The 458,064-nt window shown below is 63.9% G+C and carries 410 protein-coding genes, 2 tRNA genes and 2 pseudogenes (2 of these 414 cut by a window edge); 214 read left to right on the plus strand and 200 right to left on the minus strand.

Going from position 1 to position 458,064, the window contains the following annotated elements:
* Positions 1 to 1,326, plus strand: partial view of a carboxyl transferase domain-containing protein gene (locus tag ML401_RS06525; RefSeq protein ID WP_285810743.1) — the 3' end only. 1,980 nt of this gene lie to the left of the window's left edge; 1,326 of the gene's 3,306 nt are visible here — the last part of the coding sequence; its start codon lies beyond the left edge, outside the window; the stop codon is at positions 1,324 to 1,326.
* A 95-nt stretch (positions 1,327 to 1,421) separates the two neighbouring features.
* A pseudogene (locus tag ML401_RS06530) lies at positions 1,422 to 3,276 on the plus strand (sigma-54-dependent Fis family transcriptional regulator).
* Positions 3,277 to 3,477: 201 nt separating this feature from the next.
* On the opposite strand, the gene ML401_RS06535 reads toward ML401_RS06530, so the two are convergent.
* Entirely contained in the window at positions 3,478 to 4,047 is a 570-nt protein-coding gene (locus tag ML401_RS06535; protein WP_259216273.1) for a flavin reductase family protein, read from the minus strand.
* A 57-nt stretch (positions 4,048 to 4,104) separates the two neighbouring features.
* Positions 4,105 to 5,202, minus strand: a complete 1,098-nt coding sequence (locus tag ML401_RS06540; protein ID WP_194408183.1) for an LLM class flavin-dependent oxidoreductase — start codon at positions 5,200 to 5,202, stop codon at positions 4,105 to 4,107.
* A gap of 234 nt (positions 5,203 to 5,436) precedes the next feature.
* Here ML401_RS06540 and ML401_RS06545 point away from each other — a divergent pair, with 234 nt between their 5' ends.
* From ML401_RS06545 to poxB, 3 genes are all read left to right on the plus strand, one after another.
* Positions 5,437 to 6,351 carry a 2-dehydro-3-deoxygalactonokinase gene (locus ML401_RS06545; protein WP_285810747.1) on the plus strand — a complete coding sequence of 305 codons (915 nt, stop codon included), beginning with the start codon at positions 5,437 to 5,439 and terminating at the stop codon, positions 6,349 to 6,351.
* Between the two features lie 12 nt (positions 6,352 to 6,363).
* On the plus strand, positions 6,364 to 6,996 hold the full coding sequence (locus ML401_RS06550; protein ID WP_285810749.1) for a 2-dehydro-3-deoxy-6-phosphogalactonate aldolase: 633 nt from the start codon (positions 6,364 to 6,366) through the stop codon (positions 6,994 to 6,996).
* 109 nt (positions 6,997 to 7,105) lie between these two features.
* Positions 7,106 to 8,842 carry a ubiquinone-dependent pyruvate dehydrogenase gene (poxB, locus tag ML401_RS06555; RefSeq protein ID WP_285810751.1) on the plus strand — a complete coding sequence of 579 codons (1,737 nt, stop codon included), beginning with the start codon at positions 7,106 to 7,108 and terminating at the stop codon, positions 8,840 to 8,842.
* Here the strand turns inward: poxB and ML401_RS06560 are convergent.
* Complete coding sequence (locus ML401_RS06560) at positions 8,839 to 9,204, minus strand: hypothetical protein (RefSeq protein ID WP_211418389.1); 366 nt, start codon at positions 9,202 to 9,204, stop codon at positions 8,839 to 8,841. The genes poxB and ML401_RS06560 overlap by 4 nt on opposite strands.
* Positions 9,205 to 9,271: 67 nt before the next feature.
* Positions 9,272 to 10,180 (minus strand): PaaI family thioesterase, encoded by a 909-nt coding sequence (locus ML401_RS06565; RefSeq protein WP_285810753.1) that lies wholly within the window; start codon positions 10,178 to 10,180, stop codon positions 9,272 to 9,274.
* Positions 10,181 to 10,295: 115 nt separating this feature from the next.
* Here ML401_RS06565 and ML401_RS06570 point away from each other — a divergent pair, with 115 nt between their 5' ends.
* The gene (locus ML401_RS06570) at positions 10,296 to 10,616 is read left to right on the plus strand and encodes a hypothetical protein (RefSeq protein ID WP_194406228.1); all 321 of its coding nucleotides are present in this window, start codon (positions 10,296 to 10,298) and stop codon (positions 10,614 to 10,616) included.
* 84 nt (positions 10,617 to 10,700) lie between these two features.
* Here ML401_RS06570 and ML401_RS06575 read toward each other — a convergent pair whose 3' ends face one another.
* The gene (locus ML401_RS06575) at positions 10,701 to 12,170 is read right to left on the minus strand and encodes an amidase (RefSeq protein ID WP_285810755.1); all 1,470 of its coding nucleotides are present in this window, start codon (positions 12,168 to 12,170) and stop codon (positions 10,701 to 10,703) included.
* A 653-nt stretch (positions 12,171 to 12,823) separates the two neighbouring features.
* On the opposite strand from ML401_RS06575, the gene ML401_RS06580 reads away from it, so the two are divergent.
* From ML401_RS06580 to ML401_RS06595, 4 genes are all read left to right on the plus strand, one after another.
* Positions 12,824 to 15,163 (plus strand): Tex family protein, encoded by a 2,340-nt coding sequence (locus tag ML401_RS06580; RefSeq protein WP_285810757.1) that lies wholly within the window; start codon positions 12,824 to 12,826, stop codon positions 15,161 to 15,163.
* A 168-nt stretch (positions 15,164 to 15,331) separates the two neighbouring features.
* A complete protein-coding gene (locus ML401_RS06585) occupies positions 15,332 to 15,742 on the plus strand; it encodes a hypothetical protein (RefSeq protein WP_285810759.1) in 411 nt (136 codons plus the stop codon).
* Positions 15,743 to 15,843: 101 nt separating this feature from the next.
* Positions 15,844 to 16,536: a response regulator transcription factor gene (locus ML401_RS06590; protein WP_285810761.1), complete on the plus strand. Its 693-nt coding sequence runs from the start codon at positions 15,844 to 15,846 to the stop codon at positions 16,534 to 16,536.
* A complete protein-coding gene (locus ML401_RS06595) occupies positions 16,523 to 17,599 on the plus strand; it encodes a HAMP domain-containing sensor histidine kinase (protein WP_285810762.1) in 1,077 nt (358 codons plus the stop codon). The genes ML401_RS06590 and ML401_RS06595 overlap by 14 nt, the downstream gene beginning before the upstream one ends.
* A gap of 6 nt (positions 17,600 to 17,605) precedes the next feature.
* Here the strand turns inward: ML401_RS06595 and ML401_RS06600 are convergent, their stop codons facing one another.
* Positions 17,606 to 17,977 carry a response regulator transcription factor gene (locus ML401_RS06600; RefSeq protein WP_285810764.1) on the minus strand — a complete coding sequence of 124 codons (372 nt, stop codon included), beginning with the start codon at positions 17,975 to 17,977 and terminating at the stop codon, positions 17,606 to 17,608.
* Positions 17,974 to 18,840: a S1C family serine protease gene (locus ML401_RS06605; RefSeq protein WP_285810766.1), complete on the minus strand. Its 867-nt coding sequence runs from the start codon at positions 18,838 to 18,840 to the stop codon at positions 17,974 to 17,976. Before ML401_RS06605 ends, ML401_RS06600 begins: the two co-directional genes overlap by 4 nt.
* Before the next feature lie 187 nt (positions 18,841 to 19,027).
* Here ML401_RS06605 and ML401_RS06610 point away from each other — a divergent pair, with 187 nt between their 5' ends.
* The 3 genes from ML401_RS06610 (at position 19,028) to ML401_RS06620 (ending at position 23,366) form a co-directional block, all read left to right on the plus strand.
* Positions 19,028 to 19,990, plus strand: coding sequence for a VOC family protein (locus ML401_RS06610; protein ID WP_285810768.1), 963 nt, complete (start codon positions 19,028 to 19,030; stop codon positions 19,988 to 19,990).
* A gap of 56 nt (positions 19,991 to 20,046) precedes the next feature.
* Positions 20,047 to 20,922 carry a dihydrodipicolinate synthase family protein gene (locus ML401_RS06615; RefSeq protein WP_285810770.1) on the plus strand — a complete coding sequence of 292 codons (876 nt, stop codon included), beginning with the start codon at positions 20,047 to 20,049 and terminating at the stop codon, positions 20,920 to 20,922.
* A 119-nt stretch (positions 20,923 to 21,041) separates the two neighbouring features.
* Positions 21,042 to 23,366 carry a xanthine dehydrogenase family protein molybdopterin-binding subunit gene (locus ML401_RS06620; protein WP_285810772.1) on the plus strand — a complete coding sequence of 775 codons (2,325 nt, stop codon included), beginning with the start codon at positions 21,042 to 21,044 and terminating at the stop codon, positions 23,364 to 23,366.
* Positions 23,367 to 23,586: 220 nt separating this feature from the next.
* Here ML401_RS06620 and ML401_RS06625 read toward each other — a convergent pair whose 3' ends face one another.
* From ML401_RS06625 to ML401_RS06635, 3 genes are read right to left on the minus strand one after another with little or no spacing between them, the layout of a single operon-like run.
* Entirely contained in the window at positions 23,587 to 24,783 is a 1,197-nt protein-coding gene (locus ML401_RS06625; RefSeq protein WP_285810774.1) for an acyl-CoA dehydrogenase family protein, read from the minus strand.
* A gap of 15 nt (positions 24,784 to 24,798) precedes the next feature.
* A complete protein-coding gene (locus ML401_RS06630) occupies positions 24,799 to 25,938 on the minus strand; it encodes an acyl-CoA dehydrogenase family protein (protein ID WP_285810775.1) in 1,140 nt (379 codons plus the stop codon).
* 4 nt (positions 25,939 to 25,942) lie between these two features.
* Positions 25,943 to 26,794, minus strand: coding sequence for an enoyl-CoA hydratase (locus tag ML401_RS06635; protein ID WP_285810777.1), 852 nt, complete (start codon positions 26,792 to 26,794; stop codon positions 25,943 to 25,945).
* A 175-nt stretch (positions 26,795 to 26,969) separates the two neighbouring features.
* Here ML401_RS06635 and ML401_RS06640 point away from each other — a divergent pair, with 175 nt between their 5' ends.
* The 6 genes from ML401_RS06640 to ML401_RS06665 all read left to right on the plus strand — a co-directional run bounded on the left by ML401_RS06640 (position 26,970) and on the right by ML401_RS06665 (position 32,142).
* Positions 26,970 to 27,578, plus strand: coding sequence for a LemA family protein (locus ML401_RS06640; RefSeq protein ID WP_211418374.1), 609 nt, complete (start codon positions 26,970 to 26,972; stop codon positions 27,576 to 27,578).
* Between the two features lie 136 nt (positions 27,579 to 27,714).
* Positions 27,715 to 28,635 (plus strand): YgcG family protein, encoded by a 921-nt coding sequence (locus tag ML401_RS06645; RefSeq protein ID WP_285810781.1) that lies wholly within the window; start codon positions 27,715 to 27,717, stop codon positions 28,633 to 28,635.
* A gap of 5 nt (positions 28,636 to 28,640) precedes the next feature.
* Positions 28,641 to 29,138, plus strand: coding sequence for a TPM domain-containing protein (locus ML401_RS06650; protein ID WP_285810783.1), 498 nt, complete (start codon positions 28,641 to 28,643; stop codon positions 29,136 to 29,138).
* A 227-nt stretch (positions 29,139 to 29,365) separates the two neighbouring features.
* Complete coding sequence (locus ML401_RS06655) at positions 29,366 to 30,322, plus strand: hypothetical protein (protein WP_285810784.1); 957 nt, start codon at positions 29,366 to 29,368, stop codon at positions 30,320 to 30,322.
* Between the two features lie 93 nt (positions 30,323 to 30,415).
* Positions 30,416 to 31,954, plus strand: coding sequence for a hypothetical protein (locus tag ML401_RS06660; protein WP_285810786.1), 1,539 nt, complete (start codon positions 30,416 to 30,418; stop codon positions 31,952 to 31,954).
* 23 nt (positions 31,955 to 31,977) lie between these two features.
* Positions 31,978 to 32,142 (plus strand): hypothetical protein, encoded by a 165-nt coding sequence (locus ML401_RS06665; RefSeq protein WP_194406246.1) that lies wholly within the window; start codon positions 31,978 to 31,980, stop codon positions 32,140 to 32,142.
* A 3-nt stretch (positions 32,143 to 32,145) separates the two neighbouring features.
* Here ML401_RS06665 and ML401_RS06670 read toward each other — a convergent pair whose 3' ends face one another.
* The 3 genes from ML401_RS06670 to putA all read right to left on the minus strand — a co-directional run bounded on the left by ML401_RS06670 (position 32,146) and on the right by putA (position 37,166).
* Positions 32,146 to 32,793: a glutathione S-transferase family protein gene (locus tag ML401_RS06670; RefSeq protein ID WP_285810789.1), complete on the minus strand. Its 648-nt coding sequence runs from the start codon at positions 32,791 to 32,793 to the stop codon at positions 32,146 to 32,148.
* Between the two features lie 50 nt (positions 32,794 to 32,843).
* Entirely contained in the window at positions 32,844 to 34,049 is a 1,206-nt protein-coding gene (locus ML401_RS06675) for a CaiB/BaiF CoA-transferase family protein (protein ID WP_259216344.1), read from the minus strand.
* A 117-nt stretch (positions 34,050 to 34,166) separates the two neighbouring features.
* Positions 34,167 to 37,166, minus strand: coding sequence for a bifunctional proline dehydrogenase/L-glutamate gamma-semialdehyde dehydrogenase PutA (gene putA / locus ML401_RS06680; protein WP_285810791.1), 3,000 nt, complete (start codon positions 37,164 to 37,166; stop codon positions 34,167 to 34,169).
* Between the two features lie 114 nt (positions 37,167 to 37,280).
* On the opposite strand from putA, the gene ML401_RS06685 reads away from it, so the two are divergent.
* Positions 37,281 to 37,742 (plus strand): Lrp/AsnC ligand binding domain-containing protein, encoded by a 462-nt coding sequence (locus ML401_RS06685; RefSeq protein ID WP_018317238.1) that lies wholly within the window; start codon positions 37,281 to 37,283, stop codon positions 37,740 to 37,742.
* Between the two features lie 172 nt (positions 37,743 to 37,914).
* On the opposite strand, the gene ML401_RS06690 is transcribed toward ML401_RS06685, so the two are convergent.
* From ML401_RS06690 to ML401_RS06705, 4 genes are all read right to left on the minus strand, one after another.
* Positions 37,915 to 38,115, minus strand: a complete 201-nt coding sequence (locus tag ML401_RS06690) for a cold-shock protein (protein WP_008563500.1) — start codon at positions 38,113 to 38,115, stop codon at positions 37,915 to 37,917.
* Positions 38,116 to 38,323: 208 nt separating this feature from the next.
* On the minus strand, positions 38,324 to 38,632 hold the full coding sequence (locus tag ML401_RS06695) for a cytochrome c (protein WP_194406251.1): 309 nt from the start codon (positions 38,630 to 38,632) through the stop codon (positions 38,324 to 38,326).
* Positions 38,633 to 38,644: 12 nt separating this feature from the next.
* On the minus strand, positions 38,645 to 39,844 hold the full coding sequence (locus ML401_RS06700; protein ID WP_285810825.1) for a molybdopterin-dependent oxidoreductase: 1,200 nt from the start codon (positions 39,842 to 39,844) through the stop codon (positions 38,645 to 38,647).
* Positions 39,845 to 40,062: 218 nt separating this feature from the next.
* Positions 40,063 to 41,799 (minus strand): adenylate/guanylate cyclase domain-containing protein, encoded by a 1,737-nt coding sequence (locus tag ML401_RS06705; protein ID WP_285810826.1) that lies wholly within the window; start codon positions 41,797 to 41,799, stop codon positions 40,063 to 40,065.
* Positions 41,800 to 42,066: 267 nt separating this feature from the next.
* On the opposite strand from ML401_RS06705, the gene ML401_RS06710 reads away from it, so the two are divergent.
* Positions 42,067 to 43,572, plus strand: coding sequence for a glycosyltransferase family 39 protein (locus ML401_RS06710; protein ID WP_249157200.1), 1,506 nt, complete (start codon positions 42,067 to 42,069; stop codon positions 43,570 to 43,572).
* A 65-nt stretch (positions 43,573 to 43,637) separates the two neighbouring features.
* Here the strand turns inward: ML401_RS06710 and ML401_RS06715 are convergent, their stop codons facing one another.
* Together ML401_RS06715 and ML401_RS06720 are read right to left on the minus strand one after the other, a co-directional pair.
* Complete coding sequence (locus ML401_RS06715; RefSeq protein ID WP_211418363.1) at positions 43,638 to 44,666, minus strand: YcjF family protein; 1,029 nt, start codon at positions 44,664 to 44,666, stop codon at positions 43,638 to 43,640.
* Positions 44,663 to 46,132 carry a YcjX family protein gene (locus ML401_RS06720; protein ID WP_211418362.1) on the minus strand — a complete coding sequence of 490 codons (1,470 nt, stop codon included), beginning with the start codon at positions 46,130 to 46,132 and terminating at the stop codon, positions 44,663 to 44,665. Before ML401_RS06720 ends, ML401_RS06715 begins: the two co-directional genes overlap by 4 nt.
* 181 nt (positions 46,133 to 46,313) lie before the next feature.
* On the opposite strand from ML401_RS06720, the gene ML401_RS06725 reads away from it, so the two are divergent.
* Both ML401_RS06725 and ML401_RS06730 read left to right on the plus strand, forming a co-directional pair.
* Positions 46,314 to 47,009 carry a hemolysin III family protein gene (locus tag ML401_RS06725; RefSeq protein ID WP_211418361.1) on the plus strand — a complete coding sequence of 232 codons (696 nt, stop codon included), beginning with the start codon at positions 46,314 to 46,316 and terminating at the stop codon, positions 47,007 to 47,009.
* A 66-nt stretch (positions 47,010 to 47,075) separates the two neighbouring features.
* The gene (locus ML401_RS06730) at positions 47,076 to 47,870 is read left to right on the plus strand and encodes an SDR family oxidoreductase (RefSeq protein ID WP_285810828.1); all 795 of its coding nucleotides are present in this window, start codon (positions 47,076 to 47,078) and stop codon (positions 47,868 to 47,870) included.
* A 186-nt stretch (positions 47,871 to 48,056) separates the two neighbouring features.
* On the opposite strand, the gene ML401_RS06735 is transcribed toward ML401_RS06730, so the two are convergent.
* The gene (locus tag ML401_RS06735; protein WP_285810830.1) at positions 48,057 to 48,512 is read right to left on the minus strand and encodes a MarR family winged helix-turn-helix transcriptional regulator; all 456 of its coding nucleotides are present in this window, start codon (positions 48,510 to 48,512) and stop codon (positions 48,057 to 48,059) included.
* 76 nt (positions 48,513 to 48,588) lie between these two features.
* Here ML401_RS06735 and ML401_RS06740 point away from each other — a divergent pair, with 76 nt between their 5' ends.
* The gene (locus ML401_RS06740) at positions 48,589 to 49,365 is read left to right on the plus strand and encodes an SDR family NAD(P)-dependent oxidoreductase (RefSeq protein WP_285810832.1); all 777 of its coding nucleotides are present in this window, start codon (positions 48,589 to 48,591) and stop codon (positions 49,363 to 49,365) included.
* Positions 49,366 to 49,378: 13 nt separating this feature from the next.
* Here the strand turns inward: ML401_RS06740 and mdlC are convergent, their stop codons facing one another.
* The 4 genes from mdlC to ML401_RS06760 all read right to left on the minus strand — a co-directional run bounded on the left by mdlC (position 49,379) and on the right by ML401_RS06760 (position 54,230).
* Positions 49,379 to 51,001: a benzoylformate decarboxylase gene (mdlC, locus tag ML401_RS06745; RefSeq protein WP_285810838.1), complete on the minus strand. Its 1,623-nt coding sequence runs from the start codon at positions 50,999 to 51,001 to the stop codon at positions 49,379 to 49,381.
* An 80-nt stretch (positions 51,002 to 51,081) separates the two neighbouring features.
* Positions 51,082 to 51,933, minus strand: a complete 852-nt coding sequence (locus tag ML401_RS06750; protein WP_285810839.1) for a MaoC family dehydratase N-terminal domain-containing protein — start codon at positions 51,931 to 51,933, stop codon at positions 51,082 to 51,084.
* A 14-nt stretch (positions 51,934 to 51,947) separates the two neighbouring features.
* Positions 51,948 to 53,051, minus strand: a complete 1,104-nt coding sequence (locus ML401_RS06755; protein WP_211418355.1) for a CaiB/BaiF CoA-transferase family protein — start codon at positions 53,049 to 53,051, stop codon at positions 51,948 to 51,950.
* A gap of 9 nt (positions 53,052 to 53,060) precedes the next feature.
* Positions 53,061 to 54,230, minus strand: a complete 1,170-nt coding sequence (locus ML401_RS06760) for an acyl-CoA dehydrogenase family protein (protein WP_259216357.1) — start codon at positions 54,228 to 54,230, stop codon at positions 53,061 to 53,063.
* 125 nt (positions 54,231 to 54,355) lie between these two features.
* Between ML401_RS06760 and ML401_RS06765 the strand changes: the two genes are divergently transcribed.
* Positions 54,356 to 55,276, plus strand: coding sequence for a LysR substrate-binding domain-containing protein (locus ML401_RS06765; RefSeq protein WP_211418353.1), 921 nt, complete (start codon positions 54,356 to 54,358; stop codon positions 55,274 to 55,276).
* Positions 55,277 to 55,506: 230 nt separating this feature from the next.
* Here ML401_RS06765 and ML401_RS06770 read toward each other — a convergent pair whose 3' ends face one another.
* Together ML401_RS06770 and ML401_RS06775 are read right to left on the minus strand one after the other, a co-directional pair.
* Complete coding sequence (locus ML401_RS06770; RefSeq protein WP_285810841.1) at positions 55,507 to 56,781, minus strand: cytochrome P450; 1,275 nt, start codon at positions 56,779 to 56,781, stop codon at positions 55,507 to 55,509.
* Between the two features lie 63 nt (positions 56,782 to 56,844).
* Entirely contained in the window at positions 56,845 to 58,110 is a 1,266-nt protein-coding gene (locus ML401_RS06775) for a cytochrome P450 (RefSeq protein ID WP_211418351.1), read from the minus strand.
* A gap of 292 nt (positions 58,111 to 58,402) precedes the next feature.
* Here ML401_RS06775 and ML401_RS06780 point away from each other — a divergent pair, with 292 nt between their 5' ends.
* Both ML401_RS06780 and ML401_RS06785 read left to right on the plus strand, forming a co-directional pair.
* Positions 58,403 to 59,557: a DUF898 family protein gene (locus ML401_RS06780; protein ID WP_374762338.1), complete on the plus strand. Its 1,155-nt coding sequence runs from the start codon at positions 58,403 to 58,405 to the stop codon at positions 59,555 to 59,557.
* A gap of 3 nt (positions 59,558 to 59,560) precedes the next feature.
* Positions 59,561 to 60,673 carry a M48 family metallopeptidase gene (locus ML401_RS06785; protein ID WP_285810843.1) on the plus strand — a complete coding sequence of 371 codons (1,113 nt, stop codon included), beginning with the start codon at positions 59,561 to 59,563 and terminating at the stop codon, positions 60,671 to 60,673.
* A gap of 224 nt (positions 60,674 to 60,897) precedes the next feature.
* On the opposite strand, the gene upp is transcribed toward ML401_RS06785, so the two are convergent.
* The 3 genes from upp to ML401_RS06800 all read right to left on the minus strand — a co-directional run bounded on the left by upp (position 60,898) and on the right by ML401_RS06800 (position 64,189).
* Positions 60,898 to 61,527 carry a uracil phosphoribosyltransferase gene (upp, locus tag ML401_RS06790; RefSeq protein WP_211418349.1) on the minus strand — a complete coding sequence of 210 codons (630 nt, stop codon included), beginning with the start codon at positions 61,525 to 61,527 and terminating at the stop codon, positions 60,898 to 60,900.
* 159 nt (positions 61,528 to 61,686) lie between these two features.
* Entirely contained in the window at positions 61,687 to 62,925 is a 1,239-nt protein-coding gene (locus tag ML401_RS06795) for a URC4/urg3 family protein (protein WP_285810845.1), read from the minus strand.
* Between the two features lie 7 nt (positions 62,926 to 62,932).
* On the minus strand, positions 62,933 to 64,189 hold the full coding sequence (locus tag ML401_RS06800; protein ID WP_212068106.1) for a GTP cyclohydrolase II: 1,257 nt from the start codon (positions 64,187 to 64,189) through the stop codon (positions 62,933 to 62,935).
* A gap of 322 nt (positions 64,190 to 64,511) precedes the next feature.
* Between ML401_RS06800 and ML401_RS06805 the strand changes: the two genes are divergently transcribed.
* Together ML401_RS06805 and ML401_RS06810 are read left to right on the plus strand one after the other, a co-directional pair.
* The gene (locus ML401_RS06805; RefSeq protein ID WP_285810847.1) at positions 64,512 to 65,636 is read left to right on the plus strand and encodes a threonine synthase; all 1,125 of its coding nucleotides are present in this window, start codon (positions 64,512 to 64,514) and stop codon (positions 65,634 to 65,636) included.
* A gap of 106 nt (positions 65,637 to 65,742) precedes the next feature.
* A complete protein-coding gene (locus ML401_RS06810) occupies positions 65,743 to 66,561 on the plus strand; it encodes a class I SAM-dependent methyltransferase (protein WP_285810849.1) in 819 nt (272 codons plus the stop codon).
* Positions 66,562 to 66,606: 45 nt separating this feature from the next.
* On the opposite strand, the gene ML401_RS06815 is transcribed toward ML401_RS06810, so the two are convergent.
* Both ML401_RS06815 and ML401_RS06820 read right to left on the minus strand, forming a co-directional pair.
* Positions 66,607 to 67,422, minus strand: a complete 816-nt coding sequence (locus tag ML401_RS06815; protein WP_211418344.1) for a DUF2927 domain-containing protein — start codon at positions 67,420 to 67,422, stop codon at positions 66,607 to 66,609.
* Positions 67,423 to 67,632: 210 nt separating this feature from the next.
* Positions 67,633 to 68,211 (minus strand): L,D-transpeptidase, encoded by a 579-nt coding sequence (locus ML401_RS06820; protein ID WP_194406276.1) that lies wholly within the window; start codon positions 68,209 to 68,211, stop codon positions 67,633 to 67,635.
* Positions 68,212 to 68,468: 257 nt separating this feature from the next.
* Between ML401_RS06820 and ML401_RS06825 the strand changes: the two genes are divergently transcribed.
* Together ML401_RS06825 and ML401_RS06830 are read left to right on the plus strand one after the other, a co-directional pair.
* Positions 68,469 to 70,016 (plus strand): acetolactate synthase large subunit, encoded by a 1,548-nt coding sequence (locus ML401_RS06825; RefSeq protein WP_259216365.1) that lies wholly within the window; start codon positions 68,469 to 68,471, stop codon positions 70,014 to 70,016.
* Positions 70,017 to 70,056: 40 nt separating this feature from the next.
* Positions 70,057 to 70,575 (plus strand): hypothetical protein, encoded by a 519-nt coding sequence (locus ML401_RS06830; RefSeq protein ID WP_259216366.1) that lies wholly within the window; start codon positions 70,057 to 70,059, stop codon positions 70,573 to 70,575.
* Between the two features lie 57 nt (positions 70,576 to 70,632).
* Here ML401_RS06830 and ML401_RS06835 read toward each other — a convergent pair whose 3' ends face one another.
* Positions 70,633 to 70,866, minus strand: a complete 234-nt coding sequence (locus ML401_RS06835) for a DUF3551 domain-containing protein (protein ID WP_211418839.1) — start codon at positions 70,864 to 70,866, stop codon at positions 70,633 to 70,635.
* Between the two features lie 259 nt (positions 70,867 to 71,125).
* Here ML401_RS06835 and ML401_RS06840 point away from each other — a divergent pair, with 259 nt between their 5' ends.
* From ML401_RS06840 to ML401_RS06855, 4 genes are all read left to right on the plus strand, one after another.
* Complete coding sequence (locus tag ML401_RS06840) at positions 71,126 to 71,461, plus strand: hypothetical protein (protein ID WP_211418341.1); 336 nt, start codon at positions 71,126 to 71,128, stop codon at positions 71,459 to 71,461.
* Positions 71,462 to 71,645: 184 nt separating this feature from the next.
* Positions 71,646 to 72,137 (plus strand): hypothetical protein, encoded by a 492-nt coding sequence (locus ML401_RS06845; RefSeq protein WP_285812636.1) that lies wholly within the window; start codon positions 71,646 to 71,648, stop codon positions 72,135 to 72,137.
* A 60-nt stretch (positions 72,138 to 72,197) separates the two neighbouring features.
* Complete coding sequence (gene greA / locus ML401_RS06850) at positions 72,198 to 72,680, plus strand: transcription elongation factor GreA (protein WP_194406280.1); 483 nt, start codon at positions 72,198 to 72,200, stop codon at positions 72,678 to 72,680.
* Between the two features lie 127 nt (positions 72,681 to 72,807).
* Positions 72,808 to 73,485 carry a hypothetical protein gene (locus tag ML401_RS06855; protein ID WP_285810854.1) on the plus strand — a complete coding sequence of 226 codons (678 nt, stop codon included), beginning with the start codon at positions 72,808 to 72,810 and terminating at the stop codon, positions 73,483 to 73,485.
* 17 nt (positions 73,486 to 73,502) lie between these two features.
* Here ML401_RS06855 and ML401_RS06860 read toward each other — a convergent pair whose 3' ends face one another.
* The gene (locus tag ML401_RS06860; protein WP_285810856.1) at positions 73,503 to 74,276 is read right to left on the minus strand and encodes an SDR family NAD(P)-dependent oxidoreductase; all 774 of its coding nucleotides are present in this window, start codon (positions 74,274 to 74,276) and stop codon (positions 73,503 to 73,505) included.
* A gap of 155 nt (positions 74,277 to 74,431) precedes the next feature.
* On the opposite strand from ML401_RS06860, the gene ML401_RS06865 reads away from it, so the two are divergent.
* On the plus strand, positions 74,432 to 74,764 hold the full coding sequence (locus ML401_RS06865) for a hypothetical protein (protein ID WP_212068118.1): 333 nt from the start codon (positions 74,432 to 74,434) through the stop codon (positions 74,762 to 74,764).
* Positions 74,765 to 74,942: 178 nt separating this feature from the next.
* Here ML401_RS06865 and ML401_RS06870 read toward each other — a convergent pair.
* From ML401_RS06870 to ML401_RS06880, 3 genes are all read right to left on the minus strand, one after another.
* Positions 74,943 to 75,017: transfer RNA gene (locus ML401_RS06870), tRNA-Val, on the minus strand.
* A 161-nt stretch (positions 75,018 to 75,178) separates the two neighbouring features.
* Entirely contained in the window at positions 75,179 to 76,471 is a 1,293-nt protein-coding gene (locus tag ML401_RS06875) for a hypothetical protein (RefSeq protein WP_194406284.1), read from the minus strand.
* A 119-nt stretch (positions 76,472 to 76,590) separates the two neighbouring features.
* Positions 76,591 to 77,196: a DUF1134 domain-containing protein gene (locus tag ML401_RS06880; RefSeq protein ID WP_194406285.1), complete on the minus strand. Its 606-nt coding sequence runs from the start codon at positions 77,194 to 77,196 to the stop codon at positions 76,591 to 76,593.
* A gap of 139 nt (positions 77,197 to 77,335) precedes the next feature.
* On the opposite strand from ML401_RS06880, the gene ML401_RS06885 reads away from it, so the two are divergent.
* The gene (locus ML401_RS06885) at positions 77,336 to 77,821 is read left to right on the plus strand and encodes a YHS domain-containing (seleno)protein (RefSeq protein ID WP_211418335.1); all 486 of its coding nucleotides are present in this window, start codon (positions 77,336 to 77,338) and stop codon (positions 77,819 to 77,821) included.
* Between the two features lie 9 nt (positions 77,822 to 77,830).
* On the opposite strand, the gene ML401_RS06890 is transcribed toward ML401_RS06885, so the two are convergent.
* Positions 77,831 to 78,655, minus strand: coding sequence for a 3'(2'),5'-bisphosphate nucleotidase CysQ (locus ML401_RS06890; RefSeq protein WP_285810860.1), 825 nt, complete (start codon positions 78,653 to 78,655; stop codon positions 77,831 to 77,833).
* A 204-nt stretch (positions 78,656 to 78,859) separates the two neighbouring features.
* Between ML401_RS06890 and chpT the strand changes: the two genes are divergently transcribed.
* The 6 genes from chpT (at position 78,860) to ML401_RS06920 (ending at position 85,578) form a co-directional block, all read left to right on the plus strand.
* The gene (gene chpT / locus ML401_RS06895) at positions 78,860 to 79,513 is read left to right on the plus strand and encodes a histidine phosphotransferase ChpT (RefSeq protein ID WP_028134580.1); all 654 of its coding nucleotides are present in this window, start codon (positions 78,860 to 78,862) and stop codon (positions 79,511 to 79,513) included.
* 197 nt (positions 79,514 to 79,710) lie between these two features.
* Entirely contained in the window at positions 79,711 to 82,500 is a 2,790-nt protein-coding gene (locus tag ML401_RS06900) for a hybrid sensor histidine kinase/response regulator (RefSeq protein ID WP_285810864.1), read from the plus strand.
* Positions 82,501 to 82,524: 24 nt separating this feature from the next.
* A complete protein-coding gene (locus ML401_RS06905) occupies positions 82,525 to 82,998 on the plus strand; it encodes a chemotaxis protein CheW (RefSeq protein ID WP_194406288.1) in 474 nt (157 codons plus the stop codon).
* Between the two features lie 73 nt (positions 82,999 to 83,071).
* Positions 83,072 to 83,437, plus strand: a complete 366-nt coding sequence (locus ML401_RS06910) for a PleD family two-component system response regulator (RefSeq protein ID WP_007600538.1) — start codon at positions 83,072 to 83,074, stop codon at positions 83,435 to 83,437.
* Between the two features lie 75 nt (positions 83,438 to 83,512).
* A complete protein-coding gene (locus tag ML401_RS06915) occupies positions 83,513 to 84,709 on the plus strand; it encodes a chemotaxis response regulator protein-glutamate methylesterase (protein ID WP_259219124.1) in 1,197 nt (398 codons plus the stop codon).
* Positions 84,706 to 85,578 carry a protein-glutamate O-methyltransferase CheR gene (locus ML401_RS06920; protein ID WP_211419709.1) on the plus strand — a complete coding sequence of 291 codons (873 nt, stop codon included), beginning with the start codon at positions 84,706 to 84,708 and terminating at the stop codon, positions 85,576 to 85,578. Before ML401_RS06915 ends, ML401_RS06920 begins: the two co-directional genes overlap by 4 nt.
* A 169-nt stretch (positions 85,579 to 85,747) precedes the next feature.
* On the opposite strand, the gene ML401_RS06925 is transcribed toward ML401_RS06920, so the two are convergent.
* From ML401_RS06925 to ctrA, 4 genes are all read right to left on the minus strand, one after another.
* A complete protein-coding gene (locus ML401_RS06925; RefSeq protein ID WP_285810947.1) occupies positions 85,748 to 86,908 on the minus strand; it encodes a glutathionylspermidine synthase family protein in 1,161 nt (386 codons plus the stop codon).
* A gap of 58 nt (positions 86,909 to 86,966) precedes the next feature.
* A complete protein-coding gene (locus tag ML401_RS06930) occupies positions 86,967 to 87,359 on the minus strand; it encodes a hypothetical protein (RefSeq protein WP_259219121.1) in 393 nt (130 codons plus the stop codon).
* A gap of 1 nt (position 87,360) precedes the next feature.
* Entirely contained in the window at positions 87,361 to 87,765 is a 405-nt protein-coding gene (locus tag ML401_RS06935; RefSeq protein WP_194408189.1) for a DUF350 domain-containing protein, read from the minus strand.
* 167 nt (positions 87,766 to 87,932) lie between these two features.
* Entirely contained in the window at positions 87,933 to 88,634 is a 702-nt protein-coding gene (gene ctrA, locus ML401_RS06940; RefSeq protein WP_008138878.1) for a response regulator transcription factor CtrA, read from the minus strand.
* A gap of 439 nt (positions 88,635 to 89,073) precedes the next feature.
* On the opposite strand from ctrA, the gene fliI reads away from it, so the two are divergent.
* The 6 genes from fliI to ML401_RS06970 all read left to right on the plus strand — a co-directional run bounded on the left by fliI (position 89,074) and on the right by ML401_RS06970 (position 95,258).
* Positions 89,074 to 90,399, plus strand: a complete 1,326-nt coding sequence (fliI, locus tag ML401_RS06945) for a flagellar protein export ATPase FliI (RefSeq protein ID WP_194406294.1) — start codon at positions 89,074 to 89,076, stop codon at positions 90,397 to 90,399.
* Positions 90,400 to 90,520: 121 nt separating this feature from the next.
* Positions 90,521 to 90,940 carry a flagellar export protein FliJ gene (fliJ, locus tag ML401_RS06950; RefSeq protein ID WP_011084990.1) on the plus strand — a complete coding sequence of 140 codons (420 nt, stop codon included), beginning with the start codon at positions 90,521 to 90,523 and terminating at the stop codon, positions 90,938 to 90,940.
* A gap of 180 nt (positions 90,941 to 91,120) precedes the next feature.
* Positions 91,121 to 91,666: a sigma-70 family RNA polymerase sigma factor gene (locus tag ML401_RS06955; protein ID WP_194406295.1), complete on the plus strand. Its 546-nt coding sequence runs from the start codon at positions 91,121 to 91,123 to the stop codon at positions 91,664 to 91,666.
* A 37-nt stretch (positions 91,667 to 91,703) separates the two neighbouring features.
* A complete protein-coding gene (locus ML401_RS06960; protein WP_285810970.1) occupies positions 91,704 to 92,759 on the plus strand; it encodes an anti-sigma factor domain-containing protein in 1,056 nt (351 codons plus the stop codon).
* A 204-nt stretch (positions 92,760 to 92,963) separates the two neighbouring features.
* Positions 92,964 to 93,923, plus strand: coding sequence for an AraC family transcriptional regulator (locus ML401_RS06965; protein ID WP_194406297.1), 960 nt, complete (start codon positions 92,964 to 92,966; stop codon positions 93,921 to 93,923).
* Between the two features lie 117 nt (positions 93,924 to 94,040).
* Positions 94,041 to 95,258: an NAD(P)/FAD-dependent oxidoreductase gene (locus ML401_RS06970; RefSeq protein ID WP_285810973.1), complete on the plus strand. Its 1,218-nt coding sequence runs from the start codon at positions 94,041 to 94,043 to the stop codon at positions 95,256 to 95,258.
* 1,155 nt (positions 95,259 to 96,413) lie between these two features.
* Here ML401_RS06970 and ML401_RS06975 read toward each other — a convergent pair.
* The 8 genes from ML401_RS06975 to ML401_RS07010 form a co-directional block, all read right to left on the minus strand.
* Entirely contained in the window at positions 96,414 to 96,617 is a 204-nt protein-coding gene (locus ML401_RS06975) for a hypothetical protein (protein ID WP_106951440.1), read from the minus strand.
* Positions 96,618 to 96,911: 294 nt separating this feature from the next.
* Positions 96,912 to 99,053: a flagellar biosynthesis protein FlhA gene (flhA, locus tag ML401_RS06980; RefSeq protein WP_285810975.1), complete on the minus strand. Its 2,142-nt coding sequence runs from the start codon at positions 99,051 to 99,053 to the stop codon at positions 96,912 to 96,914.
* 346 nt (positions 99,054 to 99,399) lie between these two features.
* Positions 99,400 to 99,717, minus strand: a complete 318-nt coding sequence (locus ML401_RS06985; RefSeq protein WP_211419703.1) for a copper-binding protein — start codon at positions 99,715 to 99,717, stop codon at positions 99,400 to 99,402.
* A 15-nt stretch (positions 99,718 to 99,732) separates the two neighbouring features.
* Positions 99,733 to 100,185: a cupredoxin family protein gene (locus ML401_RS06990; RefSeq protein ID WP_285810977.1), complete on the minus strand. Its 453-nt coding sequence runs from the start codon at positions 100,183 to 100,185 to the stop codon at positions 99,733 to 99,735.
* Positions 100,186 to 100,217: 32 nt separating this feature from the next.
* Positions 100,218 to 101,552 (minus strand): multicopper oxidase family protein, encoded by a 1,335-nt coding sequence (locus ML401_RS06995; RefSeq protein WP_285810980.1) that lies wholly within the window; start codon positions 101,550 to 101,552, stop codon positions 100,218 to 100,220.
* Positions 101,553 to 101,565: 13 nt separating this feature from the next.
* Positions 101,566 to 102,993 (minus strand): TolC family protein, encoded by a 1,428-nt coding sequence (locus ML401_RS07000; RefSeq protein WP_211419700.1) that lies wholly within the window; start codon positions 102,991 to 102,993, stop codon positions 101,566 to 101,568.
* 9 nt (positions 102,994 to 103,002) lie between these two features.
* Positions 103,003 to 103,287, minus strand: a complete 285-nt coding sequence (locus tag ML401_RS07005; RefSeq protein ID WP_285810982.1) for a hypothetical protein — start codon at positions 103,285 to 103,287, stop codon at positions 103,003 to 103,005.
* A gap of 75 nt (positions 103,288 to 103,362) precedes the next feature.
* Positions 103,363 to 103,776, minus strand: a complete 414-nt coding sequence (locus tag ML401_RS07010; RefSeq protein ID WP_249132355.1) for a hypothetical protein — start codon at positions 103,774 to 103,776, stop codon at positions 103,363 to 103,365.
* A gap of 175 nt (positions 103,777 to 103,951) precedes the next feature.
* On the opposite strand from ML401_RS07010, the gene ML401_RS07015 reads away from it, so the two are divergent.
* The gene (locus ML401_RS07015) at positions 103,952 to 105,217 is read left to right on the plus strand and encodes an MFS transporter (protein ID WP_212068782.1); all 1,266 of its coding nucleotides are present in this window, start codon (positions 103,952 to 103,954) and stop codon (positions 105,215 to 105,217) included.
* Here ML401_RS07015 and ML401_RS07020 read toward each other — a convergent pair.
* On the minus strand, positions 105,214 to 105,621 hold the full coding sequence (locus tag ML401_RS07020; RefSeq protein WP_285810987.1) for a DUF4864 domain-containing protein: 408 nt from the start codon (positions 105,619 to 105,621) through the stop codon (positions 105,214 to 105,216). The two genes, ML401_RS07015 and ML401_RS07020, sit on opposite strands and share 4 nt — an antisense overlap.
* Before the next feature lie 66 nt (positions 105,622 to 105,687).
* Complete coding sequence (locus ML401_RS07025) at positions 105,688 to 106,341, minus strand: TetR/AcrR family transcriptional regulator (RefSeq protein ID WP_285812637.1); 654 nt, start codon at positions 106,339 to 106,341, stop codon at positions 105,688 to 105,690.
* 250 nt (positions 106,342 to 106,591) lie between these two features.
* Here ML401_RS07025 and ML401_RS07030 point away from each other — a divergent pair, with 250 nt between their 5' ends.
* Genes ML401_RS07030 through ML401_RS07040 form a run of 3 tightly spaced genes read left to right on the plus strand, consistent with a single transcriptional unit; the run spans position 106,592 to position 110,395 of the window.
* Positions 106,592 to 107,089 carry a (2Fe-2S)-binding protein gene (locus ML401_RS07030; protein ID WP_063196892.1) on the plus strand — a complete coding sequence of 166 codons (498 nt, stop codon included), beginning with the start codon at positions 106,592 to 106,594 and terminating at the stop codon, positions 107,087 to 107,089.
* Positions 107,086 to 108,141: a xanthine dehydrogenase family protein subunit M gene (locus ML401_RS07035; RefSeq protein ID WP_285810990.1), complete on the plus strand. Its 1,056-nt coding sequence runs from the start codon at positions 107,086 to 107,088 to the stop codon at positions 108,139 to 108,141. Before ML401_RS07030 ends, ML401_RS07035 begins: the two co-directional genes overlap by 4 nt.
* The gene (locus ML401_RS07040) at positions 108,134 to 110,395 is read left to right on the plus strand and encodes a xanthine dehydrogenase family protein molybdopterin-binding subunit (RefSeq protein ID WP_285810992.1); all 2,262 of its coding nucleotides are present in this window, start codon (positions 108,134 to 108,136) and stop codon (positions 110,393 to 110,395) included. Before ML401_RS07035 ends, ML401_RS07040 begins: the two co-directional genes overlap by 8 nt.
* Before the next feature lie 37 nt (positions 110,396 to 110,432).
* Here the strand turns inward: ML401_RS07040 and ML401_RS07045 are convergent, their stop codons facing one another.
* From ML401_RS07045 to ML401_RS07060, 4 genes are all read right to left on the minus strand, one after another.
* On the minus strand, positions 110,433 to 110,870 hold the full coding sequence (locus ML401_RS07045) for a hypothetical protein (RefSeq protein WP_285810993.1): 438 nt from the start codon (positions 110,868 to 110,870) through the stop codon (positions 110,433 to 110,435).
* Positions 110,821 to 111,960, minus strand: a complete 1,140-nt coding sequence (locus ML401_RS07050) for a lysozyme inhibitor LprI family protein (protein WP_285810995.1) — start codon at positions 111,958 to 111,960, stop codon at positions 110,821 to 110,823. Before ML401_RS07050 ends, ML401_RS07045 begins: the two co-directional genes overlap by 50 nt.
* A gap of 90 nt (positions 111,961 to 112,050) precedes the next feature.
* Positions 112,051 to 112,209, minus strand: a complete 159-nt coding sequence (locus ML401_RS07055; RefSeq protein WP_212068787.1) for a hypothetical protein — start codon at positions 112,207 to 112,209, stop codon at positions 112,051 to 112,053.
* 192 nt (positions 112,210 to 112,401) lie between these two features.
* Positions 112,402 to 112,950 carry a cupin domain-containing protein gene (locus ML401_RS07060; RefSeq protein WP_018646206.1) on the minus strand — a complete coding sequence of 183 codons (549 nt, stop codon included), beginning with the start codon at positions 112,948 to 112,950 and terminating at the stop codon, positions 112,402 to 112,404.
* A gap of 148 nt (positions 112,951 to 113,098) precedes the next feature.
* Between ML401_RS07060 and ML401_RS07065 the strand changes: the two genes are divergently transcribed.
* Positions 113,099 to 114,427 carry an aspartate aminotransferase family protein gene (locus ML401_RS07065; RefSeq protein WP_285811001.1) on the plus strand — a complete coding sequence of 443 codons (1,329 nt, stop codon included), beginning with the start codon at positions 113,099 to 113,101 and terminating at the stop codon, positions 114,425 to 114,427.
* Positions 114,428 to 114,498: 71 nt separating this feature from the next.
* On the plus strand, positions 114,499 to 115,764 hold the full coding sequence (locus ML401_RS07070) for a D-amino acid dehydrogenase (RefSeq protein ID WP_212068789.1): 1,266 nt from the start codon (positions 114,499 to 114,501) through the stop codon (positions 115,762 to 115,764).
* Between the two features lie 50 nt (positions 115,765 to 115,814).
* Here ML401_RS07070 and ML401_RS07075 read toward each other — a convergent pair whose 3' ends face one another.
* On the minus strand, positions 115,815 to 116,459 hold the full coding sequence (locus tag ML401_RS07075) for a helix-turn-helix domain-containing protein (RefSeq protein WP_285811003.1): 645 nt from the start codon (positions 116,457 to 116,459) through the stop codon (positions 115,815 to 115,817).
* A 181-nt stretch (positions 116,460 to 116,640) separates the two neighbouring features.
* Between ML401_RS07075 and ML401_RS07080 the strand changes: the two genes are divergently transcribed.
* From ML401_RS07080 to ML401_RS07095, 4 genes are read left to right on the plus strand one after another with little or no spacing between them, the layout of a single operon-like run.
* Positions 116,641 to 117,399 carry an ABC transporter substrate-binding protein gene (locus tag ML401_RS07080; protein ID WP_194406316.1) on the plus strand — a complete coding sequence of 253 codons (759 nt, stop codon included), beginning with the start codon at positions 116,641 to 116,643 and terminating at the stop codon, positions 117,397 to 117,399.
* 22 nt (positions 117,400 to 117,421) lie between these two features.
* Entirely contained in the window at positions 117,422 to 118,075 is a 654-nt protein-coding gene (locus ML401_RS07085; RefSeq protein ID WP_212068791.1) for an amino acid ABC transporter permease, read from the plus strand.
* On the plus strand, positions 118,072 to 118,803 hold the full coding sequence (locus ML401_RS07090; RefSeq protein WP_285811007.1) for an amino acid ABC transporter ATP-binding protein: 732 nt from the start codon (positions 118,072 to 118,074) through the stop codon (positions 118,801 to 118,803). The genes ML401_RS07085 and ML401_RS07090 overlap by 4 nt, the downstream gene beginning before the upstream one ends.
* Positions 118,804 to 118,815: 12 nt before the next feature.
* On the plus strand, positions 118,816 to 120,099 hold the full coding sequence (locus ML401_RS07095) for an FAD-binding oxidoreductase (RefSeq protein WP_259219103.1): 1,284 nt from the start codon (positions 118,816 to 118,818) through the stop codon (positions 120,097 to 120,099).
* Positions 120,100 to 120,153: 54 nt separating this feature from the next.
* Here the strand turns inward: ML401_RS07095 and ML401_RS07100 are convergent, their stop codons facing one another.
* Positions 120,154 to 120,393 (minus strand): hypothetical protein, encoded by a 240-nt coding sequence (locus tag ML401_RS07100; protein WP_259265530.1) that lies wholly within the window; start codon positions 120,391 to 120,393, stop codon positions 120,154 to 120,156.
* A gap of 320 nt (positions 120,394 to 120,713) precedes the next feature.
* Here ML401_RS07100 and ML401_RS07105 point away from each other — a divergent pair, with 320 nt between their 5' ends.
* Together ML401_RS07105 and ML401_RS07110 are read left to right on the plus strand one after the other, a co-directional pair.
* On the plus strand, positions 120,714 to 121,583 hold the full coding sequence (locus ML401_RS07105; protein WP_259219101.1) for a hypothetical protein: 870 nt from the start codon (positions 120,714 to 120,716) through the stop codon (positions 121,581 to 121,583).
* Positions 121,584 to 121,632: 49 nt separating this feature from the next.
* A complete protein-coding gene (locus ML401_RS07110) occupies positions 121,633 to 122,298 on the plus strand; it encodes a C39 family peptidase (RefSeq protein ID WP_285811014.1) in 666 nt (221 codons plus the stop codon).
* Positions 122,299 to 122,364: 66 nt separating this feature from the next.
* Here ML401_RS07110 and ML401_RS07115 read toward each other — a convergent pair whose 3' ends face one another.
* A complete protein-coding gene (locus tag ML401_RS07115; RefSeq protein ID WP_285811016.1) occupies positions 122,365 to 123,954 on the minus strand; it encodes a gamma-glutamyltransferase family protein in 1,590 nt (529 codons plus the stop codon).
* A 104-nt stretch (positions 123,955 to 124,058) separates the two neighbouring features.
* On the opposite strand from ML401_RS07115, the gene ML401_RS07120 reads away from it, so the two are divergent.
* Positions 124,059 to 124,832 carry an enoyl-CoA hydratase-related protein gene (locus tag ML401_RS07120; protein WP_285811018.1) on the plus strand — a complete coding sequence of 258 codons (774 nt, stop codon included), beginning with the start codon at positions 124,059 to 124,061 and terminating at the stop codon, positions 124,830 to 124,832.
* Positions 124,833 to 125,007: 175 nt separating this feature from the next.
* Here the strand turns inward: ML401_RS07120 and ML401_RS07125 are convergent, their stop codons facing one another.
* Positions 125,008 to 125,172 carry a hypothetical protein gene (locus ML401_RS07125; RefSeq protein ID WP_285811019.1) on the minus strand — a complete coding sequence of 55 codons (165 nt, stop codon included), beginning with the start codon at positions 125,170 to 125,172 and terminating at the stop codon, positions 125,008 to 125,010.
* 9 nt (positions 125,173 to 125,181) lie between these two features.
* Positions 125,182 to 125,415 carry a DUF6894 family protein gene (locus ML401_RS07130; protein WP_094973683.1) on the minus strand — a complete coding sequence of 78 codons (234 nt, stop codon included), beginning with the start codon at positions 125,413 to 125,415 and terminating at the stop codon, positions 125,182 to 125,184.
* Between the two features lie 206 nt (positions 125,416 to 125,621).
* On the opposite strand from ML401_RS07130, the gene ML401_RS07135 reads away from it, so the two are divergent.
* The 3 genes from ML401_RS07135 (at position 125,622) to ML401_RS07145 (ending at position 129,754) form a co-directional block, all read left to right on the plus strand.
* The gene (locus ML401_RS07135; protein WP_285811022.1) at positions 125,622 to 127,706 is read left to right on the plus strand and encodes a sorbosone dehydrogenase family protein; all 2,085 of its coding nucleotides are present in this window, start codon (positions 125,622 to 125,624) and stop codon (positions 127,704 to 127,706) included.
* Complete coding sequence (locus ML401_RS07140; RefSeq protein ID WP_285811024.1) at positions 127,663 to 128,604, plus strand: SMP-30/gluconolactonase/LRE family protein; 942 nt, start codon at positions 127,663 to 127,665, stop codon at positions 128,602 to 128,604. The genes ML401_RS07135 and ML401_RS07140 overlap by 44 nt, the downstream gene beginning before the upstream one ends.
* A gap of 124 nt (positions 128,605 to 128,728) precedes the next feature.
* Positions 128,729 to 129,754 carry a histone deacetylase family protein gene (locus tag ML401_RS07145; protein WP_285811026.1) on the plus strand — a complete coding sequence of 342 codons (1,026 nt, stop codon included), beginning with the start codon at positions 128,729 to 128,731 and terminating at the stop codon, positions 129,752 to 129,754.
* 18 nt (positions 129,755 to 129,772) lie between these two features.
* Here ML401_RS07145 and ML401_RS07150 read toward each other — a convergent pair whose 3' ends face one another.
* A complete protein-coding gene (locus ML401_RS07150; protein WP_194406327.1) occupies positions 129,773 to 130,504 on the minus strand; it encodes a 4'-phosphopantetheinyl transferase superfamily protein in 732 nt (243 codons plus the stop codon).
* A gap of 677 nt (positions 130,505 to 131,181) precedes the next feature.
* On the opposite strand from ML401_RS07150, the gene ML401_RS07155 reads away from it, so the two are divergent.
* The gene (locus tag ML401_RS07155; protein WP_285811028.1) at positions 131,182 to 132,132 is read left to right on the plus strand and encodes a DUF6492 family protein; all 951 of its coding nucleotides are present in this window, start codon (positions 131,182 to 131,184) and stop codon (positions 132,130 to 132,132) included.
* 12 nt (positions 132,133 to 132,144) lie between these two features.
* On the opposite strand, the gene ML401_RS07160 is transcribed toward ML401_RS07155, so the two are convergent.
* Positions 132,145 to 133,212, minus strand: a complete 1,068-nt coding sequence (locus ML401_RS07160; protein ID WP_285811030.1) for an endo-1,4-beta-xylanase — start codon at positions 133,210 to 133,212, stop codon at positions 132,145 to 132,147.
* A gap of 308 nt (positions 133,213 to 133,520) precedes the next feature.
* Between ML401_RS07160 and ML401_RS07165 the strand changes: the two genes are divergently transcribed.
* The 3 genes from ML401_RS07165 to ML401_RS07175 all read left to right on the plus strand — a co-directional run bounded on the left by ML401_RS07165 (position 133,521) and on the right by ML401_RS07175 (position 135,889).
* Complete coding sequence (locus ML401_RS07165; protein ID WP_285811032.1) at positions 133,521 to 134,957, plus strand: oligosaccharide flippase family protein; 1,437 nt, start codon at positions 133,521 to 133,523, stop codon at positions 134,955 to 134,957.
* 404 nt (positions 134,958 to 135,361) lie between these two features.
* Complete coding sequence (locus ML401_RS07170) at positions 135,362 to 135,508, plus strand: hypothetical protein (RefSeq protein ID WP_212068916.1); 147 nt, start codon at positions 135,362 to 135,364, stop codon at positions 135,506 to 135,508.
* A 45-nt stretch (positions 135,509 to 135,553) separates the two neighbouring features.
* Positions 135,554 to 135,889, plus strand: a complete 336-nt coding sequence (locus tag ML401_RS07175; protein ID WP_285811035.1) for a hypothetical protein — start codon at positions 135,554 to 135,556, stop codon at positions 135,887 to 135,889.
* An 83-nt stretch (positions 135,890 to 135,972) separates the two neighbouring features.
* Here ML401_RS07175 and ML401_RS07180 read toward each other — a convergent pair whose 3' ends face one another.
* The 3 genes from ML401_RS07180 to ML401_RS07190 form a co-directional block, all read right to left on the minus strand.
* Complete coding sequence (locus ML401_RS07180; RefSeq protein ID WP_212068805.1) at positions 135,973 to 136,200, minus strand: hypothetical protein; 228 nt, start codon at positions 136,198 to 136,200, stop codon at positions 135,973 to 135,975.
* 56 nt (positions 136,201 to 136,256) lie between these two features.
* The gene (locus ML401_RS07185) at positions 136,257 to 136,934 is read right to left on the minus strand and encodes a Crp/Fnr family transcriptional regulator (protein WP_212068806.1); all 678 of its coding nucleotides are present in this window, start codon (positions 136,932 to 136,934) and stop codon (positions 136,257 to 136,259) included.
* A gap of 146 nt (positions 136,935 to 137,080) precedes the next feature.
* Positions 137,081 to 137,356, minus strand: a complete 276-nt coding sequence (locus ML401_RS07190; RefSeq protein ID WP_285811037.1) for a hypothetical protein — start codon at positions 137,354 to 137,356, stop codon at positions 137,081 to 137,083.
* Between the two features lie 977 nt (positions 137,357 to 138,333).
* Between ML401_RS07190 and ML401_RS07195 the strand changes: the two genes are divergently transcribed.
* On the plus strand, positions 138,334 to 139,380 hold the full coding sequence (locus ML401_RS07195) for a fatty acid desaturase (RefSeq protein ID WP_212068808.1): 1,047 nt from the start codon (positions 138,334 to 138,336) through the stop codon (positions 139,378 to 139,380).
* A gap of 408 nt (positions 139,381 to 139,788) precedes the next feature.
* On the plus strand, positions 139,789 to 141,345 hold the full coding sequence (locus ML401_RS07200) for a L,D-transpeptidase (protein WP_259219091.1): 1,557 nt from the start codon (positions 139,789 to 139,791) through the stop codon (positions 141,343 to 141,345).
* 67 nt (positions 141,346 to 141,412) lie between these two features.
* On the opposite strand, the gene ML401_RS07205 is transcribed toward ML401_RS07200, so the two are convergent.
* The 3 genes from ML401_RS07205 to ML401_RS07215 all read right to left on the minus strand — a co-directional run bounded on the left by ML401_RS07205 (position 141,413) and on the right by ML401_RS07215 (position 143,953).
* Positions 141,413 to 142,225, minus strand: a complete 813-nt coding sequence (locus ML401_RS07205; protein ID WP_285811039.1) for a class I SAM-dependent methyltransferase — start codon at positions 142,223 to 142,225, stop codon at positions 141,413 to 141,415.
* Positions 142,226 to 142,301: 76 nt separating this feature from the next.
* Positions 142,302 to 142,838, minus strand: coding sequence for a VOC family protein (locus ML401_RS07210; RefSeq protein ID WP_194406333.1), 537 nt, complete (start codon positions 142,836 to 142,838; stop codon positions 142,302 to 142,304).
* A gap of 107 nt (positions 142,839 to 142,945) precedes the next feature.
* Positions 142,946 to 143,953, minus strand: a complete 1,008-nt coding sequence (locus ML401_RS07215; protein ID WP_285811042.1) for a tripartite tricarboxylate transporter substrate binding protein — start codon at positions 143,951 to 143,953, stop codon at positions 142,946 to 142,948.
* 165 nt (positions 143,954 to 144,118) lie between these two features.
* On the opposite strand from ML401_RS07215, the gene ML401_RS07220 reads away from it, so the two are divergent.
* Genes ML401_RS07220 through ML401_RS07230 form a run of 3 tightly spaced genes read left to right on the plus strand, consistent with a single transcriptional unit; the run spans position 144,119 to position 146,202 of the window.
* Positions 144,119 to 144,817 carry a TetR/AcrR family transcriptional regulator gene (locus tag ML401_RS07220; RefSeq protein WP_285811044.1) on the plus strand — a complete coding sequence of 233 codons (699 nt, stop codon included), beginning with the start codon at positions 144,119 to 144,121 and terminating at the stop codon, positions 144,815 to 144,817.
* Positions 144,795 to 145,355 (plus strand): carboxymuconolactone decarboxylase family protein, encoded by a 561-nt coding sequence (locus ML401_RS07225; protein WP_211419672.1) that lies wholly within the window; start codon positions 144,795 to 144,797, stop codon positions 145,353 to 145,355. The genes ML401_RS07220 and ML401_RS07225 overlap by 23 nt, the downstream gene beginning before the upstream one ends.
* A gap of 1 nt (position 145,356) precedes the next feature.
* On the plus strand, positions 145,357 to 146,202 hold the full coding sequence (locus ML401_RS07230) for an SDR family NAD(P)-dependent oxidoreductase (RefSeq protein WP_285811047.1): 846 nt from the start codon (positions 145,357 to 145,359) through the stop codon (positions 146,200 to 146,202).
* Between the two features lie 46 nt (positions 146,203 to 146,248).
* Here ML401_RS07230 and ML401_RS07235 read toward each other — a convergent pair whose 3' ends face one another.
* Genes ML401_RS07235 through ML401_RS07250 form a run of 4 tightly spaced genes read right to left on the minus strand, consistent with a single transcriptional unit; the run spans position 146,249 to position 148,817 of the window.
* Positions 146,249 to 146,785: a DoxX family protein gene (locus tag ML401_RS07235; RefSeq protein ID WP_194406337.1), complete on the minus strand. Its 537-nt coding sequence runs from the start codon at positions 146,783 to 146,785 to the stop codon at positions 146,249 to 146,251.
* Complete coding sequence (locus ML401_RS07240) at positions 146,785 to 147,561, minus strand: DUF2063 domain-containing protein (protein WP_285811049.1); 777 nt, start codon at positions 147,559 to 147,561, stop codon at positions 146,785 to 146,787. Before ML401_RS07240 ends, ML401_RS07235 begins: the two co-directional genes overlap by 1 nt.
* Positions 147,551 to 148,468 carry a DUF692 domain-containing protein gene (locus tag ML401_RS07245; RefSeq protein ID WP_285811050.1) on the minus strand — a complete coding sequence of 306 codons (918 nt, stop codon included), beginning with the start codon at positions 148,466 to 148,468 and terminating at the stop codon, positions 147,551 to 147,553. The genes ML401_RS07240 and ML401_RS07245 overlap by 11 nt, the downstream gene beginning before the upstream one ends.
* A gap of 43 nt (positions 148,469 to 148,511) precedes the next feature.
* Positions 148,512 to 148,817, minus strand: coding sequence for a DUF2282 domain-containing protein (locus ML401_RS07250; RefSeq protein ID WP_194406340.1), 306 nt, complete (start codon positions 148,815 to 148,817; stop codon positions 148,512 to 148,514).
* Between the two features lie 312 nt (positions 148,818 to 149,129).
* Here ML401_RS07250 and ML401_RS07255 point away from each other — a divergent pair, with 312 nt between their 5' ends.
* From ML401_RS07255 to ML401_RS07265, 3 genes are all read left to right on the plus strand, one after another.
* Positions 149,130 to 151,226, plus strand: coding sequence for an adenylate/guanylate cyclase domain-containing protein (locus ML401_RS07255; protein WP_285811052.1), 2,097 nt, complete (start codon positions 149,130 to 149,132; stop codon positions 151,224 to 151,226).
* 113 nt (positions 151,227 to 151,339) lie between these two features.
* On the plus strand, positions 151,340 to 151,924 hold the full coding sequence (locus tag ML401_RS07260; RefSeq protein ID WP_259219081.1) for a HutD family protein: 585 nt from the start codon (positions 151,340 to 151,342) through the stop codon (positions 151,922 to 151,924).
* A 137-nt stretch (positions 151,925 to 152,061) separates the two neighbouring features.
* Positions 152,062 to 153,255, plus strand: coding sequence for an adenylate/guanylate cyclase domain-containing protein (locus ML401_RS07265; protein WP_285812638.1), 1,194 nt, complete (start codon positions 152,062 to 152,064; stop codon positions 153,253 to 153,255).
* A gap of 11 nt (positions 153,256 to 153,266) precedes the next feature.
* Here ML401_RS07265 and ML401_RS07270 read toward each other — a convergent pair whose 3' ends face one another.
* Complete coding sequence (locus ML401_RS07270) at positions 153,267 to 153,884, minus strand: TetR/AcrR family transcriptional regulator (protein WP_285811055.1); 618 nt, start codon at positions 153,882 to 153,884, stop codon at positions 153,267 to 153,269.
* A 76-nt stretch (positions 153,885 to 153,960) separates the two neighbouring features.
* Between ML401_RS07270 and ML401_RS07275 the strand changes: the two genes are divergently transcribed.
* From ML401_RS07275 to ML401_RS07300, 6 genes and pseudogenes are all read left to right on the plus strand, one after another.
* A complete protein-coding gene (locus ML401_RS07275; RefSeq protein ID WP_211419665.1) occupies positions 153,961 to 154,437 on the plus strand; it encodes a redoxin domain-containing protein in 477 nt (158 codons plus the stop codon).
* A gap of 27 nt (positions 154,438 to 154,464) precedes the next feature.
* Entirely contained in the window at positions 154,465 to 155,139 is a 675-nt protein-coding gene (locus tag ML401_RS07280) for an SDR family NAD(P)-dependent oxidoreductase (RefSeq protein WP_285811058.1), read from the plus strand.
* On the plus strand, positions 155,102 to 156,043 hold the full coding sequence (locus tag ML401_RS07285; protein ID WP_211419663.1) for a DMT family transporter: 942 nt from the start codon (positions 155,102 to 155,104) through the stop codon (positions 156,041 to 156,043). The genes ML401_RS07280 and ML401_RS07285 overlap by 38 nt, the downstream gene beginning before the upstream one ends.
* A 134-nt stretch (positions 156,044 to 156,177) precedes the next feature.
* Positions 156,178 to 156,972: an adenylate/guanylate cyclase domain-containing protein gene (locus ML401_RS07290; protein ID WP_285811061.1), complete on the plus strand. Its 795-nt coding sequence runs from the start codon at positions 156,178 to 156,180 to the stop codon at positions 156,970 to 156,972.
* An 870-nt stretch (positions 156,973 to 157,842) separates the two neighbouring features.
* A pseudogene (locus ML401_RS07295) lies at positions 157,843 to 158,946 on the plus strand (diguanylate cyclase domain-containing protein); the annotation flags it as partial.
* Between the two features lie 116 nt (positions 158,947 to 159,062).
* Positions 159,063 to 159,806 carry a bifunctional diguanylate cyclase/phosphodiesterase gene (locus tag ML401_RS07300; RefSeq protein WP_285811063.1) on the plus strand — a complete coding sequence of 248 codons (744 nt, stop codon included), beginning with the start codon at positions 159,063 to 159,065 and terminating at the stop codon, positions 159,804 to 159,806.
* A 24-nt stretch (positions 159,807 to 159,830) separates the two neighbouring features.
* Here ML401_RS07300 and ML401_RS07305 read toward each other — a convergent pair whose 3' ends face one another.
* On the minus strand, positions 159,831 to 160,106 hold the full coding sequence (locus ML401_RS07305; RefSeq protein WP_259219076.1) for a hypothetical protein: 276 nt from the start codon (positions 160,104 to 160,106) through the stop codon (positions 159,831 to 159,833).
* A 273-nt stretch (positions 160,107 to 160,379) separates the two neighbouring features.
* Between ML401_RS07305 and ML401_RS07310 the strand changes: the two genes are divergently transcribed.
* Positions 160,380 to 160,592: a hypothetical protein gene (locus ML401_RS07310; protein WP_194406351.1), complete on the plus strand. Its 213-nt coding sequence runs from the start codon at positions 160,380 to 160,382 to the stop codon at positions 160,590 to 160,592.
* A gap of 32 nt (positions 160,593 to 160,624) precedes the next feature.
* Here ML401_RS07310 and ML401_RS07315 read toward each other — a convergent pair whose 3' ends face one another.
* The 5 genes from ML401_RS07315 to ML401_RS07335 all read right to left on the minus strand — a co-directional run bounded on the left by ML401_RS07315 (position 160,625) and on the right by ML401_RS07335 (position 167,415).
* Positions 160,625 to 162,121: a sugar ABC transporter ATP-binding protein gene (locus tag ML401_RS07315; protein WP_285811066.1), complete on the minus strand. Its 1,497-nt coding sequence runs from the start codon at positions 162,119 to 162,121 to the stop codon at positions 160,625 to 160,627.
* Positions 162,118 to 163,212: a hypothetical protein gene (locus tag ML401_RS07320; protein ID WP_285811069.1), complete on the minus strand. Its 1,095-nt coding sequence runs from the start codon at positions 163,210 to 163,212 to the stop codon at positions 162,118 to 162,120. Before ML401_RS07320 ends, ML401_RS07315 begins: the two co-directional genes overlap by 4 nt.
* Entirely contained in the window at positions 163,209 to 165,326 is a 2,118-nt protein-coding gene (locus tag ML401_RS07325; protein ID WP_285811071.1) for an SMP-30/gluconolactonase/LRE family protein, read from the minus strand. The genes ML401_RS07320 and ML401_RS07325 overlap by 4 nt, the downstream gene beginning before the upstream one ends.
* A gap of 76 nt (positions 165,327 to 165,402) precedes the next feature.
* Entirely contained in the window at positions 165,403 to 166,419 is a 1,017-nt protein-coding gene (locus ML401_RS07330) for a sugar ABC transporter substrate-binding protein (protein WP_194406355.1), read from the minus strand.
* Between the two features lie 24 nt (positions 166,420 to 166,443).
* The gene (locus ML401_RS07335; RefSeq protein ID WP_194406356.1) at positions 166,444 to 167,415 is read right to left on the minus strand and encodes an ABC transporter permease; all 972 of its coding nucleotides are present in this window, start codon (positions 167,413 to 167,415) and stop codon (positions 166,444 to 166,446) included.
* Positions 167,416 to 167,661: 246 nt separating this feature from the next.
* On the opposite strand from ML401_RS07335, the gene ML401_RS07340 reads away from it, so the two are divergent.
* A complete protein-coding gene (locus tag ML401_RS07340; RefSeq protein WP_211419656.1) occupies positions 167,662 to 168,624 on the plus strand; it encodes a helix-turn-helix domain-containing protein in 963 nt (320 codons plus the stop codon).
* Positions 168,625 to 168,885: 261 nt separating this feature from the next.
* On the opposite strand, the gene ML401_RS07345 is transcribed toward ML401_RS07340, so the two are convergent.
* From ML401_RS07345 to ML401_RS07355, 3 genes are all read right to left on the minus strand, one after another.
* Positions 168,886 to 169,092 (minus strand): hypothetical protein, encoded by a 207-nt coding sequence (locus ML401_RS07345; protein ID WP_285811075.1) that lies wholly within the window; start codon positions 169,090 to 169,092, stop codon positions 168,886 to 168,888.
* An 85-nt stretch (positions 169,093 to 169,177) separates the two neighbouring features.
* A complete protein-coding gene (locus ML401_RS07350; protein WP_194406358.1) occupies positions 169,178 to 169,546 on the minus strand; it encodes a rhodanese-like domain-containing protein in 369 nt (122 codons plus the stop codon).
* A gap of 144 nt (positions 169,547 to 169,690) precedes the next feature.
* Positions 169,691 to 170,809: a hypothetical protein gene (locus ML401_RS07355; protein WP_285811077.1), complete on the minus strand. Its 1,119-nt coding sequence runs from the start codon at positions 170,807 to 170,809 to the stop codon at positions 169,691 to 169,693.
* Between the two features lie 285 nt (positions 170,810 to 171,094).
* Between ML401_RS07355 and ML401_RS07360 the strand changes: the two genes are divergently transcribed.
* Positions 171,095 to 171,457, plus strand: a complete 363-nt coding sequence (locus tag ML401_RS07360; protein WP_285811079.1) for a hypothetical protein — start codon at positions 171,095 to 171,097, stop codon at positions 171,455 to 171,457.
* 34 nt (positions 171,458 to 171,491) lie between these two features.
* On the opposite strand, the gene ML401_RS07365 is transcribed toward ML401_RS07360, so the two are convergent.
* Positions 171,492 to 171,965 carry an isoprenylcysteine carboxylmethyltransferase family protein gene (locus ML401_RS07365; protein WP_285811081.1) on the minus strand — a complete coding sequence of 158 codons (474 nt, stop codon included), beginning with the start codon at positions 171,963 to 171,965 and terminating at the stop codon, positions 171,492 to 171,494.
* 22 nt (positions 171,966 to 171,987) lie between these two features.
* Positions 171,988 to 172,881 carry an NAD(P)/FAD-dependent oxidoreductase gene (locus ML401_RS07370; protein ID WP_285811082.1) on the minus strand — a complete coding sequence of 298 codons (894 nt, stop codon included), beginning with the start codon at positions 172,879 to 172,881 and terminating at the stop codon, positions 171,988 to 171,990.
* Positions 172,882 to 172,986: 105 nt separating this feature from the next.
* Between ML401_RS07370 and ML401_RS07375 the strand changes: the two genes are divergently transcribed.
* Positions 172,987 to 173,655 (plus strand): TetR/AcrR family transcriptional regulator, encoded by a 669-nt coding sequence (locus tag ML401_RS07375; RefSeq protein ID WP_285811083.1) that lies wholly within the window; start codon positions 172,987 to 172,989, stop codon positions 173,653 to 173,655.
* A 20-nt stretch (positions 173,656 to 173,675) separates the two neighbouring features.
* On the opposite strand, the gene ML401_RS07380 is transcribed toward ML401_RS07375, so the two are convergent.
* Positions 173,676 to 173,804, minus strand: coding sequence for a hypothetical protein (locus ML401_RS07380; protein WP_285811085.1), 129 nt, complete (start codon positions 173,802 to 173,804; stop codon positions 173,676 to 173,678).
* A gap of 170 nt (positions 173,805 to 173,974) precedes the next feature.
* Between ML401_RS07380 and ML401_RS07385 the strand changes: the two genes are divergently transcribed.
* Both ML401_RS07385 and ML401_RS07390 read left to right on the plus strand, forming a co-directional pair.
* Positions 173,975 to 174,913 (plus strand): Ku protein, encoded by a 939-nt coding sequence (locus ML401_RS07385; RefSeq protein ID WP_212068834.1) that lies wholly within the window; start codon positions 173,975 to 173,977, stop codon positions 174,911 to 174,913.
* 2 nt (positions 174,914 to 174,915) lie between these two features.
* Positions 174,916 to 175,254: a hypothetical protein gene (locus tag ML401_RS07390; protein WP_212068909.1), complete on the plus strand. Its 339-nt coding sequence runs from the start codon at positions 174,916 to 174,918 to the stop codon at positions 175,252 to 175,254.
* Here ML401_RS07390 and ML401_RS07395 read toward each other — a convergent pair.
* On the minus strand, positions 175,251 to 175,745 hold the full coding sequence (locus ML401_RS07395) for a 2'-5' RNA ligase family protein (RefSeq protein WP_212068835.1): 495 nt from the start codon (positions 175,743 to 175,745) through the stop codon (positions 175,251 to 175,253). The genes ML401_RS07390 and ML401_RS07395 overlap by 4 nt on opposite strands.
* A 29-nt stretch (positions 175,746 to 175,774) precedes the next feature.
* Positions 175,775 to 176,044 carry a hypothetical protein gene (locus ML401_RS07400; RefSeq protein ID WP_212068836.1) on the minus strand — a complete coding sequence of 90 codons (270 nt, stop codon included), beginning with the start codon at positions 176,042 to 176,044 and terminating at the stop codon, positions 175,775 to 175,777.
* A gap of 226 nt (positions 176,045 to 176,270) precedes the next feature.
* On the opposite strand from ML401_RS07400, the gene ML401_RS07405 reads away from it, so the two are divergent.
* Entirely contained in the window at positions 176,271 to 176,747 is a 477-nt protein-coding gene (locus tag ML401_RS07405) for a DUF3833 family protein (protein ID WP_285811088.1), read from the plus strand.
* A gap of 80 nt (positions 176,748 to 176,827) precedes the next feature.
* Here the strand turns inward: ML401_RS07405 and ML401_RS07410 are convergent, their stop codons facing one another.
* The 3 genes from ML401_RS07410 to ML401_RS07420 form a co-directional block, all read right to left on the minus strand.
* Positions 176,828 to 178,987, minus strand: a complete 2,160-nt coding sequence (locus ML401_RS07410) for an exonuclease domain-containing protein (protein ID WP_285811090.1) — start codon at positions 178,985 to 178,987, stop codon at positions 176,828 to 176,830.
* A gap of 464 nt (positions 178,988 to 179,451) precedes the next feature.
* Positions 179,452 to 179,527, minus strand: a tRNA-Ile gene (locus ML401_RS07415).
* Positions 179,528 to 179,861: 334 nt separating this feature from the next.
* Positions 179,862 to 180,836, minus strand: coding sequence for a tripartite tricarboxylate transporter substrate binding protein (locus ML401_RS07420; protein ID WP_211419645.1), 975 nt, complete (start codon positions 180,834 to 180,836; stop codon positions 179,862 to 179,864).
* A 106-nt stretch (positions 180,837 to 180,942) separates the two neighbouring features.
* Here ML401_RS07420 and ML401_RS07425 point away from each other — a divergent pair, with 106 nt between their 5' ends.
* Entirely contained in the window at positions 180,943 to 181,923 is a 981-nt protein-coding gene (locus ML401_RS07425) for a TAXI family TRAP transporter solute-binding subunit (protein ID WP_285811093.1), read from the plus strand.
* A gap of 183 nt (positions 181,924 to 182,106) precedes the next feature.
* Here the strand turns inward: ML401_RS07425 and ML401_RS07430 are convergent, their stop codons facing one another.
* Together ML401_RS07430 and ML401_RS07435 are read right to left on the minus strand one after the other, a co-directional pair.
* Entirely contained in the window at positions 182,107 to 183,336 is a 1,230-nt protein-coding gene (locus tag ML401_RS07430) for an ABC transporter substrate-binding protein (RefSeq protein ID WP_211419643.1), read from the minus strand.
* A gap of 100 nt (positions 183,337 to 183,436) precedes the next feature.
* Positions 183,437 to 184,330, minus strand: coding sequence for a helix-turn-helix transcriptional regulator (locus tag ML401_RS07435; protein WP_285811095.1), 894 nt, complete (start codon positions 184,328 to 184,330; stop codon positions 183,437 to 183,439).
* A gap of 270 nt (positions 184,331 to 184,600) precedes the next feature.
* Between ML401_RS07435 and ML401_RS07440 the strand changes: the two genes are divergently transcribed.
* Genes ML401_RS07440 through ML401_RS07450 form a run of 3 tightly spaced genes read left to right on the plus strand, consistent with a single transcriptional unit; the run spans position 184,601 to position 188,553 of the window.
* On the plus strand, positions 184,601 to 185,428 hold the full coding sequence (locus tag ML401_RS07440; RefSeq protein WP_285811097.1) for a substrate-binding domain-containing protein: 828 nt from the start codon (positions 184,601 to 184,603) through the stop codon (positions 185,426 to 185,428).
* A 55-nt stretch (positions 185,429 to 185,483) separates the two neighbouring features.
* Positions 185,484 to 186,590, plus strand: a complete 1,107-nt coding sequence (locus tag ML401_RS07445) for a molybdopterin-binding protein (protein ID WP_285811099.1) — start codon at positions 185,484 to 185,486, stop codon at positions 186,588 to 186,590.
* A 13-nt stretch (positions 186,591 to 186,603) separates the two neighbouring features.
* A complete protein-coding gene (locus ML401_RS07450) occupies positions 186,604 to 188,553 on the plus strand; it encodes a molybdopterin biosynthesis protein (protein ID WP_285811101.1) in 1,950 nt (649 codons plus the stop codon).
* A 41-nt stretch (positions 188,554 to 188,594) separates the two neighbouring features.
* Here ML401_RS07450 and ML401_RS07455 read toward each other — a convergent pair whose 3' ends face one another.
* From ML401_RS07455 to fdhD, 3 genes are all read right to left on the minus strand, one after another.
* The gene (locus ML401_RS07455; RefSeq protein WP_285811103.1) at positions 188,595 to 188,825 is read right to left on the minus strand and encodes a hypothetical protein; all 231 of its coding nucleotides are present in this window, start codon (positions 188,823 to 188,825) and stop codon (positions 188,595 to 188,597) included.
* Positions 188,826 to 188,897: 72 nt separating this feature from the next.
* A complete protein-coding gene (gene mobA / locus ML401_RS07460) occupies positions 188,898 to 189,548 on the minus strand; it encodes a molybdenum cofactor guanylyltransferase MobA (RefSeq protein ID WP_374762377.1) in 651 nt (216 codons plus the stop codon).
* Positions 189,535 to 190,425 carry a formate dehydrogenase accessory sulfurtransferase FdhD gene (fdhD, locus tag ML401_RS07465; RefSeq protein ID WP_194406375.1) on the minus strand — a complete coding sequence of 297 codons (891 nt, stop codon included), beginning with the start codon at positions 190,423 to 190,425 and terminating at the stop codon, positions 189,535 to 189,537. Before fdhD ends, mobA begins: the two co-directional genes overlap by 14 nt.
* A gap of 208 nt (positions 190,426 to 190,633) precedes the next feature.
* Here fdhD and mobB point away from each other — a divergent pair, with 208 nt between their 5' ends.
* The 13 genes from mobB to ML401_RS07530 all read left to right on the plus strand — a co-directional run bounded on the left by mobB (position 190,634) and on the right by ML401_RS07530 (position 204,909).
* Positions 190,634 to 191,161 carry a molybdopterin-guanine dinucleotide biosynthesis protein B gene (gene mobB, locus ML401_RS07470; RefSeq protein WP_211419636.1) on the plus strand — a complete coding sequence of 176 codons (528 nt, stop codon included), beginning with the start codon at positions 190,634 to 190,636 and terminating at the stop codon, positions 191,159 to 191,161.
* 9 nt (positions 191,162 to 191,170) lie between these two features.
* On the plus strand, positions 191,171 to 192,427 hold the full coding sequence (gene glp / locus ML401_RS07475; protein ID WP_285811105.1) for a gephyrin-like molybdotransferase Glp: 1,257 nt from the start codon (positions 191,171 to 191,173) through the stop codon (positions 192,425 to 192,427).
* Positions 192,428 to 192,471: 44 nt separating this feature from the next.
* Complete coding sequence (locus tag ML401_RS07480) at positions 192,472 to 192,735, plus strand: sulfurtransferase TusA family protein (RefSeq protein WP_285811108.1); 264 nt, start codon at positions 192,472 to 192,474, stop codon at positions 192,733 to 192,735.
* A gap of 316 nt (positions 192,736 to 193,051) precedes the next feature.
* On the plus strand, positions 193,052 to 194,707 hold the full coding sequence (locus ML401_RS07485; RefSeq protein ID WP_194406379.1) for an OFA family MFS transporter: 1,656 nt from the start codon (positions 193,052 to 193,054) through the stop codon (positions 194,705 to 194,707).
* Between the two features lie 93 nt (positions 194,708 to 194,800).
* The gene (locus ML401_RS07490) at positions 194,801 to 195,070 is read left to right on the plus strand and encodes a hypothetical protein (protein WP_194406380.1); all 270 of its coding nucleotides are present in this window, start codon (positions 194,801 to 194,803) and stop codon (positions 195,068 to 195,070) included.
* Positions 195,071 to 195,219: 149 nt separating this feature from the next.
* Positions 195,220 to 196,923, plus strand: a complete 1,704-nt coding sequence (locus ML401_RS07495) for an NADH-ubiquinone oxidoreductase-F iron-sulfur binding region domain-containing protein (RefSeq protein ID WP_285811111.1) — start codon at positions 195,220 to 195,222, stop codon at positions 196,921 to 196,923.
* Entirely contained in the window at positions 196,920 to 199,688 is a 2,769-nt protein-coding gene (gene fdhF / locus ML401_RS07500; RefSeq protein ID WP_259219031.1) for a formate dehydrogenase subunit alpha, read from the plus strand. The genes ML401_RS07495 and fdhF overlap by 4 nt, the downstream gene beginning before the upstream one ends.
* 297 nt (positions 199,689 to 199,985) lie before the next feature.
* Positions 199,986 to 200,459 carry a Cys-tRNA(Pro) deacylase gene (gene ybaK / locus ML401_RS07505; RefSeq protein WP_285811115.1) on the plus strand — a complete coding sequence of 158 codons (474 nt, stop codon included), beginning with the start codon at positions 199,986 to 199,988 and terminating at the stop codon, positions 200,457 to 200,459.
* 238 nt (positions 200,460 to 200,697) lie between these two features.
* On the plus strand, positions 200,698 to 201,138 hold the full coding sequence (locus tag ML401_RS07510) for a hypothetical protein (RefSeq protein ID WP_285811117.1): 441 nt from the start codon (positions 200,698 to 200,700) through the stop codon (positions 201,136 to 201,138).
* On the plus strand, positions 201,135 to 201,992 hold the full coding sequence (locus tag ML401_RS07515) for an alpha/beta fold hydrolase (RefSeq protein WP_285811120.1): 858 nt from the start codon (positions 201,135 to 201,137) through the stop codon (positions 201,990 to 201,992). The genes ML401_RS07510 and ML401_RS07515 overlap by 4 nt, the downstream gene beginning before the upstream one ends.
* A gap of 16 nt (positions 201,993 to 202,008) precedes the next feature.
* On the plus strand, positions 202,009 to 203,205 hold the full coding sequence (locus tag ML401_RS07520; RefSeq protein WP_212068851.1) for an ABC transporter substrate-binding protein: 1,197 nt from the start codon (positions 202,009 to 202,011) through the stop codon (positions 203,203 to 203,205).
* 61 nt (positions 203,206 to 203,266) lie between these two features.
* Positions 203,267 to 204,148 (plus strand): NAD(P)-dependent oxidoreductase, encoded by an 882-nt coding sequence (locus ML401_RS07525; protein ID WP_212068852.1) that lies wholly within the window; start codon positions 203,267 to 203,269, stop codon positions 204,146 to 204,148.
* Between the two features lie 8 nt (positions 204,149 to 204,156).
* Positions 204,157 to 204,909 carry an IclR family transcriptional regulator gene (locus tag ML401_RS07530; RefSeq protein ID WP_211419627.1) on the plus strand — a complete coding sequence of 251 codons (753 nt, stop codon included), beginning with the start codon at positions 204,157 to 204,159 and terminating at the stop codon, positions 204,907 to 204,909.
* Between the two features lies 1 nt (position 204,910).
* Here ML401_RS07530 and ML401_RS07535 read toward each other — a convergent pair whose 3' ends face one another.
* Complete coding sequence (locus tag ML401_RS07535; protein WP_285811125.1) at positions 204,911 to 205,606, minus strand: GntR family transcriptional regulator; 696 nt, start codon at positions 205,604 to 205,606, stop codon at positions 204,911 to 204,913.
* 156 nt (positions 205,607 to 205,762) lie between these two features.
* On the opposite strand from ML401_RS07535, the gene tcuA reads away from it, so the two are divergent.
* The 3 genes from tcuA to tcuB are packed head-to-tail and all read left to right on the plus strand — an operon-like array spanning position 205,763 to position 209,315.
* Positions 205,763 to 207,154 (plus strand): FAD-dependent tricarballylate dehydrogenase TcuA, encoded by a 1,392-nt coding sequence (tcuA, locus tag ML401_RS07540; RefSeq protein WP_285811127.1) that lies wholly within the window; start codon positions 205,763 to 205,765, stop codon positions 207,152 to 207,154.
* A 25-nt stretch (positions 207,155 to 207,179) separates the two neighbouring features.
* Positions 207,180 to 208,208: an esterase gene (locus ML401_RS07545; RefSeq protein WP_285811129.1), complete on the plus strand. Its 1,029-nt coding sequence runs from the start codon at positions 207,180 to 207,182 to the stop codon at positions 208,206 to 208,208.
* A gap of 6 nt (positions 208,209 to 208,214) precedes the next feature.
* Complete coding sequence (gene tcuB, locus ML401_RS07550) at positions 208,215 to 209,315, plus strand: tricarballylate utilization 4Fe-4S protein TcuB (RefSeq protein WP_285811131.1); 1,101 nt, start codon at positions 208,215 to 208,217, stop codon at positions 209,313 to 209,315.
* A 3-nt stretch (positions 209,316 to 209,318) separates the two neighbouring features.
* Here the strand turns inward: tcuB and ML401_RS07555 are convergent, their stop codons facing one another.
* Both ML401_RS07555 and ML401_RS07560 read right to left on the minus strand, forming a co-directional pair.
* Entirely contained in the window at positions 209,319 to 209,987 is a 669-nt protein-coding gene (locus tag ML401_RS07555) for an alpha/beta hydrolase family protein (protein WP_285811133.1), read from the minus strand.
* Positions 209,988 to 209,992: 5 nt separating this feature from the next.
* Positions 209,993 to 213,397, minus strand: a complete 3,405-nt coding sequence (locus ML401_RS07560) for an acyl-[ACP]--phospholipid O-acyltransferase (RefSeq protein WP_285811135.1) — start codon at positions 213,395 to 213,397, stop codon at positions 209,993 to 209,995.
* A gap of 668 nt (positions 213,398 to 214,065) precedes the next feature.
* Between ML401_RS07560 and ML401_RS07565 the strand changes: the two genes are divergently transcribed.
* A complete protein-coding gene (locus ML401_RS07565) occupies positions 214,066 to 214,686 on the plus strand; it encodes a TetR/AcrR family transcriptional regulator (RefSeq protein ID WP_194408194.1) in 621 nt (206 codons plus the stop codon).
* 13 nt (positions 214,687 to 214,699) lie between these two features.
* Here ML401_RS07565 and ML401_RS07570 read toward each other — a convergent pair whose 3' ends face one another.
* The 3 genes from ML401_RS07570 to ML401_RS07580 all read right to left on the minus strand — a co-directional run bounded on the left by ML401_RS07570 (position 214,700) and on the right by ML401_RS07580 (position 218,557).
* A complete protein-coding gene (locus tag ML401_RS07570; RefSeq protein WP_285811137.1) occupies positions 214,700 to 216,007 on the minus strand; it encodes a GGDEF domain-containing protein in 1,308 nt (435 codons plus the stop codon).
* Positions 216,008 to 216,253: 246 nt separating this feature from the next.
* The gene (gene pncB / locus ML401_RS07575) at positions 216,254 to 217,558 is read right to left on the minus strand and encodes a nicotinate phosphoribosyltransferase (RefSeq protein WP_194406391.1); all 1,305 of its coding nucleotides are present in this window, start codon (positions 217,556 to 217,558) and stop codon (positions 216,254 to 216,256) included.
* A 78-nt stretch (positions 217,559 to 217,636) separates the two neighbouring features.
* A complete protein-coding gene (locus ML401_RS07580) occupies positions 217,637 to 218,557 on the minus strand; it encodes a LysR family transcriptional regulator (protein WP_285811139.1) in 921 nt (306 codons plus the stop codon).
* 99 nt (positions 218,558 to 218,656) lie between these two features.
* Between ML401_RS07580 and pcaH the strand changes: the two genes are divergently transcribed.
* Positions 218,657 to 219,445 carry a protocatechuate 3,4-dioxygenase subunit beta gene (gene pcaH / locus ML401_RS07585; protein ID WP_194406393.1) on the plus strand — a complete coding sequence of 263 codons (789 nt, stop codon included), beginning with the start codon at positions 218,657 to 218,659 and terminating at the stop codon, positions 219,443 to 219,445.
* 3 nt (positions 219,446 to 219,448) lie between these two features.
* On the plus strand, positions 219,449 to 220,075 hold the full coding sequence (pcaG, locus tag ML401_RS07590) for a protocatechuate 3,4-dioxygenase subunit alpha (protein ID WP_285811141.1): 627 nt from the start codon (positions 219,449 to 219,451) through the stop codon (positions 220,073 to 220,075).
* 5 nt (positions 220,076 to 220,080) lie between these two features.
* Here the strand turns inward: pcaG and ML401_RS07595 are convergent, their stop codons facing one another.
* Positions 220,081 to 220,980: a helix-turn-helix domain-containing protein gene (locus ML401_RS07595; RefSeq protein ID WP_212068859.1), complete on the minus strand. Its 900-nt coding sequence runs from the start codon at positions 220,978 to 220,980 to the stop codon at positions 220,081 to 220,083.
* A 50-nt stretch (positions 220,981 to 221,030) separates the two neighbouring features.
* Between ML401_RS07595 and pobA the strand changes: the two genes are divergently transcribed.
* Positions 221,031 to 222,203: a 4-hydroxybenzoate 3-monooxygenase gene (gene pobA / locus ML401_RS07600; RefSeq protein ID WP_285811144.1), complete on the plus strand. Its 1,173-nt coding sequence runs from the start codon at positions 221,031 to 221,033 to the stop codon at positions 222,201 to 222,203.
* 32 nt (positions 222,204 to 222,235) lie between these two features.
* Here pobA and ML401_RS07605 read toward each other — a convergent pair whose 3' ends face one another.
* The 3 genes from ML401_RS07605 to ML401_RS07615 all read right to left on the minus strand — a co-directional run bounded on the left by ML401_RS07605 (position 222,236) and on the right by ML401_RS07615 (position 226,380).
* Positions 222,236 to 224,386, minus strand: a complete 2,151-nt coding sequence (locus tag ML401_RS07605) for an adenylate/guanylate cyclase domain-containing protein (protein WP_285811145.1) — start codon at positions 224,384 to 224,386, stop codon at positions 222,236 to 222,238.
* 18 nt (positions 224,387 to 224,404) lie between these two features.
* Positions 224,405 to 225,073, minus strand: a complete 669-nt coding sequence (locus ML401_RS07610; protein WP_211419615.1) for a hypothetical protein — start codon at positions 225,071 to 225,073, stop codon at positions 224,405 to 224,407.
* 182 nt (positions 225,074 to 225,255) lie between these two features.
* Positions 225,256 to 226,380: an HD domain-containing phosphohydrolase gene (locus tag ML401_RS07615; RefSeq protein WP_285811148.1), complete on the minus strand. Its 1,125-nt coding sequence runs from the start codon at positions 226,378 to 226,380 to the stop codon at positions 225,256 to 225,258.
* 252 nt (positions 226,381 to 226,632) lie between these two features.
* Here ML401_RS07615 and ML401_RS07620 point away from each other — a divergent pair, with 252 nt between their 5' ends.
* The 13 genes from ML401_RS07620 to ML401_RS07680 all read left to right on the plus strand — a co-directional run bounded on the left by ML401_RS07620 (position 226,633) and on the right by ML401_RS07680 (position 239,404).
* Positions 226,633 to 226,956 carry a lipid asymmetry maintenance protein MlaB gene (locus ML401_RS07620; RefSeq protein ID WP_285812639.1) on the plus strand — a complete coding sequence of 108 codons (324 nt, stop codon included), beginning with the start codon at positions 226,633 to 226,635 and terminating at the stop codon, positions 226,954 to 226,956.
* Positions 226,956 to 227,321, plus strand: coding sequence for a response regulator (locus ML401_RS07625; protein ID WP_018317043.1), 366 nt, complete (start codon positions 226,956 to 226,958; stop codon positions 227,319 to 227,321). Before ML401_RS07620 ends, ML401_RS07625 begins: the two co-directional genes overlap by 1 nt.
* Positions 227,318 to 229,411, plus strand: coding sequence for a chemotaxis protein CheA (locus tag ML401_RS07630; RefSeq protein ID WP_285811152.1), 2,094 nt, complete (start codon positions 227,318 to 227,320; stop codon positions 229,409 to 229,411). Before ML401_RS07625 ends, ML401_RS07630 begins: the two co-directional genes overlap by 4 nt.
* Complete coding sequence (locus tag ML401_RS07635) at positions 229,411 to 229,872, plus strand: chemotaxis protein CheW (protein WP_194406402.1); 462 nt, start codon at positions 229,411 to 229,413, stop codon at positions 229,870 to 229,872. Before ML401_RS07630 ends, ML401_RS07635 begins: the two co-directional genes overlap by 1 nt.
* 38 nt (positions 229,873 to 229,910) lie before the next feature.
* Positions 229,911 to 231,608 carry a methyl-accepting chemotaxis protein gene (locus ML401_RS07640; RefSeq protein WP_285811154.1) on the plus strand — a complete coding sequence of 566 codons (1,698 nt, stop codon included), beginning with the start codon at positions 229,911 to 229,913 and terminating at the stop codon, positions 231,606 to 231,608.
* Positions 231,609 to 231,674: 66 nt separating this feature from the next.
* A complete protein-coding gene (locus ML401_RS07645; RefSeq protein ID WP_285811156.1) occupies positions 231,675 to 232,157 on the plus strand; it encodes a chemotaxis protein CheW in 483 nt (160 codons plus the stop codon).
* A 60-nt stretch (positions 232,158 to 232,217) separates the two neighbouring features.
* Positions 232,218 to 234,023, plus strand: a complete 1,806-nt coding sequence (locus ML401_RS07650) for a methyl-accepting chemotaxis protein (RefSeq protein ID WP_285811158.1) — start codon at positions 232,218 to 232,220, stop codon at positions 234,021 to 234,023.
* 136 nt (positions 234,024 to 234,159) lie between these two features.
* Positions 234,160 to 235,014 carry a protein-glutamate O-methyltransferase CheR gene (locus ML401_RS07655; protein WP_285811159.1) on the plus strand — a complete coding sequence of 285 codons (855 nt, stop codon included), beginning with the start codon at positions 234,160 to 234,162 and terminating at the stop codon, positions 235,012 to 235,014.
* A gap of 15 nt (positions 235,015 to 235,029) precedes the next feature.
* A complete protein-coding gene (locus ML401_RS07660; RefSeq protein WP_194406408.1) occupies positions 235,030 to 236,121 on the plus strand; it encodes a chemotaxis response regulator protein-glutamate methylesterase in 1,092 nt (363 codons plus the stop codon).
* Positions 236,122 to 236,126: 5 nt separating this feature from the next.
* Positions 236,127 to 237,851 (plus strand): chemotaxis protein, encoded by a 1,725-nt coding sequence (locus tag ML401_RS07665; protein ID WP_376717367.1) that lies wholly within the window; start codon positions 236,127 to 236,129, stop codon positions 237,849 to 237,851.
* Between the two features lie 150 nt (positions 237,852 to 238,001).
* Positions 238,002 to 238,448, plus strand: coding sequence for a hypothetical protein (locus ML401_RS07670; protein WP_285811163.1), 447 nt, complete (start codon positions 238,002 to 238,004; stop codon positions 238,446 to 238,448).
* 107 nt (positions 238,449 to 238,555) lie between these two features.
* Entirely contained in the window at positions 238,556 to 238,837 is a 282-nt protein-coding gene (locus ML401_RS07675) for a hypothetical protein (protein WP_194406411.1), read from the plus strand.
* A gap of 120 nt (positions 238,838 to 238,957) precedes the next feature.
* On the plus strand, positions 238,958 to 239,404 hold the full coding sequence (locus ML401_RS07680) for a CHRD domain-containing protein (RefSeq protein ID WP_212068869.1): 447 nt from the start codon (positions 238,958 to 238,960) through the stop codon (positions 239,402 to 239,404).
* 46 nt (positions 239,405 to 239,450) lie between these two features.
* Here ML401_RS07680 and ML401_RS07685 read toward each other — a convergent pair whose 3' ends face one another.
* From ML401_RS07685 to ML401_RS07695, 3 genes are all read right to left on the minus strand, one after another.
* The gene (locus ML401_RS07685; protein ID WP_285811165.1) at positions 239,451 to 239,816 is read right to left on the minus strand and encodes a VanZ family protein; all 366 of its coding nucleotides are present in this window, start codon (positions 239,814 to 239,816) and stop codon (positions 239,451 to 239,453) included.
* A gap of 78 nt (positions 239,817 to 239,894) precedes the next feature.
* On the minus strand, positions 239,895 to 241,481 hold the full coding sequence (locus ML401_RS07690) for an EAL domain-containing protein (RefSeq protein WP_376717345.1): 1,587 nt from the start codon (positions 241,479 to 241,481) through the stop codon (positions 239,895 to 239,897).
* An 844-nt stretch (positions 241,482 to 242,325) separates the two neighbouring features.
* The gene (locus ML401_RS07695; RefSeq protein ID WP_194406416.1) at positions 242,326 to 242,499 is read right to left on the minus strand and encodes a hypothetical protein; all 174 of its coding nucleotides are present in this window, start codon (positions 242,497 to 242,499) and stop codon (positions 242,326 to 242,328) included.
* Positions 242,500 to 243,529: 1,030 nt separating this feature from the next.
* On the opposite strand from ML401_RS07695, the gene ML401_RS07700 reads away from it, so the two are divergent.
* From ML401_RS07700 to ML401_RS07710, 3 genes are all read left to right on the plus strand, one after another.
* Entirely contained in the window at positions 243,530 to 243,817 is a 288-nt protein-coding gene (locus ML401_RS07700) for a hypothetical protein (RefSeq protein WP_211419601.1), read from the plus strand.
* 42 nt (positions 243,818 to 243,859) lie between these two features.
* The gene (locus ML401_RS07705; protein WP_285811170.1) at positions 243,860 to 244,276 is read left to right on the plus strand and encodes a hypothetical protein; all 417 of its coding nucleotides are present in this window, start codon (positions 243,860 to 243,862) and stop codon (positions 244,274 to 244,276) included.
* A 346-nt stretch (positions 244,277 to 244,622) separates the two neighbouring features.
* On the plus strand, positions 244,623 to 244,859 hold the full coding sequence (locus ML401_RS07710) for a hypothetical protein (protein ID WP_285811172.1): 237 nt from the start codon (positions 244,623 to 244,625) through the stop codon (positions 244,857 to 244,859).
* Positions 244,860 to 244,874: 15 nt separating this feature from the next.
* Here ML401_RS07710 and ML401_RS07715 read toward each other — a convergent pair whose 3' ends face one another.
* Entirely contained in the window at positions 244,875 to 246,095 is a 1,221-nt protein-coding gene (locus ML401_RS07715; RefSeq protein WP_285811173.1) for a hypothetical protein, read from the minus strand.
* A 184-nt stretch (positions 246,096 to 246,279) separates the two neighbouring features.
* On the opposite strand from ML401_RS07715, the gene ML401_RS07720 reads away from it, so the two are divergent.
* Both ML401_RS07720 and ML401_RS07725 read left to right on the plus strand, forming a co-directional pair.
* Positions 246,280 to 246,522: a hypothetical protein gene (locus tag ML401_RS07720; RefSeq protein WP_194406424.1), complete on the plus strand. Its 243-nt coding sequence runs from the start codon at positions 246,280 to 246,282 to the stop codon at positions 246,520 to 246,522.
* Positions 246,523 to 246,591: 69 nt separating this feature from the next.
* Positions 246,592 to 246,834, plus strand: a complete 243-nt coding sequence (locus ML401_RS07725; protein WP_212068875.1) for a hypothetical protein — start codon at positions 246,592 to 246,594, stop codon at positions 246,832 to 246,834.
* A gap of 31 nt (positions 246,835 to 246,865) precedes the next feature.
* Here ML401_RS07725 and ML401_RS07730 read toward each other — a convergent pair whose 3' ends face one another.
* The 3 genes from ML401_RS07730 to ML401_RS07740 form a co-directional block, all read right to left on the minus strand.
* On the minus strand, positions 246,866 to 247,243 hold the full coding sequence (locus ML401_RS07730) for a hypothetical protein (RefSeq protein ID WP_211419597.1): 378 nt from the start codon (positions 247,241 to 247,243) through the stop codon (positions 246,866 to 246,868).
* 266 nt (positions 247,244 to 247,509) lie between these two features.
* On the minus strand, positions 247,510 to 247,683 hold the full coding sequence (locus tag ML401_RS07735) for a hypothetical protein (protein WP_285811176.1): 174 nt from the start codon (positions 247,681 to 247,683) through the stop codon (positions 247,510 to 247,512).
* A 73-nt stretch (positions 247,684 to 247,756) separates the two neighbouring features.
* Positions 247,757 to 248,005 (minus strand): hypothetical protein, encoded by a 249-nt coding sequence (locus ML401_RS07740; protein ID WP_285811178.1) that lies wholly within the window; start codon positions 248,003 to 248,005, stop codon positions 247,757 to 247,759.
* A gap of 111 nt (positions 248,006 to 248,116) precedes the next feature.
* Between ML401_RS07740 and ML401_RS07745 the strand changes: the two genes are divergently transcribed.
* Positions 248,117 to 248,491: a hypothetical protein gene (locus ML401_RS07745; RefSeq protein WP_211419596.1), complete on the plus strand. Its 375-nt coding sequence runs from the start codon at positions 248,117 to 248,119 to the stop codon at positions 248,489 to 248,491.
* A gap of 3 nt (positions 248,492 to 248,494) precedes the next feature.
* Here ML401_RS07745 and ML401_RS07750 read toward each other — a convergent pair whose 3' ends face one another.
* Positions 248,495 to 249,157, minus strand: a complete 663-nt coding sequence (locus ML401_RS07750) for a hypothetical protein (protein ID WP_285811180.1) — start codon at positions 249,155 to 249,157, stop codon at positions 248,495 to 248,497.
* A 62-nt stretch (positions 249,158 to 249,219) separates the two neighbouring features.
* Positions 249,220 to 249,957 carry a metallophosphoesterase family protein gene (locus ML401_RS07755; RefSeq protein ID WP_211419594.1) on the minus strand — a complete coding sequence of 246 codons (738 nt, stop codon included), beginning with the start codon at positions 249,955 to 249,957 and terminating at the stop codon, positions 249,220 to 249,222.
* A 193-nt stretch (positions 249,958 to 250,150) separates the two neighbouring features.
* Between ML401_RS07755 and ML401_RS07760 the strand changes: the two genes are divergently transcribed.
* Complete coding sequence (locus tag ML401_RS07760) at positions 250,151 to 250,777, plus strand: transglutaminase-like cysteine peptidase (protein ID WP_285811182.1); 627 nt, start codon at positions 250,151 to 250,153, stop codon at positions 250,775 to 250,777.
* 11 nt (positions 250,778 to 250,788) lie between these two features.
* On the opposite strand, the gene ML401_RS07765 is transcribed toward ML401_RS07760, so the two are convergent.
* From ML401_RS07765 to ML401_RS07775, 3 genes are all read right to left on the minus strand, one after another.
* Positions 250,789 to 252,063: a hypothetical protein gene (locus tag ML401_RS07765; RefSeq protein WP_285811183.1), complete on the minus strand. Its 1,275-nt coding sequence runs from the start codon at positions 252,061 to 252,063 to the stop codon at positions 250,789 to 250,791.
* A 152-nt stretch (positions 252,064 to 252,215) separates the two neighbouring features.
* A complete protein-coding gene (locus ML401_RS07770; RefSeq protein ID WP_285811184.1) occupies positions 252,216 to 252,491 on the minus strand; it encodes a hypothetical protein in 276 nt (91 codons plus the stop codon).
* 74 nt (positions 252,492 to 252,565) lie between these two features.
* The gene (locus tag ML401_RS07775; RefSeq protein WP_285811185.1) at positions 252,566 to 253,129 is read right to left on the minus strand and encodes a hypothetical protein; all 564 of its coding nucleotides are present in this window, start codon (positions 253,127 to 253,129) and stop codon (positions 252,566 to 252,568) included.
* Between the two features lie 265 nt (positions 253,130 to 253,394).
* Here ML401_RS07775 and ML401_RS07780 point away from each other — a divergent pair, with 265 nt between their 5' ends.
* From ML401_RS07780 to ML401_RS07815, 8 genes are all read left to right on the plus strand, one after another.
* The gene (locus ML401_RS07780; RefSeq protein WP_285811187.1) at positions 253,395 to 254,597 is read left to right on the plus strand and encodes a polysaccharide biosynthesis/export family protein; all 1,203 of its coding nucleotides are present in this window, start codon (positions 253,395 to 253,397) and stop codon (positions 254,595 to 254,597) included.
* Between the two features lie 294 nt (positions 254,598 to 254,891).
* Entirely contained in the window at positions 254,892 to 255,362 is a 471-nt protein-coding gene (locus ML401_RS07785; protein ID WP_285811189.1) for a hypothetical protein, read from the plus strand.
* 27 nt (positions 255,363 to 255,389) lie between these two features.
* A complete protein-coding gene (locus ML401_RS07790) occupies positions 255,390 to 256,886 on the plus strand; it encodes an O-antigen ligase (RefSeq protein ID WP_285811190.1) in 1,497 nt (498 codons plus the stop codon).
* Between the two features lie 142 nt (positions 256,887 to 257,028).
* Complete coding sequence (locus tag ML401_RS07795) at positions 257,029 to 257,652, plus strand: hypothetical protein (protein WP_285811192.1); 624 nt, start codon at positions 257,029 to 257,031, stop codon at positions 257,650 to 257,652.
* Positions 257,653 to 257,918: 266 nt separating this feature from the next.
* A complete protein-coding gene (locus ML401_RS07800) occupies positions 257,919 to 260,174 on the plus strand; it encodes a polysaccharide biosynthesis tyrosine autokinase (protein WP_285811194.1) in 2,256 nt (751 codons plus the stop codon).
* A gap of 1,160 nt (positions 260,175 to 261,334) precedes the next feature.
* Positions 261,335 to 262,504 (plus strand): glycosyltransferase, encoded by a 1,170-nt coding sequence (locus tag ML401_RS07805; protein WP_285811196.1) that lies wholly within the window; start codon positions 261,335 to 261,337, stop codon positions 262,502 to 262,504.
* 280 nt (positions 262,505 to 262,784) lie between these two features.
* Entirely contained in the window at positions 262,785 to 263,141 is a 357-nt protein-coding gene (locus tag ML401_RS07810; protein WP_285811197.1) for a putative colanic acid biosynthesis acetyltransferase, read from the plus strand.
* Between the two features lie 10 nt (positions 263,142 to 263,151).
* Positions 263,152 to 264,120 carry an NAD(P)-dependent oxidoreductase gene (locus ML401_RS07815; protein ID WP_285811198.1) on the plus strand — a complete coding sequence of 323 codons (969 nt, stop codon included), beginning with the start codon at positions 263,152 to 263,154 and terminating at the stop codon, positions 264,118 to 264,120.
* Here ML401_RS07815 and ML401_RS07820 read toward each other — a convergent pair.
* From ML401_RS07820 to ML401_RS07850, 7 genes are all read right to left on the minus strand, one after another.
* Entirely contained in the window at positions 264,109 to 265,233 is a 1,125-nt protein-coding gene (locus ML401_RS07820; protein ID WP_285811200.1) for a glycosyltransferase family 4 protein, read from the minus strand. The two genes, ML401_RS07815 and ML401_RS07820, sit on opposite strands and share 12 nt — an antisense overlap.
* A 37-nt stretch (positions 265,234 to 265,270) precedes the next feature.
* Complete coding sequence (locus ML401_RS07825; RefSeq protein ID WP_285811202.1) at positions 265,271 to 266,929, minus strand: hypothetical protein; 1,659 nt, start codon at positions 266,927 to 266,929, stop codon at positions 265,271 to 265,273.
* A 205-nt stretch (positions 266,930 to 267,134) separates the two neighbouring features.
* Positions 267,135 to 268,115: a glycosyltransferase gene (locus ML401_RS07830; protein WP_285811204.1), complete on the minus strand. Its 981-nt coding sequence runs from the start codon at positions 268,113 to 268,115 to the stop codon at positions 267,135 to 267,137.
* A 44-nt stretch (positions 268,116 to 268,159) separates the two neighbouring features.
* Complete coding sequence (locus ML401_RS07835; protein WP_285811205.1) at positions 268,160 to 269,473, minus strand: lipopolysaccharide biosynthesis protein; 1,314 nt, start codon at positions 269,471 to 269,473, stop codon at positions 268,160 to 268,162.
* Positions 269,454 to 271,085 (minus strand): hypothetical protein, encoded by a 1,632-nt coding sequence (locus ML401_RS07840; RefSeq protein WP_285811206.1) that lies wholly within the window; start codon positions 271,083 to 271,085, stop codon positions 269,454 to 269,456. The genes ML401_RS07835 and ML401_RS07840 overlap by 20 nt, the downstream gene beginning before the upstream one ends.
* Positions 270,995 to 271,741, minus strand: a complete 747-nt coding sequence (locus ML401_RS07845; protein WP_285811208.1) for a class I SAM-dependent methyltransferase — start codon at positions 271,739 to 271,741, stop codon at positions 270,995 to 270,997. The genes ML401_RS07840 and ML401_RS07845 overlap by 91 nt, the downstream gene beginning before the upstream one ends.
* Before the next feature lie 25 nt (positions 271,742 to 271,766).
* Positions 271,767 to 273,125 (minus strand): undecaprenyl-phosphate glucose phosphotransferase, encoded by a 1,359-nt coding sequence (locus ML401_RS07850; RefSeq protein ID WP_285811210.1) that lies wholly within the window; start codon positions 273,123 to 273,125, stop codon positions 271,767 to 271,769.
* 421 nt (positions 273,126 to 273,546) lie between these two features.
* Between ML401_RS07850 and ML401_RS07855 the strand changes: the two genes are divergently transcribed.
* The 4 genes from ML401_RS07855 to ML401_RS07870 all read left to right on the plus strand — a co-directional run bounded on the left by ML401_RS07855 (position 273,547) and on the right by ML401_RS07870 (position 277,624).
* A complete protein-coding gene (locus ML401_RS07855) occupies positions 273,547 to 274,515 on the plus strand; it encodes an ABC transporter substrate-binding protein (protein WP_285812640.1) in 969 nt (322 codons plus the stop codon).
* Positions 274,516 to 274,723: 208 nt separating this feature from the next.
* Positions 274,724 to 274,996, plus strand: a complete 273-nt coding sequence (locus ML401_RS07860) for a hypothetical protein (protein ID WP_285811211.1) — start codon at positions 274,724 to 274,726, stop codon at positions 274,994 to 274,996.
* 285 nt (positions 274,997 to 275,281) lie between these two features.
* Entirely contained in the window at positions 275,282 to 276,256 is a 975-nt protein-coding gene (locus ML401_RS07865) for a GDP-L-fucose synthase (RefSeq protein ID WP_285811213.1), read from the plus strand.
* A 60-nt stretch (positions 276,257 to 276,316) separates the two neighbouring features.
* A complete protein-coding gene (locus ML401_RS07870) occupies positions 276,317 to 277,624 on the plus strand; it encodes a WcaI family glycosyltransferase (RefSeq protein ID WP_285811214.1) in 1,308 nt (435 codons plus the stop codon).
* Positions 277,625 to 277,727: 103 nt separating this feature from the next.
* On the opposite strand, the gene gmd is transcribed toward ML401_RS07870, so the two are convergent.
* From gmd to ML401_RS07890, 4 genes are all read right to left on the minus strand, one after another.
* Positions 277,728 to 278,819 carry a GDP-mannose 4,6-dehydratase gene (gene gmd / locus ML401_RS07875; RefSeq protein ID WP_285811216.1) on the minus strand — a complete coding sequence of 364 codons (1,092 nt, stop codon included), beginning with the start codon at positions 278,817 to 278,819 and terminating at the stop codon, positions 277,728 to 277,730.
* Between the two features lie 267 nt (positions 278,820 to 279,086).
* On the minus strand, positions 279,087 to 279,653 hold the full coding sequence (locus tag ML401_RS07880) for a transglutaminase-like cysteine peptidase (RefSeq protein WP_285811218.1): 567 nt from the start codon (positions 279,651 to 279,653) through the stop codon (positions 279,087 to 279,089).
* A 219-nt stretch (positions 279,654 to 279,872) separates the two neighbouring features.
* Positions 279,873 to 280,202 (minus strand): hypothetical protein, encoded by a 330-nt coding sequence (locus tag ML401_RS07885; protein ID WP_285811220.1) that lies wholly within the window; start codon positions 280,200 to 280,202, stop codon positions 279,873 to 279,875.
* A 755-nt stretch (positions 280,203 to 280,957) separates the two neighbouring features.
* A complete protein-coding gene (locus tag ML401_RS07890; protein ID WP_285811222.1) occupies positions 280,958 to 281,635 on the minus strand; it encodes a hypothetical protein in 678 nt (225 codons plus the stop codon).
* A 34-nt stretch (positions 281,636 to 281,669) separates the two neighbouring features.
* Here ML401_RS07890 and ML401_RS07895 point away from each other — a divergent pair, with 34 nt between their 5' ends.
* Complete coding sequence (locus tag ML401_RS07895) at positions 281,670 to 281,915, plus strand: hypothetical protein (RefSeq protein ID WP_285811223.1); 246 nt, start codon at positions 281,670 to 281,672, stop codon at positions 281,913 to 281,915.
* Between the two features lie 16 nt (positions 281,916 to 281,931).
* Here ML401_RS07895 and ML401_RS07900 read toward each other — a convergent pair whose 3' ends face one another.
* The 6 genes from ML401_RS07900 to ML401_RS07925 all read right to left on the minus strand — a co-directional run bounded on the left by ML401_RS07900 (position 281,932) and on the right by ML401_RS07925 (position 292,558).
* Positions 281,932 to 282,396, minus strand: coding sequence for a hypothetical protein (locus tag ML401_RS07900; RefSeq protein WP_285811225.1), 465 nt, complete (start codon positions 282,394 to 282,396; stop codon positions 281,932 to 281,934).
* Complete coding sequence (locus tag ML401_RS07905) at positions 282,393 to 285,842, minus strand: CHAT domain-containing protein (RefSeq protein ID WP_285811227.1); 3,450 nt, start codon at positions 285,840 to 285,842, stop codon at positions 282,393 to 282,395. Before ML401_RS07905 ends, ML401_RS07900 begins: the two co-directional genes overlap by 4 nt.
* Before the next feature lie 147 nt (positions 285,843 to 285,989).
* Positions 285,990 to 286,463, minus strand: a complete 474-nt coding sequence (locus tag ML401_RS07910; protein WP_285811228.1) for a hypothetical protein — start codon at positions 286,461 to 286,463, stop codon at positions 285,990 to 285,992.
* Positions 286,464 to 287,605: 1,142 nt separating this feature from the next.
* The gene (locus tag ML401_RS07915; protein WP_285811229.1) at positions 287,606 to 288,088 is read right to left on the minus strand and encodes a hypothetical protein; all 483 of its coding nucleotides are present in this window, start codon (positions 288,086 to 288,088) and stop codon (positions 287,606 to 287,608) included.
* A gap of 252 nt (positions 288,089 to 288,340) precedes the next feature.
* Positions 288,341 to 288,556: a hypothetical protein gene (locus ML401_RS07920; RefSeq protein ID WP_285811231.1), complete on the minus strand. Its 216-nt coding sequence runs from the start codon at positions 288,554 to 288,556 to the stop codon at positions 288,341 to 288,343.
* Positions 288,557 to 292,252: 3,696 nt separating this feature from the next.
* On the minus strand, positions 292,253 to 292,558 hold the full coding sequence (locus ML401_RS07925; RefSeq protein WP_285811233.1) for a hypothetical protein: 306 nt from the start codon (positions 292,556 to 292,558) through the stop codon (positions 292,253 to 292,255).
* A 2,679-nt stretch (positions 292,559 to 295,237) separates the two neighbouring features.
* Between ML401_RS07925 and ML401_RS07930 the strand changes: the two genes are divergently transcribed.
* Positions 295,238 to 295,522 (plus strand): H-NS family nucleoid-associated regulatory protein, encoded by a 285-nt coding sequence (locus ML401_RS07930; protein ID WP_376717368.1) that lies wholly within the window; start codon positions 295,238 to 295,240, stop codon positions 295,520 to 295,522.
* Positions 295,523 to 297,277: 1,755 nt separating this feature from the next.
* Here ML401_RS07930 and ML401_RS07935 read toward each other — a convergent pair.
* The 7 genes from ML401_RS07935 to ML401_RS07965 form a co-directional block, all read right to left on the minus strand.
* The gene (locus tag ML401_RS07935; RefSeq protein WP_285811235.1) at positions 297,278 to 297,898 is read right to left on the minus strand and encodes a hypothetical protein; all 621 of its coding nucleotides are present in this window, start codon (positions 297,896 to 297,898) and stop codon (positions 297,278 to 297,280) included.
* Entirely contained in the window at positions 297,895 to 299,076 is a 1,182-nt protein-coding gene (locus tag ML401_RS07940) for an ERF family protein (RefSeq protein ID WP_285811237.1), read from the minus strand. Before ML401_RS07940 ends, ML401_RS07935 begins: the two co-directional genes overlap by 4 nt.
* The gene (locus ML401_RS07945) at positions 299,060 to 299,923 is read right to left on the minus strand and encodes a YqaJ viral recombinase family protein (RefSeq protein WP_285811238.1); all 864 of its coding nucleotides are present in this window, start codon (positions 299,921 to 299,923) and stop codon (positions 299,060 to 299,062) included. Before ML401_RS07945 ends, ML401_RS07940 begins: the two co-directional genes overlap by 17 nt.
* 1,003 nt (positions 299,924 to 300,926) lie before the next feature.
* Complete coding sequence (locus ML401_RS07950) at positions 300,927 to 301,079, minus strand: hypothetical protein (RefSeq protein WP_285811241.1); 153 nt, start codon at positions 301,077 to 301,079, stop codon at positions 300,927 to 300,929.
* Positions 301,080 to 301,612: 533 nt separating this feature from the next.
* Complete coding sequence (locus ML401_RS07955; protein ID WP_285811243.1) at positions 301,613 to 301,831, minus strand: hypothetical protein; 219 nt, start codon at positions 301,829 to 301,831, stop codon at positions 301,613 to 301,615.
* 966 nt (positions 301,832 to 302,797) lie between these two features.
* Positions 302,798 to 304,315, minus strand: a complete 1,518-nt coding sequence (locus ML401_RS07960) for a hypothetical protein (RefSeq protein ID WP_285811245.1) — start codon at positions 304,313 to 304,315, stop codon at positions 302,798 to 302,800.
* Positions 304,316 to 305,013: 698 nt separating this feature from the next.
* Positions 305,014 to 305,169 (minus strand): cold-shock protein, encoded by a 156-nt coding sequence (locus ML401_RS07965; protein WP_285812641.1) that lies wholly within the window; start codon positions 305,167 to 305,169, stop codon positions 305,014 to 305,016.
* Here ML401_RS07965 and ML401_RS07970 point away from each other — a divergent pair.
* Positions 305,104 to 305,328 (plus strand): hypothetical protein, encoded by a 225-nt coding sequence (locus tag ML401_RS07970; RefSeq protein ID WP_285812816.1) that lies wholly within the window; start codon positions 305,104 to 305,106, stop codon positions 305,326 to 305,328. The two genes, ML401_RS07965 and ML401_RS07970, sit on opposite strands and share 66 nt — an antisense overlap.
* Positions 305,329 to 305,617: 289 nt before the next feature.
* Complete coding sequence (locus tag ML401_RS07975) at positions 305,618 to 305,863, plus strand: hypothetical protein (protein ID WP_285811247.1); 246 nt, start codon at positions 305,618 to 305,620, stop codon at positions 305,861 to 305,863.
* A 614-nt stretch (positions 305,864 to 306,477) separates the two neighbouring features.
* Here ML401_RS07975 and ML401_RS07980 read toward each other — a convergent pair.
* The 4 genes from ML401_RS07980 to ML401_RS07995 all read right to left on the minus strand — a co-directional run bounded on the left by ML401_RS07980 (position 306,478) and on the right by ML401_RS07995 (position 310,220).
* A complete protein-coding gene (locus tag ML401_RS07980) occupies positions 306,478 to 307,092 on the minus strand; it encodes a hypothetical protein (protein ID WP_376717346.1) in 615 nt (204 codons plus the stop codon).
* A 27-nt stretch (positions 307,093 to 307,119) separates the two neighbouring features.
* Positions 307,120 to 307,467 carry a hypothetical protein gene (locus ML401_RS07985; protein WP_285811249.1) on the minus strand — a complete coding sequence of 116 codons (348 nt, stop codon included), beginning with the start codon at positions 307,465 to 307,467 and terminating at the stop codon, positions 307,120 to 307,122.
* Between the two features lie 278 nt (positions 307,468 to 307,745).
* On the minus strand, positions 307,746 to 308,786 hold the full coding sequence (locus tag ML401_RS07990) for a TAXI family TRAP transporter solute-binding subunit (protein ID WP_285811251.1): 1,041 nt from the start codon (positions 308,784 to 308,786) through the stop codon (positions 307,746 to 307,748).
* Positions 308,787 to 308,825: 39 nt separating this feature from the next.
* On the minus strand, positions 308,826 to 310,220 hold the full coding sequence (locus tag ML401_RS07995) for a hypothetical protein (protein WP_285811253.1): 1,395 nt from the start codon (positions 310,218 to 310,220) through the stop codon (positions 308,826 to 308,828).
* 125 nt (positions 310,221 to 310,345) lie between these two features.
* Here ML401_RS07995 and ML401_RS08000 point away from each other — a divergent pair, with 125 nt between their 5' ends.
* Positions 310,346 to 311,206 (plus strand): HlyD family efflux transporter periplasmic adaptor subunit, encoded by an 861-nt coding sequence (locus tag ML401_RS08000; RefSeq protein ID WP_285811255.1) that lies wholly within the window; start codon positions 310,346 to 310,348, stop codon positions 311,204 to 311,206.
* 447 nt (positions 311,207 to 311,653) lie between these two features.
* Here ML401_RS08000 and ML401_RS08005 read toward each other — a convergent pair whose 3' ends face one another.
* The 7 genes from ML401_RS08005 to ML401_RS08035 all read right to left on the minus strand — a co-directional run bounded on the left by ML401_RS08005 (position 311,654) and on the right by ML401_RS08035 (position 318,824).
* Positions 311,654 to 312,106 carry a hypothetical protein gene (locus tag ML401_RS08005; RefSeq protein WP_285811257.1) on the minus strand — a complete coding sequence of 151 codons (453 nt, stop codon included), beginning with the start codon at positions 312,104 to 312,106 and terminating at the stop codon, positions 311,654 to 311,656.
* Positions 312,107 to 312,392: 286 nt separating this feature from the next.
* On the minus strand, positions 312,393 to 313,751 hold the full coding sequence (locus tag ML401_RS08010; RefSeq protein WP_285811259.1) for a hypothetical protein: 1,359 nt from the start codon (positions 313,749 to 313,751) through the stop codon (positions 312,393 to 312,395).
* Positions 313,748 to 314,206 carry a DUF5681 domain-containing protein gene (locus ML401_RS08015; RefSeq protein ID WP_376717347.1) on the minus strand — a complete coding sequence of 153 codons (459 nt, stop codon included), beginning with the start codon at positions 314,204 to 314,206 and terminating at the stop codon, positions 313,748 to 313,750. The genes ML401_RS08010 and ML401_RS08015 overlap by 4 nt, the downstream gene beginning before the upstream one ends.
* 14 nt (positions 314,207 to 314,220) lie before the next feature.
* Complete coding sequence (locus tag ML401_RS08020; RefSeq protein WP_285811261.1) at positions 314,221 to 314,487, minus strand: hypothetical protein; 267 nt, start codon at positions 314,485 to 314,487, stop codon at positions 314,221 to 314,223.
* The gene (locus tag ML401_RS08025) at positions 314,487 to 315,899 is read right to left on the minus strand and encodes a DNA methyltransferase (protein ID WP_285811263.1); all 1,413 of its coding nucleotides are present in this window, start codon (positions 315,897 to 315,899) and stop codon (positions 314,487 to 314,489) included. The genes ML401_RS08020 and ML401_RS08025 overlap by 1 nt, the downstream gene beginning before the upstream one ends.
* A 233-nt stretch (positions 315,900 to 316,132) precedes the next feature.
* Positions 316,133 to 316,633: a hypothetical protein gene (locus ML401_RS08030; RefSeq protein ID WP_285811265.1), complete on the minus strand. Its 501-nt coding sequence runs from the start codon at positions 316,631 to 316,633 to the stop codon at positions 316,133 to 316,135.
* Between the two features lie 1,090 nt (positions 316,634 to 317,723).
* Positions 317,724 to 318,824: a helix-turn-helix transcriptional regulator gene (locus tag ML401_RS08035; RefSeq protein WP_285811266.1), complete on the minus strand. Its 1,101-nt coding sequence runs from the start codon at positions 318,822 to 318,824 to the stop codon at positions 317,724 to 317,726.
* 990 nt (positions 318,825 to 319,814) lie between these two features.
* Here ML401_RS08035 and ML401_RS08040 point away from each other — a divergent pair.
* Positions 319,815 to 332,342: a VCBS domain-containing protein gene (locus ML401_RS08040; protein ID WP_285811268.1), complete on the plus strand. Its 12,528-nt coding sequence runs from the start codon at positions 319,815 to 319,817 to the stop codon at positions 332,340 to 332,342.
* Positions 332,343 to 332,528: 186 nt separating this feature from the next.
* Here ML401_RS08040 and ML401_RS08045 read toward each other — a convergent pair whose 3' ends face one another.
* Entirely contained in the window at positions 332,529 to 332,792 is a 264-nt protein-coding gene (locus ML401_RS08045) for a hypothetical protein (protein ID WP_212065677.1), read from the minus strand.
* A 579-nt stretch (positions 332,793 to 333,371) separates the two neighbouring features.
* On the opposite strand from ML401_RS08045, the gene ML401_RS08050 reads away from it, so the two are divergent.
* Positions 333,372 to 333,638 carry a hypothetical protein gene (locus ML401_RS08050; protein WP_211419555.1) on the plus strand — a complete coding sequence of 89 codons (267 nt, stop codon included), beginning with the start codon at positions 333,372 to 333,374 and terminating at the stop codon, positions 333,636 to 333,638.
* A gap of 76 nt (positions 333,639 to 333,714) precedes the next feature.
* On the opposite strand, the gene ML401_RS08055 is transcribed toward ML401_RS08050, so the two are convergent.
* A complete protein-coding gene (locus ML401_RS08055) occupies positions 333,715 to 334,452 on the minus strand; it encodes a metallophosphoesterase family protein (protein ID WP_211419724.1) in 738 nt (245 codons plus the stop codon).
* A gap of 612 nt (positions 334,453 to 335,064) precedes the next feature.
* Between ML401_RS08055 and ML401_RS08060 the strand changes: the two genes are divergently transcribed.
* Complete coding sequence (locus ML401_RS08060; protein ID WP_211419554.1) at positions 335,065 to 336,495, plus strand: undecaprenyl-phosphate glucose phosphotransferase; 1,431 nt, start codon at positions 335,065 to 335,067, stop codon at positions 336,493 to 336,495.
* A gap of 42 nt (positions 336,496 to 336,537) precedes the next feature.
* Here ML401_RS08060 and ML401_RS08065 read toward each other — a convergent pair whose 3' ends face one another.
* From ML401_RS08065 to ML401_RS08075, 3 genes are all read right to left on the minus strand, one after another.
* Entirely contained in the window at positions 336,538 to 336,825 is a 288-nt protein-coding gene (locus ML401_RS08065; RefSeq protein ID WP_194406487.1) for a hypothetical protein, read from the minus strand.
* Positions 336,826 to 337,242: 417 nt separating this feature from the next.
* Complete coding sequence (locus ML401_RS08070) at positions 337,243 to 339,477, minus strand: Wzz/FepE/Etk N-terminal domain-containing protein (RefSeq protein WP_285811275.1); 2,235 nt, start codon at positions 339,475 to 339,477, stop codon at positions 337,243 to 337,245.
* A gap of 31 nt (positions 339,478 to 339,508) precedes the next feature.
* Positions 339,509 to 340,000: a hypothetical protein gene (locus ML401_RS08075; RefSeq protein ID WP_246776435.1), complete on the minus strand. Its 492-nt coding sequence runs from the start codon at positions 339,998 to 340,000 to the stop codon at positions 339,509 to 339,511.
* A 692-nt stretch (positions 340,001 to 340,692) separates the two neighbouring features.
* Between ML401_RS08075 and ML401_RS08080 the strand changes: the two genes are divergently transcribed.
* The 4 genes from ML401_RS08080 to ML401_RS08095 are packed head-to-tail and all read left to right on the plus strand — an operon-like array spanning position 340,693 to position 345,444.
* The gene (locus ML401_RS08080) at positions 340,693 to 341,895 is read left to right on the plus strand and encodes an acyltransferase (protein WP_285811277.1); all 1,203 of its coding nucleotides are present in this window, start codon (positions 340,693 to 340,695) and stop codon (positions 341,893 to 341,895) included.
* A 7-nt stretch (positions 341,896 to 341,902) separates the two neighbouring features.
* Positions 341,903 to 343,240, plus strand: coding sequence for a hypothetical protein (locus ML401_RS08085; RefSeq protein WP_285811279.1), 1,338 nt, complete (start codon positions 341,903 to 341,905; stop codon positions 343,238 to 343,240).
* A 9-nt stretch (positions 343,241 to 343,249) separates the two neighbouring features.
* Positions 343,250 to 344,356: an acyltransferase gene (locus ML401_RS08090; RefSeq protein ID WP_285811281.1), complete on the plus strand. Its 1,107-nt coding sequence runs from the start codon at positions 343,250 to 343,252 to the stop codon at positions 344,354 to 344,356.
* Positions 344,353 to 345,444, plus strand: a complete 1,092-nt coding sequence (locus ML401_RS08095) for an acyltransferase (protein WP_194406492.1) — start codon at positions 344,353 to 344,355, stop codon at positions 345,442 to 345,444. Before ML401_RS08090 ends, ML401_RS08095 begins: the two co-directional genes overlap by 4 nt.
* 21 nt (positions 345,445 to 345,465) lie before the next feature.
* Here the strand turns inward: ML401_RS08095 and ML401_RS08100 are convergent, their stop codons facing one another.
* Complete coding sequence (locus tag ML401_RS08100; RefSeq protein ID WP_285811285.1) at positions 345,466 to 346,611, minus strand: glycosyltransferase family 4 protein; 1,146 nt, start codon at positions 346,609 to 346,611, stop codon at positions 345,466 to 345,468.
* A gap of 240 nt (positions 346,612 to 346,851) precedes the next feature.
* On the opposite strand from ML401_RS08100, the gene ML401_RS08105 reads away from it, so the two are divergent.
* Together ML401_RS08105 and ML401_RS08110 are read left to right on the plus strand one after the other, a co-directional pair.
* Positions 346,852 to 348,309 (plus strand): lipopolysaccharide biosynthesis protein, encoded by a 1,458-nt coding sequence (locus tag ML401_RS08105; RefSeq protein WP_285811286.1) that lies wholly within the window; start codon positions 346,852 to 346,854, stop codon positions 348,307 to 348,309.
* Between the two features lie 19 nt (positions 348,310 to 348,328).
* A complete protein-coding gene (locus ML401_RS08110; protein WP_285811288.1) occupies positions 348,329 to 349,690 on the plus strand; it encodes a polysaccharide pyruvyl transferase family protein in 1,362 nt (453 codons plus the stop codon).
* A 27-nt stretch (positions 349,691 to 349,717) separates the two neighbouring features.
* On the opposite strand, the gene ML401_RS08115 is transcribed toward ML401_RS08110, so the two are convergent.
* The 7 genes from ML401_RS08115 to ML401_RS08145 form a co-directional block, all read right to left on the minus strand.
* Entirely contained in the window at positions 349,718 to 350,845 is a 1,128-nt protein-coding gene (locus ML401_RS08115) for an acyltransferase (protein ID WP_285811289.1), read from the minus strand.
* Positions 350,846 to 351,076: 231 nt separating this feature from the next.
* Positions 351,077 to 354,985 carry an RHS repeat protein gene (locus tag ML401_RS08120; RefSeq protein ID WP_285811290.1) on the minus strand — a complete coding sequence of 1,303 codons (3,909 nt, stop codon included), beginning with the start codon at positions 354,983 to 354,985 and terminating at the stop codon, positions 351,077 to 351,079.
* A 497-nt stretch (positions 354,986 to 355,482) separates the two neighbouring features.
* The gene (locus ML401_RS08125; RefSeq protein ID WP_285811291.1) at positions 355,483 to 356,874 is read right to left on the minus strand and encodes a hypothetical protein; all 1,392 of its coding nucleotides are present in this window, start codon (positions 356,872 to 356,874) and stop codon (positions 355,483 to 355,485) included.
* On the minus strand, positions 356,871 to 358,148 hold the full coding sequence (locus ML401_RS08130) for a glycosyltransferase family 4 protein (protein ID WP_212065664.1): 1,278 nt from the start codon (positions 358,146 to 358,148) through the stop codon (positions 356,871 to 356,873). The genes ML401_RS08125 and ML401_RS08130 overlap by 4 nt, the downstream gene beginning before the upstream one ends.
* Positions 358,149 to 358,178: 30 nt before the next feature.
* Complete coding sequence (locus ML401_RS08135; RefSeq protein WP_285811292.1) at positions 358,179 to 359,516, minus strand: hypothetical protein; 1,338 nt, start codon at positions 359,514 to 359,516, stop codon at positions 358,179 to 358,181.
* Positions 359,516 to 360,655 (minus strand): glycosyltransferase, encoded by a 1,140-nt coding sequence (locus tag ML401_RS08140; RefSeq protein ID WP_285811293.1) that lies wholly within the window; start codon positions 360,653 to 360,655, stop codon positions 359,516 to 359,518. The genes ML401_RS08135 and ML401_RS08140 overlap by 1 nt, the downstream gene beginning before the upstream one ends.
* 255 nt (positions 360,656 to 360,910) lie before the next feature.
* Entirely contained in the window at positions 360,911 to 362,014 is a 1,104-nt protein-coding gene (locus ML401_RS08145) for a glycosyltransferase family 1 protein (RefSeq protein WP_285811294.1), read from the minus strand.
* A gap of 180 nt (positions 362,015 to 362,194) precedes the next feature.
* Here ML401_RS08145 and ML401_RS08150 point away from each other — a divergent pair, with 180 nt between their 5' ends.
* On the plus strand, positions 362,195 to 363,070 hold the full coding sequence (locus tag ML401_RS08150; protein WP_285811295.1) for an aldose 1-epimerase family protein: 876 nt from the start codon (positions 362,195 to 362,197) through the stop codon (positions 363,068 to 363,070).
* 48 nt (positions 363,071 to 363,118) lie between these two features.
* Here the strand turns inward: ML401_RS08150 and ML401_RS08155 are convergent, their stop codons facing one another.
* Entirely contained in the window at positions 363,119 to 363,967 is an 849-nt protein-coding gene (locus tag ML401_RS08155) for an MBL fold metallo-hydrolase (RefSeq protein WP_211419540.1), read from the minus strand.
* Between the two features lie 93 nt (positions 363,968 to 364,060).
* Positions 364,061 to 365,170, minus strand: coding sequence for an acyltransferase (locus ML401_RS08160; RefSeq protein WP_285811297.1), 1,110 nt, complete (start codon positions 365,168 to 365,170; stop codon positions 364,061 to 364,063).
* A gap of 347 nt (positions 365,171 to 365,517) precedes the next feature.
* On the opposite strand from ML401_RS08160, the gene ML401_RS08165 reads away from it, so the two are divergent.
* Positions 365,518 to 366,333 (plus strand): response regulator transcription factor, encoded by an 816-nt coding sequence (locus ML401_RS08165; protein ID WP_212065658.1) that lies wholly within the window; start codon positions 365,518 to 365,520, stop codon positions 366,331 to 366,333.
* Positions 366,334 to 366,343: 10 nt separating this feature from the next.
* Here the strand turns inward: ML401_RS08165 and ML401_RS08170 are convergent, their stop codons facing one another.
* The 3 genes from ML401_RS08170 to ML401_RS08180 all read right to left on the minus strand — a co-directional run bounded on the left by ML401_RS08170 (position 366,344) and on the right by ML401_RS08180 (position 368,616).
* Positions 366,344 to 367,120, minus strand: coding sequence for a transglycosylase SLT domain-containing protein (locus tag ML401_RS08170; protein ID WP_285811301.1), 777 nt, complete (start codon positions 367,118 to 367,120; stop codon positions 366,344 to 366,346).
* Positions 367,121 to 367,166: 46 nt separating this feature from the next.
* Positions 367,167 to 368,315, minus strand: coding sequence for a S9 family peptidase (locus ML401_RS08175; RefSeq protein ID WP_285811302.1), 1,149 nt, complete (start codon positions 368,313 to 368,315; stop codon positions 367,167 to 367,169).
* Positions 368,316 to 368,412: 97 nt separating this feature from the next.
* Positions 368,413 to 368,616: a hypothetical protein gene (locus tag ML401_RS08180; RefSeq protein ID WP_194406509.1), complete on the minus strand. Its 204-nt coding sequence runs from the start codon at positions 368,614 to 368,616 to the stop codon at positions 368,413 to 368,415.
* Positions 368,617 to 368,744: 128 nt separating this feature from the next.
* Between ML401_RS08180 and pgm the strand changes: the two genes are divergently transcribed.
* The 4 genes from pgm (at position 368,745) to ML401_RS08200 (ending at position 373,526) form a co-directional block, all read left to right on the plus strand.
* Entirely contained in the window at positions 368,745 to 370,391 is a 1,647-nt protein-coding gene (gene pgm, locus ML401_RS08185; protein ID WP_285811305.1) for a phosphoglucomutase (alpha-D-glucose-1,6-bisphosphate-dependent), read from the plus strand.
* A 334-nt stretch (positions 370,392 to 370,725) separates the two neighbouring features.
* Positions 370,726 to 371,775 carry an aromatic ring-hydroxylating dioxygenase subunit alpha gene (locus tag ML401_RS08190; protein ID WP_194406511.1) on the plus strand — a complete coding sequence of 350 codons (1,050 nt, stop codon included), beginning with the start codon at positions 370,726 to 370,728 and terminating at the stop codon, positions 371,773 to 371,775.
* 6 nt (positions 371,776 to 371,781) lie between these two features.
* Entirely contained in the window at positions 371,782 to 372,534 is a 753-nt protein-coding gene (locus ML401_RS08195; protein WP_211419534.1) for a GntR family transcriptional regulator, read from the plus strand.
* Positions 372,535 to 372,545: 11 nt separating this feature from the next.
* Positions 372,546 to 373,526 (plus strand): PDR/VanB family oxidoreductase, encoded by a 981-nt coding sequence (locus tag ML401_RS08200; RefSeq protein ID WP_285811307.1) that lies wholly within the window; start codon positions 372,546 to 372,548, stop codon positions 373,524 to 373,526.
* A gap of 132 nt (positions 373,527 to 373,658) precedes the next feature.
* Here the strand turns inward: ML401_RS08200 and ML401_RS08205 are convergent, their stop codons facing one another.
* Positions 373,659 to 375,620 carry a bifunctional diguanylate cyclase/phosphodiesterase gene (locus ML401_RS08205; protein ID WP_285811309.1) on the minus strand — a complete coding sequence of 654 codons (1,962 nt, stop codon included), beginning with the start codon at positions 375,618 to 375,620 and terminating at the stop codon, positions 373,659 to 373,661.
* A gap of 398 nt (positions 375,621 to 376,018) precedes the next feature.
* Here ML401_RS08205 and ML401_RS08210 point away from each other — a divergent pair, with 398 nt between their 5' ends.
* Complete coding sequence (locus ML401_RS08210) at positions 376,019 to 376,963, plus strand: hypothetical protein (RefSeq protein WP_285811310.1); 945 nt, start codon at positions 376,019 to 376,021, stop codon at positions 376,961 to 376,963.
* 12 nt (positions 376,964 to 376,975) lie between these two features.
* Here the strand turns inward: ML401_RS08210 and ML401_RS08215 are convergent, their stop codons facing one another.
* Positions 376,976 to 377,341 carry a nuclear transport factor 2 family protein gene (locus ML401_RS08215; RefSeq protein ID WP_194406516.1) on the minus strand — a complete coding sequence of 122 codons (366 nt, stop codon included), beginning with the start codon at positions 377,339 to 377,341 and terminating at the stop codon, positions 376,976 to 376,978.
* 99 nt (positions 377,342 to 377,440) lie between these two features.
* Between ML401_RS08215 and ML401_RS08220 the strand changes: the two genes are divergently transcribed.
* The 3 genes from ML401_RS08220 to hemC all read left to right on the plus strand — a co-directional run bounded on the left by ML401_RS08220 (position 377,441) and on the right by hemC (position 380,787).
* Positions 377,441 to 378,031: a TetR/AcrR family transcriptional regulator gene (locus tag ML401_RS08220; RefSeq protein WP_285811312.1), complete on the plus strand. Its 591-nt coding sequence runs from the start codon at positions 377,441 to 377,443 to the stop codon at positions 378,029 to 378,031.
* A gap of 52 nt (positions 378,032 to 378,083) precedes the next feature.
* Positions 378,084 to 379,709, plus strand: coding sequence for a GMC family oxidoreductase (locus tag ML401_RS08225; protein ID WP_285811314.1), 1,626 nt, complete (start codon positions 378,084 to 378,086; stop codon positions 379,707 to 379,709).
* A 97-nt stretch (positions 379,710 to 379,806) separates the two neighbouring features.
* Positions 379,807 to 380,787, plus strand: coding sequence for a hydroxymethylbilane synthase (hemC, locus tag ML401_RS08230; RefSeq protein WP_285811315.1), 981 nt, complete (start codon positions 379,807 to 379,809; stop codon positions 380,785 to 380,787).
* A gap of 152 nt (positions 380,788 to 380,939) precedes the next feature.
* Here hemC and hemE read toward each other — a convergent pair whose 3' ends face one another.
* On the minus strand, positions 380,940 to 381,974 hold the full coding sequence (gene hemE, locus ML401_RS08235) for a uroporphyrinogen decarboxylase (protein WP_285811317.1): 1,035 nt from the start codon (positions 381,972 to 381,974) through the stop codon (positions 380,940 to 380,942).
* Between the two features lie 107 nt (positions 381,975 to 382,081).
* On the opposite strand from hemE, the gene ML401_RS08240 reads away from it, so the two are divergent.
* Positions 382,082 to 382,297, plus strand: a complete 216-nt coding sequence (locus ML401_RS08240) for a hypothetical protein (RefSeq protein ID WP_194406521.1) — start codon at positions 382,082 to 382,084, stop codon at positions 382,295 to 382,297.
* 175 nt (positions 382,298 to 382,472) lie between these two features.
* On the plus strand, positions 382,473 to 384,377 hold the full coding sequence (locus ML401_RS08245) for a diguanylate cyclase (protein ID WP_211419526.1): 1,905 nt from the start codon (positions 382,473 to 382,475) through the stop codon (positions 384,375 to 384,377).
* Between the two features lie 6 nt (positions 384,378 to 384,383).
* Here the strand turns inward: ML401_RS08245 and ML401_RS08250 are convergent, their stop codons facing one another.
* Positions 384,384 to 384,602 carry a SlyX family protein gene (locus ML401_RS08250; protein ID WP_194406523.1) on the minus strand — a complete coding sequence of 73 codons (219 nt, stop codon included), beginning with the start codon at positions 384,600 to 384,602 and terminating at the stop codon, positions 384,384 to 384,386.
* Entirely contained in the window at positions 384,592 to 385,359 is a 768-nt protein-coding gene (locus ML401_RS08255; RefSeq protein ID WP_285811320.1) for a rhodanese-related sulfurtransferase, read from the minus strand. Before ML401_RS08255 ends, ML401_RS08250 begins: the two co-directional genes overlap by 11 nt.
* Before the next feature lie 199 nt (positions 385,360 to 385,558).
* On the opposite strand from ML401_RS08255, the gene ggt reads away from it, so the two are divergent.
* The 5 genes from ggt (at position 385,559) to ML401_RS08280 (ending at position 391,770) form a co-directional block, all read left to right on the plus strand.
* A complete protein-coding gene (ggt, locus tag ML401_RS08260) occupies positions 385,559 to 387,145 on the plus strand; it encodes a gamma-glutamyltransferase (protein WP_285811322.1) in 1,587 nt (528 codons plus the stop codon).
* Positions 387,146 to 387,365: 220 nt separating this feature from the next.
* Positions 387,366 to 387,929: a (2Fe-2S)-binding protein gene (locus ML401_RS08265; protein ID WP_285812643.1), complete on the plus strand. Its 564-nt coding sequence runs from the start codon at positions 387,366 to 387,368 to the stop codon at positions 387,927 to 387,929.
* 4 nt (positions 387,930 to 387,933) lie between these two features.
* Positions 387,934 to 388,950, plus strand: coding sequence for a xanthine dehydrogenase family protein subunit M (locus ML401_RS08270; protein ID WP_285811324.1), 1,017 nt, complete (start codon positions 387,934 to 387,936; stop codon positions 388,948 to 388,950).
* 2 nt (positions 388,951 to 388,952) lie between these two features.
* Complete coding sequence (locus tag ML401_RS08275) at positions 388,953 to 391,244, plus strand: xanthine dehydrogenase family protein molybdopterin-binding subunit (RefSeq protein ID WP_285811326.1); 2,292 nt, start codon at positions 388,953 to 388,955, stop codon at positions 391,242 to 391,244.
* 61 nt (positions 391,245 to 391,305) lie between these two features.
* Complete coding sequence (locus ML401_RS08280) at positions 391,306 to 391,770, plus strand: FKBP-type peptidyl-prolyl cis-trans isomerase (protein ID WP_018323238.1); 465 nt, start codon at positions 391,306 to 391,308, stop codon at positions 391,768 to 391,770.
* Positions 391,771 to 391,877: 107 nt separating this feature from the next.
* On the opposite strand, the gene ML401_RS08285 is transcribed toward ML401_RS08280, so the two are convergent.
* On the minus strand, positions 391,878 to 392,096 hold the full coding sequence (locus ML401_RS08285) for a CsbD family protein (protein ID WP_211419520.1): 219 nt from the start codon (positions 392,094 to 392,096) through the stop codon (positions 391,878 to 391,880).
* Between the two features lie 128 nt (positions 392,097 to 392,224).
* On the opposite strand from ML401_RS08285, the gene ML401_RS08290 reads away from it, so the two are divergent.
* From ML401_RS08290 to ML401_RS08300, 3 genes are all read left to right on the plus strand, one after another.
* Positions 392,225 to 392,737, plus strand: a complete 513-nt coding sequence (locus ML401_RS08290) for a cupin domain-containing protein (RefSeq protein ID WP_259218874.1) — start codon at positions 392,225 to 392,227, stop codon at positions 392,735 to 392,737.
* A 118-nt stretch (positions 392,738 to 392,855) separates the two neighbouring features.
* Positions 392,856 to 393,284, plus strand: a complete 429-nt coding sequence (locus ML401_RS08295) for a VOC family protein (RefSeq protein ID WP_212065644.1) — start codon at positions 392,856 to 392,858, stop codon at positions 393,282 to 393,284.
* Between the two features lie 43 nt (positions 393,285 to 393,327).
* A complete protein-coding gene (locus ML401_RS08300; RefSeq protein WP_259218873.1) occupies positions 393,328 to 393,816 on the plus strand; it encodes a VOC family protein in 489 nt (162 codons plus the stop codon).
* A 100-nt stretch (positions 393,817 to 393,916) separates the two neighbouring features.
* Here the strand turns inward: ML401_RS08300 and ML401_RS08305 are convergent, their stop codons facing one another.
* Together ML401_RS08305 and ML401_RS08310 are read right to left on the minus strand one after the other, a co-directional pair.
* A complete protein-coding gene (locus ML401_RS08305; protein ID WP_285811335.1) occupies positions 393,917 to 395,077 on the minus strand; it encodes a hypothetical protein in 1,161 nt (386 codons plus the stop codon).
* A 2-nt stretch (positions 395,078 to 395,079) separates the two neighbouring features.
* Complete coding sequence (locus ML401_RS08310; RefSeq protein ID WP_211419516.1) at positions 395,080 to 395,781, minus strand: FecR domain-containing protein; 702 nt, start codon at positions 395,779 to 395,781, stop codon at positions 395,080 to 395,082.
* A gap of 52 nt (positions 395,782 to 395,833) precedes the next feature.
* Between ML401_RS08310 and ML401_RS08315 the strand changes: the two genes are divergently transcribed.
* Together ML401_RS08315 and ML401_RS08320 are read left to right on the plus strand one after the other, a co-directional pair.
* On the plus strand, positions 395,834 to 397,264 hold the full coding sequence (locus ML401_RS08315) for a phospholipid carrier-dependent glycosyltransferase (protein ID WP_285811338.1): 1,431 nt from the start codon (positions 395,834 to 395,836) through the stop codon (positions 397,262 to 397,264).
* A 102-nt stretch (positions 397,265 to 397,366) separates the two neighbouring features.
* Complete coding sequence (locus tag ML401_RS08320; protein ID WP_285812644.1) at positions 397,367 to 399,310, plus strand: PAS domain-containing sensor histidine kinase; 1,944 nt, start codon at positions 397,367 to 397,369, stop codon at positions 399,308 to 399,310.
* Between the two features lie 48 nt (positions 399,311 to 399,358).
* Here ML401_RS08320 and ML401_RS08325 read toward each other — a convergent pair whose 3' ends face one another.
* Positions 399,359 to 400,000 (minus strand): OmpA family protein, encoded by a 642-nt coding sequence (locus ML401_RS08325; RefSeq protein WP_211419513.1) that lies wholly within the window; start codon positions 399,998 to 400,000, stop codon positions 399,359 to 399,361.
* 221 nt (positions 400,001 to 400,221) lie between these two features.
* The gene (locus ML401_RS08330; protein ID WP_212065639.1) at positions 400,222 to 400,422 is read right to left on the minus strand and encodes a hypothetical protein; all 201 of its coding nucleotides are present in this window, start codon (positions 400,420 to 400,422) and stop codon (positions 400,222 to 400,224) included.
* A 34-nt stretch (positions 400,423 to 400,456) separates the two neighbouring features.
* On the opposite strand from ML401_RS08330, the gene ML401_RS08335 reads away from it, so the two are divergent.
* Positions 400,457 to 400,711: a hypothetical protein gene (locus ML401_RS08335; protein WP_063196637.1), complete on the plus strand. Its 255-nt coding sequence runs from the start codon at positions 400,457 to 400,459 to the stop codon at positions 400,709 to 400,711.
* A 114-nt stretch (positions 400,712 to 400,825) separates the two neighbouring features.
* Positions 400,826 to 401,992 (plus strand): winged helix-turn-helix domain-containing protein, encoded by a 1,167-nt coding sequence (locus ML401_RS08340; RefSeq protein WP_212065638.1) that lies wholly within the window; start codon positions 400,826 to 400,828, stop codon positions 401,990 to 401,992.
* A gap of 84 nt (positions 401,993 to 402,076) precedes the next feature.
* Here ML401_RS08340 and ML401_RS08345 read toward each other — a convergent pair whose 3' ends face one another.
* Positions 402,077 to 402,505 carry a DUF2809 domain-containing protein gene (locus ML401_RS08345; protein ID WP_212065637.1) on the minus strand — a complete coding sequence of 143 codons (429 nt, stop codon included), beginning with the start codon at positions 402,503 to 402,505 and terminating at the stop codon, positions 402,077 to 402,079.
* A gap of 78 nt (positions 402,506 to 402,583) precedes the next feature.
* Here ML401_RS08345 and ML401_RS08350 point away from each other — a divergent pair, with 78 nt between their 5' ends.
* From ML401_RS08350 to ML401_RS08400, 11 genes are all read left to right on the plus strand, one after another.
* Positions 402,584 to 403,924 (plus strand): MFS transporter, encoded by a 1,341-nt coding sequence (locus ML401_RS08350; RefSeq protein WP_211419510.1) that lies wholly within the window; start codon positions 402,584 to 402,586, stop codon positions 403,922 to 403,924.
* A 212-nt stretch (positions 403,925 to 404,136) separates the two neighbouring features.
* Positions 404,137 to 405,243: an efflux RND transporter periplasmic adaptor subunit gene (locus ML401_RS08355; RefSeq protein WP_194406539.1), complete on the plus strand. Its 1,107-nt coding sequence runs from the start codon at positions 404,137 to 404,139 to the stop codon at positions 405,241 to 405,243.
* Between the two features lie 215 nt (positions 405,244 to 405,458).
* Positions 405,459 to 408,596: an efflux RND transporter permease subunit gene (locus tag ML401_RS08360; protein ID WP_259218857.1), complete on the plus strand. Its 3,138-nt coding sequence runs from the start codon at positions 405,459 to 405,461 to the stop codon at positions 408,594 to 408,596.
* 33 nt (positions 408,597 to 408,629) lie between these two features.
* Positions 408,630 to 409,229 (plus strand): TetR/AcrR family transcriptional regulator, encoded by a 600-nt coding sequence (locus ML401_RS08365; protein WP_285811348.1) that lies wholly within the window; start codon positions 408,630 to 408,632, stop codon positions 409,227 to 409,229.
* 143 nt (positions 409,230 to 409,372) lie between these two features.
* Entirely contained in the window at positions 409,373 to 409,996 is a 624-nt protein-coding gene (locus ML401_RS08370; protein WP_194406542.1) for a flavin reductase family protein, read from the plus strand.
* A 292-nt stretch (positions 409,997 to 410,288) separates the two neighbouring features.
* Positions 410,289 to 412,556, plus strand: coding sequence for an acyl-CoA dehydrogenase (locus ML401_RS08375; protein ID WP_285811349.1), 2,268 nt, complete (start codon positions 410,289 to 410,291; stop codon positions 412,554 to 412,556).
* A complete protein-coding gene (locus ML401_RS08380; protein ID WP_285811351.1) occupies positions 412,556 to 413,839 on the plus strand; it encodes an acetyl-CoA C-acetyltransferase in 1,284 nt (427 codons plus the stop codon). The genes ML401_RS08375 and ML401_RS08380 overlap by 1 nt, the downstream gene beginning before the upstream one ends.
* A 2-nt stretch (positions 413,840 to 413,841) precedes the next feature.
* A complete protein-coding gene (locus ML401_RS08385; protein ID WP_285811353.1) occupies positions 413,842 to 415,938 on the plus strand; it encodes a 3-hydroxyacyl-CoA dehydrogenase NAD-binding domain-containing protein in 2,097 nt (698 codons plus the stop codon).
* Between the two features lie 55 nt (positions 415,939 to 415,993).
* A complete protein-coding gene (locus tag ML401_RS08390) occupies positions 415,994 to 416,746 on the plus strand; it encodes a fatty acid desaturase CarF family protein (protein ID WP_285811354.1) in 753 nt (250 codons plus the stop codon).
* An 80-nt stretch (positions 416,747 to 416,826) separates the two neighbouring features.
* On the plus strand, positions 416,827 to 417,258 hold the full coding sequence (locus ML401_RS08395) for an acyl-CoA thioesterase (RefSeq protein WP_211419503.1): 432 nt from the start codon (positions 416,827 to 416,829) through the stop codon (positions 417,256 to 417,258).
* Between the two features lie 224 nt (positions 417,259 to 417,482).
* Entirely contained in the window at positions 417,483 to 417,674 is a 192-nt protein-coding gene (locus ML401_RS08400) for a hypothetical protein (protein ID WP_285811357.1), read from the plus strand.
* Between the two features lie 223 nt (positions 417,675 to 417,897).
* On the opposite strand, the gene ML401_RS08405 is transcribed toward ML401_RS08400, so the two are convergent.
* On the minus strand, positions 417,898 to 418,347 hold the full coding sequence (locus ML401_RS08405) for a nuclear transport factor 2 family protein (protein ID WP_249157397.1): 450 nt from the start codon (positions 418,345 to 418,347) through the stop codon (positions 417,898 to 417,900).
* Positions 418,348 to 418,499: 152 nt separating this feature from the next.
* Here ML401_RS08405 and ML401_RS08410 point away from each other — a divergent pair, with 152 nt between their 5' ends.
* A complete protein-coding gene (locus ML401_RS08410; protein ID WP_285811359.1) occupies positions 418,500 to 419,174 on the plus strand; it encodes an HAD family phosphatase in 675 nt (224 codons plus the stop codon).
* 92 nt (positions 419,175 to 419,266) lie between these two features.
* On the plus strand, positions 419,267 to 420,112 hold the full coding sequence (locus ML401_RS08415; protein ID WP_194406550.1) for a DeoR/GlpR family DNA-binding transcription regulator: 846 nt from the start codon (positions 419,267 to 419,269) through the stop codon (positions 420,110 to 420,112).
* Between the two features lie 2 nt (positions 420,113 to 420,114).
* On the opposite strand, the gene ML401_RS08420 is transcribed toward ML401_RS08415, so the two are convergent.
* Entirely contained in the window at positions 420,115 to 420,531 is a 417-nt protein-coding gene (locus ML401_RS08420; RefSeq protein ID WP_285811360.1) for a type II toxin-antitoxin system VapC family toxin, read from the minus strand.
* A complete protein-coding gene (locus tag ML401_RS08425; RefSeq protein WP_259218836.1) occupies positions 420,531 to 420,782 on the minus strand; it encodes a type II toxin-antitoxin system Phd/YefM family antitoxin in 252 nt (83 codons plus the stop codon). The genes ML401_RS08420 and ML401_RS08425 overlap by 1 nt, the downstream gene beginning before the upstream one ends.
* Before the next feature lie 288 nt (positions 420,783 to 421,070).
* On the opposite strand from ML401_RS08425, the gene glpD reads away from it, so the two are divergent.
* The 7 genes from glpD (at position 421,071) to ML401_RS08460 (ending at position 428,706) form a co-directional block, all read left to right on the plus strand.
* Positions 421,071 to 422,612, plus strand: a complete 1,542-nt coding sequence (gene glpD, locus ML401_RS08430; RefSeq protein WP_212065628.1) for a glycerol-3-phosphate dehydrogenase — start codon at positions 421,071 to 421,073, stop codon at positions 422,610 to 422,612.
* Entirely contained in the window at positions 422,609 to 423,685 is a 1,077-nt protein-coding gene (locus ML401_RS08435; RefSeq protein WP_285811363.1) for an ABC transporter ATP-binding protein, read from the plus strand. Before glpD ends, ML401_RS08435 begins: the two co-directional genes overlap by 4 nt.
* A gap of 14 nt (positions 423,686 to 423,699) precedes the next feature.
* A complete protein-coding gene (locus ML401_RS08440; RefSeq protein ID WP_194406555.1) occupies positions 423,700 to 424,785 on the plus strand; it encodes an ABC transporter ATP-binding protein in 1,086 nt (361 codons plus the stop codon).
* The gene (locus ML401_RS08445; RefSeq protein WP_194406556.1) at positions 424,785 to 425,687 is read left to right on the plus strand and encodes a carbohydrate ABC transporter permease; all 903 of its coding nucleotides are present in this window, start codon (positions 424,785 to 424,787) and stop codon (positions 425,685 to 425,687) included. The genes ML401_RS08440 and ML401_RS08445 overlap by 1 nt, the downstream gene beginning before the upstream one ends.
* The gene (locus ML401_RS08450; protein WP_194406557.1) at positions 425,687 to 426,493 is read left to right on the plus strand and encodes a carbohydrate ABC transporter permease; all 807 of its coding nucleotides are present in this window, start codon (positions 425,687 to 425,689) and stop codon (positions 426,491 to 426,493) included. The genes ML401_RS08445 and ML401_RS08450 overlap by 1 nt, the downstream gene beginning before the upstream one ends.
* A 10-nt stretch (positions 426,494 to 426,503) precedes the next feature.
* Positions 426,504 to 426,833 (plus strand): DUF2160 domain-containing protein, encoded by a 330-nt coding sequence (locus ML401_RS08455; protein WP_194406558.1) that lies wholly within the window; start codon positions 426,504 to 426,506, stop codon positions 426,831 to 426,833.
* A 130-nt stretch (positions 426,834 to 426,963) separates the two neighbouring features.
* Positions 426,964 to 428,706 carry an ABC transporter substrate-binding protein gene (locus ML401_RS08460; RefSeq protein WP_194408201.1) on the plus strand — a complete coding sequence of 581 codons (1,743 nt, stop codon included), beginning with the start codon at positions 426,964 to 426,966 and terminating at the stop codon, positions 428,704 to 428,706.
* A 90-nt stretch (positions 428,707 to 428,796) separates the two neighbouring features.
* On the opposite strand, the gene ML401_RS08465 is transcribed toward ML401_RS08460, so the two are convergent.
* The 5 genes from ML401_RS08465 to ML401_RS08485 form a co-directional block, all read right to left on the minus strand.
* Positions 428,797 to 429,897, minus strand: coding sequence for an alkene reductase (locus ML401_RS08465; protein ID WP_285811365.1), 1,101 nt, complete (start codon positions 429,895 to 429,897; stop codon positions 428,797 to 428,799).
* 177 nt (positions 429,898 to 430,074) lie between these two features.
* On the minus strand, positions 430,075 to 430,578 hold the full coding sequence (locus ML401_RS08470; RefSeq protein WP_285811367.1) for a DUF1993 family protein: 504 nt from the start codon (positions 430,576 to 430,578) through the stop codon (positions 430,075 to 430,077).
* Between the two features lie 108 nt (positions 430,579 to 430,686).
* On the minus strand, positions 430,687 to 431,988 hold the full coding sequence (locus ML401_RS08475; protein WP_285811368.1) for a lytic murein transglycosylase: 1,302 nt from the start codon (positions 431,986 to 431,988) through the stop codon (positions 430,687 to 430,689).
* Between the two features lie 119 nt (positions 431,989 to 432,107).
* The gene (locus tag ML401_RS08480) at positions 432,108 to 434,045 is read right to left on the minus strand and encodes a glycosyltransferase (RefSeq protein WP_249131492.1); all 1,938 of its coding nucleotides are present in this window, start codon (positions 434,043 to 434,045) and stop codon (positions 432,108 to 432,110) included.
* Positions 434,045 to 435,388, minus strand: coding sequence for an HlyD family secretion protein (locus ML401_RS08485; protein WP_211419491.1), 1,344 nt, complete (start codon positions 435,386 to 435,388; stop codon positions 434,045 to 434,047). The genes ML401_RS08480 and ML401_RS08485 overlap by 1 nt, the downstream gene beginning before the upstream one ends.
* 293 nt (positions 435,389 to 435,681) lie before the next feature.
* Here ML401_RS08485 and htpX point away from each other — a divergent pair, with 293 nt between their 5' ends.
* Together htpX and ML401_RS08495 are read left to right on the plus strand one after the other, a co-directional pair.
* Entirely contained in the window at positions 435,682 to 436,617 is a 936-nt protein-coding gene (htpX, locus tag ML401_RS08490; RefSeq protein WP_259218815.1) for a zinc metalloprotease HtpX, read from the plus strand.
* 134 nt (positions 436,618 to 436,751) lie between these two features.
* The gene (locus tag ML401_RS08495; protein WP_194406565.1) at positions 436,752 to 437,393 is read left to right on the plus strand and encodes a tetratricopeptide repeat protein; all 642 of its coding nucleotides are present in this window, start codon (positions 436,752 to 436,754) and stop codon (positions 437,391 to 437,393) included.
* Positions 437,394 to 437,628: 235 nt separating this feature from the next.
* Here the strand turns inward: ML401_RS08495 and ML401_RS08500 are convergent, their stop codons facing one another.
* Positions 437,629 to 437,985, minus strand: a complete 357-nt coding sequence (locus ML401_RS08500; protein WP_194406566.1) for a hypothetical protein — start codon at positions 437,983 to 437,985, stop codon at positions 437,629 to 437,631.
* Positions 437,986 to 438,148: 163 nt separating this feature from the next.
* Entirely contained in the window at positions 438,149 to 438,949 is an 801-nt protein-coding gene (locus tag ML401_RS08505; RefSeq protein WP_285811369.1) for a hypothetical protein, read from the minus strand.
* A 225-nt stretch (positions 438,950 to 439,174) separates the two neighbouring features.
* On the opposite strand from ML401_RS08505, the gene ML401_RS08510 reads away from it, so the two are divergent.
* Entirely contained in the window at positions 439,175 to 439,468 is a 294-nt protein-coding gene (locus ML401_RS08510; RefSeq protein WP_014497428.1) for an antibiotic biosynthesis monooxygenase, read from the plus strand.
* Between the two features lie 181 nt (positions 439,469 to 439,649).
* Here ML401_RS08510 and ML401_RS08515 read toward each other — a convergent pair whose 3' ends face one another.
* Complete coding sequence (locus ML401_RS08515; RefSeq protein ID WP_194406568.1) at positions 439,650 to 441,095, minus strand: short-chain fatty acyl-CoA regulator family protein; 1,446 nt, start codon at positions 441,093 to 441,095, stop codon at positions 439,650 to 439,652.
* Positions 441,096 to 441,326: 231 nt separating this feature from the next.
* On the opposite strand from ML401_RS08515, the gene ML401_RS08520 reads away from it, so the two are divergent.
* The 3 genes from ML401_RS08520 (at position 441,327) to ML401_RS08530 (ending at position 443,940) form a co-directional block, all read left to right on the plus strand.
* Complete coding sequence (locus ML401_RS08520; RefSeq protein WP_194406569.1) at positions 441,327 to 442,961, plus strand: isocitrate lyase; 1,635 nt, start codon at positions 441,327 to 441,329, stop codon at positions 442,959 to 442,961.
* A 30-nt stretch (positions 442,962 to 442,991) separates the two neighbouring features.
* Positions 442,992 to 443,201, plus strand: coding sequence for a hypothetical protein (locus ML401_RS08525; protein WP_028134831.1), 210 nt, complete (start codon positions 442,992 to 442,994; stop codon positions 443,199 to 443,201).
* 184 nt (positions 443,202 to 443,385) lie between these two features.
* Complete coding sequence (locus ML401_RS08530) at positions 443,386 to 443,940, plus strand: hypothetical protein (protein WP_194406570.1); 555 nt, start codon at positions 443,386 to 443,388, stop codon at positions 443,938 to 443,940.
* 139 nt (positions 443,941 to 444,079) lie between these two features.
* Here the strand turns inward: ML401_RS08530 and ML401_RS08535 are convergent, their stop codons facing one another.
* Positions 444,080 to 444,961, minus strand: a complete 882-nt coding sequence (locus tag ML401_RS08535) for a metallophosphoesterase (protein ID WP_285812645.1) — start codon at positions 444,959 to 444,961, stop codon at positions 444,080 to 444,082.
* A gap of 122 nt (positions 444,962 to 445,083) precedes the next feature.
* Between ML401_RS08535 and ML401_RS08540 the strand changes: the two genes are divergently transcribed.
* Positions 445,084 to 445,575, plus strand: coding sequence for an NUDIX domain-containing protein (locus ML401_RS08540; RefSeq protein WP_285811398.1), 492 nt, complete (start codon positions 445,084 to 445,086; stop codon positions 445,573 to 445,575).
* Between the two features lie 38 nt (positions 445,576 to 445,613).
* Here ML401_RS08540 and ML401_RS08545 read toward each other — a convergent pair whose 3' ends face one another.
* Entirely contained in the window at positions 445,614 to 445,991 is a 378-nt protein-coding gene (locus ML401_RS08545; protein WP_212065617.1) for a DUF2304 domain-containing protein, read from the minus strand.
* Positions 445,992 to 446,052: 61 nt separating this feature from the next.
* Positions 446,053 to 446,817: a glycosyltransferase family 2 protein gene (locus ML401_RS08550; RefSeq protein WP_285811400.1), complete on the minus strand. Its 765-nt coding sequence runs from the start codon at positions 446,815 to 446,817 to the stop codon at positions 446,053 to 446,055.
* Positions 446,818 to 446,939: 122 nt separating this feature from the next.
* Between ML401_RS08550 and ML401_RS08555 the strand changes: the two genes are divergently transcribed.
* The 3 genes from ML401_RS08555 to ML401_RS08565 are packed head-to-tail and all read left to right on the plus strand — an operon-like array spanning position 446,940 to position 449,208.
* On the plus strand, positions 446,940 to 448,106 hold the full coding sequence (locus ML401_RS08555; protein WP_285811401.1) for a hypothetical protein: 1,167 nt from the start codon (positions 446,940 to 446,942) through the stop codon (positions 448,104 to 448,106).
* 58 nt (positions 448,107 to 448,164) lie between these two features.
* A complete protein-coding gene (locus ML401_RS08560; protein WP_194406574.1) occupies positions 448,165 to 448,683 on the plus strand; it encodes a GNAT family N-acetyltransferase in 519 nt (172 codons plus the stop codon).
* A 42-nt stretch (positions 448,684 to 448,725) separates the two neighbouring features.
* Positions 448,726 to 449,208, plus strand: coding sequence for a GNAT family N-acetyltransferase (locus ML401_RS08565; RefSeq protein WP_285811402.1), 483 nt, complete (start codon positions 448,726 to 448,728; stop codon positions 449,206 to 449,208).
* Positions 449,209 to 449,304: 96 nt separating this feature from the next.
* Here the strand turns inward: ML401_RS08565 and ML401_RS08570 are convergent, their stop codons facing one another.
* From ML401_RS08570 to ML401_RS08590, 5 genes are all read right to left on the minus strand, one after another.
* Positions 449,305 to 451,674, minus strand: coding sequence for a TonB-dependent receptor (locus ML401_RS08570; protein ID WP_285811404.1), 2,370 nt, complete (start codon positions 451,672 to 451,674; stop codon positions 449,305 to 449,307).
* Between the two features lie 144 nt (positions 451,675 to 451,818).
* Positions 451,819 to 452,235: a DUF2946 domain-containing protein gene (locus ML401_RS08575; protein ID WP_259218779.1), complete on the minus strand. Its 417-nt coding sequence runs from the start codon at positions 452,233 to 452,235 to the stop codon at positions 451,819 to 451,821.
* 153 nt (positions 452,236 to 452,388) lie between these two features.
* Positions 452,389 to 454,452, minus strand: coding sequence for a hypothetical protein (locus ML401_RS08580; protein WP_285811406.1), 2,064 nt, complete (start codon positions 454,450 to 454,452; stop codon positions 452,389 to 452,391).
* Between the two features lie 7 nt (positions 454,453 to 454,459).
* Positions 454,460 to 457,276 (minus strand): DUF4159 domain-containing protein, encoded by a 2,817-nt coding sequence (locus ML401_RS08585; protein ID WP_285811408.1) that lies wholly within the window; start codon positions 457,274 to 457,276, stop codon positions 454,460 to 454,462.
* On the minus strand, positions 457,273 to 458,064 hold the 3' portion of the coding sequence (locus ML401_RS08590; RefSeq protein ID WP_194406580.1) for a DUF58 domain-containing protein. It continues 153 nt past the right edge of the window; only the last 792 of its 945 coding nucleotides appear in the window; the start codon falls outside the window, past its right edge — the gene reads right to left on this strand; it ends in the stop codon at positions 457,273 to 457,275. Before ML401_RS08590 ends, ML401_RS08585 begins: the two co-directional genes overlap by 4 nt.

The following is a 458,064-nucleotide window of genomic DNA, read 5'->3' on the forward strand; positions in this document are numbered from 1 at the left end:
GTCATGGGTGTCGCCACAGTGAATGGCGAGAAGTTCGGGCCCGAAGACGCGCGCTGCATCGTCGTGGCCTACGACTATACCGTGCTCGCGGGCACGCAGGGCCACATGAACCACAAGAAGATCGACCGCATGCTGACGCTGGCGGAAGACTGGCGCGTGCCGCTGGTGTTCTACGCCGAGGGCGGCGGCGGCCGACCCGGCGACACCGACCGGCTCGGCATGACCGGGCTCGACGGCCCGTCCTTCGTGCAATTCGCAAGGCTGTCCGGCCTCGTCCCGGTCGTGGGCGTGGTCTCCGGCTATTGTTTCGCCGGCAACGCTGCGATGCTCGGCTGCTGCGACGTCATCATTGCGACCAGGAACGCCTCGATCGGCATGGGCGGTCCCGCCATGATCGAAGGCGGCGGGCTCGGCGTCTATCATCCGGCCGAGGTCGGCCCGGTCTCGTTCCAATCGCCGAACGGCGTCATCGATATCCTGGTCGAGGACGAGGAAGAGGCAACGCGCGTTGCGCAAAAATACCTGTCCTATTTCCAGGGCGCGGTGACGGATTGGGAAGCGGCCGACCAGCGTCTGCTGCGCCGCGCGATCCCCGAGAATCGCTTACGCGTCTACGATATCCGCAGCGTGATCGATTTGGTCGCCGACAAGGACAGCGTGCTGGAGCTGCGCCGCGACTATGGCGTCGGCATGATCACCGCGCTGATCCGCATCGAGGGCAAGCCGTTTGGTTTGATCGCCAACAATCCGCGCCATCTCGGTGGCGCAATCGACGCCGATGCCGGCGACAAGGCCGCGCGCTTCCTGCAGCTTTGCGACGCCTTCGATCTCCCCATCGTCTCGCTCTGCGATACGCCCGGCTTCATGGTCGGCCCCGAGGCCGAAAAGACCGCGATCGTCCGCCACGTCTCGCGCATGTTCGTGACAGGCGCGAGCCTCACCGTGCCGCTGTTCGGCATCGTGCTGCGCAAGGGCTATGGTCTCGGCGCGCAGTCGATGATCGGCGGCGGTTTCCACGCCTCGTTCTTCACCGCGGCCTGGCCGACCGGCGAGTTCGGCGGCATGGGCCTGGAGGGCTATGTCCGCCTCGGCTTCCGCAAGGAGATGGAGGCGATTGCCGATCCCGAAGAGCGCGAGACGTATTACCGCAACAAGGTCGCCGAGCTCTATGCCAACGGCAAGGCCGTCTCGATCGCCTCGGTGTTCGAGATCGACAACGTCATCGACCCCGCCGAGACGCGGCGCTGGATCATGGCAGGGCTCCGTTCGGTGCCGAAGCCGCCGGCCAGGGCGGGGAAAAAGCGGCCGTGTATCGACACGTGGTGAGGGCGGTGCAGCAATAGCTCCTTCCCGGTTCCCGATTGACATCCCCGCCTGTGGTGCCAGACTTTGCACAATAATACAGGGTGGAGACGTCCGCGATGGCCAGCCTTTCGGCCTCGAACCATGTCGCCCGTGTCTTGTCCGTCGCCAATCATGTGGCCGACGTCGACGCCTCCTCGCGCATTGCCAATTCCTGGCGGCGCTCCCTGATCAGCCACACTCGATCCCGCCCGCCGGGGACCGCCGCAGACGCTCACCGAAGCCGAGGTTCGGCATGTCGCCGAACCGATGGAGGAGACGATCCGGCTCGCCACGTCCGAGCTCGAGGATCTCGCGCGCGTGTTGCGGGACGCCGGCTATTGCGTCAATCTCGCTGATGCCAACGCGACCATGCTGTTCAGCCGCTTGCCGGGCGAGGCCGACACCGAGATCTTCCTGCGCTGGAAGGTCTATACCGGCTCGAATTTTTCGGAGGCCCAGGAAGGCACCAACGGGCTCGGCACCTGCCTTGCCGAGCAAAAGCCGATCCTGGTTCATCGCGACGAGCACTTTCGTGAGCAGTGGGGCATCTTCTCCTGTGCGGTGACGCCGCTGTTCGATCCTGCCGGCCGCATCGCCGGCGCCGTCAACATCACCTCGTGTCGTGATGACCTCAGCCGCGCCGCGCACCAGCTTGCGCTTGCGGTCGCGATGCAGGCCACGCGCCGCATCGAAGGCGCGATCTTTCGCGAGCATTTCCGCAATGCCTGGATCGCCACCGTGCCGGGCGATGGCGGCAGCGGCCTCGTCGCCTATGACGATGATCGTCGCGTCGTCGGCGCATGCCGGTCCGCGCGCGCCCTGCTGGGCCTCACCGACGGTTTGATCGCGTCCGGCATCGACCTGTCGCGCTACGTCAAGTTCGATCACCACGCTGTGCGCGGTGCGGACGACATCGTCCAGCTGCGCCGCGCCGACGGCAGTCCGTTGGGGCAGGGCCGGATCGCGCCGCCGCAGCGCGCGCGGCCGCTCATCAGGCGCCGCGATCCGCCCGTCGATCGTTTCGATGCGCTGCATCGGCTCGCAGGCCGCGATCCCGGGCTGGTCAGAAGCGTGAAGCGGCTCGGGGCCGTCGTCAATCACGACCTGCCGGTGCTGCTGCAGGGCGAGACCGGCGTCGGTAAGGATGTGTTCGCGCGCGCCATTCATGCGGCGAGCCACCGGGCACGCAACAATTATGTCGCGCTGAATTGCGCGGCGATGCCCGAGAGCCTGATCGACGCCGAGCTGTTCGGCTACGAGGCCGGCGCCTTCACGGGCGCGCGCCGCGACGGCTCGAAGGGCCTGATCGTGCAGGCCGACGGCGGCACGCTGTTCCTCGACGAGATCGGCGACATGCCGATCGCGCTGCAGACGCGACTGCTCCGCGTCCTGGAGAACCGCGAGGTCTGGCCGCTCGGCGCGCTCAAGCCCGTCGCCGTCGACATCCGCCTGATCAGCGCCACCCACCGCGATCTCGGCCGCCTGGCGGAAGAGGGCGCCTTCCGCGCCGATCTCTACTTCCGCCTGCGCGGCATGGAGGTGCGGCTGCCGCCCTTGCGCGAGCGGGCGGATCGGGACGACATCATCCGCCAGATCGCGCGCGAGGAGGCGCCGAATTGCCGCTTGTCGGATGAAGCCTGGGCGCGACTCTCCGCCTATTCGTATCCCGGCAACATGCGCCAGCTCCGTCATGTATTGCGGCTCGCCGGCTGCACGGCGGAGGATGGCGTGATCACCGATGCCGATCTCGATCTGCCGCCGTTCGGCGGCCGTGCGGCGGAACCGGATCTCGCCGCGGCCGAGCGTGCGACGATCGTCGAGACGCTGCGCAAGCATGGCGGCCGTGTCACGGAGGCGGCGCGTGCGCTGAAGCTGAGCCGTGCAACGCTGTATCGCAAGATCAAGCAGCTGAAGATCGAGACGGCGCAGTAGGGGGCTAACAGTTCACGACGCGGCGCTCTTTCTTCCCCTCTCCCCTTGTGGGAGAGGGTGGCTCGCCGCGCAGCGGCGAGACGGGTGAGGGGTCTCTCTCCGCGAATCCAATTCTCGTTTCAATACGCGGATAGATACCCCTCATCCGGCGCTTCGCGCCACCTTCTCCCACAAGGGAGAAAAGGGAAGAGGACAGCTCCCTTACGAAAAATCACTCCAGCTCAGATGCCGTGAATCAAGGTCGCCGACTGTCACGGTGCCGCGGATCTCGCGCGGCGCGTGGAAGCTGCTGCGCAGATACACCAGCGGCGCGGCTCGGTCGGAATGCGTCGCGCCGCGGACCTCGCCGATGAAGATCGAATGCGTCGTCGTCTCGAACTCCCGCGTCAGCACGCAGTCGAACGCGGCGACTGCGTCCGTCAGCACCGGCGCGCCTGTGACCCCGCGCGTCCACTGCCCGAAGGCAAAGCGGTCGTCGCCGTTGACGCCCTTCTGGCCGCTGAAGGTGAGCGCGAGCAGGGCGTGATCCTCGTGCAGGAAGTTGATCGCGAACGCGCCTTCCTCGCGGATGCGCGCATGGGCGCTGGCGTTGCGGTTGACGCAGACGATCAGCGAGGGCGGGCTGTCCGACAGCGAACAGGCCGAGGTCACCGTCAGGCCGGTGCGCTTGCCGTGCTCGGCCCCCACCGTCACCAGCGCCACGGCGCCGGCGCATTGCCGCATCGCCTGCTTGAAATCCTTGGCGTCGAGAGGTTTGGCGTCCACCGTCACGCGGAAATCTCCGAAATGAATGCGGGTGCGGCACGATTGCGCCGCACCCGCGATGCGTCAAGCCGCCTTCTTCGCGGAGCCGAGATGCGCAAGACGCGGCATCACCTCGTTCTTCAAGAGCGAGAGCGAGTGGTGCCAGGCTTCGGCCTTGTGCTTGTAGTCGAAGCCGAACACGCAGAGCACGCCGAAGCCGCCGACCTCGTCATAGATTTTCTCGATCTTCTCGGCGACCGTCGTCGGCGAGCCGACGATCCAGTTCCGCTTGGCGCAATATTCGACGGTGACGTCGCTATCGGGCACGTCGGGCGCGTGCTTCAGATAATCCTTGAAGCCGAAATGACCGAGCAGCGGCAGGAAGTACTCGCCCATCATCCGGCCCATCATGTCGCCGGTCGAGAGCCTCCAGGCCTCCTCGTCGGTGTCGGCGACGAACACCTCGCGCACGAGGCGCCAGTCCGCCCGGTTCGGCTTGCGTCCGGTCTTGGCCGCGCCGATCTCGACCGAATCCCAGTGGCTGCCCACATAGGCCGGGTTGAGGTTGAGGCTCATCGGGATGAAGCCGCGTTCGCCGGCGAGCTTCAGCGTGTCCGAGTTCTTCGAGAGGCCCGCGACACCGATCGGCGGATGCGGCGCCTGCAGCGGCTTGATGTGCGGCTTGAGGAAGTCGAACATCGTGTCCGGCTTGGTCACCGTCCAGAACTTGCCCTTGTAGGTCCAGGGCGCGGGATCGCTCCACATCTTCAGGATGATCTCCAGCGCCTCGCGCGTCATGTCGCGGTTCTGTCCGCTCATGCCGTCGACGTTGAACATCGCCCAGTCGCTCGGCAGCCCCGACGCGGCCACGCCGAAATTGAGCCGGCCCTCGGAGAGATGGTCCAGCATCGCGACGCGGTTGGCGAGCTCGGCCGGGTGGTGATAGGGCAAGAGGAAGCCGCCCGGTCCGATGCGAAGTCTCTTGGTCTGCATCAAGGCCTGCGCGATCAACAGGTCCGGCGTGGGATTGGGTTCCCACGGCGCGGTGTGGTGCTCGCCGACCCAGGCCTCCTGATAGCCGAGCTCGTCGAGCCAGCGCATGACCTGCAGGTCCCAGTCGTTTCCTTCCTTCAGGCCGCACTCCGGCGGATGCGAAGGCATCGTGAAATAGCCGATCTCCATGGGTTTCCTCATCTGATGTTGACGCGTCTTGGTGCGCGTTGAGGGCGTTGAGTGGGAAAGGGTTCAGCAAGCGCTGTGCCAGCGTCAAGGAGCCTGAAATTGCTGAGAAAGGGCTGGTTTGCCCGCGCAATAGCCGGTATCTCGACGAACACCCGCAGGAGACCGTCTCATTGTCGCGAGACGGCGTCTTGCAGGTGAGACGTGAACTTGGCCGTGAGACGAGGACAGTTTCGCATGACCGAACCCGCTTATGTCGCGGTGGACTGGGGCACCAGCAGCTTTCGGCTGTGGCTGGTCGATCATGCCGGCCAGGTGCTGGCTGAGCGCCGCAGCGATGAAGGCATGTTGGCCGCGACGAAGACCGGCTTTCCCGCGGTGCTGCAATCGCATCTCGCGGCGGTCGAGGCGCCGGATCATCTGCCGGTTCTCGTCTGCGGCATGGCCGGCGCCAAGACCGGCTGGGTCGAAGCCGGCTATGTCGACACGCCGGCGCCGCTCGCGGCCGTCCTGAAACAGGCCGTGCGCGTCCCCGGCGAGGCGCGCGACATCCGGATCCTGCCGGGCATCGCGCAGCGCGACGCCAGCGCGCCGGACGTGATGCGCGGCGAGGAGACGCAGCTGCTCGGCGCGCTCGGCTTCGAAGCCGCCGGCGAGGCGCTGGTCTGCATGCCCGGCACGCATTCGAAATGGGTGCGTGTCAGGGGCGGCACCGTCGAACGCTTCTCCACCTTCATGACCGGCGAGCTCTTCAGCGTGGTCTCGCGCGAGACCATCCTGTCGTTCGCGGTCGCGGGTGCCGATGAGGCCGAGGATGTCGCGAGCTTCAAGGCGGCGGTCAAGGCCGCGTATGCGGCGCCGGCCTTCGCCGCTAATCTGTTGTTCGGCGCGCGCTCGCGTCAGCTGCTGTTCGGCGGCACGCCGGCGGCCGCGCGCGAGACGCTGTCGGGCACGTTGATCGGCGTCGAGCTCGCGGCAGGGCTCTCCGGCGCCGTGCCGCAGGCGGGTGTTGCGTTGATTGCGTCGGGCCGGCTCGCGACGCTGTATCGGCACGCCTTCGACGCCTTGTCGGTCACCGTGCAGCCGGTCGATGCGGATGAAGCGGTCCGCCGCGGACTGTCGATGGCGGCTGACACGATCTGGACCAGGTAGAAGGATTTTGAGATGACCATTCCCTTTCCGCCGATGCAGCGGCCTCTGGTCGCGATCCTGCGCGGCGTCAAGCCCGGGGAGACCGAGGCCATCGTCGGCGTGCTGATCGAAGCCGGCATGACCGCGATCGAAATCCCCCTGAATTCACCCGATCCGTTCCGCTCCATCGCAACGGCCGTGAAGCAGGCGCCGTCAGGCGTGTTGATCGGCGCCGGCACGGTGCTGACCACCGCGGATGTCGATCGCCTCAACGACGTCGGCGGCAAGTTGATGGTCTCGCCGAATGTCGACACGCAGGTCCTCGCGCGTGCACATCAATACGCCATGGTGACGCTGCCGGGCGTGTTCTCGCCGACCGAGGCTCTGGTGGCCGCGCGCTCCGGCGCATCGGGCCTGAAATTCTTTCCGGCGAGCGTGCTAGGGGCCGCCGGCATCGCCGCGATCCGCGCTGTATTGCCGTCAGGCGTGATGATCGCCGCCGTCGGCGGAGTGTCAGACCAGAATTTCGCTGAGTACATCAAGGGCGGGGTGACCGCGTTCGGGCTCGGCTCCAGCCTCTACAAGCCCGGCATGACGGCAGCCGAAGTCGCTGCCCGCGCGAAGGCGACGATCGAAGCCTACGATCGGGCGATTGCGAAAGACTGAGCCGGCAATAAACTAGCTGTGATCCTGACATGGCCTATTGTGCCACATCGTGCCGCGATGCTGACATTCGCGCATCGTGGTATGTGACCGGCCGAAGCAGGAGACCGACATGGCGATCAACAACGTAGCCGATCTGTTCGTGGCAACGCTCGAACAGGCCGGCGTCAAGCGCATCTACGGCATCGTCGGCGACAGTCTGAACGCCCTGACCGAGGCGCTGCGCCGCCGCGGCACCATCGAATGGATCCACGTCCGCCACGAGGAGGTCGCAGCGTTCGCCGCCGCCGGCGAAGCCGAGGTGACCGGGAGCCTTGCGGTGTGCGCGGGCTCCTGCGGTCCCGGCAATCTGCATCTGATCAACGGGCTGTTCGACGCGCACCGCAGCCGCGTTCCCGTGCTGGCGATCGCGGCGCAGATCCCGACGGCTGAGATCGGCGGCGGCTATTTCCAGGAGACCCATCCGCAAAACCTGTTCCGCGAATGCAGCCATTATTGCGAGCTGGTCTCCGATCCCAGCCAGCTTCCTTTCGTGCTGGAGAATGCGATCCGCGCGGCGGTGGGCCTGCGCGGTGTCGCCGTCGTTGCCATGCCCGGCGACGTTGCGTTCCGCAGCCCGCCGAAGCGCGCGCCGTCGACGACGCGCGGCCTTAGCGTGGCGGCGCCGAAAGTGGTGCCGCAGGCGGATGAGCTGCAGGCGCTGGCTGATCTCCTCAACGGCGCCGAGCGCGTCACCCTGTTCTGCGGCCGCGGTTGCGCCGGCGCGCATGCGCCCTTGATGCAGCTCGCCGAGACGCTGAAGAGCCCGATCGTGCATGCGCTTGGCGGCAAGGAGCATGTCGAATACGACAACCCCTACGACGTCGGCATGACCGGCTTCATCGGCTTCTCCTCGGGCTATGCCGCCATGCACGCCTGCGACGCGCTGGTGATGCTCGGCACCGATTTTCCCTACAAGCAGTTCTTCCCCGATGATGCAAAGGTCGCGCAGATCGACATCCGCCCGGAAAATCTGGGGCGACGCTGCAAGATCGATCTCGGCCTCGTCGGCGACGTCAAGCTCACCATCGAGGCGCTGCTGCCGCTGCTGACATCAAAGACGCAGCGCAAGCATCTCGACGATGCCGTCGCCCATTACAAGAAGGCGCGCGAGGGCCTGGACTCGCTCGCCAGGGGCACGCCGGGAAGCAAGCCGATCCATCCGCAATATCTCGCCAAGGTCGTCAGCGACCACGCGAGCGGCGACGCCGTGTTCACCGCCGATGTCGGCACGCCGACGGTATGGGCCGCGCGCTATCTCGGCATGAACGGCCGTCGCCGCCTGATCGGCTCGTTCGTGCACGGTTCGATGGCCAACGCGATGCCGCAGGCGATCGGCGCGCAGGCGGCACAGCCCGGCCGGCAGGTGATCTCGCTCTCCGGCGACGGCGGCTTCACCATGCTGATGGGCGATCTGATCACGCTGACGCAGGAGAAACTGCCGGTGAAGGTGGTCGTCTTCAACAACGGCGTGCTCGGCTTCGTCGCGCTGGAGATGAAGGCGGCGGGCTTCGTCGACACCAATGTCGATCTGAAGAATCCGGACTTCGCCGCGATGGCGCGCGCGATGGGCATTTTTGCGAAACGCGTCGAGGACCCGGGCGAGCTTCCCGGCGCCGTCAAGGAGATGCTGGCGCATGACGGGCCGGCTCTGCTCGACGTCGTCACCGCCAAGCAGGAGCTGTCGATGCCGCCGACCATCACCACCGAGCAGATCAAGGGCTTCAGCCTCTGGGTGCTGCGCGCGGTGATGAACGGCCGCGGCGACGAGGTGCTTGATCTTGCGAAGACGAACCTCTTGCCGCGCTAGCCCCGCTTCACCGACGGCGCGGGCAGCTGCTCGTGGCGGCGCTGGAAGCGCTGCCAGTGCAGCACGCTGCCAATCAGCAGGGCCGGCACGAAGCCGAGCACGATCAGAAGATGCGGCAGCTCCTTCGGCGAGATGAAGGCGATGGCGATGTCCGAGATCAGCCAGAGCGCGGCGAACATCACCGCGAAGTCGGTTCGCGGGCAGCGCAGGTAATAGAACACGGCGGTGATGATGATCGCGGGGCCGATCGCGACGGCGATCATGATCGCGGTCAGCTCCTTCGGCGTCAACGCGTCGAGCATCATCGAGGCCAGCAGCCAGAGTGCGGCGAACATGGCGACGATGTCGAGCGGATGCCGCAATTCAATACCTCTCGCGGGGACGCGCTATCGTTGTGGCCGCAGCCGCAGACGTCAAGTCAAAAGGCGCTTATTCCTCGTCACTTTCCGGCGTCGGGCGCAGCATGAAATGACCGAAGGCGGTGGCGATCGGCTTCTCCGCATCGTCCTGCCAGGCGCGCGCCTCGAAGGCGACGATGCGACGGCCCTGCTTCACGATCGAGACGTTGGCGAACGTATCGAGCGCGCGGCCGGAGCGCAGGTAGTTGACGGTGAGCCCGATCGGCTTGGGCGGCGCGGCGGTGCCGAGCTCGCGCCCGACGCCGATGACGGCCGTGGTCTCGAGAAAGGCGCCGGTCATGCCGCCATGGATCGCGGGCAGGATCGGGTTGCCGATGATCTTTGGCGAGAACGGCATCGTCAGCGTGCCGTCGGCGTTGATGCGGATACCGAGCCAACGCGCGAACGGGCTGCGCGCGAACGGTCCGTCCGGATCCTCCGGCGTCTCCAGCGCCGGTATGTCCAGCGCATTCATCCTGCGATCGGCGAGCATGTTGGTGCGGTTGGCGCCGATCATGAAGCAGGCGGTCGCGGTCGCCACCGGATCGTCTTCCGATTCCTGATAGGCGGTGGAGCGCACGAAGGCGATCGAGCGCGTGGTGCGGTAGCAGACGGAATGCGCCTTGATGTCGAGGCCGGGTGTCGCCGGCTTCTGGTAGTCGATGCGCAGATCGAGCGTCGCGATCGCGCGCGTGCCGTCGAGCGCGAGCTGCACCGCCATGCCGCAGCTCTCGTCCAGCATCGCGGTGACGACGCCTCCGTGCAGCACGCCGGTCTCGGTGTCGCCGACGAAGACGGGACGATAGGGCAGGCTGGACCAGGCCTCGGCGGGCGCGAAACGGTCGAGCTGCAGCCCGCTGATATGGCCGTAATCGGAGCGGCGGCCCTTGATCGCCTCGGCGAGTTCCTCGAATGGGAGCGTGGTCGCTATGGTGCTCATGGGAACGTTCTAGACCAGTGTCGGCCGCCGCGCAAAACCCCGAATGGGCCTCGACAGAGCGGACCGAAGCGCCGATGGTGGGTGCTTCGTTCGTCGTTAGCTGCAAGGAGTGCCCATGGCCGACCCCGAAACGCCCGCCGCCAATCAGGGGCCCGTCACCATTTCGACCTCCAGCTCGGAGCGGGCGCCGATCATCTATTTCGACGGCGCGTCCTGTTTCGGCCATCACAACGGCGCGATCCAGATCGAGCTCGCCGCAAACCTCCTGATGCCGGTCGGCGCCGCCGTCAGGGTCGACGTGGTCCAGACCGCTCACTTGCGTTGCAGCGTCGCCGCGGCGCTGGCGCTGCGCGAAGCCCTCGAAAAAGCGCTGGCGATGTACAAGCAGGGCCAGCAGCAGCCGGCAGCGGAGGAAATTCCGGCGGTCAAGAACTGAGATCGGCGTTTTTGACGATGGGGCGCGTAGCCCTGATGGAGCATGCTCCATCAGGGCTATGACGCGAGGTGGACCGGCTCCTCCTCAGCCCACATGCACCTTCGGCTTCCGGCCGCCGTTCCACTTGCCGTCGAGTGCGCGCTCGATCTGGGCGGCGAGCTGCAGCAGCAGGCCGTCATTGGCCTGCTTGGCGATGGCCTGGATGCCGAGCGGCAGGCCGTGCCCCTGGGCTGCTATCGGCATCGAGATCGCCGGCATGCCGCAGAGATTGGCGAGCGGGGTAAAGGCGAAGAAGCGCCAGAGATTGTCGAACCAGTCGCGCACATCGGGATTGTCGGAGATGGTGAGATATTCCTTCGTGCCGACCTTCGGCGTCGGCAGCGCGGTGATCGGCGTGAGGATCACGTCCCACTGCTCGAAGAAGGCGCCGAAGCCGCGCGAGGTCGTGTTGAACACGCCCTGCATCTTCGCGCGCTCGGCGAAGGTCGTGTGCCGGCCGGCTTCCCAGATCCGGATGTTCATGGGCTCGATCAGATCTTCCGGCGGCTTCTCCAGCCCGCGTGCGGCCAGCATGTTGGAGATCACCACGGCGAAATTGCTGATGTAGCAGGTGGTCTGCGCGGCGAAGGCGGCGGGAAGGTCGATCTCCGGCAGCGCATAGTCGACGTGATGGCCGAGGCCTTCGAGGAAGCGGCCGGCTTTCTCCAGCTCGGCCGCGAGCTCCGGGGTCGCGGTGTAATCGCCCCAGGTGTGCGACAGCGCGATGCGCAGCTTCGACGGATCGCGCTTGATCATCTCGGTATAAGGCTGCGCCGTGGTCCAGAACGGCATGAACTCGCCGGGCGCGGGTCCTCGCGCGTGATCGACGAAGGCGGCGGTGTCGCGCACGCTGCGCGACTGGCAGCCCTGGATCGAGACGAGGCCGGTAAGATCGGACATGTGCGGCGCGAGCGAGAACACGCCGCGCGAGACCTTCAATCCGATATTGCCGTTGACGCCGGCGGGAATCCGGATCGAGCCGCCGCCGTCGGTCGCATGCGCGATCGGCACCACGCCGGCGGCAACCATCGCCGCGCTGCCCGCGGACGACCCGCAGGTCGTGTAGTCGGTATTCCAGGGGTTGCGCGTGACGTAAACAGCGGGATTATCGGCGGAAGAGCACACGCCGAATTCCGGCGTCGTGGTGCGGCCGATCAGGTTGAGGCCGGCCTGACGGAATTTACCGGTGAGGAACGTATCGGCGCTGGCGCGATTGCCGCGCATCAACAGCGAGCCCATTTCCTGCAGCCGGCCCTTCATGGTCGGCCCGAGGTCCTTCATCAGGAAGGGCAGGCCGGCGAAGGGACCTGCGAGATTGGCGCCGTCCTTCGCGGGATCGGCGATCACGTCCTCGAACAGCTCGACCACGCCCGACAGCGCCGGATTGACCTTGGCGACCCCCGCGGCGGCCTGGCGCGCCAGCTCCTGCGCCGTCAGCTCACCCTTGCGGACGCGCCCCGCCAGCGCGACGCCATCGTGCTGTGCCCATTCCGTCCAGCTCATCGGCAAGGTCATGAAGTCCTGATCTCCTCAAGGTGCGGCGCCACCTTCTTCGCAAGGGACCGCCTGAATCAACTGAGCGGGCGCGAGGGGCAGGGTTGCGCGGGGCGGAGGGGTCGCGAGGCTGCGTCTCGATCCGGCAGTGGTGCGATCGTTGCAACCTGGCCGGCGGCGGAAGGGCCACGAGGAGGCCGTGTCTGCGTGTCACAACTGCGGGCATCGCAGGGTGGGCAAAGCGCAGGGCTGTCTACGATCCTTCACGACGGGAGAATTGCTTCGCTGCGCTCGCAATGACGGCGTGGAGAGAGCGAGTGCCACACCCTCTCTCGTGCCCCGGACGCAGCGCAGCGTGCCGGCGATGCGAAGCATCGTCCGGTGCGGTGCGCTGCAGAGCCGGGGCCCATTTCACCGCGTGCCGGGCCGCTTTCTGGATCGCGGCTCTGCGCCGCAACGCGAAGGGCGTTGCAGCGCGTCCGGGACACGCGAGCACAGCAACGCTTGCGCCGCCATCCCCACGAATGTGGCGAGATCGCATCATCTCGACAAAAAATCCCTTGTCGACGGCTCTCCGCCGTACCTTGATGAATCAACCCCGGTTGGTCCATAAGCGGCGTCCCGTGGCCGGTGGTTCGCCGCCGCACGGGGGGCTTGGATAGAGGGATTCTCGCGTGGCAAATATCAACCAGAAAATTGCGCAGGAGCTTGGGGTTCGGGCGGAGCAGGTCGAGGCGACGGTGACGCTGCTCGACGGCGGTGCCACGGTTCCCTTCATCGCGCGCTACCGCAAGGAAGCGACCGGTGCGCTCGACGATGCGCAATTGCGCACCCTGGAGGAGCGCCTGGGTTACCTGCGCGAGCTCGAAGACCGCCGCAAGGCCATCCTCGAATCAGTCCGCGAGCAGGGCAAGCTCGATGCAGCGCTGGAAGCCTCGATCATGGCCGCCGACAGCAAGGCGCGCCTCGAGGACATCTATCTGCCGTTCAAGCCGAAGCGCCGCACCAAGGCGGAGATCGCCAAGGAAGCCGGGCTTGAGCCGCTCGCCAACCAGCTCCTCGCTGAACCCGGCAACGATCCGAAGGTCGTGGCCGAAGGCTTCATCAATGCCGAGAAGGGCGTGGCCGATGCCGCCGCTGCGCTCGACGGCGCCCGCGCCATCCTGGTCGAGCGCTTCGACGAGGACGCCGATTTGATCGGCGCGCTTCGCGAGGAGATGTGGACCAATGCGCGCATGGCCTCCAAGGTGCGCGACGGCAAGAAGACCGAGGGCGAGAAGTTCGCCGATTATTTCGACTTCTCCGAGCCGCTGACGAAACTCCCCTCGCACCGCATCCTCGCGATGTTCCGCGGCGAGAAGGAAGAGATCCTCGACCTGCAAATCCAGGCCGAGGCCGAGGCGCCGCCGCCGGGCGTGCCCAGCGCCTATGAACTGAAGATCATGAAGCGCTTCGGCATCGCCGACCTCAAGCGCGCCGGGGATCGCTGGCTGATCGACACCGTGCGCTGGGCCTGGCGCACCAAGATCCAGGTGCATCTCAACATCGACCTGCGCATGCGGCTGTGGAACGCCGCCGAGACCGAGGCGGTGCGGGTGTTCGCCTCCAATCTGCGCGACCTCCTGCTGGCCGCGCCGGCCGGCACCCGCGTCACCATGGGGCTCGATCCCGGCTACCGCACCGGCGTCAAGGTCGCCGTCACCGACGCGACCGGCAAGGTGGTCGATACCGCCGTGATCTATCCGCACGAGCCGCAGCGGCAATGGAACGAGTCGCTCGCGACGCTTGGGCGACTCGCGATGAAGCATAAAGTCGAGCTGATCGCGATCGGCAACGGCACCGCCTCGCGCGAGACCGACAAGCTCGCAGGCGATCTCGTCAAGGGCCTCGCTGAGCTGAAGATGACCAAGATCGTGGTGTCGGAAGCCGGTGCGTCGGTCTATTCGGCCTCGGCCTTCGCCTCGGAAGAGTTGCCTGGCCTCGACGTCACCCTGCGCGGTGCGGTCTCGATTGCGCGCCGGCTCCAGGATCCGCTGGCCGAGCTCGTCAAGATCGAGCCCAAGGCGATCGGCGTTGGCCAGTACCAGCACGACCTCGGCCAGGCCAAGCTCGCCAAGTCGCTCGATGCCGTCGTCGAAGACTGCGTGAACGCCGTCGGCGTCGACGTCAACACCGCCTCCGCCCCGCTGCTGGCGCGCGTGTCGGGCGTCGGCTCAGGTCTGGCCCAGAGCATCGTGGCGCACCGCGACGCCAACGGCCCGTTCAAGTCGCGCAAGGCGCTGAAGGAGGTGCCGCGGCTTGGGCCGAAGGCGTTCGAGCAGTGCGCGGGCTTCCTGCGCATCCTCGGCGGCGAGGACCCGCTCGATGCCTCGGGCGTGCATCCGGAGGCTTATCCGGTGGTGCGCCGCATCCTCGCGGCCACCAAGAGCGACATCAAGGCGCTGATCGGCTCCAGCGAGATCGTGCGCACCTTGAAGCCGAAGGATTTCGTCGACGAGACCTTCGGCCTGCCGACCGTCACCGACATCTTGAAGGAATTGGAAAAGCCGGGCCGCGATCCGCGTCCCGCGTTCAAGGCGGCCGTGTTCAAGGAGGGCGTCGAGGAGATCAAGGACCTCAAGAAGGGCATGATCCTCGAGGGCACCGTGACCAACGTCGCCGCGTTCGGCGCCTTCGTCGACATCGGCGTGCACCAGGACGGCCTCGTGCACATCTCGGCGATGTCCAAGACCTACATCAAGGATCCGCGCGAGGTGGTGAAGCCCGGCGACATCGTCAAGGTGAAGGTGCTGGACTTCGAGGTCGCCCGCAAGCGCATCTCGCTGACGCTGCGCCTCGACGACGAAGTCGGCGCCAAGAAGGACGCCCCCGGCATGGAGCGCGACAACAGCTCGCGAAATGCGAGCCGGATGACTTCGTCTGCGCCGCGCAAGCAGGAGTCGTCCGGTGGTGGCGGCGCCCTCGCCGAAGCGCTGCGCCGCGCAGCCGAGAAGAACGGCGGGAAGAGGGTGTAGCTTCTTAACTCTCCCCGCCCTTCTGCGGGAAGAGGTCGGAGCGCGCCCCCTCCCTGACATCCGCGTCAGAATCTGGCGCGTTTGTAAGTTGAAGCGGCCAGTCCCTTCCTCTCATCTGATCGTCCTCGTGCGGCGTCAAGACCGCCGCACCGCAAGGAGGACGCTTCGATGAACAACAGGCTTCTCACGGGTCTCACGGCGGCGGCGATCGCCACGGTGATGGCGGTTGCTTCACCCGTGTTCGCACGCGGCGGGCATGGCGGCTTCGGCGGCGGACATTTCGGTGGCGGTGGGCATTTCGCCGGCGGCATGCATGTCGGAGGGATGGGCGGCGCGCGCTTCGCCCATGCCGGCGGTCCGGCCTTCGGCGGCGCACGCTTTGCGCATGCCGCGATCGGGCCGCGCTTCGCTGGCGCCGGCTGGCACGGCCACCACGGCTTCTTTCGCCATCATCATTTCCGCCGTTTCGCCGTCTTCGGCGCTCCCTATTTCTACGCCGGCTATAATGATGGTTGCTGGCGCCGGAGCTGGACGCCCTATGGGTGGCAATGGGTCAATGTGTGCGGAGACTATTGGTAGTCGCATTGCCGTACCGCACCATTGTCGCGGTCGCCACCGGGCGGTTCCGTCCAGCCCCGGAGCGGGATAGTCTGGTGGCGATCGTCGCGCGGAGTTTTTGCATGATCGGAGGTCACCGTCGCATCCTGGTCGTCGAGGACGATCCGGAAACCGCAGGCCAGCTCGTCGAGGAATTGACGACCTCCGGCTACGACGTCGATCTTGCAGCGACGGGGCGCGAAGCCCTGAGCCACGGCGCCGCACGCGATTATGCCGTGATCACGATCGACCGGATGCTGCCCGACATCGACGGCATCAGCGTGATGCGGCAATTACGCGATGACGGCGTCGCGGCGCCGTTCCTGATCATTTCGGCGCTCGGCGAGGTCGACGACCGCGTGCGGGGCTTGCGCGCCGGCGGGGACGACTATCTCGTCAAGCCGTTCTCCTTCACCGAATTGCTGGCGCGGCTCGAGGCGCTCGGCCGCCGCAGCGAGACCATCGCCAAGGAGACGCTGCTGCGGGTCGGCGATCTCGCCATCGACCTGATCGCGCGCAGCGCGAGCCGCCGTGGCCGCAGGATCTCGCTGCTGCCGCGCGAATTCCAGCTGCTCGAATATCTCGCTCGCAACGAGGGCAGGGTGATCTCCCGCGCGATGCTGCTCCAGCACGTCTGGGACCTGCATTTCGATCCCTCCACCAACATCATCGACGTCTATGTCGGACGCGTCCGCCGCAAGGTCGACGATGCCCAGGCCTATCCGTTGATCCACACCATCCGCGGCATCGGATATTGCCTCCGTGCTCCTGGCTAAGACGCTCCGCTCCTCGACCTTCCGTCTTGCGCTGATCGCGATCGCGGCGTTCGGGCTGATCGTCGCGGCGATCATGGCCTATGTCTATTTCGGCACGCTCGCCTATGTGGAGGGCCGGATCGGCCACGCCGTCGATCATGACGGCTTCACCGGGATGATCGAGCTCGCAATGGCGGCTGTTGCCGTGCTGCTGCTGGTGCTCGCGGGTCTCGCGGCCGTGCTGGTAACGCGGCGCACGGTGGGGCGGATCGAACAGATCAATGCCACCAGCCGCGCCATCATGCTCTCGGGCCTCGACCAGCGCATCCCCTTGCGCGGCAGCAACGATGAATGGGACCGCGTCGCCGAGAACCTCAACCAGATGCTGGACCGCATCGAGACGCTGATGGGCGAGGTCAAGCAGGTCAGCGACAACGTCGCCCACGATCTGCGCACGCCGCTGACGCGGATGCGCGGCCGGCTGGAAAAGGCTTATCACGGGCCGCGCAACAGCGAGGCTGACGCCGCGCTGATCGGCGACACCATCGCCGATCTCGATGCCGTGCTCGGCATGTTCGCGTCCATCACCCGGATCTCCGAGATCGAGACCCGCGCCCGCCGAGGGGCTTTCCGCGCGCTCGACCTCGCCGAGATCGCAGGCGAGGTGGTCGAGCTCTACGATGCCGCCGCCGAGCAGGTTGCGACCAAGCTCAGCCTGGCCGGAGACCGCCAGGTACCGATCACCGGCGATCGCGACCTGCTGTTCGATGCCATCGCCAATCTCGTCGACAATGCGATCAAGCATGGCTGCAAAGGCGGGCAGGTGACCGTAACCTGCCGGAGCATCGGCGACGGCGCGATGATCGCCATCGTCGACGATGGCCCGGGCATTCCCGCCGAGCAGCGCGATCACGTCTTCAAGCGCTTCTACCGGCTCGAACAGAGCCGCTACACGCCGGGCAACGGGCTGGGCCTCAGCCTCGTCGCCGCGGTCGCGCGTCTTCATGGCGCCGAAATCGCCTTGCGCGACAATGCACCGGGGCTCGCTGTCGAGCTCGGCTTCCCCAAGGCATCAGCACCATAGAGTCCGTCACAGCTCGATCACGCCGCGGCGCGCCGCATGCGCCACCGCATCGGTGCGGCCGGTGGCATCGAGCTTGTCGAGCAGCGAGCCGACATGGAATTTGACGGTGTGCACGGAGATGCCGAGCCGGCGCGCGATCATCTTGTTGGAGGCGCCCTCGGCCATCAGCGCCAGCACGTCGAGCTCGCGCTGCGTCAGCGCGATGTCGTCGGGCATGACGCGGGGATCGCGCGCGACGATCGTTGCCGCGGCTTGCTCGCCGGGCACGGCAAGGCGCAGCCCGGCGACATTGCCGAGCAAGGCCGCCAGGCGATCGGCGAGGGCGGGGTCGTCGATCTCCAGGGCGAGCACGATCTCCGGCGTCTTGTCCTCGCTCACGTCTCCGGCCTCTCGCCGACCGTGACCTTGAAGCTGACCGGCTCGCCGCCGCGGCGCGCCGCGACATCGACCACCGCGCCGACGCTCGAAGGACCGAGTGTTCGCGACAGTGCGCGCACGCCTGATAGTTTCTGGTCGTTGACCGCGACGATGACGTCGCCCTGGCGGATGCCGGCTGCGGCGGAAGGTCCGGCCTTGTCGACATTCATCACCATCGCGCCGACGCCGTCCTCGAGCCGCACCGGCTGCAGCCCGAGGCCGAGATAGCCGCGCGCGATACGGCCGCGTGTCTCGAGCTGGGCCGCGACGCGCTCGATCGTCGCGGTCGGGATCACCAGCACGCGCCGCGGGCCGAGCACGGCCATGCCGAAGACTTGCCCCGATGCATCGAGCGCCAGGCCGCCCTGCTGGGCTGGACGGAGGCGAACGTCGAGCTCGATCCGCGCATCGATCTCGCCGCCGCGCAAGGAGCGCCAGCCATTGCCGGACGCCGACACCATCGCCAGCGCCGCGCTCGGCGTCTCGCGGTTGGTGGCGACCACGACCGCCAACGCGCCCAGCGGCGGGACGGTTGCGGCGAGCTTGACCGGGACCGTCGCGACGTCGGCGCGGAGCAGCGCGATATCTGTGGTGTGGTCGCGCCCGACGATGGTGGCGGCGACCCGGCTGCCGTCGGCAAGGCCGATCTCGACCTCGCCCTCATCGGCGAGCGTCTCGTCGGCGGTGATGATCAGGCCGCTCTTCCAGACAAAGCCGGTGGCGCGGGAGCGGTGCGAATGCACGGAGACGATCGAGGGCGCGGTGCGCGCCGCGAGGTCCACGAGCGCGGACGATAGCGAGGACAGGGGACTAGGATCAGTCATGGTGGGCTCCTGTTAGTTGTCCTCAATCTGGGATGTCGCGGGTGATTGCGAAACTGGCCGGGTGGCCAGGACCGGACGGGCCTCTTCAAGACCATTGCCGACGAATATGTGATTGGGAGCGCCTCACGGGAACGTGTAGCAATCCGAAAATTGCGCCCATGGCCTCAAACGTTTTCAGCGAGCCCTCATGACCGTCGACCTCACCCGCCGCACCCTGCTGCAACTCGCCGGCGCCACCTCGCTTGCCATGGCGGCCGCGGCGGCGGCGCGCGCCGAGGGCACGCCGCAGGGCGGGCCGACCTATGCCAGCCGCACGCCGATGCGGGTCGGCATGGTGACGCTGCGGGTGAAGAACCTCGACACGGTCGCGGACTACTATCGCGACGTCATCGGCCTCACCGTGATGGAGCGCTCGGCGACCGCGGCGAAGCTCGGCACATCTGGCATCACGCTGCTGGTACTGGAGGCCCGTCCCGATGCGGCCATCGAGCCGCGCAACGCCGCCGGCCTCTACCATACCGCCTTTCTGATGCCGACCCGCAAGGATCTCGCGCGCTGGCTGGTCCATGCCGCCTCGCACCGCGTGAAGCTGTCGGGCTTCGCCGATCACCTCGTCTCTGAGTCCGTCTATCTCGACGACCCCGAAGGCAACGGCATCGAGGTCTATGCTGACCGCGATCCCTCGCAATGGCAATGGAGCGAAGGCAGCGTCAAGATGGCGACCGACGAGCTCAACATCCCCGACCTGCTGTCGCTGACCAATACGCGCGTGCCCGATTATGCCGGGGCGCCGGAGGGCTTGCGCATCGGCCACATGCATCTGCGGGTCGGCGATCTCGCGCAGGCCGGCAATTTCTATCATGGTACGATTGGCCTCGATCCGACCCGCAGCCGCGCCGGGGCGGCGTTCCTGTCGTCGGGCCGCTATCACCATCACCTCGGCATGAATGTCTGGCAGAGCCAGGGTGCCGGCCAGCGCGACGAGTCCACGACCGGCCTCGCCTGGTTCTCGCTGGTGATGGCGAAGCCGGAGCTGCTCGCCGCCCAGGAAGAGCGCCTGCGCAAGGGTGGCGTGAAGGTCACGGCGCTGGCGGGCGGCCTCGAGGCCGTCGATCCCTGGGGCACGCGAGTGCGCTTGCTCAAGGTTTGATCGCCGGGGCGGGCATTGCTAATAGCCGTCGGGTGCCAGCTTCCGGAGCCCCCGACATGTCCGAATTCCACGGCGTCTTCCCCTATCTCGTTTCCCCCGTCGATGCCGACGGCAGCGTGCGCACCGAAGTGCTCGCCAAGCTCTGCGATGATCTGATCGGCGCCGGCGTGCACGGCTTGACGCCGCTGGGCTCGACCGGCGAATTCGCCTACCTCAGTGCCGCGCAGCGGATGGCCGTCGTGCGGACCACGATCGAGGCCGCGAAAGGCCGGGTGCCTGTCATCGCCGGCGTCGCCTCGACCTCGACGGCGGACGCGGTCGCGCAGGCGAAGGCCTATCAGAAGCTCGGCGCCGACGGCATTCTGGCGATCCTGGAGGCGTATTTCCCGCTTGCCGATGCCCAGGTCGAGTCCTACTTCCGCGCCATTGCGGATGCCGTTGACATTCCCGTCGTCATCTACACCAACCCGCAATTCCAGCGTTCAGACCTGACCCTCGATGTCATCGCACGCCTCGCCGAGCATCCGCGCATCGGCTACATCAAGGACGCCTCGACCAACACCGGCCGGCTGCTCTCGATCATGAATCGCTGCGGCAATGCCTTGCGGGTGTTCTCGGCCTCCGCCCATATCCCGGCCGCGGTGATGCTGATCGGCGGGCTCGGCTGGATGGCGGGCCCGGCCTGCATCATCCCGCGCCAGAGCGTTGAGCTCTACGAGCTCGGCAAGGCCGGCCGCTGGGACGAGGCCATGGCGCTGCAGCGGCGGCTGTGGCGCATCAACGAGGCCTTCGCCCGCTTCAACCTCGCCGCCTGCATCAAGGCCGGGCTTGCGATCCAGGGTTACGACGTCGGCGATCCCGTCCCGCCGCAGGCCCCGCTGACATCGGAGGCGCGCAAGGTCGTCGAGGCGGCGTTGAAGGAGCTGGCATAGCCGCTACCCCGGCATGACAAATCCGTGGGTTCGCCGCCCAAAACCGCGGCTGGCATGCCTTTGATCGATCCGCTAAAAGGCTGCCCGCAGTTTCGAAAAGACCCTGAGGACCCCACGGAATGAATATTCTTCCCGGCAATTTGCGTTTCGGAGCGGGCCAGCCCGTCAAGCGTTTGGAAGACCAGCGGCTGCTGACCGGGAAGGGACAGTTCATCGACGACAAGCCAGAGGAGGGTGCGCTATGGCTGTATGTGCTGCGCTCGCCGCATGCCCACGCCAGGATCGTCTCGATCGACAGCAGCGCCGCAGCGTCGATGCCGGGCGTTGCCGCGATCTACACCGGCGCCGACCTCGTCAAGGACGATGTCGGCAGCATCCCGACCTTAAGCATCTTCAAGCGCCCCGACGGCAAGCCGATGACGGTGCCGCCGCGCCGGCTGCTCGCCCACGAGGTCGTGCGCTACGCCGGTGAGGCTGTCGCCGCGGTGGTGGCGTCCTCGCGCGCCGAAGCGCAGACCGCTGCCGAAGCGATCGTCGTCGAATACGACGTGCAGCCCGCGGTGGTCGATCCGGTCGAGGCCGTCAAGCCCGGCGCGCCCGTGGTGTGGCCTGAGGCGCCCGATAACATCGTCGGCGCGATGTCCTACGGCGATGCCGCCAAGGTCGACGAGGCCTTCGCCAAGGCCGCGCACACGGTCGAGCTCGATCTCGTCAGCCAGCGCCTGGTGCCGTCCGCGATGGAGCCGCGCTCGACCATTGCCGAGATCGACAAGAAGAGCGGCCGTCTCCTGCTGCACGTGCAGTCGCAGACGCCGGCCTCGACCCGCGACGTGCTGGCGGAGGCCGTGCTCAAGCGCCCCAAGGACAGCGTGCGCGTGCTGGTCGGCGACATCGGCGGCGGCTTCGGCCAGAAGACCAATCTCTATCCCGAGGACGGCATCGTCGCCTATGCCGCGACCAAGCTGAACAAGAAGATCCGCTGGCGCGGCGATCGCACCGACGAATTCGTCGGCGGCACCCATGGCCGCGATCTGACCTCGACCGCCTCCTTCGCGCTCGACGAAAAGGGCAAGGTGCTGGCCTATCGCGTCAAATCGATCGGCTGCACCGGCGCCTATTCCTCGGGCGCGGCCAACATCATCCCGCTGGTGCTTGGGCCGTTCGTCCAGACCGGCGTCTATGATTTGCCGCTGGTGCATTTCGAGGTGCAGTCGGTGATGACCCACACCGCGCCGGTCGGGGCCTATCGCGGTGCGGGCCGCCCGGAGGCCGTCTTCATCGTCGAGCGCCTGTTCGACGCCGCCGCGCGAAAGATCGGCATGGATCCGCGTGCGATCCGCAAAGCGAACTACATCAAGCCGGCGCAGCTGCCCTACACCAACGCGGCCGGCCAGGTCTACGATTCCGGCGCCTTCGCGCACATGCTCGACCGCGCCGTGAAGCTGGCGGACTGGGACGGCTTTGCCGCGCGCAAGAAGGCGGCGAAGAAGAAGGGCCTGCTCTACGGGCGCGGGCTCACCTCCTATATCGAATGGACCGGCGGCCGCGCCCACACCGAGAAGGTCAGCCTGCACGCGACCTCTCAGGGGCGCGTCGTGCTGCATTCCGGCACCATGGCGATGGGGCAGGGGCTGCAGACCACCTACACCCAGATGATCTCCGACACGCTCGGCATCGCCATGGACAAGATTGACGTCGTGCAAGGCGACACGGATCTCGCCATGGGGTTCGGCAGCGTCGGCTCGCGCTCGCTGTTCGTCGGCGGCACGGCGGTCGCGGTGTCCTCCAACGATCTGATCCAGAAGGCGCGCGAGAAGGCTGCCAACGTGCTGGAGACTTCGATCGAGGACATCGAGTATCAGGGCGGCATGCTCACCGTGGTCGGCACCGACCGCCGCATCAGCCTGTTCGATCTCGCCGAGAAGGAGAGCGGCGCCAAGCTCAGCGTCGATTCCGAGGGCGAGGTCGATGGCCCGAGCTGGCCGAACGGCACGCATATCTGCGAGGTCGAGATCGACCCGGAGACCGGCGTCTCCAAGGTCGTGCGCTACACCACGGTCGACGACGTCGGCGTCGCCGTGAACCCGATGCTGGTGACGGGGCAGATCCATGGCGGCGTCGCGCAGGGCATCGGCCAGGCGCTGTACGAAGGCGTGTCCTACGATGCCGACGGCCAACTGCTGACCGCGAGCTACCAGGACTACTGCATCCCGCGCGCCGACGACGTGCCGCCGATCGTGGTGACGCTGGACGATACCGCGCCCTGCCGCACCAATCCGCTCGGCGCCAAGGGCTGCGGCGAATCCGGCGCCATCGGTGGCCCGCCTTGCGTCACCAACGGCGTAATGGACGCGCTCGCCGAGCTCGGCATCACCCAGCTGAACACGCCGCTGACGCCGCAGAAGGTGTGGCAGGCGATCAGGGACGCGAAGGCGGCGGGGTAGCGCGTTGCTCCGCGACCCGCTGCGTCACACTCAACTGTCGTCCCGGGGCGCGCGAAGCGCGAGCCCGGGACCCATAGCCACAGGGAGTGTTGTGGCGCGAAGCTGATAACTCCGAGTCCTCGTAGCCACGTCCGCCCGTGGTTATGGGTCCCGGATCTGCGCTTCGCTTGTCCGGGACGACAGCGGAGGGTGCCGCGCTAATGCGGGCCAGGCAGCGGCCTCAAATCCCCAGCATCATCTTCGCAATGATGTCGCGCTGGATCTCCGAGGTGCCGCCGAAGATGGTGTAGGCGCGGCCGTTGAGATATTCGGGCACCACCGTCAGCATCTCCTCAGGAATCGCCGGCTCGTGGTTGAGCTTGTAGAGGGGACGCATCGGCTCGACCGCGAGCGCGTCGTGGCCGATCACGTCGACGCCGAGGCGCGTGACGGCTTGCCTGATCTCGCTGTTGCGCAGCTTCAGGATCGACGACACAGCGCCGGGATTTTGCCCGGTCTGCAACGCCGAGAGCACGCGCAGCTCGGTCATTTCCAGCGCGTCGATGTCGATTTCGACCTCGGAGATGCGGCTGGCGATATCGGGACTGTCGATGGCGCGGCCGGTCAAATCGGATTCGGCAAGATCAGAGATCGCCTTCAACCCCTCGCGCAACTTCGCCGATGCGATGCCCGAGCCGCGCTCGAACTCGAGCAGGTATTTGCCGTAGGTCCAGCCCTTGCCCTCGTCGCCGACGCGGTTGGCCACGGGCACGCGGACGTCGTCGAAGAACACCTGGTTGACCTCGTGGTCGCCGCCGATGGTGAGAATGGGGCGCGTGGTGATGCCCGGTGTCTTCATGTCGATCAGGATGAAGCTGATGCCGTCCTGCTGACGCTCGCCATCGCTGGTGCGCACCAGCGCGAACATGCGGTTGGCGTGGTGGGCATGCGTGGTCCAGATCTTGGTGCCGTTGATGATGTAGTCGTCGCCGTCGCGCACCGCGCGAGTCTTCAGCGAGGAGAGGTCGGAGCCGGAGCCCGGCTCGGAATAACCCTGGCACCAGTAGTCTTCGCCGGAGAGGATTCGTGGCAGGTAAAAGCTCTTCTGCTCCGGCGAGCCGAAGCCGATGATGACGGGCCCGACCATCTTCACGCCCATCACGTTGACATTGGGCACGCCCGCCCGCGCGCATTCGGTCTCGAAGATCCAGCGCTGCGCCGGGGTCCAGGCCGGCCCGCCGTATTCGACCGGCCAGCCCGGCGCGCCCCACCCGTTGGCGTGCAACGCGCGCTGCCAGGCCATGCCGATATCGGGGTCGGAGAACACCGACGGCGTCAGCGCGGTCGCGCGCTTCATCTCCTCGGTGAGATTCTTGGCGATGAAGCCGCGCACTTCGCTCTGGAAGGCGCGCTCGTCGGCATTGAAGGTGAGGTCCATGAGGCGCTCCCAGTGTCAGGTTTTACGGCCAAGCTCGGCGTGGCGCGCATAGTGGTGCGCGCTGCCGCCGAACAGCGTGTCGAAGGCGACGAGACGCTTGAAATAGGCGCCGACCTCGAGCTCTTCGGTGACGCCCATGCCACCGTGAAGCTGGATCGATTGCTCGCCGACGAAGCGCGCGCATTTGCCGATCTTCGCCTTCGCGCCGGAAGCCGCGCGGGCGCGCTCGGTCGGCGCAGCATCCACCTTTAGCGCGGCCCGCAACGCCATCGAGCGCGCCTCGTCGACCTGCATGGCCATGTCGGCGAGGCGGTGGCGGATGACCTGGTTGGCCGAGAGCGGCCGGCCGAACTGCTTTCGGATCTTGGTATAATCGAGCGTGGTCTCGAGCAGCGTCTGCATGATGCCGACGGCTTCCGCGCCCAGCGCGGCCATGGCGCGATCGACCGCCCATTCGATCGCCGGCAGCGCGTCGTGGCCGTCGCCGAGCAGCGCGTCTTCCGGCAGGTGCACGTCCGACAATTCGATGTTGCAAGCCCGTCCGCCGCCGAGGCGCGCGTAGTCGGAGATCGCAAGGTCCGGCGCCGTCGCCGGCAGCACGAACAGGCCGATCCGCCCCGAAGGACCGTGATGGTCGTGGACGAGCGCCGAGACGATGATCTCGTCGGCGGCATGGCCGTCGAGCACCGCGATCTTGCTGCCAGACAGGCGCCAGCCTTGCGCGGTCTTGGTCGCCGATGTCGCGACCTTGGCGAGATCGAACCGTGCGGCGCGCTCGGAATGCGCGAACGCAAGCTTCAGCGATCCGTCGGCGACCTTGGGCAGGCTCGCCTGCTTCTGCTCGGCCGTACCGCATCTTTCGAGCAGCCCGGCTCCCAGCACCACCGTCGCGACATAGGGCTCCGACACCAGCCCGCGGCCGAACGCTTCCATCAGGATGCCGATCTCAACCGCGCCGCCGCCGAGCCCGTCAAACTCCTCGGTGATCGGCAGCGCCAGCCAGCCGAGCTCGGCGAACTGCTTCCACACCGCAGGGCTGAAGCCGAGCGGATCGCTCGCCATCTTGCGGCGGTGATCGGCATGGTAGCTGCCGGCTATGAAGCGCTCCGCGCTGTCGCGCAGCAGCTTCTGCTCGTCACTGAGATTGAGGTCCATGTTCTTACTCCGCCGCCGGCGGCTTGCGCACGGAGGGATGCAGGCCGGAAGGATCGACGATCATGCCGAACTCCTGAAGATTATGTGCGTGACAGAGCTGATGCAGCGCAAAGGCCTGGTCGATCGCGGCCGGTTGGCCCATCACGTCGACCGAGCGATTCACTGCCTCCTTGGTCATCTTCAGCGCGAAGGATGGCTTTGCCGCGATCCGGCGCGCCAGGTCCAGCACGCGTGCCGACAGCTCCGCGCGCGGCACGACCTGGTTGACCATGCCGAGCTGTTGCGCCTCCTGCGCGCTCCAGCTGTCGGCGGTGAACAGGAACTCCTTGGCCTTGCGCGGGCCGAGCTCCCAGGGATGCACGAACCATTCGACGCCGCAGACGCCCATGGTGACGACAGGGTCGCAGAACTGCGCGTCGTCGCTGGCGACGATGAGGTCGCAGGCCCATGCCAGCATCAGCCCGCCGGCGATACACTTGCCGTGGACCTCGGCGACGGTGGGCTTGGCGAGGTTACGCCAGCGCCGCGTGATCTGGAGATAAATTTCCTGCTCGCGCGCGAAGCGGCCATGGGCATTCGGCTCGGCAAAGCCGCCCCAATTTCCGATCGGCGGGAAATCGACCCCGGCGGTGTTCTTGCCCCCGGGACGCAGATCGTGGCCGGAGGAGAAGTGCGGACCGCTGCCGGCGAGAATGATCACCTTGACCGCATCATCCTGCACCGCCGCGTCGAAGGCGGCGTTGAGGTCGTAGGTCATTTGCAGGTTCTGCGCATTGCGCGCCTCGGGCCGGTTCATCACGACCCTTGTGATAGCGGGCTCGGGCCGCTCCACGAGGATGGTCTCGAACGAGGTCATAGCGCTTCCCCCAGTTCTGTCTTAATTGTTTCGTCAAGTTGACTATGTCGGTCAGGGATAGGCAAGAGGCTTGCGTCAGTCGGCTGCTTTTCGCGCCTTGGGAGGGATGCAAGATGTCTGGCGCCTTGCGGGTCGCATCTGGTAGTTTGCGCCGGATTCCACCGGGAGAAATTTGATGCGCAAGATCCTGACCGTGCTGGCGGCGCTGGCCTCGCTGAGCCTCACCAATTGCGGCTACAACGCGATCCAGAGCGAGGACGAGCAGATCAAGGCCAACTGGTCCGAGGTCGTGAACCAGTATCAGCGCCGCGCCGACCTCGTGCCCAACCTCGTCAATTCGGTGAAGGGCTTCGCGCAACAGGAAAAGGACGTGCTGCTCGGCGTCACCAATGCGCGCGCCAAGGTCGGCAGCATCCAGGCAACGCCCGAGGTGCTTAACGACCCCGCCGCCTTCCAGAAGTTCCAGGCTGCCCAGGGCGAGCTCTCCAGTGCGCTGTCGCGGCTGCTGGTCGTCACCGAGAACTATCCGCAGCTCAAGTCCGACGCGCTGTTCAAGGATTTGATGTCGCAGCTCGAGGGCACCGAGAACCGCATCACCGTCGCACGCAACCGTTACATCAAGGCGGTGCAGGACTATAACGTCACCATCCGCTCGTTCCCGAGCAACCTCACCGCGATGATGTTCGGCTACAAGGAGAAGCCGAATTTTTCGGTGACGAACGAGAAGGAGATCTCGACCGCGCCGAAGGTGGATTTCAATCCGGCGCCGGCGCCGTCGAAGTAAGCGCGCCGCTTCACGAATGCGCCAGGCCTCACCCACCGCTGTCATTCCCCGCGAAGGCGGGGAATCCAGTACGCCGCGGCTTCTCTGTATCCCGCTGGCGTCTCTGGAATACGGGATCGCCCGGTCAAGCCGGGCGATGACAGCGAGATTGTGGCGGGCGTATTCGGTGCTCGCCTCGTGCGTCCTCACTCTCGCACTCCTCCTCGCCCTCGCGTTCCCCGTCTTCGCCGACGTCGCCGTTCCCCAGCTCACCGGCCGCGTCGTCGACCAGACCGGCACGCTCTCCGGCGGCGACATCGCCTTGCTGTCGCAAAAGCTGCGCGACTTCGAGACGCGCAAGGGCAGCCAGATCTCGGTCCTGATCGTGCCGACGACGCAGCCGGAGACGATCGAGCAGTTCTCGATCCGCGTCGCGGAGGCCTGGAAGATCGGACGCAAGAAGATCGACGACGGCGCCATCCTCGTCGTCGCCAAGAACGACCGGCATTTGCGCATCGAGGTCGGCTACGGCCTGGAAGGTGCGCTCACCGACGTCACCTCGCGGCGGATCATCGACGAGATCATCACGCCGAAATTCAGGAACGGCGATTTCGCCGGCGGCATCTCGGATGGCGTCGAGCGGATGATCCGGGTGATCGACGGTGAACCCTTGCCGGTTCCCTCGCCGACCGTGAACTTCGGCAACCTCGACGATCTCGCACCGCTCGCTATCGTCACGCTGTTCGTCTCGGTAGGCATCGGGGGCGCTTTCCGCGCCATGCTGGGACGGCTGCTCGGATCGCTGGTGACCGGGGGCATCATTGCGACGCTGACCTGGTTCATTCTCGGATCTTTCGGTCTGGCCCTCGCGCTGGGCGGTCTCGGCTTCATCATCGGCTTCATCGCCGATCTGTTTTCGGCGATCACGCCGGGCACGGGCCGCTCGCGCGGCGGCGCCTGGTCGAGCGGCAGCTCGGGAGGCGGCTGGAGCAGCGGTTCGTCGAGCAGCAGTGACAGCGGCAGCTTCAGCGGTGGCGGAGGCAGTTTTGGCGGCGGCGGCGCCTCGGGGAGCTGGTAGCGGTCATGAGCATCAAACGCATCGCCAGGCATCTCGTGCAGCATCATTGGCGGGCCAAACAGATCTTTCCGCCAGCCGTGCTCGCCCGCATCGAGCAGGCGATCGAGCTTGGCGAAGCCACCCATTCCGGCCAGGTTCGCTTCGTCGTCGAAGGCGCGCTCGACGGCCGCCCCCTGTTCCGCAACCAGCCGGCGCGCGCGCGTGCGCTCGATGTGTTCTCGCATTTGCGCATCTGGGACACCACGCACAATAATGGCGTCCTGATCTATCTCCTGCTCGCCGACCGCGATGTCGAGATCGTCGCCGATCGCGGCATCGACGCGAAGGTCGGCGCTGCGGGCTGGGAAAGCATCTGCCGCGCCATGGAGGCCGAGTTCGCTGCCGGCCAGTTCGAGCGCGGCGTCATCACCGGCATCGAAGCGGTGTCGCGCGAGTTGGCCAAGCACTTTCCGCCGAGCACGTCGCATCCGAACGAGCTGCCGGACGCGCCGGTCGTGATGTGACGGAGTGTGATGTGTGAAGGCGCCTGGCTCGCATTCCGCCGCCGTTCATCTTGCCCGATTACAAATTGTTTCACGCCCGCCACACCGGTTCCATCTTCCCGGCTCAATTCAGCCCCGGATGACTCCCTAAAATTTCGGTAAGCGGGTCCCAAGGTAAGGATTTCGCAAGCAATGAAAGTTACCAAAAGGTCAATCCAGAGCGGAGTATTTGAACTGTGAGCGAACCAATGGCTGAGCAGGCTGCCCAGGACAAGAGCGTCGTCGAAGCCGAGACGACCGCGCCGCAGGCTGTCGAGGCTGCCGGGATCGACGCCCCCTCGATCGCGCCCGACCACGAGGCGCCGCCAAAGCCCGACCCGGTGAAGGTCGAGCCGCCGAAGATCGAAGCCAGGGTTGAGCCCAAGGTTGAAACCCAGCCCGAGCCGAAGCCCGGCAAGCTCATCGTCATGGCGCCCTCGGAGCGCAACTGGGACCGCGAGAATTTCGCCCCGCATGTGAAGGCGGACGAGCCGCGCGAAGCCGCTGGCAAGCGGCGTCTGTCGGCGATGGCCGCGGTGGTGGCGATCGCCGCCAGCGTCGGCGCCATCAGCGGCGCGCTCGCAACCGCCGGCATGATGCATTTCGCAAGCCCGGCGCAGGCGCCGGTCCAGGTCGCCGACACCAGCGCGCTCGATGCGTCGGTCGCGCGGATCGACGCCGATCTCGTCGCGCTCAAGGCCAATGTCGAGCACAGCGCCAAGACGGGCGTCAGCCAGTTCAACCGGGCCAATGACCGCCTCGACAAGCTCGAAAAGGCGCAAGGCGAGCCGCTCGCCAAGATCGCCAAGCTGTCGGAGGCCGTCGACAAGCTCCGCGCCACGCCGCCCGCCGCTCCCGCGCAGGCCGCTGCTGCGCCCGCGAAGGAAACCACCGGCTCGATCGCGCCGACCCAGGTTGCGACCGCTGCCGCCGCACCGGCCCCGGTGGCTGCCGCGCCCAAGACCGAGGTCGGCCGTCTGCCGACGGTCGAAGGCTGGCGGCTGCGCAACGCCGCCAATGGCGGTGCGCTGATCGAGGGCCGCGACGGGCTCTACGAGGTCTATCCCGGCGATCCCATCCCCGGCGTCGGTCGCGTCGATGCGATCCGTCGCCAGGACGGCCGCTGGGTCGTCGTCACCAGCAAGGGGCTGATCGTCTCGCGCTGAGCGTTCGATATCCGACTTTAGAAGAGGCGCTTCACCACGATGTGAGGCGCCTTTTTGCTTGAATAGGCATGCCGGCGCGGTGTTACCTAAGGCATGAGCCGCGCGTTGCGAATTCTCGTTGCTGCCGCCGTGTTGTTCGGCGGTGCTCCTTCGCTTCGGGCCGCGGAGACGACGCAGCTGATGCGCGGCACGGCGATCACCGATTCCGATCTGCTGCGCCGGCTCGATGAGAGCGACGTTCTCACGATCTCGCGCCTGGTGGCGCCGGAGCGCAAGGCGGATCGTCCGCTGACGACGGACCTGTTGTTTTCGGAGCTGCCACAGCTCAAGGACATTCCGCCGGCGATCGCCGCGGAGTTCGAACGTTATGTCGCCAGGCAGAAGGCGGCCTGGCCGACCGAGACCATCGGCGTCGGCGAAGGCTTTGACGTGCAGCTGTTTGATCGAGCCAATCTGAATTCCTCCGACACGCGTTTCGTGCTGGCCGGCATCGTCAACCGCATGGACCGCGCCTATGCCGCCGAAGAATCCTGCGGCGAGATCCGGTTGATCTATCGTCTCGCGCGTTTCGACAGCAAGCCGGACGGCGGCAAGACCGCAACGCGGCTGCCGATGACGCTCAACCTGGTGATGATGGCGCGCGATCCGCGCCAGAGGGATGCGAACGGCAAGCCGATCAGCTGCGCCGAGATCGCGCGGCGCTGGCTCGACAACGGCAAATGGCAGGAGCTGATCGGCGGCCAGGACGATGCCACGCTCGATCGCATCGAGACCAATATCCAGATATCCGTCGCGCCGAAATCGCCGCTGCACGATTTCCGCTCCGACTATCTGCTCAAGGTGTTCAAATACGACGCCGCGACGAAGACGTTCGCGGAAGGAACGTTGGAAAATCAGATCGACCGCGATCGCATCCTCGCCAGCGAAGCGCTGCGGCGCGATTTTAGGGATTGGCTGCTCGCACCCGAGAATCTGCGCGAATTCGATCGCGGCACGGTGCTGATCCCGGAAAGATTCCTGGCCAGGGCCGCGGTGGTGCCGACGCCCGCCGGCCTCGATGCCTCCGCGCTGCAGCCGGAGTACGGCATGATGCAGGGAGAGGGAAAAGGCGAGGGCAGCAACGATTCCGTCTTCGCCGACAACGACGTGATCGGCGCGTTGAAGCAGGCCGCCGCGCGCGGGGACCCCCAGAACATCCGTTCGGTCGCAGGCTTCCAGCGCCGTCTCAACGACGTCACCTGCTCAGGCTGCCACCAGACCCGCGGCATCGGCGGCTTCCATTTCCCTGGTGTCGACGGGCTGGCGGACAAGCCGTCCAATTCGACCATCGTGCCGGCCTCGCCGCATTTCCTGGGCGATCAGCTCCGCCGCCGCGACATCCTGGCCGCCTTCGCCACGGGCAAACGCCCTGATTTCTCACGCGGATTTGCCAGCCGGCCGCAGACCCGCGGCAGCAGCGAGCTCGCCGGAAGCGAGTATCAGGATGGCTGGGGCGCGCATTGTTCCTTGGCCGATGCGGGATCGGGAACGCGAGATGCGAGTTTTACGTCATGGACCTGTGCTAACGGTCTCACCTGTCAAGCCGCCGCGGCCTCGCGCCGCATCGGCATGTGCTTCATCAAGACGCGTTAGACCTACCAACATTTGGATGATCCATGACGGACACGGGCAACGCCAACAAAGCGCGCAATCGCGAGATCGCGCAGAATGAGGAAGCCAAGCAGGTCACCGGCAGCGCCCGCGTCAGCATCTGGGCGATCGCGATGGCCGTCATCGTCGGCGGTGTCCTGTTCACGCTGGGCTGGCTGTCGCTCCGGTAGCTTTCACTTCGCGTAATTCGTCATCCGCTTGCCCGGCAGCAACTCGTACGCCGGCTTCCAGCCGGGCAGCGCGGCCATGCGGCCGAGCCAAGCGTGGATGGCGGGATGGCTCGTGGCGAAGTCAAAGCCGTGCTCGTCGCTCGGATAGTGCAGATAGGCCATCATCGAGATATCGGCGACCGTCGGCTTTGCGCCGATCGCGAAGGCGTTGTGCTGCAGATGCCCGTCGAGAATGCCGAGGAAGTCCTCGAGCCGGCGGCGGAAGTGCTTCAGCACCTGCGGGTCGCTGTTCTCGGTGAAGGCCCGCATGAAGCGGTAGGTTGCCATGTAGCCGGTGAGCTTGTGGTTGTCCCAGAACAGCCAGCGCAGCAGCTCGAACTTCTCTTCCTCGGTTTCGGCGCCGAAGCGGCCATGTTGCTCGGCGAGCTTGAGCAGCAGCGGTGCGGTCTGCGTCATCTTCACGCCGTCGATCTCGAGCACGGGAATCTCGCCCATCTCGTTGACCGCCTTGCGCCACTCCGCCGTGCGCGTGACGCCGCCGGCAAAATCGGTCCACACCGGCTCGAACCTCTCGCCGCACAGCGTCAGCATCAGCGCCAGCTTGTAGCTGTTGCCGGATTCGGGGAAGTAGTGCAGGCGGTAGAGGGGCATGGAACTCGCAAGACGTATCGTTGCTGACAAGGTTTGCCGAAGCGACGGCGCTAGCCGACCGCCCCCGACCCCCTCAGCTTCCTGATCGCCGCCTCGTCGTATCCAGCCCCGCGCAAGATCTCGTCACTGTGCTCGCCCACGGCGGGCGGCTTGCGCGGCTGCACCTTCTTGGCGCCGTCGATCCAGATCGGGCTGTTGATGGTCAGCATGGTGTCATTCTCGAACGGCACCAGCACCTCGTTGTCGAGCATCTGCTTGTCGTTCGGGATGTCGTCGAGAATGGCGACGACGCCGAACACGAGGCCATTGCCGTCGAGGATCTTTCGCCATTCGGAAAGATCCCTGGTGGCAAACGTCTCGTCCAAAATCTTGATCAGCTCGACCGAACGCGCGTGGCGGTCGGCCTTGGTGGCGAAACGCGGGTCGTTGATCAGGTCCTCGCGCCCCAGGCACTTGGCCAGCGTCGGAAACTGCTTCTCCTCGCTCAGCAGCGACAGGATCAGCCAGCGGCCGTCTTTGCACTGGTAGTGGTTGGCAACCGCGTTGAGCGCGCGCTCGCGCGGGCGCCGCTCGCCGAACTTGGCGCCGCAGAGTTTTGCCTGGGCCAGCACGCTCGCGGCCCACACGCCGTTCGCCATCAGATTGGAGGCGACATGCGAGCCCTTGCCGGTCTTCTCGCGCTGATACAGCGCGGTGACGATGGCGCCATAGAACGCCATGGCGCAGGGATGATCGCCCATGCCCGCGACCGAGCGGGCCGGCGTGGTGTCGGTGTCGGCCCGGACCAAATCCATCAGGCCGGAGCGCGCCCAATAGGCGTTGCTGTCGAAGCCGGGCTTGTTGGCCTCCTCGCCCTTTTCGCCGTAGCCGGTGAAGGAGGCGTAGATCAGCCGGTCGTTGAGATGGGCGAGATGGTCATAGGCGATGCCGAGCTTGGCGCGCACCGGCGGCGGCATGTTGGTGATGAAGACGTCGGCTTCTGCCACCAGCTTGTAGAGCACCGCCTGCGCCTCGGGCTTGGCAAGGTCGAGCGCGATGCTCTTCTTGTTGCGGGCTTCCAGCAGCCAGGCGAAATTGTGCTCGCCGGTGGGATAGCCCGGCAGGTTCGGCAGGTTGCGATAGGGGTCGCCGGCGCCGGGCGGCTCGATCTTGATGACATCGGCGCCGAAATCCGACAGCACGGTCGCGGCCGCGGGCGCTGCGATGAAGCTCGCGCAGTCCAGAACCTTCAGGCCGGCAAAAATGCCCTTATCCATCGCAGCGTCGCTCCCTTGGCTTCGGTCGTTTCCCGCGCGCTGGAATTGCCGCGGGGCTGGTGTTGGGAGCATTAGACCGATGTTTTGCCGGGATGCAACGGCGCCTGGCGCAGGGCCTCACTCCTCCCCCGCAAGCAGCGCCGCGTTGCCGCCAGCGGCCGCCGTATTGATCGTCACCGTCTGCTCGGTCGCGAAGCGGGCGAGGTAGTGCGGGCCGCCGGCCTTGGGGCCGGTTCCGGACAGGCCGTTGCCGCCGAACGGCTGCACGCCGACCACGGCGCCGATCATGTTGCGGTTGACGTAGATGTTGCCGATCTCGGCGCGGTCGATGATGGCTTCGATCGTGTCGTCGATGCGGGAGTGAATGCCGAGGGTCAAGCCGTAGCCGGTGCGTTCGATGGCCTGCAACACCCGCTCGAGGTTCTCCGCACGATAGCGCACGACGTGCAGGATCGGACCGAAGATCTCCTCGGTGAGCTCGCCGGCCTCTCGGAGCTCGAAGATGTGCGGCGCGACGAAGCAGCCGTCCGGCGCGTGGCCTGCAAAGTGCAGCTTTGCCTCGCTCTTCATTCGCGCGATATGCGCATCGAGGCGCTGCTTGGCTTCCATGTCGATGACAGGGCCGACATGGGTCGCGATGTCGGAGGGATCGCCGATCTTCAATTCGCGCGCGGCGCCCGCGATCATCTCGATCATGCGGTCGGCGACTTCCTCCTGCACGAACAACAGCCGCAGCGCCGAGCAGCGCTGACCGGCGGAGCGGAAGGCGGAGGTCACGACGTCGTCGGCGACCTGCTCGGGCAGCGCAGTGGCATCCGCGATCATGGCGTTGATGCCGCCGGTCTCGGCGATCAGCGGCACGATCGGTCCATCCTTGGCGGCGAGGGTCCGGTTGATCAGGCGTGCGACCTCGGTCGAGCCGGTGAAGACGACGCCGGCGATGTCAGGGTGTGCCGTCAGCAGCGCACCGATCTTGCCGTCGCCCGTGACGAGGTGCAGCGCGCTCCTGGGAATGCCGGCTTCGTGCAGCAAGGCGACGGCTTCGCGCGCAATGCGCGGCGTCTGCTCGGCCGGCTTTGCCACCACGCTGTTGCCGGCCATCAGGGCGGCCGTGACCTGGCCGAGGAAGATCGCGAGCGGAAAATTCCACGGCGAGATCGCGACGAAGATTCCGCGACCGCGCATCGCGAGCGCATTGCTCTCGCCGGTCGGGCCGGGCATCGCGGTATTGTTTCCGAACAGCTCGCGGCCCTGCGCGGCATAATAGCGGCAGAAATCGGCCGCTTCGCGCAGCTCCGACAGCGCATCGTCGAGCGTTTTGCCGCCTTCTCGTTGCAAGAGCGCGATGAAATGGGCGCTGCGGCTCTCCATAAGATGCGCGGCCTGCTCCAGCGCCGCCGCGCGTGTGCCTGCGGGCGTCCGGCTCCACGCGGCAAAGCCGGCGCGTGCCGCGGCGACCGCTGCGTTGGCCTGATCCGGCGTGGCGTCGGTGATCGGCTTGAGGTCGGCCGGCTCGGCTCTGACACTTGCCAGCAATTGGTCGAGCGCTAAGCGTGCGCCGAATTCGACGCCGCGTGAATTGCGCCGCTCCGGCGCAAAGAGATCGCCGGGCAGCGGAATCTTGGGATGGGCCGCTGCTTGCGGCCGGACAATCGCATCCGCCGGACGCTGCAGCAGCGCCGTCACAGGCACGCGATAATCGGCGGCCTGCGCCACGAACGACGAGTTCGCCCCGTTCTCCAGCAGCCGCCGCACCAGATAAGCAAGCAGGTCGCGATGGCTGCCGACAGGCGCATAGGTGCGGCAGGCGATCTCAGGATGATCCTTGGCGACCTGCTCGTAGAGCGCTTCGCCCATGCCGTGCAGGCGCTGGAATTCGAAGCCGCCGCCGTCTTTCGCGAGCTCCAGCACGGTCGCAACGGTCAGCGCGTTGTGGGTGGCGAATTGCGGGAAGATGCGCGGCCGCAGCGCCAACAGCTTCGTCGCGCAGGCGACGTAGTTCAGGTCCGTCATCGCCTTGCGCGTGAATACGGGATAGCCAATGAGCCCGCGTTCCTGCGCGCGCTTGATCTCGGTGTCCCAATAGGCGCCCTTGACGAGGCGTACCATCAGCTTGCGGTCATGCGCGCGCGAGAGTGCATCGACATAGTCGATCACCGCGCTGGCGCGCTTCTGATAGGCCTGGATCGCGAGGCCAAACCCGTCCCACCCCTGAAGCGAGGGATCGGCGAGCGTCGCGGCGATCACGTCGAGCGACAGCTCCAGCCGGTCGGCCTCTTCGGCGTCGACGGTGAAGTTGAGGTCGTGGACCTTGGCGCGTTGCGCAAGGTCCAGCAGTAGCGGCACCAGCTCGGCCATCACGCGGTCGCGGCTGATCGCTTCGAAGCGCGGATGCAGCGCCGAGAGTTTGACGGAGATGCCGGGCCGGTCGGGCAGGGGGCGATCGCCGGCCGCCTTGCCGATGGTCTCGATCGCGCTGGCATAGGCGTCGAAATAGCGCTTCGCGTCCGCCGCCGTGCGCGCGCCTTCGCCGAGCATGTCGAAGGAATAGCGCGGCTTCTGGCCGGAGCGGGGCCGGCCCCGCTCCAGCGCCTGCTCGATGGTCTCGCCCAGCACGAAATGGTTGCCCATCAGCCGCATTGCCTGGCGCGTCGCGGTGCGCACCGCCGGCGCACCGAGCCGCTTGACGAGGCGACCGATGGTGCCGTCGGGCGTCTCGCCGGGCTGGATCACCCGCGCCGACAGGCCGAGCGCCCAGGCCGAGGCATTGACCAGAAACGCGGTGGACTTGGTCTCGTGATGGATGAAATCGCCCTCGCCGAGCTTGTCTTCGATGAACTGGTCGGCGGTGTGCGCATCGGGCACGCGCAGCAGCGCCTCGGCCAGCACCATCAAGGCGAGGCCCTCCTTGGTCGAGAGCGCGAACTCCCGCAGCATGTCCTCGACCCCACCGAGCCGGTCGTCGCGCTTGCGGACCGCCTCGATCAGCCGCGTCGCGGTGCGGTCGATCCGCGCCTCCTGCGGCGGACTGAGATGCGATGCCGGCAACAGCTTGGCTGCGATCTCGGCATCGTCTGGCGCGTAGGGGGCAGTGAAGGCAGGCGGGATGTTCGGCATGGCGTGTCCTGTGGCTCAAATCCAGGATAAGGCCCGCGTTACCGCAGTTCGATAGACAATCTAGCAAATTTGCCTTAGAAAATGAAGCTCAAGCATCTATTGGCCTCATAAAATATGGAACTCGATCGAATCGACCGGAAAATCCTCTCGATTTTGCAGGAGGATGGGCGGATCGCCAATGTCGAGCTCGCCGAGCGCATCGGGCTGTCGCCGACCTCGATCGGCGAGCGACTGAAGCGCCTGCAGCGCGAGGGTTTTGTCGAAGGCTATGGCGCGCGGCTCAACCCGCATCGCCTGGGCCTCGGCCTCCTCGTGTTCGTCGAAGTGCTGCTGGACAAGACCACGCCCGACAATTTCGAGCGGTTTGCGCGTGCGGTGAAGCTCGCGCCCGAGGTGTTGGAGTGTCACATGGTTGCCGGCGGCTTCGACTATCTTGTGAAGGCGCGGCTTGCCGACATGGCGGCGTATCGACGCTTTCTCGGCGAGACCCTGCTGTCGATGCCGGGCGTGCGCGAGACGCGGACCTATGCGGTGATGGAAGAGATCAAGCGCGACGCACCGTTGCCGGTGGGCTGACGACATGTCGTCGCGATTGTCATTGCTGCGGCGTTGAACAAGCGGTCTTCTCAGGAAAAATAGCTATCCTCGTGCAATCGCAACGCCTGTCGTCGAATGCACTGGCCGTCTTCTGAAATTTTCTTGGCCCGCTCCCGGAAGGTGCTCCGGGAGGCAGCAAAGGCTGGCGGGCTTATACTTTGAGGTTCTCTGCGGAAGTCTTGCCCCGGTTTGCGATCTCTTCGTATTCCACCGTCTGTCCCTCGTTCAGGGTCGACAGACCGGCTTTCTGCACTGCCGAGATATGCACGAACACATCCTTGCCACCCGACGCAGGCTGGATAAATCCATAACCCTTCGTCGGGTTGAACCACTTGACCGTACCTTTAGCCATCACGACTTCTCCGCGGGTCTTCCTCCGAGATCGCGAACCGCCAGTCCCCGCCAACCGGCCGGTTCGGTCCTACCAGGATACGCGGAATGTGGCGGGCTTGGTAGCTCAAACCACATCGGCATTTCGCCGAATTCCGCTCAACTTCGCGGCGCTTTTGCCGGTTTTGCCCGTTTCGCGGTCAATTGGCCGGAGGGCCGCGCGCCGTCGGTCAATACGTCGCGGCCAGGTAATCGACGATCTTGCCGACATCGGCATCGTCGATCGGCGCGCCATAGACCTTGATCATCTTGGTCACCTCGGCCTGCCAGAAGCCCTTCTTGTCCTTCATTGGCGGCTGCGTCTTGATGTAGTCCGCCGAGTGGCAGGCGCTGCAATTGCCTTTGACGACTTCGAGATCGGGGCCCGGCTTGAACGCCGCGACCTCGTCAGGGGTCTTGTAATTGACCGGCGCGGCCAGTGCCGAACCCACCCAAGCGGCGAGGCCGAGCGAGACGGCGAGGAGAACGGTGCGCTGCATGATCATTCTCCCTCAGGCCACGGTCACGCGGGTGGTTTCGACGACGTTGCGTAGATAACCCGCCGGGTTCCAGCGTGGCGTGTCCGGCTGCGTCTCGCCGCCATTGCCGGTGGCGCGCACCTTGAGCTCAACGCTGCCCGCCGCGAGCTTCACCGGCAGCTTCCATTCGCGGAAGGCGTATTTGCCGAGATCCTTGCCGAGCTTGGCGTTCACCCAGCTCTTGCCGCCGTCGGTGGAGACCTGGACCTCCTTGATGCCCTTGCCGCCGTCGAAGGCGATGCCGCGCAGGGTCACAGCGCCGGCCTTCAGCCTGGCGCCGTCGGGCACGCTGGTGATGAAGGAGCGGATGGTGAAGCGGTTGATCGGGATCGTCGCCTTCGGCGCGGTGCCCGGCTCGATCGAATGGTCGGGCGTATCGGGAATGCGATAGGCCGACTTCATCCAGAAGCCGTCATAGACGTTGTCGACGACGTTGATCTCGTTGAGATGCTTGACCCAGTAGGTGCCGTAATAGCCGGGCACGATCAGGCGCAGCGGAAAGCCGTTGAGGAACGGTAAGTCCTCGCCGTTCATGCCGTAGGCCAGCATCACCTCGCCGTCCCGGGCGTGATCGACGTCGAGCGCCTTGATGAAGTCGGGCGTCTTGTCGCTGACCGGGCCGTCCATGCCGTTGAACGTGACCTGCTTGGCGCCGCTCTGCACGCCGGCCATCTCCAGCACCGCCTTCAGCGGCACACCGCGCCAGCGCGCGCAGCCCATGGCGCCGTTGGCGAGCTGGCCGCCGGCGACGCGCGGCTCGAAGAAGCCGCGGCTGTTGCCGGAGCACTGCGCGACGGCGACGATCTCCGTCGCCTTCATCTTCCGGATGTCCTTCAGCGACAGCTTGAGCGGCTTGTCGACCTTGCCCTTGACCTCGAGCGCGAACTTGTCGGGATCGAGATTGTAGGGCAGGTCGGAGAGGTGATAGCGCACGAAGAACGCATTATTCGGCGTGATCGGGCCGTCGTTGAAGATCGCAAACGGCGTCTCGAGCTGCGGCGGCCGGCTGGTCAGGCCGATCATCGGCCGCTTCTGCGGATATTTCACCAGCGGTCGTTCGCCATTGGCAAAGGGCAACGTGACGGTGTCGAGGGCCAATGCCTTGGTGGAATTCAGTGTGGCCGCCATGGCGGCAAGCCCCGCTCTTTTGAGCAGGTCGCGTCGGTCGAACATTCTCGTCCCCTCCCGGAGCTTTTCTTCGGCCTGCGGTCATCACCGCGGACCCGCGCTCATCTGTCGCAACGATCCCGGCGAAGTCAATTCGTGCTTTCGCAGCAGGCCCATGCCGCTGCGTTGCAGCAGGCCGGTGTTACGCCCGTGCCGAGACAGAACGAAAGCGTAGCCGCGACGGCGGTGTGCTCCCTCGCCCCGCTTGCGGGGAGAGGCCAACATCACGCCGCGACGCGCTCGCTGCGGTCGACCAGCGCTGCCAGCTCCCGCGCATCCGCCACCACGCGCACCGCCATCGGCTCGTCGCGGCCGCGGATCGCGACCTCCTGGTGCGGCAACGCATCGTCGGCGAGGCCCGCCGTGCTTCGGATTTCGTCCGAGACGATCGCCTCGCAGGCCAGCGTCTTGGTCATGTCCTGCAGGCGGGCGGCGACGTTGACGGCATCGCCGAGCGCGGTGAAGACGATGTGATCGCGATAGCCGATGTCGCCGATGATGACCTCGCCGCCGTGAATGCCGATGCCGAAGCGGATCGGCTGGCGCAGATCATGGCTCAGGAGCTGGTTCAGCTCGTCGATATGGATGGCGATGCCAGAGGCCGCCTTCAGCGCCTGCCGGCAGGCGGTTTGCGGATCGGCCGTGAGCCCGAACAGCGCCAGCATGCCGTCGCCGACGAACTGGTTCGGCTGGCCGCCATTCTCGATCACGGCCTGCGACACCGCGCCGAGGAAGCGGTTGACGATGAACACGGTATCGAACGGCAACCGCTTTTCGGCAAGCTGCGTCGAGCCGCGCATGTCCACGAACAGGCTGACGAGATAGCGCTCCTGGCCGATGCTCGCCGGGGCCGAGGCGTGCGCGCTCGCCGACGACGTCTGCGGGGTGAAGAGCTGGAAGAAGGAGAGATCCGACGTCGGCCGCAATTGGCAGGCCAGCCGGATCGAGGGATCGTTGGTGCCGACGCGGGTCAGCACGAAGGCCTCGCGCTGCGACGGCTCGGGCAGGGTGGCATGATCGCCGATGACGCGGATGCGGCAGGTCGAGCAGCGGGCGCGGCCGCCGCAGACGCTGGCATGGGGCATATTGTGGCGCAGGCTTGCTTCCAGCACGGAAAGGCCCTTGGGGACCCGCACGGTCTTGCCGTTGCCGTAGGACAGCGCGATCATGCCGCCGCGCCGCTCGCGCCAGGCGCGCACGCCGCGCGCCGCCAGCGCCAGGCCCAGCAGCCCGAAATAGGTCATGGTGAAGGCGCCGGTGATGCGATCGAGCGTCGCGGCCTCGGCCGTGGTGCCGACCTGGCGGCGCGTGAGATTGTGCGTGCGCCATTCCCCGTCATCGGCTTCGTACGCGACGTTGCGGCCGCCCTGATAGATGCCGAGCAGCGACAGCGTCGGGATCAGCACGGCGGCGGCGAGCAGATAGGGCGCCGCGCGCGTGAAGAACGGCTTGAGGCGCAGCCAGAAGAAAATGCCGATGCAGCCGTGCACCCAGGCAACGAGCAGCAGGATCGTCATCTGCCAGAGCCGGCCGGGCGCGGCGACGAAGAACAGATACAGCTCCTGCGGATAGAGCTTCTGGTGATCGTACAGCGTGTAGCCGAGCCGCACCCCGACCACGTGCGCCATGACCAGCGCGGGGATGCTCAAGCCCAGCACGAGCTGCAGCGGCTCGACCGTCCGCCAGCGGAACTGGCGGCGCTGGTACAGCGCGTAGATGCCGAGGCCCATATGCGTGAGCGCGGCGGAGTAGAACACGATCGAAACGGGCAGGAATTGCCAGAAGGCGGTGTGGTAATAGACCCCGGCCTCCATGGCCTCGACCGAGATGTTGCCGAGCGCATGGTTGAGGAAATGGCTGATCACATAAGAGAACAGGATCAAGCCGCAGACGAGCCGCACCTGCCGCACGCTGGTCGCGCGGGAAAGCTCGGAAAATCGTGAAGATGCGGTGGCGGCCATGATTCGGTTGTATCAGTTCACCAAGGAGAACAGCCAGCGTAGCGCTAAATTCCCGGGGTGGACAGCTGGCCGGATCACATGCGCGCAAGGTTACGAAATCGTAGGGGTGAAGGCGCCCGCCACTCCCACCGCTGTGCTGCCCCCGCATTGACTCCCCATCCCAGGTTGGCGAAAAGCGCGGCCGTGACGATCGCTCCCGATATCTCCGTGAAGCCCGGCGGCTCCGACCGCCGTCTCATCCTGACGGCCGTGCTCGTCATCGCCGCGATGACGCTGCTGCGTGTCGTCTACGCCTCCGCGCTCGAGTTGCGCACCGACGAAGCCTATTACTGGACCTGGTCCAAGGAGGGCGCGCTCAGCTTCCTCGATCACCCCCCGGGCATTGCCTGGCTGATCCGCTTCGGCACCGCGATCTTCGGCGACACGCCGCTTGGGGTCCGCTTCGGCGGGATCGTCGCGATGCTGCTGACGCAGCTGCTGCTGGCCGACATCGTCCGCCGCCTTACCGACGATGTGCGCGCGATCGTGCTCGCGGTGCTGATGCCGGAGGCCGCGCTCTATTACGGCCTGCTGATGGCCAAGGTCGCGCCCGATGTCGCAATGATCCCCTTCGCGGTGGCGATGATGTGGTCGCTGGTACGGCTGGCGCAGAGCGGCGACGGACGCTGGTGGTTGGCGGCCGGCCTGTTCGCCGGCCTCTCGATGCTGTCGAAATTCACGGCGATCATGTTCGCGCCGGCGGTTGCCGCCTTTCTGCTGGTACCGGATTGGCGCTGGCGCTGGTTGCGCAGTCCGTATCCATATCTCGCCGTGCTGGTCGCAATCCTGGTGTTCTCGCCCGTGCTGGTCTGGAACGTGCAGCACGATTGGGCCTCGTTCCGTTTCCAGGGCGTGCGCGCCACCGCCAATTACGGAATCTCTCTGCGGACGATTGGCGACTACATCGGCCTGCAATTCGGCCTGGTCGGTTTCGTCATGCTGCCGGTGGTGCTGACCGGACTGGTGCTGACGGCGTGGCGAGGCGCTCGCACGCGCGAGCCGGCCGCGATCCTGCTGTCGACGGCGGTGCTGGTGCCATTCCTCTATTTCCTCTTCAAGTCGACCACGCTGCGGGTCGGCGATACCTGGCCGATGTTCATGTGGCCGGTCGGCTTCGCCGCTGCCGCCGGGAACCTCGCAATGATGTTGAAGGAGGATTGGTCGGCCCGCATGCTGAGATCGTCGCTGTTCTGGGCGAGGACGGCCGTCACCACCGGCATCGCCTTCGTCGTCATCGTGTTCCTTTATTATGTCGTTGCGCCCTGGAATTTGCTCGGCAAGATGGATCCGATTGGCGCTGAGGCCGGCTATGAGCAGGTCGCCGCGCGCGCGCAGGCGGCGCTCAACGAAACCGGCGCGACCTGGATCGCCACCACGGATTATCGCACCTATGCCATGATGCGCTGGCTGTTCAGGGGGCGCGTGCCCGTCGTCGAGATCAACGAGCGCGGCCGCTTCCAGGACTTTGCCGATCCCGGCATGGACAGGATCAGGGGGCACGCCGGCATCTATGTCGGCCGTGAGCCGGACAACCGGTCGTCGCTGTGGGAGAACATCCCGGCGAAACGCGAACAGCTCGGTAAGGTCGAACGGTGCTGGCGCGGCCTCGTGATGGACACCTACGCGATTGAAAAGCTTTCCGGCTGGACCCCGGACTTGTCACCACCAAAGGACTCGCCGCTGTTTCAGTGGAAGGTGCTGGCGGGCGAGTTTGAAGAGCGTTCGCTCGGATAGAGCGGCACACTCCGCTTTCCCTTCTCCCACAAGGGGAAAGGGGACAGCGAGCGCGTGGCGAGATGCTACTCCTCCCCATCCTTCTTCCGCAGCAGATCGCTCGCCAGATCCGACAGCTTTGGCGGCGGCAGCGCCGCAAACGGTAGCGGCCTCGTGACGTCGATCGCGGCCAGCCCCAGCCGCGCCGTCAGCAATCCATTCAGCACGCCTTCGCCGAGCCGCTGCGACAGCTTCGCCGCGATGCCATGGCCGAGCATCTGCTGCACCAGGCTGTCGCTCGCGGCCATGCCGCCGGTGATGGCGAGATGGGCGATGACGTGGCGCAGCAGGCGGATCATGCCGAGCGCGCCGGGACGGCCGCCGTAGAGATAGGCGAGCTGGCGGATCAGTCGCAGCGCGGCGACGAACACGAACAGCACGTCGATCGCCGCACGCGGGCTCACGGCGGTGACGATCGAAACTTTCTGCGCGGCAGACGACACCAGACGCCGCGCCTCTGCATCCAGCGGCGACATCAGCTCGCGCTCGGCGAGCCGGATCATGTCCGCGCCGTCGATGATCTCGCCGGTGTGGCTCTCAAGCGTGGCGCGGGCGCGCGCCAGCTGCGGGTTCTGGTGCGCGATCTTGAGCAGATCCTGCACGATGACGCGGCTCTCCTTGCGGTCGTCGTTGGCAAGCACGGCCGCTGCGCGCGCATGCAGCTTCTCGATCGTTGCAAGGCGCGCGAGCCCGAACGCCTCGCGCCCGATCACGACGGCCAGCGCCAGCGCGGTGACGGAGGCGAAGGCGAGGCCGACGAAGCCAAGCGTCTCGCTGCGGGCGAACAGATCCTCGACCAGATGGACTACGCCCAGTCCGGTGCCGAGCAGCGTCAGACCGGCAAGTCCAGACCAGAACAGCGTGCCCCAGGGAAAGCCACGCCGCGCCGGCAGCGCGGCCGCGATCGGCACGGGCAGCGCCTGCGGATCGTGCTCCGGCGTGATCTGGATGGTGGCGCGGCCGAGCCGGCTGGTCTCGTCGGCTTCGGTGACGACGACGCCGGGATCGTCGAGCCGGAACGTCGCCGGCCGCCGCGGCGGGGATCGGTCGTTCATGCGAGCTTGTCTCCGATCAGGAACTGCAAGGCGCGGTCGAGGCGGATGTGTGGCAGCGCGGGCTCGCTATGTCCCTCGGGCTCGAGCCTTGGCGGACGGAAGCGCAGGAAGCGGAAATCGCTCTTGCCGGCAGTCTCGGTGGAGAGGCCGCGGAACGCATCACGGCCGTTGAACAGCGGTTCGGGATCCAGAGGCAAGTCGCCTGGAAAGGTCGCCACTTCCGTATTGCCGTCGAAGAACTCGCCGCCGGCACTTTCACCCGCGGCCGGCGTTCCCAGGATCGACGGTAGTTTGTCGCGGCCGCGCGCGACCTGCGCCTCTCGCGTGGCGCGCACGGCGGCCAGCGCCACCACGTCGATGGAAGCGCCGGTCGTCTCCGCGCGCGCGACGGCGCCCGAGACGGCGCGGCGCAGCACCGCCTCCAGCCGGTCGTGGCTGGAATGATGCAGATGGTCCGCCTTGGTCGCCGCGAACAGGATGCGGTCGATGCGCGGCCGGAACAGGCTGGAGAGGATCGTGCTGCGGCCGATGTTGAAGCAATCGAGAATGCCGGCGAGCGCGGCTTCGAGATCATGCAGCGCCTCGGGACCGGAGTTGAACGCGGACAGCGCGTCTGCCAGCACGATCTGGCGATCGAGCCGGGCAAAATGATCGCGGAAGAACGGCCGCACCACGACGTCCTTGTAGGCCTCGAAGCGGCGCACCATCATCGCCCACAGCGATCCCTCGCCAGCCTGCCTGCCGATGGGCACGTCGAGCGGTGCAAAGGTCAGCGCCGGGGAGCCTGCGAGATTGCCGGGCATCAGGAAGCGGCCGGGCGGCAACAGGCTCATCGCGAAGCGCTCGTCGCGGCAGGCGCGCAGATAATCGGTGAACAGCTTCGCCGCGGTGAGCGTCGCCTGCTCGTCCTCGCGCGCGTCGGGCTTGAGCGTTGCGAGATGCGCGTGCCATTCGCCCGCAAGATGCGCGCGCGGCGCCTCGCGCGACAGCGCAAGACTTTCCGCCGACCATTGCTCGAAACTCTTCTGCAGCAGCGGCAGGTCGAGTAGCCATTCGCCGGGATAGTCGACGATGTCGAGCGTCAGCGTGCGGTCGGCGCCGTTCGGGCGCTGATAGTCGATGACGAGGCGGAGCTCGCTGATGTCGACGGTCGAGTTCGGCCAGCGCCGTTCCTCGACCAGTGCGCGCAGATGGCTCTCATAGGCAAAGCGCGGCACGGCATCGTCGGGCTGCGGCGCCAGATGCGCTCGCGCGATCCGGCCCGAGGCATAGGCCTCGAACACCGGAAACCGGCCGCCGCGTGTGAGGCCGTGGATCAGCGCAGTGATGAACACGGTCTTGCCGGCGCGCGACAGGCCGGTCACCCCGAGCCGCACCGTCGGGTTGAAGAAGTGCTCGCCATAGTCGATTAGCGCCTGCGCGGACAAGCGCGCTTCTTCGACCATATCCTGGAAACTGAATGCCATGTGAACGTTGAAGGACCGTGGGCGGGCGGAAATGTGTGAGACCGATCACAAAAGTGGCAATTGCGTGAGGAAAATCAAGCTCCATACTTCCACCGTCTTTATCGGAAAATCAGCCGTTTGAACGACGCGCCGGTCCCGAAACACCCATAGAAGAGGGCATTACCTCATTTTGCGGATTGCCATGACCGTCTTCCAACTGAAACAGCTTGCGTCCAATTCTGTCCACGCCGCGGCCGACGTGATCGGCTGGCACTACGACCGCGCCGAGCTCATTGCCGACGGCATCATTCATGCGATCGGCGTGCTCTCCGGCCTCATTGCCGCGACGGTGCTGGTGGTGCTGACGGCGATCTACGCCGATGCGACCGACATCGTCGGTGTCTCGATCTACGTCGCCGGCCTGCTCTCGATGCTGGTGCTGTCGGCGACCTATAATCTCTGGCCGGTGTCGCCGGCCAAATGGCTGCTGCGGCGGTTCGATCATTCCGCGATCTATTTGTTGATCGCGGCGACCTACACGCCGTTCATCCTGGAGGTGAAGGACAGCGGGTTCGCGCTGGTGCTGCTCGCCGGCGTCTGGTGCGTCGCCATCACAGGCATCGTGCTGAAGCTGTTCTATCCCGGCCGGTTCGACCGCGTCTCGGTCGGCATTTACCTTGCAATGGGTTGGAGCGGCGTGATGCTCTACGACGCCGTGGTCCAGGCGTTGCCCGCGGTGGTGCTGGGCCTCATCCTGGCTGGCGGGCTGCTCTACAGTTTTGGCGTGATCTTCCACGCCTGGCGGCGGCTGCGCTTCCAAAATGCGATCTGGCACGGCTTTGTCTTGGCCGGCGCGGCGTGCCATTATACCGCGGTGCTCGACCTCGTGTTGAGCTGAGCAGGCTCCGCGCCGCGGAATAAGCGGCCGCGGTCTCAAGCGGTATAAGACGAGAGGAGACGTCGCATGCAGGTGACCGGCAAGGTCGTGGTCGTCACGGGCGGCGCAAACGGCATCGGCAAGGCGCTGTGCGAGGCGTTTTACAATGCGGGCGCGGCCAAGGTCGTCGTCGCGGACATGGACGCCGCCAATGCGCGGGCGGTCGCAGCCATGGTGGATGGCGCGGCCTTCAAATGCGATGTCGCGCAGGAAAAGGACATTGCGCACGTCATCGAGGAGACCGAGCGGCAGTTCGGGCCCATTGATCTGTTTTGTTCGAACGCCGGCATCGGCGGCGGCTTCGATCCGATGTCGGTCAATGCCGGCGGCGCCTCCGACGAGCCGTGGCAGCGCAGCTGGGCGATCCACGTCATGGCCCACGTCTACGCGGCGCGCCATCTGATCCCGCGCATGAAGGCGCGCGGCGGCGGCTATTTCCTCAACACCATCTCGGCCGCGGGCCTGTTGTCGCAGGTCGGCAGCCCCGCTTATTCGACGACCAAGCACGCCGCGGTCGGCTTTGCCGAGAATCTCGCGATCTCGCACAAGGCTGACAACATCAAGGTCTCGATCCTCTGCCCGCAGGGCGTCGACACCAACATGCTGCGCTCGATCCCGAAGGGCCCGCAATCCGGCGACGGCGATCTCACCCCCGAGCAGGTCGCCAGGGACGTGCTCGCCGGCCTCGAGCAGGAGACCTTCCTGATCCTGCCGCACCCCCAGGTGCTCGGCTACATGCGCAAGAAGACCGAGAATTACGATCGCTGGATCGGCGGCATGGCCAAGATCCAGGCCCGGATGCGGGAAGAGTTCGGGAAGTAGCATAGGGGAGTTGCCGGCACGCTGTCGCCCCCTTAACAGGTGTCGTCCCCGCGAACGCGGGGACCCATAACCCCAGGGAGAAGTTGGGCGAAGACTGGTAGTGTGACTTCCCGCGGTACACACACCTCCGCTTATCGATAGATCACGCGGCATGGGTCCCCGCGTTCGCGGGGACGACACCGGTGGTTAGGCTATCGCCTCATCCTCCATCCGGCTCGCCCGCAGCGCCCGCGCATAGAGCCTCATCCCCTCGCGCACCTTGCGCTGCTCGGTCTCCGTCAGCGCCGCCAGCGCGCCGCGCACCTGCTGGCGGCCGAAGGCGTGCAGCGCCTCCAGCGTGCGCCGGCCTTTCGTCGTCAGCGACAGCCGCTTGCTGCGGGCATCATTCTCATCCGGCGTCTCGCGCAGCTCGCCGCAGTCGATCAGCTTGCGCACCAGACGGCTGACGCTGGACTTCTCCAGACGCAGGAAATCGCCGAGCTCTCCCGAGGTCATGGGGCCGCGGATGCCGATCTCCAAAATGGTGTGCACGGCCGACGGCGGATAGTCCGATGCCGCCACCGTCGCATCCATGAAGCCGAGCTCGCGCACCATCAGGCGCGAGGCGGCGCGAATGTCGTCGATCAGCGCAAGCTCGGCCATCTTGACTCCCGGCGTATAGTTGTACCATACAACTATATGTGCGCAACGGTGCGCGCAAGTGTTTTTGGAGTGGACCATGAGCGGAGCCTTGCCGACGGGGATGCGGATGACGGGCAAGGTCTGCCTGGTCACCGGCGGCGGCAGCGGGATCGGCCGCGCCACCGCGCTGCGGATGGCCGCCGAGGGCGCCGCGGCGATCATCGTCGCCGGCCGGCGCGAGGCCGAGATCGAGGCGACCGCCGCAGCGTGCCGCGAGCTTGGCGCGGAGGCAATCGCGTGTCGGACCGACATCACCCGAGAGGACGAGGTCGTACGCCTCGTCGGCACCGCTATCGAACGTTGCGGTCGTCTCGACGTCGCCTTCAACAATGCCGGCTTCCAGGAGCGCCGCGCACCGCTGGAGGAGCAGGGCACGGATATCTACGACAGCGTGTTCGACACCAATGTCCGCGCGCTGTTCCTGTGCCTGCGCCACCAATTGCCGGTCATGCTCGCGCAGGGACGCGGCAGCATCGTGGTCAATGCCTCGGTCAGCGGCGTGCGCAATCCCAATCCCGGCTTCTCGCTCTATTCGGCCTCGAAGGCGGCCGCGATCTCGCTGACGCGCTCGGCCGCGCTGGAGAACGCCCCGCGCGGCATCCGCATCAACGCCATCGCGCCCGGCCGCGTCGTCACCGACATGATGCTGCGCGCCGGCGTCGGCGACGTCGCAACGGTCAGCGCGGGATTGCCGCTACGGCGCATGGGCAGCCCGGAGGAGGTGGCGGAAGCGGTGGTGTGGCTGTCCTCGGATGCGTCATCCTATGTGGTCGGGCACGTGCTGGCGGCGGACGGGGGATTCCTGGCGTCGTAGCGCGACGACATCATCAATGCTTCTGCCCGTACAGCACCGGCACCGCCGAATCCACGACGACCTCGACGAGGCTCGTCCCTTCATGCGCCAAGCCGCGATTGAGGGCTTCGCCGAGCTCCGCAGCCTTTGTCACCCGCACGGCATGGCAGTTCATGCCCTCGGCGAGCCGCACGAAATCGATCCCCGGCAGCTCCAGCCCGGGCACATTGCGCACCTGCATCACCTGGCTGAACGAGCGCATCGCGCCGTAGCCGGAATTGTTGATGACGACAATGGTGAGCGGCAGCTTGCGCTGCACGGCGGTCCACAGCGCCTGGATCGAATACATCGCCGAGCCGTCGCCGATCAGACAGACCGTGCGCTGCTTCGGCTTGCCGAGCGCCATGCCGACGGCGGCGGGCAGCGAATAGCCGAGGCCGCCGCTGGCCATCGTGTAGAAGGAATCCTGGCCCGGCATCGGCATGAATTTTTGCATCGCCGGCCGATGCGAAGGAACCTCCTCGACGACCGACGTGCCCTCCGGCATCGCCTGCGACAGCGAGTGTAGCAGGAACTCGACCGGCAGCGGATCGGCCGCTTGCGGCGCCGGCGGCAGCGTGCGGCCCTTGGGTACCGCGCGCTTGCTCTCGGGCAGCAGCTCGAGCAGCATACCTAGCGCCGGCCTCATCGTCGCGATGATGCTGGTGCCGACCGGGGTCACCGCGGCGGCATCCGCATCGTCCGTGATCTGGAAGATGGTCGCGCCGCCGTCGAAGATCGCGGCATGGCCCTCGACATGGAAGGTGAACACCGGCGCGCCGATCACGACGACGAGATCGTGTTCGCGCAGCGCGTCGGAGAGCTGCGCGGGCGAGGCGTGCAAGAACCCTGCGAACTGCGGATGCCGCTCGGGGAACGAGCAGCGCGCCGAGAACGGGCTGACCCAGACGCTGGCCTTGGCCTTCTCGGCGACGCGCACCATCAGGTCCACAGCGTCGGCGCGATCCACGCCGGGGCCGACGACGAGGGCAGGGTGCTTTGCGCCGGCGAGCGCCGCGACCAGCGCCTTCATGGCGTCAGGCTCGGGCCCGATCTCGCGGCTGACCTTGCGCGCTTCCACCGACGCGGTCGCATGCGCCCAGTCGTCGATCGGGATCGACACGAAGGTCGGTCCGCACGGTGGCTGCATCGCGGTGTAATAGGCCCGTGCGATCGCGGCCGGCACGTCCTCGGGCCGCGCCGGCTCGACGCTGTATTTGACATAAGGCCGCGGAAACTCGGAGGCGCGCTCGGCATAGAGGAACGCCTGCAGCGGCAGGATCGAGCGCGCCTGCTGGCCCGCGGTGATCACGAGCGGGGTCTGGTTGCGATGCGCGGTGTAGATGTTGCCGAGCGCGTTGCCGACGCCGGCCGCCGAATGCAGATTGACGAAGCCCGCATTGCGCGTCGCCTGCGCGTAGCCGTCGGCCATGCCGACGGCGGACGCTTCCTGCAGCGCCAGCACATAGTCGATGTCGTCGGGCCAGTCGGACAGGAATGGCAGCTCGGTCGAGCCGGGATTGCCGAACACTTTTGTGATGCCGAAGGCACGCAGCAGGTCGAGCGTCGCCTGCTTGACGGTGACGGACTTTCTGCCGGTCTTGCCGTTCTTGGCCATGGTTTCCGTCCCCGAATGCTTTTATTGAGCCGTCATTCCGGCGCGATGCTTCGCATCGCCACGGAATGACGGTGTATTTATCACCAAACCGCCGTCCCCTTCATCGTCGGCTGCCCCTCCGCGTTCGCAGTCCACAGCTCCATGCCAGCCTCGGTCTCGTTGGCATTCACCGAGAACTCGCTGCCCTCGAACAGCGGCTGCAGCCCGCGATAGGTGAACTTCTTCGGCGCCTTGCCGCCGCGCAGTTTTGCCGCCATCTCGATGATCAGCGCGGCCTGCAACGGTCCGTGGAAGATCAGGCCCGGATAGCCCTCGACCTTGGTGACGTAGTCGCGGTCGTAATGAATGCGATGGCCGTTGAAGGTCAGGGCGGAATAGCGGAACAGCAGCACGGGATCGGAGACATGGGTCTCGCGGTGCTGCGCCTTCGGCGGCGGAGGTGGAGCCTTGCCGCTCGCGGATGCGTTGCTCGTCATCTCGCGATAGACGATGTCCTGCCGCTCGCGGATGGCAGTGCCGCGCGGCGAGGAAATGCTGTGCTCGACCGAGACGAAGCACAGCGTGCCGGTCGAGCCCGTCTTCACTTGCACATCGGCGATACGCGAGGTCCGCGTCGATTCATCGCCGACCTGCAGCGGCTGCAGGAACTCGATCTCGCCGCCGGCCCACATCCGGCGCGGCAGCGGCACCGGCGGCAGGAAGCCGCCGCGGGTGGGGTGGCCGTCGGGCCCGAGCATCGACATCGGAAACACCGGCTGGGCCAGGCACCAATGCACGGTGAACGGGGCGGCATCGCCCTTCCGGGGTTCGCCGACGTCCTGGAACAGCGTCGCGCGCAAACCCATGACGAGCTGCGCGGTGACGATGTCGGTCGCCTCCGTGCTGCGGCCGATCCATTGCCGCAAGTGATCGATATCGAGCTTCTCGGTCATGACGCCTCGCTCTGTTACTTCTTGGACGTTGGCTTCTCGCCGATCGCCGGCACGGCGCCATAGCTGCGCGTCTCGCCGACGATGATCGGCGCCGGCGCAGGATAGCTGACGCGCCCGTTCGGCGTGTCGACCTCGATGCGGCGCAGATGCGGATGGTTGGTGAGATCGGCCATGGTGTTGACCTCGGCAAAGGCGATGTCGGCGTCCGACAGCCGCTTCAAGAGCTCGTCGCGCGTCATCTTGCCGAAGATATTTGCGACCGTCGTGTCCGTGAAGTCGCGGTTACGCACGCGCTCGACCATGTTGGCGACACGGGGATCGGCGGGCAGGTCGGGCTGATCGAGCACCTTGGCGCAGAGCGTCTTCCACTCGCGCTCGCTCTGGATCGAGATCAGGATGTCCTTGCCGTCCCTGGAGGTGAACACGCCATAGGGTGCGATCGAGGGATGGCGCAGGCCCATGCGCTTGGGCGGGTTGCCGGCCTCGGAGTTGAGCAGCGGCACAGTGCACCAGTCCGCCATCACGTCGAACATGGAGATGCGGATGTCGGCGCCCTTGCCGGTGCGTCCGCGGGCGATCAGCGCTTCCAGGATCGCCGCATGCGCGGTGGCGCCGGTCGCGACGTCCACGATCGACATGCCGACACGCGAGGCGCCATCAGGGTTGCCGGTGATCGAGGCAAGCCCGCTCTCGGCCTGGATCAGCAGATCATAGGCCTTGCGGTGCGCGTAGGGGCCTTCGTCGCCATAGCCGGTGATGGTGCAGGAGATCAGCTTCGGATAGTCCTTCAAAAGCCGCTCGCGCGAGAATCCCAGCTTGTCCATCGAGCCCGGCTTCAGGTTCTGGATCAGCACGTCGGCATTTGCGATCAGCGTTTCCAGCTCGTCGCGGCCTTCCTTGGTCGTGAGATCGACCACGGCGGATTGCTTGCCGCGGTTGAGCCAGACGAAATAGCTGCTCTGGCCCTTGGCCGCCGCGTCATAGCCGCGGGCGAAATCGCCCTCGGGCCGCTCGATCTTGATCACCTCCGCGCCGGCGTCCGCCAGCCGTGAGGAGCAGAACGGCGCCGCGACCGCCTGCTCGACCGCAATCACCCTGATCCCGTCCAGTGCTCCCATGACGTGGCCTCAGTATGAGCGCGGCATGCCGAGCACATGCTCGGCGACGTAGGACAGCACGAGGTTGGTCGAGATCGGCGCGACCTGATAGAGCCGCGTCTCGCGGAATTTGCGCTCGACGTCGTATTCCTCGGCAAAGCCGAAGCCGCCATGGGTCTGGATGCAGGCATTCGCCGCTTCCCAGGATGCGTCCGCCGCCAGCATCTTGGCCATGTTGGCCTCCGCGCCGCAATCGAGCCCGGCCTCGTATTTGCGCGTGGCCTCCTTCACCATCAGCTCGGCTGCGCGCATCGAGGCGTAGGCCTTGGCGATCGGGAACTGGATGCCTTGATTCTGGCCGATCGGACGACCGAACACGGTGCGGTCCTTGGCGTAGTTCGTCGCCTTGGCGATAAACCATTTGGCGTCACCGACGCATTCGGCTGCGATCAGGATGCGCTCGGCATTCATGCCGGAGAGGATATAGCGAAAACCCTTGCCTTCCTCGCCGATCAGATTCTCCGCCGGCACCTTCATGTCGGTGAAGAACACTTCGGTGGTGGCGTGATTCATCATGGTGCGGATCGGGCGGATCTCGAGGCCATTGTTCTTGGCCTCGCGCATGTCGACGATGAACACCGACAGGCCATCGGTGCGCTTCTTGGCCTGCTCCTTCGGCGTGGTGCGTGCCAGCAGCACCATCAAATCGGAATGCTCGGCGCGGCTGGTCCAGATCTTCTGGCCGTTGACGATGTAGCTGTCGTTGCCTTCCTTGCGCGCGAAGGTCTTCAGCGAAGTGGTGTCGGTGCCACTGGTCGGCTCGGTGACGCCGAAGGCCTGCAGGCGCAATTCGCCGCTCGCGATCTTCGGCAGATATTTTGCCTTCTGCTCGGCATTGCCGTGCCTGAGCACGGTGCCCATCGTGTACATCTGGGCATGACAGCCGCCGCCGTTGCAGCCCGCACGCTGGATCTCTTCCAGGATCGCCGCCGCGGCCGACAGCTTCAGGCCCGCACCGCCGTATTCCTCGGGGATCAGCACCGAGAGATAGCCGGCCTGGGTCAATGCGTCGACGAAGGCCTTGGGGTAGGCCATCTCGCGATCGAGCTTGCGCCAATATTCGCCGGGGAACTGCGCGCAGAGCTTTGCGACGGCGTCGCGGATGTCGGCGTAATCTTCGGTGTGGTGTTCTTGACTCATGGCGTTTCCAGTTCTGGTCGGCAGTTAAGATAACGCCGGTCAATCCTCCAGCGTTGTGAAAACAACGCCAGCCCCCTATGCTCATTTGTTATAGCGTATGAAGTAGCCTTCCAGGGTTGGCAAGCATGGATTTCCGGCAGCTCAGGACCTTCAGTTGCGTGGCGGAGCTCGGCAGCCTGTCCAAGGCGTCCGACACGTTGCGCGTGGCGCAGCCCGCGCTCTCGAGGCAGATCAAGCTGCTGGAACACGAGCTGCGCACCGAACTCTTCACCCGGAACGGCCGCGGCATGGTGCTGACCGAAGCCGGCCGGCTGCTGCTGGCACGCACCTCCGGCATCGTGCGGCAGATCGACCAGATCCGCGACGACATCCAGTCGTCCCAGGGGCCGCCGTCCGGGCAAGTTGTGCTCGGCCTCGTTCCGACCGTGAGCTGCGTGCTGTCGGCGCGCTTTGCGCGGCGCTGCGTCGAAAAATTTCCCGGCATCTCGCTGCGCATCGTCGAGAGCTACAGCGGCCATCTCGTCGAATGGCTGCATCGCGGCGAGATGGACCTTGCCATCCTCTACGGCCGTTCCGCCGATCTGCATCTCAACGTCGAGAGCCTCGGGCGCGACAACATCGTCGCCGTCGGTCCGCGCGGCTGCGGCCTCGCGCGCAAGAAGAGCGTCGATATCGGCTGGCTGCTGCGGCAGCGGCTGGTGCTGCCCTCTCATTCCCACGGACTCCGCGCGCTGATCGAGCACGCGGCCGCCCAGCGCAAGATCAAGCTCAACGTCCAGCTCGAGGCGGATTCGTTCCGCGTGCTCACCAGTCTCGTCGAGGAAGGCCTCGGCTTTGCGCTGCTGCCGCCCTCGTCGGTCCATGGCGAGGTCGCGGAGGGGCGGCTGGAGACGACGGCCGTCTCGAAGCCGATGACGCGCGAGCTCATTTTCGCTTCTCCGATCGACCGCCCGGTCTCGACGGCGTCCCTGGCCGTCACGACCCTCCTGCGCGAGGAGGTCGCCGCCTGCCGCAAGGACGGCGTATGGGACATCAAGTTGAGTTAGATGTCGTGTGGTAGAACAGTCGGGCGCCGACTTGCCTTCGCATCTGGCGCGAGCTGACATGCCGGAATTTTATAGCTGGGTCGGTGACCTACCGCTCTCGTGCTGCAGATCCGGGGCCCATGTCGCTGCGAGGCCGATGCTTGCTGGGTCCCGGCTCTGCGCCGCACCGCTCCGCGCTGCGACGCGTCCGGGACACGAGCGAACAAGATGCTGTCACCGGCAATGAGAGCTCAGCCCGGTATCCGCACCGGCAGCGTCTCGTAGCCCTTGATGAAGCTCGAATAGATCCGCTTGGGCTCGCCGACCACCTCGATGCGGTCGAAGCGCTTCAGCATCTCCTCCCAGACGATCTTGAGCTGCAGCTCGGCAAGGCGCATGCCGACGCAGCGGTGGATGCCGAAGCCGAAGGAAAGATGCGTGCGCGGCCGGGGGCGGTCGATGATGAACTCGTTCGGCCTGTCGAACATCTCATCGTCACGATTGCCCGAAACGTACCACATCACGACGCGGTCGCCCTTCCTGATCTGCTTGCCGCCGATCTCGGTGTCCTGTAGCGCGGTACGCCGCATATGCGCCAGCGGGGTCTGCCAGCGGATCACCTCCGGCACCATGGAATCGATCAGCTCCGGATTGGCGCGGAGCTTGTCGTATTGCTCCGGGTTCTCGTTCAGCGCCAGCACCGAGCCGGTCATGGTGTTACGCGTGGTGTCGTTGCCGCCGACGATGAGCAGGATGATGTTGCCCATGAGATTGTCGGGGTCCATGTGGCGCGTGGCGTCGTTATGGGCCATCAGCGACAACAGATCGTTGCGCGGCGCCGAGTTGACGCGCTCGTTCCACAGCTTGGACATGTAGGCGTAGCATTCGTCCATCTCGCGGCGGCGCTCTTCGGCCGAGGCGACGATGCCGCTCTTGGGCAGCGCGGTCGAGACGTCCGACCAGCGCGTCAGCTTGCGCCGCTCCTCCCAGGGGAAGTCGAACAGGGTTGCCAGCATCTGCGTCGTCAGCTCGATCGAGACGCGCTCGACGAAGTTGAAGGTCTCGTTGCGCGGCAGATTGTCCAGCACGGTCTGCGAGCGCTCGCGGATCAGTTTCGCCAGCTCGTCCAGATGTGTCGGCGTGAACATCGGCGACACCGTCTTGCGCTGTGACGAGTGCTTGGGCTGGTCCATCGCGATGAAGCTCGGCCAGTCGTAACCCTCGGGCACGTCGCGGATCGAGATGCCGCCGAGCGTGGAATCCGAGGAGAAGATGCCGTGATTGGTGTCGACATGCATGATGTCGTTGTACTTCACCACCGACCAATAGGGCTCGATCGGAGCGTTGGTGCAGTAATGCACCGGCTCTTCCTTGCGCAGCCGCTCGAACCACGGCCACAGCGTGTCGTCTTGGAACAGCCGGGGCGCGCCGGGGTGGAATTGCGACAGCGGCGTCGCATAGGCCTCCTCGCGGGCCCGACGGATGCGTTCGGCCTTGTCCACCTTAACCGGCGCTTGGATGTTCATCGTCGTGGCTCCGTTTGTTCTTTCTCCGCCTCTGCCCCCGCTTGCGGGGAAAGGCGAGGTAACTCACGCCGCAATCTTCACCGGCAGCTCTTCGAGACCCTTCACGAAACTCGAATACACCCGCTTCGGCTCGCCCACCACGTCGATATGGTCGAACCGCTTCAGGATCTCTTCCCAGATAATCTTGAGCTGGAGTTCGGCAAGGCGCAAGCCCACGCAGCGGTGGATGCCGAAGCCGAAGGACAGGTGGGTGCGCGGGCGGGCGCGGTCGATGATGAAATCGTAGGGCTTGTCGATCGCCTCCTCGTCGCGGTTGCCCGAGACGTACCACATCACGACCTTGTCACCCTTCTTGATCTGCTTGCCGCGGAACTCGAAATCAGAGAGCGCGGTGCGGCGCATATGCGCCAGCGGCGTCTGCCAGCGGATCACTTCGGGGACGAAACTGTCGAGCAGCGCCGGGTTCTCGCGCAGCTTGCGATATTGCTCCGGATGCTGGCTCAGCGCGTGCAGCGAGCCCGACATGGTGTTGCGCGTGGTGTCGTTGCCGCCGACGATCAAAAGCACGAGATTGCCGAGGAAGTTCTTCGCATCCATGTCGCGCGTCGCGGCGCCATGCGCCATCATCGAGAGCAGGTCGCTCTTCGGCGGCTGCTCGATGCGCTCCTTCCAGAGGCGCGAGAAATAGGCCGCGCATTCCGTCAGCTCGGCCTGCCGCTCGTCCTCGGTGGCGACGAGGCCGTCGGGCCCGGGAATCGTGGTGGCGATGTCGGACCAGCGTGTCAGCTTGCGGCGGTCTTCCCAGGGGAAGTCGAACAGCACCGCTAGCATCTGCGTGGTGAGCTCGATCGAGACGCGGTCGACCCAGTCGAACACCTCGCCGCGGGGCAGATTGTCGAGGCACTCGGCCGAGCGCTTGCGGATGTTGAGCGCGAGATTGTCCAGGTGCGTCGGCGTGAACATCGGCGCCACGGTCTTGCGCTGCGCCGCATGGCGCGGCGGGTCCATCGAGATGAAGCTCTCGCGGCGCAGGTCCGGGTCGATATCGCGGATGGTGATGCCGCCGAGCGAGGAGGCCGAGGAGAACACCGCGTGGTTGGTCTCGATCTCCATGATGTCGTTGTAGCGCGTCACCGACCAATACGGCCCGAACATCGAGTCCTTGCAATAATGCACGGGGTCTTCCCGGCGCAGCCGATCGAAATACGGCCAGAACGTATCGGTCCTAAACAGCTCGGGGTCGCCCGGATCGAACTGCTCCAGCGGCAGTGACTTGGCGCGCTCGCGCAGTGCGTCGAGCTTGGCCGCGCTCTCGATGGTCCCATGCATGACCGTTCTCCCTGGCATGAACCGCGCGTTCTCGTTGAATTCTGCGCTGCGGTATTTGATTTGCAATTACAGCCGGTTGTCTGCGCCGGAGCAAGGGAGAGTTTTGCCACATCCAACTTTCGCGAGAGGGCTGCGGGCCGTCCGCGAGCGTGATCACCCGCACATCACTGTCGTGGAATCGTGACAGAAACCGACTGGAATCGAGGTAAATCGAACCCAGCCGTCCCGGGGGTCGACCAAGCCTCTGATCTATAGTTTGATTGCAACAGACCGACATCCCGAGGTTGCCGCCGTGAACGACATGCAATGGACCCCGATCGGCTCCGAGCCGCTTCCGCCGCCGCTGCCGCCCACGCGCGTCGATTTTTCCGGTAATCGCTCCGAGTTCCGGAGAATGGTCACCAAAGGTGCCATGTTGGAGCTGGTCACCTTCGGTTTCTACCGGTTCTGGCTCGTCACCGACATCCGCCGCCATCTGTGGGCGAACACCGCGATCGACGGCGATGCCGCCGAATATACCGGTCGGGCCAAGGAGCTTCTGGTCGGCTTCCTGTTCGCGCTCGCGATCCTGGTGCCGATCTACCTCGCCTACTTCCTTGTTGGCATCGAGTTCGAGCGCTGGCAGGGCTTTGCCTCGACGCCGCTGTTCATCGGCTTCTACGCCTTCGGCCAGTTCGCGATCTTTCGCGCGCGGCGCTATCGGCTGACGCGCACGGTCTGGCGCGGCGTGCGGTTCTGGATGGACGGCTCCGGCTGGGCCTATTCGTTCCGCGCCATGGCGTGGGGCTTGCTGGTGTTGCTGACGCTCGGCCTGGCGCTGCCGTGGCGCGAGGCCGCGCTCGAGCGCTACAAGATGCAGCACAGCCATTACGGTGATCTCCGCGGCGATTTCGAGGGCGACGGCTGGACCTTCTTCAAGCGCGCCTGGTGGCTGTGGCTGCTCAGCCCGATCGCGCTTTTCATCTTTCCGCTCGCGCCGTTCTTCTATGCCGAGTTCAAGGCGCGCGAATGGCGCTGGTGGCTCGACGGCATCCGCATCGGCGGCGTCAGCCTGTCCTCGAACCTGCCTCATGACGCGTTCTACGGCCTGTACTGGAAGATGATCGGCTGGTGGATGCTGCTCACGATGGCCTTCTCGGCCTATATGGGCGGCGGCGCCCTGTTGCTGGTCCAGCTGAGCGGCGTTCCGGCTGAGCAGATGCTCGGCTCCGACAATGCCGTCACGAGCATCCCGATGGTGGTGATGATGGTCATCGGCTATCTCGCCCTGGCGCTCGCGATCAATATCGTGATGCGCGTCTATCTTCAGCGCGATCTCTGGGCCAAGGTGCTGGAAACCGTCGAGGTGCACGACATCGCGGCCGCGGCGGATGTGCGCGGCAGCGGCCAGCTTGCCAGCGCGCTCGGCGAAGGTTTTGCCGATGGGCTCGATGTCGCGGGATTCTAAGCTGTGAGTGACATATCTGCCGAGGCGCCGGCGCAGTCCGCGAAGCCGACCATCTTCTTCGACGGCACCTCAAGCCGCCGGCGGCAGGTCACGCTGACGCTCGGTGATGCGCTCGAGATCGCGGAGGAGGGCGGGGCGCCGATTCGCTGGTCCTATGCCGATATCCGCCGCGCCGACAATCCGCCCGGGATCCTGCGCCTTTCGAGCATCACCGCACCGCCATTGGCGCGGCTGGAAATCCGCGACGCGGCGCTTGCGGCCGACGTGACCGCCCGTTGCCTGCGGCTCGACGAGCACCGGACCTCGCGCCGCGGTGTCGCAAAAATCGTCGGCTGGTCGGCGGCGGCCGCAATCTCCATCGTCTGCGTCGTGCTGTTCGGCGTGCCGCTCGCCGCCGACCGTCTCGCGCCGCTGGTGCCGAAACCCGTCGAACGGCGCATCGGCGACGCCGCCGAAGTGCAGATGAAGACCATCTTCGGCCGCAATGTGTGCGAAGATCCCGCAGGCAAGGCCGCCTTCACCAAGCTCGTCAACCGCCTGCGCGATGCCGCCGGTCTCGACGACGATTCCATGATGGCGGGCGTGCTGCCGACCTCGGTGCCGAACGCCTTTGCACTGCCGGGCGGCAAGGTGTTCGTGCTGAAGGGCCTGCTCGACAAGGCGGAAAGTCCCGACGAGCTCGCCGGCATCCTCGCGCACGAGCTCGGCCACCTCAAGCATTACGACAGCATGCGCGGGCTGATCTACAACGGCGGCACCTCGTTCCTGATCGGCCTGTTGTTCGGCGACGTCACCGGCTCATCCGCGGTGATTTTCGCCTCGCGCAGCGTTGTCGAAGCCTCCTATTCGCGCGAGGCGGAGACCGCCGCCGATACGTTCGCGATCGAGGTCATGCACAAGCTCGGCCGCTCGCCGAAGCCCGCTTTCGAGCTGATGTTCCGCATCACCGGCAAGGAAGGCGGCTCGAAGCTCACGACGATCCTCGCCAGCCACCCGCTGACCGAAGACCGCCTCGCCCGCATGACCCGGGAAGATCGCCCGGTGAGCGGCCCGCCGCTTCTGACGGACAAGGAGTGGCAGTCGCTGAAGGGCATTTGCGGCAGCGGGAAGATTTGAGGTGGGATGAGCTTTGAGTCGAAGCTATCGGCCGCGGGCTCGCTCTAACCTCTCCCGCTTGCGGGGGAGGTCGGCGCGTCCGGGCGATGCGAAGCATCGTCCCGCGCGCCGGGTGGGGGCTCTCGCCTCTTTGGGGGCTCGCGAGCGGAGACACCCTTACCCCAGCCCTCCCCCGCAAGCGGGAGAGGGAGTGCACCTTCTCTGTTGCTGCATCATGCTTTGAATTACCGCGTCCCGTAGGCGCGGTCGCCGGCATCGCCGAGGCCGGGCAGGATGAAGCCGTTGTCGTCGAGACCTTCGTCCACCGCCGCGGTCCAGATCGGCACGTCCGGGTGCAAGCCGCGCAGCCGTTCCAATCCTTCCGGCGCCGCGATCAGGCAGGCGAGGCGGATGTCCTTCGCGCCGCGCTCCTTCAGCCGGTCGATGGCGGCCACCGCCGTGTTGGCGGTCGCGACCACAGGCGTCACCACGATGGCGAGGCGCTCGCTGAGATCGGACGGCGATTTGAAGAAATACTCGACCGCGGCAAAGCTGTGCGGCTCGCGGTAGAGCCCGATATGGGCGACGCGCGCGGTCGGCACCAGATCCATCATGCCGTCGACGAAGGTGGTGCCGGCGCGCAGCATCGGCACGAACACCAGCTTCTTGCCGGCGATCTTGGCCGAATGCATCGTCGCCAGCGGCGTCTCGATCACGGTGTCGGCGAGCGGCAGATCGCGCGTCACCTCGTAACAGAGTAGCATGCCGATCTCCTTGATCAGCTCGCGGAACGACTTTGTCGAGATGGACTTGTCCCGCACCAGCGTCAGCTTGTGCTGCACCAGCGGATGATCGACGATCGTGACGCCTTCCATGGGATGCCTTTCTTCCTTCTCCCCTTGTGGGAGAAGGTGGCGCGAAGCGCCGGATGAGGGGTATCTTTCCGCGAACTCCAGTGAGAAATGCTCCCGCGGAAGCAACCCCTCACCCGGCTTCGCTTTCGCGAAGCCACCCTCTCCCACAAGGGGAGAGGGTTAGAACACCGTGCCGTCGCTGATCACCTTGAGCGGCGGCGAGCCGTCGGGGCGGCGCGCAAACGCGATGGCCCGGCCCGCGGCCCAGCTGCCGCCTTCCAGAATGCTGGCGAGCGGCAAGGTCTCAGGCATGCGGCCGAGCTTGACACGAACCAGTTCGGCGAGCCGGTCCAGCAGCGCCACCGTCAGCGCGCGCCATTCCACGACCAGCAGCGAATCCACCGCATGCGCGCGCTCGCCATCGACGGGATCGCGCAGGCGCAGCACCTCGTGATCGACGAACAGGCCGCCATTGCGATATTCGGCAAGGCCCGTGAGGCCGTCGATGTCGGCGACATCGATGCCGGCGCGCTGCAGCGGCTCGATCAGCGAATAGCTCAGCCATTGCGACAGCTTGTGCAGCGGCACGAGGCCTGTCGTTGCGTCGTCCGTCTTGAGCGCGGGATGGCGCCAGCAATCGCCGAGCGGGACGCCGGCAAGCTCGAGCCGCGAGGGCCAGATCGGTCCGAATTGGTTCAGCACCGCCGACAGGAGGACGGGCGCAGCGACAGCGCCGCCCTTCGCCTGCGCCGCGATATGATCGAACAGGCCGCCCGGCCGCGGCGTGTCACGCAGGCCGAAAACTTCCGCACGCCCGGCAACCAGTTGGCCCAGGCGCCGCAGCAGATCGGTGCGCCCCTCAAGTCCGAGCAGCGGATTGGCATCGTTCACCTGGAACGCCGATGTGAGCGCGGCGAGCGGCAATTTTGCCAGAACCTCGGCATCGGCCTTGAACGGCGCGCGTTCGTCGCCCGAGAACAGCCCGCTCGCGAACATGTCGAGGCTCGCGATCGCAAGTCCTTCGGACCGACCGATGCTTTCGCCCGTCGTCGCGTCCCGATATCGCCACGCAGCGCCGGCGCCGGCATCGAGCAGCACGCTGACGATGGCGAGGTCGAACTCGGCGCGCGCCCGTGCCGCGCGATCCGGCCATGATGTCGCGTCTGCAAGCCGCGCCCAGCGGTCGACGCCGCCGATCACAAAATGCCGCCAGCGCGCATGGAAGGGAATCTCCAGCGTCGGATAGGCTTTTCGCGTGACCGCGAGCACGGCCTCGGCGACGCCATCCATGCGGTCGAGATCGACAGTGAAGTGGCTCAAGCCGCCGGCAAGGCCGAGTTCGAGCATCTTGCCGGCCCGCGCGCGAACCGCTCCTGCGCTGAGCAGGGAGCGGGCCTGTTGTTCCAGAGCGTCCGCCATCGCGCGATCAGTATTTTTCCAGCGAGCGGCCGACCACGCCGTCGACGTCCTTCTCGGGCGCGATGTCGGTCGAATAATAGCCGGCGGCCTTCTTGGCGGCGATCTCGACATAGGCGTCGGCCGGGATCAGCTCCGGCGGGATCGGCACGCGCTCGACGATGTCGATGCCTTGCGAAGTCAGTGCGTCGTATTTCATGTCGCTCATCGACAGGAAGCGGTCGATCCGCTTGAGGCCGAGCCAGTGTATCGTATCCGGCATCAATTGCTGGAAGCGGGCATCCTGCACGCCGGCGACGCATTCGGTGCGCTCGAAATAGGCCGCGGCGGCGTCGCCGTCCTCCTGGCGCTTGCGCGCATTGTAGACCAGGAATTTGGTGACCTCGCCGAGCGCGCGGCCCTCTTTCCGGTTGTAGACCACGAGCCCGAGCCCGCCCTCCTGCGCGCCGCGCGCGGATTCCTCGATGCCGTGGATCAGATAGGGGCGGCAGGTGCAGATATCGGAGCCGAACACGTCGGAGCCGTTGCACTCGTCATGGACGCGGCAGGTGATCCTGGTGCGATGATCAGGCAGCTTCGTCACATCGCCGAACATGTAGACGGTGGTGCCGCCGATCGGCGGCAGGAACACCTTCATGTCCGGCCGCGTGACCAGCTCGGGGAACATGCCGGCGGTCTGCTCGAACAGCGTGCGGCGCAGCTCGGTCTCGCCGGTGCCGAAGCGCGCCGCAAGACCGGGCAGGTACCAGACCGGATCGATCGCGATCTTCACCACGGACACGCTGCCATTGGCGTGCACGACCTCGCCGTCGGCGCGCAGCCGCTTTGCCGCCAGCGCCTCGCGGATCTCCGGCAGGTCGAGCCGCGCCCGCGTCACCGCGATGCTCGGGCGGATGTCGACGCCCTCGGCGATGTCCTTGCCAAAGTTCTCGGCGACCAGATGCCCCCAGGGATCGAGCGCGACGATCTTGGTGGGATCGGTCCACTGCTCGAACGGGCCGATGGTCGCGGCCGGAAACGTGTTGGTGAGGTCGGGCCTGCGAATCGGGTCGAGCGCGCCGGCGGACACCGCAAGCGCGCGGTACATCGCGTAGGAGCCGCCATGGCTGCCGATCACGTTGCGATCGCCTGCGCGCGACACCGTGCCGATAATCGGCCCGCGCGCGCGCGCATCGGCCGCGCCCCAATGGATCGGGAAAGCGGACTTCTTGCCCGGCTCCGGATGCGAGGTGAGGCGGATGTGGTCGGTACGGTTCGCGCGGCTCATGTCCAGGCTCCCAAAACGCCAACGGCCCGCCGCTCGGACGGGCCTGGCTCGCTTGCGGCACTCTTTCGAAACGCCGGCGACGCAAGCTCAATCCAACATATTGTAACCCCGGCGCGCGACAGACAAGTTAATCGTGCGCGGCCGCCGCGGCCCATTCCCACGCCTGTCCCGATCGGGGGACGATGCCGGAACGTTCCCTATATCTATGTAATTGTTAGGATTTTTGAAGGGGTGGGCGGCGGCACCGCGGTCCGGACAGGTGACTGGATAAAACCTGCATATTCGGACATATCGACCGGATCGGCCCGCCCCGGAGACCCCCATGCCCGCCAGCTACATCGATCCCCGCAACGGACAGCTCTATCCCCTCGACCAGCCGCGCTGGTGCTCGGACGAGCGCACGCCGCTGCTGGTGACGCCGGGGGCGGGGATCTCGCGCGACGATATCGATGCGCGCACGCGCTCGCTGTGGCGTTACAAGGCCGCGCTGCCCGTGGAGATCAAGGATCCGATCACGCTCGGGGAAGGTTGCACGCCGCTGGTCCAGCAGGACTGGGGCGAGCTGCGCCCGTTGTTCAAGCTCGAATGGTTCAACCCAACCGGCAGCTTCAAGGACCGCGGCTCGGCCGTGATGCTGTCCTTCCTGCGCCAGATCGGGGTCGACGCCATTCTCGAAGACTCCTCCGGCAATGGCGGCTCGTCGATGGCGGGGCTCGGTGCTGCCGGCGGCATGCGCGTGAAGATCCTGGCGCCTGCCTCGACTTCGCCGGCCAAGATCGCACAGGTGCGCGCTTACGGCGCCGAGGTGCAGCTCGTCGAAGGCCCGCGCGAGGAATCGGAGGCCGAGGCTATCCGGCAGTCGAGCCAGATCTTCTATGCCAGCCACAATTGGCAGCCGTTCTTCCTCGAGGGGACAAAATCGCTGGCCTATGAGATCTGGGAGGATTTCGGCTTCCGCGCGCCCGACAACGTCATCGTTCCCGTCGGCGCCGGCTCGAGCCTGCTCGGCTGTGCCTTCGGCTTCCGCGAGTTGTTGAGGGCCGGCCAGATATCGAAGCTGCCGCGCCTGTTCGCGGCGCAGCCGCTGAACTGTTCGCCGATCGATGCGAGTTTTCAGGCCGGCGTCGACACGCCTGTTGCGCGCGAGGTGAGCAAGACCATCGCCGAAGGCACCGCCATCAAGCATCCGCTGCGCCTGCGCGAGATCATCGCCGCCTTGCGCGAGAGCGGCGGCGGCACGGTCGCGCTCACCGAGGACGAGATCGTCACTGCCTTGCGCCGTCTCGCGCGCCAGGGCCTGTTCGCCGAGCCGACCAGCGCCAGCGCGGCCGCGGCGCTGGACAAGCTCTCCGCGACCGGTGCGATCAAGGCAACTGAGACCACGGTCGCGGTTCTCACCGGCACGGGCCTGAAGGCGGCGACCACGGTGGCCGATCTCGTGCAATAGGGCCGCTAGGATTGCGAAGCTGCCGTGGCCGTCGTGAGCCCGCGTTGAACCTTTGGCATTCGTCGTCAGCCTCATGAAAACTGACGTCGAGCGAAGGGAGAGTTCCATGACCGCGCAAGCCCCGTTGCAGGACCCGTTTGCTGGTTTCAAGGCAGTCCAGAAAGAAGCCTGGTCGCTGTTCACGCCGATGGAGGTGTTCACGACACCCTCGGCCGCCAAGCTCGTGAGTTTCGCCGGGGTCGCTACCGGCCAAAGGCTGCTCGACGTCGGATGCGGTACCGGCGTCGCTGCGATCACGGCGGCGCGCCGCGGTGCGAAGGTCAGGGGTCTCGACCTGTCTCCGGTCTTGATCGAACGAGCCCGCGAGCACGCGCAGTTGGCGAACCTCGATGTCGACTTCACCGAAGGCGACGCCGAAAGCCTGCCCTATGGCGACAACGAGTTCGACCTGGTGCTCAGCCAGTTCGGCCACATGTTCGCGCCGCGTCCGGAGGTCGCCATCGGCGAGATGCTGCGCGTGCTGAAGCCCGGCGGCACCATCGCCTTCTCCACCTGGCCGCCGCATCTCTATGTCGGACGGATGTTCGCGTTGATCGGCCGCCATCTGCCGCCGCCCGAGGGCGTGGCATCGCCGGTGTCGTGGGGCGATCCGAAGATCGTCGCCGAACGTCTCGCAGGGAAGGCGAAGGACATCTCCTTCGAGATGGACATCATGACGCCGTCCGCGCTCAGCCCGCAGCATTTCCGCCGCACCATGGAAACCACGATCGGGCCTTTGATCAAGCTCGTCGCCCAGTACAAGGACGAGCCGGACAGACTGCGGAGTCTTCGCAGTGAGCTCGAGGCGCTGATCTCCGAATATTTCGACGGAAGCAACAACGTGATGCGCCAGCAATTCCTGATGACGAAGGCGAGGAAGGCATAATCGCCACTGCTTCTTCCTTCTTCCACAAGGGGAGAAGGAAGGCCTTCACTCCTTCAGATCATTCACCTGCTTCACCCACGCCCGCACGTCGGCGAGCACTTCGGGCAGCACCGCCTTGACCTCTTGGACGGTCATGCCGGCCCTGATGCGGGGATCGTACAGCAGGTTGAGGATGTACTGGTCGTAGACGTCGAAATAGCCCATCGAGACGTTGTCGTTGAACATGGTCCACGGCACGCTCGCGGTGTCGTTGATGGGCCCGAGCGATTGCAAGAGTTCCTCATAGGCGCAGTCGAGGAAGGTGAAATCGCCGTTGTCGACGGTGAGGATCACGTCGGAATGCTCGATCTCGAAATTGTCGTTCTTGCGGAAGCCGGACAGGCATTGCGGGTCGAGCGAGGTGCGGATCTCGCGCGCCTTCTCCGCGCCGTAGAAGCTCGAGATGGTGCGGAACAGGTCGCGGTCGCGCACCAGCTTCACGCGCACATTCGCCGCCTCGTTGCTGTCGATCATGGCGATGTCGAGATGCTGCACGCGCTTGCCGATGTCGGCCACGACCTTGGAGAGCTGCGCCTTGCGATCGGCGCGGTCGCTCTCGGCGAACACGCGCACGGGTCCGTCGAACTTGCGGATGCGGTCGACGCGGCCGGCGAGGTGGTATTCGGCGCCGAACGCCGTCTTCAGGAAGCCGTCGACGATCTCGCCGTCGGTAAAGCTCTTCTTCTCGGCGCGCTGGCGCGAGGAGATCGCGGGCAGTTCGCCCGCGGCGGCGATGGGTGCCGTGTCAGGCACGCATGTGAGCGCGGCGAGCGCCAGCAAGGCGGAGCGAAGGGCAGTCGAGGACGGATTCAATGCGCTCATCGTCGTGCGACGCTGCCGTATTCACGTGGCGCGCACAAGGCCGCAGATTCACGCGGCGTGCGGGTTCCTGCGTTGTCTGTCGCAGGAGAGCGACAGTATCGTAGGGTAGGCAAAGCGGAGCGTGCCCACCATCTCAAGATCGAGGGCACGCCTGCGGACCGCGCCTTCGCGCGATCCTCCGGCTTTGCCCCACCTTACGGCAGTCGCGCACTAGTTGTTCAGCACCACCACAGTGGTACCGACCGCAACGCGGCTATAGAGGTCCGTGACGTCGTCATTGGTCATGCGGAAGCAGCCCGAGGAGACCGCCTGGCCGATCGTCTCCGGCTCGTTGGAGCCGTGGATGCGGTAGAGCGTCGAGCCGAGATACATCGCGCGCGCGCCGAGCGGATTGTCGACGCCGCCCTTCATGTGGCGCGGCAAATCGGGACGGCGGGCCAGCATTTGCGAGGGCGGCGTCCAGTCCGGCCATTCCTTCTTGGCGGTGATCCTGTGCACCCCGCCCCAACGGAAACCGTCGCGGCCGACGCCGATGCCGTAGCGCAGCGCCTGGCCGTTCTGGAGCACCAGATACAGCCGCCGCTCCGAGGTGTTCACCACGATCGTGCCGGGGGCGTAATTGCCGTTATACATGACGGTGGTGCGGGGGACGGGATTGGCGCCGGAACGGAAGAAGTTCGGGCCGCCGCCCATGATGTCGCGCGAGTCGAACTCTTCGGCGAGCGCGCCGCCCGCAACGGCCGACAGCAATGCGATGGCGGCAATCGGCGCGGCAAAAAACCGGATCATTGTTTCCCCCAGCAAAAAATCGCTTCAACACAGGCCACAGGCCATATTTGCGGGCTTTTCGCAAGCCACGGGCCCGTGAGGGACATCATCCCGCACAGGCGTTATCAAATCGGCAACCATGCCGGCTTGCCGAAAAGCGTTAGCCAAATCGGCGCATCATCGCGCGGGGCAGGGCCGCGATGGCGGCTATTGCTTTGACCGGACGCGCGAACAATGATTGATCGGTCGGAACTCTGGATATGCTGCGGGAGCTTGGGATGAACGGTGCGGAAAGCCTGGTGCGGACGATGGTCAAGGGCGGGGTGGACATCTGCTTCTCCAACCCGGGCACCTCCGAGATGCATTTTGTCGCAGCGCTCGACCGCGTCCCCGGCATGCGCTGCGTGCTCGGCCTGTTCGAGGGCGTGGTGACCGGTGCCGCCGACGGCTATTACCGCATGAAGGGCACGCCGGCCTCGACCCTGCTGCATCTCGGTCCCGGCCTCGCCAATGGCCTTGCCAACCTGCACAACGCAAAGAAGGCCAATTCCGGCATCGTCAACATCGTCGGCCAGCATGCCGTCTACCACATCGACTACAACGCGCCGCTGACCTCGGACATCGAGGGCCTGGCCCGGCCGATGTCGTCCTGGGTCCGGACCTCACCGAATTCCAAGTCGGTTGCCGCTGACGGCGCCGCGGCGATCGCCGCCGCCAAAAGTGCACCGGGGCAGATCGCGACCCTGATCCTGCCTGCCGACACCGCCTGGAACGAGGCCGACGGCATCGCCGAGGTTCCGGCCGAGCAGCAGCGCGCGAGCTATTCGCCGCAGGCGGTCGAGCAGGCCGCCAAGATTCTGCATGGCGACGGCGAGGGCACGCTGCTCCTGATGACCGGCAGTGCGCTGAGCGAGCAGGGCCTGGCGCTGGCCGAGCGCATCGCCGCCAAGACCGGCTGCACCGTGATGGGCCCGACCTTCCGCCCCAAGATGGCGCGCGGCCGCGGCCGCTTCTCGATCGACCGCATCCATTACGTGATCGAGAACGCGCTGCCGATGCTGGCCAAGTTCCGTCACATCGTGCTGGTCGAGTCCGACGATCCCGTGGCGTTCTTCGCCTATCCGAACAAGCCGAGCATGCTCAAGCCCGAGGGCTGCGACGTCCATCGTATGACCTCCTGGGGCGAGAACTCGGTCGCAGCGCTGGAAGCGCTCGCCGGCGCGGTGAAGGCCAGCGCCAAGGACGTCAAGCCGCAGGCGGTGCAGGAACTGGTCAAGCCGACCGGCGCGCTCACCTTCGCCTCGATCGCGCAGGCGATCGCCTGTGCGATCCCCGAGAATGCGATCATGGTCGACGAGTCGCTGACCACCGGCCGCGGCTTCTTCCCGCCGACCGCGGCCGCCGCGCCGCACGACTGGCTGCAGAACATGGGTGGCTCGATCGGCTTCTCGACGCCGCTGTCGATCGGTGCCGCGATCGCCTGTCCGGACCGCAAGGTGATCACCATGGTCGGCGACGGCAGCGCGATGTACACGATCCAGTCGCTGTGGACGCAGGCGCGCGAGAACCTCAACATCGTCACCATTGTGTTCGCCAACCGCATCTACCAGATCCTGCGCGGCGAGTTCGACAATGTCGGCGCCGGCGAGCCCGGCCAGCGCGCCAACGACATGCTCAGGCTCGACCGACCGACGCTGGATTTCGTGGCGCTGGCCAAGGGCATGGGCGTGCCCGGCCGCGCCGTCACCAATGCCGACGAGTTCAACAAGGCGCTGGCCGAAGCCGTCGCCGAGCCCGGCCCGCGGCTGATCGAAGTCGTGATGTAAGGGTTTACGCAACGCGGAGCGCCGAGAGCCCGGAGGCACGATGCAGACCGAGCTGAACAAGGTGATTGCAGCGCTCCGGGACTTCTACGCCCACGAAGGCTTCCTGTTCGAGAGGGACATCGGCGAGCGCGCGGTCACGCACCGCTTCGCCATGCATCTGGAAAAGCAGTTCTCCGGCTGGTCGGTCGACTGCAATTACGACCGGCTCGGCGAGCGCACGCTGCATCTGCCGCACGGCACCATCATCTCGACCGACGATCATCTGGGGAAGTCGATCTATCCCGATGTCGTCGTGCATCAGCGCGAGATCCCGAACAATCTGCTCAGTGTGGAAATCCGCAAGGCGAGCAATCACACGCCGCTGGAGCACGACCAGCACAAGCTGCGGGCGCTGACCGACGTCCACGTCTGGTTTCCCTACTGGATCGGCGTTCTGCTGGTGCTGGACAAGGAGCGGGTGACGACGTCCGAAGTCTATGTCAGCGGCGCCGTCGACGATGCGCTGTCGCGCTGGTTCTCGTCGCGGCTCGAGGAGATCGGCCTCGGAAGCCCCGTCTAGAACAATGCGGCGTGCGCGATCATTGCGCACGCCGCCATGTCTTCAGCCGCGATGTCGTCAGTAGGAGTACGGCTGCGAATACGCGTAGCGCGGGTTGATGCCGCAATAGGCCGAGGTGCCGGAGGCCGTCGCCGCACATTGCTGGTAGCTGGCGAACTGGCAATTGCCGGGATAGCCCCAGCTGCGGCCTTGCAGGCAGTACCGGTCGCTGCCCGCCTGGGCCGGGGCGGCCGACAACGACGCGGCGATCAAGGTTGCGAATGATGCAAGCGTGAGGATGGTGCGACGCATTTCAGTCTCCTTCGATTGTAGGGTGGAACGCCGGGCCTTGGCGTTCCCGTGGCCTGTCTGACGCATGGTCATGTTGTGTTGGTCTTTCGCGATACCGGATGCGTTCGAGGCGAGGTACATCGTGACGCAGCCGGGGGCGAGCAATGTGATCTCGGCCACAGTTCTCGCGTGGGATCGGACCTAATGTCGACAGACTTGCACGCGTCGATGCCGCGGGCCTAGGTTGGCCTCATTCGGATCAGGCAATTTGGAGGTTCTGATGCAAAAGTCATACTTGCTGGCCGCGACAGCGGCGCTGGCGCTCATCATGCAAACACCGCTCGCGCTGGCCCAGACCGCGCCCGCTGCCGGCGGAACCGCTGCGCCTGCGGCGACAACCACCGCGCCGGCAACGACGGCGGCGCCGGCTGCGACCACCGACAGTTCCAGTCAGCCGACCGACTCCAAGAAGAGTGCCTCGAAGAAGCCGGCGAAGAAGAAGATGACGCGGCAGCAGGAGATCGATCACTCCGTCGACACCGGCACCGTGCCCGCGCGCTATCGCAGCTCGGTGCCCAAGCAGTACCAGCAATATATTCCGTTCGATAAGCAGTGACGGATCGCACGGCGGCGCGGGATGCCCGGCTTCGCGCCGCTGCTGCCTTCGAGGAGCGGGCTCTCGAAGCGCCCTCCGTCGAACGCCTGCGACGAACCGCCTCTGCCGGACGGAGTCCGGCGAGAGATCCCCGGTGGCGGTCTGCCAGCGCAATGCTAGAGTAGGCCGAAGCGTGGGGGGAATGATGAGTGACGACGTGAAGGATGCTGGCCTCGTGGCCATGATCAGCAGCATCCTCGGTGGCAACAAGCGCGCAGAGAATGTTGTCCCACCGCCGCTCACCGAGGGGCCGCCGACAGTGCCCTCGAATGGAGCGGATGCGGTTTCGGCGCCGACCGCCGAGGCAGCGCCGATCAGGCAAGAGCAGGAGGATGCGTCCGACGCTGCACCGGCCACCGTGGAGCCGGTCGAGCAGCCCGCAAAGATCGTCACCACGCGGGACGGCAAACAGCTGCTGCCGGCCGAAGCGATTGCCGATCTCGTGCTGGGTGAGCTGCGCAAGCTGGAGGATTTTCCGGCAACCGGCGTCTCGGTCACGGTCTATGGCTACCGGCATTGGAACGCGATGATCACCTTCGCGCCGTTCTCGACCAATTTCCAGAACGCAACGCGGTTCCGCCAAGCCCTGCCGGATATTGTCTTCAAGCTCCGTCGTTTCGTCGAACTTGAGATATAATCCGGGACAAGCGGCGGCGCCTGGCGTCGCCAACCGGAACAGTTCGACAGGATTTCTGCATTGAGCGTCGCCTTTACCAAGGAAGAAAGCGCCGAGACCGCGTCCGAGACGCTGTTGCCGGATCGCCCGATCTCGCCGCATCCCAACCTCGTGACGGAAGCCGGCCTGCAGGCGCTGCAAACGCAGCTTGCGGAGGCCCGCAAGGCCTATGAAGCCGCGCAAGCCATCGAGGACGTCAACGAGAAGCGCCGGCAATCGGCCGTGCCCTTGCGCGACGCCCGCTATCTGACGGAGCGCTTGCGCACCGCGCAGCTCGTTCCCGATCCGGCCTCAAATGATGTCGTCGCCTTCGGCAGCACGGTAACATTCAGCCGCGCTGACGGCCGCGTGCAGACCTATCGCATCGTCGGCGAGGACGAAGCCGACCCGAAGGCGGGGACGATCTCGTTCGTCGCGCCGGTCGCGAAGTCGCTGATGGGCAAGGCGGTCGGCGATGTCGTCGGAACGGGCGCGCAGGAGATCGAGATCCTGTCGATCGCGTAGCAAGGCGCAGGGCCGGCGAGAATCGCGTGGCAAAGGGCGCTATCGACAGGAGCAATCTCATTCGCCTAAAGCATGATCCGCAGCAGCGCGAGGCCGTCGTCTCCGCCAAACAAAGCTTGATGGTCGAATGAGACGGTTTCTATCGGGAGCGCTGCCGTTCTACGCGCTGGCGGGACTTGCCATGTGCATGTACCTCGTTCTCTACAGGACGAGCCTGTTCGACCTGAACGCGATCGTTCAGGGCGCGACCGGTTCATCGTGGTTTCCGGCCTTCATGTTCGTCTGCGTGCTGCTGGAAGCGGTGTTCCCGTATTTCGGCTATTTTCCCGGCACCGCCCTGATCCTGATGTCGGTGGCGCTCAATCCGAAGGCGGTGGATGGCTCCGTCTTCACCGTGGCGTGGCTCGCCATCATCCTCGGCGCCGTTCTCAGCTACGGACAGGCGCGTTTCTTCAGGCCGTTCCTGCAGCGTGTCGCCTCGAAGGCGGCCTTGCGCCGATGCGAGTCCTTGTTCGACGCCTACGGCCCTTACGCGCGCATTGCCTTGTTCGTGCATCCCAACGCCTGCGCGATGTATTTCACGGCGCTCGGACTGCTCGGCCGCAATCTGACGCGGGAGCTCGCTTATCTCTGCGTGGGTGCGGCGGCCGCCGTCGGCATCCTGTTCGTCATCGTGACCAGGCTTGTCTCGTCCGTCGGCCCCACCGATGACGGCGAATTGCAGGTGCTGCTCGCGGCAGCACTGGTCGCCATTGGAACGTTGGTCGGTCTTTACGCGGCCTGGCGGCCACAGCGGGCGGTGTGAAGCTTCGTCATCGGCCCTTACGCTTCCGGCAGCTCAACGCCCGTCAGCTTGCTCAATTGACCAATGAGCGCCTCCTGAAATTTCGGATCGGTCGCTTCACGCGCCGGCTGCTCCTGCGCGAGATGATGCCAGTAGCGCCCCGTCACCAGGGCGGCGGGCTCCTCGCTCGCGGCCAGCCAGGTTTGCGTCCGTTGCCCGGTGTCGATATCGACCGGCGCGCCCGCGCCGCCCATCCTGGTGCGCACCCATCCGGGATCGACGGCGTTGCAGAGGACGTTGGGCCAGCGCCGCGCCAGCGCGAAGGCCAGCGCGACGACGTGCAGCTTGCTCTCGGCGTAGGCCTTGGCCGCATCCCAGGGACGCCTGGTCCAGTCGAGATCGTCGAGCGAGCCCTCACCACCCCTGTGCAATCCGCTGCTGAGATACACCAGCCGGCCGGGACGCTCGATCAGCGCCGTCAGCATGTACGGTGCAAGCGTGTTGATGGCGAGCGTCTCGGCATGGCCCTCCGGCGTTGTGCCGCGGCCGGGCCGCGTGTAGACGCCGGCGTTGTGGATGATCGCGTCCATGCGCCCGATCGCGTTGACCTGGTCGGCGATGTCCTTGGTCTCGGCCGCGCTCTTGAGATCGCCGACCACGATCCCCTGGGCTCGTGACCTCACCTCGCCGAGCGCGTTGGCACGATCGGCCGAGCGCGCGTGCAGCACCACGCGGTGTCCCTGATCAAGCAGCGATTGCGCCGCCGCCCGGCCGAGCCCATCCGTGCTGCCGGTGATGAAGATGGTCGCCATGGGCTGCTCCTTGCGAATGTCTCGGCACGCGCTCTCTGGTGCCGCTTTTCTCTTCCGATCCTTGGGCGATCGAACCAAGGTCACCGCGCTCAACACTTAGTCTTGAGCTGCGTTCCGCGAAACGCCCGCAGCGGCAGGTCAATCTGGAGGCATGTGTGAGCAAGGTCAAAACTCCACAGGACAAGAAGCGCTTGAGCTATGAGCACGACCGGCGCAATACCTATGGAGAGAATCAGAAAAGCAGCCGGAAGAACATTCCGCGCAGCAAGCAGCTCTCGCACCAGGACGAGCGCCGGGCAGTGCGCCAGGCCTTGATCCCTGCGCAGGGCGATGTTCGGGACGAAGTCGCCGACGAAGCGCAGTCGGATGTCTTGCGCACAGGCCGGATCAAGAAGCTCAGCGCCTTTCGCAAATCGCCAGACCGTCCCCTGGGCGAAGTCGTCGCGCGACGATTGCGCCGGCGGAGGAGCGAACCGGCCGAGGATTAGGCCGCGCGTCAATGATGGGCCGGCCCTGAGTCCGATGACTTCGGCAAAGCCGTAACCCGTTGATCCGACTGACGTCGGCTACTGTGCATGGGGTTGTTTTCGAGTTTCTTGTTCGGGCGGTCGCCGACAGCCGTCAGGCGAGATCGTCGGTAACTGGCAGATCAAGCAGGACAATGGATGGTGGGCGCACAAGGGATCGAACCTTGGACCTCTCCCGTGTGAAGGGAACGCTCTCCCGCTGAGCTATGCGCCCGGGACCATCATGCCAACGGCCGGACCTTTTCGGCCGGCCGGCGCATCGGAGCCCGCGATTTAGAAGTGCGGGCTTGAGGTGTCAAGTTTCCAGGTGGCTCGAAGCCAGAAAAGCTTGCGGCAACCGCGCCATGCGCGGCGGAAAGGGCGGTTTCGGGCCGCTTACGCGCCCTGCTGGCGGGCGCGGGAGGCGTGGGCCTGCAGCGCCCGGATCCGCTCGGCCAGCGTTCCGCCGCCTTCGGGCAGGCTCGGCGTGCCGTTGGTGGCGGCGTCGTTGGCCGGGCGCGGCGCCGGCTTCGGCGGTTGGCCGGCCTCGGCCGCCAGCAGCGCCTCGATCGGCGAGTTCGGACCTTCGAGCTGCATCGCGAGCTTGGCCACCTCGGCGGCAATGTCGTTGATGCGCTCGCGCAACAGCGCATTCTCCATGCGTTCGGTCGCCCATGAGCTCTCGGCCTGCTGCTGGATCGCGTTGAGGTCGCGCTGCAGTTTTGCGCGCTCGTCGCGCGCGGTGCGCAGCTGCTCTTCCAGCGCGGTCTTTTCCGCGCGCAGCGCCTCCGCAGCCGCCGACGATTTGCCGCCGCTGAGGCCCGCGATCTCGACACGCAGCTCCTTCACGGTGCGCTCATTGGCCTCATTGGCCTGGCGAAGCTGGTTGTTCTCATAGTCGCGCTCGGCAAGCAGCTTGCCCTGTGTGGCGAGGCGTCCTTCGAGGTCGGCGACACGGCCCGACAGCATCTCGGCTTCCTTGACCTGCACGAGCAGCTGGCGATCGAGCTCGGTGACGCGCTGGCTCAGATTCTCGACCCGGCCGCGGGCATCGCCGAGCTCGCGCGAGGCGGTCTCCGATTCCAGACGCTCCTGCGCGAGGCGCGCCTGCGTCGCCGCGAATTCCTTCTCGGCATCGCCGACGCGATTCTTCAATTCCTCGATTTGCGCGCGCACGGCGACCAGCTCGACCTGGCGGCTCTCCGCCATCATCGAGCGGTCGGACAGTTCGGAATTGATCTTGGCGAGCTCGGCCTGCTTGTCGGTCAGCGCGATCTCGGCTTCGCGCAAGGCTTGGGTCTTGGCGTTGAATTCCTCTTCGGTGGCGCGGAGCTGCTCCTTCACCGCCTTCTCGCGCGCCTCGAGCGCGAAGATCGTGGCGTTCTTCTCGCCGAGCTCGATCTTCATGCGGTTGATGGCGTCGCTCTTCTTGCCGAGCTCGGCGAGCTGGCTCGTGGTCTTGTTCTTGAGCTGATCGACGCTCATCTCGAGCCGCCGCGCCGACATGGCGAATTCGGCGCGGAGCTGGTCCTTGTCGGCCTGGATCTCCGCCATCGACAGCGGCGTCGCGGCTTCGAGCCGGCGCGTGGTCAGGCGCACGGCGCGGTTATGCACCAGCGGCACGATGGCGAGCCCGCACAGCATCGAGAGCAGGAAACCGATCGCCAGGTACATGATCGGTTCGACCATGGGGCAGAACTCCCAAGCTTAAGGAAAAATTCACCAACGACCATGCCATGGCGGGCCGGCAAAAAGCCAGCCCCGGCCTGTCGTTAACCTTGATCCCTAACAGGATGGGAGGAGGAGACCTAGAACGGGTTCCAGGTCGCGCGCGGCGTGTATTTGAGATAGCCGATATTGGCGCCCAGCCGTAAGCCCAAGCCCGAGCGGATCGGCACCAGCACGATGTTGTTGGCGGTGAGCGCCGTCATGCCGAAGCCGCCGATGATGTAGGCCGAGCCGTCGAGGCCGGCGAAGCGCTGGTAGATCGCGTTGGTGGCGGGCAAATTGTAAACCAGCGTCATGGTGCGCGCGCCGTCGCCGCCCCAGTCGAAGCCGAGCGAGGGGCCCTGCCAGTAGACCCTGAGATCGCCGGCGTTCTTGGTGTAGAGCGTGCCTTCGCCGTAACGCAGGCCGGCAACGAACGCGCCGGAACCTTCCTCACCCAGGATGTAGCCATTGGGCAGGCCCCATTGGCTGATCGCCTTCTCGATGATGGAGGCAAGCCCGCGCGAGACGTTGCCGAAGAAACGGTGTCCGGCACCGACGAGTTCGTCCGGCCCGTAGGTGTTGGGCGTTGGGGTCCGCTGCGGCGGCGGCAGGTCCGGCGGCGGTGCGGTCTGCGCTGAAGCCGGCACGATCCAGCCGACCATCGCGGCAAGCGCGAGCGCAGCAAGGCGTGATGCGAAAGTCATGAAAGAACCCCTGGTACCGAATCCGGTCGCTTCCTTAACCTGACGCCAACAGGCATGGCTCTAGGTTGCGCCGGATGTCCCCTCGACTCGGATGTTATCCGCAGCAACTATGACGGCACAACGGCAGGAAGATAGCCCTTTGCGCCCCGGAATTGCCTTGATCCGCCTCCTCGTCTGCCTGCTGGCGGGTATATGGATCGCGGGCTCGGGGTTGCCGGCCGAGGCTGCCACCACCGAGCGGGTCGTCGTCAACCGCTTCACCGGCGTCGCCATTCAGGGCTTCGACCCCGTTGCCTATTTCGTCGATGGCGAGGCGGTGCAGGGGACGGCGGAATTCGAGGCGAACCTCTGGGGCGCGGTCTGGCGCTTCCGAAACGAGGGCAACCGGGCCTCCTTCCTGGCGCATCCCGAGGTCTATGGGCCGCAGTTCGGCGGCTACGATCCCGCCGATATCGCCCGCGGCGTCACCGTCGCCGGCAATCCCCGTTTCTTCGTGATTGCGGCGCAGCGGCTTTATTTGTTCAGCCGGGAAGCCAATCGTGACGCCTTCGCCGCCGACCCCGAACGGTTCCTCTATGAGGTCGGCAAGCGCTGGCCGGCGCTTCTGGAGCAGCTCGGTCAGTAGCGGCTTACCTCAGAGTTCTGCCGCCGCCTGCGGATCGCCCCAGGCGATGAACTCCGGGATGATGAAGCCACTGGCCGGCCGCTGGCCGAAGCGGAGCTCGCCGCCCTTGCCGTCGGTCACCCTGCCGCCGGCCGCGGTCACGACCGCAGAACCGGCCCCGACGTCCCATTCACAGGTCGGCCCGAAGCGGGGGTAGATGTCGGCGCTGCCCTCGGCGATCCGGCCGAATTTCACGGCCGAGCCGCAGGTCTTTCTCACGGCATTGGGCCTGTTATCGATGAACGCCTCGCTTTTGGAATCGCCATGCGAGCGGCTCACTGCTGCGATCCAGGGCTCGCCCCGCGCCGGCAGCTTGCGGGTGCGGATCGGCTCGGCCGCGCCGATGGTTGCGCCGTCAAACCTCACGCGCTCGGCGCCGCGGCCGACGATGCCGCGCCAGAGCACCCCGAGCGCGGGCGCACTGACGATGCCCAGCAGCGGCATGCCCGATGTCACGAGGGCGAGATTGACGGTGAACTCGTCGCGGCCGGCGACGAACTCCTTGGTGCCGTCGAGCGGATCGATCAGGAAGAAGCTGCCCTCGAACGGCGCAGAAGCGAGCTCGGTCCGCTCTTCCGAGAGCGTCGGCACGTCGCCTCCGAGCTGCGCCAGGCCCTCCGCGATGATGCGGTCGGCGGCAAGGTCGGCCTCGGTTACCGGCGAGCCGTCCTGCTTGCCGTCGACCCGCATCGCCGCGCGGTTGACGGCAAGGATCGCCTCGCCCGCCTTCACCACCAGGGCCGTCAGCGGCTCCATCAGGCCGGATGCGGCCGCGCTGTCGATGATCCGCTTCACCTGGATGCCTCAATCATCGGCAATTCGTTCCTTCTCGACTGATTCGCCCCCGAACGATTCGATTGGGCTTATGACCGCCCGGACGTGATCGCAAGCTAGCTGCCGCGGGCTGGCGAATGTTAGAACCCGCAGCATCCGTCAAGCATGCGTGATTCGCGGCGTCCAGCGCCGTGCAATTCCAGGAACCCTCCAGGACCCCTTTATATGTCTGACGCCTCGTCGCCCGCGACCGCCACTGCTCCCGATATGCTCGAACTCGCCGCGCTGTTGTGCTCGCGGGTCTGCCACGATCTCATCAGCCCTGTCGGCGCCATCGTCAACGGCCTCGAAGTGCTCGACGACGATCCCAAGCCCGAAGACCGCGAGTTCGCGCTCGACCTGATCCGCAAGAGCGCCAAGACCGCCTCCGCCCGGCTGCAGTTCTGCCGTCTCGCCTTCGGCGCGGCCGGCTCCTCCGGCGCGCAGATCGATCTCGGCGATGCCCAGACCATGGCGAAAGGCCACATCGAGGACGGCAAGTGCTCGATCACCTGGAATCTGCCGCGGCTTCTCCTGCCGAAGAACCGCGTCAAGCTGCTGCTCAACATGCTGGTCGTCGCCCAGCACACGATCCCGCGCGGCGGCATGCTGACGATCGACCCGATCGGCGAGGGCGAGACGATGAGCTTTCGCATCACCGCGACCGGCCACAATGCGCGCCTGCCGCAGAACATCTCCGAGCTGCTGAGCGGCGAGCGCGGCCCCGCCGCGGATGCGCACGCGATCCAGCCTTATTATACGCGTCTGCTGGCCCAGGCCTGCGGGCTCACCGTGAAGCTTGCGCCGGAAGGCGAAGCCATCACCGTTACCGCTTCGTAAACGGCGCGTCGCGTCCGGCCCTCTTAATCGAATCTTTACGAGGCGCTTCGACTTGTCCGGAGCGCCTTATGTCTTTGTTGGTTCCGTTCTTTTGCACATACTCAACCAATATTAAACGCTTTGCGGTGAAGCTGGCCTCATTCCGAAATGGCGCACCACGCCTCGTGCGCGCCCTCGCTGTATGAAGGCCTGTTTTCATGGATGATCTGTTGCGGGAGTTTCTGACGGAGACCAGCGAGAGCCTGGACACCGTGGACAATCAATTGGTGAAGTTCGAGCAGGAGCCGAACAACGCCAAGATCCTGGATAACATCTTCCGCCTGGTCCACACCATCAAGGGCACGTGCGGCTTCCTCGGACTGCCCCGGCTCGAAGCGCTGGCCCATGCCGGCGAGACCTTGATGGGCAAATTCCGCGACGGCATGCCGGTGACGGGCCAGGCGGTGACGGTGATCCTGTCCTCGATCGACCGCATCAAGGAGATTCTGGCAGGCCTGGAGGCAACCGAGGCCGAGCCCGAGGGGAACGACCGCGATCTCATCGACAAGCTGGAAGCGATGGTCGAGCAGGGCATGGCCGCAATGGCGGCGGGTGCTGCTGCTCCTGTTGCCGAGGCCCCGCCGCTGGCGCCGGAGGCACCTGTTGCTGCCGCGCCCGCCAAAGACCTGACCACGGGCACGCTGATCGACCAGACCCTGGAGCGTCCGTTGCGTCCGGGCGAAGTCTCGCTCGACGAGCTCGAGCGCGCCTTCCGCGAGACCGCGATCGAAGCGCCCGCGCCCGTTGCCAAGGCCGAGGCTGCGCCGGCGCCGGCCGCTGAAGCCCCGGCTCCTGCGCCCGCTGCGAAGGAAGCGGCCAAGCCCGCCAAGGAGAAGGCCGCCCCGAAGAAGTCGATGGCCGACGAGGGCGCCTCCGAAGGCGACCGCATCGCCAACCAGTCGATCCGCGTCAACGTGGATACGCTGGAGCATTTGATGACCATGGTCTCCGAGCTGGTCCTGACCCGCAACCAGCTTCTGGAGATCTCCCGCCGCAACGAGGACACCGAGTTCAAGGTGCCGTTGCAGCGCCTGTCCAACGTCACCGCCGAGCTGCAGGAAGGCGTCATGAAGACGCGCATGCAGCCGATCGGCAATGCCTGGCAGAAGCTGCCGCGCATCGTTCGCGACCTCTCGAGCGAACTCGGCAAGCAGATCGAACTCGAGATGCACGGCGCCGACACCGAGCTCGACCGCCAGGTGCTCGACCTGATCAAGGACCCGCTCACCCACATGGTGCGCAACTCCGCCGATCATGGCCTGGAGACCCCCGCCGAGCGCCTCGCCAGCGGCAAGGGCGAGCAGGGCACCATCCGCCTGTCCGCCTATCACGAGGGCGGCCACATCATCATCTGCATCGCCGACAACGGCCGCGGCCTCAACACCGAGAAGATCAAGGCCAAGGCGATCTCCTCAGGTCTCGTCACCGAGGCCGAGCTCGAGAAGATGAGCGAAGCCCAGATCCACAAGTTCATCTTCGCGCCGGGCTTCTCGACCGCCGCCGCCATCACCTCGGTCTCCGGCCGCGGCGTCGGCATGGACGTGGTGCGCACCAATATCGACCAGATCGGCGGCACCATCGACATCAAGTCGGTAGCCGGCGAGGGCTCTTCCGTCACCATCAAGATCCCGCTGACGCTGGCCATCGTCTCGGCCCTGATCGTGGAAGCCGCCGGCGACCGCTTTGCGATCCCGCAGCTCTCGGTGGTCGAGCTGGTCCGTGCCCGCGCCAACTCCGAGCACCGCATCGAGCGCATCAAGGACACCGCGGTCCTTCGCCTGCGCAACAAGCTCTTGCCGCTGATCCACCTGAAGAAGCTCCTGAAGATCGACGACGGCGCGGCCTCCGATCCCGAGAACGGCTTCATCGTGGTCACCCAGGTCGGCAGCCAGACTTTCGGCATCGTGGTCGATGGTGTCTTCCATACGGAAGAGATCGTCGTGAAGCCGATGTCCACAAAACTGCGTCACATCGACATGTTCTCCGGCAACACCATCCTGGGCGATGGCGCTGTGATCATGATCATCGACCCCAACGGCATTGCCAAGGCGCTCGGCGCCGCCGGCTCCTCGGCCCATGACATGGGCGACGAGAACGGCGCGCACCACATCGGCTCGGGCGAGCAGACCACCTCGCTCCTCGTCTTCCGCGCTGGCTCGGCGCAGCCCAAGGCGGTCCCGCTCGGGCTCGTCACGCGCCTCGAAGAGCTGCCCGCCGACAAGATCGAGTTCTCGAACGGCCGCTACATGGTGCAGTACCGCGAGCAGCTGATGCCGCTCGTCGCCATGGACGGCGTCACCATCGCAAGCCAGGGCGCCCAGCCGATCCTGGTGTTCGCCGATGACGGCCGCTCCATGGGCCTCGTCGTCGACGAGATCATCGACATCGTCGAGGAGCGCCTCAACATCGAGGTCGGCGGCTCCTCCTCCGGCATTCTCGGCTCGGCCGTGATCAAGGGCCAGGCCACCGAGGTGATCGACGTCGGCCACTTCCTGCCCATGGCGTTCTCCGACTGGTTCACCCGCAAGGAGATGAAGCCGTCGCTGCACTCGCAGTCGGTGCTCTTGGTCGACGACAGCGCGTTCTTCCGCAACATGCTGGCTCCCGTCCTCAAGGCCGCCGGCTACCGCGTCCGCACCGCGCCGACCGCGCAGGAGGGCCTGGCTGCCCTGCGCGCGCAGAGCTTCGACGTGGTGCTGACCGACATCGAGATGCCCGACATGAACGGGTTCGAGTTCGCCGAGGTGATCCGCTCGGACAACAATCTCGGCTCGATGCCGATCATCGGCCTCTCCGCGCTGGTGTCGCCGGCGGCGATCGAGCGCGGCCGTCAGGCCGGCTTCCACGACTATGTCGCCAAGTTCGACCGTCCCGGTCTGATCGCGGCGCTGAAGGAGCAGACCGCGGGCGCCGCCGGCGCCTCCGAGCTGAGCCGGGCGGCGGCGTAACCAACGGGACCAGGAGATACGCTTATGGCCACCAACAAGACCCAGTCCGCCGAAGGCGCCATGGTCGAATACGTCACCGCGATGATCGGCGGCCAGCTGTTCGGCCTGCCGATCTCCCGCGTCCAGGACGTGTTCATGCCGGAGCGCGTCACCCGCGTGCCCTTGTCCTCGCGCGAGATCGCGGGCGTGCTGAACTTGCGCGGCCGCATCGTCACCGTGGTCGACATGCGCGCCCGTCTCGGCCTGCCGCAGCCCGAGGACGGCAAGGTGCCGATGGCGGTCGGCGTCGACCTGCGCGGCGAATCCTATGGCCTGCTGATCGACCAGATCGGCGAGGTGCTGCGCCTGCCCGAGGCCGGCATGGAAGAGAACCCCGTGAACCTCGATCCCCGCATGGCCAAGCTCGCCGGCGGTGTCCACCGCCTCGACGGTCAGCTCATGGTCGTCCTCGACGTCGATCGCGTCCTCGAGCTCGCGCCCGAGATGATGGCGGCCTGATAGCGCGGCCTCGCCGCCGACGTGCCGGTAATTGGAAGTGCCCCCGCAAAAGGGGGAGGAAGCAGAGGTTCAGATGCGCACTTGTCTCGTCGTTGATGATTCCAGCGTCATCCGCAAAGTTGCGCGCCGGATCCTGGAGGGCCTCGACTTCCAGATCCTCGAAGCCGAGGACGGTGAGAAGGCGCTGGAGGCCTGCAAGCGCGGCTTGCCCGATGCGGTGCTGCTCGACTGGAACATGCCCGTGATGGATGGTTACGAGTTCCTCGGCCATCTCAGGCGCATGCCCGGCGGCGACCAGCCCAAGGTGGTGTTCTGCACCACCGAGAACGACGTCGCGCATATCGCGCGCGCGCTGCATGCCGGCGCCAACGAGTACATCATGAAGCCGTTCGACAAGGACATCGTGACGGCGAAATTCCAGGAAGTCGGCCTTATCTAAGCGATCGGCCGGAGGCCGAGCGGATCCTCCGGCGCCTGTTTTCAACTGTCTCCTTTCAGTCTGAGTTGGTGAGTAATGAGTGTTGCGTTCGCAGGTAATTCGACCACGACCGGCTCGCGCGAAGCGGGGCCGCTGCGGGTGATGATCGTCGACGACTCCGTCGTCATCCGCGGTCTGATCTCGCGCTGGGTCGGCGCCGAGCACGACATGGAAGTCGCAGCCTCGCTGCGCACCGGGCTCGAGGCGGTCAACCAGCTCGAACGCATCAACCCCGACGTTGCCGTGCTCGACATCGAGATGCCCGAGCTCGACGGCATCTCGGCGCTGCCGCAACTCCTGGCGAAGAAGCGCGATCTCGTCATCATCATGGCCTCGACGCTGACCCGCCGCAACGCGGAGATCAGCTTCAAGGCGCTGTCGCTCGGCGCGGCCGATTACATTCCGAAGCCGGAATCGACGCGCGAGGCGTCGGCCGCGGACATCTTTCATCACGACCTGATCCAGAAGATCCGCCATCTCGGCGCGCGGCTGCGCCGCAAGCCCGCGGTTGCAAGTCCGCCGCTCGCGCCTGCGAGCCCGGCTCCGGCCCTGCGCAGTCCGATTGCACGGCCGGCCGCGCCCGCATCGGCTTCCGCCGCGCCGGCCGCATCGTCAGGGGCGCTGAGCCTGCGCCCCTTCTCCAATCAGGCCCCCAAGGTGCTGCTGATCGGCTCCTCGACCGGCGGCCCGCAGGCGCTGATGGCCCTGGTCACCGAGCTCGGCCCCGTGATCGACCGCGTCCCCGTGCTGATCACCCAGCACATGCCGCCGACCTTCACGACCATCCTTGCCGAGCATCTGGCACGCTCGAGCCGCAAGCCCGCGGCCGAGGCGGTCGACGGCGAGCCGGTGAAGCCGGGACGGATCTATCTCGCGCCCGGCGGCAAGCACATGCGCGTCGCGCGCAGCGGCGTGGACACCGTGATCGCGCTCGACGACGGCCCCGCCGTCAATTTCTGCAAGCCCGCGGTCGATCCTCTCTTCACCTCCGCCATCGACATCTGGCACGGCAGCATCCTCTCCGTGATCCTGACGGGCATGGGCTCGGACGGCATGCGCGGCGGCAAGGACATCGTAGCCGCCGGCGGCAGCGTGATCGCGCAGGACGAAGCCTCCAGCGTGGTCTGGGGCATGCCGGGCGCGGCGGCCAATGCCGGCATCTGCGCGGCGGTCCTGCCGCTCAACCAGATCGGCGCCAAGGTCAACCGCCTGTTCGCGGGAGACCGCTCGTGACGCCGGTCGATTACGACTATCTGCGCAAGTTCCTGAAAGAGCGCTCCGGCCTCGATCTGTCGCCCGACAAGCAATATCTGGTCGAGAGCCGGCTGTTGCCGCTCGCGCGCAAGGCCAACCTTCCCGGCATTCCCGATCTCGTACTGAAGATCAGGAACGGTGACGGCCGGCTTGCCACCGACGTGGTCGAAGCCATGACCACCAACGAGACCTTCTTCTACCGCGACAAGATTCCGTTCGATCATCTGCGCGAGACAATTCTGCCGGGACTGACCCGGGCTCGCGCGGCGCGCAAATCCTTGCGCATCTGGTCGGCGGCGTCGTCGACGGGGCAGGAGCCCTATTCGATCGCGATGTGCATCAAGGAGATGGGCGCGGCCCTCGCCGGCTGGCGCATCGAGATCGTCGCGACCGACCTGTCGCAGGAGGTGCTGGAGAAGTCGAAGGCCGGAATCTACAGCCAGTTCGAGGTGCAGCGCGGCCTGCCGATCCAGCACCTGATGAAGTATTTCACGCAAACCGGCGAGCTGTGGCAGCTCAACGCCGACATTCGCGCGATGGTCCAGTTCCGCCAGCTCAATCTGCTGCAGGACTTCTCCCATCTCGGCACGTTCGACGTGATCTTCTGCCGCAACGTCCTGATCTATTTCGACCAGGACACCAAGGCCGTGATCTTCGAGCGGATGGCGAAGGGCCTGGAAGCCGACGGCACGCTGCTGCTCGGGGCCGCCGAATCCGTCGTCGGCATCACCGATGCGTTCCGTCCCATCACCGAGCGCCGCGGTCTCTACCAGCTCAATCCCGCACGCTCCGGCCGCCCCATGGGCGGGTTGATGCCGCAGCCGCTGAAGCTCGCCGCGGCGAGGTGAGATGCTTCTTCTTCCCTCTCCCCTTGTGGGAGAGGGTGGCTCGCCGCGATAGCGGCGAGACGGGTGAGGGGTTCTCTCCTCACGATCAGTCTTGCGAGTGGGGAGAACCCCTCATCCGGCGCTTCGCGCCACCTTCTCCCACAAGGGGAGAAGGCAAGGAATTCATCGCTCACAAAATCGCATGCGGCAGAAACCGCGAACGATTGCCCGTGATCGGGCTCTCGTCCTCGCGGATCGACAATCCGCACGGTTCGTGATTCACCAGCCAGCTTCCGATCACCGGATAGAAGCCGGAGAAATTCGGCAGCGGTGCCAGCGCCTGGCGCACGAAGCCTTCGGCGCCGTAGGGACCCGTCTGCTCGTCGAGCAGCATCCCGCCTGATACGATCGTGACATTGGCGCCTTCGCGCGACAGCAGCGGCTTGCGAACATAGGAGCTGCCGAGCTCGGCAGCGCGCGGGTCGTCCTCGAAGAACGCCGGCAGCAGATGGGGATGGTTCGGAAACATCTCCCAGAGCAGCGGCAATATGCCCTTGTTGGAGAGCACCGCCTTCCACGGCGGCTCGATCCAGCGCGTGGCTGCGTCCTTCAGCTTGGCGCCGAAGGCATCGTGGAACATCCACTCCCAGGGATAGAGCTTGAAGGCGAGCGCGATGTCGTTCTCGTCGAGATCGACGAAGCAGCCCGGCTCGTCGCGCCAGCCGACCTCTTCGATGTCGAGCAGCCTGGTCGAGAGCCCGGCCTGGCGCGCGGTGTCCTCGAGATAAGCGAGCGTGCCGGCGTCCTCTTCGTTGCCGGTGATGCCGGTGAGATGGACATGGCGGCCGCCGGCGATCTCCTTCCATGCCGCGATCAATCGCTCATGGATGGAGTTGAACTGATCGGAACGCGACGGGATGACGCGGCGCTCGATCGCCTGTTCGAGCCAGGTCCACTGAAACACCGCGGCCTCGAAGATCGAGGTCGGCGTGTCCGCATTGTATTCGAGCAGCTTGGCCGGCGACTTGCCGTCGTATTTCAGATCGAGCCGGCCATAGAGGCTGCGATCGTCGCGCTTCCAGCTCTCGGCGATCAGGCTCCAGAACGCTTCCGGAATCTGCAGGCGCCGCAAATAGCGTTCCTCGCCGATGACACGGCCGGCAAGCTCCAGGCACATCGCGTCGATCTCGCCGGTCGGCGTCTCGATGCCGCGCTCGATCTCGTCCAGCGTGAAGCCGTAATAGGCACGCTCGTCCCAATAGCGTTCGCCGTCGATGGTGTGGAAGACGAAGCCGCATTGCGCCGCGGTCTCTCGCCAGTCGTCGCGCTCCAGGCAGGTGATGCGCTGCATATTATTTCCTGCGCATGATCTTGTCGGAAAACCGGTGGCCACTTTTCCGGATCATGCGCTAGCCGCCGCCCGAAAAACCGTGACCGAACGAGCCGAAGCCGCCGCGGCTGACGCTGCTGTGGCCGGAATCGGACGACGTCCCCGACGAGGAATGGCTCGACGAGTCGCTGCTGAAGAAGCTCGATCGCGACGAGTGCGAACTGCTGCCGCTGCCCGATGAACTGCTGCTGGTGCAGGTCGTGGTGGTCTGTCCCGGCACGGCGCCGGGCGTCGGCTCGCAGGTCTGCCGCGGCATCATCGTGTAGGCGGTGGTGCCGACCGCGAGCGTGCCCATCACCAACAGCGCGACATGGCCGGAGCGCTTCACCGGCTGCTTGGTCGGCAGCGGCAATGGCTGTGGCAGGCGTGGCCGGCGCTTGCCGAAGTCGTTTTTGGAGGGTTTGTCGGCCATCTCAATAGATCATGCTGGCGGCGTTGAGCAGGCCGGCCGCGAGCGAGGACAGGCCGAGCCAGATTGCCGGCGCAAGCTCGCCGGCGGCAATCCGTTCGGACAGGTTCGGCACCGGCACGCGCACGAGAAAGAACACGATGACCTGCACGATCAGCGCGATCATGGCCCAGATCAGGCAGTCCAGCACATTGGCCGAATGCGCGATGGCGCTGACCAGTGGCGCCACGAAGCCGAGCAGGCTGAGGCCGAGCGCGATCGCGGCGGCCGGCTCGTTGTCGCGGATCAGCTGGAACTCGTTATGCGCGGTGATGCGGGTGTAGACGAACAGATACGCCACGATTGCGATCAGCCCGGTGCAGAAATAGACCAGGAAGGCGGGCAGGCCGGCCAGTGATTGCAGGATCATCGTTCCCCCATCGTGCAGCGACCATTCGTCGGCGGGGGAAGCATAGCGGTTCAAATGTTAAGCCGGAGATGAGGCGATGCCCCCAAAAACAAAACCCCGCCATTTGCGGCGGGGTCCAGCCTGGGAGGAGCGAGCCCTGTCGGGCTCGCGACGTAAACGAAAGGAGATCAGGCGGGAATGCGCTCTTCGTGCTCGTGCGGCTCGCGCAGCACGTAGCCGCGGCCCCACACGGTCTCGATGAAATTGCGGCCTTCGGAGGCGTTGGCGAGCTTCTTGCGGAGCTTGCAGATGAAGACGTCGATGATCTTCAGCTCGGGCTCGTCCATGCCGCCATAGAGGTGGTTGAGGAACATTTCCTTGGTGAGGGTCGTGCCCTTGCGGAGCGAGAGCAGCTCCAGCATCTGATATTCCTTGCCGGTCAGATGCACGCGCTGGCCGCCGACTTCCACCGTCTTGGTGTCGAGGTTGACGACGAGGTCGCCGGTCTGGATGACCGACTGGGCATGGCCCTTGGAGCGGCGCACGATCGCGTGGATGCGGGCCACCAGCTCGTCCTTGTGGAAGGGCTTGGTCATGTAGTCGTCGGCGCCGACGCCGAGACCCTTGACCTTGTCCTCGATGCCGGCGAGGCCGGAGAGGATCAGGATCGGTGTCTTGATCTTGGAGACCCGAAGCTGCTTGAGCACGTCGTAGCCGGACATGTCGGGCAGGTTGAGATCGAGAAGGATAATGTCGTAATCGTATAATTTACCGAGATCGACGCCTTCTTCCCCCAAATCGGTCGTGTAGACGTTGAAGCTCTCAGACTTCAACATCAGCTCGATCGACTGCGCGACGGCGCTGTCATCTTCAATCAGCAAAACGCGCATGCCAGTTCCCCATAGTCGCCGCTCCTGGGCGTCAGGTCGGCCGCATTCGCGGCACTCAACAAAACGCCTTTGAACAACTGATTCGGATCCTGACAACAGATGGTTAACAAATCCTGATTCTGGAACGCAAGTCCCCCGGGTGCAATTTTTATCGAATCGCCCTAAGGTCTTGCGTAAGAAGCAGCTTTCGTCACCCAGCTCCGTTCAAGTTCCACTTTAAGAGACGGGCCTAACCGACTCCCGCGACTCAGCCTTCTTCTGAAGGGGAGTCACGCTCAGTCTCAAAGACAGTGACGCAATGATTAATGATGCGGGTAAACACGAAGTTAAGCGCCGTTCAGAAATATGGCGAAACTTAAGGTTTTCACCGTGAAGTCCCGGGATCGCGCATCGCGACCCCGGGGATTACGAAGGTGCGCCCCTTAATGAAGGCCCCGCTATGAAGGCGCTTGCCGAACAGATCGGCGATATCGACGGCATCAATATCTATGGCCGTGTGGTCGGCGTGCGCGGCCTGATGGTCGAGGTGGCCGGTCCCATTCACGCGATGTCGGTCGGCGCGCGGCTCGTGATCGAGACCGGCGCCAACCGTTCGATTCCCTGCGAGGTCATCGGCTTCTCCGGCAACAATGCTGTCGTGATGCCGTTCGCCGGCCTCGATGGCGTGCGCCGCGGCTGCAAGGCCGTGATCGCCAACGCCGCCAATCTGGTGCGACCCTCGTCCGCCTGGCTCGGCCGCGTCGTCAACGCGCTGGGCGAGCCGATCGACGGCAAGGGCCCGCTGCCGCAAGGCGCGTCCCCGATGCCGTTCCGCAACACGCCGCCGCCGGCGCATTCGCGCAAGCGAGTAGGCAGCCCGCTCGATCTCGGCGTGCGCGCGATGAACACCTTCCTCACTTGTTGCCGCGGCCAGCGCATGGGCATCTTTGCAGGGTCCGGCGTCGGCAAATCGGTGCTGCTGTCGATGCTGGCGCGCAACGTCGATGCCGCGGTCAGCGTCATCGGGCTGATCGGCGAACGCGGCCGCGAGGTGCAGGAATTCCTGCAGGACGACCTCGGCGAGGAGGGTCTCGCACGCTCCGTCGTGGTGGTCGCGACCTCCGACGAGCCGGCGCTGATGCGCCGCCAGGCGGCGTATCTGACGCTCGCGGTCGCCGAATATTTTCGCGACGAGGGCCAGGACGTTCTCTGCCTGATGGATTCGGTGACGCGCTTTGCCATGGCCCAGCGCGAGATCGGCCTGTCCGCCGGCGAGCCGCCGACCGCGAAGGGCTACACGCCGACCGTCTTCACCGAGCTGCCGAAGCTGCTGGAGCGCGCCGGCCCGGGCCTCGGGGAGGGCGCCATCACCGCGATCTTCACGGTGCTGGTCGACGGCGACGACCACAACGAGCCGATCGCGGACGCCGTGCGCGGCATCCTGGACGGCCACATCGTGATGCAGCGCTCGATCGCCGAGCGCGGCCGCTATCCCGCGATCAACATCCTCAAATCCGTCTCCCGGACCATGCCGAAATCGGCCGATCCGGAATTCTGGCCCGTCATCCAGCGGGCGCGCCAGGTGATGGCGACCTATGCCGACATGGAGGAATTGATCCGGCTCGGCGCCTATCGGGCCGGCTCCAGCCCCGAGGTTGACGAGGCGATCCGCCTGCACGAGCCGCTGGAGGCCTTCCTGCGCCAGCGCAAGGACGAAAATGCATCACTGGCGGACGGCTACCGCCAGTTGGCTCACATCCTCGGTAATTTGGAAACGGAACGCTAACTTTGTCCGGTCATCATCCGATCCCACAGAGTAGCAGAACCGGTCTGGGCCCCCATTGGGCCCGTGGGGTGACCGGTATCGTCCCACGTGCAGCGGGGGGACTTCTGGGGAGTATGAGTCGATGAAGTCACGAGATACCCTCATTCGCCTGAAGAAATTTCAGGTCGACGAGAAGCGCCGCCGGGTCACCCAGATCGAGACCATGATTGCCGATTTCCAGCGGATGTCGGTCGATCTCGAGCGCGAGATCCAGACCGAGCAAGAGCGTGCCGGGATCAACGATCCCTCGCACTTCGCCTACCCGACCTACGCCAAGGCGGCGATCCAGCGCCGCGAGAACCTGACCCGCTCGGCCGACGAGCTCAAGGGCCAGCTCGACGAAGCCAAGGCCGCTTTGGCCGAGGCCTTCGAGGAGCTGAAGAAGGTCGAGCTGCTCGACGAGCGCGACCAGGCCCGCGAACGCGCCGAAGAGAACGCCCGCGAGCAGGCCGACCTCGACAGCATCGGCCTGATGCGCGCCCGCATCGGCGCCGTCGCCTAACGGCACCATCCGCCAGATCATCCTGGAATTTGCCAAACCCGGACCCGCAAGGTCCGGGTTTTCGCTTGCGCTGTCCACAGCGTGGCGCCGCGCCCCTTGGTGGTCGGCTTTGTCGCGCGCTATGGTGGTGCGGTGCCCGGGCTTTCGCGGAACGCGACGGGCCGCGTGTCGGGGGGCTGAATGCTGACGCCAGCAGAGCTGGTCGGGTTGATCGAGGCGGTGGCGAAGGGCGATCAGGCCGCGTTCGAGCGCCTTTACGCCGCCACGCGCGCGAAACTCTTTGGCGTCGTGCTCCGTATCTTGCGCCGACAGGATCTCGCAGAGGAGGTCATTCAGGAGACCTACGTCAAGATTTGGAACAGTGCCGGCCGGTTCGATCCGGCGCTGTCGTCGCCGATCACGTGGATGGCCTCGATTGCGCGCAACCGTGCGATCGACATCGTGCGCAAGAAGTCGGAGGTCTCCATCGAGGAAGAGCCTCAGGCGATGGAGGTCGCGGCCGACAGCCCCGACCCGCTGGCGCGCCGGGAGATGACCGAAGAGCTGAAGCGGCTCTTGGAATGCGTCGGCCGGCTCGAGCCGGACCGTCAGCGGCTCGTGCTTCTTGCCTATTACAACGGCTGGAGCCGCGAGCAATTGGCGGAGAAATTCTCAGCCCCGGTCAACACGGTGAAGACGTGGCTGCGGCGCAGCATGTTGGATATTCGCGAATGCCTCGGACTATGAGGGTGTTCATTGTGAGGGTGGTTCTGGACTGCATGTGATGGCCTATTCGGAGGACCATATCGCGCTCGCCGCGGAATATGCGCTCGGCACGCTCGACGCCGACGAGCGCGCGCAGGTCGAGACCATGATGGCGGTGGACGAGGCGTTCGCCGCGATCGTGCAGGCGTGGTCCTATCGGCTCGGCGTCCTCAACCAGATGGTCGGCTCGGTCGAGCCGCGTCCGATCGTATGGGAGAACATCAGGTCCGAGATCGCGCGCACGGCGCCGGCGCAGCAGTCGCCGGCGCTTGCGGAGACTTCGCCGCCGCCTCCGCCTGCACTGGAGCTGCCCGCTTCGGAGAGGGCGGAGCCTGCGATCGAGGCCGCGCAGACCCCGGCGGAGCCGCCTGCCGAAGCCGGGCCGCCGGAAATTCCGCGCCCCGAATCCGACGCGCTTCCCGACGTCGCGCCGCAATTCATTCCGCAAGTCCATGCGCCGGATCTCGCATTGGTCCGCGCGCCGCAGGCGCCGGTCGTCGACGATGGCAACGTGATCCGCCTCGAGGGTCGCGTAAAGCGCTGGCGCTCCATCGCATCCGTCGCCGGCGCCCTCGCCGCGGCGTTGCTCGTCACGCTGTCGCTTCAGATCTTCCTGCCCGATGCGCTGCCGGGCGCCTTGCGTCCCGCGCCGCGCATCCAGACCGTGGAAGTGAAGACGCCGGGCGCGCCGCTCACCGCGTCGGCGCAATATGTCGCGCTATTGCAGGGCCAGGCCGGCGGCCCCGCCTTCATTCTCACCGTCGACGGTGCGACCAAGAACTTCACGGTGCGCAAGGTCGGCGCGACGCCGGAGCCCGGCAAGAGCTTCGAGCTCTGGCTGATCTCCGACAAGCTGCCGCGCCCGCGCTCGCTCGGCGTGATCGGCTCCAGCGATTTCACCGCGCGTCCGCTGCTCGCCGCCTATGATGCCGAGGTCGTCAACGGCGCGACCTACGCCGTCACCGTCGAGCAATCAGGCGGCTCGCCCGACGGCCGGCCGACCTCCGCCCCGGTGTTCTCGGGCAAGCTGATCGAGACCGTGCCGCCGTCGCAGCCGCAGGCCCCCGCGAAGTAGTAGGTGCCGTAGCCCGGATGGAGCCTACGGGGCGACAAGCGACCAGGTTCGTCCTGTCGCCACGGTCCATCCCGCCGTCGTATCCCGACAACTCCCCCCGAAACCGTCCCTGATTTGAACCTCACGGCAATTTGCGGCGTCAAATCCCCGGAAATTGCAGTCGGCGCCGCCGATCGCGGAGCCGAAAGAGGGGCTGGAAATCAGATGGATGCAGCGAAAACGCCCGGCATCTTCGTTCACCACTACACCGGCCTGCCGCACGGCCCGGCGTTCGAGCATTGGCGCGAGCGGGCCTTCGGCGCCTGCGGCCTCGATATCGGGCCGAGCCAGGGCGACAGCATCGATTGCCGGCTTCAGGTCAGCGTGGTCGACAACATTACGCTCGCCATTCCGGAAGGCGCCTCCGCGCAATATTCCCGCACCCAGAGCCACCTCGCCGACGGCAGCGACGACCTCGTCCTGATCGCCGCCCATGCGGGCCTCGTCCGCGTCGGGCAGAACGGCCACACCGTGGAGCTTGCGCCCGCCCAGATGGTGCTCGTCGACATGAGCATCACTGGCACCGTCGGCCACACCATTGAGGACCGCTTCACCACCATCCGCATGCCGCGCCGTGCGCTGCTCGAGATCAATCCGCGTGCCGAGGACAAGCTCTCTCAGCTGCTCGTCGACGGCGCGGTCGCCGAGACCATCTTTCGCTACCACGCGCTCGCCGCCAATCACGCGCCGCATCTCGACGCGGTGGGCCAGCGTCTCACCGCGCAGCACATGGTCGATCTCGTCGGCCTCCTGCTCGGCACCGATGCCGAGCATGCAAGCCTCGCTCGCGGCCGCGGACATGCGGCGGCGCGCCTCGACCTCATGCGCGCCGACGTGATGGCCGCGCTCGGCCGCAACGATCTCTGCCTGTCCGAGATAGCGACACGCTCGGGCCTCAGCCCGCGCCAGGCGCAGCGCCTGTTCGAGCAGGCCGGCACCACCTTCACCGAATTCGTGCTGGAGCAGCGCCTCCTGCAGGCGCGCAAGCTGCTCGGTGATCCCCGCGCCCGGGCGCGCAAGATCAGCGACATCGCGCATTCCTCGGGCTTCGCCGATCTCTCCTATTTCAATCGCGCCTTCCGCAAGCGCTTTGGCGCGACGCCGTCGGAATTGCGCGAGGCGTGAGCTCGCGACTTTGTGCAGCGGCGCGGCGGTGGTGCAGTTGGTCGATGCGGGCTAGTGAGCTATATTCGCCCGCGCGGGCGGACCGCGGGATTGCTTTGGAAAGTGTAGTAGGCGGACATGGCGCGTATCGTCGTGCTCGGCGCCGGCTTTGCAGGCCTGTGGGCAGCCATCGGCGCCGCGCGCAAGCGCGACGAGATCGGCGCGAACGGCGTCATCGAGATCCATCTCGTCGACCGCAACCCCTATCACAACATCCGCGTCCGCAACTATGAAGCCGATCTCGATGAGGTCGCGCTGCCGCTGGCGCAACTGCTCGATCCGATCGGTATCAGCCACGGTATCGGCGAGGTCGAGGCTATCGACCCGGCCCGGCGAAAAATCTCGCTGGTCACGGCCGGCGGCGAGGAGATGCTGCACTACGACCGCCTCGTGCTGGCGCTCGGCAGTGAGGTGATGCGTCCCGACATTCCCGGTCTTGCCGAGCACGCCTTCGACGTCGACACCTATGCCGCGGCGCTCCGCCTCGACGATCATCTCGTTTCGCTCGGCCGCAGCGCGCCCTCGCCGGGGCGTTCGACGGTGGTGGTGGTCGGCGCCGGCTTCACCGGCATCGAGGTTGCGGCTGAGATGCCCGCGAGGCTCGCGCGTGCCGGCATCAGGGGCAGCCGCCGCATCATCCTGGTCGATCCCAATCCAGCGGTCGGCGCCACCATTGGAGTGCATGCGCAACCCGTCATCGAGACGGCCTTGGCCGCGCTGGAGGTCGAGACGCGGCTCGGGGTGCGCGTGGTGTCGGTCGAGGCCGCGGGCATGCACCTGAGCTCGGGCGAGTTCATTCCGGCGCAAACCGTGATCTGGTGCGCCGGAATGCGTGCGAGCCCCCTGGCGGCGAGCTTTCCGGAGGCGCGCGATCACCTCGGGCGTCTCCTCGTCGATCCGTTCATGCGGGTCGCGGATGTCGGCGGCGTGTTCGCGGCCGGCGATGTCGCATCGAGCGTGGTCGACGGGTTGCATCCGACCGTGATGTCCTGCCAGTTCGCGCGGCCCATGGGCCGCTTCGCCGGTCACAACGTGGTCGCCGATCTCGCCGGCTTGCCGATGCTGCCGCTGCGGATCGACTGGTACGTCACCGTGCTCGATCTCGGCGGCTGGGGGGCGCTCTATACCGAAGGCTGGGATCGCGAGGTGCGCGCCACCGGCGCGGCCGCGAAGGCGACCAAGCACATCATCAACCGCAAGCGCATCTATCCGCCGCTCACCGGGAGCAGGGAAGAGCTGTTTGCGGCGGCCGCGCCGATCGTGCAGGCACCGCCGCCGAGCTATGGCGCGCGGTAGTCTCGCTGCTCCCCTACCAGCCCTTGCGTTGCCCGACGGGCAAAACACGCGAGCCCTAGGTCAACGCACGCCGCGAAAAATATTCCACTTTACCGAAATTCGGAAAGCGCGTATCCATCGCGGCAACCCGGCCCAAGGACAAGGGGCGTATCGCGATCGTCACGAACGCGGGCCGGGCGGCGGTGGGCGCCGATGATACCGGCGCGAAGGGCTTTTGCAGGGCGGGCAACCGTGAGCAGAGCCGTCGCGCACACGACCGGTGCCATCAGCGTACGGCAAAATCGTGTGGTCCTGACGCCCGCAGTCTGGCGTCAAGTCTTGTGGTGATGTGCGGGCCCGACCGGGCCACACATCAGCCATCCGCAAGGCGACGGGGCAATAGTGCAACGCTCCCGAGGAGAGCGCGACATAAGCCGTTCCAACCACTGCGCAGGGAAGGCCGGGATGTCTCCGGTTGCCCTGTTCTCCGCTATGCGCAGCACACGCAGTCTGCTTTTGGCATGGCGGTCCACGGGAGCCAACCGGCTCCCGGCCTTCCCTGCGCCCTTGTTCATTCGAGGGCAAGGCAACGAAGCAAAAGCTCGGGCGAGATGAGCCGCGAGAATGCAAAAGTGTGCCTGCGAGCAATGTGTTTTCAAGCCAAATGCAAGTTGGAAAATGCGCTGCTGCGCCTTGCTCCGTCATTGCGAGGAGCCCTTGTCACGAAGCAATCCAGACTGCCGCTGCGGAGAGATTCTGGATTGCTTCCGCCTTCGCCAAGAGGCTCTAGCGGACAAGTCGCTGCGCTCGCCATGACGATGTCGAACCAGGTGGGCCCACACTCCCCGCTCTCGTGCTCCGGACGCAGCGCAGCGTCCCTTCGACGGTGCGCTGCAGAGCTGGGGCCCATGTGGCAGCGAACCATGCAGCTTCCTAGGTCCTGGCTCTGCGCAGCAACGCGAACAGCGTTGCAGCGCGTCCGGGACACGAGAGGGACGCTCACAATGATGGGTTAAGAGGCGCAACTGAATGGATCGCTACCCCAGACATGAGAAAGCGCCCGTGGGGGGCGGGCGCTTTCTGTAGTCGACTTGGGGTTGGGGTCGTCTACATATCCACGTGGCGACTTTGGGGGGCTGGTAAAGAGCCGCGTGAATTCAAAAAACTCGTGTCTCCTCAGCGAACGAGCGAGGTGTTCGCGCTGGTGATGGTGACCGGCTTGCCGGCCTTCATGACGCGGGCGGTCTGGGTGAGGCCTTCGTCCGAACTCGTCGTGCGCGCAGTGATGCCAAGGCCCGCAACCGCGATACCGGCAACAAGGGCAACGACCACGATTTTCAAATGGGTCGAGCGATCTGCGCTGTAAATCGAGTGGTTCATGGAAGGCTCCTGCCGCCATCTACCCGAAGTAGTCGCCTGCGTCGTTGGGCAGGTTCATGCTTCCGGTGCCCAACAACCTAGTATTGGGGGGATTCGTTCCCAAGTGGCCATCACAAGAGCGTGACAGGACGTGAAAGATCGCGATCAAGAAAACCCCTTGATCGTAAATTTCGGCAATTATTTCAAAGCTGTAATGTGCTGGTCGGGCGCCTTGTCTGCGTTTGGTCCACAAGGCGCCTGGAACTCAAAAACCATTTGCCTGTGGCCGAAAAACACACGGCTTCTTAAGGCAAATCAGACGCTTCCGACCGTTTTCAACCTCGCCCTGGGGTGGATTTCGGCCTGCGACAGCACCGTGGTCTGGGCCCGGAACCGCTCCACCAGGGACCGGACGAACGGGCGAATTGCAGCGGAGGTGACCAGCACCGGCGCCTCGCCCTCGCGCGCGGCGCGCTCGAAGGCTTCGCGCACGGCGGTCATGAATTCCGACAGTTTCGAGGGCTGCATCGCAAGGCTGCGCTCCTCGCCCTGGCCGATGATGGATTCGGCGAAGGCCTGCTCCCATTTCGCCGACAGCGCGATCAGCGGCAGGTAGCCGGCATAGGAGGTGTTTTGCGCGCAGATCTGGCGAGCGAGGCGGGCGCGGACGTGCTCGACCATGGTCGCGGGATTGCGCGAGAAGGCCAGCGAGTCGGCGATGCCTTCGAGGATGGTCGAGAGGTCGCGGATCGAGATGCGCTCGGCGAGCAAGAGCTGCAGCACGCGCTGGATGCCGGAGACCGTGACCTGGCCGGGCACGATGTCCTTGACCAGCTCGCTCTGCTCCTTCGGCAGCTCCTTGAGCAGCTTTTGCACCTCGCCATAGGACAACAGGTCCGACATGTTGGCCTTGAGCAGCTCGGTGAGATGGGTCGAGAGCACGGTCGCGGCGTCGACCACGGTGTAGCCCTTGAGCGAGGCCTCCTCCTTGAGGCTGGCATCGACCCAGGTCGCGGGCAGGCCGAAGGTCGGCTCGGTGGTGTGGATGCCGGGCACCTGCACCTGGCTGCCGCCGGGGTCCATGACCATGAACTGGTTCGGCCAGATCTTGCCGGTGCCGGCGTCGACCTCCTTGATCTTGATGATGTAGGTGTTGGCCTCGAGCTGGACGTTGTCGAGGATACGCACCGCCGGCATCACGAAGCCCATCTCGATCGCGAGCGAGCGGCGCAGCGCCTTGATCTGCTCGGTGAGGCGGTCGGTGCCGTCGGGACCGTTGACCAGCGGCAGCAGCGCATAGCCGAGCTCGATCTTGAGGTCGTCGATCTTGAGCGCGGCGGAGATCGGCTCCTCGGTCGCGGCAGCGCCGGGTGCGCCGGGCTGGCCGGCCGCAGGCGCGGCCTTGGCGGCTTCTTCGGCCTTGGCGGTGACGCGGTTGCGGTTGCGGGCGTTCCAGGCCAGCGCGCCGGCGCCGGTGCCGAGCGCCAGGAACGGGAGGGTCGGAATGCCCGGCAACGCCGCCAGCACCAGCATCACCGCGGAGGACATCGCGAGCGCCTGCGGATAGCCGGAGAACTGCTTCATCAGCGCCTTGTCGGCAGCGCCCGAGACGCCGGCCTTGGAGACGAGCAGGCCGGCCGCGGTCGAGACGATCAGCGCCGGCACCTGGGTGACGAGGCCGTCACCCACCGTGAGCAGCGTGTAGCTGCGCCCCGCGTCGGCGAACGACATGCCCTGCTGCGCTACCCCGATGATCATGCCGCCGACGACGTTGATGAAGACGATCAGAAGGCCGGCGATGGCATCGCCCCGGACGAATTTGGAGGCACCGTCCATGGCGCCGAAGAAGCCGCTCTCGTCCTCCAGCTCCTTGCGGCGGTGCTTGGCGACGTTCTCATCGATCAGTCCGGCGGACAGGTCGGCGTCGATCGCCATCTGCTTGCCGGGCATGGCGTCGAGGTGGAAGCGGGCGGCGACTTCGGCGATACGGCCCGAACCCTTGGTGATGACGACGAAATTGACGATGATCAGGATGGCGAAGACGATGATGCCGATGACGAAATTGCCGCCCATCACGAAGCTGCCGAAGGCCTCGATGACGTGACCGGCGGCCGCCGTGCCCTCGTGCCCGTGCGACAGGATCAGGCGGGTCGAAGCCATGTTGAGCGACAGCCGCAGCATGGTCGAGATCAGCAGCACGGTTGGGAAGGCCGAGAATTCCAGTGGCGTCTGGATGAACAGCGACGTCATCAGGATCAGGATCGAGAGCGTGATCGAGATCGCCAGGAACAGGTCCAGCACGATCGCGGGCAGCGGCAGGATCAGCACCACCAGGATGGTGAGAATGCCGAGCGCCAGCGCGATATCGCCGCGCCTGAGGATGGTGACGATCTCGTTGAGGGAGGGGATGCCAGGTCTTGCGGTGCCTACGCCCTGTCCCGCGGTGACGTCGACCATGGTAGCTGCCTCCCCGCGCGACTGCCGTCCGCGCGCCCCAAACGTCTGCGCGGCGGCCGATGGGCCGCCGTTTCGAAAGTGAGGCACCGCACTGGCGTCCACGGGGTTCCTCCCGTTCTACGCGGCCGACGACACTCGACTTCACTCGGCAATTCTTGCCGGGTGTATGGTTAGCAAAGGGTTAACGGAGGGGCGGAAGAGGAGCGGACCGGGCCGATTTAGCCCGTCATTCCGGGGCGGCTCGCAGAGCCGAACCCGGAATCCATCGGGCGGCGGAGTTGGTCGATGAATGGATTCCGGGCTCGCGCCAAGCGGCGCGCCCCGGAATGACAATGGGAGGAGGGCCCTATTTCGCCCTCTCCATCTTGGTCACCGTATACCCCGACGCCGCCTCCTCGGCCTCGAAGGTCACCTTGTCGCCGACCTTGACCTGCTTGAGCATGGCGGGGTCCTTGACGCGATAGACCATGGTCATGGGGTCATCCATGCCGAGGCTCTTGGCCGGTCCGTGCTTGAGGGTGATCTTGCCGGCGCCCTCGTCGATCTTCTTGACCTCGCCGCTGATCGCAGCAGCCCCGGCCGCGAGGGCCGTGGTGGTAACGGCTGCGGTGCTCACGCCCAGCGTCAGCGCCAGCGCGGCGGTGATATTGATGATGCGGGTCATGGGAGCTCCTTGTCGTTACTTGACGGTGACGTGGCCAACCATGCCGTTGTCGCGGTGGTCGGGAATGAGGCACGAATATTCGAACGTCCCGGGCTTGCTGAATTTCCAGAGGACCTCCGCCGTCTTGCTCGGGGCGAGGCGCACGCCGTTGGGATCGTCGTGCTCCATGTGCGGATGCTTCTTCATCTCCACCGCATGCGCGAGATTCTCATTGGTGGTGGCGAGCAGGAATTCGTGGTCCTCCTTGCCGACATTGCGCAGCACGAAGCGGATCTGCTCGCCTCGCTTGACCTCGATCCGGGCGGGTGCGTAGTCCATCTCGTTGAGCAGGATCTCGATGGTGCGCGCGGGCTTGTTGGGATCGCCGGGCTCGCCGGCCGAAAAAGTCGCATGAGTGTGCTTGTCGTGCGCGAGGGCCGGCGCAGCGGACAGCGCGAGCAGCGCGAGGCCAAGTTTGATCGTCTTCATCGTCATCTCCAGTTGGTGGTTCATCGAAACGCTCACATCTTGTGTTTCATCGGCGGGCCGTCCGGCCGCTGCCGTGCCGGCTCCGCGGCCGGTGCCGCGACCTCGTAGGCGACGGTGCCTTGCGGGAATTTGTACGGGCCGGGATCGCGGTAATCGTTGCGCGCAAGGTCCTCGCGGATCTTCATCACCGTGAACATGCCGCCCATCTCGATCGGGCCGAACTGGCCGGTGCCCGTCATCATCGGCAGCGTGTTGTCGGGTGCGGGCATCTCCATGTTGCCCATCGCCATGCCGGTCGAGCCCATCGCCATGCCGTCGGGCGCAAGCTTGCCGACGGCCTTGGCGAGATCCTTGCGCGACACGCCGATCAGGTTGCGCACGTCGTGCCCCATCGCGTTCATGGTGTGGTGCGACTTGTGGCAGTGGAACGCCCAGTCGCCGGGATTGTCGGCGAGCACGTCGAACACCCTGACGGCACCGACCGGCACGTCGGTCGTCGTCTCCGGATATTGCGCGCTCTCCGGCACCCAGCCGCCGTCGGTGCATGTCACCGCGAAGCTGTGGCCGTGCAGATGGATCGGATGGTTGGTCATGCTGAGATTGCCGATGCGCACGCGCACTTTGTCTCCGAGCCGCACGGCCAGGGAATCGATGCCGGGAAACACCCGCGCATTCCAGGTCCACATGTTGAAGTCGGTCATCTCGTTGACATGCGGCAGATAAGTGCCGGGGTCGACGCGATAGGTGCTCATCACGAAGACGAAGTCGCGGTCGACGGGCCGGAAATTCGGGTCGCGCGGATGCACGACGACCATGCCCATCATGCCCATCGCCATCTGCACCATCTCGTCGGAATGCGGGTGGTACATGAAAGTCCCGCTCTTCCTCATCTCGAACTCGTAGACGAAGGTTTTGCCGGGATCGATGTGCGGCTGGTTCAAGCCGCCGACGCCGTCCATGCCGCTCGGGATGATCATTCCGTGCCAGTGCACGGTGGTGTATTCGGGCAAGCGATTGGTCACGAAGATGCGGACTTTGTCGCCTTCGACCGCCTCGATCGTCGGGCCCGGCGACTGGCCGTTATAGCCCCACAGATTGACCTTCATGCCTTCGGCGAATTCGCGCACCACGGGCTCGGCGACGAGATGGAATTCCTTCCAGTCGCCGTTCATGCGGAACGGCAGCGACCAGCCGTTCAGCGTGACGACGGGCCGATAGTCGGGCCCGCTGATCGGGTGCAGCGGCGGCTGCATCACCACCTTGTCCATGGTTGGGGCTTCCGGAATCGACGCGGCCTGCACGCGGCCTTGAACCGCGGATGCGCCGACCAGCGCGGCGGTCCCCAAAAATCCTCGGCGGGAAAACATCCTGGTCTCCATCTCAGTGGCCGCCGCCATCGGCAGGTGCTGCCGCGGCGATGGTGGTTGGATTGTCGCCGCCGGCGGCCGGCGCCCCGCCGCCGTTGACGGCGGTCTGCAAGTCGGCTTGGGCGAGGAAGAATCGTTGCCTGGCGTCGATCGCACCGCGCAGCGACGCCAGGCGCTGCCGCGCCTCGGTGAGCAGCGCGAAGATGTCGACCTGCATGCTGGAGAAGCGCAGCTGCATCTCCTCGGTGATGATCTTGCGCAAGGGGATGATCTCGCGCTGGTAGTGGCCGGCGATGTCGTAGGTCGAGCGATAGACGCGATAGGCATCGCGCGCCTCGGAGCGCACGTTGACGGCGCGCTCGGTGAGGCGGTTGAAGGCGAGATTGTAGGTTTCCGCCGCCTGCCGCACCCGCACCTCGCCGCCGTCGAAGATCGGGATCTGGAATTGGACGTCGAAGCCGCGCTCGCGGAATGGCGCTCCTTCCGGGTCCTGGGTGCGGCGGGAGATGCCGGCGAGATCGAGCAGGGTGACGAAACGCGTTGCCTCGGTGAGGTTCAGCGCTTTCGCCAGCGCGTTCAGCTCGAGCCGCGCGATCTGCAGGTCGACGCGATGGCCGACCGCGTCGGCTTCGATTCCAGGCAGGGCCTGCGGCCGGCGCGGCAGCGGCGGCAATTGGTTGGGCAGACGGAAGTCGAGGCCGCCGTCCCACAGCCCCATCAGGCGCGCCAGCCTTTCGCGTGCGCTCGCCGCCGTCTGTCGCGCGGTGGCGAGGTCGGCGGTGGTCTCGGCGTAGAACACCTGCTCGCGGGCCTGGTCCAGCTTGTTGAGGGAGCCGGTCTCGCCGAGCTTGACGGCGAGCTGTGCGGTCGATTCCGCCGTCGCCTTCGCGTCCGTCAGCAGCGCCACCATCTCGTTGCCTGAGACGGCGCGTACATAGGTGCGGCGGACGTCGGCGGCGAGGCGCAGCGTCGCCAAAGCGGCGCGCAATTGGGCCTGGCGGAAGCGTTCGCGGGCAATGTCGGAGCGGAACGGCAGGGTGGCGAGCGCGAGGATGTCACCGACCACCTGGCGCTCGATCTCGCTGGCGCCATTGCCCGTGATGCGCGAGATCGAAAACACCGGGTTGGGCGGCAGGCTCTGCTCGACCAGATCAGTCTCCGCCAAGGCAAGCTCGTTATAGGCCGCCTGCAGCCCCTTGTTGTTGAGCAGCGCGATCTGCACGGCACTGTCGACGCTCAGCGTGCGCGCCAGCAATTGGTGTACGCGCGCGTCGACCGCGCCGGCGCCCTCCGCCGTTCGCACGAAGGCGACGTCCTTGTTGATGGTCTGGCTCGTCAGCTCGGAGACTGCGTTCATCCCGCTGTCGGGCGAGAAGGCGGCGCAGCCGGAGACGCTGAACGCGGTGAGGACGAGCAGGCCTCGCGCAAGATGGCGTGTCATGGCGCGCTCCTACTTGTCTTGCTTCGGCTGCGGCGTCACCGCGTCGTTGCGGCCGCGCCACGGGGCCGGCGCCGCAGGCCGCAGGCCGGTGTAGGGCGAGATGGTCGACCGATAGCCGACAGGCGCGACCTTCGCCGCGGGATCAGCGGGATCGGCGGCCGCGACCTGCGTGGTCGCCGGCATGCAGCCGGACAGCGCCAGCGCGGTTGCGGCCAGCAGCGGCCAATGGAATCGAAAGTGTCGTCCACGCACAGCAGATGATGCGGCGGACTCCGCCCCGGAAAGCGTAAGCATGATTTATCCCTGATCTGAAAGACCACAGGTCCGCGCGCGCAAACGCGCGCAACGGCCCGAAATCGACGCGTCAGATCAGGCGATGGGAGGGCGGTAGTGCAGGGGCGGCACCGCGCTGTGCAGGCTGGCCACGATCTCGGGCGCGCAGGCGGAGACGGGCAGAAGCGGCTTGGCGACGCTGGGAAGATCGGCCGGCAACGCGCTCACGCACATCATCGCGCAGCAGGGCCCGACGGCTCCCTTGCCGCCGTGATGATGCGAAGCAGGTGCATCCTGCGCGGCGGTCTGCTGCTGGGCGTGTGCATGGTCGTGAATCGCGCCGCCATGCGCGTGAGCCGCCGCCATCTGGTGATGCACCGGCATGGCATCCGCCAGCAAGGATTCATCAAGACACGGCGCCGGGCCGCTGCCCCAGGCAAGGCTTGCCGCCGGCGCGAGCACGCAGAACAGATAGGCGAGGGCGATGATCCGCCCCACCCTGATCCGCATCGATCGTGTCAATCGCAGCAACATTCGGCCGACAAAGTGTTCCGCGCGGCAATGTTGCACACGCTGATTGCAAACTAATGGCAAAAGACGCGCTCGCCAAGAGCTTATTACCGCAGTGCACCGCGCATGCCCAATATCGCGCCACGATGCTTGACCATGCGACATTCTGAGGGTCATGGTCCGCCCCGTGCACGCACCAAATCATTCAGGCCAAACACCTGCGTCCTTCACCCCTGACTCCCGTCAGGCCTGGGTGCGTCTCGTCCTTGCGCTTGTGATCGGCTCGATCGGTGCCGTCGGCATGTGGGCGGTCGTGGTCGTGATTCCCGTGGTGCAGGCCGAATTCGGTGCCACGCGCGGCGCGGTGTCGCTGGCCTTCACGCTGATGATGTTCGGCTTCGGGCTCGGCGGCGTGATCGCCGGCAAGATCACCGATAGGTTCGGCATCGTGCTCGCGATGGCGATCAGCATCGCCTTTCTCGGCATCGCCAATGTGCTCGCAGGCTTGTCGACCCAGCTCTGGCAGTTCGTCGCCGCCTATTTCCTGATCGGCCTCGGCACGTCCGCGACCTTCGCGCCGCTGATGGCGGAAGCCTCGCACTGGTTCGAGCGCTATCGCGGCCTTGCCGTGACCATCGTCGCCAGCGGCAATTATGTCGCCGGGACGATGTGGCCGCCGATCGTGAGCTGGGGGACGGAAACGATCGGCTGGCGCTACACCCATATCGGCATCGGCATCGTCTGCGCCAGCACGATGGCGCTGCTGGTCCTTGTCCTGCGCGCGCAGATGGGCGACGACCATATCCGAGATCACGCCAATGCGCCGCCGCCCCGCGTCGATCTCAAGCTTTCGACCAACACGCTGACGGTGCTGCTCTCGATCGCCAGCATCTCCTGCTGCGTCGCCATGGCAATGCCGCAGGTGCATATCGTCGCCTATTGCGGCGATCTCGGCTACGGCGTGGCGCGCGGCGCCGAGATGCTGTCCTTGATGATGGCTTGCGGCATCATCAGCCGGATCGGCTCCGGCTATCTCGCCGACAAGATCGGCGGCATCCGCACGCTGCTGGTCGGATCGCTGGCGCAGGGCTTTGCGCTGGTGTTCTATCTGTTCTTCGACAGCCTTACCTCGCTCTATCTCATCTCCGCGATGTTCGGCCTGTTCCAGGGCGGCATCGTGCCGAGCTACGCCATCATCGTGCGCGAGGCGATGCCGGCGAGCGAGGCGGCGACGCGCGTCGGCATCGTGATCTTCGCCTCCGTGTTCGGCATGTCCTTCGGCGGCTGGGTGTCGGGCGTGATCTTCGATGCCACCGGCTCGTATGCCGCGGCGTTCACCAACGGCGTGGCCTGGAACGCGCTGAACATCGCCATCGTCGTGCTGCTCTTGATCCGCTCACGGATGGGCTCGGTCAGAACCGGCCCGGGTTTCGCGACCTAGACCGCCTGTCCCGCCTTCAGCAGCGAACAGCCGGTGATCTTGTAGCTGCCGTCCGGCTGTTGCTCGAGCGTGTACAGCGCGATCCAGGCTTCGCCATTGGCGTCGATGATATGAACGCGCTGCGCGATCCAGCCGCCCTCGATCTTGCTCTCGCCGAACTCGAAGCTCTTGTGCCGGTAGATCGGCGCGTAGCCGCTTCGCACCATCGACATGAAGACGTCGGGCGCGGAGAAAATCTCCTTGATCGCCGGTGCGGCATGGGAATAGGCCGCGGCCGCATCGTCACGCGCAAGAGCCTGCTCCTGGGCACGGATGACGCCCTGTGCAGCGGCGACATCGTCGGCGAGGGCTGCGGTGCAGCCGAAGACAAGGCTGATGGCGACGAGCAAGGCGGCAATGCGCATGACAGGCTCCGCGTTGAAATCCCGGTGATGCTGATCCTAGCATGACCTCAGGGAAATACGGCGGCGCTATCGCTTGGGTTTCACCGCGGGTTTGGCGGGCCTGGCGGCGCGCGCCTTGCTGAGCCCTGTCCTGGCCTTGCCCGCCGGCTGCACCCGCAGGCCGTCGACGAACACGTCGAGGAGCCGCAGTGCGGTTGACTGCCAGCCCGGCTGGTCGTGGATGTAGCACATGCCGAAGAACGCGCGCAGCAGGTCCTCGGGACCGATGTCGGCGCGCAACTCGCCGGCCGAAACTGCGCGGTCGAGCAGCGAGCCGGTCGCCTTGGTCAGGCGATCGAACGAGAAGGCGTGCAGCTCGGACCCGCTTTGCACCGCAAGCGCCAGGGCTGCCACCATCCCCTTTTTGGTGGCGACGAATTCGACACCTGAGCGCAGCCAGCGGCGAAGCGCGTCGACCGGGTCCTTGGCGGTTCGCAAATGTTCGGCAAGCTCGCTGAGCTGTTCGACCTCGCGCCGGTACACCGCCTCGAACAGATCCTCGCGCGTCGGAAAATGCCGATAGAGCGTGCCGATGCCGACGCCGGCGCGCTTGGCGACGGCTTCCAGGCTGGCCTCCGGGCCGCCGGCATTGAACACGTGCTTGGCCGCCTCTAACACGCGCTCGCGATTGCGCACGGCGTCGGCACGGGGCTTTCGAATGGGGTCGGCGTGGTCGTCCATGCGGCCAATGTAGATCACGAATTGGTTAGATTGAACCCTTGTCGGACCCCCGCAGGGCTGCATCGCGTTGTCGGCGCACGGGCTTTTGACGAATTCCAAATATTTTTCGGCGGCCCTTGTTAAGCGGAGGGTGCCTCCGTATCTTCGTCCTGATGTTGGCCGGCTTCCGCCTGGCTGGCGCATATCGACAGCGGCCACGGCGGTGGCGCGCTGCGCGATGACTCATGTCCAAATCTGATCGGAGCCTTGTATGAACCACTCCATCAGCCTCACCGTGAACGGTGCGCGACGCGATTTCGTCCTCGACGATCCGCGCGTCACGCTGCTCGATCTCCTGCGTGAGCGCCTCCATCTCACCGGAACCAAGAAGGGATGCGACCGCGGCCAGTGCGGCGCCTGCACCATTCTGGTCGACGGCAAGCGCATCAACTCCTGCCTCGCGCTCGCCATCAGCCATGACGGCGCCGACATCCTCACCATCGAAGGCGTCGCACGTGGCGACCAGCTGCACCCGGTGCAGGCCGCCTTCATTGCCCATGACGGCTTTCAATGCGGCTTCTGCACGCCCGGCCAGATCATGAGCGCGATCGGCATGATGCAGGAAGCGCAGGCCGGCAACGACCCCGAGCGCATCCGCGAATGCATGAGCGGCAATCTTTGCCGCTGCGGCGCCTATGCGGGCATCGTCGATGCCGTGCTCGACGCGCAAGGACAGATGGACGAAACCAACCAGAGGCGTTCGGCATGAAACCGTTCGATTATGTCAGGCCCGCCACGGTTGCTGAGGCCGTCGCCGCCGCGTCCCAGCCGGGCGCGGTCTATCTCGCCGCCGGCACCAATCTGCTCGATCTGATGAAGGGCAATATCAGCCGGCCGGATCGCCTCGTCGACGTCACCCATCTCGACGGGCTCGATGCCATCGAGACTCTCGCCGACGGTAGCTTGCGCATCGGCGCGCTGGTGAGCAATGCCGATCTCGCGCATGACCCGGCCTTTGCAAGGACTTATCCCGCCGTCGCCGAGGCGCTGCTATCCGGCGCGTCCGCGCAATTGCGCAATGCCGCGACGGTCGGCGGCAATCTGCTGCAGCGGACGCGCTGTGCATATTTCTACGACACCGCCAACCGCTGCAACAAGCGCGAGGCCGGCAGCGGTTGCGACGCCCGCGAGGGCGAGAACCGCGGCCACGCCGTGCTCGGCTGGAGCGAGAGCTGCATCGCCACGCACCCCTCGGATTTCTGCGTGCCGCTGGTCGCGCTCGAGGCCATCGTCGAGATCGAGGGCAAAGGCGGCCGGCGTGAGATCGCGCTCGAGGAGCTGCATCGTTTGCCCGGCGACGCGCCCGCGCGCGAATCCGTGCTCGAGCCCGGCGACCTCATCGTCGCGGTGCGTCTGCCGCCGGCGGCGCGCGGCTTTGCGGCGCATGCGCGCTACCTCAAGGTCCGCGAACGCACCTCCTACGCTTTCGCCGTGGTGTCCGCCGCCGCTGCATTGCGGATCGAGAACGGCAAGATCGCGGAGGCGCGGCTTGCGCTCGGCGGGGTTGCCGCAAAGCCCTGGCGCGCCCGCGCCGCGGAAGATGTGCTCAAGGGCGTCGCGCCGACGGCGGATGCCTTTCAGGAAGCTGCCTGGCGCGCGCTCACCGATGCAAAACCGTCCGGCGACAACGCCTTCAAGATCGAGCTCGCGCGCCGCATCGTCGTGCGCGCGCTGCGACTTGCCGCCGCGGGCACGCCCGCGCGCCTGCCGGCGCTGCCGGCCTCTCCCTTTGCCTCGACCTCCGGAGCCATCCATGCCTGAGCTCAATCTCACCAGCGCCCCTGCCCATCTGCGGCACGGCTCGAACGTCGGCCAGCCGCTGACCCGCCGTGACGGCGTCCTCAAGGTCACGGGACAGGCGACCTATGCCGCCGACAATCACCCGCCCGGCATGCTGTACGCGGTGATCGCCGTCTCCAGCATCGCGCGCGGCCGCGTGACCTTCCTCGATGTCGCCGCCGCCAAGCGGCATCCCGGCGTCGTCGATGTCATGACGCCGGCCCACAAGCCACAGCTCGCGATCGATCCGGAGATCAAGACCAACCCGTTCGTGTTCCGGATGGAAGCGTTGCAGAGCAACGAAGTCCGCTACGCGAACCAGCCCATCGCGGTCGTCATCGCGGAAACGCTGGAAGCGGCGACGGAAGGCGCGGTGCTGCTGGCGCCGCGCTACGAGATGTTGCCGCCGCTGATCGGGCTCGACGCCGGCAAGAGTTTCGTGCCGCCCGTCGTCGGCGTCGGCAACCCCACCGAGAACCACCGCGGCGATGTCGAGGCGGGCCTTGCCTCGGCGGAGAAACAGATCGATGCGACTTACGAGACGCCGCCGCAATATCATAACGCGATGGAGCCGCATGGGATCGTGGTTCAATGGGACGGCGACAGGCTCTCCGTGGACATGCCGACCCAGGGCCTGATGCTGTCGCTCGCCCGTATTGCCGAACTGTTCGGCATCGCGCACGACAAGATCCACATTCGCAGTCCTTTCCTCGGCGGCGGCTTCGGCTCGAAGGGGTTGATGGGCGGTCCGCCGGTGCTCGGCATCATGGCGGCCAAGCTCGTCGGCAGGCCCATCAAGCTGGTGCTGCGCCGCGAGCAGATGTACGGCCCGGTCGGCCATCGCGCGCCGACGCGCCAACGCCTGCGCCTCGGCGCCGATGGCGAGGGGCGCCTGACCGCGCTCGATCATCACGCGCGGACGGTGTCGAGCACGTTCGACGATTTCTACGAGCCCGCGGCCGATGCCTCGCACACGCTCTATGCGGCGCCGGCCATCCGCACCTCGCATGACGCCGTGCGCGTCAACACGGGAACGCCGCTGTTCATGCGCGCGCCCGGCGAGGCGACAGGCTCGATCGCGCTGGAGAGTGCGATCGACGAAATGGCCTGGGCCTGCGGCATGGATTCGCTCGCCTTCCGCCTGAAGAACTACGCTGAGGTCGAGCCGATCAGCGGCAAGCCGTTCTCGTCGAAGGCGTTGCTGGCCTGCTACGAGCAGGGCGCGGCGCGCTTCGGCTGGGCCAAGCGGTCGCTGCAGCCGGGGCAGATGCGCGACGATGCCGGGCTTCTGGTCGGTTGGGGCATGGGCACCGCGACCTTCCCGGCGCTGATGTTCCAGGCGGAAGCCCGCGCGGCGATCCGGCGCGACGGGTCAGGCGTGATGGAGATCGGCGCGCACGACATGGGGCAGGGCGCCTGGACCGCGCTGGCTCAGATCGCAGCCGACGAGCTCGGGCTCGATATCGATCGCGTCGAGTTCAAGGCGGGGACGTCCGATCTGCCCGATGCCGGCATCGCCGGCGGCTCGGCGCACACGGCAACGGCGGGCGCGGCAATCCACAGTGCGGGCGCGGCCGTGATCGCAAAGCTCGCCGATCTCGCCACCGGCGATGAGCGCTCACCGCTGTTCGGGGCCGGCAATGCCGGGGTGATCGCGCGCGACGGCCGGTTGATCCGGCGTGATGACGAGCGTCGCAGCGAGAGCTACGCCGAGATTCTCGCGCGTGCCGGCGTCACCGAGGTCGAGGCGCGCGGCACCGGCGCACCGAACCCGGCGGCGATGGAGGAGTATGCGATGCATGCCCACGGCGCGGTATTCGCGGAGGTGAAGGTCGATCCAGAGCTCGGCCAGGTCCGCGTCAGCCGCATGGTCGGCGCCTTTGCCGCGGGGCGGATCGTCAATCCGCGGATGGTGCAGAGCCAGCTGTTCGGTGGCATGATCTGGGGCCTGTCCTTTGCGCTGCACGAAGAGGCAATTGCGGATCGCCGGACCGGCCGCATCATGAACGCCAATCTCGGCGAGTACCACGTCCCCGTGAATGCCGACGTGCCGCCACTCGACGTCATCACGGTCGAGGAGCACGATCCGCATGTGAATGCGCTCGGCATCAAGGGCGTCGGCGAGATCGGCATCACCGGCAGCGCCGGCGCCGTCGCCAATGCCGTCTGGCATGCGACCGGCGTACGGGTCCGCAAGTTCCCGATCCGGATCGAGGAATTGCTGACGCAGCTTTGAGCAGCCGCGCCGCACCGGGCGCGTCGTGCCCGGTGCGTCAGCGGATCGAGCCAAAGAAGTTGTCGATGTCGGCTGAGGGCCGCGCCGGAAACAGCCGTGCCGTCGAGGAGTTGTCGAGCCGTCGCTTGCACTTCGCCTCGTCGTCCTCATCTTTGCCGCTGCGCTTCTTCGCAAAAGCATCGTCGAGGCGGTTGACGATCAGCATGGCGTGGTCGCGCTCCAGCGTGTCAGGATTCTTGCGCTGTTCGTCGGCGCAGAACGTGGCGCCGGCCATCTTGCCGGTCATGTCGTAGTCGCAGCCGGCCTTCCAGTCACCCTGCTCCCATTTCCAGCCATGCGCGGTCAGCCGGCCGTCCTTGTCGACGGTGATCTCGAGTATCGCGTTGTAGGCGAGCCAGATGCCGGCGAGGCCTGCGCGCTTGTCGTCAAAACCTTCCAGCAGCGCGATCCGCTCGCGCTGAAGGGGCGCCGACATGATCGCGCGCGCTGGCCGTGAAGTGCATCTCCGAGGTCCGCTTCTCCCAGGCCGGATGGAGAAATTCAGGGAATTCCTCGGTCTGCGTGCGGACCCAGTTGCGCTGGTCCTCCATCAAGGCGCGCCGTGTCGCATCGTCGAGCCGCGGCAGCAGCGCCTTCCAGGCGCGGTTCAAGCGTTGATCGTTCTCGGCGAGATCGGGGTCGGCGCAGATTTCCTCGTCCGTCGCCGTCTCCGGACGCGTGCAGTCGAAGGTCGGCGCGACGAAGGAGGTCTCGACCTTGTCGGCCATATCGGCGCTGCCGCTCGCGAAATAAGTGCCGGTGATCTGCGAGGGATCATCGCATTCGTCACGATCCCCGATCGTATCGTCGCCATCGGTCATGACGACACGCAGGGTTTCGCCCTGGCCGCGGAGCTTGATCGTCGGGAGTTTTGCCGGCCTGGCATGCTCCTGGCTTGCGGGTGATGCGGTCTTCGCTGGGCCGGCATCCGGCGGTGGGATCGTCCCGCTCAGCCAGCTGCCGGCCTTGGTCACCGTCGCGCTCAGCTTGCATTGCCGATGCTTGTCGCTGCCGTAATAGGCGCTCATGTCGACTGCAATGCGCCGCGCGCCGTTCGCATCCGGTGAGATGGTGAGGTCTCCGAATGCATTGACCCATTTGCCGGAGAGCCCGTTGCGGCCGAAGCCGTCGGCGATCTCGTCGAGCGCTTCCTTGCGCCGGCGCAGCGTTGCGACGAAGTTGTCGCTGAGCTCGGCCTCATCGACCTCCTGCACGGTCTCGGCGGCCTGCGCGATCATCTCGTTGAACCGGGCCTCGTCGCGCTTGAGGAGCGGCCGGATGTTCGCGGGCGCTTTAGCGAGCGCCGTGTCGAACGATTTGTCGATCGCGGCGACAAGCTTGTCGTAGCCCTTTTCCTTGCAAATGGCTGGCTTGATCCCGGTACCGTTGCCGTTGGTCTCGCCGCGTAGCGTGATCGCGGTCGGCGCGCTGCTGGCGGCGCGGAGGTAATCGTCCATGGCGTGGCAGGTGAGGGGAGCGAGCAGGACCGTCGCGGTGACGAGCGCGAGGCGAAAGGGGGCGAACATTGACGGCCCTTGGCTGGAGCGGAATCGTGCCTGCCCGTTGGTCGTCCGCGGCGTCACTGAGGTTCAGAAAAGGCCGTCGTGCCGGCAGAGTCAGTTCAGCTTCCTGCGAAGCGCCTTCACCGCTTCTTTCTGCAGCTCGATGTACTCGGCGATCGCCTTGCGCAGCTCGCGCGAGTGGAGCTTGTCGGCATCACGCAGAGGTACGCTGGGCACGGCTTCAGCTTGGGCATTGGCTGGGGTGGTCTTCATGCGCGGGCTCCGTCTACGAAGCGGCCCCGGAGAGCCTAGGAGTCCGGGGCCATAACCTCAGCACCTCTAAGCCAGGCTGCTCGGCTACGTTTCGTAATATATCGCGCCTGGGCGTTGCGGAAATTGAGATGGCTCAAGCTCCGTAAATTATCGGTGTCCGCGCAGGATATGCGATGGGCGGCCGATCTTGCATCAGAACGTCGGTGGCGTGCAGGCCGAGATCACCTCGCAAGGCTTGCCGCCGACGCAGCGGAAGCGGTGCGGGCGGCGGCTCTCGAAATAATAGGCATCGCCGGGGTTGAGGATGCGGCGCTCGTCCTCGACGGTGACTTCGAGCTTGCCCGAGATCACGATACCGCCTTCCTCACCGTCATGGACGAGGTGGACGCGGCCGGTGTCGCTGCCGGGCTCATAGCGCTCCTTCAGGATCTGCAGGCTGCGGCCGAACAGATTGTCGCCGACCTGTCGATAGGAGATCGGCTTCTTGCCGACCTCGGTCAGTTCCTCGGCGCGGTAGAAGATCTTGCGCCTGGACTCCGGCTCCAGCGCGAAGAACTCGGCGAGCCCCATCGGGATGCCGTCGAGGATGCGCTTGAGGGCGCCCACCGACGGGTTCATCTGGTTGGATTCGATCAGCGAGATCGTCGAATTGGTGACCCCGGCGCGCTTGGCCAGCTCGCGCTGCGACAGCTTGTGGCGCGCCCGGATGAATCGCAGCCGTCCACCGATGTCGACGCTCATGCCCAAGTCCCGTGTTGCAGGTGTTGCGGATCGGGCAAATATGGACCGGCGGCCCCAAACAAATCAATGGGTTGCGGCAGAGTAGAAAAGGACTTGTTGCGCATTCCAAGCCGTGCCTCTGCTATGGGGTCAGCAAAGGAGCGCGGCCGTGACCCTTCATCAGATTCCGAACACTATCAAGACCGACTCGTTCTGGATGCCGTTCACGGCCAACCGGCAGTTCAAGAAGGCGCCCCGCCTGTTCTCCTCGGCCGAGGGCATGCACTACACCACGGTCGACGGCCGCCAGGTGATCGACGGCTCGGCCGGCCTTTGGTGCGTCAATGCCGGCCACGGTCGCAAGCAGATCGCCGCCGCCGTCGAGCGCCAGCTGATGACGCTGGATTTCGCGCCGTCGTTCCAGATGGGCCACCCGCTGGCGTTCGACTTCGCCGAGCGGCTCGCCGAGATCGCGCCTGATGGCCTCGACCGCATCTTCTTCACCAATTCCGGCTCTGAATCGGTCGACACCGCGCTGAAGATCGCGCTCGCCTATCACCGCGCCAACGGCCAGGCGAGCCGCACCCGCCTGATCGGCCGCGAGCGCGGCTATCACGGCGTCGGCTTCGGCGGCACCTCGGTCGGCGGCATGGTCGCCAACCGCCGCGCCTTCACCACCCTGCTGCCGGGCGTCGACCACATCCGTCACACCCATGATCTCGGCCGCAACGCCTTCGCCAAGGATCAGCCGGAATATGGCGCCGAGCTCGCCGACGATCTCGAGCGTCTGGTTGGCCTGCACGGCGCCGAGACGATCGCCGCCGTCATCGTCGAGCCGGTGCCGGGCTCGACCGCGGTGCTGCCGCCGCCGAAGGGCTATCTGCAGCGCCTGCGCGAGATCTGCGACAAGCACGGCATCCTCCTGATCTTCGACGAGGTCATCACCGGCTTTGGCCGTCTCGGCACGCCGTTCGCCGCCCAGTTCTTCGGCGTCACGCCTGACCTGATGACGACGGCCAAGGGCATCACCAACGGCACGATTCCCTGCGGCGCGGTGTTTGCGAGCCGCAAGGTGCATGACGGCATGATGGTCGGCCCCGAGAACCAGATGGAGCTGTTCCACGGCTACACCTATTCGGCGCATCCAACCGCCTGCGCCGCGGGCATCGCGACGCTCGACATCTACAAGGACGAAGGCCTGCTGACGCGCGGTGCCTCGATCGCCGAATATTGGCGCGATGCGCTGCATTCGCTGAAAGGTCTGCCGAACGTCGTCGACATCCGCAATTGCGGCCTGATGGGCGCGGTCGAGCTGGCGCCGCGTGGCGGCGCTGTCGGCGCGCGCGGCTATGACGTGATGGTCGACTGCTTCAACACCGGCCTTTACCTGCGCATGAGCGGCGACTCCTTCGCGATGTCGCCCCCGCTCATCGTCGAGAAGAGCCACATCGACCAGATGGTCTCGATCCTCGGCGACGCCATCAAGAAGGTGGCCTGATAATTGCTCTCGCCGTTGCGAGTTCGTGTCCTTGCAGCGGCGAGCGTGATGCCGCGGGAGTTTGACGAAGCGTGAAAGTCCTGATCCTCGGCAGCGGTGTCATCGGTGTCACCTCTGCCTACTACCTCGCCCGTGCCGGCCACGAGGTGACGGTCGTCGACCGTCAGCCCGAGCCGGCGCTGGAAACCTCCTTTGCCAATGCCGGCGAAGTCTCGCCCGGCTATTCTTCGCCCTGGGCCGGCCCCGGCGTGCCGGTGAAGGCCGTCAAGTGGCTCCTGATGAAGCACGGCCCGCTGGTGGTCCGGCCGAAGCTCGATCCCGTCATGTGGGTCTGGCTGCTCAAGATGCTGCGCAACTGCACCAGTGCGCGCTACGCGGTCAACAAGAGCCGGATGATTCCGATCGCGGAATACAGCCGCGATTCCTTGCGCGATCTGCGCCGCGACATCGGCATCCAGTATGACGAGCGCTCGCAGGGCACGCTGCAGCTGTTCCGCTACCAGGCGCAGTTCGACGGCACGGCCGAGGACATCGCCGTGCTCAAGCAATATGGCGTGCCCTTCGAAGTGCTGAGCCGCGAGGGCTGCATCGCGGTCGAGCCGGCGCTATCAGGCGTGAAGGAGAAGTTCGTCGGCGGCCTTCGCCTGCCGCAGGACGAGACCGGCGATTGCCACATGTTCACGCAGGCGCTGGCCAAGCATGCCCAGGCGCTCGGCGTGCGCTTCATGTTCAACACCTCGATCGACCGCATCGTCACGGACGGTGCGCGCGTCAGCGGCGTCGTGACCAGCGCCGGCACGTTGCAGGCTGACGCTTACGTGCTCGCGCTCGGCAGCTGGTCGTCGCGGCTCGCAGCGCCGCTCGGCATTTCGCTGCCGGTCTATCCGGTGAAGGGCTATTCGATCACGGTGCCGATCAAGGACGCCTCCGGCGCGCCGGAATCCACCGTGATGGACGAGAGCTACAAGGTCGCGATCACGCGATTGGGCGATCGCATCCGCGTCGGCGGCACCGCGGAAATCTCCGGCTATTCGGACAAGCTGTACGATGCGCGCCGCGCCACGCTGGATCATTCGCTGACCGATCTATTCCCGCGCGGCGGCGATCTCGCCAAGGCGACGTTCTGGAGCGGCCTGCGTCCGATGACCCCGGACGGGCCGCCCGTGATCGGCCCGACGCAATATGCCAACCTGCACCTCAACACCGGCCACGGCACGCTCGGCTGGACCATGTCCTGCGGCTCGGGCCGCGTGCTCGCGGATTTGCTGTCGGGCAAGAAGCCGGACATCGATGTCAGTGCGTTGACGGTGGACCGGTATAATCACCGGTTTGGATGATTGACGCTGTCATTCCGGGTTCGATGCTGCGCATCACCTCGGAATGACGATCAGTTCCCGCCCGTCACGCAATTCACCCAGAGCACCACCGCCTTCGCATCCTGCGCCGGATTGGAAAACCGGTGCGGCCGGCGGCTGGCAAAGCGAAAGCTGTCGCCTGTCTTCAGCGACCAGGTCTCGCTGTCCACCGTCAGCATTATCTCGCCTTCGAGCACGAGGCCGGCCTCTTCGCCGTCATGGGTGTAGAGCTCGTCGCCGGTGGAGCCGCCGGGCTCCAGATGGACCAGGAACAGGTTGAGCTTGTTGTCGGCGCTCGCCGGGCTCAGCAACTGCTTCGACACCCCGGTGCGCCACAGCTTCAACTCCGGCCGCTGCAACCCGCGCGTCACCACTTGATCCGAGGCGCCGTCGGCGCTCGGGCTGGCGCCGAACAAGGCGGCGATGCCGACGCCGAGCACGTCGGCGAGTGTGGCCAGCACACGCAGCGAGGGTGACGACAACCCGCGCTCGATCTGGCTGAGAAAGCCGATCGACAGTGAGGTGCGCGCCGCGATCGTCTCCAGCGAGAATCGCCTGATGCGCCGGAGATCACGGATGCGGCGGCCGACCGCGACGTCCATTGCAGGCTCCGCCGCTTTGGTCACGGCCTTGGTCCTCGCCCGCTTCGCCGGCTTTGCGGCGGCCGGTTTGCGCATTCTTTTGCCACCGCTCACGTCAAACCGCTTCCTTCATGTGCATGAAAACCGCTTGCATCGTCCGCGAAAGTGTGACCACATTTTCATATTGGTGAAAATAGGCTGAAACGGCGCGGCCCGCAACGTCTGATCACGACTTGCCCGGAGCGCCGTCATCGGCCGAGCCCAACAGGGGGATGCGATGAAGCGTTTTGGTCTGGCCGCGGTCGCGGCGCTCGCAATTGCAGCCGCGGCGCCCGCGTCGGCGCAGCAGGTGCTGAAGGTCGGCTCGACCCCGACGGGCATCCCCTTCACCTTCCTCGACACCAAGACCAACACCATCCAGGGCATCATGGTCGATCTTATCACCGAGGTCGGCAAGGATGCCGGCTTCAACGTGCAGATCGAGCCGATGCAGTTCTCGGCCCTGATCCCCTCGCTGACCTCGAGCAAGATCGACATCATCGCCGCCGCGATGTTCATCACGCCGCCGCGCAAGGAGGTCGTCGACTTCTCCGACCCGATCTACACCTATGGCGAGGGCCTGGTGGTGCCGAAGGGCGACACCAAGGCCTATGCCACGCAGGACGATCTGAAGGGCGAGACGGTCGGTGCACAGGTCGGCACCGCCTTCGTCGACGCGCTGAAGAAGACCGGCCTGTTCGCCGATGTGAAGGCCTACGACACCATCCCGGACATCCTGCGCGACGTGAACACCGGCCGCCTCAAGGCCGGCTACGCCGACTATCCGATCCTCGCCTACAATCTGAAGCAGGGCGGCTTCCCCGAGGTGCGTCTCGTCGAGGGCTACAAGCCCGTCACCGTCGGCTCGGTCGGCATCGGCGTGCGCAAGGGTGAAACCGCGCTGCTCGGCAAGATCAACGCCTCGCTCACGAAGCTGAAGGCCAACGGCACCATCGCCAAGATCCTGGATAAATGGGGCCTGAAGGCACAGGGCTAGTTGGATCGATGAAGGCTGTTCGATGAAGGGTTTCTGGCACGACGCCGCCGAGTTCTTCCCGATCCTGATGAACGGCGTCGCGCTGACGATCATCGTGACGATCGGCTCGCTGCTGCTCTCGACGGTGCTCGGCCTGATCTGGGCGATGATGCGGGTCTCCGGCATCAAGGCGCTGTCGATGCTCAGCGCCAGCCTGATCAATGTGATCCGAGGCATCCCGATCATCGTGCTGCTGTTCTACCTCTACTTCGTGATGCCCGATCTCGGCGTCACGCTCAGTGCTTTGCAGGCCGCGATCCTCGGGCTCGGCATCGCCTATTCGGCCTACCAGGCTGAAAACTTCCGCGCCGGCATCGAGGCGATCGACAAGGGCCAGATCGAGGCGGCGCAGTCGATCGGCATGGGCTGGTGGCTGACCATGCGCCGCGTGGTGCTGCCGCAGGCCGTGCGCATCGTGCTGCCGCCCTACGGCAACGTCATGATCATGATGCTGAAGGATTCCTCGCAAGCCTCGACCATCACGGTGGCCGAGCTCGCGCTGCAGGGCAAGCTGATCGCGTCCTCGACCTTCAAGAACACCAACGTGTTCACGATGGTCGCGCTGATGTATCTCACAATGAGCATTCCGCTGATCCTGCTGGTCCGTCACTTCGAGAAGCGGGCCGGCAAGAAATGATCGAGCTGAACGACGTCCACAAGAGCTTTGGCCAGAACGAGGTGCTCAAGGGCATCACGGCCTCCGTGCAGAAGGGCGAGGTCGTCTGCATCGTCGGTCCTTCCGGCTCGGGCAAATCCACCATCCTGCGCTGCATCAACGGGCTGGAAAGCTACGACCGCGGCGAGATCAGCGTCGAGGGCCTCAAGGTCGATCGTGACGCGCCGTCGATCGTGAACATCCGCACCCAGGTCTCGATGGTGTTCCAGCGCTTCAACCTGTTCCCGCATCGCACCGCGCTGGAGAACGTGATCGAAGGGCCGCTCTATGTGAAGAAGGAGCCGCGCGCGCAGACGCTGGAGCGCGGCCGCGCGCTGCTCACCCAGGTCGGGCTCGCCGAGAAGGCTGACGCACACCCGCCGCAGCTGTCCGGCGGCCAGCAGCAGCGCGTCGCGATCGCGCGGGCGCTGGCGATGCAGCCCAAGGCAATCCTGTTCGACGAGCCGACCTCGGCGCTCGATCCCGAGCTCGTCGGCGATGTGCTCGGCGTGATGCGCAAGCTCGCCGACGACGGCATGACGATGGTCGTCGTCACCCACGAGATGGGCTTTGCCCGCGACGTCGCCGATCGCGTGCTGTTCATCGACGGCGGCGTCATCGTCGAGCAAGGGGCAGCCAAGACCGTCCTCAATCAACCCCAGCACCCCCGGACGCAGGACTTCCTGCGCCGCGTGCTGCATCCGCTCTGACCGGTCTTCGCCATGACGCGCCTGCCGCTGCCGCCCTCGCTCTACGCCGACACCGCCGTCGCGCCGGTTGCCACGCCGCCGCTCGATACGGACAAGACCGTCCCGGTCGCGATCGTCGGCGGCGGCTATACCGGCCTTTCCACCGCGCTGCATCTGGCGGAGCAGGGCGTCGAGGCGCTGGTGCTGGAGGCGCAGGAGCCGGGCTGGGGCGCATCTGGCAACAATGGCGGCCACACCAATCCCGGCTTGAAGCACGACCCCGACCAGATCGAGGCGGACTTCGGTGCCGAACTCGGCCGCCGCATGATCGCGTTCGCCTACGGCACCACCAACTTCACCCACGACCTGATCCGCCGCTACCAGATCCCGTGCGAGGCTCGGCAGAACGGCACGCTGCGTGCGGCCTATAACGAGGCCAGCGCCGCCGCGATCGAGAAGACCGCGCAGCAATGCGTCCGCCGCGGCATGCCGGTGTCGTATCTGAACCGCGAGCAACTCCGCGAGATGACCGGCACCGACCGCTACATCGGGGCCATGCTGGACACCCGCGGCGGCGATCTGCATCCGCTCAGCTACGCCCGCGGCCTCGCGCGCGCCGCGATCTCGGCCGGCGCGAAGGTGCATGGCGAGACGCCAGTGCTGTCGCTCCAGCGCGACGGCTCGCGCTGGCGCATCGAAACGCCGCGGGCGGTGGTTCATGCCGACAAGGTCCTGCTCGCCACCAACGGTTTCACCGACAATCTCTGGCCGGCGCTCCGCCGCACCATCGTGCCGGTGTTCTCCTCGATCGCCGCCACCGCGTCGCTCTCGGACGACGTTGCGCGCGCGATCATGCCGACGCGGCCCGTGCTGTACGAGAGCGGTCACATCACCGTCTATTACCGCATCGATCAGCACAATCGCCTCTTGATGGGCGGCCGCGGGCCGATGCGCTGGATCAAGTCGCCGAACGACGTTGCCTATCTCATGCGCTATGCCGAGCGGCTATGGCCGCAGCTCAAAGGCGTGTCCTGGACTCACGGCTGGAACAGCCGGCTCGCCATCACGAGCGATCACTACCCGCATGTGCATGAGCCCGCCGAGGGCGTCCTGATCTCGCTCGGCTGCAACGGCCGCGGCGTTGCGCTCGCGACCGCGATGGGGGCTCAGCTCGCGCGGCGGCTGATCGGCGGCCCGAAGGCCGAGATCGACATGCCCATCACGGGCATCAAGCCGATCCCGATGCACGCGTTCTGGCCGGTGGGCGTGACGACCGCCGTGATCGCGGGGCGCGTGCGGGACCGCCTCGGCATATGAGAAGGCGCCGCCCGGTGAGGAGCGGCGCCTTGCATCATCGGTAGATATTGGGCGTCAGCAGCGGCCCTGCTTCCACAGGCCGGGCGGACAGCCGTGACCGCGCCAGCCGACCTTGCGCCCGCGCGACCATCCAGGCGGCGTGCCATGGTGATGATGGCCCATCGAATGCCCATGACCATGACCATGACCGTGTCCATGACCGCCGCCATGGCCGCCCTTGGCCAGTGCAGGGCCGGTCAATGTAAAGCCGGCCGCAATGATCAGCGACGCAGCGAGCGCAAGTTTCTTCATCATGTCCTCCACGGGGGTGAGCGCATTTGTCCGTTCAACGAACGAACGGTGCGCAGCTAAGTTCCCTGCGAATGTGGAGGAGGTGTGATGCTCGCCACGATGCGTAATCGCGCGAGCGCTCAACGCGCGCTAGTTGGCCGGCTCATGAAGGGAGCTCCAGGCTACGGTCCGGATCTCCGCCGTGGTGGCTTTGCACCGCGGATTTTCGTTGTCTTGCTGCGAAAAGTCGCTATGGTTGTTTCGTTTTCGTTTTACTACTTTATTGCTCCGCTTTCATCGCGACGCATTGGCTGCATTGCAGCAATCAAACTTTTGGAAGAGCCATGTCCAATTCCATGCAAGCGCCCGGCGCAACCGTGCCGCCGACGGCCGCCGCCTCGACGGATCTTCTTCTCAAGAATTTCGAAGATCGCATCGGCGAGCTCGAAAAGAATTCGCACAAGACGATCTTCAAGAAGCTGATTGAGAGTGCCAGCGCAAGCGCGCTGTTCCTCGGGCTGGTTTTGACCTTTGCTTCCCTTCACGAGACGTTCATCGCGAAACCAGAGGCGGAACGCATCACGCGCTTGAGCCAGTTCAATCAAGCCGTCAACTCTGCCGCGAAGCAGCGGCAGGAGCTCATCAAATTCTCGCTGGATTCTTCGGCGCCGCAGCTTCGGCTCGCGATGGCGAGCGCGATCACGCCGCAGATACTGAACGACATATCCACTGCTCGTGCCATGTTGCGGGACATGAAGAACGAAGATGTAGGCATTCCGCAGCTGCTGATCCTCATCAACGAGGCCTATACGATCGGCGATTTTCAGATCGCAGGCACATTCGTGGCACGAGCAATCGCAAAGACCGATGTGACTCCCTATCTCCGCTCGGAGGCGAGGAGATATCAGGGGAAGTTGTTCTACGCGACCGGAGAGCCGGCCAAGGGGCGCGCCGCTTTCATCGAAGCGATGAACACGCTTGCTGATACGCCGCAGAACCTGCCAGCGCGCGCCTACGTTTTGGCCGATCTTGTCGTCGCCGAGTATATGATGCGCGATTGCGACAACGGGGCCCGCGATCTCCAGCAATTCATAGAGATGAGCAGAGGTCTTTACACCCAACAGCGCCTCCAGCTCGGCGCGACAGTGAAGGACGCGCTGACTCAGCTTCAAGGCGGCAGTTGCCCCATTCCGGCAAACTTCTCCGATCTTTGAGTGCTGGTCTGCATTTTCGTTTCCATTTTTTGCGCGGAGGATTTATTTAATGAAACGATTCTTGTTGCAAATGACGATTGCGTTCTTTGTGCTCGGATCGTCGCTCGAGCGCGTTGCGGCCGCTGTGTTGCCGATTGCTCCGGTCGCCCAGCAGACGCCTCAGTGGTGCTTCGCCGCCTCCGCCGCAATGATCTTCGAATATCTAGGCTATCCCAACCTCAATCAGTTCGGAAATTACCAGTGCGCCGTCGTCGCGGCGCAAGGCGGACCATGTATGGCGAATTGCGGGATGTGCCTTAACGCCGGCGGAACGGTGCAGAGAGTGGCGATGATCATGCAATCGTACGCCATCATGGCTCAGCAGCTGGCCGGCTATCGGAATCCCGACGTTGTTCTTCAATTTCGCGGAATTCTGCCGCCCGCGGAGATCGCACGTCAGATTGACAATGACGGGCCGATCCTCGCAGGAATAAGTCCGGGCCAAGTTCCGTTTCCGCCTGGACTTGGCTTTAGCCAGCATGCGGTCGTGGTGGTCGGCTATGAGAGCCACCCGAACGGTTTCGACGTCATATTGAACGATCCATTCCCTTACATGGGGATGGCCAATCCTTATCTCGTTGCCGGAGGCACCATGCTAGAGCCGGGACAGTACCGAATCGCATTTTCGACCTTTGTTGGCGTCTTTCACTATGGCAATTCGCTGACTTTCCGATAGCCGAGCACGCGATGGGCGCGCAGGCAGAGTCGCGCCCATCGCCAACCCCACCGGTTGCCAGCGCGACTAACCTTCCGCCACCGCGTCGGCCCAGGGCTGGAAGATCTCGACCGCGCCGGAATTGACGTCGCCCTCACGCATCACCACGCTCGGGCAGGCGAATTTTTGCGGCAAGGCCTGCACGCGGGTCTCTTCATAGTCGAAGCGCGCGGCCAGCGCCTTGCGCACGTCCTCCGGCAAGCGGGCGTCGCCGATCACCACCGCGCCTTCGCTGGCGTCGATGCGCGGCTGATGGATGGCGGCGTCGAGATCCATGCCGAAATCCATCGCGAATGACACGAGCTGCATCACCGACGGCAGGATGCGGCGGCCGCCCGAGGCGCCGACCGCGAGACGCTTGCCGTCCTTGGTCTCGGCGATCACGGGCGTGTAGTTGCAGAGGCAGCGCTTGCCGGGCGCGAGCGAATTGGTCGTGCCCGGCGTCGGGTCGAACCACATGATGCCGTTGTTCATCGCGATGCCGGTGTGCGGCGTCACATAGCGCGAGCCAAAGGACGAGAGCAGCGTCTGCGTCACCGCGGCGATGTTGCCGTGCCGGTCGACCACGGAGAAATGCGTGGTGCAGGCCGGCGCCAGATATTCGGCACCGAGCGAGCGCTTGCCGTCGGCATCGCCCATGTCCTGGAGCCGCTCGCGGAAGGCTGCCTGCAGCGCGAGTGCATATTCGGCATAGGCGGCCGCGTCCGGCGCGCGTCCGGGCTTGAAGCTCTGCTGCAACAGCCGCAGCGCGTGCGCCATGGTGGGGCCGGCCGTGAGCTCGGGCGTCGCATACACCTTGCCGCCGCGATACGGGATCGCCAAGGGCTCGCGCAGATGCGCGCGGAAGGCGGCGAGGTCCTCGACCGACAGCGAACCGCCATCGGCCTTGACGTCGGAAGCGATGCTTTTGGCTAGGTCGCCCTGGTAGAAGTCGCGCGGCCCGGCCTCGGCGAGATGCGACAGCGTCGCTTTCAGCGTGTCCTGCGGCAGCCGGGTCTCGGCCTTGATGCCCCAGGGCGCGCTCCGTGGCAGGCCGTCCTTCAGGAACGCCGCCGCGCTCGCGGGATAGCGCCTGAGATCGGCTGCCGAGCCCGAGATCGTCACCGTGGTCCACCAATCGACCAGCAGGCCTTCGCCGGCGAGCCTGGCTGCCGGCGCGACCAGATCCTTCCACGGCATCCTGGCGTAGCGGCGATGCGCCTCTTCCATTCCCGCGACGACGCCGGGCACGGCGATCGAACCGGGGCCGTGGATGTTGCGATCGTCCTTCACCCGCGGCCAGGGAAAGAGATCGGACGCGGCGCCTTCGCCGCTGAGCGGATAATCGGCGACGCGCAGGCTTTGCGGCGCGCACATGCCGTAATCGATGACCTCGGTACGATTTTCCTTGGCGCGGTAGAGCACCATCGCGCCGCCGCCGCCGATGCCGCTGTTCCAGGGCTCCAGCACGTTCAGCGCCATGGTCGTTGCCACGATCGCGTCCACGCAGTCGCCGCCCGCCGCCAGCACCTCTGCCCCGACCTCGGCCGCCCGCCGCGATTGCGAGGCGACGATGCCGCCCTTGGACGTGACGGCGGGCTTGCGGACGGTTTGGTTGAGGCTGAACTGATGAGGCATGATGTCGTCTTGTGTGCTGCGTTGACGTCGAGGCCCCGCATTTGGCGGAGCGCGCGGACAATGGCACATTGCAGCCAACGAGAACATCCAAAGGGAGGCGCAACATGGCTGGTGTGAAACAGGCGCGGGATGGCGCAGTCGGAATCCTGACGCTCGACGAGCCGGCGAGCCTGAATGCCATGACGCCGGACCTGCTCGGCGCGCTGGCCACCTCCGTCGCTGAGATGACGGGTGACGAAGGTATCCGCGCCCTGATCCTCACCGGCGCCGGGCGCGGATTTTGCTCAGGACAGAATTTGAAGGCCTCGGAAGCGCTGGGCGAAGACATCGCGGCCGGCGTCATGCGGTTCTACTGGCCGGCCTTCAAGGCCTTGCGCGAATGCCGCGTGCCCGTCGTCGTCGCCGTCAACGGGGTGGCCGCCGGCGGCGGCTTCAGCCTCGCCATGGCCGGCGACATCATCGTCGCGGCGCGGTCGGCGAGCTTCATCCAGGTGTTCAGCCGCATCGCGCTGGTGCCGGATCTCGGCTCGACCTGGCTGCTGCCGCGACTGATCGGCCGGCAGCGCGCGCTCGAGCTGATGCTGCTGAACGAGCCGCTGACGGCCGAGCGCGCCCAGGAGATCGGCCTGGTGCGGCAGGTCGTCGATGATTCGAAGCTTATGGACGAAGCGCTGACGCTGGCGCGCCGTCTCGCCGAGGGCCCGACGCGCGCTTTGGTGGCAACGCGCCTGCTGGTCGAGGAGAGCGAGCACGCCACCTACGAGGCGCAGTTCCGGCGCGAGATCGAGCTCCAGGCGGTGATCCGCAAGGGCGCCGACGCCGTCGAAGGCCGCAACGCCTTCGTCGAGAAGCGCAAGGCTAGGTTTACGGGGAGGTGAGAAGGGGCTCGCTACCTCGCCGTCATGGCCGGGCATAGCCGTCCGAAGACGGCGTCGCTTGCGCTCGCCTATGTCCCGGCCGTCCACGTTCTTCAGAGTGGCCCAAAAACGTCGATGCCCGGGACAAGCCCGGGCATGACGAGTGGAGAGACTGCTGGTTGGAAAACAGGGCCGCTCAGAGCGAGCGGTTCAGCCGGCTGGCCTGATACTTGGCGCGCCATTTCGGGCCGGGCCCGCGCATATAGTGAAGCTCGGGACGGTAGGGGTCACCCGCGACCCGGATCAGCGTCTGCCATTTGGTGGCGACGAAGCTCAGTGGCTGGCGGAAGAGGTTCAACATGGCATCACCTCAATGCGGCTTGCCGAGCATGGCGGTGAAGGGGAGATCGAAAATCTCCTCGCCATCGTCGTCGCTGACGTGGATCACCCAGTCGCGCCAGTCTTCGTTGCTGGGCGTCAGGATCATCGAGCGCATGATCTGGGAGGCCCGGTCGCGCGCCTCGGTGAGATTGGACACGGCGGCGCCGTAGCGGTCGATCAGGGTGCCCTCGGTATTCGAGCAGTGAAAATAGACCTGGACCATATGCGCCTCCTGATGGAGCAACTGGGATGGCAAATCGATACCACCCGGAGCCTTCGCGAAACATTCGGGTCGAACCCGGTAAGGGAATGTACGGATATTGGTCGGCACGAAGATCGTTACAGGTTTAATCACAGGCGAGTGATGTTCGACTGGACTGCGTTCGGACGGCATGGAAGACGTTTTGGCCGGAAGTCCGGGGGGCCGCCGTGAGCTACTTCACATCCGGGCGCGAGGGCGGAAGGCTGCGCGCATATGCGGGCGGCCTGGCGAGCGTTTTGGCGGCCCTGCTTGGGTTCGTCTCGGTGGCGTCATCGGAGCCGCTTCGCCGCAGCGGCTATGCCGTCGGCGCGGACACCTGCGGCCACGGCGATCTCGCTTTTCCCAGGATCCAGATCGACATGAAGGCCGGATTTTGCGCCGGGCTCGTCGCCAGCGAGGAGGATCGCCTCAAATTTCCGCGGTCGATCGTCCAGTTGCCGGGCCAGGGCCTGTTCGTGCTGGCCGACATGGGCGGCTGGGGCCACGCGGACGGCCGGCTTTTGCTGCTCGATCCGCGCGCGCCGCAAGGGCAGCGGCTCAAGGAGCTGCTTGCGGGACTCGAATATCCCTTTGGCCTCGCGATCGGCCCGGACAGGAAGCTCTACGCCTCGACCGCCGAGACGATCTTCCGGTTCGATCCGCTCGCCGACAATCCGCGCGGCACGGTCGAAACCATCATCCGTCACATGCCCGGCCGCCGGGCCAATTTGCCCGACGGCACAAGGGTCGAGGAAAGCGCGCACCCACTCAAGCAGTTCGTGTTCGACAGGAACGGGCGGCTGTTCGTCAATGTCGGCTCGCACAGCGACGATTGCATCACGCCGGCCCCGATCACGAAGCCTTGCGCGGCGGCCGAGGGCGCTTCCGCCATGGCCTCGATCTGGCTGTTCACCCCGCCTGCGGGCGGCGTCTTCCCGGCGCTGAAGCCTGGCGATCCCGATCCGCCGCACACCGTCTATGCGCGCGGCCTGCGCAACTCGATGGCGCTGGCGCTGCATCCGAAATTCCCCGAGGCCGGCTACGCCTTCCTGCAGGCCGAGAACGCCCGCGACTTGCCCGACATCTTCAAGCCGAACGAGGAGATCAACGCGATCGAGCAGGGCAGGCATTACGGCTGGCCCTATTGCTACGATTTGTCGACGCCGAGTCCCGAATTCCGGGGCGTGCTGCAATCCGGGGCCTACAAATCGTTCTGCACGGCAGGCGCGCTCTACAAGCCGCCGCTCTCGCTGCTGCCGCCGCACGGGGCGCCGCTTGGGATGCTCTATTATCACGGCGGCAAATTCCCGGAGCTGGAGGGCAAGCTGCTGGTCGGCCTGCACGGCTATCGTCCGACCGGCAGCCGGCTGCTGGTCTACGACGTCGATGACCACGGTTTCCCCAAGCCGAGCCCGGCGCCGGTGCGCTATCACGTCAGCTGCGCGGCCGACCCGACCCGCAGCTTTCAGACCGACGCCGGCGAAGTTGCCGCCGCGCCGTTCGAGGAGCTGATCGCAGGCTGGCACCGCGTCAACGGCGCGCGGCCGCAAGGCGCGCCCGTCGGCATGACGGTCGCGGAGGACGGCGCGATCTGGCTGGTTGAGGACAAGAACCAGAGCGTGATCCGCATCGATCGGGCCGCGGGCAAAGCCCCGCCGCCGCTGCCCTGCGACACGCGCAGCCAGGCGATGATCGACCAGCTCGCGGCCTTCGTCGCCCGGGACGCGCCGAACAGCGCCCGGCTGACCAATCTGCGCAAGGGCCTCGTCGAGCGGCACTGTGTCGGCTGTCATTCGGATTTCGGTTTGAAGAGCGGTCAATCGGAGGCCGAGAAGGACAGGGCGGTGCTCGGTTTCATGCTGGCGCAGGACGGCTGGATCTATCCGGGCGATCCCGCGTCCGGCAAGCTGCGTACGCGCCTGCGCGGTATCGGCGCGGAGAAGCTGATGCCGCCGGGCGGCGAGAGCCTGCCGAAGACCGAGCCCGGTTATGCGCGCCTGCGCGACACAATGGACCTGCTCGTTGCCAAAATGGTTCCGGGCACGCGGATGCGCATCAAGCCCGGTCCGCCGCAGCGCAAGTTCTTTGGCAAGACCAACAAGGAATGCGGCGAAATACCGGCTGGGAAGGTCGTCGTCGTGACACAAAGCAGCGCTGTAGACAAACCCGGCTTCAGCCGATTCTTCCGGCCGGCCGATCCCTATTTGAATGGCGAGTGCAGCGACGGCGATGGCTATTACATTCGGCAGGAATTTCTGGTGCCTGTGCAGTAGCGTCCTGTTCGTCGTTGCGACGACGTCCGCGCAAGCGGAGACGAAGCTGTTCGAAAGCGCGCAGGTGACGCCCGCCGGCGAGTACACCTTCGGCATCGAGGGCCCGGCAGCCGACCTCGACGGCAATCTGTTCGTGGTCAATCTCGGCAAGCCCGGCACCATCGGCCGGCTGCCTGCGGGCGGTGCGGCGTCGGAGCCGTTCACGGCACTGCCCGAGGGCAGTGTCGGCAACGCCATCCGCTTCGATCGCAGCGGCACCATGTTCATCGCGGACTACAAGAAGCACAACATCTTCGCGATCCCGAAGGGGACGACGGAGCCGGGCATCTGGTTTCACTCCGACGAGATGAACCAGCCCAACGACATCACGGTCGCGCACGACGGCACGATCTATGCGAGCGATCCGAACTGGAAGGGCAGGGAAGGCTATATCTGGCGGATTGCGAAAGCCGCCGACGGCACGGTGCAGGGACAGGTGATGGCGTCACCGCGCGCGATGGGCACCACCAACGGCATCGATCTCAGCCCAGACGGCAAGACGCTCTATGTCGGGGAATCCAGCAGCGGCCAGATCTGGTCCTATGCGATCAACGGCAACGAGCTGACGGCGGCTAAGCTCGTCAAGACATTCCAGCCCGACACCGTCGATGGCTTGCGCACCGACGTTGCCGGCCGCCTCTATGTCGCGCGCATTCTCAAGGGCACGGTTGCGCTGATGAGGCCCAATGGCGCGGTCGAGCGCGAGATCGCGCTCAAGGCCAAGGAGCCGACCAACCTCGCCTTCGGCGGCAGCGACGGCAAGACCGTCTTCGTCACCCAGCGTCAGGGCGGCTTCATCGAGTCCTTCCGCACCGATCAGCAGGGCCGCGAGCACTGTCTGCAGCGCGGGCGCTGCTGAGCCCTGGGGCGCTCTGCTTCCGGCGCAGGGCGGTCGAGACGGCATTGTTCTTGCTTGCATCTGGCCGCCACGGGGATCAAGACATCTGCTGCCCCTGAAGCGCATGCGAGCACGGAGTGTTTGAGTGAAAGCCGTCCATACCGAACTGCACCGCAGCCATGATCCGCAATTCTTCCTGGTCCGCGGTGTCGTCAAGCGCACCACCGAGCAGCCGGAACGCGCCGACCGCCTGCTCAAGGGATTGAAGGACGGCAAGCACCAGCTGGTCGAGCCGACCGCATTCGGGCAGGGGCCTCGCGCACGCATCCACAGCCCGGAATATCTGTCCTTCCTGAGCGAAGCCTGGGACGCCTGGACCGCGCTCGGCGATTCCGGCCCGGAGATGATCGGCAACATCCACCCGGTGCGGCATGCCGCGACCTACCCGACCCACATCGTCGGCAGGCTCGGCTGGCACACCGCCGACACCGCCGCGCCGATCGGTCCGGGCACCTGGGCCGCGGCCTGTGCCGCAACCGACGTCGCGGTCACCGCAGCGCAGATGGTGATGGACGGCGAGGGCGCGGTCTATGCGCTGTGCCGTCCGCCCGGGCATCACGCCTATCGCGACATGGCCGGCGGCTTCTGCTTCCTCAACAACAGCGCGATCGCGGCGGCGCATCTGCGGCAGAAGCACGAGCGCGTCGTGATCCTCGACGTCGACGTCCATCATGGCAATGGCACGCAAGGCATCTTCTACGCCCGGCCCGACGTCTACACGATCTCGATCCATGCCGATCCCGTTGCGTACTATCCCTATGTGTGGGGCTATGCCCATGAGCGCGGCGAAGGGCCGGGCCTCGGCACCAATCTCAACATTCCGCTTCCGATCGGCACCGGCGATGACGGCTACATGCAGTCGCTGGACGTCGCGCGCAAGGCGATCGAATCCTTTGCCCCCGGCGCGCTCGTCGTCGCGCTCGGCCTCGATGCCTCCGAACACGATCCGCTCAAGGGCCTCGCCGTCACCACGCCCGGCTTCCGCCGGATCGGCCAGGCCATCGCCAGGATGGGCCTGCCGACCGTGCTCGTGCAGGAGGGCGGCTATCTCTCGGATATTCTGGGTGCGAACCTGACCTCGGTGCTGGCGGGATTCGAAGAGGCGAGGTGAGACCCGCCTCCGCGCGCGTCACTCGGCCGCTTGCTGCAGCGGCCAGGCATTGCGGCTGATGGGAAGGCCGCCGTTCGCGCGGGAGCCGTCGGCGATCGCGAGGCGATGCGATGGCGACGGCGAGCACAGCGAGAAGCGCCAGCCGTCGGGATCGTCGGCGATGTCGGGCTTGAAGCTGATCTCGATGGCCTCGCGCGACACCTGCATCGCGAAGGCGTCGAGCGGCAGATTGAGGCCAAAGCCCCTGGCCTTCAGATAGGCTTCCTTGAGCGTCCAGTAATCGAAGAAGCGCTCGATCGCGGCGGGCTCCGGCAGTCCGCGCAGCGTCTCGACCTCCTCCGGCGCAAAGAAGCGATGCGCGGTGGACAGCGGCGCCACCCGCCGCGACACGGTCTCGACGTCGATGCCGACGGTCTCATGCCGCGATACGACACAGGCGACGCAGCCGTCGGCATGAGACAGGCTGAAATGCAGCGCGGTCGAGGTTGCAGGCGCTGCGACAAACGGCCGCCCGTAGCGGCCGGCCCCGAAGGACCAGTCGGACGGCGCGACGTTGGTCGCGACCTGCGACAGTGCCAGGCGCAGCATGGCATGCGCGAAAATATACTGCCGCCGATGCCGCTCGAACATGAAGCGATCGGCCCGGATCCGTTCGTCGACCGAGAGCAGCCGCCGGCACGTCTCGACCGCGCCCGGCGCGTCAATGGACTCGATCAGTCCGACGAAAAGTTCAATTCTGTCGTTCGCCATCAATTGGGCCTTTTGCGTCAGGCAGGGGCAGATCCCCCGTCCCGACGGAAGAAACAACTGAGCAAGAATCAACCAAGCAGCCGCTTCTAGCGGCCCACCCGGGCGAATTCTTGTCGATTTGCAGGCCGGTTTACAGGCGCAAGCTTGTGCGAGACCCCAACTCGACACGCAAGCGACCGATCTTCCGAAAAGTGAAGCCTGAGGATTCGTACGGCGCCCCGGCCGATGAATCCTACTTCTTCCTGGTCCCCAGCGGCTTCTGGAGAGCCTTGCGGTCCTTGTCGCCCGACGAGGTACCCTTGGTAAATTTGCTCAAACCCATAACACTCCCCCCTTGAAAAAAATCGTCCAAATCAAAACGTGCGAATATCTTGCGCGGTGACGTCGAATAATCAAGCCGCAACTTGATCATTCACAGCTTTGGCGGGTGAACCCGTAGTCATCCGTGATCTGACCCGCGCAGTCCGTCCTCGACGACTGCGTCGCCGATTGGTGGCAACCCACCGCCGACCTCGCCGCTGCGCTTCCGCGGCATCGGGCACGGACCTGGACCTGGACTTGGACCTGCCGCCGGGTCGCTAACACTTCGTTTCATTTTACCTTGATTCCGTTTGTGAGTTTCCCCCGTCTTCCGGTGGGGCTATGAGTGCGGCCTGATTGCCATCCGAGCGCGCGCCATGCATTCCGTTGCCCTGCTGACTGCCAGCTATGCCAAGGATATCGAGCGCTTTTCGCTGCTCAGCGAGAGCATCGACACCTGGCTGACGGGATACGCCCGGCATTATGTTCTCGTTAACGATGAGGACGTGCCGCTGTTCGAGCGCTTCGCCTCCGACAAGCGCGTGATCATTCCGGCCTCGCGCTACCTGCCGAAATGGCTGTTTGCGCTGCCGCCGGCACTTCAGTTCATCAGCAAGCGGCGCGTCTGGCTATCGCTGCTGTCGTCCCCGGTGCACGGCTGGCACATCCAGCAGATCCTGAAGATCGCCGGCGTCCTCAACGCGCCCGAGCAGCGCGTCTGCATCCTGGATTCGGACAATCTGTTTTTCCGCGAATTCGACGTCGGCCAATATGCCGGGGCCGAGAAGACGCCGCTGTTCGTCACGCCGGAGGACATCGGCGCTGATCATCCGCTGCATGGGTTGTGGCTGCGCACCGTCGATCAGCTGCTCGGCATCAAGGATCGCTCCTTCCCCGCCGACGATTACGTCGGCAACGCGCTGGTCTGGGACAAGGACACCGCGCGCGCCATGACCGACGCCATCAAATCGGCGACGGGATTGAACTGGGGCCTGGCGCTGTGCCGGAAGAAGAAGTTCTCGGAATATCTGATGTACGGCCATTTCGTCGCGAACTCACCCGCGCACCTGGCCACCCACCGGGTCACGGAAGACAGCATCGCCGTCTCGCATTGGGATGACACCCCGCTCGACCGGCCGGCCATCGAAGCAATGATGCGCGCCGCGTTGCCCGGGCAGGTCGCGCTCTGCATCCAGTCCTATTCCTCGACCTCGGTCGACGACATCCGCGACGTGTTCCGCCTCTCTTCGCGCGATCGCCGGGCTCCGAGCCTCGCACCCGACCACATGGACGATGCGGTCGAATTCGTCGTGCCGAAGGCGCGCTGAGATCCAGCGCCGTCAGGCATCCTTCGTGAACTTGCTGATCACGTCCATGAACGGCTTCGGCTTGAACTCGCCGTCGAGCGGCAGCGGGCGGTTCGGCTGCTTGTCGGCGCGCGCAAAGACGCCGTTGATCCAGCTATAGCGATCCGAGAGACCCCAGGTCAGGATCGAGCGCACCGGTCCGCTGGTCGAGATCGCGGTGAGGAGATCGTCGACGCGCTTGGCGACGATGGCGTCGCGCTGTGCCGGATTTCCCGTCAGCTTCTGATCGTCAACGTCGAGCTCGGTGACCAGCACCTCGAGCCCCCAGGAGCGCAGCTCGGTGACGAATTCGGCGAGACCATGGGTGTCGATCTCGAGCTCGGCATGCAGATGCGATTGCAGTCCGACGGCGTGCAGCGGAACGCCCTGGTCGAGCAGGTCCATGATCAGGTTGCGATAGGCGGCGCGCTTGGCAATGAACGAGTCCTTGGCCGACTCGATGTCATATTCGTTGATCGCGAGCTTGACGAAGGGATCGGCCGCGGCCGCCGTGCGGAACGCCAGCGGGATCCAGCCCTGGCCCAGATGCTGGGTCCAGAACGTGTCGCGCCGGTCCTTGGGGCTGCGCGGATTGTCCGGGATCGGCTCGTTGACGACGTCCCACGAAGTCAGCTTGTCCTTGTAGTAGGAGACGACGGTGCCGATATGGTCGACATAGGCGCGCTCGACGCCGCGCGTGTTCTTGATCTCTTTGGTCCAGTCCGGAATGTCGTGATACCAGGCGAGGGCGTGGCCGCGCATCGTCAAATCATTGTCCCCCGCGAAATCCAGGATCGCGTCGGCGCGCTCGAAATTGAACGTGTGCGCGTTCGGCCGCAGCATCGGCCATTTCAGCTCGAGCACCGGCACGACCTGCGTGCAATAGGTGCTGATGGCTTCCCCGAGCCTGGGATCGGCTTGCAGGTCCCAGAGCGTGGCGGCCGCGCCAAAGCCGGGGCGGCGCTGCGAAAGCTTCGATGCCGGTGCCGCCGACGCAGAAGCGCCCGCCGCGAGGGCTGCGGCGCCGCCGAGAAGAAATTCGCGTCTATCGAGCCTGGTCACGGCAGTCCTTCTTGAACCAACGCAGCATCGTACCAAGCGATGCCATGCAACGCCCGGGTTTCACCTTGTTGGGTTAACCTCTGCCGTCTGCACGTCATGGTTTCCTTCCATGATCGCGCCTCGTCGTTCCCGGAAGGGCAAATTTAACGCTAACGCGTGAAAGCAGCTGCAGAGCCTCATTTGCCGCCCGATCTGCAGACTTATGTGACACTCTTGCGCGATGCTGCGGCGCAGTTCGTTCGCCCCGCCAAGGTCCCATTGATTAACGGCCGTCATATTCGCAAGACCGCTGCCGGTCCCGTGCTCGCATGCTGAACCGCCATTTCTCGATTTATCTCGTCGCCTACATCCTGCCCGCCGCGGTGGGCTTCTTCGCCGTCACGGCCTATACGCGGCTGCTGACGCCGGCGGAGTACGGCGTCTATGTCGTCGGCCTCAGCCTCGCCGGCATTCTGGGCGCGATCTTCTTTGCCTGGATCAAGCTGTCGGTGTCGCGCTATCAGGCGATGTCGGCGGAGGTGGATTTCCGCGGCACGGCGATGGTCGCCTTCGGACTCACGGTCGCAGTGCTCTGCGCCACGACGCCGTTGATCTTCCTGTTCCGCAGCGACGTCAGCGTCGAGCTGCTGCTTGCCAGCATGTTCGTCGCGATCATGGCCAATGCGGTCGATGTCGGTCAGGAGTTCGAGCGCGCCAAATTGCGTCCCTACCGGTTCGCCGCGATCTCGATCGTGCGCAGCGTGTCGAGCGTCGGATTCGGCCTCGTTGGCATCTGGTTCGGCTGGGGCGGATTAGGGCTGCTCGCGGCGTTCGGCCTGGGTTCGCTCACCGGCATCATTCTCAATCTCGTCGGCGACAGCAGCAAAATCGCGCGCTTCCAGCGCAGCCAGTTCATGCAGCTGGCGCGGTACGGCCTGCCGCTGACGTTGGCCGGACTCTCCGTTGCGGTCTATTCGGCCTGCGACCGGCTCATCGTCGCCTATCTGCTCGGCAAGGACGCCGCCGGCATCTTCGGCGTCGCCGCCGATTTGCCGCGCCAGTTCATGGTCATGATCGCCTCCAGCGTCGCCGCGGCGACCGTGCCCTTGGTGTTTCGTTCCCTCTCCGAGAACAACAGGGAGACGACGCGGGAGCGGCTGAACGAAAGCCTCGAACTCCTGCTCGTCGTGGTCGCGCCCGTCGCAGTCTGGCTCGCGCTCGCGGCGGATCAGGTTGCCGGCACGCTCGTCGGCGTCGACTTCCGCGCCGGCGTGTCGGCATTGTTGCCGATCCTGGTGCTTGCCCGCTTCTTCGGGATCGCCAATCAGTTCTACGTGCAGATCAGTTTCCAGCTCGCCGAGCGCCCCTTCATGCTGGCGGCGCAATCCTTTCTCACGCTGGCGGTCAGCGTGGTGCTGATGGTCGCGCTGGTCGCCGGTTACGGCATCTACGGCGCGGCGTGGGCAACGCTCGCGACCGAGGCGATCGGTTTCCTCGTTGCCGTCGTCCTGATGCATCGCGCCCACCCGGTCCCGTTCGATCTCAACCGGCTCGCCGGGGTCGCGGTTTCAGCCGCGGCGATGGCGACCGCCATCCTCGTGGCGCGTTCGCAAGTCGGCGGCACCGGCCTTGTGGCGCTGATCGTGGTGAGCCTTGCAGGCGGTTTCGCTTACGCCGCTGCAGCGTGGCTTCTCAATGTCGCCCAGGTGCAGACGCTGTCATTGCGCGTCTTGCGGGCGTCCAACCGGAACGCGCTGGGGGTGTAGCCAAGATGGGGGCGGCCCGGTTCGAGGAGAGAACCTTCGCCCGAGCGAGCAATATTGACCAGAAACGGGCGGGGGCAGCGGTCTATGCTAGCATCATCACCGCCCCATATCGGCGATCTATCGGTGATTGAGAGTGCTGTAACGCTCTCGCCGGATCCCGCGGTGCGTCGCATGTATTTGCACTATTCCCAGGCATTCAGTCCCTCACCTGCATCAGGTGAAGGGCCGCGTTGTCGTTGGTGCGGCGAATGCATGGGCTTGGTGAGGATCCCGGGCTTAGCAGCATTGGAGATCGGAACGTTCGCGTGCGCCGGGTGCCACCAAGGTTCCGCCGCCGCAATCGAAAGCGATCCAATGACAGCCACGGTCGTCTGGCTCGACAGTCATGACCTGCGGCCACCGATTTGAGCGAGCTGGAAGAGTTCATCCACCGCGAAAACATCAGAATCTTCAAACGGGACTTCGAGCTGGAAAAAGACGCCGTCCGGCGGCAATGGCTCCTGAAGCGTCTGGCCGAGGAAGAGGCGAAAGGCCGGGTCACGAGCCAATAGGCGAGCGCCGGGGACCTTCAAAGAGGCGTCAATGGGAGATGCGTGGTGAGCGGATACATACTCAATAACAGGGGCATCCGCGCCGGCGTTGTGAACGGCGCATCGATTTTCGATCTCACGGGCAAGAAAGTTTACGATCTTCGGGGGAACAATATCTACCGTCTCTCGGGCGAGCTGGTCGGTCATATGCTCGACGCGTCGGGCTCCGACAAGCGCCTGGACCGCGGCAGCGAAGCGCTGCTTTCCGTCGGGGAAACGCCGGAGCTTGACGAGCCTGAGAACCGTCCTCCACCGCAAAGGCAGCCATCCGCCACTTTTACGGAAGCAATCCGGCTGCGCCGAATTATCTCCGCCCCGGCCGATCGTCCTAAAAAAGGGTGATCGTGCACTCCCGTGGTTTTCACGAACAACTCGCGCAGCGGCAGGCGACGATGCCCGATGCGGAGCCCGATCAATTGGAAAATCTATTGCAGCGGCGACCGCACCCTCGTCTCAGCATCGTAGACCAGGATTTGCAGCATCGGGAACCTGCGGAGCAGCTCGGCGCCGGCTGCCCGGGCAGCCGTCTCGCTTTCGTAACGGGTCTTGAAGTGGCCATCAACGATTAGCGAGAAGCCATCGGCTGGCGCCACGTCAGCCCTTTGAATCGTTCTCGGCTCGATCTCTTCGACTTGCACGGTCGGCTTCTTCATGGGGTACCTTCGATCGTTGCAGGAGAGGGCTTGGGGCGCGCTTGCTTCCAACCGTCTCAGTCGTCCCTCGCGATCTCAGGCTTGTCGTACAAGACCGCGTTCAGGAGGGAAGTGTGAACCTCGATCTTACCGTTGTAGGTGATAAAGCCGAGCTTGCGGAATTTGTTCATGAAAAAGCTGACGCGGGATCGGGTTGTCCCGATCATCTCCGCAAGCGTCTCCTGACTAACCTGCGCCGAGATGGGCTGAGTGGCGCCGTCCTTGCCGAAATTGGCCAACAGCAGCAGAAGACGCGCAAGCCGCTTCTCGCTCGAATTAAACAACTGGTCGATCAGGTCTTCTTCTATGCGGCTATTTCGGCTGAGCAGATACTCCATGAACAACTCGGAGAACTTCGGTTCGGCCTTGAGTGCGACGAGCATCGCTGGTTTCTTAATGGACGTGATCACGCTTTGCTCCATCGTCACGGTCGTCGAAATCCGCAAGGGATGGCCGTTCAGGCAGCCCTCACCGAAGAATTGTCCGGGCTCCATGATTCCGACCACCGCCTCCTTGCCTTGCTCCGAGACGACGAGAACCTTGATCCTCCCCTTTTGGATGTAAAAAACGGTATCCGCGGCGTCACCTTGCGAGAACACCACTTGGTTCTTGTCGAACTTCAATATGGTTTTGCCCTCGCCGACCTTGGCGAGGAAGAGTTTTGGATCGAACGCGCTTTTCGGCGCTTTTGGCATGACGTAGCACAACCTGATGGAGAGAGTTTCAGTCTAGCAAGACCTGGCCGGGCACGTTAGGCAAATCTTGCTTCGTCTCCGGTCTGTGAGTCGGAGCTGACAACTGCCTGCGGCTTCGGAAAGGCTCGTTGAGCGGATCGCCGAGCTCAATGCCGTACGATCGTCTGATGCCGATCCTTCATGAGTGCGGCGTCCAGCTCCGTCTGGCTGATCGCGTAGGACTGGGTCCGCGATTGGGAGGCAAACCTCGCGGGCGTTTGCAACTGCGTCGCCACACGCCGATAGGCGATCTTCGACAACCCTTCGATCCGCTGGTCGTCGGTGAGAACGACATATTCGCCGGCGGGCTGAGCGCCCTCCAGCCCCTGAAGGACGAAGGGATTGGCGAACGATACGATGGTCCGCGTTGTTCTGATGGTCAAGATGACATCTCCTGGTCGAACCTGCAGGGCGCCGGCCGCGCCATTTGCCGACGCGGCTCATCGCGCCGGTCGCGGGAGGGCCATTCGAGACTCTAACGGTTGGCTCTCCGGGCTACAGAGCAGAATTGCTCAGCCTTGAAGGAATGGTTCGCAATTAATGGTGAACCCGCGCCGATCATACGACCGTTATTTGAGCAGTTTTGCACATCCTTCGCTCCTGCCCAGGTCTAACCTGACCGTCGGGCGGAATGCTGCATGGTTGTCCGACGAAGCAGCTGGGGCGGCGTTTGGCGCAAGCGCTGGTAGCCGCGTCGTTTAGGATATGCCTGGAACGAACGTCGTCGGGGTGACTTGGTGATGACGACCGGATGTGATGCCCACTCATCATATCTGATGAAGGGCGGTCCTGGTTCGCACACCCGTGCCAGGACCGCTTTCTTGCGCGCGCTCCTTCAGCTGCTATTCGGTTGGTCTCAGCGATCGGCGAAAGATTTATGGACGGTCCCGCACTTGGAGCATTCGAAAATGCGCAGATCGGGGCCGTCGCGACTTGCCCCGACGTAAATCAGCATCATGCGGCTCTGGCAGGCCGTGCAGTGTGGTCGTGGTATCGGGATCAACGTCGGTTCTGGACGACCATAGACCTCGGACATATGAAGCTACTCCTCATATGGCGGGGTATGCCGGACCCGAAGCCGCCGCCGATGACAGCCGATTCGCTGGCCGCGTAACGGTGAGCATGCCGCGTCTGTCCTTCAGCCACTGTTCAATATTGCTCACATTGCGGGAATCGCCGGCTGCGAACGCGTCTACTCTAGCCTTTCCGCTCCCGATCCGTTGCGGCGCGCCTGGTGTGAGCAATATTGCTCAGCAGGAAATCCAGGCCAGGATCAGTATGAGCGCGTGCGGGGCACGACTTCCGGACCGCTGCCGAATGCGTCCGGGCGGTCGCAATACTTTTTTGGAGCAGGCGGGAAATGCCGCAAGGAATGCCGGAGATGCGCGCGTCCGCGCAGTTGCTCGTTCGCTATCGCGAGCCCGACAGTTTACGCGGTGTTCTCGAATTGGCGATCACGGCGGTTCCGCTCTGCTTCATCTGGGCGCTGATCTGGGCCGCTCTTGACCGGGGCTATTGGTTCGCCGTGCTGTTCGAGGTCCCTGCTGCGGGCTTGCTGGTCCGTCTGTTCATGATCCAGCATGATTGCGGACATGGCTCCTTCTTCCGCGGGCGGGCGGTGAACGATTGGGTCGGCCGAGCCATCGGTGTGGTGACCCTGACACCATACGATTATTGGCGGCATAACCATGCCCGCCATCATGCGAATTCCGGCAATCTCGATCACCGGGGGTTGGGCGACATTGATACATTGACCGTGCGCGAGTTTCGCGACCAGCCGCGATGGCGTCGGGTGCTATACCGGCTGTATCGGCATCCCATCGTGATGTTTGGCGTCGGCCCCACCTATTTGTTCATCTTGAAGCATCGAGTGCCGATCGGATTGATGCGCGGCGGCTGGACCCCTTGGCTGAGTACGATGGGCACGAACGCCGCGATCGCGATTCTGGTCGCCGCGATGATTTGGCTGGTCGGCTATGGGCCATTCCTTGTGGTACACGTGCCGATCGTCGTTCTGGCGGCGTCCATCGGTGTCTGGCTGTTCTACGTCCAGCACCAGTTCGAGCGCACCTACTGGTCACACGACGAGACCTGGAATTTTCACGATGCCGCACTGCACGGCAGCTCGCATTACCAATTGCCGAGTGTCTTGCGGTGGTTCACGGCAAATATCGGCGTCCACCACATCCACCATTTGTGCAGTCGAATTCCCTCCTATCGCCTGCCGGACGTGTTGCGGGACCATCCACAGCTCGCCGCCGTCGGACGGATTACACTGGTCCAGAGCTTGCGAACCGTGCGGCTGACCTTGTGGGACGAGGAGCGGCTGAAACTCGTCTCTTTTGGAGAGGCATCCTTGACCTCAGCCGCCTCGCCGATGCCGGCACGCCTGCGACCAAGCCGCTGAAGGCGTGAATGTCCGCACCGCGGTTGCAGTGATTGCCGAGGTTCGGCCGGAAGGTGCTGGCGACCTCCTAAAGCGCTGTCCGTCCAAAGGACATATGCGTTCTTGCCAGAACGCGTGATCCGGATCGTGATCGCTGGGGCTTTCCATTCCCGGTGAGGTCAAGAACCGGCGGATCCGACCCTCCAGGCGGACGTTTCGCCGCAGCGAGAGACCCCAGCCTCGGACCAGCCTCAGGCTCGAGCCACCCTTCCGCCTTCGCAAGCCGTCGTATATGAGAGATTTGTTGCTGAAGCGGGCCGAATATCGCCACAGACGGAACGTATGGCGGCTGCAATTTCTTAATCCAAAGATCGCAATCTGACACGTAATCGACATGAGCGCGGACTGGCATTCCGACCGGGGCATGGCATGAGAGACCGACTGACGACGGCGCAATTCACCCGGGCAATGCGGCGTTGGGGCCCTCCCGGAATTGCGACATTGGCGGCGGTGGTCGCGTTTGCCGCCTTGACCCCAGCCGAGGCGGCCAAGCAGGCGCGCCAGCCGGCCGAGGCGGTGGCGCAGCGGCAGGCCGGCGAGCCGATCATGGCGATCGTGTCGATCAAGAGCCAGCAGGTCACTTTCTACGATGCCGACGGCTGGATCCTGCGCGCGCCGGTCTCGACGGGCACCACGGGACGCGAGACCCCGGCGGGCGTCTTCGCCATCGTCGAGAAGGACAAGGACCACCGCTCGACCATGTACGACGATGCCTGGATGCCGAACATGCAGCGCATCACCTGGAACGGCATCGCGCTGCATGGCGGACCGCTGCCCGGCTATGCCGCATCGCACGGCTGCGTGCGCATGCCGTTCGGCTTCGCCGAGAACCTGTTCGACAAGACCTATATCGGGATGCGTGTGATCATCTCGCCGTATGACTCGGTTCCGACCGAGATCTCTCATCCTTCGCTATTCGTGCCGAAGCCGGAAGCGATTGCGGCCGTGCCGAGGCAGGCCGACAAGCTCTCCCTCGAGGCCGAGGAGGCGACGAGGGCTGCCGACGAGGCCAAGAAGGCTGCGACCACCGCCGCAAAGGAAGCTGCCTCGCTCCCTGCAGCCCTGCGCAAGCTGGAGCAGCAGAAGGCTCGCGCCGATGCCGAGCTCGCTTTCGCCGACAAGACCCTCGCGAACGCCAAGACCGATCAGGCCCGCGCCAAGGCGGAGGAGTTGAAGCAGAAGGCGGCGACCAAGGCCGCCGACGCGGCGACGCAGCTCGATGCCGCCAAGGCCGCCGCGCAGCCGAAGCGCGATGCCGTGGCCACGACGAAGGACGCCGCGAAGGCCGCTGCGGCCAGAAAGGCCGAGGCCGTCAAGGCCGCGACCGACGCTAAACTCGCGGGCGAGCCTGTCTCGGTCTACATCAGCCGCTCGACGCAGAAGCTCTATGTGCGGCGAAACACCCACAAGCCGGCGCCCGACGGCGGCGGCGAGGTGTTCGACACCAGCATCGAGGTCCCCGTCACGATCCGCAATCCCGAGCAGCCGCTCGGCACCCACATCTTCACGGCGATGGCCAAGACCGATACGGGCCTGCGCTGGAGCGTGGTCACGATCGAAAACGGCGACGAGGCCCGCAATGCACTCGACCGCATCACCATCCCGCAGGACGTGTGGGATCGCATCGGGCCGACCGCGTTGCCGCGCTCCTCGATCATCATCTCGGACGAGCCGCTGAGCGCCGAGACCAATTACCGAACCGAGTTCGTCGCGGTGCTGAGCGACCAGCCGCAAGGCGGCTTCATCACGCGCAAGCCGACCGCGCCTGCCATGATCGCCAGCGACGACGGCTGGGACAACGGCGGCAACGGTTTTGGTTTCTTCTACCAGCGCGATCCCTACGTGCAGCCGGCCAATCCGCGCCGGCAGCGCGGCCAGTACCAGTACTATCAGTCGACGCAGCCGATGCAGCGAAACTGGTGGTAGCGCGCGGGGCGCAACCTCTCCCGCGAGCGGGAGAGGTGAACGAGCCGCGGCGCTTCCGCTCCAGCACCTACAGTCGCGCTTCGATCACGATAGCCTGAATCTTGCCTTCGACCGGTCCGGAGCCGTGACGCGTGCGGATCGTCTCGGCGACGATGTCGGTCGCGGCCTGCAGCTTGCCGGCGTCCCTTGCCTCGATCTCGCTGCGCAGCGGCGTGCCCTGGCAGAGCGCGAGCGCCACGTATTCGGGCGACGGCGCCCGGCTGATTTCAGATCGCGTCTCGATCGCGATGTCGCGGAAGCCGGCACGTTCGAGGTCGGTTCTGATGACGGCCTTGTCGTAATAGCCGTGCGGCGTGCGGACCATGAAGCGCGGCGGGTCGTCGGGAAACAATTTTGCGAGCGCGATCGTCGCCTCGTGCGTCAGCACATTGTCCTCGATGCGATCCCAGACGTTGAACACGAACGTGCCATCGCCTTTCAGGACTCGTTTCACCTCGCCGTAAGCCTTGACCCGGTCCGGAAAGAACATCGCGCCGAACTGGCAGCAGACGACATCGAACCCGGCATCGCCAAAGGGCAGGGCCATCGCGTCCGCCTGCTGCCAGCTGATGCGATCGTCGTCCGCCTGACGCTGCGCGGCGACGCCAAGCATCGGTTCGTTGAGATCGGTCGCAACGTAACGGATGCCAGAGGGCAGCGCCGCCGCCACGGCGCGCGTCACGGCGCCGGTGCCCGCGGCGATCTCGAGCAGCATGGACGGCGAGCGCGCGGCGACGCGTCTTGCGATGTCGTCCGCGTAGACGGAGAAGATCATCGGGACGAGATACTCGTCGTAGATCTTCGGAATCGAGCCGGCGAAAACCTTGTCAGTGTCGGACATGTCAGCCTCGCTGCAGGTTCGGATGCGAGGCGCATGTTACACGGATTGTCGGCAATCGCGCCAGCGGCGAGGGCTCCTACGGCTTGGTGACGACCTCACGGATCGGCCGCGTGCCGTCCCAGGTCAGAGCCGCCTGCCGGACCTTCTCGAAGAACGGACCCTTGGTCCCGCTGATGTCCGAAATCTCGATCACCGTGCCCGGATGGGCCTGCGTGTCGAAATAGGCAAAGCGCCCCTTCTCGCCGCCGATCTGACCCTCATGGCCGATCCGGTAACCGAGCCCGATCGCCTTGTCGTAGAGCGCCTGGTAGTCGTGGCTCCAGTAGGACATGTGCTGGAGGCCTTCGTGGCCGGCGTTCAAGAACTCCCTGTACAGCGAAGGCGCGTCGTTGCGCTGCTGGATCAGCTCGATCTGGAGGTCGCCGGAATTGGCGAGCGCAATGCTCATCTCGACGGCAGAGTCCTGGCCGCGATGGCGAAACCAGTCGGTCTTGACGCGGTCCATGTAGTACCAGGGACCGACGCCCATCACCTCGATCCAGTGCTTCATCGCGGCGTGGATGTCCCGCACCACATATCCGTTCTGGCGCACCGCGCCGAAGATGCGGCTCATGCCCGCGCTCCTGTTCTCTGCCCATTCGCCGCGAGACGGGACCTCATCCTGAGGGCCCGCCGCAGGCGGGCGTGTCGAAGGATGGCCGCGCCCGAGCTGCCACTTCCTCACTTCACCTCGATGCCGGCGTCCTTGGCAACCTGCTTCCAGGCCGCGATGTCGTGGGCGTTGATGTCGCGCTGCTCCTCGCCGGGCACGAATTGCGGCGTGATGCCGAGTGCGAGCAGCTTTCCCTTCACCAGATCATCGCCGAGCGCCTCCTTCAGCGCGGCCGACAGCCTCTGCGCGATCGGCGCAGCGAGGCCCGCGGGCGCATACATCGCCCAGGACAGGCTGCGGTCGAACGGCACGCCCTGCTCCTTGTAGCTGGCGACATCAGGCATGCTCGGCGAGCGCTCGCCGCAGGCGGCCAGCGCCTTGATCGAGCCGTCCTTGACGAGCGGCGTCGCTGTCGCGACATCGAGCGTCGCGAGCGAGATGTGGCCGCCGAGCAGGTCGCCGGCCAGCTTCGCGATGCCGTTGAACGGCACGTGGTCCATCTTGATGCTGGTCTGCTGCATCAGGATCTCGGCGCAGAATTGCCCGGTCGAGCCGACGCCCCAGCTGCCGTACTGGATCGGCTCGCCCTTCTTGGCCAGCGCGACCAACTCCTTGATGTCGTTGGCGGCAAAGTTCCTGGTTGCGACCAGCATGATCGAGGACGTCCCGACGCGGCCGATGGTGGTGAAATCCTTGATCGGATCGTAGGGCAGCTTTGGATAGATCGCGGGGGCCAGCACATGCGTGGTCATGCCGCCGACGGTGATGGTGTAGCCGTCATTTGGCGAGGTCGCGACCATCTGCGTGCCGAGCGTGCCGGCCGCACCGGTGTGGTTCTCGATATAGATGCTCTGTCCGAGCGTCTTGCCCATCCTGTCCGCGAGCAGCCGGCCGACCACGTCGCCGCCGCCGCCGGCCGCATAGGGCAACAGCATCCGGATCTTGTGCGTGGGATAGGCGGCGGGATCCTCGGCGTATGCAGGCATTCCCGCAGACGCGATCAGCAGTGAGGATGCGACGAAGCGAAGCGTCATGGTGATTTGCCACGCGGGCAAAAAGCGGGCGAGGCGTGCCATGGCGTTGTCTCCCAATTGCTCTCCGCTTATCGAGCGGAGTTGAATGCCACCCGCACATGCAGCGCCGTCGCTGCATCGCGGCCGAGGATCGTCGCATACGACATGAAAGACGAACGATCGTTCGTACGGTTGACTAGCGAACGATCGTTCGTTAGTCAAGCCATCATGGCTGTCCACACCTCCAACGCGGCGGAAGCGGCCGCGCCCACGACGCGGGAGCGCATCCTCACCGAGGCGCTCAATCTGTTCGCGCAGAGCGGCTATGGCGGCGCCTCGATGCGCGAGCTGGCGCGTCGCGTCGGCATCCGCGAGAGCAGCCTCTACAACCACTTTCCCGGCAAGGCCGCGATCCTAGAAGCGATCGTCAGCGAGCATGGCCCGGCGAGTTCGGCGAGTCGGCTGGAGGAGCCGCGCTACAGGCAGCTCGCGCGCCAGCCCGCCGCGTTCTGCCGTCAGTTCGCACTCGACCTCGTCGAGCAATGGTCCGATGCGCGCGAGCACCAGTTCCAGAAGGTCATCACCGCCGAGCGCAACCGCGTCCCCGGCATCCGCGCCAAATTCGCCGACCATTTCTACGCGCGCGAGCAGAGCCTGATGACCGACTATTTCCGCGGCTTCGCGCTCGCCGGCCTCGTATCGACGCCGGATCCGCGCGAGACCGCGCGGCTGTTCGCGGCAGGGCTGATCTATATCCGTCTCGAGCATTACGTGATGGGCGCGGCGCCTTCGCCGCGGGCCAAGGTGATCGAGGCGATCGACCGCTATCTCGCCTTCTTCCTGTCGCTGATTGCGGCAGGCAATGACACCGACAACAAGAAGCGAAAGCCAAAGGGAGAGACGCGTGGCAAGGCTGCCCCTGATTGATCCGGAGACGACGAGCGGCGACATCCGCGCCTCGTTCGACCGCATGCCGGTCAAGCTCAACATCTTCCGCATGATGGCCCATGCCGAGGCCAACATGATCCCGGCGATGCGGCTCGGCAATTCGATCCTGCACAAGCAGAAGCTCTCTGCCGTCAACCGCGAGCTGCTGATCCTGCAAGCCGCCCAGCTGGAGGGCGGCGCCTATGAGTGGCGCCAGCACGTGCCGATCGCGCTCGGCGTCGGCTGCACGCAGGCGCAGGTCGATGCGGTGGAGCGCGGCGACTACGATGCTGTCGCACTAAATGAGGCGGAGCGCGCGCTGCTGACATTCGGCCGCGAGGTCGTCGAGAACGTCCGCGTCCCCGAGGCCATCTTTGCTGCCGCCCGAAAACACTTCAGCGACCAGGAGATCGTGGAGTCCATCGTCGCGCTCGGCTTCTACATGATGATGGCACGCGTCACCGAGGCAACCGAAACCGATCTCGATCCTGCAGCCGGCATGAAGGTCTATGACGGCGGCAGGAAATCAGGCGGTTGAGATGGCTGACACCGAGAGCAAGCCGGACCGCTATGTTCGGCCTCCGAGCGCCGAGTCATCAGGCGCCGCGCCGGGCAGGGGGCGACTGAAGGGGCGCCGCATCCTCGTCGTCGGCGGCGGCCAGCGCGTGTTCGATGCCGCCACCGATCCGATCGGCAACGGACGCGCCATGAGCATTCTGTGTGCACGCGAGGGTGCGAAGGTCGCGGTCGCCGACCTCAATCGCACTTCGGCGGAAGAGACGGTGAAGCGCATCACCGACGAAGGCGCAGAGGCCTTTGCCATTGCCGCCGATGTCACGTCGGAAGCGGATGTCGTCCGCATGATCGAAGAAGCTCACCGCGCCATGGGCGGCCTCGACGGTATGGTGCTGAACATCGGCACCTTCGGCAAGACCGGCCTCGATGCCGTCAGCCCCGAGGAGTGGAACCGGATCTACGACGTCAATGTCCGCGGCCCTATGTTGTGCTGCCGCGCAGGCTTGCCGAAATTCGACGATGGCGGCGCCATCGTCTTCATCTCCTCGATCGCCGCGCTGAAGGCGGGATCGCAGATGGCGGTGTATGATTCGTCGAAAGCCGCGCTCGGCGGCCTGATGCGCAACATCGCCCATCTCGGATCGCGCCGGGGCATCCGGGCCAACCTCGTCTATCCAGGTCTCGTCGACACCCCCAACGGCCGCGAAGCCGGCGCCGGACGGCCGAATCGCGGCAAGGGCCACGTTCCGTTCGGTCGCCAGGCCACGGCGTGGGAGATTGCCTATGCCGTGCTATTCTTCCTGTCCGACGAAAGCGTCTACGTCACCGCGCAAACGCTCGCGGTGGATAGCGGATTGAGCGGGATGTGAGGCCTGTAGCCCGGATGGAGCGCAAGCGTAATCCGGGACCGCAGCATCATCCCACGAGCTGCCCCGGATTGCGCTGCGCTCCATCCGGGCTACGAATGCGGCAGAGCAAATGATCGAGCGAGACATTCCCGGGTCCGTACGCCATGAGGGCCAGTGCCATCGCGGCCCAGGTGAGGTGGATCGGCCAGCCGTCGGGCACCGTGAGCTCGACGATGACGGTCATGAACAAAAGTCCAAGCCCCGCGAATCGTGTGCCGAGCCCGAGCACGAGCAGGATCGGAAACATGATCTCGCCGCAGCCTGACAGGAACGCCATCAGCGTCGGCGCGGGGAAGTGATAAGGCCCGCCCGGCAGATGCAGCATGAACTCCTCGCTGAACAGCGTCACGGCGGTGTCGTTGAGCCTGAGGAATCCGCCCCATTTGAGCATGCCGGAACGCCAGAACGGCACCGCCAGCGCGAGGCGCAGCACGAGCAGGACGAGCGAGGGGGTGGCAAGGGTCTGGATCAGGTGATTGGCCCGGTCGATGAGCAGCCAGGGGGACGGCAGGCCGCCGCTCGCCATGCGTTGGTCCGTGATCATCATGCGTCTCCAGCAGCAGAGGTGAATGCACCGGCTTCGATCAGGCCGGTGATGTTCGAGGCGATGTCGAAGTCGGGCGATGCATCCAGTGCCGTCGCGGCAGCTTCGCCGAGCGGTTGGCCGGATGCGAGGCAAGCGGCAAAGACGGCGCCGACGGGCGGAAGGTGCCGCACCACGACGTCGAATTCGGGTCGCGTGATCAATGCGTCCTCCGGCCGGGACGCATCGATGCGCGCGGTAGGAGTGCTGCCGCGATTGGCGGCGAAAATCGTCACCGCGGAGAATTGCGAACGAACGATCCGCATCGCCGGGTGCGGGATGAAGACGGTATCCGCCAGATGCGCGGGGGCAATCGCGGACAACCGGGCCCGGGACAGCGGCGCGGCGTCGCGCGCATGATAGGCGTCGAGCCAGGCCCGCTCGATGCGGGCGACGTCGGCGAGCCAGGGCATATCTTGGGCATGCTCATAGGCTTCGATGAAATCCGGAAAGTTGCGGCCATACTCGAACAGCAGCGGCGAGCTCGGCGGATGGCTGCGCACATGAAAGCGCGCCATGGCCCGGAAGAAGTCGGTGCCGGTGATGCGCTGCACCGCCGGATAGATCGCGGCCAGCGCCTCGATCAGGCTGACGGTGACGTTGTTGCGGTAGACGTCGTAGCGCCGGCCGGCGGCCTTGCCGTTTGGTCCGGTCACGATCCCCGGCGTCTTGCGCGTCGGATCCAGCAGCGCCGGCGCGAACGCAGCGGCGAACGACAAGCCGGCTTCAGGCTGCATGACGCTCTCCTGCCATTGCTGTGGTCTGATGGCGATCAAGGATCGCCTGTGCGGCAAGGGCTTCCGCCTGCAGCACCGGCCAGTCCGGAATCTTGCTGTCCCATTCGATCAGCGTCGGCACCGCGCCGCGGCGACCGATCACCAGTTCGTAAAGCCTCCAGACGGCGTCCGCGACCGGGCCGTCATGGCTGTCGATCAACAGCAGATCGCCTTCGTCGTCGGCCTGCTCGGCATGGCCGGCAAGGTGAATTTCCTCGACGCGCGACAGCGGGAAATCCGCGAGATAGTCGAGCGCGGAACTGCCGTGATTGGTGGCGGAGACGAACACATTGTTGACGTCGAGCAGCAGCCCGCAGCCGGTGCGCTCGGCGACGGCGCGAATGAACTCGGTCTCGCGCATCGAGGATTCGCGGAAGGCGACGTAGGTCGACGGGTTTTCCAGCAGCAGCGGACGACGGATCGCCTCCTGCACCTGGTCGATGTGGTCGCAGACGCAAGCCAGCGTCGCTTCGGTATAGGGCAGCGGCAACAGATCGTTGAAGAAGCTGGCCTCATGGGTCGACCAGGCCAGATGCTCGGACACCAGCGCCGGCTGATAACGCGCGACGAGGCCGCGGAAGCGCGCCAGATGCGCCTTGTCGAGTGGCCGCGGCCCGCCGATCGACATGCAGACGCCATGCAGCGACAGCGCATGGTCGCGGCGGATCGCCTCCAGCGCGCGATGCGGCGGGCCGCCGTCGCCCATGTAGTTCTCGGCGTGGACTTCGAAGAAGCCACGCCGAGGTCCGGCCTCGAGGATATCGGAGAGATGCTCGGGCTTGAAGCTCGTCCCGGCAACGCCGCCGATGGGCGTCGGATAGCGGAGCGGCATGGCTGCTCGTCGGGCGGGGTTGATCACCGTGCTCATCGTGCTGCTCCGTTCATCCTTGCCGGCGAGGTCGCGCCGGCTGTTAGACCGGCTTGAGCGAGCCCTTCTTGCCGCCCGGCAGGTCGATGCTGGTGCAGGTGCCGCCCTGCACGAATTTCCAGGCGTTGCCCTGGAAGTCGACCGTCGAAGTGCCCTGGCAGGTCGTGCCCGGTCCCGCCGCGCAATCGTTCTGGCCCTTCAGCGCGACGCCGAAGCACTTCTCCTTCTTGGCGGCGACGGCGGCCTCGGCCTCGGCCTTGGTCAGCGGGCCGGCTGCAGCGAGGGTCGCGAGCGCGGTCGAGACGGCGCCGGCGAGGACGAGCGAGGTGACGACGTGTTTGGCAGACATCGGGATTCTCCTGTTCGAGATGGCATCGCCTGGCAGGCGATGCGCGTATGGTCTCCTTCGCTGCGCGCGCAGCCGGCGTTACCGCAGGCCGCTCACGAACCCGTGAGACCGATTGGATCGGGCGCACCGCCGGTGCGCTTGGGCTGGCATTAGCGGGCAATCGTCCGCCCAAAGCCAATGCCTGGGGTCTATCGACACGGTAGCCACCGGGCATTGGCGGCGCCGCCCCGTTTCCTGCCAGACGTAACGGGCGAGCGCCGGCGGCGTAGAGCAATGTCAGTGGCTCGCGTGGACCGGCAGGCGAAGAGGGCGATGAACCTTGATCCCGAACGACGGCTTCGTGCGATCGCAAGGCTGACGGTCAGCATCCGCCTCGCGGTGTCCGCGCTGGTCCTGGCTGCGATCCTGCTGACGGCCGCGCTCTCCAGCCTGCTCTGGTGGCGCACGGCGGAGGCGACCAGCCGGCAGCTCGCCTCGACCATCAACGAGCAGATCGTGGCGGCGGTGCGCAAGGAGGTGTCGGCCATCGTCGACGAGGCGCGCGCCGCGCACACCGCGATCCGCACGCTGTTCCTGCAGAACGTGCTCGACACCCGCGAGGCCGACAAGCGCGAGTTCGTGTTTCTCTCGCAATTGCAGTCGCAGGCGACGATCTCCTGGGTCGCCTTCGGCTGGCCCGACGGCTCCTTCTTCGCCGCGCACAAGCTCGGCGATCGCCGCCTGGAGATGATGGAGATCTCGCTGACCGATCATCCCGGCCAGCGCCGCGTCGATGAATATGATGTGGTGCCCGGCGACATCGAATTCGCCAATCGCCGCTTCGAGCCGACCTCATTCCATGTCGCCGATCAGGCCTGGTTCAAGGCCGGACTCGACGCGAACGATCCGCAATGGTTCAGGGTGATGGACCACGCGACCGGCGAGCGGCCGTCGATAGCCTTTGCCGGCCCGATCGACGTCTATCAGGAGCGGCAAGGCGTTCTGGCCGTCATCATCGAATACACCAGGCTTGCCCGTTTTCTCTCGCAGCTCGAGGTCGGGCGCACCGGGACCGCCTTCATCGTCGATGACAGCGGCGAATTGATCGCGGCGCCGGACAAGGAGGCCGACGAGCTCCATCCGGCGCGTGGCGACACGACGCTGCTGCCGCTGGCGCGGCTGGCGCTCGACAAGGCGGGGGAGGCCGGCCGCAAGGAGGCCTGGCGAAGCCGGCTGACGTCCGGCGGCGCAGCCTATGAGGTTGCGCTGACACCGCTGCCGTTTGCGGGCTGGTCGCTCGCGACCGTGATCCCGGAGGCCGAATTTCTCGGGCCGGTCGAGACGACGCTGCGGCGCCTGATCCTCGGCCTCGCCGTCGGCGCCGTGCTCGCGGCGCTGGCCTCGGCGATGCTGGCGCGGTCCGTCATTGCTGCGCCGCTGTCGCGCGTCGTCGGCGAGCTCCGCCACGTCGAAGCCTTCGCGCTGGAGCAGGTCCGTCGCCATCCCTCCAGGCTGAAGGAGATCGCGAGCCTGTCCGGTGCGATCGCCGAGATGGCGTCCGGCTTGTCCGCCTTCCGCAAGTTTATTCCGGCCGATCTGGTGCGCGACCTGCTGCGCCAGGGCGTCGAGGCGAGGCCCGGCGGCAGCGTCCAGGAGCTCAGCGTGATGTTCATCGACATTGCCGGCTTCACCGGCCTGTCCGAGCGGCTGGGCGACCGCGTGGTGCCGCTGCTGTCGCGCTATCTCGACGTCACCTCGGAGATCATCGTTGCCAATGGCGGCACCATCGACAAGTTCATCGGCGACGCCGTGATGGCGTTCTGGGGCGCGCCGCAGTCGCAGGACGATCACGCCGCGCGCTGCTGCCGCGCGGCGCTCGCCTGCCGCAGGGCGATGGAGGAGTCCGGCCTCGCCGACGATCTCGGCCAGCCGCTCCAGATCCGCATCGGCATCAATTCGGGCCGCATGCTGGTCGGCAATATCGGCTCGGAGCTGCGGCTGAACTACACCGTGATCGGCGATGCCGTGAACGTCGCAAGCCGGCTCGAAGGCGCCAACAAATCCTACGGCACGCAGATCCTGATCGGCGAGACGACCGAACGTCTGGCGCGCGGCGCCGTCATCACGCGCGAGGTCGACAGCATCGCGGTCTACGGACGGGAGGAGGGACTCTCCGTCCACGAACTGATCGGGATGGTGAACGAGGGCGCCATCGACGGCGCGGCAATCGGCTGGATCGCGGATTACGAGCGTGGCCTTGCTGCCTATCGCACACGGCACTTTGCCCAGGCGCTCGCAGATTTCGAAGCCGTGTTGAAGCGGCGCGGCCACGATCGCCCCGCCGAGCTGATGCGCGAGCGCTGCCGGCAGCTCATATCGGCTGCGCCGGACGTCGCCTGGCGGGCGGTGGCGACACTGACGTCGAAATAGCAGCGTCGGTATCGGCCGGCATCCCATGGCGCCTGCGAAGCAGTTGGCAAAGTCGCTCGATCGCGCGCATGATGGGCTGGATAACACGGCCCACCTGAGATTCCCGAACAGACATGAAGATCACGTTGCTGAGACCGAAAGACTACACCCGCTCGCCCTGGAAGAACGGCGGCGGCATCTTCACCGACATTGCGGGTGCCTGGCGCGCTGACGCGGTGGCGAAGGATTGGAGCAGCCTGCTCTGGCGCCTTGCCTCCACGCCGATCGTGGCGCCCGGCCCGTTCTCCCATATGCCCGGCATCGACCGGCTCCAGATGGTCGTCAACGGGCGTGGGCTGGTGCTGAAGTCGCCCACGCAGGAGTTCGACGAGCGTGAACCTTTTACGACCGTGCGCTTCACCGGCGAGATGGAGATCGTAACCGCGCTCGAAGAGGGGCCGGTCGAGGTCGTCAACCTGATGGCCCGGCGCGGCGCGGCGGAGATCGAACTCGTGGCGCTTCGCGAGCCCGGCACGCGGCAGCTTGTCGCCGGCACACATCTGGTTTACGCCGCGCGCGGCGATTGCCGCGTCCGCCTCAATGACGAGGAGTTCTCGCTTTCGCATGAAGACACGCTGAAAGTGGAGCTCACCGCGGCGTCGAAGCTCGCGTTTGTGTCAGGGCTGGCGGTGCTGGGATCGATTCGGCTCATCGGCTAGCCGGCGATGGCCCCGGCCATCCGATGCGCATAATCCATGCAAATGGCTAGGTTGACGCGGCGAAGCCGGAGCACGATATCTGTCCTGATGCAGACCGCCGCGCAAGACGCGCAAGACACGATATGAACGGGCAGGATATGACCGCGCCAGACCACAATCCCCCCGCCACATTGTCCGACGGCGTCATTGGCTGGCTGACCAACGGCACGCGCGACGAGCGCTTCATCGACAACATTTTTGCCGAGATGTGCATCCGCCTCCAACAGGCCGGCATTCCGCTCGCGCGGTCGACGCTCCATGTCCGCATCCAGCACCCGCAATGGCTGGGGGCCCGCATCATGTGGTCCGACGGCAAGCGCGAGGCCGAGATTTCGCGGGTCGACTTCGATGTGCAGCAGCGCTCCGAATATATCGGCAGCGCCGCCCACGAGATATTCGAGGGGGCGGCCGAAGTGCGCGAGAATCTCGAACGTGATCCGTCGCTCGGCCGCAAGCATGCGCTCTATGACGAGATGCGCGCGAAAGGCCTGACCGACTACGTGGCCTGGCCGCTGCATCACACGCTCGGCAAGCGGCATCTCGTCACCTTCGCGACCGATCGGCCCGGCGGTTTCGACGATGCGCATGTCGCCGCCCTCAAGAACGTGTTGCCGGTGCTGGCGCTGGTCAGCGAGATCCGCGTCAAGAATCGCCTGGCGCGGACGCTGCTCGAGACCTATGTCGGCTCCCATGCCGGCGAGCTCATCCTGGCCGGGGCGACCCGGCGCGGCACCGGCACGACGGTGCGCGCTGCGATCATGATCTGCGACCTCAGGGATTTCACGAAGATTTCCGACAACTGGCCGCGCGACGACGTCATCGATCTGCTCAACGACTATTTCGACGCGATGTCGGAGCCGATCGCGCGGCACGGCGGCGAGATCCTGAAATTCATCGGCGACGGCCTGCTCGCCATCTTCCCGCTGAGCCAGCCCAATGCCTGCGCCAACCTGCTGCATGCCGTGACCGAGGCCCGGCAGGCCATGGCCGCCCTGAACGAGCGGAACAAGACGACCAGCCGCGCGCCGCTGAATTACGGCATCGGCGTCCATGTCGGCGACGTCATGTACGGCAATATCGGATCGAGCAGCCGGCTCGACTTCACCGTGATCGGCCCGGCCGTCAACATGGCCTCCCGGCTCGAAGCCCTCACCAAGAAGTTGGGACGAACGGTGCTGCTGTCACGCGACTTTGCGGAGCTGGTGCAGCCGAAGTTCGAGCTGGAGCACGTCGGTCAGCACGAGGTGCGCGGCTTCAGCGATCCGATCGAGCTGTTTGCCTATCAGGGCTGAAGCGGTCATTGCTAAAGCTCGAGGCGCGCGGCGACATGCTCGATCGCCATATCCAGCGCCAACTCCAGAGGCCTTGTCGAGCGCAAGGTTTGTGCGAGCAGAAGTCCTCCTTGCAGGCTGGCGAGCATCGCCTCTGAAAGCGCCTTCAGATCGCCGGTCGGCTTCTTCCCGGCCCGCGTCTGCATTCTCGCGAATGCCGCTTCGAAATAGCCAGCCCAGCGCGCAAAGCTCTCCGCCAGCGCTGCGCGCGTGCGCGGCGTCTCCGAGAGTTCGGCCGCCAACGAGCCGAGCGGGCAACCGCCTGCGCAATTGGTTCGGTCCGTCAGCTCGACCACCGCGTCGCGCCAGCGGCGAAGCCCGGTGAGGGAATTAAGCTTTTGCAACAGGCCCTCGTGAGTTCCCAGCACGCACTCAGCCTGCCGCTGGATCACCGCCAGCACGAGCTCATCCTTGTCGGCGAAGTAGTGATAGACCTGCGATTTGCTGGCCTTGCTGGCCTCGATCACCGCATCGATCGTCGTGCTTGCGACGCCTCGCTTGCGCACGAGCGCGGTTGCCGCATCGACGATGCGCGCGCGTGTTGCCGCGCCCCGTGCCGTCTTGGGCATTGCAGTCACGTTTTCGTTCATGGCTTTCACCGTACTTGACAGCAAATGGGCTGGCAAGTAATTGGACTAAATAGTCCACTTTTTCGAGAAGACAAGAATGTCCCGTCTCAACAATGGCGATGCCTTTCCGGTTCTGACGCTCGATACGGTCGCCGACGGCGCCGTTTCGGTCGCGCCCCACCTGTCAGGCCACTACGGCGTGGTTCTGATGTACCGCGGGTCGTGGTGCCCCTATTGCAATGCGCAGCTTTCGGCCTTTGCGCGCGCGAAGGAGAAGCTCGACGAGCTCGCAATCAAAGTCATTGCCATGTCCGTCGACGACAAGATCGACGCAGCGACGCTAGTCGAAAAGCATCGGCTGAACTTTGCGGTCGGCTATCGCGCCGATGTCGATAGGATCGCTGCGGTGACCGGAGCCTATGTCAACGAAAGCCCGCGCTATCTGCAATCCACCGGCTTTGTTCTCGACCCAATGGGAAGGGTGATCACGGCCGTCTATTCCAGCGGCGCGATCGGACGGCTCGTCGCCGAGGACGTCATCGGCTTCGTCCGTTACGTGAAATCCAAGGCGTGACGCCGACTGAAATCAGGAGACCCGCACATGACCACAAATGAGATCGCCATTGTTGTTGGCGCGGGTGCCGGGTTGGGCAACGCGCTCGTTGCGCGCTTTGCGGATGAGGGCATGCGCGTGGCTGCGGTCTCGCGCAGTGGCGGTGCGGGCGAGCCCCAACGCGATCTGGTTCGCCGTTACTCTTGCGATGCCACGGACGCTGAGCAGGTCAAATTGGTGTTCGAACGCGTGCGGGGCGAACTTGGACCGCCAGCCCTTGTCGTGTTCAACGTCGGCATATGGGATCGCGGAGGAATCCTCGACATTTCCGAGGCTTTGTTCGAGCAGGCGTGGCGCACGGGGTGCTTTGCCGGGTTCTTGGTCGGGCGTGCCGCGGCGACGTCCATGTTGGAGAGCGGAGGCGGAACGATCATTTTCTCCGGTGCAACCGGATCGGTCCGCGGCGGCGCCGGATTTGCGGCGTTTGCCTCTCCGAAATTCGCCCTGCGCGGGCTGGCACAGGCAATGGCTCGCGAGCTGGGCCCAAAGAGCATTCATGTGGCCCACGTCATCCTCGACGGCATGATCGCGCAGGAGGACGATTCCTCGGAGACCCTGCTTCAGCCTGCGGCGATCGCACAGAGCTATTATCAGTTGCACCGGCAGGCCCGCAGCGCGTGGACCCATGAGCTCGACCTGCGGCCGTCCAGTGAAAAATTCTAGATCGCCGACCGCCGCAGCAATCCGTGCCGTCGCCCCAAAGCCGCGCGACTGGCTGTTACTGCTGTCCCTGGTGTTGATTTGGGCCGTCAGTTGGCCGGCCATCAAGATTGGTGTCGGACAGATTCCACCGATCTGGTATGGCTTTCTGCGTTATGCGATCGCGGCGCTCATCCTGTTCGCAGTGCTGGTTGCGCGAGGTGAGCTTGCGTTGCCGCCGCCCGCTGATGTCCCCTTCGTCGTCATTTCGGGCGCGCTTCAAATGGCGGCGTATTCGGCGCTCACCGGTCTCGCCCTGACGATCCTGCCGCCGGGGCGCGCGTCCGTGCTGGCCTTTGCCACACCTATCGTGGTCGCGCCGCTTGCGGCCTGGCGGCTGGGTGAAGATCTGGGGCCGAAGGCGGTGGCGGGCGTGTTGGTCGGATGTGCAGGAACTGCCGTTATCGCCTCGCCGTCCTTTGCCGTCCTCGGCAGGCAAACCCTGGCCTACGCGATGCTGATGGGCGCCGCAACGGCGTGGGCCATCACCATCGTGACCGTACGGGGGCGTCGCTTCACCTCTTCGGCGTTGAGCCTTGCCCCTTGGCAAATGCTCATCGCGGCAATCCTGCTCCTTCCCATCGCGATCTCTGTCGAGGGAGCCCCGCCAACAATATCGCCGCTTGGCGCGGCCACGCTCCTCTACGTAGCACCGATCGCAACCGCGTTCGCCTATTGGGCCGTGGTCGAGGCCGGCCGTCGCTTTGCCGCTAGCACCATGTCGATGGCGCTGTTGGCGACACCGAGCGTGGGGCTACTGATTTCCGCATGGGTGCTGAAGGAGCCGATCAATGCTTCTCTCGTCGCGGGGGTGGCACTGACCGCGATCGGAATCCGTCTGACGATTGCGCCGACGCGGAGAGGATGATCGACGAGGTCCAGGTCGACTGCGAGCCGTTGCTCGGGGAGGGCGCACGGCAGTTGGTCTGTTGCCAACGCTGAAATGTGCAACTACGCTTCGCCCTCGGCCAGTCCCAAGGACCTACGATCAGCTGCACCTACATGCCAAAATTCCTGCGCATCGGAGTCCTTCAGTCGAACGTGTCGGGATACACGTCGAAGGCGTGGTGCGTCCGGCGCGCTGGCTCGGTGGTCTTCCTGAAGTGGGGCGCCGTCGAGGTCCATGGCGCCGGCGACGGGCGAAGGGTCTATTGGACGCGCCTGCCGCAGGAGAAGACGGTTCGCTGCGGCACGGTGCAGCGCGCCCAGGACTATGCCAAGGCCGCGATCGCCCGGCGCCGCAGTCATCGCTATGAACCGCTGGCCGGACCGATCGCGGCCCGGCGCCCGTCGGCCGCGCGCAGCGCCGAGCTCAAGCAGGCGCTCGCCACCATCCTGATCGTCGATATCGTCCGCTCCACCGAAAAGGCCGCGAAGCTCGGCGATGCGCGGTGGACGAAAATCATGGGCCACTATTACGCGGCGGTCCGCAAGGAGTTGAAGAGCACGCGCGGCAAGGAAGTGGTGACGACCGGCGACGGCGTGCTGGCGACATTCAAGGCGCCGGCATCCGGCATCCGTTGCGCGACCGCGATCCAGAAGGCCGTGCGCACGCTGGGGCTCGACATCAGGGTCGGGCTGCATGCGGGCGAGTATAGCGTGAGCGGGGGCGAGATGGTCGGTCTTGCCTTCCACATCGGCACGCGCGTCGCCGCCAAGGCGCGCGCCGGCGAGGTCCTGGTCTCGAGCGCGGTCAAGGACCTGATGGCGCGATCCGAGATCCGCTTCAGGGACCACGGCGTGCACCAACTCAAGGGCGTTCCGGCGCGGTGGCGGCTGTACCGGGTCGAGGATTGAGTGGAACCGACGAAGCCCCCGCGCCGCGCGCGGAACTCGTTGACGCGACTGGCTTCTTCGGATTCGCGATCGCCGCGTTAAGGCCGGAGACACCAAGTGCCTTTACGGGTCCTTCGCCTCTCTGTCCTAGCCTTTGACGTGGCTGGGACAATCTCGATGGGTTTCTTCACGCGGCTTGGTGACGCTTTCGCGATCGGTGATACGACCGATCCGCTTGGCCGTTCGCTGCTCGTCGAGCAGTTCCGCGTGCTCCGCGAGCAGGTGCCGGTGCTTTATGCCGCGCTTCTGGTCAACAGCATCAGCGTAGGGCTGCTGCTTCCGGACACGGTCTCGGCATGGCTGCGATTTGCCTTGCCAGCCGCTCTGCTGGCGGCCTGTCTGTTTCGGCTGGCCCAGTGGCTCCGGCTGAAGAAGGCCGATTTCACCGCCGAGGAAGCGTACCGGGAGCTCGCAAAGGTTCGTCTCGCCACCATGGTGCTCAGCTCCAGCTTCGTGATCTGGATCCTCGCGCTGTTCATGGTGGTCGATCCCGGCCTGCGCGTGTCGGTCTCCCTGCTGCTCTTCATGGGCTGCGTCGGAACGGCTTACTGCCTCGGCAGCTTCCCGCCGTCGTCCCGGCTGACGATGCTGATCGCGGGTGCACCGATCGCGACGCTGCTGCTGCTCTCCGGCGACGGGATGCTGGTCTCGGTCGGAATCAATCTGCTGGCGCTGCTCGTCCTGCTCGCCCGAATGATCAACACCAATTTCCGCTCCTTCGTGAATCTGGTCGAGACGCACGGACGGCTGTCCGAAGAGGGTGACCGCGCCCGGGCCGCAGAGCAGATTGCGACCGCGTTCGCGGAGCGCTTCGACAGGGCGCTCAACAACATGTCTCAGGGCCTCTGCTTCTTCGACGACGACCAGCGCCTGATCGTCTGCAACCGGCAATATCTCGAGGTCTACGATCTCGATCCGAAACTGGTCCGGCCGGGCATGAAGCTGAACGACATCGTCGATCTCCGCTATTCGGCCGGCAGCGCACCGAAGATGTCGAAGCAGGACTATCTGGCCTGGCGCAACAGCGATCCGGTGATCGCTGCGAACTCGGATACGACCGTGGAATTGACCAACGGACGGATCGTGCGGATCCGGCATCGCCCGATGGAGGGGAAGGGCTGGGTCGCGACCCACGAGGACATCACGGAGCGCCATCGCACCGAAAGAGCACTCGCGGAGGCGGAAGCCTCTTTCCGCCTGCTCTTCGAAGAGAACCCGCTTCCGATGTGGGTGGTCGATGCGAAGACGCGCCGGCTCATCGCCGTGAATGGTGCGATGTGCCGGCATTACGGCTATTCCCGCCAGGATCTCCTTGCGCTGTCCGAGCATCAGCTCGCCTATGGCGAGCAGCAAGCCGGCGCCGAGCGCGACTGCGAATTGCACAGGACCGCCGGCGGCGAGGCGATCGAGGTCGTGATCGAATCCCGGCCGCTCGCCTATGAGGGACAGTCCGCCCATGTCTGCGTCGCCTTCGACGTGACGGAGCGCAATCGGGCGCAGCAGAGGGTGAGCTATCTCGCGTGTCACGATGCGCTGACGGAACTGCCCAACAGGGCCGCTCTGGACCAGCATCTCGGCGCGGCGATCGAACGCGCGGAGATCACCGACAGCCCCTTCGCCGTGCTCTGCATCGATCTCGATCACTTCAAGGCGATCAACGACCGCTTCGGCCATGCCGTCGGCGACGCCGTGCTTTGCGAGGCCTCACGGCGCCTGCAGGACGCCGCGCAAGGATCCTACGTGGCGCGCGTCGGCGGCGACGAGTTCATCGGCATCATCGACCGGTCGCCGCTGCCGGCAACGGCAGAGCTGCTCGCCACCAGGATGCGGGCTCAGTTCGAGCACCCGATCGAGGTCGACGGCCATGCGCTGAAGATCGATCTCTGCGTCGGCATCGCGCTGTATCCGAGAGACGCCGACAATTCCGTTTCCCTGCTTGCGAACGCGGATGCCGCGCTGTATCGCGCCAAGCACGACGGCCGGGGAGCCTTCCGCCTGTTCACCAGCGCGATGGACCAGCAGCTGCGGGATCGCCGCGCACTGGAGCACGATTGCGCAATGCCGTCGAGCGCGGCGAGCTCTATCTGGAGTATCAGCCGCAGCAGCATCGGGACGGCACGCTCATGGCCTATGAGGCGCTGGTGCGCTGGCGGCATCCGGTGCGCGGGATCATTCCTCCGGGCGAGTTCATTCCGATCGCGGAGCAGAGCGGCTCCATCGCGCAGATCGACGACTGGGTCTTGATGGAAGCGTGCCGGGAGGCGGCGTCATGGGATCAGCCGCTCCGGGTGGCCGTCAACGTCTCCGCGGCGCAGTTTCGTCGGGAAAACCTCGACGGCCAGGTCCGCAGGGCGCTGCGGGACAGCGGGCTTCCGGCCGCGCGTCTCGAGCTCGAAATCACCGAAGGCGTCCTGATCGAGGACATGCCGCGCGCCAAGAGGACGATGCAATCGCTCAAGGCGCTGGGCATCCTGATCGCGCTCGACGATTTCGGAACCGGCTATTCGTCGCTGTCGTACCTCGAAGCGTTTCCGCTGGACCGCATCAAGATCGATCGATCCTTCGTCGCCTCGCTCGGCCAGAGCGAGCGATCGCTGGCCATCGTACGGGCCGTGATCGGCCTCGCCCACGGGCTCGGCGTGCCGGTCCTGGCGGAAGGTATCGAGACCAACACGCAGATGTCGCTCCTGATCCAGGAAGGCTGCGACGAGATGCAGGGATATCTGATCGGGCGGCCCAGCAGCCTCGTGCCGTCCAGGCCCGGCAAGAACGCGCGAAGGCGAGCGGCATCCTGAACGGCGATCGCGGCGCAGAGCGCTCTAGCCGTCCGGACCGGTCCGGTCGCATTTCGGGCATCGGCCGTCCGCGGCGCTCGCGAGCTGGTGGCCGATTTCTTCCCTGAGGGCGTCGGCCTCGAACGGCGTCCCGTCGCTCTTCTGGATTCGCTTGGCGCGTTCGTAGGCATGGCTCTCGGCAGCGTCGTCGCCGACGCGGATGATGACCTCATCATGGAAAGGGCAAGCTATGGTCGCACGCGTCGTCTCGAGCGCGTAGCGCACGGCCGCGGAGAGATCGTCGAGATGGGCGGACATCATGGCTGCTCTCCTGGTCGAGGCGGTCCCGATGGTGGCCTGTTGCTTGCGGGCGTGCCTGCTCTGTCCAGCGGCTAGCCCTTCTTCCGAAGCGGCGCCCGGAGTGCCTAGGAGTCCGGGCCCCGCTTCGTGCGGCACCGGGCGACAGCGCGCCTGATGCCACCTCGAGCATAGGCGCGGCCGGATGGCTCGCATTGACCCATCGCAAACCTGGGAAAGCTCCGTAGGGAATCGTCCGGAATTTCGCCGACGGCGGTTCCGGAGGATAAGAGGAGCATGCACCGCCAGATCCTCTTCAGGTGCCCGCGCACCGGCATAAACGTCCAGCATCGGATCGATGACGAGCGATCCGAGAGTTCGGCGTCGGCCGACAGTTATGTGCCCGTGCGATGCCCGGCCTGCATGTCGCTGCACTTCGTCAACAGCGCAACCGGCAGGCTGCTGAATGAGCGACATGCGCAGCCCGCCGCGAGGCCGCGTTCCGCCTGATCCGGTCGCGTCGCGACGCCCGCGGGAAATCGTCAATGGATCGCCGCGTACATGATGGCTTCCTCCGTCGCCTCCAGCGCGGAGAACTCCTCGACGACCTTGCCTTGCCTGCACACCAGGATGCGGTCCGACAGCGCCATGATCTCCGGCAGGTAGGAGGAAATCACGACCACCGCCTTGCCCTTGTCGGCCAGTGAGTTGATCAGTTCGTGAATCTCGACGATGGCCCCGACATCGACGCCCCGCGTCGGCTCGTCGAATATAATCAGCTCCGGATCCTGGATCAGCGATTTGGCGATCACGACCTTCTGCTGGTTGCCGCCGGACAACTCGACGACCTTGGCTTCGTCGCCGATAGCGCGAACCTTGAGGCGCTCGATCCACGACTTTCCGGTCGCCGTGCTTTCGCGTCGCGACAGCCAGGCGCGTCCCCTGGGAAACTTGGCGAGCAGGCCGAGATAGATGTTGCGCGCAATCGATGCGGTCTCGAAGAACCCTTCGACCTTGCGGTCCTCGGTCACGTAGGCAATGCCCGCCTGCACCGCCGGGGCGGGAACGCGGTAGCGCACCGGCTTGTCTCCGAGGATCACCTCGCCGCCATGGAAGAAGTCTCGCTTCATGACGCCTGCGACGATCTTGAAGGTCTCGGTGCGCCCGGCGCCGACGAGGCCGAACACGCCGGTGATCTGGCCCGCGAACACCGACAGCGAATTGTTCTTCACCATCGGCGCCATCTTCAGGTTCTGCACCGTCAGCACCCGCTTGCCCGAAGGGCGGATTTGCGTCTTGCGCGCGCCGTAGAGCGTGTTGGAGAGATCCCGCCCCACCATCGCCTGGACGATGCGCGCCCGGTCGAAGCGGAAGGCATCGTCGGTCACCACATGCTTGCCGTCGCGCAACACCGTGATGCGGTCGGCAAGCAACAGCGCCTCTTCGAGCGCATGCGAGATGAAGATGATGGAGACCCCGCGCCGCTTCAGGTCCTTGACCAGGTCGAAGAAGTATTTCTTCTCCTCCGGCGTCAGCGTCGCCGTCGGCTCGTCGAAGATGATCACCTTGGCCTTGTGCAGGACGGCGCGCGCGATCTCGACCATCTGCTTCTTGGCCGCCCCCAGGCCGCCGACCGTCGCCGTCGGCGTCACGTCGAAGTTGAGCGATTGCAGGAATTGCTGGGCCGCGATGTAGATGCCGCGCAGGCGGTTGTAGAATTTCTCCTGGCCGAGGAACAGGTTCTGCGCCACCGTCATCGTCGGCACCAGGCTGTTCTCCTGGAACACCATGGCGATGCCGAGATTGCGCGCCTCCAGCGGAGTCCTCGGGGTGACCTCGACGCCGTCGACGCTCATGCCGCCGGATGTCAGCGTCACGACGCCGGCCATGACTTTCGTCAGCGTCGACTTGCCCGCACCGTTCTCGCCGACCAGCGCATGGATCTCGCCGCGCCGCAGGTCGAAATCGACGCCGTCGATGGCGGGCACGCCGGCGTAAAGCTTGGTCGCCTTCGACAGCGACAGGACCAGGTCGTTCATGCGCGGGCCTCCTCGCCGAGCGAGGCCAGCGGCAGCCTGATGACGCGCCCGGGTCCCTTTGCAATCATCACGAGATCGCTGCCGCATTCGACGGCGGCGACGATGCCGTGGTTGACGCCGTCGGCGCGGCTATGCAGCGAGGTGCGCGGCGAGCCGTCGGCTGCAAGGCGGATGACGAGACCGTATGACCGCGGCGGCGCCCAGGGCTTCATCACGCCCATGGTCTTGATGTGCGCGCCCTGCAGCGGCTCCTTGAAGGAATGGCCGGACCGCAGGCGCGGCGCCACCCAGAACTCTGGGTCGATCTCCGCGATCATGCGGCGGCGATAGGCGGGCTCGCGCAGCACGAACTCGACGAGCTGGGTGCGTGCGGTGAAGGCGGTGAGCCAGAAACCGCCGCCGCGCGCCGGCGAAAGCCGGGACGGATAGACGGGCAGGTGCCGCAGGAGATCTTCGCGGGTTCCGTCCGGCGCGATCGAGACCAGGCGATGCCGCCAGCTTTCACTGACGAGGACGCTGCCGTCGCTCGCCGCCGCGCCGAAAGCGTAGCCCAATCCGCCGGCAAGCTGCGTGATCGCGCCCGACTTCGGATCGAGCCGCAGCACGCGGCCCGTCTTGCCGAGCTCCATCAGGTCGCGCGCCCAGTCGCCGACACCGCGCAACGACGATCCGTCCGTTGCGATCAACGTCCCGTCGGCCGCGGGCGCAAGCGCGTTGACGGCGTGCAGCCCTTGCGAGAATGTGGCCGTGGGCGTCTCCGCCGCGACATTGTCGTAGAGCCGGACCTCGGTGCCGCCGAGCGCGACGGCGAGGCGTCCCCCGGGCAAGGACGCCAGCGCGGAGATCGGCCGCTCAAAGGTCCGAACCGTCGTTGCCGCGTTGCCGGACAGGCGTGTCAGCCGCACGCCATCGGCAAGCAGCACCGAGGTGCCGTCGGTGGCGAGATCCTCCGGCGCTTCGCATTCGAGCAGGGTCTCCGCCTGCTCGAGCGCCTGGTTGGGTTTCAACGCCCCGTCGAACGACGGGACGGTGATGGCCGCCTCGCCGCGGCCGAGGAATCGGTTGGCGAATTCGCTGAGTGCGGCGATCATGACGACGTCCCCCAGCGCTTGTCATATTGCACGAAGTTCGGATCGGCATTGTCGAGCTTGAAGCGGCCGATGCGGTTGTTGGCGATGCCGCCGAGATAGAGATAGCCGCGATGCTCGCGCATCGAGGTGATCATGGGATGGTTGAGACCCCTAAGGTCCCAGAACGATTCCAGGATCTTGCCCTGCTCGTTGAACTTGACGACGCAGCCGGTGTTGATGTTCGGGAATAGCCATTCGTCGACGGGCACCCGCTTGGCCATGCGCCGGCGGAAGCCCGGCATCTTCCAGGCAAGGTCGAGCGACGGGCTGCGCATGCCGACCAGCGCCAGCCAGTAATTGCCGTCCGAGGCAAGGTTGATGTTGTCGGGATAGCCGGGCAGGTTGTCCATGACGATTTCGACGTCGTCCTTCTTCGGGCCTGCAAACCAGTAGCGCTTGATCGAGCAGCCGAACGTCTCCGCGAACAGGATGGATTGCCCGTCGCTCGCGACCGCGACGCCGTTCGGGAATTTGAGGCCGCGCAGCGCGGTATGGGTCGTGCCGGTCTTGGTGTCGTAGCAGATGATGCGGCCGTTGCCGCGCGCTTCCAGCCCGTCGACCGGCCACTCGTCCATCTCGTAGCGAACGGTGGCCTCTGAGAAGAAGATCAGCCCGTCGTCGGTGATGTCCAGATCGTCGGCGAGCCGCAGCCGGCTGTCGTCGTTCACGGAGTAGAGGCTGCGGTTGGTCTCGTCGGTGGCCTTCTCCACGGTGCCGTCGGGCTTGATGCGGTAGAGGCCCATGCCGCCGATGCAGACATAGAGATTGTCGTGCTTGTCGAAGGCCATGCCGAGCGGCTGGCCGCCGATATGCGCGAACACCTCCATCCGCTCGTAGTCCGGCGGAAAGAAACGGATGATGTCGCCGTGCCGCGATCCGGCGTAGAGCACGTCGTTGCGATCGAGGATGACGTCCTCGGGCGCCTCGATCCGGCCGAGCCCGATCAGCGAGACGTCGCGCAGCCTGTCGTTCTGCTCGAACGGTCCGCCCTTGCCGATCTCGGTCGGCGGCGGTGGCGGCAGCGCATGGTAGGTCGGGGCGACATAGACCTTGCTGATGATGCGGGTTCGGTTCTTCTGCCAGCGGATGTCGACCATCGCGGCCGCCAGCAGGATCGTCGCGAGCGCCATGCGGTTGACGCCGCCGCGCGCGTTCATGGCGGTCAGGCCGTTGGTGACGAGGAGGACGACGAGCACGCCGGCCATCGACTTGACCACCGACCCCTTGCCGCCGCCGAGCGTGATCCCGCCGAGCACCGTTGCGGTCAGCACGATCACCTCGAGGCCGACGCCGATGTCGCCGCCGACGGTGCCGAGCCGGGCGGCGAAGAACAGCGCGCCGATGCTGGTCAGCACGCCGCTCGCGACATAGCAGAGCGTGATGGTGCGGCGGACGGGGATTCCGGAATTATAGGCCGAACGCCGCGAGCCGCCGATCGCGGTGATGTGCCAGCCGGGTCGCAACCGCGTCAGGAAGACGTGGCCGAAGATCGCGATCACGATGTAGACCAGCGCGACGCTGGGGATGCCGAGCACGGTTCCGCCGCCGATGAAATCCCATGACGGAATGTCGGGGAAGGCGGAGGCGATGGCGTTGGAATAGCGCTGGATCAGCAGATCGTAGGCCGAGCGGTAGATGATCAGCGTGATCAGCGTGGTGATGAAGGCGCGCAGCCTGAGATAACCGATCAGCACGCCGTTGACGGCGCCGAGCAGCCCGCCGACGATCATGGTGACGACCACCACGGCGGGGACCGGCCAATTGAGCACGTCGAGCAAATACAGCGCGCAAAAATCCGTCAGTGCGAAGATCGATCCGACCGACAGGTCGATGCCGCCGACGATGACGACCAGCGCCATGCCGAGCCCGATGAAGCCGATCTCGCCGGCCTGCCGCGCGGTGTCGGCGAGGCTCGACGGCGACAGGAAGTGCTCGAGCGAACGGCTGAGCGCGAAGCCGACGATCAGCAGCAGGATCACCGGAATGGCGGTTTCGGTCCATCGCTTGGACAGGATCTCGCCAAGGAGATGGTCCGGCCAGTAGCGATATCGGAGCCTCGTCAGTGTCTCGCGCATCTGCCTTCCGCTGATTCCATGAGCAGGGTTGCGCGCTCCGCGCCGGAAGGGGCGGAACGCGCGCCGTCGGTTGCGATCACTTCTTGAGGTCGGAGAGATTCCAGCACGCCGTCTGGGTGTCGGCGTTCTCCTTGGTGATCGGAATCAGCGTGGTGTACTCGGAGCCCTTGACCGAACCCGGCTTGGCGCCCGAGGACAACAGCCACTTGATCGTGCCGGCCATCTGCGCTGCCTGCGTCGGCACGTCGTAGCTCATGTTGAGATCGAACGAGCCGTTCTTCACGAGTTCGCACGCGCCCTTGCGCTCGCCGCCGCCTGAAGTCGCCAGGAACACCTTGCCGGTCAGGCCGGCTTCCTTGATCGCCGCGGCGGTGCCGATGTCCATGCCGTCCCAGAAGCCGACGATGCCGCAGAGATCAGGGTTCTGCTTCAGCACCGTCTGGGTGATCGCCTTGGCTTTCGCGGCATCCCAATCGGCGGCCTGGCTGGAGACGACCTTGATCTCGGGGTGCTTGGCGAGGATGTTCTCGACGCCCTTGAGCGTATAGGCGCTGGCCGCCGCGGAGAGCGCGCCCTGGATGATGGCGATCTTGTTCGACTTGCCCTGGCAGGCCTTCACCACGCCTTCGGTCTGCCGCTCGCCGATCTCGATCCAGTTGGCGCCGACGAAGGCCGAGCTGCGATAGGCCGAGCCCATGTTGATCTGGATGACGTAGATGCCCTCGTTCTCCGCGCGCTGCAGCAGTTTTGCGTAGGTCTGGACGTCGGGATTGTGGATCACCATCACCGCCGGCTTCTCCGAGATCAGCGAGGTGACGGCCTGTGCGCCCGCATTGGTATTCCAGTTGGGATCGCGGATCACGAACTTGACGCCGAACGGCTCGAGCTCCTTCTTGAGCCCCGCGTACCAGCCTTCCGTCAGGTCGAAGTTCATCGCGACGGGAACGTAGGCGACGGTCTTGCCGGCCAGCGCTTCCCGGAAGGTCTTCTGAAACGGCTCGTCGAGGCCCTGTTGGGCGAGGGCCGGGACCGTGCCGGCTGCAAGCGCCAATGCGGCGAGACTTCCAAGCGCGAACTTATTCATGCAGGCCATTGTCTTCCTCCTTGTTGGGGCAGATCAGATGTCGCCCTGTTGGGCCGTTTCTTCGTTGCGTGGGTTGAGGAACGTGTCGGTGATGACAGCGATCAGGAGCACGAGGCCCTTGATGAGGTTCTGGCCGGCATAGGGAATGTTCAGGATCGTCATTCCGTTCAGCATCGTTCCGATGAGCAGCGTGCCGATGATGACATTGACGACGCCGCCGCGTCCGCCCGACAGGCCGATGCCGCCGAGCACGACGACGAGGATGACGTCGTAGATCAGCGTCGAGTTGAAGATGCGTGTCGGCATGGAGTTGACGGACGCCGCCATCACGAGGCCGGCGAAGCAGCCGATCAGCGCCGCAAGGACGTATTGCAGCACGATGATGGGCCGCGTCGGGATGCCGGTGACGCGCGCCGCGAACGGGTTGTCGCCGATCGCGTAGATATACGCGCCCCAGCGCGTCTTGCGCAGCAGGATGAAGACCACCACGCAGGCGATCGCGAACATCACGATCGATGTGGGGATGCCGAGGATGCTGCCCTGGCCGAGCCGCTCGAACCCGGCCATCTGGTCGCTCCATTGCACGACGTCGAGCTGGAAGAGCGCGGCCTGGCCGAGACCCGCGACGAACAGGCCGGTCGCCAGCGTCGCGAACAGAGGCGGCACTTCCGCATAGGCGATCAGCCAGCCGTTGACGAGACCGATCGCGATCGACAGCAGGCCGGCCGACAGCAGCGAGGCCGGCAGCGAATGGCCGTTCTGCACCATCTGCAGAACGAGGCCGCCGGGGACCGCGAGGGCCGCGATCAGCGACAGGTCGATGCCGCGGCCGATCACCACGATCGCCATGGCGAGGCCAAGGATGCCGAGCACTGCCACGTTCTGCAGCAATGTCAGCATGTTGTCGGCGGAGAGAAAGCCGTTGAGGAAGATCGAGAAGCTCAGGAAGAGGACGGCGAAGACCGCAAACACGATCTCCTGCTGGCTGATCCGAACGCGCGTCATCGCTTGCCATCCCCTAGGGATCGGCATCGCGCGTGCGGGATCGCCGTCTTCCCGCGCGCGTGCCTCCCCCCGTCCAAGATTTGTTTTGCGCTTGATAGGCGAGAGGCCTCAGCGCGGCTTGCTTGAACGCGCAAACCTTTTGCGCTGGCGCGCAAACAGTCTTGCGTGAAGCTGACGGGAACCTAAGATCGAGGCCAACAAGCTTTTGTGCGCTGCACAGGTAACCCTCGCTGCGACGGGCCGCCGATGGATCTCGTGTTCACGACCGAGGAGCTGGACCCCGCCAAGCGCTTCGCCGCCTGGCAGGATGCCATCTGCGACCATTACGTTCATGTCGACGTGAACGCGGTGAAGCCGGCCGACTACCAGGGCTTTATCCGCGAGGCGCAATTTGGCCCTGTTACGATGAGCGACGTCTTCCTGTCGGAGCAGCGCATCTCGCGGCGCGAGCGGCACATCGCCAAGCTCGACAAGGATTGTTACTACGTCCAGTTTCTGCAACAGGGCAGCATGGACGTGCTCCAGGCCGGCCAGACCCTCGTGACCAGCCCGGGCATCGGCGCGATCTTTTCGGCGTCCGACGCCTACGATCTCGAATGCTCGAACCAGTTTCGGTCGCTGTACCTGGAAATCCCGCGCAAGGAATTTTCGTCGCGCTTCGCCGAAGGCAAGATGCCGCTCGCGGCGACGATCGCGACGGGGCGGGGCCTGGGGCGGATCGCCGCCGAGTTCTGCGCGCTGCTTGCCGCGGAGGCTTCAAGCCTGGAGGAGGCTGCGCGCGGCCGGCTCGGTCACGAGCTGATGGACGTTCTGGCGCTCGCGCTCGACATGGGCGACAAGGACGAGTTCTCGGAAGATGCGACGGCGCGGAACGCGCGGCTGCGCTCCGTCAAGGCCTGGATCGAGGAGCACCTGACCGAGCCTGACCTGTCGCTGGAGAAGATCGCCAGGGCCAACGGCGTCTCGCTCCGGCATCTGCATTATCTGTTTCGATCGACCGAGATGTCGGTGTCGGAATGGATTTTGAACCGCCGCCTGCAGCGCTGCTACGACGCGCTGATGCGCCCGGAGCTGCGCACGCTGTCGGTGACCGAGATCGCCTATCGCCTGGGCTTCAGCAGCTCGTCGCATTTCAGCACGGTGTTTCGCCGGAAGTTCGGTCACAGCCCATCCGAGCTGCGCCGGCGGCAGACCATGTCGATGGAGTAGGGCGCGGCTGGGCGCAACGCGCAGGCCGGCCGAATCTCCTATTTGCGGTTTGCGCCCGTCGAACCGGAGCCCGGCACGGCCTGTTTGCGCCTTGCGTCTGCCGCTTCGCTCCTGTGCCTGGGATCAGGCGGCCTCGGCGCTGGTCAGGGGGCGGGACTTCGCGCCGAGGCTGCCGTTTACCGGGGTTCCAAAAAGCCCGGCGCGGCTCAATGCCTGGCGCGGCGGCTCTGTTCCTATTCTTGTCCGTTGCCTCGGCGCGCTTTACGCCGACCAGCGGTCCTGCTCTTCCCGGTGCGCGTGCTCGTTGAGCCGTTCGGCGATCTGGTCCGCGATCTCCTCCGACTCGGCCGAGGCGACCGGCTCGCCCTTGTGCGTCCTGAGCTTGTCCTTGTCGGCTTCGATCGGGAAGTCGTCGGGTGTCAGTCCGGTATCCTTGGCGGTAGGGTTGGTCATGGTGGGTTTGGTCATGGCGCGCCTCGCTGCGTCCCTCTCTCGTCCAAGGAACAACACGCCTGAAGGCCAATCGTTGCCACGAACCGCGGCGCGCGATCCGCTATTTCTCGACCGGCCCCGTCCAGTCCTTGAAGCCTCCGAGGTTGTAGACCTTCTCGTAGCCCAGATCCTTCAGCAGCTTGCCGGCCAGCGCAGACCGTCCGCCGGACGCGCAATAGAGAATGACGCTCTTGCTCTTGTCGAACGCCTTGTCATGAGAGGGCAATTCCGGATCCGCGCGAAACTCCAGCATCCCGCGCGAGACGTGCACTGCGCCTTCGATCTTGCCGCTGGCGGCGACCTCCGGCGCGTCGCGAACGTCGACGACGAGCGTGTTGCCGTTCCTGATCATCTCGGCGGCCTGCTCCGACGTGATCTTGGGCACCGCCGCGTTGGCGGCTTCGAGCATTTGCTTGACACTGGTGGGCATGGGGTGTCTCCGGTGAGAGGGGCTGGGCGGACGATAGCACATCGGTCGTGCCGCGCCTCCTCCTGTTGGAGGACCGTCGCGAGCGAAATGATCGACTTCACCCGCTCATCCTCTGTCTGATGATGCCTTATCGTTTGCCCGCTTTCAGGGCTTCAGCCGGGACATGCAGAGCTTCTTGTCCTGCTCCTTGTGCTGGAAGCCGTAGTTGATGCAGGCGCGGTCCTCGGCCGGCGTGTGCTTGGCGATCTTCAGATAGATGCGGGACGGCTTGCCCTCGCCATAATGAAGATCCCCCGACACGGCGACCATTTCGTCGCCGACGAATTGGTGCCGGTAGAACTCGCCGTCCTCCTTGATCGATCCGAAGCAGCCGCGGACGAGATTGAGCAGGCGGTCGGTGCGCTGCTCGAGCTCGCGGCGATTGGTCTTGTCGTATTGCCAATCGCATTCATAGGTCGGAACGATGCGGAGCGTGATGTCCTTTTCGGTGCCGACTTCGATGGCGCATTCCGGCTTGGATGCAAGAAAGTCCTGCGAGACGGTGATCGGGGTGGCGTATTCGTCGATCGCCGCGATGTCGCTGATCTTGACGCCCTTGCTGCCGAGGGTGCCAGGCTCGATGAACCACTTCTCTTTCTTTTCCTTCGTGATGCCGGCGAACAGGTTGGCCGCGTGGCCCGCCACGGCGCGAATCTGTTCGCAGAACGGCGCGCTCTTCTGGCTGGCATCGACGGTCTTGACGGCAGGGGTCGACTTCTCCTCCTTGGCGAGCTTGTCGGCCTGGATCTCCTTGAGCTGCTTTACCATCTGGGCCAGATATTCGAGATCGGCCTTGGCGCAGGCCTTCGCCTTGCGCTCTTCGCCCTCCTTCAGCCAGCCGACATACATCTTGTCGACCGGAGCTTTGCTGCAGCCGGCCTCGATCAGCTTGGTCTGCTCGGTGTAGTAGGACTGCTGGTCCTTCAGGTTGTTGTCGGCGTCGATGCAGCGCAGCGCGTCGTCGCGCTGTTTGGTGATCCGGTTGTACTCGTCGCGATCGATCTCCCGCTTGTCGTACTTCTCCCTGATCGGCGCCATGGTGGCGTATTTAAGGTCCTCGATGGCGGCGCGCTCGCGGGCATTGAGATTGAGGGCCGCCTTCTGCTCGGCGTCCAGGCGGTGCTCCACACTGAAGTCCGGCGGACAGCGCTTGGCGTCGCGGGCGGCGGCCGGGGTGAGGTTGGCGGCGACGGCGAGAAGGAGGCAGGCGGCCCGGATGCGCATGCAATGTCCTTTGTTGAAGCAATGAGTTCAGAATAGCGGGGCGGTTTGGACAGGCAAGACGGGGTGAGGCGCAAACCTCGGAAATCGGGGCGATCAATCTCGTTTCACAGCTGACGTGATGCTTGCGGGGCCTGCGAGGCGACGGGCAATATATCAGGGCGAAGAAAATCGGGAATTGACTGACCCATATGGGTCATGTTGGTCCAGCCGCCGTCAACGAATGATCCGATGCAACCCGCCCGGTAGAGCGCCGACGTCGCCCGCAACCCGCAGCAGGAGATGACGATGACTTGCTCCATATCGACCGGCCGGCCCTGCAAGCACTGTCGTCCGCCCGCAGAGATCGAGCCGCTCGGCTTCCAGGCCGACTTCACCGCGGCCGAGCATGAATTGATCCTGCGCGGCTTCCAGCCAGAGGAGATGGAGCAGAAATGGTCCGTCTGCTGCGACGGCGACTGGGTGTATTTCTGCCGGAGCTGGACCAAGTTCATGATATTTGCGCTTCGCCTGGAGCGAACAGCATCCGGTGCACGCGTTGCCGATTCCCTGGTCAGCAGGGATGCCAAGCAGTATCGCTCGACGGACCTCGAATACGATCGTCGGCTCGTCCGCGAGCTCATCGACGGATGGCTGCTGTGCCCCGATTGATGCCGCGTGCCACCAGCCTGCAGCGGCGCAATAGTCAGAGCCAGCGGCGAACCTCGGCCTTGTAGCGGCGGTAGTCGTCGCCGAACTTCGCTTCGAGATAGCGCTCCTCGCGGGTGATCACCTGCGTCTGGATCGCGATCAGCACCAACGGGAGCAAGGCGAGGGCGATCGGCCCGTCGAAGCCGATCGCAAGGCCGGCATAGATGAGCGCCATGCCGAGATACATGGGGTTGCGGGTCCACCGATAGGGACCAGTCGTTGCGATCAGGGTCGTCGGCTGCGACGGCGGAACGTTGGTGCCCAGCCGCCGGAACAGCCCCGCCGCCGCAAGCATCAGCGCCGCGCCGGCAACGAACAGCAGCGCGCCCGTCGCGACCAGCAACCGCCAGTCGATGCCGAAAGAGCGGAGCGTGACGAACGGCTCCGCCGCCAGCCCCAACAGCAGCGCTCCCAGATAGATGAAGGGCGGAGGAAAGCGCACACCCGCGCTGTCGGGTTCGTCGGCCATGCTCATCCTCCAATCTGCGCTCTCAAGCCAGCATCGACTGCTGGGCGAAGATGCCCGCCATCGCGCCTTGCCATGATGCCGTGGTGACCGAGGGCATGAGGGGGTTGGCGAGGTCGCCGGCGGCGTAGATGCCGGGCATGCTGGTTTCGCGGCGCTCGTCGACCTTGAGGACGATGCCAAGGGGCGTATTGACCGTGGCGAGGCCCAGCGCTTCGTGCAGGCTTGCGGACAGCTTGTTGCGCGGATGCGCGAACAGGATATCGACCGCGACATTGGGGCCGCTTTCGAGATTGACGGTGGCGTTGTGGCCTCCAGGATGGGCGATCTTGGTGATCCGGCCATCGACGACGGGTACGTTGCGGCGAGCCAGATCGGCCCGGATCTCGGGCGGAATGTCGTGACCATCGGCGAAGAGCGTCAAATTGTCGGTCCAATCGCGGAACAGCCTGACCTGATTGTGCGACTGCGGGCCGGACCAGACGAGGCCCCAATGCTGACCGGCGACTTCAAAGCCGTCGCAATAGGGGCAAGGCACGATAGACCCGCCCCAGCCTTCGGCAAAACCCGGAACGTCAGGCATCTGGTCGACGATGCCATAGCTCAGGATCAGGCGGCGCGCCGCAAGGCTTTCGCCATCGCCAGTGAGGACGGAGAATTTGTCGATGGTGCCGGTGATGCTGTCGGCCCGGGCATTGACCAGCCTGACCGTGTGATAACGCGCCAGTTGCTGCCGCGCCTCGGCCAGAATGTCCAGCGGTGGCTTGTGATCGTGGCCGAGCAGACCATGCGAGTGTTCAGCGAAGCGGTTGCGCGGCAGGCCGGTATCGAGAACCGTGACCTTGCGGCGGGCACGGCCGAGCTGCAGGGCTCCGGCGAGACCGGCAAAGCTGCCGCCGATGATGATGACGTCATCCATGGTGATGGACTCCCACGCATTGGCTCGCACATTGGCTTGCACATTTAAGGTACTGCGTGGTATCGTAATGTCAGAATTGGGATACTGTCAAGTACTGGAATTATCGTGACCGAAAACAGCCAGGGCCGGCGCGGCCGGCCCGCCAACGGGGCGCTTGGCCAAACCATCCTCGACGCCGCGCGCGAACTCTTTGTGGAATTGGGTTTCCAGGCGACGACCCTGGACAAGGTCGCCCAGCGGGCGAAGATATCCAAGCTCAGCATCTACAGGCATTTCGAGAACAAGGAGGCGCTGTTCGGCGCGGCCATGGCGGCCGGCTGCCAGCAATTGTTTGCGCCACAGGCCCTTGCTGAAGGCGTCGAGGCTTCGGTCGAAGATCAGCTCACGGCGGTGGGATCATTGCTGCTTCGCACGCTGCTCAGACCGGACGTCCGCGGTGTCGAAGCCATGGTCATGGCCGACAAGACGAGTCAAAACGCGCTGAGCAGGCTCCATTTCGAAGCCGGCCCCGCCCATGTCATCGGCCAAATCGAGGCCCTGTTGCGTCAGTTGCACGCGAAGGGGCTTCTGAACGTGCCCGATCCGCTCCGGTCCGCCCGCTTGTTTGCCGCGCTCTTCAAAGGATCCGATCTCCTGATGATCGCACGCTTCGATCAGGCGAGAGCAGAGGACGACAACGAAATCGAATCCTATTGCCGGTCGGCCGTCGCCATGTTCATCGCCGCGCACGGTGGCAGCGACCGCGCGGGCGGAAATTTGCCTGCCCCGAGGTGACGGCGGTCATCAGCGCGACCTCAGCGCACGCCCGTGCCCTTGCAGCGCTGGCACTTCACCATCTTGTCGCCCTTCTTGACCAAGCCCTTGCCCTCGCAATTCTTGCATTTCTGCTTCTTCTTGATGTTCGGGCCTTTTTCGCTGGTCATGACATTCTCCTGCCGCCGGGCGGCGGCCCCGTGGGGGTGCTCGGCGAAGGGGCGGAGCGATGCGACATCAGTCCTACACTGACGCCGCCTTTTTCTCCACAAGCCATGTCGGAACCCGGGGCCGCCGTCCGTCTTGAATCCGTGCCGCCTCGAACCGGAGTTTTGCGTACATGGCCCCACGCGCCAATTGGAAGGGTTTTCTGAGACTGTCGCTGGTCACCTGTCCCGTGGCGCTCTTTCCGGCCACGTCCGAGAGCGAGAAGATCTCGTTCAACCAGCTCAACAGGCAGACCGGCCACCGCGTCAAATATCTGAAGGTGGACGCCGAGACCGGCGACGAGGTGCCGAACGAGGACATCGTCAAGGGCTATGAGCTGGAGAAGGGGCAGTACATCGAGGTCTCCAGGGAGGAGCTCGAGGAGATCGCGCTCGAATCCACGCGCACCATCGAGATCGACGAATTCGTCGCCAAATCGGACATCGACCCGCGCTACCTGATCCGCCCCTACTACATCCGCCCGGACGGCAAGGTCGGCCACGACGCTTTCGCGGTGATCCGCGAGACCATCCGCGAGATGGACAAGGTCGCGATCGGGCGCGTGGTGCTGACCAACCGCGAGCACATCATCGCGCTGGAGCCGATGGACAAGGGCCTCGTCGGCACGCTTCTGCGCTACCCCTACGAGGTGCGCAGCGAGCAGGACTATTTCGACGAGATCCAGGACGTGAAGGTCACCAAGGACATGCTCGATCTCGCCAGGCACATCGTCAACCAGAAGGCCGGACGCTTCGAACCCGAGAAGTTCGAGGACCATTACGAGACCGCGCTGATCGAGCTGATCAACGAAAAGCGCGCCGGCAAGGTGATCCAGCCGAAGGAGCGGCCGAAGGGCGAGAACGTCGTCGACCTCATGGAGGCGCTGCGCCGCAGTGTTGGCAAGGAGGCCAGGAAGGAGGCCGCGCCTGCGAAGGCCGGCAAGCCCGCCAGGAAACCGAAGAAGGCGGCGGCCGGACAGAAGGAGATGCTGATGCCGATCGCGGGCAAGAAGCAACCGAAGGAAGCGGCGGCGAAGAAGCCGGCCACGGGGGCGCGACGGAAGTCGGCTTGAGCGTGAAACATCCGGTGACGCCGGACGGCCGATATTTCGTCGTCCGCGGACGGCTGTGGCGAATGGCGAATCCGCATTTGGGCGAGCAGGAAAAGTCGGAGCTGGTCAGGCGCCTGATGACGGCGCGGCGCGCCGTCCGCGATGCCAAGTCGTCGGCCGATTCCGAGGCGGAAGCGGCGGCCCATCGCGCGGTCGACCACGCGAAGCGCGCCCTCGGCGAGCGCGGCCCGGTGTGGTGGCGAGACGGCGCTCCCGACCTCAACCGGCACATGGCGAAGAACACGCCATACGCCGCATGGTATGCCGAGGTGCAGCGGCGGAGAGGCTCTTCCAAGGATTAGCCAGCGAATGGAAGTCGGCGCTCCAGCCGCCACGGACCATTCAGATACTCCCAGACCAGCAGCCCGCAAACCGTGCCGGCGCGCGGCGCGAACCCGGCTTGAAGCGCACCGCAAAGGCTCCGCGCCGCGGTGGCTGTCACTTTGTTCTGGATGGTGACATGCGGCCGCCAGCCCTGGCTGTCCTGCCGGGACAGTTCGTCGCCGATGGCGGTGCGCAGCGCCGTCCGCAATCGCGCGAGCTCGGGGCAGGTGACCTCGATGGCGACGCCGGAGCCGAGCAGGCGAACGCCATCGCACAGCATGGGGATCGGCGCAGCCGGCAGGGCGGCATCGCAGAGCCGGCCCGACTGCGCCGGCGAGAGGCGGTGAAACAGCGTGAGATGCGCCGGCAGCAAATTGCGCTCCGGCGGGAAATGCGCGCGGCGCAGCTCGTCCAGCCAGTCAAAGCTGGCGCCGTCCAATTCGGCTGTCAGGATGAACGTCCGATCCATGCCGAACGGATATCGCGGCCAGTGCCGCTTCAGCAATCTCCGTCCCGGCATTCCGGACAATTGTCTCCGATCGAATCGAGGACGTCGCGGATCTCCGCGGTCGCCTCATCGGGAGAAATGCCGGCGGGTGGAACCTCGCGTGCGAGATCGATGGCGCGTGCGCGGGCGTGAGGATCGGCCCGGTCCTTCGCCCAGCCATGCTCCTCGCATTCGTGGATGGCGCCGACTTCCTGCAGCACACCGAGCGCCCATCCGCGCAGCGTGCGGATCGCCGGCCGTCTTTCCCTGGTCATCAGCATCGAGATCGCTCCTCACCGGGACGAATCCGCGCCGCCCCCGCTCGTTCCCGGCGCTTAGCACGGGTCAGGGATTCCCAAACGGCAGGGCCGGGCTTGTCCACGTGTTCCTAAGCGCTGTGGAGAATGCAAAGGATTTGGCAGAGGCGAGCGGACCAGGCAGGATTTCACCCGAGGAACCGGGTGTCGGGAGGCGGCTTATGTCGTCATCGGTATCGGAGGACTCGCCATGGCCATTGATGCGTTCGCTGGCACCACGCCCGTGTTTCTTCCTGAGCAGTTCCTCGTTGGTCGTCTTGAAGGATGGGCGGTGGTCGAAAGTCTCGTCGGCGGGCTCTTGAAGCGTGCGAGGATCACTGCTCATGGCGAGCTGGACGCGGACACCGACACCGTCGTCCTGACTGAAACCTACACCTTCGATGACGGCCATAACGACACGCTGCGCTGGACGATTCACAAGCTAGGCGAAGGCCAATACACCGGCCACGAGAACCGCCTGGAAGGCGACGCCACCGGCGAGCAGGCCGGTTGCGCATTTCACTGGAAGTACACGCGCGACACGCCCCAGGGCGATGGAAAGTCGTTCAAGCTGAACTTCGATGATTGGTTCTATGCGATCGATGACCGCGCCTGCATCGTTCGTGGAAGCGCCGGGCGGGCGGGGATTCCGTTCGCGACGGGGCATGTGACTTATAGGAGGATTTGAGCTCTCACTGCCAGCTGTCCGTGCTGCCTCAGGGATCGAAATAGCCTTCTTCCGCGGATCAAAACGCCGGCTTGCTCCCGCTAGGCGGCCTCGACATCCGCGGTCACGTCGTCATCACGCTTGTGGTTGATGAGGTTCAACAAATGCGCGGAGGCCCGCGCGTCGCACAGCGCGCGATGATGATTGGGCAGCGCAATTCCATAGATATCGCACAGCTTTCCCAAACCGTAAGATTCGTGTCCCGGATAGCGGCGGCGCATCCCGGCGCACGTACACAATTTCGGAAACCGGAAGCGACGTTCCAGCCGCTTGTACTCGGAGGCGATGAAACCATAATCGAAATTGACGTTATGGGCGACGAAGATGCCGTCGGCCATGAAATCGAGGAAGCTCTCGCTCACTTCGGCAAACACCGGGGCGTCCCGCACCATCTCGTTCGTGATCCCCGTCAGCTGGGCGATCTTCCAGGGGATGGGACGTTGTGGATTGATCAGGCTATGCCACTCGTCGACCACCTGATGATTGCGGACCTTGACCGCGCCGATTTCGGTGATGCGGTCACCGTTCGAGAACGAGCCCGTCGTCTCGATATCCACGACGACATAGTCCTGGTCCGGATCGAAGCGATAGTCGACACGGCCGATCTCGGCCGTGATGCCGGCGGCGCCGAGCTGGTGAAGGCGGGTCAATTGATTGCGTCGAATGACGTCGCCTGCAGCCTTGATCTCCATGAACGAGACGCGTCCATCGCGGACGACCATCAGGTCGGGAAAGCCGTCGCGCATGCCGCGGAAATCCTCGCACATGGCGCGGACGATCCGCGCGAGGCCTGAGGGGTTTGCGCCCTGCAGCAACGCGCGCAAGGCCTCGATCTGAAAATGGTCCCAGGCGAAGATGCCATTGGGGCGTCCCCACCGGGCCGCAACGGTCCGCAGGATCATGGGCAGCGCCGTCCCGGCTTCGATCGCGCCAATTTTTTCCGCGATCGAGGCCGCAAACAACCGGCTGAAGCTGCGATCCCTCAGGCAATGCGGCACCCAATCGAAGCCGCTCGGCAATTGCGTGCTCTCGAACAGCTCATCCCAGAACAGCAGGCCGAACAGGGTGTGCCACAGCATATTCTCTGCATAAAAGACCGTCGCGCCGTCGCGCCGCAGCACGCCCGCCACGCCCGCCTCGGGATTGCCGCGATGCGTGTCGTCCACCGTGATCGTCCGCCCGGACCGCAAGAGCTCGGTGTAGAGCCCCGTCCGTCGCCCGCCAAACTTTCGTGCGTAGAAATCGGTCGCGAACAGATGCTCGCCATCGCTCAACGGCTGATCGATCATCCGTTGCAGCAAGGCCTCGGCTCCGGGGCGATCGCCATCGTTGTAGAGCAGACGCACCAGGCGTTCATTGCAGTCGGCCGATGCGCCGGCGCGATAGAGCTGCCGGGCGAAATCGTGATCGCCGGCCTTTTCGAAGAACAATCCCGCCTGGTGCGCCGCCCGGCTGCGCAGTTCCTCGGCGTAATCGGTGTCGCAGGCGGGGCCATTGAGGATGTCGACGGCAGCCTGTCTGCAAACGGCGTCCGATTTGACGTCGAGGCGGTCGAGGATCTGGCTGTAGTGGAATGAAGCCAAGGCTTCATCTCCGTCCGAGAACCGCGCGCTGAAGGCCGTCTCCTGGTTGGTGCGCAGAACGCCCAGATCGCGCAACGCAAAACTCTTCAGGTCAACCTGGGTCTTGCCGAAATAGAGATAGAGGAGGAACTCGATCGGCCTCGTGCCGTCGAGTGCGATGAATTTGTTCGCGCCGCAGTGCTGCGCGGCGACGGCGAAAGGAATCTGTTCGAGATAATAGTCGACGAACTTCGGCTTCGACCAGGATTTCCGGACATCGCCCCGTCCGGCGGCCTGTGCACCCGTTACCAAGATATCCCTGGGAAGGCAGGCCACGAACGCGGCATAGTCGCCTTCGCCGAGCGCGCGGGCATGACCGGCCGCCATGAGTTCGGCCGCCGCGCGTCCGACGTCGGCAATCTCGGGGTAGCTGAACAGGGCCCGGTTGAAGATCGCGCCGCGCCGATTGACCATCCGGACCAACAGGCACCGCGCATCCCGCGACATGCCGTCAAAACGCGCAATAAAGGCGCGATGTTCCTCGGAGAGGACCGAGCGATAGGTCTTCTGAACGAATGCCAGCATCTCGACGAAATGATCGAGATAGTAATAAGCGGGCAAAATCGGTGGCTTGGCCAAGTGAACCTAGTCGGAGAAGGGGGCTCGAATGTTCTATTTTTGTTCTGAAGAGTTACAAAGTCAAGAGTGGAGGACACGCGTCTGCGACTGTCGCGGTTTTGAACGGTCACTGAATCTCAATCGCGATGCATACGTCTCATTGTGAAACGCTCTCGCGCTGAGACAGCAGCAGAACTTTTGGAATGCTTCCCCATCCCACTTCGCTACTTAACAAAATCAACACTCCGGCCTTTCCAATCCTCGAGCGGAAATTCAAACGATAAGAAATCCTCATCGGGCGCCACGACCGCTCTGTTGGCCGTCTTAACTCGATCCAACAGGATAGCGCGCCATTCGTTGGAGAGCGACATCCGCCATTCACGGCGCATACACGTGTGCTCCGCGTATTCAAAGGCGATTTGAACCGCGAGCGTTGTGAGTTCCCTGTAGGGTAGCAGGCAGAATGATTTGGCAAATCGCTGGCTTGGTGGGCCCGGCAGGACTCGAACCTGCAACCAGACCGTTATGAGCGGCCGGCTCTAACCATTGAGCTACAGGCCCCGCCGCGAGACAGCTCGCGGGAACGCGGCCGGCAACGGTGCGCGGTTCGTTTACAGGGATGGCGGCGGGGGTGCAATGCTGGCGCGGGTGGATGGAAACACCGGGGCGGCATCGCCGGCGATTTCTAGATAACCGAAATCGGCGATGATGCCTGTATACCCCTGTTTTGCCCGACGAAGCAAAACCACCTCATCGAAGCCGGGTTTTCGCGGTTGCTAACCCATTGAAATCACTGGCCTCGCCTACTGTGCATGGGGTTGTTTTGCGACTTTTAGGGGGAGGGCCCTTCCGAGCCCCCTCCAGAATGTCGTGCAGTGGGCCGCCAGGCCCTTAGCTAATCCACCGAGACCCCCGCGAACTCCACCACCTTGCGCCACTTCTCGGTCTCGTCAGCGACCAGCTTGCCGAACTCGGCCGGCGTCATCGGCTTGGGGATGCCGCCGGTCTCCGTGAGCCTGGCCACCAGCTTCGGGTCCTTCAGCGCTTCGCCGACGGCCTTGTTGAGCGTCTCGACCACTTCGGGCGGCGTGCCCTTCGGCGCGGAGATGCCGTAGAAGCCGACCGATTCGAAGCCCGGCACGGTCTCGGCGATCGCGGGCACGTCAGGCACGCTCGGCCAGCGCTGCGGCGAGGTCACGCCCAGCGCGCGGACATTGCCGCCCTTGGCCTGCTCCATGGCCGAGGGGAGGTTGTCGAAGATCAGCTGCACCTTGTTGGAGATGATGTCGGGGAAGGCGATCGCCGAGCCGCGATAGGGCACGTGCACCATGTCGCACTTGGTCAGCACCTTGAACAGCTCGGCCGACATGTGCACCGAGGTGCCGTTGCCGGAGGAGGCAAAGGAGATCTTGCCGGGGTTGGCCTTGCAATAATCGACGAACTCCTGAACCGTCTTCGCCGGAAACGCGTTGGACACCACCAGCATGTTGGTGAGCTGCATGATGCTCGCGACCGGGGTGGTGTCGCGGATGAAGTCGAACGGCAGCTTCTTGTAGAGCGAGGTCGAGATCGCGTTGTTGGGCGCGACGAACAGCAGCGTGTAGCCGTCGGGCGGTGAGTTGATCGCGGCGGCGGCGGCGATGTTGCCGCCGGAGCCGGTGCGGTTCTCGACGATGAATTGCTGGCCGAGCCGGTCCGACAGCCACTGCGCCATGATCCGCGCCACGATGTCGACCGGGCCGCCCGCGGCAAAGCCGATCAGCCAGTGCACGGGACGGTCGGGATAGGCGGCGGAGGCGCGAGGCGTGGCGCTGAAGAGACCTGTGAGGATCGCGAGCCCGAACACACCGCACCGCAAAATTCGCAACATGACGCCTCCCATTGCATTATTGTCGTTGCGGGCATGCTTTCACAAAAACGGACGGCTGCCTACATCGCCGCAAGTCGGTGTTGACGCAGGCCTGTTGGAAATGACCATGAGATTCGCGATCATCGTTCTCGGCGCAGCGCTGCTCCTGAGCCCCGCTGCGGCTCAAACCGGAGGCAACGCCATTCCGACCACGCCACATACGATCAGCCATACTATCAGTCTCGGCACCGCGACGCCCGGCGGCGGCTTTCCGCTCTATGGCAACGCCTTTGCCGAGGTGATGAACGCGGCCGATCCGCAAGTCACGATCGCGCCGCGCAACACCAAGGGCAGCAACGAGAACATTCCGCTGCTGGAGAAGGGCGAGCTCGATCTCGCGCTGGTCGCGGGCGAGCCGGCCTACGAGGCCTTCGCCGGCATCGGCCGCGCGCCTGTGCGGCTGAAGATCCTGACGGCGATCTATTCCAATCCCGGCATGTTCGTGGTGCGCGCGGACAGTCCCTACAAGACGATCCGCGATCTCGTCGGCCAGCCCGTCGCGTTCGGCGCCAAGGGCTCCGGCCTGCCGATCCTGGCGCGCTATGTGCTTGATGGCCTCGGGTTGAAGCAGGACGAGGATTTCAAGGCCGTCTATCTCGACCGCGCCGGCGATGGCCCCGCGATGGTCGAGGACGGCCGCGTCGCCGCGCTGTGGGGCGCGGGCATCGGCTGGCCCGGCTTCGCCGCGGTCGCATCGAGCGCATCAGGCGCGCGCTTCATCGCGCCGGATGTCGAGGAGATGACGCGCATCCGCGCCAAGCATGCCTTCCTGAAGCCGCTGCTGGTGCCCGCGAACAGCTATCCGAAACAGGACGCGCCGATCGCTTCGCTGGGATCGTGGAGCTTCGTGCTGACGCGCGATGATCTGCCTGACGACGTCGCCTATCGCCTCGCGAAGACGCTGCACGGCGTTGAAGCGACATTCTGCAAGAAGCTCGCCCAGGCCTGCGAGACCACCGCGTCGAACACGGTCGCGGCGGCGCCGAGGCCGGAGCTGATCCATCCCGGCGCGATGAAGTATTTTCGCGAGATCGGGATGATGAAGTAGCGAATGCGCTTTCTTCCTTCTCCCTTGGTGGGAGAAGGTGGCGCGAAGCGCCGGATGAGGGATTCTCTCCGCGCGTACAAATTGAGAGTTCGACTCGCGGAGAGAATCCCTCACCCGGCTGCGCTTCGCGCAGCCACCCTCTCCCACAAGGGGCGAGGGTGGATCGTCAGCGCAGCTACATCGTCACTTCTTCACCAGCGGGCACGCCGTGTCCGGCGGGCCGAACGCCTTGTCGCCGGAGATCGTGGTGAGGATCTTGTAATAGTCCCACGGATATTTGCTCTCCTCCGGCGTCTTCACCTGCACCAGCCAGAGGTCGTGCACCATCAGATTGTCCTCGCGCAGTTTGCCGTTGCGGGCGAAGAAATCCTCGATCGGCTTCTCCCGCATCTTGGCGGCGACCTTGAGCGGGTCGTCGGTGCCGGCTTCCTTGATGGCGTTGAGATAGTGCATCACGCTCGAATAGACGCCGGCCTGCCACATCGAGGGCATCTTGTTCATCTTGGCGAAGTAGCGCTTCGACCATTCGCGGGTCTTGTCGTCCATGTCCCAATAGAACGAGGTCGTCAGCAGCAGGCCTTGGGCGGCCTGCAGGCCGAGGCCGTGGATGTCGGTGATCAGCGCCAGCAATGCAGCCATCTGCTGGCCGCCCTTGAACACGCCGAACTCCGAGCCGGTCTTGATCTCGTTCATGTTGTTGGGGGGGCCAGCTGCGATGCCGATGATCTTGGCCTTGGAAGCCTGCGCCTGCAGCACGAAGGAGGAGAGATCGGGCGTTGCCAGCGGCGGCCGCACCGAGCCCAGCACCTTGCCGCCATTGGCGGTGACGACCGCGGAGGCATCGCGCTCCAGCGAATGGCCGAAGGCGTAGTCGTCGGTGATGAAGAACCAGCTGTCGCCGCCGCGCTTGACCACCGCGTCCGCGGTGCCGACCGCGAGCGCGCGGGTGTCGAACACCCACTGGATCGCGTAAGGCGAGCAGAACTTGCCGTGGAAATCCGCGGTGCCGGTGGAGTGGGTGATGAACAGCCGCTTCTTCTCGTTGGCGATGTTCTGCACCGCGAGCCCGACCGCCGAGACCGGCACGTCGACGATCAGGTCGACCTGCTCGACGTCGAACCAGCGCCGCGCGAGCGAGGCGCCGATGTCGGCCTTGAGCTGATGATCGCCGACCACGACGCTGATCGGCTTGCCGAGCACCGTGCCGCCGAAATCGTCGATCGCCATCTGCGCCGCCGTCACCGAGCCCTGGCCGGTCGGCGCGGAGGCCGGGCCGTTCATGTCGGTGAGCACGCCGATCTTGACGACGTCGTCGGAAAGCTGCGCCATGGCGGCCCCCGACGGCAGCGTCGCCGCCAAAACGGTTGCCGCAAAGCCGGCCGCGACCGGCAGTCCAAATCTCGTTGGATTCACGCTTGTCCTCCCCTGATCCGGCGCGTTGGCCGGTGTTGCCCCGGGTGTGCCCCCGGCTGAATTGGTTTCTTTTGCAACTATTTGGGGGCGGGCGTCAATGTCAGGCTGCGAACCGGATCTGCCCCGCGGCCGAGGGATCATAGCCGGTCAGCTCCTCGGCGCGCTGGCGCAGCCGCCTTTCGCTGAGAAACCGCAGCAGGGCCTGCATGGCGGGGCGGAAATAGCTGCGCTGCCGCATCGCAAGGTCGAAATTCTCCCAGACCAGCGGCACGAAATCCAGACCCGCCGAGCGCGCGGCGGCGCGCGTCGCGATGCCGCAATCGGCCTGGCCGGCGCGGACGATCTCGGCGAGATCCGGTCCGGTCAAAGCCGGCGGCTCGACCCGGCGCAGATCGCGCGTCGAGGCGCCGGCACGCTTCAACAGCACGTCGAGCAGCATCTGCGCGCCGGTGCCCTGCTGCCGCATCGCCATCCTGGCGCCGAGCGCGAGCACGTCGGTCAGGCCGTGCAGCTGCTTGGGATTGCCTTGCGGCAGCACGAGCCCCTGCTCGCGGCGCACGAATGCGACCAGCACCGCATCATGCAGGTCGGGCGCCGCACGCAGCGCTTCGACGCTGGCATCGCCCGCGAGATCGCCGGCAGCATCCAGGCCGTGAAAGTGGACCGCCGCCGCCATCACCTCGTTGCGCTGCAGGCGCTCGAGCCCGCGCATGCTGCCCTCGCTCATCGATCCCAGGCCCGAGCTGGATTCGCGCAGGCTCCAATCCAGGAGCTCGTCCTGGCTGCCGCCCACCACCGGCGGCGGCTCCGCGATCAGCATGCCGGCCGGACGCGCGAGGCCCGACAGCACCCAGAGATCGAGCTCGTGCCGAGGGAAGAGCCATTTCCCGGTCACCTTGGTGCAGGGGATCGCGCCGGTGGTGACGAGTTCGTAGAGCTTGCGTTCGCCGAGCCGAAGATAGTCGGCGGCTTCGCTGGTCGTCAGGAATTCCATCCTGCATTCCTATGCAAATTCTTGCTTCTTTTTGACGTTCGACGCAGGTGGAATCTGCACTTCAATTGTCGTGTGAGCGGGAACCATGCCCGATCATCTCGCTGCTTTGCAACACATCCTCGCAGGCGATTCCTGCTTTGGTGAACGATCCCAACGGGTGCTGAGCCTTGCCGAAATTTCCCGATCTGGAGAACGCATCGATGCAAGCGCGTCACGAGTGCGGCGCAATCGATCATCATGATCGCGTCATAGCCAATGGGAACCTGATCCATGCGCCGCCTGTCCGTTGCATTCGCGCTCCTCTGCGGTCTCACCGCGGGCGTTGTGGCGTCATCCGCGGAGGACCGCGCGATCGTGCTGGCCTCGACCACAGCGACACAGGAGTCCGGCCTGCTCGACTATCTGCTGCCGATCTTCCGCGACAAGACCGGCATCGAGGTGACCGTGATCGCACGGCGCGCCGACGAGGTGCTCAATGGGCCGCGAAGGGGCGAGGCCGACGTCGTGCTGATGCATGCGCGGCCGCAGGAGGAGAAATTCGTCGCCGACGGATTTGGCGTGAAGCGTTTCGACGTGATGTACAACGACTATGTGCTGATCGGGCCGAAGAGCGATCCGGCGGCCGTGAAGGGCAAGGATATCGTGACGGCGCTGAAGGCGATCGAAGCCAAGGGCGCGCCGTTCGTGACGCGGGGCGATCGCTCGGGCACCCACGCCGCCGAGCTCGCGCTCTGGATCGTCGCCGGCATCGACATCGCAAGCGCCAAGGGCGCCTGGTATCGCGAGGCGGAGCGCGGCATGGCCTCGGCTCTCGACGCCGCGCGCGCCGCGAATGCCTATGTGCTGTCGGATCGCGGCAGCTGGATTTCGTTCAAGGACCGCGGCGATCTCGACATCGTCGTCGAAGGCGACCGGCGGCTGCTCAATCAGTATGGCGTGATGCTGGTGAATCCCGAGAAGTTTCCGAACGTGAAGAAGGATCTCGCGCAGACCTTCATCGATTGGCTGACCTCGCCGGAGGGACAGGCGGCGATCGCCGGCTACAAGGTCGACGGGCAGCAACTGTTCTTTCCGAACTCGGACAGGTCCGGCGGCTGACGGCCCGCAGTCCCGGCGGTTGCCAAAGCGGGCGATGCATGGTCCACCATGGCGCATGACCCAGCGCCTGCCATCCTCGCTCACGCCGCTCGAGATCGCGCTCACCGCGTTGCTGAACGGGCTCGAACCGCTTGCACCGGTGGAGTTGCCGCTGTCCGACGCGGCCGGCTGCATCGCGGCGGGCACTGCGCTATTTACGGCCCATCCGCCGCACGACGTTGCCGCCGCGGACGGCTGGGCTCTTCGCGCCAATGATCTCGTCGGCGCGTCCTCTTATTCGCCGCTGCCCTTGACGAAAGAGCCGCAATGGGTCGAGGCCGGCGAAGCGATGCCGGCAGGATGCGACTGTGTGCTCGATGCCGACGCGGTGGAGGTATCGGGCCCGCTCGTGCAGGTGCTGGCGGAGGGCGCGCCGGGGCAGGGCGTCAGGCGCGCCGGCGGCGACATCGGAGAGCATACGGCCGTTGTGGTCGCGGGGCGCCCGGTTACCCCCGCCACTCTGTTGCTCGCGCGCGTTGCAGGTGTCGGGAAGCTGAGCTTGCGCCGACCGCGGCTGCGTCTCGTCAACGTGCCCGGTGCGACGGCGACGACGCATTTGATTGCCGAGATCGCGCGTGCCGCGGGACTGCATGTTGAGATGCATGAAGCCGGCGCGCGTGCTGCTGCATCGATCGCGGAAGCCGTCACCGATGACGCCTGCGATCTCGTCGTGACGATCGGCGGCAGCGGTGTCGGCCGCCACGACGCAGCCGTCACGGCACTGGCCGAGCGCGGCGAGGTGCTTGCTCATGGTCTCGCGCTTCAGCCCGGGCGCACCGCCGCGGTTGCGCGCCTCGGCAATGTTCCCGCCGTTGCCTTGCCCGGCTCGCCCGATGCAGCGCTCGCGGCCTGGCTCGCGGTCGTGCTGCCGCTCGTCGATCGCCTGTCGGCGCGACAGCGGCGACGCCAGATCGCCTTGCCGCTATCACGCAAGATTGCCTCCAGCGTCGGCATCGCCGAGATCGCGCTGCTGGCTGAGGAACACAAGACGTGGAGGCCGCTTGCCGTGGGCGAATGGCCGTTTCAGGCGATGGCCGGCGCGGATGCCTGGTTGCTCATATCAGGCAATCACGAGGGATTTGCGGCAGGTGAGCCCGTCGATGCCTATCTGATGCGGGAGTGATATGGGTTCCGGCATGACGATGATCCCAAAGCCACCAGACCGCAGCGCGCTCGAACAGGAGCAGTTCCTCAAGATCCTCTCGCGCGAGGAGGCGCTGGCGCGCTTCGAGGCGGCGCTGTTCCCGCGCGCGCTGCCGTGCGAAACGCGCAAGCTTGGTGCTGCGCTTGGCGCGGCGCTCGCCGAAGACGTCACGGCGCCGATCGATGTTCCCCCGTTCGACCGCTCCAACGTCGACGGCTTTGCCGTGCGCTCGGGGGATCTCGTTGCGGCCGGCGAAGGCAAGCCGGTGCGTCTTGGGCTGAACGGCGAAACCATCCACTGCGGCACACCGCCGGCGCTGCAAGTGGCGGCTGGAACCGCAACGGCGATTGCCACCGGCGGCCCGCTGCCGCGTGGCGCCGATGCCGTCGTCATGGTCGAGCACACCCAGCCGGCGGGGTCGGATGCCATCGAGGTTCGTCGTGCCACGTCTCCCGGCCAATTCGTCTCCTATGCAGGATCCGATATCGCGCGCGGCGAGGCGCTGCTGCGTGCCGGCACCGTCATCGGCTCGCGCGAGATCGGCATGCTGGCCGCGTGCGGCATCGCCGAGGTGAAGGTCGCGCGCAAGCCACATGTGGCCGTGATCTCGACCGGCGATGAATTGGTGCAGCCGGGCCAGAGGCTCGCGCCTGCCGGGATCTACGACACCAACGGCGCCATCGTCGCGGCCGCGATCGACGAGAACGGCGGCGAGGCGATCTTCCTGGGCGCGATTCCCGACGATGAAGCCAAGCTCGAAGCTGCCATGCGTGCCGCGCTCGCCGATGCCGACATGCTGGTGCTGTCAGGCGGCACGTCCAAAGGCGCGGGCGACCTGTCCCATCGCATCATCGGGCGGCTCGGCGCGCCCGGCATCATCGCGCATGGCGTTGCGCTCAAGCCCGGCAAGCCGTTGTGTCTTGCGGTATGCGACGGCAGACCGGTGGTGATCCTGCCGGGCTTTCCGACCTCGGCGATGTTCACCTTCCATGACATGATCGTGCCGGTGCTGCGCAAGCTGGCCGGCCTGCCGCCGCGCGCCGATGCCAGGGTCAACGCGTCCGTGCCGGTGCGCATTGCGTCAGAGCTCGGTCGCACCGAATTCGTCATGGTCTCGCTGGTCGAGGGCAGGGATGGCCTGATCGCCTATCCCTCCGGCAAGGGGTCTGGCGCGATCACGTCCTTCGCGCAGGCCGATGGTTTCCTGCGCATCGATGCGCTCGCCGACCAGATGCCGGCCGGGACGGAAGCCGAGGTGACGCTGTTCACGCCGCATGTGCGGGTGCCCGACCTCGTCATCGTCGGCAGCCATTGCACCGGCCTGGATCTCGTCACCGCGCAGCTTGCGCATGCGGGCCTCGCCGTGCGCTCGATCGCGGTCGGCAGCCTCGGCGGGCTTGCCGCGGCGAAGCGCGGCGAATGCGATCTCGCGCCGATCCATCTGTTCGACGACAAGAGCGAGACCTACAATTCGCCGTATCTCGTCGAGGGGCTCGAACTCGTGCCCGGTTGGCGGCGGATGCAGGGCATCGTCTTCCGCAAAGGCGACAGGCGTTTCGAGGGCCTCGATGCGAAGCAGGCCGTCGCTGCCGCGCTCGCTGATCCCGCCTGCATCATGGTCAACCGCAATCAGGGTGCCGGCACGCGCATCCTGATCGACCGGCTGCTCGGCGGGGCGCGGCCGGAAGGCTATTGGAACCAGCCGCGGTCGCACAACGCAGTCGCCGCGGCCGTCGCGCAGCACCGCGCCGACTGGGGCATGACCATTGCGCCGGTCGCCCACGCGGTCGGCCTCGGTTTCATTCCGTTCGCGGAAGAGCATTATGACTTCGCGCTGGTGACGGCGCGCAAACAACGTCCGGCCGTGCAGGCTTTTCTCGATGCCCTTGGTTCGGACGAGGCGCGCACAGCGCTGGAGCGGGCTGGATTTCGACCTGCTTAGAATGTCCTCGCGCCGTTCGAGCGCGCGCACCGGGCTTTTCGCTACGATACCGGGTCAGTGCCGCTGGCGGCTTGATCGACCTGCTCGCGCCTGCGCTCCCGCTCTTCGGCTTCCGCCAGCGCGCGCTGTGCGGCGGGTGGCAACGGCTTTGGATCCTGCGGGACCTCGACGGTGTCAGGCTTGCTCAGCTGCTTCGTGCGGTCGATCACGTCCGAAACATCGAACGCGACGTCGACGACATCGAAAATGATGTCCAAGAGAGAGTCGGCCATGGCTCATCCGGGGCAGCGTCCCAATATTGGTCGTTGCCTTCCTTGGTCCGGTTCACCGGCCAGGAGAGCCCCTCAGGCCGCGTCGTCCAGCGCGGCCAGCCGCTCGGCTTCGGCGATGTCCTCGACCGTGTTGGCGTTGAAGAACGGATCGAGCGGCTCGGCCGGCCACGTCACGGTCGCGAGTGGATAGCGTGCGGTCCAGCGGTCGATCTTGCGGAGGTCTTCGACGACCAGCGCGTGACGCAGCTCGCCGCGCAAGGCGACCCGCCACAGGCCGATCACGGGATGTGACTGCTCGCCGGATGCGGCGACTGCGAGCTGCGCGTTCTCGCGGCTCCGGGCGTCATGCAGCCGGGCCACCAGATCGCGCGGCAGGAACGGGCAATCGCCGGCGGCGCTGAGCACCCAGTCGACGTCTGGTCGGTTCGCCGCGGTCCAGTCGAGCGCGGCCAAAATGCCGGCGAGCGGGCCGGGAAAGCCGGGCACGTCGTCGGGGACGACCTGCAGGCCGAAGGAAGCGAAGCGCGCGGGCTCTCCGTTGGCATTCAGGATCAGTCCGGTGCATTGAGGTTTCAGGCGCGCGATCACGCGCTCCAAAATGGTGCGGCCGCCGATGGTGCGCATCGGCTTGTCGCCGCCACCCATGCGCCGCGCGAGGCCGCCGGCGAGCAGCACGCCAAGAGTTGGCGGAATAGTCGTGGCTGGAAATTCAGTCGTCACCACCTTCACCCTTGCGCTTGTGCTTGGCCGATTCCTCCTCGACGTAAGCGAGGTCCTGGTCGTAGACGATGCGCTCTTCGCCCGCGAGGACGATGAAGCGCTTGCCGCGGGTGCGGCCGACCAGCGTCAGTCCGACCTGACGCGCGAGATCGACGCCCCAGGCGGTGAAGCCGGAGCGCGACACCAGGATCGGAATGCCCATGCGAACCGTCTTGATCACCATCTCCGAGGTGAGGCGCCCCGTGGTGTAGAGGATCTTGTCGGAAGCATCGACGCGGTGGCGGTACATCCAGCCCGCGATCTTGTCGACGGCGTTGTGACGCCCGACGTCCTCGGTGTAGCAGAGCGGGGTGCCCTCCTTGCACAGCACGCAGCCGTGGATCGCGCCGGCCTCGAGATAGAGCGAGGGCATGGTGTTGATGGTCTGCGTCATCTGGTACAGCCAGGATGTGCGCAGCTCCGCCTTGGGCAGCGCGACGCTTTCGACGGCCTCCAGCAGGTCGCCGAAAGCCGTGCCCTGCGCGCAGCCCGAAGTCTGCGTGCGCTTCTTCAGCTTGGCTTCGAAATTGGTGTGATGCTCGGTGCGCACCACGACCACCTGGAGATCGTCGTCGTATTCGACCTCGGTGACGGCGTCATTATATTTCAGCATGTTCTGATTCAGCAGATAGCCGAGCGCCAGATATTCGGGGTAGTCGCCGATCGTCATCATGGTGACGATCTCCTGGGAATTCAAATAGAGCGTCAGCGGCCGCTCCATCGGCACCTTGATCTCGACCCTGGCGCCAGTCTGGTCGGTCCCGGTCACGCTCTGGGTCAGGCGCGGGTCGTCCGGGTCAGGGATGATCAGGGGCACCGGGGCTTTGTCCATTTGCATCATGGCGGCGAGGTTAGCATGACATTCGGGCCAAGCCGATATAAGCATGGCGGCGAAAGAGCGAAATGCTGCCTCGGCGTCATTGCGAGCGCAGCGAAGCAATCCAGAAATACATCCGCGGAGATAGTCTGGATTGCTTCGCCGCACTCGCAATGACGGGGTGGAGCCGGAGGTTCCATCAGCGGTCGTTGGTTGCGAAAAGAGAGCTGGAATGAAAGTCATCGGCCTTGCAGGCTGGAGCGGTGCGGGCAAGACCACGCTGTTGGCGCGGCTGATCCCGCATTTCAACGCGCAAGGCCTGCGCGTCTCGGTGATCAAGCATGCGCACCACCAGTTCGACGTCGACGTGCCCGGCAAGGATTCCTGGCGCCATCGCGAGGCCGGCGCCGCCGAGGTGCTGGTGGCGTCGTCGAACCGCTGGGCCCTGATGCACGAATTGCGCGGGGCGGCGGAGCCGCGGCTGCCGGAATTATTGGGCAAGCTGTCCGCGGTCGATCTCGTCGTGGTCGAGGGTTTCAAGCGCGAGCCGCATCGCAAGATCGAGGTGCACCGCGCGGCGAACGGCAAACCGCTGCTGTTTCCCGACGATCCCGGCATTGCCGGCATCGCGGCCGACACCGCCATTGACACCCGGCTGCCGACTGTCCATCTCGACGACATCGAGGCGGCCGCGGCGTTGCTGCTGCGCGCGGCGATGCCGGTCGAGGAAGCGGTTGCGAAGAGCGCCGCGATACGCTGACGAGGCACCATGGCGCAACTCTCGGACGATTGCTTTGCCTTCGGCGGCCCGATGATGTCGGTCGACGAGGCCGTTGGTCTCATCACGACGCGCGTCAACGCGATCGCCGATCTGGAGACGGTGTCTCTCCTCGATGCAGACGGTCGCGTGCTGGCGCGCGATGTCGCGGCGCCGCTGCCGCTGCCGCCCTTCACCAACTCGGCCGTCGACGGCTATGCCGTGCGCAATGCCGATGTTCCCGATCGCGCCGAGCAGGCGCTCCCGCTTGACGGTCGCATCCCGGCCGGTGGGCTCGCGCAGGCACCGATTAAGCCCGGCCACACCGCGCGCATCTTCACGGGCGCGCCGATGCCGCCGGAAGCCGAAACCGTCTTCATGCAGGAGGACGTCCGCATCGACGATTCCGGTCGGATCGTGCTGCCGCCGGGGCTGAAGCCGGGCGCAAATGTGCGCCCCGCCGGCGAGGACATCCCTCAGGGACAGATCGCGCTGCACGCCGGCCAGCGCCTGCGGCCGCAGCATGTTGCTCTTGCCGCCGCGTTCGGCCTCACAAGACTAGATGTCGTCCGGCGCATCCGTGTCGCCGTGTTCTCGACCGGTGACGAGCTGGCGTCCCCCGGCGAGACGCGCGCCGCCGCGCAGCTGTTCGATTCCAACCGCTTCATGCTGATGGCGATGCTGCGCCGTCTCGGCTGCGAGGTCAGCGATCTTGGCATTCTCCGCGACGAGCGCACCTCGCTCGCGAACGGCCTGAAGCAGGTTGCAGGGCGCCACGATCTGATCCTCACCACCGGCGGCGTCTCGACCGGCGAGGAGGACCACGTCAAGGCTGCGGTCGAGAGCATCGGCTCGCTGGTGCTGTGGCGGATGGCGATCAAGCCCGGCCGGCCGGTGGCGATGGGTATCATCGACGGCACGCCGCTGATCGGACTGCCCGGCAATCCCGTCGCGAGCTTCGTGACCTTCGTCCACGTGGTGCGGCCGACGGTGCTGGCGCTGGCGGGCGGCCTGCCGGAGCCGTTGACGCCGATCCCGTTGCGCGCGGCGTTTACCTACAAGAAGAAGGCAGGTCGGCGCGAATACGTGCGTGTATCCCTGCGGCGTGCGCAGGACGGCCGGCTCGAGGCCATCAAGTTTCCACGCGAAGGGGCGGGGCTGTTGTCCTCGCTGGTCGAGACCGACGGCCTGGTCGTGCTCGGTGAGAGCGTCACGGGCGTCGAGCCGGGGCACAGCGTAGGTTTCTTGTCCTATGCCGATCTGCTCTGAGCGGCTGCGTTGACGTCGTTCCCTCACCTCGCCATGTTGCGCCCATGACCAGAACGATGCTCGATCTCACCGGACTGAAATGCCCGCTGCCTGCGCTGAAGACGCGCAAGGCGCTCAAGCCGTTGCAACCGGGCGATCAGCTCGAGGTTCACTGCACCGATCCCTTGTCGGTGATTGACATTCCGAACCTGATTCGCGAGACCGGCGACACGGTGGAGATCACCGAGCGCAACGACGCGCGCATCGTGTTTTTGATAGAAAAAGCAAATGGCTCGATAGGTGACACCAATGGTGCACCGCATTCGTGAGCGTTACCTCACTGATACCGACCTTTTGACTATCGACATCGATCATGGCTTCTGCCCAAATTGACTTTCTCCGTGCAGGCGCGGAGGTTGAGTCTTGTCTGCGATACGCGGATCAACGGGCCGCTCACGAAGCCTGCACGTCGTATCGGGCATAGCGCCCCGCGCGAGGGGTTTAACACTAAGGATGCGCGTGACGATCCTGGCGCGCGTCGGATGATGGTGCGGAGCAGCAGGGGCAATTGTCTGCACCGCAATGAGCTGAGGAACAGGATAGTAGCGGCAGGCTGCTCAGAAGGGTGGCTGAGGGGAGGAATGCATGACTGCAATCGAAGGCGCTGGGACACTTTCAGGTGCTGGCGCGGGTTTTCTTGATCGCGAGCGGACCATCGCGACCGCCGGCTTTAATCGCTGGCTGGTGCCGCCGGCGGCGCTGTGCATCCATCTGTGCATCGGCATGGCCTACGGCTTCTCGGTGTTCTGGCTGCCGCTGTCGCGCGCGATCGGTTTGACTGCGCCGAAGGCCTGTCCCGACATGTCGCTGTGGCAGGAGCTGTTCACGACCAGCTGCGACTGGAAGGTCGCCAGCATGGGATGGATGTACACCCTGTTCTTCGTGCTGCTCGGTATCGCGGCTGCGGTCTGGGGCGGCTGGCTGGAGCGCGTCGGGCCGCGCAAGGCGGGCTTCGTCTCGGCGCTCTGCTGGTGCGGCGGTCTCTTCCTCGGTGCGATCGGCGTCTACACCCATCAGCTTTGGCTGTTGTGGCTGGGTTCGGGCGTGATCGGCGGTATCGGTCTCGGCCTCGGCTACATCTCCCCGGTGTCGACGCTCGTCAAATGGTTCCCCGATCGTCGCGGCATGGCGACCGGCATGGCGATCATGGGCTTCGGCGGTGGCGCCATGATCGGCGCGCCGCTGGCGAACCTGCTGATGAACTATTTCAAGAGCCCGACCTCGGTCGGCGTCTGGGAAACCTTCGTCGCGATGGGCGTCATCTACTTCGTGTTCATGATGATCGGCGCGTTCCGCTATCGCCTGCCGCCGCCCGGCTGGCAGCCCGAGGGCTGGACCCCGCCGGTCAAGGCCAACGCGATGATTTCGAAGAACAACGTCCATCTCAACGACGCGCACAAGACGCCGCAGTTCTGGCTGATCTGGTGGGTGCTCTGCCTGAACGTGTCGGCGGGTATCGGCGTGATCGGCATGGCCTCGCCGATGCTGCAGGAGATCTTCGCGGGCAAGCTGATCGGCCTGCCTGATGTCGGCTTCAACGCACTCGATGCCGGACAGAAGGCGCAGATCGCCGCGATCGCCGCGGGCTTCGCTGGATTGCTGTCGCTGTTCAACATCGGCGGCCGCTTCTTCTGGGCGTCGCTGTCGGACAAGATCGGACGGAAGAACACCTACTACACGTTCTTCATCCTCGGCATCGCGCTCTACGCGCTGGCGCCGACCTTCGCGGCGATGGGCTCGAAGCTGCTGTTCGTGCTCGGCTTCGGCATCATCCTGTCGATGTATGGCGGCGGCTTCGCCACCGTGCCGGCCTATCTCGCCGACATGTTCGGTACCCAGTTCGTCGGCGCCATCCACGGGCGGCTGCTGACGGCGTGGTCGACGGCGGGCATCATCGGCCCCGTCGTGGTGAACTACATCCGCGAGTTCCAGCTCGCGGCCGGCGTGCCGCGCGACCAGCTCTACAACACCACCATGTACATCCTCTGCGCGATGCTGATCGCGGGCCTGATCTGCAACTACCTGATCAAGCCGGTCGATTCGAAGTGGCACATGAAGGAGGCCGATGTCGCCAAGCTGCAGGCGGCGAGCGCCAGCGCTGCAGCCGCGGGGCCGCACGGCTCTTACGGTATCGGCTTTGGCGGCCTCGACGCAAAGGCGGCGATGTTCTGGGCCTTCGTCGGCATTCCCCTGGCTTGGGGAGTCTGGAAGACGCTGGAGAGCGCGGTCAAGATTTTCTGATCGCAGTCGACACGGTCGCGGGATGCCGATGGTCGGCGTCCCGCGACATTCGTCTTTCAAGAATCATCGAGAATGGGACCTAGGGGGATTTTCATGTTTCGCACTCGTATCTGCCTCGCCGCCATGCTGCTGGCCGCGGGCCTCCACACCGCATCTGCACAGACCGCGCCCGCTGCACCCGCTGCTACGACCGAGGCCAAGCCGGGAAAGATCAAGCTGTCCATGCAAAAGCTGAAGGACATGAAGGCCAAGTGGGCGGCCAACAAGCCGAAGCTGAAGGCCTGCCGCGCCGAGGTGAAGTCCAAAGGCCTCGCTGGCGACGACCGCTGGTTCTACATCGAAGAGTGCATGAACAAGAGCTGAGAAGGCGCACTATCCAGTTCGACGGGGGCATGGGGCTCGTTGGCCGCGTGCCCCTTAAACGCTTATTGGAACGCCAGAATTTTCTTGGCATCTGGTATGCCAACGGCTAAGGTTGGACTTGTTCTAAAGAAGGGCTACGAGATTCATCGATGAGCCATGACGTGCATCAGGTCCGCTCGTTCGAACACCCGGGCGAGGGACGCAAGCGAGCCAAGGCCACGCCCAAGGGGCGCCAGGTCGACCCCACCGCCGCGCACGAGATCGAACAACTGCTCGGCGACAGGCCGCGGCGGCGCGATCTCCTGATCGAATATCTGCACCTGATCCAGGACAAATATCACCAGATCTCGGCCGCGCATCTCGCCGCGCTCGCCGACGAGATGAAACTCGCCTTCGCCGAAGTGTTCGAGACCGCGACGTTCTACGCGCATTTCGACGTGGTGAAGGAGGGCGAGCCCGACATCGCGCCGCTGACGATCCGCGTCTGCGACTCCCTGACCTGTGCGATGCTCGGCGGCGAGAAGCTGCTCGAGGATCTGCAAAGTGCTGGCGGTCCCGGCATCCGTGTCGTCCGGGCACCCTGCGTCGGCCGCTGCGACACTGCGCCTGCCGCGGAAGTCGGACACAATTTCGTCGATCACGCGACCGTCGCCAATGTGATGGCGGCCGCGAAGGCCGGTGATACCCACGCCCATCTGCCCAACTATATCGGCTACGACGCCTATGTCGCCGATGGGGGCTACAAGTTGCTGGGTCGCCTGCGCTCGGGAGAACTGTCGACCGACGATCTCCTGAAGGCGCTCGACAACGCTTCGCTGCGCGGTCTCGGCGGCGCCGGCTTCCCCACGGGGCGCAAATGGCGCGCCGTGCTCGGCGAGCCCGGTCCGCGGCTGATGGCGATCAACGGCGACGAGGGCGAGCCCGGCACGTTCAAGGACCGGGTCTATCTCGAAAGCGATCCGCACCGCTTCATCGAAGGCATGCTGATCGGCGCCCATGTGGTGCAGGCCTCCGACGTCTACATCTATCTGCGCGACGAATATCCAGCCTCGCGCGAGATCCTGGAGCGCGAGATCGCGAAGCTCCCGCCGGGCGGTCCGACGCTGCATATGCGCCGCGGCGCCGGCGCCTATATCTGCGGCGAGGAATCCTCGCTGCTGGAAAGCATCGAGGGCAAGCGCGGCTTGCCCCGGCACAAGCCGCCTTACCCGTTCCAGGTCGGCCTGTTCGGCTTGCCGACGCTGATCAACAACATCGAGACGCTGTGGTGGGTGCGCGACATCGTCGAGAAGGGCGCCGAGTGGTGGAAGGGCCATGGCCGTCATGAACGGCATGGCCTGCGCAGCTTCTCGGTCTCGGGCCGCGTGAAAAATCCCGGCATGAAGCTGGCGCCAGCCGGAATCACCATTCGCGAGCTGATCGACGAATATTGCGGCGGCATGGCCGACGGCCATCAGTTCTATGCTTACCTGCCGGGCGGCGCCTCCGGCGGCATCCTGCCGGCGTCGATGGACGACATTCCGCTCGATTTCGGCACGCTGGAGAAATACGGCTGCTTCATCGGATCGGCCGCGATCGTGGTCCTGTCGCAGAACGATAGCGTGCGCGCGGCGGCGCTGAACCTGATGAAATTTTTCGAGGACGAGAGTTGCGGCCAGTGCACGCCGTGCCGCGTCGGAACCCAGAAAGCGGCGCAGCTGATGCAGAAGCCGGTCTGGAACCGCGCTCTCCTGGAGGAATTGAGCCAGGCGATGCGCGATGCCTCGATCTGCGGGCTCGGACAGGCGGCATCGAATCCGCTGGCCACCGTGATCAAATATTTCACTGACGAGTTCAAGGAAGCGGCCGAATGACCAAGATTACGTTCGAGCTCGACGGCAAGCAGGTCGAAGCCAAACCCGGCGAGACCATCTGGCAAGTCGCCAAGCGGCAGGGGCGGGACATTCCGCATCTCTGTTATTCGCCGGCGCCCGACTATCGGCCCGACGGCAATTGCCGTGCCTGCATGGTCGAGATCGAGGGCGAACGCGTGCTCGCAGCATCCTGCAAGCGCACGCCGTCGGTCGGCATGAAGGTCAAGACCGAGAGCGCGCGCGCGACGGCGGCGCAGAAGATGGTGATGGAGCTGCTGGTCGCCGACCAGCCGGCGCGCGAGACCTCGCACGATCCGGATTCGAAGTTCTGGCACTGGGCCGAGGCGACCGGCGTCACCGAGAGCCGCTTCCCCGCCGCCGAGCGCTGGGCGACCGACGCCAGCCATCCGGCGATGCGCGTCAACCTCGATGCCTGCATCCAGTGTGGCCTGTGCGTGCGCGCCTGCCGCGAGGTCCAGGTCAACGACGTCATCGGCATGGCTTATCGTAATCATGGCTCGAAGATCGTGTTCGATTTCGACGATCCCATGGGCGAGTCCACGTGCGTCGCCTGCGGCGAATGCGTCCAGGCCTGCCCGACCGGCGCCCTGATGCCGGCCGTGATGCTCGACGACAAGCAGACCCGCGTGACTTACGCGGACAAGAAGGTGGACTCGCTCTGCCCGTTCTGCGGCGTCGGCTGCCAGGTGACCTACGAGGTCAAGGACGAGAAGGTGATCTATGCGGAGGGCCGCGACGGCCCCGCCAATCACAACCGTCTTTGCGTCAAGGGCCGCTTCGGCTTCGACTACATCCACCATCCGCATCGCCTGACGAAGCCGCTGGTGCGGCTGCCGAATGCGAAGAAGGATGCCAACGACCAGGTCGATCCGGCCAATCCCTTCACCCATTTCCGCGAAGCGAGCTGGGAAGAAGCGCTCGACATCGCCGCCAAGGGCCTCGTCAAGATCCGCGACGAGAAGGGCGTGAAGGCGCTGGCCGGCTTCGGTTCGGCCAAGGGCTCGAACGAAGAGGCCTATCTGTTCCAGAAGCTGGTGCGCACCGGCTTCGGCTCGAACAATGTCGATCATTGCACCCGTCTGTGCCACGCCTCTTCGGTGGCGGCGCTGTTCGAGGGCCTGAGCTCCGGCGCGGTGTCGGCACCGTTCGCAGCTGCCATGGATGCCGAAGTGATCATCGTGATAGGCGCCAATCCGACCGTGAACCACCCGGTGGCCGCGACCTTCATCAAGAACGCCGTCAAGCAGAACGGCGCAAAGCTGTTCGTGATGGATCCGCGCCGGCAGACGCTGTCGCGTCACGCGACCAAGCATCTGCAGTTCAAGCCCGGCTCCGACGTCGCCATGCTGAACGCGATGATCAACACGATCATCACCGAAGGCCTGACCGACGACCAGTACATCGCCGGCTACACTGAGGGCTTCGAGGACCTCAAGGAGAAGATCAAGGAGTTCACGCCGGAGAAGATGGAGGCGATCTGCGGCATCCCGGCGCAGACGCTGCGCGAGGTGGCGCGGACCTATGCGCGCGCGAAGTCGTCGATCATCTTCTGGGGCATGGGCATCAGCCAGCATGTCCACGGCACCGACAATGCGCGCTGCCTGATCGCGCTGGCGCTGATCACCGGCCAGGTCGGCCGTCCCGGCACCGGCCTGCATCCGCTGCGCGGCCAGAACAACGTGCAAGGAGCGTCCGACGCCGGCCTGATCCCGATGTTCCTGCCGGATTATCAGCCGGTCGGCCGCGACGATCTGCGCGGCAGCTTCGAAAAACTCTGGCAGCAGGATCTCGATCCCGTCCGCGGCCTGACCGTGGTCGAGATCATGAACGCGATCCACGCCGGCGAGATCAAGGGCATGTATATCGAGGGCGAAAACCCCGCGATGTCCGACCCGGATCTGCAGCACGCGCGACACGCGCTCGCCATGCTCGATCATCTCGTGGTGCAGGACCTCTTCGTCACCGAGACCGCGTTCCACGCCGACGTGATCCTGCCGGCTTCGGCGTTCGCGGAGAAGGAGGGCTCCTTCACCAACACCGATCGCCGCGTGCAGCTCGCGCGCCAGGTGATCAAGCCGCCGGGCGATGCGCGGCAGGATCTCTGGATCATCCAGGAGATCGGCAAGCGCATGGGCCTGCCGTGGAATTATGCCGGCCCCGGCGACGTCTTCACCGAGATGGCGCAGCTGATGCCGTCGCTGAAGAACATCACCTGGGAGCGGCTGGTGCGCGAAGGCGCGGTCACCTATCCGGTCGATGCTCCGGACAAGCCCGGCAACGAGATCATCTTTACCACGGGCTTCCCGACCGCGAGCGGCCGCGGCAAGATCGTGCCGGCCAAGGTGATCCCGCCGGACGAGATTCCGGATGACGAATATCCCATGGTGCTGTCGACCGGCCGCGTGCTGGAGCACTGGCACACCGGCTCGATGACGCGCCGCGCCCAGGTGCTCGACCAGATCGAGCCGGAGGCGGTGGCCTTCATGTCGCCGAAGGACATGCGCAAGAAGAAGCTCGCGCCCGGCGATTTCATTCGCCTGGAGACCCGCCGCGGCGCGGTCGAGGTCAAGGTGCGCTCCGACCGCGACGTGCCGGAGAACATGGTGTTCATGCCGTTCTGCTACGCGGAGGCGGCGGCGAACCTGCTGACCAATCCGGCGCTCGATCCGTTCGGCAAGATCCCGGAGTTCAAGTTCTGCGCGGCGAGAGCCGAGCGGGCGGAGATGCGGGACGCGGCGGAGTAGGGGAAGGCGTAAGTTGGCGGCTCGGTGCCGCCAACCAACTGGTGTCGTCCCGGCGAACGCCGGGACCCATACCGCATGATCTCGCGGTTGTGGACGGTCCCGAACAACTGGTCTTCGCCAAACTACTTCCTGTGGTTATGGGTCCCCGCGTGCGCGGGGACGACGCCGAGGGCGCGGTGGGCAAATGTGCCCACGTCGTCATTGCGATCGCAGCGAAGCAATCCGGAATCCTCCGCGGAGACAGTCTGGATTGCTTCGCCGCTTCGCTCCCCGCGATGACGGTGGTAGATATCACCCATGTCCAAAGTCACTCCAGCCACCCGCGCGCTCACCGCCGCCGGTGTCGCCTTCACCGTCCACGCCTACGACTACGATCCTGACGCCGAGAGCATCGGCCTCCAGGCCGCCGCCGCGCTCGGTGAAGACCCGGGGCGCGTCCTCAAGACGCTGATGGCGCTGGTGGACGGCAAGCCGGTCTGCGTGATTGTCCCTTCCGACCAGGAAGTCTCGATGAAGAAGCTTGCGGCGGCCGCGGGCGGCAAGTCGGCGCAGATGATGAAGCCGGCCGAGGCCGAGCGTGTCACCGGCTACAAGGTCGGCGGCATCAGCCCGTTCGGGCAGCGCAAGCAGGTACTGACCGTGATGGAGCAGAGCGCGCTCGCGCATGATCTCGTCTATCTCAATGGTGGCCAGCGCGGCCTGCAGGTGCGGCTCAAGCCTGCCGACGTAAGGGACGTCGTCAAAGCGGTCGTCGCGGACGTGCTGGCGTAACGGCCATGGGGGCGGGTTGATCAGGTGGCACTGCGCTTCGCGATCCTGCCCGGAGCTGCCGGCGAGGCGGATGAAATCAATCAGATGACGGCGCCCGTGGCGCACACCCCCGATCGCACGGCCAGCAGGACCTGAAGCTCCCCCGGTCGTGCACTTGAGTTCGCTCACCAGCTCTGTATAGAAGTGCAACGGAAATAGAATACTGTTCTATCTAATAGAACGGCAGGGAGTGCGAACGATGGAGGAACGTATCCGTCAAGATGACGGCTCGCTGGTGCCCTTCACGCCGGAAACGGTCACCGCGGCTTTCAAAACGATCCCCGATTTGCTGGCCCGCGATGAGGCGTTGATCGCCCGTGGCCGCTCACTCGACGTGGATTGCCAGCTCGGGCCGAGCACGCAGCCATTTCACCTGGCCATTCGGGCCGGACGGATCGTGGATATGATTCCGGCGCCGGTACTGATGCGCTCCTGGCGCTTCTCCTATCGCGCGACGCCCGCTGCCTTCGCCGCCTATTGGCAGAAGATGCCGCCCGCGGGCTGGCACGATCTCCTGGCCCTGACCAAGCGCGGGCAGGCAACCCTCGAAGGCGATCTGCATCCCTTCATGACACATCTTCAGTATTTCAAGGATCTGCTGGCTCTGCCCCGGCGGAACGGCTTTGGAGGCCCGTCATGAGCGGCTTCATCGAGCCGATCGTCGGTCGCTACCTGCATGTCGAGATCGACGGCGAAATCAACCGGATCTATTTCGAGGAGAACGGCAGCGGCATTCCCCTGGTTTGCCTGCACACCGCCGGGTCCGACGCACGACAATGGCGCCATCTACTGGTGGACGACGAGTTCACCCAACATTTCCGCGTCATCGCTTTCGACATGCCCTGGCACGGCAAGTCCAATCCGCCGGATAGCCAATATGGCAGCGAATACCGGCTGACGACCGCGGGCTATACCGCGACCATCCGCGCGTTCTGCAACGCGCTCGGATTGGATCGGCCGGTGGTGATGGGGTGCTCGATCGGCGGCCGCATCGTGCTCAATCTCGCCATCGAACATGCGCGCGAATTCCGCGCGCTGATCGGGCTAGAGGCCGCCGATTTCCAGCAGCCCTGGTACGACACGGCATGGCTCAACAGGCCCGACGTTCATGGCGGTGAGGTCTGCGCGGCCCTGGTGTCGGGATTGATCGCGCCAAACGGGCCCGAGGTTGCACGCGATGAGACGCTGTGGGGCTACAAGCAGGGCGGCCCCGGCATCTTCAAGGGGGATCTCTATTTTTATCGGGTCGATGGCGATCTGCGCGGACGCACCGGCAACATCGACGTCGAGCAGTGCCCGCTCTACCTCCTGACCGGCGAATACGATTTTTCCTGCACGCCGGATGACACCCTGCGCACTGCTGCCGGCATTCCCGGCGCGAAGGAGACCGTCATGGAGCGGCTCGGCCATTTTCCGATGAGTGAGAACCCGGACCAGTTCCGCCGCTACATCGCGCCCGTGCTGCAAGACATCCTCGATAAGCAAACATTGTAAACGGGAGGCGTAAGTTATGAAGTTGCGTTGGATGATGGCGGCCGTTCTGGCCGCGCAAACGAGTGCGGCATTCGCAACCGACAATGTCATCAGGATCGGCGTGCTCAACGATCAGTCCGGCGTGTTCGCCGACAATGGCGGACGCGGCTCGGTCGCTGCCGCAAAGCTCGCCGCCGAGGATTTCGGCAACGAGTTGCTCGGCAAGAAAATCGAGATCATCTCGGCCGATCACCAGAACAAGCCCGACATCGCAGCAGCGACCGCGCGAAAATGGTTCGACAACGAGGGTGTGGACATGATCGCGGACGGCGCGGCATCTTCCGCCGGCTTTGCCATTCTCGAAGTCGCCAAGCAGAAGAACAGGATCTTCGTCATCTCCGGCCCCGGCTCGTCCGATTTCACGGGCAAGTCCTGTTCCCCGGTGAGCTTCCACTTCAACTACGACACCTACGCGCTGTCGAAGTTGACCAGCGATGCAATCACGCGCGCCGGCGGCAAGACCTGGTATTTCGTGACCGCCGACTATGCCTTCGGCCACGCGCTGCAGCGCGATGCCACCAAGTTCATCGAGGCGGCGGGCGGCAAGGTGATCGGCTCGGCCGCGCACCCGCTCGGCACCGCCGACTTTGCCTCCTTCCTGTTGCAGGCGCAGGGCTCGAAAGCCGACGTCGTCGGCCTCGCGACATCGGGTGCGGACGTGCAGACCGCGATCAAGCAGGCGGGCGAATTTGGCATCGTCGAGGGCGGCCAGAAGCTGGCCGGTCTGCTCGTGTTCATCACCGACGTGAATTCGCTCGGGCTGAAAGTGACGCAGGGCCTGCAGGTGACGACCTCGTTCTACTGGGACCTAAACGATCAAACCCGGGCATGGTCGAAGCGTTATGCCGGCCTGATGGACGGCAAGGTCGCCAGCATGGTGCAGGCCGGGGTCTATAGCGGGGTCCACCACTACCTCGCCGCCGTGAAAGCAGCCGGCACGACTGATGCGACGGCGGTGGCCGCCAAGATGCACGAGCTGAAGGTGAACGACATGTACAACAAGGACGTCGTCATCCGCCCCGACGGGCGCGTGCTGCACACCATGCATCTCGTGCAGGTGAAGAAGCCCGAGGAGTCCAAGTACAAGTATGACTACTATCGGGTCGTCAGCTCCAAGCCGGGCGAAGAGGTGTTTCGGCCCATGAGCGAAGGCGGTTGCCCGCTGGTGAAGTAAGTGGGGCGGCCGGGCGGAACCGCCATCCGCCCGGCCGCGGGATTTTGAGGGAGAGTACGGAATGTCCGGTTCAATCGGGTTCATCGGTCTCGGCGTCATGGGCGAGCCGATCTGTCGCAACCTGCTGCGCAAGAGCGGGCGAACGGTCCTTGCGTTTGACCTTGCCGCTGAGCCATTGGCGCGCATCGCGGCTGATGGTGCGACGGCGACGACATCGATCGCGGATGTCGTCGGCGGCAGCGAGACGATATTCCTGTGCCTGCCCAGCGCCAGGCACGTGATGTCGGTATTCGCCGGCATCTTGCCGGCCATCAAGCGCGGCCAGACCGTGATTGACCTCGGCACCTCTGACGTCGGTCAGACCCGGTCGTTCGCTGAGCAACTCGCCGCGAAGGGCGCGCTCTGGATCGATGCACCGATCGCGCGCACACGCCAGGCCGCGCAGGACGGCACCCTCAGCGTCATGGTCGGCGCGACGGCGGAGCAGTTCGCGGAGGTTGAGCCGCTGATCCGGCATTTCGCCACCGATGTCACACTCTGCGGCGGAACCGGCGCGGGCCAGGTGACGAAGATCCTCAACAACATGGTGCTGTTCGAGACCGTCAACGCGCTGGCGGAGGCCGTCGCGCTCGCCAAGCACAGCGGCGTCGAGCCGAAGCTGCTGCTGGAGACGCTGTCGAAAGGCTCGGCGGACAGCTTTGCCCTGCGCAACCACGGCATGAAGGCGATTGTCGCCAAAGAGTTTCCGCTGCGGGCCTTCTCGACTGAATATGCCATGAAGGATCTCTCCTACGCGCTGGAGCTGGGTGCGCAGGCCGGGCTGAATCTGCGCGGCGCGGCGCTGATGCGCGAGATCTTCCAGGAGACGATCGACAAGGGCATGGGCGATGCGTATTTTCCCGTCATCGCAAAGCTGATCGATCCCTCCGGATTTCCTCAATAGGAGACGACATGCCTTCGCCCGGCGTCGCAGCCGTCGACCGCGCTCTCAGCATCTTGGCGGCGTTCGAAGATGCTCCGGAGCCGATGACGCTGGCCGAGCTCGCCCGGCGTACCAAAATGTACAAAAGCACGCTGCTGCGGCTGATGACGTCGCTGCAGGAATTCGGCTACCTCGTGCAATTCGCCGACGGTCGCTATCATCTCGGCCCGACGCCGTTCCGGCTCGGCGCGGTCTATCAGCGCAGCAACAACCTGCACGACCGGGTGATGCCGCTGTTGCGGCAGCTTGTGGCCGATGGGACCGAAAGCCCCTCGTTCCATGTGAGGCATGATGCCAGGCGCCGGCTGTGCGTCTTTCGCGTCGATTCACAGCATTCGACGCTGGACCGCGTCGAGGCCGGCATGCTGCTGCCGCTCGACCGCGGGGCGGCTGGCCGACTTATTCTCGCCTTCGACGGCGAGAAAGGCGAGGGCTATGACGAGATTCGCGAGGGCTGTGTCGCCATGTCCTTTGGCGAGCGTGATCCCGATTGCGCCGGGCTTGCCTGTCCGGTGTTCGGACCCGATGCCAGATGTGCCGGCGCCTTGTCGCTCTCCGGTCCGAAGCCGCGCTTCACGCGGGACAACATCAAGACGATGACGTCGCTATTGTTGAAGGCCGCCATCCGTCTGACGCGCGCTCTGGGCGGGCCGACCGAAGCTCTCGACGCCGCGCTGGCTGCGGCCGACGATGCGCGTCCAGCGCGCCGGGCACGACGATAGCCTACTGCTTCTGCAACAGTTTCAGCCGGCAGCGCAGCGCCTCGCCGATATGGGCGCGTGCAAGCTGCTCGGCCTTGTCGCCGTCGCGTGCTGCGATGGCCTCGATGATGGCCTGATGCTCGCCATGGCTGGTCGAAGGGCGACCCGATACGGTGAAGGTGGTCGGACCGAGCAGGGCGATCCAGTCCTGCAATTCGCGCGAGGCGTTGTCGAGATAGCGGTTGCGCGCGGCGCGGCAGATCGCCTCGTGGAAGGCGCGGTTCAGCCTTGCCATGTCTCCTGCCATCTCCGCGGCGTTGGTCTCGGAGGCCTCGACGAAGGCCTGCTCGATGTCATTGAGCGCGTCGATCTCCGGCGTTGAGGCATGTTCGGCGGCGAGGCGCGCGGCGGCGCCTTCCATGATCTCGCGCATGGCGTAGAGCTCGAGCACCTCCGAGATGTCGAGATTGCGGACGATCACGCCGCGGCCGCCGGCGGGCTCGACAAAACCGCGTGCGGCGAGCCGGCCCAACGCTTCGCGAACCGGCGTGCGGCTGACCTTCAGCCGCTGGGCGACCTCTTCCTCGCGCAATCGGTCGCCGGCGCGGTAGCTGCCGGCCTGGAGCGCCTCGCAGAGCGAGCGGAACACGGCTTCGCCGAGCGCGACGCCCCCACCACGCGTGATCGATCCGCCTGCCTTTGCCGGGCGTCTGGCCATTTGTCCTCGGAACGTAAAGCGCATCCTGCCCATGCGAAGATGGCGCTTGTCCCGCCAATGTATATCTTTGTATACAAAAGTACGCAATGGCGGCCTGGTTGACCGCGGCCGCCGGCGCGCAGAATGTCTCCAACTTCGTCGCATCGGGCGGACGGCATGAGCAGCAAATACGATGTGCTGGTGATCGGCGGCGGCAACGCGGCGCTGTGCGCGGCGATCGCGGCGCGGCGCGGCGGCGCGTCCGTGCTGGTGCTCGAAGGCGCGCCAAAGTTCTACCGTGGCGGCAACACGCGCCATACCCGCAACATGCGCTGCGCCCACGACGCGGCGACCGAAATCCTCACCGGCCCTTACACCGAAGAGGAGTTTTGGGAGGATCTGCTGCGCGTCACCGGCGGGCAGACCGACGAGGTGCTCGCCCGCCACATGATCCGGGAGTCCAAGGACATTTTGAACTGGATCGTCGAGCAGGGCGTGCGCTGGCAGCCTTCGCTCGGCGGCACGCTGAGCCTCGGCCGCACCAACTCCTTCTTCCTTGGCGGTGGCCGCGCGATGCTGAACGCGCTGTACCTGACCGCGGAGCGGCTCGGCGTCGATGTCGAATACGATGCCGAAGTCACCGATCTCGTGATCGAGGACGGCATGTTCCTGGCCGCGCGCCTCAAGCGGCCGGTCAAGGGTGCGACCGAGATCCGCGCGACCTCGTTGGTCGCTGCCGCCGGCGGGTTCGAGGCCAACATCGAATGGCTGAAGCAATATTGGGGCGAGGCCGCCGACAATTTCCTGATCCGCGGCACGCCCTATAATCGCGGCTCGATCCTGAAGATGCTGCTCGACAAGGGCGTGCAGGAGGTCGGCGATCCCACCCAGTGTCATGCGGTCGCGATCGACGCCCGCGCGCCGAAATTCGACGGCGGCATCATCACGCGGCACGACTCCGTCGTGTTCGGCATCGTCGTCAACAAGCACGCGCAGCGATTCTACGACGAAGGCGAGGACATCTGGCCGAAGCGCTACGCGATCTGGGGCCGGCTGGTCGCGGCCCAGCCCGATCAGATCGCCTACATCATCTTCGATTCCACGGTCGTCACCAGTTTCATGCCGACCTTGTTCCCGCCGATCGCCGGGCAAACAATTGCCGAGCTTGCCGGCAAGCTCGAGCTCGATCCGGCTGCGCTGGAAAAGACCATCACAGAATTCAACGCCGCGGTGCGGCCCGGCACCTTCGACCACACCATCCTGGATGATTGCGTGACCGAGGGCATCACGCCACCCAAGACCCACTGGGCGCGCAAGATCGAGACGCCGCCTTATCTCGCTTATCCGGTGCGGCCCGGCGTCACCTTCACCTATCTCGGCACGCGCGTAACCAAAGAAGCGCGGATGCTGATGGCTGACGGCAAGCCCTCCGCCAACATGTTCGCGGCCGGCGAGATCATGGCCGGCAACGTGCTCGGCAAGGGCTATGCCGCCGGCATGGGCATGACCATCGGCAGTGTGTTCGGACGGATCGCGGGGCGGGAAGCGGCACGTCATGCGAAAAACTAGAACGAAGAAAAGTCAGGGAGGAACCATGTCGCGCATTGCCATCGCTTCGCTCACGGCGCTGCTGATCGCAGGTCACGCCCACGCCGCCGAGCCGATTACCCTGCGCGACATGGGTTCGTTCCATGTCGGCGGGCGTCTCGTCGAAATCTCCGGCAAGCCCGTGAGGGAGGTCGTGTTCACGCCCGGCGGCGTGCCGGCCAAGGTCGATCCAAACGGCACCTACCAGGTCGAGCAGATGTACGTGCAATATTTCCTGCCGGCCAACGAGAAGGGCGCCTATCCGCTGCTGATGTGGCACGGCGGCGGACTGACCGGCGTCACCTACGAGACCACGCCGGACGGGCGCGAGGGTTGGTTGAACTACTTCTTGCGCAAGGGCTGGGCGGTCTACAATTCCGACGCGGTGGAGCGGGGACGCGCGGGCTGGGCGCAATACCCTGACATCTTCAAGGGCGAGCCGGTCTTCCTCACCACGGCCAATCCATTCGAGCGCTTCCGCATCGGCGAGGGTCCGGGCTCCTACGATCCCGATCCCGCCAAGCGAAAGCTGTTGCCGGGCAACCAGTTTCCGGTCGAGGGCTATGAGAACTTCGTCAAGCAGAACGTGCCGCGTTGGACCACGACGGATGATGCGACCGTTGCCGCCTATATCGCCGAGCTCGATCGCGTCGGCCCCTCGGTGATCCTGTTCCACAGCCAGGCCGGCAGCTTCGGCTTCAAGGTCGCGCAAGCGCGGCCCGACAAGGTCAAGGCGCTGATCGCGATCGAGCCGGCCGGCATCGGCGATCCTGCCAAGGCGGACGTGCTGAAGTCCATTCCGACCCTCGTCATCTACGGCGACTATATCGAGCGCGATTCGCGCTGGCCCAAGATCCGCGGCAACGGTATCGCCTTTGCCGATGCCATCAAGGCGGCCGGCGGCAGCGTCGACGTCGTCGACCTCCCGCAGGCCGGCATCAAGGGCAATTCGCACATGGTGATGATGGACAAGAACAACCTCGAGGTCGCCGCCCTGATCCAGAAATGGCTCGAGGGCAAAGGCCTGACGAAGTAGCGCGCCATGCACGGAACCAGAATTCTGGACGAAACCGACCGCCTGATGACGGTCTGCAATTCCTGCCGCTATTGCGAGGGACTTTGCGCGGTGTTTCCCGCCATGGAGATGCGCCGCGCCTTCTCCGACGGCGACCTCAATTATCTCGCCAATCTCTGCCATGGCTGCGGCGCCTGCTATGTCGACTGCCAATTCTCCCCGCCGCACGAATTCAATGTCAACGTGCCGAAGACGCTCGCGGTCGCGCGCGCCGAATCCTATGCGGCCTATGCCTGGCCGGGCGCGCTGTCCGGCGCTTTCGCCCGCAACGGGCTCGTCATCAGCATCATCGCTGCGCTCAGCATGGCGGCCTTCATCCTCGGCTTCGCTGCCCTGAATGATCGCAACGTGCTGTTCGGTGTGCACACCGGTCCCGGTGCGTTTTACAGACTGATGCCGCACAACGCGATGGCCGCATTGTTCAGCGTTGCCTTCGTCTATGCTGTTCTGGCCCTGGTCATGAGCGTGCGCGCCTTCTGGCGCGACATCGGTCCGCCCATCGGCGGCCGCGCCGACGGCGGCTCGATCTTCCAGGCGATCCGCGACGCCGGTGAGCTGCGCTATCTCCATGGTGGCGGGGTCGGCTGCTACAACGAGGACGACAAGCCGACCGACCGGCGCAAGCTCTATCACCACCTGACGTTCTACGGCTTCGTCCTGTGCTTTGCCGCGACGTCGGTGGCGACGCTTTATCACTATCTGCTCGGCCGCGAGGCGCCGTATCCGTGGTGGGACCTGCCGGTGGTGCTGGGCACGCTCGGCGGCATCGGATTGATCGTTGGCCCGATCGGTCTGTTCACGGCCAAGATGCAGCGCGATCCAGCATTGCTCGACGAGTTCAGTTACGGCATGGATGTCGGCTTCATCGCCATGCTGTTCCTGACCGGGCTCACCGGCATGCTGCTCCTCGTCCTGCGCGAGACCGCCGCCATGGGCCCGCTGCTCGCGCTGCATCTCGGCGCGGTGTTCGCGCTGTTCGTCACCATGCCCTACGGCAAATTCGTGCACGGCATCTATCGCTTCGCGGCGCTGGTGCGCTATGCGCAGGAGCGACGGACGGCGGCGTGACGGTTAGCGGGCGCGGAAGCGGCCGTCGCGCAGGAAGGCGATCGTCTGTTCGATCGCGGCGGCGTCACGTGGAAGCCGGGTATGCGATGCCCTGATGACGATATGATCGGCCATGCCGGCCAGCATTGAGCTCTGGACCGACACCCGCCCGTCATTCGGCCTCGGCAGAATCAACAGTCCGGCGACGGGATCGATGAAACGGCTCCCCGCAATCACGCCGACGGGATAGTCAACGGCTGGCAGGGCATCCGGCCGGGTCGCTGTCGTGAGCTCGAGCCCGGCGGGCCCATAGAATGCGCGGTAGAGCCGGGATCCGCTGAGGACATCGGCGACCTCGCTGCCGCCGTTCGGCGTACCCAGCATCACGACGCCGGCAAGCTGGGCCGGCCGGTATCTTGCGATATAGGCGCGCGCCACGAGGCCGCCCATCGAATGCGCGACGAAGTGCAGCGGTGCGTCGCGCTCGGCGAAGCGGGCGATCGCCGGGTGGATGTCGTCAGCAAGCGCCGCGATCGGCTTCTTGCGGCTGGAATAGTCGATATTCAGCGTTGCGAAGCCGGTCGCACGGAGCGCCCGTTCCAGCCTGTTCAGGGATGCCGAGGTCCGCGCGATGCCGTGAAGCAGAACCACTCCCGGGCATCGCGCATCGCCTGATCGCGGCGCCTCGTGCATCTCTCCTACGCCACCTCGCGCTCCGGCGCGGAGGCTTGCTCGCGTGCCATCGTCGTTGCGGTGACATAGTCGGTCTTGCCGGTGCCGAGCAGCGGCACCTTGTCGACCACCATGATCGCCGCGGGCACGGTCAGCTCGGACGCGCCGATCGCCTTGGCCTGGCCCTGCATCGCGCTGCGCTCGGCACCCTTCTCCGTCGTCAGCAGCACGATGCGCTCGCCCTTGCGCTGGTCGGGGATCGACACGGCGACCGATCCGGCCTGCGGCCACAGCGTGGCCGCGATGGCTTCGACCGCGGACAGCGAGACCATCTCGCCTGCGATCTTGGCAAATCGCTTGGCGCGGCCCTTGATGGTGATGAAGCCGGCGGCGTCGATCGCCACGATGTCGCCGGTGTCGTGCCAGCCCTCGGGAAGCTTTTCGAGCACGCCGGGATTCTCGGCCCTGAGGTAACCAAGCATCACGTTCGGCCCGCGCACCGAGAGGCGGCCGCCTTCCTCGATGCCGGGGACCGGATCGAGGCGGCTTTCCATCAGCGGCGAGAGGCGACCGACGGTACCGGGGCGATTGGCCATCGGCGTGTTCATCGCCAGCACCGGCGCCGTCTCGGTGACGCCATAGCCTTCGAGGATGCGGATGCCGTAGCGCTCCATGAACACTTGCCGGGTGCGATCCTTGACCGCTTCGGCGCCGGCGATCACGAGGCGCAGCGTGCGGAAGTCGTAGGCATGCGCCGAGCGGGCATAGCCGGTAAGGAACGTATCGGTGCCGAACAGGATGGTGGCGCCGGTCTGGTAGATCAGCTCGGGCACGATCCGGTAGTGCAGCGGCGAAGGGTACATGTAGATCGGAATGCCCGCGAGCATCGGCATCATCATTCCGCCCGTGAGGCCGAACGAGTGGAACACCGGCAGCACGTTGAACACCTTGTCATTGGCGTTGGCATCGACCCGCGCCAGCGCCTGCGCCGCGTTGGCGAGGATGTTGCGATGGGACAGCACCACGCCCTTGGGCGTGCCTTCCGAACCCGACGTGAACAGCACGACGGCGGGATCGTTGGCCTGGCGGACGACGCGGGGCGTCGTGCCGGCGAGCAGGCCCTTGATCTTGTCGGCCAGGCCGATCGAGGCGCGGACGTCTTCGAGATAGACCACCCGCGCTTCCGCGGAGATCGCGGCCATCAGCTTGTCGAGCTTGCCCTTCTCGATGAACGCCTTCGAGGTCAGAACGGTCTTGACCTGCGCGGCCTTCATGGCGGCGAGCACGTTGACCGGGCCGGCGGAGAAGTTGAGCATCGCCGGCACCCGGCCGATGTTCTGCAGCGCCATGAAGACGACGGCGACGCCGGCGGAATTCGGCAGCAGCACGCCGACATTCTCGCCGACGGCAGTCCCGTTCTCCAGCTTGCTGCTGAGGACCTGCGCGCCGAGGATCAGCTTGCGATAGGTCAGCTTGGTGCCGAGCGCATCCTCAATGATGACCTTGCCGGTGTCGCGGTCGCGATAGGCGTGTCCGAGCGCCTCGAACAGCGAGTGGTCGAGCATGGCGTTCTTCACCATGGCATCGATCATCACGTCCTGGAGCGCGGCACCGGCGGCATTGCGGCGCGCCTTGCCCTTCAGCGCGGCATCGACCGGAAGCTTGACCGGCGGCAGGATCGTCACCGTCACCCGCGGAAACCACGAGCGCTTGATCTGGCTCGAATTGAGGTAGCTGAGATGCGAGCGCTGCGCGCCTTCGATGCGCACCGGCACGACCACGGCGTCGGCCTTGTCCGCGATCATCGCGGTGCCGTCATAGACCTTCATCAGCGAGCCGGAGACGGTGATGCGTCCTTCCGGGAAGATCACCACGGGCTCGCCGGCGGCGACGAGCTTGATCAGGTCGCGGGCGGCCAGCGGCTTGGTCGGATCCATGGTGTAGTGCTTGACGACGCGCAGGAATGGCTTGGCCCACCAGGCCTTGGCGATGCCGGTGTCGACCGCGAAGCTGGCGTCGATCGGCAGCACGGCGTGCAGCAGCGGACCATCGATCAGGCTGACATGGTTCGGCGCGATCAGCATCCGCGTGCCCGGGGGCGGCAGGTTTTCGAGGCCGCGGACCTCGGTGCGGAACAGCGCGCGGAACAGGAGGCCGCCGAAATCACGCACGCCTTCCTTGCCCCATTTGGTCAGCACGAACCACACCGCGCCGAAGCTGGCGACGCCGAGGCCGAAGAAGATCCAGCCGACATGAAGGCCGGCCGCCTGCAGCAGCGCGACAAACAGCGAGCCGACCACCATGAACGCAGCCTGCAGCACATTGCCGGCGGCGATGATCCGGGCGCGCTCGTTGGGCGCCGACCAGGCCTGCACGGCGGCGAAGGAGGGGACGACGAACAGGCCGCCGCCGAATGCGAAGGCGACGAAATCGGCGAGCATGCGCAGGCCCGCGAACGAGGTCGCGAAACCGGACGCGGTGATGTCCTGGCCCTTGGCGGTCACGGCGATCGCGAAGGCGAGGTCGAGGCCGGCAAAGCCCATGATGATCGCGCCGATCGGCACCAGCGCGAGGTTCGGGCGAACGTGGCTGAGGCTGGCTGCGAACAGCGAGCCGATGGCGATGCCGATCGCGAAGATCGCAAGGCACAGCGTCACCACGCCCTCGGTGCCGCCGACGACCTCCTTGACCAGCGCCGGCAGCAGCGACAGCACGATGGCGCCGACCAGCCAGAACCAGGAGACGATCACGGTGCCGTCCCACAGCCGATGGTCGGCGTGCAACGTCCTGAGCAGGCTCACCGTCGAGGTCCAGGGATTGGCATCGACGGGCAGATCGGGCGCGGAGGGCGTGGTCTGCGGAATGCGGGACGCGAACGCCCAGGACAGCAGGGCCAGCACGACCACGGCCGATGCGACCCAGCCCATATGCGCGGAGCCGGCGACGAACTGGCCGCCGGCGACGGTGCCGAGCAGGATGGCCATGAAGGTCGCGCCCTCGACCAGCGCGTTGCCGGTCGCGAGCTCGCCGAGCTCGAGCTGGTCCGGCAGCATGGCGTATTTCACCGGCCCGAACAGCGCGGCGATGACGCCGAACAGGGCGAGTGCCGCGAACAGGAGCGGTACCGAGTGCATGAAGAAGCCGGCGGCGGCAAAGCCGGCTGCGAAGATCTCGGCGAATTTGAGCCGCCTTGCGACGACGGATTTGACGTATTTGTCGGCGAGCTGGCCGCCGAGCCCGGACAGGATGAAATAGGGGAAGATGAAGACGGCGCCGGCCACCGTCACCAGCGCATCGCCGTGGCCGGTCGCGGCACTGTAGAGCAGAATAATGACAAGCGCGTTCTTGAGCACATTGTCATTGAGCGCCGAGAAGAACTGCGCCCAGAACAGCGGCGCAAAGCGGCGTGACGACATCAATTCCCTGATCATGACTAGTCCTGTTTTGGAAAGGCAGCCTGAGGTTGTTACGTTGCCGGTGAGGCGTCACGACCGGAAGCGCATGGGGTTAAGCAAATTGCACGGCGAGGATGTCGCCGGCCTGCTTGTCCCCTCGGTTCCTCCGATCCTGTTGGTCTCCAATTGGTCTCGTTAGGTTCGCAATTATCTGATCGCGGCCGCGTCAGCCGCGCTGGGCCGGATATGGCCCGGGCCATGATGAAAACCTGAACCGCATCACGGTGGCCAGCGGGATCGACCGCGAATGTCGGGACATGGTGAGTCCTTCCTTGCGACCTGATCCGGGATTCGGGCTGAACCTGGGGTCCATGGCTGCACGCGTCTCAGGTCAGATGGGAGAGGCGGCGAAACGGCGAGCAGCGGCCAAGAAGGCTGAACTTGCGCCCTTCGAGACGCGCACGATCGCGGCTGGCCCGCCACATCCGGAAGGCTGCCCGACGTTCCGCGAGCACGCCGGCGACGTCGCAGGCGTTGGCGATGCGATTGATCGGGCCCATGGCGAACCGCAGCAGGGCCCGGCCGGAGCCAGTCACGAGGGCGGCAGCGTCATCGACGAAGGTGGTGGCGATATCAACAGCAAGGGTTTGCATTTTGCAGGTCTCCGGGTTAATTTGAACAATGTTCACATGAGTAGCTTGAAAATGAACAATGTTCAAGAAGAATCGCTGCGAGACCGCAAAAAAAATCGGCGGCGGCTCCAGATCCTGGAGATCGCCCGCGGCATCATTGCGACTAAAGGCCTGAGATCATTGAAGGTTCGGGACGTTGCGGAGGCCGCCGGCTGCTCCGTCGGCAGCGTCTATAACGAGTTCGGCGACTTCGACGGCGTGATCCTGACCGTCAATCGGGAGACCGTTCAGGCCCTCACGGCCCGGCTCCGCGAGGTTCCGGACGAGGACCCGGTGCGGCAACTGTACGGACTCGCCGGCACCTATCTTGAGTTCTTCGCCGAGCACGCCAATCTGCTGCGCTCATTGTTCGAGCACCGGATGGAGGACGATCGTCCCTATCCCGACGACATCCTGCAGATGGTGATGGATGCTTTCGCGCTGATGCATCCGCCCCTGGTGCGGCTATTGCCGGATGCGGACGACGTGAAGATCGCGCTGCTGTCGCGCACGCTGTTCTCCGCCGTGCACGGCATCATCTCGCTCGGCCTCGAGGAGCGCATGGTCGCCGTGCCGCCGCAAATGCTTCGTCAGCAGGTCGAGCAGTTCATCGACGTGCATCTCGCGGGTCTCGGGATTCCGTCTGTGCGGTGAGGGGCGGCCAGCCTCAGGCCCGAGCCGCTTCGCGCGGCCGGGCTGCAACGAGGACGACGTCCGGTTTTCCGCCGTCGATCTGAACGCGGTTGCGTCCCTTCTCCTTGGCGCGATAACACGCGGCATCCGCGCGGCGCATCGCGTCCTCGAGCGTGGTGGCGCTGTCGGCGATACAGGCGACACCGATGCTGGCGGTCACCGCAAAGCAACGATCGTCCCAGGCGAAGGTGAACAGCTCCAGCGCTCGCCGCAGCCGTTCGGCGATATCGACCGCGCTCGCGGGCGGGCACTGCGGCAGGATCAGGCCGAATTCGTCGCCGCCCAGGCGCGCCACCAAATCGTGCGGACGCCGGTCCTGTTGCAGGAGACACGAGATCTGGCAGAGCAGGCGGTCGCCGGCAAGGTGACCGCAGCTGTCGTTGACGTTCTTGAACTGGTCGAGGTCGAGCAGGATCAGGCTGAGCGAATCGGCCGCGGCAACGTCGAGCTCGCTTTGCAGCCGCGCCTCGAAGGCGCGGCGGTTGGACAGGCCGGTCAGCCAGTCGTGCGAAGCCTGCCACGCCAGGCGTTCCTTCTCTTCATGCAACGCGTCTTCGAATGCCTGTCGTTGCAGCACCAACCGTCTTGTGTGCCAGACCAGGAGCAGGATCAGCGTCGCCGCGGTGACGATGTTGATGCCGGTCAGCGTCAGCTTGATGGCGCGGGAGCCTTCGCCGAGGACGGTCGAGAACCGGTTGGCATGCACCGTGAACTGGGCGTTGAGTTCGGAGAGGCGTGACGACAGCACTTGCAGGCGGCTCGCGTCCCGAACCGGACCGTTCTTCCACTCGGACCGGATGACCTCGCCGAAGACGCTGAGCTCCAGCAGCATGGGATCGGTCGCCGTCCACTCGCGGATCGCTTCCTGCAGGAAGCTGACGCGGTTGAAATAGCGAAACAGCCAGATCAATCCCGGAACGTCGTCGGGATGATTGCCGCCTTGCAGGAAGCCGATGCGCGCGGCCTCGAGGTCGACCGGATCGCGCTCGAGGGCCCAGCGTGCGAACTCGTCGCCGATGGGAACGGCGAGCGAGGCCTGGTACTGCGTGAACTGGCTGGCGTCGCCGGAATGCAGATAGAGATTGAGGAAATAGACGGCGTTCTTTTGCGAACGCGACCACAGCGCTTCGCCCGCGACATAGGCGCGGACCGAAGACATCACCTCGAGGCTGAATCCCGCGATCGCCGCCTGGAGCACGACGACCATCACGAAAGGCGAGACGAGCTTGATGACGTGAAGGAAGCTGCCTCCCTTCCTCGACGTCGCTGTTTTGCGAAACACCCTGCCGTTCCCCAAATCGCGCAAAGCCCCCAGCGGAGCGCTACGCCTGCAACGCGAAGTAGAAGCGACGGTTGCTTAACTCGACCTGAAACGCGCGAAAGTCTGAATCGCAGGGTGAAGGCGTCGTGAAATGAATGCCTGCAGATCGCTTCAAATGCCGGCAAATCGGAACCGGCGCGGTATCGGAAAACGAATACCTCGCATTCGTCGTGTCCGGTTTACCGATGAAGAGCGCTGGGCTCGCGACTAGACCAGCACCGGCTTGCGCACGCGGCCGGCGTCGCCGAACACGCGCAGATATCGCTCGATCTCCGAGGGCATGCCGGTCGCCTTCTCCGGATTGTCGGAGAGCTTGACTGCGGGGCGGCCGTCGACCGACGACACCTTGCAGACCAACGAGATCGGATCGAGGTTGAACGAGCCGTCCGGCGTGCAGCCGACGAAGTCGTTGGTAAGATTGGTGCCCCAGCCGAAGGAGAGCCTGACGCGACCGGTGAAGTGATGATAGGTCTCCTCGATCGAGCCGACATCCATCGCATCGGAAAAGACCAGCAGCTTGTCCCTGGGGTTGCGACCCTTCTTCTCCCACCAGGCGATGATCTCCTCCCCGGCCTGGATCGGCGGCGCGCTGTCGGGCCGGAAGCCGGTCCAATCGGCGACCCATTCCGGTGCATCGCGCAGGAAGGCTTTTGTACCGAAGGCATCGGGCAGTGCGATCAGGAGGTTGCCGCCATAGGTCTGGCGCCATTGGTCGAGAATGCGATAGGGCGCCCAGCGCAATTCCTCGTCGTCCTTGGCGAGCGCGGCCGCGACCATCGGCAGCTCATGCGCATTGGTGCCGATGGCCTCGAGATCATTGTCCATCGCCAGCAGCACGTTGGAGGTGCCGATGAAGGAGGAGCCCAGGCCTTCCTTCACCGCCTCGACGCACCAGCGCTGCCAGAGGAAGCCGTGACGGCGGCGGGTGCCGAAGTCCGAGAGCCGGAGGTTCTCCAGCTTGCGAAGACGCTCCACCTTGGTCCAGAGCTTGGCCTTGGCGCGGGCATAGAGCACGTCGAGCTCGAAGCGGCCGCGGCCCTTGATCGCGGCGCGCGAGCGCAGCTCGTTGAGGATCGCGAGCGCCGGAATCTCCCACATCGAGGTGTGGGTCCACGGTCCGTGGAAGTGCAATTCGTACTGGCCTTCGACCTTGCGCAACTCGTATTCGGGAAGGCGGAATTCGGCCAGCCAGCGGATGAAATCCGCCGAGAACATGTGGGTCTTGCCGTAGAAGGTGTTACCGGCCAGCCAGATCAGCTCCTTCTTGCTGAAGCGGATGGTGCGGGCATGGTCGAGCTGGGCGCGCAGCTCGCCCTCGTCGATGATCTCGGCGAGCCGCACATGGCGCGAGCGGTTGATGACCGAGAAGGTCACCTGCTGATCCGGGTAGTCCTCCCGAATCATCTGCAACATCAATAGTTTGTAGAAGTCGGTATCAAGCAGGCTGCGGATGATGGGATCCAGCCGCCAGCTGTGATTGTAGGTCCGGCTCGCAATGTCGGTCACTGTCATGGGGGAATTCTAGCGTGGCGGCCCGCGCGCAACCAGTGGATTTGGCGAGGGCTGGTCTTCCGAAAGACGGTACCGCTATCAGGCCCTGGCGGCTGTTGCTGCGACCGTCTCGAGCTGGCTCCTGACCCAGCGATGGGCCGGATCTTTCTGATAGCGCTGGTGCCACACCATGAACATCGGCAGCTCGGCCAGCGTGCGCGTGCGGGACGCCAGCGGAATGCGTGTTTGCGCGAAATCGCGCATGATCCCGGACGCCAGCAGGCTCGGCATGCTCGCCAGCATCTGCGAGCCGCGCAGGAAGGACGGCACGCCGGAAAAGCTCGGCACCGAGATCGCGATGTCGCGGTGAAGACCGCCAGCCGCCAGCCGGCGGTCGAAGTCGAGCCGCTCATTGTCGGTATAGACGACGGTAATGTGGCGCGCCGCGAGATAGGCATCGCGGCTGGTGGGCGCGGCGCGCGACTTGGGATCGTAGTAGCAGACGTAATGATCGCTCAAGAGGCGCTTCTGCACGATGTCGACGCCGGATGGCGGCAGCGGGGTGATCAGGAGATCACAGCGGTTCTCGCGCAGCATCGCGGGCGAGGGCGATTGCGAGGGGATCACGCGCAGGTTCAGGCTCTTCACCTGTGCGGCGACATGGTCGAAGAACCGTGGCAGCAGCAGGTCGCGCTGGAAGTCATTGGCGGCGATCGTCAGCGAAAGCTGGGCGCGTGGCGGCTCAAACGTGACGCCGCCGGCAAAGCTCCGCATCTCGTCGATCAGCGCGCGTGCCTTTGCGGCTAGGGCCTGCGCATGCGCGGTGGCGACGATGCCGCGGCCGGATTTCGCGAACAGCGGATCGCCTGCGATCCGCCGCAGCTTGTTCAGGGCGTGGCTGACCGCCGATTGCGTCAGGCCGAGCCGCGTTGCCGCCGCGGTGACCGATCCCTCCTCCAGCACGGCGAGGAACAGTTCGAGCGCGTGGCCGTCGAGCGCCAAATGATCGATTTCTTTCATGCAATATATTATAATCGATCTATTTATCCGGGGAATAGACCGGACCATGATCTCCCGATAAGCCGCGCGTCCGGATTGGGCGCCTAAGGGAGAGACACGATGAATGCCCAGGCGCCAGCCTTGCGGGATCCCCGCCTCAACCGTCCCGAGCCCCTGACGCCGCCGCTCGGCGACGGCGGCTTCTTCCAGCGCGACCGTTCCATCCATCCGCCCGCGCACGCGCCGGGCTACAAATCCTCGGTGCTGCGCTCGCCGCGCCAGGCGCTGCTGTCGCTGGAGAACTCGGTCTCGGAGATCACCGGGCCGGTGTTCGGCCACAACGATCTCGGTCCGCTCGACAACGATTTGATCCGCAACTACGCCAAGGACGGCGATCCCGTCGGAGAGCGCATCGTCGTGCACGGCCGCGTGGTCGACGAGACCGGCCGCGGCGTGCCCAACACGCTGGTCGAGTTCTGGCAGGCCAATGCCGGCGGCCGCTACCGGCACAAGAAGGACACCTATCTGGCGCCGATCGATCCGAATTTCGGCGGCTGCGGCCGCGCGCTGACCGACGACACCGGCTATTACTATTTCCGCACCGTGAAGCCGGGGCCCTATCCCTGGCGCAACTACGTCAACAGCTGGCGCCCCGCCCACATCCATTTTTCCGTGTTCGGTTCGGGTTTTGCGCAACGGCTGATCACCCAGATGTATTTCGAGGGCGATCCCCTGATCCCGATCTGTCCGATCCTGACGACGATCCCGGACAAGGATGCGCTCGATCGCCTCGTGGCGCCGCTCGACCTCAACGCCTCGACGCCGTTCGACTCGCTCGCCTACCGCTTCGACATCGTGCTGCGCGGCCAGCGCTCCACCTATTTTGAAAATCGCACCGCGGGGAACTGAGCCATGCCGCAGCCGCTCAACTATCTCAAGGAAACCGCCTCGCAGACCGCGGGTCCCTATGTCCATATCGGACTGATCCCGGCGATGGCCGGCTTCGACATTTTCGAGAAGAACTTCTCGAATGTGCTGACAACGCCGAGCACCGAAGGTGAGCGCATCACGCTGGAAGGCAGGGTGCTCGATGGCACCGGCACGCCGCTGCGCGACGTGCTGCTCGAGATCTGGCAGGCCAATGCGAGCGGACGCTACAATCATCCGGGCGATCGTTCGGCCGGCGCGCTGAGTGAGGAGTTTCGCGGCTGGGGCCGCGCCGGCTCCGATTTCGAGAGCGGCCTCGTGACGTTCGAGACCATCAAGCCGGGCGCGATCACCGACAGAGCGGGACGCAAATGCGCGCCGCATGTCAATGTCTGGATCGTCGCGCGCGGCATCAATATCGGTCTCAACACGCGGCTCTATTTCTCGGATGAAGAGGCCGCCAACGCCGTCGACCCCGTACTCAATTTGATCGAACAGCCGTCCCGGCGCCAGACCCTGATCGCAAAACGGACCGAGCGCGGCGGCAAGATCGTGTATTCCTTCACGATCAATCTGCAAGGGCCGGAGGAGACGGTGTTCTTCGATGTGTGAGGCCGCTAGGTCTCTTCGCCATGGAGTTGCGCGCGGAAGGCGCGCGGCGACACGCCCGTAGCGGCAGTGTAGACCCGGCTGAAATAGGCGGGGTCTTCGAAGCCGAGCGTGTAGGCGATCGTCGAGACCGGCAGATTGGTATAGACGAGGTTGCGCCGCGCCTCGCGGATCAGCCGGTTGAGGATCAGGTGCGAGGCGGTGTCGCCGGTCGCTGCCCGCGTGATGCGATTGAGATGCGTCGGTGTCACCGCCAGCGCCTCGGCGTAGTCCGCCACGCTCCAGCGCTCCAGATGATGCTGCTCCAGCAGCGCCTCGAAGCGGCGGAACAGACTTGATTCGACCGTGCCATTGCCGCCGCTCTCGCTGGTGAGCGCGCGCGCCACCAGCCCGATCATGGCGGACGACAGCGCGCGCAGCACATGGGCGCGGCCGAAATCGCGCGCGGCGTGTTCGGCGAAGATCTGCTTCATGGTGGTGCGGATCTGCGGTGTGCCGCGGACCACGGCCGAGCGCGACAGCGCGGCGCGCAGGCCCTCGGCGGCGAGCAGCGCCTCGTCCAGAATTTCCGCGGCGATGGTCAGCACCCATCCTTGCGTATCGGGCACGAAGCGGAAGCCGTGGACGTGGCCGACCGGCACGTTGACGATCTGCATCGGCTTCAACGGCACCACGCGTCCATCCAGCGTTGCCTCGCCGCCGCCGCGCTCGATCAGCAGCACCTGGTGCAGCCGGGCATGCCGATGCACGGCCAGGGTCCAATCGTGCAGCACCGAGCGGGACGCGATGGTCTCGCAATGCACGACGTCGGGCAAATCGCCGGACTCGCCGAACAGGTTGTAGATCCGGATCGCGGGGGCTGCGGCTCTCATGTTCGAATAGTACAAGACAATGGCGAAACCCTCCATCGGTCCGCGGCACTAAATCTGCAAAAAAGTGCCGACGGGAGGACGCAAAAATGAAGGTTCAGGTCTGTATCATCGGCGGCGGGCCGTCGGGGCTGCTATTGTCCCAGCTCCTGCACCTCAAGGGCATCGACACGATCGTGCTGGAGAAATACAGCCGCGACCACGTGCTCGCCCGGATCCGCGCGGGCGTGCTCGAGCATGGCTTCGCCAAGTTGATGCGCGAGGCGCAGTGCGGCGAGCGGATGGACCGCGAGGGCGAGATTCATACCGGTTTCGAGATCGCCCATGACGGCGTGCTGTCCAAGATCGACCTGCACAAGCATTCCGGCGGCAATTCGGTGCTGGTCTACGGCCAGACCGAGCTGACGCGCGACCTCTACGAGGCGCGGGACCGCCTCGGCGGCAAGGTCCTGCACAATGCGGAAGACGTGACGCCGCATGATCTGACGTCGGACCGGCCCTACGTGACCTACCAGTCGAACGGCGCGACGATCCGCATCGATTGCGACTACATCGTCGGCGCCGATGGCTTTCACGGCGTCAGCCGCAAGTCGATCCCGAAGGACGTTCTGCGCGAATATGAGAAGGTCTATCCGTTCGGCTGGCTGGGCGTGCTGTCGCGCACCAAGCCGGTGTCGCCCGAGCTGATCTATGCGAAGCACGAGCGCGGCTTTGCGCTGTGTTCGCTGCGCTCCCAGGTGCTCAGCCGCTACTACATCCAGGTGCCCTTGACCGACAAGGTCGAGGACTGGAGCGACGATGCATTCTGGACCGAGCTGAAGCGCCGCCTGCCGGGCGACGTCGCCGGCAATCTGGTCACGGGGCCGTCGATCGAGAAGAGCATCGCGCCGCTGCGCAGCTTCGTCGCCGAGCCGATGAGCTATGGCCGGCTGTTCCTCGCCGGCGATGCCGCCCACATCGTGCCGCCGACAGGCGCACGCGGACTGAACAGCGCCGCATCCGACATCTACTATCTCTATCACGCTCTGCTCGCGCATTATAAGAGCGGCGATGATGCCGGCCTCAAAGGCTATTCGGCCAAGGCGCTGGCGCGGATCTGGAAGGCGCAACGCTTCTCCTGGTGGATGACGATGCTCCTGCACCGCTTTCCCGACCGGCTCGACTACGAGGATCGGCTGCAGCAGACCGAGCTGGACTATCTGCTCTCCTCCGAGACGGCGCAGCGCCTGCTCGCGGAGAACTATGTGGGACTGCCGTTCTAGGGTGATGGCGTCGGCGCGCTTGGCTGGCTACGTCACTTCCCTTCCAGCGTATTGACCGGTGTCCAATCTGTTGGCGGCGGACTCGCAGCGAATGCCTGCGCGCGCTTGGCAAACAGCGCCGACGCCGGATCGGTCTCCGCCATCTGCCCGAATGCGTCAGCCGCTTTCGCAAAATCCCGCGCGCGCCAGCAGGCGAGCCCGTCGGCATAGGCGGCGCCCAGCTTCGTCTGATCTGTGCTTTCTTCGCCCCTGGCCGCCAACGGCTCGAACACCTTGATCGCCTCGCCGCGGCCGAGCACCCTGATCGCGTCGAGCTCGCGCCAGGCGAATGTATCGCCGGTCTGCACCATCGTCGTTTCGGAGGCCATGATCGCGGTGCCGTAATATTTGTTGGCGCCCTCGAGCCGCGAGGCGACGTTCACGGTGTCGCTCATCACGGTATAATTGAAGCGGCGGCGCGAGCCGATATTGCCGACGACGGCCTCGCCGCTGTTCAGCCCGATGCGATGCGACAGGCCGTGGCCGGCGAAGGCAGGGTGGCCGGCATTGAGCTCCGCCAGCGTCTCGTGGCACCTCAGCGCAGCACGAACCGCGTTCGTGGCGTGGGCGGGATCGTCGGCCGGCGCGCCGAACATGGCGACGATGGAATCGCCGATATATTTGTCGACATAGCCGCCGTGGCTTTGGATGACGTCGGTCATGGCCGACAGATATTCGTTCATCAGCGTCACCAGTTCGACCGGCGTCATCGCCTCGGCGATGGACGAGAAGCCGCTGAGGTCGGAGAAGAACATGGTGACGTTGCGCATCTCGCCGCCGAGCGCCGGCATCTTGCCGGATGCGACCATGGTCTCGATGACTTCGGGCGCGAGATAATAGGCAAAGCTCCTGCGCAGGAAGCGCTCGTCGCGATCGGCCAGCACGAAGCGATAGCCGATCATCGAGGCGAGGGCTGCAAGGCTCGCGAGCGCAGGCTCGGCGAGCGGCAGCGCCGTCGCATGAACGAAGACGCCAACGGCCATTGCGGTGTAAACGGCGGTGAGGACGAGCCAGACGGCCAGCGCACCGGTCGGCACCAAAATCGAGGCTGCGCAGGCAATGAGTGCGGCGAACACGATCGTGAGAACGGTCCGCATCGGAAAGCCGAGCTCGGTGACGGCGTCGTGCTCCATCACGTTCCGGACCGCGGTCGCGTGGACGAACACGCCTGCGACGTCGCTGCGGGCTTTCTGCGGCGCGCTTGCCGGCGCGGGCAGGGCGCATCGTGCGGCCGGCGTTCCATCATAGCCGCCGGACAGGCGCATCGAGGTGAGCTTGCGGTCCTCGAAATTCAGCACCGTCCCAAGCAGCACGACCTTGCCGTCGAACGCGCGGCGGAAGAAATCGCGGTCGCCCTTTTCAACGCAGGCGCGCAGGTCCGCGAAGGAGAAGGTCGGGATGTCGCGTCCCAGCCCCCGGAAATTGAGCGCCATCGTATTCGGCACTGCGCTCGGGATCGCGTAGCCGGACAATTCAGTCGCTCCGGAAGGCGCAATCCCGGGCTTTGCACCGGTGGCGCGCGCGGCGAGCTCGACCGCCATCGCGGGGACCGGCCGCCCTTCGATGGCAAAGCTCAGCGGCATGCGCCGGATGACGTCGTCGTGGTCGGTGTGGACATTGAGCGCCCGGACGGTGTTGCGCACGGCCACTTGCTGGGCGCGGTAGGGCACTTCCGGATGGTCGTTGCTGAGGATTTCGCCGAGCACCAATTTGCCGCCGTCGGAGATTTGCCGCAGCGCGATCAGATAGTCCCGATCGAAACCTTTCATGCGGCCGCCGAGGGCGGTGTCGCCAAAGGGAATCTCCGACTGCTCGATCGAGTTCTTGAAGATGACGTCGAAGCCGATCACCTTGGCGCCGCCTTCGGTGATGCTGTTGAGCACCCGGCCGATCTCGCGGGTCCAGGTCTGCGTCGGCGATCCCTGGAAGGGCGGTGTCTCGTAGGTCTCATTGTCGATCGCGACGACGACGACGGGCGATGTCGCGGGATCGCGGCGGTCGCCGATGATCCTGCCGCGCAGCGCCGTGAGGATGTCGAGCGAGAGGCCTTGCAGGACCTGAAGCGGCGGGGACGTGAAGATCGCGCCCGCAACGAGCGCAATCAGAACCGCTGCAACGATGTCCCGTCCCCCGATCCGCCGCATCGCCCCGTCGCTAGGCCGCTATTCGAGCCGCAGCAGGCGGCCGATGATCGGGGTCGGCGATGCCGTGGCGCTGGCGTCGACTTGGAAGGTGTAGCGCTTGGAGCCGAGGCTTGCGAGATAGCTGCCGCCCGGGGTCAGTGATTTTCCGGCCTTGGCGAAATCATAGAACTTGCCACGGGTCATGACGTCGCTCTTGAGCGGCACGCTGATCGTGGGCTCCTTGCCGTCGGTGCGCTCGATCACCAGCGTGCTGCCGCTCTTGGCCTGAACGATCGGCGCGACGCCGTAGATCGTCGGCAGTTTGGACGGAGCGGCCTTGGCATCGGACCGCATGGTCCGGAACGTGGTTGCGGCACTTTGATTCGCTTCGCGTTCGGAGAGCTGGGCCGCCTTGGTGTCGCAGGGCACCTTGGCGCGTTGCACGTCGCCGAGCTGCACGGTGCTTTGCTCGGCGCCGACCAGTACGACGCCTTCGCTGATCGTCTCGCGCAGGCAGGATTTGAGATAGCTGAGCGTAATGCTGGCCTTGGGTCCGAGCTTGATGATCTTGCCCGCCGCGACATAGTCCATGAATTCGACACCGTCGACCTTGCCTTGCACATCCTCGACGATCGCGGCAGGGGTCTCCGCCAGGGCGGGGGCCGCAACACAGAATGCGCCGACAGCGGCGCCGATCAGGCTTTTCATGGGAATTCTCATCCAGTTCGACCGACGTATGACCGGTCCCCGTCCTGGTTCGATGCTTAGCAGCACGGCGTCCAGGCAAGTGTGACCAGAATCACTCTTTTTCGTTGGTGCCACTCTAGCAGGAACAGGTTCAACCCGGCGACCGGAGAAACCGGAGCCGCGGCAAGCCGTTGGTCGAACAGTCAGGCGGCCGGGACGGCCTCGGCCGGATCGCTCTCCGCTGCACTCTCTATATCGGCAACGGGCGCGGCGTCCGTCTTCTGAAACGGCGTCGCCTGCTGGCCCGCGGCGATCTCCACCACTTCGGTCCAGCGCGACAGGAACGCATCCACGCAGGCCGGGTCGAATTGCCGCCCCTGATTCTCGATCAGGTAATGGCGCGCCGTCTCGAGCGGCATCGGCTCCTTGTAGGGGCGTCGCGTCGTCAGGGCGTCGAACACGTCGGCGACCGCGACGACGCGTGCGGCAACCGGGATCTCGTCTGCCTTGAGGCCGTTCGGATAGCCCGCGCCGTCCCAGCGTTCATGATGACCTGAGGCAATTTGCGCACCGAGCTGGATCAGCTCGCAGCCGGAATCCGCCAGGATCCGTTCGCCGATCGTGGCATGCGTCCGGATCACCGCCATCTCCGCGTCGGTGAGCTTGCCGGGCTTGAGCAGGATATTGTCGGGAATGGCGACCTTGCCGACGTCGTGCAGCGGCGCGGCGAGATAGATGTCGCGGCAGAGCCGGGCCGGCAGGCCGAGTTGCTCGGCGATGATGCGGCTGTAGCGGGCGACGCGGAGCGTGTGCTCGCCGGTGTCGTTGTCGCGATATTCGACCGCGAGGGCGAGCCGCAGGATGATCTCCTCCTCGCGCTCGCCGAGCTTTCGCGTCGCTGCTGCGACTTCACTCGCCAGATGCGCGGCACGATCGCTGAGCTTGCGTACGGCTGCACCAAGCTGAACCAAATTCCGCAGGCGCACGGTCATCTCGACGCTTTGAGGCGCCTTGGGCAGGAAATCGGTTGCACCGGCCTGCAGCGCTTCCATCTTGACGTCGTCGGTCTGTCGCGAGGTGATCATCGCGATCGGGATGTCGGCACAGCCGGGCAGGGACCGGAAGACGCGGATGAAGCTGATGCCGTCCATATGCGGCATCTCGTAGTCGACCAGCACGAGGTCGAAAACGCGCTCACGCGCGCAGGTCAGCGCTTCCACGGGATCGAGGAAGGTCGTGGCTTCGACCAGACCTTCGGCCTCGATGTGACGTTTCAGGAAGTTGAGGACGGAGCGGCTGTCGTCGATCAAGAGCGCTTGGGTCAACATGGCGATCGACCTCTCGGGACGGGTGTTCACGAGCCGACCAATACCGCAGGGAATTTAACGCTCACCAAACGTGTCGCTGCGGCGCGCTGCAGGTCATGTCCTGCAGGGCTCTGCGGGCTTATGCACGCCAATGTGCAAACGCGTATTTCGCAGGTGCATAACCCGTAGTTGTACGGTCGTCCGCATTAGGAGTTTGCTCATTTGATCTGGCTCAACTTTGGCTTCGCTGATTTCATCAAGGGGCGGGGATCGATGCAGCTCAATTCGACGGAGCCGAAGTGGTCGTTGAGGTTGCCCGCCGATTGCAGCATCGCGGCCATTCGCGGTGTCTACGATCTCATTCGCGAGGCGTTCGGCCGCCAGCAGCGTCTCGAGATCGATTGCTCCAGCGTCGACAAGGCCGACGTGACGTCGATCCAGCTTCTGCTGTCGACCGCCAAGACGGGCGAGGCCCAAGGCCGCCCGGTGGTCCTCACCTCCTTCTCCCAGTCTCTGCGTAACACCCTTCGCCGCGCCGGCTTCGCCAGCGAGGCGATGATCGATCAGCATTTCCCGCAAAAGAAAGATGGCACCTAATGGCCACGATTCTCACGGTCGACGATTCCCCAAGCATCCGGCAAATGATCAAGGTCGTGCTCGAGCCGGCCGGTCATAGCGTGATCGAGGCCGGCGACGGTGCGCAAGGGCTCGCCAAGGCGCAGGCCGGCAAGCTCGATCTCGTGATCACCGACCTCAACATGCCCGTCATGAACGGGCTGGAGCTGATCCGGGCGCTGCGCAAGCTGCCGAGCGCGGTCGGCATGCCCATCGTGTTCCTGACGACCGAATCCAACGACACGGTGAAGCAGGAAGCCAAGAGCGCCGGCGCCACCGGCTGGATCACCAAGCCCTTCAAGCCCGAGCAATTGCTGGCCGTGGTCGGCAAGCTGGTGCGCGCATGAGCGCGATGGACCCGACCGAGATCTTCCGTCAGGAAGCCGCCGAGCTCTTCGAAGTTCTTGAAGGAGCCCTGCTCGATCTCGGCCTGCGTCCCGATGACCGCGAGCTGGTCGATTCCGCATTCCGCGCCCTGCATACGATCAAGGGCTCGGGCGCCATGTTCGGCTTCGACAAGGTCGCCTCCTTCACCCACGAATTCGAGACCGCGTTCGACCGTGTCCGCAAGGGCGAGATCAAGCCGACGCAGGAGCTGATCTCGGTTGCGCTTGCCGCCAAGGACTATATCCGCGCGCTGATCGAGGATCCCCAGTCGACCGACGACATCATCGGTGAGGCCATCCTCGACGACCTCAAGCGCTTCGTCACGGCCGACCAGCCCGCCGCTGCGGTCGTCGCGATCGCCGAGGCGTCGCCGCTGGCCCCAGCCGAGTGCAAGCAGGCCGGCTGGCACCTGTACCTGGAATTCGAATCACACATCCTGCGCAACGGCTCGAACCCGCTCGACCTGCTGGAAGATCTCTGCAAGCTCGGTCCCTGTTTCGTCGTGCCCGTCACCGATGGCATTCCACTGCTCGACGAGATGGAGCCGGAAGACTGCTATCTCAAGTGGGACGTCAAGCTGCACGCGGCCTGCGACAAGGACGCGATCGACGACGTCTTCATGTTCGTCCAGGACGAGATGAAGCTGACGCTCTCGCCGCTCGCGCAGGCCGAGGCGCCTGCGCCTGCGCCGCTGTTCCAGCTGCTGGACGAAGAGCCCGTCGTCTCCGAGATGGCTGCGCCGGTGGTCGAGCCCGCGCCCGTCGTCGAACAGCCCGCCGCAAAGACGGAATCCGAAGCCGCGCCCGAATCGAAGCCCGAGATCAAGCGTGAGGCGGCGCCCGCGCGCCGCGAGGACGCCAAGCAGGATCGCGGCATTGCCACCGTTCGCGTCCAGGCCGAGCGCCTCGACGAGTTGATGGACCGTGTGGGCGAGCTCGTCATCGCGCAGGCGCGCCTGAGCCAGCTCGCTTCGTCCGGCTCCGACCTCTCGATCAAGATGATCGCCGAGGAAATCGAACGTCTCGCCTCGTCCTTGCGCGATACCACGATGGGCGCGCGCATGGTGCCGATCGGCTCGCTGTTCGGCCGCTTCCGCCGCCTGGTGCACGACCTGTCGCGCGATCTGTCGAAGCCGGTCGAGTTCGTCACCACGGGCGAGGACACCGAGCTCGACAAGACCATGATCGAGTGTCTCGCCGATCCCCTGGTCCACCTGATCCGCAACGCCATCGATCACGGCATCGAGGATACGGCCACGCGCTCCGCCAACGGCAAGACCGAGCAGGGCCGCATCGAACTCGCCGCCGTTCACTCCGGCGCGCAGGTGCTCGTCACCGTGAAGGACAATGGCGGCGGCCTCAATACCGCGCGCATCCGTGCGAAAGCGGAAGAGCAGGGGCTGATCGCCGCTGGCGCCGTGCTCACCGATCACGAGATTCATCAATTCCTGTTCCACCCCGGCTTCTCGACCGCGCAAACCATCTCGGCCTTGTCCGGCCGCGGCGTCGGCATGGACGTGGTCAAGCGCACCATCGAGAACATGCGCGGTTCGATCGACCTCTCGACGAGGCCCGGCCAGGGCACCACGGTGACGCTGCGCCTGCCGCTGACGCTCGCGATCATCGAGGGCCTCCTGATCCGCGTCGGCGAGGGCCGCTACATCATTCCGCTGTCCGCGGTCGAGGAATGCATCGAGCTGACCGCCGAGGACGAACGCTCGCGCGGCCGCAATTTCCTCAACGTGCGCGGCAATCTCGTGCCCTTCCTCCGGCTGCGCGAGATCATGACCGCATCCGGTGCGCCCGACCAGCACCAGAAGACCATCATCATCTCGACCGGCGAGACCCATGTCGGTCTCGTCGTCGACCAGATCATCGGCAACCACCAGACCGTGATCAAGTCGCTCTCCAAGCTGCACTCGGACGTCACGATCTTCTCCGGCGCGACGATCCTGGGTGACGGCACGGCGGCGCTGATCCTCGACGTCGCCCAGCTCGTCGCGTTGGCGCAGTCGAAGGTCGAAAAGCAGCATATCAGCGAGGCGGCGTGATGAACGATGGTTTGACTGGCGAGCGTCAGACGGGCGCGATGCAGGTCGTGATGATCGGTCTCGGCGAGGAAAAGTTCGCTCTCGATGCCGGCCTCGTCCGCGAGATCATCGACCCCGTTCCCGTGACCAAGGTCGCCGGCGCGCGGGCCTTCGTTCCCAGCGTGATCAACGTGCGCGGCAACGTCATTCCGCTCGCCGACCTGCGCATCCGCTTCGGCATGCCGCAGCTCGACGACTCCGCCGACACGCGCATCGTCGTCATCGAGCTCGAGCTGGACGGTGAGCCGGTTCTGGTCGGGGTCACCGCCGACAAGGTCTACGAGGTCACCGAAATCTCGCAGACCGACGTGCAGCAGACGCCGCGCGTCGGCATGCACTGGAAGCCGGAGTTCATTCGCTTCATTGCGAAGTGGCGTGAAGAGTTTGTCATCGTTCCGAACATGGAACGCATTCTGAATTGAAATAGGGTCTCGGGCGAGACTGGGGTTAGGGGCTGGAAATGAGATTTACGGTCAAGGCAAAGCTTGCCATTGCGTTCGGTGTGGTTCTGTTGCTCTCGATGGCGGCCGGCGGCCTCGCTTATGTGAAGCTCACCGAGATGATCGACACAGCCGACAGCCTGGTGTCGCGCGCCGGGCGCTTGGATCGCGCCGCCGAGATCGAAAAGGGCATTCTGCTCCAGGTGCGCGCCGAGAAGAACATCATCATCGCCCCCGAGAGCGAGGCAGAGCGTTTCGTCGCCGACATCGCCAAGCAGCGCGCTGCGCTTCTCAAGCTCAAGGAAGAAATCCACGCCGCAGCCTCGGCCGAAGGCAAGAAGCTAATCGAGCATTTCGGCGCCACCTACACGCACATGAACGCGGTCCAGGACGAGGTCCTCAAGCTCGCGCGGACGGACAAGGCAAAAGCCGGTGAGCGCTCCATGACCGACGTTCGCAAGGCTGTCGGCGAGGCGATGGAAGCCGCCAATGCTTACGTCGCCAACGTCAAGAAAAACATGAACGACCAAGCCGCCCAGGCCCACCAGGACGGCAACCGCGCTCAGTTCATGCTGATCGCGGCCGTCGTGGCCTCGCTCGCGATTGGTCTGGCCGCAGCTGTCTGGATTTCCGTCAGCATCGCCCGCGGTCTTGGCCGCGCCGTCAGTCTTGCCGGCGCCGTGGCGAGCGGCGACCTGACCCAGACGATCAACGTCTCGAGCAATGACGAGATGGGCGATCTCGTCAAATCCCTGAACACGATGGTGGAGAAGCTTCGTCAAGTCGTCGAAGAGGCACTCACCGCGGCGGGCAACGTGTCAGCCGGCAGCCAGGAGCTCTCGGCCAGCGCCGAACAGTTGTCGCAGGGCGCGACCGAGCAGGCTTCGTCCGCCGAAGAAGCCTCCTCCTCGATGGAGGAGATGGCCTCGAACGTGAAGCAGAATGCCGACAACGCCAACCAGACCGAGAAAATCGCCGCGCGGTCGGCCCAGGACGCCGAAGCCAGCGGTGTCGCCGTTGGCCGTGCCGTTCAGGCCATGCAGACCATCGCCGAGAAGATCACGATCGTGCAGGAGATCGCGCGTCAGACCGACCTGCTCGCTCTCAACGCGGCGGTCGAGGCCGCCCGGGCCGGCGAGCATGGCAAGGGCTTTGCCGTCGTCGCGTCCGAGGTCCGCAAGCTTGCCGAGCGCAGCCAGGCGGCGGCCGCTGACATCGGCACGCTGTCGACGGAAACGGTGAAGGTGGCGCAGGAAGCCGGCGACATGCTGTCCAAGCTAGTGCCGGATATCAAGAAGACCGCCGAACTGGTCCAGGAGATCACCGCGGCCTGCCGCGAGCAGGACGTGGGCTCGGCGCAGATCAACCAGGCGATCCAGCAGCTCGATAAGGTCGGTCAGCAGAACGCCAGCGCCTCCGAGCAGGTCTCTTCAACCTCCGAAGAGCTTGCCTCCCAGGCCGAGCAACTGCAGTCGACGATCTCGTTCTTCCGGACCGAGCAGAACGGCCGGGACGAGCGTGTCGCCCCTGCGCCGATCGATCGTGCCGTCACCCAACTTCGTGCCAAGGCTGCGCACATGGCGGCAGCGGACCGCGGTGCGAAGAAGTCGGCGCCCGTCCGCAAGCCGGCGCGTGCGATGAAGGTCGCTGCTAACGGCGGCTTCGCCTTCGACATGCACAGTGGCGAGGACGATCGCGACGCCGAGTTCCAACGCTGATCAGCCGGCCCCGGCCCCGGTCGGACCGCCTTTGTTTTACAAACCTTCGGAACCCCGGACTGCATCATGGCCGCAACCTCGCAATATCTGACCCTTGGGCTCGCCGGCGAGACCTTCGGCATCAGCATCCGTAACGTCCGCGAGATCCTGGACATGCGGCCGATCTCGCGGCTTCCTCACGCGCCGGACTTTCTGCTCGGCATGATCGATGTCCGCGGCAGCGGCTATCCGATCGTCGATTTGCGCACCAAGCTCGGCCTCCCGACGGTGGCCGCTACCGAGGCAACCCGCATCATCATCCTTGACGTGCCGATGAAGGACCGCCTGGTCGGCGTCGGCTTCGTCGCCGACTGCGTGTTCGAGGTCACCGACATCGACGAGCAGGCGATCGAGCCGGTGCCCGAAGTCGGCGGCAAATGGCAATCGGACTATGCCGCGGGTATCGGCCGCAAGGGCGAGAAGTTCGTCGTGATCTTCGATCTCGCCAAGCTGATGGCACATGAGGAGTTGCCGGAAGGTCGCGGCGTCGACGCGTCCCGCGCGGCTTGAATTGAGAAGCGTAAAGCGTTTGCCGAGTAGCAATCCCCGTTTGAACCGATGAGATCGACCATGAGATTTACAGTCAAAGCCAAGCTTGCAAGTGCCTTCGGCGTCGTCATTCTGCTGTCCATGATCGCGGGCGGCGTCGCTTACATCAAGCTGAGCGATCTAATCAGCGCGAGCGAGGCGCTGGCTGCCTCGGCTGGTCGGATCGAAAGGGCGGCTGAACTGCAAAAGGAGATCCTGATGCAGATACGCGCCGAGAAAAATGCGATCTTGGCCCCGACCGAGGCGGAAACGGATCGCATTGCCGGAGACATCGTCAATCTGCGCAGCGCCTTCGTCAAGAAGCGCGACGAGCTGTACGGGCTCGCGTCCGATGCAGGCAAGAAGATGATCGAGAAGCTCTCGGCGGCCTATCTCAGAATGGCGGCGGCCCAGGACGAGTCGGTTCGACTCGCGAAGGTGGATCGTGCCAGGGCCGCGGCACATTCGGCCACCGAGGTCCGGCGAGCGGGCGGAGAGGCTATCGCAGTGGGCGATGAGTACATCGCGCTCGTCAAGAAGCAAGTGTCCGATCGGACCGATCAGGCAAGGGATGACGGAGCCCGCGCCCAGACCATTCTGCTCACGATCATCATTGCCTCGCTTCTGATTGCAGTCGCAGCCGCAACGTGGATCGCGATCGGCATCAGCCGGGCCCTATCTCGCGCTGTCGGACTGGCCGATGCCGTGGCGGTCGGGGATCTCAGCAAGAAGATCGATACCTCCAGCAATGATGAGATCGGAGATCTGATCAAGTCGCTCAATACGATGACGGTGAACCTGAATCAGACCGCGGCCCTCGCCAACGAAATCGCGCAAGGCAACCTCACGGTCGAAGCCAAGCCGTTGTCGGACAAGGATACGCTCGGCCTTGCGCTCGAGCGTATGGTCATCAAGCTCCGTCAGATCGTGTCGGAAGCGTTGACGGCCGCCCAGAACGTCTCGGCCGGCAGCCAGGAACTCTCCGCCAGCGCCGAGCAGCTCTCGCAGGGCGCGACCGAGCAGGCCTCGTCCGCCGAGGAAGCCTCTTCCTCAATGGAGGAGATGGCCTCGAACGTGAAGCAGAACGCCGACAACGCCAACCAGACCGAGAAGATCGCGGCGCAGTCCGCCAAGGATGCGGAGGCCAGCGGCGCCGCGGTCGGCCGCGCCGTCGACGCGATGCAGACCATCGCCGAGAAGATCACAATCGTGCAGGAAATCGCGCGCCAGACCGATCTGCTGGCGCTTAACGCGGCAGTCGAGGCTGCGCGCGCAGGCGAGCACGGCAAGGGCTTTGCTGTCGTCGCCTCGGAAGTGCGCAAGCTCGCCGAACGCAGCCAGGCCGCCGCGGCGGAGATCGGGTCGCTGTCTTCCGAGACGGTTAAGGTCGCGCAAGAGGCCGGCGCGATGCTCTCCAAGCTCGTTCCCGACATCAAAAAGACCGCCGAGCTCGTCGAGGAGATCACCGCGGCCTGTCGCGAGCAGGACGTCGGGTCGGCCCAGATCAACCAGGCGATCCAGCAGCTCGACAAGGTGGGCCAGCAGAACGCCAGCGCGTCCGAGCAGGTGTCATCGACGTCGGAGGAACTCGCCTCGCAGGCCGAGCAGTTGCAGTCCACGATCGCCTATTTCCGCATCGAGCAGGGCGCAAAGAGCCAGGCGCCTGCGCCGATCGACCGGGCGGTGAGCCAGCTGCGCGCCAAGGCGGCGACCATGGCGGCCGCTGAGCGTCCGAAGAAGGTCGTGCCGGCCAAGCCGGCGCGCGCCTTGAAGGTCGCCGGCGGCGGTGGCTTTGCTTTCGACATGAACGACGGCGAGGACGATCGGGACGCCGACTTCCAGCGCTGATGTGTCGCGGCGGATCGGCGCGCCGACGAGGTGCGCCGATCCGCTCCAGTTCTTCCAGTAGAAGCGTAGGATTGCAGATGGCCAGGATGGCCCGACTTTCAGTGCAAGCGACCGTTGGTGACTGGAGCCGGCATCCATGATGACCGCCGTGCAGGATACGGCCGTCCATCTGTCGGACCGGCACTTCCGGACCATCGCCGAGCTCATCGAGGGGCAGGTCGGCATCAAGCTGCCGCAGGGCAAGCGGCTGATGCTGGAGGGGCGGCTGCACAAGCGCGTGCGCGCGCTGAACTTCTCCGACCTCAACGAATATGTCGAGAACCTATTCGAGCCGAAGCATTTCGATGCCGAGCTTACCCATCTCATCGACGTGGTGACGACCAACAAGACCGACTTCTTCCGGGAGCCGCAGCACTTCACCTTCTTGCGCGATGTCGCGATCCCCGCTTTGTTCAAATCCCGTGGTCCCAAGAACGCGAACCTAAAGATCTGGAGCTCGGCAAGCTCCACCGGCATGGAAGCCTACACGATCGCGATGGTGCTGGACGACATGACGCGGAACGGCGCGCGCTTTCAGTACCGCGTCCTCGGCACTGACATCTCGACCGCCGTGCTGCGCCTCGCCAAGACTGCCATCTACACAAGGGACGTGCTCGCTCCGGTGCCGGAGCCCTTCGTGAAGCGATATTTCCTGTCGTCGCGGGACAAGTCGCGTGGCGAGGTAAGGGTGGTGCCGGAATTGCGTCGCATGACCCGGTTCATGAGGATGAATCTCATGGACGCCTCCTATCCCGTCGATCGCGACGTCGACATCATCTTCTGCCGCAACGTCCTGATCTATTTCGACAAGCCGACCCAGCGCAAGGTCGTCCAGCAACTCTGCAGCCATTTGCGGCCGGGCGGATATTTGCTGGTCGGGCACTCGGAATCGATGATTCACAGTTCGGTCCCGGATCTGAAGCAAGTTCAGCCGACGATTTTCCAGGTCTGATTGGAGCCACGCCAGATGCCGAAGGAGAAAGTTCGCGTCCTGATCGTGGACGATTCGGCGTCGGTGCGCCAAATCCTGCAGACGATCCTCAACGACGATCCTGATATCGAGGTGATGGCGACGGCCTCCGATCCGTTCGTGGCGGCGCGTCGTCTCCAGGACGAGATTCCCGACGTCATCATCCTCGACCTCGAGATGCCGCGCATGGACGGCATGACGTTCCTGCGCAAGATCATGGCGCAGCGTCCGATTCCGGTGATCATCTGCTCGTCGTTGACGGAGGAAGGCTCGAACGTGATGTTCGAGGCGTTCGAGGCCGGTGCGGTCGACATCGTGCCGAAACCGAAAATCGACACGCGGCAGGCGCTGCTCGAATGCTCGACGCGGCTGCGCGAGGCCGTGAAGTCGGCGGCACGCGCGCGGGTGCGCCCACGCGCGGAGCGTCGCGCCATCGAGAAGAAGCTGACCGCCGACGCTATCATCCCGCCTCCGGTGCAGGGCAGGGTCAGGCCGACGACGGAGCGCATCGTTTGCATCGGCGCCTCGACGGGCGGGACCGAAGCGCTCAACGACGTTCTGGAGATGCTGCCGGCGCACTCCCCGCCGATCGTCATCGTCCAGCACATGCCGGCAGGCTTCACCGCCGCGTTCGCCAAACGGCTCGACGGCCTCTGCCAGATCAGGGTCAAGGAGGCCGAGGATGGCGAGCCGGTGCTGCCGGGCTGCGCCTATATCGCGCCCGGCGCCCGGCACATGCTGCTCCAGCGCATCGGCCTGCGCTACCAGATCGCGATCAAGGACGGCCCGCCGGTGTCGCGGCATCGCCCCTCCGTCGACGTGTTGTTCCGCTCGGCGGCCCAGCACGCCGGCGCCAACGCGCTCGGCGTCATCATGACCGGCATGGGCGATGACGGCGCGCGCGGGATGCTGGAGATGCGCAAGCTCGGCGCCTCGACGCGGGCCCAGGACGAAGAGAGCTGCGTGGTGTTCGGCATGCCCAAGGAAGCCATCGCCCATGGCGGCGTCGAGAAGGTCGTCTCGCTGCATCAGATCCCGCGCGAGATCATGCTCTGGTATCAGGCCGGCCACGCCGCGGTGGCGGGTTGATGGCTATGTCCACCGTTCCGGCCAATATGCTCGCTGAGGCGACCGCTGCGATCGAGGACGTCTCCTCGCGCATCGAGGACGTCTTCGCGCGCGTCGGTCACGAACTCGGGCGCGGTCACCTCATCTTCCAGGAGCTGAACCAGGGCTTGGCGACGCTCTCGGGCGAGCTCTCCGGCGCGGAGATCGAAGGCGCCGCAACCGCGCTGCAGGAGATCGCCGCGCGGCTGAGCGAGCTGGAGCGGGCGTTGCCGGCGGAAAGCGCGCTGCTGCAGACGATCGGCAAGAGCACGGCGGAGGCGTCTTCGCTGCTCAAGCCGCTGTTCAAGCACATCCAGATGATCACCATCATCGCGCGCAGCGCGCGGATCGAGGCGGCCTCGCTCGACGGCGACCGCGAAGGCTTTCTCGCCTTCACGCAGGAAGCCTATGATCTCGGCAAGGCGGTGCAGCGCTCGATCGAGGGCTGCGCGCGCGACCAGCAGCGCCTGTCGGAAGCGGTCGCCACCGCCTCCGGTCGGCAGAAGGACTTCGAGAGCCGCTATCGGGCCCAACTGATGTCGGAGAGCGCCGAGCTCGGCGCGGCCTATTCCGGCCTGCGCGACCAGCGCAGCAAGAGCAGCCATCTGGCCGATCGCGCCAGCTCCAGCACCAGGAAGATCGCCGAGGCGGTCGGCAGCGCGATCATCTCGCTGCAGGCCGGCGACAGCACGCGTCAGCGCCTCGAACACGTGTCTCACGGTCTCGGCCTCGCGTCGGCCGCCGCGCCGAGCCTCGTCCCCGAACCCGTGACGAGCGATCACGGCATGCGCGCGATTTGCCAATTGCAGGCCGCGCAGCTGAGGGATGCCCAGCGCGAGTTCGGCGGCGACATTGGCCGGATCGTCGGCGCGCTGACCGCCATCCTGCGCGACGCGGGCAGCGTCGCCGGCCACGGCCGCACGCTGTTCGGCGGCGAGGAGGACGGCTCGTCGTTCCTGACGCGCATCAAGCAGACGCTGGCGCACGCCTCGAACCTGATCGCCACCTGCGAAAGCGCGGGCCGCTCGGTCGACGAGGCGCTCGCGATCGTCGAGGACACGCTGACAAAATTTCGCCAGGCCATCGCCGGGCTTGCCGAGGCGACGGTCGACATCACGCTGATCGGAATGAATGCCGGCCTCAAGGCGAGCCATCTCGGCAGCCGTGGCAGCGCCTTCGTCGTCATCGCCAACGAGCTCAAGGCGACCGCCGACCAGGTCTCGGCGGGCGCCGGGCGCCTGCGGCCGGTGCTCGACGGCATCGAGCGCTCGGCCAATGAGCTGAAGGAGCTGCGCGTGCAGGGTGACCCCACGCAGCTTGCCAAGCTCGAGCCGCAGATCCTTGTGGCGCTGCGCGAGGTCGAGGCCGGCAATGAACGGCTCGGCAAGCTGACGAGCCGGCTCGCGAACGAAGGGGCGGAATTCGAGCGGCTGATGAATTCGGCGCAAGGGCAGATGACCACGCTCGGCGAAAGCTCGGCGGCCTTGCCTGCGGTCGCCACGCGGCTCGAGACGGCGAGCGCGGGTGCGCAACGGCTCCAGGTGGAGCTGCAGGATCAGGCGATCCTCGACGATCTCTTCGCGCGCTACACGATGGAGCGCGAGCGTGACGTTCATCGCGAATTCCTGCACGCGCTCGGACTGGTATCGGCCGCCGCCTCGCGCCGGGTCGAGGCGGTCGAGACCGCGGACGACGGCATAGAATTGTTCTGACGGCACCGCCGGCGCCGCCTCGCGCGGCGGCGGCAATTTGATATGTTGGTTTTGCAGGGCGTTAACCGTGGCGGAATGCTCGCCGCATCGGTCATTGTCGCGCCGCACAGTTGGTTGCAAATACCGGTCAATTGTACGGTGGATGTTTCCATGATGAGAGACGGCAAATACGCGGCCTGGTTCAGGACCCCGCGCGCGCAGGGCACGGGCATCGTGCATCTGGCGGAAGGGCGGATCTCCGGCAGCGACAGCTTCTTCACCTATGGCGGCTCCTATCGGTTCGATGACGAGCAGCGCTTCACGGCGGTTCTGACCACGCGGCGCCACGCCGATGGGCCGCCGACCGTGTTCGGTCTGGACGAGGTCGAGGTCGAACTTGCGGGCGTGTGCAGCGGTGCGATGGCGACCTGTTCCGGAACGGCCAGGCAGGCGCCCGACGTGATGTTCGAGGTGACGCTGATCTACAGCCAGGACGACGTGCCGGCCGCGGAGGCTCGCGGCGCCGTCGTGAAGCTCAACGACAAATTGCCCAAGGGCCTCGACAGCCGTTCGCGGCCGCGCCAGTTCCCGGCACCTTCGAAGCCTTCCGCATCTTAGTCTTGCGTTGACGCTGTCGCGTGAAACGGGCTGTGCGTGCGGCGCGGCAACGCAGCATTCAGGTGCGCGAGGCTAGCATGAGGTCGCTGTAAAGGACGGACGAAAACATGCCTCAGATCTGGATGACCTACGACGAGCTGGCGACACTCAGCGGCTGCACGCCGGCAGAAGCCAGGATGCGCGCCCTGCATTTGTCGCTCGACCGCCGCAAGAGCCGCGACGGCGCAACGCGCGTCAAGCTCGACCTGGCGCTGACCGCCAAGTTCTTCGCATCGATCCGCGACGCGGATTTCGATCTCGACGGTGCCATCGCCGCGCTCCAGAGCACACACCGGCAGATGGCCGAGTTGCTGGCACCGACCGGGTTCCGCGAGCGCGGGGCCGCATAGCGCTTCGCGCTCGGAACTCCGATAGCTCATCGCGAATCAGGCATAGTCTCGTTTTCCGGAAGATATCGCCGGAGCCGGGGTTTCAACCGAGACGGGTCTTGGTGCCCGCAGGAGAATGCCATGAGGAAAGCCAAGTATCGGATCGGCGTGACTTCGTTGGGAATGGCGCTGCTCGGTGGGCTATTGATCGTCACAGCCGCGCCGTCACATGCGGAAGTCGTCAAGCTGCAGGCCGACCTCAAGGGCAGCAATGAAGTGCCTCCGAACAACTCCACGGGTTCAGGCAAGGCCGAGGCCGCATTCGATACCCAGACGAAAGTCCTGACCTACACGGTCACCTATGCCGATCTCTCTGGTCCGGCGATGGGAGCTCATTTCCATGGTCCGAGCGAAGCGGGCAAGAACGCCGGCATCGCTCTGCCGTTCAAGACGGTGCAAAGCCCGATCCAGGGCAGCGCCACGCTGACCGACGCTCAGGCAGCCGATCTGTTGGCCGGAAAATGGTACGCGAACATCCATACGGCCGCGAACCCGGGCGGCGAGCTGCGCGGGCAGATGATGAAGTAGGGTTGATGTCCCCGCGGCGCTGAACAAATTGTCAGCGCCGTGATCGTCAGGCTGGCGGCCGGGGCAGGAAGGCCAGGATCGTCTGGGCGAGGATGACGCCGACGGTCCCGCCCGCCGCCTTCTGCAGCACGTCGAGGAAGCCCGGATCACGATCGGGGGTCAGCGCTTGCAGGACTTCCAGCCCCATTGCGACGGCCATGACGAGCGAGCAGGCCAAAGCGAGCCGGCCGGGCAACAGGAAGGACAGCAGGAAGCCGAGCAGGCCATAGGCGCTGAAGCGCTCGATCACGACGATCCAGTAGGCTTCGCTATGCCCCATCAGCGCCGGCCGTCCCGCCAGTCTTGCCAGGGTGGCATAGACGATAAGGGCGAGGCAAATTCCCGCGGCTGCGATGAGGTGATTTCGGCGCATGGGCCCAGCATAGCCCCTCGGCTGCGGTCACGCTTTGAAAGACGAGAATATCGTTAAAGCATCCCCGGCGGGATCCGGTCAGGCGACCAGGACATCGCCAGCCGGCGCCGCGGATCCGGTATGGCGGCGTGACGCGACGAGCTCGTTGAATTTGGCGAAGGGAAGCGGAGCGGCGACGAGATAACCCTGTCCTTCTTCGACGCCGGATGCGATCAGCGCACGGCGCTGCTCCTCGGTCTCGATGCCTTCGGCGACGACCGTCATCCGGAAGTCCTTGGCGAGCGCGACCAGCATCTCGACGATCGTCGTGGTCGATGCATCCACGGTGATAGTGTCGACGAAGAACTTGTCGATCTTGATCGTGTTGGCGCCGAGCCCCTTCAGCCGCGACAGCCCGCTATGACCCACACCGACGTCGTCGATGGCGACGCGGAAGCCATGGTCACGCAGCTCGGCCACGACGGAAGCGGCGCGTGCGAGATCGTCGAGCTCGTCGCGTTCGGTCACTTCGACCACGATCTGGCGCGTGGAGATTCTCGCCGCCAGGACCGTGCGGCGCAGCGTTTCGATGAAGCCGGCACTCAGCAGGTGCTTGGGCACGACGTTCACGGACATCTTGAAAGTCTTGTCCGCCCTCAGCACGGCCTTCAGGTCGGAGAGCGCGGATCCCAGGATCTGCCAGGTCATCACCTGGATGCGCCCGCTGGATTCGGCCAGCGGAATGAAATTCATGGGCGGCACTACCGAGCCGTCTCGACGAACCCAGCGCGCTAGAACCTCGCAGCCCGTGATCCGGCCCGTCCTGAGATCGAAGATGGGCTGGTAATAGGGTCTGAATTCGCCGGCTGCGAGAGCGCGGTCGAGATCGGCGACCGGCCCTTCCATCCGGCGGCTGCGTGCCAGCAGGATGCCGAAGAGTGCACCAAGTCCAAGGGCCACCGCGAGTGCCGGCCAGTAAGCCTCGTTGTTCCAGCTCGAAAGCACCGCGTGCTCGAGCCGGATCGTGGCATGAAGCGGCAACCGCGTGGAATGCCGCTCGAAGCTGATCGGCCCTGGCAGGGGCCTGTCGGCATCGAGTCGGAATTCACCGAGCTTCTCGCCATTGCTCAAGGCGAGGATCACCTCGCTGTGTGCGCGCAGCTCGGCGGGCATGAGATCGAACAGGTTGGCGTTGATGCCGACGATGGCAACCAGTGCGGAGCTGCGATTGACGTCCCTGAGCACGCCCAAGGCGTCGCCGCCGAACTGCTCCACGCGAAACAGGGAAAGCCTCTTGTCCTGCGAGGGCAGCATGTCGCGACGATCCGCCCATCCCTTGTCGAACTCGAGCGTCTCGGAATAGGCCGAACAGATCACCGATCCGTCCGGATTGACGAGACGGACGTCCTTGATCGCCGAGCGCTGGTAGACGTGGAGCCGGATGGCTTGCAGCGCTGCCGGCGCGCAGCTGGCAAGATCGCGCTTGGCGAGTTCGTCGAGGCTCGCCGCGGCAAAATCGACAGCCAGTTCGGAGCGGCGCAGAACCACCTCGGTCAGCTCGTTCAGCTGGTGCGCCTGCTGGTGGCGAATGACGGCCTCTGCCGCAAAATGGCCCGCCAGCCCAAACGCCATCATGCTCGCAAGCACGAGCGCTACAAACGGAAGGTTCGGTCGCTGGTGTCTCATCCGGTACGGGCGGAATTCAGGAGAGGCGGGGGACTAGGCTAGCGAATTATCTTGAGAACTATCTTGAGCGCTATCTTGGGAATTGATCCTAGCCAGCGGGGGCTAAGATAGGGTTTAACGGGCCGACCGGCGCGGATGGGCGACCGAGTGGTTGCCTGACCGATGGTCACGCGGCCCGAGCATGAAAGTTGAGCAGTATGATCAGGACGTTAAGCCTCCTCCTCCTGTCGTTGGTCGTCGGAAGCTCCGTGGCCTTGGCGCAGGGGACCAAAGACCAGCCCGCGGGCAATCAGCCCACCACACGCAGCGGCACGGCGACGAATTCCGGTTCGGACAGCATGGGTGGTGCTTTCAAGGGGACAGGGACCCCCAACTATGGAACCAGCCCCGGGATGGGGTCCCAGAAGAAGATGCGCAACTAGCCTGAGGCGCCGGCTGATCGGCTGCAAAGCGGCCGATCGAGTCTCACCGTCCGGGCCGGTGGCTCAGGGGGATCGCCTCTGGATAAGTGGCGCTGGAACCGTGGATGTAGGGTCCGGGGTGGCGGGTGGCCCGCAACCGGAGCACCACGAAGGCGATGTTGATCGCCAGCCAGACCAGGACCGCGGAAATGGCAAAGTGGAGCACTGCCAGACCTCGCTGTGGGGCCGGAATCAACCTCTAAGCGTGGGTTTGGTTCCGTCCCGCCGAGGTAATGGCGCCGGAAAGTAATGTTGCATCTGCGAGGTGACCGTTGGCCTCTGGGGTGACCTGCCGGTCCTGTCGTTGAGGTCGTTCGTCGTCACCGCCACGCGGGAAATCGTTCTGCAAGGCTCAAGGCGAGCGGGAGCCGCATTGCCGAGGCCTACGTCTTCTTTCCCGTCTTCGACTTTAACGAAAGACCAAGCCGCAAGGCCATGCGCTTGATCGCATCCGGCGAACGGCCGAGAAGTTTCGCCGCCTCCTCCAGCGAGGCTGAAGACTTGGCCAGCTCCATGAGCCGGCGGTCTTCCTTGAACGACCAGGGCTTGCGCGCCATAACCGAAACCATCCTCTTCGACACAATGACAAAGCCGCCAAGCGACCCATGTTCGCTCGACGGCTTTGCTTGGGTGGGGCCAGGCTTGGGGGAGCCCGGTGCGAAGATGGATATGCGATCGGCGAGACTTCGCAACAAACAACGCGGATTAAGCTAACTGCTCAACCTTACTGCGATGAAGTCGGCCCAGGAGGCCCCGTATAACCACGGCATTTCGTGGTGAATCCGATCCACCGGTGGCGATCATCGGAGCCTACGAAGTCGCACCGACGACGGAGCCTTTCCGTCAGTCGCCGCGGGCTGTCTGGAGGCGTCGAAGAAGGTCGTCATCATGCGCGCCATGAACGAGGGTTCATGGTGTCGCCGTGTCGAGTTCTGGTAAAAAGAAGAAAGAGAGCCTCTTCTCCGCGCTTGGTGCCCTCCCGTGCCGACCAATCTTCAAGCACCACGTTGCACAAACTTCATGTTCGTCTGACAAAAGTTTCAGCGGTGCCGAGCTTGAAGTCGACACACCGAAAAGATGAAATGAGCGCGGGAGGAGCGTTCCGGCAAACGTGGGAACATTCCAGATGTTGGCTGTCTTGGTTTTGATTTCGATTTTCGCAGCGGGCTTTTGCTGCGGCTATGGTGTGCGGGCGTGGCGCTCGTGGAGGCGATCGGCACGATATCGTCTTTACGCACCCTATACTCCGGCCTCGATGGAGGCCGGTCGAGCTCAGAGGCCATCGTAATCAGGGCACGCCACCCCGATGAATGGTCGTCGGGGGCGACGCCGAAATAACCATGTGCGGTTAGGTTAATCCGTCGGCGTCCTTGAGCGCTTTGGAAAGGCAGCCTAAGACGGAACAATTGATAGCGAAGGTTTGGCCGCTCCATTTTTCCGGGGCGCGCAGGTGGGCATAGATGACGTATCTCATTGCGTTGCTGGGCGCGACGATCTGCGTCCTCATTTCGATTGCGTTTGTTTGCAGCTATGGCCGGCGTCTGAAAGATCTTCCGGGTCCGTGGATCATGAACGAGGGTCATTCAAATGATTGATCAACGGCACAACGCCCCCCGCAGGTATTTCGTCGACGCACAAGGACATCGTGTTCTGATCGGCCTCTCGCTGCAGGAGACGGCGGAATTCGAAGCGCTGGATGTCGCAGCAGAGACGCCGCAGATCGTGACCGAGACCTACATGGGCAAGGGAGCCGCCGCGGTTGACGACGTTCGATGGCTTGAGCTCTACTCCAAGCACGAAGGCGCCTGGCGGGTGTGGATCGCACGGAGCCAGGCGGAGCGGACGCCGGATTTAGGCTTTGTTAACTATGTCTGACCGATGGTAGCCGCCTAAATCTCGAATGTGGGGATGGCCCAAATGTTTCAGCTGTTCCTGAGAGCGCGCGCACACAATCTTCTCGGCTCCCGCCGCGAGGACAAGGGTTTCAAGGCCCGCTCCGCGGAGCGTGACGCGGAGACCGACCGCACGCGGATCGGTGCGGTCCTGGCGGCGATCGAAACGGCTTTGCAGGAAGCGGAGAAAGAGCAGGCCGGCCTCAACCGGCGTGTCGATGACGCACTTGCGCGTGCATCCGTCACCTTCGGAAACGGCACCGACGAGTATCTCGAGCGTGAGGCGCTCGACAATCATCACCAGGACCTTTTTGCGGCCGACATCTCGAATGGCCAGCGCCGGCTCAAGGAACTGGCGACCAGCATTGCGCACCTGAAGTTCGTCAAGACCGCAATGCTGACGCGCTTTCCGGACTTCAAGCCGCCGCAGCTCAATAGCTAGGATAGCGCGCGCCGCCCTGCGGCCATCCTTCGAGACGCCGCCGTTGGCGGGCCCTCAGGATGAGCGACCGCGTGCGTTGTGCAGTTTCAACGAGCCCGGATGCCGCTTAGCCTCATCCTGAGGAGGCGCGTCAGCGCCGTCTCGAAGGACGAGGCGCGCGCGGCTCGGGCCGCAGCCAAGCGTCATATGGCCCTGCGCAGCAGAGGATCGATCACATGACGATTCGGCGCCGCTTTGCCGTTTGGCGCCTCGATCCTTTTTGCTATGGTTCCGGCAAACGTTCACGGTTCATGGGAGCAACAAGGTGCCGGTCAGAAATATGCGAAGATTGGTTGGATTGGGGTGCGTGTTGACCCTGGCTGCGCCGGCAACGGCGTCGGCGATTACCGCCGAAGTGGCGCGCGCATGCGACGCGGCGGTGGCCAAGGCCTTTCCGCCCAAGCAAATTGGCAACCCAGCGGCCGGCAGCACCAAGGGTACCTCAAAGGACCGGCGCCAATATTTTGAGAAATGCGTCGCGAACAACGGCAAGGTCGATGACTCTCCGGCGGACGCGCCCAAGGACAGCAAGCCCTCAAAGTGAGAAATCAGGGTTCGGCTAGCGCCGCGGTGGCGGACAGGGCGAGTAGAACGCGCCGTTCGCCGCATTGATGCGTTCGACACATTGATTGGGATCGGTGACCGTTCCAGCCACCGTGAAATCGTAGCCCATGCCCTTGATCACCACGACGTAGCGGCCGGGAGTGAGCGTAAAGCCGTCCTGCTCCGGTTGCAGCAACAGCATCCTCTGCTGATCCTCGACCGGTCCCACCTTGTAGGGATAGGACATGCTGCGAATGACCCAGGAATCGCCCGCGTTGACCATCGCGGCTTTCCCGGTGGCATCGACCCCCATGGCGCGTGAGACTTTCGCCACGACCCGAACTTCGGTCCCGCTTGCATCGACACCACCGTCGGGCCTGAACACGATGAACTTGACGTCGCCGTCCATCAGCGTGGTCGCGCTCGGCGTGTTGATGGCCGCCGAGATCGCGACGCGGCGGTCCGGAATCTTGCCCGGTACCGACTTGAGCTCATGGAGCTGGCCCTCGCTCAAGGCGTAGACGCCGAACGTCGTCGGCAGAGGCATCGAAGGTTGTGCAGCCTGTGCCGGCTCTTTCTGACTATCCGGGGTCCGTTCAACAGCCTCGCTCACCGCGGGAGGCGGACCGGCGCCCGGCTGAGATTGCGGGCCGTTCGGTGCTCGCTCGGGCGGCGGCACCGTCTGCGACAAGTTGGTCAGTTGTGACTTCAGCCGAGGCCAATAGATAGCCGCGGTCGCGCCCCCGCCAATGAGCAGGAGGATGATTGCCAGTCGAACCAGAGATTTGAAGGCGCCGCTTCGTTTGGGTCGGTCGAGCGAATCCGGCAGTGCGGCAGGACGGTGCGGCGCTCCCGTGTCCTTCGGGCTGGACGGCGCAGCCGAAACCGGTGACGGCGCCGGAACGGGTGGGGGAGGCGAAGTTTGGACCGTCGGGGTCACTGGAGCGGCGGTTGCCGCGACCAGTTTCTGCTGTTCCGCCGCGGCGCTGCGCTCGAAGGAACGTTCGACCTCCTTGATGGCACGTTCGAGGACCTGCTGGAGCTCGCGGGATTCCCGCGCCTCGGTGTGGGTGAATTGCTCCAGCAGCTTGACGCGCGCCAGCTCATAGACGATCTCCCGCATCTGCTGGGGATCGTCGGATACGGCGCGGATGCGGCTCGACAGGAGACGGATAAACCCGGCTTTGATCTGTTGCGCCGAGGGGGCGTTGGCCGCAGTTTCACCGGAGTCGGTCATCAAGGCGATCAAGTAGCCCGGATAAGGCCATTTCGCTAGGTTTTTCCGCCTGAAACCTTGCGATCGAGGCAGCTCTCCCGCGGATGAACGGGTCTGCCGACGTCCCTCTCGGTCCCTTGAAGGCGCTTGCTTTTAGGGGAAAACCTGTGACATTTCGCCAAGCTCCTCTTTCCGGTGTTCAACCATGCGTGGCGTTCTGACAGTCCTCTCGGTCTTGACCTTCCTGGCCTCGCCTGCCGTTGCGCAGGGGATCAAGGATCAGGCCAACACCACGAGCTCCAGCATCATCACGACGCCGACGAAGAAGGCGCAAACCACCCAGGCGGCGTCCCGGCCGACCGCGGTCCGGCATGTGACGGGGCTTCCGGCCGGAAAGTCGGCCCAAGGCGTCTGGCGCGACGGCAAGCTGGTCGCCGTTCCCCGCTGAGGCTGCGACCCAACGAAGCGTGAAGGAACGGTGATCGCCTCCCTGACGTTCACGCTCGGGAGATATCATATGAAACGACCAGTTCTGATTGCCATTGCGTTGCTTGTGCCCGCCGCTGCCTGGGCGCAGGGCGTCAACGACCCTTCGACGCCCAACCGCAACGTGACCATCGTCAATCCGTCGCAGCCCGCGCCACCCAATGCGACGCGGAACATCCCGAGCCGGATCGAGCCGCCGGTCACCACCGGGAGCGGACGCGCCCGCCCATACTATGGGAGCAGAACCCGGGGCAGCGCGTCGAGCCACCGCTAGCCGCGCCGTTCACCGTTCGCCGGCCTCCTGGCTATTGCGGGTTGACCTCGACCTCCAGGGTCGAAGTTCCCGAATCATGTCGGTTCTTGCCCGAAATCAGCAGCGTGAACTTGTCGGTGCCGCGCGTTTCGTTTTCCGCCGAATAGCGGAAGCCCGACCCGACCACGGCCAATTGTCCTCGCGAGGGGCCGCTGACGACCGACACGTTGAAGATCTGCATGTAGGACCAGCGCAGGCCCTGGATGCACTCCGCGCCAGGCGCGATCGACATCGTCCATCTCACCGTATCGTGCGACAGGGCAAACGGCGTCCGTTCCTTGATGCAAAGCGGGCTGGCGTGCGCCGCAAGGCCCGACACCACGGAAGCCGCGACGGCAATACCTGACAACAATAAGGGTCTTGCACGCATGCCCGGCAACTCCACGAAGGGGATGCCGAAGGCTAGCAGCAAGGAGCTAATGAGGTCTTAGAAGAGAGCCGTTGTCCGTTCCGGCGCGGATCGCGGCTTCATCGGCCATCAGCCGGGCCCTCTCTCCGGGCCACGCGGTCTGCCCTCTGTCTTGCCCGGGAAGTCAATCTCGATTTCGGAAAGTCGTAACCCATTGATTTGATGGGGGCCGGCTACTGTGCATGGGGTTGTTTTTCGATTTTTGAGGGACGGCGCCGAAGGTCCGGTTATTGCCCGTTTGGTGTCATCCCGCCGCCGGCAGGGAAGTTGCTGGACTTGAGCGTCATTCCGGAGACGCGGAAGCGGACATTTCCAGCCAAATAGAGATAGTCCGAGGTGGTGCTGCCAACCGTGCGCACTTCGACATAGGTCAGCGTGATCGAACCGACGCTCGGGGTCACCTGGGTGATCTCGACGTAACGTGCTCCAGGGAAGAGCTTCTGGTCGGCCGTAGAAGATCTTCTCGCGCTCGGATCACAGGACGAAGTGCCCGCCGGTCTTCTGATCGACGGCCTCATATTGAGTATGGATGACTTGCGGGTATTCGATTTGGCCGGCTCTCGCGGACTGCACGCCGAAGCAGATCATCAAAATCAGCAAAGCAATGATGCGAGCCACGATCAAAATCCTCAGACCAAAAACGAAATCCTGCCCGCGAATTCGCTTCCTTGCAATTGGCAAAGCGATAGACTGAAAGCCTTGCGCCCAAGCGTTTGCGGCCAATCGCCGTTCTTGTGATGTGTCTTTGGATTTATCGATATGCGAACCGTTCGACCTGACCAATTGCCAGCTGGCGAACGCCGGCTTGTGGCGCTGGCTGGAGCAGTCGCAACCATGGCCGCTGCGCTCGGTCTTTGTCTCGCCAGTCCGTCCCTATGTCTTGCTCAGACCGATCCGGAGCCTTCTATCAGCGACTATCTTCCGCCCAAAGAGCCGGAAGTCTCGCGCGACGAATGGCGGCAGCGCATCGAGGAGGCGCGGCGGCGGGCCAAGGATGTCTCGCGCGAGCGACGGGAGCATCCGGAGCTCTACAAGCCGATCCCGGAAGATCCGGACCTCGTCGCGACCGAACGTCTGCTCCGCGACGACAGCCTGCAGCGAGGCGACATCGTCACGACCAAGAAGGGCATGTTCGTCTACCAGGGTCGATCCGATCAGCCGCGCCGCGATCAGGATTTTGTGCCGGTCAACCCGAAATCGGTGCGCTGAGGCTCAGTAACGCCGCAGGATCTCGTTGAACTTGGGATCGGTCATTTTCGTGGTGTCGAGCAGCAGCGACTTGCCTTGCGGCGTGGCCTGCACATAGGCCGCGATCAGCAGCGGCTCGTAACGGGAGCGATTGGCCAGCGCCGAGCGGATGTCGGATTGCGCCAGCAGCTTGATCTCCTCGTCCGTCGCGGCGGCGCCTGAGGTCACGGTCCGGACGCGGGCAAAGGCGACGTCGATCGGCACCGATCCGGTCAAATAGGACATCTTCACCGCCGGCGTTGCCGCTTCGCCGGCCTGGGCCTGCAGCGTGCCGAGCGTGAGCCAGAGCGCGGGCCTGATCGGCGAGACCTTCAAGGCCGAGACCACGGCGGCCTGGGCGGCCTTGTTCTCGCTGGCTCGTCCGTCCGCATCGACTGCGGGCCGGTGAAGAACGTCAGCGGCCTTCGCCGCTGCGTAGTTCGCGAGCAGGTCCCCATCCAGCGAAAACGATGCCAAAGCACCGCCCGCCGCCAGCTTCGCCTTCTCGGGCGGGATCTCGCCCGAGAACAAATCACTGGCGCGAAAATCCGGTCGGACGAAATCGCCGTAGAAGGCCATGGCGGCATGAAGCGCCAGCAGGATCGCGGCGCAAATGCCGATGACGCGAAGCAGGATCATGCGGTTCATGGTGGAATCGACGCGGCCTGTGAGGGCAAAGCAAATACGGGATTGAAGGGAAAGCGGGGTCCTTAAATTGCCATCAGACTATCGCCCTGGATCGTCAACAGCGTCAAGTTGCCGGTCGCGTAGGCGCCGGTGTCGATGTTGATGCGGTTCGGGCGAATGTCGGGCACGCTGACCGGCGTATGACCGTGGACGATATATTTGCCGAAGCGCTCCTCGGACGCCAGGAACTCCTCGCGGATCCAGAGCATGTCTTCATCCTTCTGGCGCTCGAGCGCGACGCCCGGCTTGACGCCGGCATGGACGAAGAAGAAGTCGCCGCAGGTAAAGGACGAGGGCAGTTGCTGCAGGAAGGCCAAGTGCTCCGGCGGCAGCGCGCGCTTCAGTCCGTCGATCAGCTCGACCTGCTGCTCCGCGGACGGGTTCATGGTCGGCGTGATGCCGTAAGAGACCAGCGTCAGCAGGCCGCCATAGTGGCGCCACTCCTGGAGGCGGGCGGGGTCCTTGAGGACCTCGAGCAGGAAGACCTCGTGGTTGCCCTTCAGGCAAACCGTCTCGTGCGATTTCGAGCGCGCGATCAACAGATCGAGAACGGCGCGGGAGTCCGGGCCGCGGTCGACATAGTCGCCGAGAAAGACCTGAATGGCCCGCTCTGGGGCGGAGCGGGCAAGATCGGCGTCGATGACGGTTAACAGCGATTGAAGCAGATCGGCGCGGCCGTGCACGTCGCCGATTGCATAGACGCGAATGCCATCGGGGAGCCGAGGCTTGGTTTTCTTTCGAAAGCGCGAGGAAAGGCCCATCAGGTCGGTCGAATCGCATCCAGCGTCACGAGCGGAACGTCGTGACCGCTCTTAGCAGAACAAGTTACACATCGGTATTCTTAATTGTTTCCGACCAAGTCGTCCGCATTTTGATTAAAGGATCGTGCGGCCTTTGAGCCGTATTTCAAGACGTCTCGCGTAGCGTCTCCTCAACAAGAACGGGGAGCGCGACATGCGCAAGATTGTGAAGTTCCTGGCGGCCGTGGCCGCGATCGTCGGTGCTGCAGGGGTGCAGCAGCGCGCTGAAGCCGCTTTCGTTGGCGCGCCCTTGGGGCTGCGCGGCGCCATCCAGTACATCAAGTTCGACCAGCCGACGCTGGCACCGATGGCCTTCACGCTGTTTTGCCTGAAGTACAAGGACGAGTGCAAGCCGCGGCCGCAGCAGATCGTGTTCCGTGGCGGCCGGCTGAAGCTCACGGCGGAGCGGATGGCGCAAATGCAAGAGGTCAACCGGCAGGTCAATACCGCCATTCGTCCGGAGGCCAATCTGGAAGGGTTGCGCGGCGAGAAATGGGTGCTGCATCCGACCAGCGGCGACTGCAACGACTACGCTGTGACAAAACGCCACGAATTGATCGCCATGGGCTTTCCGGCGCGCTCGGTGCTGCTCAGCGAGGTCGTGACCACCTGGGGCGAGCATCATCTCGTCGTCGTGGTGCGGACTTTCTCCGGCGATCTCGTGCTCGACAATCTCTCCGGCCACATCCTGCCGTGGTCGAAGAAGCCCTATCGCTGGGTCCGCATTCAGTCGCCCAAGAACCCGAACTACTGGGCCTCCCTCGGCGATCGCGCGGTCTGATTACCTGCGCTCTATCGTGATCCGGACTGGCCGACGCTCTGCGACAGGCCCAGTCCCACGATCACCGCAAGACACAGGATTGCTGCGGGCCGCAGCAATCCGGGACCTGCAAAGCTCTGAACCAGCGCAAACAGAACACAGGCCGCGGCGGCCGCAGGGAAGAACGAGTCGCGTCCGCGCTGCAAAGCACCGAAGAACAGCCGTACCAAAGCGATCAGGGCTGCCAGCACCGCAAGAGCAAGACCGATCGCTCCCATGCCGGCGAAGATCGCTGTTGCCGTCGACGGCGCCGCCAAGGCCGCTCCGGCATCGCTCTGATAGATCCTGCCGACCGCCGAAAACGTTCCTGCGCCCGCGCCGAACCAGCGCGTGTCGGCCAGCATGCGCTCCAGCGCAGCGCGCGTTTCCGCGCCGATGTCGGGGTTGAGCCGCAGGAGGATCGGCCCGGAGCTCTGTTCGAACAGGAAGGTCAAGACAATTGCCGATCCGATCAGCGCGGCGGCGGCAAGCGCGCTCGCGGCCAAGGGCGACAGATCAAGCCGGCGGATGACGAGGATCAGAAGGATCAATACGACGCCGAAGCCCGCGGCGATCGCGTTGTTGGTCCCGGAAAGGCCGAACACCGCAGCTGCGCTGATCAGGGCTCCGGCAAGGCCGAGCAGGCCAAGCATGATCGAGCGTAACAGCGAGTGATGCGTTTCGGCCCGCTCCGCGGCAAGCTGCATCACGGCAAGATTCAGGACGAGGCCAAACCCTGCCAGGGTCGTCGCGAACTCGGACGTTGCGGTAGCCCCCGCAATGGCCGGCGAGAGCCGGTGCAGATCCAGGGTCAAGGCGGAGACCGCTGTGATGCCGGCGAGGACAAACAGGACAAGCTCGGCGCGGCCGCGATCGCGGACGACCACAATGGTTACGCCGAGCAGCGCGGTTGCTGCCAGCGCCAGCATCAGCGCGGTCAGGGTTAAGCCAAGATCGGCGGTGACCGGCCCGAACGGGAGGCCACCAAGTGCGTCGCGAGCGCTCGCCCAGATCGGATGCCCGAAGCCCAGCGGAAGCGGCATCAATTGCGCGGCGATCAGCAGCGGAATGGCGATCAGGATCCAGCGGGCCCAGGAGGTCGCGCGGACATAGTGGTCGTAGTCGGCTTTTCGCGCGCTGACTGTGGCTGCCAGCAAGCTCAGCGCGGCAGCCATCATCCCGAGCTGCGCACCGAACTTGGCGCCGGCGATTTCGAGAGCGGATGCGGAAACGATGGAAACGATGAGGGCAAAATAAGCGAGGGACAAACGGCGCGCTCGATGCGGATTCCTGAAACGATCAGGTCACCATACAAGCGAGCGGGTGGTTTTCAAGCAAAGGTCGGCCCGGGGCCAACAACTTGCCTGTGATCCTCCGCATGCGCGCGAACTGTCGAGCGCAAGAGATTTGCTGAGGGAGATCAGCGAGCGCTCTTGACCGGACGGGCAAACACGCGCGCGGCCCGGGCGGCGGCAAGGCTGAAGCGAGCGGCCGAGCCAAAGAGGTAGCCGGCCTGGAGCGCAATGGCTGCAAAGGCCGCAGCCTTCAGGCCTTCGAGGACGCCAAGACTGGTCATGAGGCTGACCGGCAGCACGGTGAGCACCAAGGCGAATGTGACCGGCAGCAGCACCAACACGCGAAAGCGTTGGCCCAGCACGGCACCTACCAGAAAGCTGAAAATCAAAAACGCGGTCATCCGAAACACTCCGTGCTTCGGACCCTAGGTTCCCCACCCTAAAAAGACCCTTAAGCTGTATGGCTAAATTTGGCCTATAGGCCGCAATTTGCCAGCAGCGAATGATAGGCCTCCCGCAAGCCGTTCAGGGACACCAGGCCTTTGATCTCGCTGTCGCTTTCCTTAACCACCACCGACAGCGAGGCCGACGTCTGCCATTTGCCGGCGGCAAAGGCCGAGACCTCGTCGGGCAGCAGCACGGCAGCCCCTGCGGCGGCCATGCTGGCGTCAACGGTCAGGGTGCCGCCGCCGCTCGCGGCGATGGAGACTTTTGGACGGCTTCTGGGCGGGAAGGGCCGGATCAAGGCCACCAGCACGTCGATCTTGCCCTTTGGGGCACAGCGCACGATGAGCCCGGCGAAGTCCGGGTCGGATTGGGTGGTGTCCGCGGTCTTGGTGATGGCCGCGAAGCTTTCGCCGTCCTTGCCCCCTTGCGTGCGGCTGAACTTCCAGACGGAGGAGGGAGTAGAGGTCGCCACCTCGACGACGGGGGCGATCGGACACGAGGGCTGTGCGCAGGAGGTAGCCCCGTCCGCGGCGCGTTCGGCGCCGCCAAGGAGCGATCCTGCCAAAAAGGCGAACAGAAGGAGGCCAGACACGGGGAGTCCTCTCTTGATGGTTCCTGTCTAAACAGACGGAGAGCCTCGCGCTCGACACGCTGAGCTCTCGACTTGGGCGAACTGCCCGCCGACGGGGCACACGAAATACAACAAATAGTCACAAAGGGTTAAACCAAGCCCCAAAGCGTGACCCGCACGCAACAGTAGCGGAGCGATCGTACCGTTAACCACTAGGGAACCCTTGTCGCACCGCCCCCAGCGCCGTACCAATCGAGTCTAATTGGGGTCTCCTGGGGCGCGATTGATGCATTCCTTTGCCAAGTCATATCTTTTCAAGCCGGCATTTCTGGCAGCAGCGTTGGCGCTCGGCGCCTGTTCGACCAATCCCGGCTCCGGTCCGCTGACCGACGACGTTAACAACAAGATCCAGACCGAAAACGCGCCGGCCTATGAGCTGGTGCCGCTCAATCCGGCCACGGTGAAGATCCTGCACACGCATGAGCCCAAGGGGCTCGCCGGCGTGTTCACCGACCGTCGTCCGCCCGCCAGCATAGTGTTCGGCATCGGCGACGTCGTCAGCGTTACCATCTTCGAAGCCGCAGCCGGCGGTCTGTTCATCCCGGCCGAAGCCGGTGTCCGTCCGGGTAACTATGTGACCATCCCGGATCAGTCGGTCGACAATGACGGCTTCATCACGGTGCCCTATGCCGGCCAGATCAAGGCCGCGGGTCTGACCGCCGTTCAAATCCAGCGCGCGATCGTCGAGAAGATCGGCAACCGCGCGATCGAGCCGCAGGCGGTCGTTGCAATGTCCTCGCAGCGTACCCAGCTCATCAGCGTGCTCGGCGAGGTCAATTCGCCGGCCCGTTATCCTGCGAGCGCGGCGGGCGCAAAGGATAAAGTGCTCGACGCAATCACCCGCGCCGGCGGCATCAAGGGCCAGGGCTTCGAGACCTGGGTCATGCTGGAGCGTGGCGGACGGCGGGCCACGGTGCCGTTCGAGAATCTCGTGATGGCGCCCGAGAACAACGTCTATGTGCGTCCCGACGACAGCATCTACGTCTATCGAGAGCAGCAGAAGTTCCTGGCGTTCGGGGCCAGCGGGCAGAGCGGCGAGTTCAACTTCGATGCCTGGCGCATCAACCTCGCTGAAGCGGTCGGCAAGGCCGGTGGTCTCTTGGATGGTCAGGCCGACCCGGCTGCCGTCTACCTCTATCGCCGCGAGCCGCGTGAGGTTGCTGCCCAGCTTGGCATCGACGTCAGCAAGTACACGTCCGAGACCGTTCCGGTCATCTTCAACGTGAACCTCCGCGATCCCGGTGGCTTCTTCCTTACCACCAAGGTCATGATGAAGAACGGCGACGTGATCTACGTCTCGAACTCGCGCAACGTCGAAGTCGCCAAGTTCCTGAACTACCTCCGCGTGATCATGGCGACCGGCAACGATGCGGTGAATCTGTCAAACAACGCGCTGATCTTCCGCAACAACGTGAAGCTGGCGCCGTAAGACGCCAACTTGATCGACCAAACGCGATGGCACCGGGGCTTTGTCCCGGTGCCATTTTCGTTGAGCCAACCAATGGATAGTGTCCCGGCCGCGAGGACAGCGTTCCAATCAAGGCGCTAACGAGCACGTCGCGCCGGTCATCGCTCACTCCGCAATGTTGCAAGGGGCTTCTGCTTCATGCGCTTTCGAATACTTCGTGGCCTTCCCGCTCTGGTCTTGCTCGCTGTTGGGTTTCCACCGGCCGGGACGGCGCTCGGCGCTGCTGCTGAACTCGGCGTCCGCCATCGGATCGACGTGATCGTCTCTGCCGAGCCTGATGCGCCGATCTTGTCGCGTCTCAGGGGCGGCAAGGGCGAGCTGTCCTTGACCGTCCGTCTGTCGGCGAACTCCAAGGAGAGCAAGTTCTTCGGCATGCTGCGTCCGTCTTTCCCGGATATCGTCGTCCCCGATGGCGCCGCCAAACCGCTCGTTAACCAGACCAAACTCTGGGAAGAGGAGGTCTGCCATCAGCGCCGCGGCCTGCCGAAAGTCACCGTGACCCAGCTCGGGGGGCATTTTGCCGAAGGCGAGGGGGAAGGACGGATCGAGATTTCCGCGATCAACCGGCACATCGGCGTTCCGGTGCCGCCCGATGAATTAACCCCTGGAATAAAACTCGATCCGGGGAGTGATAGCTTTGGGCTATTCTATGCGTTCCGGGCGCAGACCCGGAACAGCCGCCTCAATGTAGATCTGAAGATCTATCCGATCGATTGCTTCCTCTAGGCTCGAACAGAGCTCGCAAGAACGACGATGCGCCTTCCCAACCTCAGCTGGTCCAGGATTCACTGGTCGTGGAGCTTGCCCGCGGTCTTTATCCTGTTCTTCGTGGTGGCCGGTGCGCCGTTTCCGTTCGGCTCGACCAATGATCTGTCGATCGCGTTCTGGTGCCTCTGTCTCGGCATCGCCGTGATGTTCGCGCCGACGCGCGATCTGCGTCGGCCGCATCTGTGGTTGCTCGCGGGCATCGGCGTCATCGTCGCGGCGTACGCCTTCGTGCTGCATGAGCAGCTGTCCGACCATCCTTGGGTGGCGCCGTTCCAGCCGATCTGGAAGCAGGCCTCGGATCTCCTGGGCGTGCCGATCGCGCCGTCCGCGTCCATCGTAAAGAACGAGGCATTCTTCGCGCTCGGCGCGCCGCTCGCCAACATCCTCGCCATCGTGCTCGGCATCACCGTCGGTGCGAACCGCGAGCGCGCGCGCCGTCTGCTCTGGGTGATCGCGATCTCGGGTGCGGCCTACGCGCTCTACGGCGTGCTCTCGTTCCTGATCGAGCCCACCATGATCCTGTGGCGGGACAAGACGGCCTATCTTGGCAGCGTCACCGGCACCTTCATCAACCGCAACACGGCGGCGGCCTATTTCGGCTCCTGCGCGGTGATCTGGATGCTGCTGATCCTTGAAGACGTCCGTCGCCGTCTGCCGGAGCGGCACATCGAATGGCGACGCCTGTCGCTCGATCTGCGCGCGATCCCGCCACGGGAAATCCTGCCGCAACTCGGCTGCCTCCTGATCTGCCTGATGGCGATGTTCATGACGACCTCGCGCGCCGGCGTCGGCCTGTCGCTGCTGGCGATGATCGTGTCGTTCACGCTGTTCCTGCGCAAGGATTTGCCGCCGCGCACCGGCATCTGGATTTCGCTGGGCTCGGGCGCCGCGGTCGCGCTCGGCCTGTTGCAGCTGCTCGGCGGCCGCGTCTCCAGCCGCTTCGACAGCCAGGGCCTGGTCGACGAGGGCCGCATCGAGGCCTGGAAATCGACGCTTCGGATCATCGGCGACAATCCATGGTTCGGCACCGGCATGGGCACTTTCCAATGGGCCTTCCCGCCGTACCGCAGCCCCAACATCTCGATTCGCGGCGTGTGGGACGCCGCGCATTCGACGCCGCTGGAGCTTGCCTCCGAGGTGGGCATCCCGATGGCGCTGCTGGTGGCGCTCGGCTGGGCCGTGATGCTGCTGGTGCTGGCGAGGGGCGTGTTCGGCCGCCGGCGCGATGCCATCATCCCGCTGGCGGCAGTGGCGACCGCGACGCTGTCGCTGCTGCATTCCTCCCTGGACTTCACGCTGCAGGTGCCCGGCTACAGCATTCCATTCTTTGCGCTTTTCGGCGCGGGCCTGGCGCAGTCCTTCCGTACCAAGGAGGGGCGCCCGTTGGCGGAGGCGCCCGCCACCAGCCGGCGAGGCGAGGGCCGTCAGACAACCGCCGACGCCGCTCCGAGCCGGGTCCCCCAATTTCACAAAAGTGTCTAGTTTTGAAGCAGTTGCGGCGTTTACGAAGTCTTTAGAATAAGTGGACAGCTCTTTTCTCTTCCGCTAGGTTCCTGCAATGAGCACAGCCATTTGCCCGGGCCGAGGACGCACATTAGGGCAATTGATTTTTGGAGGTTTGTTTATGAGCGTTATGAAGATTGCGCTTCGCATGGCTGCCGCTGCGGCCCTCGCCGCGACGATCACCACGGCCGCCAGCGCCGCCGTTTACCCGCCGCAGCGCCAGCTGCCGGCCACCGTCATTTCCGACTTCAAGGCGTCGCCGAACGTCCTGCTGCAGCAATATCCGACCGGGGGCCCGCAGCTGATCTCGCGCGTGCGCGACCTCGGCGCCTCCGATCCGACCACGCTGCCGGGCCTGATCGCGCTTCTGAAGGACCCCGCGACCACCAAGGACCAGATGCGCGCGATCGTCGGCGGCCTCGCCCAGGTCGCCCGCATGGCCGCGCAGGCCGACCAGGCCTATGCCAACGAGATCCAGGCCGCGATCGCCGGCACCGGCAACCAGGACGTGATCGCCGCCTACCAGGCCGCGACCGGCGACGTCGCGATCGCCGCGACCGGCGGCGGCGCGGGCGGCGGTGGTAGCTCCGGCGCAGGCGGGCCGACGGGCAATGGTGGATTTGCCAACGGCGGCGGTGGCGGCGGCCTCGTCAGGTTCGGTAACAACACCACGAACAACAATGCGCCGAACGGCGGCAGCGGTGGCGTTGGCAGCACCACCACCAGCGTCAGCCCGCGGCGCTGACCGGAACCGGCCCTCGCGGCCGGCTCATGACATCTCACGGCAGCGGCGCCAGCAGGCGCCGCTTTGCTTTTGCGCCGTTAAGCTTCCTGCAAAAAGTCGCGCAAAGCGCGCATCGCACTGCATCGAACGCGTTCAATTGCAGGCCGGCTTGTGCTAGTATGCGCGCAGCGTGGTACCTTGGCATCCGGTTTGCTCCGGATAGCCAGCAGTCTTTTTGGCCAGCATTGATCGCAAGACCAGATCGATCCATTTTCAGGAATTGCTAGATGTTGCAGGTGAACAAGCCGACCTCGGAGATCAACCGTGATTTCGCCGAGGCCGACGGCTCCCCGTCGCAGACGCTGACCTCCTATCTCGAGATCGTCAGGCGCCAGTTCCCGACCATGGTGGCGATCGTCTCGGCCTGCGTGATCCTGGCGCTGCTTTATCTCTTCACCGCCGCGCCGCAGTTCACCTCCACCGCGTCGATGGTGATCGACACCCGCAAGGTGCAGCTGTTCCAGCAGCAATCCGTGCTGGGCGACATCGCGGTCGATTCGGCCACGGTGGAGACCCAGGTCGAAATCCTGAAATCCGAGAACATCAGCCTCGCCGTCATCCGCGACCTGCATTTGATCGACGATCCCGAGTTCACCGGCGCCGGCGGCGGCCTGATCGGTGCCGTCGCCGGCCTATTGTCCGCCGGGCACGCGTCGTCGGAGTTCGAGCAGACCCGCAAGGCGCTCGGCCTGTTCGAGAAGAACCGCACGGTCAAGCGGCTCGGCCTCACCTATGTGATGGAGATTGCCTACACCTCCAAGGATCCGGCCAAGGCTGCACGCATCGCCAATGCGATCGCGGACGCCTACATTGTGGACCAGCTCGAGGCAAAATATCAGGCGACCCGCCGCGCGAGCGTCTGGCTGCAGGACCGCATCAAGGAGCTGCGCACCCAGGCCTCCGCCGCGCAGAAGGCGGTGGTGGATTTCAAGACCGCCAACAACATCGTTGACACGGGCGGCCGGCTGATGAACGAGCAGCAGCTCGCCGAGGTGAATAGCCAGCTGATCATGGCGCATGCGGCCACCGCCGAGGCCAAGGCGCGCATGGACCGCATCAGCGATATCCTCAAGCAGGAGATTCCGGACGCCAGCGTTGCCGACGCGCTGAAGAACGACACCATCGTCAAGCTGCGCGGCCAATATGTCGACATGGCCTCGAAGGAATCGATCTGGGCGATGAAATACGGCTCGGATCACTTGGCCGCCGTCAACCTGCGCCGGCAGATGGCGGAGATCAAAAAGAACATTATCGACGAGCTGAAGCGCATCCAGGAATCCTACAAGAGCGATTACGACATAGCGGTGACCCGCGAGGAGAGCATCAAGTCCAGTCTCGCCAACGCCGTCTCGGAATCCCAGCTCACCAACCAGGCGCAGATCCAGCTGCGCGAGCTCGAGAGCAACGCGCAATCCTATCAAGCGATGTACGACAATTTCCTGCAGCGCTACATGGAAAGCGTGCAGCAGCAGTCGTTCCCGATCACGGAGGCGCGGGTGATCAGCGCGGCGACTACGCCGTTGGTGAAGAGCTATCCGAAGTCGTTGATCGTTCTGGCCGCGAGCCTATTCGGCGGCCTGATGCTTGCTTTCGGCGCCGCCATGGCGCGCGAGCTCACCGACAAGGTGTTCCGCACTACCAGCCAGGTCGAAGAGCAGCTCGGCGCCAACTGCATTGCGATCCTGCCGGCGCTTGGGGCTGTCTCCACCGCGGCCGGTCTCAGCGAGAAGATGCTCGGCGGCAAGCTCGGCAGGAAGAATAATCCCGAGCCAGATCTGCTGCGTTATGTCGTTAACAATCCGCTATCGCGTTTCTCGGAAGCCGTACGCTCGGTGAAGGTGGCGGTGGACCTCAATTCAATCGTGCGCGAGAACCGTGTGCTTGCGACGACTTCGACCCTGCCGAACGAGGGCAAGAGCACGCTCTCGACTAATCTCGCCCAGCTGATGGCGCACGGCGGGGCGCGGGTCATCCTGGTCGATGCTGATCTGCGCAACCCCTCGCTGTCGCGCGCGCTGGTGCCGGACGCGAATATCGGCCTCGTCGACGTCGTCGCGCAGAAGGTCCGGCTCGAAGACGCGCTCGTGGTCGATCCCGAAACGAAGCTGTCGATCCTGCCGGCAGGCACCACCTCGAAGTTGCTGCACACGAACGAGATCCTGGCCTCGAAGGCGATGCACGCGTTGGTGACCCAACTCCGCTCGCAATTCGATTACGTGGTACTGGACATGCCGCCAATGGCGCCGGTGGTTGACGTGCGCGTTACGTCGTCCTTCGTCGATTCCTACGTATTCGTGGTGGAGTGGGGCCGGACCAAGATCGACGTTGTCAGACACAATCTGCGCGGGTCGCCCGAACTCCAAGACAAGCTACTTGGTGTGGTTCTGAATAAGGCCGACACTAAGGCGTTAGCGCGTTATGAATCTTATCACGGCCGCTATTATTATCAAAAGTACTACGCCCGTTATGGTTACCTGGAGTAGCCATCACTAATGCTACGCGGAACGCTGCTCCTCGTTGGCCTGCTCAGTCTTTGCTGGTCGCTGACTGCGTTACCGTCCTTTAACAGGAGCACCACCGCTCGCGATCTGAAGGATCGGATCGTTGCCGGCGAACACTTTAAGCCAGGCGTTCTCAGGTCGATGTTGACCCGCCTAGACGCCGTTCCAGCGCCTCTCATCAAGCAACCTGAGATTGCGTCGACTGCAGCCTTGGTGAACCTGCGTATCGCAGAGGAAGCGGCCCGGGGGGGAGGCTCAGACGAGGTTGATCGCCAAGTCGAAACGGCTGACCATCAGTTGATTCAAGCGCTATCCACGAATCCATCGGAAGCTTTTCTCTGGCTCTTGCTTTATTCCGTTGAAACCGCGCGTAGTGGTTTTGATCCCAAAGTGGTCCAATTCCTTGAAGCATCATATTTGACGGGGCCGCACGAGGGCTGGATTGCCGTTCGCCGGAATCGGATAGCGCTCGCTATATTCCCGATGCTTAGAGAGCGAACTCAGCGCTCGGTTACCTCAGAGTTCTCGGAACTGGTTGATTCGGATTTCACTGAAGTGGCAGTCACTAACTTAATAGCGACGGGTTGGGCTCAAAGGGAAGGCTTGCTCAATTCACTTCAAACGACAGACGCAACGTCTAAGGCGAGTTTTGTAAAGCGCCTCCGATCTGAGGGGATCAATCTAAGTGTTCCTGGTGTCGAATACAACGAGAGGCCCTGGCACTAATGCTGAGAAGTATATTGCTGATAACAACTACTTTGGCCGGCTGCGGGACAATAGTTCAGGCGCAGAGTGTGCGGCCGAACCCTGGATTCACAATGCAGGGACCTGCTGAGCAAACAGGTGGAATGGTGAAGGACGCGCTAGGTCGCTCATGCGTTGATATAGAAGCAGCGTCGCGAGGAGGCGTCATTAATCCAGATATGCTCGACCATGTGGTTAGTCTTAAGAATAACTGCGCCAAGGTTATCAAGGCAAAGGTATGCTACTTCAACAGCGATCGCTGCAGAGATGTTGTCTTGGAGCCGTACAAGCGCGTCGATACAATCCTAGGCACCATGAAAGGAATCAAGTTCTTTAGGTACATTGTGACGACGAAATAGCTCGCGTCTTTCTTTTATTTTCGCAAAGCCAGGATCTATATGCGAATTCTCCGCGTCATTGCTTCAGTCAACCCGAGGGATGGCGGGCCTGTTGAGGGCTTGCGCAGCAGTGCTGAAATGCACCAACTCCGTGGGCACGAAACGGAGGTGGTCTCGCTAGACGATCCTGATGCTGACTATTTGAAAGATTTTCCGTTTCCGGTGTTCGGACAGGGGCCGCGCACAAGGGTATACGGCTACACTCCACGCCTCGTTCCATGGCTCAAACTCAACTGTGGTAGGTTTGACGCTGCTGTCTTTCATGGACTTTGGAATTTCTCGTCTGTTGGAGCTTGGCTTGGTGTCCGACACAAGAATTTGCCCTACGTCGTTTTTCCGCACGGAATGTTGGATCCTTGGTTCCGGAGTACTTATCCCCTAAAGCATATGGCCAAACAGGCTTTGTGGTCGCTAGCCCAAGGGCGGGTGATGCGAGATGCTAAGAACGTGCTCTTTACCTCAGCCGAGGAGCAACTACTGGCAAAGGGCGTCTTTCGTGGTTTCAGGTACCCCTCCCAAGTCGTGAAGTATGGGTCGAAGGATCTTGGCGTCGGTGCCCCCCATGACCGACATGCCTTCCTTCGCAGATTTCCACAGATTCGCGGAGCCCGTTACTTGTTGTTTTTAAGTCGCATTCATCCCAAGAAGGGTATTGATCTCCTCATTCGTGCTTTTGCAGCTAAGTCAAAGTTGCTGCCCGATTGTGCATTGGTTATCGCCGGTCCTGATCAGGTTTGCCTCCAAGCAGAATTGCAAAGATTGGCCGACGATCTTGGAGTGAGTGATCGAGTCGTGTGGCCCGGTATGCTTCAGGGACAAGCAAAAATCGATGCTTACAGAGGAGCGGCTGCTTTCGTTCTTCCTTCGCATCAAGAAAATTTCGGTATAGTTGTTGCTGAAGCGATGTCATGTGGTACTCCCGTTCTTACCACTACGAAAGTTAATACCTGGCGAGAGGTTGTTTCCTGTGGCGCCGGTTTAGTCGAGCCAGATACGCCCGAAGGCATCGAACGGCTTGTTGAGGCCTTCGCTCGTCTTACACCTGATCAGGAGCAAGACATGCGGTTGTCCGCTAGAATTGGCTTTGAGAGGCAGTTCGCTATGCAAGCTGCAGCTGACGATCTTCTGCGCGTTTTGCAGAATGCAGCTACCGTACCAGAAGAAGCGTGAGATTAGGCTTGCAGCAATTTGAGATGGTTTCATGCAACGCAACAGTGCTTACATACTTGACGCAAGGCTGTCGGGGGGTGTCCACGGTGGCGCTTACTTCAGTCTTAGACATCGTATTTTTCGCGCAGTCTGGAACGTTACATGGTTGCTCTTGGCGTCGTGGACTCCTCCACCACTTCATGGCTGGCGGAGGTTTCTACTTCGCTTGTTCGGAGCTCAGATAGGAAAACACACGCGTATCTACGGAAGTGCAAGGATTTGGTATCCGCCGAATTTAACAATGGGCGACTACGCCGTACTGGGATGGAAAGTGAACTGTTACAGTCAGGGTGAGATCATTCTGGAAGAATACGCAAACGTCGCCCAGTTTGTGCACTTAGTTACCGGAACTCATGACATTGAGGATCAAAGTTTCCAACTTTACACCAAGCCTATTCGAATCTGTCGCCATGCCTGGATCGCGTCCAACGCATTTGTTGGTCCAGGTGTAACCGTCGGAGAGGGGGCAGTGTTGGGCGCTTGCGGTGTGACGTTCAAGGATCTTGAGCCTTGGTCTGTCTATGTGGGTAACCCCATTCAAAAAATCCGAGCGAGGACGCTGCCGCCGAACTCTACTCAGCAAGCCCAGCGAAATTGAGTCATTGAAAATGTCGTCTAAGCTTTTGATAACCGGCGGTAGCGGCTTCATAGGTGCCGAGGTCGTAAAGCTAGCTTTGGAAAAGGGCTACATCGTACGAAATCTGGACTTGAAAGCTCCAGAGTCGGAGTTTCAGCGTTACTGGCGTCAGATCGATATTAGAAATTTCGAAGATGTTGACGGAGCGATACGGGAATTCGAGCCCAATCAGATTCTCCACCTCGCGAGCGATATAGACGTAACGATAGCGAGTTTGGCTGATTTCCAAACAACGATTAATGGTACCCGCAATGTCCTCAAAGTTGCTCAGAAGCTAAGCTCTCTTCGAACCTTTGTTCATACTTCGACGCAATTCGTTGTCCGTCCAGGCGCACCAGTCACTTCTGATCGAGACTACGTACCCTATACATTATATGGAGAAGCCAAGGCGGAAACCGAGAAACAGATATGGTCTGCGAACTTGAGTGTAGACTGGTACATTATGAGGCCAACCATCATTTGGGGGCCGCGCCATCCAAGTTTCGGGCAGCAGATTTTTCGTTACGTCGCATCTCGGAAGTATTTGCATCCAGTCGGACCGGATTCCATCATTCGGACGTTCGGTTATGTCTACAATACCGCTGAGCAGATGCTCAAGTTTTTCGAATTGCCAAAGCAGCTAGATAACAGGGTCTTTTATCTTGGTGATGCGCATATAGACTACGATAAATGGATAGATGCGTTCTCTGTCGGCCTGACTGGCAGGCCCGCCCGGCGTATTCCCGTTCAACTTCTAAAGCTGATGGGGTGGACTGGCGATCTCGTGAATCGCGTTGGACTAAAATCGCCTATCGACTCGGGCCGCGTTTTCAGGATGAGTACGTCGAGCAAGATTGATCTGCAAAAAACACTCAGCGTTACGGGGCCGCCCAATGTATCATTTGACCTTGGTGTTAAGAAGACGCTGGAGTGGTTGGAAACTGCCAGGCTAGAACGTTGACTTCTCAACTTTAAGCGCATCATCCAAAATTGCCTCCAAGTTTTTGGAGAAATTGGACTGAGAGTAGTGCCGGAGAACTTTGGTCAATCCGTTCTCCCCGAAGCTGCGAGAGATGTCTTCGTCGATCAACAATCTAAACATGGCATCAGCAAGAGCAGAAATATTGTCGGGGTCCACTACAAAACCGTCAGCGCCGTCTGTAACCACCTCCGGAGCGGCACCTTTTGTGCTACAGATCACCGGCAAGCGGTGCAGCCAAGCCTCTAGATAAACAATACCAAATCCCTCTTTCGAAGATGGTAAGACAAACGCCCAAGCTCGATTATAGGCCTTTTCTTTCTCTTCATCCGAGAGTCTGCCGCGAAATAGGACGGCGTTCGCTACATCGAGCTCGCGAGCAAGTTGTTCTAGGCCAGATCGTAGCGGACCGTCACCCACGATCTCACAAACGATCTCTGGCAATTTGTCTTTTAGCAGCGCAACCCCCCGGATCACCTTATCCAGATGCTTCTCCTCGTCGCCAGTACCGAGGCGGGATACTGCCAGTATGGTAGGTCTTCCGGCTCTTTGGCGAGAGGCCGACAATTGTGGGGTGATGTCTATTGCATTCGGCAGGAAGCAAAATTGATTAGTGGGAATTCCGTAAGCCGTGCTCATCATATTTGCGGTGTACCGGCTCACCGATGCTATTCGATCAATCGCAATTAGCGAGATGGTATCCATAAGGCGTTTCGGTCGATGTTGAGGAGCATCCCAAACTTCTATGCCATGCACAATTAGTAGGGTGCGTAGGCTGGGTTGGATGCATCTAGCGAGTAGCGCAAGGGGCGCCAAGTTAATCTGCCCGACCAAAAGGAGATCGATCCCTTTCACAAGCTCGCGCAGCAAAAACCAAATGATCTGCAAACGCGAGCCTGCTGCTATGAGCCGGATCCCTGCTATCTGAGGGATGTCCTCCGATTTGTCTCGAAGAATCAGAACAATCGGTATCGCGTAGCTATGCTGCCCGGCGTAGGCTGCAAGTGTTCGAATGAGACGGCGATTAAAGTTTTGCGCACCTCCTAGGAGCGAAAAGGTTTCTAGCGCTATGAAGACTACTCTCTTCGTTTGCATGATCTGAACTGTTGGCTGTGGCTATTGAAGCAAGTTGTTATTTGCGGTCGATTGCGATCCGTTGATTGTTCGCCCGGATATGAATCTCTCGGCCAAACGATCGAATAAACAGTCCCTGTGAGCCTGCACTGACCTTTTCGTTTTCGAGATATGAAGATTTGGTGACGCCCGTCTCATCGGATATTCTTGGGATAGCAGAGATCCATGGCGGTAGGTGATATGGCTCCAGCTCATACCTTACATATTTCCACGTCCCCTCGCGATCGCGAAACGCAACTTCGTTCCTTTCTTCGTTCAATCGAATATCTTCGCGCATCACGGCTTTCTGAAAATCGTCAAAGTTCCTAAGTTCGCGTTGCAAGCCTACGCGAAAATAAAGCGTGACCTTCGAACCGGAAATACGGAAGTTGCGGAAGGCGCCGCTCACATCTCCCGTGATTTCGGAGAAGTCCTGTGTGTCCGACCCGACTATCCGCAGGCCAACATAGGTTGCTCCCTCGCGAAGAAAGATTGCCTTATCAAATTGTCTTACTTCATCGATCGCGGTGGGAAAGCGGCAGTTCACCTCACGAATCAGTGCGTTTGCGCGCTGATTACGAAGCTTGAAGAACCGGTTTGCGTTGCTTTGTGGCCAAGGATCTTTATCTGGGATAGAAAAGATTAGAGCGCCCCTATCATCCTGCAGGTCACCTTCCATAAAGGGAGATGATTGGTCATGAAGCCAGGCGCCAGGGCCCTCGTTGCTCCTCCAAAAGGGGTGATAGCATTGAATGTAATTAAAGAGCTTCGGAGAGCGAACAAGGATCGAGAAATTGTTCGTATCTTCGTTATACCATGCCGGATTGAAGATGAAATTTCCCAAGCCGATCGCGAAATCGTCCGAAACGAATGCTTTTCCGTAAAGCGATGGCTGCCCTGGATTGCCCCAGATTGAGAAGCTCGGAGTTACGGTACGAATTCGCGAGGGCTTGTCTCTATCGAGCAGACCAGAGAGTTCTTGTGGAGGCTGCCAGTTCGAAAGCGCCAACATCACAATGTAGAGGGGCTCGGTACCGAAGAAATCGTTTCTCCCGAACGTCGGCTCTCCCGAATAATACCAAAGGAGATGTTGTCCTGCCGATATGTCCATGCCCGCTCGGGGAGCCGCGCTATTGGTTTGAAGGTGCGAGTTACGACCAAGTGGTGGAACGAGAAGTCCGTGAAACGAATTTGAATAGAGCATTGCGAGCTGCTGTATGAGGCCCGCTTCGGCGGCTACTGTGATCGCGTTATCGGTTGCAAGATCGACGAGATTGAGAAGTGAAAAGAAATTTTCGATCGCGTAAGTTGGCGAAAATTGTTCGTCGAAACCTTGCGTGAGCTGAGCCGTTTGGCGAGCTAGTAATCTTTCGGCAAGGGCGCGCATTAGTTCAATCGAACTGTACTTCGTCCCTCCGATGTCGGTCCATGCGGCACCGGGAAATGCTTGCGCAAGCAAATACCATGATGACGCCTGCATTATGGCGTGGTTGGTGGTGCCGTGAGCAAAAAGATCAATCCTATTCTCGCTTATAGTATTCTGAAGGGCTTGTCTCTCAGTCGGGGCGATGCATCGCGGGAACTGCAAGAGATACCTCGCAAGCGGCGGAAGAGAAAACATTTCGGGACGAAGCCGATGGGCGGAATGATCGATTCCCCAAGAAAGAATGGAGGTCATCCAGACGCGATCGGCATCGGCTCCGCATCCGCCAGTCGCGATTCTTCCAAGAGTCTCGTAACTTTTAAATTTTGGATGCTTGTAACCGGAAGTGACCGTCCGTGCTAGCTCAAGAATAAAAGCTCGCCTCTCCTCAAAGGATTTCGTTGAAGTGGCGCTCTGCGCAAGCGCCGATGACTGTAGGACGAGTAAGGCAACGAAAACCCTAAGCATGAGAAAGGTCGCTGAGAATGCGGCTAAGTAGCTTTTCGTTGAAATGATTGTTTCGCGTGTTCCGAGCCTGACCACGGGCAGCCATCTTCGCAATTAGATCTGGAGTTCGAAGTAGATCCAGACATCTTTCGGCGCACTCGTGAACATTAGAGAAAAAAATCGCCTCGCCTCCATCTTCGTACATGTCGAGATGATCTTGAGTTCTTTCCGCACATAACAGGCTCCCAACCGCCGGTATCTCGAGCGATCGCGTCGTATGTAGATCTTGATTGCCCTTTGAGAGGAGGCATAGGGCGATATCGGCACAGCGAATTGCCTTGATATATTCCTGACCTGACAGATTTACCGCAGTCACGTGATCGCGCAGTCGTGCGTACTCTGGTGCCTTCGTCCATCTGGGACCAAAAATTTTCAGTGGAACTCCAAGCTCGATCAGGCTTGCCAAGAACGGTCCTCTCTCTGGCATCCACGTCCCAATAAAGGATACCGGAGACCGGTAGCGAGCGACATCTTTATCGCTAAGTTGTTCCGGATTGCGACTCATGAGTTCGTCTGCGGCTTGAGTGATGCGAATTGCTCGCTTTGCACCAAAGCTTATCGCTGCTTTTGCGGAGCTCTCGCGAGGAGTTGCAAACAGATCGAAGAGCCTCAATGCTTGCAGGTAGTTGCGCCACCTATATTTGTCGCGAGAAACAAATGGATTATCAAGATTGAGACTAACGAGTTTTGTGCATCGGTTTCGAAGAATCGTGGCGGTCCTTGGGCCCACCAGGTCACCAGGATCAATCCAAGCGATATCGAACGTTGCTGTTCCGATTTGACGTTCGGTCTGACTGGCGACGAGAGAGTCGAGCCCCAAGCCGCCAAGGTGATAAATCCAAGCCTTCGTAAGTCCTGGAAACCGTAGATGTTCTTCTGGATCGATCTGAAATACGTCATGTCCAAGACGCCGGAAAGCGTTCGCTCGCTGCAAGCAAGTCCCTCCCTTGGGACCAAAATATAGGATTTTCATTTTCGTCACCGGAGGCCAAGCTTGTTTCGTCGCAGCTCGTAACCCACAACAACTACCATTATAAGGGCCGTACTGAGATTCACCCATCCCAACGCGGCCAACGTTTGACCGAAGGCATCCAGCCGCAGAAAAGCCAATCCGCAGATCGAAATCAGCAAGAACGATGTCGCTGTTCTAATATGCTTGCTTGTTGATACGAGCGGTGTTTGCAAAGTCGACCAGATCATTTCGATTGAGCCGGACAGAACTAGAAGCGCAAACAGAGGCTCGATTGCTGCTATCGTTCCGTGTGTCCAATAGACAAGGAAACGATCGCCAACTTCAGTCAAGAGAAAGTACATTCCAGCTGCTGTGGCTGTATTAAATAGGCTGTGGCTTATGAATAAGCGACGAAAGTTCTCAAACTTCCCCGCTCCCCCTAAGGTTGAGTATTCTGGTTGAAGGGTGTGACTAACCATGTTCGATCCGGTGATGCCGATCCGTGCCAGAGTGCGCATTGCGGTGAATGATGCGACTGCTGCGGGGCCGAACATTGCGCCAGCTACCACGGTCATTCCTTGAATATTGATCAAATTGCCGAGCGTATAAGCCATAAAGGTGATTGATGGAGTGAGCATATTCCGAATTAGGAGAAGGCTTGCTTCTTTGAACCTTAGGGATAGCCAGTGTGCCCGTTTTGTAACCATCACCGCTGTAGCGACGGTCGTGATTACGCGTATGATCGCTACGGCTGCTGCAGCCGCCACGAAGTTGTACCCGCTCAAGGCGACGGCTATTACAGCAATCCCTTCTAGTAATCGCGCCGTAGATGAGATGCCAATCATGACCGAGAAAAGGCCGATGGATCGTAGTCCAGCGGCAACGACTCCGAAGAAGATCGAGGAGATTATTTGAACGCTTAAGATAATCATCGCGATCCGCAATTCGGATGCAGGAATATCGCCGAACTGGAAGATCTGAGTTATGGGAGCAAAAAGAACGAAGCTTGCGTAGAGCACAAGTATAACCGTGCTTATGAAGCTAACCATCAGCAAGGTTGATTGAAATACCTCGTTAGCGCCACTGTTATCGCGGCGCGCCATTCGAATGGTCATTTCATTCGCGGCAACTTGCGCAAAACCTAGGTCCGCAAGCGTCAAGTAGCTCGACAAGGCGGAGACGACTATCCAGGCTCCATAACGCTGTAGACCCCAAGCATATATCAAAGCGGGGACGGTTGTGAACTGTAGCGCGATAGTAACGAATTGTGAATACGCCTGGGCACCTAATCCAAAAACGACCCGCGATTTTGAAGTCAGCTTATTCAATGTTCTTGCCATGTTGAGGTCGAATCGCTGGCGGTGCCGATAGCCGCTTTCTTGAGTCTTGCGCCACAAAATATTTGATCATCCCAACGAAAACGACCAGCGCGGGAATCGTCCGAAAGACGACTCCGTAGGCTCCAATCGCGGTCGTTGATATGAGCGTAGCAACGATCAACTGTGAGAATACAAGAGTTACGATTTGGTCGGATCCAATCGCCGCCTTCAATATCCTAAGTACAATGAAATACGAGGTGAACAGGACCACCGTTAGTACGATAAGAGGCGCAAGTCCGCCCATCGCATAAAATTCGCCGGCAGCCGTCACCATGGGTCTGCCTATATTTCCATATGCTCTTAGGCCGAGTTCCCAAGTTATCCGGTCACTAAATATAAGATCTTTTTGCTGCCCGATATCTGGTAGCTGACTGAGAGGTATGTTCAAGATTGCCGACCATCTGATGCTGTCTGTCCTCAGTCCGTGTAAAATCAAGTCCATCTGGGGCAATAGCGTAAATCGTTGCAACGTGGAAATATTGCCTACGAAGAAATGAGACGTAAATTGACTGTTTGGATCAATTGCTTTTGCCCAAACGGCCTGTGCTTCTGAGACGTAGAAGGGATTGACCAGAGCGCTGAGAGTCTCGATGGAGAACAGATAATCGAGGGCCTGCTCAACCATCCGGGCGGTCGAAATCTGACGAAGCCATCGTACGGATAGCATGATGTCAGAGAAAACAGAGATTGCTCGGATTAACAGGAGGCCCGCGACCACTTGCGCCAGCGTGAAAAGGCGTCGTGCAAACATCAGGTGCGCAAAGCCGAGGAAGAGTAGTGTTTCAAACAATGCTGATCGAGCATTTGCGCTAATGGCGATGACGGCCGTCAAGCCAATAATGAAGACCGTTACCCAATCTAGAGGCAATACTCCTCTCCGTTGCGCAAAATGTGTTGCCATTCCCAGCCACATCAGCAGTGAAAAGATCGACGTGAGGGGGCCACTTCCTTCAAATTGATGGGCAATCAAGAGTCCTACGACTCCCAGCGCGATGAGCGGAAACCGGGCGGCAGAAAGAGCGTCCAAACCTGATTTGCTGAATTGCGTTTCAATTTTGGCGGAGGTTGAGGATGTGAATACCCCCTCCAGGAGGTCAGCAAAAAACAACCCAATAATTACGCTGCCTTGATAAACTAACGTTATAAGCAGGGCAGTCTTTGGCTCATTTAGACCTTCAGGAACTATATTCCCGTGGAGAGATGAATACAGATAGGTCGTCGTCACGAACAGAATTGCGGGGTGCGTTGCGATAATAGCGTCGCGCCCGTTGCGCGCTGCACGAGCGCCAGCATATGCGACTACGATAGAGGCTTCGGACAATGCAAAGACTAAGATCTCGCCGCTAAAAACCCCGTGGATCGACGCGGCGATGGCCGTAGCCGCGAAAATCCAGCGCAATGCGGTTTGTATTCGTTGATCAAATCTTGTTTTTTCGCGCATAAAGACCGTTTTCAGTTCGTGTAATGGATCGGCGGACGGTCTTACAGTCGCTTTCTGATGAAGATCATGATCACCGTGCGGAGCGACGGTGGCGTGAAGTACTGAGCGATAACGAACAACGTGTGAATCCATCGTCGTCCAAAGTGGTAGGATGGCGCTGCATCCCAAGTGTACGAAGCATGTTCGTACCGGCCTCGCGGAAAAAACCGAGTGAGCGACTTTGTGTCGTTGAGACGATAGACCGCTGGAAAAATGTCCTCATCTTTTCGGTCCGGCTGTGCTCCCTTGAGGGTCGTGCGTCTCAAACTCTCAGGAATCCATGTGTTGAAGAGAGCGATATAACCGCGTCTATTCGGAGTGCGAGCACAAATCCACCCGCCTGGTTTGAGAATTCGATCCAGTTCCGCAGCCGACCCCGAAGGATCGGGAATGTGCTCGAAAGTGAAGTCTGAAACGATCAGGTCAACTGATGCATCGGGCAACGGAATATGTGAGGACTTTAGCACAATTGCGCGATCGATGCCCGGATTCGTGGTAACCACTTCGTCGACGTCCGCTCCGATTATTTCTTTTACTTTACCTTTGATTAGCACGATTGCGCGCCGATACTCGGGCGACTCCTCGTCAAGATGCGCTTTTCCTCTGCCTGCTCCGAAGTCTAACACCGTGAAATCAGGCTTCAGAAGAGAGTTAACGCGTATGTAGAACTGCAACGTCCCATCATAGCGATCAAACCCTCCGGCGAGGGTTTCAGGATATTTGGAATTAAGAAACGGGATTGATGCCACTACGAGCTCCGAAACTTTGCTTTAGCTAGTATGAAGACTGAAAGAGGACGCCGGTGGCTGTTCGGAGCAGAATCAAAATATCCAACCATACGCTCCAATTATTGATGTACCACAGGTCATACTCCACGCGCTTCTGCATCAGGTCGAGCGTGCGGGTTTCTCCGCGGTAACCATTAACTTGGGCCCAGCCGGTGATGCCCGGCTTGACGTGGTGGCGGAAGGCGTAGTTGCCGATGATCTGCTCATATTCGTCGTTGTGGGCGGCCGCGTGCGGGCGGGGGCCGACCAGCGACATGTCGCCGTTGAGCACGTTGAAGAGCTGCGGCAGCTCGTCGATCGAGGTCTTGCGCAGCCATTTGCCGATTGGCGTGACGCGCGGGTCGTTCTTCTGCGCCTGCATGATCGTCGGGCCGTCCTCGAGCACGCGCATGGTGCGGAACTTGAAGATCTTGAACGTGCGCCCGCCGAAGCCGTGGCGGGTCTGGCGGAAGAACACCGGGCCCTTCGAGCTCAGCTTGATCAGGAGCGCGGTCACCAGCATCACGGGCGCGAACACGAAGAGCGCCAAGCTTGCGCCGACCAGGTCGAGCGTCCGCTTGAGCGCGCACTCCTTCCAGGACAGCGGCGCGCGGCGCAGCTCGGCGGTGAACGTGTTGCCGGTGGAGACCAGCGGATAGCGCAAGAACCGCGCGGCGTTGGTGTCCGGCACCAGATGCACGGGGATCGGCAAGATCTTCAGCGCGTCCAGTATGCTCTCGATCGCGTGCTGCCGGCTCCAGTTCATCAGCAGGAAGACGTGCTCGATCCGATGCTCCCGCGCGAAGGCGATCAGCTCGTCGAAGCGAGGCGCCAGTGAAGAGAGCAGCAGCGGCGAGGCCAACTCCTTTGCCGGGATCTCCATCACCCGCACCAGGCGATAGCCGTGCTGGCCGAGGTCGTCGACCGCGTTCGAGGAGGTAGCAAGGCCGAACTCGGCGATCATGATCGCGCGGCCGTTGGCGAAGGCGCCGGTGCGCAAAGCATGCGCGGTCCAGCGCGCCGCCGCGATCTTCCAGGCGAGCAGGAAGGCTAGGCCGACCAGATAGAACGAGATCGTGGTGCCGCGCGAAAACTCCTCGCTGACCTTCATCGTGAAGGCGATCGCCAGCAGCGCCCCGAACAATCCGGTCCATGTCGTCAGCGTCATCCGGAACGTGCGCGGAAGGTTCGTGATGTTCTTCAGCCGGTAGCCGTGCTGCACGGTCGTCAGCAGAACGAAATTGATCGCCACCAGCACGCTCGCCGCCGCATAGACATCGGTCTTGCCGAGCGTGCCGGCGGTTGCGACATGATAGCCGACCGCGCAGCCGATTCCGCTGACCAGGACCAGCGCTACATCCACCACCGCTAATAATCGCTCGACAACCACAGGTCGAAGCCATGTAGACGTAGATCTCTTGGATGTGGTTGCAGCGGGCTCTACCAAGCGCGTCTCGGTCGTCGAATCAGCGACGGGCACCGGCCGAGTAGAAAGAATTGTCATTCTGCCAAACCCATTGACGCAAAATTATGACCCGAAGGTGCCGTGCTATCGGGCGAAATCTCTCTGAGAACAAGGCGAAGGAAAAATTAACCTTACCCCATAAGCTGCATTGTAGCCCATCTCGCCCTGACTGATATGTTCAATTTCACAACCCGTTAGGAAGTTCTTTTTGCCTCGAACCCAGCCCCGCCCGCGCACCCGGTCGAGAGAAAAGCGTACCCTTGCCATAGGCCTTGCTGCCCTGGCTTTGGTCGGGACCGTGCTTATCCTTCTCCGTCCCGATGTGGCACCCGTCCAAGCCCCTGCGGCGGCTCCGACCGCAGGTGGGGTCAAGTTCCTGCTGGACGGGCCATATGGCGCCCGCTTTGCGGGGGAGCTTGCTGCATCCAGCCAGGGATATTTCTCCTCGCGCGTTACGGTAGCTGCCCAGCCGGATCCAGACTTCGTCCAAACCATTGCACGGCAACATGCCATGGGCGTGACGAGCGGCCAGAAGTTCCTGCTGGCAACCTGGAGCGGCGTTCCGGTGACGGCGTTTGCGGCAAGCTTCCTGGATACCTCTGTCGCGATCTTTACGCTCGAAAGCTCCGGCCTGCGGCGACCGGCTGATCTGGTCGGCAAGCGGGTCGGATACCGCAAAGCGAGCGAGGGCGACGTGATTTTTGATGCCATGATGGCGCAGCTCGGTCTTCCCCGGAGCCAGATCACGAAGGTCCCCGACCGCGAAAGTTTCGAGGCTCTCATGGCCGGGGAGGTGGATGCGATCATCGCCGCAATCGATGCGCAACCTGATCCCGCCAATTCGAATAGCAGGAAGCTGAACGTCATCAAACCGCAAGACTACGGAATCCATGTTCCTGGGTTGGTCTATTTCGCAAGCAACGCTCTCATCCATGAACAGCCATCCATGATTGCCGATGTCCTTCAGGGCGTCATTCGGGGATGGCAGTTCACCTACGCAGACTATGCACGGAGCGTGCCCGTTCTCGCTGGCGCCGGACCGGCCAAGCTGCCCCCTGAGCGACTGAAATTCGAACTTCAGCAGCAGCGCCCGCTGGTACTTCCGACGGGCGGCCGGATCGGGGACTACGACGAGAGCCGCTGGCGCACGCTTCGGGATATCCTTCTGTTCGCCAAACTTGGCGAGGAAGACGTCCCTCTGGCCCAAACTGTCAACTACCAATTCCTTCGGGATGTCTACCGCCGATCGCCCGATCTCGCCGCCCCGGGCGCCTGGAGCGAGGAAAAATAGGACCAAGAAGCCACACTTGCGCGCCATATCGTCCCAAGAACCCCCGGCTGCCTCGGCATCAGTTGCATTTCCGCTGGTGGCCTTGGTAAACTTCGGTTCACTATTTAGGCTAGTCGCGGAGTGAACTGGCGACCCTGCGATGTCGGTCGGCGGGGATCTGACGAGCATGGTTGGGAATCGACTCCGCAGGGGCGAGGAGCTATTTTGGATGTTTAATACGTTGATCCGCGCAGGCCTTTTGGCCGCAACTGTTACCTTCTGCACAGTGAGCGGAGCGAACGCCGCGATGCAGATGCCTGCACCGGCAGCCCTGCTGTCGGGCGAAAGCCAGGCGACGCCTGTGACGTTCTGGGCGCAGCCTTATCCCTACCGCTACGCGCCGTGGCGCCGTTGCCCGGTGGTGCGTGTCGAGACGCCCTATGGCTGGTATATGGACCGGGTTTGCGCGCCTCTTGGTCCCGTCCTCCGCCGGGCGTACTGACGTTAGCCTAACCCGGGCGGCGGCTGCCGTTTTCATCGATCTTCGAGGCAGCCGCACGGCCGAGGCGGCTGCCTTGCTCGTTTTTGTTTCATTCTGTGCCAACCTTTTGTGCGCGCTGCGCGGGTTCACCATGAATATCTTCCCGTAGTCTGGACGGGCTGTCGCATGGTGAAGATTGTGTTACCCGTCTGGCGGGGCTGCATTGGCAGCGTAATCGCGTAACGCGGCGGCGGCTGAATCTCACACGGTGAGGTTCCGGCGCACCGAGCGCTGGTAGAGGGTACGATGACAGGGGCTGCAACCTACGATCTCTCGGGCAAACGTGTCTTTGTCGCGGGTCACCGAGGCATGGTCGGATCGGCTGTCGTCCGCAGGCTCACATCCGAGAATTGCACCGTGCTGACGGCTGATCGGCGTGAGCTCGATCTCACGAAAGAAGAGGCCACTCTGCGATGGCTCGAGGCCAATCGTCCCGAGGTCGTGGTTCACGCAGCCGCAAAGGTCGGTGGTATCGCAGCCAACAACAATTTTCCGGTCGACTTTCTCTGCGACAATCTTGCGTTGGAATTGAGCGTGATCCGCGCAAGCCACGCGGTCGGTGTGCAGCGCCTGCTGTTCCTCGGCTCGTCTTGCATCTATCCCAAACACGCCAAGCAGCCAATGGCCGAAAGCGAATTACTGACAGGGCCGCTTGAGCCGACCAACGAATGGTATGCAATCGCCAAGATTGCCGGCCTCAAGATGTGCCAGGCGTATCGTCGGCAATATGGCGATGATTTTATCTCAGTCATGCCGACGAATCTTTACGGCCGCGGCGACAATTATCATCCCGATCACAGCCATGTTCCGGCAGCTTTGATCCGGCGCTTTCACGAAGCCAAGATCGCCAAGGCGCCGACAGTCACTGTGTGGGGCACGGGCACGCCGCTCCGCGAATTCCTCAACGTCGAGGATTTTGCCGACGCCTGCGTTTTCCTTCTGAAGAATTATTCAAGCGACCTGCCGATTAACGTTGGCAGCGGCGACGAGTTGTCGATTGCCCAATTTGCAACAGCGGTTGCGGAAGTCGTGGGCTATGAAGGTAAGCTTGTGTTCGATACCTCAAAGCCAGACGGAACGCCCCGCAAGCTGCTCGATAGTTCGAGGCTTCTTGGGCTTGGCTGGCGCCCGAACGTTGCTCTGCGGGCCGGTCTTGCGGCCGCCTACGAAGATTTTTTGAAGGGCTACGGACGCCATTTGGAAGTCAGCGCAACGCACTGAGTAAACGACTGGGACTGCAAAAAGATTTTTTATTCTGAACTTTGATTTGGGCGGGGCTTAATGCGTGTTCTTCTGGTCGGCATCAACTATGCGCCCGATCTGATCGGCGTGGCGAAATACAACGCCGAGCTCTGCGAAAGTCTGGCCGCGGAGGGGCATGAAGTTAAGGTCATTACGGCGCCGCCCTACTATCCGGCCTGGAAGATTCCCCCGGCGTTCAAGTCGTCCTACTTCAGATCAAGAGATATTGGCGGCGTTCAAGTGACGCGTACGCCGATTTATGTGCCGGGACATCCCTCGGGCGCAAAACGGTTGGTCCATCATGCTTCATTCGCGCTCACGAGCGCGGCGCCGGTCCTCCTTCAGGCGCTATCCTGGCGACCCGATATTATGATCGCCGTCGCGCCATCGCTGATGTCGGCTGCTTTCGTCTCGTTCGTAGCCCGTCGCGTCGGTGCGAAGTCGTGGCTCCACATTCAGGATTTCGAGGTCGATGCGGCGTTCGACCTTGGTCTGTTGCGCAATCCTAACTTGCGAAAATGGATGCTGAAAGCCGAGGCGGCGATCCTCAGATCGTTCGATCATGTTTCAACCATCTCTCAAGCAATGGTCGAGCGGCTGAGAATCAAAGGGCTGCGTCCCGACAAGACAGCCGAGGTGAGAAACTGGATTGACACCAATGCGATCTGCCCGGGATCGCGAATGACCAAATACCGTCAGGAGCTGAAGCTGGGCGAGAGCGAACTTGTTGCACTTTACTCTGGAACAATGTCCAACAAGCAAGGCCTCGAACTCGTGATCGAGGCAGCGATTGGATTAGAGAAAAGCCATCCGCACATCCACTTCATCCTCGCAGGCGAGGGGCCTCATAAAATGAGGCTCGAGCAACTCGCCACCGGACATGGCAATATCCATTTTCTCGGGCTTCAGCCGATCGATAGCTTCAATCAATTGATGGCCACGGCCGATTTTCATCTGATTCCGCAGAAGGCCGAGGCCGCCGATCTGGTGTTGCCCTCGAAACTTGGCGCAATCTTCGCGTCCGCGCGGCCTGTCATCGCGATGGCCGAAGAAGGTACGGGTCTTGCGGCGGAAGTCACGGATGCGGGCCTTGTGATTCCGCCCGGAGATTCGTCGGCCCTCGAGCTCGCAATTTGCCAGCTCAGCGAAGCGCCGGCCCTGCGTGAGCACTACGGCGAAGAAGGAAGAAAACGAGCCCTTGATCGTTGGGACAGGCGTACGATCGTGCGCCGGTGGTCGGATGCTATGACAGGGCAGGGCAATGCGGCAGGGCAGACGAATGCCGGCCTGACGGACGCTGCGACCAACATTGGGCTTCCCGTTGAGGATGCTGTTCGGTCGTCCTAAGGCACTCGACAGCAGTGGATGCGTGACGTCATCTCAAAAAAAGAGCGCCCCGATGGGCGCTCACTTGCTTGGCTAGATCGCTTTTCTGGCCGACCTGTAAGAACTACTCGTGGCGCGGATAATATCTGAAGCCGTGCTGCTTGATGAGTTCGTCCCGTTTTGCGGATTCGAGATCTTCCTTCATCATTTCCCGAACCAGGCTTTCGAACGACGTCTTCGGCTCCCAGCCGAGTTTCTGCTTGGCCTTGGACGGATCACCAAGAAGCGTCGCGACCTCAGTGGGACGGAAATAGCGCGGATCGACCGAAACGATGCACTTTCCGCTCTTGGCGTCATATCCCTTTTCCTCGACGCCGCTTCCCTCCCAGCGAACTGTCATGCCGATTTCATTTGCGGCGACATTGACAAAATCTCGGACGGAATGTTGCACGCCGGTAGCAATGACGAAATCCTCTGGCTTGTCTTGTTGCAGCATCAGCCATTGCATTTCGACATAATCACGCGCATGTCCCCAATCGCGCAGCGCGTCCAGATTGCCAAGGTACAGCCGTTCCTGCAGTCCCAAGTAGATGCGCGCTAAAGCTCGCGTGATCTTTCGGGTCACGAAGGTTTCGCCGCGAACCGGAGATTCGTGGTTAAAGAGGATGCCATTGCAGGCATACATGTCATAGGCTTCGCGGTAGTTGACCGTGATCCAGTAGGCGTAAAGCTTGGCGACGGCGTATGGGGAGCGCGGATAGAATGGCGTGGTTTCCTTTTGGGGGATTTCCTGGACCAAACCGTAGAGCTCGGACGTCGAAGCCTGGTAGAACCGCGCCTTCTTTTCCAAGCCTGTAATGCGCATGGCCTCGAGGATACGCAAAGTACCGAGGCCATCGGAATTTGCAGTATACTCAGGTTCCTCGAACGAAACCGCCACATGGCTCTGCGCCGCAAGATTGTAGATCTCGTCCGGCTGCACCTGGCCGACGATACGGATCAGGCTCGAAGAGTCCGTGAGATCTCCGTAGTGGAGCCGGAACGGCGGATTAGGTTCGTGCGGATCGAGATAGAGATGATCAATGCGATCGGTGTTGAACAGCGAGGTCCGGCGTTTGATGCCATGAACCTCATATCCCTTCTGCAAAAGAAGTTCGGCCAAATAGGCGCCGTCCTGGCCTGTGACGCCGGTAATAAGTGCTCGTTTCTTTGTCATATCAGTCCCAAAAATGGAAATTGGTGCTTACACGAAATTGACCTGGATAGGGAGGGCGAAATAGAGCGAAAATCAAGCTTAGATTAACAGCGTCTGGCTCCCGCCGGCGCGCCAAAGATCTCCTCGGAGTACGTGCGAGGCGCAGTGCCATTCAAGGTCTCCGTCTCTCGTTTGACCGTAGTCGGGCGAGAGGCCTCCAAGCCGCGGAAAAAACTAGATCGGATCTCATGACCATATGAGGCTAAGCCCCGTTGATCAGAAGGCCAGCTAGAAGGTCGCGACTTCCCGTGTCCACCGTTGTGGATCCGTTCCCGACTCCGCACGCAGGATAGTGAACCGATCCAAAGCGTCCACAAGCGGCGTGACCACTGGACTCAAGTTATCGAGTACGAGGACTGCTCTTCCCTCGCGCACGAGCAGCACAAGATGGTGCTCTCCAGTCGCTCGGACGACGACCTCGGCGAGAAGGAGGGCCGAGCTGGGCCAGCCGGATCGCAACAGCAGATGGCGCTTGGTGACGGCGTAATCACCGCAATTGCCCTCGTCAGGGAAGATCTGCCACTCGGCGTCGCGTCGGCTTGCCAGCGGGTCCTTTGGCGCTATGCCGAAATTCACCGTTGAATTGATCTGGGCCAGTTCTCGCCAACGCTGAACTGAGGAGCGGAAGTCTCGGATCCTGCGATCGTCGTGGCGTTGGCAGTCGTCGGGATATTGAATGCAGAACTGCGAGAATGACAGCGGTGGTGTCACCGCTTGTGATTGGTAGTTCGAATAGGCGGGCTGGCCGCAAACGAAATACATTATGGCCAGCATGCGGACCGCATGCCTGATCATCGAAAGTTCGCCTGACATTTCTGATTGCTAGACGAAGTATATTGCGATGCGGTGGAAGCGCTATGACAATTGTGAGGCAATCATGCCCAATCGTCGAGCAGCGCGCGGGCTCGATCTCGTCCGGACGGAAGGCAACCATGGCGCAGTCCACGGCATTCAGTTTTCGCAAGTTCTGTGTCCTTACAACATGGGGGGCCCGCCTGCCTGCTCCATCATCCCTCACTCTCGAAGTTCGGCTTGCTGAACGACGCTAGAGTCCATGCAAGGCCTCGTCAGCAAGACCTCTTCGCGAAACGTGACGCCGCTTCGCGGACCACCGCGCCCAGTACGATTGGCAAGATCTGCCATTTTTGAACGTTGCAGGTTGTTGATTTCCTTCAGCAACATCAGGCGCCGAAGCTGTGCTCCGTTCAGGAGTGATTCAAACAGCGCGAGGATCTCGCGCGCCTGAACATAGACCTCCATGCTGATGGCGTGTTGATCGAAACCGTACGATCGAAGATGGGCTTCGATATCGAGTGCAGCGGAAGCATCCAGTTGCCAGTCCAAGGCGTTATGGATGGTGTAGATTTCGGCTACATCTGGAAGTCCGGAGCAATGCCGGCCACATCGATCCGACGAAGCGTCATCTCGACAGCCTTTTGGCGATAGGTGCTCAGCAGCCTATGTCGCATAACCCGATAGCGTTGCATCTCCCAGGAGAGTTCCGCGATGTCGATGGCCAGGAGCCATTCGACAGCTGATTGAGGATCGATGTCCCTCCGCGCATGTTTGGCAAGAGTCCGGATGGGGCCCATCGCGACATACTGCGCTGCCGCACGAACTTGGCTGCTATAGGAGCAAAGCGGACGTAGTCACCAGTCACATGACGCCGCGTTCATTGGTACACGGGACGTGCGCCCAAGGATGTCTCGTCCGATTGAAAAGCAGCCGGTCGAGTGGTCTCAACTCGTCTGATACCCTAGGTCCGCTGGGTTGCTAGACCGAAACGGCGTCCATCCGAAGTGCTCCAGCAGACCGTGCGCAAGGGTGGGACAGTTGGGCTGCCGGAGATGATTGGCAGCGTCGGCCTATCCGGATCGTTGCTTTGATCGCATCTAGTTCGTCAGGAGCTCCGGGTGCGTGTCCGCCGAAACGCTCTTCGTTGCCCCAATCCTTCCATCCATTCAGCGAAGTTCAGGCCGTCGCTCACGACACTGATCCAAAAAAATGCGCCCGTTGGTCTGAAGGCGAAGATCGCGACGGCGTCGTCGTGTCAGCAGTCGAATGTCCATGCAACCGACACCAACCAAAACAGTAAGTCCTTATGTAAGTATTCCCTTCAGCCCCGCATAGATAGATCCGATGGCAGTAATCGCGACACCGGCGAGGGGGCCCACCGTGTGCATCAGGTCCTGGATGAGGCGCGCGCGGCGGCGGAGCTGCTCCTCGCCGACGTGTTGACCGAGCAGCCGCGCAGCACGAAACGCAAACGCGTTGGGCTTGCCTCCTTGCGCCAGCACCCGCGGCAATACATGGAAGATCAGGGCCGCGAGAATGTTGCCAGACACGAAGGCGAGCAGGATGCTCGCGCCGTACTCGATCACCTCCCGCCATTCGATCCAAGGCCCTGGAAGGATTGGGACCTTGTCGTGAATACCTGTCACAGTAAGCATCGCGTGCACGCTCAAAGCGGCCGTGCAGAACGCCAACATAAAGGCGCCATTCGCTGACACCTTGTGCACGCGATAGGCGGCAAAGCCAAACAGCAGCGGAATCACAACGGAAGCGAGCCGCAGTGGCAGCGGCGAGATGTTGAAGACGATCGTGACGAGAATATGCGCGATCACCAGAAACAGCGATGGAATGAGCGCATAGGGTACTGCATAGCTCGAAAAATACCGTACCGGATGCCTATGACGCTCGAGATTGGCGTTGACCTGGTCGAGCTCACGCCTCAGGCCGTCGAGTTGGACGACGATATCATCGATCTCGCGCAGCATCGGACGCACCACCCGCAGATCGCGCGAGCAATGCTTGCAGACGATCGCTTCATCCTTAATCGTTTCGGCGCAGAACGGACATTCCATCGGTAAGCGTCGGTTTCGTGGGTTGTCTAATCATCTCAAGCTCGGCTCGCGCGTGCCGCAACTGATCGCGCAGAAGATCGCGTTTTCGAACAAGATCATCTATCTCGGCAATCAACGTGGCCGGGACGGCAATGTCGCGCGAACAGGTTGCACAAACAAGCGCGCCCTCAGCATTTTCAGATCGGCAGTATAGACAGCTCACTGGCATACTACGGCTCTACTTTTAGGGTGAAGATCGCGCTGGCCGGTCGACCATCCGTGTCCTTCACGTCTACTCTCAGTGTGTATTCGCCCGCCGGCAGCTCAGCATCCAGGATGTTGATGCCGTCACGTCGGATGAATGGCTTGGCCCGCGAGGTGAGATCGACGTTCGGGGTCCGAAGATAGATGACCTTGACCGATTCCGGATCGATCTTGGCTCCGCCAAAGGCTTCGAACTTCAGTTGAAGCCGCAAGGGCGAATGAACGGTCTCACCCGGCGAGACCACCTCCACCCTGGGGCCGCGCAGAATACCGCGACGATCTGCGGCAATGGCGCCTTTTGGCGGCGGCAGCCTTGCTTCCTCTTCCGTGATGAGTTGCGTCGCTTGAGCCCCACCCGGGATTAGAAGGCTGACTGCCAAAGCGCCTACCCATATCCTGTTCATGACCTGCCTTGTTGCCCGGTCGCTCAATCCTTCCCTCCAGCGCCCGAGTGCCGCACGCCACCGTCGCCAATGATTGTGTACGGGGCCCAAAATAGCGGATGCGCATAGGCGAATTCCGTGTTGCCTTCGCTGCCGAGATAACCGGGCCCATCCACCAGAGCCATCATGGCTTGGCGCAGAGCTTCGCTGCGCCCCAGCGTTGGATCGTCAGCCTGACGCTTGAACAGGTCGGTCACTAGCTGCCGTGCGGATTGCGAGTGCACCGACCAGTTCGTCACCAGCAATGCACGGCTCCCAGCATAGAAGAAGGCGCGACCCAGCCCCGAGGCGGCTTCTGCACCAGCTCCTGCGCCGGCACCGGTATTGCAGGCGGACAAGATCACCCAATCGGCATCGAGCTTGAGACCCAGGATCTCTTCCATCGTCAGAAGCCCATCTCCGGCCTCGCCGGTGACTGCCGGCGAGGAGAGCGCAAGTGCGGGCTGAGTCAGACCGTTGAGCTCCCCCGGAACAAGTCCGTGCGTGGCGAACGCCAGGATGTTGAATTTGGAGAGATTCAACTTCTTGACCACGCCTTCGGCCGCATCCTTGCCCAGAAATAGCGCCTTCGATGGATCAGCCTGCAGCGCCAGCGCGATCGACTTCAGCTCCTCAGCGGTATCTGGCAGGCGAGGGAGCAGAGCCAGCTCCGCACTGTCGACGCCGTCGAAGTTCGGGCTGTTGCGGCGCTTCAGCGGCACGCCGCGGGTGAGACTCGCGGTAGCATCAGCCACCTGGACTTGGTCTTGCTCAACTTCTGCCTCCGCAAGCTGATCCTTGTTGAAATACGGGTCGCCGAACGCCACCAACTCGCTCCGGCCCGCCTTGCCCGGCGGCAATTGGCGCAGCGTGCGCAAGGCCGCTGCAGACGGAACAACTGAAACGGCGTGAGTGCGGGCAAGCCACGCCACGTGTCGGTATCCCGCAAACAAAGAATCGTCATCGGGTGCAATTTCGGCTAGCGCGGTTGGCAACAGTGACAATGGCAACAGGCCGAGCGCACCGTTGGTGATAACAATCAGATTCTTGGCGGGCTTCCAGCCGCTCTCCACTGGCTTGAGCAGAAGCTCGTAGAGTTCATAAGCAAGCTTCAGGTCGAACTGCGGGATGTCGGAAATCATTGCCGCCTGCGGCTCAAGCGCCTCGCGCAGCTTGCGGATCTTCCTTTCAACATCGCCAATGCCGGCTTTCACCACGGCAAAGCCGAGGGGGCCCGATTTCGGAATGGCCCAGACAAAGCTGCCATTTTGGCCGAAGTAAAAGGACAATACGGCTTCGTCTTCAGCAAGTATCGACCGAACTTCCGCCAGGCTCGGCGGCTTCGGTGCGACGAGATCAGCATAGGATGGGAACTTCTGCTTGATCTCCAGCCGTGCCTTATCGCGCTCGACGCGCAACGTCGAGATCGCCGCCTGGATCTGCTGCATGCCCTTTTCATCGCGCTCTGAGGTCGGGATTGCGAGCACATTGTTGAGGAGCCCGAGCTGGGCATTGACCTGCTTCGTGAGGTCCTGCTCCTTGCGCACGAGCTCAGCGAGCACTGTATCTTTTGCGGCCGCACGGGCGCTGGACGCGGCCAGGGCCTGCTGGACCGAGCGAGCCCTGATCGCATCGGCAAGGCTGAAGGTTTCCTCGCCGACTTCGTCTGCCGTGCGCGGTGCACGAGCGAGCAGGGCAAAATAGCTCTCCACGGTCATTTGCAGCCTCTGGACGCGAGCGGCTGTCACAGTCGTGTTTTCCTCATCGGCGTTCTCGCGTGTGTTCGCCATCATGACGGGGATCGCGGCCTTGAATTCGCGGATCGCCTCCGCATCGCGATGGGCGCGCATCAGCCCGACCGCCAGCGTGCCACGCACCGAAGCGACGTCAAAGTGGCTTTCGCCGACACGGCTGATCTGCTTCTTCAGCAACTGCTCAGCCAAGCTGATACCTGCGTCGACCTGGCCGGACGCATAAAGCGAAAGGATGCGCGAAGGATTGAGCTCGAACGCTTGGCGGCGCTGCGGCTCCCAATTGACGATGGCCTTGTCGATCCGTGTATAAATCTCGTTTGCCTCCAGGCCCTTGCGCTGGAGCGTCAGGATGCCCGCAAGTTGCGCCAGGAATTGCACGGTTGGCTGTGAGTCTTCCGCAAGTCCCAGGGCTTGATTGACTTCCAACGCGGCCTGCACCAATTGCGTAGCCTCTTGATAGCGGCCTTGCTCAACGAGCATGCCGGCGAGACCCACAATGAAGCGCGGCGTGGCCGGGTTGAACTTCCCGACGTCCTTCAAGCGAGAAAGGAGAGCACGGCGTGCATCGACCTCCGCTTCCGCCAGTTTTCCCTGGCGCGCCTCCGTTCGAGCCAGGTTCAGCACGGTGGTGTCGATCGACCACAGCAGCGTTGACGCGGATGGCGGGTTGGGAGCGGCCAGAAGGCCCTTGATGCTGGCGCGCTTGCGCTGCTCTGTTGCGCGATAAGAAGCTTCCGCCTCGCTGAATTGCCCTCGGGCCTCGAAAATCATGGCGCGAGTAAATTCCACCTCAGCCTCCCAGGACTGACCAAATCTGGCATAGGCAGTTCGCCAAGCAGGATGACCGCTCGTCCTCGCCTCCTGGATCGCACTCAAACTTCGCCGCAGATAAGCTTCGGCCTGTGCGATGTCGCCCATTTGGATCAGGATGCCGGCAACCTGCCGATTTGCGTTGAATTGGTAGCCCTTGCCGCCAGCCGCATTCGCGATGTCACGGAGTTGACGCTGGTAGATCTCAAGCGCTTTTCGGGGTTCGCCGGATGCCAGATATTGCTGCCCCGCAAACTGCATCAGGCGCCCCATCATCCTCGGGTCGGCAGCCCCCCGACCTGCTTCAACGGCCTGGTTCGCATCCGCAATCGATTGGTCCAGCCGTCCTAGTTGCGCCCGTGCGTTGCCACGATCGAAATAGAATTGCGCCAGCTTTTGCGCGGAGTCCTTGCCCGTTGGCGATGCCTCCGCCGCCGACCTCAACTTCTCGATCACTTTCAGATCGGGCTTTTCACTGTCGAGGATCGCCGTGATGTCCGAGATCGTGCGCGGCGGCGCAATGAAGCCGGCGGGAAGCGGGGCTCCCGGCGCAAGTTGGGGCGCCACCTCGGCTGGAACCTCGACCGCGACATTCGCGCGCCCGTTGGCGGATTTCAGAGCCGCCATGACACAGGCGCGGACCGGTGGGGTTGCACGGGCACGACAGCCGCCGAAATCGCCGCCGGCTTGCATGCAGGCCTGAACAATCGGCCGACCGACCTTTATCCGACAGCTCCCGATCGCCGCTTCCATCGTGAGGGCGGTGGCAGACGATACCGACCCCATCAAGACGCAGCTCAAAATCATCTTGCGAGAGGTCGGTCGCAGGAGAGCAAATAAGAGACTTTCGATTGCGCTGTAAAATCGCATTTGAAATCCCCTGCGCAGCATGGAATTCGTGCGACGAGACAAATTGTGCCGGGGGCAGCGTCCTGATATTCTCGGCATCCGTCATCTTGCGCGACAACGGGCCCACCCCGCACCCCGCACCTCGCATCGTTGCGAGGCGAGCCACATTCGTCCTAACGGATTTGCATTCTAGCGGTGCCCCGCTCCACCGCCGCCCGCTCCATGCATCCCGGCATGCCAGCCGCCGCCTCCGCCACGCCCCTGCATATTGTTGAAGCCGTGGCCCATCATTCCACGTCTGCCGCCTCCGCCGCCGCCATGCATCCCGGCATGCCAGCCGCCGCCTCCTTGATTCCATCTGCCGCCATGGCCGCCCACCAGCTCAATGGCGTCTCCATCCTGCTTCGCTTGCCCGAGTGGCGCGATCAAAAGTGCCAACTGAGAACCGCGCTGGGTGGCGGGGTTCACAGCTAAGGTGTACGAGGCGTCAGCGATGGCCGCTGGCGCAGGGGTGGCCGGTAAACAGACGAGCAGTGCGCTTGCTAGAACCAGGGATTCCTTTAAGCCCATTTTGGCCTCCTTGCTGGACGACGTCGGAGCTTTCGCGGCATTCGCCGCCGGCGCGCTCTTAGTGAACATGGCGCGCGGTTGGGTGGCGTCCATTCGCCGTCGCCCTTGGTTGGCGTCTTCGGAATGGAGAGCCAGTAGTTAATCCATATTTAATTATTAAATACATCCAGCTGATATTCATCGCAACAAAAATCAAACGCGATCCGGCAATATCGTCCGCGGCGACATGACTCGCCTTGTTCCAGGCAAACCGTCCCGATCTTTGCCGGAGGCAAAGCTGCAGTTGCTCGAGGCCATCGCGTTGGCGGCCGCAGCGTCCAAACGATGGAGATCATTCTTGGTCGCTTCACCCGCTCTGCAAGCCTCCGTCGCGATCAACGCTTGGTTTCGCATCGATATTCAGCTTGCACTGCAGTTTACGATTCTCGTCTCGTGGAGCGCCACGGCTGCGGAGTTCTATAGCTAAGGGCTATAGCCGACGGCGAAATGGAAGATGCACATGCGAGGAATGTTTCGCCTTCCATAGGGTTACGATTGTAATAGAGACCCGTACTAACGAACAACTCGGGGAGCGTGAAGGAGTAGGCGAAACAGGTGGCAGCGAACCCACGCCAAAACTTGCGAGGAAGGAAGTTGAATTTGAAAGCCATCAGCACAAGACCGATGGTCGAACGACCTCCATCACGAGCTCTGGGGTTCGCATCAGGCTGTAAGAATCGGAGTCCGTGATACGATGACACGCAACCAAATTATTGAAGAGTGCAAGACCCTTGCAAGCCAAGCAATCCTCCCACTGTTTGCGCAACTTGAATGGAGGTCGGAGGCGCCTGTATTGGAGCACTGGTCTCGAACCCCTGAATGACTTGAAGGTCTGCTGCCGCTCGATCCGCTATCAGAAAGGCTTACGGAAAGAAGCAAGGGCCCGTTCAAAAGGAACCTGTCCGGATGGTCATTTTGCCAGACGATGACCTTGCTCGGTTGACTCTTGCGCGAGCAGTTCCTACAGCATGACACCAATGAACGCGGTTCAAGAGTGAACTCGTAGCTGGACCGCTGCTGCATCCAATCGCTGATGTTGTGCTTGAACGTCCCATTGCCGCATCAAAATCCAGCCGCAAACGGGTAAGGCCAGCCGAGCCTTGTGAGGTTGGTACGCGCGCGGCAGGCGGGTCCTTAAGTGCAATTATACGCTGCACCGGCCCAGTACCGATGCAGCGCTATAAGACGGCCTTGATCTACTCCCTGTCGTAGACGGCAACGCTACTGATCGGCTGACCGTTGGCACCGACGCCCTCAGTACTAACGGTAAAGGTTTTGCCCTCAGCGGATATCTCGTTTGAGCCGGTTTGAATGGGCTTATCGGCTTTGGATCGGACCCACTTCACGTGGTGATCATCGACCCGCGTGTACGTCGTTGCGTCAAACAGGGGATTGCCTGTCGTGGGGTGCGGCTTCCCATCGTAAATATGCATGAAGACAATTTTAGAGGCCTGCCCCTGTGCGTCGATCGTTTCCGCAGTATTCTGGAGATCTTGCCCAACCCGTTGAAAATTGAGGGTTTGACTTTTCGGGGGTGGGCCAGGACTAAATTTTGATTTTTCGAGGTTGAGCTTCCACGTTCCTATCAGAAGATCGCTCTGCGTCAGTCCCATCTGCGATCCTGCGCTGGTGAATGCAGCAGATAGCAGCGCCAAAGCAAGGACGGTTCGTCGGTTCATGCTGTTCCTCCTATACAATCATCAACGACCTCTGAATGCGTTTCGCCTTTAAAGACGGTGAGAAGTAGTAGCGAGTGTCACCGCCTGTCGATTTAATCTGGATCTGCGATCCGGATCAAAGGATTAGTGAGGTTCGCGCTGTTTAACGACTAGATAGATGATCTGTCCGTACGACCACTAGCGAAAGCTCGTCGAACCATATCGAGCGCGCGCCAGGGAGGAGAGAAGCTGGATAAGGCCGGGAGGACCACCTTAGGGCTGCAGCCGCGAGAGGAGACGTTGTCGATCGAGGTCGCGACGTCGCTGATCTTCGCGCATTCGTTCAAGTTCGGATTCAGCTTTGGCTGTATCCAAGTGTTGGCGTTTCAAATCAATAATTAGCGCTTCTTGCTCGGCGAGCCGTCGTTCTCCGTCGACCACATCGCGTTCAATCTGCCTGAGCTCATCAAGCAGTGCTGTCCTGTCCATCGCGCACCATGCTCCGGCCCTGTTGCGATTTACGTGTCTGAACAAGACAGAAGCACGCCGCAATGACCGCTCAACGCAGCCAACTTCTCGAACGTTCCGAGTGACCCAGATTTTCCCAAGGCTTCGGCAAGGTGTATCGCCAGCGTCAGCGACGGGCAGCGGTGCTCTTGCGTGGGCAGCCTCCCCGGAAGCGCGAGGCTGGCGAACCGCTTTCGAGTCTAGCGAGAAAATATCCTGCCCCGCCACAGGCAGTCGAATAAGCGAGAGATGTGCCCTACTTTCCAACCCGCCATACGCGGTAGCTCTCACGCGCCAAATGCACTCGGAATGGAGACTGTCGGGCGCAGCTTGTTCTCGATAGCCGCATGCCCGAGCCATATACCCACGTTCGCCTGATCTGCTCCGATGATGGCGGCTTGAACCACCGCTATGAAGTTTGCGTCTCTATCTACGTGCAGTTCGATGAGAACCCAGAACCGAGATCAATCAGCGGCCTGCCTAGCAAGGAGGAGGCGGAAAGAGCGCCAAGAAGATCGCCAGGAGCGAGCGCGATCGGCCAGGGGCGCCGGGGTGGACGTGATTTGACTAGCACACCGCGGCTGCTCCGTTTGTTGAGACACGCCCCATGAACAAAACAGCACGAAAATCATAAATTCTGTTCTGCCCGGAGAACTACAGACTCTGGGATTTTGTTCTCCGGACGGAGAACTACGGAGATTTGTTCGACGGCTCAGGATGCCAGCCTACAGGGAACGGCTGCGCCAGTACGCATAGGACCGCTAGAGCGTCATAGGAGCGGTGCAGCATCTCGCGTGTCGTCTCATCTTTGCATGGCTGCCTTACGAGCCGGGCGAGATACTCATCCAGCCATTCCCGATCTGTACGCAACACGGGCCTCTCCCACGTATGCAGCGCGAGAGGCCAACCTATGTTAGGCGATCGGGTTCCTGGCGTCTCACACGGGCTTTCCGCACCGGCACTGAAAGCCCGAAACCAAGCTTGCCTTTCCCGGCATCGAAGATCGACACGGCGAGGAGAAACGGGCCGGAGGATTTAGGACAGGCCCGAACTGTGCGCAGTTGTCAGCGCCCGGTCAGGCCCAAGCCATGCCCCGCAGCCTGCAGCGATAAACGATCATTGTCTTTCACCTACGAAAATCAGACATAGGCGGGAACGCTTCTGCGGTTGCCAAGTTATCCCGGCGCCCTTTGCCCCAAGGGTAAACCCCAAGTGAAATGGCCCCAGCTCACCGCCCCCAACCCTGCGAGCTGGGGCTTTCTTTTTAGCGTGGTCCGCCAGCACGGTTCATTACCCCGGATATATGTTAGCAATTACGCCGGTTTCATTTTCGGAACTTGCGAAAAATGTTTCGCTTTACCGATTTGTCCCGACTAGGCTCCTGCTCACCGGGGCTGGCGTCATATTTCCCCTAGAACTTTTCACCCGGATTTTTGGCACGGCGCGGGCCGCAGCGAAATGAACCTCCGCTGCGGCTTTCGTGTGTGGGCCCATATGACACTCCGGCTGCCCTTACAAGGCGCCGACCCGCTTACACATGCCTATGCAGCCCCCAAACGCTATTAGCAGAAGGCCACGGCTCCAATTCCCAACAGCATGAGAATAGCTTCCAGCATGACGAATCAATCTCCGCCCGTGCAATAGGTTACATCCGGGCGTGAATATGTCATCCAGGGGGCCGTTTGCTTGGGCAGCTAATGCGGAGCGGCGTCCACCTGCGCCACTCCGGAACATCGATCTGGGATGTAACACTTCGGTTACAGCATTTGCCGAGGAGCGTTGCTAAGCAGTTCGGGGGCAACGGAGGCGCAGCATGTCAGCCGATATCGCTCACAGACCAGAACGAGACGAAGACCACTCAAAGGTCAATTCTCAGGCGGCTCCTCATCCGTCCGGCGTGCATTTCGCGGAAGCTATCAAGGCGGAGGGGGACGCTGATCCTTACCTGCCGGGCAAATGGAGCTGGGGACCAACGAAGGCTTCGTTCGATTGGTAGATCGCCCGCACAGCATCCCGTTGCGCTTTCGTAGCGATCTGCTATCGCCGGCGCTCAGACCGAGCATCGTAGAAGATGATCGCCGCGAATGTGGCTCCCACGGCTAAGATGCCGACGCGGCCGGTATCAAAAGCCCTACCACCATACCCTGGTTAGGATTCGCAAGCGCATCACGGCGGCAATTCACGAATGATTAGCAGCGGAAATGACGGTTGATTGCGTCTATCCGCATCGACGAGTCCCTTCAGTCGTTGGAAGCGGCGTTGCGTCTATCAAGTCTTGACGCCTCCAACTTGCTCAGGAGGCGCGCCGTCGGCACACCAACTTTTGAGCCAGGCTTCCTCAGTCAGCGTCTACAAGCTTTCACCGCTCTTTCCGATGTTTGACAGTCTTGGCCGTGCTGACCGCGATGGGAGTGGAGTTGAAGGTAGCACCTAGGAGGAGCGACAAACGAACAGCCTCACTCGGGCGGATGACACAGCAGTGTATGAAGCGAGCTCCGTTCGCTACTGGTCAGGGTAAGCTTGCGCTGAAGCGAGCGGGCTAAGACGTCGGTCTCCACGGTAAAATTGGTGATGCGTGGGTCTTCCGGAACCGACCGAGTGGCCGCCGCTGCACCCCTGCCCAGCCTCCCTTCATAGCCGGGGCCGGGGACATCACTAGCCTGCTTCGAACTGATACACCGTTTCGAGTTAACGGGGTCTCTGGTTGTTCTCAGCCAGCCAGACCTTCTCTCTAAGCCTCTCTAGGTCTTCCATTGCTTTAAGCAATCTCATTAATTCGGAGACCATGTGTGCCAGAGTGGATTTGCGCAGTTTTCGGACTCGAGATTTCTGCCTCATCGTGAAACGGCTCCCTGCCAGGACCGACGGTGATGCGGCTTGAGCCGCAAGAACCATGCCAGTGAGTGCAACCGCAATTATTTGGCCGGCGTCCCTGTCCACCCATACGACTGGCGTGCGATCTGGCCAGTGACGTCGTCCCTCTCGTCAGAGAGACGCCAGGCCGCCACTCCGAAGCACACATTTAAAATTACTGCTGTGTTAACAGTAGCATCGATAGAAACTGACCCACACCTATACCCCGCAAATCGACGTATGAGGGAGGGCCATGAAACGTTGATTCGGAAAATACAGATCCGTTGACCTAAAGGCAGGGCATCCCCAACAAGAGCCAGTCCGGATTTATCCCGCGTGCAGTTTCTCCATTTCGGCCGCGTGAGCCACATCTGCTCGAACAGCGGAATACTGATCGATTGCTACGAAAGGCACCCGGCTATGAACTCACATTCGAGACGGGCCGCGGCCTAGGGGCAAAGTGCAGGTGGGAACGTTGGGTGCGGGCGCGAACCGCACTGATAACGTTGCGGACCTCGCATCCCGCGATGCTGAAAGGGCGGTCGAAATGAACGAGGAAAAGCCGATCACTGCGAGCGCTATGAACACAACTCCGGAAAATACGCTGGTCATTTGAACCTCCCTCACTCGCCTCAGCATCGGACGGAAGTGTTTCAGTATTGCTTCGCTTTGGCGCCAATCGGGCTTCGTACACACAACCGTGTACTGCGGAGTGGTGTCTTGCTATGGCTACCCATAGGCTCCTGCAGGGGCCATCTAGGAGTGAGCTAGCAGCCCAGAAAATCTACATCTCGGATGGTTGCACCGGCACAACGGGCAATTTGATTACTGGACTTTCTGTCCGAGATCTTTCAGCACCGCGTGAAGAAAATCGCTGGCATGGTCGTATTGCGCCTTGCCGCTTGTGACCTGGTGGGCTTGCGGCTCCATTATCCGGCCCACGGTTTCGGGGCCCAGAAGTTCAACTCTGTCCGACCACTGCTGCAGTAGACGATCGGGAATGTCTTTCACGGATCCGAACAGCCTGAGCAGGCACTGTTCGCCTGCTGACTCATGGTCGTGATGAGCCTTCGCTGCATAAAATGCGAATAACCCGCGGAATGCCTCACGGGAAACGACAGGTTTTCCCATCGCAATATCCCTGAAAATAAAATCCCAATAAGATCTAGTTTGCCGACCTTGCACGGAAAAAACTAGCAAATAATGACTCCCGTTCACCTAGGTCAATGCTCGTAACCTACTCAGTCCTAAGCCAGGAGCGCCATTATATCGGTTGCCCTCGACGGTCCTGTCGAGACCTTGTCGCGACCAGAATATTTAGTTCATCTATTTAAAACGAGGGTGTGGCTAGCTCAAACTGGTTCAGACTCCGGTGATTGCCGCTGCTTAGCCGGCGCAGGTGGCCCCGGAGCGCGAAGACCAAGAGCCCACTTGTGCAGGCAGGCGGCCGAGAAGCTGGGAGCGCGATATCCGAGCTTCGCGTCTCGTGTGGTGTGTCGCACGTTCTTCGTGCGTTTCGACGCGCAATAGAGCGCCGCCGATCAGCATTCGAAACCCTTGCGAAGCCTAAACTGAAAACCGTTTCTGGTAAGCGCGCGAATGGAACTCAAAAGCTCGCGATTTAATGACAAATTTGATTATAATATGTAATCATGATGACTCCATCGCAAAATTGAAAAATATGCTTGGAGAAAATGGGAGGTTGCAATGGAAGCTGCTCGCCGCTTTCGCGCCATGGCATTGCTTTGTCGACAGACTGCCGCGCTTCAACCGGGCAGGAGCTGGCAGCTGCTTGCAGAGGCAGAGTACCTGGGAGCATCTGGCGGCTGCGGCTTTTGCTCATTGAGCCTCAGTCGAGTGATTGTTCGTGTTTCTCTTTTTTCGGCGACTTTTTAGTTCAGTTCATTTTCCGAGGCATGTGATGTTGCGTACCCAGACCTATACTTGTGCCGTTCTGAGAGCGCGGCTGCAGGCGCTTGTGACGGAGCTTAGAGAGGTGGAGAAGCTCCGAAGTAAGCTCCGACATGTAGAAGCGAGAGCAATCGGCCGAAGACGTCGGATCAGGGCGGACGGCAAAGCGAGAGCCCCTTAGGCTCGAGACTCGCCTGGTCCGAAGCTTAATATTCGAATCCCCAATTAAGTGGGGAGGTCGCCGTTCGTCCCGCGGGGGAATAACCTCCGCGAGTATGTATCTGCGACGCAAGGCCCGCCAGCCACGGCGACGTCCCTCGCTATTCTTAGAACACTCAGCGGCGAAGCCCGGGCCTCTATTCAGAATTGCGGGCTCGCCCCAGAGTCTCATTCGTTGCACTTCGGAACACTGCAACAAGTCGATCGCGTTCCCAAAGCTCCACGTCGTGCTGGCCGTTCATCTGCTGGGCTCGACGTCTCGCCGCTTGCTCGTCAATGCAATCGAGCTTTGCAGCGCAGATCACTCGCCGATTCCCGTCCACCATGAACACTTTGTACCGCACGATGGCAGTCCCGAACACAAGAGAGGACCGCATCATAATCGAATGTTGGGCTGAGGCAGTATGAGATGAAGTGCGGGCGCGAGGAACATTATAAGTGTTGCAATCCGGGAGTTTCAGCGCGTCAGAAACTCACCGAGCCTTTGGGTGGTCTGCCAGCATGTTTTCAGTGGCGAGATCTCACCGCGTGCCGAAGTGCCCGAGTCGCGCTTAGGATCGAGAAGCCTCCAAGCATCATCAATGCCGCACCGAGCAAGGTAACCGCCCGGCTGCGCACCTCGCCCGGCGCCTGTTCGTCGCGCGCAGCCGTCGGCATAACAAAAGATAAGTCGCCTCGCGCGGCAGCGGAAAGCTTCTCAACCTCAGCTTGGGACGGCGCGGAATGCTGGGCCCTGAGCTGGCCGCTGGGAAGATCAGAGAGGGGGGCCGCCGTAATTGGGGTCGATGTGCCTGAATCGAACACAGAAGCAGAATCAGCCACCTTCATTTCGCGTGCCGGCGGCATCGGTTGAGGCTCGTCAGCCTTCGCAGAGCTTGATAACTCCGCGCGCGCATCGCTTACAGGGCTCCGCCTTTGCCGCATGGTCTCGTCCTCGTCGGGCCTGACGGTGCGGTTAGCGATGCGACGATGACCCGGTTGTCGCGCCGTCGCGACTCCCTCGGCCAAGAACCAGCATTTGCTGCGGCCTTCCCGCCGATACACCCAGCGCTGGTTGGTGCCGGGCGGGTTGCCGGGCTGTGCCAAGCATTCCGGTCGCGCTGACGAGCTGGTAGCAGGTTCGCGAGGTGCAGGATGAAACAAGTCAGTAAACGGGGCGGAGAGCGCAGGTGTCGCCGCAAGATCTCCAAGAAGAACCAAGCTGGCGAAACGACATCGCAAATGACCGGACATCGAAGACTCTCGGTGATGTGCCCCACCCGAGACTTCGCGGCGATATTGGCCCCGATACGACTAAAATCCGGCAGGGCAATGAATTAAATGTGTTGCTGGTCAGTGGAATTAAATACTTATCCAACTCGCGTCGGTTGCATCAGAGTTAGCTCAATTGGCCAAGTTGGGACGAAGCTGACGAGCGAGTTTCTTGGATAATCTCGCTCTGGTTGCGGCGAGCGAGTGTTTGCGTCGATGATCAAATTAAATGCCTGCCACGATATTACCGCTGTCATGCCATTCTCCCCGCCGCATCCCGCATTTAAATGTGGATTGTGCGATTATCATCGGTCTGATGCCTTGCCTGCTTCTTCATCTCAGACTTTTGTGCCTAGGCTTTCGTCCCTAACCTCGGATCTCGCCATGGACACCGCGCATTTCAATTCGCTCTCCCTTGATGAGCTCTGGATGTTTCACCAGCAGGTCACTGCCAGCCTTACTCAGAAACTCTTGGTGAAGAAAGCACATTTGGAGGAACGACTTCACAGGATTGGGCTGGCCGAGAATGCTACACGGTTCGATCGTAAACGCCGTCCATACCCGCCCGTTCGTCCCAAATACCGCAATCCCAAGAACCCATCGGAGACATGGTCCGGTCGTGGCAGGCTGCCGCGGTGGCTGCAGCCCCAGCTCCGAGGCGGTCGGAAGTTAGACGACTTCCTGATCGAGCGGGCTTCAGTGCAAAAGCGCTAGGCGAATTCAACGGCGATTGCGTCATCTGGAATGAGAATGCCGGCGACGGCTGTGATCCATCCTGCGGCTGGGATCATTGCTTCACAGCATCATCGAATTCCGGTCTAGAACCGTGCTTAAAGGGAAATGAACATCTTTCTAAGCTGGACCGCGCGGTCTTCTGTGGCCGCCATAAAGAGACCGCGTTCGGGTTTGATGCGGAAATTCGACCGAACCGTTGAGCTGTAACGTTCGGCCGCGCGACACATTGGCGGGGCAGACCGACAATCGCTCGATGCTATTTCTTCAGTAACACCCCCAACTTCCGGGCCATTCGCCTCACGGACCCCGCGTAGCGGCCGAGTTCGGCCGCGATCCTGCCGGCGCCGACTCCCTGCCGGGCAAGCCTTACCAATCGTTGGGCCTCCTCTTTGCTTCGGCTTCGGTGTTTTCATGCTGCGAGCACTCGGCTCGAACCAGTAAACCAGCGAGCTTAATGGTCGACACTTGGGAAATTTACGGGTGGCCAGCCCTTTAAGAAGAGGTGCAATGCTCTAGCAGAGCTGGCGCCGCGAGTTCTCCAAGATCTCATTCCGCTTAGGGCGGCTACACCGGATCTGCTTGGATCGTCTCAAGACTGGGGCCAGTGGTCTGGCGGAAGCAGCCGCAGGCTCGTGAACGGGGTTCGCTGCCGACACGAGCTTCACGATGCTGATCTCGGCAGGATCGGCTGCCTCGAGCCGCATCTAGTGGGCGACCTCAACCGAAATGGGCATCCGCCTTCAAAAGAGTGGTCTTGGAAAAAGCCTGGTCGTGGCCCAGCTGTGCTGACGAGTCAGCATATGCCGCTCGTCTCGGCGAACTAGGTCAATTACCGGTGGAGAAGTGCGTGGCTCGAGGACGAGCGTGTGTCGCAACAAAAGGAACTGGATTGCGGCGTGGGGGTTAATGCAAATTTGGCGAAGGAGATCGTCAGATGCCCGCCAAGCCGCAATTAATTGCCGCCATCGTCGCAAGCTCAATTCTGGTGGTCCCCGCGTTAGACGGCATGGCTAATGCCGGGTCCGGGGGCGCAGGCACCGGGACAGGCCCGAGTAGCGCCAGCGCTGGCCCGTCGGCACCCTCTGGAATGGGGACGGGTGCAGGTAACGCTGGTTCGTCAGCAACTCCGGGAATGGGAACGAAAGATACGGTCACCAGCGGAAATCCAGGCATCAACGCCGAGCCGAGCAATTCGAACGTTCAGCCCGCCACGCGGGCGAGGTCGCGGGCGGCAGCCCAGGCTGCACGAAATGCAGGGGCTGGCCACGCGCAAAATGGCCTGCCGGTCGGTGCGGTCGGGAGCGGCACGAGCAAGGAGGATCAAATGGCCATTGGCCTAGCGTCTTCCCGAAATAGATCCGGGCCGGCAACACAGGCCCAAGGAAACACCGTTGGTACAGAAGGTCTCTCAGGGAGAGGCACGAGCCTTTCGGACCAGATCAGCCTTCCGCGCGCTGCACGAGCTGGAGACAAGGTGCTGGACGCCAAGGCGCAGGTCGGGCGACGGACGACTGTCTCCCCCCGACGCGTTCCGGGTCAGGCAAAATTGGGTTTGTAGGGGGAGGCAAGCCCCTCTCGCGGTGCTTTCAGACCACAAGCAGGTGGCGAGGTGAACGCTGCCGGTTGCCTGCTAACGCTGCGCAGAAATTACCTGTTCCGAGATCGCATGCTTTGGTTGCAGCAGGCTTGAATGTTCAGGACATTCATGCGGAGCCCGCTCGTCGATCGCCGCAATTACCTTCGCGGAAGATCAACACCGTCTGGCTGCCCCTTGCGTTCAGCTACATTGGCAAGATCGACCATCTTTGAACGGCGGAAGTTGTTGACCTCCTTTAGCAGCATTAGGCGCCGAAGCTGTGCTCCATTTAGGAGCGATTCAAACAGCACGAGGATCTCGCGCGCCTGAACGTAAACCTCCATGCTGATCGCATGTTGATCGAAGCCATACGATCGAAGACGGTCTTCGATATCGAGCGCAGCCGAAGCATCCAATTGCCAATCCAGCGCGTTATGGATGGTGTAAATTTCGGCAACATCCTGGAAATCCGGGGCAATGCCCGCCACATCGATGCGGCGCAGCGTCATCTCGATCGCTTTTTGGCGGTAGGTGCTCAGTAGACGATGCCGCAGCACTCGATAGCGTTGCATCTCCCAGGAGAGTTCAGCAATATCGATCGCAAGCAGCCATTCAATAGCGGACTGAGGACCGATGTCCCGGAAGATTGCGGCTCGGACCGCATGATATTGATTTATGTTCTCTCCGGGCAGAAGCTGAGGCGATGGACACAGCGCCTCAAACTCAGACGGCACGAGACTCCCCGAGTGCGGTTGATTCAAGCTGACAGGGGCATTCATTGATCTCGTGCCTCCGATCCCAGACGTGAGGTCGTTGCGGCGATATTTGCGCCGTTCGTCAGCTGGACGGGACTGGCATTCCAAAGCTCTTTCGCGATCGGCAGAGGCGAAATATGCAGATTGGTCCACCACGCTCTTTCGTTTCCATGTCGGTGCAGGGATTGGTGATGCGATCGGCAAAGCGGCACGGTGAACTCGTCGCTGACCTTTCGTCCCAATGTTCTTGGTTGAGCAAACTTCAGGTGATGCGCATCCGCGGGGGTCTTTTGGCAGACGAGACAACCCTGGCTGCGGATGAAGGCGAGGTGGTCCTTGCTCCGTTTCCGAGGCGGCTCTTTCGGAAAGGCAAGGCCGACCTGCGCTCCGGACGATGAGTTGGCGGGCTTCTCAACGCCGCCGGAGGTGTGCGACGGAATGTCCTCAGACAAGGGCTGTCTGACCGCTAGCACCGGGCGCCGGTCCGCCATATCGATAGCGGGAAGGGCGGTTTGCTCGATCCTCGTCTGGTAGGCGGCCTCAAGAACGCGGGCGTCCGCCTCCAGAAGAGTGTTTTTGAGCGGGAGGCTGATCTTGGCCCAGGCGAGCAGGTCCTCGCCGCCTTCCTGAAGGGCAAGCTCGCCCAAGAGCCGATCCAATAGCTCAGCGGAGCGATCAGGCGGCAAGACAGGAGAGCGATTCAATACGCCTTTGGGCGGCTTGCCTTTTGGCCCTGGCGCGGTCTGCGGCTCGGCGGCGGCGGGAGGGCCTGTCATGAGGTCCGGGGCGTCCAGATCGTCTTCTCCGGCTATTCCAACCAGGGCAAACAGCGCATAGCGGCGGGCGTAGGTCAGCGCCGCTCCCATCCGATGCGGCGCTTCGACCTCTTTGGAGGCGCAGACCGGAAGGTCCGAGGAGATCCACTCCCCCGAAGCGTGGGCGAGCAGGGTGGTGAGGTGGATCTGGCCGGTTGGCTGTTCGATCCGGGTGGTCTGGATCGTGGCGATCTCCTGCTGGCTCAGCGTCTTGCGCACGATGTCCAGGCCGCTCGCGAGGGAGGCGTAGCGGAAAGTCCGGTCTTCCTCCCGCGGAAAGGGCGACCTGATGACGGCCGTCAGAGTCTTCTCGGGATTCATCAGCTCTGCTTGGGCCCGGGCAAGAGCGGCTGCGATAGTCCCGATGCGCTCACTGGACTGGTGCATGGGAGCTCTCCGCCGACTGGGCATCGAAGCTGATGGCGCCCGACTTCGACCGTTTGGCTTTGATACCGTGGCCGGCCGCTTCCTTCGCATCCTCCGGCATCAGCTTTTTCAGATCCGCCTTGGCGGTCTCGTGCTCACTGTGGGCCTCTCGCGTCCGCAGGTAGGTCGCCGCCAGTTCCGCCCATTGGTTGGAGGTGGACATATCGATGACCTTGACAGCCTCAAGCCTCGGGCGCGGCGTCTCGATATTGAACAAGACGGGTGGATCGCCGCTTTGGACGCAGCGCCAGAACTTCTTCTCGGCGGTGAGCAGCAGATGTTGATAGAGCGGGTCGGCGTGGACTTTGATCTCGACCCATTTGCCGCCGCCCGTGATGATGGAGAGAATGGCGCTGCGGGATGCAGTGACCCACATGTTGTGCTGCAGCTGTGCCATGTGCTTGTCGGCCGCAGCCTCCTCGGTGAAGGCCCATGGCAGCATGAATTTGGCCTCGAAGACGGCGCCGGTTTGTTCGACAGTCCCGTCCAGCGTCGCCGCCATCCATTTGTGAACGGGATGGCGAACACGCTTCTGGATGTCCTTGACGGTGTGACCGCTTGCTCGTTGATACCAGGCGCGATTCAAGACTTCAGTTACGGTCCCGAGCTGTACGATCAGATTGTCCGAAAGGTCTTGCGGCTCCGCTTCGCCTCGCTTTTCACGCCAAAGGCGAATGAGGCTTTCTTGATCATCCCCCATGATGATGCGGGCGTCCGAGCCGCCGATGAAATGCCGCCGGTCGTTCGGGTTGAACCTGATGATTGGATGCTGCGGCCCAACTTGGCCGTCACTCGGTACGCTACGCACGGGTATCTCCTGCTCCAGAACAGCGGCGCTCTTCGCCGCACTGCCTGAAGCCCCGCGTCCGCGAGGTGAGATACCGGGGCCGCCATCGGGCTCCGGCCAACTCAGTAACGCTCCGATTGCAGGGAAATGCCAGTCCTTTCTGCAGCAATCTTGTTGCTCACGTCGGCGCGAGATCATTGCCAATGAGCGGTAAAGGGAAAGCCTCCAGACGAACGGACCGCGTGGGACTCGATCTCGCCCGAAATTGACAAATCAAAGCCAAACGAGCGAGGGGCAAGTATAGAAGAGCGGGGCGGCGCCTATGGTCTTCAAATGCTCTAAGCCGCGTTCGGACGATTCTCTCCCGAATGCACGGGTAGTAGCGAACGTCCTCCGATCGTCACGTTTCTTGATCTGAGGCTTGAAGTCATATGCAATTCGAGCGAGGTGTCGGCAAAGAGAGCGGCACCTGAGTAGAAGCCGGCATGGCCTCAAACCGAAAAATCATGACGAACCGATTGAACGCCAAGCGAAGCACGGGCCCGAAGACTGAAGCGGGTAGGGCGCGGTCGAGCCGCAACGCCCGACAACACGGGCTCTCGCGCCTTAACCTTGATGACAATGCCGGCTCTGACGCAGCTGCTGGCGTAATCACGGTGAGCTTTGCGCAGCCGCGGGATGCCTCGACCGTGCATGCCCTTGTTCGCGCCAGTATGTGGCTGGCCCACATCCGAGACGCCCGCCATGGCATGCTCGCTGCGTTGCTAGATTGCCCGAACCCAAAACAACTGAAGCGTCTTACCGGCCTTGAGCGCTATGAAAGGTCCGCCCGTGCTGCACAAAGACGTGTCTTGAGACGTTGGCTGAATGCGGAGTAGCAACGCTAAAAGCGCGGCTAGCCTCCTCGCGCATGTCCCGGGCAGCGGTAGGCGGCAGTGAAGCACCTTGCCTTAATCAATCGCTCGGCATTCGAGCGAGGAGCGTGGCGGCATCGTGAAGTCGGCCGGCCTCGCAGATCAGCTGCTCAATGTCCGTCGATATTTCGGGGCGCTTCGGTCACGTCGCCTGTCTCCGCACATGCCTGCGCGGCTGTCGCGGTTTGCTGCGCCTCTTTCAATTTGACAGGGACTTCCGCAAGGCATGCCTTGATCGTTGGTTTGATGATTTGCGCTTCCATCGCCGATCATGCTCCGCTGAAGGATTTGGATGGCGGAATGCACTCCAGTCGACACAGAAGTCCAGCTATTTTCGAGCAATCTTGCGGCCCATCGTGAGCGCATCGGAGTACATCGTGAACTAAAGAGACTCTGGCGCTTCTCAAGTCACGGGGCTCGAGGTGTGCGAGCGTGTCATGGCCGTACTCGACCCCGGAAGGGCGACGATGCCCACTTTGGCCGTGACACTGGCCGGCCTGGTCTCCACATTTTGTTAGTATGGGCCACCAGCGGAAATGCCGAATGAGCAGTCGCTCTGTTGCTCAAGCCGCATTGCGCAATCGGACCAGGGACACGCTTCCGTCAAGGCAGCCGGCAGAGGTGGCGCCGGATCATCTGTGGCCACTACAAAAGCCCCAGCTCCAGGGCGGCCTTGAGCTGGGGCCTGATCCAGCTGGCCGGGGGGCCAAGACAGCTTGATCAGACTTCGCCGAAGAGCATGCGAACCTAGCCCATCGGCCAATCGGTCCACGCCCGCGGTCGAACTAGTAGAACCTCAACGGCCCCTGTCGTCCTTGCCGTTAGGACTGCCGTCTCCGCCACCATTGCCCCAACCATTGTTGCCGCGATGGTGCACCAAGCCGCCGCCGGAATTGGCGATGGCTGTGCTGGTCAGAGAGGTCGAAAGCAAGGCTGTGATCGTGGGTGGCGTCACCACCGCGAACTTTCCGCAGGTCTTCAGAAATTCGCGACGGTCGTCGTCTTGGTCGGGCATGGCGTGCTCCGCGCTGGCTGAAGAATTAAAGCGTCTGAATCAAATTAAATCAAATTAAATAAGTTCACTAATGGCGTGATCACGAAAATGCGACCCGAGGCAAGTTAGGTAGCGCGTCCAGTCGGTATCATTGGAAGCCTCCCGCGCCGCCTTCCGGGCACGTGAGTGACGACATGTCCGTTGACGTGTTGGCCGTAGCTTGGTTGGCTCGACTGCCCATCGAGCCGGAAAGATCGAGACGATTCTGGCATTGCAGGTTGGCATGCTGTGATTCGCTGCCGATGCGGCGGCATGAAAGCGATCGTGGGGCCGAAAGCTCGGCGCGCGTGCTCTATCCCCCGCTTTGAACGCATTTCCGGCTGCAGCTCGCCAGCCTTCAGCGAGCGGCAGAGGGAGCGCTGATCTTTTACGAGCTGCCGGTTCAATCCGATCATCGGGTAGGCGGGATATGCGTCAGCTTCCTGTTGCCAAGTACCGGCTCGCCTGGTGCTCGGTCCAGTGGCGGATGTGGCCTTGCGAGGCCCGTCGTACCCGGCCGCGTCTCGTTGCTCGCCGTCCTTGTGTCGACCCCATCGAGTGTCGTGACGAACGCCGCGAGGATCGTGACGATTACCGCCATAGCGAAAAGTACGACTGAAGTGCGGTGGCTATTCCACTCTTTACTCATGAGGGGCCTCCACAGCTACCGAAACGTAATACGGCTTCGATTGTTCCCCGCGCCTCAGCGGCGGGATGAGCTACGGTCAGGCGGGATCAGGGCAGCAGAGGATTACTCGATAACCACGTAGCCCTGAGGCGGGCACGACGCTGGAAATGTGTGTCGGGTGCGCGGGTAGCCGTGAGCGTCGGCTCAGACCAACAAACCCTCCTGATGTGGCGCGAAGATAAAATCCTGAGGTCTGAGGGCTTGCTCGCTATGCACCACCACGTCGTTTCCCAGACCGAACGTGATCGTGCTCTCCTGTGTTACAGGATCAAACAGCGAGTACTCAGATCACTGAAGTCCTCTATGTGAAGCGCGGAGACATCGATGTGATCGGCTCCCAAATTCGAGAGCCCCTGCCCGAAATCCTCGACCTTGTCGTGGCCGTTGTCGAAATTGAATACAAACGTGTCGTTGCCACCTTTGGCCAAGCCAAGCATCATCTGGGCATCGCCCCAGATATCATCATTTCCGGTGCCGCTTACTAGTTTATCGTCGCCGCCGCATGCGTGGTCGGACATGGATCGGGCATCGCCGACGAGAATGGTCTCGTAGCTGCCCGCCGGATGCGGATTCGGATCACCGCCACCAACCAGCGTGTCATTACCGCCGTCGGCGTGGCCGAACATGGCCGACGCATCCCCATACGCCTGATTGACCAGCCCGGGGAATACGTTGCCACCGATATAGATGTCGTGGCCGCCAACAGCTCGATCACCCATATTGCCACCGGCATCGCCATAAAAGATATTTTGGTCTTGCGTGCCTGAGGCCTGGAAAATGTCGTCGCCGCCGTGGGCACGGTCGGACATATCGCCTGCGGCGTCGCCATAGAATGTACTTCCCCCTAGGCCGGTCTTGTTGAAGGTGTCATCCCCGCCTCGGGCGGAACCGGACATGTTCCCGCCAGCGTCGCCGGCGAAGACATTTCGATCGGTCAGGGTTACATCGCTTGAGTCATTGAAGGTGTCATTCCCACCGGCGGCGAAGGCGGACATGTTTCCACCGGCATCGCCAAAGACAAAATTGAACGGATTGGCTCCGCTCACGGCGAAGCTGTCGTTGGCGCCAGCCGCACGACCAGCCATGTCGCCGCCGGCATCGCCATAGAGATAACTGTTGTACTCAGACCCGCTCACAGTGAAGCCGTCATCGCCGCCACGGCTAAGCCCGAGCAAGCTACCGCCCGTGTCGCCAAAGAACACTACATTACTGTCCGGTCCGACGTGGCCGACGAACGTGTCGTTGCCCCCCGCCGCCCAATTGATTAAGTTGCCGCCGGCGTCTCCGTATACGGTGACGGTCTGATGCCCACCACCAGAAACGCTAAAATGGTCGTCGCCACCACGGGCGTGACCGGACAAGACTCCGCCGGCATCGCCGTAGGCATTCACCTTCACCCCGGGTGTAAAGGTCGGGGGCAGTTCGAGATTAAGGGTGTCATCGCCGGCAATAGCCCAAGCCGAGATATCACCGCCAGCATCGCCGTACATATTCAGGATGAAAGCCTCGCCAATGGTGACAATAGACGCGAGCACCTGCGCTGACAACGTATCGTCGCCGCCCCGTGCATGATCGGAAATATTACCGCCTGCGTCGCCGAACAGATTTCCTGCGCCGGAAGTTACCAACGTGTCGTTACCGCCAATTGCGTGGTCGAGTAAGTTCAAACCCGCGTCCCCGAATAATAGGTTCATCGGTTCAGAACCAATCAGAGTTTGGCTTCCGCCATGCTGTCGTCCCGTGAGCGACCCAGTCGTATCGCCGAATAAAACCGCCATGGCCCCCTCCGTTTTTTATGGTTCACGTTAAGATGCGCGGTGAACATCTACAACGTTTCGTTGCCGTATATAAATCACGTTTTAAATCAAGGAAATTAATATTTTAAATCGATGTTCTGAGGAGTTTAGCGACGAGCCTGCTAATTTGACGATGCGGCCTGAACGGCCGCAGCACTTCTCAGCTCTGCCGCGGCCTTAGGAGGAATCTCGTCCCCGTCCCATCTCAGCCCGGCGTCGTGCGTAACGCAGAGAATCGCAGCCGTCCCGCCGCTAGCCCGCGATTGCTCGTCACAGTTCGGTTCGTGCAGGGGCCGATTGGATGGTCATGGCATCGCGAATATGCAATCGCGCTGCGGCCCGTAGCGTCTCAGAGCCGAGGAGGGAGCGATGCGCCTTGTTTTGCCCTATGTGGGAATCGGCATCTGCTTTTGTGTCGTGCTCTGGTTTGCATCGAGGCTTGTCCTCTAGGGCGGCATTCTGCCCGTTGGGGCGCCTCAACACACCCGTTTGCCACCGATTTGAGCGCCGAATCCGTTGCTGCTACGGCCAATCTTTAAGGAAAGGAGACGTGAAGGACGCCGCGCGAGACACTGCCGACGCGCTCGAGAATAAGTAGAGGAAGAGACCACTGAAACTAGCTGCTTAAGGGCGGCTTCTTTCGTTCTGCCAGGCACAGGCCGGGCTTTGCATGTAGCGTTTCAATCAACGCGCAGATCCTCGGCAGCCATTTTCCCGGATCGACCCGTTCTAAGCTCGTAGCTGACACGCGCTCCTTCGCGCAATACATCATGACCGGCCTTTTGCACCGCGCTAATATGCACGAATACATCCGGCCCGCCAGCGTCAGGCTGGATGAAACCGTAACCTTTCGTCACGTTGAACCACTTAACCGTCCCATCGCCATGGTAAGACTCTCCAAATGGTTGAAAGAAATCCGACTGGCGTTAGTTGAAGCTCGCTTCGGACAGACACAATTTCGCGCCTTTCGCGCCTTTCGCGCTCAAGCGCGCTGAGCACAATCACAACCGTCTATTCTCCCCAATGTACACGCTCGCACCCGCAAGAGTGGTACTGAACTTGAGAGGCCTTCAAAGCTTCTGACCTAGAATAGACATAGGACTTCGACGACAATTTGCGGACCGTGCCTCAGCTGCCCGTGCATTGACGGACGCGAGGTCAATTTAAACTAGCTTTTTCCCGAATGAAGAATTAAAATGTTTATGTAGCAATCCTATTTCGTTTTGAGAAGACTAAGATGGGAAAACCTGTCTTTTCCCGTGATGCCGTGACGAGCTGGATTTGATGTCCGTTTACGACCCCCTGCGGAATGAGCTGCAGCGCCGCGAGGCAGAAACGATCCGCCTCAGCTTCTCGGAAATCGAAGACATTCTTCGTCGACCATTGCCGCCGTCAGCCTACAGGTTCAGCGCGTGGTGGGGAAATCACACATCGCGCAAAGGTCACACGCAGTCTATGGCCTGGCTGCTCGCAGGCTTTGAGGCCAGAGTTTCGCTGAAGCAGCGGGTAGCCGAGTTTCGCCGACTATGAAGGCATTTGCGTCGCTTAACCGGAGTGACCGCGATGACCCGGCATCCATACGAAGCCTGGGTGGTGGAAAAGTATACCATCTGTGCCGTTATTGCATTGTTCGCTTTTTTTTTGCCAAGGCGGAGCCGCTGGAGGAACAAGGCGGGCTTTCTTAGCTTGAGAGTCGCCAGCTTACCGCGGAGCTGGCAGAGCGGCCCCGGCCACCTCAACAGCCGCCCCAAAGCCGGGGCCGTCTCTTAGGTGTTAGTATTTGAGTAGGTCGTCTCCACGATCGGCGCATCGTGCCGCACAATCGTGCCGCACAAACGTAAAAGGCTGCCGCGCTTGGTGAGGGTCGGCGGACGTCCAAGAACGTTTTGCGCTTCGAAAGTACGAGCATGACGTGGAGATCTGCGCTTTTAGTCCCTCGTTTTGGACCGTGGCGACCTGCGCATCTGACCGCCATTATCGTAAGTCGGACTTTGGATGGCTTGCTCAGTCCGGCGCCGCGATAGGCCTCCAGTGTGTCAAGCTTGCTGCTCCAATAACGGCTGTTGGGGGCGACCGCACTAATATCATCGGCAATTCGCGCCGCGCCGAGCTACGGTCCATTGATGATCTAACCGCCCACGAAGTCAGGGTTTCACGTAACTCCAGCCCTGCTCTTGCAGCTCCATAACGCGGACGACGCCGGATTCAACAACCGTGGCCTGCGAAATCAACTTAATGTCCTTGCTTTCCGCCTTACGCATGTTTTCCTGGGTGTTCGCGCAGGCCCTGAAAGATATCTCGGGATGGCTCATCGCGAGCACCTCGATGCGGGGCTTTACCGGCGAGGTGTCGTCGCGCAACATGTGAAGGCCAGGGCCGAAGGTGACAACCTCGATGGACACGGGCTCCCCCCGATCGCTGTAATATTGCGCGACGTTGGTCGCATTGTTGAGCACCAGATTCATCATGGCAGGCTCGTTGGAGTTCACCTGCAGGATCAGCCTATGCGACTTCGCGGCGGGGGCGGCTTTTGTCGCCTGAGCCAGCATCGGCTCAGCCCGAGCGGCGGGGTGCCTTGTTTGGTGCTGGCCCTGCTTTCTCGCCGGCTTCAATCTGCTCTGCGCCTGAGAATTTGCTGAGCTATCATTCGCTTGTGAGATCACATGGTTGTCTGTCTCGGCACGGACGTTCGCGCTAACCAGGGCTATCATCGCCAGGCTGCTGATGATGGCTGCCATTGCCGACTTCAATTTGCTCATCTTGTTCCTTGCCCGTTTCTATGACCATCACCCTCCTGGTCTGGCGACGCTATGTGGCCATTTGCATGCCGCCGCCAATTTCTCGCGCACGTGCCCGAATCCATCGAGCTGGAAATGTCCTTCCTGTACCGCGCCTATGCGAGGCGAAAGACGCACAACAATATTGCCGTCGTCCGGTAGTGCCTTCAGCCATTGAATGGCATCGCCACCGAAAGAGACGCCGGACCCGAACGACGGCGAGGCGGCCTCGAGTCGAATTGGCGGATCCGCGTTGACTTGATACGAAATCACATATTCCTTGGCGCTGCGTGAGAGCAAAGCTCCTGCGACCGTAACCTCTGTGCGACCGGCTCGGCAGTGAATCGAGAGCTGCATGGCGGCGCCATCGGCAGCGCTGACCGAGGAGGTGGTAGCGGCGACGACTGGGGAATAATCGATCGGTGACGTAGTCTCGCTCACAAGCCATCGGTTGTCTGATGCTCGTCGGCCGAGCGATGGAGCCTCGCGTGGCGAATTATGCAGGCAGTCTCGCCGCCCTGACCCCTCCGCCACCGAACACGCTCGAGCTATTCCCATGGGGTCATTCGCACTTTGCGCGTGCGCGATTTGGCAGGCGAAGCTGACGGCGACGACCAGAGGAGCGGCCGCATTATTCATGGTGACTCTGCTCTCCACGAGTTGCGATCTAGCCATTCCTGGGCGGCGTGAAAACGGGTGAGACCAGGAACGGTGGCTGCTAGATTGATCGACCTCCACTTCGCGTCAAAGCCCGGCGCCTGAAGCCGATCGATACGCGAGAACAGATACTCGACGAGACGAGCCACGCGTTGATAGCGGTTTGAGCGTGGTGGCCAATTGAATGCAACCAACGCTGTCGAAACCGCGATCGTTGAAACTCGCTCACCCGGCTTGATAAGGTTTGGGTACTCATTTGGCTCCAATGTCGCCGGTAGGTAATAGTCCTCGAATCTACTGTCATAGTGAACCGGAAGAAATTTGAAGCCCGCCTCCCAGCGACCGCGGACGAAGGCATCGACCGGCTTTGACGTAATGAATACGACGGCCGATATCTCCCCTTTGCGCATCTGTTCCAAGGCAACCTGATGCGGAATAAATGTCTTGTCGGCCTCGATGCCGAGGCGGCTGAAGATCAGCGGTCCAGAGTAGGCGGCTGCGGTGCCCAAGGTGTTGAAGTTGACTCTCTTACCGGCAAGATCTTGCAGATTTGTGATCTCCGGCCGCACGAAAACATGCAGCTCGGACGGGAAGAGGTTGAGCAGGTATGTGATGCGGCTTCGGACCTGAGGTGCCTGAATTTTGTATTCCTCGAACGCGTCGGAATTGATGATCGCCGTGTCGACGCCGCGCAAATAGAGCAACGCGTTCAAATTGTCGGTGGCCCCGCGCGTGACAATCGGTAGGAGATGCAGATCTGTGCCGTCATCGACGACGCGTGCCATTTCCGAGGCGAGACGGATCGGTGCGCCTTCAAGCAGGCCGCCGGCGAGCCCGACGGTCCAGGCATTGACGCGGTCTTTCTCACTCTCCTGAGGGAGCGACCGTCGGATCACCTGGACATCAGCTTTGGTGCTCTTCGCGTTTTGGGCCTCAAGGCAGGCCGTCTGCAGCATCATCGCGACTGGCATGAATCCAGCGAGCAGCAGCAACGAGTGTGACCTTGGCACCTTCTTCATGTCGATCCCTTCTCGAATAGGACTGCGACGAGTCCCTTTTCAGCGAGGCAGTGCATCAAGCCGTTCCTGGGCGCCGCGAATGCCGCCCTTTTGAGCCTTGGCATACAGCTCGCGCGCCCTCGCCACTTCACTGCGCGTTCCGTAAGTTCCCAAGGCGGATAGCACGGCCGGATCGTAGGTTTCGGCGAGCATGAAACTTGCCTGCGGGACGTCCTTCTCAGCCGCGAGCTCAAGCACAATCCGCGCTGCTCCAATATCCCCCTGATCGAGCAAGGCCCTGGCCCGCGGAATGAGTCGAGTCTCTGCCTCGCTTTGACGTGCGGCTACTGGTCCTTCCGCTACCATCGTCCCCCCGTTCTGCGTCGTTGGCGGGACCAAGCGTTCAGTGGCCGGAGCGGTCGAAACGTCCTCAGCGAGGCTCGAGGACGCTTTACGGTCTCCTGCCTGAGCCTCCGTCCCGCTCCGCTGCTGTCGCAGCGCCTGTCGCAGTTCGGCTATTTCTTGGCTCGCCGCCTGTTTTTGCTGCGCGATCGCATCATTCGCATCACGCAATTGAATGTTCCGGGCTTCGATCTCACGCCGCGCTTCCGTAAGTTCCGAGGCCAACGCGGCCGCATGCGCTCGGGCATCTTGTACCGCACGACTTTGTTGTTCGGCATTCGCCGTTTCAGCCCGCGCAGCTTTGGCCTCTGCGACGTGCTCGGCGTTCTTGTCTCGCTCCTCTTGGAGAGACTGCCGCAATTCCGCGATTTCGTGAGCCATTGCCTTCCTCTGCTGCTCGGCGACATCGGCGGCATTGCGCGAGTCTTCGTCACGGGTCTCGAGCTCGCGGCGAGATCTGGCAAGTTCTACCGTGAGCGCGTCCTTGCCTGCTTGCTCCTGTCGAAGCGACTGCCGCAGCCGTTCCGCGGCCGCTTCTGCCGCCTGCGCGCGCGGGACCGTAATATCGAACTCGTTCCGGGCGCCAGCCAACCCGCTGGCGAGTGCTTGTTCTTCATCGAATTGCTGCCGCCCAGAGCCTGGCGGCACCGCCAACATCGACGCTGCGGTCGTTTCCTGATGAAGTGCCGCTTGAGAGCCGGTTTCGATCTCGGCTTGTCGATGGAGGCCAAAAATAGCTCTGCCATCGCTCCAGACCGCGTCTTGACCCGCTCCCGAACTAAATGGGTCGAACGCGCTGAGCAGGGCTGCTCCAAAGAAAATTGCGGGGATCAAGATGAGGGCGGCTGCGGCCGAGCTTCCCGATGGTTCGTCGTCCGGATCGCCATACTCGGCTGCTGGATACCAATGAGTCGGAGCAATATCGATTGGCGTGCCGTCTTTCCAAACCCATCCATCCATGTCTGACGACCACCGGACGGCCTCAATAGCCCCCGCCGCACCTTCAACCCAGATGAATTCACCATCCCTTGGCGCAGTATCGATTGGGCGCATAGTCACGCCTCTTTCGAAGAGTTAGGCAGTCAAAATGCAAATTAAATAACAAATAATATATAAATTTTACTTCAGGCAGAGTCAAATTAATCTACAGTGAGAGCGGCTGCTACGGTTGCGTCAAGGTGGTGCCGACCGGCCGCACTAGAACGATCCAGCCGCTGGAGACCGGCATCATTTCGGCGATCCACGTCCACGACGGCGACAGGGTCGCCGCCGGCCAGGTGCTGGTCGAGCTCGACCGCACCGTGGCCCAGGCCGAGCGCAAGCCAGTACGGCAATCGCATCGCCTGGATCGACGCCCAGACCCGCCTGATCGACCAGCAGAACGAGCGCATCGTGCAAGAGCGCAAGCGGGTCGAGATCGAGGCCGCACGCCGCGCGCTGGAGCAGCAGCTTGCCCAGACCAGGTCTGGCTTCGAGCGGCAGGTGCTGAGCGATCTCTCCGACGCCCAGAGAAGACCGACGAGTTCCGCCAGGCCGCCATCAAGGCGCAACGGAAGACCGACGAGCAGATCTTGCGCGCACCGATTGACGGCACGGAGCAGCAGCTCGCCATCCACACGGTCTGCGGCGTGGTCTCCCCGGCGCAGCAGCTGATGATGATCGTGCCGCGCGGCTCCAGCATCGAAGTCGAGGCGATGATCTCCAACCGCGACATCGGCTTCGTCGAGCACGGCCAGGACGCCGAGATCAAGATCGATACGCTCAATTTCACCCGCTACGGCCTATTGCACGGTAATGTCATCAGCGTGTCGCGCGATGCGATCATCAAAGACAAGCTGCCGGGCGGGCCGGGCGCTCTGAAGCAGGGCGGCGCACTCGCCGAATCGAGCGAGCCCGCCGGCCAGGAACTGCTCTACGCCGCACGCGTGTCGCTCGACGGCGGGAAGATGCAGGTCGAGGACAAGATGGTGAAACCTCGCGCCCGGCATGGCGGTCACCGTGGAGACAAGTCCGGCCAGCGAAGGATCATCGAATCGTGATGTCGCCGTTGCTTCGGTATCGGCAGGAGAGCTTGAGGGAGAGATGACCGATATGCTTCGGGTCGATGGATTAATTGTGCCTGAGCAAGCCTTGCTGGCCGGCGATCGGCAAAGCCATCCACTTTGCCGGTGATCGGATGAAGAGAGCCTTCGCCGCAATTGCTGGACTCGCCCTTCTAGCGCTCGCTGCTGGCGTAATGCTGCAGATCGGGTTCGGGCGAGGACTGTTCGGCGTCTGGAGCTTCAGACCGCGAGAGGCAGCAGATGGGATCGGTACGACGGCGCAAATGCTGAACGGGCCGGCGCGAAACAATGCGATCGCATCAGCTAGCTTGAAAGCGGTGAGATGACACCCTTGTTCAGCATTAGAAACCAGGGCGCCACATTGCTACGCATGACCGGCGTACGGGTTGAGCGGAGCGCCATCTCGGCGCAAGCGTGCAAAGCTCAGCATTCTTCCATCGCATAGGCGCCAGCAATGAAGGAGGTCGCGGGCCTCGGAGGACTGGCTGCAAGACCCAGCGAAGTGCAGCCGCCGATGGCCGCAATTACGACGCAGACCGGAATGACCCGTGGTCTACGCTGGATGCATGCAGTTCGTCTTTGTGCCTTCTCGCGCAAAAAGCGCCGAAACAGCTTCAACGGATCGGCCTCTAGAGCTTTCGCGATAGCGATAACATCCGATCGGCGTTTGCCACCGCCCTCATATTTTGGACGAAGATTGCGGCTTGCGGAGCTTCTCGGCGATAGCATGTTGGCGAATGCCCTTGCGTCGCCTTGCGACAACAACGCGATGAGGCGGACGAATTCAGCAGACTTGAGCGCCTTTCCATTGACCGCCGGGCACATTACGATGCGGCGACAGACAAAATTGGTCCAGAAACAGGATTCTCCCAACATACGATGTGGAGATCAACTTCAATGTGACCGGCTTTGAGGCCCCATCGAGCGGTGTGGCGAAGCGGCGGTTGGTTTGAATCAGTACCAGCGCTCAGCTCGGGCAAAGCAAAAGCGCTTACTGAGCCTAATCGCTTTTTTCCGCTTCGACCAATAAGGTGTTAGGGTACGGAACCATTAAGCGATTGCAATTCTGAGAGACATGCAGGAGTTCTACGGAGCAAAGCTGCTCGCTGAACGGAGCGGCGGGCGGTTTGCCGGAGCCTTGGGTCTGTCTTGGTGACCCTGTTCAATACCCGTTCTGGTCACCGAGTGCGACCGCGATGCCATAGCAAAAAGTGTCGAGCAAATCGTCTTCTTGGTCGTTCTTTGAGCCGATCCTAAATCGTTCGACCTGATCAAGTAGGTGATTTCTTGACCGCTGCTTGTAAACCGCAGTCTTACTAAATGCTTGTTCGGAGTACTTGACCTTCCCTTGGTAAACGTATCCCGAGACCGAGATTGCCCGCTCATCTTTACCGAGCGCAGTAAGCTTGCTCTCGATCGAATGTGCCGCCCAGCCGCGGCGGAGTGCCTGCTGCAGCAGAATGGTCCCAGAATTTTTATCCTCTATAAACGCCCCGATTGTGCCCGCCCTCGCCTGACACGCCTTCGCTAGGTCTTCGAGACGCTTGAATACGTTCGGTAACCATGTTTCCAGCAGCGCCCCTTCGATCTGCGTGATATCCCAGTCCAGAATGGTGAGTGGAGACTTTGCCGTCGTATCGAGTGCGAAATATGTCACCGCGGTTGCGTCATGTTCGGATCCGGTTTTCGAGGCAGTGTCGATGACCGCAAAGACGCTGTCGCAATGGAAAGGTACCGAAGCGGGCTGGCCGTTATCGAGCAGACGATCTCGCGAAAAGAATGCGACACCCGACCAATCTACAAATTCGGCAAGATACTCCTGCTGATACACCAGCGGGTCGTTGTCGGTACGGAGGGATTCAATCAATTGTGCACGCCGGGCTCGCCATGCGGCATGGCTTTCACCGGGGCGCTCCAGGGGAAGCACAGGGTTGTCCATCGTCGTCGCCTGAAATTCGGCAAAGCCGTATCGCGGCTCCGTGCAGATATTGTAAAAGAAGTTATCGGAATCTCTCCCGGCCGAATTGGAGCAAACGAGCGCCTCTCCCTCGTAATCATAAAGAGTGGGCTTGATTGCTTTCTCCCAAATATCCATCGCCGACCCGGGCGTTGTGTTGCTCCCATTCTTGGCGAATGCGGCCTCGTCTATGACGATCCGGCGATAGCGTCGCCCCCGGCCCGCGATACCGTTCTCCAAAGTCCAAAAATCCAGTCTGCCCCCGGTTTTCATACGGAGCACGCCTGCGCCTTTCGATCCAGTGTCAACGATGGGAGCCAGCTCATCAGCAAACTCGCTGTATACCTCTGACCAGGTCCGGTGCTGGGGCGCAAACCAGGCGCATTCCCCACCCTGCACGAGCGCCTGCCCAATCCAGGTCTTTGCCAGTGCCGTTTTGCCAAAGCGGCGACCACATCTCAGTGCCTTGAAACGCTTCCCGTGCAGCGCCCAGTAAGCCTTGGCTTGGCCATTATGAAGCGGCTGGAATGAAACCTCGAGCTGGGTTGCGAGAGCGCGGTTCATGGAAGCGGGAGCTCTTCTTGCGGTTCATGGGATTGCTTGCGCTCGAGTCCGGGCTTTGGGGGCTTTCGCTCTCGGTTCGCCGCAAACTCTCTAGTTTTCTGAGCAGCCGTTTGTCCCTCATAATCGGGCAACCAATTTCTGACGATGATCTTTCTGGCCCCCATGTGGCCAAACCGTTCAGCATGCGCCAACAACTTCAGTAATATGGCCGCACTGCCGATATCGCCTGCAAGGGCTCGACGGACATAGTTACGAGCGCTGAGTTCGCGCCGGCTCGCGATTCTGACTTTGCCTCCCTCCTTATACTTGGCGGGGCCGTCCAAGACGTTCAGAATGGCCTGAGCCACTGAGAAAGGAGCTCGCTTTGGGCGTCCGTTAGGATTGCCCGACACGCCCTTTTTGAACTGGGAGTGCTTGGGAGGACGGCCCTTACCAACTTTGTGATCTTGCGTCATTTCGCGGCTGCGCCTTAATGATCCGCTGTTGTGCCGCGCGAGGTTTCATCGACAAAGACGAGCTCGATGCTCGGCTTGGCTCGAAGCTGCGCCAGCCCTTCAAATCTCAGGCGAACATCTAGGGCTTTCTGATCTCCGGCCAGCTCCTTCTGATAGAGCTTCAATAGAATGACCTCGATTGTCGACATGATGGTTCGTCGGCCATCGACTTCGATGGTGATGCGCTTGGCGAGCAGATCGTAAATGTAATCAGCAAGATTCGAGGAATGCGAGCTTGTCATCACAGGCGCCCGGCTGTGGAGGCGGCAAGTGTTACGTCTTCTGCCTCGACCATCGCGTGCTGACTCGTGCCGCCGATGCCGGATTGGCTGCCGCGCTGCTTTGCAAGCTCAGAATAAGTGCTGCCAAGCGCGTGACGCGCTTCCTGACCTGTGAGGTGCTCCCAGCGTTGAATTGCTATATCGACGTAGAGCGGATCAAGTTCGATGCAGAAGCCGCGACGCCTCGTTCGTTCTGCCGCAAGGATGGTCGTTCCGCTACCGGCGAAAGGGTCCAGTATAATTTCGTTCGGCTTCGTGCAGTCCAATATCGCGTCCGCAACCATTCGAATCGGTTTGACGGTAGGATGGAGGTGGAGCAGTCGCTTTGCGTTCTTCCGCGGAAACGAGCTCGCTCCCGCATAGTTCCAGACGTTAGTACGATTGCGTCCAAATCGGCCGAGCTCAACGTTATTCTGGTGGGGGGCCGCCCCATTCTTGAAGACACCGATTAACTCGTGCTGCGAGCGGTAAAATGAGCCGAGTCCGCCGTTGCTCTTCGCCCACACGCAAATGTTCAGAAGCTCGAGTTGGTTTTCTCGGGCAACCGACAGCAGGTGCTCGATGTGGCGCCAATCCATGCAGACATAGATGACCGCGCCTGGTCTTGTTCGCGCGCATAGTGCATGTAGGGATTTAGCTAAAAAGTCGATGTATTCACCCTGGGACATTTCACCGGTAGCCATTGCGAATTCACGGTGTGCTGTTCGCCCATTGCCGCTGACCATCCCAATGATCCTGAGATTGTACGGCGGATCCGTGAAAACCGCTGAGGGCAGCTGATCGCCAAGCAAAGTGTCGTAGGTGCCTCGGGCCAGCGCGTCTCCGCAGTAGAGCCGATGATCTCCGAGATGCCAGAGGTCGCCGGACCCGGCGACCGGTGGTCTCGGTGCGGGCCAGTGCTCGTCGGCTAAGTCGATGTTGTCGGGATCGTCCAAGGATTGGATTCGGATATCGACCTCCGCAATTGAAAAGCCCACCGCGGTCACGTCGAAGTCCAGCACGAGCTCGGACAGTTCCTTCAGTTGCTTTGCCAGCGTCGCCTCATCCCAATCGGAGCAATCGACCAATCGGTTGTCGGCAATCCGAAAAGCGGTGACCTGTGCAGGCGTAAGATGTTCGAGGCGAATAATTGGTACCTCAGAAAGATCGAGCAGCTTAGCGGCTTCGAGGCGACCATGGCCGGCGATGACGACGTTATGCCGATCCACAAGAATCGGGGTCGCAAAGCCAAATGCTTCGATGCTCCGTGCAATTGCCTGTATCTGCTTTCGCGGGTGTTTACGGGGATTTTCGGGTGAGGGCATGAGGCTGGATGGGGCAACCACCGCAAATCCGCGTGCAACTCCCACTCTTGCGTTCTCTTCGCCGTTCATTTTTGTGCTCCGACGCGTGTTGTGACAGCGACTTTGCTCTCACCTACGCCGGACCCAAAGTCAGGTTATTCGCCCAACCGCGAAAACTTAACCTTAGTGGATAACGCGCGCCTTTGATCCCCAAACAGGCCGGATCGGGCTTGACGTGAACCGACTCAGCCGCCACCGATAGGGCTACGGCGGCAACCTAGCTCTCTCGAAAACTTGCCTGAAAGCTCAAATGAGTAGTGGAGCTAAGCGGCTTCTTGAACCTGAGTTAAGAGGTCTAGGCGGTACTGCAGGGTCTCTCGAACTGCCAGATCAAACCTGCCGGATCTGACCTCGTCGATGTACTCGGCAAAGCCTTTCCACCGGTTTGCGCGGCCCCAACTTCGGCGATCGAGGCTTACAACAAGATCATAAAGCCGAACGGCCGCACAGGCTAAAAGCTTTCGGTCCCCTCGCTGCGGCTCCTCAGAGTGTCGGTGATGGTAGAGCAGCACCGCGACAGTGAGAGCGCAGAACCGCTTCCCATCTCGGATTCTGAGGCCCCGATCCGATTTTTGTTGCTCCCGCCGGAGGGCTGGCGCTCGCTTATCCGTAGCATCGAAATAGGCAACATCGTACAGAAGCTCGTCGATATACTTCTCGTACCACCGCGGATAATCCTCTCCAAACAGCGCTCGAGCCACTTGTGCGGAAACCGGCTCGTTCGAGAACAAGACGAGATCACCGATATATTCAGTCCTGAGCATATTTACGGTCCTTGATCCCCCGGTTGCGGCACCGCCGGCTGAGCTTGCCGATTTGCGGTGAGCACGATGCGGCGTGCGTTGAGCGCTGCCCGTCCGCTGAGCTGAAGCTTTCGGGCTCTGCCAGGATTGATTTCGCTACATGCTATTCCAGAGCGCAAGATGTTCCGGCCGAGTTCCACCTCCGTGGAATTCGTTATCCAATAATTTGATCTTTGAAAGGAGCACCGCGGAACTCATGACCCCTGAGCCGCCCTCAGCTAGTTACCTTTCACTCCGCAGGTTACTTCCACGAGTTCTATGAAGGGGGGAAATCCCTTCGTTCGATTCATAGCCCGCGACGGCCTTCGTCGTGATCCCGCTTCCCTGTTCTGTCTCCCGCGCGCCCCTGTTTGGTCAGGGCAGGATCACTGTTCTCAAGCGGCGTTATACTGTTTGAATGGGGAGCCCTGCAGGTGGCAAGAGATTGATCAATCGATAGAAATAGACGTGCCTGCGTTTTCTTAGCTGCGATTCTTCGATCGGACGAAGCGCCGATCCATAGATCTCAGGCCGACTAACATCCAAAAGACGCATCCGTTAACCGCAGGCTCCTCCGCCGATTTATGGGGAGGACGGCACGACGGTACGGTGACCCGCCCACTAATTTTCCCGGCCTAGCCCATTTGGGGGAGGCGCGCCCAGCCGGCTTTGGCCTATCGCTTGTCGTGACCGTCCAATGCTTCGCACGTTCTTTGCGGCTGGTCGGGGACAAAGGGGTGCCGGCAGATCGTCAAGTCGTGAAATGATGTCAAGTTGGCTGGGAGACCGTCTAGTGGGCTTCGACGAGTTCTCGTTCTTCGAGCTCGAGATGCGCAAGCTGTCACGGGGCTGGGCGTGGCGTATTGGCTCACGCGACGGAAAGGCCATCATGCGAGGACGAGCGAGGAAACGCGTGGTGGCGAGATATCAGGCGACAAGCGCGTTGTTTCTCTTGCTGATGAACGTGTCCGTGGCGACTCGGAGCCGGAAGTGAGGGGCGCGCGCATAAGGCGCTGAAACGCTGCTTCGTGCTCGGAGGAAATTTGGGGCGCCGATGGACACAAGCCGGATGTCACCCCAACTGCGAAACCAGCGTGACCAGCTCCGACTGGCGGTGGATACCTGTTTTCGAGAAGATCGACTTCAGGTGGTTGCGGGCGGTTTCGCGCGAGATGCGCAGATGGTCGGCGGCGTCGGCGATCGATGTGCCGGTCGCGAGCAGGGCAGCCAGTCGGGATTCCGCCGGGGTGAGATCGAAGGCCTGGCCGATCAGCGCCGGGTCCGGCGCAGGGCGCGGGGAGAGATTGGACAGGATGAGCAGGGCGCGCGCTCCGAGGAAAACGGAGCGCGCCGCGCCGTCCACCGGCAGGAGCCGCAACACGACCGGTGGCTTGGTCGTCCGGCGGACAAGGATCGGCGAGGCGGGGATGGCGGCGGCATCCGGCGTCGATCGGATCATACTGACCAGCTGATCGAATCGCGTCATTGCATGCTTGTCGCGGAGAACGAGACGCCGCCCCCTGATGCGGATCTCGTCGTCGAAGCCGCGATCGGCCATCTGGTTCGTGCGCAGGACCATACCTTCCCGATTGAGGACCAAGGCGGGTTGTCGAACCCGGTCCAGGACGTCGGTCATCGAGGTCAGCGCGGCTCGTCCAACCGCCGTCGCGAGCGTGGCGGTCTCGGTCAGGCGCGGTGCCAATTGGGCCAGCAGTTGCTTGTCGCGCGCCTCGAATGTGCCTTCGCGGCCGGTTCGTTGCAGCGTCAATGCCCACGCCGCGCTGTCGGCCCAGAAGCCGATGCCGGCGAACCACCGGTATCCGAAGGGAAACAGCACCTCATTGTACATGGGGTCGGCGCGAATCTGCTCAGGCGTCATCACGTCGAGGTCGGTCACGACCTCGCCCGCCATCATGCGCGGAAACGCCCTGGCGCGGGGGTCCCTCAGATGCCAGTTATTCCTGAAATAGAACTTGGTCCCCTCGTCGATCGATTCGGTGCGTGGAACGTCCGGGGTTCTGATGTCGCTCTGAAGAAGCAGGGCCGCCGACGCCCCGACCGCCTTGCAGATGTCGTCCATGATGCCGCGCCAGGCTTCCGGATTTACGGCAGCCTCGCCAAGTCGATTGAGGACCTTCGACAGCTCCTCATTGTCGATTCCATTGGTTTTCACGAGCGGTCCCCTCCGCTGAGCTCCAGGCCTTCGGCTGCGAGCCGGCGCGCATCCTTTCTTGCCACATTCCGTGCAGACACCCCCCGCCATGCTTCGTGAGGACGCGGTTCGACGCAAGCCCCTTTGCCGGTTTTTCCTGAAAAGGACGCTCGACCAAAGTCTAACGGATAATGTCCGCGGATGCGCCGTCACCAGGACCGGGATGACCCATTCGGGTCATGCGTCAAGACGTTCGGGGGTATTCCATGCAGGAGGAATAGGTCTTCGTCCCGGGAATTGAGATGACGTCGCTCTGCTCGAGCCAGATGGATTTCAGTGTATGTTCTCCGCCTGCAGTGTCGCTCCGCGGCGAGATCAGGGTGCGGCAGAATGTCGCAGGCAATGCAGAGGGTTCGGGCGCGCGTCGCATCCCGGCGCTATCAGCGGTGGTAGCTCATTTGCTCAGCACTTTGGGCGATCTCTTCGCGTCGGCCCGCGCGAGAGGGCCGATCGCTTCGTTCCAGCCCTTATTGTGCTGTAGTCCCGCAAAGCTTCGATCCCCCTGTTTGCTGAAATCGGGCGAGACGTCCCATGGCGGTGACGCGCTGGCCCGGCTGCGGTGTTCAGTCCACACCCTGCTTAAGGTTAGCAGCTGTGCTGTCTTGACGCAGTCGCGCAACAGTGGAAACAATTTGCAATTATCAGAAAAGCATTTTCGACGTTCGGAAATTGCATTTCGAGAATTCAGGCGACGCCGAGCAACGGGGCGAAGCGTCAAACGATAACAAGACCACGTCATTTCAAACTCACGCCGTTGGGCTGACGGCGAACCTGAAAAATCAAAAAGGTTACGGGAGGGGGCTCACCATGAGCGACCGCACGACGTCATGCGTCTGGTCCATATCGCGTTCTGCTTTCGACGATTGAATTTCTCTTCATCCGCACAACGCGACGCCGCTTCCGCGCGCTCGCGAACAATGCCTGTTGCCATATCGAGAAAGATGAATTGCCATGATCATTAACGGCACCAATGCAAACGATCAGATCGCCGGCACCAGCTCGACCGATATCATCAATGCGAAGAACGGCGACGATACCGTCGGCGCCGGGGCAGGGAATGATCTCGTTCAGGGCGGCAACGGCAATGACAACATCAATGCCGGTGCAGGCAACGACATCGTCGACGCCGGAAATGGCAACGACACCGTGGATGGCGGCACCGGTAACGACATCATTTTCGGCGGCAACGGCAACGATACGCTGCTCGGTGGGGCGGGCAACGATCTGATCTCCGGCGACAACGGCGACGATATCATCGACGGGGGCGCCGGCACCGACATCATCAGCGGCGGCAATGGCAACGACATCCTGATCTACCGCGTGTCGGAAAACGTGGGCTCTGTCGACATCTACGATGGCGGCAAGGGCCAGGACACGCTCCGCCTCGTTGTCACGCAAGCGATGGCGAACTCGGCTTCGTTCAGGTCCGATCTTGCGGCCATCCAGGCCCTCATTGCGCGCTATGGCAGCGCGGATTACGCGTTCAGGAGCTTCGACCTCGCCGTCGCCTCGATCGAAAAGGTCGAAATCGTCATCGAAGGCCCGACCAATCATGCGCCGGTCGCAGTCGCGGATACGGCCTCCGTCAAGGAGGACGTGACGACGGTTGCTAGCGGCAATCTGCTCGCAAACGACACGGACACCGATGCTGGTGATAGCCACACCGTCTCGGCCGTGGCGGGAGGCGCGGACAACGGCACCACGATCACCGTCGCCGGTACCTATGGAACGCTGGTGGTCACCAAGGCGACCGGCGCCTACACCTACACGCTGAACAATTCCAGCGCCGCCGTGCAAGCGCTCGCTGCGGGCCAGCAGGCGATGGAGCAGTTCACTTACACGAATGCCGACAATCACGGTGGAACGGGCTCGTCGACGCTCACGGTGGCCATCACGGGCAGCAACGACGCGGCCACGATCACAGTATCGGGGAGCCAGGATACGTCAGTGACCGAGGCCGGGAGCGGTGCCGGCGATCCCAACGCGTCGGGCCAGCTTGCGGTGAACGATGTTGACAGCGGCCAAGCCCATTTCGCGGTCCCGGCCTCGCTCGCCGGCACCTATGGCACCTTCACGTTCAATGCCGCGACCGGGGCCTGGACCTATACGCTCGATCCCGCGAAGTCGGATCCGCTGGCTGCAGGACAGCACGTCACTGACACCCTGACGGTCGCTTCGGTGGACGGTACGGCCACCCACGACATCGTGGTGAACATCACGGGCACCAATGACGCCGCCGTGATCGGCGGCCCCGCGCAGCACGACGTTACCGAGGACGGCACGCTCACGGCGTCGGGGCAGCTGTTCATCAGCGATGTCGACCAGAACCAGGCAGCGTTCCAGGCCGGCACGATCACGGCGCAAGACAACCTCGGCACCGTGACACTGCAGGCCGATGGCCACTACACCTATTCGGTCGACAACGCTGCGATTCAGTATCTCGGCGCGGGCGAGGTGAAGACGGAGACTTTCACGGTCACCTCCGTCGACGGCACGACCAAGAACATCAGCTTCGACATCCACGGCGCGCAGGACGCGCCGGTTCTGAACGTTCAGGACTCATCGGGCGCTGCGGACGGCAACATCACGCTGAATATCGCGGCGGCCAAGATCGACCAAAGCAGCACCTTGTCGCTGAAGATCGAGGGTGTGCCGTCGAGCTTTGCGGTCCAGAACGGCGCAGCGCTCGGCGACGGCACCTGGCTGTTGACCGGCGATTCGATTCAGAGCGTCGTCCTGATCCCGAGCCATGCCGTCGGCAGCCCCGATCCGTTCACCCTGCACGTCACCGCCATCTCCGATGACGGCGTTCATCAGGCGGTGAGCTCGGCCGAGCTCTCGCTGAGCGTGACACCCGGTGCCAACGAGATCAACGCGCTGGATATCGACGGCTATATCGGCGGCGCAACCGTGTTTGCCGACGCCAACAACAATGGAATACTCGACGCGGGCGAGGCGTTCACGACGACGCGGGCTGACGGCAGCTTTACGCTGGCGGGCGGGTCCGGTCCGCTCGTGAGTATCGGCGGTGTCGACATTTCGACGGGATTGCAGGTCGCCGGCGTGCTGAGGGCGCCGGAAGGGTCCACCGTCATCACGCCGCTCACGACGTTGATCGTCGCACTGGTCGACAGCACGGCAAATGACGAGCACCCGCTGACGGTGGACCAGGCCATCAATGCCATTGCGGCCGCGTTCAACGTCGATCTCGCCGCCGATCCCCAAAACCCCATTGACTTGCTGTCGTACGACCCGGTGCCCGCCGCGGTGGGGGGCGATGCGACAGCGACCGCGGTGCTTGCGGCGGCCATCCAGGTCCAGAGCACGGTGGCGCAGATCGCGGCTGTCGGGGTCGCGCCGGACGCGGTGATCGCCGCGATCGCGGACGCCGTTGCGACCGCTCAGGCCGATCCGGACAATCCGCTGCCCTTCAATCTCAGCTCGCAGGAAACGGTGGAGAGCGTCGTCTCGTCGGCCGGCGTCAGTGCGGCCGCCGCCGCGACGGTTGTGGAGGTCGTTGCTGCCGCGAACGACAGCATTCAGTCGGCCACCAACGTGACCGAGCTGGCGCAAGCCGGCCAGGTCGCCCAAGGCACTGCCACCGACCAACTGGCTGCGACCAATTTTTCGGATCAAGGTTCCATCGATCTGCTGACGGACCGCTTTGTCGACAATCTCGACACGGAGGTTTCGAATGCCGTGCTGACCCCGGTCGGGAACGCCGTGTTCGGCTCGCTCGGCGACGACGTCCTTTCGGGCGGAATCGGCAACGATCTGATCGACGGGCAGGACGGAAACGATCGTCTCAACGGCGGTGACGGAAACGACATCCTCTTTGGCGGCGCCGGCAGGGACTATCTCAGCGGCGGCTCGCGTGACGATATTCTCGACGGCGGCCCAGGCTTCGACCGCGCCGTCTATACCGACGCAACCGGCGGCGTCACGATCGATCTCGCGGCGGGAACGGCGTCCGGCGCAGGCGTGGGGACAGACACACTCGTCAACATCGAAGCAGCCATCGGCAGCAATTTTGACGATACGTTCAACGGAGCCGGCTTCACCGGCGACGCCCATGTCCCGGGTAGCCCCGTCGGCTACAACGAGTTCGAAGGCAAAGGCGGCGACGACACCATCATCAGCAACACCAACAGCCAGGGCGCGGAGCTGACGCGCGTCTCCTATGTCAGCGCCACCGGGGCGGTGACGGTGGATCTTGCCGCCGGTTATGCGCAAGGTGATGCGTCGGTGGGCCACGACACCCTGGTCGGGTCCGGCTTCAACGGCGCCTGGGGTTCGGCCTACAACGACACGATTCTGGGCAGCAACAATCCGATGTTCACCGCTGAGGTCTACGCGGGCCTTGCGGGCAACGACTACATCGACGGCCGCGGCGGCTATGACCGCGTGGACTACAACGTCGATCCGAACACCACGACGGGAATTACGGTCAATCTCGCCACCGGATCGGTGACCGGCGATTCGACCGTCGGGACGGATACGTTGCGCGGGATCGAGGCGGTCCGCGGCACCAACTTCGCCGATACCTACAATGCCACAGGTTTCGGCTCCGGCAGCGCCAATGCCGGGTCCAACGGGACGTTCAACGAGTTCACCGGCAATGGCGGTGACGACACCATCACCGGCAACGGCTTCACGCGGCTCGGGTTCAACAACGCGACCGCCGGGGTCCAGGTCGACCTCATCACCGGCATTGCCACTGGCGATTCATCCGTCGGCACCGACCAATTCACCGGCGTCAACGCCGTCCAGGCATCGATGTTCGACGACACGCTGCTGGGCGGTGCGACCAACGACACGTTCACCGGCCTTGCGGGCAACGATTACATTGACGGCCGTGGTGGCTTCGACGTCTCGTCCTACAACAACATCTTCTTCATCACGGGAAGCATCACCGTCGATATGGCGGCCGGCATCGTCACTGGAGATGCGTCGAACGGCACGGATACACTTCGGTCGATCGAGGGCATTCAGGGCACCAACTTCAACGATACCTACGATGCGACCGGTTACGGCGTGACCGGCGCCAATACCGGCAACAACGGAACCTTCAACCAGTTCGAAGGCCTCGGTGGGGACGACGTCATCACCGGTAACGGCAACACGCGCCTCATCTTCGCCAATGCGACCGGCGGGGTGACCATCAACCTCGCGGGCGGCACCGCGACCGGCGACGGCTCGACCGGTCAGGACACCTTCACGGGTGTCAACAGCGCGCTCGGCGGCAATTTTGCCGACGTTTACGACGCGACGGGGTTCACCGGCCCCAACGCGAACTTCAATTCATTCCAGGGCAACGGCGGCAACGACGTCATCTCCGGCAACGGCAATACGCAGATCCAGTTTAGCAACGCGACCGGCGGTGTGAGCGTCAACCTCGCTGCAGGTACGATCGACGGCGACGGCTCGGTCGGCCATGACACCATCACCGGAGGCGTGTTCAACGTCCTCGGGTCCAACTTCAACGACACCATTATCGGCAGCGGCAGCAACGACAGTCTCTCCGGCAGCAACGGCAATGACACCCTGGACGGCCGTGCCGGCAACGACTTCCTCAGCGGCGGCGCCGGCGCGGACATCTTCGTCTACGCGACCGGCGGCGGCTTCGATTTCGTCCAGGACTTCGTCCATGGCCAGGACAAGATCGATCTGACCGGCGTCTACGGCATCTTCAGCCTTGCCGATCTGCAATCACATGCAGTTCAGAGCGGTCCCAACACGGTCATCACGTTCAGCTCGGGTGACGGCCTCACGCTTCAGAACGTCAATCTGAGCAGCCTGACGGCGAGCGACTTCCTGTTCGGCACGCCGGCCGCGCCGATTGTCGGCGACGGCAACGCGAACGACCTCGTCGGCACCGCCAATGCCGAAACCATCAGCGGTCTCGGCGGCAACGACCGCCTCCAGGGCCTCGGCGGCAGCGATCTCCTCGATGGCGGCTCAGGCTTCGACCGCGCCATCTATACTGACGCGACCGGCGGCATCGCCGTCAACCTCGCGGCTGGCACCGCCTCGGGACCGGGGGTCGGCACGGATACGCTCGTCAACATCGAGGGCGCTGTCGGCAGCAATTTTGCAGACACGTTCAACGCGGCCGGATTCATCGGCGACAGCGGCATTCCCGGTGCAGCGGTAGGCCTCGCCGAGTTCGAGGGCAGGGGCGGTGACGACGTCATCACCGGCTCGATCAATGCATCCGGCGAGATTCTCGGACGCGTGTCGTATGTCAGCGCCACGGCGGCCGTGACCGTCGATATCGCAGCAGGGACCGCTGATGGCGATGCCTCGGTCGGGCACGACACGTTCAATGCGGTCAACGCCATCGTCGGCTCCGTCTATGCCGACATCTTGCTCGGCAGCGACAATCCCAACGGAACCTATGAGCAATACGACGGTCGCGGCGGCGACGATCTGATCGACGGCCGCGGCGGCTACGATTTCGCGACTTACAACAACGACCTGACGACGACATCCGGCCTCTCGGTCAATCTCGCCGCCGGCACGGTCACGGGCGACGCCTCGGTCGGCACCGACACGTTGCGTTCGGTTGAAGCGGTGCGCGGCACCAAGTTCGCCGATACTTACAGCGCCACCGGATTTAACGGCTCCAGCGCCAATGCCGGCTCGTACGGCACCTTCAATAATTTCGAAGGCATGGGCGGCGACGATGTCATTACCGGAAATGGCAACACCCGTCTTCAGTATACGCAGGCGCTCGACGGCGTGACGGTTGATATCTCGACAGGCACCGCTCATGGCACGGCGGCGGGCGACGTCGCGCAGGTCGGCACCGACCATTTCACCGGCGTCAATGCGGTGATGGGATCGCAGTTCGACGACGTCATCACCGGAAGCGGCGCCAATGAAAACTTCATGGGTCTCGCCGGCAACGATACGATCGACGGCGGAGGCGGATTTGATACCGCTCAATACAGCAACCTGACTTTCGTCACGGGTGGCGTGAACGTCAACATGACGAGCGGTACCGTCACGGGCGATGCTTCTACAGGAACGGATACGCTGCGATCGATCGAAGGCGTCCAGGGCACGATCTTTGCCGACATCTATGACGCGACCGGCTTCGGTTTGGCTGGCGCAGCCAACGTCGGCAACAATGGCAGCTTCAACCAGTTCGAAGGTCAGGGCGGCGATGATCAGATCACCGGCAACGGCAACACACGGCTCCTCTTCACCAATGCCACCAGCGGTGTCGCCGTCAGCCTGAATGCCGGTGCAGCAATCGGAGACCTGTCCATCGGGCATGACACTTTCACGGGCGTCAACAGCGTCTATGGCAGCAATTTCGCCGACACTTACGACGCATCAGGCTTTGTCGGCTTCAATTCGTTCCAGGGTCTCGCCGGCAACGATCTCATCACCGGCAACGGCAGCACGCAGCTGCTGTTCGCCAACGCCACCGGTGGCGTTGTCGTCGATCTCGCCAGCGGCACTGTCAGTGGCGATGCCTCGGTCGGGCATGACACCATCACTGGCGGCGTGAACGGCGTTTCCGGATCGGGCTTCAACGACACGCTGAAAGGGGGGATCGGCGCCGACAATTTCCTGGGCAACGGCGGCGCGGACACCTTCGTGTATGTGAGCGGCGGCGGTGCCGATTTCATCGGCGACTTCTCGCATGGGCAAGCCGACAAGATCGACCTTTCGGGCGCTGGCATCTACAACCTCGCCGACGTTCAGGCGATCGCCTCGCAGCAGGGATTGAACACGTTCATCAATTTCGGCAATGGCGATAGTCTGACGCTGCAGAACGTCAATCTGGCGAACCTCACGGCTGCGGATTTCATCTTCGCGCCTGGCGTTCACTTGATCGGCGATGCCAATGCGAACACGCTGGTCGGCACGGTCTATGCCGACAATTTGAGCGGCCTCGCCGGCAACGACGTCCTGCAAGGCCTCGGCGGCAACGACCTGCTCGACGGTGGCCAAGGCTTCGATCGCGCCGATTACGGCGATGCGGCGGGAGGCATTACCGCCAATCTTGCGGCCGGCTCGGTGACCGGCCCGGGTGTTGGAACCGACGCGCTGACGAATGTCGAGGGTATCCTCGGCAGCAACTATGCCGACACGTTCAACGCTGCCGGGTTCACCGGCTCGACCGGCCTGCCGGGCGTCGCCGCCGGCCAGAGCGAGTTCGAAGGGCGCGGCGGTGATGACGTCGTCGTCGGCGATCTCAACGACCTGGGGCAGGCGGTAACCCGGCTGTCCTATCTGAGCGCAACCAGCGCGATCAGTGTCGATATCGGGGCAGGCACCGCGGATGGCGATGCCTCCGTCGGTCACGACACCTTCTCCAACGTCTCGACGGTCTGGGGCTCGGCCTCCAACGACACGTTCTACGGCAGCGACAATGCCGCCTTCACCTACGAGACCTATGAGGGTCGCGGCGGCGACGACTATATCGACGGCCGCGGCGGCTACGACCAGGTCACCTATAACTCCGATACGACGACCACATCAGGCATCTATGTTCACCTCGCCGCGGGCACCGTGAACGGCGATGCGACCGTCGGCACCGACACGATCCGCAACGTCGAGGCCGCCCGCGGCACCAATTTTGACGACACGTTCGATGCGATCGGATTCGGTCTGGCCGGGGCAACCAATGTCGGCTCTTCCGGCGCCTTCAACGACTTCGCCGGGGCCGGCGGCAACGACACCATCATCGGCAACGGCTCCACCCGCCTGAACTACCAGATCGCGGCCTCGAGCGTCAGCGTCGACCTCGAGACCAGCGTCGTGGGAAGCACCACGGCGCTCACCGTTGCCGGCAGTGCGGTCGGCGCGACCGAGGGCACAGATACCTTCACCGGTGTCAATGCGGTGCAGGGCTCGACCTTCTCCGACACCCTGCTCGGCAGCAGCTTCAACAACAACTTCACGGGTCTTGGCGGCGACGACTACATCGATGGCCGCGGCGGCTTCGACACCGCGATTTACAACAGCCTCAGCACGGTCACGGGTGGCGTCACCATCGACATGGCGGCGGGCACGGCGACCGGCGATGCCTCGATCGGCACCGACACGCTGCGCTCGATCGAGGGCATTCAGGGCACCAGCTATGCCGACAGCTATGTGGCGACAGGCTACGGACAGGCCGGTGCGCTCAATATCGGCAACAACGGTGGCTTCAACCAGTTCGAGGGCCTGGGCGGTGACGATCAGATCGCCGGTAACGGCAGCACACGCCTGCTCTACACGAACGCCACCGGCGGCGTCACGGTCGGCTTGAATGCCGGCTCGGTCACGGGTGACGTGTCGGTCGGGCATGACTCCTTCGTAGGCGTCAACAGCGTCTATGGCAGCAATTTCGCCGACACTTACGACGCGGCCGGCTTCATCGGCTTCAATTCCTTCCAGGGCCAGGGTGGTAACGACACCATCACCGGCAACGGCAGCACGCAGATTCTTTTCGCGAATGCGACGGCCGGCGTGATCGTCAACCTCGCGAACGGGACCGCGGACGGTGACGCTTCGGTGGGTCACGACACCATCGTGGGAGGGGTGACCAACGTTTCCGGCTCGAACTTCAACGACACGATCACCGGCTCCAGCGGCAACGATCAGCTGTTCGGCAACGGCGGCAGCGACCTGCTCAGCGGCGGTGCCGGCAACGACGCCCTGAACGGCGGCATTGGTGCGGACACCTTTGTCTATACCACCGGTGGCGGCGCCGATGTCATCGGCGACTTCCTGCAGGCGGACGCCGACAAGATCGACCTCACGGGGGTGCCCGGTATCTCGACCCTCGCGGACATTCAGGCGCTCGCCACACAGCAGGGACCGAACACAGTCATCGACTTCGGCAATGGCGACACCCTCACGCTGCTGAACGTGACGCTGTCGAACCTCACGGCTGCCGACTTCATCCTCGGCCAGGGCGTGCATCTCACCGGCGACGCCGGCGGAAATACGCTGGTCGGCACCGCCTACGCCGACAGCTTGAGCGGCCTTGCCGGCAACGACCGCCTGAAGGGCCTCGACGGCAATGATCTTCTCGATGGCGGCCTCGGCTTCGACCGCGCCGACTATGTCGCGGCAACGGGAGGCATCACCGCAAATCTCGCGGCAGGCTCCGTGACGGGTCCAGGGGCTGGAACGGACACGCTTGTGGGCATCGAGGGCATCGTCGGCAGCGATTACGCCGACACGTTCAACGCGACCGGCTTTGCGGGCGATACCGGTATTGCCGGCACCAATGTGGGCTTCAACGAGTTCGAAGGCCGCGGAGGGAACGACAGCATCACCGGAGGAACGAACAGCCTGGGTGCGCTGCTGACGCGCATCTCTTACGCCAGCGCAACGGGCAGCGTGATCGTCGATCTGGCGGCCCATTCGGCGACCGGAGATAGTTCGGTCGGAACCGATAGCTTGGTCGGCTCTGGCTTTGGCGGTGTCGTCGGTTCTGGATTTGCCGACCAGCTGCTCGGCAGCGGCAATGCGCCAGGGACCGTGGAAATCTTCGAAGGCCGCGCCGGCGACGACTTCATCGACGGTCGGACTGGCTTCGATCGGGCAGACTACGCGCTCGACCCGGCCGCCGTGGGCGGGATCAACGTCCAGCTGGCCTCGGGAATCGTGACGGGCGATGCCACGACGGTCGGCACCGACACGCTCCGATCGGTCGAATCGGTGCGCGGCTCGAACGCTGCGGACGTCTTCAACGCTGCGGGCTTCAGCGCTATCAGCCAGAATGCCGGTTCCAACGGCACCTTCAACGAATTCGTCGGCATGGGAGGCAACGACAGCATCACCGGCAACGGCAACACGCGTGTTTCTTTCACGAACGCGACCGGGGCCGTTGTCGTCGACCTGCAAACCGGCGCGACGCCCGGCACGGGAACGGCGAGCGGTGATGCATCCACGGGCAACGATACGTTCAGCGGCGTCAACGCCGTGATGGCCTCGATGTACAATGACACCATCCGCGGCAGCAACATCACAACGGCGACGGAGACGTTCACCGGCCTTGCCGGCGACGACTTCATCGACGGCCGCGGCGGCTTCGACGTCATCAGCTACAACAACATCTACTTCTCCACCGGACCGGTGACCATCGACTTCACGGCGGGCACCGCGACCGGTGACGCCTCGATCGGCAATGATACGTTCCGCGGCATCGAAGGTGCCCAGGGCACCACGTTCAACGACGTCTTCACGGCCACCAACTTCGGCGCCGTCGGCTTCCAGAACGGCGCAAGCAACAACGTCGGCAACAACGGCAATTTCAACCAGTTCGAAGGTCTGGCTGGCAACGATACGATCACCGGCAACGGCAACACCCGCATCATCTATTCCAGCGCGGTCGATGCCGTGACCATCAACCTGCAGGCGGGGACGGCGACCGGCGGCGGCTCGATCGGCACCGACAGCTATGTCGGCGTCAACAGCGCGACCGGTAGCAACCTCGACGACACCTACAACGCCACAGGCTTTACCGGCGTGACGACGGCCGGATCGTTCGGCACCTTCAACCTGTTCGAGGGCCTCCTCGGCAACGACACCATCACCGGTAACGGCAACACGCGGGTCTCGTATTCTCAGGCCGGCGGCGGCGTTTCCGTCGACCTGTCGACCGGAATTGTGAGCGGTGCGGCTGGCGCCGACGTCATCACGGGCGGCGTCAACAGCGTGCAGGGCTCGAACCAGGCCGACACGCTGGTCGGTGGCTCAAATAACGAGTTCTTCTTCGGCGGCGGCGGTGGCGACACCATCAACGCGGGTGGCGGAAACGACGGCATCACCGGCCAGGGCGGCGACGATGTGATCGACGGCGGCGCCGGCACCGACATGGTGATCTTCTCGGGTGCGCAATCGCAGTACAACGTCACCATGGCGGGAACCATCCAGGTTCAAGATACAGTTGCGGGCCGCGACGGCACGGATACCTTGACCAATGTCGAAGTGCTGCAGTTCAGCGACGGCATCGTGCTGCTGTCCTCGGGCACATCGGGGAGTCCGATCGATCTTTCGGCGCAGCAATTCTCCAACTCGGCGCCCGTGATCGGAACGGCCGGAGACGATTATCTTCGCGTCGGAGCCAACATCTTCGGGCACCAGCTCAATCTGGGAGCGGGGACGGCAGACACCGTCCTGCTCAACGGCACCTTTGGTAACGGTTACACGCTCAATCTCGCGGGAGTCGAAAACCTCGTCGGCACCGGCAACGACGAGTTCGTCAACCTCACGATGAATGCCAACGGCCTGGTCGTCGACCTCGGCGGCGGCAATGATCAGCTCAATCTCGCGGGCGGGGCAAATACGCTCAGCCTGATCGGCGTCGACGGAATCGCGGGAACGGATTTCGGAGCGACGCCCGGCGTCAACGACGTGCTCACGCTGTCGACGACGGTCACGGGCCTGAACATTAGCCTCGGCAACGGCGACAACACGATGAACCTCGCTGCCGGCGCCAATTCGTTCGTGAACATCTATGATGTCAACCACGTGAACGGCATGGCGGGTGACGACATCCTGACCGTTACCGGTGCGATCGGCGCGGCCAACGGCGTCGCGATCGACCTCGGCGATGGCGATGATACGGTCGCCTTCAACGGAAACTTCGCGTCCTTCGCCGCGATGGGCATCGAGCACATCACCGGCAATGCAGGCGACAATTCGGTCAGCCTGACCAACAACGTCAACGGCATCGCCATCGATATGGGCGGCGGAACCGATTGGGTGTCCCTCGCCAACGGCGTTAATTCGCTCAGCATCAATGGCGTCGAGAACCTCAACGGCAGCGACTTTACCGGCAATCTCCATCCGTCGGACGATATGGTCACGCTGCTGAACACCGTGTCCGGCGTGACGGTCAATCTCGGAGAAGGGACGGCCAACGTCCTCAATCTCGCCGAGGGCAGCAATTCGTTCGACAATCTGTGGAACGTGAACCTGCTCAACGGCAGTTCGTCGGATGACGTTCTGACGCTGCAGGGCAGCCCGGCGAACGTGATCGATCTCGGCGACGGCAACGACACTCTGAACTTCAACGCGAATGTCTACGACATCACCGTGACCAATGTCGAAACCGTCAATGCCGCCGCGAATTTCGACCGGATCACGATCGGCAACACGTCGGGCAACACGACGGTTACGGCCGGCGCAGGTGCGGACGAGATCTACGCCAGCGCGGGCCATGACAACTTCCGCTTCGTCAGCACTGCAGACTCCGCCGCCGGTGCTGCCGACACCATCCACAATTTCGACGCGGGCAATGACAGCTTTACGTTCTCGGGCATCAGCGTCGCCGGCGGTCACATCGAGTATGTGGACGGGCCGGCCCTGCTCGGCGGAAACCAGGCTTCGGCCCATTTGCAGAACTTCGGGCCGGGTAACGACTATCTCCAGATCGATATCGATGGCGATGGAACGAGTGACATGGACGTGAACCTGCAGAATGCCAGCGGCACGCTGCACAATGGGAACTTCTTGGTCAGCTAGCGGCCATCGACCTTGGAGGGCCCCGGTCCATCTGGCTCCGGGGCCGGCGCTTCCAGCCCTGGAGCCCAAACGCGTGGGTGTTCTCGAGGGCCCGCGGCGGATCGCCTCTCTCAAACAAAACCGCCGCCCCGTTGCGGTGGGGCGGCAGCTGTTAGGCCGGCTTAGCTCAGCGGAGCGCGGTTGAACTCAGCGGACGTACCAATATCCCCACCAGCGATGGGATACGGGCCGTGCCTGCGCCTTCATGGCTGCAACTTCTTCGACCGGACGAAGCTGGGGACCATAGATCGCGGGCGGGTAAACATCATCCCACAGCACGACGCCACCCTGGACGGCGGCCGCCCGGTGTGACGGAGCAAGCGCGAGCTCGGCGGCCGGCGCGACGGAGCCCGTCACGGCGAGGCCAATGGCGGCGAGGGCAATGGATGGAATAAGGGCGCGGAAGTTCATTGGATTTGAATCCCTCTGAAATGCGATGCGAAATAATGCGACGGCTGCCGGACGGTTGCAAGGGCGTGGGCTGGCCGGTTGCCCGAAATTTCCCGTGTGAGGGAAGGCACGTCGGGCTTGCCGACTGCAACCGGTTTGGCGGGTCCGGAACTGCGAGAACATTTCTCTATATAGAGTGCGTCTCATGGAAAAATCCTGATCGCTGCGATCGATGCACGCGAGACTGCGCTGCATGCACGCCAGAGGTCAGGCATGAACAATCTTTCGGCGCCCACAGTCGGAAAGAATCATGATGTCGACACACTGCTCGCTCTTGATAGGTCGCGGACTATCCAAGGCAACTCCCATGACTTCTGCATTCGTCTCCGCTTTGATTTTCAGCGCTGGCCTCATCTCGGGATACGCGTTGCGCGCTTGGCGCGTCCAACGAAGTCCTGCGAACTCATCCCGTGGCGCCTCGCGTCGAACGGCCGGGCCGACTCCCACCACAACCTTCGGCCACGCCCGACGAGCGTTTTAGATGCCGTCTAGTTCTCTGTCGGCATCCAACTTCACGCTGAAACGAAGGGGCATGATGACATGAGCGAGCCCAAGAAGGACGCTCCACGACGCTACATTGCGGATGGCGCCGGACAGCGCGTGCTCGTTGGTCTGACGATCTCGGAGACCATCGAGTTCGAAGCGTTGGACAAGCCTGACGCCGATTTGATCGGCGAAATGGGGCGCGTCCATCAGGCTCGGCACGGAGAGCGCTGGCTGGAGCTCTACGTCAAGCACGAGCGAGCCTGGAGCGACTGGATGGCGCAGACGCGCGCGCGGCCGGAGAAGCCGCAATTGCTCAACTAGGGCTTGCCCGGAGCGGCGTACAACCAGTCCGCGCCAGTGCGACCGCCTCGCGCGTCAGTGGCAGGCCGTCGTCACCTCACACTGCGAGCATGCGGCTGCCCTGGATACTCATCAGGGTAAGGTTGCCGGTCGCATAGGCGCCGGTGTCGATGTTGACCCGGTTCGCCATGAATTCCGCACTGCGGACCGGCGTATGACCATGCACGATATATTTGCCGAACTGCTCCTCGCTCCGCAGGAATTCTTCGCGAATCCAGAGCAGATCGCGCTCGGTCTGCTCGGCCAGTGGAACGCCCGGGCGAACGCCGGCGTGAACGAAGAAGAAGTCCCCGCAACTGAAGCTCAGCCGCAAATCGTCGAGGAATTCCAGATGTTCGGTAGGCATTGCCCGAATCAAATCGCGCATGATCGACGCCGGCTCGTCGCGCTTCAGGTCCGGCGGGGCGAGCCCGTAGGACATCAACGTCTGGGCTCCGCCGACGGCAATCCAATCCTCGAACAAGGAGGGATCCTCGAACACCCTCACGAGAAACGCCTCGTGGTTTCCCTTGAGAAAGACTGCGTTTCCCCGCCGGCTCCGTTCGACCAGGACGTCGAGGGTGGCGCGCGTGTCCGGGCCGCGATCGATGTAGTCGCCCATGAAGACCTCGATCGCATAGCGCGGCCGGCTCCGGGTCACGTCGGCGTCGATCACCCGCAACATGGGCTCGAGCAGATGCGCGCATCCGTGAATATCCGAGATCGCATAGATGCGGACTCCCTCCGGCAATTGCGGTTTGGGAGCGGGAAGGCGGGGGCGGGCGAGAGATATCATGGCGCTCAATCGATCGGGTGGTCGAAAAATTTCCCCAAGTCGCCGGCACCGGAGAGCTTCCATCCAACACGAACAAAGCGAATTCGGCGAGGGAGCGTGCTTGTTCTCCGGCTCGATCACGCCAAAAGAAGGGCGCTGCATTTTTTGCCTACCTGGTTGTTCGACTGGCAGGGCGACGGTCGGTCCGCACGATTGCATTGCTGAGTGCGAGAGGGCGGCAAAGTTGCATGCCTGAGCCATTTTTCCGGACGCACGCCCAGATAGAAATCCGTCGGAATTCTCGCAAATGATTTGTCGCTCTTCATCGCGCAATTGCGTCGCCCGAAAGATGAGCGACAAAGCGCTCGCGCGACGATCACGCATCGCGCTCGACGTGGAACTTGATTCAAAATAGGGCAACGCGCTCGCTCATATGTCATCACTGTGACGACATTTTCAGCGCAACGAAATTCGCTGCGCATTTCAACGCGGCGCATGATCCGTGCGCCGCAAAAGTTTTGCGTGCAGCGCCACAATGTCGCTGCGATCACGCAACACCTTCCGCGCGGGGAAGTGACGAGTCTTCAGCATCACGATGAGCGTCAGACACTCTCTCGATAGGCAGAGGTTCGAATGGCTGTTGCAACTTATGGTTCTGAAAACGCTCACACGCTGTCGTCGACGCGCGGTAGTGCTCTTCAGAGGCCATTTCAGATCGTCGTCATGGCGGCTGACTTTCTGCTGATCTTGTTGAGCTATGCCGCCGGGGCCTCGCTTTACGGTGCTGCCGTCGCTTCGCCCAATGACGGCGCTTCGGTGGGAGCAGGGTTGTTCGTCGGTGTGGTGTTCGTGGCGGTCGCCTATTTCCGGGACGTCTATGCCACGCACCGTCTGCTCAACATCGTCTGGCAGCTGCGGAAGGCGGTGTTTATCTGGCTGACGTCCCTGACGATCCTTGCCGTTGCGGCCTTCTTGCTGAAATCGACGGACAATCTATCCCGCGGCACCGTCATCGTGTTCGCTGTGATCGGCGGACTTGGCTTGATCAGCCTCCGCTTCGTCTGGCAGGCGGTGTTCGGCACGAGCTTTGCGAGAAGCCGGCTGGTCGATCGCAAGGTGATCCTGCTCAGCCTCAAGCCGCTCGACTTCACCTCGAGCCGCTTCAAGGACCTGCGGAGGAACGGCTTCGACGTGATGCGCCATTTCGTGCTCGGAGACGATCGGGATGACGGCCACTGGGAGCGGCAGATTCGCGACGTGATCCGTCAATCGCGCTCGGCTGACGTGGACGAATATCTGCTTGCGATCGACTGGAACGAATTGCCGATGCTCCGCAAGCTGGGGCCTTACTTGCGCGCAGTCCCGCAGCCCATACGCCTGCTGCCGGACGACCCGGTCGCAGATCTCGTAGCCCGTCCGTTTCTACCGGTCAGTGGAACCGTAGCGGTCGAAATCCAGCGGCCGCCTCTCACCATTCTCGAGCGGCTGCAGAAGCGCTGTCTCGACATTGGCGTGGCCCTGTTCGCACTTGTGATGCTGACACCGCTGCTGCTGACCGTCGCGGTGCTGATCAAGCTGGATTCCCCGGGAGCCGTCATATTCCGCCAGTCGCGCCGCGGCTTCAACGGCAGGCCGTTCGAGATCTGGAAGTTCCGGAGCATGACCGTTTGCGAGAACGGCGAAACGATTGCCCAGGCGACCAAGCGGGATGCCCGGGTCACCAAGATCGGGCGCTTCCTTCGCATGACGAGCATCGACGAGCTGCCGCAGCTCTGGAACGTGCTGCGCGGTGATATGTCGCTGGTCGGCCCGCGGCCGCATGCGCTGGCCCATGACAATTATTATGACGAGCTGATCAGCAAGTACGTTTACCGGCACCACATGAAGCCGGGGCTGACGGGCTGGGCCCAGGTGAACGGGTTCAGAGGGGAGACGCCAACGATCGATCTGATGGAAAAGCGGGTCGAGTACGACGTCTGGTACGTCAGCAACTGGAGTATCTGGCTCGACCTGAAGATCATGGCCCGCACGGCGTCCGCCGTGATGTTCCAGGAAGCCTACTGACCGTCCAGTTTCCCGATGATCTGAAATTGCGAGCGCGAGAGGTCAGGTTCCATCTCGCGACGACCTGCCGAAGAGCCGCATGATTGCGGCGCGCAAGGCGAGCAACGGCGGTACCAGCACGAAGAATGCCCCCATCGCAACGGAAACGATGACATGGCGGATCGAGAAAGGTTCGTCCTGCTCGATGTCCCGTCGGCTCGGGTCGATGGGCGCCGGCGAGAGCGTGGTCGCCATCGGCTGCCGACGCACCTTGCGCGGAGGAACCACGATCAACACGAACAGGATGTTGAGCAGAACCCAAATAGTCAAAATCGTCAGGACGATCAGCATTCCGAGCCCGCCGGAAAAGAATTACAAATATGCGCCGAGCTTAGCCTCAGGGAACCCGGAAAGAAAGATGCCCAAAGTTTCGGCATTTGAGGCGTCGAGGACCGGATTGTCTCGTCTTATCGCTGGATGGTTGCCAATCGGCGCACTGTCCTAGCCATCACGGTCTTCGTCAATCCTTGCTTTGGGCTAGAGCAATAACTGCAAGTTGTGGATTCCGGGCGAATACGGAGGCCTGAGCCATCGGGGTGTGGCTTGCGTGTGGCTTGGGGGCGGCTTGGCGCAATCTCCGGCCCCATGCGACGGCGCACGTGATCGCCTTCAGACGACAGTTCCGCAAAGCATGAAAAAGGCCCGCTGCCAAATGGCAACGGGCCCAAATTCGTGTCTGTTCGGCTGGGCGCTGCGCCGCGCCTCGGCCTAGGCGTGCTCGACGTAGTAGCTGTTGTGATGCTTGCCCTTATACGCCTCGATGCGCTTGAGCATCTTCGGGTTGGCGCGATTGAGCACGGCACCGAGCAGCTTCTTCTGGAGGACTTCCGACCCGGAAATCGATTCCTGAAGCGCGCTTCGTGTCGTCTGCCCCCATTCGATCACGTAGACCATCGCGTCGATCAGCATGCTGACGGCCTTCGAGTCCGCCACCGGCATCACCGGGGCAAGGTCGATCACGATGTACTCGTAGTGCTCTCTCAGCACCTTGAGCAACTCGGCCATTGCCTTCGATCCGATGACGTCGGCCGAATTGACCATACGGGACGCCACCACGGAGGGCAGGAAGTCCAGGCCCGTCTCCTTGCTTCGCTGCACATGGTAGCCGAGGCTCGCCGGATCGCTGAGAGCCTCCACCAATCCGCTCTTGGCATTGGGGGCGAGCTCGCGGGTGAGCGAGCGCGTGTGCAGATCGCCGTCGATCAGGACCGTGCGATGCCCGGTGAGGGCGATCAGCTGCGCGAAGTTGGCCGCCACCGTCGTCTTTCCTTCCTTGGGAAGAGAAGACACGATGCCGATCACCTTGATCTCGCGGGTCAGCCGCGCAACGTCGATCGACACCTTGATGTTGCGCAACGTCTCGGCAAACCGCGAGAACGGATGATCGACCACGTAGCGCGACAGATCCGCTGAGCTCGTCTTGGCCGACGTCGACGAAAGCAACGCGCCGGTCGTCGTTGGCGGACGAATGTCGGGCAGGACCCCGAGGCACTTGACGCCGAGCTCGTCCTCGACCTCGCCGGGGGTCCGCAGGACGTCGCTGAGCAGTTCGCGTCCGAATGCGACGCCGAAGCCGAGGCAGAGGCCGCCGACCAGACCTCCCACCAGCGCCAGCACCGTGCGCGGCGAGCTCTTGCGATCCGGCTTGGTGGCGGTGCTGATCAGGCGCGCCTCGCTGAGCGGAAAGCTCTGATTCTGCGTCGCGCTCTGCAGCTTCTCGAGGAAGCTGTTGTAGAGGTTGCGATAGGTGTCCGCGGCGCTTTCAAGATCGCGCAGCTTGACCGCAGCCTGGCCGGTATCCCCGGCTTGGGCGACGAGCTCCTTCACGTTCTTCTCGAGCGAGGCTTCCCGGCTCTTTGCGATCTCATAGTCGCTGCGATAAGCGTCGCCGATCCGATGCAGCTCGTCGGCGATATTCTTGCGCAGCTCCTCCATCTTGTTGGCCAGATTGACCGCCGCAAGATGTTGCTTGCCATAGCGCCTCGACCAGTCGGCATACTGGGCCTGAAGGTCCAGATATTGCGCGCGCAGGCGGGTGATGACCGAGTTGTTGAGAGCATCGGTCACCGTTGATTGTGCGACGTCCTGGTCTGAAATCGCGTTGATCCGGTCGAGCCGGGCCTTGGCTTCGGCCGTCGATGCCCGCGCTTGAACCAGCTGGGTGTTGAGGTCCGACAATTGCTGCTCGGACATCAGGCCGCGGCTGGTCCCGACGATGTTGTTTTCGGCCTTGAAGGTCTGCACGGCGCGGTCGCTGGCGGTTGCCTGCTCGCTTAGCTCGAAGCTGCGCTGCTGCAGCCACTCGGTTGCCCGCTTGGTAGACTGATACTTGGCTTCCAGCGCGCCGACGAGATAGGCATTGGCGATGGCGTTGACGATCTTGGGCGCCTTGTCAGGGCTGCGCGAGCGATAGTTCATCGACAAGACATACGTCGTCAGGACGCGTTCCGTTCTCAGGTTCTTCTGAACCTGCTCCACCACGGCGTGCTCGAGACGCTCCTGGGACGCGGCTTCGCCGGAGCTGAACAGCGACATGACCTTGCCGAGGACGGTGGACAGCAGGCCCGGATTGGAGCCATTGAACTCCGGATCGTCCGTCAGCTTCAGGCGACGGACGACCGAGAGAATCAGGTCGTCCGAATTGATGACCTCGACCTGGCTGTCGACGTAGCCGGTATCGATGAGGGCGCTGTTGGCGTTGCTGTCCTTGTCCAGCACCTGCGCCTGACGCGTATCCATCATGATACGGGCATTCGCCGTATACATCGGTTGCGCCGTCAACAGATAGATCATGACGAGGGCCAGCGCAGCTCCGGTGCACGCCGCGATGATCGGCCACTGCCGGCGCAGCACGTCGGCCACGCGCTCGAAGCTGAGGACCGCTCCGCCAAACTCGATGCCGAATCTGTGTCCCGACTGGAAATGTTCTCTGGGTTGGTACATTGGTTGCTTCGCTGCCTCTGACGATGGCTGATCAGTTCGGAAGGGGGACGGGTTTGAAAGGATTGGCCAGCTTGGTCTTCCATTCGCCTTCGAGCAGCGCCCCGCCTCGGGACGGCTGCGTCGAACTCTTGGCTTGCGATTGAGCCTGGATGCCGGAGGCGTCGTCGCCCGCGGCGGCATAGCCTGATTGCACGTTGAGATCGCCGATCCGCTGCGTGAAATCCCTGATCTTGCGCGCAGCGTCCGGCTTCGTCGAGGTGCATCGCCCTTCGGCGATCTTCAGCGCGGCGCCGATGGCCGAACGGTCGGTTGCCGCCGAGGCGGAAATCAGCGTCTGCACGGAGGGCAGCACCGACGGATTGGTCGCAATAAGGGTGGAGAGCCGGTATCTCAGCTTCTCCTTGTCATTGCGCAGTCGTTCCAGAAGCGAGGAGGGCGACTTGACGAACGTGTCGAGCTCGAGCTGCGAGGCACGATCCGAAAATTCGACGCACTGAGCGCGGCAAACATCGATGCTCGACACGACCAAGGCAAAGCCTGCCAAGACGATCGGTAGCCATCGTAGCCTTGCATGACGAATCATTGGTCCGCAGCCCATCCGTGTCCCTTGCTTCCTGTTGCATTAGGAGAACACGCGAAACCTGACAGGTAACTGTGTCAATTTTTGTGCGACGCAAAAGCCGAGTGCGCGTCGTCGATGACAACCGATGCATTGCCTGTTTTCCGATCGGTTGCAAAATGACGATATGCAATGCCTGCGAGATCGGCATGCTGGCGCCCAGGAATGTTGCAACTTGAAAACATATGAGGCGTTCGCACGTTCAGGAGTCGCAAGATAGCGTCGCAAAACCGACACAAGTCGCCGCGTGCGACATTGGTTCCGGCCCCGCGGAAAATTATCGTCGCGACATTTGCGACACCTGCGTATGGAGACATCAGCGCCGTTGTCGCCGCCATCATCGCAACAGCGCCGAATTTCGCGCACACTTTGCACGCAAATACTCGCAATCATCATGCCCGAATTGATTTGCGCGCCGACGCGCGGCGATCTCAATCAAATAATGGCGTGAACTTGGCGCTCGCATGTCCGAATGACTGCGAGCTTTGAAAATATCGTCGATCGTCATGCGTCGAATGCGAGTCCGCGATCGCGGAGATTGAACACGCGCGAGTCCTGATACACACTGCTGCGGTGCAATAGTTGGGAATGTTGATGTGACGGAGTTGGTTCATCGTGAGAAGGCGCATGTCCTGCCGCTCGACAGCATCAGGGGCATCGCTGCGACGTCAGTGGTGATTCACCATCTGCTGCTGATGCCGACGTTCCTCGCGGCGTTCCCGCACAATGCGTGGATCAACTGCTCCTTCTTCAGAAGCTCCTGGCTGCTGGTCGATTTGTTCTTCGTTCTCAGCGGGATCGTCATGTCGCTCAGCTACGTCGAGAGCGACTTCGGCCGCTTTTCGCTGCGTGAGTTCATGGTGCGGCGCCTGGCGAGGGTCTATCCGCTGCACATCGTCATGCTGATGGCCAATCTGCTGTTTCGCCTCCTGCGCATCAGCCTGGTCATGGCGGGTGTCGTCGTGGCCGCGCCGGCCGCCTTCGAAGTGAATAATGCCTATTCCTTCGGTCTCAACGTCCTGCTGCTGCATTCGATGGGGTTCATCGATTATCTCAGCTGGAACGCGCCAAGCTGGAGCATCAGCGTCGAATTCTACACCTATCTGGTGTTTGGCCTGATCGTCCTCTTTGCCCAGCGCATGCGTTCCCTGCTCTGGTTCTACGTGCTCTGCGGCGCGCTTGCGGTCGCAAGCCTGGTCTTCATCATCTTCGGGCTCGACAAGAGGAGCCTCGGGCTTCAGACCGATTTCGGCATCCTGCGCTGCTTCGTGAGCTTCTTTCTGGGCGTGTTGACGGTCAGGATCGTTGATCGCCTGCCGGCCAAGCCGGGCCCTGCCGTGCAGGGCGCGCTGCAATTCGTCGCCATGATCGCCAGCATCGTGCTGGTGTCCCTGGCGGAGACCAGCCCTGCGTCGACCTTCCTCGCGCCCGTGACGTTTGCGATCTTCCTCGGCAGCCTGCTCGCCTTTCCGGATGCGCTGCTGGTGCCGCGGATTCTGGTGGCCAAGCCGCTGGTCTGGCTCGGGAAGCGTTCCTACTCGATCTATATGGTGCACGCCCTCGTGGTGCTGCTGGCCGAGTATTTTGTGCGGGCGGTCGGGGCGGGGCGCATCGCCGCGCTGGATTCGGTCTGGGCCGGTCTGCCGGCCTCGCTGAATCTCGTGGTCTCGTTGGCCGCCGTGCTGGCGGTCTCCCACTTCACCTATCTCTACGTCGAAATCCCAGGCGGAAGACTCATGCGGAACGCGCTCGGAAGCCGGCCCGATTTCTCGGCGTCCCCCGCCCGGCAGACGAACTGAGCCCGCCATGACGATCCTTGCGCTGCATCGTCCCCGGATCACGCTGATCAGCCTCAACATCGAGGCGATCGCGCTCGGGGTCTATCTGGTCCGCGACGCCTTTGGCGGCGTGATCCGCTATTACACCAGCATCTATCACGTGGATCCGCTCTGGTACCTGCCTGACGGCGTCGCGCTTTTGTGCCTGGCCCAGTTCTTCGTGCATTGCATCCTGCGCAATCGTAGCACCCTCGCGCTGCTGGTGCTGGTCCAGATCATGCTGTCGCTTGTGCTCGGCTACCTCTTCATGGGAACGATGAACGCGGCGATCTCGTCGTTCAAGATGATGCTCCCGGTGTTCGTGGGATTCTGCTTCTGCGATTCCAGTCTTGGTTCGTACCGAAAGCTGCTGTCGGTCATCGCGGTGACCTTCTATCTCTCCGTGATCGGCGTTTTCCTGACCAAGTTCTATTTGATGCCCTGGGTGGGCTATAAATACGAATCCTTCGGCGCGGTGCGCGAGGCCGGCCGGTTGTGGTGGGCCTATGGCGGCGACGACCAGCGCCTCATGGGCTTTGCCGCCGACAACACCATGGCGGCCTTCTTCATCCTGGTGTCGTTCGCGATCACGTCCATTCGCATGAGCACCAGTTGGTGCCTTATATTTGGTTCCATCGCGATCTATGCGATCAAGCTGACCACGAGCAAGACGACCATGATCGTCCTCGTGCTCTATCTTGTTCTGCTGGTCTTCGTGCGGATGCTGCCGGAGAAATCGCGCTTCCCCGCCATCCGATTGATCGCGCAATGGTCCTTCGCCGCGATCTTTGTGCCGTTCTTCATGATCGTGGTGGCATCGGGGACCGCCGCGGTGCCGCACTCGACCCTGTTCAGCATCGTCGATCGCATCAACAACAGCTGGCAGCTGCCGTTCGTCTATATGAACCAGCTCATGCCGATCGGTCTGGTGACCGGTTGCGGCGCGGGCTGCTTCAACTATCCGCAGAAGCTGTTCTCGCCGCTCGCACATTTCTGGGTGCCCGTCGACAATTTCTACATCGGGACTTACCTGATGTTCGGTCTCCCGTTCGCCGCATTCATGGTGATGGTGTTCCGGGCGACATTCGGAGCGACCGACGTCTACAAGCTGACGCTGATCTTCGTCGTCAATCTGTTCACGATCACGGTGCTGAATTACGGCCCGGCGTCCGGCCTGCTGATCATCGCACTGAGCTTCAGCGAGGTGTTCTCGCGCCGTGCGGCCTCCGCGCGGGCGGGAGACGCAGTGCCAATCGTCATGCGGCCGCCGGTGCCGCCATTGGAAGGCTTCCGCCCGGATATACCGGCGGCGAGCGGAAGCAGGTGAGAACGAACGATGCATAAACGGCTTGCATTCATCGACACGCTGCGCGGCATTGCCGTGCTGTCGGTCCTGGTCCAGCACGTATTCGAGATCATCGTCGAAAAGCATCCGACTGGTGCCTATTACTGGCCCTTCCACGACGTGTTCGGCTATTACATGAATTTCGGCCGGTTCGGCGTCGTGCTGTTCTTCTTCGTCAGCGGCTTCGTCATTCCGTTCAGCTTTCCGGACAGCGCCACGCCGGTTCGGGATTTCGCGATCAGCCGCTTCTTCCGGCTCTATCCGGCCTACTGGACCTCGCTCGTGATCGGTCTCGTGACGATGCAACTGATGGACTCGAAGGTCTATCCGCTGGGGCAGGTTGCTGCGAACGTGACGATGCTGCAGACCTTCGTGAACATCCCGAACCTCTGGGTGTTCTACTGGACGCTGGCGATCGAGCTGCTGTTCTATGTCGGATGCACCATTCTGTTTGCGATGGGGCTGCTGAACCGGCGTTTCACGGCCGTGACGATCGTCATTGCCGCCGCGCTGGTCGGAACGACCGCTGCACTTCTGGTGGAGAACAGGACCGTTTCCTCGGTGATGGAGGTGGGGTTGAACCTGTCGGCGATGTTCCTGGGCAAGATCATCCGCGATACCGTCATCGGCGGAAAGCTGCGATGGACCCACGTGGCGGTCTGCACGCTGCTGTATGCCATCTTCGCCATCACCCTGTCCGACCGGCGGTTCGGCGGCGTGTATCACGAGAATTTCTTCTACAGCTATTCGATCGGATCGGCTTATGTCGGCGCGGCGCTGGTCTTCATCGGCTCTGCCGTGTTCGGCGAGCGAATGGCGTGGCGCCCGATGGCATTCGTCGGCGTGATCAGCTATTCGGTCTACCTGATGTCGCCGTTCGTGATCGTCTTCATCCATCGCCTCGTCTGGTTCGGCGATGGGCCGCTGGGATGGTCGATCTTCCTGGCGCTGATCCTGGCGCTGTCACTTCTCGTCAGCTGGATGACGTTCACGTTCGTCGAGAAGCCGAGCATTGCCTTTGGGCAACGGTTCCGCTCGGCGCGACGAAAGAAAGTGGTTCTCGAGCCTGCGCTCAGCACCCAGGGCGCCGCAGAGTGACCAAGCTTCCGCACCAGCCGGGCGTCGCCTATGACGGATCGTTCGTTCCGTCGGTGCAGGGGCTTCGCGGCATTGCGGCGCTGAGCGTGCTGATGGATCATTTCTACGACATGCCGAAGGGCGGCATGTACGACATTCCGGATCCCGGATTCCTGCCGCCGCTCTGGACCTGGCTGCAATCGGTAATCAATGTCGGCGGGCATGGCGTCGAGCTGTTCTTCATGATCAGCGGCTTCCTGATCCCGGCCAGCCTGGTACGGCACGGATCGCTGCCGCGGTTCTTCTTCGATCGCGTCCTGCGCATCATGCCGGTATTCGTCGTCCTGCATCTCGCGCTGTTCGCGATAGGTCCGATCGTCGCTTACAAGTTCTTCCGTGGGATCGATCTGCCGAGCTATCTCGGGATCTTCGCGGCCAACCTGTTCTTCGTGCAGGACGCGCTCGGCTTGCCCATTGCCCAGCAGAACGCCTGGACGCTGACCTATGAATGGGCATTCTACATCTGGTTTGCCGCAACGTTCTCGATGCTGCGCATCGGCGGCAAGATGCTGGCCGCGCCCCTGATCCTGCTGGGCGTCGCCTGTCTGCTGCATTGGCCGATCACGGCCTTCTTCTGCATCGGCATGCTCTTCAGCGCCACCGGCTTTCGCATCGCGATTCCGGGGCGTCTCGGCTTGGTCGTGGGGCTAGCCTGCGGAGTGGCGATGTATGCGAGCCTGGTGCTGTTTCACCCGTTCGTGGCGCTGCTTCCCGGCTTCCTGCTGTTCGGCATGGTGCTTGCCCCGGAGTCAGGCCTCGGCAGGGCCCTGAGTGCGCCGGCCCTGCAATATGTCGGCAAGATCAGCTACAGCCTCTATCTCGTGCATCCCTTCGTGCTGTTCCCCTTGCAGGTGATCGGCCTCAAGCTGGTCGCCGTCGGTGTCGATCGCTGGCTGCTGTGGGCCGCTTTCATCGCGCTTGGGCTGGTGATGTCGTTGGTGGCGAGCGCGATCAGCTATGAGCTGATCGAGGTCAGGCTGCGGCGCCTGCTGGACGGTGCGATCCGGGGCATGTTCTTTCGGCCGCTGAAGGTCGGACAATCGGTTTGAGACACCGCGGTGCCGTCGCGGTCAGCTCACGGTACGACCCGCGAGCTTGTGATAGGAGCCCAGCAATCCCTCGGCGATGCGGTCCCAGTTCAAGATGCCGGCCGCGGTCTGCCGCGCGCCGTCGGTCAATGTCGCGGCAAGAGGTTTCGAGGTCAGCACGCGTTCGAGCGCATCTGCCAGTGCCGTGGCATCGCCGGGAGGAACAAGCAGCCCGTTGACACCGTCGGTGACGACGTCGGGAATGCCGCCGGTGGCGCTGGCGACGACGGGACGCGCATTGCCGTAAGCCGATGCAAGCACGCCGCTCTGCGTCGCATCCTTGTACGGCAAGGCGACCACGGCGGCGGATTGAAACAGCCGCCCGGTATCGGCAGGTGAAATGTAGGCATTGATGGTCTTGACCGTCGGCATCGCCTCCATCCGCGCGCCGAGCCGCGTCATCTCGGGGCCGCGGCCGGCAACGATCGCCTCGTGCGCCACGCCGCGCCGGGCCAAGATGTCGATCGCGTCGATGAAGACGTCCAGGCCCTTGTAGGCCCACATCCGTCCAAAAAACAGGATACGCGTGGATTCGGGCGCGGTGATCGTACCCTTGGCCGGCGGAACCATGAGCACGCCGTGCATGCTGGAAACCGTCTCGCCCTTGAAGTCGGGTGACGCGCGGCGAAAATCGGCAATGCAGCTCTCGCCGTGCGTCGTGACGACCGACGCGGCGGCGCGCATGCGTTCACGCCAGCTATCCTCGCGTGGCGACGTGCCGGAGCCGCCTTCCGAATGCGGAATCGCATCGTGAACCGTCAACACGAGAGGGATGCCGAGCGGACGAAGGAACTGGATCAGCTTGGACGTGTAGATCTCCGGAACTTCGTGACAATGAATCACGTCCGGACGAAACGAAATTATGTCGAGGAACGAGGCCGGAATGCCGATCGCGCCACCACGGCGCAGGCTCAGGTCGCGAATCCGGGTCTGAAATGGCGCCGCCACGGCGATATCGGCCAGTTCCCATTGCTGGTTGGCATCCTTGCGGTTGAGCACGAGGCGAACGTCGCAATGATGCGCCAATCCCGATGCGAGCCGGTAGGAATATTCCGCAAAATGCGGTGCGTAGATCGCCACACGCAAGCGCCTGGAGTTGCGGAGAGAACGCTGGGCGGGCGAATTCATCAAGGCATCCATTTTGCATCACTTCGCAAAGGTTCATTGGAGTGTAGTCCACGATTTGAACTCACTTCCACTCTAAATCGGAAACGTGACGGCACTCATCTGATTGCCATCACTCCGTCGTAATGTAGCGAGCAATCAGTACTCCGCCGTGATCGGAGATGGTGACGTCACGGCCGCATCGTGCCACGTCGTCTAGTCTGCGATTGTGGTTGGATCTGTCGGAATTGGGTCGAATTGTTGATGAACGTCACGCAGGGCAAACAACATCAGGTCGTGGTGGCGTTGTTTTGGTCGCTCGCACAGAATTGGGGCGGCCGCGCACTGTCCTTCGTGCTGTTCCTGGTATTGGCGCGGCTGCTCAATCCCGCCGATTTCGGCCTTGCCGCGCTGGTCGCCTTCATCCTGCTGCTTCTGAGCTCGATCGCCGAATTCGGCTTCGGTGACGCGCTGATCCAGCGCCGGACGCTCGAGCCCGCCGACGTGACGCTGCCCTTTTTCTGCTCGTTTGCAGCCTCGGCGCTTCTGGCCGTCCTGATTGCGCTGCTCGCAACCGACATCGAGCGTTGGCTCGACGTGAAGGGGCTCGCGCCGCTGTTGACAGCTGCCTCTCTCGCGCTGCCGATCGGCACCGCCACCCTGTTCCAGGAGGCGCTCTACAAGCGCCAGATGGATTTTCGCGTGCTCGCGGTCAGGACCATGGTGGCAACCGCCGTGTCCGGCGTCGTGGGCATCGCCTGCGCCTATGCCGGGTTTGGCGCTCTCAGCCTCGTGATCCAGGTCGTCGTCCAGAGCGCGATCAGCGGCTTGTGGCTCTGGAGCCAGCCGCGATGGCTGCCGATGCGCGGCCACGACATGAAGAGTTTTCGCGAGCTCTCGGGCTACAGCATCCATGTCGTGCTGAACAGGCTGCTGGATTTCGCCATCGTGCGGACGATCGACATGATCATCCTGTCGCTCTATGGCGTCGCGGCGCTCGGCATCTACACGGTCGGTGCGCGGGTCTACATCATCCTGATGCAACTGCTCACCCAGGCGGTCATGGACGTCGCGCTCAGTGCATTGTCCAAGATCGCGCATGAGCGGGACCGCATCGCAGGCGCCTATCTTCGCAGCGTCAGCCTCGGTGCGCTGATCGGATCTCCGGTCTTCGTGCTTCTCGCGGCGATCGCGCCGGAGTTTTCCCTGCTGCTGTTCGGGGCCAAGTGGGGCGGCAGCGAAGCGGTGATGCGGCCGCTGATGCTGATCGGGGCGGTGCAGACGGTACAGTTCGTCAACAGCGCCTATTTCGGCGCTCTGGGCAAACCGAACTACGTCTTTGTGCTCAACATCCTGAAGTTCTGTACGGTCGTGCCGGCGATGTTCCTGCTTACGTCGCGCGACATCGGGCAATTGGCCACGATCTTCGCGTTCTCCCAGCTCGTGGTGACGCCCGTGACGTTCGCGCTGGCGCTCCGGCTGCTGGGCTTGAGCTGGGGCCAGTTCCTGCGTCCGATTGCGGGCTGCCTGTGCGCCATCGTCCTGGCTTACGGCGCGGTCGCGCTGTGCCGCGAGGCGACGCCCGGCATGAATCCCTATTTGCGGATGGGATTGCTGTCGTCCTGTTTTGGCGTGACCTATCTGACCGGCCTTCTGCTGTTCTGGCGGAAGCAGGTCCTTTCCCTGATCGAGTTCGTCGTGAAGCGCGGTGCGACCGCCTGATGAAGACGAGGAGGATGTCGTGAAGCAATTGATCCCCGTGCCCGTACGCCGGCAGCTCCGAGGCTGGCTCAACAGCGCGAAGAATACGCCGTTGGCACTCGATCTGCTCGAGCTGCGCAGGTGGCAGATCGCCCGCAAGGACGTCGGCGTCAACGGCGCGCCGCGCAACAATCCGCGCCGGCTGGTCGTGCTTCCCTCCGATCCCTGGAGCGTTCATCAGTCGCGCGGCGACGAGGCCATGATCGAAGCGGCGTCGGGGGAGATGAGGCGGGCCTATCCCAACCTCGAGGTCTACATCATCACCGCGACCGCAACGGCGAGCGCGGACGTGCGCGCGATGGGCTTCAAGCCGCTCGAGCTCTGGAGGCAGCCGTTCTCCTATGAGACGGTGGCGCAGGAGCTGTCGCTCACCAGGCCGGATTTCGGGCTGGTCCTGGGCGCCGACGTGCTCGACGGCTACTATTCTCCGGTGGATGCCGCGCGCATGCTGCTGGTTGCCGATCTGATGGCGGCGTTCGGCGCCAAGGTCAGCGTGCTCGGCTTCAGCTTCAACTCCCGCCCGGCGAAAGCGCTACGCGAGGTATTCCGGCTGCTCGATCCGGGCGTGGTCCTGAATCTGCGTGATGCGATCTCCCTTCGGCGCTTCGACGATTTCGCCCGGAAGCGCGCCCATCTGGTCGCTGACGCCGCATTCATGCTGACGCCGCGGACGGATACGGCCGCAGTGAAGCAGATCGCGGCCGCGATCGCGCGGCAGCGCGAGCAGGGCCGCAAGGTCTTCGTCTTCAACATCCATCCGATGCTGTTCAAGAAGCCGGAGCCGGCCAAGTTGCGGCAAATGATAGACCGCGCGGCGGGCGCCATGGAGCTTCTGTCTCGCGAGCACAATGCAAGCTGGTTGTTGCTGGCGCACGACTACCGCCCGGAGATCGCCGACGACAATTGCCTCCGGCCGCTGGCCGCCCGTCTCAAGCCCGCGCTGGGCGACCGCGTGCACCACGTCGATCAGGTGCTGTCGGCTGGCGAGATCAAGGCCGTCGTCGGTCTGGTCGATGGCGTGATCACGGGCCGCATGCATCTGGCGATTGCGGCGCTCGGGCAGGGAACGCCCGTCGCAGCGATTACCTATCAGGACAAATTCCAGGGCCTGTTCGCGCATTTCGGCGTCAGCGAACAGCTGTTGCTCTCGCCCGCCCAGTTTCTCGTCGGCGACAGCTTCGAGACGTTTCTGCTGCATTTCCTCGGCGCGCACGAAGCCGTCGGCCAGCAGGTCCGTCAGGCTCTGCCTGGCGTCATGGAATTGTCCCGCGCCAATGTCGCGCCGCTGCTGGGCGAGAGCGCGATGCGGATTGTGCCGGCGGCCGACGGTAAGGTCGCCTGAACGCCGCTCACGTCATCGGCAGGGCAGTCAGTTGACTGCCCGCTCGGTGTTGTCGAAACGCATGGGTGTCTCGGCGGTGGCCGTCTGGACCTTGCGCGAGGAGGGAGCGCCGGTGTCGGCCCAGCGATTGATGAGGCGCCGCGCGGGATTCTCGAAATAAGCGTAGGTGCGGTCCGCGATGACGGTCAGGACCACGCAGCACGCCAGGGCGAACAGGCCGAACTGATCGGGCCGCAGTCCGAGCCAGGTCCATAGCGGCTTGAACACGGCAATGAGAACGGCGTCGTGCAGCATGTAGATCGCATATGAGGTGTTGCCGAGCCGGCCGAGCAGGCGGGCGCCCGGAAACTGCTTGAAGGCGCTTTCGCCGACCGCCGTGAGCAGGATGGCGCAGGAGAACAGCAGGATGGCGAGGTCGGGCTTGGCGAAGACGTTGAGGACGAGCACCGAGACGCCGAACATACCGATGCCGGCGAAGATCATCCGCTTGTTTCGGTAGGGATGCGACATCCGGAACAGAATGGCGAGCAGGATGCCGTTCAGGAAGCTCGGCAGTGCGCGGAGCATTCCGTAGTCGAAATTGGCGCCATACATCTGCGACCGCTCCTGCCAGATCGGCAGATGGCCGTGGGCGAGAACCAGATAGAGCGCCGCCACGATCGCAGCGAGCACGATCGGCTGGACCTTGCGCGCGAACAGCATCAAGAGCGGAAACACCAGATAGCAGAAGAACTCCGCGCTGATCGACCAGGACGGCGAGTTGAAGCTGAGGTGATCGGTGACGCCCCAGGCCTGTAGCAGCAGGATATTGTACAGGAAGTCCAGCGGGGTCGAGCGAGCCGTGCGTTCCAGCCCGACGCCGATGAGCACCACGAAGACGAGCAGGCTCAAGAGGTGCAGCGGATAGATCCGCGCAATACGCCGGATCATGAAGCGGGAATAGGCGGCCACGCCGCGCGCGTCGGACGGGTAGGAGTAGGAGATCACGAAGCCGGACAGGATGAAGAACATGTCCACGAACAGGCCATAAGACCCGTTCCACGCCGGCGAGATGCCCGTGTCGATCAGCTTCAGGTGGAAGATGAAGACCCCGAGCGCGGCGACGAAGCGGTAGAAGTCGAGAACGACGAAACGTCTTGCTTCACTGGCTTCCATCGGGCCTCGGAGTCCTTGCGCGGTTCGTCTCCGTCTCTAACGGCGAATTGTGACGCAAGTTCGCTGCGCGTTGGCCGATGCGGCGCAATCGGGGCAGCTCGCCCGAATTCATGGGAGCCATCCCATTGCGAATGGCAGCCGGCGTCCTGCTCATCGATCAGGCAGGCGCCCAACAAACGACGGGGCCGGGACCGACATGGTCCCGGCCCTCTTGGCTCGAATTCGCCGTGCTCAGACGAACAGGAAGTCGTGGCTCGTCAGGCTGGAGACGTAGACGTTCTTCAGCAGGATCGAGTCGGTGGCGGAGAACGTAATGAGCGCGTTGGTGCCGGACTGCGTGATTTGCAGGTGGCTGTAGTCCGCCGCCAGCAGCTTCGAGATCTGGACCACGTCGTGAGTCGTACCATCGCCGGCCTGGAAGTTGAGGATCTGGTCCTGGCCGTGGTCGTAGGCAATGGTGGTCGCGTTCGGTGCAGCCGAGAACACGTCGTTGCCGGCCCCGCCCTGGATCGTCACGCCGCTGGCGACGGCCGTGACATTGTGGGTACCGTCGGTCTTGGTCTGATCGAAGTACTGCAGCGCGCTGGCGCTGTTGTAGTTCTCGTGCTGCGTGGTGCCGGCCTGTCCGTTGAAGTTGAACAGGAAGACGTCCTTCGAGCCGTCGGTGTTGTTGGCGATCTCCTGGGTCTTCACGCCCGCGCTGTTATAGATATCGGTCAGCTTGCTGCCGTCGTCGTGGATGACCTGGGTATAGTCCAGGGTGCCGTCGGCGTGGGTCCGGGTGAGCTCGACCAGCTTGCCGGAGGCATCGAGGTGCTGATGCTGGGTGGTGTAGGACTGCCCGGTGACGTTGTAATTCCAGTTGTCCGACGTGCCATCGGCATTCTTGATATAGGCGGCGGTCTTCACGCCGCCGGTATAGACCGTCGTGGAGCTGTAACCGTCGAGCTTCGTGGTCACCTCGCTGGTGATGACGCCGTGGGCGTCGTACCAGTCGGAGGTCTTGGTGCCGTTGGCGCTCTGCTCCAGTGTGAAGGCCAGGCTGTTGTCGGCGTGGGTGCGAACGATGTTGGTGAGGAAGCCGGTCGAATCGTAGGTGTCGTGCTCGTTCGCGTAGGTCTGGCCGACGACGTTGAACTGGAAGACGTCCTTCGACCCGTCGGCGTGGTAGTCGGTCTCCGTCTTCTTGACGCCCGACGCATCATAGTTGGTGACCACGCTGCTGCCGTCGCTGTTGATGATCTGGGTGTAGTCGAGCGAGTTGTCCGCATGCCAGCGGGTCACCTCGGTCGTCTGGCCTGTGGGGTCGAGGTGCTGGTACTGGGTGGTGTAGCTCTGACCGGTGATGTTGTAGCTGTAATTGTCGTGGCTCTGGTCGGCATTGGTGATGTAGGCCGCCGTCTTGACGCCGTTGGTGTACACCGTCGTCGAGCTGTAACCGCTCGGCTTCTGGAACACCTCGCTGGTGAGGACGCCGTTGGCGTCGTACCAGTCGGTCGTCTTGGTCCCATCGGCGGTCTGCACCAGCTTGAAGGCCATGCTGCCGTCGGCGTGCTTGCGGATCAGCGTGGTGAGGAAGCCGGTCGCATCGTAGATGTCGTGCTCGGTCGTGTAGCTCTGGCCGGTGATGTTGAAGAGGAAAACGTCCTTGCTGCCATCGGCGTGGAAGTCGGTTTCCTTGGTTCGCGTCCCCGCAGCGTCGTAATTGGTGACGACGCTGCTGCCGTCGGCGTTGATGATCTGGGTGTAATCGAGCGTGCCGTCGGCATGCTTGCGGGTCACGGCCGTGACCTTGCCCGAGGGGTCGACGTGCTGGATCAGCGTGGTGTAGCTCTGGCCGGTGATGCCAAAGGCGTAATTGTCCTGGCTGCCGTCGGCATTCTTCACATAGGTATTGGTCTTGACGCCGTTGCTGTAGGTCGTGGTCGACGTAGTGCCGTCCGCCTTCTGCACCACCTCGCTGGTGAGGCTGCCGGCGGCATTGTACCAATCGGTCGTCTTGGTGCCGTCCGTGGTCTGAGTGAGCTTGAAGGCGAGACTGCCGTCGCTGTGCAGGCGCGTCAGGCCGGTGAGGAAGCCGGTGGCGTTGTAGACGTCGTGCTCGGTCGTGTAGTTCTGGCCCGTGATGTTGTAGGTCCAGACATCCTTGCTGTGGTCGGCGTGATAGGCCGTCTCGACCAGCTTCACGCCGGTGGCGCTATAGGTGGTGATCACGCTGCTGCCGTCGCTGTTGTAGACCTGCGTCGAGTCCAGCGAGCCGTCGGCATGGCTGCGGGTCACCAAGGTGACCTTCCCCGAGGCGTCGAGATGTTGAACCTGGGTGGTGAAGCTCTTGCCCGTGATGCCGTAGGTGTAATTGTCCTGCGAGCCGTCGGCATTCTTGACATAGGCGGCCGTCTTCACGCCGCTCGTGTAGAGCGTGGTGGAGTAATAGCCGTCGGACTTCTGGACGACTTCGCTCAGAAGGGTGCCGGCGGTGTTGTAGGTGTCGGTGGTCCTGGTTGCGTCGGTGCCGACGTGAACGAATTTCGTCTTCACGCCGCCCGTGTAGCTGATCAGGTCCTTGGAGCCGTCGGTGTAGGCCACGGTGGTCGAGGTCGGCTGCCCGCTCGAATTCAGGCCGGTATCCGACTTCGATACGAGCGCTCCGCTGGAATTATAGGTCTTCGTGCTGCTCCAGGTCGCGGCCGAGTTCGTCACCGAGAACGAGTAGCCGCCCTGGATCTTGGAGAGGGCGCTGCCGTAATGGGCAATGATGTAGTCCATGGTCGCCTTGGAGGCGACGGGCAGGACGTGCGAGCCGGTCAGCGTGATGGTCTGCAGTGCCGTCGACTCGCTGAGGTCGGACAGCTGCGGCACGATCTCGGCGGCCGAGCCGCTGACGGTGGTCCTCGTGTCCGGCGGGGTCGACGTGGCCGGGGGCGCGTCGATCTCGATGATCAGCGGGTGGTCGCTGACCGGAATCGTGATCGAGCTGACGTCGGTGTAGCTGGCGATCGCCGTGGTTCCCGTCAGGGTGTCGTACACCTTCACCGAATGATGCACGCCGCCGAGATTCACGGTGACCGTCTGGGCCGTGTTGGACACCTCGCTATCGGTGGAATCGTTCCAGAGCTTCGGCTCCGCCCACACGACGAGCTCGTAGGCGCCGTTGCTCTTGCCGAGCACCATGCTGTTGCCGGTCGCCGGCATGTTGCTCAGGGTGTAGTTCAAAGGATCAGTCGGCTGCAGGCTGCCCTTGCCGTCGTCGGCCAGAATGGTCGTCAAATTGTGGATGGCGGTGGCGGCGAGCTTCGGCGTGCCGTCGGAATTGAACAATCCGAAATTGGCCTCGGGATTGGTATTGCCGGCGGACGAGTCGCGATCGAACAGCTCGTAGAGATAGGTGGCGCTCACGCCGGCCTTGTAGGCATCGACCAGGGTGTTCAGGATCGATTTGGCCTGCACCGTCTCGTCGACGCCGAGATATTGGGTGTTGGCCTGGGTGGTGTAGCCGGTCTCGGTGATGACGACGGGCTTGCCCGGCGCCGCGGTCATGACGGCGCTCAGCGTTGCCGAAATCGAGCTGCCGGTCGTCAGGCTGGTGCTGACATAGGCATGGGCGTTGGCGTAGTCGACCGACCCCGACATGTTGCCGAGCTGGCTGTAGCCTTGCGGATCGTTGTAGGCCAGTGACAGATTGTAGACGGGGATGCTGCCGAGCGTGGCGTTGGCATTGACGGCCTGGTAGAGCGCGCTCTGGAACTGGGCCGCGGCGCTGAGGCTCGAGCTGCCATTGTAGCTGAAGGGCTGGTGATTGGCCTCGTTGAGCCCTTCGATGGCGCTGATGCTGCCCGGATGGCTCACCGCGAACTTCTCGAGCGAGGCGATGTAGTTCTGCAGTCCGGTTGTGCCCGTCTGGGGCAGGGCGGACGACACCAGGAAGTCGAACTTGTAGCCGGCGGCGGCCAGGCCATCGACGACGGGTTGCGCAGCCGGGCTGGTCCCCATCGCGTCACGGAGATGGGTGACGCCGAGATATTCGAGGTCGTCGACCATCAGCGCGAGATTGTTGTAGCCGGTCCACCCGAAGCCGGCGTGGGTGTTGACGCCAATGGAGTTGATGAAGCCGCTGGCGGACAGGATGGTTTGATCGGACATTGCACACTCGATTTCAGCGCGAACGAAATTGCTCGCAGGATTTGCGTTCAAGCTTCTCTGTCGAGTGTGAATTTCAGATAAAAACGAAGCTGCAAATCGCGAGCGAAACGCGGTTCCTTGTGCAGGAACAGACTTGCTCGGCAGCAGCAGAATATCGATGCGATGCCGGTTCAGCGTGGCGCGAGGAAGGCGCTTTCAAGATTTTCGCGATTTGCACTGCTGAATGTATGCGCAGGCGGCGCGAAAGACTTCATACGGCGGGTATTGCGACGCCGCGATGTGGCGCTCGTGTCCGCCGTTCGGAGTATCTTCGCCCCGTGCTTTGGCGCAGCTCGCGCTCTGTCCTGCACGGGAAGTTCGCAGATGCCGCTTCGATGAGCGGTTAAACCCCATGATTTACCCGTAGGGGTTGTGAATGCTCAGGGATGCGGCAGGAGCGCGTTGCTGAGGGCCCGTTCCGTACCGGAACCCGATCTGCATCGCAGGAGGTGCGAGAATCAGCCGCGGCGAGCCGGCATCAGAAAGTCCCCGCGCCATCCAATGACTGCCGTCGCAATCGCGGCGATCACGATCTTGCCGGCGAGCCATGTCGCGGGCTCCGTCGGCATCGAGCCGAGAGATCCGATCAGGATCGCGGCCACCAGGGCCTGTATGACGAGCGGCCAGCGCGGGAATGCCTCAAAGCGCAGGGTCGGACCGAGTGCGACCAGCATGGTCGCGAGCGTGGCGACCGCAGCGCAGCCGACTGCGCCGCGCGGGGACAGGCCGGCCGAGGTCGCAACCAGCGCGAAGGCGACGACAAGAGCGAGCTGGCCGGCCGCGACGAGGACGAGCCTGGTCGCCAGCTTCTCGAGATGGGGGACGACCGCGATCGTCGCCTGCAGATGGGTGTGCAGGAAATAGAAGGCGGCGACCATTGGCGCCGTCTGCAGAAAGCCGGCCAGGCTCGCCTGCGGCACCAGGATACGGGCTGCATCTGGAATGAATCCAATCAGTCCGCCGAGCAGCACCAGGGTGGTGCAGATCATGAATTCGAACATCCGCCGCGCCGACTGCACCGATTTTGCGCCGCTTGCGTGCTCGAAATCGTGGACCACCTCGGGATAGCTCACGGTGTGGATCGCGGCATTGAGAACCCAGAAGGGACGTTGCAGCAGGTCGAGCGCGATCGAAAATCCGGCCCCGGCCCCCGTCGCGCCCAGCCGGCCGATGACGATGACACGGAGCAGCACCGGCACCGACAGATGGATGACGGACGCGCCCGCCGCCAGCATGCCGTAGCGGGAGAATTCCTTCCAGTCGGCCAGCATCCTCTGCAACGACACGCGCTCCATCGGCGTGCGATAGGCGGCAAGGCCGGCGAGGAGGCCCAGGGCGTGCCCCGACGCGATGCCGAGCAGCGCCGCTTCGGCGGTTCCCGAGATCACGCCTCCCGCGACGGCACCGGCCAGGAGGGCGGTGGCCCGCAGCGCCAGAAGGACGGAGGCGATGCCGAGCCGGTCGGACAGGCGGATCGACAGGAAATAGAGATCCGTCAGTCCCTGGAGGACGGAGATGCTCAGGCCCAGCGCGATGATCCCTCTCGGCAGCACGCTGGTCAGCGACGCGCAGCTCCCGACCACGACGAGCGCGGCCGCGCTCGTCAGGCCGGCCGCAAGCAGCGACCACCTCAGCCGGGCCGCCTCGTCCTCCTGGGCTGCCGCCAGAAAACGCAGTCCGGCCAGCTGCAGCCATTCGAACATCAGCACGCAGAGCAATTGGCTCGAGGCCAGCGCGAGGGAAAAGTTGGTGTAGTCGGCGGCGGGCAGCAGATGGCTGATCGCGAAGATCAGGATGATCGCCGCGGCGCTCTGATAGACGTAGCCCGCCATCGCGAAGAGGCGTGTCATCGCGGAATGAGGCGCTCCTTACCGACGATCGCCGCTCCCTGGGGCGCGTCGGCCGTTGCTGCGCGCACCTGCGACATCCGCTGCTCGCGCAATTGTTCATACAGATTCTTGTATGAAGACAGCACGTCGGAGAAGATCCACTTGTTGGTATCGGCGATCAGGCGCCGGCTGATCTCGTCGATCTTGTGCGGGTCGGCTGCGACCGCGAGCATGCTCTTGGCCAGGGATTGCGGATCGGCTTCGGTCAGCCAGCCGGTCACCCCGTGCTGGATGACCTCGGGCATGCCGCCGAAGCGCGTTCCGAGCAGCGGCCTGCCGGCCGCCTTGGCATCTGCGACGACCAGGGGACCGGGGTCGTGCCAGATGGAGGGCGCGACCACCACGTCGACCTGCTTGTAGAAATCGTCCGGCGCCACGAAGCCCATGAACTCGATTCGCGCATCCGGCGCGAGCGTCCTGAGGCGTCGCTGCTCCTCGTCGCTGACCCGGCCGGCGATCATCATGCGGATGCGATCCGGGGGCAGCAGCGCCAGAGCCCGCATCAAATTGTCGATGCCTTTTTCCTCGGTGAGGCGGCCGATGAATCCGAACGTCACCTCGGTGGTGCAAATCGGACGGGGATAGGGCGACTGCGGCGGCTCGGTCGAGGCATTGCGGATCACGGTGCGGATCGGCGTCTCCGCGAACATGCCCATATCGGTATGAATGGACAGGACGCGCTCGCTCACGCCGACCACGGCGCTGAGCCAGTGCGTGGCACGCTTGCGATGAAAGCTCAGAATTCCGCAGCTCGTGCAGGTGTGCTCGCAGGATCGTCCGTGGTCGAAGCGGGAGCAGCGCGGACAGGTCAGGTAATAGTCGTGAAGCGTATGAAGCACGGGAACGCCGAGCTGGGCGGCGACGCGCCAGATCGCGGTGGTGAGGCCCGACAGATTGTTGGAGTGCAGCACGTCCGGCTTGAAGGCCCGGATACGTTCCGCGATCAGGGGTGCCTGCATCTGCCAGTCGTCGATCGCGTGCCAGATGCTGCGCAATGCGACGTTCTTCTGCTCCGTGAAGGGCAGATACACGTTCCGCACCGGAGCGGAGTAGACGTTGACGCCGTCGCAGGTTTCCGGGGCCTGCTCGGGGGTGGATGCGGCCCGGATCACTTCCACTTCGTCACCGCGTTGCACCAGGCCTTCGGCGAAACGACGGGCGAAGATCTCCGCGCCGCCGACGATCTTGGGTGCCTGAGGCGTCGGATAAAGCGTGGACGTCAAAAGAACTTTCATCGCGTCAACCTCATGTCTGCAAAATCGGCTCTACCGCGCCGGCCTGATCTCCAGGGTGGGAACGGCACTGTCATTGGCTGCAATCAGAACAGGTGTGCTCGAGACGGGAATCCAGACCCCGGACGCAGGCTTCGCCGCCTGGTCGCATGGCATCGCAAAGCTTGCGCCTTGCTGATCTCCCTTGAGCCGAATTTCGTAGCGCCGGTCCGGAGCCTCGGACCAGACGGCAATTCTGCCGCCGGAGGCCGTCGATGCATTGATCGACACGACGCCGCTGGCGAGCTCGCGTCGCTCGGCACTCAGGCTGGAGCGAATGAAGGCCCAGGCGCCTTGAGCCGCGCAGGCGACCGGCTTTGGCGAATTGTCGAAACGATAGAGCCCGAAATTGTCCTCCAGCTCGGACGGATTCTTTCCACTGTCCTTGAGCTCATAGAGCCACATGCCCTTGAGCCAGCGGGCCGCGGTCGACGCCCACAGGATGAGCTGCGCCGTATTGTCGGCCTGGGCCTGCTCACTGACGCCGCATTTGTTGCTGGCTGTGGTCCAGCCCGTCTCGGTGACATAGATCGGGAAATCGGGGTTTCCGCTCGCCTGGCCGACCAGGCGGTGAAACGCCGTGAGCCGGTCGATGATCTCGGCCGAGGTGCGTTTGCTCGGGCCCATGCAGAAATTGTAGAGATGGATCGAAGCACCGTCGGCATATTGAAGGATGCCGGTTCGCAGCATCTTCTCCGTCCATGTCCAGCCCGGATCGTCGCCGAGCGCGCCGACCAGGAAAGGCGCATTAGGTGCAACCCGCTTGACCGCCGGCCGCGCGACTTGCGCGAGCGCCAGATAGTTCTCCGGCGAGAACGCGGCGTCTTTCTTCGCCGCCAGATTCCATTCGTTCCAGAGTTCGAAGAGTGGATGCTGCGGCAGGACCGATTGCGCCGCCGCCGCCGCATAATCGGCGAACCGCTGCCGCGCCTCATCGGTCGTCGGCGGCGTGGAATTCGGGACCAGATGATGGCCGAACGCAAGGATCAGAAGGGGGCGGGCGACGCCGGACCTGACTTGCGATTCCAGCCGGCTGAGCCTGGGCGTGAACCCCATCCGGCGTCCCCCCACCTCGAAATCGGACCAGGGAAAATCGTCGCGGAAGGCGTTGAGGCCAAGCTGCTTGATCTGGGTGACGTTCTCCGCAGGCACGTATCCGCGCGGGCTCACCGGGCCACCCAGGCCCTGATGCGTGCCGACCCCCAGCAGGAATCGGGCATCGAGCGGCTGCGCCTGCTGTGCGCAGACGGAGACCGGCAGAAAAACGGATGCGATGAGGCTCGCGAGGCGGAGACTGTCGCGAACCAAGGTGCGTGCGAATAGTCGAGCCATCAGAAATTCTTGGAGAGATCCGATTGCAGTCCCGCCTTCGCCGCGACCGGCGTCCCTTCGTTCTGGAGCAGCTCGAGATAGACCTGCTGCAACTGCCCATGCGTCTTCTGAACGTCATAGAGCTGCTTGAACCGGTCGTAGCCGCGCTGTCCCAGTACCTTGAGATCGAAATCCAGCGCCCGCCGAAAACCGTCGACGAGCGGCTGAACCGCGACGGGCTCGCAAAGCACGCCGGTGACGCCGTCGACGACGATCTCGGGCAATGCTCCGCTGCGGAACGCCAGGATGGGTTTTGCTGCGCGCATCGCTTCCAGGGCAACGAGGCCGAAGGCCTCCCATCGTGACGGGATCACGACGAGATCGGCAGCCTCGAGCTGGGTCTCGATGGTCGGGCGGTCGAGCCAGCCCAGCAGGTACACGTTAGGCGGGACGCTCGGGCCTTCATATTTGTTGACGACGGAGGCGCCGATCATGCGGACATCAAGTACGTCTTCGAGTTCGCGCGCCGCTTCGATCAGGAGATCGAAGCCCTTCTGACGGTCCAGGCGCCCGATGAAGAGAACCTTGACCTTCTTGGAGGTCCAGTCTGCCGCGACGGGCTGCGGCGAGCGCGTCTTCGAGATGCCGTTATGGACGAGCGTGAGGCGGTCGGCGGGAATTCCCGCCCGGACGGCTTCATTGAACTCGTCGCCGGAGATGCAGATGATTCGGTCCGACGTTCGTGCGAGCAGGTTCTCCGCCGCCTTTGTCACCACGTGACTGAGCCGGCCGGTCTGGCGCGAAAACGCCCAGCCGTGCGGACAATAGACGACACGCGGTCCGTCCGAGCGGGCCGCAAGCGCAGGACGGAGCACGAGGCCCGCGAACGAGGAATGCAGGTGCACGACATCAGGACGGAAGGCATCCAGGGCCTGCATGCTCGCGCGCAGCATCTGGAAGAGTCCGGCGACACCGCGGCTGGGCCGTTCGAACGTCGTAATATGATTGTCATCGACCCCAGGAAGATCGCGACGATGATCCGACGGCACGACATAATGCACATTGTCCGCGCCGAAGCTTGCCTGTTGCTGGGGATGCAACTCGTTCAGGTAGCTCGCAATCCCGCCCCGAATCGTCTCGGCGATGTGCAGCACTTTCATCGTTTGCCTCGCATAAGGCTGCGTCGGAGAGCCGGACATCGTGTATCCCTGTTCTGTGTTCGCTAGTGCGAAACACAGTTCCTCGAATACGTAGCGATAATGGGGCAGCGATGTGGTGATGTTGCGCCATGATCATTCGCATGCGTGCGATCGCTGTAAAAGCGAAAGAAATGTCATGGAACCACGCATCAGGCAGCAAGTTGCAAAAGGTTTGTGCAGGAACCATTGCGCGCAACGGGCGAGTCGTGTCGAATTTCAAGCAGCGCTGGCGACGTTTGCCGGGCTTGCGAGATGATCTAGCAGGGCCTTCGCCGATTTCTTCCACGAATAGAATGCAACGCGATCGTGCTGCCTCATGCGTTCCTGATCGGAGATGGCACCCGTTGCCAGTCTTTCGAGCATGAGCTGCTTCAGCGCTTCGGCATCGCTGGCGCTAAAATACGCAGCGGCGTCGCCGCATGTCTCCACGACGGCATCGGCCGTCGAGGCAATGACCGGGCAACCGAAGATCATGGCTTCGAGTGGCGGCACGCCAAAACCCTCATAGAGCGAAGGGAATACGAACGCCGACGCGTGCGCATAGAGCGCCGCGATCTCGCTGTCCGTCAGACGCCCGGCCAGCAGCAGGCCGGAGGCTCCATCGCCTGAATTGTCCTGAAAGACCTTGCTGTTATCGCCTCCGACGATGACCAGCGGAACGTCGGCCCGATCGAGCAGCTGGACCGCTCGGATCGCGACGGAAAGATTCTTGTTCTTGGTCCGCGAGCCCACATAGAGAAAGAACTTTCGGGGCTGGAGGCCGAGTCGGGCAATGATGTCCGGATCAGGCTTCGTCTTGGCGAAATGCTCTGCGCTGTTGGGAAAAACCGGGATCGCGGTTGCCGACAGATTCAGCACTTCGGCAAGCTCCTTGCGCGAAAAAGCGGATACGGTTGCGATGCTTGCATGTCGGGCCAGCAGCCGGCCCATCGTGCGGTGAACGGCCAGATAGCGCCAATTGAAGAAGTCGGGCCTGCGAAAGACCTGCGCGTCGTGGATCACGACAATGTGGTCGCGATGGAACACCGGGCCGGCATTGGCCAGGCTGATCAAGCGGCCTCCTGCGGCGGCCCGCGCCAGATCGATTTGATCCCAGGCGTGCCCGCGCAAGCGGCCGACGTTGCGGACCTTGATTCGCTCGAGGTGAAGGTCCTCGCTTGCATCCACGGGCGTCAGCAACTGCCAGTCTGCATTTCGCAGCGATGCCGGCGTTTGCTCCGATGCCAGCTGCGCGTCGATCGCCTTGACGATTTCAGCCGCATAGCGTTGAACGCCGGTGAGCTTTTGCGACAGAAAGCGGCCGTTGATGAAGAATTTCAATTGGCTACCACAATGGTTGATCGGAATTCGCCCGGGCTGCGAGACGCAGGCGGCGGACGAACCCGTAAAGGAGCAACCGTTAGGTACAGAAATATGACGCAGCTCTGCTGCGGTGCCGACGCTCCGCGCATGGCTGGTGCCCGCCTTGCTGCGGTTGGAGGCGCAGTGTAGATGTCGGCCATGAGTGACGATACCCACACTCTCCGCAGCGGCGGACTTGCCTCGACCATCAAGGCGCATGGCGCCGAGCTGTGCTCGTTGAAGGACGGCACCACCGAGTTCGTCTGGCAGGCGGGGCCGGAATGGCTGCGCCATGCGCCATTGCTGTTTCCGATCGTCGGGCGCCTCGCCAGGGACGAATTGCGGCACCGGGGCAAGACCTACCGGCTGACCCAGCATGGCTTTGCGCGCGACAACCGTTTTGCGTGGACGGAACGCGGCGAGAGCCGCTGCGTGCTGGTGCTCGAAGACAGCGAGACGACGCGTGCGCTCTATCCGTTCGCATTCCGGCTGACCGCAAGCTACACGCTCGACAGCGCCGGCCTCGATCTGACCCTCACGATCGCCAACAAAGGCAAGGAGACATTGCCGGCTTCGATCGGCGGTCATCCCGCGTTCAACTGGCCGCTCCAGCCGGGGCTTGCCAAGGAGAGCTATTCGCTGACTTTCGCGAGCGCGGAATCGTCTCCCGTCCGCCGTCTCGATGGCGGATTGCTGCGCCCGGCAACGGAGCCGAGCCCGGTCAAAGGTGCGGTGCTCCCCTTGTCCGAATCCCTTTTTACTGACGATGCCGTCATCTTCGACCGGATCGAGAGCAACGCGGTCCGCTATGCCGCGCCCACCGGTCCCTGGCTCACAATGTCCTGGCGCGGCTTTCGCGAGCTCGGCGTCTGGTCGAAACCATCCGGCGCACCCTTCCTCTGCATCGAGCCCTGGCGCGGTTACGCCAGTCCAGCCGGGTTCGACGGCGAGTTCAGCGACAAGCCTGGCCTGATGCACATCGCAGCAGGCGCGGAAGAGCAATTGTCGTTCCGGATCGAGGTCGGATCGTCCTGATGCCGGAAGGCCTCCGCGCCCGCTCCGTTGCGGGCCGGGCGATGGCCCTCAGACTTCGATCCGCGTGAGATCCTCGCCGAGCACGACAGGACCCGAATAGTCCTGCCTGACATCTTCGAGCAGTGCGTTCAGCATGGCATCGTTGGTACGCGGCCGATGATGGGTCAGCGCGAGCTTCTTGACACCGGCCTTGGCCGCCACCTTGCCGACGGTGTCGCCGCAGGCGATCGTGAATTTCGCAAGGCGGCGAAGGTGCTCGTTGGTGATCTCCGGCGTTGCGAGGAAACAGCACTGGACGAGCAGGTCGGCTCCCTGTGCCAGCCGCTCGAGTCCGGGGCAGGGGACGGTGTCGCCGGAAATCGCAATGACCTTGCCCTCGGCTTCGAAGCGGTAGCCGAGGCACATCCACCGCGCGAGGAAGGCCGGCTGCATGTCGAGACCATCGCCATGCTCGACCAGCTCGGCACTGATCTTCCAGCGTCCGGTGTCGAGAACGGGACCCGGTATGATGTCGGTTGCGACGACAGGTTTCCAGCCGCCGAGGCTCGGCTCGCCCTGATCCCGCCAGGCGATGTCCTTGTCGTAGACCTGCGTGATCAGCGTGTTGACGAGCCGTTCGGTATCCGGGGGGCCATGGACGCGCAACGCGTCCTTGCGTCCGTGCATCCATGAATTCAGCATCACGTCGTAGAGGTCGCCGATGTGGTCGAAGTGATGGTGCGTGAGAAAGACCGTGTTGATCGCGCCGAGTGGAACGCCGGCCTTGCTGAGCTGCACCACGACGCCGCGACCTGCGTCGAACAGGATGTTCTCGTCGCCGAGCCTGATCAGCGTGGTCGTCGCCATGCGCCGCGGGTCCGGGCGCGGGCCGCCGGTGCCGAGCAGTATGACCTCCATGGTGCCCACTCCCGTGTGAAGAGTCCTCACAGTAGAGTCGAAGGCGGCAATGAAGCAAGCCGCACCTGATCGGCGGGGGCGGGTGGTGGTCGTTCAGCGCATGCTGGTCGCAGTGGCGGCGACGGTTGGCCGGAGGCTTGACCGGTCCGATCCCGCTGATGTCAGGCGATGCGCCAAGTCCTGCGCGCGCCGCTCGATCAGATGCCATGTGGCGCGCGCGATCAGATAGCTCAGCGCGGCGGTGACGACATAGGCGATGAGCAGCGAGACCAGCCCGTCCGCGAGCGGCCAGAGCTGACGCAGGCCGTAGACCACCGCGAAATGCGACAGGTACATCGAATAGGAGTTGCGGCCGAGCGCCTCGAGCGGCTGGAAGCGGATGGCAAGCTTGATGCAACCGGCAACCAGCGCGCCGAGCACGAGGTTGATCATGAGATAGTTGAACTCATGCGAGCCCGTGACGCGGTCGGCGATGAAGGACAGCGCGATGAAGACGGCGTAGATCGCGGCGTCCGACTTGGCAAAGCCGTTGCGCAGCGAGAAGAACAGCGCGCATCCGACCAGAAAGACCGGAAGCTGGTTCAGGAAGCTGAGGTGGAGCGTGGTCCAGACGAACGCCCCGTGGCCGGGGCCGTAATAGGCCGAGAACAGCGCGAAGGCCCACGGCTTGAACAGGAAGACATTGACGAGATGCAGCACGATCGCGAGCGCGAGATAAAGATGACGGCGCGACCCGAATGCGGTGATCAGAAGCGGGAAGACGAGATAGAAGGTCATCTCCGCTGCGATCGACCAGTCGCCGGGCACCACGCTGTTGACGCTGTCCGGCCAGAAGCCGTGCAGGAAGGTCGCGGTCAGGATCACCTGAAGCGGCCCGATGCCATTGGGCGCATTGTCGCTTGGTCCGGTGCCGTTGATGATGAGATAGATCGGGATCGCGAGCCAGAACAGCGGCGCGATACGCAGGAAGCGGCGGATGTAGAACTTGCGCGTCGGACTGGTTTCGGTGCGCTGCGTCCACATCAGGCACATCGTCATGGCGCTGACGAAATAGAACACGTTGACGCCGGTCCAGCCGCACATGAAGGCGAAATCGATGGCGCGGATATTCGACGGAAATGCCTGCGAGACATGGATGGCCAACACGCCGGCGATGGCGAGGCCGCGCAGGACATCGAGCGTGTGTGAACGAGCGAACGGCACTGTGCCTCGCTCGGTTCGACCGGCAGCCAACCGGGCCTGCCCCTGCATCACGCCTGCTCCGTGGTTTCCTTGTTGTGCGCAGGCGCGACCATAGTGGCGGCGCCGGGCTTTCCGAAGCCGAACGCCTTTTTTACCTTAACCGGGGGTTGAGCCCGGTTTCGAATGTGCGGGATCGGTGGCCGAGGCTGGGTGCGATGCCGGCGACAGGGCCCACCCTGCGCATTGATGCGCGCGATGAGAATTGTGGGCCACTTCATACTTAATGTGTCGAGACCATGAGCAATATTGTTTGCGCGTTGCAACGCGCCTATTATTGCGGCGGCTAATTTCGGGGGCTCGAACAAGTCGTGAATGTCCGTTCACATGACAGCGCATTGCGCGGCGGCTTGAATTTGCAAGGCGGGCCGCAGGCAAACAGGACACCCAAGACCGTGGTTGATTCCGCACTTCGGGAATTGCGTCCCGCCGGCCGCGAGCGGCTGATCGTCGTTGAGGACGATCCGGTGACGCGGACGATGCTGGTCGGCTATTTCAGCGACAACAATTTCGACGTGGTCGGCGCCGGCTCCTGCGCGGAATGCCGCCAGGCGCTGCGCGCGCGCACCGATCTCGTCTTCCTCGACCTGCAGCTGCCCGACGGCGACGGCTTCGAGCTCGCCAAGGAGATCCAGGCGACCAGCAACGCGGGCATCATCTTCGTGACGCGCCGTGACACCGACGTCGATCGCATCCTCGGCCTCGAGATCGCCGGGGACCACTACGTCACCAAGCCGATCAATCTGCGCGATCTGCTGGCGCGTGCTCGCAGCGTGCTGCGGCGGCGCTCGCTCGATCGCAAGGCGGCGCGCAACCACAATTCGATCGCCTTTGGCGACTGGATCATCGACCTGACCCGGCGCGAGCTGCTCGGCAGCGATGGCAAGCCGGTGGCGCTGACGCGCGCTGAGTTCGACCTGCTCGCGGCGCTGGTCGGCGCCGACGGACGGCCGCTCAGCCGTGACTATCTGATCGAAGTCGTCAGCAACCGCCAGGCCGAGGTCGACATCCGCACGGTCGACGCGCTGGTGGCGCGGCTGCGCCGCAAGCTCGTCGGCAGCGGCACGCCGGTGATCGCGACCGTCACCGGGGTCGGCTACAAGCTCGCGCTCAGCGAGCGGCTGTAACGCAACCTCGTCAGCGCGAAGCGACTCGCTTCCATCTCGCCTCGATGCGCGCCTTGATCCGGCTGACCCTGGCCTCGTGGGCGGCCCAATAGGCGCGGCTGGCCGCCGCGGTGCCCTGACGATAGCGGGCATAGACGGCTTTGGGCTGCGCCGCGACCTTCGATGCGTTCACCCGTTTTGCCGGGACCGCTGCGGGCGCGGCGGGAGTGGGGCGGGGCGCCGGCGCCGGCTCCGGCTCCGGTGCGGTCGCGACCGCGACCTCCAGCGCCTTCGAGTTCAAGGCGGCGAGACGGTTGCGGGCCCGGTTGCAATAGACCTGCGACCGCGGCGTCATGGCTTCCTCGCCATGGCCTGCCCGGTACTTCATGAGGGCGCGGCAGATGTCTCCGCCGGCCAGACGCCAGGCCTGGCTGAGATAAAGCACCCCATAATGGATGTTGATGTCGGGTTCGGCGAGTTCCGCATCGCTGCCCCGGAAGCCCAGCATCGCCGCCGTCTCGGGCCGCACCTGCATCAGGCCGATCTCGCCGACGCTGCCGATGACGGCCGAATTGTAGCCGCTTTCGACGAAGACGACCGCTTCGGCGATGTCGGCCGGTAAGTCGGTCTTCGCGGTTTCTCGCTCGATGATCTTCCGGATCAGGGCCCGGGACGACGGCGTCTCGCCGGCGCCGAGCTCCGTGTTGCCGTCTGCGGCGTGCGCGCCGAGCGGGGCCGACAACAGCAGGACGACCGCCACGTTTCTCCACGTTGCGCCGAGATTGAAGCGTGCCCGATCCCACAGCATCGCTCCGTCATAAATCGCCGGAGTTAACAACCGGCTTCCCGCGCCGTCACTGCCGCGCGCGGGCGCTCTGGTCGGTGGGGGGCGCTTGCAACGGCCCGGCCAAATGGTCGTCGATCGCATAGAGCGAGCAGGTCTGCGACCATTTCATGCAGGCAGCCAGCGAGTCGCGCTGGGCCTCCTCGGCCGTGATGCGTCCCGCGCGCCAGCCATAGCCGCCGTTCGGCGAGACCGCGAAAGCCTTGTGCGGCAGCATGCTGGCGAGATAGCGCGCGAACTCGCCCCTGGCGGCCTCGTTGAGCTGGCGCGGCGGCGGTAAGGTCTCGGGCAAGCTCAGGATGTCGCGACCGAGGAGGCCGCGCTCGCGCAGGAAGGCGTCGACATAGGGCGTCCATTGCGGACGGCTCGCCACCGAATAGAGATAGTGACCGTCGTCGCCGAAGGGCGGCGCAGCGATGAATGTCACGTTGCCGCCACCGGCGCGAAACCCGTCATGGAGGCGGCGCGCGAGGTCAGGGCCGAAATAGGAATCGTTGGTCGCGTAGACCCACAGTGTCGGCACGCGCGAGGTCTTGCCGAAGGTGGCGAAAGCCTGCGCCAGCCCATCCTTGTTGCAGACGTCGTCGTCGTCGCGCGAGCCGCGGCCGCCGGCGAAATTGATCGCGGCGATGAGACCAGGCGGCGCCTGCGCCGTCAGCGCGATCGTGGCGAGCCCGCCCGCGGAATGGCCGGCCGCGATCATGCCTGATGTCGTGACATCGCTCCGCCGCGCCATCGCATCGATCGCGGCGCGCAAATCAGCCACCGCGACCGCGGCGGCGGGGAGGTAAGCGGCCTTGGCGCAACCGCCGACGCTGTCGACGCGTCCGCCGGGCGAGGTGCCGTAGCCGCGCCGCATCACGATCAGTGCCGCAAAGCCGCGCCGGGCATATTCCAGCGCGATGCCGTAATATCGGTGCGCGGACATGCTCGCGCGGTCGTCGAAGCTGCGCGGCGAACCGTGGCTGAGCAGCGCGAGCGGATAGCGCTTCGCGCCGGCCGGGCGGACCAGAAAGGCCTCCAGACCCTGCGGCCCCGCCTCCGCCATGGGGATGCGGAGATCCTCGGTGTAAAACTCCGCCGCCCCCGCAGACGACGGCCCGTCCGCCGGGATCAGCCAGGCGATCAGCAGGGGGAGCAGCTTGCGCAGGACAGCCATGAGGCGATTCGAACAGCCGGAAGGCCTCGACCATAGCATGATCCCGCAATTTGCATTGCGGTGCCGATGTGTCCGACGCGGTGTCCGACGCGCGGCGCTAGCGCCCGGTGGATGCGCCGGGGCTGTCCGTGCTGTCGCTACGGAGCTCCCGCTCGAACCGGCGCTTCACCTTGGCGAGGTCATGATCCACGGCTGCGTTGCGCAGCATCGGGTTGAGTTCGATACCGGTTTGCTCGACGTATCCGGGAGACGATAGCACCAAGGAACTGGCGAGCAGCAGGGCCGTTGCGAGAATGGTCATGTCCCCATTCATGGACCCAAATGCGGCCATTTGTTGCCGGCGTCGGCCGATGGCTTTTAAGTTGGCGTGTGCAAGCCCAATGCTATGGTGCGGCAGGGCCTCAATTCGACAACGACGAGGATATTCAAGTGGCTGATGTTCATCCCGCGGCAGGCAAGCAGGCTTCGCCGGACGCGCTCACCAATATTCCGCGGCTGGTGACGGCTTATTTCGCCGGCAAGCCCGATGTCGCGGATCCCGCGCAGCGCGTGGCGTTCGGCACCTCCGGCCATCGCGGCACCTCCGTCAAGAACACGTTCAACGAAGGCCATATCCTCGCGACCACCCAGGCGATCTGCGACTACCGGAAGGAAAAGGGGCTGACCGGCCCGCTCTTCATCGGCATCGACACCCACGCGCTGGCCGAGCCGGCGCTGGTGAGCGCGGTCGAGGTGTTCGCCGCCAACGGCGTCGACATCATGATCGACAAGGACGGCGGCTATACGCCGACGCCTGTGATCTCGCACGCGATCCTCGCCCATAACAAAGGGCGTACGAGCGGCCTTGCCGACGGCGTCGTCATCACGCCATCGCACAACCCGCCGGAAGACGGCGGCTACAAATATAATCCGCCGCATGGCGGCCCGGCCGACACCGATGTCACCGGCGTCGTCGAGAAGCGCGCCAATGCCTACCTCGCCGACGGCCTCAAGGGCGTGAAGCGCGTGGACTATGCCAGGGCGCTGAAATCATCGAACGTCCATCCGACCGACTTCGTCACGCCCTACGTCGCCGATCTCGGCAACGTCGTCGACCTCGAGCTGGTCAAATCCGCCGGCATCAACATCGGCATCGATCCGCTCGGCGGCGCCGCCGTGCATTACTGGCATCCGATCATCGAGCGCTACGGCCTGAAGGCCACCGTGGTGAACGAGGCGATCGACCCGACCTTTCGCTTCATGACGGTGGACTGGGACGGCAAGATCCGCATGGACTGCTCGTCTCCTTACGCGATGGCGAGCCTGATCGGGATGCGCGACCGCTTCGACGTCGCGTTTGCCAACGACACCGACGCCGACCGGCACGGCATCGTGACGCGCACCGGCGGCCTGATGAATCCGAACCACTATCTGGCGACCGCGATATCTTACTTGTTCGCGCACCGCCCGAACTGGAGCAAGGATGCCGCGATCGGCAAGACCGTGGTGTCGAGCTCGATCATCGACCGCGTCGCCAAAAAGCTCGGGCGCAAGCTGGTCGAGACGCCGGTCGGCTTCAAATGGTTCGTCGACGGCCTGCTCACGGGCGGCTTCGGCTTCGGCGGCGAGGAGAGTGCGGGGGCCTCATTCCTGCGCCGCGACGGCGGGGTCTGGACCACCGACAAGGACGGAATCATCCTCGGCCTGCTTGCCGCCGAGATCATGGCGAAGACCGGCCGCGATCCCAGCCAGCTGTTCGGCGATCTCACCGCCGAGTTCGGCATGCCCCATTACGCCCGCATCGACGTCGCCGCGACCGGGCCGCAGAAGACCATCCTGAAGTCCGTCACGCCGGAGCAGCTCGGCTTGAAGGAGCTCGCCGGCGACCCCGTCCGTGCCACCCTGAGCAAGGCGCCCGGCAACGGCCAGCCCTTCGGCGGCATCAAGGTCGAGACCGATTTCGGCTGGTTCGCGGCTCGGCCGTCCGGTACCGAGGACGTCTACAAGATCTACGCCGAAAGCTTCCGCAGCCCCGAGCACCTGAAGCGGATCCAGCAAGAGGCGCAGGCCGGCCTGGCGAAGGTGTTCGGGGCGTAGCCGCTAGCCTCTCTTACCTCCCCTGGAGGGGGAGGGTCGATCGCGCGTTAGCGCGAGCGGGGTGAGGTGAAGGTTCCTCCGCGACTAACAGTGCCCGAGGGGAGGGATCACTCCACCCCACCTCGCTCCGCATTTCGCTTCGCTTCATGCGCATTACCCTCCCCCTTCCAGGAGTGGGTAATGCGCGCCATTCATCTGAGAGGAGATGATCCAAGCACCGCATGTATACATATATGGTCATAAAGGTATTATGTTACTCATAAATAAGTCTTGAATGATATGGCCCCCTGTTATTGTATACATAACGCATACATAAGCCGTGGGAGTGAGACCGATGACAAAACCCTTCCCGATGAATGCCTGGTACGCCGCCGCCTGGGATGCCGACGTCAAGCCGGCGCTGTTGCCGCGGACGATCTGCGGCAAGCATGTCGTGATGTACCGCAAGGCCGACGGTTCGGTGGCTGCGCTGGAGGATGCCTGCTGGCATCGCCTGGTGCCGCTGTCCAAGGGCCGGCTCGAAGGCGACACCGTCGTTTGCGGCTATCACGGCCTCAAGTTCAACGCGCAGGGCCGCTGCACCTTCATGCCCTCGCAGGAGACCATCAACCCGTCGGCCTGCGTGCGCTCCTATCCCGTGGTCGAGCGTCACCGCTACATCTGGCTCTGGATGGGCGATCCCGCGCTGGCCGATCCCGCGCTCGTTCCGGACATGCACTGGAATCACGATCCGGCCTGGGCCGGCGACGGCAAGACCATCCACGTCAAATGCGACTACCGCCTCGTGCTCGACAATCTCATGGACCTCACCCACGAGACCTTCGTGCACGGCTCCTCGATCGGCAACGAAGCGGTCACCGAAGCGCCGTTCGACGTCACCCATGGCGAGAAGACGGTGACGGTGACGCGCTGGATGCGCGGCATCGAGCCGCCGCCGTTCTGGGCCAAGCAGCTCGGCAAGCCCGGCCTCGTCGATCGCTGGCAGATCATCCGTTTCGAAGCGCCGTGCACCATCGCGATCGACGTCGGCGTGGCGCCGACGGGCACCGGCGCGCCGGAAGGCGACCGTTCCCAGGGCGTCAACGGCTTCGTGCTCAATACCATCACGCCGGAAACCGAGAAGACCTGCCATTATTTCTGGGCCTTCGTGCGCAACTATCAGCTCGGTGAGCAGCGCATCACCTCCGAGATCCGCGAGGGCGTCTCCGGCATTTTCCACGAGGACGAGTTGATCCTCGAAGCGCAGCAGCGCGCCATGGACGAGAATCCGGACCGCATCTTCTACAACCTCAACATCGACGCCGGCGCGATGTGGTCGCGCAAGCTGATCGACAAGATGGTGGCGAAGGAAACCGCGCCGCAGCGCCTCCAGGCCGCGGAGTAACCCGCCATGGCCGAGCGTGAGGTCGACCGTTCCGTCTCGCAGACCGTGAAGGCGCAGCTCGCATTGCGCGACCAGATCCTGTCGGGCGCCTTGCGTCCGGGCGAGCGCATTTCCGAGCTCCAGGCGGTGGAAACCACCGGCGCCTCGCGCACACCGGTGCGCATGGCGCTGGTGCGGCTGGAGGAGGAGGGCCTCCTGGAAGCGATCCCCTCCGGCGGCTTCATGGTGAAGGCGTTTTCGGAGCGCGACATCTCCGATTCCATCGAGCTGCGCGGCACGCTCGAAGGCCTCGCCGCGCGCTTCGCTGCCGAGCGCGGCGTCTCCGCGCGCGAGCTCGAGCCCCTGAAGGAATGCCTGGCCGCGATCGACGAATTGCTGCGCCAGGTGCCGATCTCGATCGAAGCCTTCTCGTCCTACGTCACGCTGAACGCGCGCTTCCACGCCCTGCTCACGGAACTGTCGCGCAGTCCGCCGCTGATCCGCCAGATCGACCGCGCCTCGGCTCTGCCGTTTGCCTCGCCGAGCGGCTTCGTGATGGCGCAATCCGCGCTGCCCGAGGCGCAGCAGATCCTGATCATCGGGCAGGATCATCATCGCGTCGTGATCGACGCGATCGAGAACCGCGAAGGCGCGCGCGCCGAGGCGATCATGCGCGAGCACGCGCGGCTCGCCGTGCGCAATCTGCGGCTCGCGCTGCGCAACCGGACCCATCTGGACCTCTTGCCGGCGCTCGCGCTGATCAAGTCTGCAGCCGACTGAGGGCCATCACCATGCGCTTCATCGAAACCTGGACTCCGGCAACGCTCGTGTCGACGCGCGATCTCGCTCCCGGCATCCGCGAATTTCTGATCCGGCCGGATCAGTATGACGGCGTCGCCTATCCGGTCGGCAGCCACATCAACGTCAGCGTGACCATCGACGGCCTGCCGGAGACGCGGTCTTATTCGCTGGTGGGCGAAGCCTCCCCGGCCGGCTTCAAGATCGCCGTGCGCCGCGCCGAGGATTCCCGCGGCGGTTCGCGCTACATGTGGCAGCTCGCGCCGGGCGCGCGGCTCGACATCACGCAGCCGGCCTCGCTCCTTGCCGTGGACTGGTCGCGCGAAAGCTATTGCCTGATCGCCGGCGGCATCGGCATCACGCCGATCCTCGGCGCCGCGCAGGCGCTGGCGCGCCGCGGCGCCGACGTCACGCTGCACTATGCGGTGCGCTCGCGGGCAGAGGCCGCCTATCTCGACGATCTCGCCGCGCTGCTCGGCGATCGCCTGGTCGTTCATGCCGGCGACGAAGGCAGGCGGCTCGATCTCGACACGCTGTTCGCCTCGGTGCCGAAAGGCGCGCTCGGGTTGTTCTGCGGCCCGATGCGCATGCTCGATGCCGCGCGCCATGCCTGGATTGGTGCCGGCCATGCGCTGCCCGATCTGCGCTACGAGACCTTCGGCTCCAGCGGCGCGCTCCCGACCGAGACGTTCCGTGTGCGCCTGAAGGGCTCCAATGTCGAGCTGGAGATCCCGCGCGAGCGCTCGATGCTGGACGTGCTCAATGCCAGCGGTCACGACGTGATGTACGACTGCAAGCGCGGCGAATGCGGGCTATGCGCCATCGACGTGGTCGAGGTCGACGGCGAGATCGACCATCGCGACGTCTTCTTCAGCGACCATCAGAAAGAGAGCAACCAGAAGATCTGTGCCTGCGTCTCCCGTGCGCGGGGCACCATCACCGTGGATACGCTGCTGCGCGCGGATGCGATTTGAGGTAGGAAGGATCGTAGCCCGGATGGAGCGAAGCGAAATCCGGGGGCGGTCTTGCTCCGTCGCGCGCTGTCCCGGATTGCGCTTCGCTCCATCCGGGCTACTTCGTCTAAAAGGATGGCCGTGCGGGAAAACCTACGCCGCGAACGTCGCTCGATACTTCTTGGTCTCCAGCAGCACCAGCACGCCGTCCGCCGACACCGGGCGGCTGATCAAATAGCCCTGAACCTCGTCGCAATTGATCTGCCTGAGATATTCGAGCTGGTCGGCGGTCTCGACGCCCTCGGCGACCACGCCGATGTCGAGGTCGCGCGCAAGCGAGACCACCGACTTCACGATGGCCGCGCAGTCGGGCTGCACCAGCATGTCGCGGATGAAGGACTGGTCGACCTTGATGCGGCTGAACGGCAGCTTGCGCAAATATGTGAGGGAGGAGAAGCCCGTCCCGAAATCGTCGAGCGCCACGGTGACGCCGAGCTGCAGCAGCGCGTTCAGCACGGGCTCGGCCGAGCCGTATTTCGACAGCAGCATCGATTCCGTGATCTCGATCTCGAGCCGGTGCGGGGCGATCTTGGCGTCGCTGAGCGCCTGCACGATGATCTGGAGGATGCCGGCGTTGTGAAACTGCGCCGCGGAGAAGTTCACGGCGACCCTGATCTCGTCAGGCCATTTGGCAACCGTCGCGCAGGCGCGCCGGATGACCCATTCGCCGATCTCGTGGATCAGCCCCGTCTCTTCCGCGATCGGGATGAATTCGCTCGGCGGCACCAGTCCGCGCTCGGGATGTTGCCAGCGCAGCAGCGCCTCGAAGCCGGTGATCCGGCTTTGGTCGAGATCGAGGAACGGCTGGAAGACGAGGAAAAGCTCGTTTCGCGCGATCGCGCCCTCGAGGTCCGATTGCAGTGCCTTGCGATCGCGTGACACCCTGTCGTCGGCTTCCTCGAAGAAGCGGATTGTGCCGGGCCCCGCCTTCTTGGCGCGGTAGAGCGCTGCATCGGCATTCTTCATGATGTCAAGCGGCGTGGTGCCGTCGCGCGGCGCCAGCACGATGCCGACGCTGGTTGCGCCCACGACCTGGCGGCCCTCGATGCGGAACGGCTCCTCGAAGGCCGCGACGAAGCGTTCGGCGATCTCGAGGGCGTCTTCGGGGCGCGCCAGATTGGCCATCACCAGCGCGAACTCGTCGCCACCGATGCGCGCGATATGCTCGGCGGCGCGGGTGCAGCGTTGCAGGCGGCTTGCGACCTGGACCAGGAATTCGTCGCCGGCGGGATGGCCGAACTTGTCATTGACCTCCTTGAAGCGATCGAGATCAAGCAGGAGCACCGCAAACTCCTCGCCGGACAGCGCCAGTCGCTTCAGCGCAGCCTCGAGCGTCTCGTTGAAGGCGACGCGGTTGGGCAGGTGGGTCAGGGGATCGAGGCGCACCGTGCGCTCCGCCTCGATCTGCTGCGTGACGCGCCGCGCGAACGAGAACGAATTGACGAACACGCCGCGGATCAGCACGCTGCCATAGACCACGACGAGGAAGGCGATCAGGAGAAAGGCGAGATCGCCGTTCCTGCCGAGGCAGATGGCGATCCCGACGAAGATCGGGGCCGTGAAGGCGATGGCCGCGATCGGGATGGTGGCGAAGGCGAGCGCACCGCCGGCCAGCATGCCCGAGCACAGGCAGGTGATGACGAGCTGGCCGCCGGTCGAAGCATCGGTGAAGAAGGCGACGGGGACGATGCCCCAGGCGGCGCCGAGCACGAAGGCATTGCGCACCAGGCGGTGCATGGCGCGGCGGGAGACGAATTGCGGCTTGGTGATGCGGCGCGCGGCGCGGGATTGCAGACCGAACGCGATCGCGGCGCTGGCCACGGCGGCTCCCCAGACCAGGGCGGGTATCCTGTCGGGCGACTGCCACAGCGCGATGGCGAGCACGAGGGCGTTGCAGGCATTGGCGAGCATGATGCCGACCGAATAGCCGAGCACCAGCGCCATCTGTTCGGCACGGATATGGCCGGCCACGGCTTCGTCCGTCACGGGACCGCCGAACGCCGACAGATCGCCGGCAAACAGCCGCGCGAAATAGGTGGTCAGTTGAGTCCGCATTCCAGAGCCTAGCACAAGGGGGCGTTCGTCCAGCTCGTTCCGGAGAATTCGCTGCAAAACTTTGACGAACTATGAATTATCCCCGTTTGCGGCTGGCGGCGTGACCACTTCTGCGTGTTCAAGCGAGGGTATCGATAACAAATCGATACAAATGCGGGATGGGAGGGGAATGTGGGCGCCTATTCCGGTGTCATGCTCCGCGAAAGCGGGGCATCCAGTACGCTGCGGCTTCTCGATTCAGTCACAGGCGCCTCGGCGTCCTGGCTCACCCGGTCGAGCCGGCGATGATCGGCCAGGACGAGACGTTCTCCTCAATTGCGTGATACGTTTCGTGCATCGACGAGGCTCCCGTGCGCCGCGTCGGCAACGGATGCATTTGCGATCCCGAGGGCCTGTCCATGAGCGAGCCTTCCGCCGATGTTTCGGCAACGGTCGAATACACGATGGATAAATGGCGGATGGACCGCCTTCCCTGGGCGATGTGGGCCTGCGTCGCCGGCCTTGCGATTGCCCTCCACGCCGAAAGCCGCGGCCAGAGCGGAGCGGTTTTGGCCGCCGTCTATCTTGCTCTCCTGGGTCTGGCGTTCGCAGCCTATGCACTGACGACGCTGATCGGACGGTCCGGCCTGCCATTGCTTCTTGAATTGTTGATCGGCGTCCTTGTCCTGATCGTCGTTTCCGGCCTGATCGGTGTGATCAGCATGTTGGTCGGTGGACCAAGCGGCCGCTCCAGCTATGTCGGCGCCATGCGCGGTCTCAATTGGAGCCACCTCGTCAATCCATCGCTGAACGTCTTCGGCTGGATGTTGCTCTATCTGGGTTTCGGATGGATCCTGTTCTCAGCTTACCGTCACCTCTACGCGGATCGGGCCGTCGTCTCGATGTCTGCCGCGGGCATCCGGTTTCACAGGCCGTGGCTCAAGGGTCTCTTCATTCCCTGGCAGGAGGTGCGCGGGGTGGGCCATCTCGTCGTTCCCGGCCTCTCGGGCGTGCCGTTCGTAAGTCCATATGCCGCGGCCGTCACGGTCGGTCGGGATTTCCATGAGCAGCACATCGCCCCGAAGCGCAGCTTTTTCGCGCCACCCGGGGCCGAAGCCATGTTCCAGCCGAAAGGCGAGATGATGCAGGTGGTGCTGAACAGCGCCGACATGACGGTCAAGCCGGAAGATTTTCTCGGGCCTGCCGAGGCGCGCTGGAAGGCGTTTCGGGATCAACCGCGCTCGCCCTCCCAGCATGGCGGCACCATCGTCTACGGACGCTGGTCGATCGACGGATCTCGGTGGCAGGCCGTCCGGTTTCTTGCGCCTCTGGTCGGCATGGTCGTGGTCCTGGTGTACCGGTAGGTCCGATCCTGCTCAGCGCCCCAGCTGCTTCGGATCGTAGTAGAACCGCTCCTCGATCAGCTTGTCGCCGCGCCAGGTCTGCCACGCGATCTCGTCCAGCGTTCGTGTGACGCCTTCGGCATTCGTGAAGCTGAAGGTCCAGCGGGTCGCGACATGGTCGCCCTCGATCAGGCTCGGTCCGACGCGAACGGCCTTGACCTCCTTGGTCGCGGCCAGCACGCCGCGCTCCTTCGCGACCAAATTTTCCCGCCCGACCGTCGGGGCGGCGTTGTTCTCGTAGGTCGCGGCGTCGGGCGTATAAAAGTGCTCGATCGCGCCGACGAAATCTCCGTCCTCCAGGCGCTTGGCAAAAGCTTCGACGATGTCACGGCTCGGCATGATGCATCCTATGATAAAACCGACTGATGGTCGGTAAATACCGACCGATGGTCGAAAAGTCAACTGGCGGCCCGCCTATGATTGGATTAGACGAGACCCATGGCCAAGCAGGCGGAACGGCGGGCGGCGACATCGGAGGCGATCCTGACGGCGGCACGCCGCCTGTTCGGGACGCAAGGCTTTGCCGCTACCACCATGGACGAGATCGCTGAGGCAGCCCGCATCGCCAAGGGCGCGGTCTATCATCACTTCAAGACCAAGGAGGCGGTGTTCGAAGCCGTGTTCGACCTGGTCTCGCGCGACCTCGTCGTCGAGATCGACGGTGCCGCGCGCGCGGAAAAGGACGTGCTGGCCGCGATGGTCGCCGGTACCCAGCATTACTTCGCCGCCACCGCGAAGGGACCGACCGGCCAGATCATTTTGCGCGACGGCCCGGCGGTGCTCGGCTGGGAGCGCTGGCGCGAGATCGACGCAAGACACTTTGGCGGCAAGATGCCGCGCGCGCTGGCGGCGGCGATGGAGGCCGGTCTCATTGCAAGGCAGCCGGTCGAGCCACTGGCGCGGCTGCTGCTCGGCGCGGTGACCGAAGCCGCCGTCGCCTGCGCCGGCCGGGCCGATATCGCAAGAGCGGGCGCGGAATATGCCCGTGCGTTCAAGTCGCTGGTCGAGGCGCTGCGCGCCAAGCCATGATCGTGCTAGTGACGAAATGGAAACGCCCACACAACAAGAAGAACCGTAGCGCATGAACGCAAACTCCTCCCTCACGCCGTCCGACCCTGAGTTCGACTACATCATCGTCGGCGCAGGCTCCGCCGGCTGCGTGCTCGCCAACCGGCTGTCGGCGAACGGCAAGCACAGCGTGCTGCTGCTCGAGGCCGGGCCGAAGGATTCCAACATCTGGATCCATGTGCCGCTCGGCTACGGCAAGCTGTTCAAGGAGAAGACCGTCAACTGGATGTACCAGACCGAGCCGGAGCCCGAGCTGAAGGGCCGCCAGGTGTTCCAGCCGCGCGGCAAGACGCTGGGCGGCTCCAGCTCGATCAACGGTCTGCTCTATGTCCGCGGGCAGCACGAGGATTACGATCGCTGGCGTCAGCTCGGCAATACCGGCTGGGGCTATGACGACGTGCTGCCCTACTTCAAGAAGGCGGAGAACCAGTCGCGCGGCGCCGATCAGTATCACGGCACGGGCGGTCCGCTGCCGGTCTCCAACATGGTCGTGACTGACCCGCTGTCGAAAGCCTTCATCGACGCCGCGGTCGAGACCGGTCTGCCCTATAACCCTGACTTCAACGGTGCCAAGCAGGAAGGCGTCGGCCTGTTCCAGACCACGACGCGCAACGGCCGCCGCGCCTCGACCTCGGTCGCTTATCTCGGCCCGGCCAAGGCACGCGGCAATCTCAGGATTGAGACCGAGGCGCTCGGCCAGCGCGTGCTGTTCGAGGGCCGCCGCGCCGTTGGCGTCGAATATCGGCAAGGCGCGCAAGTCCGTCGCGCCCGCGTGCGAAGAGAGATCGTGCTGTCGAGCGGCGCTTACAACTCGCCGCAATTGCTGCAGCTCTCCGGTGTCGGTCCCGCCGATCTCCTGCGCAAGCACGGCATCGACGTCGTGCTGGACGCGCCGGGCGTCGGCCACGATCTCCAGGACCACATGCAGGTCCGCATCGTGATGCGCTGCTCGCAGAAGATCACGCTCAACGACACGGTCAACCATCCGCTCCGCCGCACACTCGCCGGCGCGCGCTATGCGCTGTTCCGGAAGGGCTGGCTGACGATCGCGGCCGGCACGGCGGGCGCGTTCTTCAAGACCAATCCGCGCCTCGCCTCGCCCGACATCCAGGTGCACTTCCTGCCGTTCTCGACCGACAAGATGGGCGAGAAACTGCACGACTTCTCCGGTTTCACGGCCTCGGTGTGCCAGCTCCGCCCCGAGAGTCGCGGTTCCCTGCGCATCCGGAGTGCCGACCCTGCGGTGCCGCCGGAAATCCGCATCAACTACATGTCGACCGAGACCGACCGCACCACCAATGTCGAGGGCATCAAGATCCTGCGCAAGATCCTGAATGCGCCGCCCCTTAAGCCGTTCGTGGTCAGCGAATATGATCCCGGCACGAAGGTATCCACGGATGCCGAAATTCTGGATTATTGCCGCGAGCGCGGCAGCACCATCTACCATCCGACCTCGACCTGTCGTATGGGCAACGACGCGCTCGCGGTGGTCGATCAGCGGTTGAAGGTGAGGGGTCTCGAGGGCATCAGGGTCGTCGACGGCTCGATCATGCCGGACCTCGTGTCGGGAAACACCAACGCGCCGATCATCATGATCGCCGAAAAGGCCTCCGACATGATATTGGAGGATGCGCGGTAGAGCATGATCCGGACCCGGAGGGCCGCGTTGGCGCAGTGGGGACCAGTCTTCCGATAAGATCATGCTCAAAACGAACGCGTCTCGAAAGGACCAGGACTTGGCTACGCGATTGAAGATCGGCACCCGCAAGAGCGCGATGGCGCTGGCACAGACGGAAGAGATCGCGCGCCGCCTGACCGCCGCCGTGCCCGGTCTCGACGTCGAGATCGTCAAGTTCGACACCACGGGCGATACCGACCAGATCAGCAAGCTGCAGCCCCATGGCGGCAAGGGCGGCGCCTTCGTGGCGCAGATCCGGGCCGCCGTGCTCTCGGGCGAATTGCAGGCGGCGATGCATTCGCTGAAGGACATGCCGGGCAACGAGGACACGCCGGGCCTCGTCATCGGTGCCACGCTGTCGCGCGATCCGCCCAGTGACGCGCTGGTGCTGCGTGATGGAGTTTCGCTCGATGCCTTCCGCCAGTTCGGTGGCAAGGGATTCAAGATCGGCACCAACGCCGTGCGGCGGGCGGCGTATGCCCGACGGTTATTTCCAGAAGCGGAGATCATTCATTTCCGCGGTGCCGCCGACACGCGCGTGCGAAAGCTCGACAATCAGACGAAGCAGCGGCTGCCTGACGGCGGTGAGGTCGGACCGGCAGATGCGCTGATCATGGCCCGTTCCGGCCTCGATCGTGTCGGCCTTTCTCATCGCGTCACCTACGAATTCACGGCCGCGGAGATGTTGCCCGCGGCGGGGCAGGGCATCGTCGCCGTCGAATGCGCGGCGCAGGACTGGCAGACGCGACAAATCCTGTCATCGATCGACGATCCCGCCGCGCACGCCAGCGCGGATGCCGAGCGCGAGGTGTTGTGGGTGCTGAACGGCCACTGCAATTCGCCGGTGGCGGGCTTCTCGACCATATCAGGCGATCAGATGTCGCTCACCGCATCCGTGCTCGACCTCTCCGGCAACACCATCATCGAGGCCTCGCGCGAAGGCCCCGCCAATCGTCCGCGCGAGCTCGGCCGTGCGGTGGGTCTCGATCTGCTAACCAAGGGCGCCGCCGAGATCATCGAGCGCAGCCGGCCGCGCTGAGCCTCGCTGCGAAACGCCGCGCCTGTTTTGCCCGACGCGTCAAAAGCGCGTCTGAACCGCCTCATGCCGGCCCAGCTTTTTCAATGACTTGTCTACTGTGCATGGGGTTGTTTTCGCGTTTTTAAGTCCGCCCCCTCGGGGTCGGGGCGGAGCTAGCCCCGCACGCGCTTGATCATCTGCTCGACATGGGCGATCGGCGTCTCCGGCTGGATGCCGTGGCCGAGATTGAAGATGAAGCGCCCTTGCGCAAAATTGGCCAGCACGTTGTCGACCGCGCGGTCGAGCGCGCTGCCGCCGGTGATCAGCACCAGCGGATCGAGATTGCCCTGCACCGCGACCTTGCTCTGCACGCGTTCGCGGATGAAGGCCGGCTCCGCGGTCCAGTCGATGCTGACCGCGTTGACGCCGGTCGCCTCGACGTAACCCGGCAGCAGCGCACCGGCGCCGCGGGGGAAGCCGATGATCTTGGCATCGGGCACCTTAGCCCGCACGCCCTCCACGATGCGCCGCGTCGGCTCGACCGACCAGCGCGCGAATTCGGCCGGCGGCAGCACGCCGGCCCAGGTGTCGAAGATCTGCAGGGCATTGGCGCCGGCTGCGAGTTGCGCCAGCAGATACTCGATCGAGCTCTCGACCAGCACGTCGATGATCTCAGCAAACGCCTCCGGATGCCGGTAGGCCATCATCCGTGCCGGCCCCTGGTCGGGCGTGCCCTGGCCGGCGACCATGTAGGTCGCGACCGTCCACGGCGCGCCGCAGAAGCCGATCAGCGCGGTCTTGGGGTCGAGCGCGCCGCGCACGAGCTTGAGCGCCTCGAACACCGGCGCGAGCTTGCCGAGATCGGCGCGCGGCGCCAGCGTTGCGACCTTAGCGGGATCATCCAGCGGCTCCAGCCGCGGGCCCTCGCCGACCTCGAACCGGACCGAGCGCCCGAGCGCATAGGGGATCACCAGAATGTCCGAGAAGATGATCGCTGCGTCGAAGCCGAACCTGCGGATCGGCTGCAACGTCACCTCGGCCGCCAGCTCCGGGTTGAAGCAGAGATCGAGGAAGCCGCCGGCCTTGGCGCGCACCTCGCGGTATTCCGGCAGATAGCGGCCGGCCTGCCGCATCATCCACATGGGCGGGATGCTCTGGCGCTGGCCGGAGAGCACGTCGATGAAGGGCATTTTTTCAGATTGGGGCACGAACGGTCCTGAACAGGGTGATGGCCCCTGATACACCGGCTCGGCCCCCAGCGGAACAGGGGAACCAGGGCAACAGGGCCGCGTTGACCAGCCGATGGAGGAAGATCATGGCTGAGACATTCAATCCCGCGCCGCATGACAAGCACGCTGACGATCTGCACGAAGCGCTCGCTGCCGACCGGCAGTCCAAGCTCGACGCCGGGCTTAAGGATACCTTCCCAGCGTCTGATCCCGTGAGCGCGGCGCAGCCGACGCCCTCAAAGGCCGACGCGGAGGCCGACAGTCCCTCGCTCTGGGACAAGGTCAAGGCGATCTTCAGCTAGGCGGGCAGGCACGCCGGATTCCGATCGGCTTGCTAATATCTTGTTAGCAATGCGCCGATTGCGGCCTCCGTAGGACTACTGGAACCGGGCCAGATTGCCGGGTATCCCGGTGGCGACTTCAGAGTTCACTAACAGAAGCGGCAGAGGTTCCGAAACATCGGAGACCCTCTGTCGCATGAGCTCTGCTACCCAACGAACTGGATGGAGCCGCCTGCCGCCGCGCGCGGCAGGGTTCGTCGTGCTGACCTGCGTGGCCATTCTCGGCATCAGCGGCTGGCGCGAATGGGCGGCGCGCGATGCGGTGCTCAAGGGTGCCGAGACCGAGATGGCGAACGTCGCCCGCTCGCTGACCCAGCATGCCGAGGACAGCCTCGATCTGCTCGATTCCGGCGTCGTCGGCGTCGTCAGCCGCCTCGAGATGGACGGCACCGCACCCGCGACGATTGCCAAACTGCGCACCCTGCTGGAAGCACGCAAGAAGGCCATCGAGCGCATTCACAGCCTCGCCATCATCGACGACCAAGGCAATTGGCTGACCTCGCCGGGCACGATAGGTTCGACGCTCAGCGACGATGCGTTCTTTCGCTATCATCAGCTCTCCCCGAAACGGGAGCCCCATGTCGGCCATCCCGTAAAGAGCCTCTTGGACGGCGAATGGGTCGTCACCCTGTCGCGCCGCTTCAACAAACCCGACGGCAGCTTCGGCGGGGTGGTGCTCGCGACCATCAGCTCAAAATATCTTTCGCACTTTTATGAGCAGTTCGAGATCGGCCGCAACAGCTCAGTGTCGCTCACGCATGGCGACGGGCTGATGATCGCGCGCAATCCCAGCAACGATAAGTTCGTCGGCCGCAGCGTTGCCGACACTCCGCTCTTCCGCGACGCCAGCCTGCAGCGGCCGAGCGGCGCCTATCATTTCAAATCGCCGCTGGACGGCGCCGAGCGCGTCAGCTCCTTCAAGCGCTCGAACCGCTATCCGCTGGTCCTGCTGGCGACGCTCGACAAGGAGGAACTGCTCGCGCCCTGGCGCGCCGCGGCCATCTCCCGCATGGTCTACGTGATGGCGCTGGTGGTGCTGATTGCGGTCATCGGCGCCGTGCTGGTGCGGCAGTTGCAGCGCGGCCAGCGCATGGCCGCCGCCCTGGTCGAGAAGGAGGCGCATTTCCGCCTGCTCGCCGAAGGCTCCAGCGACATGGTGACCCGCATCGGGCTCGACGAGCGGCTGCGCTATGTCTCGCCCTCGTCCGTGCGCGTCGTCGGCTGGCGCGCCAATCAATTGATCGGCACGCCGGCGCTGGCGGGCATCAATCCGGAGGACCTGCCGGAGGTCCAGGCCATCGTCGACGCCATGAAGCGTGGCGAGCGGGAGGAGGCGCGCCTCATCTACCGCAACTCGCACCGGCAGAACGGCGAAGTCTGGCTGGAATCGACCATGCGGGTGACGCGCAAGGACAATGGCCGCGTCGACGGCGTGGTCGCGATCTCCCGCGACATCACCGAGCACAAGAAGCTGGAAACCAGGCTCGAGACGCTGGCGATCGAGGACAGTCTCACCGGGCTTGCCAATCGCCGCCGCTTCGACGATCGGTTGAAGGAGGAATGGGCGCGCGCCTATCGCGACCGCTCCAGCCTCGCTTTGCTGATGATCGATGTCGATCACTTCAAGGCCTATAACGACGAATACGGTCACCCCGCGGGCGATGCCTGCCTGCGCCTGGTCGCGAAGATCATCGCCGCCGAGACGCAGCGCGCCGGCGATCTGGCCGCGCGCTATGGCGGCGAGGAATTCGCCATGCTGCTGCCGAACACCGATGCCGCCGGCTGCGCCCAGGTCGGCGAACGGATCCGCCAGGCCATTCATGAGGCCGGCCTCGTTCATAGCAGCAATCAGGCAGCCGGATGCGTCACCGTCTCGGTCGGCGGCGCGACCTGCCGGCCGGCGCTGGAGCGCACGGCCGGAGTGGCCTCGCTGGTTGAAGCGGCCGACCGGGCGCTCTACGCCGCCAAGGACGCCGGCCGCGACCGCCTGATGATGTCCGGCGAGCTCATGAACCTGCTGCCGAAGGCGTCCGGCCAGTAGGACGGCTCAATAATGCGGCGGAGGCTCGTTGGCGGGTCCCGGCGCATGGGCCTCGGCGTCCTGCAGCCGCTCGCCGAGCTCCGCGATCTTCCGCGTCAACAGATCGATCTGCTTCCACTGCGCCGTGATGGTCTGGTTCAGGGTCTCGATCGTGTCGTCCTGATAGGCGATGCGTGTCTCCAGCGTGTCGATGCGCTCGCCCAGCGTCTTGATGTCATTCGTCACGCGTTGCGTCCTTGTTCCGTTCGCGCAAGCCATGGCCAAGCGCGACGCGTTCGTCGAACACGAAGCATTCGCCGCGCCAGCGGCTCTGCGCCTCCGGCACCTCTTCCAGATATTTGAGAATGCCGCCCTTGAGGTGATAGACCTCGGCAAAGCCGCGCGCGAGCAGATGCGCGCTCGCTTTCTCGCAGCGGATGCCGCCGGTGCAGAACATCGCGATCCTGCGATGCGTGGCCGGATCGAGCCGCTCGGCGGCGAAATCCTTGAACTGGCCAAAGCTCCCGATGCCGGGGTCGACGGCGCCTTCGAACGTTCCCATCGCCACCTCGAAGGCGTTGCGGGTGTCGAGCAGCAGCGTGTCGGGCGCCGAGATCAGCGCGTTCCATTCGCTTGCATCGACATAAGTGCCGACCTGGCGGGTCGGATCGGCAGCCGCATCGCCGAGCGTGACGATCTCCTTCTTCAGCCGCACCTTGAGCCGCCCGAACGGCATCGCTTCGGCAGCCGAGAATTTCAATTCGAGATTGTTCAGCCTGCCGCCGAACATGTCGCCGTGCACCAGCTCATGGGCGAGAGCGTCGATCGCGCCCGGCGCACCGGCGAGCGTGCCGTTGATGCCCTCCTGCGCCAGCAGCACGCTGCCTTTCAGCTTGAGGCCGTCGCAGAACGCGCGCAGGGGCTGGCGCAGCTCGCGGTAATCCGGGAGGGCGGCAAACTGGTAGAAGGCGGCGACCTTGGTGACCGAATTCGGATCAGACATGGCGGCTCGTTTAGCAGGCGCGTGCGGCCTGGAAAACCCGCATGAGCCGCCTTGCCCTGAAGGTCTATACGCCCAGCGGATGGCAGCCATTTCACTGGCATGCCAGCATTGCCCCTGCGGGCGGGAATGTGTCATGTAGACCCGGTTTTTCCGAGATGGCGCGCCACCTGCGCCCACGGCCAAGAGAGCAAGAAATTCGATGAGAAACTTCCATTTCCCCGGCCGGTCCACGGTCCACGCCACCAACGCGATGGTTGCGACCTCGCACCCGCAGGCCTCGCTCGCGGCGATCGAGGTGCTGCGCGAGGGTGGCACGGCGGTGGACGCGGCGGTGGCCGGCTCGGCCGTGCTCGGCGTGATCGAGCCGCAATCGACCGGTATCGGCGGCGATTGCTTCGCACTGGTCCAGCCGCGCGGCGAGGGCAAGATCATCGCCTATAACGGCTCCGGCCGCGCGCCGAAGGCGGCGAATGCCGACTGGTATCTCGAACGCAAGATGAACTCCGTGCCGCTGACCTCGGCGCATGCGGTGTCGATCCCCGGCGTGGTCGATGCCTTCGCCACCGTCTTGCGCGATCACGGCAAGTTCGGCTTCGACCGGCTGCTCCAGCCCGCGATCAAGGCGGCCGAGGAGGGCTACGTTGTCGCGCCCCGCATCGCGTTCGACTGGAAGAACCAGTTCGAGAAGCTGAAGGCCGGCACCAACACGGTGCGGTACCTGTTGCCGGGCGGCAAGCCGCCGGTGGCCGGTGACGTCATCCGCCAGGCTGAGCTCGGCAAGACCCTGCGCGCGATCGCCAAGGATGGCCGCGATGCCTTCTACAAGGGCCCGATCGCGGAGGACATGGTCGAGACCCTGCGCGGGATCGGCGGCCTGCACACGCTCGACGATTTCGCCGCGCACACCACCGAGACGACGACGCCGATCGGCACCATGTACAAGGGCTACGACGTCTGGCAGTGCCCGCCGAACGGCCCCGGCCTCACCATGCTGCTGATGCTCAACATCCTGTCGCGGTTCGACCTGACGAAGTTCGCTCCGCTCAGCGTCGAGCGCTTCCATCTCGAGGCAGAAGCCGCGCGCATCGCCTACATGCATCGCGAGCTGCATGTCGCCGATCCCGAGCACATGCAGATCGAGGTCGCGAAGATCCTCGCCAAGGAGTTCTGCGACGAGCACATCGCCAAGATCCGCATGGACGGCATGCTCGATCTACCTAGTGTCGCGCCGCCGATGAACCCGTCGACGATCTACATCACCGTCGTCGACAAGGACCGCAACGTCTGCTCCTTCATCAACTCGATCGCGCATTCCTTCGGCTCGGCGATCGTCTCGAACAAGACCGGCGTCCTGTTCCAGAACCGTGCCGGCGGCTTCCGCATCCAGCCGGGGCATCCCAACTGCATCGAAGGCGGCAAGCGTCCGCTGCACACGATCATGCCGAGCCTGCTCACCAAGGGCGGCCGCTCCGTGATGCCGTTCGCGGTGATGGGCGGGCAGTACCAGCCGGTCGGCCAGACCCGCGTGCTGACCAACATCCTCGATTACGGCTGCGACGTGCAGGAGGCGATCGATATGCCGCGCGGCCTGCACTACGAGGGCCAGTATCAGCTCGAGGACGGCGTGCCGGCCGCGATCGTCGAAGGGCTGAAGAAGCTCGGCCACAAGACCACCAGCGTGGTCGGTCCGCTCGGTGGCGCGCAGGCGATCTGGATCGATTGGGACAAGGGTACGCTCACCGGCGGTTCCGATCCGCGCAAGGACGGCTGCGCATTGGGTTATTGATCGCCAGCGCAAGTTCCTCGCGCGCGAGATCAGGAAAAGTTGACGAAGGGCGATGCGGCATTTGCAGCATCGCCCTTTTCCGTTCGGAACGGAGCTCATTGCTTCAGGTTAAGGGGCGATGAGCGGTGCAGGCGTGCGCTGCTTCGAGAGATCAGCGGCGGAGGCCCGGATGTCCGACACACCAAGTTCCAAACAATCAGCATTCGATCGGCGCGCCTTCATGGCCGGCGCGGCCGGCAGTGCGCTCGTCCCGATCACGGCGCGCGCGGCCGCAGAGGAGGCAAGGGCCCCCGCGGTACAGGACCCGTCACTCCCTGTCGATGTCACGCTGCGGGTCAATGGCAAGGACAAGCGCCTGCACATCGACGCGCGCACCACGGTGCTCGATGCGCTGCGCGACCATCTCAAGCTCACCGGCAGCAAGAAGGGTTGCGACCACGGCCAATGCGGCGCCTGCACGGTGCTGATCGACGATCGGCGGGTGGTGTCGTGCCTGACGCTCGCGCTCGCGGCAGAGGGACAGGAGATCACGACGATCGAGAGCCTCGCCACCGACGATCGCCTGCATCCGATGCAGCAGGCCTTCATCGACAACGACGCGTTCCAGTGCGGCTATTGCACGCCCGGCCAGATCATGTCCGCCATTGCCTGCGTGAAGGAGGGGCATGCGGGCAGCGAGGCCGACATCCGCGAATATATGAGCGGAAACATCTGCCGCTGCGCCGCCTATCCCAACATCGTCGCCGCCGTGAAGCAGGCCGCGCCCGAGATCATGAAAGGGTAGGCGCATGCGACCGTTCACGTATCAAAGGGCAACGGACCCGAACGCTGCCGTGCAGGCGCTCAGCGCCGCTGCGGCCGCCAATAGTCCGCTGACACAGGCCCAGGCGCAGCCTCTCGCCGGCGGCACCACGCTGATAGATCTGATGAAGCTCGACGTGATGCGGCCCGCCGCGATCGTCGACATCAATCCGCTCGCGCGCGGCTGGTCGGCGATCGAGCCGAAGGGCGACAGCCTGCGTCTCGGCGCGCTCGCGAAGATGTCAGATGTTGCCGCGCACGACGAGATCCAGCGCAATTATCCGGTGATCGCCAATTCCCTGAAGCTCGCCGCCAGCGCCCAGTTGCGCAACATGGCGACGCTCGGCGGCAACGTGATGCAGCGAACGCGCTGCAGCTATTTCCGCGATGTGTCCTATGAGAATTGCAACAAGCGCAATCCCGGCTCCGGCTGTGCCGCCATGGACGGCGTTAACCGCATGCACGCGGTGCTCGGCGTCTCCGACCAGTGCATCGCGACCTATCCCGGCGATTTCGCGCAGGCGCTGATCGCACTGGATGCAACCGTCGAAATCACCGGAAAATCCGGCGTCCGCAGCCTGCCATTTGCGCAGCTGCACAAGGCGCCCGGTAGCACACCCGACATCGAGACCAGTCTTCAACCGGGTGAGCTGATCTCGGCGTTCTCCATTTCCGGACGCTGGCCCCGTTCGGTGTATCTCAAGGCGCGCGACCGGCAGTCCTACGAGTTTGCTCTCTCCTCGGCTGCGGTCGCCTTCGACGTGCAGGACGGCATGATCAGGGACGCGCGCGTTGCGCTCGGCGGCGTCGCCACCGTGCCCTGGCGGGCGCGCGAGGCGGAGGCGCTGTTGAAAGGACAGAGATTCGACGACGGCCTGGCGCAGCGTGTTGCCGATGCCGCCTTCGCGGACGCCAAAGGGCGGCGGCACAACAGCTTCAAGATTGAGCTCGGCAAGCGCGTCGTGGCACGCGCGCTCCAGCAAGCCGTAACGATGGAGATCTGATCATGACCGTTGCTGCTCCGGAGCCGAAGACGAACATGGGCCAGCCTGTGCCGCGCTATGATGCGGTCGTAAAAGTGACTGGTCGCGCGACCTACGCGTCCGACATGCCGCTCGCCGACCCCGCGTATGCGTTTCTCGTCACCAGCGCCATCGCCAAGGGACGGATCGACAGCTTCGATCTCGATGACGCCAGGCGCGTCCGCGGCGTGATCGACATCGTCACCCACGAGAACGCACCGAAGTTGAAGGACTCCAAGCTCTTCAGCAACGGCGGCTATGCGGGCACGACGATCCAGCCGCTGAAATCCGCCGAGATCGCCCATGACGGCCAGATCATTGCGGTGGTCGTTGCCGAAACCTACGAGGCGGCACGCGAGGCCGCCAACCGCGTCAAGGTCAGCTACACGGCCGCCACGCCGAGCGCGACCTTCGACTCGCCCGGGACGACCAGTGCGCCTGCGAAGGGTCAGAATGCCCAGTTCAAGGAAGACCCGAAGGTCGGCGATTTCGCCAAGGCGTTCGACGAGGCGGAGGTCAAGCTGACCGCTTCCTATGAGACGCCGGCGCAGCATCACAATCCGATGGAGCTGTTCTCGACGAGCTGCGCCTGGATGGGCGACGAGCTCGTCATCTACGAGCCGAGCCAGTTCGTCTACGGCCTGAAATATGGGGTCGCCGAACAGCTCGGCATCGACGCCGACAAGGTGCGCGTGGTCAACCCCTATGTCGGTGGCGGCTTCGGCTCGCGCGGCTCCATGACGCCGCGTACCGCCATCATCGCCGGTATTGCCAGGCGGCTGAACCGGCCGGTCAAGCTGGTCCCGACCCGCGACCAAGGCTTTACCATCACCACCCACCGTGCAGAGACCCGCCACGAGATCAAGCTTGGTGCGCGCCGCGACGGCAAGCTGGTCGCGCTCAGACATGAGGGCGCCGAAGTGTCCTCTCGGTCCGACGCCTATTGCGTCGGCGGCACCAAGACGACGACGCGGCTCTATGCCTGTCCGAATGTCGACAGCCTCGTCTCCATCGTGCGGGCCGACCGCAACACGCCCGGCTTCATGCGCTCGCCACCGGAGGTGCCGTATCTGTTTGCGCTGGAAAGCGCGATCGACGAGCTCGCGGTCAAGCTGAACATGGATCCGGTCGAGCTTCGCCGTATCAACGACACCACCAACGAGCCTATCGGTGGCAAGCCCTATACCTCGCGCTCGCTGATGGCCTGTTTCGACGAGGCCGCCAAGGCGTTCGGCTGGGCGCAGCGCTCGCCGCAGCCGAAATCGATGTCGGACGGGGACTGGCTGATCGGCTATGGCTGTGCCGCAACCTGCTATCCGACGCAGATGGGCCCCGCCGCAGCACGCGTACGGCTGCAGCGCGACGGCCGTACCCGCGTCGAGATCGCCGGCCACGAGATCGGGACCGGCGCCTATACCGTCATTGCGCAGACTGCGGCCGAAAGGCTCGGCGTGCCGCTGGAGAAGGTCGCCGTCTTCATCGGGGATAGCGATCTGCCGCCGGCGCCCGTTGCCGGAGGCTCGAACTCCACTGCCAGCACCTGCTCGGCGGTAACGATGGTGTGCGATCAGATCCGGCAGCGCCTGTTCAAGGCGGCGATGCCGGGCCAAAGCCTGACGGACAAGGCCAAGGAGACCGTCGGGCTCGGCCAGACGCCGGCCACGCAGGCGGCAAAGGGCGATCGGCCGCTCGACCTGGAGAAGGCGTTCGACGCGCTCGGGGTCGGCGTCGTCGAGGAATATGGCGAATGGAAGCCGGAAGGCGCGCCGCTGGATTCCTTCCGCGCCATGCATAGCGGGCAGGTGCGGCTCGTGGGCGGACACCAAATGAAGGATCAGATCGCCTATGCGTTCGGCGCGGAGTTCGTCGAGGTGCGCGTCAACCGCTTCACGCACGAGATCCGCTGTCCCCGCCTGGTCGGCGCCTTCGCTGCAGGTCGGATCATGAACCCGCGCACCGCGCGCAGCCAGCTGATGGGCGGACTGATCTGGGGCATGTCGTCGGCGCTGCTGGAGGCCACCGAAATCGACGAGCGCAATGCGCGCTACGTCAACGACAATTTCGCCGATTACCTCGTGCCCGTGAATGCCGATGTGGCCGACGTCGAGGTCATCTTGCTGTCCGAGCAGGATGACCGCATCAATCCCGTCGGCGCAAAGGGCGTCGGCGAGCTCGCCAATGTTGGCACCAATGCCGCGATCTGCAATGCGATTTACCACGCCACCGGCCAGCGCATCCGCAAGCTCCCGGTCCGGCTGGAAAATATCGAGGTGTGAGGGGTGGAAACCCCAACCGCGTTGCGCTAGACACCTTCCGCCACAAACGGAAGGTGTCTTTATGCAGCGTTTCCAGCGCGCGCTCCTCACCCTGATGTCGGCGCTCGCGATCACCGTGATCGCAGGCGTGTCGCATTTCGTTTCCACCACGGCCTCGGCCCAGACCGCAGGAAAGACCATGACCACAGCTTCAGGCTTGCAGATCATCGACTCCACCGTCGGCACCGGTGCCTCGCCGCAGCCCGGCCAGATCTGCGTGATGCACTACACCGGCTGGCTCTATGAGAACGGCCAGAAGGGCAAGAAATTCGACAGCTCCGTCGATCGCAAGGAGCCGTTCGAATTCCCGATCGGCAAGGGCCGCGTCATCGCCGGATGGGATGAGGGCGTTGCCTCCATGAAGGTCGGCGGCAAGCGCACGCTGATCATTCCGCCGCAGCTCGGCTACGGCGCGCGCGGCGCCGGCGGCGTTATTCCGCCGAACGCGACGCTGATGTTCGACGTGGAATTGCTCGCGGTGAAGTGACGGCGCAGCTGTCGTTCGGGATTCGGCTCTTCGAGCCGCCCTGGAATGACTGCACAAACAAAAAGACCGGCCTCGCGGCCGGTCTTTTCGCATTCATCTCCTGCGCGTCATTCCGTCGCGCGCTTTGCGGAGGCCGCGGCGCGATCGATCGCATCCTTTGCGGCGTCTTTGGCATCGCCCATGGCCTGCTGGCCCTTGCCCTTCACTTCCTGGACGACGCCTTCGCCCTTCAAGCGCTCGGAACCGGTGGCTTCACCGATGCCCTGCTTGGCCTTGCCGATTGCTTCGTTCGCGTTGCCCTTGATCTTGTCGGTGGTGCTGCCCATGAAACTCTCCTTTTCATCTGGTCGTGTAGTCAACGTCCCGGGGCTATGAGGGTTCCAATTTTGGTATGGCTCGCGGACGCGGCTTCGGGTTAGTTTGCCGCGCACGGAACCAACAGAAAGCAAGTCCCATGACCGGCCATGACCATTCGCATTCTCACCATGACCACGATCATGACGATCGCTGGAAACATGACGGCGTGCGCGTCATTCCCGGCAACCAGCTCGATACCAACGTGCCGTCCACGGCCGGCATGGATCGTGCGGCCGCGATCAATTTCGCGCGTGTCGGTGCGCAGAAATTGTGGGCCGGCACGGTCAGCATCAAGCCCGATGCCAAGACCGGCGCGCATCACCACGGCCATCTCGAAAGCGTCATCTACGTCGTGAAGGGCAAGGCCCGAATGCGCTGGGGCGAGAAGCTGCAATTCACGGCAGAGGCTGGCCCCGGCGATTTCATCTTCGTCCCGCCCTACGTGCCGCACCAGGAGATCAACGCCAGCCCGGACGAGGTGCTGGAATGTGTGCTGGTGCGCAGCGACGGCGAGGCCGTGGCGATCAACCTCGACATCGAGCCAATCGAGAAGCCCGAGACCGTGCTGTGGATCGATCCGGTACACCGGGACCCGAACGAGAAGAAGTAGGACTGGCCCGGGGGGCGGCGCGATCGTCCCCCGGGACTCGAAAAAAATATTCGGAGGCCGTGTCGGATGGCCTGTGGGCCATCCGTCCTTGGGCAGAACCCGCCCCAAGGAGCCTCCGATGCCCAAGATGATCTTCGTCAGCCTGCCGGTGACCGACCTCGCGCGCGCCACCGCGTTCTACGAGGCGGTCGGCGCGGTCAAGAACCCGCAATTCTGCGACGATACGGCGAGTTGCATGGCCTTTTCCGAGACCATCTTCGTCATGCTGACGACGCACGACAAATTCCGTCAATTCACGCCGAAGCCGATCGCGGATGCCAGAACCTCGAACCAGGTGCTGCTTTGCCTGTCGGCGGACAGCCGCAGCGACGTCGACGAGATCGTCGGCAGGGCCGAGGCCGCGGGCGGGGTGGCCGATCCCAGCCCGAAGGACGAATACAGCTTCATGTACGGCCGCAGCTTCGAGGATCCGGATGGCCACATGTGGGGCGTGAACTGGATGGATCTGGCGGCCGCGCCCGCGCAGCCGGCCATGGCCGACGCCTGATCGAAATCCGCAAATATCCAACATTCGAAGAGGAGCACTCGAGATGTCAAAGCTCGTGCCTTGCATGTGGTTCAACGGCGATGCCGAAGAGGCCGCGAAGTTCTATACCTCGCTCGTGCCGAACTCCGAGATCACCCATGTTCAGCGCAACGTTTCGGACGGCCCCTCCGGCAAGACGGGCTCGGTGCTGGTGGTCGAGTTCACGGTGGCCGGCCAGCCCCTAGTCGCGCTCAACGGCGGCATGAAGATGGAGTATACCCACGCCATCTCGCTGATGATCCATTGCGACGACCAGGCCCAGGTCGATAGCGTCTGGAATGCCTTTCTCGCTCATGGCGGCAAGGCAGAGCAGTGCGGCTGGCTCAGGGATCGCTGGGGCGTGGCCTGGCAGGTGGTGCCGAAGGTGATGTTCGAATTCCTGTCGAGCCCCGACAAGGCGGCCGCCGCGCGCGCGATGCAGGCGATGATGAAGATGGTGAAGCTGGATGTCGACGCGTTGCGCCGCGCGTTCGAGGGCAAGTCGGCGGCGTGATGGCAAAGGCGCGTTTGCGCCGTGCCCACCCTTTGCCTCCAATATCGAGAGGTGGTGGGCACGCTTTCGCTATGCGCACCCTACGAAATTACGCCCGCAGCTAATAATTTATCCTTAGCCCGACGCCGCCGTGGATGGTGTTGCCCACCGGCTGCGGGCCCAGTGTGCCGTTGGCGAAGAGATCCACGATCCAGCCCTTCTGCACGCGGAAGCCGAGGCGGCCGCCATATTCGAACCAGCCCTGGTTGCCCATGGTCGGCACCACCACGCCCTGGCCGGTCACGGTCGCCACGATGCCGCTGCGGCTGGCAAACGACTGCACCCAGCCGCCATTGATGTTCGTCTCGAAATTGCTGCCGAACAGATGCGTCCACTGGCCGCCGATCTTGACCAGGCTGGTGCGGTCGGTGCCATCAGCGATGGTGGCGTCGAACGGATTGAATGCCACCGCATTGTCGCTGTAGCCGGACACGCGCTGCCAGAGCTGCCAGACCTCGATCGAGGCTGCGACTTCGTCGCGCGGCGACAGGCGGCTCATCCAGCCGGCGCGGCCGTAGACCGCGTAGTTCGAGGCGTTGGTCGAGCTCGTCACGCTCACCGGCCCGAGGCTGGTGTTGTAGCTGCGGGTGTAGCGCGCCTTCTCCCACGGCGTCAGGATCGTGCCGACGTCGAAGAACGGACGCGACGAGCCCCAGTCGGTGAAGTCGTAACGCAGCGCGAAGGCGCCGATCGGTGCGCTCGTGATCTTGTAGCCGCCTTCGTTGTATTGCGTGTAGGCGATGCCGGCGAGCAGCGACAAATTGTTGGTCAATTCCTTGCGGCCGTGGATGCCGGCCGAGAACGAGCCGGCCGAGCCGAATGCGCTGATGCAATCGCTGCAATTGACTTGCTCGTTGACGCCCAGCAACACCGTTCCGAGCACCCGGTTGGTGATCATCTGGTTGAAGCGCTGGCCCGCGAGGCCGCCGATCGAATTGCCGCTGGAATCCGCGCCGGTCGGCGTCGGCGCCGAGGTCGGTGATGGAGACGGACTCGGCGACGGCGAGGGATAGGGGCTGGGCGAAGGAGAGGGGGAAGGCGACGGCGAAGATGTCGGTGATGGGGACGGAGAATAGGTCGGGTAAGGCGTCGGCTCACCACATTCGATCTCGCAAGAAGCCTGAGCTGTAGCCGGGCGAACATCGAGCGCGACGAACGCAAGCGCGGCGGCCACGGTCAGCAGGCCGGCGAGGATCACGCGCTTCAAGCGGAGTTTCGCCATCGTCAGCGCCCGCACAGCATGCCGTCGTCATGGACCGCGGGCGTGATGGTCGGCGAGGCGTCGGCATATTGGTTCACCGCGCACAGCCCGGCGCTCGCGGCGCAGTTGGCGGCGAAGGTCCAGGGCGGCGAGTTGGATTTGGTGATGCCGACCTTGCCGCCGCTCGAGGTGATGATTGCGGTGTCGCCCGGCTGGGTGAGCTGCACGCACTGGAAGCTCGTCGTGCAGACACTGGCTGCGCCGTCCTGAAGCACGACGACGGAGCGTCCGCGCTGGGAAAGGATGTCGAGCGTGGTGCCGCGCACGCCGATGGTGGCAAGCGGCGTCGTGATCTTGTAGGCGGTCTTCTCGGAATGTCCGGTGACGAAACGGAACGCACCGGTGGTCATGCGGATCGCGACATCGCGGTAGCTGTGTTCGTCGTTGAAGACGGTGCGGTCGAGCTTCAGCGTGGCGCTGGGACCGAGCGACAGATTGGTGCTGTCGGCCATCACGAAGCGCGCCGCGCTGTCGGCGCCGGTGCGCACGGTCTCGTCGCGCAGCATGCTGTCGCCGACATTGATCGGCGTGGTGGACGCAGCGACGCGCACCACCTCGTTCTGGATCACGACGGCTTCGCCGACGCGCGTCTGCGCCATTGCGCAGGGCGCGGCGCCAAGCGCCGCCGACAACAGGGTGGGGAAAAGCCAGAAACGCAAATTCATTTTCGCAACCGATCGATATGTCCCTGATCGTACCGGATCGCGCAAGCTTGCGATGTGGCGGAATTATCACAAGCCGCGCGGGACGTGCGTCATGCTTAGTGACAGTTGCGGCAGAATGCGTTCAATGAAAAACGAGACTTCTATTTTTGTCCGCGGTGACGCAAATTTGCCACGCAAAACAGCCTCCCAGCAGCCGCTCGAATTGCCCGCGGTTCCGATGATGTCGCGAAGCGCAGTGATTGCTGTCGCAATCTTCCTGGTTGCGCATCTCGCGCTGTTGATCGGACTGACGACGCCGGAGAAGTTCGTCTTCGACGAGGTGCACTACGTGCCGGCGGCGCGGCAGATGCTGGCACCGGCGATCTCGCAGCCGATGCTCAATCCGATGCATCCGCCGCTGGCCAAGGAGCTGATCGCGACCTCGATCGCGGCCTTCGGCGACAACGCGCTCGGCTGGCGCTACCCCGCGACGTTGTTCGGCGCGCTCGCCGTCGTCGCGATCTATTTGTGCGGCCTCGCGCTGTTCTCCGCGCAAGGCCCCGCGGTCGCCGCGGCGCTGATCGCGGCCTTCAACCAGATGCTCTACGTGCAGGCACGCATCGCCATGCTCGATATCTTTGCGCTCTCCTTCGGTCTGCTTGCCACCGCCGCCTTCATGCATGGGTTTCGACGACAGCGGCCGCAGGCGCTGTTCGCGCTCGCCGGCAGCCTGTTCGGCTGCGCTGCGGCCTGCAAATGGAGCGGCCTGTTTCCGCTCGGCGTCTGCATCGTCATCGTCGCGGTGATCCGCCTGATGCAGGGCTGGCGCACGCTGTTCGCCGACGCGAAGCCGGACGACTGGTATCGGCCGGACCTCTGGCCCGGCCTCCGGCTGCATCATGTCGTGTTCAGCTTCGCGATTCTGCCGGGCGTGGTCTATCTTGCCGCTTTCGTTCCGCTTTACGGGGTGTCGCTGCCGGAGCTGATCGAGGCACAGCGCCGGATCTTTGCCGACAACACCACGACCGCGATTGCCGGCCACACCTATATGAGTTCATGGCCGTCCTGGCCGCTACTCGCGCGCCCGGTCTGGTTCCTGTTCGACAAGGTCGCGGAAGACAACGTCTCCGCGGTCGTCTTCCTCGGCAATCCACTGGTCTTGTGGCCGGCGCTGCTCGCGCTCGCGCTCGTGCTGCGCGATTTCGTCGTCGAGCGCCGCTGGGATGCGTTCCTGATCGCGGCGTTCTATTTCGGTCCCTGGCTCGCCTGGGCCCTGCTGCCGCGCACGCTGGGTTTCATCTACTATTATCTGCCCGCCGCCACCGCGGCGTCGCTCGCCCTGGTCTATGTGCTGCGCCGGGACGGTCTGCCGCGCTGGCTGCTGTGGGCCTATGTCGGCGTTGCCGGGATCGGCTTTGCGGTCATGCTTCCGGTCTCGGCAGCCTTCATCGGGACCTCGATGCGAAGCTTCGGCCGGCTGATGCTGTTCCAAAGCTGGATCTAGTGCCCGCTTGCGTGCATATGCCTGGTAGAATTATCTTGCCTGAATCAATCTGTGCGTGTGGACTGGCCGCCATCCTCGGGCCTGAGGAGCCTTCGGGTGAGCATGGAGGATCGCATCGCCAGTCCGGACCAGTCCAACGCTGATTGGCTACGGGCCGTCGTCGACACCGCAGTGGACGGCGTGATCCTGATCGATGCGCGCGGCGGCGTGCTGATGTTCAATCCGGCCTGCGAGAAGCTGTTCGGCTATGTCGCCGAGGAAGTCATCGGGCGGAACGTCAAGGTTCTGATGCCGTCGTCCTACCGCGACGCCCACGACGGATATCTTCACAATTATCACGTCAGCGGCGAACGCAAGATCATCGGCATCGGCCGCGAAGTGGTCGGCCAGCGCAAGGACGGCTCGACGTTCCTGATGCATCTGTCGGTCGGCGAGAGCAGGCAGGCCGCGGGCGATTCGATCTTCGTCGGCATCATTCACGATCTCACCGAGCGCGAGCGGGTCGAGCGCGAGCTGCGCGAGAGCGCTGCGCGGCTGCGCGCGGTGGTCGACACCGCCGTCGACGGCGTGATCCTGATCGATTCGGACGGCATCATCCTGAAATTCAATCCGGCCTGCGAAAGGCTGTTCAAATACGAGGCCGACGAGGTGCTCGGACACAATGTCCGGATGCTGATGCCCGAGCCCTACCGGTCCGAGCATGACGGCTACATCCGCAATTTCATCGCGACCGGCGACAAGAAGATCATCGGCATCGGCCGCGAGGTGCTGGGCCGGCGCAAGGACGGCACGACCTTCCCGATGGACCTTTCGGTCGGCGAGGCCCAGCAGGACGGCTCGTCCATCTTCGTCGGCATGATCCACGATCTCAGCGACCGCAAGCGCACCAAGGCCCAACTGATCCAGGCGCAGAAGATGGAGGCGGTCGGACAGCTGTCCGGCGGCATCGCCCACGACTTCAACAATCTCCTCACCGTGATCGTCGGCAATGCCGAATACCTCGCCGAGCAATTGGTGCCGCGCGGGGACCTGAAGCGCCTTGCCGACGACATCTGCAGCGCCGGCGAACGCGGCGCCGAGCTGACGCAACGCCTGCTCGCCTTCAGCCGCAAGCAGCTGCTGCGGCCGGTCGAGACCGAATGCAACAAGCTCGTCGAGTCCATGTACATGCTGTTGCGGCGAACGCTGCGCGAGGACATCGAGATCGCCACGCAGGCCGATCCTGCGCTCCGGCAGGCCTTTGCCGATCCGGCGCAGCTCGAGGCGGCGATCCTCAACCTCGCGCTGAACGCCCAGGATGCAATGGCGTCAGGCGGACGCCTGACCATCTCGGCGGCGAATGCTTCGCTCGATGCCGGTGATCACAATGCGCATCCCGATGTCGGGCCGGGCGAATATGTCGTGATCGCCGTGACCGACACCGGCACCGGCATGCCCAAGCGGGTGCTGGAACGCGCGTTCGAACCCTTCTTCACCACCAAGGAGGTCGGCAAAGGCAGCGGGCTCGGGCTCAGCATGGTGTATGGCTTCGTCAAGCAATCCAACGGCCATGTCACGATCTACAGCGAGCCGGGCCTGGGAACGACGGTGCGGATCTATCTTCCGGCCGTGCTGAGCAAGTCGCAGGGCGTGCCGCTGGCGGTCGAGAAGGAGGTGGCACAGAGCGGTTCGGAAATCGTGCTGGTCGTCGAGGACGATCCGTTCGTCCGCTCCTATGCGGTGATGAGCCTGGAAAGCCTGGGCTACAAGGTGATTTCCGCCGTCGACGGCAAGGGAGCCTTGCAGACGCTTGCCGTAACGCCGCATGTCGACCTGCTCTTCACCGACGTCGTCATGCCCGGGGGCGTCAACGGGTGGGAACTCGCGGGTCTCGCCCGCAAGGAGAGGCCCGAGCTGCACGTATTGCTGACCTCGGGTTATGCCCTCGAAACGCTGGCCGCGAACGGCCACGTCCGGCAGGGCGCCCTGATCCTGGAGAAGCCTTACCGCAAGGCCGAGCTCGCGCGGCTGGTTCGGGAGGCGCTCGCCGGAGCGGTGCCGGTCTGAGCGACGGTCCGCCTGCCGGAGGGCCGGCAGGCGAGGGTTGTCATCAGATCATTTCGACGCGGTCTTGGTGTCCATGTTCACGACCTGGACGCGGCGGTTGATCGGGTCGGCGCCGTTGGCGGTATCCTTCAGCTTGGTCTCGCCGTAGCCGACGGTGACGAGATCGGTGCCGTTGAGGCCGTAGTTCTGCACCAGGTACTTCTTGATGGTGTCGGCGCGCCGTTCGGACAGGCCTTGATTGTAGGCCTCGCCGCCGGTTGCGTCGGTGTGGCCGGCGACCACGAAGGTCGAGCCCTTGAGCGCCGGATCGGACAGAGCCTTGCCCAGCGCCTGCACCGAGGGCACCGACGTCTTGGCAATATCGGCCGAGTTGTAGTCGAACTGGATTTCCAGGTCGATTTTCGGCTTGGTCGCGGCGAGCTCGGCGATCTGCTCACGCTCGCCCGTCGAGAGCGAGCGGGTCGAGCGGTTGCGCACGGTATTCAGGAAGGTCGCTTCCTTGGCCTGCACGGTCGTGTCGGCCTGCGGACCGACGGACAGGCCGCGGGTTGCCGGCTTCGGCTTCAGTGCATCCAGGATCTGGCCAGTGGTGACATTGCTGTCGCCGGCCAGAGCCAGGCCCGCCGTCATCGACAGCGCGGCGGAGAGAGTTATCGCCTTCAGTCCAAAGAACTTATCAAAACGGGTCATTGTCGTATCCTCGCTGTTACGCCTGATAGCGATTTGATGCTGCGAGCATAGGTCGGGTTCAAAGGGCCCGATGTGATCTTGGTCACGGTGACGACACCGCGTCCAGGCCTGTTCTCGTGCATTTTCCGGCGTTCGGGCGGTGAACGGGCACGTTTCTGCGCCGTGTCGGGAGCGGAGTCGTTCGTCCCAATAGAAGTGGTCGCATTCTCTCCGGAATAGGTTCACGCGGCGCCGGGCCCGATGTGATTGAAATCACCTTTTGCGATGCGCAGGGTCTTGGACCGCGTCGCCGCGCGGTCCGGCCGTGAGCAGGAAATCGGCCCGGTGCGCGCCTTGACCGTCTGCTTTCGCACCGCAGCAAGAAAATTATCTTCTCCGCGAAACGTCAGCGCGCGAGAATACGTAATTGCGAAGGCCGGCATGACGCCGGTTTCGTTTTACGGAGGAGACTTTTAGATGAAGATCTTGCTCACGGCCGCCGCCTTTGTCGCGTTCACCCTTTCGCTGTCCCCCGCGTCCGCCGCGATGATGGCGTGCACCAAGGACAACATGATGAAGTCCGCCGCGATGATGGGGGGCACGCCCGACACACCGGCCAAGATGGCGTCGAACAAGGAAATGGCCATGGCCAACACCGACATGAGCAATGGCAAGATGAAGAGCGCCTGCATGCACTACATGAAGTCGCAGAAGGCCATGATGGCGAAGTAGGCCTCGGCGACATCGAACAGCCGCGCTGTCAGCAGATGGCAGCGCGGCTTTTTCTTTGTCGGTTCTGGACCACCGCTTTCTCCCGGCGCGAATCCCGCTACATTGCGTTCTGCAATGTCACGCCCGCCCAAACCCCATCCCCTCTCGACGAAACAGGCCCGGCAGATCTGGCTGCACGCCCAGCGGCTGGATGAGCGCGCCCCGTTCGGCGAGGGAGCGCAGGCCGTTGCGGACGCGGTCGCTCATCTCGGCTACGTGCAGATCGACACCATCAACGTCATCGAGCGCTGCCATCATCACATCCTGTTCAGCCGGATTCCGTCCTATCGCCGCGCCGATCTGCGTCATGCCCAGAGCGTCGACAGAAGCGTGTTCGAATATTGGACGCATGCGCTCGCTTACGTGCCGACCGGCGACTTCCGCATGTTCCTGCCGGCGATGCGCGAGCATCGGCGCGAGGGGCACAAATGGTTCGCTTCGGTGAAGCCGGCCGACACGCGCAAGGTGATGCGGCTGGTGCGAGCCGGTCCGCTGACGATCCGCGACATCGAGGATGACGTGCTCACCGAGAAGGAGCATTTGTGGCAGAGCCGCAAGCCTTCGAAGCGGGCGCTGCAGCTCGCCTTCTATACCGGCGCCGTCACCATCAGCGAGCGGCAGGGCATGCTGAAGACCTATGAGCTGATGACGCGTCATTTCGGCTGGGACAAGCTGCCGAGGCCGGCCTCGGCCAGGGAGATCACGGCCTATCTGCTCGATCGCGCATTGCGCTCGCAAGGCGTAGTCAGCCTCGATTCCATCTGCCATCTCGATGCGCCGCGCAAGAAGGCGGTGGCCGGTCTGATCGCCTCGCGCGTGCGCCGCGGCGAGCTCGTGCCTGTTGCGATCGACGGCGCCGGCAAGCAGGAACATTGGGCGGCGCCGGCCGCGCTCGAGGGGAATGGTGAGATGGTCTCGCCAGACCTCGTCCACATCCTCTCGCCGTTCGATCCCCTGATCATCCAGCGCAAGCGCACCAATCTCATCTTCGGCTACAACCATCTGTTCGAGGCCTATGTGCCGAAGGCGAAGCGCAAGCTCGGTTATTTCGCGCTGCCCGTGCTGGTCGGCGACGAGATCGTGGCCGCGCTCGATCTGAAGACCGATCGGCAGGCCAGGAAGCTCTTGATGCAGAAATGGACCTGGGTCGGGCAGGGCAAGAACACGGCGGGGCGCAAGGCGCTCAAGCAGGGCATCGAGGAGGAGCTCGATCGCTTCGAACGGTTTCAGCTGGCGGAGTAGCTGCGACTTCGTAGGACGGATTAGCCGAAGGCGTGATCCGCCACGGCCGTCGCAGCGAAGAGAGCAGAGGCGGATTACGCTCCGCTAATCCGCCCTACGCCTTTCGGCGAATCGATCGATCCACACGCCGAATGCAATCCCCATCGCATACGCCACCACATTCCACAGCGAGAAGATTCGCCCCAGGAGCAGCGCGCCGGCCGTCGTCAGTCGGAATGCGTCGAGCCATGGCGTGTGCACCAGCCGGGAGAATTCCACGACGATGGCGATGATGGCCGCGATGGCTGCAATCTGCGTCCGCGTGAGTCGCGGCAGCAAAGCTCCGGCCAGCAGAAACACCATCGTGGCCCACAAGAGCGAGCCGCCGTATTTCACGACGAACGCGGGCAGGCCGAGTGGAAAGCCGTACCAGCGCAAGGCCAGTCCGCAGGCGATGACGATCGACGCGAGAGCCGCGCGGATCAGCGATGTCCGGAGCGGCGCAATGGCTTGATCCGGCTGCGTCCCGTGCATTGCTCGCTCCATTGACTCTTCGTCTGCGATGCTGAAAACCGCACACCAGCCCACAAAAGCAACAACCAGGGGGAAGCCATGAGCCAGACCACCATCGATGCCGGTTCCGCCGGCGGCGCCAACAACGCCAAGAGCGAAATCGAAACATCGACGATCCGTGCCATCTCCTGGCGCCTGATTCCTTTCCTGGTGCTGGCCTACTTCTTCTCCTATCTCGACCGCGTCAATCTCGGCTTCGCCGCGCTGACCATGAATGCCGAGCTGAAGTTCACGCCGCTGATCTTCTCCTGGGGCGCCGGCATCTTCTTCATCGGCTATTTCATCTTCGAGGTGCCGAGCAATCTGGCGCTGGAGAAGTTCGGAGCCAGCCGCTGGATCGCCCGCATTATGGTGACCTGGGGCATCATCTCCGCCCTGATGGCGGTGGTCAGCGGCGTGACGAGCTTTTACGTCCTGCGCTTCCTGCTCGGTGTCGCCGAAGCCGGATTCTTCCCCGGCATCATCCTCTATCTCACCTATTGGTATCCGGCCGAATATCGCGCCCGCTTCCTGGCGGCCTTCGCCATCGCGGTGCCGGTCTCGACCGTGATCGGCGCGCCGATCTCCGGCCTCTTGCTCGGGCTCGACGGCATGATGGGCCTGAAGGGCTGGCAGTGGCTGTTCATCATCGAGGGTATCCCCTCCGTGCTGCTCGGCATCGTCACCTGGTTCTATCTCACCGACAAGCCGGAGAAGGCAGACTGGCTCTCGGCCGAGCAGAAGGCCTGGCTCAAGGCGAAGCTCGATTCGGAAATCGCGGCCAAGCAGGCCGTGAAGCATGTCTCGCTCGGCGAAGCGCTGTCCTCGCCGAAGGTGATCGCGCTCAGCCTGATCTATTTCGGCTTCGTCGGGGCGCTCTATGGCATGCAGTTCTGGCTGCCGCAGATCGTCAAGGCGTTCGGGCTGACCAACGCGCAGACCGGCTTCGTCACCGCGATCCCCTATCTGTTCGGCACCATCGCCATGATCCTGTGGGCGCGGCACTCCGACGCCACGCGCGAGCGGGTCATGCATGTCGGTGCGCCGTTGCTGCTCACCGCCGTCGCGCTCGCCGTCTCCAGCTACCTCACCGATCCCACCATGACGATGGTGGTGCTGACGGTGGCCGCGATCGGCGTGTTCTGCTGCTTCGGCGTGTTCTGGACCCTGCCGACCGCCTGGCTCTCCGGCACGGCCGCCGCCGGCGGCATCGCCCTGATCAACTCGATCGGCAACCTCGCCGGCTTCGGCGGGCCGTATCTGATCGGCTGGGTCAAGGAGGCGACGGGACAGACCTCGACCGGCCTCCTGGTGCTCGCCGTGCTGCCTCTTCTCGCCGGCATCCTGGTGTTCATCGGCGGCCACGAGACCAAGCACGAGTTCGCCGGGCAGGGGCGGTAGAGCGCACCGTCCAAGCTACCGGCTAATCTGCGTCGGCGCTTCTCTGTGAGCCAGCCCGAAAACACCAACATTGCGCGTTGAGGCGCAACAGGTCGTCATCATCAAGTCGTCCACCCTCTTAACGATCACGTATTCCTGATGACTGACGATTATTGACTTTTATCAGTGATTAGTCGACATTCCTCTCATTCGAGCTGCAGGAGTGTCCTTCGATGTTCGTCCGGTCGGTTTTGTCGAGCTATTCCAGGCTATTGGCAGGCGTGTCGCTGGCCCTGATGGCCGCGGCCCTGGCCGGGTGCAATGATACCGTCGCCGAGAAGGCCGAGCCGCCGCGGCCGGTTCTGGTCGCAACCGCGCATTATGATGCCGAGACCCCGGAACGCAGTTTCGTCGGCACCGTCAGGCCCCGGATCGAGAGCGATCTCGGCTTCCGCGTCGCCGGCAAGGTCGCCAAGCGCCTCGTCGAAGTCGGCCAGACCGTCGAAATCGGCCAGCCGCTCGCGACCCTCGATGAAGTCGATCTGAAGCTGCAGGCCGAGCAGGCACTGGCCGAGCAGACCGCCGCGACCGGCGTGCTGGCCCAGGCCGCCGCCGCCGAGCAGCGCGCCAAGGATTTGAAGGCCAAGGGCTGGACCACGGATGCGCAGATGGATTCGAGCCGCGCCGCTGCGGACGAAGCCCGCGCGCGCCTGAACCGCGCCGAGCGCGCGCTCGAGCTGAGCAAGAACTCCCTTTCCTACGCGACGCTTGCTGCCGACGCCCGGGGCGTCGTCACCGCAACGCTGATCGAGCCCGGCCAGGTGGTCGCCGCGGGCCAGGCTTCGATCCGTGTCGCCCGCTTTGCCGAGAAGGAAGCGGTCGTCGCGATCCCTGAGACGCTGGTTGGACGCGCCAAGTCGGGCGTCGCCAGCGTCACTCTTTGGTCCGAGCCGGACAAGAAATATGCGGCCAAGCTGCGCGAGATCGCGCCGACGGCCGATCCGGCCACGCGCACCTATCTTGCGAAATTCTCGCTGCCCGAGGCCGACGACAAGGTCGCGCTCGGCATGACCGCGACGCTGACGCTGTCGGACGCCGCGACCGAGCGCGTCGCGCGACTGCCGCTGTCGGCGCTGTTCAACGAGGGCGGCAAGCCGTCCTTCTACGTCGTCGACGACAACGGCGCGCTCACCTTGAAGCCGGTGACGGTGAAGTCCTACGAGAGCAACGACGTGCTCATCACCAGCGGCGTGGATGAGGGCGCCAAGATCGTTGCCCTCGGGGTGCAGAAGCTCGATCCGGGCCAGCGGGTGCGGGTCGTGTCGTCACTGTCGTTTTAATTTTTGTCATTCCGGGCGATGCGCGCCGGAGTGACAAGAGAATGAGTTACGTCGTGTGAGGTGAGTTTCGGCCTTTGTCCCTAAGCAAAGGCTGAAGCGGCGAAGCGATCCAGAACTTGCCCAGCCCCCTGGATTGCTTCGCTGCCTCGCGACGACGGATTGAACAGAGTGGCTGTCGTGTCTTTGGCAACTGGATCGTCTTTTCGGAGAGAGCGATGAAGCGCTTCAACCTTTCGGCCTGGGCCGTCAGCCATCCGACGCTGGTTCTCTTCCTCATGATCATTCTCGGCGTCGCCGGATTCTTCTCCTATGAGAAGCTCGGCCGGGCTGAGGATCCGTTCTTCACGGTGAAGGTGGTCAACGTCTCCGTGATCTGGCCGGGCGCGACCGCGCAGGAGATGCAGACGCAGGTCGCCGATCCCATCGAGAAGAAGATCCAGGAGCTGCCCTATTTCGAGAAGGTGCAGACCTATTCCAAGCCCGCCTTCACCGCGCTCCAGGTGACCTTCCGCGACTCGACGCCGCCGAAGGACGTGCCGTATCTCTTCTATCTCTTGCGCAAGAAGCTGGTCGACGTGCAGGGCCAGCTGCCGTCGGGCATTCTCGGACCCGTCGTCAACGACGAGTTTTCCGACGTCGATTCCATTCTCTACATGATGACCGGCGACGGCGCCGACTACGCCCAGCTCAAGAAGGTTTCGGAAGGTTTTCGCCAGCGGCTCCTGAAGGTGCCCGGTGTGACCAAGGTCGACGTCTACGGCAACCAGGACGAGCGCATCTTCGTCGAGTTCAGCCACGCCAAGCTCGCCACCCTCGGCATCACGCCGCAGGCGCTGTTCGATTCGCTCGCCAAGCAGAACAACGTGACCCCCGCCGGCACGGTCGAGACCTCCGCGCAGCGCGTGCCGCTGCGTGTCACCGGCGCGCTCGACGGTGCCAAGGCCGTCGCCGAAACGCCGGTCGAGAGCAACGGTCGCGTGTTCCGCTTGGGGGATATCGCCACCGTCACCCACGGCTATGTCGATCCGCCGAGCTTCGTCGTCCGCCAGGAAGGCAAGGCCGCGATCGGCATCGGCGTCGTCACTGCCAAGGGCGCCAATATCCTCGAGCTCGGCAAGGAGGTCGAGAAGGCGACGGCCGACTTCATGAAGGCGGTGCCGCAGGGCATCGACGTCAAGCTGATCGCCGACCAGCCAAAGGTGGTCGAGCACGCCGTCGGCGAGTTCGTGCACTCCTTCATGGAAGCGCTCGTCATCGTGCTGTTCGTCTCGTTCCTGGCGCTGGGCTGGCGCACCGGCATCGTGGTCGCGCTGTCGGTGCCTTTGGTGCTCGGCATCGTCTTCGTCGTCATGAACATGATGTCGCTCGACCTGCACCGCATCACGCTCGGCGCGCTGATCATCGCGCTCGGCCTGCTCGTCGACGACGCCATCATCGCGGTCGAGATGATGGTGGTGAAGATGGAGCAGGGCTGGGACCGCATGCGTGCGGCGTCGTTTGCCTGGGAATCAACTGCGTTTCCGATGCTCACGGGAACGCTGGTCACGGCCGCTGGCTTCCTCCCCATCGGCTTTGCCAATTCCGCGGTCGGCGAATATGCCGGCAGCATCTTCTGGATCGTTGCGATCGCCCTGGTCGCCTCCTGGTTCGTGGCGGTGATCTTCACGCCCTATATCGGCGTCAAGCTGCTGCCGGAGATGAAGGCGCACCACAACCACGATCCGCACGCGGTCTACGAGACCCGCATGTATCGGGGCCTGCGCGCCATCGTGCAATGGTGCGTCAACCACCGCATCACCGTGGTGGCCGCGACCGTCGGCGTCTTCATCGCCTCGATCGTCGGGTTCGGCCATGTCCAGCAGCAATTCTTCCCGCTGTCGGAGCGGCCCGAGCTGTTCTTCCAGCTGCGCCTGCCCGAGGGCACCGCCTTCAACGTCACCGAAAAGGCGGTGAAGAAGGCCGAGACGCTGCTGAAGGACGACAAGGACATCGAGACCTATACGTCCTATGTCGGCCAGGGCTCGCCGCGCTTCTGGCTCGGCCTCAATCCGCAGCTGCCGAACGAGGCCTTTGCCGAGATCGTCATCGTGGCCAAGGGCGTCGAGGCGCGCGAGCGCATCAAGGCCAAGATCGAGAACGCGGCTGCCGAGGGCTTCCTGTCCGAGGCGCGCGTGCGCGTCGACCGCTTCAATTTCGGTCCGCCCGTCGGCTTCCCCGTGCAGTTCCGCGTGATCGGCCCCGACGCCAACACCGTGCGCGAGATCGCCTACCAGGTCCGCGACGTCATGCGGCAGAACAAGAGCGTCAAGGATGTCCAGCTCGACTGGAACGAGCAGTCGCCTTTCCTCAAGCTCGTCGTCGACCAGGATCGTGCCCGCGCCATGGGCCTGACCCCGCAGGACGTCTCACAGGCGCTCGCGATGCTGATCTCGGGCTCGCAGGTCACGACCGTGCGCGACGGCATCGAGAAGGTCGGCGTGGTCGCCCGTGCGGTCTCGTCCGAGCGCCTCGACCTCGGCGGCGTCGGCGACCTCACCATCACCTCGCGCAATGGCGTTGCCGTGCCGCTGCAGCAGATCGCCAAGATCGAGTATGCGCACGAGGAGCCGATCATGTGGCGGCGCAACCGCGACATGGCGATCACCGTGCGCTCCGACGTCGTCGACGGCGTGCAGGCGCCCGACGTCACCAACCAGATCACGCCGAAGCTGAAGGCGATCAAGGACCACCTCGAGCCGGCCTACCGTATCGAGGCGGGCGGCGCGTTCGAGGAATCCGCCAAGGGCAACGCCTCGATATTCATCCTCTTCCCGGTGATGGTCATGGTGATGCTGACGCTGCTGATGATCCAGCTGCAGAGCTTCTCCCGCCTGATCCTGGTGTTCCTGACCGCGCCGCTCGGCATCGTCGGCGCCTCGCTCGGCCTCAACGTCGCCAATGCCCCGTTCGGCTTCGTGGCGCTGCTCGGCCTGATCGCGCTCGCCGGCATGATCATGCGCAACACGGTCATCCTGGTCGACCAGATCGAGACCGACGTCTCCCACGGCCTGACCCGGCGCGAGGCGATCGTGGAGGCGACCGTCCGCCGCGCCCGTCCGGTGGTGCTGACGGCGCTCGCCGCCATCCTCGCCATGATCCCGCTGTCCCGATCGGCCTTCTGGGGTCCGATGGCGATCACCATCATGGGTGGCTTGTTCGTTGCGACGTTCCTGACCCTCTTGTACCTGCCGGGCCTCTATGCGCTGTGGTTCAGGAAGAGCCTGGACGAGGCCGGTACGCCGGAACAGCCTGCCGCGCCGCAGCATGGGAGCGATGACCCCCACGCAATTCCGCTTGCTGAAGCGGCTGAATAAATGAGAAGACTGCTGACGAACGAGTCCTGATCGATGGCCCTTATTTCGGAACATATCGAAGGCGACACCCGGGATCGTATCCTCGAGGTGGCCGAACGGCTGTTCCGCCAGATCGGCTACCAGAAGACCACGGTCGGCGACATCGCCAAGGAGCTCAGGATGAGCCCCGCCAACGTGTATCGCTTCTTCGAATCGAAGAAGGCGATCCATCAGGCGGTGGCCCGCTCGCTCATGGGCGAGGTGGAGCTCGAAGCGCAGCGGATCGTGGCAAGGCCGGGGCCCGTGCTGGAGCGCTTCCGCGAGCTCCTCACCACCATCCATCGCATGAACACCGAGCGCTATGTCGGCGACAACAAGCTGCATGAGATGGTCGAGATCGCGATGCAGGAGGACTGGGACGTCTGCGTCAACCACATGGAATGCGTCGCCGGAATGGTCGGCCAGATGATCGCGCAAGGCGTCGCCTCCGGTGAGTTCGAGGCGCCCGACCTGCAACTGGCCGCGCTCTGCTCGTGCACCGCGATGATGCGCTTCTTCCACCCCCAGATGATCGCCCAATGCGCCACCAAGCCGGGCCCGAACATCGACCAGATGATCGATTTCGTCATCGCGGGTCTGTCGCCGCGGCACTGACAGGGCGGGCAAATCTTTCCTATAAGCAAGCTGACGTAGCCCGGATGGAGCGAAGCGAAATCCGGGATGGTTCAGCGTTGCGCTGGCGGACCCGGATTACGCTTCGCTCCATCCGGGCTACCAGGACCAGGAAAGATTCCGCGGTGACGGACAAAGACCTGTATTTCTACGAGCCCTCCAAGGGCCACGGCCTCAAGCACGATCCCTTCAACGCCATCATCGCGCCGCGGCCGATCGGCTGGATCTCCTCCCGTGACGCCAAGGGCCACGTCAACCTCGCGCCCTACAGCTTCTTCAACGCGTTCTGCTACGTGCCGCCGATCATCGGCTTCTCCTCCACCAACTGGAAGGACACGGTGGAGAACATCCAGCAGACCGGCGAATTCGTCTGGAATCTCGCCACGATGGACCTTGCCAAGCACATGAATGCGACCGCTGCGCATGTCGCGCCCGAAGTCGACGAGTTCGAGGTCGCAGGCCTCACCGCGGTGCCCGGCAAGCTCGTCAACGTGCCGCGCGTCGGCGAGAGCCCCGTCGCCTTCGAATGCAAGGTGTCCGACATCATCCGGCTCAAGGGCGCCGACGGCAAGGAGGCCGACGCCTGGCTGACGCTGGGTGAGGTCGTCGCGGTCCACATCGACAAGGCCATGATCAAGGACGGCGTCTACCAGACCGCCGCCGCCCGCCCGATCGTCCGCGCCGGCCGCCGCGGCGATTATTTCGAGATCAAGCCCGAAAACATGTTCGAGATGGTGCGGCCGGATTAAGGCCGCCGCTTCGCTCTCCACGCCGTCATTCCGGGGCGCGCCGTCAGGCGCGAGCCCGGAATCCATTTATCGACAAACATTGCGGCGCGATGGATTAGCTCACGCTTCGCGTGCCCCGGAACGGCGTGGGGAGACATCTAGCCCCATTCCCCTCCCGGAACTGCCCGCGCACCCTGGCCGTTATGGTCCGGGGCCCGCCCGGCCGCGTCAAATTTTGCAGGCGAGATGTTCGCCTCCGCCAGCCAGTTTCCGCTAAAATGCCCGATAACCGCGCCGATGCACGAGGTCAGCCATGAGCTTCCGCCGCGACAACATCACGAAGCCGATCTTCTCCTGGGCGCGCGGCGTGCTGCCGGCGATGTCCGACACCGAGCGCGAGGCGCTCGAGGCTGGCGACGTCTGGTGGGACGCCGATCTCTTCACAGGCAATCCCGATTGGTCGGAGCTGCTGAAAATTGCGCCAGCCAAATTGACCGAGGAGGAGCGGGCCTTCCTCAACGGGCCCGTCGACGAGCTCTGCGCCATGCTCGACGAGTGGAAGATCTTTTGGGAATGGCGCGACCTGCCGCAGGACGTCTGGCACTTCGTCAAGCGCGAGAAATTCTTCGGCATGATCATCCCGAAGGAATTTGGCGGTCTCGGCTTCTCGCCCTATGCCCATTCGGAAGTGGTGCGCAAGATCTCGACCCGCTCGATCGCGGCCGCCGTCACCGTGATGGTGCCGAACTCGCTCGGCCCCGGCGAGCTCCTGATGCGCTTCGGCACAAAGGAGCAGCAGGAACGCTGGCTGCCGCGCCTCGCCGACGGCCGCGACATTCCCTGCTTCGGCCTCACCAGCCCGGAAGCCGGCTCCGATGCCGCCTCGATGGTTGACAGCGGCGTCATCTGCAAGGGAGAGTTCGACGGCCGCGAGGTCATCGGGCTGAGGCTCAACTGGCACAAGCGCTACATCACGCTCGGGCCCGTCGCGACGCTGCTCGGCCTTGCCTTCAAGGCCTATGATCCCGAGCATCTCGTCGGCAATCAGGAAGAGCTCGGCATTACCGTCGCGCTGATCCCGACCGATCTGCCCGGCGTCGAGATCGGCCATCGCCATCTGCCGTCGATGCAGGTGTTCCAGAACGGGCCGAACCGGGGACGTGACGTCTTTATCCCCCTGGACTACGTCATCGGCGGCAAGGAGCGGCTGGGGCAGGGCTGGAAGATGCTGATGACCGCGCTTGCCGCCGGCCGCGGCATCTCGCTGCCGTCACTCTCTGCCGCGGGGGCCGCTTATGCGGCGCGCACCACCGGCGCCTATGCCCGTATCCGCGAACAGTTCGGCATCTCCATCTCGAAATTCGAAGGCGTGGAAGAGCCGCTCGCGCGCATCGTGGCGACCGCCTACCAGCTCGATGCGGCGCGCCGGCTGACCTGCGCGGCGCTGAATGCCGGGGTCCATCCCGCCGTCATCTCCGGCATCATGAAGCTGCACGCGACCGAGCGGATGCGCACCGCGATCGACGACGCCATGGACATCCACGGCGGCAAGGCTGTGATCGACGGTCCGCAAAACTATCTCGGCAATCTGCACCGAGCCGTGCCGGTCGGGATTACGGTCGAAGGTGCCAACATCCTGACACGCAATCTCATCGTGTTCGGGCAGGGCGCGATCCGCGCGCATCCTTATCTGCTCGACGAGATGAACGCGCTCGCGGACACTGATCGCGAGCGTGGCCTCACCGCATTCGACAAAGCCTTCTGGAAGCATGTCGGCCATAGTTTCCAGACGCTATTCCGTGCCTTCGGCCGAAGCTGGACCTTTGGCGCCTTCGCGATGGCGCCTGACGCCGGCGACGCCACGCCGTTCTATCGCCAGCTCTCGCGCTATTCGGCGGCCTTCGCGCTTTGCGCCGACATGGCGCTGCTGACGCTCGGCGGCGCGCTCAAGCGCAAGGAGATGCTGTCGGCGCGCTTCGCTGACATCCTGTCCGAGCTGTATCTGCTCTCCGCCGCGCTGAAGCGCTGGCAGGACGAAGGTCGGCAGAAGGAGGACTTTGCCGCGCTGGAATGGTGCATGGCGAGCGGCTTCAGGACGATCGAGAACCGGCTCGCCGAAATCCTCGCCAACCTGCCGAACCGCTTCGTCGCCGGCTTCCTCAAGCTCGTCGTCCAGCCGTTCGGCGCGCGCGTGCTCGGTCCGTCCGACCGCGTCGTGCACCAATGCGCTGCCATCGTGCTGGAGTCGTCGGCGGCGCGCGAGCGCCTGACGCCGGATCTGGCCCATGTCGACGACGACGGCGGCTTTGCCCGGCTGGAGCGTGCGTTCAAGCTGGTCGTGGGCACCGATGCGATCGCCAAGCGCATGCGCGCGGCGCATATCCGCGACTGGAAGGAAGCCGTCACCAAGGGTGTGATCACGCAGGCCGAGGGCGAGCAACTGGCCGCTGCTCACAGGGCCGTCACCGAAGTGATCGAGGTCGACGATTTTGCGCCGGAAGCCCTGTCGCCGATTTACAAGAAAACCGTCAATGTGCATCAGTTCTTCCAGGAACTCGGTGACCAGAGGGCGGCGAGCTGATGGCACGACCGGTATTCATAGTCGACGGCAGCCGGACGCCGTTTCTGAAGGCGCGTTCGGGCCCCGGCCCGTTCACGCCGGTCGATCTCGCCGTGCAATGCGGCCGGCCGCTGCTGGCGCGCCAGCCGTTTTCGCCCGACAGCTTCGACCAGGTCATCCTCGGCTGCGTCAACGTGATCGCGGACGAGATGAATCCGGCCCGCGTCGCGGCGCTCCGGCTCGGCATGGGCGAGGACATGGTCGCCTTCACGGTGCAGATCAATTGCGGTTCGGGCATGCAGTCGATCGACACGGCCTACCGCTATATCCGCGAAGGCCATGCCGACATGATCCTTGCCGGCGGCACCGAGGCGCTGAGCCACGCGCCGCTGGTCTGGCCGAATTCCGGCGTGCGCTGGTTCGCCGGCCTCGCCACCGCGAAGGGCGTGGCCGCCAAGCTCGCCGCTGCTTTCAAGCTGCGCCCGCGCGATCTCAAGCCGATCATCGGCCTCGAGCGCGGGCTGACCGATCCCGTCACCGACCTCAACATGGGCCAGACTGCCGAGGTCGTCGGCCATCTCTTCGGCATCACCCGCGTACAGGCCGACGCCTATGCTGCCGAGAGCCATCGCCGGCTCGCGCACGCGCAAGGCGCGGGATATCTCAAGGGCGAGGTCGAAACTGCGTTCTCGCGCGACGGCAAGTTCTTCGACCGTGACGATGGCGTGCGGCCGGACTCCACGGCGGAGACGCTGGCAAAGCTGAAGCCGGTGTTCGAGCGCCCCTGGGGCCAGGTCACCGCCGGCAATTCCTCGCAGATCACCGACGGCGCCTCCTGGGTGATCCTCGCCTCCGATGCCGCAGTCGCCAAGCACAAGCTCACGCCGAAAGCCGCGATCGTCGACAGCAACTGGGCCGCGCTCGACCCTGCGATCATGGGGCTCGGTCCGGTGATGTCGGCGACACCGCTGCTCCAGCGCAACGGCCTTACCATCAAGGATGTCGAGACCTGGGAGCTGAACGAGGCTTTCGCCACCCAGGTGCTGGGCTGTCTCGCGGCCTGGAACGACGACAAATTCTGCCGTGAGATCCTTGGTCTCGACGGCGCGGCGGGTGAGATCGAGCGTGACAAGCTCAACGTCGACGGCGGGGCGATCTCGCTGGGCCATCCCGTCGGCACCTCCGGCAACCGCATCGTGCTGCATCTCGTCAACGCGATGAAGCGGCTCGGCACGCGGCGGGGCGTCGCCACCGAATGCATCGGCGGCGGGCTCGGCGGGGCCATGCTGATCGAGGCGGTGTGACCATGGATTCGAAGATCATGACCGCGCTCGGCGACCGCGTCGTGGAACTGGGGCCCAAGCCCGCGCCGGACAGTCCGTACAAGCATTTCAAGCTCACCCGCGATGAAGACGGCGTCGCCTGGCTGCTGTTCGACCGCGCTGATGCCAGCGCCAATACGCTCTCGTCCGACGTGATGGAGGAGTTCGACGCCGCGCTCGCGGCGATCGAGACCGAGCGCCCGGCCGGCCTCGTGATCCGCTCCGCAAAGCCGTCCGGCTTCATCGCGGGCGCCGACGTCAACGAGTTCCGTGGCGCGTCCGACCCGGAAGTGGTGGAGACCCGTATCCGGGCCGCGCATGCGGTGGTCGATCATCTCGAAGCGCTCAAATTGCCGACGGTCGCGGTCATCCACGGCTTCTGTCTCGGCGGCGGGCTCGAGGTTGCGCTGGCCTGCCAGTCGCGCATCGCCATCGACGGCGCGCGCTTCGGCTTCCCGGAGGTGATGCTCGGCCTGCATCCCGGTCTCGGCGGCACCGCGCGGTTTACTGCGCTGGTCAACCCGACCCAGTCGATGGCCTTGATGCTGACCGGCCGCACCATCGATGCGCGACGGGCTAAGGCGATCGGCCTCGTCGATACCGTCACGCAGGAGCGCCATGTCCGGGGCGCGGTGAAGGATGCGCTGTTCGGCCGGATGAAGCGGGCGCGCGCTGGCTTCCTGACTCGCGCGGCGAACTTCGGCCCCGTGCGCGGGCTGCTCGCAAAACGCATGCGCTCGGAGGCGGCGAAGGCCGCGTCCCGCGAGCACTATCCCGCGCCTTACGCGCTGATCGACCTCTGGGAGAGCCATGGCGGCAGCAAGGCCGCGATGCTGAAGGCGGAGCAGGCGTCCTTCGCCAAGCTGATGGTGACGCCGACCGCGCAGAATCTGATCCGCGTCTTCTTCCTGCGCGAGCAGATGAAGAAGGCAGCAGGCTCCGGCAACTCGATCAAGCATGTCCACGTCATCGGCGCCGGCGCCATGGGCGGTGATATCGCGGCTTGGATAGCCGGGCAGGGCTTTCGCGTCTCGCTCGCCGACATGAAGGCCGAGCCGATCGCAGGCGCGGTGAAGCGCGCCGCCGAGCTCTATGGCAAGATCATCCGCAAGCCGACCGAGGTGCGCGACGCGCTCGATCGCCTCATCCCCGACATGGACGGGGAGGGGGTGCGCAACGCGGATCTCATCATCGAGGCGGTCCCGGAAAAGCTCGAGCTCAAGCAGAAGGTCTATGCCGGGATCGAGCCGCGCATGAAGCCGGGCGCGATCCTTGCGACCAACACGTCGAGCATTCCGCTGCAAGATTTGCGCACCACGCTCGCGCGGCCGGAGCGCCTGGTCGGCCTGCATTTCTTCAATCCGGTATCGCGGCTGCAATTGGTCGAGGTCGTCAGCCACGACGGCAACGACGCGCAGGCGCTGAAGGACGCACTTGCTTTCGTCGGTGCGATCGACCGTCTGCCATTGTCTGTGAAGAGCTCGCCCGGCTTCCTCGTCAACCGCACGCTGACGCCCTACATGCTGGAAGCCATGGTGATGCTGGACGAGAAGATCGACCAGCGCCTGATCGACGCCGCAGCCGAGCAGTTCGGCATGCCGATGGGGCCGATCGAGCTCGCCGACCAGGTCGGGCTCGACATCTGCCTCGACGTCGGGGACATGCTGCGGACGAAGTTCGGCGACCTGCTGCCGCCGACGCCCGCCTGGCTGCGCGACAAGGTCGCCAGGGGCGAGCTCGGCCGCAAGACCGGCAAGGGCTTCTACACCTGGAAGGACGGCAAGGCAGAGAAGGCGCCGCTCCCCGAGACCGGTCCGCGCGTCACCGACCAGATGATCGACCGCCTGGTGCTGCCGATGTCCAACGTCTGCGTTGCGGCGCTTCGCGAAGGCATCGTCGACGATGCCGATGCGGTCGACGGCGCCATGATCTTCGGCACCGGTTATGCACCGTTCCGCGGCGGTCCGCTGAACTATGCGCGCACGCGCGGCGTGGAGAATGTCGTGTCCACCTTACGCGGGCTCGCCGAGAGGTTCGGCGGGCGTTTCGCGCCGGATGCGGGCTGGGACGGTTTGCGATAGGGAGTCGTCGGCAAAAGATGCTATCATGGGTGGTGGAGCCCAGGGAGCATCGCCGATGCCGACGATCCCGTTCTTCAAGCACGCGACCCCGCGCGAGATCATCATCACGCGGCTGTGCTGCGGGGCCGACGTCGTCGTGATCCTGTATTGCGCAGGCTATCTCGTCGGGACTTATCCCGCGGCGGGATTGCGTTGGCCGTGGCTGATCGTGGCGCTCCTGGCCGGGTATTTCCTCGCTGACCTGTTTTCCGGGCTGGTGCATTGGGTGGTCGACACCTGGCTCGACGAGGGGATGCTCGGCCGCGGCATCGCGATCACGCGCGAACATCACACCCATCCCGGCCACGTCCTGCTCTACGACTTCCTCGACCAGGCGTCGCTCGGTGCGGCACCGAGCGCCGTAGTGGTCGGAATTGCGGCCGCCGTCACGGCGTCGTTTCCGGTTTCCACGTTCACTTATGCGCTGATGATCGTCTGGTTCGTGATCGCGACCTGCATGCTGTTTGGCATGAGCTTTCACAATCTCGCGCACTGGTCACACCGCCCGCCGCTCCTGCGCATCGCGCAACGGCTGCATCTGGTCTGCTCACCCGAGCATCATTGGCGTCATCACCATGACCACACCATCCGCTATTGCGTCATCAATGGATGGGCCAACTATCCCTGCGACCGTCTCCGGATTTGGAGCAGGTTGGAACGGCTGGTGACGGCGGCGACCGGACGCGCGCCGCGGGCCGACGATGCGGAGTGGCAACGCAGACTGAACGATGCCGGCGGCCTCGTCGGAGCGCCGCGACCAGCTGGATAGCGCAAGCTTGTCTCGTGTCGATGTTGCGCAAGACGCCGCGGCTTTGTATCGAGAGCTGAGAGCCGCGGGAGACCAGCCATATGACCGATACGCAAATCCACGCCCCTAACAGCTCAGGCACCGGGCCAAGCGGCGATCTCTGTATCCGCACGCTGGCGATGCCTGCCGACACCAACGCCAATGGCGACATCTTCGGCGGCTGGCTGCTGAGCCAGATGGATGTCGGCGGCGGCGTATTTGCGTCGAAGGTCGCGAAGTCGCGGACCGTGACGGTCGCGATCGAGGCGATGAACTTTCGCAAAGCCGTCTATGTCGGCGATCTCGTGTCGGTCTACGCCAATATCGTGCGCGTGGGCCGCACCTCGCTCACCGTGCATCTGGAAGCGTGGGCGCTGCGTCGCGGGGAGGAGCATCCTTTCCTCGTCACCGACGGCAACTTCACCTACGTCTCGATCGACGAACACGGTCGCCCGCAGGCGGTTCGTCCGGCCGACGCAACCATCGCGACGTAACGACGTGCCTCATTGATATTGCATCGTCCGCTTCGTGAATGATGACCGATCACGCGTTCCTGCGTCGCGGCTTCGCCTAGAACCAGTCAAGAACCAGTCATAAAACGGATGAGGTCCCGGCGTACTCAATTGCGTGCCGATTCGAGGTGGTAACGGCCTCAAATGCCCTGGGAACCTTTGGGCAGGAGCACCGTTATTTGCCCGCACTGAGGAATCCACGGACTATGCCGGACAGCTACATCATCGAAGTCGACTCGCAGACCGCAGGTATCGTCGTTCGTTCTTCCGGGGACTACTGCTTCTTCGCCTCGTCCCACCGATTCAACCGTCTCGAAGGCCAGCTCTTCCGCAACGCGCGCGAAGCCGAGCGCGCCGCGCGCAAGCTGGTGAACGGAGATGTGAAGGAAGCGGCGTAAGCGCCCGCCGGTCGATCGGCCCGCGAAATGTGGGCGGAATTTTTTGCCGCCCTTGATACTTTCTTCTCCCCTTGCGGGAGAAGGTGGCGCGAAGCGCCAGATGAGGGGTTCTATCGGCGAATTCAAAACCTGAGAGACTAACTCGCTGAGGCAGCCCCTCACCCGTCTCGCCGCCGTCGCGGCGAGCCACCCTCTCCCACAAGGGGAGAGGGCAAGAGCGTCATCACAACTTCGTTGCAGCCCGCGACAGCAGCTTCCACTCGTCGCCTTGCTTCTGCCAGTTCATCAGGATGTGAAGATTGGTCGATACTTTCTTTCCGTCGGCCGCCATCTCCTGCTCGCCCAGCCAGTGGAAGCGGACGATCGCGGCGGGGCCGACGACCTTGATGGTCGGGTCCTTGTACTCGATCGACAGGAATTTGGATTTGCCGTCGGTGGCGTTGGCAACGAACGTCGCCTTGTCCTCGACCTTGCCACTGGAATGGCTGTAGCTGAGATCGTCCCAGCACAACGCGCCGAGCGCCTTCGGATCAGCTGCGATCTGGGCGAGACGGAAGGCCTCGACCTTTTTCGCCACCGCCTCTTCGTCTGCCGAGGCGGCGAGCGCCGGTGCGGTGAGCGCAAGCGCGGAGACGGCAAGAGTCGAAAGAGCAAGGTCGCGTCGGTTGATCATCGTTTCCTCCTTTTTGATCTTGCGAGGAGTGTTGCAGCCGCGCGCGACTTTGTCGAGTGCTGCATTGTCGTCATGGGGATGCGCCATTGCGCTCGAGCCCGTATTGATACGCCTTTCGCATTGATGCGTGGCGGATTTGGGAAAGTAGGGAAATGATCGAAGCAATCGGCAGGGCATTGTTGTTCGACATCGACGGCACGCTCGCCAACACCGACCCGCTGCATCTCGAGGCCTTCAACCAGGTGCTCGGTCCCCGCGGCCATGTGTTCGACCACGCGCGCTTCTCCAGGGAGCTGCAAGGCTTCGCCAACGTATCGATCGGCGACCGCTTTCTGCCCGACGAAACGCCGGAGCGGCGCGCCGCGATCCTCGCCGAGAAGGAAGCGATCTTCCGTGACCTCGTGGCGGGGCAGATCGAACCGTTGCCAGGGCTGATGGCATTGCTCGACCGCGCAGACGCGGCCGGCGTTCCCATGGTTGCCGTGACCAATGCGCCGCGTCTCAACGCCGAGCTGCTGCTGTCGGGCCTCGGCATCACCGCGCGGTTCAAGGCGATCGTGATCGGCGACGAGCTGCCGCACGGCAAGCCGCATCCGCTGCCCTATCAGGAGGGGTTGCGCTTCGTCGGAGCCAGTGCGGCGGCTTCGGTTGCGTTCGAGGATTCCCGCTCCGGCGTGCAATCGGCCGCCGCCGCCGGCATTCCGACGATCGGAATCCGGACCAGCCTCAGCCACGCCGACCTTGTCGGTGCCGGCGCAATTGCCTCTGCGAGCGCGTTCGACGATCCGGACCTGCTCGTGCGCCTTACCGCCGCGATGGCATGGTGAGCCCGCCTCATCCGTTAACCGTGATCGAGGCGCGCATTGACCGCCGCTGCGAACCGCCGCACCATGCCGCTTCCTGATTTGAGGCCCTTGCCGTGACCGGACTGACCCATCGCCAAGCCGAAATCCTGAACATCGCGCGCGCCTCGGGCCGCGTCATGGTCGAGGAGCTCGCGCGCCGCTTCGAGGTCTCGGCCCAGACCATCCGAAAAGATCTCAACGACCTCTGCGAGCGGCGCTCGCTGACCCGCATCCATGGCGGCGCCATTATCGCCTCCGGCGTCGAGAACCTCGCCTATGAGGCGCGCCGCTTCGTCGCCGCCGACGAGAAGAAGGCGATCGGAGCCGCCGCCGCCTCGCTGATCCCGAACGGCTGCTCGCTCTTCATCAATATCGGCACCACGACGGAGGAGGTTGCGAGCGCGCTCACCTCGCATGAGGATCTCCTCGTCATCACCAACAACCTCAACGTCGCGATGCTGCTCTATCGCCACCCCCGCATCGAGGTCGTGGTTGCCGGCGGCACGGTGCGGCGCGCCGACGGCGCCGTGGTCGGCTCGACCGCGACGCAGCTGATCGGCCAGTTCAAGGTCGACTACGCCATCATCGGCGCATCCGCGATTGATGAAGAGGGCGCACTGCTCGACTTCGACTATCGCGAGGTGCAGGTCGCACAGGCCATCATCGCCAACGCCCGCAGCGTCATGCTGGTTGCCGATTCCACCAAGCTGCGTCGCAGCGCGCCGGTGCGCATCGCCCACATCACGCAGATCCAGACCTTCGTCACCGACCAGGAGCTCCCCGAGCGTCTCGCCACCATCTGCCACAGCAAGGGCATCGAGGTGATGGCGGCGATGCCGAAGGGCGCGGACATCGACGATGCGCCGGCAGATAGCCAGGATGCCGCACCGGAGGCCGCGCCAGTGGTGCGTCTGCGATAAGACTAGGCGTCGCCCCACGGATTGTGCAGCGCCACGCCAGTAGGTTCGAAATCCCCGACATTGCGCGTCACGACGGTCAAGCCGTGAACAAGCGCGGTCGCTGCAATCAGGGCATCGCGTTCAGCCCGCGGATTGGGAACGTGAAGTTGCGCGCAGCACTGCGCGACCGCCGTATCGATAGCCAGAATCCGCCCTTCGAAGCGGGCCAGAACGTAATCGTCGATCCAGGCTCGCAGGATAGCACCTTGAACTGCGTCTTTCCGCTCGATCAGTCGCGCCCCGAGTTGAATTTCAAGAATCGAGATGGCGGACATGAAGAAATTTGCCGCGGGCACTGCATTGGCCCAGGCGAGAACCTTGCGATCAGCCTTGTCCGGCCGCCTCAGTTCGGAAATGACATTGGTGTCCAGCAGAAACATCAGTCGAGATCGGCGGGCCTGGAGATGCCGCCCTCGATGCGAGGCGGATCGAAATCGAAGTCCGCGTTCGCCTGAGCCAGAGCTTCGGCGAGGCTCATGTGCCCGCCGCTCAGGCGCAGATAGTCTTCGAAGGTTAGCAGGACATGGGCCGGGCGGCCGCGATCCGTAATGAAGACCGGGCCCTGCGAGGCAGCCTTCTTGGCACCGCCGGTATCCTGGTTGAATTCTCGGCTGGTCAGAGTGGTCACCATCGTCAGTGCGTCCTTCGCCGTAGCAATGTCACCAGCCAAAATATGTAGTTATGTTGCTACATTCAAGGCGGACGGTGATGCTTCGGGTATGGCTTGGCCGTCTCTTGGGCAGTCTGCCGCCAAATTTGCCCGTTCGTCGGCCGATTTCTTCGCCTTATGGACGTGGAAAAAGTTCCGCTTTCGCTTCTTTTCGCCTCTCTTTCATCTTGCTTTCGTTTTTCGGTTTGATCTAATCAAAAACGAAAGTAGCCGACCGAAGGAACGGGCGGCCGTCAGGGGAAGCGTCTGTTGGAGCGTATCTTCGACCTCGCCATCATCGGAGGCGGTGTTAATGGCTGCGGCATCGCGCGGGACGCGGTGGGTCGCGGTAACACTGTCTTCCTGTGCGAAATGAACGATCTGGCGAGCGGGACATCGTCCTGGTCGACCAAGCTGGTGCATGGCGGCCTGCGCTATCTCGAATATTACGAGTTTCGCCTGGTCCGCGAGGCGCTGATCGAGCGCGAGATCCTCTGGGGCATCGCGCCCCACATCATCCGCCCCTTGCGTTTCGTTTTGCCGCATCACGCTGGCTTACGCCCGGCCTGGCTGCTGCGCCTCGGCCTCTTCCTCTATGATCACATTGGCGGCCGGCATCTGCTGCCCGCAACCCGCTCGGTCGATCTCGGGCGTGACGAGGTCGGCAAGCCGCTGATCCCGAATCGCTACAGCCGCGCCTTCGAATATTCGGATTGCTTCGTCGACGATGCCCGCCTCGTCGTGCTCAACGCACGCGATGCCGCCGACAAGGGCGCCGAGATCCGTACCCGCACCCGCGCCACCGAGATCCGCCAGGCCGATGGCCTCTGGACCGTCGGCATGGTCAACACGCTGACCGGCGAGCGCTCGCAGATCCAGGCGAAGGCGCTGGTCAATGCTGGCGGCCCCTGGGTCGAGGACGTGCTCGGCCGCGGCGCGGGCGTCAACGCCAAGGCCAAGGTGCGGCTGGTGCAGGGCTCGCACATCGTGGTCCGAAAGCTCTACGACCACGACCGTGCCTACATGTTCCAGAATGCCGACGGGCGCATCATCTTCGTGATCCCGTATCAGGATGATTTCACGCTGATCGGCACCACGGACCGCGACTATGACGGCGATCCCGCCAAGGTGAAGGCGACGCCCGAGGAGATCCAGTATCTCTGCACGGCGGCGAGCGAATATCTGGCCAAGCCGGTGACGCCGGACGATGTGGTCTGGACCTATTCGGGCGTGCGACCGCTCTATGATGACGGTGCCAGCGAGGCCAAGGCTGCGACGCGCGACTACGTGTTCGAGCTCGACACGCCCGGCGGGGCGCCACTGCTGTCGATCTATGGCGGCAAGATCACGACCTATCGCCGCCTCGCCGAGGAGGCGCTGGAGCGGCTCGCGCCTTACTTGCGCAGCGCGAAGGCGCGCGAGGGCTGGACCGGCAAATGGCCGCTGCCGGGCGGTGACATGAACGTGTCCGACATCGACGGCCTGATCGCCGAACTTCAGCGGGGCTATCCTTTCCTCAGCCATGAGCATGCGCGGCGTCTCGCCCGCGCCTATGGCACAAGGGCCGCCAAGCTGCTCGGCGATGCCAAGGCAGCCGCCGATCTCGGCCAGTCCTTTGGTGCGACGCTCACCGAGCGCGAGGTCCGCTATCTCATCGCCCATGAATGGGCCGTGACCGCCGAGGACGTGGTCTGGCGCCGTTCCAAGCTCGGCCTGCGACTATCTGCCGACGAGATCGCCGTGCTCGACGACTGGATCAGGAGCCACGCGGTGTCGCAAAGTCCCCTGCTGGAAGCGGGAGGACGCTCATGACCGTGACACTCGACCACGTGACCCGGACCGTCGAGGGTGTCGAGCACATCCGCGACGTCTCGCTGACGCTCGAGAGCGGCACGCTGAACGTGCTGCTCGGGCCGACGCTGTCGGGCAAGACCTCGATCATGCGGCTGCTCGCCGGCCTCGACAAGCCGACCAGTGGCAAGGTGGTGGTGAATGGCAAGGACGTCACCGGCGCCGATGTGCGCCAGCGTTCGGTCGCCATGGTCTACCAGCAGTTCATCAACTACCCCTCGCTCACGGTTTACGAGAACATCGCGTCGCCCCTGCGCGTGCAGGGCAAGCCGCGCGACGAGATCGAGGCGCGGGTAGCGGAGGCCGCAAAGCTGCTGCGGCTCGAGCCGTTCCTGAAGCGCACCCCGCTGCAACTTTCCGGCGGCCAGCAGCAGCGCACCGCGATCGCGCGCGCGCTCGTCAAGGGCGCCGATCTCGTGCTGCTCGACGAGCCGCTCGCCAATCTCGACTACAAGCTTCGCGAGGAACTGCGCGCCGAGCTGCCGCGGATCTTTGAGGCCTCGGGCGCGATCTTCGTCTATGCCACCACCGAGCCGACCGAGGCGCTCCTGCTCGGCGGCAACACAGTCTGCATGTGGGAGGGACAGGCGCTGCAGATGGGCGAGACCGCCAACGTCTATCGCCGGCCGCAGACGCTGCGGGTCGCCCAGGTGTTTTCCGACCCGCCGCTCAACCTGGTCGGCATCGAGAAGAAGAACGGCTCCGTGCAATATGCCGGCGGCACGGCTTCGCCCGCCTCCGGTCTCTATTCGAGCCTTGCCGACGGCGCCTATCGCGTCGGCTTCCGAGCGCATCAGCTTGCGCTCGCCAATGGCGAGGCCGATCGTCACGCCTTCCACGCCACTGTTACGGTGACCGAGATCACCGGTTCGGAGAGTTTCGTGCATCTGACCCGCGACGGATCGAACTGGGTGGCGGTGCTGCACGGCGTGCACGAGTTCGAACCCGGCCAGATGCTCGATGCCGTGCTCGATCCCAATGATGTCTTTGTGTTCGACGCGGCTGACCGCCTGGTCGCCGCGCCGGGCTCCTAAGGGGGAGATGCGCCATGGCCCGCATTGACCTCGTCGATCTCGCGCATTCCTACGGCGGCAATGATGCGCCGCAGGAGAGCTTTGCGCTGAAGCCTGTGACCATGACCTGGCGGCAGGGCGGCGCCTATGCGCTGCTGGGCCCGAGCGGCTGCGGCAAGACCACGCTGCTCAACGTCATCTCCGGCATCATCACGCCGTCGCGCGGGAAAATCCTGTTCGACGGCAAGGACATCACACCGCTGTCAACCCAGAAGCGCAACATCGCCCAGGTGTTCCAGTTTCCGGTGATCTACGACACCATGACGGTCGGACAGAATTTGGCGTTCCCGCTGAAGAACCGCGGCGTGCCGCAGGCGGATATCGACCGGCGCGTCGCCGAGATCGGCCGTCTGCTCGACCTCGAACCCTATCTCAACCGCAAGGCGACGCGTCTCACGGCGGATGCCAAGCAGAAGATCTCGCTCGGCCGCGGCCTCGTGCGCAACGACGTCGCCGCGGTGCTGTTCGACGAGCCGCTGACGGTGATCGATCCCGAGCTGAAATGGCAGCTCCGCTCGAAGCTGAAGGCGCTGCATCGCGAGCTCGACCTCACGATGATCTACGTCACCCACGACCAGACCGAGGCGCTGACTTTCGCCGACACCGTCGTCGTCATGCATGACGGCCGCGTCGTGCAGAGCGGCACCCCGGCCGAGCTGTTCGACAAGCCGGCGCACACTTTCGTCGGCTATTTCATTGGCTCGCCCGGCATGAACATCCTGCCGGCGGAGGTGAGGGGGCGCGAGGCCATCGTCGGCGGCCACGTCATCGCGCTCGACCGCGCTTACGACAATCTGCCTGCCGGCGCCAAGATCGAGATCGGCGTCCGTCCCGAATTCGTCGAGGTCGTCGCGCCTGCGCCCGGCCTGCTCACGGCGAAGATCGAGCGCCTCGACGATCTCGGCCGCATCCGTTTCGCGCGCGCGCGCTTCGGCGATGCCAAGCTCGCGGCGCGTGCGCCGGCGGGCTTCACCAGTCCGGACGGCATGGCCGGACTGAAATTCGATCCGTCGCACGTCCACGTCTATGCCGACAGCCTTCTGGTGGAGGGAGCCGCCTGATGGACAAGACCGTCAACCAAAAAGCCTGGTTCCTGGTGCTGCCGGTGTTCCTGGTCGTCGCCTTCTCGGCGGTGCTGCCGCTGATGACGGTGGTGAACTATTCGATGCAGGACACCTTCGGCAACAACCAGTTCTTCTGGAACGGCGTCGGCTGGTTCAAGGAATTGCTCGATCCCTCGACCGATCTGGGCGGCCGCTTCCTCGCCTCGCTCGGGCGTAACCTGTTCTTCTCGATGGTGATCCTCGCCATCGAGGTGCCGCTCGGCATCGTCGTCGCGTTGTCGATGCCGCGCCAGGGCTGGACGGTGGCGGCCTGCCTCGTCATCCTCGCGCTGCCGCTGCTGATTCCGTGGAACGTTGTCGGCACGATCTGGCAGATCTTTGGCCGTCCCGACATCGGCTTGCTCGGCTATGTGCTGAATGCCGCGGGCATCGACTACAATTACGTCTCCAACGACATCGACGCCTGGGTCACCGTCATCGTGATGGACGTCTGGCACTGGACCAGCCTCGTCGCGCTGCTGTGCTATGCCGGCCTGAAGTCGATCCCGGAAGCCTATTACCAGGCCGCCCAGATCGACGGCGCCTCGCGCTGGGCCGTGTTCAAGGCGATCCAGCTGCCGAAGATGAACCGCGTGCTGCTGATCGCCGTGCTGCTGCGCTTCATGGACAGCTTCATGATCTACACCGAGCCGTTCGTCGTCACCGGCGGCGGCCCCGGCAACTCCACCACCTTCGTGTCGATCGAGCTCGTCAAGATCGCGCTCGGCCAGTTCGACCTCGGCAAGGCCGCGGCGCTGTCGCTGGTCTACAACCTGATCATCCTGATCGTCTGCTGGATCTTCTACACCGTCATGACCAATGCGGGCGCCGAGCGGAAGCCCCAGGAAGGAGCCGCGTGATGCATTCGATTCCCGGCCGCCGCCTCATCATGGGGCTGTTCCTGATCTTCCTGCTGCTGCCGATCTACTGGCTCGTCAACATGAGCTTCAAAACCAACGCCGAGATCGTCTCGACGATGACGCTGTGGCCGCACACGCCGACGCTGCAGCACTACAAGCGCATCTTCACCGACGAGAGCTGGTATTCCGGCTACATCAACTCGCTGGAATACGTCGTCCTCAATACCATCATCTCGATCTCGGTGGCGCTGCCGGCGGCCTATGCGTTCTCGCGCTACCGCTTCCTCGGCGACAAGCACCTGTTCTTCTGGCTGCTGTCGAACCGCATGGCGCCGGCCGCGGTCTATGCGCTGCCGTTCTTCAACCTCTATTCGGCGATCGGCCTGTTCGATACGCCCTGGGCCGTTGCGCTTGCGCACTGCATCTTCAACGTGCCGCTGGCGGTGTGGATCCTCGAAGGCTTCGTCTCCGGCGTGCCGCGCGAGATCGACGAAACGGCATTCCTGGACGGCTATTCCTTCCCGCGCTTCTTCATCAAGATCCTCGTGCCGTTGATCGCGAGCGGCATCGGCGTCGCCGCCTTCTTCTGCTTCATGTTCTCCTGGGTCGAGCTCCTGCTCGCGCGCACGCTGACCTCGGTCTCGGCCAAGCCGATCGCGGCGATCATGACGCGCACGGTGTCGGCGTCGGGCATGGATTGGGGCCTGTTGGCCGCCGCCGGCGTGCTCACCATCATCCCGGGCGCGCTCGTGATCTGGTTCGTCCGCAATTACATCGCGAGCGGTTTCGCGCTCGGTCGGGTCTAGGGAGGCATCAATGGAAACCATCGCATGGATGGCCTGGACGCCGCCGACGGCGATATTCTTCGCCGCGCTCGCCTGCACGCTCGCCGTGATGACGTGGCTTGCGGCGGTCTATCCCGAGGCCGAACGCGTCGGTGTGCTGCGCATCCCGACCACGCGCGGCGATCGCCTGTTCATCTCACTGATCTCGGCGGCCGTCATCCACCTTCTCTGGATCGGCTTCTTCGGCACCGATGCGATCGCAACGCTGCCGATCGGCGAGGACGGCGTCGAGATCTCGCGCCTGTGGCTCGCAAGTGGAATTTCGCTGGTGACGGCCGTGCTCATATTCCGCACGGTCTGAAGCTCGCGAAGGGACGGCCAGGCCCGGGGGCAATCCGGGTCTGTATAAAAGTTTGTCGCTGCAACGGAGGAACAACATGCGACAGTTTAGGAGAAGGAAAGGTCCATTGACCAAGAGCAGTTTTCTGACCATGTCCAGCGCCGCCGCGATCATCGCGGTGTCGTTCGCCGTCTCGGCGCCGGTCCGCGCCGCCGACGACGCCGTGATCCAGAAGTGGATCGCGGAATTCCAGCCCTCGACGCTGTCGAAGGAAGACCAGAAGAAGGAGCTGGAGTGGTTCGCCAAGGCGGCCGAGCCCTTCAAGGGCATGGAGATCAACGTCGTCTCTGAGACCATCACCACCCACGAATATGAATCGCAGACGCTGGCCAAGGCGTTCTCCGAGCTCACCGGCATCAAGCTCAAGCACGACCTCATCCAGGAAGGTGACGTCGTCGAGAAGCTGCAGACCCAGATGCAGTCCGGCAAGAACGTCTATGACGGCTGGATCAACGATTCCGACCTGATCGGCACGCATTTCCGCTACGGCCAGACCATCGTGCTGTCGGACTACATGACCGGTGAGGGCAAGGACGTCACCGATCCCATGCTCGACGTCAACGACTTCATCGGCAAGTCGTTCACGACCGGTCCGGACGGCAAGCTCTATCAGCTGCCCGACCAGCAGTTCGCGAACCTCTATTGGTTCCGCTACGACTGGTTCACCAACGCCGACTACAAGGCCAAGTTCAAGGCCAAGTATGGCTACGAGCTCGGCGTGCCCGTGAACTGGTCCGCCTATGAGGACATCGCCGAGTTCTTCACCAACGACATCAAGGAGATCAACGGCGTCAAGGTCTACGGCCATATGGACTATGGCAAGAAGGACCCTTCGCTCGGATGGCGCTTCACCGACGCCTGGCTGTCGATGGCCGGCAACGGTGACAAGGGCATTCCGAACGGTCTGCCGGTCGACGAGTGGGGCATCCGCATGGAAGGCTGCCGCCCGGTCGGCTCCTCGGTCGAACGTGGTGGCGACACCAACGGTCCGGCCGCGGTCTACTCGATCACAAAATATCTCGAGTGGCTGAAGAAGTATGCGCCGCCGCAGGCGCAGGGCATGACGTTCTCCGAAGCAGGCCCCGTGCCGGCTCAGGGCAACATCGCCCAGCAGATGTTCTGGTACACCGCCTTCACCGCCGACATGGTGAAGCCGGGCATCGCCGTGATGAACGCGGACGGTACGCCGAAATGGCGTATGGCGCCGTCGCCGCACGGTGCGTACTGGAAGGAAGGCATGAAGCTCGGCTACCAGGACGCCGGCTCCGTGACGCTGCTGAAGTCGACCCCGGCGGACCGCCGCAAGGCGGCCTGGCTCTATCTCCAGTTCATCATCTCCAAGTCGGTGAGCCTGAAGAAGAGCCATGTCGGTCTCACCTTCATCCGTGAATCCGACATCTGGGACAAGTCGTTCACCGAGCGTGCGCCCAAGCTCGGCGGACTGATCGAGTTCTACCGCTCGCCCGCGCGCGTGCAGTGGACCCCGACCGGCAACAACGTGCCCGACTATCCGAAGCTCGCTCAGCTGTGGTGGCAGAACATCGGCGATGCGTCGTCCGGTGCGAAGACGCCGCAACAGGCGATGGATGCTCTCGCGGCGGCTCAGGACTCCGTCATGGAGCGCCTGGAGAAGTCCAACGTGCAGGGCGCCTGCGGTCCGAAGCTCCACAAGAAGGAGAAGCCGGAGTACTGGTTCGCCAAGGCCGAGAAGGACGGCACCATCGCGCCCCAGCGCAAGCTCGCCAACGAGAAGCCAAAGGGCGAGACGGTCGACTACGACACCCTGATCAAGTCGTGGCCGGCGACTCCCCCGAAGCGCGCGGAAGCCAAGTAAGCGGCGAATAGCGTCACCAAATGCGAAAGGCCGGGAGCGATCCCGGCCTTTTTTCTTATCCTCGCCCCGCTTGCGGGGAGAGGGAGAAGATCACTCCGCCGGCTCGGCCGCCAGCGCCGGATAGTCCGTATATCCCTTCGCGCCGCCGCCGTAGAACGTGTTCTTGTCCCAGTCGTTCAGCGCTGCGCCCTGCTTGAGCCGCTCGACGAGGTCGGGATTGGAGATGAAGGGCTTGCCGAAGGCGATGAGGTCGGCCGCGTTCGCATCCAGCACCTTGGTGGCGAGATCGAAATCGTAGCCGTTGTTGGCGACGTAGGCGCCGGCGAAGCGCTTGCGCAAGGACGCATAGTCGAACGGGGCGAAGTCGCGCGGGCCGCCGGTGGCGCCTTCGACGACGTGGAGATAGACCAGCTTCAGCGCGCTGAGACCGTCGACGATGTGATCGAACAAAGCTTGCGGATTGCCGTCGGAGATGTCGTTGGCCGGCGTCACCGGCGAGATGCGGATGCCGGTGCGATCGGCGCCGGCTTCAGCGGCAACGGCCTTGGACACCTCGAGCATCAGCCGCGCGCGGTTTTCGATCGAGCCGCCATAGGCATCGGTGCGCTTGTTGGCGCCGTCCTTGGCGAACTGGTCGAGCAGATAACCGTTGGCGCCGTGGATTTCGACGCCGTCGAAGCCGGCCTCCAGCGCGTTCTTGGCGGCACGCTTGAAGTCGTCGATGATGCCTGGAAGCTCGCCGAGCTCCAGCGCGCGCGGCTCGGAGACGTCGGCGAAGGTACCGTTCACAAAGGTCTTGCCCTTGGCGCGGATCGCGCTCGGCGCCACCGGGGCGGCGCCATTCGCCTGCAGATCGACATGCGAGATGCGGCCGACATGCCAGAGCTGGATGAAGATCTTGCCGCCACGCTCATGGACCTTGTCGGTGACCTTGCGCCAGCCGGCGACCTGATCCTTGCTGTAGATGCCGGGGGTGTCCTGGTAGCCTTGGCCCTGCTGTGAGACCTGGCTCGCTTCGGTAATCAGAAGCCCTGCGGAGGCGCGCTGGCCGTAATACTCGGCGGCGAGCGCGCCGGGTACGAACGTGCCGGGCACGGCTCGGTTGCGCGTCAGCGGCGCCATGACGAGGCGGTTGGCCAGCGTGATCGGGCCGAGCTTGTGGGTCTCAAACAATTTGGTCGAACGGCTCATTTGCGATGTTCCAGACGGTGAAAGGTCAGGAACACTTGTGCATCGCGACATCAGGCGCAAGGGCGGAGCCATACTCAAAGCGCAGGCTAGCTACGCGGCCGGGCCGCGTAGCATGATTCATGTGCAATTCCGGCTGCGGCAGGAGAATTCCACCGCGCAACCGTGCGATTTGGCAAATCAGTTCGCGCCCATGAAATCGCGCTTGCCGATCTCGACGCCGTTGTGGCGCAAGATTGCGTGGGTCGTCGTGGCGTGGAAATAGAAATTCGGCAGCGAGAAGGCGCTCAGGAATTGCTGGCCTTTCATGGTGATGGATTTGTCCGGGCCGGCGGGGAAGGTGACGTCCTTGGTCTCCGCGCCCTCGAATTGCTCCGGCTTGAACGACTTCACGTAGTCGATGGTCTTCGCCAGCCGCTGCTTCAACTCCGCGAAGTTCGTCTCGGTGTCGGGCGTCGAGGGGACCTCGCTATGCGTCAGCCGGGCACAGCCCTTGGCGGCGAAATCGCTGACGAGCTGGACCTGCTTCGATAGCGGCAGCATGTCCGGAAACAGGCGCGAGCCGAGCAGGACGCTGGGATCGATCTTCTTGGCCGCGCAATGCGCCTCGGCTTTGGTAAGCAGCCCGGTCACGCTGTTCAGCATTTGCAAATAGGCAGGGACGACCGCGTCGTAGAAGGACATGTGATGCTCGCTTGTGAATGGGAAACCTCAGGAGAAAACCTGATCCACTCACATGGGAGGCTCATGGAAAAATACAATCGCGGGGAGGGCTTGTGCGGTGCGAAAATTCTACCGCACCACGCCCGCCGGCTGCGCCTGTGCCGTGCTGCCGCTCAGCCGTGCCAGCAGCTCGGCGGTCGGCCAGGAATCCGCGGGCAGGCCGAACTTGATCTGCATCGCCTTCACGGCGGTGCGGCTCTGCTGGCCCATCACGCCGTCGACCTTGCCGACATTGAAGCCGGCACGCACCAGGAGCTGCTGTAATTCCTTGAGCTCGTTGAACGGCAACTGCGGGACCGGTTGGGCCGGCTTGCGCATGGGAGCTGCACCCGCAATGCGCGAGGCGAGATAGCCCGCCGTGGTCGAATAGATCAGCGAGTTATTCCACTCGGTGTAGGCCGCGAAATTCGCATAGGCCATGAAAGCCGGCCCAAAGCGCCCCATCGGCAGCAGCACGGACGCCGGCAGATTGTCGTTCGGCAGGGGACGGCCGTCGGGATAGGTGACGCCGAGCTGCGCCCAGGTCGAGCGCGGCTCCTTTACCGTGAGGTCGGTCTTCTCCCACGGCAGGTTCGGCGGCACCTTGATCTCCTCCAGCCACGGCTCGCCGCGCCGCCACTTCAAGCCGCTGGCGATGTAATTCGCGGTCGAGCCGATCACGTCGGCCGGCGAGCGCAACAGGTCGCGACGCCCGTCGCCGTCATAGTCCACGGCGTAGTTGGCGTAATGCACCGGCAGGAATTGGGTCTGCCCGAGCTCGCCGGCCCAGGAGCCGATCATCTCGTCGGGATGCAGATCGCCGCGGTCGATGATCTTCAGCGCGGCGATGGTCTCGCCCACGAACATCTCGGAGCGGCGGCAGTCATAGGCGAGCGACACCAGCGATTTCAGCGTCGGCAGATTGCCCATGTTCGCGCCGAAGTCACTTTCCAGCCCCCAGAATGCGGCGATCACCGCCGGCGGTACGCCATATTCCTTCTCGGCGCGCGCGAACGCGGCCGCATGTTGCTTGATGTGCTGCTGGCCGTTCTGCATGCGGTAGGGCGCGGCCATGCGTCCGGCGAATTCGGTGAAGAGCTGGCCGAACACGCGCTGGCCGCGGTCGCGGTTGACGATTCCTTGATCGTAGATGAGATAAGGCGAGGCCTCCGCGATCGTCCGCTGCGACACGCCGGCCGCCACCGCCTGGCTCTTCACGTCGGCCAGGAAGCGATCGAAGCTCGCGCCATTATGACAAGAAGCCGCGCGCGGCGAGGGCACGGAGGCTTTTGGCGCGACAGGCCTGGCGGGCGGCTGCTGGAGCTGGGCGGAGGCGCTGGCGGAGCATGCGAGGAGCGCGGCGGCCGCAATCGCAAATCGGATCTGGAGCATAGGGGTTCCGGCGGGGAGGGCAGGCGTGGATTCGCCCGAAGTTTAGGTGAAGTGACGGCTCCAGACCATCCTTTCCATGCCGTGCCGCTTGGCATGCGAGCGAGCCGCTGTCGCGGGGATTAGCCGAATAGCCGCATCAGCAGCGCCTTCCCGACCGGAAGTGCCCTGACGCCCCGATATGCGCGGACATATTCGCCGGCATAAAACGCTCTGATCGCATGCACGCGCGTGTCCATCCCCTCCTCAAACCGCACGGCAAATCCATCCGTGGTGCGTCGGACCACGACGGCCGCGATCGAGCGGCCGTAGATCTTGCATTCGATCGTGCTGCCGGGGAGCGGCGGATCGGGATCGATCAGCCGGGCGCCGGTGATGGAGATGTCGGCGAGCCGCGCCAGATGCGACTTGCCGGCCTGACGTAGGAGGATGGCCTCGTTGCGATCGAAACGCTCCGCCTTGCGCTTGCGCGGCTGCTCGATGCAGACGAAGCAGACCACGGTGAGGATGAGCGCGTTGTAGAGGCTCCAGGCCAGCGCCAGTCCGCCATAGGCGATGTTCTCGCCGCGAAGGTGCAGGATGAAGGCATAGGCGATGGCGGCGAGCGTGATGAGAAGGGCGCAGCCATAGAGCCGCAGCAGCGGCCATTCGACAAATCGCCTGTCGCGGTCGCCGCCCTTCGCAGTCACCTTGAATTTATGCCCTTTCGGCTTCGTCAGACCGGTGGCGACGGCCTTGAGCACCGCGGGCGCGGCGATGAGTTGCGACACGTCCGTCATCATGGCGAGCGAACGGCCGCGCGACAGCCAGGCCATGGTGAGACCGTGCCAGACGTAGAACGGCAGGAAGAAGCGTAGCAGTTCGGTGAGGTTCGCCTGCACGGCTTTGATGCCGAACAGCAGGAACAGCCATGGCACCACGAGCCCGGCCACCTTCGAAACGTAGACTGCCGACCAGCTCATGAAGGCGTCCACAAGGGAGAGTCGGTCGATGAAGGAGAGTTTAGACTCCTGCGAGAGCGGTCCGCTGCGGCCGCGGACGATCTGCATGAAGCCAAGGCACCAACGCGCGCGCTGGGTGATGTATTCCTTCAGCCCCTCCGGCGCGAGCCCGATCGTCAGCCGCTCGTTAAGATAGACCGTGGTGAGGCCGAATTCCTTCAGGCGCAACGTCACAAGATAGTCTTCCGTCACGGACTCGGTTGGAAAGCCGCCGATCTGCACCAGTCCGTCGTATCGAATGAGCGATGAGGTGCCGCAGCAGAAGGCGACGCCCCAGGCGTCCTTTGCCGGCATCAGGATGTCGAAGAAGAACCGCTGCTCGTCCGGCCAGACGTCGGTTGCGGCAAGGTTGGTCTGGATTGGATCGGGATTGATGAAGTGCTGCGGTGTCTGCACCACGCCCACCGAGGCATCGTCCATCAGCGAGACGGTTCGCGCGAGGAAGTCGGGCCGCGGCACGAAGTCGGCGTCGAGGATGGCGATGAAGTCAGGCCGCTCCGATAGCGTGCCGACATGCCTGAGGGCATGGTTGATGTTGCCGGCCTTGGCGTGATGGTTGTCGCGGCGCGTGAGATAGTGACAGTTGAGCTCGCCCGACAGGCGCCGCAGCCACGGCCGGCGGCCGTCGTCGAGCACCCAGACCCGGTAATTGCCGTACTCCATTCCGGTCGCGCCGATGATCGTGCGCTCCAGGATCGATCGCTCCTCGTTGTAGGTGCAGATGAAAACGTCGATCAGCGGCGCGGCGGGATCGGTGGCGCGGCCGTCGATCCTGGCCGATCCGGTACGGTCGAGCGTTCGGCTCAGGAAGAACAGCGACAGCGTGACCGCGACGAGCGAGGCCACTTCCAGCAGCATGAAGGGATAGCCGATTACCGCATCGGCCGTCAGATGCGGCGGCGGAAGGGTTGCCGTGACGCGCCAATGGAGATAGCGGAGCAGGAAAACGAGTGACACGATGGCCAGCAACGAGCGCGCCATCGTGCTGTCGCGCCGCAACAGCGGCACGATCGCCATGAAGGCGCCGAGCGTGATCAGGCCGGGTGTCAGCGCCGCCATCACGACGCGGGCTCATGCCTTGCAAACACGACGCGTCCGGTGCGACCGACGGTGCAGGTGCGCGCGGCGGTATCGCCCAGCGCGACGGTCACGCGATAGGGCTCCTTGCTCAGCGCGTCGGGATTGATGGCGAGGTTGGCGGGCGCGCCGGCGGCACCGGTCAGATTGACGACGGCACCGGAGATCGCCTCGCCGCCGTCGTTCGGCTCGAACGTCGCGCGGTCGCCGAGCTGCAAGCGGTTGTAGACGCTTTCGGTGACGTTGGCGGTGATGACGGCACCGCTGCAATCGAGCACCTTGAGCAGGGGCTGGCCGGCCTGCACGTCCTCCCCCGGTGAGGTCATCATCTCCCAGACGCGGCCCGCGACGGGCGTCGTGATGTTGGCCTCGGAGAGATCGGCGAAGCGAACCTCCTCGACGATGATCTCGTTGCCGAGCCAGGCGATCTCGGTGTCGCCGCGGACAAGATCGGCCTCGAGGTCGCCGGCGCGCTGACGCATCTCCTCCTCGCGTTGCACCGAGCTGGGCCGGTCGTTGTAGCTGTCGCCGAGGAACGAGCCATTCTGTGCGGCGGCAAGCTCGACCTTGGCGGCATCCAGCCGCTTGCGCGCGCCGAGCTCGGTCTGCTGCGACACCGAGAGCTCGCGTGTCAGGCGGGCCAGCTCAACGGTCGAGACGTTGCCGGATTTCGCCAGCGAGGAGGCACGTTCCACTGCGGCGCTCGCCTCGTCCCGCCGCGCGGCCGCTGCTTCGATCGAGGTCTGGATCTCCGCGATACGGGCCTCGAGCTGCAGCACGCGTCCCTCGCGGAATTGCGCGGCCTGCCGCGCCAGATCCTTTTGCGCGGCCTGAGCCAAGGCAAGTTTTGCGGCAAGGCTCGGCCGCTCGTTCTCGAGGCGCGCTTTCTGCCGCCGGAGATCGTCGAGCCGGGTGCGGTCGCCGCGCGAGTTCACGACGCGCAGGACCACGGTTCCGGCATCGAGCCTGGCCTGATCGGTGACGTGCCGGACGGCCGATACGCGCCCGCCAATCGGCGTGCGCAGGGTGACGAGGCGCGAATTCAGCACCGCCTCGACGCTCGAATTCTCCCACAACGCGCGCAGCGGCAGCCAACCGAAAATCGCGATGATGGCAAGTCCGATGACGATCTTGGTGCTGCGCCGCAGGTGGGACCAGCGACGCGGCGCGTCCGGCGCGATCGGCGCTTCGGCTGCGTGGCCGGGCTCGTCGTTGGCGAACATCTGCTCGTACAACGCTTCCTGCAATCCCTTCGCGTCGGTCCTGGTGTCGTGAGGAGAGGGAGCGGATGCGGGATCGACGGAAGCGGGCGAGCGGTCCATCATGGCGGTCACCTTGCTGACGGGGTGCCAACGGAACCGGTCAATGCGCAACCACCGCGTGGTGTGCCGGGCTAACGCGACTTAAGCGAGATTGCGCTTTCCAGATTGCTAAGCGTCCACGCGCGTTTTTGCGCAAATCCCGATCAAGGTTTAGCGAGGCAAGCAAGGCTGCTGCCCCAGTCCTGATGCGAGATGGATCTGCGGCCGGGCGACGCACGACCTTGCGCGATCTGGCGGCATTCATAGTTCTGGAGCGGCGGCCGAAGGTTTGCCCGCGGCCGGCCTAGGAGACGGCCATGAACTATCTTCGTACCGCAATGCTGCTTGCAGGCCTGACTGCCCTGTTCATGGGCGTCGGCTATCTGATCGGCGGTGCCTCGGGCGCCATGATCGCGCTCGTCATTGCTGCGGCGACCAATCTCTTCACCTACTGGAACTCCGACCGCATGGTGCTCTCGATGTACGGCGCCCATGAGGTCGACCGTTCGACCGCGCCGGAGCTGGTCGGGCTCGTCGCCGAGCTCGCCGGTCGGGCCGGCTTGCCGATGCCGCGCGTGTTCCTGATGGACGAGGTGCAGCCCAACGCGTTCGCGACCGGGCGAAACCCGGAGAATGCCGCGGTCGCCGTCACCACGGGTCTGATGCGCCAGCTCAGCCGCGAGGAGCTCGCCGGCGTGATCGCGCACGAGCTCGCCCATATCAAAAATCACGACACGCTGTTGATGACGATCACTGCGACCATCGCCGGCGCGATCTCCATGCTTGCGCAGTTCGGCATGTTCTTCGGCGGCAATCGCGAGAACAACAATGGTCTCGGCATCGTCGGCTCGATCCTGATGATGATCCTCGCTCCGCTCGGTGCCATGCTGGTGCAGATGGCGATCAGCCGTACCCGCGAATACGCCGCGGACAATCTCGGTGCGCGCATCGCGGGACAACCGATGTGGCTGGCCTCCGCGCTGGTCAAGATCGAGGGTGCCGCGCATCAGGTGCCGAATTACGAGGCCGAGCGAAACCCGGCGACCGCGCACATGTTCATCATCAACCCGCTGTCGGGCCATGGCGTGGACAATCTGTTCGCCACCCATCCCTCGACGCAGAACCGCATCGCTGCGCTCCAGCAGCTGGCGGCCGAGCTCGGCACGCGGGGCGCGCCGTCGGTCGGCGCCAACGAGAACTATCCGCCGGCGAGCCCGTGGGGGCGCTCGTCATCACGTGGCCCTTGGGGCTGACGGAGCCGGCCCGGATCGAGGCCGGTTTTGTGACCTGGCGCACACAGGATCGCCTGATCGGGTGCTAACAGGCGCGGGTGATGCTTTCTTCGAAAGGGGATGCGTGGCCGGCCCACCGCCGGTCACCGTCGAAGATGACCAGGTTTGCCATACCATTGCTGATCGTCCTTTGCGTGCTCTTGGGCCTGTCCACGCACATGGTCGTCAATTGCGGCGATGAGGACGATCCCGACATCTGCTCGGCGGTGATCGGCTTCTCGCCGCTGCGCGGCTCGCTGATCGCCTTTGCCTATGAAGGGCGCGGACGGATCGCGCTTCGTCATGGCGACTTCAGGCGGGCGATCGCCGATTTTGACGAGGCGATTCACCTCAATCCCAACCGCGCTGCGCTCTATCGCGACCGCGCGCTCGCGCGCCGCCAGAACGGTGACCTCGAGCTCGCCATCGCCGATTATGACGAGGCGATCGCGCATGATCCCAAGCTCGCTGCGCCCTATCACCAGCGCGGCCTCGCGCTCGCCGCCACTGGCGATCTCGATCGCGCCATCCTGAGCTACAACACGGCGGTCCGCCTCGATCCCAGCAATGCCGAGGCCCGCCTCGACCGGGGCCTCGCGTTCCTCGCCCGCGGCCAGGCCGACGACGCGCGCGCCGATTTCGAGGCGGCGCTGGCGCTGCCATCAGGCAAGGACGGCCGCGCGCGCGAAGCCGCCCGCGCCAAGCTCGCCGAACTCGCGAGCGCCGAGCCGGCGCAGGCGTCCGTGCCGAGGCGATAGAATTCTTGTGGATCTTGCTCTCTGTACCCTCTCCCCCTTTGTGGGAGAGGGTGGCTCGCCGCGTAGCGGCAAGACCGGTGAGGGGTATCTCTCCGCGCGTGAATCTCTTGCGTTGAGTTTGCGGAGGCAACCCCTCATCCGGCGCCATAGCCGAAGCTTTGCTTCGGCGTTCCTCAGAACGGCGGCCCATGGCCGCCTCCTTCTCCCACAAGGGAGAAGGGAAGAATTCCAGCGCTTACTTCGCCTTCTTGGCTTTGGCCTTCTTCGCCTTGGCAGCCTTCTTCGCCGGCTTCTCGTCCTTCGCCTTCTTCTCCACCTTCACCGCAACCGGCGTGCTGGCGGCGATCCGCATCGACCGCGCGTAGCTGTCGGCGACGTTGTCGGCGGACATCTGGAGGCGCTTGGCGGCAGCGGTGGCCTGCTCCAGAGTGGCCTTGGCCATCATCTTGAAGCGCTCGGCGGTCTCCTTGCTCTTGGCCTTGGCCGCAAGGCCGTTGAAGCGATCCCGCCGCTCCTTGGCGCGGGTCATCAGGCCCGTATGCAGCTGTCTGGCCAGTTGCCGGATCACGACATCCAGGTCGGCGTCCGCCATGTTGTTCTATCCTCTTGAAATCAGGTATCGATGCGGGCGGGACTATGCAGATCGGGCCCCGCCTTGGCAATTCCCGGCCGGGTGTCATCCGCAGCTTCTGGCCGGTCAAAACCAAAAAAGCCGCGCATGGCGCGCGGCTTTTCCAATGTTTCGGCGGGGTGCCTTATTTCAGCGAGGCAACCGGACCGTTCGCTGCCGCCGGCTCGGGGTCGAATCCGAACACGCCGACCAGATATTTGTAATAGTCCGGCATCTTCTCCTTGAGCGTCTCGCGCGACTTCGGGTCGTGGAATTCGCTCTTTCCGGCCAGGAAGATGCTGGCGGTCACCGCGAAGAACTCCATGGGATTCTTCATCGCATAGGAGTCCTTGGGCAGCAGGTCCTTGGACTTGGCCAGGGCGTAGTAGGCGATCACGCCCTTGTTGGAATAGCCGTCCGGCAGCAGCCGCGCATGATAGGCGTGAAGCAGCTCGTGCAGCAGCACGGCCTCCTTTTCGTAGCGCATCATGTCCGGGCGCAGCATGATCACGCCGAGCCCCGAATCGACCGCGAGGTCGACGGCGTTCGGATTGGTCCAGCGCTGCTTGTCCGGATCCCACACCGTGAGCGTCCGCGGCGCGGTGCGGCGGATGTCCGGCGTGACCCGGCCGTAGCACGCGGTCGCGGCGCCTTCGTCGAGGCAGGCGAGCTCGCTCGCGACGATCGGCACCGTATGGAAGAAGCGCAGCACGCGCGGCGACAGGCCGGCGCCTTCGACGAGGTCGATCTGCTGCTTCAGATTGTCGGTGAGCTTGTCGACGTCCTTGCGGTCGGAATTCTCCGACAGGTCGAACATGTAGCCGCGGTAGCTCTGGAAGCCCGGCGGCAGCGGCTGTGCTGCATCGGCATCGAGCGATCCGGCATGGGACGGACCGGCGAAGAGCGCGCCGACGATGGTTGCAGTCAGCAGCAACGCAATGCGCATGATGAACCCCCTGATGTCACTTCGCCCGGCACAATAGGTCACCGTTGTTTGCGAAAAGTGAGTGGGGCGAGACTAAGGCACCGATGTTGAGGCGTGCTTAACCGTTGGTTGCAGAACGCCGCAGCGGATTAGGGCAGGGTTAACCAAGCATGGATTGGCGGGGCGCTTCGGCGTAACATCGTTCCGGGCAACAAGCCCTCATCACGAGCCGGAAGGGAGGATGCCATGTATGCCGCCATCCGTCAGGCCAAGGCGAAAAGCGGGAGTGCGGAAGAGCTGGCGCGCCGGATCAAGGACGGCGCCGTTCCGATCATCAGCGACGTCGACGGCTTCCGCGCCTATTACGTCGTCTATGCCGGCGACGACACGGTCACCGCGATCTCGATCTTCGACAAGTTCGAGCAGGCCGAGGAAGCGAACCGGCGCGCGATCGCCTGGATCGAAAAGGATCTCGGCCCGCTGCTGGCGGGGCATGCGAGCGCCGCCGCGGGCCCCGTGATCGTGCATACGCTGGCGTGAGGTGCTGCAGTCTCGTGCCCCGGACGCCGCGCAGCGCCCCCGGCGATGCGAAGCATCGTCCGGTGCGGTGCGCTGCAGAGCCGGGCCCACACGGCGCGGCATGCGTGGCTCGTCGGGTCCCGGCTCTGCGCAGCAGCGTTGCACGCTGCAGCGCGTCCGGGACACGAGACCTGCATCTCCCTCACAACTCCCGCGCATTCGAGAACGCAAAACTCGACACCCGCCGCGTCGTCTCGTCCAGAATCAGCGTGCGCGTGATCGGCGGCTCGGCGCGCTGGGCGCAGTTTTCGCGCTCGCAGAGACGACAATTGACGCCGATCGGCGTGCCCTCGGTCTTCTCGAGGTCCATGCCGGCGGCATAGGTGAGGCGCGCGGCATGGCGGATCTCGCAGCCGAGGCCGATGGCGAAGCGCGGTTGCGGCAGCGGGTGCGGCGCGACCGGGCGGCGCACCATCTGCGCGATCGAGAAATAGCGCGTGCCGTCGGACAGCTCGATCACCTGCTTGAGCAGGCGATCCGGCGTGTCGAAGGTCGAATGCACGTTCCACAGGGGACAGGTGCCGCCGAACTTCGAGAACGGGAAGGTGCCGGACGAGAAGCGCTTGGAGACGTTGCCGGCATTGTCGACGCGCAGCAGGAAGAACGGGATGCCGCGCGCGTTCGGCCGCTGCAAAGTGGTGAGCCGGTGGCAGACCTGCTCGAAGCCGGAATTGAAGCGCTGCGCCAGCACGTGGATGTCGTAGTTCAACGCTTCGGCGGCGGCGAGGAACGCCGGATAGGGCATCATCACCGCCGCCGCAAAGTAATTGCCGAGCGTGATGCGGAACAGGCGGCGCGGCGCGTCGTCGAGCGGTCCGGCACGGCCGATGATGCTCTCCAGGGCCTGCGCGCATTCCCCTAAGCCAAGCTGGAAGGCGAGCTGAAAGGCGCGGCCGGGCGGGTCGACCAGCTCGGAGATCAGGAGCTGGCGGCGGTGGCGATCGAAACGCCGCAGCGTCTCGCGCATCACGTCGACCGGCATGACGCGGGTCTGGATCGAATGCTTTTCCCGCAGCCGGGCGGCCAGCGCCGCATAGAGTCCTTCGGCCGGCACGTTCAGTTCATCTCGCAACGTCTCGGCGGCCTGCTCCAGCTCCGGAAAATAGTTGCGGTTGGCCTCGATCAGCTCGCGCACCCGCTCGACCGGGTTGGCTTCGTAGCGCGTGCCGACGTCGCGGTCGGCCATTTGCGCTGCGGCCAGCGTCTCGCCCTGGCGGGCCTCGGTATAGGCCGCATAGAGCCGCTGCAGCGCATGGGTGACGCCGGGGCAGAGCTCGGCGAGGTCGCGCAGCTCCTGCTTGGGTACGTCGATCTGGCGGAACAGGGGATCGGAGAAGATCTCGTTGAGCTCGGCGAAGAAGCGATCCTCGTCGGCGGTGGCGAGGTCGCGCAGATCGAGGTCATAGGTCTCGGCCAGCCGCAGCAATATCTGCGCTGTCACCGGGCGCTGGTTTCGCTCGATCAAATTGACATAGCTCGGCGAGATCCCGAGCCCCTCGGCAATCTGGGTCTGCGACAGCCCCAATTGCTGCCGGATTCTCCGGAAGCGGGGGCCGACGAAGAGTTTCTTGCCGGAACTGGCGGGCATGTCTCGGATCTCCAGGGTCGTACAAGGACAGGCTTGCTGACCTATTATTTTACAATCTTTACAAAATAACATCTATTACATGTTCTGATGTTACATGACATCACCAATAAAAAACAAGCCATCTATACGAAGTTTCCGTTTTCGCGTTTAGCTTCTGACACGCATATCGCAATGCACTGTCAAGAATGTCGATGGCCCGCCATCGCCATCGCCAGCAAAGGGATTAGGCACATGAACTACCAGCCGCGCGGCATCAGCACCCTCCAGGGCCCGTCCTCGTATCAGGACGAGGTCAAGGCGGCCCAGGCGCTCCTCGAGACCCAGCCCACCTGGAACGGCGTGTCGGCCGAGGCCGTCGCCCGCATGCGCCTGCAGAACCGCTTCAAGACCGGCCTCGACGTCGCCCGCTACACCGCGGCGCTGATGCGGGCCGACATGGCGGCCTATGACAAGGACCCCACCAAATACACCCAGTCGCTGGGCTGCTGGCACGGCTTCATCGCCCAGCAGAAGCTGATCTCGGTCAAGAAGCACTTCGGCGGCAAGACCGATCGCACCTATCTGTACCTCTCCGGCTGGATGATCGCGGCGCTGCGCTCCGAGTTCGGTCCGCTGCCCGACCAGTCGATGCACGAGAAGACCTCGGTGCCGGCGCTGATCGAGGAGCTCTACACCTTCCTGCGTCAGGCGGACTCCCGTGAGCTCAACGACATCTTCCGCCTGCTCGACAAGGCGCGCAAGGAAGGTGACACGACCCGTGAGAAGGAGCTGATCGCGAAGATCGACAACTTCCAGACCCACGTCGTGCCCGTCATCGCCGACATCGATGCCGGCTTCGGCAACGCGGAAGCGACCTATCTGCTCGCCAAGAAGATGATCGAGGCGGGCGCCTGCGCGCTGCAGATCGAGAACCAGGTCTCGGACGAGAAGCAGTGCGGCCATCAGGACGGCAAGGTCACCGTGCCGCACGAGGTCTTCCTGGCGAAGATCCGCGCCTGCCGCCACGCCTTCCTCGAGCTCGGCGTCGAAGACGGCATCGTCGTGACCCGCACCGACTCGCTCGGCGCCGGCCTGACGCAGCAGATCGCCGTCAGCCACAAGCCCGGCGACCTCGGCGACCAGTACAACAGCTTCCTCGATTGCGAGGAGATCACTGCGGAGAACGCTCGCAACGGCGACGTCATCATCAACCGCGACGGCAAGATGATGCGTCCGAAGCGCCTGCCTTCGAACCTCTACCAGTTCCGTCCCGGCACCGGTGCGGACCGCTGCGTGCTCGACTGCATCACCTCGCTGCAGAACGGCGCCGACCTGCTCTGGATCGAGACCGAGAAGCCGCATATCGAGCAGATCGCCAGCATGGTCGATCGCATCCGCAAGGTGGTGCCGAACGCGAAGCTTGCCTACAACAACTCGCCGTCGTTCAACTGGACGCTCAATTTCCGTTGGCAGGTCTACGACGCGATGAAGGAAGCGGGTCAGGACGTCAGCAAGTACAACCGTGCCGAGCTGATGAAGGCGGAGTACGACGATACGCCGCTGGGCAAGGAAGCCGACGAGCGCATCCGTACCTTCCAGGCGGATTCGGCCAAGCGCGCCGGCATCTTCCACCACCTAATCACGTTGCCGACCTATCACACGGCGGCGCTCTCGACCGACAATCTCGCTCGCGAGTATTTCGGCGAGCAGGGCATGCTGGGCTACGTCAAGAACGTCCAGCGCGCCGAGATCCGTCAGGGCATCGCCTGCGTGAAGCACCAGAACATGGCCGGCTCCGACATCGGCGACGACCACAAGGAGTACTTCGCCGGCGAGGCTGCCCTGAAGGCGGGCGGCGCCCACAACACGATGAACCAGTTCGGCTAACGCAGCACGCTATTGGACAGGAGACTGACAATGACCAAAGGCAGCAATTTCTGGGTGATCGGCGGCGAGTTCGGCTCGATGAACTTCCACAAGCTCGTGGAGGGCTCCGCCCAGGTCAAGGGTCCGTTCAAGACCCGCAAGGAAGCGGAGGACTGCTGGAAGGAAGTCTCGGAAGAGAGCCGCCACAAGGCCGGCGTCCGCTTCTCGATCGTGGAAGAGCCCTCGCGGGTCTCGGCCTGATCGCCCTCACTTAAGAAGACGTCCAAGGACGGATGGTCCCATCCAGGCTCTGCCTGGGTGGGATCGTCTGTTTTTGGCACAGGTGAGCCGGCTGTGGGCGCCGTAAGTATCTGGAATTGTGGGCCTTTGCTGAGGGTGTGGTTGCTGATAGGTTAATAGGGATAAGTCGAGGACGAGGCCGACCATGTCAGAGCCCGAGACCAGCGGGACCCCTCCCGGCCAGCCGCGCCCGGTGCGGCTGCGCGATGCGCTGCTGCGTGCGCGGATCGAGGCCGCGGACCGGACCGGCGTCGTCGTCGATCTCAGGGACGCCGAGGTGGCGCGGCTCGAAATCCTCAATGATGCGCTCGACCCGCTGTTCGCACAGGTGCCCGACCAGATCGACCTGTTCGACCGCGGCGTCAGCCAGGGCGACACGCCGCGGCTGTGGATCGACGTCGTCGCCCACATCGTGATGGGACGAGACAAGCGGATGTACCGCTTCGTGCAGGACACCCGCTTCGGCCGCATCGTGCTCGCCGAATCGCACGACACCGGGGCAATCGTCGAGGCCGTCACCGACTATGTCGCGCGCCGCATGGTCGAGCGCGAGCGGGCCATGGTGGTCCCGCCCGAACCCATGCCGGTGGCCGAGCCGCCGCCGCGTCGCTCGCGCCTCTGGCCGTTCGTGTTCGGATTCGTGCTCGGCGCCGCCGCGCTGTTCGGGCTTGCCGTAGTGGCGGCGTTGCGGAGCTGGTGAATTTTCTTCACGTCATTCCGGGGCGCGCGAAGCGCGAACCCAGAATCCATTCATCGCCACGCACTGCGGCCCGATGGATTCTCAGGTGCGCAATTGAGCACAGTAGCTCATGCTGCGCCTGCGCCGGGATGATAGCGAGCTAGATCAGCCTCACATGCTTGATCTGCCCGACCTGAAAACCGGCCCCAAGCCCGCGCACCGTCTGCTCGCAGCGCCAGCCGGCATTGTCCTTCTCGATTCTGAGCAGATTATACGCCGCCGCCGGGTAGCGCCCGTGCGCGAGCGCGGAGGCTGAGGGCACGCCGAGCGCGGGAATGTTGCCGTTGGGGCCTTCGAACCACATCGTCGAATGAATGTGGTCGTGCCCGTGCAGGATCAGCTCGACGCCGTGGCGCTTGAGCAGCGCCAGCAGCGCGGCTGCGTCCGTCATCCGCTTCTGGCGCGCGTCGGATTTCAGCGGATGATGCACCAGCAGCACGCGAAAGACGTCCTCGGCCGCGAGGCGATCGAGCAGCGCTTCGAGGGCTGCAAGCTGATTGCGTCCGAGCGTGCCCGTTGCCATCAGCGGCAGCGTCGGCACCGCCGTGGACAGGCTGATCAGCGCGAGCGGCCCACGCCGGCGCACCGAGGGAAAGCCGATGCGGCCGTCGTCGCCCGAGAGATAGGGGGCGAAGGTCTCGCCGAAGCGGTGGAAGGTCGCGCGCACATAGGCGTCGTGATTGCCGGGAATCGTCGTGACGCGGTCGGGCGGGCCGACCTCGTCGAGCCAGGCGCGAGCCGGCGCGAACTCGGCTTCGAGCGCGAGGTTGACGAGGTCGCCGGTCACTGCGATGTGGTCGGGTGCCTGCGCCTTCATGTCGGCGACCAGCGCGTCGAGCACCTCGCGGCGCTGGTACTTGTGGCGGTTGCGCGTCCAGTTGACGTAGCCGAACGCGCGCTTGCCCGCGAGCTCGATCAGCCGCGGTTTCGGCAGGGGCGCCAGATGCGGATCGGACAGATGGGCGAGCGTGAAGGGAGCCATCGTGTTGGGAGACATCGTGTTGGGAGCCATGGGGCGCGATTGCCTCGCTATTGCTCCGCTGTAATGGCAAGGTCGCAAGGAACGCGCAAGCAGAGCCTGAACCGCGGCGTCGAGGAAGCCTGATGGGAGAACGTCTGAACCGTGTCCGACGGAAAGCCGAGCCGCTGCTGCGGCGATTCTTCCACGCCTATTTCCTGATCGTCCGCGGCATGACGCTCGGCGTCCGCGCCGTGGTGCTGGATGCCGAGAACCGTGTGTTCCTGGTCCGGCACAGCTATGTCAGCGGCTGGCATTTGCCGGGCGGCGGCGTCGATCTCGGCGAGACCATGGAACAGGCGATGCGGCGCGAGCTCAAGGAGGAGGGCGAAATCGACCTCACCGGTGCTGCCGAGCTGCATGGCATCTTCCTCAACAGCCACGTCTCCCGCCGCGATCACGTCGCAGTCTATGTGGTCAGGCATTTCCGGCAGGACCGCGTCCCCGAGCCCAATCGCGAGATCGTCGAATGCGGGTTCTTCCCGATCAATGCGCTGCCCGAGGGGACCACGGTCGGCACGCGGCTGCGCATTGCGGAAGTGCTGGATGGCAAGCCCCTGATTGCGACGTGGCGGTAAGGTGATCTGGCGGTGAGGTGATCTGGCGGGCGAACGATTCAACCGTCGGACCGGCCGCTCTTTTTTGCCTGCAGCTCCAGCGCAAGCAGGCTCTGCTCCTGAATCAGCGCGCAGTTCTGCCGTTCCAGCCTGTGCAGCCGCGCCGTCATGTTGTGCATGAATGCGAAGACCACCAGGAACAGGGCGCCGAACATCACCACGAATGGAAATACGACGCCGGTCAAATGGCTGACGAGATAGGCGATGCTCGGAAACAAGGCGAACGCCGCCGGGATGATCGCCACCATGGACAGCATCAGGAAATCGTAGAGATCCAATCTGCCTCGCAGCGTCTTCTTCAGCAGCATCAGCATGTAGATCAGTGCGAAGACGGAGATGACGATGACCGTCTCTGTGCTGGGAAGAACGTTTGTCATCGCGGTCCCCTCGGGATGGTCGACGAGCTGGTGAAGTGGCAGGACGATGTGGAACAGCGCGTCATGGCGATCTCACCAGGCGCGCGAGCAGGATGTAGCCGAGGACGCGGATCATGTAGCTCGCCGATTTCAGCCCGTCGATCGAGCTGACGCCGGTTTCGCGCGCCCGCATCTCGACCGGGACCTCGTTGACCGTGAGGCCGGCGCGCATCGCCCAGGCCAGTGAGATCGGCTCGGGGAAATCCGCAGGATAGGCCTTCGCGAAGAAGGCGATGGCGGAGCGGTCGAGCAGCCGCATGCCGCTGGTCGGATCGGTGATGCGTCCGCCGGAGAACAGGCTGTTGAGCGCCAGCACGATCAGCTTGATGCCCGCGCGCCGCATGCGCGTCGAGCAGAAGCCGGCATTGTCGATGAAGCGGCTTCCGATGGTGATGTTGGCGGGGTCTTTGCGATAGGCGTTCAGCAGCGTCTCGATGGCGCGCGGATCGTGCTGGCCGTCGCCGTCGATCTGGATGCAGAAATCGAAATCCTGACGCGCCGCGTATTTGATGCCGGTCTGCACTGCGCCGCCGATGCCGAGATTGTGCGCGAGACGGGCGACCGGTGAGCGGCAAGCTGCGACCGCGCTGGTTGCGTCGGACGAGCCGTCGTCGACGACCAGGGTGTGATAGCGGCGGCCGGTCGCGGCGATCTCTCCGAGGAGATTTCCGATCGAGGCTTCTTCGTTGAAGCAGGGGATGACGAGCAGGACGCGCGGTGCGGCGGCACCGTCGTGGCACGCGTCGGTTGAATTCGATGCCGCACCCGAATCCAAGCCCATATCCATGCCCAACTCGGCCACGTCAGCCTCACCTCCTAGATCCCCCACCTTGCTATACTTGCCGATGCTTTTCCTGTACAGGCGGCCTGCCTTTTCCCCAGCTGCGCCGGGCCGCCCGGCAGACCTCCATGAGAGCTGCAAAAGTCCTTGTCTCGATTTTGTTTCTGGCAATTCTGGCCAGCAATATTCGCTTGATCTCGCATTGGAGCGAGAGCCGCGGCGTCTATGACGACATCTGCTATCTCAGGCAGGCGCATCTGTTCCAGCGCTTCGGATGGCACGGGCTCGACACCAGTCTCGCCCGCGAAACCGACGGTTATCTCGCCAGCAAATTGCGCAGTATCGGTTATCCGGACTGGAACGATCGGACCCGGGCGCCGTGCCACACGCTGACGGCCGACGGCAGCAAGAGCGTGATGACGCCGCCGCCCGGCACCGGGTTCGTGCTGGCGCTGTTCCCGGAAGGGTTCCAGGTCGTTCCGCTCTACGTGCTGGCGAATTCGATCGTCGTAGCTCTTGCGCTTTACGGCGTGTGGCGGGCGCGCGAGAGGGGCGCGTTGACGCTTGCCGCATTGTTCGGCGCGCTCTCGATCTATTTCATGATCAATCCGACCAAGGCGAGCTATTCGATGGCGCCGACGATGGTCGTCTGTGCATTGACGGGCCTGCTCACGGCGAGGCTGTTCGTCGAAGAGGGCCGGCGCCGGCTGCTGATGATCGCAGCCATCGGCATTCTGCTCGGCCTGTCCGCGAGCTTCAGGATTGCAAACGTCGTTCTGTCCGCGGGCTATTTCCTGTCCTTCGGATTGTCCTTCCTGATCTGGCGCAGCCGCGAGACCTTTGCGGCAGGGCTCGCATTGGGCCTCGCGTTCCTGGTGGGGCTGTTGCCGGTGTTCGCGGCGAACCTCGTCAATTCGGGCCATCCCCTGGTCTCGGCCTATGGCGGTCAGGATACCGCGCCGCCGCGCCTCGATCCCGAAGTGCTGCTGGCCTATTTCCGCGACACGCAGTTTCCGCTGATCGTGATCGCCTGCGCGTCGACCGTGCTGTTGTGGCGCTTCGCGGGCCATCCCGGCGTCAGGAAGCTCGCGCTGCTGGTTGCCGGCAATCTCGTGCTGAACCTGGCTTTCTTTGCCACGCATCCGGTCTTCACGCCGTACTATGTCATTCCGATCCTGATGCAGTCGCTCTGGACGCTGCTGTTCGCGGCCGTCCTCACCCGCGGCCCGGTTCGGGGGTCCATCGCCCACGAGGCCGATGGACCGCGGCCCGCCGAGATGTTATCCCGCTTGTGACATTGACGCGTTTTCCGAACGCGAATTGGGACTTCTTCGCTCGAAGACGCATGCCGACATGACCGATCTCTCACTGACCATCCTTCCCGAAGCTGCCGGCGACGCCCAGGCGATCGAACGGCTCCACGAACGTACGTTCGGCCCCGGCCGCTTCGTGCTCAGCGCCTATCGGATCCGCGAGCACGTCGATCATCTGCTCGAATTGTCGTTCACCGCCCGCATCGGCACGCTGCTGGTCGGCTCGGTCAGGCAGCTGCCGGTGCTGGTCGGCGAGACGCCGGCCTTGCTGCTCGGGCCGCTCACCGTCGAGCCGCCATTCCGCGATCGCGGTATCGGCCGGCAGTTGATGGAGCGCGCGCTGAAGGACGCGAAGGCCAAGGGCCATTCCATCGTGCTGCTGGTCGGCGACGAGCCATATTACAGCCGCGTCGGCTTCAAGCAGGTCCCCAAGGGCCGCGTCACCATGCCGGGCCCGGTCGATGCCGCCCGCATCCTGGTGTTCGAGCTCGTCGACGGCGCCTTCGAGGGCGTGTCGGGCCCGGTCGGCCCGGACTGGAGCAAGGCGCGGGCAGGGTAGGGATATAGCTCGGGGCTACGACGATCTCTTGGAGCCACCACTATGCAGGTGCGTCCCGCCGACCCCGCCGAGATCGATCACCTCGCGCAGGTGTGGCACGACACCTGGCACGGCTCGCACGCCTTGCTCGCACCGCCTGATCTTGTCCGCCTCCGCACGTTGCCGAACTTTCGTGATCGGCTCGCAGCCATGCTCGACACCATCAATGTCGTGGGCCCGGTCGGCGCGCCCTCGGGCTTCTGCGCGATCAAGTCTGACGAATTGTATCAGCTCTTCGTGTCGCAGGCTGCCCACGGGACGGGGGTGGCTGCCGCACTGATCGCGGACGCCGAGAAACGCCTCGCGGCGCGGGGTGTCGAACTGGCGTGGCTCGCATGCGCGGTCGGCAACATGCGTGCCGCGCGATTCTACGAAAAGAGCGGCTGGGACAACGTCGGCACCTTCGTCATGATGTCGGAGACGTCGATTGGGCCTTTTCCCGTCGATCAATGGCGTTTCGAGAAGCGGCTCGCGCGCTCGGCGTGAGTCCGCAGCCCCGATTTCACTGCGCTCCATCCGGGCTACAGCCCACCGCTGAACGGGCGTATGTCGGGGCCCTAAAGGCCCCGACCGCATTCCGCCTCAGAACTTGAAGTTCGCGAATGCCCGCACCCCGATGCCGGGCATCAAGACCTCGTCCTTGTTGTAGGACACAGAGTTGCGGATGTTCTCGTTGAGGAGATTGTTGCCGACGATGCCGGCCATCATCTCGCGTGCGCCGAACCAGTTGCGGTCGAGCTTGGTCTTGTAGCTGACTTCGGCCTTCAGCAGATTGTAGCCCGCCGTCGGCGTCTCCGCGATCACCGCGACGTTGTTCTGCGCGAAGGCGTGCAGCAGGTTCACGCGCATCAGCCAGTTGTCGTCGCGCCAGAACACGCCGCCGCCCATGCGCATCGGGGGAATGCGCGGCACGTTGGTGCCATCGCTGAACGTGGCACGGACGAAATCGAACTGGTTCTCGATGCCCCAGATGCCGCCCTGGAAGGCGCCGACGTCGAGCTGCGACTGGAATTCGCCGCCGCGGAAGTTCGCGTTGCGCTGTGAGTAGACCGCCTGGTTCAGCTCGGCGCCCGGGGTGCCGCAGGATGCGAAGTCGTCGTCGCAGGATACGCCGGTGAGGCGGCGATAGATGAAATTGTCGAAATGCGTGTAGTAGACGGTCGCCTCGAAGCGGAACGGCCCCGTTGCCCTGCGCACGCCGAGCTCGACCGATTTCGCCGTCTCGATGGTGAGATTGGGATTGCCGATGTCGAACGTCGCGGTCGCGTCGTGCCCACCGCGCGAGAACAATTCGGCCGCCTTCGGCGCGCGCTCGACATATTGCGCGGTGATGCTGCCGACCATGCCGCCCGGCAGGTCCTGCAACAGCCCAATGCTGCCGCTCTTCGGCGTGAACGATGGATTGCGCGCGATCGCCGCCTGCGGCGCGCCGTCGGGAAGGTAATCCGCCGGGAAACCCGGCGTCGTGCCGTGCAGCTCGACATGCTCGATGCGGCCGGCGATCTGCGCCCGCGTCGCAGCCGTGAACTTGAACTCGTTGAAGGCGTAACCGGCAACACGCGTGCTGTTGTTGGGGTCCCACAGGCCGTTGAACAACGTGCCGGGATTGTCCGGGCTCGGCGCGCTCAATTCCTGATGCCCGACCTGGAAGCCGAACGCGGTCGTCACCTCGGCGAAGCGCGCGTTGAACGGCACCAGCTGCACCTCGGTGCGGATCTCCTGCTCCTTGTTGGTGAAAGTCTGGCGGATGCCGTCGCTGTTGAGATCGGCGGGATCGGCAAGGCCGATCTCGTTGTGCCGATAGTCGGTCGCGCCGGCCCAGAAGCGGACCGTGTCGATCGCGGCCGCATCGGGATGGTACTCGCCCTTGACGTTGATCTTGGTCTGGTGGCCGTCGATCCGCGTGTGGTGGTCGGCGCCGTCGATGCCGGGGATGTGGTAGAGCGAGTCGTTCTGCGTGATCGACGCGCCGATATAGCCGCCCTGGAAGAAATAGGAGCCGCCGATCGAGGCGCCGTCCGAACGCGTCGCCGAGTTCGGCTGGCGGCCATTCACGGGGCGCGACTGGTCGTTCAGATAAGGATAGCCCGGAATGGAATAGTCCGAGGTCGTGCGGCCATAGGCATCGGCGTGGAACGCGAAATTGCCGCCGCCGGTGTCGAGCAGCACGCCGCTTTCGACGCCGCGGTCGACCGAAGAGAACGCGGTGCGCGTCTCGGCGGTGACGCAAGGCGAGGTCGAGGCGCTTGCGAGCGGGGCCTTGGTCGGCAGGCCGTAAGCCTGGAATGACGGCGCGCAGGATGGCACCGCATCTGGAATCCGGTTGTTGGTGGCGCTGACGACGCCGCCGATCGAGGTCGAGCCGTAGCGCAGCGCGGCGGGTCCGCGCACCACTTCGATCTGGTTGGTGGCGAGCGGATCGATCGGGACGAAATGATCCTCGCCGAGATCGGATGCGCCGCTCGAATTGGTGCCGTTTTCGACGATGCCGACCCGGTTGACGTCGAGCCCGCGGATGATCGGCCGGCTGGAGGCGCCGGGCGCGAAGCTCGATCCGGTGATGCCGGGCTTGGAGAACAGGAGATCGCCGAGCTGGCCGCCGCCCTCGCGGCGGATCTCCTCGTTCGGCACCACCGTGACCGTCGCGAACTGGTTGGTCACGACAGGCAGCACGCCCTGCTGGGGTATGGCGGGCGCGGCCGTTGCCGGCGTTGCTTCCGCCGCCTGCTCGCGGTTGCGCACCCGTGCCGTTCTCGTACCGCGGCCGGGATTGCGGGACGGCACCACCGCTCTGCGCACGATCGGGCTAGGGGCCGTCACGGTGACAGCGGGGATCTCGGTCGACGATTTGTCTTGCGGAGGCGTTTGGGCGAAAGCGGGCGTGGCTGCGGCACCGAGCAAGAGCAGGCTTGCTCCACCAAGACGCTGCGCGCGTCGCGATTGAAATGACATGTCCTGATTCCAGTCAGGCGCCGTCCGCATGATTGTCTGCTGATCGGAGGCGGCCTGCCGTCGCGGGGCGACGGAATTCGACTTCAACGGATCCCGGGCATGCGCCGATTGGCGGCGAGCCCAGGCATGATCAAGCGTTGGAGATCAGGACGCGGGAGGCGCGCGCGGCTGGAACGCCGTGCCGGCCGATTTCAGGTGGAGAAATTCGGCATCGGTGGTGCGGTAGAGCAGGTCGATCGCCTGCGGCAGTTGCAGCAAGGGCGGTGTCGCGAACAGGATGGTGCCCGCCATCGCGACGACGGCGCAGATCGCGCAATTGTCGTCAGCCGGATGGTCGCGATCGGGGCCTGAGGGCGATGGCTTGTGAACCGCGGTGCGGTCGGCCGAAGCCTGGTCTTTGGCACTGTCTTTGCCGCCGTCGGTCTGCTGCAGCGTGGCCTGGGCAAGCGGTGCAGCCTGCGCGAACCAATGGCTGTGGCCGAACGTCAGCGCGAACTGCACCAGCATCGCGAACAACGCGAGCCGGGCGCCGTGCCTGATATTCGACCGGAACCACTTCATCGGAACAAGCTACCCCCACATCGCAAGGCGCCAGATCCGAGGGCGTCGCGATGTTATAATGTAACATCACTCGACCCATGAGTAGATGTCAACGGCCCTCGAACCAGCCAGCGAGGGGTGGCGGGCCGATGTGGCGTTCGAGCAACGGAGCGCTCAGCGCCCCTCGCGCACCCACGTCGCCGCGAACGCGCCGAGCAGCAGCAGAAGTCCGATCAGGCCGGCAAAGATCGGCAGCACGCCGACGCCCTTCACCACGCTGGCATCGCGCATCCGCACGCCCATCCAGCCGTCACCCGCAAAGACGCTGGCCGAACGCACCGGGAGGATGCGCGGCAGCTCGACGCTGGCGCTGCTTGCCACGCGCACGGCGTTGCCGCCGGTCGCCTGGGTCAGAGGCTTCAGGGTATCGACCGTCGATGTGACTTCCGAAAACTCCTTCGGATTGGTCGGGCCGACATTGATCAGTGCCTTCAGCGTGCCGTCGGTGGCCTGCCACAGGCCGAGCTCGCTCGCGGGAAGGCTGGCACGCCATTCGCCGGGCTCACCCGGGTTCAGCGTCAGATCCTGCGACACGCCCGACGGCGAGGTCACGCTCACCGGCTGGACGCTGTCCGCCATGGTCTGGCGCACCACGACGAGGTCCTTGCCCTGCACCTGCAGACGCAGCGCCTCCTCGTCCAGATCGGGCTGCTTCATCAGCCAGTGCGACATCCGCCTGAGCAGGTCGAGATGCGGGCCGCCGCCCTCATAGCCGCGCGCCCACAGCCAGATGTGGTCGGAGAGCAGCAGCGCGACGCGGCCGTCGCCGAAGCGCGACAGGAACAGCAGCGGCTTGCCGTCGGCGCCCGTCATGACAGGCGGGTTGACGGAATTGCGGGTGTCTACCGTCCTGAAGAAACGGCTCCAGCGTGGCGGCTCGCTGGCGGAGCCCTCGAGAGCGCGCGTCACGGGATGGCGTTTGCCGATGTCGGACAGATGCGCATAGAACGGCTTTTCCGTCACCCCGACCGGTTCGGCCGGCAGCACCGTATCCAGCGGCGTGCGCCAGATGCTGGTATTGGAGGCGTAATCGGGTCCGGCCGAGACCAGCACCGCGCCGCCCGAGCGGACATAGCGCGCGATGTTGTCGAAATAGGCGATCGGCAGCACGCCCTGGCGCGCGTAGCGGTCGAAGATGATCAGCTGGAATTCGTTGATCTTCTGCTGGAACAATTCGCGGGTCGGAAACGCGATCAGCGACAATTCGTTGATCGGCGTGCCGTCCTGTTTCTCCGGCGGACGCAGAATGGTGAAGTGCACGAGGTCGACGCTGGCGTCGGATTTCAGGAGGTTCCGCCAGGTGCGCTCGCCGGAATGCGGCTCGCCCGAGACCAGCAGCACCCGCAGCTTGTCGCGCACGCCGTCAATGGCGACGACGGCGCGGTTGTTCACCGGCGTCAATTCGCGCTCGAGCGGGGAGGCTTCGATCTCGACGATGTTCGGGCCGGCATGCTTGATGTCGACGTCGACGCTCGCGGCCTGGCCGCTCGACAGCGTGCGCTCGTTGATGACCTCGCCGTCTCTGCGGATCGTGACCCTGGCGCGTTCGCCGGTGACGCCCTGGTCGTCGAGGCGGTAGCTGATGGTCTGCGTCTGCCCGACGATGCCGAAGCGCGGCGCGGCCGTGATCGCGATGCGGCGGTCGCGCTCGTCCTTCTGGCCGGTGATCAGCGCGTGTACCGGCGCCTGGAAGCCGAGCGCGCCGGCGTTCGCGGGAATGTCGTGGACGCGGCCGTCGGTGATCAGGAACGCGCCGGCGACGCGGTCGACCGGCACGTCGGACAGGGCCGAGGCGAGGGCGCCGAACAGTTTTGTGCCGTCGGTCTCGCCGTCAGCCTGTCCGGCCTCGACGACGCGCACTTCCAGCCCCTTGATCTTCTTCAGGTTGTCGACCAGCGCTTCCTGCGCCTGCGCGGCTTCACGATTGCGGCTGCCGAAATTCTGGCTCGGACTCTTGTCGACGACGACAGCGGCGACCGAGGTGAGGGGTTCGCGGTCCTCGCGGGTGAAGGAGGGATTGGCGAGCGCGAGCAGGAACAGCGCCAGCGCGGCCACGCGCACGGCGGCGCCGCGCGCGCGCGCAACCAGCAGCACGAGCGCGATGACGACGATCGCGGCGAGCGCGAGCCACAGCACGATCGTGGGGACCAGCGGCGTGAAGGCGATGCCGTAGTTCATGACGATCCTATTGCCCCAGCCGTTCGATCAGCGCCGGTGCATGCACCTGGTCGGCCTTGTAATTGCCGGTCAGCGTGTACATCACGATGTTGGCGCCGGCGCGGTAGGCGAATTCGCGCTGGCGGGTGTCGCCGCCGGTCACCGGCAGCATGGCCTGGCCGTCGGGCCGCACGGCCCAGGCGCCGGCGAGATCGTTCGAGGTGATGATGATCGGCGAGACGCCGTCGCCGCCGCGCGCCGGCCGCTGCGCGCTGTCCTCGTCCTCGTCGCGCGGCAGGGTCTCGACCCAGGTCTGGCCGGTGACGAAGCGGCCGGGGAAGTCGCGCAGCAGATAGAAGGTCTTGGTCAGCACGTGCTCGCGCGGCACCGGCTCGAGCTCGGGCACGTCGAGCGAGGACAGGATCTGGCGCAGCGTCTGCATGGCCGGCGTCTGCGCGGCGCCGTTCGCGCCGGGCGGGGCTTCGATCGCGTCGCGGGTGTCGAACAGCACGGTGCCGCCCTGCTTCATGTAGGCGTCGATCTTGTTGATGGCGTCTTGCGGCGGCTTGGGCGCGCCCGGCACGATCGGCCAGTAGATCAGCGGGAAGAAGGCGAGCTCGTCGCGCGCGGGATCGACCCCGACGGGGTCGCCGGCCTCGAGCGCGGTGCGCTGCGCCAGGAACAGCGTCAGCCCGTTCAGCCCCGCTTTGACGATGGAATCGACGTCGGCATTGCCTGTGACGACATAGGCGAGGCGGGTCTGCGCCGTCGCTCGCATCGCGAAATCGTCGGTGGCATCGTCGGCGCGAGATGGCGCCGGGACGAGCGATGCGAACAGCAGGCCAAGGACAATGCCAAGCACGATCATGGCGGGCGCGGCGCGGCGGCGCAGCAGCGCGGCGATCCCGCCGCCGAGCACCGCGACGATGATGGCGTCGATCAGGAACAGCGCGAGCGCCGTCGACAGCAGCCAGCCGCGCAGGTCCTGCGGCTCGGCGTTGGTGTAGGTGGCGTGCCGGGCGCGCAGGCTCGCGGTGTTGAGGGCCGCGATGCGGTCGGCGCTGGCAAGCGTGTTCACGGCGAGCGGTCCTTCGGCCGGGCCATAGAAGCCCGGCGGATGATCTGACGTGGCGCGGTCGCGATAGTCCGCGGGCAGGGGTTTTGCGGTCGCCGGCGGCGAGCCGAAGGCGCCAAAGCCGTCGAGGATGTGCAGCGGCGCCACCGTCTCGGTGGTCGCTTCGCTGGCGACGCCTGCGCCGGGCTTGGACGTGTAGCCGGACATGTCGACCACCCGCCGCAGCATTTCGACGAAGGTGCCCGACATCGGCAGGTCCGACCAGCGCATGTCGGCGCTGACGTGGAACAGGCTGACCAGCCCCTTGCCGCGATGCTCGCCGGTGACGAGCGGCGTGCCGTCCTCCAGCGAGGCCCAGCTCTTGGTGGCGAGCACCGCGTCGGGCTCGGCAAGCACCTGGCGGCTCACGGTGACGTCCCTGGGGACCATCACGCCTGCAAACGGGCCGTCGGCGGCGAAGGTCGCAAGATGCTGCGGCTTCTCCCAGGTCAGGCTGCCGCCGAGCGTGCGGCCGCCCTTGCGCAGCTTGACCGGCACCAGATCGTCCTCGGCCTGCGCGAGGCGGGGACCTGCGAACCGCACCAGGACGCCGCCCTGGTCGATCCAGGCGTTGAGCCGCTCGCGCAGCTCAGGGGCGATGGTGCCGACATCGGCGAGGATGATCATCGGCAGCTTCTGGTCCAGAAACTGCGTGATGCCCTGCTGCGGCGAGCCCTTGTCCGCGAGCCTGACGTCGGCGAACGGCGCCAGCGCGCGGGTGAGATAGAAGGTCGGCGCCAGCAGCGGCTGCGCGGTCTCGCTGGTCGCGCCCGAGACGATGCCGATGGCGCGGCGTCGCCAGCGCTTGTCGAGCAGCTGCACCGCGCCGGCGGAGCGTTCGCCCGAGATCTCGAGCCGCGTGATGTCGTTGCGCAGCTCGACCGGCAGGTCGAACGCAGCGTCGGTCTCCTTGTCCTGCGGACCGAACGAGAAGCGCGCCTCGCCGATCGGCGAGGCCTTCTGGTCTAGCGCGCGTACGGTGCCGATCGCGATGCCGCTGTCGGTGCGCAGCACCTTCACCGTCATCCGGGCGGCGGCGTTCTCGGCCGCGACCAGCGCCAGTGGCGAGGAGGTGCCGCCTTCGAAGATGGTCAGGCTGCGCTCGCCGACGGTCTTGCCGAGGCCGGTCACGAACTCCTCGCCGCGGCCGGTGTCGACGCCGTCCGACAGCCAGGCGATCTCGCAATCACCGGTCGCTTTCAGGAAGCGGTCGATCGCGGCGAGCGTGTCGACGCGGTCGATGGAATAGGCCTTTGGCGCGAGCTGGCGCAGCGCGACGCGCGCGGCGCCCGCCGGCATCAGGGTGATGTCGCGGTTCGGCTCGGACAGCGGCACCAGCGCGATGGCGCGGCGGTCGTTGTCGGCATTGGCGATCAGCTCGTCGGCGGCCCTGACCCTGACGTCCCAGTGCGATGCGGCGCTCCAGCCGTCGTCGAACATGATCATCAGCGGCGCCTTGCTGCCGGCGAGGCCGGTCTGCGGATTCCAGATCGGGCCTGCGGCCGCGAAGATCACCAGCGCAGCCGCAAGCAGACGCAGCGCGGTCAGCCACCACGGCGTCCGCGATGGCGTCTCTTCCCGCGGGGCGATGTCGAACAACAGGCGCGTCGGCGGAAACTCGATGCGGCGCGGCCGGGGCGGCATCACACGCAGCAGCCACCACAGCACCGGGAGGCTGACGAGGCCGATCAGCAGCAGCGGTTCGGTGAAGGCGAGCGGCAGTCCCATCATGCGGCAGGCCCCGCCTTGATGGTCGTGGCGCGGGCGCCCGACTTGCTCACCTGCATGCCGGCATGCAGGAACAGCAAGAGCTCGGCAGCGGAGCGGTCGGTGGCGTGCGTGGTGAACAGCCAGTCGAGCTTGCCCGTCTCGGCGCGGATCTGGTCGCGGTGCAGCGCGAGCCGCGTGGTGTAATCCTGCGCCCAGCTCTCGGCGCGGCCGGCGGTGATCACGCCGAAGCCTTCGGGCTCGACGAACTCGACGCGGCCGGAATAGGGGAATGATTCTTCGGCGGGATCGACGATTTGCACCAGCGTGCCGTGCGCGCCCGAGCCGGAGAGTCCAGCGAGCGTCGTCCTGATCTCGGAGATCGGCGACCAGAAATCCGACAGCACGATGGTCTCGGCGAGCGCGGCAGGCACGAAGGACGGCGGCAGGCTGAGACGATCGGCATCGTCATGCAGCATCGCCTGCGCCATCTTGTCGATCACGCTGCGGCTCGCGGTCGGCGCCATCAGCCCGGGAATGCCGACGCGTTCGCCGCCGGAGACCAGGAGCTCGGCCAGCGCGAAGGCGACGATCAGCGTCCGCTCGAGCTTGGACTCGCGCGCGGTCTTCGAGGCGAACGCCATCGAGGGCGAGCGGTCGGGCCAGATCCACACGGTGTGCGAGGCTTCCCATTCGAGCTCGCGGACATAGAGATGGTCGTCCCGCGCCGAGCGCCGCCAATCGACGTTCTGCGCCGGCTCGCCGGAGACGAAGCGGCGATACTGCCAGAAATTCTCGCCGGAGCCGGCGCG

This window comes from Bradyrhizobium sp. 62B (genome assembly GCF_030272265.2).
GTDB lineage: Bacteria > Pseudomonadota > Alphaproteobacteria > Rhizobiales > Xanthobacteraceae > Bradyrhizobium.

Bases quoted from the DNA above. Each gene is read 5' to 3' on its own strand.
- ML401_RS06540 (WP_194408183.1), bottom strand. From the start codon at position 5,202: ATGGAGATCGGCTATTTCACGATGCCTTCGCATCCGCCGGAGTGCGGC.
- ML401_RS06545 (WP_285810747.1), top strand. From the start codon at position 5,437: ATGACCGAACCCGCTTATGTCGCGGTGGACTGGGGCACCAGCAGCTTT.
- ML401_RS06550 (WP_285810749.1), top strand. From the start codon at position 6,364: ATGACCATTCCCTTTCCGCCGATGCAGCGGCCTCTGGTCGCGATCCTG.
- poxB (WP_285810751.1), top strand. From the start codon at position 7,106: ATGGCGATCAACAACGTAGCCGATCTGTTCGTGGCAACGCTCGAACAG.
- ML401_RS06565 (WP_285810753.1), bottom strand. From the start codon at position 10,180: ATGAGCACCATAGCGACCACGCTCCCATTCGAGGAACTCGCCGAGGCG.
- ML401_RS06570 (WP_194406228.1), top strand. From the start codon at position 10,296: ATGGCCGACCCCGAAACGCCCGCCGCCAATCAGGGGCCCGTCACCATT.
- ML401_RS06575 (WP_285810755.1), bottom strand. From the start codon at position 12,170: ATGACCTTGCCGATGAGCTGGACGGAATGGGCACAGCACGATGGCGTC.
- ML401_RS06585 (WP_285810759.1), top strand. From the start codon at position 15,332: ATGAACAACAGGCTTCTCACGGGTCTCACGGCGGCGGCGATCGCCACG.
- ML401_RS06590 (WP_285810761.1), top strand. From the start codon at position 15,844: ATGATCGGAGGTCACCGTCGCATCCTGGTCGTCGAGGACGATCCGGAA.
- ML401_RS06605 (WP_285810766.1), bottom strand. From the start codon at position 18,840: ATGACTGATCCTAGTCCCCTGTCCTCGCTATCGTCCGCGCTCGTGGAC.
- ML401_RS06610 (WP_285810768.1), top strand. From the start codon at position 19,028: ATGACCGTCGACCTCACCCGCCGCACCCTGCTGCAACTCGCCGGCGCC.
- ML401_RS06615 (WP_285810770.1), top strand. From the start codon at position 20,047: ATGTCCGAATTCCACGGCGTCTTCCCCTATCTCGTTTCCCCCGTCGAT.
- ML401_RS06620 (WP_285810772.1), top strand. From the start codon at position 21,042: ATGAATATTCTTCCCGGCAATTTGCGTTTCGGAGCGGGCCAGCCCGTC.
- ML401_RS06625 (WP_285810774.1), bottom strand. From the start codon at position 24,783: ATGGACCTCACCTTCAATGCCGACGAGCGCGCCTTCCAGAGCGAAGTG.
- ML401_RS06630 (WP_285810775.1), bottom strand. From the start codon at position 25,938: ATGGACCTCAATCTCAGTGACGAGCAGAAGCTGCTGCGCGACAGCGCG.
- ML401_RS06635 (WP_285810777.1), bottom strand. From the start codon at position 26,794: ATGACCTCGTTCGAGACCATCCTCGTGGAGCGGCCCGAGCCCGCTATC.
- ML401_RS06640 (WP_211418374.1), top strand. From the start codon at position 26,970: ATGCGCAAGATCCTGACCGTGCTGGCGGCGCTGGCCTCGCTGAGCCTC.
- ML401_RS06645 (WP_285810781.1), top strand. From the start codon at position 27,715: ATGACAGCGAGATTGTGGCGGGCGTATTCGGTGCTCGCCTCGTGCGTC.
- ML401_RS06650 (WP_285810783.1), top strand. From the start codon at position 28,641: ATGAGCATCAAACGCATCGCCAGGCATCTCGTGCAGCATCATTGGCGG.
- ML401_RS06655 (WP_285810784.1), top strand. From the start codon at position 29,366: ATGGCTGAGCAGGCTGCCCAGGACAAGAGCGTCGTCGAAGCCGAGACG.
- ML401_RS06660 (WP_285810786.1), top strand. From the start codon at position 30,416: ATGAGCCGCGCGTTGCGAATTCTCGTTGCTGCCGCCGTGTTGTTCGGC.
- ML401_RS06665 (WP_194406246.1), top strand. From the start codon at position 31,978: ATGACGGACACGGGCAACGCCAACAAAGCGCGCAATCGCGAGATCGCG.
- ML401_RS06670 (WP_285810789.1), bottom strand. From the start codon at position 32,793: ATGCCCCTCTACCGCCTGCACTACTTCCCCGAATCCGGCAACAGCTAC.
- ML401_RS06675 (WP_259216344.1), bottom strand. From the start codon at position 34,049: ATGGATAAGGGCATTTTTGCCGGCCTGAAGGTTCTGGACTGCGCGAGC.
- putA (WP_285810791.1), bottom strand. From the start codon at position 37,166: ATGCCGAACATCCCGCCTGCCTTCACTGCCCCCTACGCGCCAGACGAT.
- ML401_RS06685 (WP_018317238.1), top strand. From the start codon at position 37,281: ATGGAACTCGATCGAATCGACCGGAAAATCCTCTCGATTTTGCAGGAG.
- ML401_RS06690 (WP_008563500.1), bottom strand. From the start codon at position 38,115: ATGGCTAAAGGTACGGTCAAGTGGTTCAACCCGACGAAGGGTTATGGA.
- ML401_RS06695 (WP_194406251.1), bottom strand. From the start codon at position 38,632: ATGCAGCGCACCGTTCTCCTCGCCGTCTCGCTCGGCCTCGCCGCTTGG.
- ML401_RS06700 (WP_285810825.1), bottom strand. From the start codon at position 39,844: ATGTTCGACCGACGCGACCTGCTCAAAAGAGCGGGGCTTGCCGCCATG.
- ML401_RS06705 (WP_285810826.1), bottom strand. From the start codon at position 41,799: ATGGCCGCCACCGCATCTTCACGATTTTCCGAGCTTTCCCGCGCGACC.
- ML401_RS06710 (WP_249157200.1), top strand. From the start codon at position 42,067: ATGACGCTGCTGCGTGTCGTCTACGCCTCCGCGCTCGAGTTGCGCACC.
- ML401_RS06715 (WP_211418363.1), bottom strand. From the start codon at position 44,666: ATGAACGACCGATCCCCGCCGCGGCGGCCGGCGACGTTCCGGCTCGAC.
- ML401_RS06720 (WP_211418362.1), bottom strand. From the start codon at position 46,132: ATGGCATTCAGTTTCCAGGATATGGTCGAAGAAGCGCGCTTGTCCGCG.
- ML401_RS06725 (WP_211418361.1), top strand. From the start codon at position 46,314: ATGACCGTCTTCCAACTGAAACAGCTTGCGTCCAATTCTGTCCACGCC.
- ML401_RS06730 (WP_285810828.1), top strand. From the start codon at position 47,076: ATGCAGGTGACCGGCAAGGTCGTGGTCGTCACGGGCGGCGCAAACGGC.
- ML401_RS06735 (WP_285810830.1), bottom strand. From the start codon at position 48,512: ATGGCCGAGCTTGCGCTGATCGACGACATTCGCGCCGCCTCGCGCCTG.
- ML401_RS06740 (WP_285810832.1), top strand. From the start codon at position 48,589: ATGAGCGGAGCCTTGCCGACGGGGATGCGGATGACGGGCAAGGTCTGC.
- mdlC (WP_285810838.1), bottom strand. From the start codon at position 51,001: ATGGCCAAGAACGGCAAGACCGGCAGAAAGTCCGTCACCGTCAAGCAG.
- ML401_RS06750 (WP_285810839.1), bottom strand. From the start codon at position 51,933: ATGACCGAGAAGCTCGATATCGATCACTTGCGGCAATGGATCGGCCGC.
- ML401_RS06755 (WP_211418355.1), bottom strand. From the start codon at position 53,051: ATGGGAGCACTGGACGGGATCAGGGTGATTGCGGTCGAGCAGGCGGTC.
- ML401_RS06760 (WP_259216357.1), bottom strand. From the start codon at position 54,230: ATGAGTCAAGAACACCACACCGAAGATTACGCCGACATCCGCGACGCC.
- ML401_RS06765 (WP_211418353.1), top strand. From the start codon at position 54,356: ATGGATTTCCGGCAGCTCAGGACCTTCAGTTGCGTGGCGGAGCTCGGC.
- ML401_RS06770 (WP_285810841.1), bottom strand. From the start codon at position 56,781: ATGAACATCCAAGCGCCGGTTAAGGTGGACAAGGCCGAACGCATCCGT.
- ML401_RS06775 (WP_211418351.1), bottom strand. From the start codon at position 58,110: ATGCATGGGACCATCGAGAGCGCGGCCAAGCTCGACGCACTGCGCGAG.
- upp (WP_211418349.1), bottom strand. From the start codon at position 61,527: ATGGAAGGCGTCACGATCGTCGATCATCCGCTGGTGCAGCACAAGCTG.
- ML401_RS06795 (WP_285810845.1), bottom strand. From the start codon at position 62,925: ATGGCGGACGCTCTGGAACAACAGGCCCGCTCCCTGCTCAGCGCAGGA.
- ML401_RS06800 (WP_212068106.1), bottom strand. From the start codon at position 64,189: ATGAGCCGCGCGAACCGTACCGACCACATCCGCCTCACCTCGCATCCG.
- ML401_RS06805 (WP_285810847.1), top strand. From the start codon at position 64,512: ATGCCCGCCAGCTACATCGATCCCCGCAACGGACAGCTCTATCCCCTC.
- ML401_RS06810 (WP_285810849.1), top strand. From the start codon at position 65,743: ATGACCGCGCAAGCCCCGTTGCAGGACCCGTTTGCTGGTTTCAAGGCA.
- ML401_RS06815 (WP_211418344.1), bottom strand. From the start codon at position 67,422: ATGAGCGCATTGAATCCGTCCTCGACTGCCCTTCGCTCCGCCTTGCTG.
- ML401_RS06820 (WP_194406276.1), bottom strand. From the start codon at position 68,211: ATGATCCGGTTTTTTGCCGCGCCGATTGCCGCCATCGCATTGCTGTCG.
- ML401_RS06825 (WP_259216365.1), top strand. From the start codon at position 68,469: ATGAACGGTGCGGAAAGCCTGGTGCGGACGATGGTCAAGGGCGGGGTG.
- ML401_RS06830 (WP_259216366.1), top strand. From the start codon at position 70,057: ATGCAGACCGAGCTGAACAAGGTGATTGCAGCGCTCCGGGACTTCTAC.
- ML401_RS06835 (WP_211418839.1), bottom strand. From the start codon at position 70,866: ATGCGTCGCACCATCCTCACGCTTGCATCATTCGCAACCTTGATCGCC.
- ML401_RS06840 (WP_211418341.1), top strand. From the start codon at position 71,126: ATGCAAAAGTCATACTTGCTGGCCGCGACAGCGGCGCTGGCGCTCATC.
- ML401_RS06845 (WP_285812636.1), top strand. From the start codon at position 71,646: ATGAGTGACGACGTGAAGGATGCTGGCCTCGTGGCCATGATCAGCAGC.
- ML401_RS06855 (WP_285810854.1), top strand. From the start codon at position 72,808: ATGAGACGGTTTCTATCGGGAGCGCTGCCGTTCTACGCGCTGGCGGGA.
- ML401_RS06860 (WP_285810856.1), bottom strand. From the start codon at position 74,276: ATGGCGACCATCTTCATCACCGGCAGCACGGATGGGCTCGGCCGGGCG.
- ML401_RS06875 (WP_194406284.1), bottom strand. From the start codon at position 76,471: ATGGTCGAACCGATCATGTACCTGGCGATCGGTTTCCTGCTCTCGATG.
- ML401_RS06880 (WP_194406285.1), bottom strand. From the start codon at position 77,196: ATGACTTTCGCATCACGCCTTGCTGCGCTCGCGCTTGCCGCGATGGTC.
- chpT (WP_028134580.1), top strand. From the start codon at position 78,860: ATGTCTGACGCCTCGTCGCCCGCGACCGCCACTGCTCCCGATATGCTC.
- ML401_RS06900 (WP_285810864.1), top strand. From the start codon at position 79,711: ATGGATGATCTGTTGCGGGAGTTTCTGACGGAGACCAGCGAGAGCCTG.
- ML401_RS06905 (WP_194406288.1), top strand. From the start codon at position 82,525: ATGGCCACCAACAAGACCCAGTCCGCCGAAGGCGCCATGGTCGAATAC.
- ML401_RS06910 (WP_007600538.1), top strand. From the start codon at position 83,072: ATGCGCACTTGTCTCGTCGTTGATGATTCCAGCGTCATCCGCAAAGTT.
- ML401_RS06915 (WP_259219124.1), top strand. From the start codon at position 83,513: ATGAGTGTTGCGTTCGCAGGTAATTCGACCACGACCGGCTCGCGCGAA.
- ML401_RS06925 (WP_285810947.1), bottom strand. From the start codon at position 86,908: ATGCAGCGCATCACCTGCCTGGAGCGCGACGACTGGCGAGAGACCGCG.
- ML401_RS06930 (WP_259219121.1), bottom strand. From the start codon at position 87,359: ATGGCCGACAAACCCTCCAAAAACGACTTCGGCAAGCGCCGGCCACGC.
- ML401_RS06935 (WP_194408189.1), bottom strand. From the start codon at position 87,765: ATGATCCTGCAATCACTGGCCGGCCTGCCCGCCTTCCTGGTCTATTTC.
- ctrA (WP_008138878.1), bottom strand. From the start codon at position 88,634: ATGCGCGTTTTGCTGATTGAAGATGACAGCGCCGTCGCGCAGTCGATC.
- fliI (WP_194406294.1), top strand. From the start codon at position 89,074: ATGAAGGCGCTTGCCGAACAGATCGGCGATATCGACGGCATCAATATC.
- fliJ (WP_011084990.1), top strand. From the start codon at position 90,521: ATGAAGTCACGAGATACCCTCATTCGCCTGAAGAAATTTCAGGTCGAC.
- ML401_RS06955 (WP_194406295.1), top strand. From the start codon at position 91,121: ATGCTGACGCCAGCAGAGCTGGTCGGGTTGATCGAGGCGGTGGCGAAG.
- ML401_RS06960 (WP_285810970.1), top strand. From the start codon at position 91,704: ATGGCCTATTCGGAGGACCATATCGCGCTCGCCGCGGAATATGCGCTC.
- ML401_RS06965 (WP_194406297.1), top strand. From the start codon at position 92,964: ATGGATGCAGCGAAAACGCCCGGCATCTTCGTTCACCACTACACCGGC.
- ML401_RS06970 (WP_285810973.1), top strand. From the start codon at position 94,041: ATGGCGCGTATCGTCGTGCTCGGCGCCGGCTTTGCAGGCCTGTGGGCA.
- ML401_RS06975 (WP_106951440.1), bottom strand. From the start codon at position 96,617: ATGAACCACTCGATTTACAGCGCAGATCGCTCGACCCATTTGAAAATC.
- flhA (WP_285810975.1), bottom strand. From the start codon at position 99,053: ATGGTCGACGTCACCGCGGGACAGGGCGTAGGCACCGCAAGACCTGGC.
- ML401_RS06985 (WP_211419703.1), bottom strand. From the start codon at position 99,717: ATGACCCGCATCATCAATATCACCGCCGCGCTGGCGCTGACGCTGGGC.
- ML401_RS06990 (WP_285810977.1), bottom strand. From the start codon at position 100,185: ATGAAGACGATCAAACTTGGCCTCGCGCTGCTCGCGCTGTCCGCTGCG.
- ML401_RS06995 (WP_285810980.1), bottom strand. From the start codon at position 101,552: ATGTTTTCCCGCCGAGGATTTTTGGGGACCGCCGCGCTGGTCGGCGCA.
- ML401_RS07000 (WP_211419700.1), bottom strand. From the start codon at position 102,993: ATGACACGCCATCTTGCGCGAGGCCTGCTCGTCCTCACCGCGTTCAGC.
- ML401_RS07005 (WP_285810982.1), bottom strand. From the start codon at position 103,287: ATGCTTACGCTTTCCGGGGCGGAGTCCGCCGCATCATCTGCTGTGCGT.
- ML401_RS07010 (WP_249132355.1), bottom strand. From the start codon at position 103,776: ATGCGGATCAGGGTGGGGCGGATCATCGCCCTCGCCTATCTGTTCTGC.
- ML401_RS07015 (WP_212068782.1), top strand. From the start codon at position 103,952: ATGGTCCGCCCCGTGCACGCACCAAATCATTCAGGCCAAACACCTGCG.
- ML401_RS07020 (WP_285810987.1), bottom strand. From the start codon at position 105,621: ATGCGCATTGCCGCCTTGCTCGTCGCCATCAGCCTTGTCTTCGGCTGC.
- ML401_RS07025 (WP_285812637.1), bottom strand. From the start codon at position 106,341: ATGGACGACCACGCCGACCCCATTCGAAAGCCCCGTGCCGACGCCGTG.
- ML401_RS07030 (WP_063196892.1), top strand. From the start codon at position 106,592: ATGAACCACTCCATCAGCCTCACCGTGAACGGTGCGCGACGCGATTTC.
- ML401_RS07035 (WP_285810990.1), top strand. From the start codon at position 107,086: ATGAAACCGTTCGATTATGTCAGGCCCGCCACGGTTGCTGAGGCCGTC.
- ML401_RS07040 (WP_285810992.1), top strand. From the start codon at position 108,134: ATGCCTGAGCTCAATCTCACCAGCGCCCCTGCCCATCTGCGGCACGGC.
- ML401_RS07045 (WP_285810993.1), bottom strand. From the start codon at position 110,870: ATGTCGGCGCCCCTTCAGCGCGAGCGGATCGCGCTGCTGGAAGGTTTT.
- ML401_RS07050 (WP_285810995.1), bottom strand. From the start codon at position 111,960: ATGTTCGCCCCCTTTCGCCTCGCGCTCGTCACCGCGACGGTCCTGCTC.
- ML401_RS07055 (WP_212068787.1), bottom strand. From the start codon at position 112,209: ATGAAGACCACCCCAGCCAATGCCCAAGCTGAAGCCGTGCCCAGCGTA.
- ML401_RS07060 (WP_018646206.1), bottom strand. From the start codon at position 112,950: ATGAGCGTCGACATCGGTGGACGGCTGCGATTCATCCGGGCGCGCCAC.
- ML401_RS07075 (WP_285811003.1), bottom strand. From the start codon at position 116,459: ATGCGCAAACCGGCCGCCGCAAAGCCGGCGAAGCGGGCGAGGACCAAG.
- ML401_RS07080 (WP_194406316.1), top strand. From the start codon at position 116,641: ATGAAGCGTTTTGGTCTGGCCGCGGTCGCGGCGCTCGCAATTGCAGCC.
- ML401_RS07085 (WP_212068791.1), top strand. From the start codon at position 117,422: ATGAAGGGTTTCTGGCACGACGCCGCCGAGTTCTTCCCGATCCTGATG.
- ML401_RS07090 (WP_285811007.1), top strand. From the start codon at position 118,072: ATGATCGAGCTGAACGACGTCCACAAGAGCTTTGGCCAGAACGAGGTG.
- ML401_RS07095 (WP_259219103.1), top strand. From the start codon at position 118,816: ATGACGCGCCTGCCGCTGCCGCCCTCGCTCTACGCCGACACCGCCGTC.
- ML401_RS07100 (WP_259265530.1), bottom strand. From the start codon at position 120,393: ATGATGAAGAAACTTGCGCTCGCTGCGTCGCTGATCATTGCGGCCGGC.
- ML401_RS07105 (WP_259219101.1), top strand. From the start codon at position 120,714: ATGTCCAATTCCATGCAAGCGCCCGGCGCAACCGTGCCGCCGACGGCC.
- ML401_RS07110 (WP_285811014.1), top strand. From the start codon at position 121,633: ATGAAACGATTCTTGTTGCAAATGACGATTGCGTTCTTTGTGCTCGGA.
- ML401_RS07115 (WP_285811016.1), bottom strand. From the start codon at position 123,954: ATGCCTCATCAGTTCAGCCTCAACCAAACCGTCCGCAAGCCCGCCGTC.
- ML401_RS07120 (WP_285811018.1), top strand. From the start codon at position 124,059: ATGGCTGGTGTGAAACAGGCGCGGGATGGCGCAGTCGGAATCCTGACG.
- ML401_RS07125 (WP_285811019.1), bottom strand. From the start codon at position 125,172: ATGTTGAACCTCTTCCGCCAGCCACTGAGCTTCGTCGCCACCAAATGG.
- ML401_RS07130 (WP_094973683.1), bottom strand. From the start codon at position 125,415: ATGGTCCAGGTCTATTTTCACTGCTCGAATACCGAGGGCACCCTGATC.
- ML401_RS07140 (WP_285811024.1), top strand. From the start codon at position 127,663: ATGGCTATTACATTCGGCAGGAATTTCTGGTGCCTGTGCAGTAGCGTC.
- ML401_RS07150 (WP_194406327.1), bottom strand. From the start codon at position 130,504: ATGGCGAACGACAGAATTGAACTTTTCGTCGGACTGATCGAGTCCATT.
- ML401_RS07155 (WP_285811028.1), top strand. From the start codon at position 131,182: ATGCATTCCGTTGCCCTGCTGACTGCCAGCTATGCCAAGGATATCGAG.
- ML401_RS07165 (WP_285811032.1), top strand. From the start codon at position 133,521: ATGCTGAACCGCCATTTCTCGATTTATCTCGTCGCCTACATCCTGCCC.
- ML401_RS07180 (WP_212068805.1), bottom strand. From the start codon at position 136,200: ATGAAGAAGCCGACCGTGCAAGTCGAAGAGATCGAGCCGAGAACGATT.
- ML401_RS07185 (WP_212068806.1), bottom strand. From the start codon at position 136,934: ATGCCAAAAGCGCCGAAAAGCGCGTTCGATCCAAAACTCTTCCTCGCC.
- ML401_RS07195 (WP_212068808.1), top strand. From the start codon at position 138,334: ATGCCGCAAGGAATGCCGGAGATGCGCGCGTCCGCGCAGTTGCTCGTT.
- ML401_RS07200 (WP_259219091.1), top strand. From the start codon at position 139,789: ATGAGAGACCGACTGACGACGGCGCAATTCACCCGGGCAATGCGGCGT.
- ML401_RS07205 (WP_285811039.1), bottom strand. From the start codon at position 142,225: ATGTCCGACACTGACAAGGTTTTCGCCGGCTCGATTCCGAAGATCTAC.
- ML401_RS07210 (WP_194406333.1), bottom strand. From the start codon at position 142,838: ATGAGCCGCATCTTCGGCGCGGTGCGCCAGAACGGATATGTGGTGCGG.
- ML401_RS07215 (WP_285811042.1), bottom strand. From the start codon at position 143,953: ATGGCACGCCTCGCCCGCTTTTTGCCCGCGTGGCAAATCACCATGACG.
- ML401_RS07220 (WP_285811044.1), top strand. From the start codon at position 144,119: ATGGCTGTCCACACCTCCAACGCGGCGGAAGCGGCCGCGCCCACGACG.
- ML401_RS07230 (WP_285811047.1), top strand. From the start codon at position 145,357: ATGGCTGACACCGAGAGCAAGCCGGACCGCTATGTTCGGCCTCCGAGC.
- ML401_RS07235 (WP_194406337.1), bottom strand. From the start codon at position 146,785: ATGATCACGGACCAACGCATGGCGAGCGGCGGCCTGCCGTCCCCCTGG.
- ML401_RS07240 (WP_285811049.1), bottom strand. From the start codon at position 147,561: ATGCAGCCTGAAGCCGGCTTGTCGTTCGCCGCTGCGTTCGCGCCGGCG.
- ML401_RS07245 (WP_285811050.1), bottom strand. From the start codon at position 148,468: ATGAGCACGGTGATCAACCCCGCCCGACGAGCAGCCATGCCGCTCCGC.
- ML401_RS07250 (WP_194406340.1), bottom strand. From the start codon at position 148,817: ATGTCTGCCAAACACGTCGTCACCTCGCTCGTCCTCGCCGGCGCCGTC.
- ML401_RS07255 (WP_285811052.1), top strand. From the start codon at position 149,130: ATGAACCTTGATCCCGAACGACGGCTTCGTGCGATCGCAAGGCTGACG.
- ML401_RS07260 (WP_259219081.1), top strand. From the start codon at position 151,340: ATGAAGATCACGTTGCTGAGACCGAAAGACTACACCCGCTCGCCCTGG.
- ML401_RS07265 (WP_285812638.1), top strand. From the start codon at position 152,062: ATGACCGCGCCAGACCACAATCCCCCCGCCACATTGTCCGACGGCGTC.
- ML401_RS07270 (WP_285811055.1), bottom strand. From the start codon at position 153,884: ATGAACGAAAACGTGACTGCAATGCCCAAGACGGCACGGGGCGCGGCA.
- ML401_RS07275 (WP_211419665.1), top strand. From the start codon at position 153,961: ATGTCCCGTCTCAACAATGGCGATGCCTTTCCGGTTCTGACGCTCGAT.
- ML401_RS07280 (WP_285811058.1), top strand. From the start codon at position 154,465: ATGACCACAAATGAGATCGCCATTGTTGTTGGCGCGGGTGCCGGGTTG.
- ML401_RS07285 (WP_211419663.1), top strand. From the start codon at position 155,102: ATGAGCTCGACCTGCGGCCGTCCAGTGAAAAATTCTAGATCGCCGACC.
- ML401_RS07290 (WP_285811061.1), top strand. From the start codon at position 156,178: ATGCCAAAATTCCTGCGCATCGGAGTCCTTCAGTCGAACGTGTCGGGA.
- ML401_RS07305 (WP_259219076.1), bottom strand. From the start codon at position 160,106: ATGATGTCCGCCCATCTCGACGATCTCTCCGCGGCCGTGCGCTACGCG.
- ML401_RS07310 (WP_194406351.1), top strand. From the start codon at position 160,380: ATGCACCGCCAGATCCTCTTCAGGTGCCCGCGCACCGGCATAAACGTC.
- ML401_RS07315 (WP_285811066.1), bottom strand. From the start codon at position 162,121: ATGAACGACCTGGTCCTGTCGCTGTCGAAGGCGACCAAGCTTTACGCC.
- ML401_RS07320 (WP_285811069.1), bottom strand. From the start codon at position 163,212: ATGATCGCCGCACTCAGCGAATTCGCCAACCGATTCCTCGGCCGCGGC.
- ML401_RS07325 (WP_285811071.1), bottom strand. From the start codon at position 165,326: ATGCGCGAGACACTGACGAGGCTCCGATATCGCTACTGGCCGGACCAT.
- ML401_RS07330 (WP_194406355.1), bottom strand. From the start codon at position 166,419: ATGGCCTGCATGAATAAGTTCGCGCTTGGAAGTCTCGCCGCATTGGCG.
- ML401_RS07335 (WP_194406356.1), bottom strand. From the start codon at position 167,415: ATGACGCGCGTTCGGATCAGCCAGCAGGAGATCGTGTTTGCGGTCTTC.
- ML401_RS07340 (WP_211419656.1), top strand. From the start codon at position 167,662: ATGGATCTCGTGTTCACGACCGAGGAGCTGGACCCCGCCAAGCGCTTC.
- ML401_RS07345 (WP_285811075.1), bottom strand. From the start codon at position 169,092: ATGACCAAACCCACCATGACCAACCCTACCGCCAAGGATACCGGACTG.
- ML401_RS07350 (WP_194406358.1), bottom strand. From the start codon at position 169,546: ATGCCCACCAGTGTCAAGCAAATGCTCGAAGCCGCCAACGCGGCGGTG.
- ML401_RS07355 (WP_285811077.1), bottom strand. From the start codon at position 170,809: ATGCGCATCCGGGCCGCCTGCCTCCTTCTCGCCGTCGCCGCCAACCTC.
- ML401_RS07360 (WP_285811079.1), top strand. From the start codon at position 171,095: ATGACTTGCTCCATATCGACCGGCCGGCCCTGCAAGCACTGTCGTCCG.
- ML401_RS07365 (WP_285811081.1), bottom strand. From the start codon at position 171,965: ATGGCCGACGAACCCGACAGCGCGGGTGTGCGCTTTCCTCCGCCCTTC.
- ML401_RS07370 (WP_285811082.1), bottom strand. From the start codon at position 172,881: ATGGATGACGTCATCATCATCGGCGGCAGCTTTGCCGGTCTCGCCGGA.
- ML401_RS07380 (WP_285811085.1), bottom strand. From the start codon at position 173,804: ATGACCAGCGAAAAAGGCCCGAACATCAAGAAGAAGCAGAAATGCAAG.
- ML401_RS07385 (WP_212068834.1), top strand. From the start codon at position 173,975: ATGGCCCCACGCGCCAATTGGAAGGGTTTTCTGAGACTGTCGCTGGTC.
- ML401_RS07395 (WP_212068835.1), bottom strand. From the start codon at position 175,745: ATGGATCGGACGTTCATCCTGACAGCCGAATTGGACGGCGCCAGCTTT.
- ML401_RS07400 (WP_212068836.1), bottom strand. From the start codon at position 176,044: ATGCTGATGACCAGGGAAAGACGGCCGGCGATCCGCACGCTGCGCGGA.
- ML401_RS07405 (WP_285811088.1), top strand. From the start codon at position 176,271: ATGGCCATTGATGCGTTCGCTGGCACCACGCCCGTGTTTCTTCCTGAG.
- ML401_RS07420 (WP_211419645.1), bottom strand. From the start codon at position 180,836: ATGTTGCGAATTTTGCGGTGCGGTGTGTTCGGGCTCGCGATCCTCACA.
- ML401_RS07425 (WP_285811093.1), top strand. From the start codon at position 180,943: ATGAGATTCGCGATCATCGTTCTCGGCGCAGCGCTGCTCCTGAGCCCC.
- ML401_RS07435 (WP_285811095.1), bottom strand. From the start codon at position 184,330: ATGGAATTCCTGACGACCAGCGAAGCCGCCGACTATCTTCGGCTCGGC.
- ML401_RS07440 (WP_285811097.1), top strand. From the start codon at position 184,601: ATGCGCCGCCTGTCCGTTGCATTCGCGCTCCTCTGCGGTCTCACCGCG.
- ML401_RS07445 (WP_285811099.1), top strand. From the start codon at position 185,484: ATGACCCAGCGCCTGCCATCCTCGCTCACGCCGCTCGAGATCGCGCTC.
- ML401_RS07450 (WP_285811101.1), top strand. From the start codon at position 186,604: ATGACGATGATCCCAAAGCCACCAGACCGCAGCGCGCTCGAACAGGAG.
- ML401_RS07455 (WP_285811103.1), bottom strand. From the start codon at position 188,825: ATGGCCGACTCTCTCTTGGACATCATTTTCGATGTCGTCGACGTCGCG.
- fdhD (WP_194406375.1), bottom strand. From the start codon at position 190,425: ATGATGCAAATGGACAAAGCCCCGGTGCCCCTGATCATCCCTGACCCG.
- mobB (WP_211419636.1), top strand. From the start codon at position 190,634: ATGAAAGTCATCGGCCTTGCAGGCTGGAGCGGTGCGGGCAAGACCACG.
- glp (WP_285811105.1), top strand. From the start codon at position 191,171: ATGGCGCAACTCTCGGACGATTGCTTTGCCTTCGGCGGCCCGATGATG.
- ML401_RS07480 (WP_285811108.1), top strand. From the start codon at position 192,472: ATGACCAGAACGATGCTCGATCTCACCGGACTGAAATGCCCGCTGCCT.
- ML401_RS07485 (WP_194406379.1), top strand. From the start codon at position 193,052: ATGACTGCAATCGAAGGCGCTGGGACACTTTCAGGTGCTGGCGCGGGT.
- ML401_RS07490 (WP_194406380.1), top strand. From the start codon at position 194,801: ATGTTTCGCACTCGTATCTGCCTCGCCGCCATGCTGCTGGCCGCGGGC.
- ML401_RS07495 (WP_285811111.1), top strand. From the start codon at position 195,220: ATGAGCCATGACGTGCATCAGGTCCGCTCGTTCGAACACCCGGGCGAG.
- fdhF (WP_259219031.1), top strand. From the start codon at position 196,920: ATGACCAAGATTACGTTCGAGCTCGACGGCAAGCAGGTCGAAGCCAAA.
- ybaK (WP_285811115.1), top strand. From the start codon at position 199,986: ATGTCCAAAGTCACTCCAGCCACCCGCGCGCTCACCGCCGCCGGTGTC.
- ML401_RS07510 (WP_285811117.1), top strand. From the start codon at position 200,698: ATGGAGGAACGTATCCGTCAAGATGACGGCTCGCTGGTGCCCTTCACG.
- ML401_RS07515 (WP_285811120.1), top strand. From the start codon at position 201,135: ATGAGCGGCTTCATCGAGCCGATCGTCGGTCGCTACCTGCATGTCGAG.
- ML401_RS07520 (WP_212068851.1), top strand. From the start codon at position 202,009: ATGAAGTTGCGTTGGATGATGGCGGCCGTTCTGGCCGCGCAAACGAGT.
- ML401_RS07525 (WP_212068852.1), top strand. From the start codon at position 203,267: ATGTCCGGTTCAATCGGGTTCATCGGTCTCGGCGTCATGGGCGAGCCG.
- ML401_RS07530 (WP_211419627.1), top strand. From the start codon at position 204,157: ATGCCTTCGCCCGGCGTCGCAGCCGTCGACCGCGCTCTCAGCATCTTG.
- ML401_RS07535 (WP_285811125.1), bottom strand. From the start codon at position 205,606: ATGGCCAGACGCCCGGCAAAGGCAGGCGGATCGATCACGCGTGGTGGG.
- tcuA (WP_285811127.1), top strand. From the start codon at position 205,763: ATGAGCAGCAAATACGATGTGCTGGTGATCGGCGGCGGCAACGCGGCG.
- ML401_RS07545 (WP_285811129.1), top strand. From the start codon at position 207,180: ATGTCGCGCATTGCCATCGCTTCGCTCACGGCGCTGCTGATCGCAGGT.
- tcuB (WP_285811131.1), top strand. From the start codon at position 208,215: ATGCACGGAACCAGAATTCTGGACGAAACCGACCGCCTGATGACGGTC.
- ML401_RS07555 (WP_285811133.1), bottom strand. From the start codon at position 209,987: ATGCACGAGGCGCCGCGATCAGGCGATGCGCGATGCCCGGGAGTGGTT.
- ML401_RS07560 (WP_285811135.1), bottom strand. From the start codon at position 213,397: ATGATCAGGGAATTGATGTCGTCACGCCGCTTTGCGCCGCTGTTCTGG.
- ML401_RS07565 (WP_194408194.1), top strand. From the start codon at position 214,066: ATGAACAATGTTCAAGAAGAATCGCTGCGAGACCGCAAAAAAAATCGG.
- pncB (WP_194406391.1), bottom strand. From the start codon at position 217,558: ATGACAGTGACCGACATTGCGAGCCGGACCTACAATCACAGCTGGCGG.
- ML401_RS07580 (WP_285811139.1), bottom strand. From the start codon at position 218,557: ATGAAAGAAATCGATCATTTGGCGCTCGACGGCCACGCGCTCGAACTG.
- pcaH (WP_194406393.1), top strand. From the start codon at position 218,657: ATGAATGCCCAGGCGCCAGCCTTGCGGGATCCCCGCCTCAACCGTCCC.
- pcaG (WP_285811141.1), top strand. From the start codon at position 219,449: ATGCCGCAGCCGCTCAACTATCTCAAGGAAACCGCCTCGCAGACCGCG.
- ML401_RS07595 (WP_212068859.1), bottom strand. From the start codon at position 220,980: ATGGAGGGTTTCGCCATTGTCTTGTACTATTCGAACATGAGAGCCGCA.
- pobA (WP_285811144.1), top strand. From the start codon at position 221,031: ATGAAGGTTCAGGTCTGTATCATCGGCGGCGGGCCGTCGGGGCTGCTA.
- ML401_RS07605 (WP_285811145.1), bottom strand. From the start codon at position 224,386: ATGCGGCGGATCGGGGGACGGGACATCGTTGCAGCGGTTCTGATTGCG.
- ML401_RS07610 (WP_211419615.1), bottom strand. From the start codon at position 225,073: ATGAAAAGCCTGATCGGCGCCGCTGTCGGCGCATTCTGTGTTGCGGCC.
- ML401_RS07615 (WP_285811148.1), bottom strand. From the start codon at position 226,380: ATGTTGACCCAAGCGCTCTTGATCGACGACAGCCGCTCCGTCCTCAAC.
- ML401_RS07620 (WP_285812639.1), top strand. From the start codon at position 226,633: ATGCAGCTCAATTCGACGGAGCCGAAGTGGTCGTTGAGGTTGCCCGCC.
- ML401_RS07625 (WP_018317043.1), top strand. From the start codon at position 226,956: ATGGCCACGATTCTCACGGTCGACGATTCCCCAAGCATCCGGCAAATG.
- ML401_RS07630 (WP_285811152.1), top strand. From the start codon at position 227,318: ATGAGCGCGATGGACCCGACCGAGATCTTCCGTCAGGAAGCCGCCGAG.
- ML401_RS07635 (WP_194406402.1), top strand. From the start codon at position 229,411: ATGAACGATGGTTTGACTGGCGAGCGTCAGACGGGCGCGATGCAGGTC.
- ML401_RS07640 (WP_285811154.1), top strand. From the start codon at position 229,911: ATGAGATTTACGGTCAAGGCAAAGCTTGCCATTGCGTTCGGTGTGGTT.
- ML401_RS07645 (WP_285811156.1), top strand. From the start codon at position 231,675: ATGGCCGCAACCTCGCAATATCTGACCCTTGGGCTCGCCGGCGAGACC.
- ML401_RS07650 (WP_285811158.1), top strand. From the start codon at position 232,218: ATGAGATTTACAGTCAAAGCCAAGCTTGCAAGTGCCTTCGGCGTCGTC.
- ML401_RS07655 (WP_285811159.1), top strand. From the start codon at position 234,160: ATGATGACCGCCGTGCAGGATACGGCCGTCCATCTGTCGGACCGGCAC.
- ML401_RS07660 (WP_194406408.1), top strand. From the start codon at position 235,030: ATGCCGAAGGAGAAAGTTCGCGTCCTGATCGTGGACGATTCGGCGTCG.
- ML401_RS07665 (WP_376717367.1), top strand. From the start codon at position 236,127: ATGTCCACCGTTCCGGCCAATATGCTCGCTGAGGCGACCGCTGCGATC.
- ML401_RS07670 (WP_285811163.1), top strand. From the start codon at position 238,002: ATGATGAGAGACGGCAAATACGCGGCCTGGTTCAGGACCCCGCGCGCG.
- ML401_RS07675 (WP_194406411.1), top strand. From the start codon at position 238,556: ATGCCTCAGATCTGGATGACCTACGACGAGCTGGCGACACTCAGCGGC.
- ML401_RS07680 (WP_212068869.1), top strand. From the start codon at position 238,958: ATGAGGAAAGCCAAGTATCGGATCGGCGTGACTTCGTTGGGAATGGCG.
- ML401_RS07685 (WP_285811165.1), bottom strand. From the start codon at position 239,816: ATGCGCCGAAATCACCTCATCGCAGCCGCGGGAATTTGCCTCGCCCTT.
- ML401_RS07690 (WP_376717345.1), bottom strand. From the start codon at position 241,481: ATGAGACACCAGCGACCGAACCTTCCGTTTGTAGCGCTCGTGCTTGCG.
- ML401_RS07695 (WP_194406416.1), bottom strand. From the start codon at position 242,499: ATGGCGCGCAAGCCCTGGTCGTTCAAGGAAGACCGCCGGCTCATGGAG.
- ML401_RS07700 (WP_211419601.1), top strand. From the start codon at position 243,530: ATGATTGATCAACGGCACAACGCCCCCCGCAGGTATTTCGTCGACGCA.
- ML401_RS07705 (WP_285811170.1), top strand. From the start codon at position 243,860: ATGTTTCAGCTGTTCCTGAGAGCGCGCGCACACAATCTTCTCGGCTCC.
- ML401_RS07715 (WP_285811173.1), bottom strand. From the start codon at position 246,095: ATGACCGACTCCGGTGAAACTGCGGCCAACGCCCCCTCGGCGCAACAG.
- ML401_RS07720 (WP_194406424.1), top strand. From the start codon at position 246,280: ATGCGTGGCGTTCTGACAGTCCTCTCGGTCTTGACCTTCCTGGCCTCG.
- ML401_RS07725 (WP_212068875.1), top strand. From the start codon at position 246,592: ATGAAACGACCAGTTCTGATTGCCATTGCGTTGCTTGTGCCCGCCGCT.
- ML401_RS07730 (WP_211419597.1), bottom strand. From the start codon at position 247,243: ATGCGTGCAAGACCCTTATTGTTGTCAGGTATTGCCGTCGCGGCTTCC.
- ML401_RS07745 (WP_211419596.1), top strand. From the start codon at position 248,117: ATGGCCGCTGCGCTCGGTCTTTGTCTCGCCAGTCCGTCCCTATGTCTT.
- ML401_RS07750 (WP_285811180.1), bottom strand. From the start codon at position 249,157: ATGAACCGCATGATCCTGCTTCGCGTCATCGGCATTTGCGCCGCGATC.
- ML401_RS07755 (WP_211419594.1), bottom strand. From the start codon at position 249,957: ATGGGCCTTTCCTCGCGCTTTCGAAAGAAAACCAAGCCTCGGCTCCCC.
- ML401_RS07760 (WP_285811182.1), top strand. From the start codon at position 250,151: ATGCGCAAGATTGTGAAGTTCCTGGCGGCCGTGGCCGCGATCGTCGGT.
- ML401_RS07770 (WP_285811184.1), bottom strand. From the start codon at position 252,491: ATGACCGCGTTTTTGATTTTCAGCTTTCTGGTAGGTGCCGTGCTGGGC.
- ML401_RS07780 (WP_285811187.1), top strand. From the start codon at position 253,395: ATGCATTCCTTTGCCAAGTCATATCTTTTCAAGCCGGCATTTCTGGCA.
- ML401_RS07790 (WP_285811190.1), top strand. From the start codon at position 255,390: ATGCGCCTTCCCAACCTCAGCTGGTCCAGGATTCACTGGTCGTGGAGC.
- ML401_RS07795 (WP_285811192.1), top strand. From the start codon at position 257,029: ATGAGCGTTATGAAGATTGCGCTTCGCATGGCTGCCGCTGCGGCCCTC.
- ML401_RS07800 (WP_285811194.1), top strand. From the start codon at position 257,919: ATGTTGCAGGTGAACAAGCCGACCTCGGAGATCAACCGTGATTTCGCC.
- ML401_RS07805 (WP_285811196.1), top strand. From the start codon at position 261,335: ATGCGAATTCTCCGCGTCATTGCTTCAGTCAACCCGAGGGATGGCGGG.
- ML401_RS07810 (WP_285811197.1), top strand. From the start codon at position 262,785: ATGGGCGACTACGCCGTACTGGGATGGAAAGTGAACTGTTACAGTCAG.
- ML401_RS07815 (WP_285811198.1), top strand. From the start codon at position 263,152: ATGTCGTCTAAGCTTTTGATAACCGGCGGTAGCGGCTTCATAGGTGCC.
- ML401_RS07820 (WP_285811200.1), bottom strand. From the start codon at position 265,233: ATGCAAACGAAGAGAGTAGTCTTCATAGCGCTAGAAACCTTTTCGCTC.
- ML401_RS07825 (WP_285811202.1), bottom strand. From the start codon at position 266,929: ATGACCTCCATTCTTTCTTGGGGAATCGATCATTCCGCCCATCGGCTT.
- ML401_RS07835 (WP_285811205.1), bottom strand. From the start codon at position 269,473: ATGGCAAGAACATTGAATAAGCTGACTTCAAAATCGCGGGTCGTTTTT.
- ML401_RS07840 (WP_285811206.1), bottom strand. From the start codon at position 271,085: ATGGATTCACACGTTGTTCGTTATCGCTCAGTACTTCACGCCACCGTC.
- ML401_RS07860 (WP_285811211.1), top strand. From the start codon at position 274,724: ATGTTTAATACGTTGATCCGCGCAGGCCTTTTGGCCGCAACTGTTACC.
- ML401_RS07865 (WP_285811213.1), top strand. From the start codon at position 275,282: ATGACAGGGGCTGCAACCTACGATCTCTCGGGCAAACGTGTCTTTGTC.
- ML401_RS07870 (WP_285811214.1), top strand. From the start codon at position 276,317: ATGCGTGTTCTTCTGGTCGGCATCAACTATGCGCCCGATCTGATCGGC.
- gmd (WP_285811216.1), bottom strand. From the start codon at position 278,819: ATGACAAAGAAACGAGCACTTATTACCGGCGTCACAGGCCAGGACGGC.
- ML401_RS07880 (WP_285811218.1), bottom strand. From the start codon at position 279,653: ATGATCAGGCATGCGGTCCGCATGCTGGCCATAATGTATTTCGTTTGC.
- ML401_RS07890 (WP_285811222.1), bottom strand. From the start codon at position 281,635: ATGCTGCGCGAGATCGATGATATCGTCGTCCAACTCGACGGCCTGAGG.
- ML401_RS07905 (WP_285811227.1), bottom strand. From the start codon at position 285,842: ATGCTGCGCAGGGGATTTCAAATGCGATTTTACAGCGCAATCGAAAGT.
- ML401_RS07910 (WP_285811228.1), bottom strand. From the start codon at position 286,463: ATGGACGCCACCCAACCGCGCGCCATGTTCACTAAGAGCGCGCCGGCG.
- ML401_RS07915 (WP_285811229.1), bottom strand. From the start codon at position 288,088: ATGAACCGACGAACCGTCCTTGCTTTGGCGCTGCTATCTGCTGCATTC.
- ML401_RS07920 (WP_285811231.1), bottom strand. From the start codon at position 288,556: ATGGACAGGACAGCACTGCTTGATGAGCTCAGGCAGATTGAACGCGAT.
- ML401_RS07925 (WP_285811233.1), bottom strand. From the start codon at position 292,558: ATGGGAAAACCTGTCGTTTCCCGTGAGGCATTCCGCGGGTTATTCGCA.
- ML401_RS07930 (WP_376717368.1), top strand. From the start codon at position 295,238: ATGTTTCACCAGCAGGTCACTGCCAGCCTTACTCAGAAACTCTTGGTG.
- ML401_RS07935 (WP_285811235.1), bottom strand. From the start codon at position 297,898: ATGAATGCCCCTGTCAGCTTGAATCAACCGCACTCGGGGAGTCTCGTG.
- ML401_RS07940 (WP_285811237.1), bottom strand. From the start codon at position 299,076: ATGCACCAGTCCAGTGAGCGCATCGGGACTATCGCAGCCGCTCTTGCC.
- ML401_RS07950 (WP_285811241.1), bottom strand. From the start codon at position 301,079: ATGGAAGCGCAAATCATCAAACCAACGATCAAGGCATGCCTTGCGGAA.
- ML401_RS07955 (WP_285811243.1), bottom strand. From the start codon at position 301,831: ATGCCCGACCAAGACGACGACCGTCGCGAATTTCTGAAGACCTGCGGA.
- ML401_RS07960 (WP_285811245.1), bottom strand. From the start codon at position 304,315: ATGGCGGTTTTATTCGGCGATACGACTGGGTCGCTCACGGGACGACAG.
- ML401_RS07970 (WP_285812816.1), top strand. From the start codon at position 305,104: ATGACCGGCCTTTTGCACCGCGCTAATATGCACGAATACATCCGGCCC.
- ML401_RS07975 (WP_285811247.1), top strand. From the start codon at position 305,618: ATGTCCGTTTACGACCCCCTGCGGAATGAGCTGCAGCGCCGCGAGGCA.
- ML401_RS07980 (WP_376717346.1), bottom strand. From the start codon at position 307,092: ATGAGCAAATTGAAGTCGGCAATGGCAGCCATCATCAGCAGCCTGGCG.
- ML401_RS07985 (WP_285811249.1), bottom strand. From the start codon at position 307,467: ATGCAGCTCTCGATTCACTGCCGAGCCGGTCGCACAGAGGTTACGGTC.
- ML401_RS07990 (WP_285811251.1), bottom strand. From the start codon at position 308,786: ATGAAGAAGGTGCCAAGGTCACACTCGTTGCTGCTGCTCGCTGGATTC.
- ML401_RS07995 (WP_285811253.1), bottom strand. From the start codon at position 310,220: ATGCGCCCAATCGATACTGCGCCAAGGGATGGTGAATTCATCTGGGTT.
- ML401_RS08005 (WP_285811257.1), bottom strand. From the start codon at position 312,106: ATGTTGGGAGAATCCTGTTTCTGGACCAATTTTGTCTGTCGCCGCATC.
- ML401_RS08010 (WP_285811259.1), bottom strand. From the start codon at position 313,751: ATGAACCGCGCTCTCGCAACCCAGCTCGAGGTTTCATTCCAGCCGCTT.
- ML401_RS08015 (WP_376717347.1), bottom strand. From the start codon at position 314,206: ATGACGCAAGATCACAAAGTTGGTAAGGGCCGTCCTCCCAAGCACTCC.
- ML401_RS08020 (WP_285811261.1), bottom strand. From the start codon at position 314,487: ATGACAAGCTCGCATTCCTCGAATCTTGCTGATTACATTTACGATCTG.
- ML401_RS08025 (WP_285811263.1), bottom strand. From the start codon at position 315,899: ATGAACGGCGAAGAGAACGCAAGAGTGGGAGTTGCACGCGGATTTGCG.
- ML401_RS08030 (WP_285811265.1), bottom strand. From the start codon at position 316,633: ATGCTCAGGACTGAATATATCGGTGATCTCGTCTTGTTCTCGAACGAG.
- ML401_RS08040 (WP_285811268.1), top strand. From the start codon at position 319,815: ATGATCATTAACGGCACCAATGCAAACGATCAGATCGCCGGCACCAGC.
- ML401_RS08045 (WP_212065677.1), bottom strand. From the start codon at position 332,792: ATGAACTTCCGCGCCCTTATTCCATCCATTGCCCTCGCCGCCATTGGC.
- ML401_RS08050 (WP_211419555.1), top strand. From the start codon at position 333,372: ATGAGCGAGCCCAAGAAGGACGCTCCACGACGCTACATTGCGGATGGC.
- ML401_RS08055 (WP_211419724.1), bottom strand. From the start codon at position 334,452: ATGATATCTCTCGCCCGCCCCCGCCTTCCCGCTCCCAAACCGCAATTG.
- ML401_RS08060 (WP_211419554.1), top strand. From the start codon at position 335,065: ATGGCTGTTGCAACTTATGGTTCTGAAAACGCTCACACGCTGTCGTCG.
- ML401_RS08065 (WP_194406487.1), bottom strand. From the start codon at position 336,825: ATGCTGATCGTCCTGACGATTTTGACTATTTGGGTTCTGCTCAACATC.
- ML401_RS08070 (WP_285811275.1), bottom strand. From the start codon at position 339,477: ATGTACCAACCCAGAGAACATTTCCAGTCGGGACACAGATTCGGCATC.
- ML401_RS08085 (WP_285811279.1), top strand. From the start codon at position 341,903: ATGACGATCCTTGCGCTGCATCGTCCCCGGATCACGCTGATCAGCCTC.
- ML401_RS08090 (WP_285811281.1), top strand. From the start codon at position 343,250: ATGCATAAACGGCTTGCATTCATCGACACGCTGCGCGGCATTGCCGTG.
- ML401_RS08100 (WP_285811285.1), bottom strand. From the start codon at position 346,611: ATGAATTCGCCCGCCCAGCGTTCTCTCCGCAACTCCAGGCGCTTGCGT.
- ML401_RS08105 (WP_285811286.1), top strand. From the start codon at position 346,852: ATGAACGTCACGCAGGGCAAACAACATCAGGTCGTGGTGGCGTTGTTT.
- ML401_RS08115 (WP_285811289.1), bottom strand. From the start codon at position 350,845: ATGGAAGCCAGTGAAGCAAGACGTTTCGTCGTTCTCGACTTCTACCGC.
- ML401_RS08120 (WP_285811290.1), bottom strand. From the start codon at position 354,985: ATGTCCGATCAAACCATCCTGTCCGCCAGCGGCTTCATCAACTCCATT.
- ML401_RS08125 (WP_285811291.1), bottom strand. From the start codon at position 356,874: ATGACACGCCTCTTCGCGATGGCGGGCTACGTCTATCAGAGCGCCGCG.
- ML401_RS08130 (WP_212065664.1), bottom strand. From the start codon at position 358,148: ATGAAAGTTCTTTTGACGTCCACGCTTTATCCGACGCCTCAGGCACCC.
- ML401_RS08135 (WP_285811292.1), bottom strand. From the start codon at position 359,516: ATGGCTCGACTATTCGCACGCACCTTGGTTCGCGACAGTCTCCGCCTC.
- ML401_RS08140 (WP_285811293.1), bottom strand. From the start codon at position 360,655: ATGAAAGTGCTGCACATCGCCGAGACGATTCGGGGCGGGATTGCGAGC.
- ML401_RS08150 (WP_285811295.1), top strand. From the start codon at position 362,195: ATGAGTGACGATACCCACACTCTCCGCAGCGGCGGACTTGCCTCGACC.
- ML401_RS08155 (WP_211419540.1), bottom strand. From the start codon at position 363,967: ATGGAGGTCATACTGCTCGGCACCGGCGGCCCGCGCCCGGACCCGCGG.
- ML401_RS08170 (WP_285811301.1), bottom strand. From the start codon at position 367,120: ATGCTGTGGGATCGGGCACGCTTCAATCTCGGCGCAACGTGGAGAAAC.
- ML401_RS08175 (WP_285811302.1), bottom strand. From the start codon at position 368,315: ATGGCTGTCCTGCGCAAGCTGCTCCCCCTGCTGATCGCCTGGCTGATC.
- ML401_RS08180 (WP_194406509.1), bottom strand. From the start codon at position 368,616: ATGACCATTCTCGCAACGGCCCTGCTGCTCGCCAGTTCCTTGGTGCTA.
- ML401_RS08190 (WP_194406511.1), top strand. From the start codon at position 370,726: ATGACAAAACCCTTCCCGATGAATGCCTGGTACGCCGCCGCCTGGGAT.
- ML401_RS08195 (WP_211419534.1), top strand. From the start codon at position 371,782: ATGGCCGAGCGTGAGGTCGACCGTTCCGTCTCGCAGACCGTGAAGGCG.
- ML401_RS08200 (WP_285811307.1), top strand. From the start codon at position 372,546: ATGCGCTTCATCGAAACCTGGACTCCGGCAACGCTCGTGTCGACGCGC.
- ML401_RS08205 (WP_285811309.1), bottom strand. From the start codon at position 375,620: ATGCGGACTCAACTGACCACCTATTTCGCGCGGCTGTTTGCCGGCGAT.
- ML401_RS08210 (WP_285811310.1), top strand. From the start codon at position 376,019: ATGAGCGAGCCTTCCGCCGATGTTTCGGCAACGGTCGAATACACGATG.
- ML401_RS08215 (WP_194406516.1), bottom strand. From the start codon at position 377,341: ATGCCGAGCCGTGACATCGTCGAAGCTTTTGCCAAGCGCCTGGAGGAC.
- ML401_RS08220 (WP_285811312.1), top strand. From the start codon at position 377,441: ATGGCCAAGCAGGCGGAACGGCGGGCGGCGACATCGGAGGCGATCCTG.
- ML401_RS08225 (WP_285811314.1), top strand. From the start codon at position 378,084: ATGAACGCAAACTCCTCCCTCACGCCGTCCGACCCTGAGTTCGACTAC.
- ML401_RS08240 (WP_194406521.1), top strand. From the start codon at position 382,082: ATGGCTGAGACATTCAATCCCGCGCCGCATGACAAGCACGCTGACGAT.
- ML401_RS08245 (WP_211419526.1), top strand. From the start codon at position 382,473: ATGAGCTCTGCTACCCAACGAACTGGATGGAGCCGCCTGCCGCCGCGC.
- ML401_RS08255 (WP_285811320.1), bottom strand. From the start codon at position 385,359: ATGTCTGATCCGAATTCGGTCACCAAGGTCGCCGCCTTCTACCAGTTT.
- ggt (WP_285811322.1), top strand. From the start codon at position 385,559: ATGAGAAACTTCCATTTCCCCGGCCGGTCCACGGTCCACGCCACCAAC.
- ML401_RS08265 (WP_285812643.1), top strand. From the start codon at position 387,366: ATGGCCGGCGCGGCCGGCAGTGCGCTCGTCCCGATCACGGCGCGCGCG.
- ML401_RS08270 (WP_285811324.1), top strand. From the start codon at position 387,934: ATGCGACCGTTCACGTATCAAAGGGCAACGGACCCGAACGCTGCCGTG.
- ML401_RS08275 (WP_285811326.1), top strand. From the start codon at position 388,953: ATGACCGTTGCTGCTCCGGAGCCGAAGACGAACATGGGCCAGCCTGTG.
- ML401_RS08280 (WP_018323238.1), top strand. From the start codon at position 391,306: ATGCAGCGTTTCCAGCGCGCGCTCCTCACCCTGATGTCGGCGCTCGCG.
- ML401_RS08285 (WP_211419520.1), bottom strand. From the start codon at position 392,096: ATGGGCAGCACCACCGACAAGATCAAGGGCAACGCGAACGAAGCAATC.
- ML401_RS08290 (WP_259218874.1), top strand. From the start codon at position 392,225: ATGACCGGCCATGACCATTCGCATTCTCACCATGACCACGATCATGAC.
- ML401_RS08295 (WP_212065644.1), top strand. From the start codon at position 392,856: ATGCCCAAGATGATCTTCGTCAGCCTGCCGGTGACCGACCTCGCGCGC.
- ML401_RS08300 (WP_259218873.1), top strand. From the start codon at position 393,328: ATGTCAAAGCTCGTGCCTTGCATGTGGTTCAACGGCGATGCCGAAGAG.
- ML401_RS08305 (WP_285811335.1), bottom strand. From the start codon at position 395,077: ATGGCGAAACTCCGCTTGAAGCGCGTGATCCTCGCCGGCCTGCTGACC.
- ML401_RS08310 (WP_211419516.1), bottom strand. From the start codon at position 395,781: ATGAATTTGCGTTTCTGGCTTTTCCCCACCCTGTTGTCGGCGGCGCTT.
- ML401_RS08315 (WP_285811338.1), top strand. From the start codon at position 395,834: ATGTGGCGGAATTATCACAAGCCGCGCGGGACGTGCGTCATGCTTAGT.
- ML401_RS08320 (WP_285812644.1), top strand. From the start codon at position 397,367: ATGGAGGATCGCATCGCCAGTCCGGACCAGTCCAACGCTGATTGGCTA.
- ML401_RS08325 (WP_211419513.1), bottom strand. From the start codon at position 400,000: ATGACCCGTTTTGATAAGTTCTTTGGACTGAAGGCGATAACTCTCTCC.
- ML401_RS08330 (WP_212065639.1), bottom strand. From the start codon at position 400,422: ATGCCGGCCTTCGCAATTACGTATTCTCGCGCGCTGACGTTTCGCGGA.
- ML401_RS08335 (WP_063196637.1), top strand. From the start codon at position 400,457: ATGAAGATCTTGCTCACGGCCGCCGCCTTTGTCGCGTTCACCCTTTCG.
- ML401_RS08340 (WP_212065638.1), top strand. From the start codon at position 400,826: ATGTCACGCCCGCCCAAACCCCATCCCCTCTCGACGAAACAGGCCCGG.
- ML401_RS08345 (WP_212065637.1), bottom strand. From the start codon at position 402,505: ATGCACGGGACGCAGCCGGATCAAGCCATTGCGCCGCTCCGGACATCG.
- ML401_RS08350 (WP_211419510.1), top strand. From the start codon at position 402,584: ATGAGCCAGACCACCATCGATGCCGGTTCCGCCGGCGGCGCCAACAAC.
- ML401_RS08355 (WP_194406539.1), top strand. From the start codon at position 404,137: ATGTTCGTCCGGTCGGTTTTGTCGAGCTATTCCAGGCTATTGGCAGGC.
- ML401_RS08360 (WP_259218857.1), top strand. From the start codon at position 405,459: ATGAAGCGCTTCAACCTTTCGGCCTGGGCCGTCAGCCATCCGACGCTG.
- ML401_RS08365 (WP_285811348.1), top strand. From the start codon at position 408,630: ATGGCCCTTATTTCGGAACATATCGAAGGCGACACCCGGGATCGTATC.
- ML401_RS08375 (WP_285811349.1), top strand. From the start codon at position 410,289: ATGAGCTTCCGCCGCGACAACATCACGAAGCCGATCTTCTCCTGGGCG.
- ML401_RS08380 (WP_285811351.1), top strand. From the start codon at position 412,556: ATGGCACGACCGGTATTCATAGTCGACGGCAGCCGGACGCCGTTTCTG.
- ML401_RS08385 (WP_285811353.1), top strand. From the start codon at position 413,842: ATGGATTCGAAGATCATGACCGCGCTCGGCGACCGCGTCGTGGAACTG.
- ML401_RS08390 (WP_285811354.1), top strand. From the start codon at position 415,994: ATGCCGACGATCCCGTTCTTCAAGCACGCGACCCCGCGCGAGATCATC.
- ML401_RS08395 (WP_211419503.1), top strand. From the start codon at position 416,827: ATGACCGATACGCAAATCCACGCCCCTAACAGCTCAGGCACCGGGCCA.
- ML401_RS08400 (WP_285811357.1), top strand. From the start codon at position 417,483: ATGCCGGACAGCTACATCATCGAAGTCGACTCGCAGACCGCAGGTATC.
- ML401_RS08405 (WP_249157397.1), bottom strand. From the start codon at position 418,347: ATGATCAACCGACGCGACCTTGCTCTTTCGACTCTTGCCGTCTCCGCG.
- ML401_RS08410 (WP_285811359.1), top strand. From the start codon at position 418,500: ATGATCGAAGCAATCGGCAGGGCATTGTTGTTCGACATCGACGGCACG.
- ML401_RS08420 (WP_285811360.1), bottom strand. From the start codon at position 420,531: ATGTTTCTGCTGGACACCAATGTCATTTCCGAACTGAGGCGGCCGGAC.
- ML401_RS08425 (WP_259218836.1), bottom strand. From the start codon at position 420,782: ATGGTGACCACTCTGACCAGCCGAGAATTCAACCAGGATACCGGCGGT.
- ML401_RS08435 (WP_285811363.1), top strand. From the start codon at position 422,609: ATGACCGTGACACTCGACCACGTGACCCGGACCGTCGAGGGTGTCGAG.
- ML401_RS08440 (WP_194406555.1), top strand. From the start codon at position 423,700: ATGGCCCGCATTGACCTCGTCGATCTCGCGCATTCCTACGGCGGCAAT.
- ML401_RS08445 (WP_194406556.1), top strand. From the start codon at position 424,785: ATGGACAAGACCGTCAACCAAAAAGCCTGGTTCCTGGTGCTGCCGGTG.
- ML401_RS08450 (WP_194406557.1), top strand. From the start codon at position 425,687: ATGCATTCGATTCCCGGCCGCCGCCTCATCATGGGGCTGTTCCTGATC.
- ML401_RS08455 (WP_194406558.1), top strand. From the start codon at position 426,504: ATGGAAACCATCGCATGGATGGCCTGGACGCCGCCGACGGCGATATTC.
- ML401_RS08460 (WP_194408201.1), top strand. From the start codon at position 426,964: ATGTCCAGCGCCGCCGCGATCATCGCGGTGTCGTTCGCCGTCTCGGCG.
- ML401_RS08465 (WP_285811365.1), bottom strand. From the start codon at position 429,897: ATGAGCCGTTCGACCAAATTGTTTGAGACCCACAAGCTCGGCCCGATC.
- ML401_RS08470 (WP_285811367.1), bottom strand. From the start codon at position 430,578: ATGTCCTTCTACGACGCGGTCGTCCCTGCCTATTTGCAAATGCTGAAC.
- ML401_RS08475 (WP_285811368.1), bottom strand. From the start codon at position 431,988: ATGCTCCAGATCCGATTTGCGATTGCGGCCGCCGCGCTCCTCGCATGC.
- ML401_RS08480 (WP_249131492.1), bottom strand. From the start codon at position 434,045: ATGGCGGCGCTGACACCCGGCCTGATCACGCTCGGCGCCTTCATGGCG.
- ML401_RS08485 (WP_211419491.1), bottom strand. From the start codon at position 435,388: ATGATGGACCGCTCGCCCGCTTCCGTCGATCCCGCATCCGCTCCCTCT.
- htpX (WP_259218815.1), top strand. From the start codon at position 435,682: ATGAACTATCTTCGTACCGCAATGCTGCTTGCAGGCCTGACTGCCCTG.
- ML401_RS08495 (WP_194406565.1), top strand. From the start codon at position 436,752: ATGACCAGGTTTGCCATACCATTGCTGATCGTCCTTTGCGTGCTCTTG.
- ML401_RS08500 (WP_194406566.1), bottom strand. From the start codon at position 437,985: ATGGCGGACGCCGACCTGGATGTCGTGATCCGGCAACTGGCCAGACAG.
- ML401_RS08505 (WP_285811369.1), bottom strand. From the start codon at position 438,949: ATGCGCATTGCGTTGCTGCTGACTGCAACCATCGTCGGCGCGCTCTTC.
- ML401_RS08510 (WP_014497428.1), top strand. From the start codon at position 439,175: ATGTATGCCGCCATCCGTCAGGCCAAGGCGAAAAGCGGGAGTGCGGAA.
- ML401_RS08515 (WP_194406568.1), bottom strand. From the start codon at position 441,095: ATGCCCGCCAGTTCCGGCAAGAAACTCTTCGTCGGCCCCCGCTTCCGG.
- ML401_RS08520 (WP_194406569.1), top strand. From the start codon at position 441,327: ATGAACTACCAGCCGCGCGGCATCAGCACCCTCCAGGGCCCGTCCTCG.
- ML401_RS08525 (WP_028134831.1), top strand. From the start codon at position 442,992: ATGACCAAAGGCAGCAATTTCTGGGTGATCGGCGGCGAGTTCGGCTCG.
- ML401_RS08530 (WP_194406570.1), top strand. From the start codon at position 443,386: ATGTCAGAGCCCGAGACCAGCGGGACCCCTCCCGGCCAGCCGCGCCCG.
- ML401_RS08535 (WP_285812645.1), bottom strand. From the start codon at position 444,961: ATGGCTCCCTTCACGCTCGCCCATCTGTCCGATCCGCATCTGGCGCCC.
- ML401_RS08540 (WP_285811398.1), top strand. From the start codon at position 445,084: ATGGGAGAACGTCTGAACCGTGTCCGACGGAAAGCCGAGCCGCTGCTG.
- ML401_RS08545 (WP_212065617.1), bottom strand. From the start codon at position 445,991: ATGACAAACGTTCTTCCCAGCACAGAGACGGTCATCGTCATCTCCGTC.
- ML401_RS08550 (WP_285811400.1), bottom strand. From the start codon at position 446,817: ATGGATATGGGCTTGGATTCGGGTGCGGCATCGAATTCAACCGACGCG.
- ML401_RS08555 (WP_285811401.1), top strand. From the start codon at position 446,940: ATGAGAGCTGCAAAAGTCCTTGTCTCGATTTTGTTTCTGGCAATTCTG.
- ML401_RS08560 (WP_194406574.1), top strand. From the start codon at position 448,165: ATGACCGATCTCTCACTGACCATCCTTCCCGAAGCTGCCGGCGACGCC.
- ML401_RS08565 (WP_285811402.1), top strand. From the start codon at position 448,726: ATGCAGGTGCGTCCCGCCGACCCCGCCGAGATCGATCACCTCGCGCAG.
- ML401_RS08570 (WP_285811404.1), bottom strand. From the start codon at position 451,674: ATGTCATTTCAATCGCGACGCGCGCAGCGTCTTGGTGGAGCAAGCCTG.
- ML401_RS08575 (WP_259218779.1), bottom strand. From the start codon at position 452,235: ATGAAGTGGTTCCGGTCGAATATCAGGCACGGCGCCCGGCTCGCGTTG.
- ML401_RS08580 (WP_285811406.1), bottom strand. From the start codon at position 454,452: ATGAACTACGGCATCGCCTTCACGCCGCTGGTCCCCACGATCGTGCTG.
- ML401_RS08585 (WP_285811408.1), bottom strand. From the start codon at position 457,276: ATGATGGGACTGCCGCTCGCCTTCACCGAACCGCTGCTGCTGATCGGC.